The organism is Marinobacter similis (assembly GCF_000830985.1).
Classification (GTDB): domain Bacteria; phylum Pseudomonadota; class Gammaproteobacteria; order Pseudomonadales; family Oleiphilaceae; genus Marinobacter; species Marinobacter similis.
The window spans coordinates 1,145,647-1,603,889 of record NZ_CP007151.1; the positions used below are offsets into that span (position 1 = coordinate 1,145,647).

The following is a 458,243-nucleotide window of genomic DNA, read 5'->3' on the forward strand; positions in this document are numbered from 1 at the left end:
CTGGCCATGGACGCCACGGACCCGGGCATGCAGAAAACCGGGTGCAGCGACCGGCCCAAGTACGATCCAAAAACCACCCCTGGCAAAAAGCTCTACGTGGGCTGCTCCATGATGCTGACGTTTGTGGTCTGCACTGCGTTTATCTTCCTCTCGCCACAACTGCCCGGTTGGCAGGTGGCTACAGGAACGGTGTTGGTGATCGGCGGGCTGGTCATTGCAGGGGATCTGTTGGAAAACCGGACCCGCTTTCAGTGGATCGAGTGGGTGAGAGTGCCTCTTCTGGTCTGGTTCGCCGCAAGCCTTTGGAGCGCAACGGCTCTGGCTGAAAGCCAATGTTCCCGTTGATCTGGGTCAAACCCCCAGATCTGGCGGAGAGCATAATGGGGGCCGCATTGTAACGATTAAGAGGTGTCACCATGGACAAGGACTCCCCCTGCATTGTCGTAGCCTGTGATGGTTCGGAGCAGTCACTGAGTGCCGCCAAACTGGCCTCTGACCTGGCCGAAGCCACGGGCCAACCGCTCAAGTTGCTGACCGTATACCCCTATGCGAAATCCTCTGTGCTGGTGGTGGCCGGCGTTGAACCTGGCAAGATCGATTCGGAACGGGAAAAGCATGGTCAGGAGGTGTTTGATGCAGCCAGGCAAGTGCTGAGCGGCCAGGTGGATCTCCGGGAAGAGATCTTGTTGAACGGTGACCCTGCCCACGAAATTATCGAGTACATGCACAATCATCCGGGCGCACACCTGGTGCTCGGGCGCCGGGGCTTTTCTGCGGTGCGCACCCTGCTTCTTGGCAGTGTCAGCGAAAAAGTGGTCCGGCATGCCACAGGGCCGGTGACCGTGGTCGGGCAATAAGGCCTTCTCTCATCAGCCATTGAACGTCGAGGTGGCCTACCTGTGAGTGATGCTGCCCGGGTTAATGTCATCCGTCTTCGCCTAAGCGCCATTACCCAGCTGTTCAATTCCCTGGATCCATCCCCTTTTGTGGGGCGGGATCTGGATGCCAATGCCGAGTCCTTCATCATGGAGTGGGCTGAAGAACACCCGGCCGAGGGCGACTTCCGATTGGACATTGAAGTCAGCCAATGCGACGACGTGACTGCCGCCCGTGAGCGGATACTGAGGGCCATTCGGGCGTACTTCTCGGAGCGCGAACAATGGGCGTGTCAGGGATTTCGCCGGCTCATGCGGGAAGGGCGCTTGAGCCTGCTGATTGGTCTGGTTTTTCTGGCGGTGTGTCTTGGAGTAAGCCGGTTGCTTGAAAACCAGGCCCCGGAGACAGGCCTGGTGCTGCTGGTTAGCGAAAGCCTGTTGATCGGTGGCTGGGTTGCGATGTGGCGACCGATGGAGATTTTCCTCTACGACTGGTGGCCCTTGCGCAGGCGCATCCGATTGTTGCGTCGGTTGGCACTGATGGAGGTGCGGCTTCAGTTGAGTGCCGAGACCGGCTTCCCCCATTGACTCCGAATGGCTAAAAACCTTTACGGATTCAGAATCTGTATTTCTCGCCGCCACCGGCTCATGAACACATCGCGACGCATGGGGTCCACGAATGCCAGCAGTGAGGCATCAATGGGAATTGGGTATAGGCGCTCGCCAACCTGATCCCGCAGCCGCTGCGAGGTGTAGGGGCCGACTACATCCGGCAGCACACTGAACAACGGCGTTTCGCCGGCGAGGATCTGTTGGCCGTCGGCGCTCAGCAAGAAATTCATGAATGTACGGGCGGCCTCGGGGTTGGGTGCGTCACGATGGATGAACGCCATGCGCATCATCACCAATGAGTAGTCTTGAGGGATCTGCACGATAATCTCGGGATGGCTGCGGGCCCACTGGATAGCGTAAGAGCCCAGCAGGTTGTAGCCGACCCAATAGCGCCCATCGGTGAGCCCCTCGAGCATCTTCTGGGTGGAATTCTCAAGGTGCACGTCGGCCGCGCCCAGGGCGGCAACCAGATCCCAGAACCGAGGGGAATAGCGGGCATCCTGCTGGAACAGGGTATAGCCAATGCCGCTGCCGGAGGGGGAATAGGTTGTGACCCGGCCGCGGAGCATATCCTTGTGGGTGTTCAGAATGGTGTGGAGGTCGGCATGGGTCTGGGGTGGCAGCATGTGGCGCGCCAGATCGAGCCGGTAAACGGTCACGATCGGTTCGAAGGTAAATCCAAACACTTCGTTGCGCCATTTCGCCCAGCTTGGCCACTCGCGGGCGGCGCTGCTGTCCAGTGGTTGGGCGAGGCCGTCATTTACCCGGGCCATCTGCCAGGGCATGGCCGAGCTGATGACCACATCGGGGGCGGGTGAGGCGTTTCGGGCCCGTTCATCCACCTCAAGGGTGGACCGGTCCTGGAAGGACACCTCAATTTCCGGATGGGCCTGTTCGAAAGCAGCAAGAAGTGGCGCCACCACGGGCAGATCCAGGGCGGCATCAACTTCGAGCGTGGTTTTATTCTGCGCCATTGCCGCGGATGGCAGCAGGCCCGCCGCCAAAAGCAGTGTTATCACAGGTGCCGAAAAGTGCGTCCACAACCAGCGTTTCATGTCAGGTTTCCTGGGCCAGGATTGGGAATATGATGCATACGCACAGGCCGTGGCCCGGCTCGCTGTGAATTTCGAACGTTGCCTGATGCCGTTGCACAATGGAGTTGACGATAGCCAGGCCGAGCCCGGAGCCTCGGTGTCCTGGCGCCCGCCGCGCTCGAAAGGCTGGTGCAGCCGGTCCAGCAGCTCGGGGTTTACCCCAGGGCCGTTGTCCTGGATCCGCAGTTCCGCCGTGTTTTCCTGCCTGGTCAGGCCGAGGGTGATCTCACTGCCATCCGGGGTGTAGCGCAGTGCGTTGTCGATGAGGTTGCCGATCAATTCGTACAGAGACCAGGGTTCGCCCTGAATATAGATTGGGGCGTCGGGCAGGGCAGCCATGCCTAAATCGTGATGTTTTGCGATGTCGCGATCGGCCCAGTCGGTGATCGTTTCGCGTAACAGGTCCGACAGATCGATCTGCGTCTTTGATCCGGCCTCGGCGTGGCGCAGGCGTGACAGGCTGAGCAGTTGCCCGGCAAGGCGGCTGGTGCGTGCGCTGCTATCATGAACCGTTTGCAGCGCCTGTCGCCAGTCCTCCGGCTGGTTGCTTTGCAACGCCAGTTCGCTGGTGCTTTGCAAACCCGCAAGAGGTGTTTTCAGCTGGTGACTGGCATCGGCGCTGAAGCGAAGTAGCGCATTGCGGCCTTCCCTCTGTCGTTCGAAAAGAGCGTTCAGGGTTTCCGCCATGTCGTACAGCTCGCCCGGCACTTCCGCGTTCAGGGGACTGACGTCGTCAGCCTTGCGCTGGCGGATGAGCTGTCGCAGGCGCCGGACCGGACCCAATGCCGTTCGAATGGCCACCAGCATCAGCAGCCCGGTCAGCATAACCATGACAACAAACCGGATCAGAGCCTTGGTGAACAGATCTTGGGTCAGGGATTCCCGGCCGGACAGGGTGTGGCCGACCCAGATCTGCAAAGGCTCCACGGATTCCCAGCCAGCGGATTTCAGTTGGCGGCCGTAAACCCTGATCGGTGCGCCGGCATACTGAAGGAAACTCCAAACCGGCTCGGACTGACGTGACGCCTGGTGATGCAGTGTCTCCAAAATCGTCGTATCCAGATTGCCCGTCACCGACTGGCCATCGCTGTTCAAAACCGTATAAAACACCCGCTCCTGTTGCTCGGTTGCGAGCATTTGAAAGGCCGCAGCGGGTATCTCCACCACTGGCTGGCCACCCTGCCACTGGATCGCTTCGCCAATGGTCAGGCTGGCCGCTTGTAGCAAGCTGTCATAAGCGCGATCTGCTGCCCGCTCCGCGCTGGTGTATGCCTCAATCAGTAAAAACGTGCCAAGAACGCCAAACGCTGCGAGCAGCCAGGCACCTAGCCGCTGTTTCAGGGTGCCCTTAACAACGATCACTCCGAATCATCCTCCAGGCGATATCCCAGGCCGCGCAGAGTGCGGATGCGCACGCCGCTGCCTTGCAAGCGTTTGCGCAGTCGGCTGACGTAGACCTCCAAGCATTGGGGCCGGCCTCACCAAAGCCGAACAGCCGGTTAATCAGGTGCTCGCGCGGGGCAATACGCCCTGCGTACAGGAGCAAACCCTCTATCAATCCCAGTTCCCGGGGCGGTAGATCCAGATGCTCACCGAACAAAGTGGCGTGGCCGGAGGCGGGATCAAAGCACAGGGGGCCAAAGCGGAGATGGTTGTCGATGCGCTGCTGGCTCCGGCGTAGCAAGGCGCGCACCCGGGCCTGGAGTTCCGGCAGGGAAAAGGGTTTGGTCAGGTAATCGTCGGCACCCAGGTCCAGTCCTTTAACCCGCTCTGCCACGCCGTCGCGGGCAGTCAGGATCATGATCGGTGTGGTATCGCGCCTTTCGCGCATTTCCGCCAGTAACGAAAGCCCACTGCCATCCGGCAGGCCCAGGTCCAGCACCACCAGGTCGAACTGGCTATGCGCCAGTGCAGCGCGGGCCTCTTTCAGACTGGTGAATACTTCCACTGTGTTGCCCAGGGGTGCCAGGCCCTGATGCAGAGAGTCGGCAATTAACGGGTCATCTTCAACGATCAGCAGACGCATGGCGGGTTTCTTGAAAGTGGCGGACAGCGATTATAGATGGCTGACAGGTTAATGACAGGTTGTGTCCATAGGATAACTCTGACCATCGATACGATGGGTGGCGGAGGCGCGTCGCTGCGTTCCGCTCAAAACAAATACAACAGGAGTTCGACATGAAATTCAACACCGCATTCCTTCGCCGGTCTGCAGCCGCTGTTATGGGCGCTGCCTTGATGACTGGATCCGTTCAGGCCCTCGCCAAACCCACTGAATGTATCGCACCTGCCAAACCAGGCGGTGGTTATGACCTCACGTGCCGTCTTGCCGCCAATGCGCTGCAGGAAACAGGGTTGATCGATCAGCCGATGATGGTCAGCTACATGCCTGGCGGTATCGGAGCCGTCGCTTACAACCACGTCAACGGCGTGCGTAAAGACGACCCCAACCTCATCGTTGCCGCCAGTACCGGCGCTGCAGTTAACCTGGCACTGGGCAAGTTTGGACAGTACGACGCCGACGAAGTGCGCTGGTTGGGTGCCCTGGGTGTGGATTATGGCGCCATCGTGGTGAAAGCTGATGCCCCCTGGCAGAACCTGAAAGAGCTGGCCCAGGATCTGAAGACACAGCCTGGCAAGATCGTCTTTGGTGCCGGCGGTACTGTTGGCAGTCAGGACTGGATGAAGGCAGCGCTTACCGCCAAGGCAGCCGATGTTTCTCCCCGGGATTTGCGCTATGTGGCCTTTGAAGGTGGCGGTGAATCTCTGGCGGCACTTCTGGGCGAGCACATCCATGTGTTCACCGGTGACCTCTCTGAACTTCGTCCACACCTGGATTCCGGCAAGGTACGTGTGCTGGCAGCGTTGGCCGAAGAACGTGTGGGTGGCCCCTACGCCGATATTCCCACCGCGGCAGAGCAGGGTTACGACGTGCAATGGCCGATCTGGCGTGGCTACTACATGGGGCCGAACGTGAGTGATGAAGCTTACAACGCCTGGGTGGCGCGACTCGAAGAACTGGCAGGCACCGAGAAATTTGCCGAAATGCGTGACGCGCGTGGCCTGTTTCCCATGGAGCGCTATGGCGACAACTTCGACACTTACGTGAAAGAGATGGTTGTCCAGTTCAAGGAACTGGCTAAAGAAGTTGGGCTGACACAATGAGAATTGCCGCCGACCGCATTCTGGGGCTTGCCTTGATCGGTTTGGCGGCATTCGCCGCCTTCAATGCCTCACAGTTTCAGGTGAACTTCAGCTACGAGCCCGTTGGGCCGAAAGCATTCCCCATCCTGCTATCGGCCATTCTGGCGACCTTGTCATTGGTGCTGGTGTTCCGGCCCGGCGAGAACGGTGACTGGCCCGACCAGCGAGTAACTCTGAAGCTGTTGGCCGTTCTGGGAGTGCTCCTGGTTTATGCCTTGCTGTTTACCCGCCTGGGCTACGTCGTCATGACCTTCCTGACCGTGCTGTCCCTGGCCCGCCTGTTTGAGGCCTCCTGGAAAAAAGCCGCGATCGCAGGAGTGTTGATGACCCTGGGGAGCTATTACCTGTTTACCCTCGGGCTGGGTATTGCTTTGCCAGGCGGCCACTGGCTGCCCGACTTCAACTGAGGTGCCTGGTATGTTCGATTTTCTGATTCAAGGTTTTGACGTTGCCCTCAGCCCCATGAACCTGGGGCTGGCTTTTCTTGGGGCACTGCTTGGTACGTTGTTTGGCGCGCTGCCAGGCATCGGCCCTATCAATGGTATCGCCATTCTGATGCCACTGGCCTACACCCTCGGGCTGCCTGCGGAGTCCGCGTTGATCCTGCTGGCGGGTGTTTACACCGGGGCAGAATATGGCGGACGTATGTCCAGCATCCTGCTAAATGTGCCGGGCGACGCCGGTGCGGTGATGACCACCCTTGATGGCCATCCGTTGGCCAAAAAGGGACTGGCTGGTCCAGCGCTGGGTCTTTCTGCCGTCAGCTCGTTCGTGGGCGCAACCATTGCCATCATCGGCCTGACGTTGTTCGCACCGCTGCTGGCGGAAGTGGCCGTGATGTTTGGCCCGGCCGAGTTCTTCGCACTCATGGTTTTTGCCTTCGCATCCATGTCGGTGATGATGGGTAACGACCCGATCAAAACCGGTATTGGAGCCGTGCTCGGTGTGCTGATTGCCATGGTCGGCGTCGACTCCGGTACTGGGGTGATGCGGTATACCTTTGGCATGGCTGAGCTGTACGACGGCATCGACTTTGTGGTGATGATCATCGGCCTGTTCGCCATCAGCGAGATCCTGCTGATGCTGGAGCATGTCCACGGCAAGAACGCGAACCAGGAAATACCGCCACTGGGCCGTGTGATGGTCAGCGCCAAAGAATTGCTTTACTGCAAGTGGGCGATGCTGCGCAGCGGTGTGATCGGTTTCATCGTGGGTGTGTTGCCTGGCACAGGGGCCTCTGTAGCAGGTGCCGTCACGTACACCACCGAGAAGCGTCTGTCCGATAAGCACAACACCTTCGGTACCGGCGATATGCGCGGCCTGGCCGCCCCCGAAGCAGGTAATAATGCCTCCGCGGCTGGCTCTTTTGTGCCGATGCTGACGCTTGGCATTCCAGGCTCAGGAACACTGCGGTTCTGCTTGGCGCGCTCATGCTCTACAACATCACGCCCGGCCCCATGCTGTTTACCGAACGCCCTGAAGTGGCCGGTGGCCTGATTGCCTCACTCTATATCGGCAACCTGGTGCTGTTGGCGCTCAACCTTCCGCTTGCGGGCCTGTTTGCCAAGACCCTCACCATGCCAAGATGGGTACTGGTGCCGGGAATTGCGATTCTGGCGTTTGTTGGTGTCTATCAGCTGCATTCCGATCTGATGGCCATTTACCTGATGCTGATCATTGGTGTGTTCGGTTACGCCTTGCGCAAGCTCGGCTTTTCACTGGCGCCCGTGATTCTGGGGTACGTGCTGGGCGGACTGATGGAAGATAATCTGCGCCGGGCGCTTTCCATCAGCGGCGGAGAAGTTGGCATTCTGTGGAATTCAGCGATTTCGGTTGGCTTGTGGATTGCCGCCGTGATGCTGTTGGTGTTGCCATGGATGCTGTCTCGGGCATTTTCCCGTAAGTCGCCGGTAACGGCATGATGGGCCTGGGTACTCAGCGTTGATTGCCCTGATCAAAGAGCGTTGCATCGCGGGTGGCAGACTGCTGCCCGCGCTCGCGATTGGCGGCGTAGGCGGAGGTCTGGCCTACGCCGTTCACACGCCCTTGCCATGGTTGCTGGGTGCCTTGATTGCGACCACGGTGCTTAGCCTCGCTGGCGTTCGGCTGCAGGCGCCCACCAACTCACGCAAAGCAGTACTGGTGGTCATTGGTGTCATGCTGGGCGGTGCCTTCACGCCGGATCTGGCCGCGAACCTTGCGCTCTGGGGTATCAGCCTGTCCATCATGTTCATGGCTACGGCAGTCATGATCGTGGTCTCGGTCTGGCTTAGCCGCCGAGTTGCAGGAAACTCCATTGAAACCGCCATCTATTCCGGCGTCCCCGGCGGTATCTCCTCCGTCACCCTGATGGCCGCAGACAGCAGTGCCGATTTGCGGATCGTCGGACTGACCCACGGGGTTCGCATTCTGGTGGTGTTGCTGGTGATTCCGCCGTTAATGCAGTGGTCTGAGCACGTTAGCTTCAGCAGCCCAGCATGACACTGATTCAGTGGCTGGCGTTTCCAGGTTTTGACGAAGCGCTTTTGCTGGTGATCGCGGGTGTTGCCGGAGCCTGGCTCGGCCAGTGCCTGCGGCTGCCAAATCCGTTGCTGTTCGGGCCTGTGCTGTTATCCGGCGCGCTGCATGTGAGTGGTCTCAGTGAAGCGACAATTCCGCCGGTGATCATTGCTCTGGCCCAGATTGTAATCGGGGTGTCTGTTGGCGCCCGGTTTGTTGGGGTGTCGCTGGCGTCGGTAGGCTCTAGCATCGTGATCGCCCTGGTTCAGGCTGTGGTGCTGCTGGTTATTGCCATTGTCGCCGCCTGGATTGCACACGTGACGACCGGATTCTCACTGGCTGCGGCACTACTGGCATATATGCCGGGCGGCGCTCCCGAGTTGAGTCTGGTCGCGCTTTCCCTGGGAATTGAGCCGGCTTTTGTGACATCGCATCACCTGGCGCGCATCACCATTTTGATTCTGTTGATGCCGGCGCTCGTGGCGTTTTTGAAACGTATTGGGGACTGAATAATTTTGTGAGCCCGCCGATCATTCGCGGCGGGCTCGTTCTCTCCTTAGAATTCCCTCAGCTCAGTTACACTGACCCGCCTCATAGAACCCTTCGCTGGTTTCCTTCACCCAGGTATAAACCCCGGATACGGAGCCGAGGAAGTCATCCCATCCTGTCCATCTGATGCTCCTTTTATTGGATTTATTGTTCGGCGGGCAATACCAAGGAAGTTTCGTGCCAGTCGGGTAACTGGTTGATCTGAATAGTTTTGGCTTATCGTGAGCGGGAAGGAATGGCCGGGAATCCGGACGGGGTGTCCGGATATCCTGACTGTGTGGTCTGTGAAACCGCAACTACTATCAAAGGTAGTTGCTCAGCCTTCAAAGGGAGGCGGTATGGTTATGGTCGGCTGTAAATCAAAGCTCGAAGTTGAATCAAATAAAGCCATGCGTTGTAACGGAGTTTCACTAGCTCACAGGGTTGTTTGGCTGTTTTGTCTGGTTGCGCCCTTGGTCTATGCCGGGCCGGAGCCGGATGACGAATATAAATCGGTGATCGGCGGGATCGCGCTTCTGGGCCTCCTGCTTGGATACGCGGGCGCGGTGGGCTTTCTGGCCCGCTCGCTCGGTCGTGGCTTTTGGCGCTGGGTGATGATTCAGCTTTTAGCATCCAGTCTTGGCACTGCTATGTTTCTGCGCGTGCTCAGCCTATGGATGTCACACCCCGATTTGAGTGTGCTGGACCTTATTATTGTCGACCTTGTATTCGATACCTGGTCGATGACAAATGTGTTGCTGTTCGCGTCCGGGGTTATGTTTTGCGCTCCCGTAATTGGCCTTGCTCTGTTGGCTTCCTTTCTTCGGGTAAAAAGCACTAACAGAAATCCCGGGAAGCGTGCTAAAACTCGCGGCCTCGACAGCGGCCTGCGCAAATCTTCGTAAGTCCTTTGTCTTTCTCAACCAATCGGGATGACGATATGTCAGACAAGTTTTTCTACAAAGGCCGTCAGGATGCGCGTCAGCATCACACCACATACGGCGGTTTTCAGACCAACGCAAGCCAGAGGAGCGGAACCCGGAAGTTCCCGCTGTCGCTGGTGGTGACCAGTGAAGCGCGCAAACTAGAGATTGAGGCGCAAGTGGCCGAGGCGGGGCTGTATGCGGACGTTGCTCTGGATACCCGCGAAGGCGCCACTGAATCCATCAACGAGCTGACCGTTATTCTGAACAAGGGCAATACGGTCACCGCTGAGAAGCTGCCGTCTCGCAACGACCCGTGCACCTGCGGAAGCGGGCTTAAATTCAAGAAGTGCTGCGGCTGACGGCAATTGAGGTGATGTGATGATTGTTTGCGGTGTTGAACTGAGCGGCAGTGATGCCGTGGTGTGTTTGCTGAACCTGGACCACGGGCAGTTCAGTCTTCCCGAATGCAAGGTGCGTAAACTCTCGCTCAAGAAGAACCACACCCGGGCTGATCTGCAGGAATTTCAGGCCTCGTTCGCGAAGTTACTGTCGGACTATGGCGTGCAAAAAGTCGCGATTAAGGAGCGGATGCCAAAGGGAAAATTTGCTGGCGGTGCCATCAGTTTCAAACTGGAAGCAACCATTCAGCTGATATCGGAGGTGGACGTTGAGGTGCTGCTATTTTCGCCAGCGCAGATCAAATCCACGCTGGCGGCCAATCCGCTGCCGATCACCTTTGCTGAGACCGGCTTGAAGGTGTTTCAGGAGACCGCATTCGTCGTCGCGTTTGTGGCCCATATGGCGAAATAGCGCGCTGGGCGAATGCCTGGCGTAGGATTGGCTGATCAGCCGTGAGCAGTGCCCAGGCGAACACCATTTGCGCCCCGAAACTAACGAAAAATGACAAGGTGCGGACCAGTGGAATGGTGAAGGTGAATGCCACGGCATGCGCGACGCGCATCCAGAAGTAAACCATGCTGGCGGTCGCAGTTGTCTCGGTGCTGACCCCCAGTGCATGAGCCGTCAGAACAAACGCTGCAAAGATCACCAGGTTCTCAACTGCGTTCTGGTGCGCCTTCATTAATCGCTGTGCCCAGGGCGACTGCGGCTTTGGATTTTCCGGGTAGCCCACAGCATCTGCAATCCCCCTGACTGCGATCCGGTTCAGGATGTAGGGAATCCAGAGTACTCCGGTAAGCAGGGTCGTCAGGGAAAGATAAAACAGTTCTGTCGTCATTTTGATGCTCCGTGTTGATAGCGTTCATGCAGTTTTCGAACCGCCTCGGCCAATACCGGAAACGGCCCCTCAACCGGCAGGCCGGGTACCACAGTATTGATTGGCAAGGTTGCTACCGGTGGTGGCGATACGTGCATTTCATCCAACCAGACTGACAGCTGTTCTGATGAGCTGGCGAAGACAATCCGTCCCAGGCCAACCCAGCCATGGGCGGCGGCGCACATGGGGCAGTGTTCGCCTGAGGTGTATACAGTTGATGCCACACGCTCTTCTGGCGTCATGTTGGCCGCCGCCCAGCGGGCGATGGCGAGCTCGGGGTGTTGGGTAGCGTCTCCATCGGCGGTCAGGTTGTGGCCTTCGAACTTCACCGCACCTGTCCCATCCACCAACACCGAGCCAAACGGCGGGTTGCCGCTTTCCAGGGCCTTGGCGGCCAGCTCGACGCAGCGAGCCAGATGCTTGAGATCGGTTTCGTCGCTCATGGTTGCCTTCCGGAATACTTCGGCGGATAACTCCGGCAGTATCGCGCATTTTTCTCGCCACCGGCCATGGCAAAGATCACTTTCGGTTTTATCTGTTAGTATGCGGGCAAGCACAAATCCCCCATCTAATCGTGGAGCTCCTTGCCTGTGAAGCGTTCTTTCCTGTTTACCATCGCTGCCATCATGCTGTTGTCTGGCTGCCAAACCTCGACCTATATGTCGTCCGCGGCGACCGATGGCGATGGTGTTACCTGCAGTGAAATCTACCAGGCTTTCAATGCCTACGATCGTGACCGCCAGTCCGCACAAGCCTTGGCACAACTTAGCGCTCTCGTCAGTCCAAAAGCAGGTAGTTACGCGGAGATGGGCGTTAATTCCGCCTCTAAGTACTACGAGCAGATTGAAGCCAGCGCCAACATCGCATTGGCTATTCGAGGTTGTCAGCCGGTTGGATGAGGTGCCGCCTCAAACAGTCAATGCAAAGCTCAGCAGCCAGCGGTTGCCGCGTTTTATTTTCTCGACGCGATGCTGATAAAGGTCCGGACGAAACAGAATCACACGTCCCGCCAGATTAAACAGATTCCGCTCACAGACGAACTCCCCGCCCACCTTTGGTTTAACCAGTACGCAATTGAGTTTATATAGGCGCCCCTTGGCAATCATGTCCAGGTGGGGGCCCACCTTATGGCCTTCCGGGTAGCGCACCAGATAAATATTCAGTCGTTTCGACCGAAGGAGGATTCGGGTTTTTACATTCGCTGTCATAATGACAATAGTCTCACAATGAATTTTAAGGAACCAAACGTCTTATGCGATCTGTTGCTCTTCTTGATGGTGGTCTTGGCCAGGAAATTTACCGGCGCGCCCGCGAGCTGAGCTCTCCGCTGTGGTCGGTCGCTGTCATGCTGGAACAGCCGGAGGTAGTGACCAGTGTGCATGAGGATTTCATCCGGGCCGGGGCCCGAACCCTGTCGCTCAATACCTATGCGGCCACGCCAACCCGGTTGCGAGAGCAGGGGATGCTGGATCGTCTGGAAGCGATTCATCAGCAGGCCTTCAATGTGCTGGAAAAGGCGATTAAGGCGGCAGGCGTCGACGTGGACATTGCCGGTTGTTTGGGACCTTTGGTCGGCAGTTATAAGGTCCAGCCAGATCGCTCTTTTGAGGATCTGAAGGCGGAATATGACACCCTCGTTCGTCTGCAGTCTCGTGCCGATGTTTTTCTCATCGAAACCATGACCAATACGCTGGAAGCGAAGGCTGCCTGCGCTGCGGCTCAAGCTTCAGGCAAGCCCTACGGCGTGGCCTTTCGCCTGGAGGACGACGGCAAACTGAAGTCTGGCGAAAGTCTTTCAGAAGCGATTGCTGCCGTCGCAGCTTATACCCCTACGGCCGTCATGCTGAACTGCTGTGACCCCGAGCTGGTCACCGATGCCATGCCAGAGCTCGTTGGCCTGCATCCCTGCGTTGGCGGTTACGCCAACGCCTTCAAGTCGGTCGAGGCTATGGCGCGGGGCGGCTCTGTCGATGTCTTGGAGGCCAGGCCTGATGTTTCCCCGGGCAGTTATACCGAAGAGGTTCGTCATTGGCTGGCGGATGGGGCCAGTGTGGTCGGTGGCTGCTGCGAAATTACACCCGCCCACATCCGCCATCTCGCCGACACTCTGGCCGACGAGTACAGCTTTGTTCGGTTTTCACAGCTGGCTGGGCTGGACTGACAATCAGTCCGTCCGGTTCTGCTGCTTCCGCTTTGATCGCCGGGCTTCAATGTACTGCATCGCATCGCTATGAAGAGGCAGGTGCAAGGCGTCGAGCAGGTCGTACCGGTTGTAACCCAGATCAGACAATATCTCGTCCCGTTCTGCCAGCAGTGACCGGGCCATGCGCCGGAAATTCTGGCGCCGGGAATAACTCTCCATCCAGGCGTTAATCGGCTGATGAGGGGCAGATTGATGGTGGTTCCTGAATGCCAGCATGGTCGTCACCTATCGGTTAATAGTTGGCCCTTGGTACGCACGTGGTTTGTCGCGTCTTACGGTCTTACCAGTGCTATGTGACACTAGGATGGCTGTCATGATGCATTCAATCAAACGAAAAGAATTTAAGTCTGCCTTCAGTTATGCTTAAGTGAAATTGCACCCCTCATCACGGGAGGCGAGGCACGTGAACATGCCCCTGCTCGATAACGACGTACTTAGAACCTTTGTAGCTATCTCGGAATGCGGCACCTTTACCGACGCCGCCAAGGTGGTGCATCGCACTCCTTCTGCGCTGAGCATGCAGATCAAACAGCTTGAACAGAAACTTGGTAAGAGCCTGTTCATCCGCGAGCCCCGGCAGGTCACCCTGACCACCGAAGGTGAAGTGCTTCTGGACTACAGCCGTCGATTGCTCCGCCTGAATCAGGAGGCGGTCCAGCACTTTATTGCCCCCTCGCTGGAGGGCAAGGTTGGCATTGGCACTTCGGACGATGTGGGAACCCGGATTCTGCCGGAGGTCCTTGCTCAGTTCGCCCGTTCTTATCCGGCGGTGCTGGTGGATGTGGTGGTCGGTTCCAGCAAGCAGAATCTGGCCCGCCTGGATTCGGGGGATCTGGACATGGTGCTGGTTACCGTCGTGAATAAGGGGCGGGAAAACCGCGGTGAGGTGGTGCACGATGAGCCGTTGGTCTGGGCCGGTCGGGAGGGCAGTTCTGCATTTCTGCGGACACCGCTTCCTATTGCTATGGCGCACGAAGGCTGTGCTTGGCGCGAGATGACGCTTAGCGCTCTGGACCGCGCCGGGAAGCCCTATCGCATTGCCTATACTTGTGAACACTGCTCCGGACAGGAAGCCGCCATGGTGGCTGACCTGGCGGTGGCGGCATTCCCCAAGAGCCTGGTACGGCCGCCGTTGAAACAGATAGTCAGCGATGACTTACCGGAAATCGGTTCCTACCAGCTAGCGCTGGTTCGCCGTGGCTCGAATCCTCTCAACGATGCGCTTGCTGGTCATGTCAAAGGCGCGTTTCAGAGCCTTAGGTAACTAGGCACAACTTGGTGTCGTTAGCGAATGGGTTGGGCGAACAGTGCGCTCAGGCGCTGGTCCTCAGCCGAGCGAAAGTCTTCCAGGCCGAAGCGGGCGGGGCAAGGCACCTGATCCGGAGAGAGGTAGGTTTTGAACAGGCGGTCCCAAAGGGTCAGGATCTGGCCGTAATTGCTGTCGGTCTCCGGTTGCCAGGCCGAATGGTGGATCTGGTGCACTCGGGGCGTGACCAGCACTTTGGCGAGTTGCCGTTCCAGACCTTCGGGCAGGCGGATATTCGAATGCGACCAGAGCGCAAAGCACCGGTGGAGAAGCACATAGGTCAGCAAGTGGGCGGGTGTGAAGCCCAGCAGGCCAATAAAGCCGGACATCAGGACCAGTTTCAGGCCAACCTCGCCAGGGTGGTGTCGGAAAGACGTGGTGACGTCCATATCCAGGTCGCTGTGATGGGTGCGGTGCAGGCGCCATAACCAGCGCAGTTCATGACTGCACCGGTGCACCCAGTACAGACTGAAATCCATAATGATAAAGGCCAGTAGCGCGCCCCAGAGCAGTCCTAGGGAGCTGGCATTGAAGGCCTGCCAGGGCCCGTCGACCGCGACCAGTGCCAAAGCCAGCGGCAAAAAAAAGCGAATCAACTCGTTGGTAAAGGCAAGCCCGATGTTATTGCACCAACGGTCGAGGCGGGGATGATGCAGCGGGTTTCTGGCAAGGACGGGCTCAAGCGCCAGCAGCAGGAAAACTCCAACCAGTGTTACCAGCCCATAAAGTTCCATTAGGCTCCTCGTCGAACAGAATCAACAACCCGCGGAATGCGATACAGCCGAAGCTCGCACCCCGCAGCATTGACCTACTTGCGGAACTTCCTGGCGAGAAACAGCATGACGCCGGCGGTGGCGAACAGGCCGAGAACACCTGGCTCGGGCACTGGAGTGATAATGAGATCTCCCGCCATAGCGGCTGAAGAGAGCATTGATAAGAGCGCTAAGGTTGTTAATGTTTTCACAGTAAGAACTCCTTTTCGTGGGTTCCCGGATACCCAAGCAACATTCGCACCCGATTTATAAGGCACTGAAAATCAGTAGATTAAATTTTGATGGGAAAATTTGTGTAAAAAAAACTGACTATTTCGGTGGTGCGCTTTTTCTCGGCGGGGATAGTGAAGGAAGAGCCCACGCAGGTGAGCTCTCTTACATGCGAAGCGTGGCCCTTATTTTTTGAAAAAGGTCAGGAACGCGCCAGCTGCAGCGGCTGCGGCACCGCCAATCAGGAACAACATGGTCTCATCTGTGTATTGACCAGTAAGGGTTTCGGTAATTTCACCGCCAACCGACTGGGTGGACTGATAGCCGAAGAAGAGCAGGGCAATACCTACCACGAGCAATACCACACCTACGAGTTTCGAGCTTCCCATTTCATGTTCCTTATCAGACGTTTGTTGGGTGTATCTTCCGGAAACCCTCGGAGCTTGGCATCTCAATGATTGTCCGGCAAGAACATTGTCTGTGAGTTCTTTCGATTCGGCTGTTTCGATCAATTTGCCACCAGATTTTGGTAGTGCCCGGTATCAGGGGCTCCAAGCCACCTATCCTTCATGTGCTAACACAGTTATCCACAGATGTTGTGGGTAACTGTGCCCGCCTGAGGCAAGCGCTATACTGGCCTTTGAAATGGTAAATGAGGGCATCTCCATGGGCCAGGGCACAGGCAACCGAACCAAACTGGATCAGGTACTCGACGCCCAACGCGAGTACATTGCCAAGCGCGAGAGTGGATATCGGGAAAGGGCATTGAAGCTTTACCCCTGGGTATGCGGGCGTTGTGCGCGTGAGTTCACCCGCGCCAATTTGCGGGAACTGACGGTGCACCATGTGGACCATGATCACGACAATAACCCAGCCGATGGCAGCAACTGGGAGTTGTTGTGCGTGTATTGTCACGATGAAGAGCACAGCAAGTTTGAAGACTTCGTCCGCTACGGGGGGAGTTCCGAGAAAAGACGAGAGTCGGCAACGCATAATCCCTTTGCCGGATTGAAAGAAGCGCTGGCAAAGAAGGCAGAAACCTGAACCTTCTGATCGGGCTGCAGTCTCAAAGACGGATGCTAGCGCTATTTCGGTAGGGAGATTATGGCAATGGCTATCAAGCGGCACGGCCTATCTGTGGGTATCGATCGAATCGATGATCATGTGTTCGTATCGTTAAAAGCCCAGGGCAAGTTGACCCACGAGGACTATAAGATCATCACGCCGATGATTGATTCCGCCCTGGCTACGGTGAAGAAACGGGATGTGAAAGTGCTTTTTGACGTGACCGACCTCGAAGGCTGGGAGGCACGCGCCGCCTGGGACGACTTCAATCTGGCCTTGGTTCATGGCAATCAGTTCGAGAAGATTGCCGTCTTTGGCCACAAACGCTGGCGGGACAACATCGCGAAGATAGCCGCCTGGTTCATCGCCGGCGACCTGAAATTTTTTGAAACTGAGGCTGAGGCCTTGGCCTGGTTAAAAGCCTGAATCTTAGGCTGATTAAGGGAGATGCCTAAAGAGCCTGCTTGGCTTGATAAAACTGACGGATGGCAGTCAGTAATCGGTCCACATCCTCACGGGTAACATCCCGGTGGGTGACAAAGCGCAGTGGGTTGCCGGCATTGATCAGGATGCCTTGCTCAGCCAGGTAATCGCGCAAGTCGGTGGCGTGGCCAACCCGGCAACGGGCATAGACGATGTTGGTTTGGGTGCCAGCCGGGTCAACTTCCAGCTGGCGAATATCGGCAAGACCGGCGGTCAGGGCCTGGGCGTTGTCGTGGTCTTCCTGCAGCCGGCGCGGCCCCTGGCCAAGAGCGATCTTGCCGGCTGCGGCCAGGATGCCGGCCTGGCGCATGCCGCCACCCACCATCTTGCGCAGCCGTCTGGCGCGCTTGATGAAGTCCTCTGATCCCAACAGCAGTGAGCCTACCGGGGCGCCGAGCCCCTTCGATAAACAGACGCTGACAGAGTGATAGTGCCGGGTAATTTCCGTGATGTCGCAATGGCAAGCGACCGCCGCGTTGAATACCCGGGCACCGTCCAGGTGAAGTTGCAGTCCATGCTCGTCACAGAAGGTACGCGCCTGGCGCTGGTATTCCAGGGAAAGTACCTTTCCGCCGATGGTGTTTTCCAGTGACAGCAAGCGGGTCATGGCGAAATGAAAATCGTCAGCCTTGATCGCGGCTCGGGCCTTGTCCAGATCGATGCTGCCGTTCGGCTCATTTTCGATGGGCTGGGGTTGAACGCTCCCAAGCACGGCTGCTCCGCCGCCCTCGTAGCGATAGTTATGGGCGGCCTGACCGCACAGGTATTCATCGCCTCGACCACAGTGCTCATGATGGCGAGCAGGTTGGCCTGGGTACCGCTGGCGGTGAAGAGAGCCGCCTCAAAGCCGAGCCGGTCGGCGGCGTAGGCTTCGAGGCTGTTGACGGTGGGATCGTCGCCGTAAACATCGTCGCCTACCTCCGCACGCGCCATTGCTTCGCGCATCTCAGGGGTTGGTTTGGTCACGGTATCACTACGGAAATCGATCAAGGTGCCAGCTCCTAGCCTCTAAATTAAATCGTGGCCAGATAGCCCCTCCAGCCTCCGAGCGATGTTATCTCCTTGTCGTCCTCCAGGCCAATCGCATCGCAGATAAACGCGCTGACCCAGCCACCGTCCGCCAACTCGACTTTGCTAATGCTCAATGCTGCTCAGGTGAAGATTCTGACAATAACCGTTGCGGACGCTGTATTCCGAATATAGAATGCGAATCCTTATCATTTGCGGGTGGGATTTGTTTTCAATGGTTGCATACCTGATTGATTTTCTTGTGCTGGGCGGGCCGGTGGTCTGGTTGTTGGCAAGCTTTTCCGTGGTTGCCCTGACCGTGGTGCTGGTCAAGCTGTTCCAGTTGGCGATGCTGCAACCGGGCAATGGCAAAGCGGTTGAACAGTCGCTGGTGCATTTCGCCAGTGGTGAGCGGCACCAGGCGGTGATGCTGGTGAAAGGTGGGCGCACTATTCGGGGTCGGTTGATGAGCCGATCGCTGGCCCTGATCGAGTCCGCCGACCTGTCCTTGGAGGAGTTGCGTCAGGAGGCAACTCGACAGGCCCGCCTGGCCGTATCTGAGCTGGCGAGCTACCTGCGGCCACTGGAGGTGATTGCCACCCTGGCGCCACTGCTGGGGCTGTTCGGCACAGTGTTGGGCATGATTGAGGCGTTCCAGGCAATGGAGGCCGCCGGCCGTCAGGTCAATCCGTCGGTTCTGTCCGGGGGCATCTGGAAAGCGTTGCTCACCACCGCGGTGGGTTTGGCGGTGGCGATTCCGGTGTCACTGGCTCACAGCTGGCTGGAGCGGAAGGCCGAGACGTCTGCCGAATCAATCCAAAACGACCTCGAGCAATTGATCACCCTGCAAGCCGCGTCGCTTCAGCACACGGCTGACCGGGCGCTGGTTCTGAAGCGCGCCTGATGTCTATGGCTTCCCTCTACTCCCGGCGCCGACCCCGTATTGGCATGACCGCGCTGATTGATGTGGTGTTCATCCTGCTGATGTTTTTCATGCTGACCTCGTCGTTCAACCAATGGAAAGCCGTGGACTTCCGCTCGCCGGTCGCGGTGGAAAACCAGTCAGCGGATGCTGCCCAACTGGTAGTCCTTGGCGTCGACGGAACACTTCGGCTGGTGGCCAGTGGCGTAGACATAGCAGCGGGCGCCCCGGTGAACGCTGGTCTCTTCGAGTCCGGACAGCCGGTGGTGATCCTGCCAGAGGCCAAAGTTTCAGTGCAGAAAATTATTACGCAGTTGGAGCGACTCAAGGCGCTGGGGCTGTCGGTCACTCTCGGTAACGTAATTGCAGCGGAGACAGGACGATGAGCCAGTCACTGTATCCGAGCCGTGCCAGGGCCAGCGCCGACGACAACCTGGTGCCGATGATCAACATCGTGTTCCTGCTGCTGATTTTCTTCATGGTGGCCAGCCAGATCAGTGCGCCGGATGGCGACATCCTGCCGCCCCAGTCCGGCAGCCAGAAGCCCGTGGCTGCAGGCCAACTTGAGTTGTCTCTGACCGCTGGCGGGGATCTGTTGCAGGAAGGTCAGCCTCTGGGTATCGAACAGCTGCCGGCCTTGATTAGTGATCAGACGTCTGGGGGCGGTCTTACCGTTGTCCTGAAAGCCGATCAGGCCGCTCTGGCAGAGGATCTGGACCGGGTGTTTACCGTGTTGCGCGGCCAGGGAATCAGCCTGATTACCCTGCGAACCTTGAATCCGGAGGCGCCGCAGTGAGTCGGCGAACCTGGTTGGTCGCGCTGTTGTTGGCCCTCAGTGCGCACCTGGCGTTGGCGGCGAGCCTGGTGGCCAGGCTGATCGCAGCGTGAGCACCGCTTTGGACGATGGTGATTTAGGCCTGGAAGTAGGGCTGGGGCGAGAGGGCGGTTATCAGGATCAGCTGGAACAGCACCTGGCCGAGCCGGAGCCAGTGGTGCCCGAGCCTGCGCGCGCGCAACCGACTCCAAACCCAGCCCCAGACCCAATCCCAATACCCCGGCCGGAACCGGAGCTGGAGCTGACCGAAAAGCCGGTCGCCGATGCAGCGGACGTGCACGTCGCCAAGGCGCCTGTCGATCCGGCACCTGCGCCAAAGTCCGAACCACCGGCGCCGAAACCTCAGCCGCAGCCAAAGCCACTGCCGCAGACCGAGAAGCCAGACAAGCCTATCGCTGAGGCCAAATCCGAGTCCCAGTCAGAGCCAGAGCAGGAGCCTCGGAAGTGGCAAGCAAGGCTCAGCAGCAATCCACCGGGCGGGCCAGTCAGGAACGCGCTGGCGGGACCAGGGGCGACGCCAAAAGCTACTTCGCCAAATTGATGGCTTGGTTACACCAACACAAGGATTACCCACCGGAACTGAAGAAAGAAAAAGTCCAGGGCGTGGTGGTGATCAAGTTTTCGATCAACCAGCGCGGCGAGGTGATCAGCGCCAGCATCAAGACTGGGTCCGGTCACGCCAGCCTGGATCAGGCTGCCCTCGACATGCTGGAGAGGGCCAATCCCGTGCCGCCGATTCCCGAAGCCATGGCCAGGGAGCGACTGACCCTCGCCATTCCCGTCGAGTACTCGCTCATTACCCGATAACCAGAAGAAGGAAAAAGAATGACATCGAACCCCCGTAACCTCATGAAACCCGGAAGTCTGCGCACCACCGCCCGCGCTGTTAGTTATGCGCCCCAGCATGCTCGCAGCGCCCTGGCACTGGGGCTGTCTGCATCTCTGATGAGCCCGCTGGCTATGGCGCAGGATGAGGAGCTGTTCGAGCTGGACACCCTGCAGATTGAAGACCGGACTCTGGAGACCAATCCGTATGCCGAGCCCGGCGCTCCCTACAAGGCGTGGACCTCGGGGGATGCCCGCAAGGTCAAACCGCTGGCCGACACGCCACAGACCATCACCGTGTTGACCGAGAGCCAGATTGAGGATTCGGGCAAATCCGACCTTAAGGAAATCCTGGCGGCGCAGCCAGGCATTACCCTGGGCACCGGCGAGAACGGTAATGCCTTTGGCGACCGGTACGTGATCCGTGGTCACGAGGCCCGGAGCGATGTGTTTGTTGATGGTTTGCGCGACCCGGGGATGACCACCCGGGAGAGTTTTGCCCTGGAGCAGGTCGAGGTTACCAAGGGCCCCAGCTCCACCTTCGCCGGGCGGGGCTCCACCGGTGGTGCCGTCAACGGCATCACCAAACAGGCCAGCACCGGGTATGCCTTTAATAAGCTCGATGTGGGTGCCGGTACCGACGACTACCGCCGTATCACCCTGGACACCAACCAGCCGATCACCGACGACGTCGCCATGCGGGTGAATCTGCTGCATGCCTATGAAGAGGTCCCAGACCGTGGCCCGGCAGACCGGGAGCGCAACGGTGCTGCGGTATCGGGCCGCTACCAGGCAACGGACAAGCTGGATCTGGTCGCCGATTACTACTTCCTCAGTGCCAACGACAATCCGGATCTGGGCTCTTATGTCGACCGTGACAGCAACCCGAATGACGATATTCCGGTCTACGTGCAGAACGAGGATTTTCTGGCTTCCGACGTTCAGGCATTCACCTTCCAGGCCGGTTACGACTTTACCGACAATGTTCGGCTGGTGAACGGCACGCGCTACGGCACCACCGAAAATGACTATGTGGTGACCGGTGCCCGAGGGACCAATCGCGCTGCCTCGGACCCCGATGCGCCCGGCGCTGAAACCATTTCTCTGAGTAGTCACGATGGCTGGCAGGAAGTGGAGTACCTGGCCAACGTCACCAACCTGCACTGGGACACCGAACTGGCTGGACAACGGCACCAGTGGGTGTTCAGCACTGAGCTGAGCCGTAACAAGGTCCAGAATGGCGGCTACAACCTGACCAACACCGGTGACACTAACTGTGTGGTTTCCGGTCGCGGCGGTGACAGCGCCGGTTACTGCATTGTCGGCCCTGACGGCAACACGGTGAGCGACATCCACAATCTGATCCAGCGGGACATCAGCCGTGGCGACCAGACCACGGACTACGAGATCGATACCGTGTCCGTTTCGGTCATGGATACCATCGACCTGACTGATCGTTGGATTCTGTCGCTGGGCGTGCGGGCCGACCGGTTCGATTATTCGAATAAAGTGGCCAACCGCGATGGCACCACCTCCAACTACGAGTACGCCGATACCTTGTGGAACGGCCATACCGGCCTGGTGTACAAGCTGACCGATAATGGCAACGTGTACGCCACCTACAGCACCTCGGCCGAAATCAACGGCGGTGAATCCGACGTCGGAGGCAACTGTGGCTATGGTGGCCTGTGCGGCAGCGAAGATGAGGTGGGCAACAGCAAACCGGAGAAAGCCGAAAACATCGAACTGGGCACCAAATGGGATCTGTTCAATGACAAGTTGTTGCTGACTGCTGCGGTGTTCCAGATTACCAAGGACGACGTCATGGAAGGAGCCGACTACGAGACTACCGGTACGCTCAATACCGGTAAGAACCGGGTCGAGGGTGTGGAAATCGGTCTGTCCGGCAACATCACCGACAAGCTGAGCACCCAGTTCGGTGCGGCCGTGATGGACGCCGAGGTTCTGGAAAGTGAGGATCCGGAAGACGAAGGCAAGACCCTGGCTAACTTCGCCGACAAGAGCCTGTATATGTTGCTGCGCTACCAGGCCACATCGGCGTTTGCTTTCGGCGGTGCCGCCACCTACTCAAGCGAAGTCTTCGTGGGCCAGCCGGATTCAGGTGCCAGCGACTTTGGCGTGCCGTCTTACACCGTGTACGACCTGTTCGCGAGTTACCAGTTCACCAAGGACCTGTCTGTGCGGGTGAATGTGAACAACGTGACCGACGAGGACTACTACCTGACGGCTTACCGCAGCGGTGCCTTCGCCTATATTGGCGATGCCCGCAACGCGCACGCCACGGTCAGTTACTCGTTCTGAACATGGCGACCATCCGTGAACCCCTGGAGCGGATACCAGCAAGCCTGGTATCCGTGTCCGACTACGAACGTCTGGCTTCGGAGTTTCTCGAGCCCGCGACCCTCGCCTATATTGCCGGTGGCAGTGGCAACGAGCAGAGTCTGCGGGCGAACATCGAGGATATCGCTCGCTTGAGCATCCGCAACCGGCTGCTGGTGGACTGTGCCCAGGGGCATACCCGGGTGTCCCTGATGGGGCAGGGCATTGCCCACCCGGTGTTGCTGGCTCCGGTCGGGCATCAGGGGCTGGTTCATAGGGACGGCGAAGTTGCGGTTGCCCAGGGGGCAGCCGCGACCGATACCGCTCTGATTGCCAGCACTCAGGCAACTCGCCGCCTGGAGGACATCGCAGCCGCCACCGATAGCCCCAAATGGTTCCAGCTGTATTTCCAGCCTCGGAAGGAAAACACGTTGGCGCTGGTCCAACGGGCCGAAGCAGCCGGTTATACCGCTCTGGTGGTGACCCTGGATACCCCGGTGCAGTCCCTCAGTCGCCGGGCCCAGCGGGCCGGCTTCCGACTGCCAGCGCACTGCCAGCCGGCCAATCTGGCGGACTTTTCCGTGCAGGACCAGCCCACCACAGGCGCAGCAGGCGTGTTTCAAGGGCTGATGGCAACGGCACCTGGCTGGCAGGACTTAACCTGGCTATTGGGGCAGACCCGCTTGCCCGTGATCGTTAAAGGCGTGCTTGATACCGATGACGCGGAGCAATGTCAGCGTATGGGTATAGCTGGCCTGATTCTGTCCAATCACGGTGGCCGGGCCCTGGACGGCGTACCTTCGGCGCTCAGCGTGTTGCCGGCGGTGCGGGCTCGCCTGGGCGCGGCCTATCCGCTATTGATCGACGGCGGAATTCGCAGCGGCTACGACGTGTTCAAAGCCCTGGCCTGCGGCGCCAATGCGGTGCTGGTCGGCCGGCCCCAGGTCTACGCCCTGGCGGTTGCTGGCGCGCTCGGTGTCGCGCACATGCTGAAACTGTTCCGAGACGAATTGGAGCTCTGTATGGCGCTGGCCGGCACGCCGACCGTTGCTGATATCAGCGCCCGTTGCCTGGCTCAGGATGTTCATTTTACCAACCCAGGATACGGATAATGTCATGCTAACTGTCATTGAACAGGTGCTTACGCCTGCAGAAATCGCCGAATTTCGTCGCCAGCTGGCACAAGGTGACTGGCAGGACGGCGCCCTGTCGGCAGGCGCGCGCGCGGCCAGTGTGAAGCAGAACCAACAGCTGAACGATCACTCGGAATTGGCGCGTTCGCTCAGTAATCATCTAGTGCAGAGGTTGGGCAACCATCCATTGTTTGTTTCGGCGGCGCTGCCCGAACGCATCTACCCGCCCAAGTTCAATCGTTACCGGGATGGGGGGCACTACGGTACTCACGTGGATGCTGCTGTAATGGCGCTGGATGAGGGGCGTGCCACCCTGCGCAGTGATCTGTCGGCCACCCTGTTTTTGACCGATCCGGACGATTACGCCGGGGGAGAGTTGACCATAGAGACCAACTTCGGTGCTCAGCAGATCAAGTTGGCAGCGGGCGACCTGGTGTTGTACCCGTCCTCCAGCCTGCACCGGGTTGAACCGGTGACCCGAGGTGAGCGGGTGAGTTCGTTTTTTTGGGTGCAAAGCCTGGTGGCGGACGGCGGCAAGCGTAGTATGTTGTTTGATCTGGACCAGTCAATCCAGGGGCTTAGCGCCACTCAGCCCGCGGACACCCCGGATCTGCTGAGGCTAACCGGGGTCTATCACAACCTGTTGCGGAGCTGGGCACTCACCTGAGGCCTCAGCCAAACTGGCTGTCGCGAAAAATCCCCGAAAGCGACACCGCACCGTACCGGTTAGGCTCGGGTTGGCAGGGTGCGGCAGAGTCTTTAACATCCAGTGCTCATTTTCCTGATACGGACGCGCTCATGAAGTTTCCTGTGGTTACTGTCACGCTGGTCACGGCGGCACTGATTTATGTGGTCTGGGACCAGACGCAGGAAAAGCCGAGTCCGGTAGATCCAAGCCGATTTACCAATCTGGCTGCCAATCCGGTCGAGCGTGGCACGGTGGTGGACTGGGCTGTCGATCAGGTTCCGAAGCTGTGCGAAGACGCCATCGACGCCGCCACTGGCTCCGACGCCCACACTGATTGCTTGAAAAGAAGCGAGAAGCGGGAGCCTGCCTGTCGCCGAGCCATGGCAGACCGGTTCCCCGGTATGATTACCTCGGAGCCGGTGTTCCGTGACCTCGCCATCTCCGCTATGAATTGCCTCGTACCGCAGTCTGCTAGACTTGAATGACCGTCTCACCCACTCCATTCAGCCGATTCCAGGCCAGCCCCAATGTCTGAAGATCCCCTGAAAGCATTATCCGATATGGCCAGCGACGCGCACGCGCGCATCCAGGCCGCCCATGAACACATTAATCCGGTGGTGGAAGTGCGCCGCGGCATGCGTGACGCCGGTATACCGGCCGATGTCATGACCATTGACTGCCTGCGCACCCGCCGGCGGATCACCCTGATTCTCCATGACGAGCAGCCGGGCACCCTGTTGTATCAGTTCGTGACCATTGAGGATGAGGTGGGGGACAGTTTCCAGAGTATGGCCCTGACCGATGTGACGGTTCAGACCCTGGTTGACTGGATTCAAGACTACTTCGACTGACAACGGCCGCGCCGTAAAGGATGCAATGTCATGGCGACAGTGGACGTTTTCATGCTGTGGGGATTGGCGTTAGTTACGGTGGTCGTGGCTTTGGCCACGCTGTTGCCGATGCTGCGTCATCCGCACTGGATCATTCGCGGTTTCGATTTTCCCAGGCTGCAGTTGGCTGCGGTCGCTTTGGTGGTGCTAATACTGCAGCTTGCCCTGCTGGAGTTGGACCGCCCCCTCAGTTGGTTTCTGGTTGCGGCAACCGCACTCAGCCTTGGCTGTCAGTTGTGGTGGATTTTGCCCTATACCGTGCTTTGGCCTCGAGAGGTTAAAGCGGCCCGCCGAGGCGATCCGGATCGCACCATCACCATCCTGACTTCCAATGTGCTGACTCCCAATCGCAACGTCGGCGCCTGATCAGCCTTGTGGAGAAGCACCAGCCGGATGTACTGGTCACCCTGGAGTCGGATCAGTGGTGGGAGGATCAGCTGGCAGTGCTGAAATCCCGCATGCCCTATACCATCCAATGTCCGCTGGATAATCTCTACGGCATGCACGTGTTCTCGCGGTTGCCGCTGGCCGAGGCGGAATGCCGCTTCCTGATCGAAGACGATGTACCGTCCATGCACGCGCTGGTGGAGCTGCGTTCCGGCGAAAAGGTCCGGATTCATTTCCTGCATCCGGCGCCGCCAAGCCCGACCGAAAATCCGGAATCGGCAGAACGGGACGCGGAACTGGTAATTGTCGGTCGCAGTGTTGCCGACACTGACGAGCCGGTGATTGTCACCGGTGATCTCAACGACGTCGCCTGGTCGCCGACCACGCGTCTGTTTCGCAAGGTCAGTGGCCTGCTGGATCCGCGCGTCGGGCGGGGGCTTCACAGTACCTTTCATGCGGACTATCCGCTGCTGCGCTGGCCTCTGGATCATCTGTTCCACAGTGAGCATTTCACCCTGGTGTCGATTCAGCGCCTGCCATCCATCGGATCTGATCATTTTCCATTGCTCACCAGCCTGCGCTATGCCCCGGTGCGGGGGCAGGACCAAGAGCCGCTGCAAGGCAACAGAGATGATGATCAATGGGCGAAGGAGCTGGCCCGGGAACAAGGTGCCAGCAAACACGACGTGCCGGAACCCGGGCAGGGACCCGAAGAGATCAATCGCAAATAAGGAGCGCCGGATATGGACTGGATATCACAGCATCACGACAGCCTGACAGCACTCACTTCAATTGGAACCCTGCTGATCTGGCTGGTCTATGCTCAGCTTCTCTACAAGGGCTACCGACGCCAGCGCCGGCCCCGGCTGATCATCAATCGCGGAAAGCGTAAGGACATTAATGCGCTCTGCATCATCAGCAACATGAGCGCAGAGCCTGTGTTCATTGAATACATCGTCGCGGAGCTGGAAACCTCCCGTGGCAGCATCGTCATGGACGTCACGGATTTCGAGCGGGACTATTTCGAGCGGGGCTATGGTGACCAGGGCGAAGGCGACGAGCAGCACGAGCCGGATGAGATCCCGGATCGCGTGCGCGACAATACCCGGCAGGGGCCTGTACAGCCGGGTGATTTCCTGCACATCGGGACATTTCAGAATATTGTTCGGCGTATGGCCAGGCAAGCCAAGATCGAGATGCAGGGTTTTCTGCCCGCCGGTGACCTTGAATTCGAGCGGCTGACCATTCAACTGATCGGAATCTACGGCCCGGAAGACCTGCCCATGGGGGCTGAGCGCAGCTTCACTCTGCGCGCCAAAGGCGAGCAGTGCGACCTGGCACCACAGACCTGGGACACCAAGCACAAGAATTCCCGCCGGCAAAGGCACAGGCTGCGCGACAAGCTGGAGCAACTCAACCGTTCGCCTTTCACTGTATCCCCAACGTTACAGGAATCTAATTGAGCACAGTCAAAATCGTGGTTTTGGCTCCAAGCGAGTGTGCTACGCTTATTTTCCAACGCCAGCGGAATGGCAGGCTTTACAGTAACTGTCGTCCTCTTCGGTGTGAACGATGATCGAAAAACCAATGGTTCAGGAGGCCTCACAATGGAAGCGAAATCCAGTCAGGACGAATACAACCAGGTTAAGAAAGATCTGCAGCAGCTGCGTGAAGATTTGGCGACGCTCACAAAGGCTGTATCTGATGGCCAGAAGAGCAACATCAGCAGTCTCCGGGACGAGATCCGTCGGGAAAGCCAAGAGGCGTTTGATCAGGTTCGACAGAAGGGCAACGACGCCTTCAATCGGGCCCGGGATGCCGGCGACAAAGCCGTGCATGACGTTGAGCACAAAATAGAAGAACGTCCCTTCCTGAGCATTGTTCTCATGTTTCTGGCGGGGGTTCTGGTTGGCAAGTTGCTTGATCGCTAACCATGCTTGACTCCGCCCAAGCCAAACTGCAGGGGGCCGTACGCAAGGCAATTGCTGCGCTGACAGCATTCCTGCTGTCGATGGTATTGCTGACGGCCCTGCTCATCACCGGGTTTTACCTGTTGATTCAGGCCGCCATCCTGGCATTGTCGCCATACATTGGTGAGGCTGCTGCAATGGCCTCTGTCGGAGTTTTGTGCATGTTGTTGCTGGGGGTGTTCTTCTGGCGCATGACCAGCACCCCGAGTACTTCCGCAAAAAAGGGAGGTACGGACTCGCGCGGCGAATCTTCAGTTGAGGCCTTACGGGGGTTGATTCGCAATAACCCTCTGGAGGCGGCACTGACTGCCTTTGCGGTTGGTGTTGCCCAGCAGGGCGATCCACGGCTCCGGTCCCTTTTAATGAAGGGCGGCATGGAGTTGATGAAAGAAGCGGAAGCCGATGCGCATTCTCAGTCCGAGCCAAAATCTCAGCCCGAGTCAGAACCCGAAGATACAGCAGCCGCTGCACCCGGCACGGCTGATTAGGAATCCGGTTCTACCCTCCGATAAATAGCCTCTAGCAGGCTTGACCGATTGCTGAGGTTTTCGGTCCGTGGCTGTGATGATCGGTGTTTTTGAGCGCTTGAACACAACGCCATAAGGCGTACCCGATAAGTCCCAGTCCCAGTCCCAGTGCCGCCAACAGCGCGTGTCCGGTCGCTGTAGTCATAAAGCTCCTCTCGGCCGAGTTACTTACCCAGCAATTCGCCGATCGCGCGTAGATTGACAACATGATCACACAGGGACTTAGTGATCATCAGAATCGGGGTGGCCACAATCAAACCAATGCCCAAAGCCAGCCCCAGAACAGCAAGCCGATAAAGATGGCGACCGCGTTAAGACTGGAAATGTAACTGGTCAGCCAGGGGGTAAGCAGGTTGCCCTGAATGCTGGTAATCAGCAGCGAGGTGCCGGCGATAATGATGGCGTTATCTAACGCACCAAACTGGATGAATCCGGCCAGGCCGGTGCCGATGAACACCAGGAACGGCCCAAGGTAGGGAACGCCGCTGGCGATACCCGCCACGACACCCCACAGGGCTGCCTGTTCAACGCCCAGGCCAAGAAACGCCAGCCAGGTCAGAACTCCAACAAACAGTGCACCGATCACCATCACGAACAGGAAGCGGCGGATCTGGTGGTGCAGGTCATCCATGATTCTGGCTGCCTTGCGCATACGGCCAAATGAGGGGCCAGATATCCGCACCACCTTGCGCCGGTACAGTGAGCCAACGGCAAGTAGGAAATACACCAGCAGCAACACTGAGAAAAACTGCGAGATGAGAATCAGGGCGGCAGGCGAGCCCTTGATGACGTAAGCCTGGATATCCATGGGCTTGTCCACCACCCGCACTGGCGTGATGCCCGGCTGGTTTGAGATGGCGTCTTGTTGATCCTTGGCCGCGGTCTCTTCGATCTGCTTCGCGGCGGTTTGCGCCTTTTCCATGATGCTTTCTTCAGTGTCCCGGCTGCGAGCTTCTTTGCGCTGGAACTCCTGAATGGCTACCGGAACCTTATCCAGCATGGCCATGGCTTCCTGCTTAAGGGGCGTGCCTGCGGCCGCAATGACACCAATAAGAGATGACATGACGATGGCAGCGCCGAGAGGACGAGGAATACGTACCCGATCAAGCAGCGAAACCAGCGGATCCAGGGCGTAACTGATCAAAACTGCAACGACCAGGGGTAGCAGGACAGGTTGGGCCCAGTCGATGAAATAGAGTGTGGCAATACTGGCCAGCACGATAAGCGCCACACTGCGGATGCTGATGGCGTCGATTAACGGTGCTTGTGACGGCTGAGCATCGGGCTCTATCTTGCTGTGGCCATTGCTCTGGTCTGTGCTTCTTCCATCCGTCATTTCTGAATCCTTTCCCTGCAGGCTGGTGCTGAGTTTAGCGCGCTTCGAGAAGGCCGGCATGTTAGTGGATTAGTTCAGCAGGGCTCAATGAAGATGCCATCGGCAGGCACAAGTGTGTACAAAGTTTAATCAGTCGTGGTTGGCGTATGCACGCCGTAGCCACAGCGCAGGGCGGTACCATTGCCCTGACGATGGAAGGTGGCGCGTTGATGATCGAAGATGCCAAAGGCTCTCAAGTCAGAGAGCTGGAATCAAAAAGACGGCCTGAATGGGCCGTCTTTTTTTGCCTGTCAGGGCTCAGCGGGTGGCGTCTCTTTTGCCTTCGTACATGCGCGCATCGGCCTCTGCCTTCATCGCGTCAATGCTGACGACTGACCCCGGAGGGTGGGATACTGAACCAACACTGTAGCGGATGTTATACCCCCGTTTTTCGGTCTGATTCAGGCTTTCGATCTGACTGGCGAAGCGTTCAAGTACAAGTGCAACGGCGCTCTCGTCGGTATCAGTCAAGAGTGCAGCAAACTCATCGCCTCCGATGCGCGCAAAGACATCAGAATCCCGGAAGCTTCTCCGCATCACGTTCGCGAAGCTGATCAGGCGCGGTCGCCCTCGGCATGGCCGAACTGGTCATTGATTAGCTTGAATTCGTTCAGGTCGAACAGGAGAAAGGTTACCGGCCAGTTCTTTCTGCGGCAGACATGGAGCGCATGCTCCCCCAGCGTGGTAAAGCCTCGCCGGTTCGATATCAGTGTTAGCTCATCCAGGGTTGCTAACTGCACGGCGGCAATTTCCTGTTCTGCCATGGTTGCAAGGTCCTGCAGCAATTGCAGATCTTCTTGCTCCAGCTCCCGCGGTTCATTATCGATAAGGCAAAGTGTCGCGAGTTTGCTGCCATTGGACATACGTAACGGGCAGCCCGCGTAAAATCGAATATTCGGCTCGCCCAGAACCAGTGGGTTGTTTTTGAATCGCTCGTCTTCGAGAGCATCGGGAACGATAAAAGGTTTATCTCCGAGGATGGTATGGCCACAGAAAGAAATGGTCCGAGGTGTCTGATCTGCCTCCAGACCCTGCTTAGATTTGAACCATTGCCGATCGTCGTCGATGAGGGCGACGAGAGAGATGGGTACGCTGAACATGCGCTTGGCCATCCGGGTTAAGCGATCAAATCGCTCCTCCGGTACCGAATCCAATATTTGCAAAGCACGAAGGGTTTCAAGCCGCGTGTCTTCGTTAATTGGGAGTTTCGGTTCGATCATCTGAAATCCTGGGTGTTGCCGTCTCTCATGGCCAAGCCGACGAGGAAAGCAGAAGGCTGAAGATAAAATGTAACTTTCCTACACATTAAATGAAAGAATAAAGTTGATATGGGTGGCTTAGTCGTTTTGCGTCGATGAGGGCAAAGCTGCGGCGATGGGGCATAGTTAAGAGCAAGGTTGGCATCGGTTCGTGTGCGATTCGTGCTAGGCTCGGCGGCAGTAACACACAGAACTACCTACTGGAGCATTGAAATCAATATGACCACCGAATCGCTGGAGCAAATCCTCGGCATGGATGGCGAAGAACGCTACGACTACTTCCTGAATGAAGTGCTCGAAGAGCGCGAGATCTGGATTCTCGTCAATGGCGACAGCCACTTCCTGAAGCTGGAGTCAGAGGACGAAGGCGTGGCGTATTTGCCGGTTTGGCCCAGCGCGGTTTTTGCCGCAGCGTACGGCAATGATTCCGACGACCTGTCGCCTAAAAGCATCTCCCTCCCTGACTTCTTCAAGAAGTGGGTGCCGGGCCTGACCAAAGACGGTTTGGAAATCGGGGTTTTCCCTGGCGCTGATGACACCCTGTGGATCACCGAGCCTGAAGAGTTGAAGCGCGACCTCCAGGACGAGTTGTCGAACTTCTAAAGCCGCCTACACTGGGATGATTCCCTATTCAGGAGTAATGGCAGCATGCTGGTTTTCTCCAATCCCGTGGGCTCCGGCTCACTCTGGTTCGATAATCTGGCCACCGCCGAGGGTACGCCCGTCGGCTACGATCCCCAGGCCAGGGCCTTCCTGCCGGTGCGGCCATTCTGTGCCAACCGGGAAGTCATCGGTTGCAACTGGATTGCGCCGAAAGAGGGCGCCTTCTGCGCTCCTGTGCCATGACAGCGCTGGCGCCGGACCCGAGCATCCCCAACGCCATGCATAACTGGCTGAAACCGAAGCCGCCAAACGCTGGGTGATCGACAACCTGGGCCGTTGGCATTGGTTTCGCCCGGAAGATCCCGGAACTCGCCCGATTTTTCACATGTTGGCCGAAGGCCTGACCCCGGTCGCCATGGGCCATGCCAATGGTGTGGTGACGATTGGCGTAGCCGAGGCGGATCCGGTGGTGCGAACCAGCCGGAGGGAGGCCCTGCAGGAACCCTACCGAACGATGGTGGGCCACATGCGCCATGAGATTGCACACATGCTCTGGTGGCGGCTTAGTTTGCGGGAAGACTTTCTGGAGGCATTTCGCGAGAAGTTTGGCGATGAGCGTGCTGACTATACGGCGGCACTGCAGCGCCATTACCACGATGGACCTCCACCGGATTGGCGGACCTCTTACCTGACTTCCTATGCCTCTGCCCATCCGCACGAAGATTGGGCTGAAACCGCGGCCCATCTATTGCACCTGACCGACATTACCGACAGTGCCGTTGCCTCGGGCCTGTCATCCGAGGAAATGCCCGCCAACTGGGATCCATATTCGGAACCGGACACCGCACGATTGATCAATGTGGCCGCGTCACTCGCCATCCGTGTGAATCACATCAATCGCTCGATGGGGCTGTCGGATCTTTATCCCTTCGTGTTGTCGCAAGCGGCCCAGCGAAAGCTGGCGTTTGTGCACGACTGGTTACGGCGAGGTGCTCAGGGTCGGTGAGGTGTGGGCAAGAACTTGCCCACAAAAACTGTGGATAACTCTGTTGGCATCGCAAGGACAGGTGCCCCGGGGCGCGTGAATGCAGGCGCTCCGGGAATGTGGCGGTTAAGTGACCAATCTCCTCTTGAGCACAATTTCAGTGCAGTGGAACGGCTCAATGAATGCCGTAGCTTCGTTCCTGTTCGAAGCGAAAGTAGCCGGCCTCTTCTTCTTTTCGGATTGAGTCGGCTTCGGCGCCCAGAAAAGTGCGTCGCGCTTCCTTTAGGCGGCGCTGACGCTCCTCACCATTGTACTTAGCCGTGATTTCCTGCCGCTGCGCCATGTACTGATCACCTGCTGCCCAGCGTTGGTCTCTCTTGCGATCCAGGCGGGCGAGATTTTCCACAGCCCGCTCACTGTAACCGAGACTTCGTCGAATCTCGGCAATTGCTTCTCGTCTTTGGTATGTGGGCATTTCCCGGAGCTCCTGCTGGCTGGCTTTCAGGAACTTGTTAGCGAAGGAGTCACCCATCGCCAGGCTCTGATTTGAAATCGCTTCTTCAGGATAGGTCTGGTGGACCAACTGGCTGAGCTCCTCGAGTCGCTGGTTGAGAGGGCGTTCGGTATCTGAGGTGATGCGTTCCATGGCCTTTGCCATTTCGTAGTCTCGAATCTGGTGCTGCCAGAGCTCCTCCGCAACTTCTTTGCCGAAGATTTCTGAACGGTGTTGCATCAGGATTTCCATCCGGCTGTCCGGATCGAGTTGCTGAATGTCCTGCGCACCGGCGGCGTACCAGGCTTGGTATTCAAGGTGGTTCTCGGCAAGTTGCATGAGTTCCCCGGCCATTTCGGGAAAGGCCGCCTCCAACAGAGCTTGCATGGAAGCGCGCCAGTTTTCTGGCTGACTCTGACGCAGATATTCAAGGAGGGCGGTGATGAGATCGATTTGTCCCAGCCGGGTGTCGAGCTCCCGGCCGTGGTGTTCGCGCATGAGCGCAACGACCTGTTCGAACGTCAGGGACCCGTTGATTACGGTCGCACCTTCCAGCATCGCCTGATAGTCGATGGTGTCTGCTGTCGCTTTCATTTGCACAGGTTGCTCTGCGGGCGGTGCCGGCGGCGCTGATTCAGCCGCCTGTTCGGGCGATGGCGGTGTCTCGGCGTTGGCAGTCGGCGTGGCACTGGTTAGCCAGTAGGCAAGTGGCACCAGCACGCCCAACGAAAGACTAAGGCAAAGACTTTTGGCTGTTAGATGTTTGCTCAGGATCATAATCGCGTCGATGGTTTCTTGTTGTTAGGGCTGTCAGGAACCAGGGCCCGCCCTTTAGCGAACAGGGGCAGGCCTCTGGATGTGTCGAACGTTAGGCTTGCTCCTTAGTTATCGTACTGGGCGATGTAGTGGAAAATGGCCCCGTAGAAATTCCGGATGCGGAAGGTGGTATTGGGTATACCGATCATATCCAGATGATCCTGATTGATCACCGCACCGCGCGAGGTCATCTGGGTCGGCGTTGGCTGGTTGATGTTGCTCACGTAGTCGGTATCGCTGTAGGTGGTCAGGTAGTCCATCCCCCAGGCGTTGTAATGAAACTCAGTGCGCCAGCCATCTGCTGGGAGTTGATTCCCACGAGGCCGTCGTCGTCGGTATCGTACTGCTCGCCGTTGCCTTGACCGGCGGCCCCATCGCCGCTGCAGTCATCGATGCAATAACCATCCCCATCAATATTGAAATAGTCATCCTGGGTAATCCACAGCGCCGGATTCACGTTTCCGCCTTGTTGGGAGTTCACCGTTGAGGCATAGCGTTTGGCGTAGGTCGAGCTGACTGGGTAATTCTCGTTGAACTGCTTGGCCCCGGTCAGAACCCCGTCGCTGGGATCGTAGTCGTCGTAGATCAACTGTTTCAGTGCCGCATTGGCGTCGTTTTCGGCGCCATAAACGATGTTGCCGTAGGTGTCGGCCAGCGCCTCGACAATGTCACTGACGCCTTCGCCGAGATCCAGGACATGCTTGGCGATGGGAGAGCCACGGTGCGGCGAGGAAATGCTATAGGCAACTTTGACGACTTGATAGCCAAAGCGATCGTGGAGAATTTTGGCGGCCTTGCGCAGGTCCATGCCACCCTGGGAGTGGCCGACAAAGTTCACATGGGTGAAGTTGTTGGCAATCATCCAGGCTTCCACTGCGTCAGCCAGCTGCAGGCCGCGATGGTCGGAAGAGTGGAATGGCGACATTTCCGCCGCTGCCCCAATTTGGCCCCAGTCGAGATACTTGTTACAGCTGCTGTACCAGTAACAGTTGGTGTAGAGCTTGCGCCCGTATGTGTCACTGAAGTAGTGATAGCCGAGTATGTCGTCGAAACCCGCCATGCCGTGAACCATCACAACTGGATGATTTGTTTTGTCAGCGCCAGCCAGTGCCGGGCTGGATGCCATAATTGCGCCCGTGGAGAGGGCCGCGGCAATCAGGAAGGTTTTAGTGGAACGGGTCGTTCGGTTTTTTATATTGTTGTTCATGTTGCGGTTCCAAGATCTGAATCGCACACACAATGAAACCTTTTAGCTTCCGAGCTCTGTAGTCTTTCTTCCGTGGTGGTAGGAGAGTGTATGCGAAGCTTCAAATTAAGCACGCTGAGTATCATTGCGATGCTCTTACACGTGCAGCTTATTGTTATTTGGAGCACTTAATCGTTGAGATTAAGCAGTTTGAGGTAAGACCAAGGTCGAAGAAACCACAAAAAATAAATTGTAACGAAATGTAAGTTGCCTGCCCTTTAGCGCAGGTCAGTTTAGCGCTCGTGTGGATAAGAACTTGCCCACAAAAACTGTGGATAACTATGTTGGCAACGCAAGGATAGGTAGCTCGGAGCGCCTGATACCAGGCGCTCCGGAAATGTGACCGTTAATTGACCGGTGTTGGCAAAGCTGCCGGTCACTCTTGTTTTTCGTCAGACTCAAGACAAATTTTGCCAAAGTGACGCCCGGATTCTTCGTGCCGGAAAGCGTCGGCAATGTCCTCAAGGCCAAACGAACGATCCAGGATCGGGTGCATGTCATTGGCCTCGATCGCCCGGATCATCTCCTGTTGATGCGCGCGGCTGCCCACAATCAGTCCCTGCAGGCGTGCCTGTTTGGCCATCAACTTGGCGGTAGGTACCTCGCCCTCACGGCCGGTCAAAACACCAATCAGCGAGATATGCCCGCCAATGCGCACGGCATCGATGGATTCCGGCAAAGTGCCCGGGCCGCCAACTTCAATGACATGGTCCACGCCCTCACCATTGGTGAGTTCCTGCACCTTCGCACCCCAGGCCGAAGTGGTCTTGTAGTTAATGGTGCGGTCTGCACCCAGCTCCCGCAAACGCGCCAGCTTGTCGTCCGATGACGACGTCGAGATCACCGTGGCGCCCATCATCTTGGCGAACTGCAAGGCAAAGATGGAAACGCCGCCAGTGCCCAGGGTCAGCACGGTATCGCCGGCTTTCAGGCCACCGTTCACCACCAGTGCGCGCCAGGCGGTCAAGCCAGCCGTCGTCAGAGTCGCCGCTTCGGCATGGCTGTAGCCTTTGGGCGCGTGGGTAAACCAGTTGGCGGCACGAACAACCAGCTCGCGGGCATAGCCGTCCTCACCATCCCCAGGTGTGGTGGAGAAGTTATCGATGGGGGCCGGGCCATTCAGCCACTGGGGGAAAAAGGTTGATACCACGTTATCGCCCGATTTGAATTCCGTCACACCTTCGCCCACGGCCTCAACCGTACCGGCGCCATCGGCCATGGGAATGCGATTGTCTTCGGTTGGGATGGCACCGACCACCACGGCGTAATCGTGGAAGTTCAGTGAGCTGGCACGGACGCGAACGCGAATCTCGCCCGGTCCGGGTTGGCCCGGCTCCGGAGTCTCACTCAGCTGCAGTTGATCCAGTCCGCCCGGTTTGCTCAGGGTTATGCGTTTCATTCCAGGGTGCTCCCGTTAGGTCGGTTTGATGTTGATTAATCAGTCGCTAACTCCATGACTACAGGTTGTGGGGTTAACTGGATCATTCAACCCTGCTCCCCGACTAACACCTCTGACGAGAGCAGATCATTCCGCGATGACCCGGTTGAACCACTCTACGCCAAACCGAACCCCAAACCCTTGGATGTCCGAGGGGATGTGCGCCAGCCCGCCCTTGTGAGTGCCGGTGGACGCCATGTCGACGTGGAGCCAGCCCACGTCTTTATCCACAAAGCGTCCGAGGAAGCGAGCGGCGTATATGTGATCGCCCGCGCCGGCGGTCCGGCATTGAAGCGTATCGGCGACCTCGGATTTCAGGTCGTCGTCATAATCGTCCTCGTAGGGAAACGGCCACACCCGCTCACCACAATGTTCACCGGCCTGAATGATGGATTCCACCCAGTGGCGACGATTGGTGAGGGCGCCGGCCATGCGGTTGCCAAGGCTTGAGACCACCGCCCCGGTGAGGGTGGCATAGTCGAGAATGGCGCGTGGTGGTTTCCGGCAGGCCAGGGCCAGGGTGTCGGCCAGAACCATGCGGCCCTCGGCATCGGTATTGATCAATTCAATGGTGGTGCCATTGAGGGCGGTCACCACATCGTTGCATTTCACGGCCCTTGAGCCGATGTGGTTTTCCGCCAGCGCCAGCCAGCAGTCTACTGGTGCCGGGAAATTAAGCCGGGTGAGGGCAAGCAGGGTACCCAACGCAACCGCGCTGCCCTGCATGTCGCCGTGCATTCCAAGCATGCTGCCGCCGGTCTTGAGATTACTACCACCGGTGTCGAAACAGATACCTTTGCCGACCAGGGCTAGTGGCCGTTCCTCGGCACCGGTCAGGCGATACCTTAATTGCAGGATGCCCGCATCCCGGTTGGGGCTGGCCTGAACCACGGATAAAAAGGCACCGGCTTTCATCTGTTCCAACTGGTCGCAATCGTAGAATTCCACCTCCCAGCCTTCCTGGTGCGCCAGTGCCTGGGCGTACTCCCGGTAAATGCTGGGGGTCAGGTAGTTGCCCGGCAACTGAGTCAGCCAGCGTGCAAGGTTGTTGCCCTCGGCGGTTGCCTTGGCGTAGCGAAAGTCGGCCGCTTCAAACTCACCATAGAAGTTCATGGCGGCCAGCGGAGGCTTGTCTTCGGGCTGGTCCGAGAGTCTTGGCAGCTGGAACAGGGCAGCGTAGGCGGCCGAAACCAGGGCTTCGGCCATGATGCAGGCCGTTCCAGGCAGATCGAGCAGTGAAATCACGTTGACCTTGCGGCAGCGCTCTGCCATCAACGGCGCGAGCAGGGCCCGGGCCTGGCTCAGGGCCTTGAAGCCCCGGGCATCTGCCGACACAAACCCGATGCTGGTGCGGGTGCCTCGGGGGCCTGAGATCAGTATCGGATTGGCGGATTTCGGGAAATCGGCCAGGCGCAGTTTCAGGTAATCCGCCCAGGGCGCCTTGTCCATAGCCTCCCGGTGCAGGTCAGATACCAGCAGTATCAATCCCACACCTGTATCGAAGTCCCAGGAGGCAGGAATGCGGTGGTCCACATCCAGTTTCAGGTCCGGTAATTTGGGGAGTTTTGGCTTCATGGCGGGGTGCTCCAAACGGTTTCGAGTGCAGCCTCGTTTAAGGATAGTTGTATTCCCTGGGGAATACCTCAGCACCCGGAAAAGAACCCTTGAGCAGGCTGTGGATTGGGCTAGTCTTTGAAGATCCCCTTTGCCCCGGAGCATCCCGCCATGGCTATCACCGAGTCTTCCGATTGCGATCTCATTTTCTACACCAACCCCATGTCTCGAGGGCGTATTGTGCGCTGGATGCTGGAAGAGGTCGGCGCCGACTATCGCCAGGTTCTGCTCGCCTATGAAACCAACATGAAGGCCAATGACTATCTCGCTATCAATCCCATGGGCAAAGTGCCGGCCCTGGTGCACCGTGGCCAGGTGGTAACCGAATCTGCCGCTATTTGTGCCTATCTTGCCGATGCCTTCCCGGATGCGGGCCTGGCGCCTGATCTGACTGATCGGGCGGCCTATTACCGGTGGCTGTTCTTTGCAGCGGGCCCGTTGGAGGCGGCGGTGATGGACCGCGTACTCAAGGCCGAGGTCACCAGCGACCTGGAAAAAATGGTGGGCTACGGCACCTACGACCGCACCATTGATACCCTGGTGCAGGCGGTATCAGATAAACCCTATATCGCCGGTCGCCAATTCACCGCGGCCGATGTCTACGTTGGCTCCCACATCATGTGGGGTATGGAGTTCGGCTCGATTCCCAAACGACCGGAATTCGAGGCCTATGTGGAAAAACTGGCAAATCGGCCTGCACTGGCCGCGGCAAAGGCTTTGGACGACAATCTTATCCCCCAGTGATTGAGTGCGGTCATTTAGTATCCAAGAATCGTCAGCGCGCTGTTCTCGCGGGCTGGGGCGCTCTGTCCTTGCTCTGCTAACACAGTTATCCACAGTTTTTGTGGGTAATCATGGCGCTGTTGAAAAGGCCTCCTCGGGGAGTGGTCTCGCGCCCCGGAAACTGGCACAGTTCACCACTCCTATCGAACAATCACATTAAGAGGAATAACCGGTGACAGATCTTGTCGATTATCAACTGAATGACGGCGTTGCGACCATTACCATCGCCAATGGCAAGGCCAATGCGCTGAGCCATGAGGTGTTCGAAGCGCTGAACGCGGCACTGGACCGGGCGGAATCGGACGAGGCCGTGGTTATCCTGACCGGGCAGCCGGGCATTTTCTCCGGCGGGTATGACCTGAAGGAAATGCAGAAGGGCGCCAACGAGGCCTCTGCGCTGGTGACCGTGGGTTCCAAGCTGACCCGTCGCTGTCGGCTTTCCCGTTCCCGGTGATTGGCGCCTGCAGCGGCCACGCCATTGCCAAGGGCGCGTTCATCCTGTTGTCAGTGGATCACCGTATCGGCGTTGAGGGAGACTTCAAGCTGGGCCTCAACGAAGTGGCCATTGGCATGACCATGCACCGCGCCGGCATTGAAATTGCCCGGCACCGCCTGACGCCAGCGCACTTCCAACGTTCCGTGGTGAACGCGGAAATTTACGGGCCCCAGGCGCGGTGGACGCAGGTTTCCTGGATGAGGTTGTAGCTCCGTCTGAACTCAGTACTCGCGCCAATGAGCTGGCACAACAGTTCAAAAAGCTGAACATGCGGGCGCACAAGGAAACCAAGCGCAAAGCCAAGGCTGAGTACCTGGCGCTGATGGATCGCTGCATCGAGCAGGATTCCGAGCACCTTGGGCTGGCGGGCTAAGCTGGCTTTGAGGGGGTAGGGAGTTGAATTCCCTGCGCATTCATTGGACGGGGCTGGTGGCAGGTTGGTTGCCCGAGAACAATGCCGCCTGGCCAGCCACTTCCGTCAGCATGTGTTCCCGGAACGTCTGGATGCGCCGAGTACGGCGCAGATCCGGATGATAGAGCAGCCATAGGCCAAGATCGAAGCTCGGGTCCGGGGCGCAGTAACGCTCCAGTTTTGCATTGCTGTCTCCCATGAAACACGGCAAATAGGCGACCCCCAACCCCTGTTCCAGCGCCGCCACGGTGAGCAGGGTATCGTCCACGAAAAATTGATGGTCGTGATCGGGACAGGCTTGTTGTGTCCAATGGTGGTGAAAATCGCAGCAATCGACCCCGAGCCACCGGGGGTGTTGGCCAGAAGCTCTGAGCTCTTTGAGGTAAGCACGACTGCCATAGACGGTCGAGGCGACCGTGGTCAGCCGGGCGCCGATTAGCGTGTCCAGAGGGGCGTTGGTCAGACGGATGGCGATATCGGCCTGTCGGTCTGCCAGGCTGACGTACTTATTGGATACTTCAATGTGTAATTTGATGCCGGGGTGCGCTGCACTGAAGCGGGCAAACATCGGCATCAGGATACTCGACGCCATGTTGTTGATGGCCGTGACATGCAGGTCGCCACACAGCTGACTGTCCTGCCTGCCAGGGCGCCCTCGCAATCGAGGAACTCCAGTTCCATTCGTGACGCTGAGCGCTTCAGCTCCTCGCCCGCTTCTGTCAGTTCGTACCCTGAGGGTTTGCGTTCAAGCAACCGCGTCCCCAAGTCCTTTTCCAGCTGCAGGAGACGTCGGGAAACCGTTGAATGCTGAACATTCAAACGTCTCGCCCCGCCGCTGATAGAGCCTTCTCTGGCTACGGCAAGGAACACCCGTAAGTCATCCCAGTGCATCACGAACTCCCTTTCTGTGCATTTCTGCACATCCGGTGTCGGTTTTTTGCGAATTGAGTCAACAGTAGACCCGGCGCAGGCTTGAGACAAGCAAATACTGCTTACCACCGGAGGGCACCATCATGACGTTCACTCATTCTCACACTCAGGCTTCAACGCCGGTTCCGCCAGTGTTCGACCCGATCGCCTTTAAAACGACCACCCGTAAGCAGTGGGATAACGCAGCCCAGGCATGGAACGACTGGGGTGGTTTTCTAACCCGCTGGTTGGGCCCGGCCACCGAAGCAATGCTGGATATGGTTCGTGTGGCCGAAGGCGGCCGTGTGCTGGATATCGCCGCCGGCGCCGGTGAGCAAACCTTGTCGGCGGCCCGCCGTGTCGGCCCGGGCGGCTACGTGCTGGCAACCGACCTGTCGCCCAACATCCTGGCGCTGGCGGCAGAGAATGCCCGTAGTGCCGGTTACAGCCAGATTAAAACCCAGGTAATCGACGGCGAATTCATCGACGAGCTGCGGGCTGAGCCGTTCGATGCGGTGATTTCCCGCGTTGGACTGATTTACTTCCCGGACCAGGTAAAGGCACTGCGAGGCATGCACGCCCAGCTCAAACCGGGCGGCTACATCGGTGCCATGGTGTACGCCAGCGCCGAAGCGAATCCGTTCTTCTCGCTGCCGGTTGGCATTATCCGTCGCCGCGCGGCCTTGCCGCCACCACTGCCCGGACAACCCGGACCGTTCAGTCTGGCAACCCGGATATGTTGTCGTCCCTGCTGCAGGAGGCAGGGTTCAAGGATGTGGAAATCCGCAGTATTCCGGCTCCGCTGCGGCTCCAGTCGGCACTCGAATGCCTGCAGTTTGAGCAGGAATCGTTTGGCGCTCTGCACCAGATGCTCAGCGGGCTAACCGCCCTCGAGCAAGACGATGCCTGGGCTGAAATTGCTGAGGCGCTGGCGCAGTTCGAGCGCCAGGGCAGGTTTGAAGGGCCCTGCGAAATGCTGGTTGTTGCAGCCCACAAGTGACACGGACGCGGGGCTTTCGGGCCCCGACGTCACAGACAGGCAAGGAGACATATCATGGCTACTATCGCGATTGTTCAGGAGCCACCGGTCTTTCTGGACCGGGAAAAAACCATTGAAAAGGCTGCTTCATGTGTACAGAGCGCAGCAGAGCAGGGCGCCGAACTGGTGGTTTTCTCTGAGGCCTTCATCCCCGGTTATCCCACCTGGATCTGGAGGTTAAAGCCGGGTGGCGACTGGGGGTTGTCCGAGCAGTTGCACGCCCGGCTGTTGGCCAATGCTGTGCAGATTGATTCCGAGCAGTTGCGGCCCTTGTTCGATGCCGCCCGGGAGCACCACGTAACGGTCGTCTGTGGTCTGGAGGAACGGGACCAGGGCACCAGCCGAGCCACACTCTATAACACCGTGATCACCATTGGTCCGGATGGCCAGCTGCTGAACCGTCATCGAAAACTCATGCCCACCAATCCGGAACGTATGGTCTGGGGCTTTGGAGATGGCTCAAGCCTTCGGGTGGTGGATACACCTGTGGGCCGAGTTGGCACGCTGGTTTGCTGGGAGAACTTCATGCCCCTGGCGCGCTGTGCCCTGTTTGCCCAGGGTATTGAGATCTACATTGCGCCCACCTATGACAGCGGCGAGAAGTGGATTCGCTCGCTCCAGCACATCGCCCGCGAGGGCGGGTGCTGGGTGTTGGGCTCGGGCAATTTGCTCAGAGTTAGCGACCTTCCGGACGACTTTCCGGAACGGGAACGGCTTTACCCTGACGCAGACGAGTGGATCAACCCGGGAGATTCCCTGGTGATTAATCCATCGGGCGATATTGTCGCCGGCCCGCTGCGGCATGAATCCGGCCTGATCATGGCCGACATCGATCTGGAGCAAGTCAGTGCCGCGAAGCGCAGTCTGGATATTGTCGGGCACTATGCGCGCCCGGATATCTTCACACTTCAGGTAAATACCAATGTGCAAACACCCGTGGAATTCCACCACGGACGAGAGGTGCGTCATGAACACCGATAAAACCTACCAGGGCAGTTGTTTCTGTGGTGCGGTGCAGTTTACCGCCAGCGGTGAACCCGAGGCCATGGGCTACTGCCACTGCGAATCCTGCCGCCACTGGTCAGCCAGCCCGGTCAATGCCTTCACGCTGTGGAAGCCTTCGGCCATTGAGATTACCCAGGGCGCCGAGCAGATCGGCAGTTACAACAAGACCGACCAGAGCTACCGCAAGTGGTGCAAGCAGTGTGGCGGCCACATCATGACCGAGCATCCGGGGATGGGCCTCACCGACATCTACGCGGCGTTGCTCCCGGAACTTGTCCATAAACCCGGCGTGCACGTGCACTACCAGGAGACGGCGCTGCACATCTACGACGGCGTGCCGAAGTTTCGGGATGCCCCTGCGGAGATCGGCGGCAGCGGCGTAAGTGTGCCGGAGTAAGTCGTCGGGCTATGAGTTTGCCGGCCCAGGCTCCTCGGGCCGGCTTTCTTTCGGAATTCCCGGGTTTCCGGCATCCTCGAGATAGGCGATCCTTGCTCGACAGCCACCGGAGGAGCACCTCGATGAGCAGACTTTCCGATCACGTCGACTGGCAGTATGTCTTTCGCGAATACTGGCACCTCTACCGCTTCGGATCAGCAGGCGGTAACCGGGTTATCCGCTCGCACCTGAAAGACGTCCGCAATCGCCTGAATGCGGAGCTGGAGATCAATCCTGAAGTTACCTTTGACCAGCCCAACAGCCTGCCAGTGTGTGCCTGGTTGGGACGGGCCATGGACCAGGGCCTCAATGAGCGTACAGCGCCGCTGGTGCGCTCGCTTGCCCGGGTCATCGATCAGCTCACCTGGAGGTACGGGTATGAGCGCATGCGCAAGGGGCTGGCACGCAAATACGCCTATGCAGAGTTGATGGGGCCAAACGGTCCCGTGGTCAGCAAAAAGCTGATTTTGGGCCTTGTCCTTTTTGCACCCCGCTGCACCTATCCTGAGCACAGCCACGACGGTATCAGCGAATCGTATATATGCCTCAGTGGATCCGTGTCCGACAGCAACTACAGCGTGTTCACGCCGGGGTCGTTGCTGTTTAATCCACCGAAACGGGCACATCGAATGACCACCGGTGATTTCGAGCCAACGTTGCTGGCTTACGCCTGGACAGGCGATGAAGACAAGCTGGCCCACCAGAAAATGGATTTCTCGATCAAAAAGTAAAGCAGCGCATCGGGCAAAGAGCCGGGTTCCGAGCCGGCTCCTCTTGCCGAGGGATGATCAAATCACCCGAAGGCCAGCATGGCGTCGGCAACGCGCTTGAAGCCGGCGGCGTTGGCGCCAAACACGTAATCGCCCTGGCGATCATACTGTTTTGCCGTGTCAAAGCAGGAGCGGTGGATCTCACACATCACGGTTTTGAGTTGATCAACGCTGTAGTCGAACGACCAGGATTCTCGCGCCGCGTTCTGCTGCATTTCCATGGCGCTCATGGCCACGCCGCCGGCGTTGGCGGCTTTCCCGGGTGCGAACAGCACTTTGGCGTCGGTAAACGCCTGAATGGCATCCGGAGTGCTTGGCATGTTGGCGCCTTCCACCACCGCGATCACCTTATTGTCGATAAGCGCCTTGGCGTCGTCTTCGTTTAATTCGTTCTGGGTCGCGCAGGGCATGGCGACATCGCAGGAAACCTGCCAGATGGAGCCGTTCGACACATACTCGGCCTTGCCCTTGCTGCGCTCCGGGTAGTCGCTGATACGGCCCTGATCCACCTGCTTGATCTGCTTGACCAGGTCCACATTCAGACCTTTGGGGGCGTACACGTAGCCATCGGAATCGGAGCAGGCAACCACGGTGGCGCCCAGTTCGGTGGCCTTTTCCATGGCGTAGATGGCGACGTTGCCGGTGCCGGAGACCACCACCTTCTTGCCTTTGAGTTCCTGGTCGTTGGCACTCAGCATGTCCTGCAGAAAGTACACGGCGCCGTATCCGGTGGCCTCCTTGCGGCCGCGGGCACCGCCCCAGCCGAGTTCCTTGCCGGTAAGAATGCCGGTTTCATAGTGGTTGGTGATGCGCTTGTACTGGCCGAACAGATAGCCAATCTCCCGTTGGCCGACGCCAATGTCGCCCGCTGGTACATCGGTGTCGGCGCCGATATACCGATACAGCTCGGTCATGAACGATTGGCAAAAGCGCATGACCTCGTTGTCGGATTTACCCTTGGGGTCAAAGTCCGATCCACCTTTGCCACCGCCAATGGGCATCCCGGTCAGGGCATTCTTGAAGATCTGTTCGAAGCCGAGGAACTTGACCACCCCAAGATTGACCGATGGGTCGAAGCGCATGCCGCCCTTGTAGGGCCCCAGAGCGGAATTGAACTCAACCCGGAAACCGCGGTTGATCTGCACCTCGCCGTCGTCGTCGAGCCAGGGCACACGAAACATGAGCTGTCGCTCAGGCTCGCAAATCCGTTCAATCAGCTTGGCGTTTGTGTACTCCGGGTGTTTGGCCACGACCGGCTCCAGCGATGCGAGCACCTCGGTGACTGCTTGGTGGAATTCCGGTTCGTCGGGGTTGCGGTCGATAATGTATTGGCGAAGTTCTTTCAGCGATTGTTTTTTGCTCACGGGGCCTCCCTTGGTCGTCCGACGTACCCATTCAGCATGACTCGGGGTGGGCAGCAGGAATTAGTACAAGTGTGACGGGGGATACGGCAGTGCTCGGGGGAGGGATCAGAACGTGCAGGAATGGGGAAAGCGGACGCCGCCGGGTGGCGGCGTCCGAGCAGCGGGCCTTAGTATGCGCCTTCGCTGTAGATCAGCTCGTAGCTGTGGCTGTAGATCTCGAGGATGTTGCCGAACGGATCTTCCATGTAGATCATGCGGTACGGCTTCTCACCCGGGTAGTAGTAGCGCGGTTTTTCCATGCGCTTCTTACCACCGGCAGCGACGATACGCTCCGCCAGCCCTTCAACGTCCGGATCTTGAACGCAGAAGTGGAATATCCCGGTTTTCCAGTATTCGAAGTTGTCTTCCGGGTTTTCTTGGCCCTTGAACTGGAACAGCTCAACGCCGATCCGGTCGCCGGTGGACATGTGGGCGATGCGGAAGCTGCCCCAGCCCGCACCAAACACGTCGGTGCACATCTCGCCGATGGCACTGTCGTCTTCTTCGATGTCGGTCGGCTTCATGATCAGGTACCAACCCATTACTTCGGTGTAGAACTTCACCGCCGCGTCCAGATCGGGTACGGAAATGCCAATGTGTGAAAAGTTTCTCGGGTAAACGTTGCTCATTTGCTGTTACCTCTTGCCTCTGTGACTGTGCAACTAGGTTACAAAGCATGATTAATCACGTAAAATTATCATTTTTGATATTTTTGAGTATTATTTGTAATGATTAGTCCAGTCTGGTTACGCAGCTTCTGCACCCTGGTGGAGGTTGGCCATTTCACACGCACCGCAGAGCGTCTGCACATGACGCAATCGGGTGTCAGTCAGCATGTGCGTAAGTTGGAAGAGCAGCTTGAGTTGTCTTTGCTGGTTCGCCAGGGCAAGCAGTTCACCCTGACCGATGCCGGTGAGCGGCTGTACCGCGAGGCCAATGTCATTGTCGAGTCGTTGTCCGATCTTGAACGGCGGGTGGGCGCGGATCCGGCCTTCGAAGGCCTGGTCAGGATCATGTCGCCGGGCAGTGTCGGGTTGAAGCTGTATCCGCACCTGTTGAATTTGCAACAGCAGCATCCGGGTCTGGTCATCGATTACCGGTTTGCACCCAATTCCGACGTTGAACGGGCCATTGCTGAATACCGGGTGGATGTGGGCATCATGACCAAACCCGCAGCCCGGGATGAGGTCGGATTCAAACCTGTGGGTGAAGAGGCTTTGTTGCTGGTGACACCAGAGGGGATGGAGGAGCCAGCTGGGAGCAGTTAATGGCGCTCGGGTTCATCGATCATCCGGACGGGGCTCACCATGCGGGTTTGCTGCTGGGGGCTAACTACAGCGAGTTTCATCACAGCAACCAGTTCCCGTCGGCCGGTTTTTCCAACCAGATCAGCCTGATTCTCGAGCCGGTCAGCCGGGGCTTGGGGTTCACCGTGTTGCCGGCCTACGCCATCGAAGCGTTTCAGCAGCCAGAGAAAGTGAAGACCCACCGGTTGGCAACACCCGCCAGTGAAACCCTGTTTCTTAGCTTTCGTCGCAACCAGCCTTTGCCCAACCGGGTAAGTACTGTTATCGATGCTATGCGCGAAGGGCTGGATCTGAGTGCTGGCGATTCGCCCGGAATGGTGTAATTTGGAAAGATTCAGAAGGTTTGCAGTTTTCAGGAAGTAATTCGTTCTTTATTACAGAATCCGGAGGTTCAGCGTGTCCCAGTACGAGCAGTTTGCCAGTGATAATTACAGCGGTGTGTGTCCCGAAGCCTGGGAGGCTATGGCCGCGGCGAACCGCATGGACGAAGCCGCCTACGGCGAAGACAGCTGGACTCAGCGGGCCGCTGATGACATCCGGGCGCTGTTCGATACTGACTGCGATGTCTTTTTTGTGTTCAACGGCACCGCAGCCAACTCCCTCGCGCTGGCCTCCATCGGTCAATCCTTTCACAGTGTCATCTGCCACGAGCTGGCGCACATCGAAACTGACGAATGCGGCGGGCCGGAATACGCCTCCAACGGTGCGAAGTTGCTGCTGGGGCAGGGGCCGGATGGCAAGCTTACACCCGAGAGCATCGAGCACCTGGTCACCAAACGCACCGACATCCATTATCCGAAACCGAAAGCCCTGAGCCTGACCCAGGCCACAGAGGTGGGCACCCTCTATACCCCCGAAGAATTGCGCGCGATTCGGGCCATGGCGGATAAGTACAACCTGAGCATCCATATGGATGGCGCCCGGTTCGCCAACGCCGTGGCGGCGCTGGACGTGCATCCGTCGGAGATCACCTGGAAAGCCGGTGTGGATGTGCTGTGTTTCTCCGGTACCAAGAACGGCCTGGCCCTGGGCGAGGCGGTGGTGTTCTTCAACCGGCAGCTGGCGGAGGATTTCGAATGGCGTTGCAAACAGGCCGGTCAGCTGGCGTCCAAGATGCGCTACATTTCGGCGCCTGGTGTGGGCTGCTGGACAACGATGTCTGGTTACACAACGCCCGGCACGCCAACGCCTGCGCCGCACGCCTGGCTAGCGGTTTGGAAGGCTTGCCCGGTGTTGCCCTTCGCTATCCCCGGCAGGTGAATGGCGTGTTCGTGGAAATGCCCGAACCGGTGCAGGCGGCGCTGCGAGCCAAAGGCTGGCGCTTCTACAATTTCATCGGCGGCTCGGCCCGGCTGATGTGCTCCTGGGCAACCACAACCGAGCGCGTAGATCAGTTTGTGGCCGATGTCCGTGAGCTGGTGCGTTAACGCCGAATCAGCCTGCGATGACCTCGGGGCCAGCCAGCGCGGTTCTTTCTTTTGCCGGTGTCTGAACTAAACTTTAATTAGGTTTTTGGCCCCGGGGCTTTGCCCATGGAAACCGACCCAGACCGCGCCCATCAACCCAGTGTTGAGTCCCTGCTGCAACGCCTTTGTTGTCTCCTGTCTTTGTGCGTCGCGATTCTGCTGACGCCTCTTGCCCAGCCCGTTCTTGCCGACTCGTCCACAGATCTTCATGCGATTTTAGATGGGAAAAAGTTCCAAAGTCAGCTTGGTGTTAAAGGCGTGCCCGGGGACATTGATGACCTGCTGGTGTTCGATGATGGAGAGTTTGTTTCTGAAGAGTGTGAGCGCAGGTGCGGCTACGCCAAGGTGGAGTACTGGGTCAGGGCGGAGGGTGATGCCATCCAGATGCGGGCCGATGTTCCCTGTACGGAGTCTGGTGCGGTTATGTATTGGCGAGGCACTGTCAGGGGAGACGAAATCGAAGGGTCGATTATCTGGGTCAATAAACGCTGGTACTGGACCTTTGAAAAAGAGCTGTGGTTCAAGGGCCGGCTAGTCAAGGCACAGCAGCCATGATGCTGCCGACGATGCCGGAACACCGGCGTTTGGTCGGTTTTCTGAAGCTTGGTGTGTTCGTCGCCATTGTTGTGATTGGCAATCTGATGACGCGGGGTGTCATTGATGGCCTTGATCTGAATATTCGACCCTCCAACGAGCCTGCGTTGCACCGTATCATCATGATATCCATGGCCGCCTATATCCTGTTGATGGCAATTCCCTTCGTACCTGGGGTCGAAGTGGGTCTGGCCTTGATGATGATTCTTGGCCCCAAAATTGTGCCTCTGGTGTTTGTCTGCACACTCACATCTTTGTGTCTGGCTTACCTGGTTGGTCGACTGGTACCGGAATCGAGCATTGCGCAATTTCTTAGGGAAGTGCGGCTGGTAAGGGCCGCGAATTTTCTAGCCGGGTTTGAGGGGCTCACGCCCGAGCAACGTATTGCCAGGTTGACGGAGCGCACTCCCAAAAAGTGGTTGCCCTGGCTGGTTCGGCATCGCTACGTCACACTGCTGGTGGCGATCAATCTGCGGCAACATGGTCTTGGGCGGTGGGGGAGGGCTGGCGATGTTGGCTGGTATGAGTCGGCTCTTTTCGCCATTGGCGTTCGTGCTTCTTGTTGCGGTGGCTATTTCGCCGATCCCCATATTACTGCTGTTGTTTGGAGATGCGATTGCCAGTTGGCCTATCTAACCCACGCTGCCCTTATTTCTGCTCTGATTTCTGCTCTGTTTGTTTCGTTTACCCTGATTTCATCTGCAAGTTGCGGTCGCTAGTTTTCGCTCTTCGTGGTATATCAGCTAACCTGTTTAGCTCAACATTTTTGGGAACCTAGCAATGCCAAGAGCAAGTGAAATCAAAAAGAATTCTGCAGTGGATTACGATGGCCGGGTCTATTTCGTGAAAGATATCGAGCGCTCGGTGCCTCAGGGACGGGCTGGCGGCAGCCTGTATCGCATGCGCATGTACGACGTTGTAACCGGCAGCAAGATTGACGAGACCTTCAAGGATTCAGACATGCTGAATCTGGCGGATCTTACCCGCCGGCCGGCCACCTTCTCCTATGCCGACGGCGAAGAAGTGGTGTTCATGGACAGCGAGGACTTCACTCAGTACAGCCTGAACCGTGAGGCCATCGCCGATGAGCTGCTGTTCATTAGCGAAGACACCGAGGGCCTGATGGTGGTTCTGGTCAGCGACGCGCCGGTATCCCTGGCCTTGCCGCCGACGGTGGAGCTGGACATCAGCGAGACCGATCCGTCCATCAAGGGCGGCTCCGCGACCGCGCGTACCAAGCCGGCCACGCTATCGACCGGGCTGGTGGTGCAGGTGCCCGAGCACATCTCCACGGGCGATCGGATCAAGGTGAATGTGGAGGAGCGCAAATTCCTGAGCCGTGCCTGAGCTTGTTCTAGGAGGCTGAATGACCGATTCGAATGCCAAACTGGTGGTTTTTTACGACGGCTCCTGCCCGACCTGTATCAAGGACCGGCGCTGGTACGAAAAGCTGGCGGGTAAAACCGGTGAATCGGTCGAGTGGCTGGATATTACCGGCCGCGATGACGAACTGCGCAGTGAAGGTATCGATCCCTACCGGGCCCTGAGAGAGTTGCACGTAAAAGACACTCAGGCCGAATCCATCGCGAGATGGATGCCTACATCCTCTTGATGTCCCGCGTGCCGGTGCTGAAACCCCTGGCCTGGCTGATCGGCTTGCCTTTGATCCGGCCGGGCCTCGCCCGGCTCTACCACGCCTGGGTCAGCCGGCGGCTTGATGCCGGTGCCGACTAAGATCTAATCCCCCGCAGGTGCCTAAGGTACTATTGTTAAAGTGAAAATCAGAGAACGCCAGCTCATCCGCCCCGGCATTCGGGGTTGGGATCGGTTGGCGTTTTTGCGTGAACACCAATAACAATACCGCGAGGACATATTATGTTGCAGAGACTGACCAATGGCTCAGTGAAACTGGTCGAGCGTTATCTGCCCGATCCCTACGTACTGGTCCTGCTGCTATCACTAGTGGTGTTTGTGGCCGCTATCGCGTTTGAAGGCCAATCGCCGCTGCAGATGGTGCAGTACTGGGGCGATGGTTTCTGGAACCTGCTGACTTTCGCCATGCAGATGGTTCTGGTTCTGGTTACCGGCTTCGTACTGGCCAGCACCCCGTTTTTCCGCACCATCCTCAAGGCCCTGGCACGGCTGGCCAAATCACCCGGCCAGGCGGTGATTCTGGTTACCCTGGTGTCGCTGGCGGCAGCCTGGATCAACTGGGGCTTTGGTCTGGTAATCGGGGCGTTGTTCGCCCGCCAGGTAGCGCGGGAAGTGCCGAGCGTTAACTACCCGTTGCTGATTGCGAGTGCCTACAGTGGCTTCATGGTGTGGCACGGCGGCCTGGCCGGTTCGGTGCCGCTGGTGATTGCCACCGAAGGCCACTTTACCGCCGACATGATCGGTGTGATTCCCACCAGTGAGACCATTTTTGCTCCGTTTAACCTTCTGCTGGTGCTGGCCATGTTCATTGTCATACCGGTGGTGAACCGGCTGATGATGGGGGACGATGGCAAGCACGTTGATGCCACCAAGCTGGGTGACGAAGAGCCACTGCCACCACTGAACAATGAGCGCCCGGCCGAGAAGCTGGAGAACAGCCTGATCCTGGCCCAGGCCATCGGGGTGATGGGGGTGATTTTTGCCGGTTACTACTTCCTGGCGCGCAGTGGTTCCCTGAATCTGAACATCGTCAATTTCATGTTCCTGATCCTGGGTATCATCCTGCACGGTCGGCCGTCCCGCTTCATCGCCAGTGCCACCGAGGCGGTTAAAGCTCTACCGGTATCATTATCCAGTTCCCGTTCTACGCCGGGATCATGGCGATGATGGTGGACTCCGGGCTGGCCAGCAGTCTGTCCAACTGGTTTGCCAGTGTTGCCAACCCGACCACCTTCCCGCTGTTCACCTTCCTGAGTGCCGGTATCGTCAATATCTTCGTGCCGTCTGGTGGTGGTCAGTGGGCGGTGCAGGCACCGATCATGCTGGAAGCCGGCGCCGCACTGGGTGTCGAGCCAGCCCGTACGGCCATGGCGGTGGCCTGGGGTGATGCCTGGACCAACATGATTCAGCCGTTCTGGCGTTGCCGGCGCTGGCGATTGCCGGCCTGTCTGCCAAGGATGTCATGGGCTACTGTCTGATCGTGTTGCTGGTTACCGGCGTGGTGCTGGGTTTCGGGCTGATGTTCTTGCCTGATCACCGACCACGAGAACAGGCAGCCGGGTGTTGACGCGCCCGGTTGCCCGCAAATGCGGTAAGGTGTGGGCTGGTCTCCGAAAGATCGTCCCTGAAAGACAGGCCCAGCAAGAAGGAAGTACCTGAATGACCGCAAAGCACTCCCAGGGCTCGAAGCCCGTATCGGCCTCGGCCATCGAGCAGCACGTCTACAAAGTGTTCCCGAACGATATGAACGCCCACAACACGGTGTTCGGGGGCATGATCATGGCCAAATGTGATCGTCTGGCTCTGGTAGTTGCTGAAAGACATTCAGCATGTGTGCGTGACCGCCGCAGTGGATTCTATTCATTTCCGGGCGCCTGCCAAAGGCAACGACACCCTGCTGTTCAGCCTGTCGTTGAACCGCAGCTGGGGCTCGTCCATGGAGATTGGTGCGCGGGTTGAGGCCGAGAACAGCTACACCGGCGATACCCGTCATATCCTGTCAGCGTTCTTCACCTTTGTAGCCCTCGATGAAAACGACAAGCCGGTGGATGTGCCCGAGGTGATGCCAGAGACGGATGAACAGGCACGCCGGTTCGAGAATGCCCAGGTTCGCCGCGACGGGCGCCTGAAGACCCGAGAGAAACTGGCCAGCCGCTGAGCCGGAAGCCAGTTGCATATTTTCCAGCTGCTGGAATGCGGACTACACTGATAACTGAAGTCGCAGTTATGAGCAGCCAGCAGGTTTCAGTTTGGATCAGATCAAGCCCCTGCCCATAGGCGCCCAGCACTACATCCTCATGCTGATCCCGAGGCTTATCCGGGACATTGAGGAGCTGGGGTTGCCGCACATCATTCGGACTTCCAGCTTTACCGAGCGGGAAGTCACTACCCTTTACTTCGAGTTCGTTTCCATAAACCGGGTGCTACCGACCGAGCCCGAGCACATTGCGCCTGGGCTGTGGCCGCATCTGATTTATTGTGTGAAGGTGATGACTGAGATGGTCAATTCCGCCTCCATGGAGGAGCTGGCTCAGGCCCGGGAGCAGGCCATTCGGAAGTTCCTGCCCCACGCCCGGCAGACGGTGGAGAAAGAATATCAGGACCAGTGTCGGGAAGGCGCCGTGGACTTGCACCTGGCGGGAGTGTTGCGACAGGACAGCTCGCCAGATCATTCCCGGGAGCTGTGCATGGAGCAATACGGCTGGAGCGCGAGCAGCGCATCGAGTCAGTCAGGGGGCTTTCCACCGCCCATCTGGATGCTCATTCGGCCTGCATCGTCGAAGCCGCAAAAGCCTATGTCGAGCAAGCCCAGGCCGACGCACCGGAGGACTTCGGGTTATTGGACCTGGTAGTCCGGTTACTGGATCTGCTGCGTCTGGTGCATGTGCTTGAAACGGCCCCCTCGGCGCAGGCGGCTATCCCGGCCGACTTCTCCGTGGATAACATCGTGCTGGGTATTGGTAATGCGCTGTACCGCAAAGAGTTGGGGCTGCGCTTTACCCAGGTTAAAGCTCCGCATCCTTAACGTTCTCCATCACCACAAAGGTACTGGTCTGCAGCACGTGGGGCAGGGCCGAGATCTGTTCACCCAGTACCTGCCGGTACTCCGCCATGTTCCGGGTGCGCACTTTCAGCAGGTAATCGAAGTTGCCGGCGATCATGTGACATTGCTCCACCGCCGATATCTGCTTAACTGAATGGTTGAAGGCGGCCAGGGCATTGCTGCTGGTGTCGTCGAGGGTGACCTGGGCAAAGGCGATGTGGGAGAGGCCAAGTTTGGTCTGATTGACCAGTGCCGTGTAGCCGGTGATGTAGCCCTGTTCCTCAAGCCGCCGCATGCGTACCTGGCACGGCGTTTTGGACAGGCCCACGCGGGATGCCAGCTCGGTCACTGTAATCCGGGAGTTTTTCTGCAATTCGCGAATAATGGAGTGATCGATTCTATCCAATTCGACCATAAGGTCAGTTCCTGAGTGTGTAAATGGCCTGTATCGGGCCTGAATATAATCGAAAAGCCTGTTTTCGGAAACTTCTTAGTCAATTCGGTTGTCTGGCTTTGCAGGCGAACTGATCTTCTGACGATCTGGGGACGTAGGCGTCAGTGAGGCAATGGATATTTTTATTGGTAATGGCCTCAAGTCACGATCCGTTGCGAACGTGACGTCATCCTTGCACTGGTCAGAGACGCTTAGGCGAAGGAAAGTTGGCTAGAACATCGAAATATTAAAGCAAATTCATAAATTATTCCCGCGAAAAAAAGACAGAACGCCTCGTGTGTTTAGTTTTTAAAGAGAAAATGTCTTTGTCGTTCTCGGTAGAATGCCGGTAAGACAATTAATGAAGAGGGTGTAGCTATGAGACCGCAGCAATCAGAGACGCCGACACTGGTCGACAGCCGGCTGGCCATTCGTGATTACTACCTAGCTGACGAGCATAAGGTCGTCCATGAGATGATTGCGGGCGCTCAGTTGTCACCGAGCGAGCGCGAAGCCATTTCGGCCCGCGCCGCCGACCTGGTGCGTAGCGTGCGTAAAAACGCCAAGCCCACCATCATGGAAAAATTCCTCGCCGAATATGGTCTGACCACCAAAGAAGGTGTGGCGCTGATGTGTCTGGCCGAGGCCCTGTTGCGGGTTCCCGACAGCATGACCATCAACGACCTGATCGAGGACAAGATTACCTCCGGCGCATGGGGTACCCACCTGGGTAAAGCTTCTTCTCAGCTGATCAACACCGCCACCATCGCCCTGCTGATGACCAGCAACCTGCTGAAGGAATCCGAGCGCAACAGCGTCGGCGATACCCTGCGTAAGCTGCTCAAGCGTTTTGGTGAGCCGGTCATCCGCACCGTGGCTGGCCAGGCCATGAAGGAAATGGGCCGCCAGTTCGTGCTCGGGCGTGACATCGATGAAGCCCAGGACGAAGCCAAAGAGTACATGTCCAAAGGCTACACCTACTCCTACGACATGCTGGGTGAAGCCGCGCGCACAGACGACGACGCCAAGCGCTATTTCGACTCCTATTCGAACGCCATCGACAGCATTGCCAAGGCGTGCAAAGGCGATGTGCGTAAGAATCCGGGCATTTCCGTGAAGTTGTCCGCGTTACTGGCCCGTTACGAGTACGGCAACAAAGAGCGGGTGATGAACGAATTGCTGCCCCGCGCCCGTACCCTGGTCAAGAAAGCCGCTGCAGCGAACATGGGCTTTAACATCGATGCCGAGGAGCAGGACCGCCTGGACCTGTCCCTGGACGTCATCGAAGAGCTGGTGGCTGATCCTGAGCTGGCCGGCTGGGATGGCTTTGGCGTGGTGGTGCAGGCCTACGGCAAGCGCTCCTCCTTTGCCCTGGACTGGCTGTACGGCCTGGCCGAGAAGTACGACCGTCGGTTCATGGTGCGTCTGGTTAAAGGCGCCTACTGGGATGCGGAGATCAAGCGTGCCCAAGTCATGGGTCTGGACGGCTTCCCGGTCTTCACCCGCAAGGCGTGCAGCGATGTGTCGTTCGTTTCCTGCGCGACCAAACTGATCAACATGACGGACCGGATTTACCCGCAGTTCGCCACCCACAACGCCCACTCGGTGTCCACGATCCTGGAGCTGGCCAAGCTCAAGGGCGTGAGCAATTACGAGTTCCAGCGTTTGCATGGGATGGGTGAGTCCCTGCATAACGAGGTCCTTAAGGCGAGCGGTGTTCCGTGCCGCATCTATGCCCCGGTTGGGCCGCACAAGGATCTGCTGGCGTACCTGGTTCGCCGTCTGCTTGAGAACGGTGCCAACAGCTCGTTCGTGAACCAGATCGTCGACAAGAGCATTACCCCGGAGGAAATCGCCAAGGACCCGATTGATGCGGTTCGTGAAATGGGCGACAACATCTCCAGCAAGGCGATCGTGCACCCGTTCAAGCTGTTCGGGGACCAGCGCCGAAACTCCAAGGGCTGGGACATCACCGATCCGGTCACGGTGCAGGAAATCGATGCCGGCCGAGACGCTTTCCGCAGCCACCGCTGGAAAGGCGGCCCGCTGATTGCCGGTGAAGTATCCGGCACTGAGGTTCAGGTTGTGCGTAACCCGGCCGATCCGGAAGACCTGGTGGGGCATGTCACCCAGGCGACCGATGCCGATGTTGATACCGCTGTTTCTGCAGCCCAGGAAGGCTTCAAGGCCTGGTCCGCCAAGCCCGCGGAAGAGCGCGCCGCCTGCGTGCGCAGGGTAGGCGAGCTGTACGAGGAGCACGCCTACGAGCTGTTCGCGCTGACCACCCGCGAGGCGGGCAAGTCGCTGCTGGACGCGATCGCCGAGATTCGTGAGGCGGTAGACTTTGCCGAGTTCTACGCCAACGAAGCGGTCCGCTACAAAGACGCTGGCGATGCCCGTGGCGTCATGTGCTGCATCTCGCCGTGGAACTTCCCGCTGGCCATCTTCACCGGCCAGATCCTGGCTAACCTGGCTGCCGGTAATACCGTGCTGGCCAAGCCGGCGGAGCAGACCTCCCTGCTGGCGATCCGTGCCGTGGAGCTGATGTACGAGGCGGGTATTCCGAAAGACGCGATTCAGCTGCTGCCGGGTACCGGTGCTACTGTCGGTGCCGCACTGACGTCTGATTCCCGGGTTTCCGGTGTCTGCTTCACCGGTTCCACCGCGACTGCACAGCGCATCAACAAGGTGATGACCGAGAACATGGCGCCGGATGCTCCGCTGGTGGCGGAAACCGGCGGCATGAATGCCATGATTGTGGATTCCACCGCACTGCCGGAACAGGTCGTCCGGGATGTACTGGCGTCGTCGTTCCAGAGCGCCGGTCAGCGTTGTTCCGCCCTGCGCATGCTGTATGTGCAGAAGGACATCGCCGATCACCTGCTGGAAATGCTTTATGGCGCCATGGAAGAGCTGGGCATTGGTAACCCCTGGTTGCTGTCCACTGATGTCGGCCCGGTTATCGATGAAACCGCCCGCAAGAAAATCGTCGATCACTGCGACAACTTCGAGCGCAATGGCAAGTTGCTGAAGAAGCTGCCGATTCCCGAAAAGGGACTGTTCGTTTCTCCGGCGGTACTGAAGGTGTCTGGCATCGAGGAAATGGAAGAGGAAATCTTTGGGCCGGTGCTGCACGTGGCGACATTTGAAGCCAAGGACATCGATAAGGTGGTGGATAGCGTGAACGCCAAGGGCTACGGCCTGACCTTCGGTATCCACAGCCGGGTTGATCGCCGGGTCGATCGGATCGCCAGCCGGATCAAGGTGGGCAACACCTACGTGAACCGGAACCAGATTGGCGCCATTGTTGGCTCCCAGCCGTTCGGTGGTGAAGGTCTGTCGGGTACTGGTCCGAAGGCCGGTGGTCCGCAGTACGTACGTCGCTTCATGAAAGGCAATACCGTGGAAGTGCCGGCGCAATCCGGTGGTAAGTCGGTGGATGCCAAGAAGCTGCAGAGCCTGATCGGCAAGCTGGATTCACTGAAAACCCAGAAGCCAAACGACCGCATGGCCCTGCTCAAGCCGATCTTCGGTGAGCTGCCGGCGCCGCTGGACGCCCATGCTGAGGAAATGCCGGGGCCAACTGGCGAGCTGAACCGCCTGACCAACCATGCCCGTGGCGTGGTGCTGTGTCTTGGACCGGATCAGGCCACGGCACTGGAGCAGGCTGGTGTGTCACTGTCTCAGGGTAACAAGGTGGTCGTGGTTGCACCGGGCGTTGAGGCCAAGGTCAGCGAGGCGGCTAAGGCCGGTTTGCCGATCGTGGGTATCGACGGCCAGCTGGAGCCGGAAGCGCTGGCAACCGCCAATGGCTTTGAAGCGGTGGTCAGCTGTGCCCAGCAGGAGTTGCTGCGTGATTATCGCCTGGCCCTGGCCAAGCGTGAAGGCGCATTGCTGCCGCTGATCACCGAGCACAGGCTGGACCAGCGTTTCGTGATCGAGCGTCACTTGTGCGTGGATACTACTGCAGCCGGTGGTAACGCAAGTTTGATCGCGGCGTCTGAGTGACGCCTGATCCGGCACCGCGGCTAATCAGCCGGTGGTGCCGGGTGCTCCCTGCCGTAACCGGTGATTAAAGATCATGCGTCGGGCTTCCGCCTCTGCCACATCGGTGAGGTAGAAGCTCACCGTCGCACCGGGTGCCCGCTGGGCCAGTTGGCCTGCCCCCAGGGCGCTTAATGATCCGATCTTCGGGTATCCGCCAATGGTCTGTCGATCCTTCATCAGCACGATGGGCTGGCCATCGGTAGGAATCTGGATAGCGCCGTAGGCAATACCTTCCGAAATGATGCCGTCCAGGTCGCCGTGGATGGCTTCCCCCGACAATCGATACCCCATGCGGTCGATGTTCTGACTGACCTGATATTCCGAGGTGAAGAAGCGGGCCCGGGCCGAGCGTGGAAAGTGCCGGTACTGGTAGCCGGGAATCACCCCCACCCGTAGTGGCTTCCGGTAGTCCGGAATTTCACTGTAGGGCACGCTCGCCTTGGCAACAGCCGAGGGCGGCGCCAGCGGTATGCGGTCACCCTTGGCCAGTTTGGCGCCGGTGCCATCCAGGCCGCCAAGTTGTTCCCGGCTGACGGTAGCCGCGCTACCCAGTCTGGCTGGTACGTCCAAGCCACCGCTCACCGCCAGGTAGGCTCGTAAGCCCGCCACTGGCATGCTGAAGCTGAGCTGGTCGCCCTGTTTGATTTCGTAGGTCTGCCAGGGGGCAATGGGGCGGTCGTTCAGGCGCGCCCCCAGGTCCGCGCCAGTCAGGGCAATGCTGGTGTCGCTGTGGGCCAGCAGGCTCAGGCGGCCGAAAGTGATTTCCAGCTGAGGCGCGTTCAAGGGATTGTTCAGCAGGCGGTTGGCCCACAGAAAGGCGTGCTCATCCATGGGGCCACCGGTGGTGACACCGATGTGCTGGTAACCAAGCCGGCCCATGTCCTGGACCTGCGTCAGCATGCCCGGATCCAATACTTCAAAGCTCATCGAATTGGCCCCCGAGGCTGATGAATTCTTCCCGGTCAATGGACCGGAACTTTATCCGGTCGCCAATCTGGGCCAGGGCCAGCGACTCGCTGTCCCAATCCACCATCTTGCTCGGGGTGCGCCCGACGATCTGCCAGCCGCCGGGTGTCGCGCTGGGGTAAATGGCGGTTTGTGACCCGGCGATACCCACGCTGCCTACCGGCACTTTCAGCCGGGGCGTTGACTTGCGGGGCATGGCAATGCGCTGGTCGGTACTGCCGAGAAAGGCAAAGCCCGGCTGAAGCCAATGGCGTAGACCCGGTAGGTCTGCTCGCTGTGAATACGAATGACCTCGTCGGTGGACAGGCCGGAGAACTCGCAGACGTCATTGAGATCCAGGGCAACCTCGGGGCCATAGTAGACCGGCAGTTCCAGGGTCTGGGCTTGGGCATCGTCCTGCGCGCCGGTCGCTCCGCTTTCCAGGGCCCGGCGCAGGCGGGCGTGGATGCCAAACCGGTCAATGCGCTCCAGGTCATAACAGACCATCACCGAGGTGTAAGAGGGCACCAGATCGGTGATGACATCTGACAGCGTCGCCCGGATAGTGTCGGTCGCCTGTTTCACCAGTGCTGCCGTCTCATCGCAGATGCTATCTCCGAAGTAGACAATGCAGGTGCTTTCGTTGATGCCCTCGATTCTCATAACGCCTGCACGACCTGGCGCATGTGACGGGCGGCCTCGACGGCGTGGGTGCTGTCACCGTGAATGCAGATGGTGTCGGCCCGGATCGGGATTCGCTTGCCGGAAATGGAGGTCACCGTGCCGTCCTTGATGATCTGCGTGACCTGGTTTTCGATGGCCTCGGTGGACTCGTGCACCGCGCCCGGCACTGAGCGTTTCACCAGCCGGCCCTCGTCGCTGTAGGCACGATCGGAAAAGGCCTCAAACCAGACATCGATACCGAATTCCCTGGCTCGGTCGAGCACATCGTCGGCGTCGGGGGTGGCCATGACCACCAGCGGGCAATGAGGTGCATAGTCTCTGACGGCCGCCATCACCACCGACAGGGTGGTGTGATCAACGGCCATCTTGTTATAGAGCGCACCGTGGGGTTTGACGTGTTGGATAGCGGTGCCGTGGGTACGGCAGATGCCATCCAGGGCCGCCATCTGGTAGACCAGAATGGCTTTGAGCTCGTCCGGGCGCAGGTCGATATCGCGTCGGCCAAAGCCGAGCAGATCCGGGTAGCCCGGGTGGGCGCCGATGGTCACGTTTTCCGCGATGGCCATGCGCACGGTCTGATCCATGGTAAGTGGGTCAGACGCGTGGAAGCCGCAGGCAATGTTGGCCATGTCGATGAAGGGCATTACGTCGGCATCCATACCCTTGGTCCAGCTACCGAAGCTTTCGCCCATGTCACAATTGAGTTTCATTGGAGTCCTCCTGAAACGTGCGTGTCGTGCCCTAGCCCTGACTCATGGTTTGAGGCAGGTAGGTGACGATTTCGGGGAACCAGCCGATCAGGAACAGCGCCGCCATGATCAGCAGGAAGAAGGGCAGAGCTGCACGGGCGACGTACAGAATGTCCTTGCCGGTCAGAGCCTGGATTACAAACAGGTTGAAGCCGACCGGCGGTGTGATCTGCGCCATTTCCACCACCAGAACGATGAAGATACCGAACCAGAGCATGTCGATACCGGCCTGCTGCACCATTGGCATGACCACCGCCACCGTCAGAACCACCACGGAAATACCATCCAGGAAGCAGCCCAGCAGGACGAACAGCGCGGTCAGGCACACCAGCAGCTCAAACGAGGACAGGGACATGCCGCCGATCCATTCCGCCAGTTCCCGGGGAATGCCCAGGAAGCCCATGGCGAGGGTGAGGAAGTGCGCACCGACAAGGATAAGCCCGATCATGCAGGAGCTCTTCACCGCGCCGAGCAGGCTTTCCTTGAAGCTTGAGGGATTCAGGGAACCGGTGGCCAGGGCCAGCAGCAGGGCACCAAAGACACCCAGGGCAGCAGCTTCGGTCGGGGTGGTAAAGCCGCCGTAGATAGAACCCAAGACGAATACGATCAGGCCAACAATCGGCAGCAGCATGCGCAGGGCTTTGATCTTGGCGGCGAAAGAGATTTGCTCCTTCTTGTGCTTGGGCATCTCGTCTTTGTTGAGCTTGGCCCAGATCATGGTGTAACCCATGAACATGGCCACCAGCATCAACCCGGGCAGCGCGCCGGCGATGAACAGGCGGCCAATGGATACCTCGGCGGCAACCCCGTAGACGATCAGGATGATGGACGGAGGAATCAGCAGCCCCAGGGTGCCGGAGCCGGCCAGTGTGCCCACCGCCATGCGGTCGCTGTAACCCTGGGCTTTCAGCTCGGGTAGAGTCATGCGGCCGATGGTGGCGGCGGTGGCGGCAGAGGAGCCGGATACCGCAGCAAAAATACCGCAGCTCAGAATGTTCACGTGCAGCAGTTTACCCGGCAAGCCACTCATCCACGGGGACAGCCCCTTGAACAGGTCTTCAGACAGACGGGTGCGAAACAGAACCTCACCCATCCAGATAAACATGGGCAGTGCGGTCAGTGACCAGCCGGTGCTGGCGCCCCAGCTGGACGTGGCAAAGAGCAGTCCGATTTGGTCGTTGCCGGCCAGTAACAGGCCAAGAACACCGATGCCAACCAAGGTCAGGGAGACCCAGACGCCCACGGCGAGCATCAGGATCATCGATACGGCGAGGATGATGGAAAGTAAGGTGGTATCCATCAGATTTCCTCCAGGTTGATGTCGCTTTCGTGCTGCTGGTAGGACGGTGTCTGCTTGCGAAGGACCGCAACCAGATCGTCCAGTATCGCGATGTTAAGGGCCAGCATGCCCAGCCCCACCGGGATCTGCGGGATCCAGATCGGGATCGGAATATAGCCGTGGGATACTTCCTCAAAAATGTAGGATTCGTACACCATGTGCCAGCAGTAGTAAGTCATGTAGCAGCTAGGCCGAGACCAAACAGGAGCACGAGCAGTTCCTGGACGAAACGGGCTTTGGCAGGCCACTTCTGGATAACAAGAGTAACCCGGATGTGGCCGCCCTCGTGGAAGGTGTAGGCCAGGCCGAAGAAGGTGGAGGCAGCGAGCGCGTACCCGGACACGTTCTCGGCAGACGGAATGATAAAGCCGAAAATCCGGCCAACGATCTGCAGCAGTATGACCACCATGATCAATGCGATGCAGAAGCCGGCGGCGTAACCGGATGCCAGATAAAACTTGTCGCGAATAGAGCTCATGTCAGGTGCCTCCCAAGTCGGCCCTCCCCGGAACCTGCCGGTGGAGGGCGTCTTGTACGTCCAGCGTTAGCGGTAGTTTTTGAGAATGGCGCCCACTTCTTCTGGCGCTTCCTCTTCCCATTCCTTGATCATGATGTCGCCGATCTTCTGGAATTCTTGCATCAGCTCCTCAGAAGGCTCGGACACCGTAATGCCGTTTTCAGCCAGGGTTGCGGTGTCTTCCGCGGCGGTGACGCGCACACCGGTCCAGCCCCGATCTTCAGCCTTGGCAGCCGCGTCCAGAATGACCTGGCGCTGCTCGTCGCTGAGCCGACGGAAGGCGCGCTTGTTGGCGACCACAACGTTTTTGGGAATCCAGGCCTTGATGTCGGTGTAGTGCGACAGGTAGTCCCAGGCCTGGCCATTGGCGCCGGTGGAGGGCGAGGTGATCATCGCGTCAATGATGCCGGTACTGAATGCCTGCGGGATTTCCGGTACCTGTACCGTGGTCGGCGTGGTGTTCATCAGGTCCGCCAGGCGAGAGGTCGACGGGCTGTAGGCGCGCATCTTGAGACCTTGAAGGTCGCTCATGCTGTTGACCGGAGCCTTGGTGTAGAGGCTCTGGGCCGGCCAGGGTACGGAATACAGCAGCACCATGCCTTCTTTATCGAGTTGCTTCTCAACTTCGGGCTTGGCCGCTTCCCACAGTTTCCGGGCGTCGTCGAAGTTGGTCGCCAGAAACGGGATGTTGTCGTGTTTGAACACCGGGTGGGTGTTGCCCATGATGCCGATAAAGATCTCGCCCATCTGAACCTGACCGGTCCGAACCGCGCGCGGAATCTCAGGGTGCTTGACCAGTGAGGCGCCGGAATGGACGGTGACTTCGATGTCGCCATCGGTGCCTTCCTTGATGTTTTCGGCGAACTCATAGGCAATCTTGGTGGGCAGGTTGGCATCGCCATAAGGGGTAGGCATATGCCATTGGTCAGCGCTAACTGCGAGGTAAAGAACGCCCCGGTCAGGAGTGTGGCTGTTGCAAGTTGCTTGAACATAGTAATTCTCCCGTTCTTTCGTTCTTGTTGCTTTGGTCGTGGATGGGCGGCTGCTAAAGCACCGCCAATTCTTCATTTAACCGCTCAGTGAGCAGCATCTTGCCCGGTACGTGGGTGATCGCAATCGGGGGTCGAGCGTTTTCCAGGGCTACCTGCGGCGTCACGCCGCAGGCCCAGAAAAGTGGTAATTCATCATCTTTGACCGTCACCGGGTCGCCAAAATCCGGAGCGCTGATGTCGTTGATGCCGATCAGGCGCGGGTCGCCCATGTGCACGGGTGCGCCATGGGCTTTGGGCAGTCGTGTGGTGACCTGGATCGCGCGAATGGCATCGGCGGCGATGAAGGGCCTCATGGACACCACCATGTTGCCGTGGAACCGGCCTGCTGGCCGGGTGGCGATGTTGGAGCGATACATGGAGACGTTGGCCTGTTGCTCAACGTTCCGGATCGATAGGCCGGCACGAGTCAGGGCGTCTTCAAAGGAAAAGGAGCAGCCGAGCACGAAGGTGACGAAGTCGCCTTGCCAGAGATCCCGAATGTCGGTCACGGTTTCGGCGCGCTCGCCGTCCCGGAACACCTGGTATTCGGGGATGTCGGTGCGGATATCCAGATCATGGCCGAGGTCTGGCAGCGCCGGGTTGCCAGGTTCCGATACTGCGATCAGGGGCAGGGCCACCGGATTGCTCTGGCAATACATCAGGAAGTCGGCCGCCCAGTCCGCAGGCAGGATAACCACGTTGCCTTGAACCAGGCTGGGCGCCAAGCCGCTGGTTGTGCCGGTGTGAGCTCCGGAACGGATGCTGGCGCGCAGCGGGGCCGCCTGATCAAGCAGGTTGATCTTGAACTCCGAGTAATCACCTATGGGCATGGCGGGAACTCCTGATTGAATTATTAATTTAGTTGTTGTTTACAGGTTATTCCTCCTGTTGAAAAAATCTAATTATGGTTTTTTGGGTTTGGCTATAAGAATTAGTTATCGGGTGGCTCTGAGTAGGCCTTGGAAATGCCCACGGCCAAGTTGGCGGCCAGCTCTGCGACCGGGTTGAAGGGCACATTTGGGTAGGACGCAGTAAATTCCAGCTGGGACGGTGTCCACGCGGTGTCGAGCCGAACCAGCTGGCCGTTTTTCAGCTCATCGGCGATAACACTCAGGGGCAACGTCGACACGCCAATGCCATCGATGGTCAGGCGGCGACAGGCGGCCAGCGAGCTGGAGGAGTAGAAACGGGCGGGGAGTTCGTCAAGCTGGCTGAACTTCTGGCTGATCTCGGCGAACGGCTTGGTGTTGCGGGCGTAAGTCACGATGGGCCATGCTGCCAGCTCTTCCAGATCCAGCCGCCGGTTTGGCAAGTTCAGATCCGGGCTCGCCACCCAGATCAGCGGAAAACTGCACAGCTCCCGGTTTTCCATCTTTGGTTCGGACACCGGCCCCATCAGGAACGCCAGGTCCAGGGAGCGGTCCATCAGGCCGGTCCGGAGATTGCTGGTAACGTCGACGGTGATCTCTACGTCCAGATTTGGCACCGCCCTGTGCAGTTCGCGGAAGAACTGTGGCAGCCAGGAGTGGACGATGGTTTCGGACACTCCCAGCCGGAGGATGCCCGACAGCAGTGCGACCCGGTCCGCCCGTTTGCGCAGCTGCTCGGACATGAACACGATCTTCTCGGCAAAGGGCAGCAATTCCTGGCCCTTGCTGGTGAGCAGGGTCTTGCCGGATTCCCGTTCAAACAGTTGAACCCCGAGTTCTTCTTCCAGTGCGGCAATCCGGGTGGAGATGGCGGGTTGGGTGGTGTATAGCCGTTCGGCAGCCTTTCGGAAGCTGCCAAGGGTGGCGACCCAGATAAAGGTTTCCAGTCGTTTAAAATTCATGGGCTCTCTGATGGCCATGGGTTCGCGGGCGATGAGTGCGCGGGTGATAGATGCGCGAGTGCATAGTGCCCGATAAGACTCTGGGCACATTGGTATTTAAAGGATAGCGCAGACTGGCGGTAGGAGCCCCATCGCCAATGGGAGGGGCAGCAAGCAACTACAGGGATCGGCGGGCCAGTTGGGGCCCGCCAGTATTACACGGCGTCTTTGTAGAGGGAGCGGACCGGTTTGGCCAGCACCTTCCGGACCATGGGTTCGAAGTAGGACAGCGGCAGGGTCTCGCCGTTCGGATCGAATGCGGGCGAATCGTACTTGCTGACAAACTCGATGGTGCGCATGAAGTGCGGGTGGTCTTTGTAGTTGTCCCGCAGGTTGCGGTCCATGCCGAGGTAGTGGAAGAAATAGTAGCCCTGGAATATGGCGTGGTGTTTCACCATCCAGTGATTGGCTTCGCTGACGAACGGTTCTAACAAGACCGCCGCCACATCGGCGTGGTTGTAGGAGCCAGGGTGTCGCCGATGTCGTGCAGCAGGGCGCACACCACGTATTCGTCGTCCTTGCCATCCCGGTGGGCCAGGGTGGCGGTTTGCAGGCAGTGCGTCAGGCGGTCAATGGGGAAGCCGCCAAAATCGCCTTCCAGCAGCATCAGGTGGTCCATAATTCGGTCCGGAAGACCCTTGGCAAAGTTGCCAAAAGATCGGGCGATGGTCTGCCAGTCCTCGGCGGTGCCGTCTTTCATGTGGATAAAGCTGGCCTGAGGGGCGGTTGTTTCGGTCATCGGAAATGCTCCTTTAATCTCGGAAACCGGTGTCGATGCGGTCAAGTTTGCGCAGCAGGCCCGGCCAGGCCAGTTGGCCACCCATGCCGCGGGTGACCTGCTCCGCCTGCTGGCGGATGGTGTCGACAATGCCAGCCGGAATCGGGGTCATCTCCCGGTTGCCCGACAACGCCTGAATCTGTACCTCACAGGCCCGCTGCAGGATGTACATGCCCAGGAACGCATCGGCGATACTGCCGCCGGTGGTGAGTAGGCCGTGGTTACGCAGGATCATGAAGCTGTTGTTGCCGAGATCCTTCTGCAGCCTCGCCTTTTCATCTTCGCGCAGGGCCACACCCTCGTAATCGTGGTAAGCCAGGTTGGAGAGCGGGAACAGGCTCTGCTGTGACAGTGGCAGCAGCCCGTCTTTCTGGGCTGACACCGCAACACCGGCGGTGGTGTGGGTGTGCATCACGCAGGTGGCGTCGTCACGAACCGCATGGATGGCGCTGTGGATGGTGAATCCGGCCGGGTTGATGTCGAAATCGTCCGGGTCGATCTTGTTACCTTCCTGATCGACGCGCACCAGGCTGGAGGCGGTGATTTCCTCGAACATCATGCCGTAGGGATTGATCAGGAAGTGATGCTCATCCCCGGGTATGCGGGCTGATACGTGGGTGAAAATCAGATCGTCCCAGCCGTACAGTGCTATCAGGCGATAGGCCGCAGCCAGGTCTACGCGAAGCTGCCATTCCTCGGTACTGACTTCGTCCTTCTTGGACGGGACCGCAATACGTTCAGACATCACTGGCCTCTCCCTAAATGTCGTCGGATTGTTGTTGTGGTTTTTGTTGAAGTGCTGACCTCAGTGTAGGCAGTAGCGCGAGCACAACACTGTCAAATCATTTACATTTGGAGGCATGTCGATGTGGGAATTCGGGTATGTCTGATCTGAAATCGGTGTTGCAAGCCTGCCCTTTGTTAGGGGGACTGCCGGCCGCAGGGTTCAAGGAGGCCGAAGCACTGGCTCGCTGGCGTCAGTTTCGGGCCGGTGAATCAATTTATGACAAGGGCTCCATGCAGTCATCGCTGTGTGTGATTGCCGAGGGCACCGTGCGCATCAGTTCGGTCAACTCGGAGGGTCGGGAGGCAACCCTGATCATTTTCGGCCCGTCGGCCTGGTTCGGTGACACCGTATTTTCACCGGGAACCCCAAGGGTCTATGGCGCCACTGCCCATGAAGACGCCCGTGTGGTGGAGTTGCCAGGCGAAGGTTTTCGCCAGCTGTTGGCCCGTTATCCTGAGGCCTATCCGCGGGCCTTGGATCTGGTGAGCCGGCGGCTGTGGTCGGCGATGTCTATCATCGCCGATGACGCCTTAAGGGGAATTGACGCGCGCGTTGGTCGCCGATTACTGTTCCTGGCTCAGATTCAGGGCCATGGCGACCGTTATACCCAGCCGGTAACCTTCCGTCTCACTCGTGAACACATTGGTAATATGATGGGCATGACCCGCCAGGGTGTGCATCGGGTGATCAAAAGGTTTGAGCGAGAGGGCTTGCTGAAGCTGGAGTACGGCCGGATTACCATCACCAACGAGCGAGTTGCAGGGATATCTGAGCGGGTTGCCTGATTAGGCCTGAATGACCCCCTGGCTGGATGAGCAGAGCGAGGCTGCTCCGGGCTCTTGTTGTCACCGATTTTCGAGAAGGAATTCTGTTGTGCTGTCACTGAATTGGTCGTTACTGTCAGTCTTTATCCCCACCTTCTTTGTGGTCTCGATTACCCCAGGCATGTGCATGACCCTGGCGTTGTCTATGGGTATCACGATTGGTGTGCGCCGGGCCCTGTGGATGATGGCTGGGGAGCTGGTCGGTGTGGCCGTGGTGGCAACGTCTGCGGCTATTGGTGTGGCCACCTTCATGTTGAAATACCCAACTGCATTTACCGTGTTCAAATACGCGGGTGGGGCCTACCTGGCGTGGCTGGGCATTCAAATGTGGCGTTCCCGGGGCAAGATGGCGATGCCGGAATCCGAGGATGAAGCGCCAGCGCAGGCCACTCGCGGCCAGCTCGCCACGCAGGGTTTCGTGACTGCGATCGCCAACCCGAAAGGCTGGGCGTTCTTCGTGGCCCTGTTGCCGCCGTTCATTGATAGCGAACTGCCAATGGCGCCCCAGTTAACGGCGCTGATCCTGATCATTCTGGCGCTGGAATTTCTGTGCCTGCAGCTCTATGCCCATGGCGGGCGCGGTTTGCGCAAGCTGCTGCGCCAGGGCGGTGGCGTGCGGACGGTGAACCGGGTAGCGGGTAGCCTGATGCTGTTAGTGGGAGGCTGGCTGGCCTTTGGCTAGCGGATTAATTGGCCCCGTAACGCTCATGCAAGATGCCGACCCGATGTACGTAGGCTTTGGTTTCGGCGTAAGGCGGAACGCCCTGGTAGCGGCTGACCGCGCCGGGGCCGGCATTGTAGGCCGCCGTAGCCAACCGAACGTCACCGTTGAAGCGCTGCAGCATCTTGGCAGGTAATTCACCCCGCCGCGAATGTTCTGTTCGGCCATCAGGGCATTGACCACGCCCAGCTCCTTGGCAGTTCCCGGCATCAACTGCATTAGCCCCTGGGCACCGACCGGTGACAGGGCTTTCTCGTTAAACGCCGATTCGGCGTGAATGACGGCACGGACCAGAGCCGGATCAACCCCGAATTCCCGGGCCGCAGTTCTAATCTCATTGCGATAGGGGCTGGTGAAGAGCGGTGTCTTGCGCCAGTCGACGCTGGAATCCGGATCACAGGCGTAGCAGTGGAATCGAATCACATCGAACTCGGCGGTGGCCGGGCGGATACTGCTGTAGGCCACTACCCCGTTGTCATCCTCGTAGCGATACACGGTATCGTTGCCGCTGGAGGGGCGCGGCTCGGTCGCCTTGACGTTGGTGTATTCCACGGTGCCGTCCGGATGCACAATGCGCTTGACGCTCTCGGCATGTGCCGGAGCTACGCACAGCGACGTCGCATGGCGAGCAGGAGGAGTAGGGCGGCTGGAGTCTGGCCTGGCTCATTCAATATCCGTGCGGTTTGTCCGGTATTCCGAGGCCGATCCCGGCCCCTGCTACCGAAAGTATACGGCTTTATCGCACGATAAAACCGCACGAATTGTTTGTTAATCGTTACCGTTCCAGTACTGCTGGCCAGTTCTCATTGCCGAGGCGGATAAAGTTCTCGGTATCTGCCAACCAGCGATCCTGAATGTCCTGGTTGTAGTTCAGGTACAACTTGCCATCCCGAACGGTCCAATGCTTGGGATCACCCTTGGCAAGGTAGCCCTGGCTGACTGCCCAGGCGCAATACCCACCGTACACGGGTGCGTAGGCTTCCGGGTTGGTCTCGAACTTGGCCCGGTTCTCGGCACTGGCAAATCGCCAGGTGACACCCAGGTACTCGGCAGTGTGGCGGGATGAGCCTTTACCGCCTGCTCGGTATCAAAGTAGCTGACCACATCGTAGCCGCCGGCCCCGGTGTTGGAGAGCAGGCCCGTGTACACAGGATCTTCTGCGGCGGTTGTGGGTCCGGTGAGCATGACTAGCAGGAACGACAGTGCAAGAACGCGAAACATGGCGGTTTCCTCTCAAGGGACGGTATAGTTGTTAGACCAAAAGCCTGCGCGGTTGTTACAGCCGCGTGTCATTTTTCCGGAGTATAGATGGCTCAACCTGATCCACATCGCAACATCGTTCTCATTGGCATGCCGGGCAGCGGCAAGAGCACCGTAGGCGTGCTTTTGGCCAAGCGTCTGGGCATGGGGTTTGTGGATACCGACTTGCTGATCCAGGAACAGGTCGGGCGCACTCTGCAGGCGATTGTGGATGAAGACGGTTACCAGGCGCTTCGGTACGTGGAGGAGCAGGTGCTGCTGGATCTCGATGTCAGCGCCAAAGTCATCAGCACCGGTGGCAGTGCCGTCTACAGTGACCGGGCGATGCAACATCTGAAGGCTAACGGTGTGGTGGTGTTTCTGGATATTCCGCTGGAACTGGTGATCAAGCGCATCGGTGATCACAGTGCCCGGGGTATTTCCCGGCGACCGGATCAGTCGCTGGAAGCTCTGTTCGAAGAACGGTTTGCCTTGTACCGCCGCTACGCAGACATCGTGATTGACGGTGCAGGCCAGGATCAGGAATCCACCTGTACCGATGTGGTCGACGCCCTCGCAGGCGAAGTGGCTCACATGGCTGGAAATTAAAGCAGATCCTGACAATACCGTAGAATTAACTATGGCCAGCAGGGTGTGTCGTCTATAGCATCACGCGCCCAATTTCCAAACTGGCTGTGTGAATGTCTTCCATAGATACTGCAATACCAACTGCCGATACCTCTGGTATTCGGCGTATTGGCGATCCTCTTGTTCTTGCCCTGACGATGGGCTTCATTTTTCTTTTCGTGGGCTGGTCCCTGACTGACGCAGAAGGCCTGTCTGCCGTCATCAATTCCGGTTTCACCTGGACCGCAAAATACCTGGGTTCGTTTTTCCAGCTTCTGCTGCTGGCGACGTTCTTCATCGCCTTGGTGGTTGCCTTTGGTCGCGCTGGCGTTGCACGCCTGGGCGGTCTGGAGAAACCGGAGATCAGCACGTTCCGCTGGTTGTCGATGATTCTCTGCACCCTGCTGGCCGGGGGCGGTGTATTCTTCGCCGCTGGCGAGCCTGTCTATCACTTTGTGGTCGCTCCGCCCGTGTCCACCGCCGAGGCGGGTACGGCTGAAGCAGTGGCGCCAGCCATGGCGCAATCGTTTATGCACTGGGGCTTTCTCGCCTGGGCCGTTCTGGGCTCGCTGACCGCGCTGGTGCTGGCGCATGCCCACTACGTTAAAGGCAAACCCCTGCAGCCGCGCACGCTGCTTTACCCGGTACTGGGTGAGCGAGTCATGCAAGGCTGGTTCGGTGGTGTTGTCGACTCCCTGTGTGTCATTGCCGTAGTGGCAGGCACCGTTGGCCCCATTGGGTTCCTGGCAACTCAGATGAGCTTTGGTCTGCATGAGCTGTTTGGCGTGGCCGATACTTTCACCACTCAGTTGGTGATCCTGACACTGCTGGCCGGCGTTTACATGACCTCAGCAATCACCGGTGTTCACAAGGGGATTCAGATCCTCAGCCGTTTCAACGTGATCCTCGCGTTGGTTATCGCGGCTGTGATCTTCGTGTTTGGTCCTACGCTGTTCCTTACCAACACCTATCTGACGTCGATGGGCGAGTACGTGTCGTCTTTCTTCGCGATGTCGACACTGACCTCAGAAACCGCACCGGACTGGTGGATGAAGTGGTGGACGGTGTTCTTTTTCGCCTGGTTCATCGGCTACACGCCGCTGATGTCGATCTTCGTGGCGCGGATTTCCCGTGGTCGCAGCATTCGTCAGACCATTCTGGCGGTCGCCATACTGGCACCTATCGCCACTTCGATCTGGTTCACGCTGCTGGGCGGTTCCGGCATTTACTATCAGCTCACAGGGGCCTTTGACCTGACCTCGGCGCTGAACAACTTCTCCTTTGACGTGGCTACCCTGACCGTTGCTGAGGCATTGCCGGGCGGCACTTTGATGGCAGCGGCAATCCTGTTGCTGACCACCATTTTTGTTGCCACTACCGGTGATTCCATGAGTTACGCGATTGCCACCGTCGGTGCTGGCCACGATGAGCCTCACTATCTGGTACGGGCGTTCTGGGGTGGTGCGATGGCACTGATGGCCGCGATTCTTCTGTATATGGGAGCGGGGCAGATTGGTGTGCTGCAGCAGTTCATCGTGATCACGGCGATTCCCGTGTCGCTGATCATTCTGCCGTCGCTGTGGACCGGGCCGAAAGCGGCCTATGCCATGGCCCGGTCACAAGGTGTCGCGCTGTAACTGTTAAGTATCAGTACGACATTGTACTTCCGGCTGGGGGACCCTACTTGGGACCCCGGCCGCGAAGCACATTGACGACGACAGAAATTACCAGCAGCACAAGGAAGATGAAGAACAGGATCTGTGCAAAATCTGTTGCCGCACCGGCAATCCCGCCAAACCCTAAAACGCCTGCAACTACGGCAATAATCAAACAAACAATTGCCCAATAAAGCATATTCTCTCCTCCTTAACAGAAGTCGCTATTAACCCTAGCACAAGGTATTGGCTACTCGGGTTCTTGTGCAATCTCCCTCAAGGCATCGATCAGCGTGTCGGGTTCCTGAGCGCCGGAGATCAGGTATTTCTGATTGACGACGTAGGCGGGCACGGCCGAGACACCGGCCTGTTGATACCGGGCTTCGTCTTCACGCACTGAATCGGCATATCGGTCGGAGCTGAGCACCGTTCGTGCTTCCTCTGCATCCAGTCCCACCGAAGTTGCGCAGGTTACGAGGACCTCCGTGTCCGTGACGTTCTCGGCACGGCCAAAATAGGCCTCGAACAGCGCCATCTTCATTTCTGTTTGCTTACCCTGCTCACCGGCCCATTTCACCAGTCGGTGGCCATCGAAGGTATTGCGGGTGTAGCGCTCCTGCAGCTTCTCGAAATTCAGGCCAAGGTCCTTGGCAATCTCCATCATCTGGGCCTGGTTCGCCCGCATTTCGTCTTCACTGCGCCCGTACTTGCGGGCCAGAGCCGGCAGGATGGGTTCGCCATCACCGGAAGGGTCCGGGTTCAGCTCAAAGGCGTGCCATTCAACCTGAATGTCCATGTCGTCTTTCAGCGCCGCCATGGCTTTTTCCAGACGGGCATAGCCAATGGCGCACCAGGGGCAGGCGATGTCGGAAACGATGTCAATTTGCAGTGTGGTCATTAGGGCTCCCGGTAGGATGTGGTGTGATCAGGTTACCGGAAAATGCGCAGGCGTGTCGTGATCAGGCGTCCTGGGGCACAGGCTCAGATGGCAGGCGTTTGCCTGACCAGTTCTCCATCAGGCGGCAGGTGACGAGATCTCCGGTAACGTTGATAGCGGTACGACACATATCGAGAATCCGATCGACGCCCATGATCAACGCTATGCCGCTGGGAGGCACGCCGACGGTCTGCAGGACCATCGCCAGAATTACGATACCGACTCCGGGCGTTGCCGGGGAGCCAATAGAGGCCCCCACAGCCATCGCGACTACCAGAGCCATGCTGCCGGTACTCAGATCGATACCGTAGACCTGGGCTAGGAAAATAGTGGCGACTGCCTGGTATAAAGCTGTGCCATTCATGTTGATGGTGGCACCCAAGGGGATCACGAATTGCGAGACTGAGGGCCGGACCCCAAGCTTGTCTTCGGCAGTTTTGATCGACAGGGGCATAACCGCTGCCGAGCTGGAGGTTGAAAAAGCCAGCAGCAACACATCGCGACTGTCTTTAAGGAACCTGAGTGGCGGTTGGCCGGCGATCAGCTTGAGGATGAGCAGATAAACGCCAAGCATTATCAATAGTCCCACCACGACGGTGGCAACGTAAGAGCCATGCCGAGCATGGCGGTAAACCCGATCGTGGCGGTGAGCTGAGCCATCAGGCCGAAGACTGCAAGGGGCGCCAATCGCATGGCCCAGCGCACCACGGTCATACAGATTTGTTGCAGGGAATCCAGCAGGTCGAGCATGGGCCGAGAGTTTTTCGGCTCCATGCTCACCAGTGCGATGCCGACAATGATGGAGAAGATAACCACCTGAAGCATCTGCTTCGACCATGGCATCCAGGGGATTGCCCGGCAACAGACCGATCAGGGTTTGGGGCAGTTCCACCACGCTGGGCATAGCGGCGCCGGCGGTGACATCGGTCGCAGGCACCGTGGTGGCCAGGCTTTTCATCATGCTGCCGGGGTTCATCAGGCCGCCGATCCAGAGGCCAATGGCGGCGGCGAGCGCGGTGGTGATCACGAAGAAACCGGTGACCCGCAAACCCAGCTTGCGCAATTGTTCCAGGTTCTCACTGGCGGCCAGGCCGCGCACCACTGAGGCAATGACCAACGGGATGACGATCATCTGGATGGTAGCCAGGAACAGCTGCCCGGGAAACGCCAGCCAGTTACCGATCAGGGTGCCGGTATCCGGCTCCACAAGGCCCACCGAAGGCCCCAGCAAAGTTCCCACTATCAGCCCCAGGAACATGCCGATCAAAACCTTGAGCCAGAGACGGCCTTTTACGAGGCCCGCGAGGTAGGTGTTCAGGTGGCGTAGCTGGGCGGGGTAGTAGCTGTTGTTTTCGGCCATGTTTGGGCGTCGTCCAAGTGTCAATGGGCATCCTTCCATTGGAGGATTTATTACACCTCAGGCCTTGGAGGAGCACCCTGAGCTGGGTCAATTATTCGTTAGAATTAGGCTGCTCAGGCTTGTCTGACAGAGTCTATCTCTTGAGCGGTCAACGGCCGATAAGTACCGGGTTTCAGGTCGCCCTGAAGTTTGAGCTCCCCCATCCGCTCCCGATGCAACGCCGTCACCCGATTACCGACCCGATGGAACATGCGCTTGATCTGATGGTAGCGCCCTTCATAGATAGTCACCCGTGCTTCCCGTTCCCCCAGCTGCTCCAGTTGCGCGGGCGAGGTGCGGAGTTGTTCGTACTCGAACCATAATCCCTCGGCGAAGCGTTCTGCGGTTTCCTCGCTGATCGGGTCTGCAGTGGTCACGCGGTAGACCTTGGGAATTTTGATCCTGGGTTCGGTGAGTTGGCGTGACCACTGGCCATCGTTGGTGAGGATCAGCAGGCCAGTGCTGGAGCGGTCCAGCCGGCCGGCAATGTGCAGGTCCCGGTGCAGGTCTGGTGAGATCAGGTCCAGCACGGTGGGGTGCACGGAGTCCACCGTGGCACTGAGGTAGCCCGCTGGTTTGTGCAGCATCAGGTAGCAGGGTGTGTCGGCAGCCTGAATAACCTCGCCATCCACTGCCACGCTGGAGAAGCGATCCACTTCCTGGGCTGCACCCCTGCACGGCAAGTCATTCACCGTCACCCTGCCGGCGGCGATCAGGGCGTTGGCGCTTTTGCGACTGGTGCCATCCTGGTTGCTAAGAATTCGGGAAAGCTTCATGGTGCTAATCGACTATGCTCAAAGAATCATTGAAAGATACGTTGAAAGAAACCGCGACAATAATACGAGGAACTGCCATGCCATTCTCCGCTGATCACCTTGCCGAACTCAATCTTCTGGCCCAGTTTGAATCCACCTCCAGCCAGGAAGGGATTAAGGTTCATGCCCACTCGGCAGCCCCGGAAACGGTCAAAGCCGCGGAAAACCTGTTTGCCCGAGGTTGATCAGCCAGAAGGACGGCGGCTATTTGACGCCCCTGGGTGCTGAGGCGGTTGATCTGACCCAGAAACTTAAATCCATCCTCAGCAGCTAATCCTGGCCAGGCGACGGGCTGCAAGCTGAGAAAGGCTTGGGCCTGTGCCCACCGGAGGTGGTGTCGATGGGTAGCTGGAAAACCTCTCCCATTCTCTGGATGGCGCTCAGTATCACCAGCGTTGTTGCCATCGTTGGTGTGCTATACGCCTGGGTGTGCATCGCCAGGTGCTTGACCTGTTGCACTGGGTGGACCGCCAGGGTGCCTGGGCGGCGATCATGTTCATTGCAATCATGGCGCTGGCGATCGTGCTCCTGTTACCGGGCGTGCTGCTTACCACCGGCGCGGGCTTCGTTTTCGGAGTGGTCGAAGGCACCACTTACGTCGTGGTCGGCACCACCCTTGGAGCCGCTATCTCTTTTCTGATCGCCCGGTACTTTCTTGGTGATCGGGCTCACGTCTATATCCAGAATCGTGTCGGGCTACTGGCGGTTAGCGGGAAATGGCACCCCACGGCTGGAAGATCGTGCTGCTGACCCGGCTGATCCCCTTTTTCCCTGGCAAGCTTTCCAATTTCCTGTTCGGTCTGACCAACTTTTCCTTTGGCGGCTTTGTAGTCGGGACCTTCATCGGCGTGATTCCGTTTTCGCTGCACAATGTTTACCTGGGATCGCTGACGGCGGACCTCTCGACTCTCGGGGCCCGCGAAACCGCCAGAACGCCGCTTGAATGGGGCATCTACGGTGCCGGTTTTGTTGGCACGGTGGCGGCAGTGGTGTTTTTTAACCGGCTGGCGCGCCGAGCATTGGCGCGTTATCGGGTAAAGGCGCAAGCAACCGACGTGAGGGAGTAGTCAATGAGCTGGATGAAATGGTTGCCGTGGCGCTACCTGGTCAAACGCATGGCCCATCAGCACGGCTTTCTGGACCCGATTGCGTTGCTGGGCAAGTTGCACAGCTTCGCCCAGCCATCCGAGGTGGGGGAGCCGATTGAATTGCTGCGTGCGGGCGTGGTGTTTCACGCCCGCGGCCTGATCAACAGTCGTGTTATTCAGCACAATCTGGACTGGGTCTGGCCCTACTGGGTGGAGCGCCAATTCGACCCCAAAGACCCAGCCTTTATTCCCCGGGCCTTCTCCATCACCCACATCAACCTGAGTAACCGCAACTGGACGGCGGTTGGTCTGCCCGATGTGGATGACTTGCCGGTGGTGGACCCCAGAGGCCTGGTGACGCCGCTTTACGATGGCTGGTCACTGGATGGCTGGTTGCTGGCAGAAGACGGCCGGTGCCTGCTGCCATCACGATGCAAAACCAGTCGGCAATGGCTGGAGCTGGAAGACAATCCCTGTGTGGTGACCGAATCGGAAATGGACGGTTTGCGGCTGGTCAGCCGCGCGCAGGTGGTGATGGAGCAGGGCCGGCCGGTTTGTCAGTTGGAACTGCAGGGGCATTCTGATGTGTCGGCATCACTGGTGCTGTCGCTGCGCCCGGCAAACCCGGAGGGTGTGTCGTTTATCCGCCGGGTGAAGCTGTCACCCCAACGGGATGCCTGGAAAGTGGATGGCCGGCACTCGGTGCATTTCAGCCAGTCGGCGCAAAGTCATCATGTGTCGGATTATCGGCAGGGCGATGTCCACATCCACCTGGCCGACATTGCTGATCAGAACGAAGGCCGCTGCGATGTTGGTTTGGTGACCGCGGCGGCGTTGTTTCCGGTCCGGGCCGGCAAGGCTACGATTCTCACCATCACGGTGCCGATGGGCAAGGAGCCCGCGGCCAGCGTCACGCCGGAACCCTGGTCTGAAGCATTGGATGGGCACGCCCGCCTGGAGTGCCCGGATCCAACCTGGCAGTTCCTGTATGAGGCAGCATTGCGTTCATTGGTGTTGCACTCGCCAGATGATGTTTACCCGGGCCCCTATACCTACAAACGGTTCTGGTTTCGTGATGCCGCGTTTATCGTACACGCGCTCCTGTGTGCAGGATTGACCCGGCGAGCCGAGCGGGCGCTGAGTCAGTTTCCGGAACGGCAGTTGAAGAACGGTTATTTCCGTTCTCAGGAAGGGGAGTGGGATGCCAACGGTGAGGTGCTGTGGATTATGCAGCGGTTCTATGCCATCACCGGCCGTAAACTGGATATGGACTGGTTCGAACCGGTCAGCAAGGGCGCCCACTGGATACAGAAAAAACGGGTCAGAGGCGATATCGACAAACCCCACGCCGGACTCCTGCCCGCCGGTTTCAGTGCCGAGCACCTGGGCCCCAACGACTACTATTATTGGGATGATTTCTGGGGCATTGCTGGCCTCAAAGCCGCATCCAAACTGCTGGCCAAAGACGATCCGGAAGCCAGCGAGGCGTTCGCTGCCGGTGCCGAGGAGTTTTCCCTGACCGTGGACCGGAGCCTGGCCAGTTGCGAGCGTCGGCTTAAGCGTCGAGCTATGCCGGCCTCGCCCTATCGGCGCCTCGATGCCGGTGCTATTGGTTCCCTGGCCGTGGGCTATCCGACCCAGCTGTGCGAACCCGATGATCCGCGCTTATTGGACAGCGTCGAGTTCCTGCTTGAGAACTGTTTCGTGAATGGCGCTTTCTATCAGGACATGATCCACTCGGGTCTGAATGCCTATTTGACCCTGCACGTGGCCCAGGTGCTTTTGCGTGCTGGTGACTCGCGGTTCCTGGCGCTGATGGATGCGGTAGCCGGGCTGGCATCACCAACCGGGCAGTGGCCGGAGGCGATTCATCCGGGCACTGGCGGTGGCTGCATGGGCGATGGTCATCACGTCTGGGCGTCCGCCGAGTGGGTGCTAATGATGCGCAACTGCTTTGTCCGGGAGGAGGGCGACCGGCTGATTCTGTGTGCCGGCGTGCCCGAGCGCTGGCTCGAACAGGAGGCGCCGATTCGGTTCGGGCCGGCACCCACCGGTTTTGGCACGATTACCGTCACCATTCAGCCCCACCCCGATGCAACGCCGGAGGTTACCTGGACTGGTAGTTGGCACCGAGCGAACCAACCATTGAGGTGCGGTTGCCAGGCTGGAAACCCTGATCATCTGTACCGGTTTCTAAAGCAGTTTTCTGTATCTGTTTTGTTTGCCTGCTAACTTCTAGAGTATTGTGTTTAAAGTACAGTGACCGAATAATTCACGTAATCCGGCTGCGACGCATGCGTTCATTCTTTTTCTCGTTTTTTGTTCCCGCCCTGTTTGTCTGGCTCTGGAGCACAGGCTTTATTGGCGCCAAATACGGTTTGCCGTTTGCCGAGCCGTTTACACTCCTTCTGATCCGCATGCTGCTGACTCTGGTGTTGCTGGTTGGCCTGGCCTGGCTGATGAAAACCCGCTGGCCCGGTTGGCGTGGCGCCGGGCACCTGGCAGTCACCGGTATTCTGGTGCACGGCTGTTATCTGGGCGGGGTGTACTACGCCATTCAGGACGGTATGGCCTCTGGCATCGTGTCGCTGATTGTCGGGCTCCAGCCCCTGGTTACCGCGGCTGCGGCGGTGGTGTTCCTGAAAGAAGCAGTCAGCGGCCGGCAGTGGCTGGGCCTGGCGTTGGGCCTGATCGGCGTGTCGTTGGTGTTGGTCGAGAAGTTTGGAGGCACCGGCGTTGAATCGGGCATCTCACCCTGGGCGCTTGCCTGGACCTTGGTGGCGCTGGCGGGTATTTCCATGGGTACGGTGTATCAGAAGCGCCACGGCACGGGTGCTGATCTGGTCGCCGGCACGATCATTCAGTATGCCGCCGCCGCGACCCTGTTTGCCATCGGCGCTTTCGCGCTGGAATCCCGCGAGGTTGAGTGGAGCCTGCAGTTGCAGCTGTCCATGGCCTGGCTGGTACTGGGCGTGTCCATCGGCGCTATTTTGCTGCTGATGTGGCTGATTCGTCAGGGCGCGGCGTCGCAGGTGGCGAGTCTGTTTTATCTGGTGCCGCCGGTGACTGCCCTGGAAGCCTACCTGCTGTTCGATGAACGCCTGGGCGGCCTGGCCATGGTGGGTGGTCTGGTCGCCATTACCGGTGTGGCGCTCGTGGTCACCCAGAAGAAAAGCGCATGAGTGACGTAACCCGAGGCGTCTGGTTCGGCCTGTCTGCCTACACCATCTGGGGCTGCTTTCCGCTGTTCTTCGCCCTGTTCGAGGGCGTGCCCGCGTTCGAAATCCTGGTGCACCGGATTGTCTGGTCCTGTGTCTTCCTTGTGCTGGTGATCAGCGGCTTGCGGCGCTGGCCTGCGGTTCGTTCTGCCCTTGGTAATCCGCGCCAGCTGTGGCGGGTACTGGGCTGTGCGTTGCTGATTGCCGCCAACTGGGGCATTTACATCTACTCGGTGGAAACCCGCCATGTTCTGCAGGCCAGCCTTGGCTATTTCCTGACACCGCTGGTGAACGTGGCGCTGGGTATGCTGGTGCTGCGCGAGCGCATGGGGCCCTGGCAGCTGGCGGCAGTGGTTCTTGCTGGCATTGGCATACTGATCCAGCTGGTTATGCTGGGGGAAGTGCCCTGGATTACGCTGGTGCTCGCGCTGACCTTCGGTACCTATGGCCTGCTGCGCAAGCAGGTGCTGCTGGATGGCTTGTCCGGGCTGTTTGTCGAGACCTTGTTGTTGCTGCCGGTGGGGTTGATGACATTCGGCTGGCTGGGTTATGCCGGTGCGTCCCATTATGGCGACAGTGTATCCGTGAGCGCCTTGTTGATGGCGAGCGGCATCGTGACTGCCATCCCGCTGCTGCTGTTTGCCGGTGCGGCCCGGCGATTGCGCCTGTCCACGGTGGGCTTCCTGATGTACATCAATCCCACCTTGCAGTTCTTCATCGCATTGCTGATCTTCGACGAATCACTGAGCCAGGTGCAACTGACCAGTTTCATAATCATCTGGGTGGCGTTGGGTCTGTACAGCTGGTCGTCCTGGCACTACCGGCCACGGGTGCCGGCAGGCCAGAACTGAACCCGGTTCAGGCGATGCCTGCCAGCAGGCTGTTGATCGCCTGCGCAAAGGGCACGGGGGAGTCTTCCTGCAGGAAGTGACCACCCTTGAGAGTGACATGGGGCTGGCCCTTGGCCCCGGGGATCCGATCCTGCATGTAGCGGTCACCGCCGCGGGTGATCGGATCGCCATTGCTGAATGTGGTCAGGAACGGTTTATCCCACCGCTCCAGCACCTTCCACGCTGCGCGGTTGGCCTCGGTGGCGGGGTCGTTGGGGGTCATTGGCACCAGGCGTGGAAAAGCGCGCGCGCCGGCCTTGTACTTCTTGCCGGGGAACGGCGCGTCATAGGCACGTAGCTCGTCCGGCCCGAGTTTACGGAACGAGCCGGTGTTGATGATCCGGCCAATCGGAAACCAGGGGCTGTGGAGGGCGAAATTCTTCCAGATCTTGAACGCCGACGGTGCCTTCTGATCCCCGGTGGGCAGCATCCCATTACCTACACTATGGCCCGGAATCGGTCCGGATTCTCCGCCGCCAGTCGCAAACCCAACAGCGAACCCCAGTCCTGGCAGACCAAAGTGATGTCTTTCAGGTCCAGCTTGTCGATGAAGCTTTGCATCCAGTCCATGTGCTGCTGATAGCTGTAATCGTCGATCGATGTGGGCTTGTCCGATTTCCCAAAACCGATCAGGTCGGGAGCCAATACCCGATGACCGGCAGCGGCACAAACCGGGATCATGTATCGATACAGGTACGACCATGACGGCTCACCGTGCATCATCAGAACAGGCTTTGCGTCAGCTGGTCCTCATCGACGTAGTGCATGCGCAGCCCGTCCAGATCCACGTAGTGGGGCTCGAAGGGGTAATCCAGCAAACGGTCGAATTGATTTTCGGGAGTTCTGACGAAATCCATGGCAGCCGCCTTTTGGTTGATTATGCTTCTTGTAGGAGGCCGGAGGGCCGTAGTGAATGAGTCTGCCCAGTCCGTTCGGAGCCGTCAATTTGCCGGTCTGACACTGGCCCCGAAAGCATCGGCATCATCACTGCGGTTGTAGTCACCCTAACCAATGTCGTAAGGCGGCTTAGATGCTGTTGGAGTATGGTTGTCTCAAATTTGTTGCTGCGCAATTGGCGCGTTGAAGCAGAGAGCAACATGGACGCATTCGAATGACCCATTGGCTGATTGCAAATCCCAAAGCCGGCACCGGCGAGCGAGGGCGTGAGTTCTGGCTGGAGGCGCTGTTGGCCGCCGGTGTCCCGGAACCGCAATGCCGTGATTTTAATGACGATGCATGGGAAGACCAGGTGCAGGCGGGCGATGTGGTGATGGTGGCCGGGGGCGACGGTTCCGTGAACATGGGCGCACGTCTTTGCCGGAGCAGTCAGGCGATCCTGGCCGTGCTGCCATCTGGCACCGCAAACGACTTTGCCCGCAATCTGGACCTGCCGGAACAGCCAGAGCGATTGTGCGCGCTCATCGCCGAGGGCGTCACTCAAAAGGTGGATGTTGCCGAAGTGGGGCAGACGCTGTTTCTGAACGTCGCTCATATTGGCCTCGGAACGCTGCCCGCCCGGGAAGCCGAGGGTGCTCATAAGAAACTGTTTGGTCGGTTCAGTTATGGCCTGGGCTTGTTGCGCCGGGTGAGCGCCAGCCGTGGTTTCAAAGCCGAGATCCGCTGCGACAACGGCGTGGTCAAAGGCCGCTGGTTGTCTGTTGCCGTTGCCAGCGGTGCCTTCTTCGGCGGTGGTAATGAGATTCCCGAGGCCTCTGCCAACGATGGCCAGCTGGACGTGATTGCGGTCAAACCACGACCGTTGCTGCAGTTACTGCTGACTTTTGTGATGGTTCGTCTCAACAAGCGCTCGCCCCAGCGCACCAGCACCATCATCCACCTAAAGGGAACATGCTGTTCAGTCCACACCGGTAAGCCAAAAACCATCACTGCCGATGGCGACGTGATGGGGCAAACGCCCCTTGAGGTGAAATGCCAGCCCCAGTGCCTGTCGGTGATCGCGCCAACTATTGTCAGTACCGCAAAAGCAGCGCCCGAAGACACCGCTATCGGTTGAGTAAGTCCCCCTCAGATACGTTTTGTCACTGACTTTTTGAGTGGATCCAGTGATCATGGCCGCCGTCCCAAAAGACCAGTCTGATTGATCAAAAAGCACATTTTCAACCCGCACCGTCACTAAGGAACAATAATGCCGAGAGAATCTGCCCTGGCTCTGCCCAAGTTATTGCACACGCTCAAGACCATTCTGGGAGCCCTGGCCTTGATGGCTGCGGGCAGTGTGGCATCAGCGTCAGAACGGCTGTACATCTTCACTGAGAACTATCCTCCTTATAACGCGTCGGCTTCGGGCAAGGGCTTTGCCCACGGCGAGGAAGACATCACGGGCATCTGCAGCGACATGGTCAAGGCCATGCTGGCCCGGGTCGACTACGACTACGTGATGAAAATGCGCGCCTGGAGCTACGCCTATGACTGGGTTCAGGATCGCGAGAATCATGGGCTTTTCTGTACCGCCCGAACTGATGAACGTGAAGATCTGTTCCAGTGGGTTGGTCCGCTGGCTTCTATCAAATGGACCTGTTTGCGGCGCCGGATTCGGACCTGTCGCTGAATAGTCTGGAAGACGCACGCGAGCTGCAGATTGCCGGCTACAAAGGCGATGTGATGTCCGAATTCCTGGTGAAGGAAGGCTTCAACGTGGCCATGGGGCTATCCGGTGATGTGAACACGCGCCGGTTGATGTTGGGGCAGGCCGACCTTTGGGTTACTGATGGCCTTGTCGGCCCGCTGGTTGCTGAAGAGGAGCATGGCATTACCGGGCTCAAGCCGGTACTGGTGTTCCGTGAAACGCCCATGTACCTGGCGCTGAGCAACAGCACCGATCCTAAGGTGGTTGCCGATCTTCAGCAGGCTATAGATGCTGCTCGGGCAGACGGTGAGCTTGAAGCTATCGCCCAACGTTACGCTCAGTGAGCGCGCGCTGAGTCTGCAGAAATCGCCGCGGACGGCTTGCTGCGCTTGGGCGTCACATAGCTGAACCGGCGGCGATACTCTTCCATGGTGCACCCGACATTGCGCTTGAACAGTCGCCGGAACGAGCTGGCGTCTTCGTAACCCACGTCCCAGATGATCTGGGCGGTTTGGCGTCGCGTCGATTCGAGTCCGTGCTTGGCGGCCTCGATTCTCAAATGCTGCAGGTAGCTCAGCGGGGTCTCGCCGGTGGCTTCCTTGAACCGACGCTTGAATGTACGGCCCCAGGTGCACGCGCTCTGCCAACTCGTCAATGACGATGGCGTCGGCAAAGTGTTGCTCCAGCCAGCCCTGTACTTCGCCAATCTTCTCGTCCTGGTGGGCCCGGCTGCCATAAAAGCTCATGTAGGGCGTCTGTTCCGAACGCCGGGCATCAAGAATCAGCAGCTTGCTGCAAGCCACCGCCAGCGCCGGCGAACCCAGCCGTTCAACCAGATACAGGCACAGATCCATGAACGAGGTAGCGCCGCCGGCACAGAGAATCTGGCCGTTATCCACCAGCAACTGATCGCTCTCAAGCCGTAGCTTCGGGTAGCGTCGGCGAAACGCCGGTGCCGCCCGCCAGTGGGTGGTGGCCACATGCTGCTCCAGCAGTCCAGCTTCCGCCAGCACAAAACTGCCGGTGCAGACGCTGGCTACAATGGCACCCCTTTCAATCGCTGCGCGCAACCAGGGATGGAGCGGCCGTGATATATCGAGCGCAGCATCGATATGGCGGTCACCCAGGACTGCTTCCATGGCCGAGCCAATGATGATCACATCGGCCGGATAGTCCCGCCAGTTCACTGTCGGGACGATGGGTACGCCGCTGTAGGAGTGCACAGGCTCGTCATCCACGGTGACAATCTGGCATTCGAATCGGGGATCATCACGATTGACCCAGCGGTCGCAGTAATTGGCGGCGGCAAAGAAATCCATCACGCCGATAACACCACTGCCGTGGCAGAAGGGCAGGGCCACAATGGCGATTTTGATCATCATGAATGTCTTTTTTAGCATCTGAAGTGTCAAATATGACACTCCGGCGCAGGGTTGGCAAGCGTAATCTGACACTGTCAATCAGGTCGGCCCCTTGGCCGACAGCGAAGGAGGAAGGGTTATGGCTGCTCAATTTACAACCAACACAGGCTCAGCAACACGTGTTCCTCTTGACCGCGTTCCGGCCCGGAACTCTGGTGTCGCGGCGGTAGGGAAAGCTCTGCAAATGCTGTATCGGGTAGCGCCGCACACTGCCGGCAATATTGCTGAGACGTTGTTCTTCTCGCCGCAACGGCTGCCGTTACCGATTCGGTACGAGCACCTGCTGGATGAGGCTGACAGCTACACCCAGATTCAGCTCGGTGCCGTCACGATTCCGGTCTACAGTTGGGGCTATGGCCCGGTGGTGCTGATGGTCCACGGCTGGTCGAGCGGCGGAATCCAGTTCGGTGCCTTCGTGCAGCCGCTGGTCAGTGCCGGCTATCGGGTGGTGGTGTTTGATGCACCGGGCCATGGCCGGGCCCAGGGCAGACGGTCGAGCCTGTATGAGATGACTGAAGCTGTCACCAAGGTGGCCGCCAGTGTCGGCCCGATCGACACCATCATTGCCCATTCCCTGGGTAGCCTGGCCGCGGCTCGTGCGGTGGTGGATGGGGTGCAGGCCCAGCGGCTGGTGTTGCTGGCACCGCCCAGGGATCTTGATTCAGTGGTCGTGGGATTTGGCGGTGAGCTTGGGTTCTCTGCGGCCATGGTGACCGAGCATCGTCGGCGCATGGAGCAGGCATTTGGTGCACAGGTGTGGCAGCAGTTCTCATTCGACACCCTGGCACCCGATCTGATGCCCCGGGGGCTGGTGGTGATCGACCGGGACGACAAGTCGGTGCCGGCCAGTCACAGCGATCAGGTTCATTTGCAGTGGGCCGGATCTGAACGGATGCAAACCCAGGGGCTGGGACACAACAAGTTACTCTGGCACCCAAGCGTGCTGGAACGGATCCAGCAATTCATGGCAACAGCGGCCTAGAACCACAGCCCGATCTCCGGATCGGGCGTTTTTCGTTCGATGACAATGCCCCGGGATTCGAGTAGCTGAACCAGCCTCTCGGTATCGTCGACATTGAGAAAACTGCCCAGCGAGATCTCGGTATCACGATGAATCAGCGCCAGCTTTGGTGGCGCAAACGGGTGGACAGGGGCGTCCAGGTGAACTCTCACGTAGGGCCGAGGCAGGGTCCACTCCGTCAGTTTCCGGGTGCGGCCTTTCTCCAGGTGGATGTTGCACTCGCCAATGGTTAATACCTCCCGTCGTTGGCAGGCCCGGGAGGTCAGGTAAATACCGGCGGCCAGGGCAGCGAGTTCCAGCCCGGCAAAGGGCACGATAACCCAGGCTCCTGCCAAAGCCATGCCGGTGGCAATCAGCGCGGACAGAGCCAGCAGTGCCAGCCAGATCTGGACGTTGCCACGCCAGCTCAATGAGCGGTTGGGCGTCAGGAGAAGCCGAACGCCGTCCTGGGAGTTGAGATGCTCGACCATCATTCAATGCCTGTGGAATCGGCCTACTTGGTATACGACGGGTGGTCCCACTCCGATGATCGCCCGCGTCTGAAGGATCGGTAATTCAAATGGGGGGCAAACCACGACATACTGGCGGCCTGATAGTAATGATAGTCAACACGGCCTGGTAGCGAATCTGTGGCGCGAAAATCCCTCATCCGAAGATCTCTGAGCAAACTGGCGTGGATGCTGGCGGGAGCACTGCTGTTGCTGCTGGGGGTGATTGTGTTGCTGCGGTTCGTTAATCCGCCCACCTCCAGTTTCATGCTGGGCCACCGGCTGTCGCAGCCAGACCAGGCCCTGCATCAGCAATGGGTGCCGTTGTCGGAAATTTCGCCGTGGATGCCACTGGCAGTGGTTGCCAGTGAGGATCAGCGGTTCCCCGACCATTGGGGCGTGGATTTCGCCGCCATCCGTAAGGCGCTGGCCGAGTACCAGGCGGGTGAGGGCCTGCGGGGCGCCAGCACCATCACCCAGCAGACCGCCAAGAACCTGTTTCTGTGGAATGGCCGAAGCTTTGTGCGCAAGGCGTTGGAGGCCGGGCTGGCGCTGGGAATTGAGGGGTTATGGCCGAAGAAGCGGATTATGGAGGTCTATCTCAATATCGCCGAGTTTGGCCCCGGGATTTATGGCGTGGAGGCGGCGAGCCGGCGTTATTTTGGCGTTTCAGCCAGTCAGCTATCGCCGATCGAGGCCGCGCGACTGGCGGCAGTGCTGCCTAATCCCAAGTCTCTCAGCGCGGTATCGCCGTCGGCTTATGTCTGGGAGCGGGTATCCTGGATTCGCGGCCAGATGGCTCAGCTTTCGGGCCTGAACTATTTGCGCGATACGCTGCAATAGCGCCGTTCCGGTCGGCCGACGTTGCCGTAGCTGACCTCTGCCGCCGCTTCGCCACGGCCCACCAGAAACTCCAGGTAACGGCGGGCCGTGGTGCGGGAGGCGCCCATGGCGGCACCGACTTCCTCGGCACTCCATTCGTCTCCGGTTGTCAGCACCTCGCGGATTTTGTCCAGGGTAATGCCATCAATGCCTTTTGGCAGCCTGTCGGTATCCGCCGTTTCCCCATGGCCCTCGTCCTGGCCGCTGCGGGGTAATAGGGCATCCACCTCTTTCTGGGCGACCTGGTCCAGGCCGGACAAGCGGTTCAGGTGGTCCCGATAGCGGTTTACTGCTTCCTCCAGTCGTTCAAACACCAGTGGCTTCAGGATGTAGTCGAAAACCCCGCCGCGCAACGCGCTGCGCAGGGTGTCCACTTCTTTGGCGGCGGTGATCAGAATGACATCGCTGGCGCTGTCTGAGGCCCGCAGTTCCCGCAGCAGGTCCAGGCCGTTGCCATCGGGAAAGTAGACATCGAGCAGGATCAGGTCGGGGCTTAGGACATCAATCAGGTCCCGGGCATCGGCCAGCGTGTGAGCGATGCCGCAAAGCTCGACATCGTCCAGACGTTCAACAAAACGTCGCTGAATTTCCGCAATTTTACGGTCATCTTCGATGATCAGCAGGCGTATGGTGGTCAATGACTGGTCCCCCCGTGGGCTCGTTTGGGTAGATATAGAGTAAAGCGGCTGCCGCCGGTGGTGAGATTCTCGACCGTGATCGAGCCACCCCACCGGGTCAGGAACTGGCTGACCAGGTGCAGGCCATAGCCACGGGCAGTGCCCGATTTGGTACTGACACCTTTCTCAAAGATTCGCTCCCGGTCCGCCTCCGGAACGCCGGCGCCTGATCTTCCACCTCGAAAATCAGGTCATCGCCAAGATCCGTCATCGACAGCGCGACTTGTCCGCCTTCGCCGGTCGCCAGACGTGTGGCCTCAAGGGCGTTATCAATCAGATTGCCAAGCACGCTCACCAGCTGCTCCCTGGGCAGGTCGTCGGGCATGTCGGCCATCTGGCTGCCGGGGTCGATGTTCAAAACCAGGCCCATTTCCCGGGCCCGGTTGTACTTGCCGAGCAGACACCCGGCGATGACGGGATCGGGCACTGCTTCCAGCAGCAACTGGATCAGCGCCTGGTGATCGCTGACTTCACTGCCGATCAGGTTCAGTGCCTCGTCGGTAGCGCCAATCTGGATCAGTCCGGCGATGGTGTGCAGCTTGTTGGAGTATTCGTGGGTCTGGCTGCGCAGGGTATCGGCGTACTGCTGGATTCGGGTCAGTTGGCGGCTGACTTGGTCCACTTCGTCGCGCAGCCGGAAGCTGGCTACCACGCCGATAATGTCGTCACCCTCGCGCACTGGCAGTCGGTTAACGATCATCTGGCGGTTTCGCAGCCAGACTTCGCGGTCAAAATCAGGTTGTCCGGTTTTCAGAACCGACATCAGGTCGCTTTCCGGTAGCACTTCAAGGATCGGCTTTCCCGCCAGGGCCATATCCGGTTCCAGGCCCAGAGTCTTCAGGGCAGTGCGGTTCACCGTGGTGATGATGCCGTCCCGATTGATGGCAATGATGCCCTCGCGCACCGATTGCAGGGTGGCATCCCGTTCCTGGAACAGTCGGGCGATTTCCTCCGGTTCCAGCCCGAAGATGGCCTGTTTGAAACGGCCGGCGATGATAATGGCGGCGAGGATACTGACCAGCAACATCACCCCGACCACACCATAGAGCACGAAATTGTAGCGCTGGATGGTGGTTTCAACCTGGTCGACGCCGTAGCCCACCGACACGATGCCGACGATGTCACCACTGGCCGGGTTGATCACCGGTGCTTTTCCGCGCATGGATTCGCCGAGACTGCCGAGGGCCCGGGCAATGTAGGCCTGGCCTTCGATCAGGGCCTGACGACCGGTGTCACCGTCATCATCCGCCATGGAATAACCCAGGCGTGATGGATCCGGATGGGCCAGGCGCACCGCCTGGTCGTCGCCAATGACAATAAACAGGGCTTCGTTGGTCTCGGCTAGCCGGTTGGCCAACCGATTCAGGCTGCCGGTGTCGCGTTGCTCTACGCCCTCGATTACTGCCGGTGTGGCGGCCACGGTCTTGGCGACCATCAATGCCCGCTGACCGATTTCCTCATACAGGGATTCGCTCAGATAGTACCCGGCAAAGACACCAATCAACGCTGTCTGCAAGGCGCTGACCAGGCCGAGGGTCAGAATCATTCGGGTTTTGAGTTTGGTCTTTCGAAGCACTTTTTGAAATACCGTGCTGGGGCTTGTTGTCATTTTGATTCAGGTTAAAGCACCGGCGTGGTTTTTGCCCGTGAACTTTATGCACAAAAAAGCCTTTAGGTTCTTTATAGGTATTTACGCGCACAAACTTTAGGCATTCGGTGATCGCTTCTAGTCTATGGCTGAATGGCTCCCACAGCACGTTTATCGAGCGGCGAAACAGAGGAGCTATCACAACAACAAACCAGAGGTGAACCCAATGATGATCAAGCGAACCCTGTCTTTTGTAGCCATGGCTGCCTTTAGTGTTTCCGCGCTGGCCTGGCAACCCTCCGGCAAAGTGGAATGTATCGCACCGGCTGATCCGGGCGGCGGCTGGGATTTTACCTGCCGTAGCGTCGGCAACGTCATGCAGGAACTCGGCCTGGTGGAAGGCAGTGTCCAGACCGTTAACATGGCTGGCGCCGGCGGTGGCGTTGCCTACGCCCACACCGTCAGCAAGCGCGCCGACGATGACAAGCTGATTGTCGCCGCATCCACAGCAACCACCACCCGCCTGGCCCAGAAGCAGTTTCCGGGCATGGACGCCGGTATGGTGAAGTGGGTCGGTGCCCTGGGCGCTGACTACGGCATCATTGCCGTGTCCAAAGACTCCGAGTACCAGAACCTGAATCAGCTCTTCGAAGCCGTGAAGGCCAATCCAAAGTCGGTCAAGTTTTCCGGCGGCAGCGCCCGCGGCGGCTGGGACCACCTGAAAGTGCTGATCGCTGCCAAGGCGGCTGGTGTTGAGAAGCTCCCTTCCATTCCTTACCTGTCGTACAACAACGGTGGTGAGGCCATGACCCAGGTCGTTGGTGGCCAGGTTGATGCCTTTACCGGTGACGTCTCCGAAGCAACCGGTTTCATGGACTCTGGTGACCTGCGAGTGCTGGCGGTTCTGTCTGAAGAGCGCCTGCCCGGCAAGTTCAGTCACATTCCGACTGCCCGCGAGCAGGGTATCGATGCCCTGGGCCCGAACTGGCGTGGTTTTTATATGCCGGAAGGCGCCTCTGAGGAATCCAAGGAATACTGGGTAGCTGCCGTGGACAAGCTGTACGCCAGCGAAGAGTGGAAAAAGGTGATGAAGAGCAACGGCCTGATTCCGTTCCACCCGCCGGCGAACGAGTTTGAAAGCTTCGTGCGTCAGCAGGTGCAGGACATCGAAACCCTGTCTCGTGAAATCGGGCTGCTGAAATGACAGGTTTTGGTGATCGAATCCTCGGCTTGGGCCTTCTGGTCCTCGCCGTTGCCTACGGCTGGGCTGCGCAGCAGTGGCCCGAGCCGTTTGGTGGCGCCGAGGGCGTGGGCCCGGAAACGTTTCCCACCATCCTTGCCTTTGTGTTGGTTATTGGCAGCCTGTACCTGATGGTCAAGCCCGACCCCGATGCCCAGTGGCCAGTGCGCAAAACCGCTCTGGAACTGGTGACCTCGGTGGTGGTGCTGATTGTCTATGCCCTGCTGATGGAGCCCCTGGGCTTCATTATCTCGACCACGCTGGCGGTTGGTACGCTCAGCTGGCGCATGGGCGCGAGGCCACGCATGGCGTTTATTACCGGCCTGATCAGTGCGGTGGTGGTGTTTGTCCTGTTTAACTACGGCCTGGACCTGAGTCTGCCTGCCGGCCTGCTGGAGGTGGAGTGATGGAAACCCTTGGCTTTTTGATGGAAGGGTTTGCCGTCGCGCTCACCCCCTATAACCTGATGTTCGCGCTGTTCGGGGCCTTCGTGGGTACCCTGATCGGCTGTCTGCCTGGCCTGGGCCCGGCTAACGGTGTTGCCATCCTGATCCCGCTGGCTTTTACCCTGGGGCTGCCGCCGGAAACCGCCATGATCCTGCTGACCGCGGTTTACGCCGGTGCCATGTACGGTGGCCGGATCTCCTCAATCCTGCTCAATATTCCCGGTGATGAGCCGGCGATGATGACCTGTCTCGACGGCTACCCCATGGCCCAGAAAGGCCGTGCTGCTGATGCCCTGGCGATCTCCGCAGTGGCGTCGTTCGCTGGTGGTCTTATCGGCACCATCGGACTGATCATGCTGGCGCCGATTCTGGCCAAGTTTGCCCTGACCTTTGGCCCGGCCGAGTACTTTGCGCTGTTCCTGCTGGCCTTTGCCACCCTTGGCGGCATTACCGGCAAGAACCCGATGAAGACGGTGATTGCCGCCACCATCGGTATCATGATCTCCACCGTGGGTATCGACATCTCCACCGGCACTCAGCGCTACACCTTTGGTGTGCTGGAGCTGTATGAGGGTATCGACTTCATCCTGGCGATCGTGGGTCTGTTTGCCATCTCGGAGCTGCTGTTCTTTGTGGAATCCCGAGTGGGCGGCGGCCGCGAGAAGATCAACGTGGGTAAGCTGACCCTGAGCTTCAAGGAACTGGTCAGCACCATCCCGACCCAGTTGCGCGGCGGTGTACTCGGCTTTATCGCCGGGGTATTGCCAGGCGCCGGGGCGTCCCTGGGCAGCTTCATCAGCTACACCCTGGAAAAGCAGGTACTGGGCAAGAAGGGCAAGTTTGGCGAAGGCGATATTCGCGGTGTGGTCGCACCGGAAGCCGGTAACAACGGCGCCTCTTCAGGTGCGCTGGTGCCGATGCTGACCCTGGGCGTGCCGGGTAGTGGCACCACGGCGGTACTGCTGGCCATGCTGATCTCCCTGAATATCACGCCGGGCCCGCTGATGTTTACCCAGAACGCCGACATTGTCTGGGGCGTCATTGCGGCACTGCTGATCGGTAACGTCATGCTGTTGCTGCTTAACATCCCGCTGGTGGGTTTCTTCGTGAAGCTGCTGTCGGTGCCGCCGATGTACTTGTTGCCAATCGTGACTATGGTTGCCTTCGTGGGCATCTACTCCATCAGTCACAGCACCTTTGACCTCTACTTCATGGTGGCCTTTGGTGTCGCGGGTTACTTCCTGCGCAAGCTGGAAATTCCGCTGGTGCCGATCATCCTGGGCCTGCTGTTGGGGCCGGAAATGGAGAAGAACCTGGGCCACGCGCTGATCCTGTCCGACGGTTCCTGGAGCATTCTCTGGGGTAGCTCGCTGGCCGTGGGGCTCTGGGTCGTTGCCGGTCTTGGCCTAATACTGCCGTATGTGGTTGGGCCACTGCTGCGCCGGCGCATGAATGCGGCCATGAAAGAAAGCCCGGTCAGCGACTGACCGGGTAGTGAAGATCACCCCTTAAGCGATCTGTTGTCAGCTTTGCACCGGGCTCTCCCCTTGGGATGCCCGGTGCTTTTTTATGTCTGGCAGATAATCACTTATGCTGTTGTAGCTGAGAGTTTCATTCAGACGGCTTTCGCAAAGGGGGAAGGCTTGATTGCTGAGCCTCGCAGCCCCACCGATACGGTTTTATTCTTGTTGTTTATTCAGGAGGCAATGCTTGAAGGTGATGGTACTAGGAGCCACCGGACTGACCGGGGCGGCAGTGGTCGAGAAACTGCTGGAACGGCCAGAGGTGACGTCGGTGATAGCGCCGGTGCGTCGCCGGGTTGGTTCTGAGCACAGCAAGCTGATCCAGCAACAAGTGGATTTTGACGACTTGCAGGCCAGTGCCGATCTGTTCGCCGTGGATGCAATCGTTTGCTGCCTGGGAACCACCATCAAGAAGGCGGGCTCTCGCGAGCAGTTCCGTGCGGTGGATTTCGGCTACAGTCTGGAGGCCGCGCGCCTGGGCCGGGCGGCCGGTGCGCGGGCGTTTATTCTGATGTCTGCCATTGGTGCGTCGTCGGATTCCACCATTTTCTACAACCGGGTTAAGGGCGAGCTGGAAGACGCAGTTCGGGAGCTCAGCTATCCCTATCTCTCGGTCTATCATCCCAGCCTGTTGCTGGGCGAGCGGCAGGAACAGCGCACCGCCGAGGGCGTGGGTATCAAACTGATGCCCCTGGTGAACCGGGTCTTGCTCGGCCCATTGGAGAAATTCCGCGGCGTGCAGGCGTCCACCGTGGCCCAGGCCATGGTCAACGAAGTCTGTTTGCTGGAGCCGGAATCACTGACGGAACCTGTCCAGCACCTGCGCGATTATCCCGAGATCCTGAGGCTGGCCGGCTAGCCAGCCTCACTTGCCGGCCAGAATCCAGCCCTCAGTTCGACAGAGTAATCTCTCTGTCTGCTTTCCCTCTCCGCAATCATGATCAAGAAACCCGTTTGAAAATTTAACGGGAGTGATTGATTTTTGATCTACGCTAAAATACGATACGTTTTGTATCGTTTTAAGAATCTAACAACAACGAAATAGCGGAGAGCTTTTATGGCTCAATCGAACGAAACAGAACAGAAACCAGGCCCCCTTTCCGGAATAACCGTGCTCGATTTCTCTCGTGTACTTGCTGGCCCGTATTGCACCATGATCTTGGCCGATTTGGGTGCTCGGGTAATCAAGGTGGAGCGATTTGGCACCGGTGATGACACCCGCGCATTCGGACCTTTCGTCGACGAAGAGTCTGCCTATTTCATGTGTTTTAATCGCGGCAAAGAGAGCATATCTCTGGATATCAAATCGCCGCGTGACCGTGAGCTGCTGGAGCGCCTGCTAGACAGCAGCGACGTCTTGGTTGAGAACTTTCGTCCCGGCGTCATGGAGCGTCTGGGGTACGGTCCAGAGCGACTCGCGAAAACGCATCCCCACATCGTTTACACCTCTATTTCCGGCTTTGGCCACAGCGGTCCGTTCAGTGAGCTGCCAGGCTATGACATGGTGGTTCAGGCCATGGGGGGCGTGATGAGCTTGACCGGTTGGCCCGATGGCGAGCCTGCACGTGTAGGTACTAGCTTTGGCGATTTAGGGGCGGCACTATTCGGCGTCGTGGGTATCCTGGCTGCACTGCACAGCCGAAATCGCGATGCTCAAGGTTCTCGTGTCGACATTGGAATGCTCGATTGCCAGGCGGCACTCATGGAAACCGCTCTGGCACGCTACGACGTCGAGGGCAAGGTTCCAACGCGCACAGGCGACAATCACCCCTCGCTGGCTCCTTTCGAAACCTTTATGGCGGAGGACGGAAAGTTCGTAATCTGTGCGGGTAATGACACCTTGTTTTTGCTGATGGCTGATGCGCTTGGCTCACCCCAGATGGCCCTAAAGCCAGAGTTTCTGACTAACGATTTGCGAGTGCAAAATCGAGCGCAGCTGGTCAAGGACGTGGAGAAGATCACCACATCAAAACCCATGCAGCACTGGATTGACGCTTTGAATGAGGCCGGTGTTCCGTGTGCTCCGATCAATACCATTGATCGACTCTTCAGCAACCCGCAGCTTCTTGCCCGAAACATGATCGTCAAAGTAAAAGGCGAGGGTGATCGGGCTGTCAGAACCGCGGGGAATCCTATCAAGATGAGCACGATGTCCGAAATAGATCCTGAATCGCCAATTCGGGCACCGAGGCTCAATGAACATCGCGAGGCTATTCTGGCGGAATTGATGACCAAGTGCGGCGCCTATGCACCGACATCGCGTGCGCGCTCTGAGGCGGACGAGATCGAGAGCAACTCATTCTGTGAAACAGCCGCGAAAGCATAACGCTCCACATCCGAGACATAGAGGAAAAACCATGAAAACAAAAACCAACACTGTATCCAAGGAAGAGCAAGCCGATACCTCCCGCGAACAGGCCACGGCCCAGAAAGCGTCGAACGAAGAGGCAAAGCCGGCGGCTGATTCACCTGAAACCATCTTTGTTGAGCGTCGCGACCGCGTCGGTATCATCACGCTCCATCGCCCCAAGAGCCTCAACGCTCTGAACCGGCAGTTGGCTCGCGAGGTGCTCCAAGCCCTTAAATCCTTTGACGCAGACGACAATGTCGGTGCGATCGTTATCACTGGCAGTGCGCGGGCGTTTGCCGCAGGCGCCGATATCGAAGAGATGGCGAACCTGACGTACGCCGAGTTTTACTGTGACGATATCTTTGCGCCCTGGGATGAACTGCGTTCAATTAGCAAGCCAATTATTGCAGCAGTTGGTGGCTACGCTCTGGGTGGCGGTTGTGAGTTGGCACTTATGTGCGATTTCATTATTGCTGCTGAGGATGCTCAGTTTGGTCAGCCGGAGATCAAATTGGGCATTCTGCCTGGGATTGGTGGTTCTCAACGCCTTGCCAACGCTGTCGGAAAAGCCGTGGCCATGGACTTGATTCTGACGGGGCGGACCATTGACGTTCACGAAGCGAAAGCCGTGGGCATGGTGGCGCGGGTTGTTCCCTCTAACGAGTTACTACAGACCGCTCTTGAGGCCGCGCATACCATCGCCGGTTACAATTGCCCCGCGGTCCGTATGGCGAAGGAGGCCGTTAATGTTGCCTTCGAAACCAGTCTGACAGAAGGCATGCGCCACGAGCGTCGTCTGTTCCAGGCCGCTTTCGCCACTGAGGGCCAAAAAGAGGGAATGCATGCCTTTATCGCCAAGCGTGCACCTGTGTTCCGGCATCGCTAGTAGACGGGTGACCTTCAGCATTTGAATTCTGTACTCACCGTCACCGAAAGGTGGCGGTGTCCTTCCCGCGTATCCATCGTGCTACACGTGCCGTTCCCCCGGTTTTCCATAAAGTCCTGCCCAAGTCCTCCCAATGCTTCGCTCTACGCTTATCATTTTTCTGAGAAGCAATGCCTGCTTATAATGAGCGCACATATTCAGTGGCAGGTAAGAGCATGGCAGTACAGCGCAGAGAAAAAGGCTCGGCGATAAGCCGGGCGTTGGAAATAATAGAGTCGGTTTCTCGCGCCGAGCGCCCCCTAAGTCCAGCGGATCTTGCCCTACAGCTAGGCATTCCCAAACCCAGCGTGCATCGTATTTTGCAACAACTGGAAAGTGAGGGTTACCTGCAAACGAATATGCGTGGGTTGCTGGTGCCTGCAGACAGACTTCATAACATTGCACTCGGTGTGCTTTATGCAAGCCGCTTCAAGGCCCTGCGCCAGGCAATTCTGAAGAGGTTGACGGCCGAGGTGGGCGAGACCTGCGGGATCGCGATCCCGGACGGTACCGAGATGATTTACTACGATCGGGTGCAGACCAACTGGCCGCTCCAGGTGCATTTGCCCATTGGAAGCCGTACTCCGATATGGTGCACGGCCAGCGGTAAGCTGTACTTGAGTTCGTTAGAAAATGATCGGCGGCACCGTCTGATCCATAACCTGCCTCTCGAAAAGCGGGCCAGGAACACCCTAACTGAACCGGACGAACTGGAGTCGGCCCTGCTCGCGATTGCCGAAACAGAGCGGGGCTTGGATAACGAGGAGTTTATTGACGGCATGGTCGCGTTCGCCGTGCCGATCAAGGACAAAGAAGGGCGTTTGTTTGCTTGCCTGTTTGCTCATGCGCCCATTCTCAGAAAGAGCCTGGATGAACTGCTGGAATACGAACCCTTGCTCAGAAAAGCGGCTTTGGAGCTGGGCGAACTGATTGTAGACGACCAGTCGAATTAACCGTGGCGAGTTGGTAAACGAACACCCTCCAGGCCGGTGGCGTGGAGGGTGTTGTTATTTGCTTTCCAGAATCCAGCTCGCTGCCTTTTCCGCAATCATCAAGGTCGGGGAATTGGTGTTGCCACTGGTGATGGTTGGCATTACGCCTGCGTCTACGACTCGCAGTCCGGCAACGCCCCGAACCCTCAGTTTCGGGTCCACCACAGCCATGTTGTCATCTTCCCGACCCATGCGGGTGGTGCCCACCGGGTGGAAAATGGTGGTGCCAATGTCGCCGGCCAGTTTCGCAAGCTCTTCATCAGTTTGGAACTGAACGCCCGGCTTGAATTCCTCCGGTTGATATTTGGCCAACGCCTGCTGTTCCGCAATACGACGGGTGACCCGGAGAGAATCCGCCGCGACTTTGCGATCTTCCTCAGTGCTTAAATAGTTGGGAGCAATCGCAGGCGCGGTTCTGGAGTCGCGGCTGCGGATACGGACCGTGCCACGGCTCGAAGGGTTGAGGTTGCAGACGCTGGCGGTAATGGCCGGAAAGTCGTGCAGCGGTTGCCCAAACGCGTCAAGGCTCAAGGTTGAACGTGGTACTCAATATTCGCGTGCTTGTACTCTTCTGAGCTTCGTGTGAACAAGCACAGTTGGGATGGCGCCATGCTCATGGGGCCAGAGCGTTTGATCAGATACTCCAGGCCAATCCGAGCTTTGCCAGTGAGCGAGTTGGCCATGGTGTTCAGGGTCTTAGCGCCCCGCACCTTGTACACCGAACGGATCTGCAGGTGATCCTGCAGGTTTTCACCCACACCGGGCAAGTCGGCTACAACCGGAATATCATGCTCCCGGAGCAGGTCTGCCGGTCCGATTCCAGACAGTTGAAGCAACTGGGGCGAGCCAATGGCGCCTGCAGAAAGAATGACTTCCCGGCTGGCGTTTGCCGTAAGCTCACCTTCTCCGGGGCGTTCCACTCGAACTCCCGTGCAGCGGGGTTTTTCACCCGCTGACATTTCCAGTGCCATCACATGTGTGGAGTGCCAAAGGGTCAGGTTGGGACGCTTCTCGGCGGTCCGCAGGAAGGCTTTTGATGTATTCCAGCGCCAGCCGGAACGTTGGTTTACTTCGAAATAGTCGACGCCTTCGTTGTCGCCGCGATTGAAGTCCCGGGTTCGGGGAATGCCCGCCTCTACACAGGCGTCGGCAAAGTCCTCCAGAACCTTCCACTTCAGGCGCTGGCGTTCAATCCGCCATTCGCCACCGTGGCCGTGGTAGTTCTTATGCTCCGGATCGGCGTCACCGCCGTCATCCAGGCGATAGTGATCTTCGTGGCGCATGAAGTCAGGCAGGCAGTTGTCCCAGCGCCAAGCCGGCTCGCCGGTGACCTCAGCCCAGTGGTTGTAGTCCCGGGCCTGGCCGCGAATGTAGAGCATGCCATTGATGCTGGAGCAGCCGCCCAGGGTTTTGCCCCGCGGATAAATCAGGGATCGGCCGTTGAGGCCCGGGTCCGGCTCGGTGCGGAACCGCCAGTCGGTACGAGGGTTGTCGATGCAGTACAGGTAGCCCACCGGAATGTGAATCCAGTGGTAGTTGTCCCGGCCGCCGGCCTCGATGAGCAGGACCCGGTTAGCTGGGTCCGCACTCAGTCGGTTAGCTAGCAGGCAGCCGGCAGAGCCGGCTCCTACAACGATGTAGTCGAAATCGAGCTGGCCCTGAGCATTGTTGTTGTCGGACATAGCCTGTCTCCCGGAGCGTGTTCGCGTTACTTGGCGGTTGGCATAGCGAATTCAGCACCGGCATCAATCGAGTCTGACCAGCGCTGCATGATGGATTTTTGGCGAGTGTAGAACTTTACGCCTTCTTCGCCATAAGCGTGGGTGTCGCCAAACATCGAGCGCTTCCAACCACCAAAGCCGTGCCAAGCCATCGGCACAGGGATAGGCACGTTAATGCCGACCATGCCAATTTGAATACGACGACCGAATTCACGGGCCACGCTGCCGCTCTCAGTGAAGCAGCTTACCCCGTTGCCAAACTCATGGTCGTTGATTAACCGGATGGCCGTAGCTACGTCTGGAACGCGAACGCAGGCCAGTACCGGACCGAAAATTTCCTCTTTGTAGATGGTCATCTCCGGCGTTACGTGGTCGAACAGGCTGCCGCCCATCCAGAACCCTTCATCGCAGCCATCGCCAGTGGTGCCGGCGTCAAACTCACGGCCGTCCACAATCAGTTCGGCGCCTTCTGCCACACCTTTGTCAATGTAGCCGGTAATGCGTTGGTGCGCAGCGGCACTGACGATCGGGCCCATCTCGCGTCCAGTTCCATACCGTTTTTCACCTTCAGGTCGCGCGCTCGCTCGGCCAGGCGAGGGATGATCTTGTCGGCAACGTCACCTACCAATACAGCAACGCTAATGGCCATGCACCGTTCGCCAGCACTGCCGTAACCGGCACCGATGAGGGCGTCCACGGCCTTGTCGAGATCCGCATCGGGCATTACCACCATGTGGTTCTTGGCGCCGCCCAATGCCTGAATGCGCTTGCCGTGACGAGCGCCATTTTCGTAGATCAGGTTGGCAATCGGGGTGGAGCCGACAAAGCTCAACGCCATGACGTCCGGGTGTTCAATCAGGGCTTCTACAGCACCCTTGTCGCCCTGAACAACGTTAAACACGCCGTCGGGCAAACCCGCCTGTTGGAGCAAGTCGGCGATCATCAGAGAAGCGCTGGGATCGATAGGGCTGGGTTTAAGCACGAAAGTGTTGCCGGCGGCGATCGCCACCGGGAACATCCACATCGGCACCATCACCGGGAAGTTGAAGGGAGTGATGCCGGCAACGACTCCCAGGGGCTGGCGCATGGTCCAGTTGTCGATACCGGTGCTGACCTGGTCGGTGTAATCGCCTTTCAGCAACTGCGGAATGCCGCAGGCGAACTCGACAATGTCGATACCCCGGGCGACTTCGCCCTGGGCATCGGTAAAGACCTTTCCGTGCTCGCGGGTGATGGCTTTCGCCAGTTCGTCCTTGTGTTCGTTAAGCAGTGCCAGAAATCTGAACATAACGCGGGCACGCCGAATCGGCGGGGTGTCGGCCCAGCTTGGGAAAGCCGCGGAAGCGGCGGCAACAGCCTGGTCAACATCCTCACGGTTGGCGAGAGTTACTTGGCCCGAGACCTTACCGGTGGCCGGATTGAAAACCTCTTGATTTTGGCCGGAGCTGCCCTCTGAAATTTGTCCATTGATATAATGCTGGATCGTTGGATTGCTCATGGTTGCCTCTTTCCTGTTTTCAGTTCAGTTTGTTGTTTGGCTGTTTAAAGCCCTTTTTAAGGGGCTTTAAGTGAATATGGTGAAGAATTGAACAGATAATTTACGGCCGGTTTTGGATTGAAGCAATTGAAATTTTCTAAACCATGATATAAGTATTGCTTATATCATGGTTGGCGAGGAATGGTTATGCAACACCTGCAGGGATTACGTGCATTTGTGGCGGTGGCGCGCGAGGGCAGTGTCTCGAGAGCCGCGGAGCGTTTGCATCTCACACAGCCCGCCGTCAGTCTCAAATTGAAGCAATTGCAAGATGATCTGGGGCTCAAGCTGTTCCGGCGCAAACCCCAGGGCCTGGTGCTCACTGCCGACGGCCAGAGCTTGCTGCCGGTGGCGGAAAAGGCCCTGGCCGGACTGGCCGCGTTTGAACAGAGTGCCCGTGCCCTGCACAGCACAGTACGGGGGCGGCTCAAGATTGGCACCATCGTGGACCCGGAATTTATCCGGCTCGGGGCTTTTCTGCATCGGTTGGTGGCTCGGGCGCCGCAGCTTGAAACCGAGTTGCACCAGGGATGAGTGGCCGGGTACTGGAGCAGGTGCGCAATGGCAATCTCGATGTCGGCTACTTCCTGGCCCCGCCGGGGGTAGGTCCGGTTCTGCCCGAGCTGATGCACCGGGAACTGACCCAGTTTGATTACCACGTGATTGCGCCAGCCGGGTGGGCCTCCCGGGTCGCTGATACCCGCTGGTCCAGCCTGGCGGCGCTGCCCTGGATCGTGACGCCGGAGGATTCGGTACATAACCGATTGCTGGCCAGTGTCATGGAGCCGCAGGGGCTGGTGCCCCAGGGCGTGGCCCAGGTGGATCAGGAGGCCTGCATGCTCGACCTGGTTCGGGCGGGGGTAGGGCTCAGCCTGGCCCGAGACGCCCTGGCCATGGCCGAGCGTCAGGAACGGGGCCTGGTGGTTGCGGAAGGGGTGCGCATTCCCTGCGCCCTCAGCTTTATCTGGCGCAGGGACCGCGAGCACGAACCGGTCATCGTCGAGGCTCTGGAGCATTGGCCGGGGTCTGGCTGCTTGAGGGCCTCGGCTCGGCGGGTCTAGCCGAGCGTGGCATCCAGAAACATCATGATCACAAAACCGACCAGTAACGAGAAGGTGGCCAGAGTTTTGTATGAGTTCCGGTGGGTTTCCGGAATGATCTCGTTGCTGATGATGAACAGCATGGCACCGGCGGCAAACCCCAGAGTCCAGGGCATGATCGGCTCGGCCAGCCACACCAGTGCTGCGCCAAAGATGCCGCCTATCGGTTCGGCCAGGCCGGTGAGCAGGGCAATACCAAAGGCTTTTACCCGGGAGTAGTTGATCGCCAGTAGGGAAAAGGCCACCGCCAGACCCTCTGGAATATTCTGAATGCCGATCCCGGTGGCCAGCACATAGCCGTTGCTGACATCGCCGCCGGCAAAGCCAACGCCGACCGCCATGCCCTCGGGAAAGTTGTGCAGTGTGATGGCAATGATGAACAGCCAGATTCGCCGGATGTGAGCCGTATTTGGGCCTTCGCGGCCCAGGCTAAAGTGCTCGTGGGGCAGCTTCTGGTGAATAAAGAATAGCGCGCCGGCGCCCGACAGCACACCGAAGATAACGATCAGCGCCGCTCCGCTGGTCGTGCCAACCAAGGACTCCCCGTATTCCAGCCCCGGCAGTAGCAGCGAAAAGAACGAGGCCGCCAACATAACGCCGGCTGCGGCCGCCAGCATGCTGTCCTGAAACCGGTCGGTCAGCGTTCTAACGAAAAAAATCGCCAGCGCGCCAACGCCACTGGCCAGACCGGCCAACAGGCTTGCCAATGCACCTAGCCAGACAATGCTGATGTCGGAAGTCATGGAGTCTCCGGTTGGGGTTTTATCAAACAAAGAAAACCCCCGGAGCTCTCGCTCTGGGGGTTCGTCGACAGCAGGGCGTGCCGGTTAGGCTGCCTGCTTACGACGCCAGGCCAGTTCGTTCTCAATGGTGGCCTTGGGCTGCAGCATGGCAAAGTCGATGTCTTCGATCTCCTTGCCATCCTTCAGGCGCTGCACGAAATCCGGATTAGCTAGCGCTTTCTTACCCACGGCCAGCAAAGATCCCGGGTACGCGGCTGCGCGGTCCTGGTGGTTGGTTTCGTCAATTCCGCCGTTGATGATCAGCTCAATGCCGTCGACATCGGCGACCACGTCGGCCAGCGACTTGTCACCCTCAACAAAGGGCGCTCGGTGGACATCACCGTCGGTGGTATGGATAAAGTCGGCACCAGCGTCCCGGACTGCTTCTGTAATCTGGCGGAAACCGGCTTCGCCTTCGGGCAGCTGATAGTCGGGATCCGTTACTGCGACCTGCGACAGGCGAATGCCTACTGCGAAGTCGTCACCGACCGCTGCTCGTACCGCTTTGATGGTTTCCACCACCACGCGCAGACGATTCTCCAGGCTGCCACCGTAGGAATCTTCGCGACGGTTAAAGTGGGTGCTCAGGAACTGGTTCAGCAGGTAGCCATTGGCTCCGTGCAGTTCGACACCGTCGAAACCGGCGGTTTTGGCGTTAACCGCGGTCTTAACGAATCCTTCGATCGCGAATTTGATGTCGGCCTCAGTCATCACCTGCGGCGTTTGCCACTCAGACTGGTCGCCGTAAAAGCCAAGGGGTGCGCCTTTCGGCTGGACGGCACTGGGCGCCAGCGGCTGATCGGTGTAATGGTTGGCCTGGAACTGGGCACCAGCGTGCATGAGCTGAGCAATCGCCTTGCTGCCCGCGGCGTGAATGCGGTCCACGATGGTTTTCCAACCTTCAATGTGCGCGTCGTTAATCAGGCCAGGCTGATTGGCGTAGCCTTGGCTGGCACGGTCATCGGTGTAAGTGCCTTCGGTAATCAAAAGGCCAAACCCGCCTTTGGCATAGGCTTCGTAGTGATCAGCCATCAGCTCGTTGGGGGTGCCGTCGGCCTCGGCGCTAGTCCGGGTCATGGGCGCAAGCGCAAAGCGATTGGCCATGCTCAGGTTGGTAAATCGGGTGTTTTGCATCACGTCGGTCATCTGGTTCCTCCCATTCTTGATCAAGTATTCAATTACGAATCATCCGCGCCAGCAGTTCAGGTTTAAAGCGATATGATCCGATGAAGCCGCTCAGATTTTTTGAGCAAGATGGGAAAAATGCAGGCAGATCAACGGTCAGAGTGGCCCAGTGAACGCTCCGGGTCGATTTCATCCCGAACCAGCTGTTTGAGCTTGGTGATTTCAGGGAACCCCTGTTGTTCTTTGCGGGACCAGATGCGAGTGCCATTTACCCACACCTCGAAGATTCCTCCGTCGCCCGGGTGTAGCGTGAGTTCGTCGAGCTGGCCTTCAAAGGTGGTAAGCAGTTCCTGCGCCATCCAGGCTGAGCGCAGCAGCCAGCGGCAACCGGTGCAGTAGTGAATGTCGACGCGGTTGGTCATGGATGGGAACTCCTGATGTTAGGGCGCTGGTTGGCACCGGGGGCGCATGCCGACGATTCAGTCGGTTTTGTAGGTCGGGTAGGTGGAGCGCGACAGTGTCGGCTCGCAGCCGACCACATCCCGGGCCTGCTTGTGGGCATGAAGATACCAGCGCTCTCCCGGTTTGGAAAAGGTCTGGTCGGTGATTTTAAACTCCACCGTTTCCATGGTCTGAGGGATCGGCGAGCCGTCGGCGTGGCGATAGACACAGCTGGTGCTGACAGTCAGAGGGGTGGCAATCGGCAGCTCGATAAAGCCTTCATCGGTGACCGCGGGCGGCGTGCCGGCCACAGAGAGTACCTTCAGGCAGGGCCCGTAGTGATTCTTCTCGAGCTCTTTCAGGTATTCGCTCAGACAATGTTGGGCGCTCAGGAAAACGGTGTTGCGCTCCGTTCCTTCCCGGGGGTCGGGCAGCGACTGACACCCGGACACGAGCAGGATCAACGTCAGAATAGCGAAGGTGCGTGTCATGGTTGCTCCTTGTCGTCGTTGGCTTGAGTCTCCTGGTACGAGACTGTCGCCGGTGTCAGGCCATGGCTGCCGCCTGAGGCGTCCTCCCGAAGGCGGGCGAGCAAGCGGCTATCACGATTATAGATGTCATTGCGGAACTGCAGCTGCCCGCGGTCGTCGACCCAGGCAGTCCAATACTGAATGTAGACGGGAACCGGCTCAGGCAACAGGATGGTTTTGGGCTGGTTGGAGCCGACCATGTTGTGGATGCGCGCCCGGTTCCAGTTCGGGTCACCCAAGAGCAATTGCTCTGCCAGTGCGAACGGTTGTTCCACCCGGATACAGCCAGAACTGAAGGAGCGGTCTACCCGACCAAACAGATCCCGCGATGGGGTGTCGTGGAGGTAGATGTCGTACTGGTTCGGAAACATGAACTTGATCTGGCCCAGTGCGTTGTTGGGGCCGGGGTCCTGCACCAGCTGGTACGGGAAGTTGTTCGGGGACAGTGTGCCCCAGTTGATGGCAGCGGGGTCGATCTGTTGCCGGTCGGCGCCCCAGCCGCGGTATACCTTCATATTCAGACGCTGCAGGTAATCCGGATCCCGGATGATCTGGGGCAGCTGATCCTCAATCATCAGTCGGCGCGGCACGGTCCAGGTCGGGTTTACCACCAGGTAGCGGATCCGATCACTGAACACCGGGGTCTGCCGGAAAGGCCGGCCGACAATCACACGTTGGCGCAGCAGCTCGACGCCCCGATCTATCATTTTCAGCTCGTAGCCGGCAATATTGACCAATACGAATCGCTCCCCCAGTGACTCCGGCAGCCAGCGCCAGCGCTCCAGGCTGGCATCGATCTGATGCATCCGTTCGATGGGCAGCAGGTTGAATGCTGTCAGAGTGGCCGGGCCAATGATGCCGTCGGGTTCCAGGCCATGGCGGGCCTGGAACAGGGGCACTGCAGTTTCAAGGTCTCCGCCGTACAGGCTGGGATCGGTCGCATCCGATTCGGATAGATCACCCAGGGCGGTCAGCCGCCGCCGTATTTCGATTAGCCGGTGGTCCCGGTCGCCGGGGCGAATGGTTTGACCTGTGGGGATCGGCAACCAGGGCTGCCCCAGCAGTTCGGTCATGGTCTGACGGGCCTGCACCAGCCTGTGGTAGTCGGAATGGGTCGGCCGCAGGGCGTCGACGGCTGCGCCAATGTCACCATTGGCCAGCGCCGCCGCCAGAACCTGGCCCATGTTGCGCTGCCGCCGGTTTGCAGTCCATTCGGCGTGAATCGTATGCGGGCTGACCTTGCCCTCGAGCAGATGCGAGCCGAGCATCAGGAAGGCATCGGAAAACAACAGGTCCAGATCGGCCTGCAAGTCGGCAGGAAGGTCCTGCATCGGGCGATTCGAGAGTTCCGCCAGGACATCGGCGTGATAATCCCTCGGGTCCAGGCCATCACGGCTGGCCGATTCGATGGCCTCAAGCAGCTGGTGGCGTTGGTCTGCACGGCGCCATGCCCGCTCGTAGCCGTTGGCGGCGTAGAAGTTGGAAAGTGCCTGTCGGGCCAGCAGGCGATTACCTAACACCTCCACGGTAAAGCCCGCGTCCAGTGCCTCAATCCGGGCGACAAGGGATTCATTGGCTTTGACTGAGGAAGAAAACCAGGGGCAAACAGCAACAATAAGCACCAACGCCAGAGCATTGGTGACGCAATTCAGTGCGGGCATGGGGCCCTCCGATTCTTCCCTGAACAACATCAGATGACTACAAGTGACCTGGGTATTGGACGTTACCAGAGTCCCATTTGTTCCCCCGCCGGGCGGCGGAACAGGTCATTTCGTAGGGGTTCGGCCTGGTGAAGGTTCAGTCCAAGCCGTTTTGCCTTGTTCGAGAAGCGCTGGCGGATCAGGTCGGCGTAAGGGCCGATACCGGTCATCCGGCGCCCGAAGGCGGAATCGTAACTCTTGCCGCCCCGTAAATCACGGATTCGATTCATCACGTGCTCGGCCCGCTGCGGAAAGTGCCGCTGCAGCCATTCCTGGAACAGCTCGTCGAGCTCCAGGGGCAGGCGCAGCATGATCCAGCTGGCACGGGTTGCACCGGCTGAGGCGGCGGCCTCCAGTATCGCCTCAATCTCCTGGTCGTTAATAAAGGGAATCACCGGGCCGAGGATGATGCCGGTGGGAATTCCGGCGCTGGCGAGTTGTTCAATCATCTTGAGCCGAGTGGCTGGTGCCGCAGTGCGCGGCTCCATCCGGCGTTTCAGGTCATTGCTCAGGGTGGTCAGGCTGATGCGCACGGAACAGAGGCCCTGCTCGGCCAGTTCGGTCAGTAGATCAAGGTCTCTGAGGATCAGCGCGCCCTTGGTGATGATCGACACCGGGTGGCGGTATTCAAGCATTACTTCCAACAATTCGCGGGTGATGCGCCGCTCCCGCTCCAGCGGCTGGTAGGCGTCGGTATTCACGCCCAGCGCGATGGGGGAGACGCTATAGCCCGGCTTATCGAGTTCTTCCCGGAGCTTGCTTGCAGCGTTGGGTTTGGCGATCAGCCGGGTCTCGAAGTCCAGTCCCGGGGACATGTCCCAATAGGCGTGCGTGGGGCGGGCAAAGCAGTAGATGCAGGCGTGCTCGCAGCCCCGGTACGGATTGATGGATTGATCAAAGGGCACATCCGGGAGGTGTTGCGGCTGATGATGGATCTGACCGACTCGTTGACCACTTCGGTTGCCACCGAATCCGGGTTCAAATCGTCTTCGGGTGCCTGGTACCAGCCGTCATCCTGATCGCGGTCGGTGACGATAGGCTGGAAGCGATTGTGGGGGTTGAGGCCGGTAGCTCGGGTTTTCATGGCAAATCCAGATACTGTTTATTTATACAGCTATTGCCATGCTACGCCTGCGGTCTGACCGGTGCAACTTTGCTCGACGTTTGGTCTGACCTGGCGACCGGCGAATTCAGCCCAGGTTGGGTATACTCTGAGCCCGCGCATTCACCCAGATTTAAGGACTCTATGTCGGACCTCAGTCTCGTTCAGTACGTTTTGATTGCAATGATCTTTGTCTGGAGTGGCTTTGTCCGTTCCGGGCTGGGGTTTGGCGGGGCGGTGCTGTCGCTGCCGTTCCTGTTGCTGGTACTGGATGAGCCTCTGGTCTTCTTGCCGATCATTGCGGTGCACCTGTTGGTGTTCTCGTCACTGACGATCTGGCTGAACAACCGTAAGCGGAAGCCTGCCGATCCCTCTGAGTCAGCGGCGGAAGCCAGGGCCAGGGGGGCTGCAGAGAGCACGGTGGATTGGCGTTACTTGTGGCGCATTCTGGGCATCATGATCGTGCCCAAACTGATCGGCGTGTTTGGCCTGATCACCATGCCCGGTAACGTGCTCAGCGCCATCATCTTCCTAATTGTGGCGCTGTATTCTGTGTCCTACATCATCAACAAGCCGTTCCGCAGTGGCAGCAAAACGGTGGATGCGGTGTTCCTGATGGTTGGTGGTTATATCAGCGGCACGTCGCTGATCGGTGCGCCCCTGATCATCGCGGTTGTGGCCCAGCACCTGCCCAGGGAAAAACTGCGGGATACCCTGTTCGCGCTCTGGTTCATCCTGGTGCTGATCAAAATGGCCGCGTTTGTGTGGGTTGGAGTAGACCTGCAGTTGATACACCATTTATGGCTTCTGCCCTGTGCCGCGGTCGGTCACGTCATTGGTCTGAAAGTACACGATCGGATGTTGCGGGCAGAAACGTCGGTGTTCTTTCAGGTGCTGGGCGCCGTGCTGCTGATCGTCAGCAGCATCGGCATGGTCAGCGTGCTGGGTTAACTGGCCCGTCCGAACACCCGTTCAAAAAACCCGGCCGGCTTCACGTCGGCAACGGCAGATTGTCGACTTCGTCCAGTGCCCGACGCCAGAATCGCTCGGGATCGTCCAAGTCAGTCACCAGTGCCCGTTCGTCCTGGCTGTAGTGATTGTGATCACCACTCAGCCCCCTCGTCATCAGCTCCTGGGTCCACAGATAAACAGTACCGCGTATGGTTCGCAGGAGCTGGCTGTAGACATCACGGCTCAGGTTGATCGCAAGCTCGGCACTCAGGTTGATCTGTTGCTGGAGGACTGCCATGTCGTCCTGGGTCAGCAGCACCCGGTTGCCATCACCTTTACGGCTGGTCAGGCAAATTTTTTCCAAAGACTTGGCATCGTCAAGCACGTCGAGGTGGCCAAACTCCTTCTTTTGTGTCTCGTTTACCGGTGCCGGAATCCAGCCATACTGAGGTGAGCGGGCAACAATATGGCCGGGCAGATCTCGGCGATAGGGCGGTGCATGTTCCCGGTCCTGATAGCCCTCGAATTCAGCTCTTAGCCAGGCCGCCATCTTTTTGTGACGGAGCATCAGCGCCAGTGTTATGGCCGAGGGCAGGATGCGCCCAAGCAGTTCCGATGCGTCTTTGGTACGTTCCTCAAGGTGGTTCACAGATGCAGACATAGTGTCCTCCGTGGCAGCGGAAACGAGTCGTGGCCAGTCCCGTCTCCCGGCGTTATTGTTGTTGTAAGGCAGCCCACCGGAATATGCCCGGTTGGGTGTGACTAAAAAGTAGACAGCTCCGGTAGCGCCTGCCGTTGTAGATACGTTATTGCTTTGTAACGAAGAGTAAGCGAACGGGCTGAGGAGGGTGGCATGAACCAGCATCAGGACTTTGCGTCACGTCGCGCCTGGATGGTGGAGAACCAGATTCTTGGCCGCGGTATTACCGCGGCTCCGGTGGTGACGGCAATGAGGCGGGTGCCGAGGGAGAAATTTGTCAGCCCAAGCCTGATTGACGAAGCCTACGATGATGGCCCTTTGCCCATTGGTTTCGGGCAAACCATTTCTCAACCCTATATCGTGGCTTTGATGGTGGATGCGATGGATTTAACCGGCGGGGAAGTGGTGCTCGATATCGGCACCGGTTCGGGTTATGCGGCCGCGGTTATCGCCTCGATTGCCGGCCGGGTGTTCAGCATCGAGCGGGTGCCGGAACTTGCCGAATCAGCGGCGCAGACACTGGCAACCGAAGGGTACGATCACGTGGTGGTGCGGTGCGGCGATGGTACCTTGGGCTGGCCTGAGCAGGCGCCTTTCGATGGTATCTGTGTGGCGGCGGGAGCGCCGGTGGTGCCCGAGGCGTTGAAGCAGCAGTTGCGGGTGGGCGGCCATATGGTAATACCGGTCGGATCCGCGCACACGGTGCAGCGCTTGCGCCGAATCACCCGACTATCGGAAACGGAGTTCCGCGACGAGAGCCTGGGCGATGTCCGCTTCGTGCCGCTGCTCGGCGAGCAGGGATGGTCCTGAACCATCCCGGCGCTGAAGCAGGCCAGCTTAGCCGCTGGCGTTGGTGCTTTCGAAGATCTTGTCAGCTGAGGCGGCAACAAAACCGCTGTACAGCTCACCGTCGGTTTTCGGGTATCGACGTGCGAACTCGTAGAAGCAGCTGGGAATGGTTTCTTCCCGATCCGAGAATTGTACCGGTATCCGGTCGGCCATGGTGGAGGATTGTTCCAGCAACTCAGCCGGGGAGCCCTTCACTTCGCCACCCGAGGCATTCACCGCATAACCGTTGTCCTTAAGTAGCTGGTTGATTTCCGGCACAGTCTCGAACTGAGTGAGGTGGTTGATGCTCACGGTGAAGTGGTTGGCGCGATAGCCCCAGGCTGCCATCCAGGCCGCGTACTCACTCTCTTCCAGCAGGGTGCGGTAGGTCTGGTAGTCCACGTTCCAGTGACGACCGGAATACAGGAAGTCGTCTGCCTTGACCCGGTCCGGGTCAACCTGAGCCACCAGATCCTTGACGATGGCCTGAAGCTCTGGCGAACACTGCTCCACCAATAACTCCGAAATGAACACCTTGGGCGCATCCGGATCCGGATGTTCGTAATGCCGGGCGTAGAGTTTCTTGGCTTCAAAGTGATACTCGCCACCCTGAACGTAGCCGAGGCTCAGGAAATGCTCGGCCAGGGCATCCAGCCCCACCGGGGCCAGGTTGAAGGTGCGCAGGGCGATGTGATCGTTAATGATGGCTTGCCCCTCTTCGGCACCCAGGATGCGGTGAATCTCCTCGGCTGAGGGGGTGACCTCCTGGTAGTTGCGCCAGAGTTGCTGGAACAGGGCATTGCGATCAGTGTGCATGAACGATCTCCGGACGAAGGTGATGAGTGTTGGGTGCCGCGTCGCGCTGACTACTGGCCAGGGGCAGGGCGCGGCAGGTTTGGCCCGGTTTCAGCCCCATCTGGTCGGCCAGGGCCGGGCTCAGGCACAGGGTGTTAGAGCCCGGCCGGGTGTCTGCCCCGGTCAGCACCGTGGCCTGAATCCTGCGGTTTCAGTATTGGTGATCAGCAACGGCATGGCAATGCGCTCGCGGCTTCGTTTCTGGAATTCGGTGGCGGGTACCGCATCCACTTCAACCTGCCAGGCCTGGGATTCCCGCACGCTGCGGATCGACGCCAGCGGGCATTCTACCGTTGGGCCGGCATCGAACAGATCTACCAGTCCCTTGTGCTGGAAACCCTCGGCCTCGAGCAGGCGCAGTGCTGGCCGGGTGCGCTCGTGCACCTGACTGATCACCGCCCTGGCTGCAGCGCTCATCAGGCAGGTGTACAGCGGGTACGACGGCATAAGCTCGTCAATGAAATGGGTGTAGCCAGAGCCAACTAGACGGGTGGCCGAGGCAAAATCCATATCGACAAAGTGGGTCTTCAGCCAGGACCAGAACGGCGACTGGCCGGCGTCGTCAGATACCCCGCGCATCTCGGCGATGACGGTATCGGAGAACCGCTCCGGGTGGAGTGCCATAAATAGGAACCGCACCCGGGACAGCAACTTGCCGGCATTGGCGCGACGGAATTCCGGGCGCAGGTATAGGGAGCAGATCTCGGTGCAGCCGGTGTAGTGGTTACAGCGGGTCAGGGTTTCCACATTGCGGCGCAGGCCCAGATCCCGGGAATGGTGGGTAACGGTACTGCGGCGGAAATGGTGAAGCGGGCGGGTGCGACCGGCGGCGGCTTCAATGCCGGTGGTGCCCATGATCTCACCGGTGGTCTCATCCTCCAGCACGAACAGGTAATGCTCGTCTCCGGGCTGAGTCACGTCGCGCTCAAAACTGGCAATGGAATGCTCGATCTTGCGGGCCAGGGCGTCGCGATCGGGCATTAGAGACGTAAATCCGGGGCCGGATTCAACGGCAATCTGATACAGGGTATCCAGATCCGTGACTGCAATCGGGCGAATGAACATGGCCAGCATCCTGAAGTGGTTTGGAACAGTATGAACAGTAGAACTGCCAGATTGCAGATGCGGTTTGAGCGAAATGATCTATGATTAGAGCAAATTGACTAATTAGGTTGACGAAATGATAGGAAAACAGGATCAGAAACTGCTGATGCTGCTGCGCCACAACGCCCGGGCCAGCATTACCGAGCTTGCCCGAACCCTGCATGTGTCCCGGTCCACGGTGCAGAATCGCATTGCCCGTTTGGAGGCCAGCGGTGTTATCCGGGGTTATTCGGTGCTGTTGGGCGGGGAATTCTCAGCTAATCAGGTGGAGGCGCACGTGTCGATCAAGGTGCTGCAGAAACTGACTTCCCGAACCAACGCGGCGCTCGAGGGCCTCGCCCAGGTCTCGCAACTGTTCTCGGTCAGTGGTGAGTACGACCTGATTGCCATCGTGCAGGCTCAGTCGCTGGAAGAACTGAGCGCCGTGCTCGACGATATTGGCAACCTGGAAGGGGTGGAGCGCACTAACTCGGCGGTGGTGTTGGAGACACGCTTCAGACGCTAGTTTGCAAAATGGGGCAGGAATCCGTTTGCCGGGCCGCTGTGTTTTGGTCAGGCGCCCAGCAGGCCAAGCGACGCGCAATAAATAAAGGCGCCAGAGCCCATCAGGATAAGGCCCCAGGCGGGGAAGATCAGTGCCGAGCGAGACGATGTTTTCATGCGCACCTCCTGTTATTAGGACGGGGTTAGAAAAAAAAGGTTAGGAAAAGGTTGGGAAATTGTTGAGCAAGCTAATACGCCTGCCCTGTCACTCTAGACCATTGCCCGGGTCTGTCACGGGGCTTTTGTGACCAGGTGCTCAGTTGTGAGCGCATTTGTCATTCTGGAAGACAATGCTGGCTATTGAGAGGTGGTGAATTCCAGCTACTATAAATAAGTCCGAATACGTCCAACCTGAACTAAACAGAATGATAACAACAACAAGGAGCCGTAAATGGCCATTGATCCGCGCAAGCAGACGTCGCTGCATTGTCTCTATTTCTGGGCAGAAACCACTCCCGATTCGATATACCTGACCCAGCCCTACCCGGACGGCCGGGTGGAAGATCTGACGTGGAAAGAGGCGGCCGATCAGGTCTCCCGAATGGCTACCTATCTCAAAGGCCTGAACTTGCCAGCGCACAGCAACATCGCGCTCTTGGGCAAGAACAGCGCGCACTGGATTCTGGCCGATCTGGCCATCTGGCCGCTGGCCATGCTCGGTGCCTCTGTACCCGACCCTGAATGGTGAAACTGCGGCCTACGTGCTGGAGCACAGCGAGGCAAAACTGTTGTTCCTGGGCAAGATGGATGGGACGGCGGATGGCTGGAATGACATCAAGGGGCGTATACCGGGCGACCTGCCCGTGGTTTCGCTGCCGATGTCGCCCCGGGACGACACGCCCCAGTGGCTTGACCTGGTAGCCCAGAATGAGCCAGCGGAGCCAAGTCTGCCAGACCCCGATTCCCTGGCGACGTTGATTTACACCTCCGGCAGCACCGGCCGGCCGAAAGGGGTCATGCACAGTTTCCGCACCATGATTTCAGTTGCCGACGGCTTGCAGCAGATATTTCCGGTGTCGTCCGATGAACGCATGCTTTCCTATTTGCCGCTGGCCCATGTCGCCGAGCGGGCCGCGGTAGAAACCCAGTCGCTGTATTACGGGTTCCATCTTTACTTTGCCAACTCCCTGGATACTTTCCAGGAAGACCTGCAACGGGCACGCCCAACCCTGTTTTTCTCAGTGCCCCGGTTGTGGATGAAGTTCTACCTGGGCGTGAATGCCAAATTGCCGCCCAAGAAACAGAAGTTGCTGTTCAATATCCCGGTGGTCAAATCATTGGTGAAAAAGAAAGTGCTGAAGCAGCTCGGCCTGGACCATTGTCGTGCCGCACTCACCGGTGCCGCGCCGCTGTCCGGAGAGATCATCGCCTGGTATCGGAATCTTGGGCTGGAATTGCTGGAGGTGTATGGCATGTCCGAGAACTTCGGCTATTCCCACGCCAACCGCCCCGGGCAGGCCAAGGTAGGTACCGTGGGCAACGCCAACCCCGGTGTGGAACATCGGATTGCCGAAGGTGGCGAGGTGGAGGTCAAGAGTCCGGGGCAGATGCTCGGCTACTTCAAGAACGAAGAGAAAACCCGTGAGGATGTCACCGACGATGGCTTCCTGAAAACCGGCGACATGGGCGAAATCGACAGCGATGGCTGCCTGCGGATTACCGGCCGGGTCAAGGATCTGTTCAAGACCTCAAAGGGCAAGTACGTGGTGCCCGTGCCATTGAAAGTCGTTTCAATCATCCGATGGCGGAGGTGGTGTGTGTGGCCGGTGCCAACCAGCCTCAGCCGTGCCTGATGGTGTTGCTGTCCGAGGAGGCCCGGGACCAGCTGGAAGCGGGTGGTGACCGCGCCGAACTTGAGCAGGAACTGGCCCAGCAACTGGATGCGGTGAATGCCGAATGCGAAGCCCACGAAAAGCTGGCTTTCGTGGTGGTGGTCAAGGAGCCGTGGACCATGGAGAACGGCATGCTGACACCCACCATGAAGATCAAGCGGAACGTGATTGAAGACTTCTACACCCAAAAGATGGACGACTGGTTCGGGCAGAAAAAGAAAGTGGTCTGGGAATTCTGAACCCTGAACGCAAAAACGCCGGTGTTCCCTTGCGGGAACACCGGCGTTTACAAATCCTTCTGCGCTGTTACCAGTCCTCTAGCACCCACGCCTTCTCAGATCGGGTTCAGTGACCGCCCTGCATCTGGGTCATATCTGGCGCAACGCCTTCTGCCTTGCGCGTCCACGACCGAATCTTCCGGCTGATGAACTGAGCCGCCTGCTTGGAAGCAGCACGGGTGTACTGGCGCCTGACCTCTTCACTATTGTGGAGGATACTTGACGGCAGCGGTTGTACGGTTGCGATATGGTTCTGAGTCATAGCGCCTTCCTCCCTATGTCAGGTGTGTTAGTTAGCGATCTACCTTTAGCTTGGACCAAAGTATAAGGGTTCTTTTTTGCAGTAGTAATACGTTAAAATCCGTATCCACGTTGCAAATATGCAGTCATTATGGATTGGGATTATCTTCGATATATACGTGCCCTGGCAATAGGCGGAACTCTCGCCAAAGCAGGTGAATTGTTGGGTGTGCATCAAACCACGGTGCTACGTCGACTGGACCAGATGGAAGAGTCGATGGGAGTGCAGTTTTTCGAACGGAACCGCGATGGCTTGCAGTTGACCACGGTGGGCGAAACCGCCTTCCGTGAGGCTGATCGGCTGGCGGTCGCCATGGAAAACCTGGAGCGTAAGCTGGTGGGCCAGGATTCGGCGCCGGTGGGTAAAGTCAGGCTGGCGGCGGAAGACGCCACCCTGAACGCCTTGCTCAGCCCGATTTTGGCGGATCTGGTTCGAGAGTTCCCGGATATCGAGCTTGAAGTGTTGACCGACAACGACGTCGCCAACCTCAGTCACCGGGAAGCCGATCTGACCCTGCGCTGTGACAACAAGCCCCAGGCTACCTTGGATGGCGAGCGCATTGCCGCGGTCGAGTCGGCGGTTTACGGCGCCGCGCTTTATTGTCGCCGTAACCGGCAGATGGACATCGAGAATGATCCGGAGGCCTGTGTCTGGATCGTGCCTGATGAAACCTTCAGCCATCTGGCTACCGGGCGCTGGTACCGCAAGCACTTGAAAAACGCCCAGTCGCTGATCCGGTGTAACAGCCTGCAGTCCATGCACTCACTGGCCTGCGCCGGTGCCGGGCTGGCGGTATTGCCGTGTTACCTGGGCGAGGGCGCGAAGGAACTGCGCCGGCTGAGCGATCCGCTAGAAGGCGAGAGCGTTGATCTGTGGCTACACGTCAGCCAGGACACCCAGCAGATGGCCCGGGTCCGGATCGTAATGGAGTTCCTGGTGGACCGGCTTCAGGCCCTGGAATCGAGCATCGAAATCAGCGGCTCGCTCTAAGAACCACTTAGCCACAGAAGGGCCAGAACTGGTACCAGCGCCAGCATTGGAATTCCTGCTCGCACACCTGGAGCTGATTGTCGTAGCGGAAGGCCCGGGTTTGCACCCGGCTGGCCAGGGCGGTGATGTCCGGTTTCTGGTCGAAGGTCCGGCGCTGGTAGCCGCCCCGACCCTCGTGATAGGCCAGGTATAGCTGGCGGGGATTGTAGAACTCGATGCCCAGCTGCCGGTGGGTCAGGTGGTTGTACCAGCCCACAAAGTCCAGGGCGTATTCCATATCGGTGCGAACGGTAAACCAGCCGTCGCCGTTGGCGGCCAGGTATTCTCCCCAGGCCGGGTCCAGCGCCTGGGCATAGCCGTAGGCCGAAGTTGGTCGGGTCCATGGAATCAGTCCCCAGAGCAGTGTTCTGGGCGGGCGTGCATGGCTGCGAAACGACGACTCGTAGTACACAAAGGCCATCTGGGTGGCGATGGGCGTGCCCCAGCGCTGTTCGGACTCGCGGGCGTAGTCGTACCATACCGGGTGTTCCCGGAAGATTTCGCACAGGTCTTCGGGGTTGGCGGGTGGGTCTGGCGCCAGCAGGCTAAACCTCAGGGTGGCCCATACCCCCATCAGCAAGCCGAGCACCGGTAATCCGTACCACTTAACCCGTGATCGCCAGTCATTAACGCGACGCGCTCGGCGTCCCTTGCGTCGGCGCCCGGGTTGTCGGATTTTCCCTACCAAACTGTCATCTCCAAAGCTCATGGATTGCTTGATGCCTGAGCGGAACCCATGTCATAAACAGGGCCTGCACTTAACGAGATGGTAGATAAATGAAGCTTGGCACCCTAGTTAAACCTGTTTTAGTTGCCGCTCTGCTGGTTTCCGGCAGCGCCACAGCAGCGCCGTCGGCGCAGCAGGTCCTGGCCGCGTCACCGGTGGATGACATCGTTGCCCAGTACCCGGCCATGATGAGCCAGGTATCCGCGATGGCCTGAAACGCACCGACCAGATACCGCCGATGGTAGCCGAAACCATCGGTACGTGGTCAGTGGTAGTTTTCGCGCCGCTGACATTGAACGTCAGATCGTGAAGGACCTGGAAGCCGGTTTGAACGATCGGCAGCTGGAAGCAGTCGCGGACTGGTACCAATCGCCGGTAGCCCGAAAAATTGCCGCGGCGGAGATCGTGGCATCGGATCCGGCCATGTGGAAAGAGATCAAGGCCCGGGCGCCAGCGCTCAACGAGAAGTACCAGGGCAGTGAACGTGCCCGCCTGTTCGACCGGTTCGACAGCGCTGCCCGTGCCACCGAAAGCGCTGTGGATACGTCCATTGCGGTTCAGCTCGGTCTGGCCACTGCCATGGCCGCGTTCAGCAGCGATTCGGTCAACTACGACCAGCTCAAGCAGCGTATTGAAAGCCAGCGTGGCGCCATCAGGGGTATCGTGGAGCAACAGGTGTACGAGAGCTATCTGTTTACCTACGAAACCATCAACAACGAGGAAATGAAACAATACGTGGCGTTCCTCGAAAGTGGTCCGGGTTCGGCGTTTTCCCGGGTGGTTACCGACAGCATCCAGCAAGCCATTACCGATCCGATTGAGTCGGTTGGCAACCAGATGACACGGTTTCTTTCTCCGGAACAATCAAGCGGTCAGTGAATTGGCCCAGCTCGGCATAGACCTGCTCCCGGCGCCTTGCGTAACGGTGCGAGAAGTGGAACGCCACCAGTTGCCGCACGCCCGCGGCGTTGGCGATGCGGGCGGTGGCCTCGGTGGTCAGGTGACCGGTTCGTTTGGCCTGATCTACGTCTGACACCATGAAGGAGGCCTCGCAAAACAGCGTGTGGGCACCGCGCGCCAGATCGGTCATGCGGTCAATGTTCTCCGGGGTGTCGGCAAAGTCCGTGGCGTAAACCACCGGTTCGCCGGCGGTCTGGATCAGTATTTGGGCCGCCAGATCCTCGGCCCGGTAGGTGGCACCGTTACCGGGTGAAATCAGTTCGTCCGGGCGCTTTCTCAGCACCGCCAGCTTGAGGTCGTGCAGCCAGGGCCCAGCCTGGGCATCGATCTCCTCCAATGCATTCTTCCGCACGTTGAGTTTGCCAAACGGCTCCCAGGCATAGGCCATTACGGGTGTGCCATGGTCCAGCATTGCGGCTCTTATTCGGAATTCCGTCTCCCGATGGATCACGCCAGCGGGCGTGGGCAGGTCCTCCAGGGCCTCCGGCCTGCCGGCGCCGGCGTTCAGTTGCCAGCGTTTCAGGTGGTCGCCGTGCCACTCGTGCACGATGAATTTGGGGCCGCGGTCTTCCACCCGATCCCACAGCAGCCCCCGAACCATGCCTGCAATATGGCCCAGCAGTCCGGGCGGGCCAAACAGCCGGCAGGAAGGGAAGTGGCCGATTCGGCTGCGCAGGAACCACAGAAACCCGCCAATGTGATCGGCATGGCAGTGGGTGATGAAGACATCGGTGACCTGGTGTGCGGACCGGAGCGCCATGCGTCCGCTGTCACCCATATCGAACAGCAGGCTGCGGGATTCGTGCAGCAGGCGTAACTGCATCAGTGGATCGCCACCAATGCCGTTGACCAGGGAGGCCACGGCGGGTCCCACCCGCACCACGATCTGAGGATCGTGGCCATTGCTGGTGAGTGCGCCCAGTTCCACGCTGATCTCGAATGCGCCCCTGCCATTGTGATTCTGCTGCATAAGGTCCGCCTCCCATTGCCGCCGAAGATCGCCTAACTTGCTCTAAATTTGTACAACCGGCGATTTGGGTCCAATCTCATTAGTATATGCGACCGGGGAGTTACTCCCATGGATTTCAATGCCTATCAGAAAGCGTTAGCGGTTCAGTCGAGGGGTGCTGAGTGCCCGTTTGCACCCAGGGAGTATGAACAGCGCCTCTCCAGCGTCCGTCAGCGCATGGCTGATGACGATATCGATGCGCTGTTGCTCACCGACTGTTCCGACATTTTTTACCTCACCGGCTACAGCACCTTCGAGGTGTCTGTCCATGTCGCTCTAGTGGTCACTGGCTCGTCTCTCCTACTGCAGGTTCCCTCCATTGAAATGGGGCCGGCGATGGTGACTACCCGGGTGCCGAACGTGTCCGGCTATCGCTGGGAAGGCATTGGTGAGGTGCTGTTACCCCTGATCGACGCCCTGAACGATTCTGCCGACACCGTGGGCATCGACGCCTGGCATGGCTCGCTGCGACAGGGGGTGTTGGAGGGCTTGAAGGAAAGGCTGTCCGGAGTGCGCTTTGTGGATGCGGGCGGTTTGGTGAAGAAGGTTCGGATTGTTAAATCCCAGACCGAGATTGAGTTTCTGCGCGAAAGCGCCAAGATCACCATGGCGGGGCTTCAGGCTACAGCGGCGAGCGTGCGCCCAGGGGTTACCGATAACGACATTGCCGCGGTTGGCTCCAGGGCACTGATTGAGGGCGGCAGCGAATTCATGAGCATGCAGCCGATTGTTACTACCGGACGGCGCAGCAGTGTGATTCACACTAATCACAATCGGGTACGGGTGGAGCCGGGCGAGCCGGTATTTCTTGAGTTCGGTGCGGCCTGGCATCGCTACACCGCGCCAATGATGCAGACGGTGGTGGCCGGTGAGCCTTCCGCGGATATGCGCCGGGTATTCGACGGCTGCCGTCGGGTGGTGGATGCCTTGCTGGAGTCGATCAAGCCCGGCACCACCTTTGATTTCGCAGCGCAACAGGCCGAGCGGGCATTAGCTCCTCTGGCCAAGAGAGTCTTTTTCTCCGGGGTGTTCGGCTACACGGTCGGGGCTCAGTTTCCGCCGTCTTGGGTGGAGGGCTCGGGCTTCATTGCCCGCGGTGGCAATACCGAGTTCATGCCGGGCATGGTGTTTCACTTGCCGATATGCCTCAGGGTGCCGGGCCAGTGGGGAATTGGCTGCAGTGAAACCGTTCTGGTGACGGATCACGGCGCAGAAGCCCTGACCGCCAATCCGTGGTCGCTTAATCCAGTCTGAGTTCCTGTAGGAACACCGTTCTCGGCTCTGACAGTTCGGTTGCAAACAGGGTCAGGCGGCGCACCTGGCGCAGATTCATGGTTCTGGTCGCCGGTGCCTGCTCAATATCCGCGAGTGAGATGGTGTGGCTTGATACCCCCGGGGGCAGAGCTAGCCGGGTGTTGTAGCGGTCACTGAGGGCATTGCTGCCCCGTTCATGCTGGATGTCGTTGATCCGCAGAATCAGGGTGAGAGGCTCGGACGTCGGGTTGTGCAGACGCAGAGTCAGGGTTTCGAAATCCCGCCAGTCGGAGGGCACCCGGTACAGTGAGGCGCCGGAGTAGCGCTCCGTGCCCAGTTCGATTTTTAGACTCTGGTCGTGTTTACCATTATGCCGGGAAGAGGGTTCAACCGACCCGCGCCAGTAGAGCGACGGATTACTGTGGTCAAAGTCATAAACCTGAGGCAGTTGGTGCTCAAGCTTGAAGTAACGGGCTGCTTGCACGCCGGTGGTGCTTAGTTCATAAAGCAGTAGCAGGGTGCTTGATAGAGCCAGGATAGCCGTGATGGCACGGTTGCGCACCCGGAAGGTTAGCAATGGCTGCCAGGCCAGAACGAACCAGAGGCCGATCAGGTTGCGCAGAAGATCCCGCAAGTCGAAATCGCGGCCCATATTGGCTTGCACGGTTTCAACCGCAATACCGAACGCCAGCACGGCGGCCGTCGAAGCCAGCCACAGGCGCCAGCCTCTGAGCCAACGCCGGGGATTGACGGCGAGGGTCAGCAGGGCAAACAACACAACATGACCCAGATTCCAGGCTGCGAAGTTGAAGCCACCGGGGAGCCAGTCGGGTCTGCCTATAAACAGGAGAGGGGTGATCAAGACAACACCCACAAGGGCCAGCGAACGTAGTCGCTGCCCCTTGGGCGTGTTGGCCGGGATACTGCCTGAAGCCATTAGCTGCGGCTGGTAACTTCCAGCAGGTGATAGCCGAACTGGGTCTTGATCGGGCCAAGCACAGTGTGCAGTTCGCTGTTGAAGACTGCCTTGTCGAACTCAGGCACCATCTGACCCGGGCCGAATGATCCCAGGTCGCCGCCGTTGCGGCCGGACGGGCAGGATGAATGCTGCTTGGCGACTTCGGCGAAATCCTGGCCACCTTCGATGGCTTTCTTCAGTTCTTCACACTTCGCTTCGCTGTCTACCAGAATGTGGCGTGCAGTTGCCTGTGCCATGGTTGAACTCCTTACGTGGGTTGTTGAAAACATCAGAACCGGAATGCTGCCCGTACCCACGGTTTGAGGCAAGGGCTTTTTATCCGTGTTTCTGCGGTCTCACGATTGATCCTGCAAACCTGTACAATGCCGGCTTTCTTTCGCCGGCGCCAGCCACTATGGGCTGCACCGGCCTCACGTCTATAGGTTTCTGATTGATTTCCACCGCCAATATCACCATGCAATTCGGGGCCAAGCCCCTGTTCGAAAACGTCTCGGCTAAATTCAACAACGGTAATCGCTACGGCCTGATCGGCGCCAACGGTTGCGGTAAGTCGACCCTGATGAAGATTCTTGGCGGTGACCTTGAGCCAGTGCCGGCCAGGTTATGCTGGAGCCCAACGTCCGCCTGGGTAAGCTGCGCCAGGACCAGTTCGCTTATGAAGAGTGCACGGTGATGGACACCGTGATCATGGGCCACGAAGAGCTCTGGAACGTGAAGAAAGAGCGCGACCGGATTTACTCTCAGGCCGAGATGAGTGAAGAGGACGGCATGGCCGTGGCGGATCTGGAAGTGCAGTTCGCCGAGATGGACGGCTACACCGCCGAGGCCCGTGCTGGCGAGCTGCTGCTAGGCCTGGAAATTCCCCTGGAAGACCACGAAGGCCCCATGAGCGCCCTGGCTCCAGGCTGGAAATTGCGGGTGCTGCTGGCCCAGGCGCTGTTCTCCGATCCGGACGTACTGCTGCTTGACGAGCCTACTAACCACCTGGATATCAATACCATCCGCTGGTTGGAAAACATCCTGGTGGCTCGGAACAGCACCATGATTATCATTTCCCACGACCGCCACTTCCTGAATAGTGTGTGCACCCACATGGCGGATCTGGACTATGGCGAGCTGCGCCTGTTCCCGGGCAACTACGACGAATACATGACCGCTGCCACCCAGGCTCGCGAGCGCATGCAGGCGGACAATGCCAAGAAGAAGGCCCAGATTGCCGAACTGCAGCAGTTCGTCAGCCGCTTCTCGGCCAACGCTTCCAAGGCGAAGCAGGCCACCTCGCGCGCCCGTCAGATCGACAAGATTCAGCTCGAAGAGGTGAAGCCTTCAAGCCGGGTGAGCCCGTTCATCCGCTTTGAGCAGGGCAAGAAACTGCACCGTCAGGCCGTGACCCTGCATAAGCTGAGCAAGGGCTTCGATGGCGAAACCCTGTTCAACAAGCTGGACCTGCAGGTAGAAGCCGGCGAGCGCGTGGCCATCATCGGCCCGAACGGCATCGGCAAAACCACGCTGCTGCAGTGCATGGCAGGCGCCTATGAGCCCGACGCCGGCGAGGTCAAGTGGACCGACAGTGCCGAGGTTGGCTACTACGCCCAGGACCACACGGCCGACTTTGCTTCCGACGACACCCTCAGCGACTGGATGGCCCAGTGGACCACCGGCGGCGAACAGCTGGTTCGTGGCACGCTCGGGCGGATGCTGTTCTCCGGTGATGACATTGGCAAGTCGGTTAAAGTGATCTCGGGTGGTGAGCAGGGCCGGATGCTGTTCGGCAAGTTGATCCTGCAAAAGCCCAACGTGATGTTGATGGACGAGCCCACCAACCACCTGGACATGGAGTCCATCGAGGCGTTGAACCTGGCGCTGGAGAATTATCCGGGTACGCTGATCTTTGTCAGCCACGACCGGGAGTTTGTTTCTTCTTTGGCAACGCGCATTATCGAACTGAGTGCCGATGGGGTTACTGACTTCAGTGGTTCTTATGATGATTATCTTAGGAGTCAGGGTTACGTTTGATTCTCTGACTTCGGTGCCGGCGGGCGGGTAGGCATGTCTTGCCAAAACCCGCTCCTTCGGCACGTCCATGTGACGCTTGAGCTCCGCCATCCATGGCTGCGCACAGTTTTGGCAAGACATGCCCACCCGCCCGCTCTGAACTCGGTGCGGACACCCGATTCAAGAAGGTAAGTACCATGACAGAGACTGAGATCGTAAATGCGACGCGTAAGTGGGTCGAGAACGTGGTCGTCGGCTACAACCTTTGTCCATTCGCAAAGAAGGAGCTGGTTCGGGACCGCGTGCGGTTCGTGGTATCCGACGCTGCCGACGAAGATAGCTTGCTGCAAGCGTTGCATTCAGAGCTTCAGCGCCTGGACGAGGAGCCCGAGGTTGAAACCACGGTGTTGATCCATCCGGGTGTATTGCAGGACTTCGAAGCCTACAATGAGTTTCTTGATGCGGCCGATGGTTTGCTGGCCTATCTGGATATGGAAGGTGTATATCAGATTGCGAGCTTTCACCCGGACTACCAGTTCGCGGGTACCGACCCGGAGTCGGCGGAGAACTACACCAATCGTTCTCCGTACCCGATGCTTCACCTGTTGCGTGAAGCGAGTCTGGAAGCTGCGATCGAAAGCCATCCGGACGTGGACGGAATTCCCGGTCGCAACATCAAATTGACTGAAGAACTGGGCGTCGAAACAATGCGCGAAGCTCTCTTGAATTGCATCAAGAGCTCCAAGACGCTAGGGGAGTAAAACGAGGAGCGGGTGGAAAAGCCCTTCCCAAACTGTGCGGAGCCATGGATGGCGGAGCTCAAGCGCCACATGGATGTGCTTGAGCGGGTTTGGGAAGGGCTTTTCTAGCCGCGACAACTCGGATTTGAAGGCGAGTTGAGCAACCACAAACCGCAGTCACCGAACGACGAGGCAAACCTTGGGACTTCTTTTCGAGCAAATTGACAGCCAACCGTCGGAAATCGGCGAGATCACCCTCAGGCGCAGGAAGATTCCGGCCATTGGCGACCGCGATATCTTCGAGGTAAAGCTCGGCGAAGAGTTCCTGATGTCCAGCATGTTTGTGGACGCCGAGATCGCCCTGTCAGACATTGGCCTGAACGAGACCGAAGGCGACAACCTCAGTGTCGTCGTTGGCGGACTGGGGCTTGGCTACACCGCCGTGGCAGCGCTCAAGCATGAGCGGGTTGGCGAGTTGCTGATTGTGGAATATCTGGAACCGGTCATTGGCTGGCACGAGCAGGAATTGGTGCCGCTCGGTGCAGACATCAACGCCGACGCCCGGAGCCGTTACGTCCATGGCAGTTTCTTTGATCTGGCCATTGCAGAGCCCAGTGAGGGTGGGTTTGATCCCGCATCACCAGGTCGAACTTTTGATGCCATCCTGCTGGATATCGACCATTCGCCCCGGGCCCTGCTGCACGATTCCAATGCCAGCTTCTACACCACCGATAACATCGGCAAGATGGCACAGCAGCTGAAACCCCGTGGCATCTTTGCCATGTGGTCGAACGAAGGGGAAGACGAGGAATTCATGGCCGTGCTGCGGGATGTGTTTACCGACGTCGCCTGCCATTACGTGCGTTTTTTTAATCCGTTTCAGAACAGGGAATCGTTTAACACCGTATACGTAGCCCGCAAACCGGGCTGAACTTTCCGGAGTCTGTATGCCTGTGACGACCCACCGAACCCGACCATTCAGTTCCAGCCAGCGCCTGCCGGAAACTGACGATGCGCCGGTTTTGCACGAGCCGGAGCATGCCGGCGGCCTGCTGGCAGACTTTATTCGCCGTCATCCCCGGTTGCTGATCCTGACCGGGGCCGGTGTGAGCACTGATTCCGGCATTCCCGATTATCGGGACGGCGAGGGCGCCTGGAAGCGCAAGCAACCGGTGCAGCATCAGCCTTCATGGACAGTTACGAAACCCGGCAGCGTTACTGGGGTCGAAGCCTGATTGGCTGGCCGGTGATGCGCAATGCCGCGCCGAACCCATCCCATCATCATATCTCCGACCTGGAACTGCTTAATCACAGCAGCCTGGTGGTCACCCAGAACGTTGATCGGCTGCACCAGAAAGCCGGCACAAGGGCGGTGACCGACCTGCATGGCCGGGCCGACGAAGTTATCTGCATGAGTTGCGATTACCGCTGCCCGCGCGACGAGGTGCACGATCGGTGTGCCGATCTGAATCCGGGTTTTCAACATTACAAGGCGGAGACGGCGCCGGATGGCGACGCGGATCTGGAAGTGGATTTCTCGGATTTCCGGCCAGCGGGTTGCCCCAAGTGTGATGGCATCCTGAAACCAGACGTGGTGTTTTTTGGGGATTACGTGCCAAGGACAGGGTGTATTCGGCGCTGGATGTGCTCAAGGCCAGCGATGGCCTGCTGGTGATTGGCTCGTCGCTGATGGTGTATTCGGGGTTTCGTTTCTGCCGCTATGCCAAGGAGTGGAACAAACCCATTGCGACATTGAATCTTGGCCGCACCCGGGCCGAGGACCTGGTGGATCTGAAACTGAACGCGCGGATTGGCGAGACGCTGGAATCGGCCGTTTACAGCCTTTAGATCGGTTTCGGATCCTGGCAAAAAAAGAGCCCACCATTTGGTGGGCTCTTTGCATTAGGCCGCAGGCCGGCGGGTCCAGGAACCGACTGCCACCTGTTGCGCTTACATCAGGTTGTAGATGAACACGGCCGCTACTGCCACGGGGGTGAAGTAGCGAATGGTGAGATACCACAACCGGAACATCGGGCCAGACAACGCCAGCTCTTTTTCCACCGCCTCGCGGGACATCACCCAGCCGGCAAATACAGCAACCAGCAGGCCGCCCAGCGGCAGCAGGATGTTGGCGGTAAAGAAGTCCAGCAAGTCAAAGATGGTCTTGCCTTCGAACATCGCAATACTGCCCAGTGGTGCGAAATCGGACCACAGGTTCAGGGACAGGATGGAGGCAATACCCAGTGCCCAGCACACCACACCGGCACCCAGGGTGCTCGCGGTGCGGTTCAAGCCTTTACGCTCTTCCAGCCACTCGACAATGGGTTCCAGCAGGGAGATCCCGGACGTCCAGGCGGCGAAGATCAGCAGCACAAAGAACAGGGTGCCGAACAGGCTGCCCATGGGCATCTGGCCAAAGGCCAGCGGCAGAGTCTGGAAGATCAGGCCAGGGCCGGCGCCCGGTTCAAGGCCGTTGGCGAATACGATCGGGAAAATGGCCAGGCCGGCGAGCAGGGCAACACCGGTGTCGATCACCGAGACGGCAATGGAGGTCTTGGCGATGGATACGTTTTTCGGCAGGTAAGAGCCGTAGGCCATCATCACTGCCATACCCAGGCTGAGGGTAAAGAAGGCGTGGCCGAGCGCGACCAGGATGCCGGAGGTTGAAAGCTTGGAGAAGTCCGGCTGGAACAGGAAGCTCACGGCGCGACCAAACTCACCGCTGGTCATGGCGTAACCCACGGCTATTAGCAGCAGCACGAACAGACCGGGCATCAAGATGCTGACCGCACGTTCAAGCCCGGCGCGGACGCCTTTGGCGACCACGAGCATCACCAGTGCCATGAACACAGTGTGCCATAGCAGCAGGGTCATCGGATCGCCGAGCAGGTTGGAGAAGATAGCGCCGACAGCCTCTGCGGACTGGCCTACCAATTGGCCACTGGCGGCGGTGCCCACATAAGACACGGCCCAGCCGCCAATCACGGAATAGAACGACAGGATCAGGAAGCCGGCCAGTACACCGACCGCGCCCACCATACGCCACGCCGGCTTGAGCCGGTCGCGCTCGGCAATCAGGCGCAGACTGTTAACGGGGCTGTGGCCACCGCGGCGGCCGATCAGCACTTCCGCCATCATGATCGGCAGACCTACTGCCGCAATACACAACAGATACACCAGGACAAAGGCGCCGCCGCCGTTTTCACCGGTGATGTAGGGGAACTTCCAGATGTTGCCCAGGCCGACGGCCGAGCCGGTTGCCGCCAGGATGAACGCCAGTCGGGAGGACCAGAGCCCCCGCTTGGCGTTGGAGCCTTCCAGTGCCTCCGAGTAGGTGGCACTACCTGAATCTGATACAGACATAACTGTCTCCTGCTTGGTACTTGTTGTTGTTTGGAAAAGCAGGGGCCAAAGCGAACTTCGGCCCCAAAGAGATCGATGCCAGGGTTTATCCGACCCGCGCCAGGCGCTCGGTCAGGGATTCCACTTTGGCAACGTGTTTGCGAAACCGTTCTTCCGCCAGCTCATTGGCGATGGTGCCCGTTGGCAGGCCGCTCCGGTCAGAACGGATAAAGATTTCCTTGAGCGTGTCGCCGATGCCATTGACGTGTTCGCGCACGGTGTCGGGAGACGCTCCGGTACGCTCGTAGAACACATCGATAATGCCGCCGGCATTGATGGCGAAATCCGGTGCGTACAGGATTCCGCGGTCTTTTAAGGCCTGGTCGTGGTCCGCGCGCTCAAGCAGATTGTTGGCGGCGCCGGCCACGATTTTGGCTTTCAGTTTCGGAATGCTGGTGTCATTCAGCACGGCGCCCATGGCGCAGGGTGCGACCACGTCCACGGGCAGGTACAGGATGTCTTCGGCGGACGCGGGTGTTGCGCCCAACTCATCCACGGCCCGCTGCATGTTGTCGGCAAAAATGTCGTAAACCCACAGTTGCGCGCCCGCCTCTTTCAAATGCTTGGCCAGGCGGAAGCCGACATTGCCGATACCCTGGATCGCAACCTTCAGGCCTGTCAGGTCGTCCCGACCCAGCTGATGCTTAACCGCGGCCTTAAGACCGACGAAAGTGCCCCAGGCGGTGGCCGGTGAGGGGTCGCCATTACTCGGTTTGCCGTCAAAACCCATGCGCTCGGCAACGCCGGCGACGTTCTGGGTGTGGCGGCCCATGATCTTCAGGTCGGGCACGCTGGTGCCGGAATCTTCCGCCGCGATGTATTGGCCACCCAGACTCTCCAGGTGCTTGCCCATGGCTTCGAGCAGGGCTTCGGACTTCTGCTTGCGTGGGTCACCGATGATCACAGACTTGCCACCGCCAAGGTCCAGATTGGCCAGAGCCGATTTGTAGGTCATGCCCTTGGACAAACGCAGTACATCGCGCAGCGCTTCTTCATCGGAGGCGTAGGGGTACATCCGGCAGCCGCCAAGTGCGGGTCCGCGAGAGGTGTTGTGGATCGCAACAATGGCTTTCAAGCCGGTCTCGGGATCACAGAAAAAGGACAGATGTTCGTGGTTGTCGAACTCGGGGTGGCTGAATACGTTCATGGCGTTTCACCTATCTTTCTTGGCTGGAACTACCCTTGTGGGGCCTGAACAGCCGGTGTTTTGTTGTTAGACCGCGGCACTCGCGATTCGTTGGTGGTGCTGATTCCGGATGCCTGTACTCAGGATGGCGCAAGCCCGGATGCCGGAATGCCGATCGATGTCAGGTGAGAACGTCTGTTTGATGCAGAGGGGCACACGTGCGCGGAACGCAGCCTGCCTGGGTGGCTTACTGAATGTGGCATGTTGAAATCCCCTCCCCCTCACCGGATCGCGGCAATGGCGGCAGTCTTGTTGTTGTCGACCGGCTTGTGGCCGGCGTTGCGATTTCAGTTGTCCGTTTCGCAGGGGAAAGTACCCTTTGAAAGTGCCCTTTTGGGGCCGGACAGAAAACAAACTAATTTCTTTTTACGTGAACGTCAACTTGCAAAAGCTAATCAATTTTTCAGGTCTCATTGAAACCACGGCAAGCACTTGTGACCCCGGACAATTTTTATAGAAATGGGGTATATCCGCGCGGCCGTTAGCGCTAATCGTTTTGAGGGCCGGGGCCGTGACCGAGGGTGGCTGCGGTATAATGAGTCTTGTGGTTGCCCGCTCTTAGTGAGCGAAGGAGGGAATCATGAAACGACTGTTTTATCTCGTCGATGCTATCGACAACGTGGAAAGCATCTCCGACGACCTGCATCGCGACGGCGTCTCCAACTGGCGGTTTCATGTGGTCAGTAAGGACGAAGCCGGTCTGTACTCGCATCATGTTCATAGCGCCAGTGTGCTTGATCGCACCGATCTGCCCAGATTTGTGGAACGAGGCTGATCATAGGTGGTTTGTTTGCACTGTTCTTCATCCTGCCCTTGGCTCTCTGGGGCGACCTGGCCTGGCCAACGTCGGCGTTTGTGGCCATGGGGGTGTTTGCAGTGCTGGCGGGTGGCTGGCTTGGAGGCTTCGGCGGCATTGGTTCGGAAAACTACCGAATCCGGCGTTTTCACAAGGACATCGAAGCCGGCAAGTACCTGATCATGGTGGATGTGCCCAAAGCGGATGTTGAGCGCGTCGAGATGTTGATGGAGCGATTGCACCCGGAAGTGGCGCTTCGCGGCGAAGGCAGCAGTGTCAACAATCCCTTTGCAGCAGCGGATGGGCGAGTGCATATCATGCATTGAGCCAGTCATGGGTTAAGCTGCCGTAAGCGGCAGGCTTCGGTATTTACCTATACGCGCTCAGAGGAAACTAACTTAGCTTCCTCTGATGTCCGTCGCTTCCTACGCATACCAAATTCAGCCGCATAAAGTCCGTCAGGAGTTTTTCCGGCTCTTTCCCATCTCCCTGTTCGTGGTGGCATTTGGTGCTGCCTTCGGATTGGCCGCCACCCAGCAGGGTCTGCTGCCACTGGAAGCGATGTTGATGAGCACCACGGTGTTTGCCGGTGCTTCCCAGTTCGCCGCCACCGATATGTGGGGTACCGAGGTCTCGGTGCTGCCGCTGATCGCGGTGGTCTTTGCGATCAATTCCCGGCATCTGTTGATGGGTGCGTCCCTGTACCCGATGCTTAAAGACGTGGCGCCGTTGAAGCGCTACGGCCTGCTGTTGTTTCTGACTGACGCCAACTGGGCGGTATCTGCCCAGGAATACCAGAACGGCCGACGTAACCTGGAAGTAATCCTGGGCGGCGGGTTGGTGCTCTGGCTGGCGTGGCTCGTGGGTACCTGGCTGGGTGTGTACTTCGGTGGGGTGCTGCAGAATCCCAAGAGTCTCGGGCTGGATATGGTGCTGGGTTGCTTCCTGCTGGCGATGGCGTTGGGCGGCAAGAAATCCCCAAGGGTTCTGGTTGCCTGGGGCGTTGCTGCCCTGGCGTCCCTGGCTGCGTGGAAGTGGCTGCCGCCGCATACCCATGTGGTAGCCGGCGCGTTGGCCGGTGGTCTGATCGGCTACTTCTGGCTGGATCAACCGCAAGCGAAGGCTGCGGCACAGGACGGAGAGCAAGCATGACCATTGAAACCACCACCGCGGGTGTCCTCGCTCTGATTGCCATCATGGCGCTGGTTACTTTGGTCACCCGGTTTGGTGGCGTGTTTGCCATGTCCTTTGTCCGGATCAGTCCGCGCATTGAGAGCTTCATCAATACCATGGCCAGTTCGGTGCTGATTGCCATCGTCGTGCCCATGGCATTTTCTGGCGACGCCGGTGCGGTTGCCGCGCTCTCGGTAACAGCTGTGACCATGCTGGCGCTCAGGAAGCCCCTGCCGGCCATTGGCGCCGGCATTGCCGCCGCAGGCTCGTGCGCTACCTGTTCTAGAAGAGTCTGCTACCGGCCTGCTGAGGCAGCCTCTGACATCGGGTTGGGATTTCGCAATGCCAGCTCGCCGATGCCGGGCAGCTTGATACCCAGGGCCATGGGGTTCACTCCCAGGGACAGACCCAGAATGTTCAGCTCCAAACCCTCTCGCACCCCCGCCAGGATCCCTAGATACCCACCCATGGACAGTTGGTAGCCGGAACCGCCCGGCACCTCCGCCACCACACGGTTGCCCAAGTAGTCCTTGCCAATGGCGTTACTCGGCAGTGCCACATCCAGTCCCGGTACCTCCCGAATTACCCAGGCGGTAAAGGTGTTGCTGTTGGGCCCAGGCCATGCTTCGTATTCAGTGACGTAGGGATAGGCGTCCACGGCCTGATAGATGGTCGGAATCAGCGCTTGCGCTTCCGCGCCGCGAATGTCGGCGTAGAGTTCGGGTTTGGCGCCGTACCAATGGCGATCGGGTTCGCTCAGGCGGGAGCTGACCACGTAGCGACGCCAGCCAGTGACCTCATGAACCCGATACTGCTCGGCACCCGCCTCCTTGGTGGCAATCCAGGTGTGCACGGCAAAGTAACCACGCCAGCTCCAGGCCCGGGCTCCGTAGATCTGAACCACCGCTTCCGGATGCTGTTCCGGGCGCGGCGCGATCCCGGCGCTGGCGCGGGTTGCGGTTCGCCAGCTTTCGGCACCCTGCAGGCTGCTACTGGTGGCCAGGAGCAAGGGGCCTGTCAGCAACATGAGCAGGGCACCGAGGAACCAGGCGGTGTATTTCAGCGTTCGCTTCATAACGGTGTCCGGGGTGGGGTATTAATTATGTTGGCACTGATAGTCGATACGCGCCAATGCCTCCGCCAGATTGCACCACACCGGCTCCGTTTGCTGGCGATGGGGTTGTCTTCTAGGCTGAATGTACACGTCAAAAAGCAAAGGCTAAGGAGCGGTACCATGTCCGACCATCATGTGTACAAGAAGGTGGAAATCGTCGGTTCCTCGCGCAAGAGCATAGAAAACGCGATTGAGAATGGCCTCGAGGAATGCAGCAAAAGCATTCGCAACATGGAGTGGTTTGAAGTGATGGAAACCCGGGGTCACATCGAGGATGGCAAGGTTGGCCATTATCAGGTGGTGATGAAAGTCGGCTTCCGCATCAAGGATAGCTGACGTTAATCACCCGGGCCCGGATGGCCACTGCCAGGCGATTCATCAGGTCCCGGGCCTCGCCTCGTAGAGGGTATGACATTTATCCCGCAATACCCGGCGCTCGTGATCCGACGGTGAACCGGCAGTCTCTTTCAGCAGGTCCAGGTGCTGGCAGGCGGTCAGATGAACCTTGATCTGGGTATCGATGAGCTGGGTAATCAACTCATCCACCGCCTCGCTGCAGTAAGGCCGATTGCGATTGAGCATGGTACGGGCGTCCAGGGCGGCATTCCTGGCTTCCAGTCTTAGTTCACCTGCTGATTCCCCATTCTCGACAGCACGCAGGAACATCCCGAGCCGGTCGTGCAGGAACCAGAGTTGCGGCCAGATCTGGTCGTAGGCGCTCTTTTCGGCGCGATATTTCGCGATGCTGGCCTCAACACCTTGAAATGCCGAGGCTCCCGCTCGGGAGCGTTGAACTGGCTGACCCGGATCTCGTCCACTTCCCGACCCATGCTGCCGATCTTCTGACGCAGGCCGTCGATGTCCCTACTCGCGGAGCGTTTGGCACCAGCGCCCAGCCAGAGCGCCAGCAAACTCAGCAAAAGCGCCGCACCGGCCAACAGAACAGCTAGTTGGCCGCCATTGGTGATGTTCAGCAGTGGCTCCGTGTCCATGGCGCGTATTCCTATACACAAACGTGCTTTGAATGTTCAGTATAGAAGCTAATCGTTGTCTTGGTGGCGAAAAGGCAGCAGCGTCAGGTACTCTTGAAAGTAGCCTTCAACCTGTTCCGCTTCGTCCTGCACAAACGCTGCGATGGCGTCCCGGAAGCCCGGGTGGCGGACACCGTGCCAGGAGTGGGTAAGCACCGGTTCGAAGCCCCGAACCAGTTTGTGCTCCCCCTGTGCGCCGGCATCAAAGCGTTGCAGGCCCAGTTCAATGGCCAGCTCTATGCCCTGGTAGTAGCAGGTCTCGAAATGCAGGTGGTTGTATTCGTCCAGGCAGCCCCAGTAACGGCCGTACAGGGTGTCCTCGCCCCGTAGGAACAAGGCGCCGGCAATCATCGCGCCGTCGCGTACCGCGATAATCAGGTACAGGTGCTCGGAAAGGTCCGCCCGCACACGCTCGAAGAACGACTGGTTCAGGTACGGCCGCTGGCCGCGCTTGAGGTAGGTGGCCTGGTAGAACACGTGAAAGGCGGCCAGCACATGGTCAGGAATGTCGCGGCCATGAAAGCGCCGAAAGCTGATGCCTTGTTCTGCGACCTGCCGGCGTTCCTTGCGAATGGATTTGCGTTTGCGGGATGTAAGCTGCCCCAGGAAATCCTCGAAGCTGCCGTACTCACGGTTGTGCCAGTGAAACTGACAGCCGATGCGGTGTAGTTCGCCGGTGTGGCCCAGCAGTGCCTGGTCTGCGGCATTCGGAAACAGCAGGTGCCAGGAATGGGCGTCGAGTCGGGTGATCAGGGTGTCCAGCAGATCCCTTAGTCTGCCATCCCCAAGTCGGTTTCGAAGCAGGGGATCGAGCAGCAGGCGGGGACCCTGGGAGGGGGTGAATGGAATGGCGACCAGGAGCTTGGGGTAGTAGTTCAGGCCATGGCGCTGATACGCATCGGCCCAGGCCCAATCAAACACGTACTCGCCCATGGAGTGGGTTTTAAGATAGGCGGGGGCAAGCCCGGCGATCTGGCCATCGACACGAAAAACCAGGTGGCAGGGCTGCCAGCCGGTTGCGGTGGTGGTGCAGCCGGACTGTTCCAGAGCCTGGAAGAACTCGTAGCGCAGGAACGGATTGCCCTGGCCGGCCAGACGATCCCAGTCCGCTTGGGAAATCTCATCTATAGAGGCGCAGGTGTCGACAGTGAGGGACTGAAATCCGGGTTCGGGCATGGCCAGTTTAGCTCCAGCGGGGTGGCTCCTTATGAGTCTCCCGATACCATACGCCAGAACCCGGGGTTTGATCACTGCCTGGTGTTGTTACTTCTCAAGGGCGTCACAGCGTTTCTGCATTTTCTCTTTCATCTTTTCACGACGCTGTTCGTGCTTCTCCCGCTGCTCCTCGTGGATGTCGTCCCAGATCTCGAGCTGTTCATCCGTTAGCTGCAGGCGTTCTGCCATGTCGGCCCGGCGTTCCGCCATTTTTTCGTGGCGCTTGTCTTTATCAAAGCGGCCCTTGCCCTCGCGGAAATCCTCGCACATCTCGGCCATATCCTGCTTGCCATGATGGCCTTTGCGGTCGCCGTGATGGTCGGCCAGGGCAAATGGGCTTGCGGCCAGAAGCACGGAAGCGAGCAGGCCGGCGGTGATGATGGAGTTGTTACGTTTTTTCATGGTGCTTTCCTCGTTGTTTCGCCGCTTGTGCGGCAATAGCTGTGATGAATTGCCATCGTAGCCCTGCGCCTCGTCAACGAGCGTCAGCGGCTTGTAAAGGTTCTGTAAAGGAAAATGCCGGGAATCAGCCGCTTGGGCCATGCGTGTTAGACTTCCGGCAGCAGGAATGGAGATGACGAATGCAAAATCGGGTATTGCTGGTAGAAGACGACGATGAACTGCGGCAGCTGCTGGCCCGCTATCTGACCAATCAGGGTTTTACCGTGCGGGAGGCCGCCAACGGCCGGGACGGTCTGGCCCTGGCCATGGGCCAGGATTGCGATGTGGTGGTGCTCGACATCATGCTTCCGGATATCAGTGGCCTCGAAGTGTTGCGTGAGTTGAGGGCCAGTACCCACATTCCGGTTGCGCTGCTGACCGCCCGGGGCGATGAAACCGATCGCATTGTCGGGTTTGAAGTTGGCGCCGACGACTACATCCCCAAACCTTGCAATCCCCGGGAATTGGTAGCCCGCCTGCAGGCCCTGCTGCGCCGGATTGCCTGGGATCAGAAGGCCGACGTGAGCGCGACGCGGGAGTACGGTGACCTGCGGGTAGAGCCGGACCAGCGGCGGATTTTCCAACAGGGTGCCGCTTTGGATCTGACGGCCACCGAGTACGAGATTCTGAATGTACTGCTGGCCCACGCCGGCAGTGTGGTACGCAAGACTGACTGATGCAGTGGGCGCTGGGTCGCCGCTTGGAGGCGTTTGATCGAACCCTGGATATGCACATCAGCAATCTGCGCCGGAAACTGGGTAACGACGATCCGCCGCGTATCGAGACTGTGCGGGGGCTGGGCTACAGCTATCGGGTGCCGGTGTGAAGAAAGCCATGATGTTCCCGCTGTTCTGGCGGATTTTCCTGGCTATCTGGCTGGCGATGGCGATCACTGTGGTGGTCAGCAACCTGGCGACCCGAACGCTGTTGGATCGGGAACGCCAGGCCATTGAGCGTCAGGTCGGCTTAAGGGACCTGGCGCAGGAAGCGATCCAGATCCGCGAGCAGCGGGGCCGGGGCGAGGCATGGCGATTCCTGCGGGGTCAGGGTAAGCAGCTGGAATTGCACCTGATGCTGATCGAGCAGGGCGGGGGCGAACAGCGCCTGCCGCCGGAGGTCCGGGAGCGGATGAAATCCGGCTGGTACCCGCAGAAACCCGCGGTCATTGAATTGGATGCTGGCTATCAGCTGGTGGCCTGGCCGCGGATGCGTGGGGAAGGCTGGCTGGATCCCAAGTTTTTCCGGTTCATTGAGCTGGGATTAGCGTTCGTGCTTATTACTCTGGCGTGCTGGCTGATTGCACGCTTCGTGTCCCGGCCTTTGGATCACATGGAGAACACCGCCCAGCGCATCGCCGGGGGCGATACTGGACTGCGGGTTAGCGAAAAAATTGCCCACCGCCGGGACGAAGTGGGCCAGCTTGCCACGGCGTTCAACGCTATGACTGAGCAACTGTGCACCCTGCTGGAACGGCAAAAACACCTGCTGCGGGATATCTCCCACGACCTGCGTACGCCACTGGCCCGTCAGCGCATTGCTATTGAGTTGGCCAGCGACGGCGGCGCCGACGAGCAACTGATTGCCAGTATCCTGCGTCAGAACGAGCGGCTGGAGGCGATGACAGCGCAGATTCTTACGCTTTACCGGGTGGCTGAGCAGGGCGCCGACATCGAACGGGAACCGGTACAGCCGGTCAAATTGATGAATCAGGTGCTGCGCGATGCCGCCGACTACGCCGAGCATCAGGGTGTGGATTGCCGGCTTTCGGCGAGCGACGAGGTCGCCGGCATGTCGGTGCTGGGTGATGCCGGGCTATTGCAGCGGGCGTTCGACAACATCCTGCAGAATGCCCTGGACCATACTCCACCGGGACACAGGGTAGGGGTAGGTGCCAAAGCCGTTGATGGTTGGGTGCGGATCGATATTGAGGACGAAGGCACTGGGGTTGAAGCCGACCTCCTGCCGCATTTGTTCGAGCCCTTCTTCCGCGCCGACAAGTCCCGGGGTGGTCAGGGCTGGGGTCTTGGTCTGGCAATCGCCCGGGATATCGTCACTGCTCACGATGGCCGGATTGCGGCTGCCGGAGGTGAAGCCGGAGGCTTACGGGTGACGGTGGAATTACCGGTCTTCACTCGGGCCTGATTTTGACGACGTGCCCGGGTCGCCATTTGGCAACAGCATGGCGGCGCCGGAGAAATCAATACCCTCGCGCAGTTCGTCGTCGCCGAATCGAATGCCGCAGCCGGCTTTCTGCAATTTGGCGGGGGCGGCCGCACCGGGGCTGGGGCCTTCGACGTCTTCTGAGCCTTCGAACTTTTTTGACATAGGATGGACCGTTCAATGAACAAAGATTATCCGGTCCCGGCAGGATACCTCGAGCGCGAAACGGAAGTGAAGAAAAGTCGGTTTATAGCCCGGGTAGCGCCGGTCGGCTCCCGGGACGAGGTCAAAGCCTGGCTGGAACAGGCTCAGCAAGACCACCCGGACGCCCGCCATATCTGCTGGGCCTACCAGATTGGTCGTCCGGGCGCGGCCGCCGAAGCGGCGATGAACGACGACGGCGAACCCTCTGGCACGGCGGGTAAACCCATCCTCAATGTCATCCAGCACAAGGACATGGGCGATGTGCTGGTGATGGTGATTCGTTACTTCGGTGGCATTAAACTGGGCGCCGGTGGTCTGGTGCGGGCCTATGCGGGCGCCGCCGAAAGTGTCCTGTCGGCGGTGGAGCGGGTAGTGCAAAAGCCCATGTTAGTTGCCGACGTCACCATGGGTTTTGCCGACGAGCAGCCGGTCCGGCACTGGTGTGGGCTGCACGGTGCGACGCTCGAGTCGGTTGAATACGGCGCCATGGTTTCGGCCCGGGTGTCTTTGCCGCAGCAGGCCGTAGATGAGTTCACGGCCTTCTGCGACGCCCAGAAACTGGATTACGGTTTCGACAGGTGAGGAACCCTAAGGGCATCGAGGTACGTGTCCTGAGCGTATACTGAATGTAAATCACCACTACAGAGGGAGAGCAGTATTATGCGGTTACTGATGATTGCAGCGATGGCGCTGGTTCTGTCGGGCTGCGCCAGTAATGTTGTGACGGATTACAATCCGTCGGCAGTGTTTGGCAATTACTCGACCTGGTCTTTTGCCCAGGAAGCGGGCAGTGACGCTTTTGTGTCCCTTGATGGCAGCCGCATCCAGATGGCGGTTGAGCGGGAACTGAAGCGCAAGGCCATGCGCAAGGTGCCGAAAACGGAAGCAGACCTGCTGGCCAACTGGCAGATCGTAGAGGAAGAGCGACTGGAACAGACCGGCGTAGGCCTTGGATTTGGCTTCGGCCGGGGCAATTTTGGCTGGGGCATTTCGGCACCGCCACCGGTGCGTGAAGTCACTGAAGGCAAGCTGGTGGTCGAGTTGATCGATACCGAAACGAAAGAAGTGGTCTGGCGCGCTGCCAGCCGTCGGTACCTCAATGAAAGCCAGTCGCCGGAGACTCGGCGTGAGCTGATTGATGAGGTAGTGTCGGAAATGTTTTCCAAATATCCGGGCGTGGTTAAGGGAGTCAGAATTCAAGATGAAGAAGCGAGCTGAAGGCGGGCTGGTCTTCTCCACCGAGCAGGGCCGGATGTGCCCGGATTGCCGCAACCCGGTCCCGGAATGCACCTGTGGCCAGCCAGCCCGGCCAGCGGGTGATGGTATTGTCCGGGTCAGCCGGGAAACCAAAGGTCGGAAAGGCAAGGGCGTGACACTGGTGACCGGTATTCCGCTGGATGACAAAGCACTAAAGGCGTTTGCCAAGGTGCTGAAGGCAAAGTGTGGCACTGGCGGTACCGTGAAAGACGGTGTAGTCGAAATTCAGGCGACCAGCGGGACATCCTGGTTCCGCTGTTGCAGGCCGAGGGCTGGACTGTGAAACGGTCCGGTGGCTGACGAAATAAAATCCTACCGGAGGGAAGTATGCACATAGTGGTTTTGGGCGCGGGCGTCGTGGGAACGACTACAGCCTGGTACCTGCAGAAGCAGGGGCATCAGGTGACGGTGGTCGACCGACAAAGCAATGCCGGGCTTGAAACCAGTTTTGCCAACGGTGGCCAGGTGTCGGTTTCTCATGCTGAGCCCTGGGCCAACCCGTCGGCGCCCCTTAAGGTACTGAAGTGGCTGTTTCGCTGATGCGCCGTTGTTGTTCCGGCCAAGACTCGACCTCGCCCAATGGCGCTGGGCCCTGGCGTTCCTGAGGGAATGCACCTCGGCCCGGGCTGCTCAAAACATCCGCCAGATGGTCAATCTGGGCACCTACAGCCGCGCTCAGTTACAGGCCCTGCGCCAGGAAGCCGGTATCGAATACGACGCCTTAACCAAGGGCATCCTGCACTTCTACACCAATCCGCATGAGTTTGACGGTGCCCTCAAGCCCACCCGTATCATGCAGGATCTCGGCTGTGACCGGCAGATTATTGATGCTGACAGGGCCGTTGAACTTGAACCGGCACTGAAACCGATCAGGGGCCAGATAGCCGGGGCCACTTACACCTCACAAGACGAATCCGGCGACGCCCGAAAGTTCACCCAGAACCTGGCCAGAAAGTGTGAGGAAGCGGGTGTCGAATTTCGCTACGGCACTGAGGTGCTTGATTTCGAGCGCGCTGGCGATCGGGTTCTCGGCGTTCAGACATTGAAGGACGGAGTTCATAACACGTTGCGCGGGGATGCCTATGTGTTGAGCCTTGGGAGCTTCAGTGGGCCAATGGCGCGAAAGGTTGGCCTGACCCTGGATATCTACCCCGCCAAGGGGTATTCGATTACGGTGCCGGTGAAGAACGAGGAAGCTGCGTTTAACGTCAGCCTGACCGATGACGAGTACAAACTGGTCTATTCTCGGTTGGGGGACCGTATGCGGGTGGCCGGTACGGCCGAACTCAATGGCTATTCCCGGGACCTGAATTACACCCGCTGCCGGGCCATCGTCCGCCGCACCGCCGAGGTCATGCCGGATGCCGGCTACTGGGATCAGGCTCAGTTCTGGACCGGGCTGCGGCCAGCCACGCCTTCGAACGTGCCCTACATAGGCAAGAGCCATCTCGCCAACCTGTATCTGAACACCGGTCACGGCACCCTGGGCTGGACTCATTCCTGTGGCTCGGCCGCGGCACTGGCGGATATTGTGGCAGGTCGGAAACCGGAAGTGGATTTCAGTTTTTCCGGCTTGTAGTTATTTCCTTTTCCGGGCTATTGCCACGATGGCCCACATTGATAAGCGCCTGTCATCTCCCTTACATAATTCCCCGTTACTGTCGGCTGCTCATACAACTTTAGTCTAATGAGCATCCCGATATGGGCGGAGTGACACATGAATAGACAGCGTCGTGCAGTCGTGAAGGGGCTTGCTGCTGTTTCACTGACTACATTGTCAGGTTGTGGCGGATCCGGAGGTGATTCAGCCGGTGACGAGCAGGCAGTGAGTGGCAGCGCCAGCGCGAACCTGCCAGGGGTTGAATTCCGGCACGGTGTTGCCTCTGGAGATCCCCTGGGGGATCGGGTAATCCTGTGGACACGGGTTTCGCCAGTGGACGTTCTAGAGCGGGATGCCGGCGAAATTCCGGTATCCCTGGTGGTTGCAACCGACCCTGAGCTCACCCAGGTGGTCGGGCGTCAGGTGGTTACCGCCAGCCCGGCCTCTGATTTCTGCGTCAAGGTTGATGCACAGGGGCTGCAGCCCAATCGCTGGTATTACTACCGGTTTTCCGTCGGAGATCAGACCTCGCCGGTGGGCCGGACCCGCACCTTTCCAACCGATCAACAGGCTGTTGAGCGGGCGCGGTTCGCGGTAGTCTCCTGCTCCAACTATGCCTATGGGCTGTTCTCGGTGTACCGCGCAGTCAGCGCCCAGACCGACCTGGATTTTGTGCTGCACCTGGGAGATTACATCTACGAGTACGGCCCCGGTGAGTACGGCAGCTATCCCGGGCATGAGCCCAATCCTCCCCACGAAATTACCGAACTGGCGCACTATCGTTTGCGTCATGCCCAGTACAAGGCCGATCCTCACTTGCAGGCAACCCATCAGCAGTTCCCGATGATCTGCATCTGGGACGATCACGAATCCGCCAATGACAGTCACATCACTGGGGCAGAAAACCACGACGAAGCAACTGAAGGTGCTTGGTCGCAACGCAAGTCTGACGCCATCCAGGCCTATTTCGAATGGCTGCCTATTCGCGCCGTCGAATCAGAGCCGGGGCGGATCTGGCGCGAGTTCAGTTTTGGCGGGTTGATCGACCTGTTCATGCTCGATACCCGTCTGGAAGGTCGCGATCAGCCCGTTGGATCGATGACCGACCCGGCACGATTTGATAACGAGCGCAGACTGGTGAGCGAGGCGCAAATGCAGTGGCTGCAGTCCGGGTTGGAAAACTCGTCGGCCAACTGGCGCTTCATTGGTCAGCAGGTGATGTTCGCGGAGCTGAATGTGGCGCGCACCCTCGATGCTGCTGAAACTGCCGGTGTTGCGGACCTGAACGGTTTTAACGGACAGCTGCTGTCGCTGAACATGGATCAGTGGGATGGCTATGTGAGTGATCGCGAAAAAATCCTGACGACGCTTCGCGACAAGGAAATCGACAACACCGTTATTTTTACCGGCGACATCCACACCTCCTGGGCCAATGAGATTCAGTACGACCCGGGTAACCTCGCGGAGACACCGCTGGCTGTGGAGTTCGTGACACCATCGGTGACCTCTCCGGGCTTTCCGGAGGATTTGGCGGGGCCAGCCGCGATAGCGGTACGCGCGGCCAATCCCCACATGAAGTATGTCGAGCTGAAATCCCCTGGCTTCATGCTCGTGGATGTCACCCCGGAACGCACGCAAAGCGAGTTTTACTACGTTCGCAACATCACCGGTGAGGACGAAGTAGGCCAGCTCGATACCTCGAAAACCAAGGTGGTCGGGGTCAGGGCAGGCAATGCCCGCATTGTCGAGGATGAGCCGGTGTCACGACCTCGCACAATGCGAACCGCACTGTTCCATCCACCGGTTAGAGAGCACATGGCGTGAGGTGTCTATGAACGATTCAAAGATTTCAGCAACAAACTGGCGCCGGCGGGATGTGCTTCGAAGCATTCTGTTTACCGCAGGGGCTGCCACTATGCCGACCTGGCTTGCAGGGTGTGGTGGTAGCTCTTCATCGGCGGGTACGGCCGCAGGTGCAGGACCGGGAGCGGCGCCACTGCCGCCCTCCGGTAGCGCGGATCAGCTAGTGGGCCGCTTTGCCAACATTGGTCCCCTGCAAGCCCCGGATGTGAATGGAGTGAGAACGCCGGCGGGGTTTTCGACCCGCGTTGTCGCTATCAATGGCGAACTGCCGCAGTCTGGCGGCATGTCGGTGGCTGCGCCCCAGACTGGCGGTATCGGCAACCGGCCCTGGCACATTTTCCCGGACGGGGCCGGGGTGGTTCCCCGAGCTAACGGTGGCTGGATCTACATTAGCAACAGCGAGGTCCCGGGTGTCGGTACGCTTGGCTTTACCTTTCCCGAGCTGGCTGACGTGTCGAGCACGATTGAGGAATTTACGCCCGGCCTTGCTCAGGTTGGCACCCTGGTGTTCGATCCCGACGGGACCATCGTTGATTCCTACACGATTTTGAGTGGCACCACCTTCAATTGCGCAGGCTGTGTCACGCCCTGGCAGACCTGGCTTTCTTGCGAGGAATTCCCCAACGGCCAGGTCTGGGAATGCGATCCTTACCAGCCAGGTGAGGGCCTCGCGTGTCCGACGCTTGGCTTTTTTTCACACGAAGCTATCGCCATTGATGCCGGCAACCGCAAGCTGTACTTGACAGAAGACATGCCGGACGGCCGGTTTTATCGCTGGGTGCCGGATCCGTCGGACTGGCCTGAGGGGGCTGAACGAGCGGCCTTACAAGCAGGCCGCCTTCAGGTTCTGTGTGTTGGCGGGGACGGTGTCGCCGGCGCCTGACTGGCCCCCAGCCCATCCGCTGGTAGATGCGCAGAACCCTCATGAGCCCCAGCATCAGAACCGGCTGCCGGAGTCGTCGGTGTTTGATGGCGGCGAGGGCGTCTGGTACTTCCAGGGAATTGTCTATTTCGCGACCAAGGGCGATGACCGAATTTGGGCGATTGATGTTGAGGCTCAGACTATAGAGGTGATCTACGACCGGGCAACAGCTGAGGCGCCCAACGACATATTGTCGGGCGTGGATAACCTGTTTGTGACCGCGCAGGGAGATGTGCTGGTGGCTGAGGATGGGGGTGATATGCAGGTGGTTGTCATTCTGCCCGACCGCACCCTGAAGCCTCTCTTGCAGGTGACGGGGCAGGATGCCTCAGAAATTGCGGGTATTGCCTTTTCCCCCGATGGTCGGCGGATGTATTTCAGTTCGGATCGTGGTGGACGGAATGGCCTGGGTGGATTCACCAATGGCCTTGGCATGATCTATGAGATGACCGTACCGGAGGGTGTGTAGTTGAGTGTCAGGCGCAGCCTCGGCTTCGAGTGCTGCGCCTGAGCTGGCGCTGTTACTGCAATTGATCCCGGATCAGTTTCTTGTTGATCTTGCCAACACTGGTCTTTGGGATGTCCTCAACAAAATCAATCTGCGCCGGGATGGCCCACTTGTTGATTTCGCCGGAGTCGACGAACTGCCGAAGGTGGCTCTGAATGTCCTCCAGCGTGGCCGTCTCGCCCGGTTTCAGAGTGACCAGGGCGTGAGGGCGCTCGCCCCACTTCTCATCGGGCACACCAACCACAGCGGTAGCCGCGACCGAGGGGTGCTGGCTGATCAGGTTTTCCAGATCCAGGGATGACAGCCATTCACCGCCGGTCTTGATCACGTCTTTGATGCGATCCTTGATCACCAGGGTGCCGTCCGGGTCCATCGAGGCCACGTCGCCGGTGTGCAACCAGCCACCCTTCCAGAGTTCTTCGCCTTTCTCTTTTTCCTTGAAGTAGCTCTGGGTCAGCCAGGGTGCGCGGGCAACCACTTCGCCTTTTGCTTCGCCGTCGTGGGCAACCGGGTTGCTCCGGGTCAAAGATTTCCATTTCCACCAGGGCGGTGGCGATGCCGGTCTTGATCCGCTTGGCAGTCTGCTGCTCCAGCGGCAGCTCCAGATCTTCCGGTTTCATATGGGTGGCACACAGCAGCGGGCAGGTCTCAGACATGCCGTAGGCGGTGTACATGTGGATCCCGAGCTTGGCGCTGGCATCGCACAGACTCTTGGTCAGGGCGCTGCCGCCGATCAGAACGTGCCAGTTGCTGAGATCGGCCGTCTTGATGGATTCGGTGCCCATCATCATCTGCATGATGGTCGGTACACAGTGCGAGAAGGTGACCTTGTGTTCCTTCAACAGGTCGACCAGCATTTCCGGCTCATAGCGGCCCGGGTAGACCTGCTTGATGCCCAGCATGGTGGCTGCGTAGGGCACGCCCCAGGCGTGTACGTGGAACATCGGGGTCACCGGCATGTAAACCGACGAGGAGCGCAGCAGCGGCATTTCGTCGTAGCCGGAGAGGGCGCCGGTCATGGCCAGGGTGTGGAGCACCAGCTGGCGATGGCTGAAGAACACGCCTTTCGGGTTGCCGGTGGTGCCGGTGGTGTAGAAGGTGGTGGCGATGCTGTTTTCATCGAAGTCCGGGAAGTCGAAAGAGGTTCCGGCCTTGGCCAGCAGCGCTTCATATTCACCAGCGGTCGGCAGCTCCGTTGATTTCGCGGAGGCTTCGTCGGTTAGCTGAATGTAGTTTCGAACCGTTTTGATGTCGTCTTTGACCGACTCAATCACCGGCAAGAAGTCGTCGTGCACCAGTACTACGGCGTCGTCGGCGTGGTTCATGGTGTACACGATCTGATCCGGCGACAGGCGCACGTTTATGGTGTGCAGGACAGCGCCAATCATCGGAATCGCAAAGAAGCATTCCAGGTATCGAGGGGTATCCCAGTCCATGACCGCGACTGTTTCACCGGGTTTTACCCCGGCATCGGTCAGGGCGTTGGCCAGACGGTGAATACGTTCTACCAGATCGGTGTAGGTGTACTTGCTGTGGTTGCCGTACCAGATTTCCTGTTCCGGGCGCAGGCGCGGGCCTGATAGCAGCAGCTGTTTGATCAGCAGGGGGTACTGGTAGGCGTTGTCGGCCGGGGGCAGAATTCTCGTTTGAACCATTTGTCCGTGTCCTCTTTCTCATTTATTGATGTTGTCGAGAGAAGCAGGACTAAATCTGACACAGATTGACGGAAACGGAAACCGGCGGGGGCGAAAAAAACAGAACGGACCCGGCCACTATTCCGGTCTGCGGGTCCGTTCGGCAATTGCATTACTTGCTTCCGACAGGGAGTCGTCGGGGGAGCGGCTTATTCGTAGGTGCAGAGGTAGGCAGTGTCGATGTCGGTTTTTGCCTTGAAGCTGGCCTGGCCGGCAACATCGAAGCTTTCGCCCGCGCCGTAGGTCATCCACTCGTCCACACCTGGCAACAGGACCGTCAGGGCACCACTGATCACAGTCATGGTTTCTTTCTTGCTGGTACCAAACTCGTATTCACCCGGCTGATAACGCCAACTGTCGCCGGCAGGGTGGACGTTTGGAAGGCAATGGACTTGGCTTTGCCATCGAAGTATTCGTTAACTTTGAGCATGTGCTGGCTCCTCATAAATGGTTGGGGCGCCTACTATACGTCAAATTACTTCAAGTCCAATGACTATTTTGAGCGCGGGTTTGGCGGCGGGCTGGAATCGATAAGTGTAGCCCAGCCGCTCACTGATCCCAGGGCTTTCCTTCGGTATTGTCCACCGTTCGAACACCAATGTGCATGGCGGCCTTGGCCAGGATATTGGCGCTTACCGGGGCGGTCATGAACAGGAAAACGGTAACCAGGATTTCCGATATGCCAATGCTGCCGTCGCGGCTGCTGAAATAAATCACCGAACTCAGCATGATGGCGCCCACGCCCAATGTCGTGGCCTTGGTAGGTCCATGCAGTCGGGTGTAGAAATCCGGGAGTCGAACCAGGCCGATGGCTCCAACCAGGGTAAAGGCGCCACCAGTTAACAACAGCAGGCAGATGACGTATTCAGCGAACTGGCTCATGACAGGCATCCTCGATTCGCAAGGTTGTTTGGGCTGAGGTTATTCAATGACGCTGCCCCGCTTCAGGTACTTGGCCATGGCCACGGTGCCAACAAAGCCCATTACGGCAATCAGCAGCGCCGACTCCAGGTACATGCGCGTGCCAGCGTGATGCCCAGCAGGATGATCAGCGCAATGGCATTGATGTACAGCGTATCCAGCGCCAGTACCCGGTCCGGAGCGTCCGGGCCCTTGATCAGGCGGTACACGTTCAGTACGGCTGCCAGCGTTACCATCCCGATGGTCAGGTAGAGTGCGATGGTGATCATTCGAACATCTCCAGCAGCGGTTTTTCGTAGCGGGTGCGAATAGTGTCGATCACTTCGTCGCAATTATCCGCGTCCAGGGCGTGCACCAGCAGGATCTTGTTATCGTCACTGACGTCGACGCTGACGGTGCCGGGCGTCAGTGAAATGGTGCTTGCCAGAATGGTGATCGCCAGTGGTTGCTCCAGCTCCAGAGGATAGGAGACAAACATTGGTCTTGGCTTGCGCGGGCTGAGAATCAGCTTGGCGACCTGAAAGCTGGCGACAACGATGTCGTAGAGAACTCGCATCAGGTAAGCCGGCATGCGCCAGGACTTGAAAAAGGTGGGGCGCTCCGGCCAGAACGCCTGGGTCATCTGGGGAATGCCCCAGGCCAGGATCAGGCCCAGTACCACACTGGCACCAGAAACACCGTCGCTCAGGAACTGCCAGATCACGAACAGGATCAGGCTGAGCCAGGGCTGGGGAAAACTCAGGCGATCGAACATTATTTGTCCCCCTCGACCATGGGTGTTTTCAGGATCTCGAGATAATCCCCGGGATTCAGCAGCTGGGCGGCCGTGGCGTCGGTAAACTCGCTGATGGGCCCGGCCAGGGCGACCAGAACCACACTGAGGCCCGCCAGCGCACCGGCGGCGACGGATACATTGCCGCCCAAGGGTTTGGGCTCTTCAATGTGACCATCGACAGTGCGCCAGAAGACGATGCTGCCAGCGCGGCTGTAGGCGATCACGGTAAAGAAACTGCCAATCAGCACCACCGACCAGAGCCAGGCCATTTCCGAGCCTGAAAGCACCGACTGCAGAATCAGCAGCTTGGCAAAGAAGCCGCTCAGCGGTGGCAGGCCCGCAGCGGCCACTGCGCCCACCAGGAACAATACGCTCAGGAAGGTGCGGTTGCGCATACGTGGCGCGGTGACGATCTTGTCCTTGGCGCTGCCGCGCTGATTGGCGACCATTTCAGCCACCAGGAACAGGCCACCAACGGTCCAGGTGCTGCTGAGCAGGTAGAACAGTGCAGCAGAGATACCCGCCGCCGAGCCCAGGGCAATGGGCGCCAGCAGGGTACCCACCGAGATGATGACCTGCCAGGCCACCAGTGTTTTCAGGTTGTCTGCGCCGAGGGCACCGATGACCCCCATGGTCAGGGTGATCAGCGCCAGCGGGAACAGCCAGTCCATGCCCAGGTTGGCCAGGGCGCCGGCGTCGTCGCCGAACACCAGCAGGTAAACTCGCAAGATGGCGTAGATGCCCACTTTGGTCATCACAGCAAACAGCGCAGCAACGGGGGCGGTGGCATTGGCGTAGGCCTTGGGCAGCCAGAAGCATAGCGGAATCAGCGCGGCCTTGAGTGCGAACACCACCAGCAGCATCATGCCGCCGGCTTTGACGATGCTCATGTTCTCGCCAGCCAGTTCCGGAATTTTCAGCGCCAGGTCGGCCATGTTCAGGGTGCCGGTGACGCTGTAAATCATCCCGACACTGATCAGGAAGACCGCGGAGCCGGCCAGGTTCAGAACCACGTAATGCAGTCCGGGTACACTGCGGGCGCGCCCGCCGCCGTGCATCAGCAGTCCGTAAGAGGCTATCAGCAGAACCTCGAACGCCACGAACAGGTTGAACAGATCGCCGGTGAGGAAGGCGATGTTCAGGCCCATCAGCTGGAACAGGAAAAGACCATGGAACTGGCGATTGCCCTCGTCAGTTCCGCCAATGGCAAAGATGTGGCAGAAAATGGCCAGGATAGCGGTCAGCACCAGCATCAGTGCCGACAGGCGATCCAGCACCAGGACAATGCCAAACGGCGGTTGCCAGTTGCCAAAGGCGTACAGGCGGTAGCTGTCATCACTGGCCAGCACGACCAGGATGATGGTGGAAACCAGCAAGAGCACGGTGGTAGCGATGGCCAGGGTTCGGCGCAGGCTGATCGGGGCATAGCCCATGAAGACCTGGAGAATGCCACCCAGCAGGGGAATCAGGATCGGAGCAGTAAGCCAGTGGTTCATTTACCGGTCTCCTCCGGCTTCTCGGTGGCACTGGAGGCATGGACGTCCTGATGACCGTCGACATGATCGTCCTCGTGGTCGGCCAGGCTGCGCAATGCCAACACCACCAAAAAGGCGGTCATCGCGAAACCGATAACGATCGCGGTCAGCACCAGGGCCTGTGGCAGAGGGTCGCTGTAGTTGCTTGTCGTGCCCAGAACAGGCTGGGCTCCGGTCGCCAGCCGGCCACTGGAGAACAGGAACAGGTTAACGCCGTAGGAAATCAGGGTTAGCCCGACGACCACCGGGAAGGTGCGCGCCCGCAATAGCAGGTAAACGCCGGAAGCGGTCAAAGCGCCGATGACCAGTGCGAAGACAAGCTCCATTACACGCCCCCCTTAGGACTCTTGATGGCCGAATGCGGTGATAGCCGCCCGATGCTGACCAGGGCCAGCAAAGTAGCGCCAATAACGGTCAGGTACACACCCAGGTCGAAGACCAGAGCCGATGCCACCTCAAACTTGCCGACCACCGGCCAGGTAATGTAGCCAAAGGTGGAGGTCAGGAACGGGTAGCTGAAAGCCAGACTGCCAGCGCCGGCAATGACGGCAAACAGCAGGCCAATACCGATCACGGTGTGGTACTTGAACGGCACACGATCCTGGGTCCAGGTCATGCCACTGGCAACGTATTGGAGGATCAGGGCAACCGACGTGATCAGTCCGGCTATGAAGCCACCGCCCGGCAGGTTGTGACCACGCAGGAAAATGTAGGCTGAAACCATCAGTGCCAATGGCAGCATAGGCCGGGCAATCAGTTTCAGCATCAGCGGGTGAGCGTCGCGGGTCCAGCCGTGGCCCTGGCCGTCGCCCGGTGGTGGGGTAAGAGCAGTGTTCTTGAGCATCGCGTAGATACCAAGTGCGGCAATAGCCAGCACGGTGATCTCTCCCAGGGTATCGAAGCCCCGGAAGTCCACGAGGATGACGTTTACTACGTTGGTGCCACCACCGCCGGGTTTGCTGTTGTCCAGGAAGAACTCGGAGATGGAGCTGAACGGTTGGGTCAGCATGGCCAGGGTGACCAGGGTCATCCCGGTGCCGGCAACCAGCGCGATCATAACGTCCCGAGCGCGCCGTGGGGTGGCGGTTTCCAGTGGTGTCCAGGATGGCATGTAATACAACGCCAGCATCAGTAGCACGATGGTGACTACTTCTACCGAGAGCTGGGTCATGGCCAGATCCGGCGCTGAGAAGCGGGCAAACGCCAGTGCGACCACCAGGCCGACCACACTCAGCAGTACCAAGGCAGTAAAGCGGTCACGATGGAAGACTGCGGTCAGGACCGCACACAGAATCAACACGGCGGCGCCAATGGCGGTAGCTGAGTCCACCGGGCTCAGGCCGTTCTCGCCAATGAACACGCCCACGTCGGCCAGCGGCGCGGCCGCAACCGCAATCACACTCAGCACCAGCAACAGGCCATAGCGCTGGAGGGAGCCATTTTCAATGCGTGCAGTGAGTCGGTTGGCAAAACCCTCAACCCGCAACACGGCAGCCTCAAACACGGCTTTTTCGTCCACTTCCTTGAAGCGGGCGTGGAAATCGAAGAAGCGCTGGCGCTGGCTGTACATGAGAAGGCCGCCGAAGAAGGCAAGGAAACTCATCGCCAGCGGCAAATTGAAGCCGTGATAGACCGACAGCGTGTAGTCAGGCACCTGGCCGCCAAGGGTTGCCGAGGCTGCAATATGAAGCAGTGGTCCAACCGAAATGGCGGGGAACAAACCAACCATGATGCAGGCGAACACCAGGATCTCCACCGGTATCTTCATATACCGGGGCGGCTCGTGAGGCGGATACACCGGCAGATCCACCGGTTTGCCGTTGAAGAACACGTCATGGATAAAGCGGGCCGAATAGGCCACCGCAAAGATGCCTGCCAGGGTGGCTACCAGCGGCGGCAGCCAGGCCCAGAATCCGGGCAGGTTCAGCTCCAGGGATTCAGCAAAGAACATCTCTTTACTCAGGAAGCCGTTGAGCAGCGGCACGCCCGCCATTGATGAGGCGGCCACCATGGCCAGCGTGGCTGTGTGAGGCATGTAGCGCCACAGGCCATTGATGCGACGCATGTCCCGGGTGCCGGTTTCATGGTCGATGATGCCAGCGGCCATGAACAGGGAGGCCTTGAAGATGGCGTGGTTGATGACGTGGAACACCGCGGCCACGGCCGCGAGCTGAGTTCCCATACCAAAAAGCAGGGTGATCAGGCCCAGGTGACTCACGGTGGAATAGGCCAGCAGGCCCTTCAAATCATGCTTGAACATGGCCACATAGGCACCGAGCAGCAGGGTTGCCATGCCGGTGAAGCTGACCATATAGAACCACTGTTCGGTTCCGGCCAGTGCCGGATACAGGCGTGCCATCAGGAAGATGCCGGCTTTCACCATGGTGGCGGAATGCAGGTACGCTGAGACCGGCGTGGGTGCCTGCATGGCATGAGGCAGCCAGAAATGGAACGGGAACTGGGCAGATTTGGTAAAGGCGCCCAGCAGTACCAGGGTCAGGGCGACCGGGTACATGGCATGGGCCTTGATCTGGTCGCCTGCGGCCAGAACGTCATCAAGCTCGAAACTGCCGACAATGTTCCCGAGGATCAGGATGCCAGCCAGCAGCGCCAGACCACCACCACCGGTAACGGCCAGTGCCATCCGGGCTCCGCGACGGGCGTCCTGTTTGTGGGTCCAGAAGCTGATCAGCAAGAACGAAGTCAGGCTGGTCAATTCCCAGAAGATCATCATCAGCAGCAGGTTGCTGGAAAGTACGATGCCCAGCATCGAGCCCTTGAAACAAAGCAGGAGCGCGTAGAACTTGCCGGCGTTCTCTTTTTCTTTCAGGTAATAGCGGGCGTAAAGGATGATCAGCAGCCCGATCACCAGGATCAGCAGGGCAAACAGCAGCGACAGCCCGTCCAGGCGGAAGCTCAGGGAGAGACCAACGGCCGGCAGCCATTCATAGGTATGCAGCACCACACCGCCGTCGGCCAGAGCTTCCCAGTGGGGAAACAGAGCGGCCAGGGCGATCAGTGCCGGTACCGATGATGCGACAGCAATTGCCGTACGCCCACCTTGGGCAAACAGGGGCGCGGCTATGGCACCCAGGAACGGCAGTAAAACAACCAGCGGTAGCGACATCGCAACCTCGTTAGAGTTTTTCTTTTCCGTGAATGGAGACGGGTATTCGCGTGAGTCTAGTCTTCGACCGGCCTCCTTGCACAACGACTACTCGGGCGCAGTGCCAGGGCTCGGTGGCGTCAATCAAGCAGTTGCGGGCGGGTCAGGGAAGTAGGGTAAACGGCCCCGATGCCGCGCGATGTCGGCGGTAACAGGTGGGCGCTGGGCGTGCATGCAGCCGAAGGACCTTGCGGTCATGGTTGCTCCGTCAGTCAAACTTGAACGCTGATGATACGTGGTCGGTCTCGCAGGTCAAGTCACCCGGTACCGGATCACGTGTATACTCTGTGCAAAAATTTCTGAGGCCACATTATGAATGCCACCTACCCAAATCTACTGAAACCGATGGATCTTGGATTTACCGAGCTGAAAAATAGGGTGCTGATGGGTCCATGCACACCGGCCTGGAAGACCGGTTCTGGAATATCCACAAATTAGCCCGCTATTTCGCAGAGCGCGCTGAAGGTGGGGTGGGTCTTATGGTGACCGGTGGTTATTCGCCCAACCTGGCCGGTCAGCTGGCGCCGTTGGCCTCGACCATGAACAACCGTGCGACCGCGCTGCTGCATCGACACGTTACCGGTGCCGTCCACGAGGCCGGCGGGAAAATCTGCCTGCAGTTGCTGCACGCCGGACGCTACGGCTATCAGCCATTGATCGTTTCGGCCTCAGCCACCAAGGCACCGATCAGCCCGTTCAAGGCCCGTGCGCTGTCCAGCAAGGGTGTAGAGCGGCAGATCAACGATTTTGTCAGCGCCGCCAAAATGGCCCGCTTTGCCGGTTACGATGGCGTGGAAGTGATGGGCTCCGAAGGCTACTTCATCAACCAGTTCCTGTGTGAGCGAACCAACAAGCGTACTGATAAGTGGGGTGGTCCCTACGAGAACCGCATGCGCCTGCCGGTGGAAATCGTTCGCCGCATTCGCGAGGCCGTCGGGCCTGAGTTCATCATTATCTACCGCCTGTCGATGCTCGACCTGGTAGAAGATGGCCAGACCTGGGATCAGATCGTCACACTGGGCAAAGCCATCGAGAAAGCCGGTGCCACCATTATCAATACCGGTATCGGCTGGCATGAAGCCCGGGTGCCAACCATCGTGACCTCGGTGCCAAGAGGTGGGTTCGCCGATGTAACCGCGAAGTTTTACGGCGAGGTGGATATCCCTCTGTGTACCACCAATCGCATCAATACCCCGGAGAAAGGTGAGGAGATCCTCGCTGCTGGCAAGGCCGATATGGTGTCCATGGCCCGGCCGTTGCTCGCCGACAGCGAGTTTGTCCGCAAGGCCGAGCAAAATCGCGCCGACGAAATCAACACCTGCATCGCCTGCAACCAGGCCTGCCTGGATCACGCCTTTCAGGCCAAGAGGGCCAGTTGTCTGGTTAACCCCCGAGCCTGTCATGAAACCGAACTGGTACTCACTGTAGCCCCGGTTACCCGCGCGTGGCGGTGGTCGGAGCCGGTCCCGCAGGCTTGGCGGCGGCCACCACGGCCGCCAAGCGTGGCCACAAGGTAACCCTGTTTGAAGCGGATGATCAGATTGGCGGCCAGTTCAATTACGCCAAACGCATACCGGGGAAGGAAGAGTTCTACGAGACCCTGCGCTACTTCAAGCGCCAGATCGAGTTGCTGGGTGTGGATCTGCAACTGAATACACGGGTCGACAGCGACCAACTGGCCAGTGCGGGCTTTGATGATGTGATCATTGCCACGGGTGTGAAACCGCGGACGCCGGCCATCGAGGGTATCGATCATCCCAAGGTGTTGGGCTATCTCGACGTGCTGCGCCACAACAAGCCAGTGGGCAAAAGTGTCGCGGTGATCGGTGCCGGCGGTATCGGCTTCGATGTCAGTGAATTTCTCTCCCACGACTTCGGTCAGCATCCCGAGGGTGAACAGGTCAGCGTGCAGGCCTGGCAGGCGGAGTGGGGCGTGAACCCTGATTATGAAGGACCGGGTGGACTGGCGGAGCGACAGCCGACGGCATCACCGCGCAAGATCTACCTGATGCAGCGCAAAACCGGCAAGGTTGGTGCCGGTCTGGGCAAAACCTCGGGCTGGGTGCACCGCAACAGCCTCAAGCACCGGGATGTGGAGATGCTGCGGGGTTGTCGCTACGACCGAGTAGACGACGATGGCCTGCACATCACCATCACCGACAAAAATGGCAAGGCGGTGGAGACCCGCGTGCTGGACGTGGACCACGTGGTGTTGTGTGCCGGACAGGAACCGTTCCGGGAGTTGTATGACCAGATCGTTGAAAGTGGCGCCAGGGCGCATCTGATTGGCGGTGCGGATGTGGCTGAAGAGCTGGATGCGAAACGGGCGATTCGCCAGGGAACCGAGGTTGCGGCGAAACTCTGAAACTCTCCATTCGGGGCCTATTTGGCCCCGAATTGGCTGGTTGTGACGCGTTGCGTCAGTCAGGTTACCGGGCGGCTTTCAGCGCGTTGGATATTGCTTCGGCCTCGGCCTCCAGAACCTGGCAATGCAGGCTGTTGCCCTGTTGCAGCGCATGTGCCAGCTGCTTCTGCTTCATGTCATAGAGCCGGCTGAGAATATCGGCTTGGCTTTGTTTCATCGGTGTGTCCATGGCTACCTCCCCCACTTTAACACCTGTGTCAAAATCTTTTACGAGTAGCGCCAAATATCGGCCTTCCACTGATAAAGATGCATAACGTGGGCCATGTGTTACAGAGCTAGCGGCCAAATCTTGAACGGTAGGCGCCAGGCGCCAAGCCAGTGTGCTTCCGGAACAGCCGGCTGAATGAGCTGACATCCTCATATCCGACAGTGTTTATTATTTCGTCAATTGGCCGTCGCGATGTTTCCAGATGATGACGGGCGTGCTCCACCCGCAGCAACTGCAAATAGGTGTTCGGGGTGTCGCCAGTGGCCGCCTTGAAGCGCCGCAACAGAGAGCGCTCGCTAAGACCCGCCTGATGAGCGAGTTCCGATAACGCAATGGTTTGGGTGAAGTGACTGTCCAGCCAGTCCTGCAGCTGCAGGACCGTAGCGTCGGCGTGGTAGCGTTTTGCCTGAAGGGCGCTGTACGGCGCCTGGCTGGTACGCCCGGCGTCAATCACAAACGCCTTGGCCAGCTGCCGGGACGCATCTGGTCCGGCGTAACGCTCCACCAGATACACCCCCAGATCCCACCAGGCCATGCCACCGCCGGCACAGGCAATGTCGCCATCAACCGTCACCAGCTTTTCCGGCCGGCAGATTACCCCCGGATAACGCTGACGGAACTGATTGCTGAAGCCCCAGTGGGTGGTTGCCTCGCGGCCATTCAGCAGCCCCGCCTCCGCCAAAAGAAACGCTCCGGTGCAATTACTCGCCAACAGCTTTGGAGCGCTGTCCTGTTGCGATAACCAGCCCACCAGCTGCCGGTTGTGTGTGAGCACGTCGATGATGGGGGCGCCAATGGTGGGCACGATAATGATATCCGCCGGCGACAACTCACCATCATTCCAGCTGCCATCGGCCAGCAGGGTGATGCCATTGATGCAGCGGCAGGGATCGCCGTTCTCGGTGAGAAGGCGGGTTCGGAACAGCGGTTCGGGCGGTTCGCCGTGGATTCTGGCCCAGGTCACACCGGCCAGACGGAACAGGTCAATAATCCCCGTTATGGCGCTGGCAAGGGCGCCGTCGAAACCAATTACCGCAACACTGTGCATGATGCCTCCAAAGTAGGGTGCTGGTGCGGGTATTGTTTCCGGGACTGTGTGCAGCAGGGATGCTGCACGCAAGCGTACAGGGACGTATTTACAGCGTGTCCCGGGAACAATACCCGCGTCGGCAGCCGGGCGGTTCAACTAATTGGCGATATTGGCCAATATTATGTCATAAATGCCGGTTTTCTAACCCTTGTCGCTGTGACACTCTGTGTGCCATTAAAAGGAGAAGCACAATGACCGACACCCTGATCGATCGCCGCGACCTGGCGTTTCAGCTCTACGAAGTCCTCGATACCGAGACTCTGACTGAACGCGAGCGCTTCAGTGAGCACAGCCGTGACACCTTCGATGCCGTGGTTGAAACCGCCGACCGCATCGCCCGGGACAAGTTTGCCACCCACAACAGCGCCGCCGACAAAGACGAGCCAAAATTCGTGGATGGTGCCGTGGAAATGCTCCCGGCCGTCAAAGAGGCTTTTGACGCCTATGCCGAGGCCGGGTTCATTGCCGGGCGCTACGACTACGATCTGGGTGGAATGCAGCTGCCGGAATCAGTCATGGCGGCCTGCAACGGCTTCTTCACCGCAGCCAACCCAGGCACGGCCGGTTATCCGTTCCTGACCACCGCTGCGGCCAACCTCATTCGGGTGTTTGGTAACGAACAGCAGCAGCAAACTTACCTGCCGCACATGCTGTCAGGTCGCTTTACCGGCACCATGGCGCTGACTGAGCCCCACGCCGGTTCGTCGCTGGCGGACATCCGCACCTCGGCGACACCAACCGACGACGGCGACTACCTGATCAAGGGCGCGAAAATCTACATCTCCGGCGGCGAACAGTCGCTGACGGAGAACATCGTGCACATGGTGCTGGCCAAGATTAAGGGTGCACCGGCCGGGGTTAAAGGCATCTCGCTGTTCATCGTGCCCAAGTTCGTGGTGGATGAGGACGGTAACGCCACCGAACGCAACGGGGTGAACCTGGCCGGGCTGATTCACAAGCTGGGCTACCGCGGTACCACCTCCACCGCATTGAGCTTTGGTGATGACGCTCCGTGCCATGGCTATCTGGTGGGCGAGCCGCACCAGGGCCTGAAGTACATGTTCCAGATGATGAACGAGGCCCGCGTGGGCGTTGGTTTCGGTGCGGCTGTCATCGGTTATCGCGGCTATATGCACAGCCTGGAGTATGCCAAGGACCGGCTGCAGGGTCGCAAGCCGTCGGAAAAGAACCCGGAAGCACCTCAGGTGCCGATCATCGAGCACGCCGACGTGCGTCGCATGTTGCTGGCCCAGAAGGCCTACAGCGAAGGTGGCCTGGCGCTGTGCCTGTATGGCGCGCGGCTGATGGACGACCAGCACACTCACCCGGATGAGCAGAAGCGACAGGAAGCTGGCAAACTATTGGACCTGCTGACTCCGGTGATCAAGGCGTGGCCTTCCGAGTACGGGCCAAAAGCCAATGATCTGGCGATCCAGGTTTACGGTGGTGCCGGTTATACCCGGGAGTATCCGGTGGAGCAATGCTGGCGCGACAACCGTCTGAACCCTATTCATGAAGGCACCAACGGCATTCAGGCCCTGGACCTACTCGGGCGCAAGATCTGGCAGGACCAGAGTCACGGCCTGCAGCTGCTGATGCAGGAAATGCAGCTGGACCTCGAGGCCGCTACATCCGATCGCTGTCAGCAGTGGGCGCTGTCCTTGAGTGAAACCCTGCAGCAGGCAGTGAAAGTCACCCAGAGCCTGGGTAAGTCACTGATGAGTGAGAATCCGGACCGGGTGTTGGCCAACGCTTCGTGCTACCTGCACCTGTTTGGCCACATCATCGTGTCCTGGATGTGGCTGCGCCAGGCGAATGCAGCGGAGAAGGCGCTGGCGACCGTGAGCAACGACAATGAGCGCAATTTCTACCAGGGCAAGATTCAGGCGGCGCAGTATTTCTTCCATTGGGAACTGCCCACTGTGGCCCAGGACCTGGTATTGCTCAAGAACCAGGACGACACCTGCCTGGCGATGAAAACGGAGTGGTTCTGAAGCGATAGGCCAAGAGCCGCTAGCCACGAACTAACGCGAACTAAATAGTGTCGGCCGTCATAGCGGCGGCCGGTAAGTGGCGAAATTCATCACTGTGAGCCAGACTTTACGGGTCCGCCGCTGCGGATGTGTCTCGGCATGTTGAGTCCCAATAAAAAGAATCACTCAACCACAAGGATGGATTAGCCATGACAACACCCAATGCGTCTTCGGCCGCCGTGCACTGGAGCGTGCAGGGAATGCTGGTGGAATACCTCACGTCTGGACGGCTGGCGGAAGTGGTCTATCGCGACAGCGCTGGCCAGATCCGCATGGTTCACGATGTCATCAGGGACCTGTTCAGCCGGGCTGGCCATGAATATATTCTGCTGGGCCGGGGCAGTATGGTCAGTCTTGACCACATCATCACCCTGGATGGTCGCACCCTTGCCGTAAGTCGTTAGTAACCAAACGGTAATTCCCGAGTAATTGTATGTGGCGGTGTGTAACCGTAACCTGATGTTGTTTTATCACGGACCAACAGAGGGACATGGTTATGAACAAGTTCACACTGAGCGCGCTGGCATTTGCCATGACACTGGGTCTTGCCGCCTGCAGCTCCGAGGACGAAGGCGTCGATATGGATCAGGCTGCCGATAACGCCGAAGAGATGATGGACGATGCCGGCGATGCGGCCGAGAACACCTACGAGGATGCGACTGGCCAAAGCGCCTGGGAGCAGACCGAGGACGCCGTTGAAGATACAGCCGAAGAAGTGGCGAGGCTGCTGAAGAAGCAGGTGAAGCCATGGAAGAAGGCTACGATGAAGCTACTCAGTAAATGGGTATGAAGAACCGGCACAGGTCTCCTGTGCCGGTTTTTTTGCGTCTGGAGAAAAGAGTTGTGCACGAACCAGCGTGCAAAGACCCTTGTCAAAAAACAGTAACGGTTTCGACTTGTTCCTGTTTCTCCGTTGTCACAATTCCTGTCGAAACTGATCCCTCAATAACGAACGTCTGTTCTGATAAGAGAGGGAATCATGGCCAAGCACGATCTTGATCCGAACTACCTGGATCCGAATTACGAACCGGTCGTCAACCAGACCGGCAACAACCCGTTCCATGAAGTGCTGGCTGCCCGGCTGAAGCGTCGTGCAGTCATGAAAGGCACCGTGGGTGCGGCGCTCGCCAGTATCATGGGCATGACTCTGGTCGGTTGTGACAGTGACAGTGACGGCGATGATGACAGCGCCGGTTCCGCGGCCAACGCGCAGACCGAGCTGGGCTTCAAGGCCGTCCCCGTGTCCAATGCCAATCAGGTTGTTGTTCCCGAGGGCTATTCTGCCACGGCATTTCTGCCCTGGGGCACCCCGATTACCGGGTCTTACCCTGAGTTCCGAGCCGATGCCTCTAGCACCGGCGCCGAGCAGGAACAGCAGGTGGGCATGCACCACGATGGGCTTCATTTCTTCCCGATTGACCAGAAGGCCGGGGGCAACAGCTCCACCGAAGGCCTGCTGGTGATGAACCACGAGTACATCAATCAGGCTGCCTTGCACCAGAATGGCGCAACCTATGTCGCCGGTGAGCGTCCTGCCGACGAGGTGCGCAAGGAAATCGCCGCTCACGGTGTCTCCGTGGTACACATCAAGCAGGACAGCGAAGGCACATGGGACGTGGTGTTTGGCAGCCCATTCAATCGCCGAATTACCGGTGGCACCGAGATGGACATTCGTGGCCCGGTTCGTGGTAACGCCAAATTAGTGACCAAGTTCAGCCCGACCGGCACCGAGACCCGGGGCACGCTGAATAACTGCGCCATGGGTCCGACCCCCTGGGGCACCTACCTGGCCGCCGAGGAAAACTGGCACGGCTATTTTGCCAACAGCAATCCTGACCAGCCGCGCGAACAGACTCGTCATGGTGTTGGTAATTCCAGCCGTTACGATTGGGAACTGGCCGATAGTGGTGCCGACGAATACGTACGTTTTGACGTGACGCCGGGTCTTGGAGATCCAGACACAGACTACCGCAATGAAGCTAACACCTACGGCTACATGGTGGAAATTGACCCGTTCACCCCGGAAGCCAAGCCTCAGAAGCGCACAGCCCTGGGCCGTTTCGGCCACGAGGGGGTGATCTTCGCACCGGTAACCGAAGGCAAGCCGGTGGTGTGCTACTCCGGTGACGATTCCCGCTTCGAGTACATTTATAAGTTTGTCTCGTCCCAGCCATACTCGGCAGCAACCGCTGGTGGTTATCTGCTGGATGAGGGCACCCTCTACGTCGCCAAGTTTAATGACGACGGCAGCGGGGAATGGCTGGCCCTGTCCCTTGAAGATGCGGACTTCGCCGCTAAGGTGGCTGCTGCCGAAAGAACCATGGTTGGTGATATCGATTTCGATGGCTTCGAGGATCAGGCTGACGTTCTGCTGAACACTCGCCTGGCCGCCGACATCGCCGGCGCCACGCCGATGGACCGCCCGGAATGGGGCGCTGTGGATCCGAACACCGGTGAGGTTTACTTCACCCTGACCAATAACTCCAACCGGACTGAAGAGCAGACCGACGCCGCCAACCCCCAGGCGGAAAACCGCACTGGCCATATTATTCGGTGGACGGAAGAGAACAACGACCATGCTGCGATCAGCTTTGACTGGGATATCTTTGTCTTTGGCGGCGAGCAGGGCACCGAAACGGTTGTCGACGGTGAGGCAGTCGTCACCTTGGACGACGACAACATCTTCAATAGCCCGGATGGCCTGTGGTTCGACTACAACGGCCGTCTGTGGATCCAGACCGATGGTTCTGACGCCGAGCCCTACCAGAACAACATGATGCTGGCGGCCAATCCGGTCACCCGCGAGATCAAGCGTTTCTTCGTGGGGCCGGTGGGTTGCGAAGTCACCGGTGTGGTGACCACGCCCGATGTGAAAACCATGTTTGTGAACATCCAGCATCCGGATGCCAACTGGCCCTTTGGCGCTGAGGGCGACCATCCCCGGGATGCCACGGTGATCGTGACTCGCAACGATGGGGGCGTGATCGGGGCGTAAGTTCAAATCTAAGCGGGTAACTTTTTCAAGCTGCCGCAAAGCGAGCTGGTACTTCCGAGGGGCCAGTCCGCTTTGCGGTTTTTTGTTTTGCTAGGGTACTTCGGGGCCGTGATAGACTGCCAAGGTAGTCCATTTAAGGAGGCGATATCTTGGCCGCACCGGAGCATATTCCTGCAAATCCCGATCCCGTAGCGCGTCGTTCCGACCCGGCCCGTAATCTGGCCGTGGTGGTTTACATACTTCAGGCGTTGTCGTTTTTTGTTGGAGGCATCACCGGGTTGGTGGGCGTGATCATCAACTACGTCAAGCTGGACGATGTCCGCAATACCTGGGTTGAATCGCACTTCCGGTGGCAGATCCGGACCTTCTGGATCGGGCTGCTGTGGACAGTTGTCGGAATCGTGACCATGCCGCTGGTCATTGGCTGGTTTATTCTGCTGGGTATCTCAATCTGGATTATTTACCGAATCGTCAAAGGCGCCCTGGCCTTGAACGAGGGCAAGACTCTCTGATGGGCAGGCACCATGGATCTGCGGTTCGAGCGCTTCAGATAACTGAATTTTTTCGCTCATAGCGTGCTGACGTAACTCAGAAAACACAGGCCTAGCGAGAAAATCAGAAACGCGAACGCTACCCGGGCCCTGCGGTGCGGGGGCACCAGACTAGGCTGGTGCATTGGCTCCGGGCCGCGTTCGGGGGTCATACCGCAACCAGCATCATAGAGTGCTGGGCCACTTTGGCCTCGACACACAGAGCGCAGTTGTTTCTCTGGCAGTGCTCGGTATCGTGAAGGTGCATGCGTGCCTGATCGTCCGGGTTACGGTTGTTCAGGCCTCTGTAGATGTGAATGTGCCGGGTGAGTGCACGGGAAGCTTTTTCGGCTGTGTCGAAGGGGCCGAGGTCTGCCTGTTCACGGGTAAGGGCGTACCAGCCATATATGGTGTGCAGTAAACGACCACGATGTTCGCTGGGAATTGATGTACCTGTTCGCATTTCTCTGCCTCTCTGTAGCGCATGATTTGGCTACGCAGTGGAACAACCGGTCCTTTTTGTTTTAGCCCGTTACCCAGCTCCGTGGCAGCGGATGTGTTACTTCACGTAAGATGAAGCAAATTGGTTCCAAAAACATTGATAATTGTGACATCTATCACAAAAATAAAGGTCAATCGTTCGTTACTTCCTTTAATTTCAGGGCACTGACCATACCCGCAAACCCCATCAGACCAAGCACCAGAATCACCGCAACCTCTGACACAAGTGATACGACGGCGGTGAGGCCTCCGGTCACTAATAAAAGAACACCAATGACGGTATTGCTGACCGAAGTGTAGTCGGTGCGTTTGTTGCCTCCCGCCATGTCCACCAGATAGGTTTTCCGGCCCAGCCGGACGCCGGCGTGGGCAATGCTCAGGCAGAAAAAGGCGATAGGGTAGAACCAGACGCCGGCAAAGTCGGTTCCGAAAATGAGGGTGCTGATGCCAACCACCAGGCAGACGCCGCTGGCCATGGCCGCGCCCCGGATCATCACCCGGCGGCTCGAGGTGTCGGCCATCCAACCCCAGAAGCTGGCACTCACGGAGCTCGCCAGGCTGCTTGCCAGCAGGAAAACACCCAGCATCCAGCCAATGTCGGATTCCTTCTGGGCGAGTACCACAAAATAGGGGGAAGCCAGGGCCGAGCACAGAAGCAGGGCCCGGGTGATCACAAAGTGCCGGAAGGGCGCGTCATCGCGCAACAGCGACAGACTTTGCACTGCATCCTTGAGGGCGTTGCCACCGCCACCGGTTTCACCTGCGTATTCGTCCACGCCGGCAAACAGGAATCCGGCGACGACCCACAGGCCGGCAGCGAGCACAAGCAGTGCGCTGTAGAAGGCCAGGCTAGGGTCGCCCCGATCCCAGAAAAGGAGCACCGTCATGATCACCGTCGCCGTGCCCCCGAGGGTGGTAGCTAGCCCTGAAAGGCGGCCCCGGCGGGTCTTCGGGATGCACTTGCCCTGAACATCTTTCATGGATACGGAACAAAATCCACGGGCGAGGGAGAAAGCAATCAGGCAGGCCACGATGCCAGCGCCAGCAGCATAGCCCTGAAGGAACCAGACGCTGGCAGCCATGCCTAAGACACTGAGAGCCTGGCCAAAACTGCCCAGGGTCCAGAACCACTTGCGAACCGCCTTCTGCCGGACCCAGGCCCCGATCACCATCTGCGGAACCATGGAGCCGGACTCCCGAATGGGGACCAGCCAGGCCACCAGGGCCGGCGCGCCAACGGCACTCATTAACCAGGCAAGCACAGTTTTCGGGCTGGTCAGCAGGTCACCGAGTTTGGTCAGCACGTTGCTCGCCAGAATCAGAAAGAAGTTTCGGGGCACTTCCCGGCAGGCTTCGGCGGGAATGTCTTTGCAAACCCGTGCATCTTCCTCATTGGCAATCAGGCTATAGAGTTGGTCAAGAGTGTCAGAGTTCTGCTTGGGCAAACCGATGTCCTCGGGGCAAGTGAGCGGCAAGGATACCAGTACTTCAAATACCCCTGAACCCCGATGTACGTTGCGGTGGCGTGCGCAGACCAAAAGTAGCCAGGTTCATCCCAGGCTACTTGCTTGCCTGACGTTTTTGCTTGGTGCTTAATGGGCGCCTGAAACAGGGAACCGATCTATGCTCAGTTATCTTCATGCCTTTCACGCTGGCAATTTTGCTGACGTTCAAAAGCACTCAGCTTTGGCACTGGCCGCCACCATGATGCAGTCCAAGAAGTCCGGGATTGCCTTCATGGATACTCACGCTGGCAGTGCTGTTTATGATCTTGGTAGCGAGCGGGCCCGAAAAACCGGTGAAGCGGATAGCGGTATACAGAAGCTCTGGGAGGCACGCGAACGCCTCAGTTCATCGGACTGGCAACCAATGCTCAGTGTTCTGGCTGGCCTGAACGGAAAGGTAGGCCAGCTCAAACGTTACCCGGGATCGCCGGCCTGGTTTCGTCATTTTTTGCGGGACGATGATTCACTGGTTACCTTTGAATTGCACCCAACGGAAAGTGAGCGACTGTCTGATTGGGCATCGTCCCCGAAAATTCGGGTGGTAAAGTCCGATGGCCTGTCAGGCATGCTCAATCAACTTCCTCCCCGGCAGCCACGGCTGCTGGTTCTGATTGATCCGTCTTATGAGATCAAATCCGAATACGCGGATGTCGCGGCAACTCTGCAAAAGGCGTGGCAGAAATGCCGTCACGGCGTCTATCTTATCTGGTACCCCATACTGACCAGTGGGCTCCAGCAGGAACTGATCGATGCAGTGCGGCAGGGTTCAGTCCGGAAGGTGCTGCGAAGTGAGGTTTATCTTGAACAGCGGCCGGAGCGCGGCATGACCGGCTCAGGCATGCTGGTGGTTAACCCGCCCTGGGGTTTTGATGATCGCCTGTCGGCGATGATCGAAGAGATCAAGGAGGGCCCGAAAGGCCTCGGTGTCAGCCACCAAATGGACTGGCTGGTGCCGGAGTAGGATAGGGCCACGACCGTTGCAGGAGTAGTTTGATTGGTCGAATCAAAGGACGCGCAAACCCAACCGCCCTGTTTGCCGGGCGGATTGGTTCCCATGGAACAGTGGGAAATCCCTGAAATCTCTGTTCACCGCTCGCTCAAAGACGGGCTGCACCACATTTTAGTCCAGCTCCACATGGCCGGGGATGACGGGGCGTTTCAGAGTCTCGACGATCTTCCGGACTTGTCGGATCAACAGCGCCAACGATTTGCCCCCGAACCGGATTTTTCCGCGTTGGCTCAAGCGCTGGCTCAGAAGATTGAGCAGAACCGGGCCGAATCCGCCAATCCCCGTGCAGTGGCGCTTTTGGTAGCCCCGCCGTTTTCAGGTGTTCGGGAGGCCCTGGCGCGCTGGCCGCTCGCCAATATTGCTGGCGGCGCGCCGGGGGAAGGCCATTGTGTCATTGCGCCGCCACAAAACTTGCTGATGAACGAGGACGAAGCGGCGCATTGGTGGGACGCGCAGGAATTGACTCGTCCCTGGGTGATTCCAGAGCTGGCGGACTTCTGGCTTCGCCACATGTCGGGCCTGGCGCTCATTCGCGAACTGTTTCGACGCATCGCTGCTGGCGATGCCGGCCAGGGCATCGTTGGCTGCTCAAGCTGGTGTTGGCAGTTTTGGGTCAATTACATACCGGACCTGAATCTGGCACCGAGCACCCCGGCACCACTCGATAGCAGTTTGCTTGGTGCGTGGCTCGCGCACTTGAGCGAACGCAATAGCCGCCCCCCGGTAACGGCCCGAATGACCCACGACGGACGTTACGTGCTGCCACTGGACGAGCAGATTGACGGTGAAAAGGTCAAGCGCAGCGGGCTCTTGAGGGACCTGGCTGCGACCTCCCGGGGCAACGGCGGGGTTGCTCTGGCGATCTGGCGCAGAGCGCTTCGAGCCGAACCGGAAGAGGGTGCCGAAGGCGCTTCACCGCAGAGTACCGATCAATCCGATCAAAACAGCAGGAAACAATCCCGGTGTTGCTGGGTGATTCCATTGGATCAGTTGAGCTTACCGATCATGCCCCAGAGCCGGGAGCGTTCCGTCGGCTTCGTTTTGCATGCACTGCTGCTGCACGATGGGCTGGATGAAACCGCACTGGAATTGGTAACCGGTATATCACCGCATCAGTTAAGTCACGCGCTGTCCCGGCTGGCGCGGGCCGAGATCATTGCCCGCAGTGAATACAGCGGGCGCTGGCATGTGACGGCCCTGGGCTACCCGACCACACGGCGCCACTTGCAGACCTGGGGCTTTCCGGTCGATGCCTTTTGAGGATATGAGCCATGGATGATTCTTCGTTAAAGCAGGTGTTGTCATCAATAACCTCCCAGGCCTTGCTGGAAGCCTTTGGGGTTGTCGTGACAGCCATTGTCCTTATTTTGTTGGCGCAGAAGCTGTTGCCCCGTCTGGCGGCCAGGCTCAGCGGAAAACCCCGTCTGTACTTGTTAGCTCTGGTGCCATTGCTCCGGCTGCTGATCATCGTGGTGACCATTATCGTGGTGGTGCCTATCATTGTGGAGCCGTCGTTCCAAAACATGGTGGCAATCTTTGCGGGCCTGGGGCTGGTCCTCGGTTTTGCCTTCAAGGATTACGCCAACAGCCTGATTGCCGGTGTGGTAACGCTGTATGAAATGCCTTATCGTCCCGGCGATTGGATCGAGGTTGATGGACAGTACGGGGAAGTTCGGTCGATAGGGGCGAGGGCTGCGGAAATCGTTACGCCCGACGACACCGTTGTTATTGTGCCCCACAACCTGCTGTGGAGTGCGTTGATCGCCAACGGCAATGACGGCGGTCATAACCTGATGTGTGTTGCCGAATTTCATCTGGAGCCACACCACAAGGTGCAGCGGGTGTTGGATTTACTGCGGGACGTTGCCTTCACCAGCCCCTACACCAAGACCTGGCTGCCTGTCGTGGTTGTGGTCGCCAATGAATCTTGGGGCATGCGTTACCGGCTCAAGGCCTATCCGCTGGAACCGAAGGAGCAGTTTCGGTTTATCACCGACCTGACTGCCCGGGGCACGGAAATCCTGGCCCTTGAGGGTGTCAGGCTAGTGTCAGCCCCCGTTCTCGCTCGCTGACTCTTGCGCCTGATTCTCCAGAGTCTCCACAAGCTGCCGGATACGTTTTAGAATCTCGGTGCCCCGCTCACCAGTTGCATTAATATAGTCCTGGCGGACGGGCTGGCTGGCTTCGGCAAAGACCGCGCGTTCCTCTTCGGTAAGCTCAACTACCTTGAGCTGCTCTCCTTCCAGCATGGTTTTCAGCCGTGCCTGATTCAGCTCTTCTTGAGAGCGCCAGGCTATTTCGGCGACATCTTTCAGAGAACTGTCTAGCCACTGCTGCTGCTTCTCTGGCAATGCCTGATACCAGTCCCGATTGGTGACCAGTGACGCAATAAACTGAGTCGGGCGGGCAATGGTCAGGGTGCTCTGAACTTCGTAGACTCCATCTCTTCAATCGCGAAAACAGGGTTGGCCTGGGCGTCGATTTTACGCAGCTGAAGATCGGTATAGACCTGGGAGAAGGGGGTTTGCTCGGGTTGCGCGCCATAGGCGCGGTAGCTGGCGGCGGCCATGTCGGAGGTCATGGTTCGGATGCGCAGATCCTGGAAATCCGCCGGTGACCGCAGCGGCTTGTTGGCGGTCCAGGTCATCCAGCCTCGGGCACGAACGCCAGCAGTTTCAGGTTGCGGCTGGCGTAAGGTGTTTCGAACATGGCCAGCAGCTCAGGACTGGCCAGCAGACGGCGATTCACGTTGCCGTCGTCGGACAGCAGGTAATGCAGGGTGAAGACGCCCACTTCAGGAATCTGGTCAGCCAGGTGCCCGGGGGAGGCGAATGCCAGTTGTACCGAGCCGTTCTTGGCCAGCTCGGTCAACTGTGCCGAGGTGCCCAGAGAGCCGTAGGGGAAGATGTCCAGAAGGATTCTGCCATCCGAGCGATCTTCGATGCTCTCTTTTAGGGCCTGGGCATAGGCGTGTTGTACACTGCCCTCAATTTCTTCCAGGGCGAAGCGCCAGGTGACGGGGTATTCTGGGGGCGTGGTTTCCGGCGTCGCCTTACCTGATGACGTGGATTCACTCTCAGAGCAGCCGGCCATGGACAGCAGCAGGATTGCCAGGAAGGGAAGCCAGTGGCCGGTGATGCGCATATCCCGTTCTCCAGAGCCGGGGTGAATGTTTAATTGCCGCTAAAGTAACACATTTGGACTGGAGCCTTCCTGTCCACTGCCGTCGGAGTGAGAGTATGACAAACCAGAAGCAGGCGATGCTATATGGGCTCGCGACTGTCCTGCTTTGGTCCACCGTTGCTACCGCCTTCAAGCTGGCACTGCGAGAGTTGGCGCCGGTCGAAATGCTGCTGATCGCGTGTACTTCGTCGGTGCTGGTGATCGGGATCATTCTGGTGATTCAGGGCCGATGGCATCAGGTCTTCTCACTCAGCCGTCGGCAGTACGTCCAGTCTTTCGGTATGGGGCTGATCAATCCCTGTCTGTATTATTTTGTACTGTTCGGTGCCTTTGATCGCCTGCCTGCCCAGGAGGCGCAACCGCTAAACTACACGTGGCCCTGGTGCTGGCGTACCTGTCCGTGCCCTTCCTGGGACAGCGGTTGAGGAAGACCGACATTCTTGCCGGACTGGTGTGCTACGCCGGAGTGGTGGTGATTGCCACCCGGGGTGCGGTCACATCGCTCAGTTTTTCGGACCCCTTGGGCGTGTCGCTGGCCATTGGCAGCACCGTGATCTGGGCCTCTTATTGGATACTGGCAACCCGGGACACGCGGGATCCGGTGGTGGGCCTGTTTCTCAACTTCCTGTTCGGGTTGCCGGTCATTGCCGTGATTTGCGGACTGACCGAGGCTTTAACCTGCCCGGCCCCGGGACCTTTGCTGCCGCCGTGTATGTCGGGGTCTTCGAAATGGGGATCGCGTTCGTGCTCTGGTCGTACGCCATGAAAAAGGCGGAGAACACGTCCCGGGTCAGCAACCTGATTTTCATCTCACCGTTCCTGTCCCTGGTCTTTATCTACTTCATTCTGGGCGAACAGATCCTGCCTTCTACTTATATAGGGCTGGTGCTTATCGTTGCGGGTCTGTGGCTGCAGCAGAAAAAAGTGCGGGTTCGGGAGCAGGCACTGGCCCATGGCTCCTGAATGGTTTGTCTACATGGTCCGGACGGCCCGGGGTGCACTGTATACCGGCATCACCACCGACGTGGAACGCCGGTTTTCCGAACACCAGGCGGGCGCCCCGAAAGGCGCGCGTAGTCTTCGGGGCAAGGGGCCGCTCACGTTGGTATTTCACGCACCGGCTGGCGATCGCAGCCGGGCATCCCGCCTTGAATGGCAGATCAAGCAGTGGACACGGGCCCGTAAAGAGGCGCTGGTCAATGGCCGGCTCAGGCTGCCAGATGACGTTTGATGTGAGCCCCGGCGCCGGCCACCGCGTCGGTTGCCCGGTCCAGTTGGCCGCTGTGAATCTGGAACACGTGCCAGAGGCTGTTGAAGATCTCGAGGGTTGTGGGCACATCATCCCGCTGCGCCACTGCGGCAAGTCGCTCGGCATCGTTGAGCAGTATTTCTTCGCTACCGGCCTGAATTAGTAGCGGTGGCAGGCCAGACAGGTCACCATAAACCGGTGAGATCAGCGGATTGGTCAGTGCCTCACTCCCGCTGTACAGTTTGGCCGCTTTTCCGGTCCATCGGGGCTGCAGTACGGGTTCGATTTCCGGGGCATACAGGTTTTGCTGGGTCAGGTCGACCCAAGGGGAGAAAACCGTCAGTGACGATGGCAGCGGCAGTTGCCGGTCTCTGAGCCGCATGGCCAGTGCAACGGTTAGCCCGCCGCCTGCGGAATCCCCGGCGACCGCAATCTTTTTCGGGGCGACACCCTGTTCCAGCAGGGCACAGTACACCGCTTCGGCGTCGTCGAGAGCTGCCGGGAAGGGGTGCTCCGGCGCTAACCGGTAGTCGGGTGTGATCACGCTGCAGCCGCTGGCCCTGGCCAGGTGGCCGGTAAGGCCGCGGTGGGTGGCAGCAGAACCGATAATAAAACCACCGCCGTGCAGATACAGTAAGACGCCGTGGCTGGTGTCACCAAACAGGCTCCGGGTGACGCGCAGGCCGCCGATGGAATCCTGCTCAAAGCGGCACCCTCGGGGCGGCACGGAGCTGCGATAGGCCTGACGGGTGAGGGTGCGTTGAAGCTGCACTGGCACCGCCGGGTGAAGCACCGGACGTACCAATCGTCGCATGGTCTGGCGCAGGCCCGTCTCAAGAAGGTGTTGCAGCATCTGTGTTCTACCCCCGCGATGCGTTAGGATTGCAGATCAAACAGCTTATTAATCAATCATGACAGGCGTTTAACTCTACGTGTACTGGAAAACAGATACCATAGAAATTCCGGATTGGGACAGGCATTCGCTGTTAGATCGGCTGGAGGCTTTTGACCCTGCGACTCCGAGGGAGTTAAGCGACCAGATGGTCGCCTACTGCCGCTTTTACGGCCTGGACCTTTGGGTCGAGCACCCCGAGGTGGTTTACCATCAGGGGTATGTAGAGGCGGGACGCCATCAGGTCATGGTGCATTACTACCGGCTGCCTGAGTCGTTTACCCCGCGGGGCACGGTCTTCATCCTGCATGGTTATTTTGATCATGTCGGGCTGTACAGCCAGCTCATTGATCGATGCCTGGGTGCCGGTTTTGACGTGTTGGCTTACGACCAGCCGGGCCATGGTTTGTCCAGCGGGACGCCGGCCGCCATTGGCAGTTTCATCGAGTATCAGGGTGTGTTGTCGGACGTGATGGCACATGTGCAACCGAAAGTCCGCCAACCCTGGTTTGCGGTCGGGCAGAGTACCGGTGGTGCGATCCTTATCGATTACCTGCTGTCTAATGGTCATAGTCAGGAGACGGCGGCCTTCCGGAAGGTGGTATTGCTGGCGCCACTGGTGCGTCCCATGGGGTGGTTGGGAGCGAAGGTGCTGCACAGCCTGATGAAGCCTTTCATCACGCGCTGGCGGAGGGCCTTTTCCGCGAACAGCGGCAATTCGCGGTTCCTGCGGTTCCTGCGTGAGCATGACCCACTGCAGGCGCGGGCGGTCCATGTAGACTGGGTGGGTGCCTTGCGCAGCTGGGTGCCCCATATCGAATCTGCACGGCCGGTGGATTTTCCGGTGACCGTGGTGCAGGGTGAGAAGGATCTGACAGTGGATTGGGAACACAATCTGCGGATTATCCGTAATAAATTCTCATCGGTAGAGGAGTTGAGAATCCCGGACGGACGCCATCACCTGGTGAATGAAGCCCAGGACCTGCAAGCGACCGTATTCAATACCATCATTGACACATTTTCGAACCCGTCGGCACAGACTGCCGGTAAAAACGCAGCTGGCCGAAAATGAAAGAGCACAGGAGATAGTTGTGAAAAAGACGATTCTTGCTTTCGCGGTGGCAACCGTAGGACTTGGCGGTTGTATGACTTACGATCCGTACACCGGTGAAGAAAAGACCTCCAGTGCCACCAAGGGTAGTATTATTGGTGCCCTGGGCGGTGCCGCCATTGGTGCTGCCACTTCCAGCAAAAGTGACCGTGGCAAGGGCGCGCTGATCGGTGCTGCCGGTGGTGCTGCGATTGGCGGTGGTATCGGCTACTACATGGACAAGCAGGAAGCACAGCTGCGCCGTCAGCTGGAAGGTTCCGGTGTTCGTGTTGTCCGTAATGGCGACCAGATTGAACTGATCATGCCTGGCAACATCACGTTTGATCTGAACCAGTCGTCCATCAAGCCGTCGTTCACAGACACTTTGGATTCGGTTGCCATGGTTCTGAAGGAATTCGACAAGACCATCATCCAGATTGAAGGTCATACCGACAGCTCGGGCTCCCAGAGCTACAACCAGCTCTTGAGTGAGCAGCGCGCCGGTTCCGTTCGCGATTTTCTGTTGAACCAGAACATTGCGCCCAAGCGTACCCGCGCCGTGGGTTATGGTGAGCGCTACCCGCTGGCTTCCAATGACAGTGCCGCCGGGCGTGAGCAGAACCGCCGAGTTGAACTGACGCTGGTTCCGATGCAGTAAATAGGCCGTGATCGGCTAGTGATTGTCCCCTAACCGGGCGCTGGCTAATTCGATGACACAAAAAAAGGCTTCGGTATCTAACCGAAGCCTTTTTTAATGCTTTTCGCTAAAACCTGAGGGCTGGCGGCATCAGTTCTTACCTGGCAGCCAGTCGTCGATTCGCTGCTTCAGGCTGTCCAGTTGGTCGGCACTGGAATCCTTCACTTCATTCAGTTTGTCTTTGGCGGTATCGATCTGGGCTTCAACGGCTTGGATTTTTTCCGAAAACTCCCGCTGAACTTCTGCCTCGGACTGCTCATCTTTGGCTTTGGCCATCTTCTCTTCAGCTTGTGCCCGGAGGCTCTCAACCTGTTTGCTCCAGTGATCGGTCTGGGTTTCCAGTTTGTGCTGCAGTGATTCCTTCAAAGACATAAGTCACTCCTTTTCGATGAACATTCAGACGCGTTCGGCGCCTGACTATTACATGGTGGGAGGCCGCCAATTCTCAAGGGCGACTGCATGAACAGCTGATTAAATTATTGAAATGTGGAACTAATTCAAGGCGATTTCCGTGATTTTCGTGACGTGGGGTGCCAACGTGGGCGCGCAGTCGCGTGCAAAACGCGCACTGCTGACCCTAATGACAAGAATCAACGAGTAAGGAGTTTGCCTCGTGACTAAAACCTTATGGATTGCCGCTCCGCTCGCAATCACGCTTGCCGCCGCGCCACTTGCCCATGCAGGGCCACTGTCTGACCTGGCCGGACCGCTCATCGGCCAAACTGAAGCACCGGGCGCTGCTGCGTCCGCTGGCGACGTGATTCCCGGGCGTTTCATTCTGACCCTGGATCCGGCTTTGCCGACACTGCTCAATACCTCCAGCCTCGAAACCGCCGTACAGCAACTTCTAAACGCAACCGGTGGCGGGGATTTGCTGCACTTATACGATACCGCCATGACCGGCGCCGCTGTTGCCTTGTCTGAAAGCCGGGCGGCTTTGCTGACCTCGATGCCGGGTGTTCAGGCGGTTGAGCCAGACCGTGTGGTTCTGGCCTCTGAAACCCAGCAGGATGCCACCTGGGGGCTGGATCGTGTGGACCAGGCTTTCCTGCCGCTGAATGAACGCTACGCCTACCCCGCCAATGCGGGCAACGGCGTGACCGTGTACGTGATTGATACCGGTCTGAGAGACTCGCACACAGAATTTACCGGGCGCGTGAGCCAGGGCCGCAACTTTGCCGGTGCCGGTGGCCTGGGGCTGCCCCTGTTCGGTTTGCTGGGTGGTGAGGCCAGCGATCCGGAGGATACGTCTGACTGCAATGGCCACGGCACCCATGTATCCAGTACTGCTGTGGGCACCGAGTACGGTATTGCCAAGGACGCGGCCGTCGCGCCCATCAGGGTATTGAACTGCGCCGGCGCTGGCAGTAACTCTGATGTGATTGCCGGCGTGGACTGGGTCGCTGAAAACCATGAAGCCCCAGCCGTTGCCAACATGTCCCTGGGTGGTGGTAATTCGACTGCACTGGACAACGCCGTGCGTGGCGCCATTGAAGAGGGCGTGACCTTCGTGGTTGCGGCAGGTAACGATGATGCAGACGCCTGCAGCGGTTCTCCGAACCGGGTTGCTGAGGCCATCACGGTGGGCAGCACCACTGGCAACGACGAGCGCTCCTCGTTTTCCAACCATGGCAGCTGCCTGGACCTGTTCGCCCCGGGCTCCAACATTACAGCGGCCTGGTATCAGAGTGACAACCAGACCAACACCATCAGTGGCACCTCAATGGCGTCGCCCCATGTTGCCGGTAACGCCGCCTTGCTGCTGGCCGCGGATGGCCAGCTGACCCCGGCTGCCGTTCACGAGGCGCTGGTGCAGCAAACCACGTCTAACGTGCTGTCGGGCATCAAGGCCGGTTCTCCGAACCTGCTGTTGCGCGTTCGACAGTAAGCTGCAGGCCAAAAAAAACCGGGGCCTCGGCCCCGGTTTTTACTATCCGTTCATTGCTGTTTGCGTTAGAACAGTACGCGGCAGCGGATAGTGCCCTTCACCTGGAGCAGCTTCTCCAGCGCCAGCTCACCGTAGGCTTTGTCCACGTCGACGACCACGTAACCAATGTCTTCCTTGGTTTGCAGGTACTGGCCGCACACGTTGATGCCATTCTCGGAGAACACCTGGTTTATCTCGGACATTACGCCCGGCACGTTCTCGTGAATGTGCAGAAGACGGTGCTGGTTCGGGTGTGACGGCAGGGCAACTTCCGGGAAGTTTACTGAAGATACCGAGGTGCCGTTGTCGCTGTACATGGCCAGCTTCTCAGCCACTTCGCGGCCGATGTTTTCCTGTGCCTCAATGGTAGAGCCGCCCACGTGCGGAGTCAGGATCACGTTATCGAACTCGCGCAGCGGTGATACAAACTCTTCGGTGTTGGACTTGGGCTCAACCGGGAATACGTCGATGGCCGCACCCAGGAGCTTGCCGCTCTTCAGGGCATCGGCGCAGGCGTCGATGTCGACCACGGTGCCGCGGGACGCGTTCATCAGGATGGAGCCCGGCTTCATCTGCGCGAACTGCTCGGCCTTGAACATGTACTTGGTAGCCGGGGTTTCCGGAACGTGCAGGCTCACCACATCGGAAATATTCAGCAGTTCCTGCAGGGTGCCGACCTGGGTGGCGTTACCAATCGACAGCTTGGAAACAACGTCGTAGAAGTAGACGTCCATGCCCAGGCCCTCGGCCAGAACACTGAACTGGGTACCGATGTTGCCGTAGCCGATGATGCCCAGCTTCTTGCCGCGAATTTCATAGCTGTCCTTGGCGGATTTCAGCCATTCACCGCGGTGCGCCTTGGCGTTCTTCTCAGGTACGCCGCGCAGCAGCAGAATCGCCTGGGCCAGAACCAGCTCGGCAACACTACGGGTGTTGGAGAAGGGCGCGTTAAACACCGCGATGCCGCGGCGGGTAGCCGCCTGCAGGTTCACCTGGTTGGTACCGATACAGAAACATCCCACTGCTACCAGCTTATTGGCAGCTTCAAATACTTTCTCAGTCAGTTGGGTGCGCGAACGAATCCCAACGAAGTGCGCATCGGCAATCTTCTCAATCAGGTCTTCCTCGGCCAGCGAGTGAGTCAGATATTCGATGTTGGTGTAGCCTGCGGCATTCAGGGTATCAATCGCAGATTGATGCACGCCTTCCAGCAGCAGGATCCGGATTTTGCTCTTTTCGAGAGACGTATTTGACATGGGCTTGCTTCCGAACCTTTCGTCACGTGAAATGACCTGTGGCCAGTGATCGTCAGGGCTGGCTCACAGAACAGGGGCGGTATGATACCATAAACGCAGAATTTCACAGCGCGCCGGATTGCCTGAATAAAAGGCCTTGGTAACCGCAGGGTTACCGGTCCCCGGACCAACCTCGACGAGACTGACCTATCCATGAATTCCGAACAAATCATCGCCTCCCTGAAAGAGTTGATTGCCACCGGTGACCATGCCGGCAAGGTGCTGACCGATCCCGACGATCTTCAGACGTATGGTAAGGATTGGACCAAGATCTACCCGCCCAAGCCCACAGCCATTGTGCTGCCGAAAACCACCGAGCAGGTGCAGGCGTTGGTGCGGTTTGCCAATGAGAATCAGGTCGCGCTGGTGCCGTCGGGTGGTCGTACAGGTTTGAGCGCCGGCGCGGTGGCGGCCAACGGCGAAGTGGTCGTGGCGTTCGACAACATGAACCAGGTCCTGGAATTCAACGCCAGCGATCGTACCGTGCACTGCCAGGCGGGCGTGGTGACCGAACAGTTGCAGAATCTGGCCGAAGAGAACGGCTTGTACTATCCGGTGGATTTCGCGTCTGCGGGCTCCAGTCAACTGGGGGGCAACCTGTCCACCAACGCCGGTGGTATCAAGGTGATCCGCTACGGCATGAGCCGCGATTGGGTGGCCGGACTCAAAGTGGTGACCGGCAAGGGCGATATCCTGGAACTGAACAAGGATCTGGAAAAGAACAACACCGGTTACGATCTGCGCCACCTGTTCATTGGCGCTGAAGGCACCCTTGGCTTCATCACCGAAGCCACCATGAAGCTGACCCGTCAGCCGGACAACCTGACCGTGCTGGTGCTGGGCCTCAACGACCTCACCAACACCATGGACGTGTTGCAGACCTTCCAGAAGCAGATCGACCTGACCGCGTATGAGTTCTTCTCGCACCAGGCCATGCAGCATGTGCTGGCCCACGGCCAGGTGCAGGCGCCGTTCGAGACCGAGGCACCGTACTACGCACTGCTGGAGTTCGAGGCCGTTTCCGACCAGGTAATGGACGATGCCATGGCCCTGTTCGAGCAATGCGTGGAGCAGGGCTGGGTGCTGGACGGCGTTATCAGCCAGAGCGAAACCCAGGCCCAGAACCTGTGGCAACTGCGGGAGCGGATCTCCGAGTCCATCGCGCCGCGCACGCCCTATAAAAATGACATCTCCGTGGTGGTGTCCAAGGTGCCGGGCTTCCTGACTGAAATCGATGAGGTGGTGACCAAGCATTACCCGGATTTTGAAATCATCTGGTTTGGCCACATTGGCGACGGCAACCTGCATCTGAACATCCTCAAACCCGAGGACATGGCCAACGAGGACTTCTTCGAGAAGTGTCAGCAGGTCAACAAGTGGGTGTTCGAGATTGTTGAGCGTTATGAGGCAGTGTCTCCGCCGAACACGGCGTGGGCATGACCAAGAAGCCGTATTTGCATTACACCCGAAGCGAGGCCGAAATTGCCTATATGAAGGCAATCAAGCAGGTCTTTGATCCCAATGGTGTTATCAATCCTGGCAAGATCTTCGACTGATGCGTGATCACATCGTGGTTCTGACCGGCGCTGGCATCAGCGCCGAAAGTGGTCTCTCCACCTTCCGGGATAACGGGGGCTTGTGGGAGGAGCACAGTGTCTACGATGTGGCGACGCCGGAGGCGTTTGCCCGTAACCAGGAGCTGGTACTGCGGTTCTACAACGACCGTCGGCGCCAGCTGGAATCTGCCCAGCCCAACCAGGCCCACCGGTTGCTGGCGGAACTGGAGTCACGGTACCGGGTAACCATCGTCACCCAGAACGTTGATGACCTGCACGAGCGGGGTGGCTCAAGCAACGTCATTCACCTCCACGGTGAACTCACCAAAGCCCGCAGCTCCCAGCATCCGGATCTGGTTTACGACATCGGCTATCAGGACATTCAGCCGGGCGAAACTTGCGAGCGCGGCGCCCAGCTACGGCCCCACATTGTCTGGTTCGGTGAAGAAGTGCCGATGCTGGATGCGGCGGCCGAGATGGTTCGCACCGCCGATTATCTGCTGATTGTCGGTACCTCGCTTCAGGTCTATCCTGCCGCCGGCCTGGTCTACGAAGTGGAGCCGGGGGTCCCCGTCACCGTTGTCGACCCGGCCGAGCCTCCGTCCGTGTCCAGGGCTCGTTTTATCCAGAAGGGTGCCTGCGAAGGCGTCGCAGATTGGATTGCCAGTCTGGACTGAACCGGTTTTCGGTCGAGCTGTCCCATCAGCAGTGTCTGTACTAATCTCAGGCAAAGACTGAATGCGAGGGACGCATCATGTGGTCTTCAACACGTTCGATTCTGTGGTTTGCACTTCCTCTTTTCCTGATCCTGAGTTCAATTCCGGCAATGGCGCACCATGGCTGGGGCTGGGCTACGGATCAGGAATTTGAAATCACTGGCACTATTGTGGCTAAACGCCTGGGCAACCCCCACGGTGAGGTAACGCTTAATGTCGATGGCAAGGAGTGGCTGATTGAAGTGGGGCAGCCGTGGCGCAACCAGCGTGCGGGACTCACCGAGGAGCTGCTGTCCGAGGGCCGTATAATTACCGTTCATGGCCACAAATCCGCCAAACCGGACGAACGGCGGGTCAAGGCTGAGCGCATCGTCATCGATGGCAAGGATTACAACCTCTACCCAGATCGTTCGTCCTGAGACTGCTGATTGTTCATGGCCGAGGTTGTGGGAGAGCTTGCGGTTATTCTGGAGCAGAGTGCGCTGGCGCAAGCCCTGGCCGGATCGGTGTGGTGGTATCCGCTGATCAATGCCGGACACATTCTCGGTATTGCGTTGCTGGTGGGCGGGATTGTCCCCCTGGATCTGAAGTTGCTGGGGCTCTGGTCGAGCCTGCCTCTGCAGCCATTCTGGCGGGTACTGAGGGTGACGGCGGCCGCCGGCCTGGCCCTGGCGGTGACTACTGGCAGCCTGATGTTCATCACCCGAGCCACTGAGTACCTGGAATCGATCTGGTTCCGGGCGAAGCTGCTGGTACTGCTGCTTGGCCTGGTGAATATCGTGGTGATTATGGCCCGGTATACCCCGGGCGCAGAAGATGGGCCCGTCACTCCGGCGCTGCGGGCCGGGGCTTTGGTGTCCCTGGCGGTGTGGTTGCTGTTGCTTGTGCTGGGGCGCTTCGTGGGCTACTTCTGATTGTGGCTCAGTCGAGTGAGGTTTCCAGGTATTTTTCCAGCTCGGACCGGAACGCCGCCTGCACACCTAGCCGCTTCAACATCCAGTAATGCCCGGCTATCATCCGGTCAATGAAGATGCTCTCCACCGGTGGTTTAAAATATTCCAGGTATTTGAACACTGTGCTGGTCTTGGCGGCTACACGCTGGTGCAGATCCGCTTCCGCGAAGTCGTAAGGTTCTTCCTGATCGAATGGGACAATGAGAATGTCCCGCCACATGGCGTAATAGGCCTCGTCCACCGCTGGCTGGCTTTCCACCCTTGCACCCAGGTCAATTAGGTGGCGATCCAGGGCCTGATAGTCTTCCTGCAGCGCGGCTACTAAGGCTTGGCGGTAGGCTTTGATGATTTCAGGCTTCAGCTTCTTCACACAGCCAAAGTCATACAGGATGATCGAGCCGTCCGGTCGGTAGGCAAAGTTGCCGGCGTGGGGGTCACCGTGGATGCATTGGAAGCGAAACAGCTGGTCTGCCATGGTGGTGAAAATGCGATGGCCGATCAGGTTGATGGTGTCCTGGTCGTAGCGCGCAGGCGTCACTTCGCTGACGTGGTCGCCTTCCACCAGTTCCAGGGTCAGAACCCGGCGGGTGGAGTGGCTGTCGATCACGTCGGGAATGATGATCCAGTCGTCTTTCTCGTGGAATTTTCGGAACAGCCGCAGGTTGTCCGCTTCGTTGACGTAATCCAGCTCTTCCTTCAGCCGCTCACGAATCTCTCCAAATAGCTGGTCGACTGCTTCCTTGGGCATTTTCAGCAGGCCGCCCAGTTTCAGCGCCAGGCGCAGTTGCTTCAGGTCGGAATCGCAGGAATCGTCCACGCCGGGGTACTGCACTTTGACAATAACGTCGGTGCCGTCGTGCAGGCGGGCGCGGTGGACCTGGCCGATGGAGGCCGCGGCATAGGGCTTCTCCTGAAGGTATTCGAACAGCTCGGCAATGGACTTGCCCAATTCGGATTCGATCTGCTCGACGATCACCGGGAATGGCATCGGCGGAGCTTCTTTCTGCAGGGTTTGCAGGGCGTCGGAGAATTCCTTGGGCAGAAAATCCTGAGTCTGTGAGGCAATCTGGCCCACTTTCATGACCGCGCCTTTGAGCTCGCCCAGCGTATCGGCTATCTGCCCGGCCATGCGGGTGTAGCTTTCACTCTGGGCGCCATCGTCATTCTCGCTCCGGAATATGCGGCGCGCCCGCTGACCGGCGTATTGTCCAGCCACGGAAGCCGTCATGCCTGCGAGTTTCAGAAATCGACCACTACGGGAAGTTACCGGTTTTTTTGCCATGCAGGTTGTACGTCCTCAACCGGAGATAAGTTTGCTCACGCCAAACGTTAAACCACTTTGGTTTCGACGAACAGCAGGTCTTCCAGTTCGAGAGACAGGGTTTGGCCGATCTGTAGCGGGCCGACGCCCTTGGGGGTTCCGGTCAGTACAATGTCACCCGGCAACAGGCTGAACTGGCTGCTGATGTGGGCGATCAGAGGCACGATGGGATTGAGCATTTCGCGGCTGTCGCCGGTCTGGCGACGCTCGCCGTCGATATCCAGGGTGAACTGGATATGGTCTTTATGCAGCTTGTCTGCGGCGACGAAGGGGGAGAGGGGGCAGGCGCCATCAAAGGATTTGGCCCTTTCCCAGGGCTGGCCCTTTTCTTTCAGCTTGCTCTGGATATCCCGCAGAGTCAGATCCAGCGCCAGGCCGTAGCCGAGAATGGCGGTTTCCGCTTCACTGGCGGAGGCGTTGGTCAGAGGGCGGCCAATCAGAACGGCCAGCTCGGCCTCATAGTGAACTTCGCCACGATCGTGGGGCACGGCCAGCGGGCGGGTGATGTGCACCGCTGCTGTCGAGGGTTTGATAAACAGCAGCGGCTCATCCGGAACCGGATTGTTCAGTTCCCGGGCGTGTTCAGCGTAGTTGCGGCCGATGCAGACAATCTTGCCCAGAGGCAAGTGCACGGGTGTGCCATCTTTCCAGTGATGTTGATAGTCCTGCATAACCGCCTCCCTTGCGCTGTTGGTTTATTCTCCGTCGAACGAGCAGACAGTATAAACCTGAAGCCCATCTTCCTGCAGCTTTCTGGAACCGCCGAGGTCGGGCAGGTCAATCATCGCAGCCACTTCCACGATTTCGGCGCCAATCCGGCGAATCAGGCGGGTGGCAGCCAGCATGGTGCCGCCAGTGGCGATCAGGTCGTCGACCAGGACCACCTTGTCGCCCGGTTTGAAGGCGTCTTTGTGCAGCTCAACGGAGGCGGTGCCGTATTCAAGCTCGTAGTCCTCGACCAGAGTGTCGAATGGCAGCTTGCCCTTCTTCCGCACCAGGACCAGGGAGGCGTTCAGCTCGTAGGCCAGGGCCGAACCAATGATAAAGCCGCGGGCATCGACCGCAGCCACGGCATCGATTTCATGGCCGTGATAGCGATGGACAAAGGCATCAATCAGCTTGCGAAACGCGGTCTTGTCCTGCAGGACCGTGGTGATGTCGCGAAACGCTACGCCGGGCTTGGGCCAGTCCGGCACGGTGCGAATCGCCTTCTTGATGCTTTCAGAGAAATAATCCATGACAGATCCGGTGATGACTCAGGATGCGGCTTATGCCGCATCCAGGAAGATGAATTTCAGGACGAAGACCACGGCAATGGTAACGACGCTGGCGTTCAGGTCAGACCAGCGGCCACTCAGGGCTTTTACGATGGCATAGGTGATGAAACCCATGGCGATGCCGTTTGCGATGGAGAACGTCAGCGGCATCATCAGTGCCGTCACCACTGCCGGAGCAGCGTCGGTGATGTCGTCCCAGTCCACCAGCTTCAGGCCGCCGGTCATCAGCACGGCGACATACATCAATGCCGGTGCGGTGGCGTAGGCCGGAATAATGCTGGCAATCGGCGACAGCAGCAGGCACGCCAGGAACAGGGCCGCGACGACCACGGCAGTCAGGCCGGTGCGGCCACCGGCCGAGATACCGGCCGTGGATTCAATGTAGCTGGTGGTGGTAGAGGTGCCCATGGCGGCGCCGGACATGGTGGCGACCGAATCGGACATCAGGGCGCGGCCCAGGCGGGGAAGTTTGCCGTCCTTGTCCAGCAGACCGCCACGCTGGGCGGCGCCAATCAGGGTGCCGGAGGTGTCGAACAGGTCAACAAACAGGAACGCGAAGACAATGCTGATCATGCCAACGTTCAGGGCACCGGCTATGTCCAGCTGCATGAATGTTGGTGCCAGGCTTGGCGGGGCGGAAACAAGCCCGTTGTACTCAACCATACCGAGCATCATGGAAATACCGGTGATGGCAATGATGCCGATCATAACGGCACCGGTGACACGTCGGAACGACAGCGCACAGATCAGCACAAAGCCACCGAAGAAGAGCAGGCTTTCGGCAACCTTGATATCACCCAGGCCGACCAGGGTGGCTGGGTTATCCACCACGATGCCGGCGTTTTTCAGGGCGATCAGCGCCAGGAAGAAGCCGATACCGGCAGAAATACCGAAACGCAGGGACATCGGAATGCTGTTAATGATCCACTCGCGCACCTTAAGGATGCTGAGCAGGAAGAAGATGACACCAGACAAGAAGACCGCACCAAGTGCAACCTGCCAGCTGTAACCCATGCTGCCGACGACGGTGAAAGAGAAGAAGGCGTTCAGGCCCATGCCGGGAGCCAGCGCGATGGGGTAGTTGGCCCAAAGACCCATGATCAGGGTTCCGATGGTGGCCGCCAGGCAGGTGGCGACAAACACGGCACCGAAATCCATGCCGGTCGACGACAGGATGCTGGGGTTGACCACAATGATGTAGGCCATGGTCAGGAAGGTGGTTACGCCCGCAACCAGTTCTTTACGAACAGTGGTGCCGTGGGCCTGGAGTTGGAACAGTCGTTCAAGCATGACGGGAGTCTGCCTCTCAGGATGCCAAAAGTTAGGAGTTGGGAACCGGTTTCGAATGGGAAACGCAGATTGCGCGAAAAAACGGCAATGTTACCGTCTGAAGGCTCTCAGGCCAAGGGATGATTGACAGCGTGCTAAAGATGAGGCGACAAATTAGCCCTGGGTTGGATCCCGTTGCAGGCGAATATCGAAGCGCACAGCCGCCATTCGGACGATGACGATAAATAACAGGCCTATAGTCAATGCCAGGGCTTCGTTTTCCAGCAACCACTGGCACAGGAAGTAGACCCAGCAGCCTGCGAAGGATATCGACGCGTAGATCTGGTCCTTGCGGAAAATGGACGGCACTTCGTTGCACAAGGTGTCACGTAATGCGCCGCCAAAGGTACCGGTCATCACGCCAAGCAGCGAAGCGATGAACCAGGAATGCCCGAGGTCCAGCGCCAGCTGGGCACCGAGGATGGAGAACACGCCCAGCCCGATAGCATCTGGCAGCACGATCTTCGATGTCGGAAGCCGTCCGGCGCGCTGCCAGTAACTGAACACGATGGCCAGAACCAGAATCAACATCGGCAGTTCCTGGTGCTGAATCCAGTAAACCGGGTGGTTGTCCAGAATGAGGTCCCGCAGGGTGCCGCCGCCCATCGCCGTGATAAAGCCGATAGTAAAGACGCCTACCGGGTCCATATTTTTGGCGCGCGCCACCAGCATGCCTGAGATGGCAAAGGCGACGATTCCGGTCATTTCGAGCAGGTAGACGATATCGAACACGTGAGAACCTGGCTGGTCAGTGAGCTGGATGGAAGATGTTTTGGTTGCGCGAAGAATAGCTGATAATTATTTATTGATCATCCAGCTGCCGTCGCCAGCACATTCTTTTTGATCCGAATTCAGGTAGGCCAGCGTAGTTGTATCTCAACTACAACTATACAGTTCCGGAGTCGTCCACATGCCTCTTCTGCGTTTGGCCTATGCCAGTGAAGCTACCTTTCAATCAAAGCCGGTGGAAAAGGGCGTCGAGCCCCATGTCGCACGGATCCTCATGACGTCTCGGCACAATAACGCTAAACGGCAATTAGTTGGTGGGCTCTATTACGGCGACAATCGATTTTTCCAGTATCTCGAAGGTGAGGAGAGCGAGGTTCAGGAGCTCTACAAAAGAATTCAGAAAGACGAAAGGCATAAAAACATCGTGACTCTGATTGAGGAGCCATTAGAAAGCTCAACGTTTTCCAGTTGGTCAATGAAATACGTACCGTTATCCAGGGATGTCCGACGGTTTCTTGAGAATCATGCTCTGGACAGCTTTAATCCTGCTTCCTTTACGTCGCAGCAATGTGAGGAAATGATTGATCTAATCCGCAATTCGAGCGTGGATCAAAAACTGGTCAATCACGACGAGGCGGAAAGGGACAATAAGCGTAAAAAGCCGCAGGTATTTTCGCCGGCCCTGCGTGCGGGGCTGATTGCAGCGGCCCTGGGTTTGATGGGAGCTCTATTCTACGCCGGTTCCATGCTTTGAACTGGATAAATCTGACTAATAAAAATGGATCAAAAGGCTTCATTTGCTTCATGCAGTGACTCTGTTTAGTTTGTTGAGTACAGATCATAGGGTCCAATCAGGTACTGGGGCCTAGCCAACAACAACGATCACTACAGGAGTTTCCATGAAAGCCATACTCTGCAAGGAATACGGCCCGGCCGACACGCTGGTTATCGAAGAGGTCGCAAGCCCGGAAGTAAAGGGGCGCGGCGTAAAAGTGCGGGTCAAAGCGGCCGGCCTGAACTTCCCGGATACCCTGATCATCGAAAACAAGTACCAGCTGAAGCCGAACCTGCCGTTTTCCCCGGGTGGTGAGATGGCTGGAGAAGTGATTGAGGTGGGCGAAAAGGTGACACGCTTCAAGCCGGGCGACCGCGTTGCCGGTTTGACCGGTTACGGTGCTTTTGCCGAGGAAGTCGTTGTGCCGGAACAGAATCTGCTGCCAGTGCCGGAAGGTATGTCCGACGAGAAAGCCGCAGCCTTTACCATGGTGTATGGCACCTCATACTACGCCCTGAAACAGCGTGCTAACCTGCAGCCGGGCGAAAGCCTGTTGGTGCTGGGTGCCAGCGGCGGCGTTGGTCTGGCCACAGTGGAACTGGGTAAAGCCATGGGCGCACGGGTGATCGCGGCAGCAAGCTCCGCGGAGAAGCTGGCCATTGCCAAGGCAGCCGGTGCCGATGAGCTGATCAACTACAGCGAAGAGCCTTTGAAGGAAGCGGTGAAGAACCTGACCAAGGGCAAGGGCGTGGATGTTATCTACGATCCAGTCGGCGGCGACTTCACCGAGCAGGCCCTGAGGGCTATGGGCTGGAACGGCCGCCACCTGATCATCGGTTTCGCCGCCGGCGACATTCCCAAGGTGCCGGCCAACCTGACGCTGCTGAAAGGCTGCTCCGTGGTTGGTGTGTTCTGGGGCAGCTTCACCCAGCGCGAGCCCGAGGCCAGTGCCCAGAACATGATGGAGCTGATGAAGCTCTACTCCGAGGGCAAGATCGATCCGAAGATCAGCGAAGTGTTCGAGTTTGAGGATTACGCCGAGGCGCTGGGCGCTCTGACTGAGCGTCGTGCTACTGGGAAGGTGGTGCTTAAGGTCGGCTCCTGATTTTGATTGTGTCTCTGCATCTAGCATGTGGGGTTGGGTGCGGGGCATAGAGGAAAACTTCTCCCAAAAACCGCTACGGGCACCCCGTTGGGGTCCGGCCAGCAATCACAGATTGCTGTCGTTCGGCTGCGCATGAAGCTTTGCTTCATAAACGCTTGCCTCACCCATGTGCGCTTGTCTACGGCCATCCTTGGCCTTCGACATTTTTGGGAGAAGTTCCCCTCTATACCTCTCAAACTGCAAGGGGATAGTCGCGGTATAGCAATGTGCGCTGTTCTAGCGTCATGACTATCGCACCGCGGCCTAGGAGTCGGTTCAGGGTAGTCTTCCCAAAAATGTGGAGGGCCACGGGAGGCCCGAAACAAGCGCACACGGATGTGCTTGTAGCGGTTTTTGGGAAGACAGCCCTGGACCGGCTAACTCCATAGCCAAAAGGCTGGGGCCAGAGACAAGCCCCCAAACCAATCGTCAGAAGTTAACCTTCCCACCATCAATGTCAGCAAACAGCTCAGACGTCAGCTGCGTATAACCCTTGGTCCGGGGCAACCAGGCAAACACCTCATCGTTTTCACGTTCCAGTGAATAGCCGGCTTTCTGAATATCCACCTTGCGGTACTTGAAGGTACCCGTTTTCTCGATAGCGCGGGTGACCCGCACAAAGACCGGTATCGCATAGGGAGGCAGGTTGGCATGGAGGTAGGCGAACAGTTTGTTGACGTCGAACTCGCTACCGTTGGAGTGAGGCACCAGCGTCACCATGCCGGCCTTGCCGTTGGTGTTCGGGATCTCGACGCCGTAAACGATCGCTTCCTCGACCATGCCAGAGCCGTCGATGATGTTCTCTACCTCGTTGGTGGAGACGTTTTCGCCTTTCCAGCGGTAGGTGTCGCCCATGCGGTCCACGAACTGAAGATGGCGGCAGCCGATTTCTTTCAATACATCGCCGGTATTGAACCAGGCGTCGCCTTTCTTGAAGGCATCCCGGAGGATGGATTTCTCGGTTGCCTCTTTCTGGGTGTAGCCCTCGAACGACCACTTCTTGGTGATCTCGCCGATTAACAGTCCCGGCTCACCTTTGCCAACTTCCTGCATGAAGCCTTTCTTGTCGCGAATCGGATCCCGGGTGCCGTCGTGGAATTTCACCAGCTTGTACGGAGCGGTGGAGAAGCCAACGGTGTTGTCCATGTTGAAGAAGTTGCTGAAGCCAATGTTGCCTTCGCTGGAGGCATAGAGTTCGGCCACGGTGTCGATACCAAAGCGCTCTTTGAACTCGCGCCAGATGGAAGGCCGCAGGCCGTTGCCGATCATCTTGCTCAGTCTGTGGTTTCGGTCCTGTTCGCTGGCCGGCTGGTTCAGCAGGTAGCGGCAGAGTTCGCCAACATAGCCGAAGGTGGTGGCGCGGTATCGGCGGACGTCGTCCCAGAAGGCGCTGGCGGAGAACTTGCGGCGTATCGCAATGGCGGAACCACCGGCAAGCACCGAGCCCCAGCACACGAGCAGGGCCGTGCCGTGATAGAGCGGCAGGGTGCAGTACAGGACGTCTTCCGGCTCCATGGCCAGCGACATCATGCCGAAACCGCCGTAGGCTTTGACGAACTTGCGGTGTGAGCCGGGCGCGGCCTTGGGCAGGCCGGTGGTGCCGGAGGTGAACAGGTAGATAGCGGTGTCGCCCATGCGCGGAGGGTCGAGCAGCGCGGGGTTGCCGCTGTTGAAGGTACTGACCCGCTCGGCCATGTTGGTGAAGCCTTCTGGGGCTTCGCCAAAGGCGTTCAGGGTGTTGATGTCGGCCATGAACAGGAAAGGGTCGGGGTGACCGGTTTTCAGGCCATCTTTCACTCCGTCGAACGAGGCAAGTAGCTCCTCACCGACAACCACCATCTTGGGCTCGATCAGATTGATGCTGTGTTCCAGCACCTTGCCTTTCTGGGAGGTGTTGAGCATGGCGCATGCCACACCCAGCTTGGCGGCGCCGGCGACAACCGCCAGCAGCTCCGGGCGGTTCTCCAGGAACACGGCAATAGCGTCGCCCTTGGTCAGGCCCTGGTTCTGGAAAAAATGAGCAATGCGGTTGGCCCAGCCATTGAACTCGCTCCAGCTGATCGCCCGGTCATCAAACAGCACCGCTGGTCGGTCGCCGTGCCGCTCGGCATTGCGCTCGATCAGGGTGCCCAGGGTCAGTTCCCGGTTCTGGTCTTTAACGGCGTAATAGTAATAGCCCCGGGCGATCGTGGGGAACTTTCGGACGATGCCGGGTAGGCTTCGCACGATGTCCCGGGCTCTGACTTGATCATTGCTCATGCTGTTTTTCCTAGTCCAGGAACAGGTCCGGTAGCAGGGGCTTGTCGCCCGCAGCGTATCGGTAGTGTTCAAAATCAGTCACGCCATCCTGGCGCAGCAGGTCTTCGTCGATCAGGTTCTGGCCGGAAAGCTCATCTGCAGACCGGTTCAGAATGCTCACCGTTGCATCAGCCATGATGTCCGGCTTTCGGCCCTGAGCCATCATGGCCGGCCCGCCCACTTCAAACTCGATCGCGGCGGTGGCAATCAGGGTCTTGGGCCAGAGTGTGTTCACGGCGATGCCGTAGCGCTGGAATTCTTCGGCCATGCCGATGCTCAGCATGGTCATGGCGTATTTGGTGGTGGTGTAGGGGCCATACTGGGCGAACCACTTGCTGTTCAGGTTTAGCGGTGGCGACAGGCTCAGAATGTGGCCGCGGTCGGATTTCTTCAGGTAGGGCAGTGCAGCCTGGCTGCAGGTGAACACCGCCCGGGCGTTGACCTGGTGCATCAGGTCGTAGCGACTGGCCTTGAGGTTCTCTACACCGGTCAGCCGAATGGCGCCGGCGTTGTTAACCAGGGCATCGATGCCGCCAAAGTGGTCGGCAGCTTCGTCCATGCGCTGTTTGACCAGTTGATCATCGCGCACGTCCAGTACCAGGGGCAGTGCCTGACCACCGGCCGCCCGCACTTCCTCGGCAACCGTGTGGATGGTGCCCGGCAATTTCGGGTGCGGAGTGTCCGATTTGGCGGCGATCACCACGTTGGCACCCTGGCGGGCGCATGCCAGGGCAATGGCCCGGCCAATGCCGCGGCTGCCGCCAGTGATAAAGACGGTACGTCCTTTCAATGTGTTCATGACTCGGCCTCCTGTTGGGCGGACTCTTCAGTCGTTATCTCGACCAGTAGCTGATTGCGTTTAACCTGGTCGCCCGCACCTGCCAGCACTTGGCTGACGACACCGTCACGGTCGGCCTTGACCGGATGTTCCATTTTCATGGCCTCGAGAATAACCAGTGTATCCCCCTGACTGACTCTTTGCCCGGAGCTGGCCAGCACTTCGATGATGGCGCCGTCCATGGAGGCCTGCACCCGGCCACTGCCAGCTCCCAGGCTGCCTGCGGGAGGCTGGTGGGTGACATCCCGCACCGACCAGGACTGGCCGAAGGCCTGGAAATATAGGGAATCGCCGTCGCGGTGATATTGGCACCTTTGACGGACGCCATTGTCGATCGTGCACAGAAAGTCGCTCTCGAGTGCTTCGATAACCAGTTCGTACTGGTTGTCGCCAACCGCGATGTTCAGACGGTTGCCCGCCCGGGACACCAACAGCTCCTGGTTTTTACCATCCAGTTCAAGGGTGATGGGGGTGCGGGTCGCCGGTGCATTTCTCCAGGCGCTTTGGCCCGATTGGCTATGGTCGAGTATGCCGGCGGCCAGGGCCAGTTCCCGCAGCGAGGGTTGCTGGGGCTGAAGTGACGGGTCGTCCCGGAATGCCTGCCGTAAGAAGGCGGTGGTGGCTTCACCGGCACCAAAGGTGTCGTCGGCGATGATGCGGCTGAGGAAGTAACGGTTGGTGGTGACGCCGAAAATGACCGTGTCTTCCAGGGCACGGATCAGTCGCCTGCGGGCATCGTCCCGGGTTTGGCCCCAGGCAATGACTTTGGCCAGCATCGGATCGTAGTGAGGCGTGACGGTGTCGCCGGATCGGACCCCGGTGTCGAAGCGTAGGCTCTCGCCCTCGGCCGGTTTGAATTGCAGCAGGGGTCCGGTCTGGGGTGTGAAACCGTTCGCTGGGTCTTCGGCGTACAGCCGGACTTCGATGGCATGGCCGTTCAGCTGGATCTCGTGCTGGGCCAATGGCAGCGGGCGGCCTTCGGCCACTGCCAGTTGCCAGGCCACCAGGTCCTGGCCGGTGATCAGTTCGGTGACCGGATGTTCCACCTGCAGGCGGGTGTTCATTTCCAGGAAGTAGAAATTGCGGTTTTTGTCCACCAGGAACTCGACAGTGCCTGCGCCTTCGTAGCCACAAGCCAAGGCGGCAGTGACGGCGGCTTCGCCCATGGCTGAACGAAGATCGGGTGTCACAAACGGAGAGGGGGCCTCTTCGACCACTTTCTGGTGTCGGCGTTGTACCGAGCAGTCCCGTTCGCCCAGGTACACGGCGTTGCCATGACTGTCGGCGAACACCTGGATTTCAACGTGCCGGGGTTCGAGCACAGCTTTTTCGAGTATCAGCTCGTCGTCGCCGAAGGCCTGCTTGGCTTCGGAGCGGGCCCGTTTGATGTTGTCGGCCAGTTCCGGTTCGGCATTCACCAGCCGCATGCCGCGGCCACCGCCACCGGCAGAGGCTTTGATCATGAGTGGGTAGCCGATGTCGGCGGCCGCAGCGATCAGTTCTTCGTCGCTGGCGTTGTTGCCTTCGTGGCCGGGCACTACCGGTACGCCGGCGTCTTGCATGGCCAGTTTGGAGCGCCGCTTGCTGCCCATCAGTTCGATGGCGTCCGAAGGCGGGCCCACAAACACCAGACCGGCGGCTTTGCAGGCGTTGGCAAAGTTCGAGTTTTCAGACAGGAACCCGTAGCCGGGGTGAATGCAGTCGGCACCGGTCTTGCGGGCAGCTTCGAGAATGGCTTCGGCATTGAGGTAGGAGGCCGTCACCTGTGCGGGGCCGATGCAGACCGCCTCGTCGGCTTCGTGCACGTGCAGGGCGTTGGCGTCAGCCTCGGAATAGACTGCCACGGTGCGGTAGCCCAGATTCTTGGCGGTGCGGATGACGCGGACGGCGATTTCACCGCGGTTGGCGATCAGCAGTTTGCTTAACATGGTGCAGGTCTCGTTAGTTGTGCCTATCCGTGATCGGTACCGGACAGGCTTTCAGAAAACCGCTACAAGCACATCCATGTGCGCTTGGCTCCGGCCATCCATGGCCTCCGACATTTTCTGAAAGCCTGTCCGCCACCGCTCACTCCCTCGAACTAGTCTGGTTCTGCCCACGACGGCGGCCGTTTCTGCATGAATGCAATGGTGCCCTCGGCGCCCTCGCTGCCGCGAATAGCCTTGGCAAATTTCTGGGCGGCGTCGTCGAGCAGGCCGCTCATATTTTCCTGGCCAACCTGGTGCAGGAGGGCTTTGGTTTGCGCCGTCGCTCCGGGCGCGCACAGTTGGACTCGGTCCAGGGTATGGCAGAGCATCTCCTCCAGCTCCTCATCGGAATCGGCCGCTTGATGGACTATGCCGAGGGTGCAGGCCTCTTCCGCATTAATCCGCAAACCAAGCAGTGCCAAGCGTCGGGCCTGGGTCAGGCCGATGCGTTCGACCACGAACGGGGCTATCTGGGCCGGGATGATTCCAAGTGAGGTTTCCGGCATGCCGAAGTTGGCAGTAGGGCCGGCGATGGCTACATCGGAGACGCAGGCGAGACCGAACCCGCCGCCCATGACAGCGCCTTCGGTGACCGCAATAACCACCTTTGAGGATTCGTTGACCTGCTGGATCATCTGGCCAAAGGCGCGGTTCAGCCGGTAGAAAGGATCAGCCTCGCCCTCGGCCGCTGGCTGATTGCGGGCCCCGGCCATGTCCTTGATGTCGCCACCGGCGCAAAAATGGCCACCGGAGCCGCGGATAACCACCGCGCGGATGCTCAAGTCCGATTCGATCTGGGAGAAAACCGCAGACAGCTCGGCCACCATTTGCAGGCTCATGGCGTTGCGAACATCAGGGCGATTGATGGTGACCACCAGGGTCGGGCCCTGTTTTTCCAGCAGCAGTGTTTCGCAATGAGGTAAAGATTCCATCCCAACCAACTCCACTAAGTTTGCTTAATCGCGTTGTTTGCCCGGTAGTGTGCCCATCATTTTGCAGATGATGCCCAGCATGATTTCGTCGGCGCCGCCGCCAATGGAGACCAGGCGAACGTCCCGGAAGGCCCGTGAAAGCGGGTTGTCCCACATGTAGCCCATACCGCCCCAGTACTGCAGGCAGCTGTCGGTAACCTCTCGGCCCAGTCGGCCGGCTTTCAGCTTCGCCATGGACGCCAGCTTGGTGACATCCTTGCCTTCGATGTGCAGTTCGCAGGCTGGTAGGTTAGGGCGCGCAGGGCTTCGATTTCGGTCTGCAGCTCAGCCAGGCGGAAGTGAATTACCTGGTTGTCGAGCAGTGACTGGCCGAAGGTTTTGCGTTCCCGGCAGTATTCGATGGTTTTGTCGACGCAGTTTTCCAGGGACTTGATGACGTTGGCCGCGCCCCACATGCGTTCTTCCTGGAACTGCAGCATCTGCATCATGAAGCCGGTGCCTTCGGCGCCGATGCGGTAGCGTTGGGGCATGCGCACATCGTCGAAGAAGATCTGAGCAGTTTCGGAGGAGCGCATGCCCAGTTTGTTCAGGTGCGGGCTGAAGGAGATGCCCGGGCTGTTCATCGGCACCACGATCAGGGATTTGTTCTTGTGGGGCTTGTCGTCGCTGGTGTTGGCCAGCAGGCAAATGAAGTCGGCTTTCGGGCTGTTGGTGATCCACATCTTCGAGCCGTTGATGATGTAGTCATCGCCGTCTGCCCGGGCAACCGTTTTGGTGTTGGCAACATCGGAGCCTGCGCCTACTTCGCTGACGCCGATGCAGCCGACCATGTCACCGGTGATGGCGGGCGCCAGGAAGGTGCGTTTGAGTTCATCGGAGCCGAACCGGGCGATGGCCGGGGTGCACATGTCGGTTTGTACACCGACAGCCAGGGGTACACCGCCGCAATGGGCCATGCCCAGTTCCTCAGCGGCCACCAGGTTGTAGCTGTAGTCGAGACCCATACCGCCGTATTCTTCCGGCTTCTGGATGCCCAGAATGCCGAGCTTGCCCAGTTTCTTGAACACGTCGTGAATCGGGAACTCGCCGGCTTCTTCCCACTCGTCGCAGTGCGGATTGATCTCTTTCTCGACGAAGTCCCGAACTGTTTTTCGCAGCGCTTCGTGCTCTTCGGTGAATTTCATTTTGTTGTTCTCCTTGTCTGAAATCAGGTCTCAATTGTTGTGTCTGTGCCGCCGGATTACAGCCGGGCGACACCGAACGAATTGGGGCGTAGTGGGCGGCGTCGGCTTCGCGGCAGACCGACAGCACCAGCGCCAGTACCGGCGGGTATCCCGCGGGTCTATCAGGCCGTCGTCCCACAGCCGGGCCGTGCCGTAAAGGGCCGTGGAGCCGTCTTCGAGTTTCTTGGCGGTGGCCTGCTCAAGAAAATCGAGGGTCTTCGGGTCCGGTTCCATGCCACCGCGCCGCTGCTTGTCTTCGGCCACGATGCGCATCACCTTGCCAGCCTGGGCCGGGCCCATAACGGCGGTGCGGCTGTTGGGCCAGGCGAAGATGAAGCGCGGGTCCAGGCCGCGGCCGCACATGGCGTAGTTACCTGCACCATAGGAGCCGCCGATCACGATTGCGATCTTTGGTACCCGGCAGTTGGCGACCGCTGGATCATCTTGGAGCCGTGTTTGATGATGCCGTTCTGCTCGGAATGGGTGCCCACCATGAAACCGGTGGTGTTGTGCAGGAACAGCAACGGCGTGCCCGCCTGATCGCACAGCTGGATGAACTGGGCCGCCTTGGCGCTGCCAGCCGGGGTGATCGGGCCGTTGTTGCCGATGATGCCGACTGCATGGCCTTCGATGCGGATGGTGCCGCACACGGTCTGGTCATCGAACTCATTCTTGAAATCCATGAATTTCGAGCCGTCGGCAATACGGGCGAGGATTTCACGAACGTCGTAGGGTTTCTTGGAATCGGACGGGATCACCCCCAGCAGTTCCTCCGCGGGCAATCGTGGTTCGTCCCAGGTCAGCTCGCGCTGAGGGGGTAACCGTTCGTTCCAGGACAGGGCTTCGAGGATATTGCGGGCCTGGCGGATACCGTCGGCGTCGTCCTCGGCCAGGTATTCGGCGGTGCCGGCAACCTGGGCGTGCATCTCGGCGCCGCCCAGTTCTTCGTCGGTGGCTACTTCGCCGGTGGCGGCTTTCAGCAGCGGTGGCCCGGCCAGGAACATCTTGGCCTTGCCGCGCACGGCCACCACGTAGTCCGACAGGCCCGGCTGATAGGCGCCGCCGGCGGTGGCGTTGCCGTGTACCACGGTTACCTGGGGAATGCCGGCGGCAGACATGCGGGCCTGGTTGGCAAAACTTCTTGCCCCCTGCACGAAAATATCGGTGGCGTAGTTAAGGTTGGCGCCGCCACTTTCGGACAGCGAGACCACCGGCAGTTTGTTTTCCATGGCGATCTGGTGCAGGCGCAGGGTCTTGTCCAGACCGGCTGGAGTGATGGTGCCCCCTTTGATGGCACTGTTGCTGGCCACGACCAGGCAGCGGATGCCACTGACCGTACCAATGCCGGCAATGATGCCGCCACCAGCCAGGCTACCGTCTTTGTCATCATGCATCTGATAGCCCGCCAGGGAGCAGAGTTCCAGAAACGGTGTACCCCGATCCAGCAGTCGGTTAATGCGATCCCGGGGCAGCAGCTTGCCCCGCTTGGTAAACTTTTCCCGAGCGGCTTCAGCCAGGTCCAGCACCTTTTGCTCCACCTCCCGGAAGGTCTGGATGTGCGCTTCCATGGCCTCGGTGTTGGCCTGGAATTCCTCCGACTGGGGATTGACCGTGGTTTCCAGAACTTGCATGGCGTTCTCCTCAGTCGTCGCTCAGCACTTTCGGGGTGGTGGCGCGGTGGAAACCGTTGAACGGCTCGTTGTTCTTGGCCTTGGGGAAGGGCCACATCCGGCCGCCCTGGGAAGCGCCGCCGTCGATGCGCAGGCAGTCGCCGCTGATGAACGCGGCCCCGGGGCTGAGCAGGAAGCAGATGGCGGCGCTGACTTCCGATTCGGTGCCCATACGCTTGATGGGCACGTTGTCGCCCAGGCTGCGGATCCATTCCTTCATCTGTTCGGGGTAATTGTCCATGCCGCTGGAGGCAATCCAGCCCGGAGCTACCGCGTTGACGCGCACACCGGAGGTGCCCCATTCCACCGCTGCAGTCTGGGTAAAGTTGACCATGCCGGCCCGCGCCGCGCCTGAGTGGCCCATGCCGGGCATGCCGCCCCACATGTCAGCGACGATGTTAACGATTGCGCCGCCGGTGTTGGCCAGGGCCTGGGTGTAGGCCTCCCGCGCCATCAGGAAGCCGCCGGTCAGGTTGGTCCGGACCACGGTTTCCCAGCCTTTCTGGTTGATGCCGGTTAGCGGTGACGGGAATTGGCCGCCTGCGTTGTTGACCACACCGTTCAGCCGCCGTGCTCCTCAAGGATGGCGGCCACGGTCGCTTTTACCGATTCCTCCTCGCGGATGTCGCAGACGTGGGCGGAGGCAATGCCGCCGTCTTCCACGATTTCGGCCTTTACGGTTTCAACCTTCTCGGCTTTGCGACCGACCAGAGCGACCCGGGCGCCGAGGGCGGCCAGTTCATGGGCGGTGCAGCGGCCAATGCCGGAGCCGCCGCCAGTCACGATGAAGGTCTGGCCCTTGAACAGCTCGGGATGAAAGATGGATTGATAGCTCATGTACGGTGTCCTTTTTCCATGACAGCCCGGCTAACCGGAACCGGAAATTCAAGAAGTTGCTGGGCAAAGGCCTTGCCCTGGGGGTCGATGCGCAGGCTGGCGACGCCGCCTCCGCCCAGGCTGTGCTCCAGCAGAAAGTTAAAGGCGCTCAGCCCCGGCATGGCCCAGCGGGTGACTTTGCCGGTGTCGGGGTTGAGGGTGTGCTGCATCCACTCGGCAACGGCGGTTTCAGTCAGCGCCGCGTCGATGAAGGGCAGGAAATTCGGATGGCGGGCCACCACGCCAATGTTGCTGTGGTCGCCTTTGTCGCCACTGCGGGCCCAGGCTATTTCGATCAGGGGAACAGTGGTGTCGGTTTCCAGCGCGTCTTGGCTGGCCGGTTCTTCGGCCAGCTGGCTCGGGTCAAAGCCGCCGTCGGTGGCGACCGGTACCGGTTGGCGATCACCGTCGAGGTCCACTGATACTGAGGTCATTTTTTTGGGCACCAGGCAGGAGAATAGCCGGATTTTTGGCCATACGGTTGGGCGGCCGCCGACGATGCCAGTCAGGCCCGGTGCCATGCCAGTCGCGGCCTGGGCAATTTCCCGGGAGAACAGCACCAGCGCCTCTTTTTTCGGGTGTGCGGTGCTGATCTTCACCACGACTTCCCGGCTCTCGCCGCCGCGACCGTGAGCGCCGTAGGTGGCTTCAGTGCCCAGCAATTCCACGCTGGTTTCCGTGTAGTCGGGCAGGTCCCGCTCCCGGAACAGGCGCGAGGTTTTTGCCAGGATGGCGTCGGCTACCTTTTGGGCCTTGGCCGGAGCGTCAATGCCCGCCATCAGGAAGGTGACCGTGCACTTGAATCCATCGGGCCAGGTACCGGACACCTTGTAGCTGTCGGTAGGGGGGAGGCCGATAGCGCCGCGTACGGTGACCTGGTCCGGCCCGGTTTCTTCCAGGCTAACTCGGGTGAAATCGCAGGTCACGTCGGGCAGCAGGTAGGCTCGTGGGTCACCAATTTCGTACACCAGTTGTTCCGCCACTGTGCCCAGGCTGACCTGGCCGCCAGTGCCTTCTGGTTTGGTGATGACGAAACCGCCGTCGGCGTTGACCTCGGCAATCGGGAAGCCCATGTCCGCGTAACCATCGGCCACCTGCTCCCAATCGGTAAAATTGCCGCCTGTCACCTGCGCGCCGCACTCCAGCAGGTGGCCGGCCAGGCTGCCCTGGGCCAGTTTGTCGTAGTCAGACCAGTCCCAGCCGAATTCGTGCACCAGGGGCGCCAGTACCAATGCGCTGTCGGCAACGCGGCCGGTGATCACAATGTCTGCGCCTTGCTCCAGCGCCGCCACCAGGCCGGGCGCGCCCAGATAGGCGTTCAGGCTCACCATCATTGGCGGCATAGGTTGGCCGGTGGTCATCTCGGTAATGCCCGCCTCGGCCAGTCTTTTCTTTTCAAACAGCAGATCATCGCCCAGGACCAGGGCGATCTTCAGTTCAATGCCTGCCTGTTCGCACAGTGCCTGCAAGGCATCCCTGCAGGCCACCGGATTAACGCCGCCGGCATTGGCCAGTACTCGAATGCCTTTTTCGCGAATCTCACCCAGCAGCGGACCCATGACCGTTTGCACAAAATCCCGGGCATAGCCCTGGGACGGGTCTTTCATCTTCTGACCGGCCATGATCGACATGGTGATTTCAGCCAGGTAATCCGCCACCAGATAATCAATCCGACCGCCGCGAACCAGCTGTGCAGCGGCGGTTTCGGTATCCCCCCAGAACGCAGCCGAGCAGCCGATGCGGATGGTTTTTCCGGTGTCGTTGGCGGAGTCTGTCATGCGTCAAAACCCTTTGAGTCGGAGTCGATCAGGCCGGGCAGGGCCGCCTGCGTCTTTCGATAGTGTGCTTGGATGGTTCTGACAATACCAAGCAAGCGCTTGGTTTGTAAACAGAGAGATGTCGGGTAGAATCATTGGCCTGTTTCGACTGCCGGAAAGCCATTGTGAACCAAAGCAAAATCCTGAAAGACCTGATCTCGGACAATCTTGTCTCCGACCCCAATGGCGCCCGCGGTCGCCTGTTGAAAGAAGCTGCTCGCCTGTTCCGGGACAAGGGCTATGAGCGCACCACGGTCAGGGATCTGGCCGCCGCGGTTGGCATCCAGTCCGGCAGTCTGTTCCACCATTTCCGCACCAAAGAGGAAATCCTCAAGGCGGTGATGGTGGAGACTATTCGGCTGAACACCGCGCTGATGCAGGCAGCGGTGGATGCGGCGCCGACCAGTCAGGAAAAGCTGCGGGCGTTGGTGCGCGCCGAGCTGGAATCGGTCAACGGCCAGACCGGAGAGGCCATGGCGGTGCTGGTTTTTGAGTGGCGCAGCCTGGCTGAGGAGTCCCAGGCGGATGTGCTGGAGTTGCGGGATATCTACGAAAAGCTCTGGCTGGATACCCTTGAGTCCCTGCGCCAGGAAGGACGCCTGCTGGCGGATCCGTTCGTGGTTCGCCGCATGCTCACCGGTGCCCTGAGCTGGACAGTAACCTGGTATCGGCCAGAACGTGGCGGATTAACCCTGGACGGGCTGACCGATCAGACCATGGCCATGATGGGCTTTGCCGCGGGGACCTGATTGCGTCTACGTCTGTGATCGCAGGCATTGCCATAAAAAAGGACCCTCGAGAGGGTCCTTTTGTTTTGATCAGAATACGGCGAACGATTAGTCGTCGTCCTCCTCGTCTTCTTCTTCGTCCTCATCGTCCAGATCCAGCTCTCCGAACTGGTACTGCAAGGGCAGTTCATCAGCGGCGATGTCTTCCTCGCTGAACGGGAAGCGGATCCACTGTTTCTCGGAATAGGCTTCCGTCATGTCACGGTAGTAAGGCGAAGCCGGGTCGGTGGATTGGGAATAGGTCACGAAGCCCTCGGCTCGCGGTGTACCGTCTTCCTCCCAGGTGACCGTCTGAATGTAGCTGTTGCCGTAATTGATGTCGTACTGGCCGTCGCTCAGGTCGTTCGGCCGGCTGATGGCGATGGTAAAGCTGCCCTCAAAGCCTTCTCCGCCAAACACCGGAATGGGCGAGTCGTGAATGCCGGACACCTGGATGTCGCGGATAGCCGCATCCAGCGCGATGCCGGAATCCTGAATCTTTTTCACAGCATCGGCGAAAGCGCTGCTGATGCGAGGGTTGGCTACGTTCAAATCGCGTGGGGTGTTCACCGGATCGCGGGCATCGAACGGCGTAAGCATTTATCGGGTGAGCTGTCGGCAAGAGCCGAAACACTGCGCCAGAATTCACGCCAGATGTGACCACCCCGGGAATCCAGGTTGTGGGTTCCGTCCCACTGCTGCAGCACCTTGCAGGCTTTGACGATATCCACGGGCGCACCTTGGCTGCTTTCCAGCGAGCCAACGCCGCAGTAAGCCTTGAGTACATCCTCGCGTGCCAACTGCTCGGACATCAGACTGCTGTCCAGGACCACCGACTGCAGGCGGGCCAGATCAAAATCCTGGCTGCCGCCCAGGCCGTCGCTGCCGTCCAGGCGCTGAATGACCTGCTGCATGCACTTGCGGGTGCGCAGGGTACGCGGGGTTTCTTCGTCACCGATGATGGCGGCGAAGCCGGTGATCGGTGATTTGGGGTTGGTTGCCCAATAGCTGTCGTTACAGTTGTGCACCCAGTCGTCCCGGCGCAGGGTGGGCAAGTTGCCTGGCCCGAAAATACCCGCGGCCGGCGCGTCGGCGTCGGTTTCCCACTGGCACTCAGGTTTGGAGCCATCAAGGATCGGGAGACCCGGTGCCAACTGACTGAATACTGGCGACAGGGATGAGCCGCAGGTGGCGCCTTCGGCCTTGGCGTCGGGCACGTTCGGCACGACGGTGACATCGCCGTAGTAGGCCTGCTGGCCCGGGCCAGTGGCGATGGTGTTCACCCAGGGCACACCGAGCACACTGGCGTGCACGTCGATGAATTCTTCAAGGCTGTTGGCCTGGTTCCAGCGGAAGAATTGGTTGAGCAGCCGATCGTTCTCGGCGTTGGCATCACGCAGCGTGTAGGCCTTGCCGGATGACCAGTTAAGCACTGGAACACCGGAAACCTCGAAGGTCAGCATCGGGCCGTACTGGGACCGGTACAGTGTGCGATTGCGTACGCCGACACTGCCGTCTTCTTCCAGCACTTCGATTGTGACGTCCTGCTGGGCCATGTCGACAAATTCGCCGTCATAGAGGTATTGGGTCGGATCGGCCGGGTTCAGGGTCAGCTCGTAGAAGGTGAACCGATAGGCGGTGGATACGGTGTGGCTCCAGGCGAAGTGCTCGTTAAAGCCGATCAAAACTGCCGGCAGTCCGTACAAAGAGGCGCCCATGATTTCGGTGTGATCGCCTACTTTCAGGTGTGCCAGGTACAGTCGCTCGGTCTTTTCCCAGGGGAAGTGCGGGTTGCCAAACAGTATGGATTCCCCGGTGGTGCTGGCTTCAGACGAGAGCCCGTACATGTTGCTGCCAAAGGGTAGTTCCCGGTTAAACGGAAACGGCAGGGTGGAGTCTTCGTCTTCCCGGGCCAGCTCGGAAAGCAGCTGGTCAGGGTCTGGCGCGGACACCGTGGGCGCGGTGCCATCGTTGACCGGGGGTTGGGCGTTGGCAATGCCCTCGACAAACACCGACGAGCTGGCCAGGACGGCCAGTCTCAGATAGCGGCGGTACATGTCGCTTTCTTCCAGGGCAAAGAGCCAGTCCGCGTCACGGCAACGTTGGTGCCGGCCTGGGTGTTGGCCCGCCTGAATTTCAGCCCGGTAGCGATTGAAGCCAGCCACGTAACCCGCCGATGCCGCTACAGCCTCTGGATCGCTGTTTTCCCGGAGCGGGCGGATGGCGTCATCGGTGGCCGTTACTTTCCAGAAAAAGTCAGCGTTGAGGTTGTTGGTTTCGGCCCCGTTGGAGGGAATGCGATAGGTGCCATCGGGGCCAAAATAACGTGATCTCAAACCACGAATGGTAAGTGTGTCTTCGGCGATCAGGCACAGGTTGTCTTCAGCCTGGGCGTAACCGTAGGCGTAACCCATGCCAGCAAAGTTGTCCGCCTCTATATGAGGAATTCCGAAGGATGTGCGCCGCAGCTCAATGCTTTGGCTGATGTCCACGTCGTCCTGTTCGGGTTTATCCGGGGACGAGTCATTGCCAGGACAGCCGGTCAGGAGTAACGGTGCCAGGGCGAATGGGAGAAGATACTTAATTGGGGCCATGGAGTTTCCTTGTGCTCGTTGTGGTTTTTGTAACAGTCGGAAACGGCGTGGCTGGGGAAAAGGTTCCGGTCCTGAGAGCGGTTTGCCTCTTTTGCATGGTGCATAACAGGCCATTGGCCTGATTGGCACTTTGTGTCGGCATTCAAGCCATTTTTGTAGGACAGGATTGGCAGCATGCTTGTCGCCGTTCATAACAAAAACGCACAACAGGACGGACTATGAATTCCTCGCAGGTGTATTTCCTCATGCGCTCCGGTGCCGTGGTAAGGCTTATCGCGACCGCAGGTATCATTTTGTTGCTGGCCGGCTGTTCTGCCAATCCCATCTACAGCACGACCGGTGTCGTGTTATCCGGTTACTCCGAAGGCGAAGCCACGCCCTACGTGCTGCAGATGTCAGATCCGCATATGGCCTGCTCGCTGGGTGAGGGCATTGACCCCTTGCTGTATTCGTTCTCACGGGTTACCGATGCGCCGGATACCACCGGTTCATTGCTGATGCTGCTGGCGGGCAATTGTATGGAATACCGGGCCTGGGAGGCGGAACTCGCCTATCTCCGTGCCGATTTCGAGGGTAATGTCCCGGCTGCCAAAGACGCCCGGGAGGAGGCCAAGCGCCTGAATGCCAAGACCGCCAAACGTCGCCTCAAAGCCTTCAATCGCGCTATGGCAGCCTACGAATTTGATCCCGCTGCCGAGCCTTTGGAGTGTCCGTTCCTGTTCAGCGAACAGGATGAGCTGACCTTCCTGCTCGGGTTGCTGACCGGCATGCAGGCGATCGTAAACGACGCCAACTCCGGTGCCCTGGCAGGCATCCCTCGCAATATCGCGCCCCAGGCAGAACGTGCAGCGATCTGTGTTGATAACGAGAAATGGGGCGGCCTGCCCAATTCGATTCGGGCTCTGGTCTGGTTGCTGCTGCCGGATACCAAACCGCCGCTGTCACCAGATCCGTGGATGGTGCTGGACCATAGCTCTGAGCTTGGCGTGAAGAAGGGCCTGCGTGCATCCATGGCTCTGGAAGCCGTGGCGGCGGAGACCTTTGGCCGGCCGGAGGTGCTGGCCGAGACCATCGCGCAATTTGCGGCCTCCGAGGAAAAGGTTGAGGTATGGGACGACTACCGGTTGGTAGATGAAGTGGCCGCCGGCGTTATCCGGTTCTCTTCCGATAAGCACTGGACTGCGAATTACGGGTATCGGACGCCCCAAAGTTACTTCGGCAAGATGAGCCCAAAACGAGACACCGATAACGTTGAAACCATGAGCCTGGACGACCTGCTCTAGCGTCCCCGTTTACCGCTATCCGACTACTAACAAACAGAAAAATGACCCGGAGGTCGTTATGATCCGCAAATCTCTCGCCGCAGTCGCCCTGGCTGCCGCTGTTCCCGTGGCATCTGCCAAAACCGTGTCCATGTGCGTGTTCGACGTGATCGGCGCCAACGGTGATCTCTATAACATGGTTAAGGACTACGCGTTGGAGATGAAAGCGCACGGCGTCGATTTTGAGCTCAAACCCTACACCGACGAAGGCGTGGCCGTGGGCGATTTCAATGCTGGCCAGTGCGATGCTGTGGCGGCAACAGACCTTCGCACGCGTCCGTTCAACCGCTTTACCGGCAGCATCAGTGCCGTGGGTGCATTGCCAACCTACGATGACCTGAAAACCTGCTGGCGACCCTGGCACAGCCGAAAGCGGCGCCGCTGATGAAGGAAAATGGTTATGAGGTGCTAGGCATTGTGCCGGTGGGCGCTGGGTACCTGTTTGTCAACGATCGTGGCATTGATACCGCTGGTGAACTGGCAGGTAAACGCATGGCCACGCTGGATTATCAGAAAGACGCCATTCACATGGTGAACTACGTCAAAGCGACGGTGGTGCCTTCAGACATCACTAACTTTGCCGGCAAATTCAACAATGGTTCGGTCGATACCGCCTACGCCCCGGCTTTCGCCTACGAGGCTCTGGAGCTCTATAAAGGCATTGGCAAAGAGGGCGGCGTTGTCGACTATCCTCTGGCCCAACTGACCATGCAGGTGATTGCCCGTGATGACGTGCTGCCTGCCGACAAAGCCCAGACTGCCCGTGAAGTGGCCTGGGGCATGTTTCCACAAGCAATGAACCTGATCTCCGGTCAGGAGGCGGCGATCCCGGACGAGAAGTGGGTGAGGATTCCGGAAAAGGATATTCAGGGCTATCAGGAGATGTTCCGCCAGAATCGCCTGGAAATGCGTGACGGTCTGAACGGTGCCCCTGATGTTTACCACCCCAAGATGCTGGGCCTGTTGAGTAAGATTCGTTGTGCCAGCAATCCGGCATCCTCCGAGTGCACCGCCGGCAATCGCGAATAACAGGGTGGAACACCGATGAACTGGCGAGCCGTAACCGCGCCCGCAGCCAGAACTCTTTACCCCATGCATCGCATGCACGGGGTAGTGTTGCTGCTGCTTCTATTGTTTACCCTGCTGCTGGGCATGGGAAATTCCCTGCATTCCCGACTTTTGTGGGTGGGGGAGCAGACCTGGCCCAACTATTATCTGCTGAATCCGGATGCCACCGAACCTTCGTGCCAGCTCGAAATGGATGTCGATGCGGAGGTTCGTAAGCGCATCGATGCCTACCGGCCGGATCCGGATGATCTGTTCAGCTCGCCACCGAATCCAGAGGCTTTGCGGACGTCGCTTGAGCGCAACCTGGAGCTTTGCCAGGAGAAGTATGCCCTCTACGAGCAGAATCTGAAGCATGCGACGCCTGCCCTGGGGGCGTTCAAAGCCGTTGAGCAGGGGTTGGCAACCTTCCTGCTGGATAACATTGAACTGACCAAATACCTGTTCATTGCTATGTTTGCGCTGGCCGCGGCGATCGCTGCAATGGATGCCGATCACATTGCTTTGCGCCTGCCCCGGAATCGGGCGGAGTGGCGGTTGAGTCAGGGTGCCCAGTTCGCAGTCAATGGCCTGATGGTGACAAGCCTGAATTCGTACTTGGGCAAGCTGGCAAGCTCGCCGGGATCGGAAGGAACGGTAAGCCTTCAGTATGCCTGGGCCGGGGTCTTTGGTCTGTTCATGGTCATCAATGCGGTGCGGTTTGTGAACGTTCCTGATCGCCTGAGGCGGGGTAGCCTGGCGCTTTCGTCTGGCCTGGTAACGCCCCTGTACTGCGTTATGGGGTTGATTGCCATGAGCTACTTCTTCTTCGTGGATGGCTATGCGTCGGGCCTAGCGATCTATTTCGGCATGATGTCCAATCTGTCGTCGATGTTCATCAACATCGGCCTATACGTTCTGGTGGGGATGATCCTCAAGCAGACCCGGTTACCGGAATTGCTGCTCAACACCATCAAACCATTCAATCTGCCGGCGCCGATGCTGGCTTCAGTGATCATCTTCGCCACTGCGTTTCCAACCGCCTTCACCGGAGCCTCAGGGATTTTTATCCTGGCAGTTGGTGGTGTGGTTTATGACGAGCTCAGGCGAGCCGGGGCCGGTCGGCAGTTGTCGCTGGCCACTACCGCCATGTCTGGAAGCCTCGGTGTCGTGCTGAATCCGTGCCTGCTGATTGTGGTGATTGCGGCCCTGAACAAGGAAGTCACGACTACTGAAATGTACGGCTGGGGTTTCTGGGTGTTCATCATGTCAGCGACCTTGTTTTCGTTGATTGTCTGCAAGACCCAGGGCAACTGGAGGCCACGGCCTGCGCCGGGTGCGTTCCGTGCTGCTGTGCGGCAAACCCGGCCACTGCTGCCCTACGTCATAGTGGCAGCGCTGGTGGTTGTGACGGTCTGGATAATCCTTGGGCTGGAATTCAACGAGTACAGTGCGCCACTGATTCTGCCGCTGGTGATGCTCGCGTTGGTGCTGCTGGATTCAGGTAAAGATTCTCGGGACGAGAGTGAGTCCCGGTTTCAGGCCTTCTGGAATCGCAGTACCGCTGCCGCCAGTGATTCAGCCGTGCATATCGGTGCCTTACTGGCGCTAATCGGCTTTTCCATCTGCCTGGGTGGCATTCTGGAGCGCTCTGATATCGTCCATGCACTGTTTCCAGAGAGTCTTACCAGCCCGTGGATTGCCATGTTGGTGATTGTGGTGATGCTGACTTTGATTGGCATGGTGATGGATCCGTTCGGTGCAGTGATCCTGGTGTCCGCGACCATTGCCCAGCCCGCCATTCAACTGGGCATAGATCCGCTGCATTTCTGGATTGTTTGCCTGGTGGCATTTGAGCTTGGCTACCTGAGCCCGCCGGTGGCGTTAAACCATCTGCTGACCCGCCAGGTTGTAGGCGAAACAGAGGTGTTGGCCTGTGAGCGCACCGGCAGTTTCTGGCACCGCTACGAGCGCCTCCTGTTGCCCCTGGCCGTTATGGCTCCCACACTGTTGCTGGTGGCGTTTGTACCGATGATGTTCTACGCCCTGTAACTAACGCACAGAAATGTGAAACCGCCTCCGGCTATCAGCCGCAGGCGGTTTTTTAGCATCTGAGCCCGGGCTCTGGGCGTATCGGTTAACACTCAGTAAATAAACGTCGCCCCGGGATACTGTATGCTGGAGGCAGTTGCAGAGATGAGTGCTATGAACATCATGCTGACCCGAAAAACGCTTTTTAAGAAGGCCCTGCCTGCCGCGGCTCTGTTGGTGCTTGCCGGTTGTGGCGGCGGTTCTGACTCCGACTCCGATCTGCAGTCGGTGAACGTCGCCCTGTCCGGCTTTGTCGATATCGAAACCGGCACCCGGGTAGACGCAGATAACGCCGATGCCCTGACTTTGAATCCGACGCCCCGCAGCACTGTACAAAGCCTGCCGCAGGAATACGTGCTGGCAGGCTATGTCAGTGCCTTCGATGGTGTTTATCCCTCGATACCTGACTTTCCTTCCTTTGCCTATGCCGCCGACCCTAGTGATGAGTTCTCGATGTCGCTGCGTACGGGGCAGTCGGTTGAGCTTCAGGCCTTTGGAACACGTGAAGGTGCTTCAGCGCTTAGATTGTCGTTGAGTAAGGGCGGTTCTGTCGTTGAGACGAAGGTGACCGACAGTATGACGAGCCAGATCCGGGTGACCAATACCACCGGTTCTGATGGTTCCTTCATGGTCCGGGTTGAGTCCGAAGGCCCCACACCCATGCTGTATGTTCTGTCGACCGCGGTGAATTCCTCAGGACAGGCGAAATCCTTTGATTGGCCGGCCCATGAATTTGTCGCAGGGGAGGCCATTGTTGCCTTGGAAGCCAGCCCCGACCCGATATCGGCCCAGGCGATGATGGCCCAGACCAACATGGTGGCGACGCAGGAATTGGCGCCGGGCCTGTGGCGCGTGAAAGCTCCGGTGCCGGCCATGGCGGTCAGTGGCCAGAATGCCCAGGTGGCAACGCTGGACTGGATCCGCTCACTGAAACAGCAGCCGGGTATTGAATCGGCAACACCGAACTACCGGATGCAGACCATGACGCCCGTGGATGAGCTTGTATGGGCTCAGCAGTCACTATGGCTTGTTGAATGGCCCGACCGCCTGGCAGCTGGCGCCGCAGGCGGGTGCGAATGTTACGGTAGCGGTTATGGATACCGGTCTGTACCGGGCCTCCAGTGATAACTGGCATCAGGACATCAACGCGAACGTCATTTCACCGTTACCTCCGGGGACGGATTTTGTCTCGGCGCAGTTCGACAATGACGGCGAGCCCGGGCGGGACAATAACCCAGCAGACCCCGGCAACAGTGTGGGCGGCAGTGTCTATCACGGCACCCACGTTGCTGGCACGGTAGCCGCTGTAGTCAACGGCTCCGGTGGTGGTGGTGTCGCGTTCGAATCGACCTTGTTACCGGTCCGGGTTCTCGGTGACGGTGGTTCCGGCTCCTCCGCAGATCTGTTGGCGGCGCTGCAGTGGGTTGCTGGGTCTCCAGGCGGTCAGCCGCTGGCCGACATTGTGAACCTGAGCCTGGGTGGCCTGCCGTTCATACAGTCCATGCAGAATGCCATCAGCAACGCGACCAATCGCGGTGTGATCTTTGTGGCGGCGGCCGGCAATTCAGCGACTAGCACAGAGTCTTACCCGGCGGCCTTTGACGACGTATTCGCCGTCAGCGCCGTGGATGGCGCCGGCGAGCTGGCGTCTTATTCCAACTTCGGTACCTGGGTTGATCTGGCGGCTCCCGGTGGCGACGCCAGCCGTGATGGCAATGGCGATGGCCGTGGCGACGTGGTGGTCAGCACCAGCGTGATCAACGGGAGTGAGGAAACCTACATTGGTTTGCAGGGTACCTCCATGGCCGCGCCCCACGTCTCTGGAGTGCTGGCGCTGATGAAGGGCGAGAATGCCGCTCTGGATTACGAAGATATCAACGGCTTTCTGATGGCTGGCGATTTGACCGTGGCGGATTGCGGCAGTCAAAACTGCCCAAGGACCGAGCAGCTTGGCTGGGGTCTGCTGGACGCCAGTAAAGCGGCCTCTGCGGCCCAGGCTACGCCCATTCGCGATTTGCTCACCGCCACTCCGGCAGTTGTATCGCTCTCATCGGAAGGCGCGCGGACGGCAAGCGTGGCGCTTGACGTCTATGGCGACGATCCTAGCACGGTTACCATCAACAGCATTTCCGAGCCGCCGGCATGGTTGTCTATTGATTCCGAACCAGCGGACAATGATTCGGGCGTGAGTTTCAACATTGCTTTGAGTCTGAATCTGGCAGCGCTGGAGCCGGGTATTTCCGAGCGAACGACGCTCGAGGTTGCATACCAGGGTGAAAGCCAGGTTCGCACTTTGGAAATTCCCGTGGTCGGTCAGCAGGTAACCGACCAACAGGCGCGCGACGCTGGACGGCATTTTGTCCTGCTGGTCAGTCCTGAGCCCGATGGCGGTTTCTTCCAAACCGAAGCCCAGACCAACGTGGTGGCCGAGAATGGCCAGTATCGCTTTGTGTTCGAACCCGACGATGGCGTGCCGCCAAAAGAACTGAACGAGGTGTCACCGGGCAATTACATCCTGGTGGCCGGCTCTGATCTGGATAATGATGGCCTGATTTGTCACGGTGGTGAGGCCTGTGCCGAATACCCGGTTGCCGGGTTGCGGCAGGAAATCACCATATCGGCAGGCAACCCAATCGAAGGTATTCGCATGACCACCAGTTATTCCCGGCCGTCGATTTCGGCGGCCTCTCCGGAGCAGCTGCCCCGGCCTGATTTCCAGGGTTATCAGTTGCTGTCACCGAATCCGGACGCCACTAACGTGAAGGCATTATCACAACCATGACTCAATCCATTCGCAAAGCGATCAGTGTGGCGGTGTGTGTCAGTGCTTTCGGTGCCGGCTGCGCTGTCAGCCAGACCGAAACTGAGTCAGGTGCGCCGCTGGCGCGCCAGATTGCGCAGTCGGGTCACTGTGGCCTGGTTGCCCCCGGCCATATTCACCTGGCCAGCGCTGACGATGTCGACCGGCTGGAAGCCTTGCCGGGCCGCATGCTACCGCTGGCATCCTTGAGATCTGTCCAGTTCGGCAGCGAACATGTGGTACTCGCGGCGCTGGGCCAAAAGCCCACCGGTGGATTCAGCATCACCCTGGCGGGTGCGGAAATTGTCGACGATGAACTGGTGCTCGCGGTGGACATCCAGGAGCCAGCGCCAGGAATGACGGTAAGCCAGGCGCTCACCACCCCATGCGCCGCCATTGCCGTCACGGCGTCCGGCTGGGACGATATCCGGATAGCACCGGTCGAAAACAACCGTTGATCTTTCCGGCCGAATCCCTAAGCTATGCCCCAGCTTTTCGTTCCAATCGCGGAGTTTCTTCCTGCTTATGAGCCAACAACAATACAACGCTGAAGCCATTGAAGTACTCAAGGGCCTTGACCCGGTGCGCAAGCGTCCGGGCATGTATACGGACACCAGTCGGCCCAACCATCTGGCGCAGGAAGTGATCGACAACAGCGTGGACGAAGCCTGGCGGGGCATGCACGCCGCATTGATGTGGTCCTGTACAACGATGGTTCCCTGAGTGTTGAGGACGACGGCCGGGGTATGCCGGTGGATTTGCATAAAGAGGAAGGGCTGCCGGGTGTTGAACTGATCCTGACCCGGCTCCATGCCGGCGGCAAGTTCACCCAGGGTAACTACAATTTCTCCGGCGGTTTGCACGGGGTTGGTGTTTCTGTGGTTAACGCGCTGTCCAAACATCTGGAAATCACCATCAAGCGTGATGGCCAGCTGCACCGCATGACCTTCGCCCATGGCGAGAAGGCCAGTGAACTGGAGGTGATTGACACCGTTGGCAAGCGCAACACCGGCACCCGGCTGAAGTTCACCCCGGACACCAGCTATTTCGACAGTCCGAATTTCTCCGTCAGTCGCCTGCGCCATAATCTGCGGGCAAAGGCGGTACTTTGCCCGGGTCTTACGGTGACTTTCCTGCAGGAAAAACCGGAGAGAAGGACGAGTGGTGTTACGAAGATGGCCTGCGGGATTACCTGCGATCCACCCTGGCTGACATCGAAGCCGTGCCCCTTGAGCCGTTCACCGGCAGCTTTTCGGGTAACAAAGAAGCTGTGGACTGGGCCATCCAGTGGCTGCCCGAAGGCGGTGAGACGGTTATGGAGAGCTATGTAAACCTGATTCCCACCGCCCAGGGCGGCACCCATGTGAATGGGTTGAGGACGGGTTTGCTGGAAGCCATGCGCGAGTTCTGTGAATTCCGCAATCTGCTGCCTCGCGGCGTTAAGCTGTCGCCCGAGGATATCTGGGAGCGTGCGGCTTACGTGCTCTCGTTCAAGATGCAGGAGCCGCAGTTCTCCGGTCAGACCAAGGAGCGTTTGTCCTCCCGCGAAGCCGCAGCGTTCATTTCCGGTGTGGTCAAGGACGCCTTCAGCCTGTGGCTGAACCAGCACACTGACATTGCCGAAGTGCTGGCGGAGCTGTTTATCAGCAATGCCCAGCGCCGTTTGCGCGCCAGCAAGAAGGTTGCCCGTAAGAAGGTAACGTCCGGCCCGGCTCTGCCCGGTAAGCTGGCAGACTGCTCCGGTGGCGATACCGCGCGCTCGGAGCTGTTCCTGGTTGAGGGTGACTCGGCCGGTGGCTCCGCCAAGCAGGCCCGTGATCGCGAATTCCAGGCGGTGATGCCGCTGCGAGGCAAGATCCTGAATACCTGGGAAGTGGACCCGTCGGAAGTACTGGCGTCCCAGGAAGTGCATGATATTGCTGTCGCGATCGGGGTAGATCCCGGTTCCGACAAGCTGGATGGGCTGCGCTACAACAAAATCTGTATCCTCGCGGACGCCGATTCCGACGGCCTGCACATCGCCACCTTGCTGTGCGCGCTGTTCGTTAAGCACTTCCGTCCGGTGGTAGCCGCCGGCCATGTGTTTGTGGCTATGCCGCCGCTGTACCGGGTGGACCTGGGCAAGGAAACTTTCTATGCCCTGGATGAGCACGAAAAGCAGGGCATTATCGACCGCCTGGCCGCTGAGAAGCGTAAGGGCAAGATTTCGGTCACCCGGTTCAAGGGCCTGGGTGAGATGAACCCGCTGCAGCTGCGTGAAACCACGATGGCACCGGATACTCGCCGCCTGGTGATGCTCACCATCGAAGAGAATGATGACACCGACAGCCGCATGGACATGCTGCTGGGCAAGAAGCGGGCATCCGATCGTCGGTCCTGGCTCGAAACTTACGGCAACATCGCCGACGTCGTGACTTGATATATCTAAGGGTGCTATAAAAAGCATCCTTTATTCTTTCTCTGTATTCTACAAAGTCGTTATCCTGCCAGTTTTCTTTTCGGGAAGAACCGTAAATGGACTGGCAAGGCTGGTTTGCGCTGGGCCTGGCGGGCACCTCGCTAATACTCATGAGTGTTGGACGCTTAGCACCCCACATGGTGATGATGGGGGTGTTGGTCGTGCTCAGTGCCACGGGTATTGTGACGGCCGATCAGGCGCTTTCCGGTTTCAGCAACACGGGCCTGATCACCGTGGTGGCCATGTTTGTGGTCGCCGCGGGTATCCATCACTCAGGCGGTGTCGATCTGCTAGTGCACCACCTGCTCCGCAACCCCAGTACCGTTCGAAGCGCCCAGGCCCGGATTGCCCTGCCGGTATCCTTGCTGAGCGGATTCCTGAACAACACCCCGGTTGTGGCTACCATGATTCCGGCGGTGCATGCCTGGTCTCGCAAGATTGGCATTTCGCCTTCCAAGCTCATGATTCCCCTGAGCTACTCCGCCATTCTTGGCGGTACTCTCACGCTAATCGGTACCAGCACCAACCTGGTGGTTAATGGCCAGGTCCAGCAGCTTACCGGTGGTCCGGGCTTTTCCATTTTTACCATCACTGCGGTTGGGCTTCCGGTGGCCGTGATCGGTGTTGCGGTGATGCTCTTGGTCATGCCGCGCTTCCTGCCAGATCGCAAAGACCAGCAGAAGTTTGGTTCGATGCGGGAATTTACCCTGGAAGTTGCCGTGTCCTTTGATGGTCCGCTGGTGGGAAAGACTGTGGGCGAGGCCGGCTTGCGGGAACTGGAGCGACTCTACCTGGTCGAGATCGAACGTGACGGCAGCGTGGTTACCGCAGTGCCCTCGGAAGAGCGGCTCCGGGGTGGCGACCGCCTGGTGTTTGCCGGTGATACCCAGGCCATCTCCGACCTGTTGCGTATCAATGGCATCGTACCTTCTGTTCACGAGGATGAGCCCAGCCTGAGTAAAGACCGGGCTGAGCGCCGGCTGGTAGAGGCGGCTTTGTCGCCCCAGTCTGATGTGCTCGGACAGACCATTCGTGATGCCCGTTTCCGTGACCGTTACGGCGCCGTGGTGCTGGCAGTCGCCCGGGGTGGTGAGCGGGTGTCCGGCAATCTCGGTAATATCCGCCTGAAACCGGGTGATGTGTTGCTGCTGGAAGCGCGTCCCGCCTTCGTCAGCCGGCAGCGCTATAACAAAGACTTCTTGCTGATTAACGACCTGGAGACCGAGACGCCCCGCCACGACCGCGCATGGCTGTCCTGGGGCATCCTGCTGATCCTGGTCGGATTGGCGGCCTGTGGTGTGCTGACCATGCTTAACGCGGCGCTGTTGGGCGCGAGCCTGATGATTATCTCCGGCTGCTGTTCGGTAGGGCAGGCCCAGAAATCCGTGGATGTGCCGGTCATACTCACCATCGCGGCATCCTTTGCCCTGGGTGCGGCATTGCAGGAGACCGGAGCCGCGGAGTTTGTCGCTGAGGGCATTCTCGGGCTCAGTCAGGGCAATATCCTGCTGGCGGTACTGCTGGTGTACATCACCGTGTCGGTGCTGACGGAGGTCATTACCAACAACGCGGCCGCTGTCCTGGTTATCCCCATTGTGCTGTCGATGACGGCCACCATGGGGGTGGCAGCCGAGCCGTTTGTGATTGCAGTGATGATGGCTGCGTCAGCCAGTTTTGCGACGCCACTGGGTTATCAGACCAACATGATGGTGTTTGGCCCGGGTGGCTATCGTTTTGGCGATTTCGTGCGGGTGGGGTTGCCCATGAACCTGTTCATAGGCGCCTTGACGGTAACGGTGATCGCCCTGGTGTATGGGATCAGTCCCGGCTGACCCGCGGCTGCGTGGGGTTGGCTAGAATGTCGCAGCACAGGACCCGGAGTTCACCATCGTGGGAGTAGCCCTGGGACAGGGTGATGCACATGTAGGCGCCGGTCACGCACAGGTAAGGTGCGGTAACGTGCAGGTTGTCCGGAAGTGCCAGGGCCTGGCGCAGGTATTCCTGGCGGAACCAGTCAGCGCTGCTGGTGCTTTCCAGAGGTTTGAAACGAGGGTCCAGGCTACGCGTTCCGGTATCGGAAATGATGGTGTCGGCAATCTGAATGCCATGCTCGTTGACCAGGTAGCAGCGAGAAACCGCCTGGTGGTTGAGTAGTCCAAGACACGCTTGGTGCATCTCTGCGCCGTCGCGTAATTTATCAATTGCGTTCACAAAATAGCCCCGGAAAAACTCGGTCAGTTGCCGGGTTGGGTCGAAGGTGACCTGGTTGCGCGACTTGTACTCGTCCAGCAGCTCGTCAAAATTTGCTGGTGTGCGCGTCAGCTCTTCCAGATTGATACTGGGGGTTGTGAAATAAAAGCCCTGAACAAAATCGACTCCCGCATCTATCGAAATCAGCGCCTGCTCCCTTGTTTCCACGCCCTCCAGCAATGCCAGGCAACCTGATTGATGCAGCAGTGAAACAATGCCGTTCAAAATCTGTCTGGCTTTTCGATCTTCCGTGGCTCGGGTGAGCAGGGTCCTGTCCAGCTTCACAATATCCGGTGACAGGTTCCAGATGCGCTCAAAATTCGAGTGGCCGGCGCCAAAATCGTCGATGGCCGTAAGGCAGCCCAGCTTCTTGTAATAGGCCACCGTTTCTTTCAGCTTCTCGGCGTCATCGGTGGGTTGCTCGACAATCTCAATGACGATTCGGTGTGGCGGCAGTCCGGTCTTTTCCAGAAGTTGACCAAAGAAGGAGTCGGCGTGGCGGCCACTGGTGACGGCCTGGGGCGAAACGTTCAAGAATAGCCAGTTCAGCTGGTCTTCGAGGCCGCTGTAATTGCGAATGTGCAGATACCGGCACAAGCGGTCCAATAGCAGATTTTCAGAGTCCGAAGCAGGCAATTGGAACAGGTGCAGAGGCAGAACGGCTGAATCGTCGTTATCAAAAGCCCGGATCAGGCCTCATAGCCAACGATGCGTTTGTGCGAAATGCTGTAGATGGGCTGCAGTGCGGTGCGAAGGGTCAGGCCCTGGAAGTCGGCCGTCCATATATCACCCTCGTGGCTAAGCATCGGAGACAGAAGGTCGAGTTCCGGAACTGCTAGCTTTTGGGGGAGACTCTTCGACATAGCTCATTCTGAGTGGTTGCACGACATTGCCATTCGCCGGAAAGCGGAAGGCGTAAATGCTGAATCCCAGTCGGTAACGACCAAATTTATGGGTCAGCGCAACTGGTGCAAGTGCTGAGACTGCCAAAAAAAACGTATTATTACCACTGTTTCATGTCGAAAGTGGGAATCATTTACATGTCGAGTGAGTCAGCTAAGGTCAGGTAAACGCTTGAGAGTCGAGGGCGTTCGGAGCTGAACTGTGAATAAACGATGATAAAAGGGAGGCGACCCCGAGGGTCGCCATGCAATCAGTTGTTGCTGGGTACAACCACGCTTTCGTCGAAATCAAATTCCATGTCTGTGTCCTTTCTGTCTATGAGTCCCCGTGAAGGGGGATAACAAATATGGACTTAGTCTAACTTAGGTGACTTTTTGAACAATCCGTAAAACCCGTATGCGACCAAAGGCATAGATGTATGCGTATGGTCAGAATTTCTGATGGTGGTTAGCAAAACATTTCGATAGTTTTCATCAAGTGCCGTTTCTACAATGCAGTGCGGTGGTTTAAACAGGGATGGAGTTCAGGCAAAAGATGCAAATCAGAAATTCTTCCGAGCGTTATGGGATGGTCGCGGTAACGATCCACTGGTTGGTGGCCGTTGTTGTGCTGGGGTTATTTGCGCTCGGGTTCTGGATGGTGGATCTCACCTACTACGACGACTGGTACAAACAAGCGCCTGACATTCATCGCAGCGTGGGTATTCTTTTGTTCGGTCTGATGGTCCTGCGCGTGGTCTGGCGCGTGGCCAACGCTGGCCCCAAACCTCTGCCCAGTCACAAGCGCTGGGAAGTCGCCAGCGCCCATGCAGCTCACGGCTTGCTGTATCTACTATTGTTCGTGGCGATGGTCAGCGGTTACCTCATTTCTACCGCCGACGGTTCTTCCATCGATGTGTTTGGCTGGTTTGAGGTGCCGTCCGTCACCGGCCAGATTAAAGGCCTGGAAGACACTGCTGGCACAGTGCATTACTGGTCGACCTGGGCAATCGTGGCCCTGGCCGGGGTGCACGCAGCTGGCGCGTTGAAACACCATGTAATTGATCGTGATAACACACTACGGCGTATGCTTGGTCGTTAGCCAAGCGTGCCTAAACAGGCTTCTTAGCCCATTCCGGGCATGGTTCATGAAAAAGGAGAAAACTATGAAGAAGGTACTTCTTGCGTCTGCAGTTTCCATGGCTATGGTGGGTGCAGCCCAAGCCGATGATCACAGTGCCACATACGACTTTGACAACAAGGGTGCGCACCAATTCGTCACCTTCAAAATTTCTCACCTCGGTTACAGCTGGCTGTATGGCCGCTTTAATGAGTTTGACGGCCAGTTCGTCTACGATGCCGAGAACCCGGCCAACAGCTCTGTGAATGTGACCATCGATACCTCCAGCGTCGATTCGAACCACGCCGAGCGCGACAAGCACCTGCGCAGTGAAGACTTTCTATACGTAGACGAGTATCCCCAGGCCAGCTTCAAGAGTAAGCGGGTGGTGGTCGATGGCGAGGGTGAGGCCGATATTATCGGTGACCTGACTTTGCGCGGCGTGACCAAAGAGGTGACTCTGGACGCCGAACTGATCGGTCATGGCGAAGATCCGTGGGGCGGCTATCGCATGGGTTTTGAAGCTGAAACCGAGCTGCGTCTGAAAGACTTCGGCATCCCGATGGAGCTCGGCGAGGCTTCTGAGACGGTTGATATCATCATTTCCGTCGAAGGTATTCGTCAGTAAGGATTGTAAAAAGGAAGGGTGCCGAAACAGGTGCCTGAGAATGAGAACCAGGGTTCGGTTCTGAGTGCCGAACCCTGGCTCTATTTAAGCAGGCTATCCCCGCCTGGCTCGATCTTCGATTCCCGCTTTTAGTACCCGCAATGGGCCTTTCTCGTCACGCCTTGGATTAGCCAGACGCTTGGTTTGATCGGCACAGATGCCGTTGTCGCCAGAACTGACCAGCAAAGATAACCAGCCAGATCAGCACACCCGCCCAAAGATACGGCTCGGGAATCTGGAAAGTTCCGCTGATTGTAAACTCCACCAGGAGCATCAGGGCCACTGCCAGTAGCGCATTCACCATGGCCGTGACCATAGCTTGCCCGCAGGCTTTCAGGTTGGGTTTCATAGTGTTCCGCTTGTGAGGAAAGTTAAACGGTCTTCTATCCGATGTTGGCGAGCATACGGTGGGCATTACAGAGTCTCCATGCGGGGTTTCCGCTATTGGAAGTTGGAGTATCTGAGCGCGCGTCCATATAATGAGCCCTCACGTCGCGGCCCGTGATTATTTCGCGTGCAACGGGTAGCATCATCGGCGTCATTCACTTCAGGTAATACAGGCAGAAGAGGCATCCATGCCAGAGTTCCAGACTACGGATGAAGGCTTTGAGCGGGTTTCACTCAGGGACTACACGGAAAAGGCCTATCTCGACTACTCCATGTACGTCATCCTTGACCGGGCCCTGCCCAACGTGGGCGACGGTCTCAAGCCGGTCCAGCGGCGCATCGTATACGCGATGTCCGAACTGGGGCTGAAATCCACGTCCAAGTACAAGAAATCCGCGCGGACCGTCGGTGATGTGCTCGGTAAGTTCCATCCCCACGGTGACAGCGCCTGTTACGAAGCCATGGTGCTGATGGCGCAGCCGTTCTCTTACCGTTACCCGCTGGTGGATGGTCAGGGCAACTGGGGGTCGCCAGACGATCCCAAGTCTTTTGCCGCCATGCGTTATACCGAATCCCGCCTGGCACCGTTTGCCGAGGTGCTGCTGGGAGAGCTGGGCCAGGGCACGGTGGACTGGGTGCCGAACTTTGACGGCACCATGGACGAGCCTTCGGTTCTGCCAGCGCGTCTGCCCCATGTGCTGCTTAATGGCACCACCGGCATCGCTGTGGGTATGGCGACCGACATCCCGCCCCACAACGTGCGTGAGGTGAGTGCCGCCTGTATACGGCTTCTGGATAGCCCGGAGGCCACTGTTGATGAACTCTGTGAGCACATCAAGGGCCCGGATTTCCCCACCTACGCCGAGATCATCACGCCGCGCAAGGACATCCGCCAGATGTATGAGACTGGCCGCGGGTCTTTGCGCATGCGGGCACGGTGGATTCGCGAAAACGGCGAAATCGTCATTACTGACCTGCCGCACCAGGTGTCAGGTGCCCGCGTTCTGGAGCAGATTGCCCAGCAGATGCAGGTCAAGAAACTGCCCATGGTCGCTGACCTGCGCGACGAATCAGACCATGAGAACCCGACGCGCCTGGTGATTGTGCCGCGTTCCAACCGGGTTGATCTCGACGGTTTGATGGCGCATATGTTCGCCAGCACCGATCTGGAGAAAACCTACCGGGTTAACATCAACGTCATCGGCAACGATGGCCGTCCCGGCGTTAAGGGCCTGCACACCATTCTGACCGAGTGGCTGACGTTCCGCCGGACCACCGTGACGCGTCGACTGCAGCACCGCCTGGACAAAGTGCTGGCCCGACTGCACCTGCTCGAAGGTTTGTTGATCGCCTACCTGAACATCGATGAGGTGATCGAAATTATCCGTACCGAGGACAAGCCCAAGCCGGTGCTGATGGAACGGTTCGGGTTGTCCGCGGATCAGGCTGAAGCCATTCTCGAGCTGAAACTGCGCCACCTGGCCAAGCTTGAGGAAATGAAAATCCGGGGCGAGCAGGATGAGCTGGCGGCCGAGCGTGATGAGCTTCAAACCATCCTCGGTTCCGAGGACCGCCTGCGTGAACTGATCAAGGCCGAACTTCAGGCCGATGCCGAAACCTACGGCGATGACCGTCGCTCACCGATTGTGGAGCGCGAGGAAGCCCGTGCCTTCAGTGAAATCGATCTGGTGTCCAGCGATCCGGTTACCGTGGTGCTGTCCGAGAAAGGCTGGGTGCGAGCCGCGAAAGGCCACGACATCGAGCCTGAGGGCCTGAGCTATAAAGCCGGTGACAGCTTTGCCCTGGCGGCACGAGGTCGCAACAACCAGCAAGCAATATTCCTGGATTCCACCGGCCGTGCCTACTCACTGATGGCGCACAGCTTCCCGTCCGCGCGAGGGCAGGGCGAGCCGCTGACCGGCCGGATCAATCCGCCATCAGGGGCGAGTTTCTCTGGCCTGTTGATGGGCGACTCTGCTCGCAAGGCCCTGCTGGTAACCGATGGCGGTTATGGCTTCGTTACCTCGTTGAACGACATGATCAGCAAGAATCGGAACGGCAAGGCAGTGGTCAGTGTGCCCAAGGGAGCCCGGATCATGCCGCCGATCACCATTCCGACAACGGATAAAACCCTTTACCTCGGGGCAGTGTCCAATGAGGGGCGAATGCTGGTGTTTCCGCTGAGTGAATTGCCGGAGCTGGCCAAGGGCAAGGGTAACAAGATCATCAGCATCCCCTCGGCCCGGGTGCAGAACCGGGAAGAGTACGTGGTCGCCGTGGCGGTGTTTGCCGAAGATGATCAGCTGGAGATTCGTGCCGGCAAGCGCAAGATGGGCCTGCACTTCAGCGACCTTGAGCATTACCTGGGCGAGCGTGGCCGGCGTGGGCACAAGCTGCCCCGGGGCCTGCAGCGCGTTGACGGCATTGATGTGATTCCTTCTGCCGCACGGGCACAGGAAGAGGAGAGCACCGAGAGTGAGTGAGCTGGTACTGATTAATGTCTCCGGCCGGGACAAGCCCGGCCTGACCTCGGAAATTACCGGGATCATGGGCCAGTACGATGTCCGGATCCTCGACATTGGCCAGGCGGTGATCCATGACCATCTGACCTGGGGCATCCTGATCGAGATTCCGGACGCCTCCAAGTCTTCGCCGGTGATTCGCGACCTGCTGTTCCGGCTGCACGCCCTGGACCTGCAGGTGCGGTTTGCACCGATTACCATCGAGGAGTACCAGAGCTGGGCGGAAGGTCGTAACCGGGCCTGCTACATCGTCACCCTGCTGGCCAGGGACATCCAGGCTGAGCAGATCGCCCGGGTTTCGGCCATCACTGCGCGCCATGGCCTCAACATCGATAACATTTCCCGCTTGTCGGCCCGGCCCTCCCTGAACACTGCTGAGAACCGCATTGCCTGCGTGGAGTTTTCGGTGCGGGGAACACCCTCGGACTTGGACGCACTGCGGGCCGATTTCCTGCACATTGCCGGTGAAATGAACGTCGACATCGCCTTCCAGGAAGACTCGATCTTCCGCCGGAATCGTCGGTTGGTGGTGTTCGATATGGACTCCACCCTGATTGAAGCCGAAGTGATTGATGAGCTGGCCCGGGAAGCTGGCGTAGGCGACCAGGTCGCAGAGATCACCGAGCGGGCGATGCAGGGCGAGCTGGACTTCGGTCAGAGCTTTGCGGAGCGCCTGGCGCTATTGAAGGGGCTTGATGAGTCCGTGCTCGAGGGTATTGCCGCCCGCCTGCGGATGACTGAAGGCGCCGAGCACCTGATCCGTAGCCTGAAGGCGCTGGGTTACCGAACGGCGATCCTGTCCGGCGGGTTTACCTATTTTGCCCGCCATCTGCAGGCCAAGCTGGGTATTGATTACGTCTACGCCAACGAGCTGGAAATTGTCGACGGCAAAGTCACCGGTCAGGTCTCCGGCCAGGTGGTGGATGGCAAGCGTAAGGCCGAGCTGCTGCTGGAAATCGCGGAGAAAGAGCACATTGCCCGTGAGCAGGTGATTGCCGTGGGGGATGGAGCCAACGACCTGCCCATGCTGAGTCAGGCCGGTCTGGGCGTGGCATTCCGCGCCAAGCCGCTGGTCAAGGAATCGGCGCGGCACTCGATCTCGACATTGGGGCTGGATGCCATTCTCTATCTGATTGGTTTCCGTGAGAGCGAGACCAATCAGGGGCTGGAACGGGCCGGTTTCTGATCGGTTCCAGTGCTTGCTGAAAACAAGAACGGCGCCCAGAGGGCGCCGTTTTTTTGCCATGCAGTTTGGGGTCAGTGATCCCCGAAGTCGTAGTTCATCTCCGGCACAGGCGCTTGCAGGTAGTAACCCTGAATGTAGTTGACGCCGGCTTGCCAGAGTGTAGCCAGCACGCCGGCGTTTTCCACCAGCGGGATGATGGTCAGCTTGCCGCTGTTCTGCAGGGTTTTGACCATTTCCTTAACCTGTTCCTTGGCGGTGTCGTTCTTTTGGATTTCCTCAGTGAACGAACCGTCGATCTTCACGTAGTCAGTCTCGATGTGCTTCAGGGTATTGAACGGGTTGAGCGCACAACCGAACTGGCCAATGGAAACCTTGCAGTGCAACTCGTGCACGGCCTTGCTGAACTCTTTCGCCTGTTTCATGTAGTTGTTGGCATCGCCTTCCCGGATCTGGAAGACCAGGGAGTCACCGGGCAAGCGTGCCGCCTTCAGGGCCACACTGAGCCAAGCTGTGAAGGTCTGGTCCTGCAGGGTTTCGGCCGTGATATTCAGGAACAGGCGGGTATCATGCCCGCGCGACCGGTGGCTGGCCAGCTGCTTGATGGTCTGCAGGATAACCCAGCGGTCGATCTTGATGGCAGTATCTGCAGGGCCCATTGGCGGCAGAAAGTCGTAGGGTGAGACTTCTTCTTCATCCTTGTCGAGCATCCGGACAAAGGCCTCGTAGTGCTCTTCGCCTTCGCCGCGCAGGTTGATAATGGGCTGGAACAGCAGCTTGAAACGGTTGTCTTCCAAGGCTTTTATGATCGCCTCAACCGAATTGCCTTCATCGAGGCTTTCGTAGTCGGTCGGGTTGTAGACCAGAACACCGTTGCCCTGTTCGTGACCTTCCTGCTTGCGCACATCGGACGAGGCGGTGTGTGCCCGGGCCATCAGCTCCTCGGCTTTCGGAGAGTTCTCGGTGATAGCAGCGACACCGATACTGACCGTGAACTGCACGGTTCGGCCGTTTATATCAAACAGGTGGTCTTCGACCGCCTTGCGAACGCGTTCGGCGTGCTCGGCCATGGCCTTTTCGTCAGAGGGTTGGCACATGAGGCAGAAGGCGTCATCACTCAGGCGGGCAAGGATGACCTCTTCATCCACCTGCTGTTTGAGCAGGTTGGCCAGGTCGCTCAGCAGAAGGTCCGCACCGGCAATGCCGACCTGACCCTTCATGCTCATGAAGTTGTCGAGAGCGATGTAGGCGAGGGCACCGGTTTGGTTGTTTTTTCCAGCCTTGCTGATGTTTTCGGCCAGGGCGTCCATCAGGTACTGGCGGTTGAACAGGCCGGTCATCAGATCCTGGCTACTGATCTGGCGCAGCTTTTCTTCCAGCTCGGCGTCGCTGTGTTCAGGCTGCAGTACGATCTGGGTGCAGGCCTCGCCGTCGTAGGTTGCGGCAGACACTGACATGGTCACGTTGAACTCGTGATCGTCGCTCCGGCGCGCGGTGCAGTTCATGGTCATGCCGTCTTCGCCCTTTTCGACAAAAGACTTCATGAACTCTTTGTACTTGCCCTGGCTCTCCGAGGTGAGGGTGTCTAGCACCGGAATGCAGATCAGGTCGTCGATGTCGTCGTAGCCGAGGAACTCCATGTACGACTGGTTGGCATAGATGTGCATGCCGTCGTTAATGTAGGCGATGGCGTCCTTGGAACTCTCCAGCAGCAGCTGGCAGCGTTGTTCGGCTTCGCGCAGGTGGGACTCCAGAACGCGACGACGGCGGCGATCTTCCAGGGCGGCGAGTTCGCGATTAACCGTCAGCACCAGCAGATCTGTGTGTTCGAAAGGAACCGTGTCCTGGGCGCCGGCTTTTAAAACCGCAACAGTGCGTTCGCGGCTCTGTTCTTCCGTCAGCAGGATGAACGGAATGTCCTTGTCCATCCGGCGAATCATTGCCAGAGCGTCGTCAGCACTGAATTCCTGCTCCAGGTCCCTGGCCAGCAACAAGTCCCAATTGCCGGCTTTCAGGGTTTCCTCCAGATCCTCTTCCGAAGTAATGCGGTGCGCGCGAGTGGCCTTGCCAGAGTTTCGGAGCAGGCTGACCAGCGATTCGGCATCATTTTGGTCGGGATCAAGGATGAGCAGGTGTACGGTCGCGTTCTTTTTCTGCATTCGTAAGGCGTCTCGTGGTGCACGTTGGGATAGGCCGGCCCCAGTCTTTGTAACGGGCGCAGGGATAACCAGTGCCTTGCTTTCGGCATGGTTCGTCTGCTCCGGCTGGCCGGGCTGTCACTTAGCTGAATGATGCAGCGGATAGTCGCCAATAACAACCCTGCAGCCAGTGGGTTCCCGCTGCCAGGCGTCTACAGCGACGGCCACAGTGAATCGAATTCATCCTCACTGGCGCCAGAAGGAGTGTCCGGGGCGCTGGCCGACGGCACTGAGGCATTGTGGAGTTTCAATTCGAACTGGCTGATGCTTCCGGTTGAAGACACCTTCTTGGACAACTGACCCTGATCTTCCCGGCCGTCGTGCAGCAGTGAAATACGGCTGCCTGACTGGAACGGCAGTCGTGGGGTGATCAGAGTCGCAGACTGGTTGACCACGCTGATTTCAGGCAATAGCAAGCCGCGCAGGTACTCGCTGCTGTTGCCGACCTTTTGGATCAGCTTCACGCCGCAGGGCGAGGCGCTGGGCGCCAGCAGTTCGATGCCGATCTGGGTTCCGTGATGCCTGATTTGCCGGATCCAGCGAACCACCGCAATGCTCCAGGGGTGGGAGCTTTGCTCGCGCACGCCTAGAATCTCACCCGCCTGTAGTGATGCGGGGACATTGCTTTCCCAGGCCACGCAATAACCGCCCGGGCTGGTGTTGATCAGCAGGGCATGGTGGGAGCTTGGCCGGTTTTTGTCAGCCACCTGCTTGGAAGCGGTGCCATAGCTGCCGCGAAAGGTAATGGGGGCGTCCGCGGAGTGTCTGGCGTCATCACTGGGGGAGACATCGTGAGCGCCTGCCCAGGCGTCTTTGCCCTGCTGGGCTGAGCGGATGAACATGTTCTCTTCACTGTGGTGACCGTTTTCGTTGCCACTAACAAACTCGGTGAAGGTCTTTTCTCCAGCAACAAAATAGTGGGCGGAGGTGAGGCCCACACAGACTTCCAGCATGCCCTGACTGGCAATCCGGTTGAAGTTGCGCTTGGCCAGAATGCCGAGAGCCTGGCTCAGGTGAGTCAGCAGGGTGTCGCTGACCTTGGCAGGCACATGCAGAGGGTTTTCGCCTTTGGTTTTGTTGCGGCGGGCGTTCAGCGTATCCGAGACCATTGCCGACAAGTCCCGGGTGTCGAAGTCAAAGCTGTCTTCGCCAGGGTTATGATCCAGCAGGCTCCGGTAGATCGGAGGGTTGTCGCCCTCCATGTTGATGACGAACAGGCTCTCGTCTCCAATATCGGGGGCGCAGTGGGTGTAATCGCTCCAGCCTCGAACAGCTCGTAGACCTGCATCAGTCTGGCTGGCGCAGCTGGTTCGGGCGCGCACTACCGAGTAGCAGAATCCGTTTGTAGGCATCGGATATGGAGCTGGAGCGGCGGTGCAGCAGGCTATGGTCTTCAACTTCGGTGTCTGCGAGTTTGTTTCTGACAGCAAAGCGGTACAGCCGGTGGCACTCCAGCCAGCTCCTTGAAGGACTTGGGCAATACAGCTGGTGGGAGCGGACGATGGTCGCTGCCAGCTCCGAAATAGCCCGATGTGTTGCAATTGCGATGGGCTTGCGGTTGCGCTCTACACCGCCATTGTCGAGAAATCCCAGGACGCAGAGCTTGTAGCCTGCGGACAGGTGCAGCTGCAGTGCCTGGGACAGGTTGGCGATCTTGCGCTGTTTTTCAGGCAGCGCAACGGCCATGCCCAGATAATGCCGGGAAAGCTCATTGCAAACGAACTGGATCTTGTCCCGGATCAGCTCCAGGAACTGCAGCCGCTGTTGTGGGGGCGTGAACAGGTGGTTGAGCTCAATGATGGCATGGTAAAGCTGGCGCGAAACCTCGCCAATATTAGCCATGGGCAATTGATCTGCCCAGCCCCGGAATGCTTTGGGCGTGGTGTCGCAAAAAGACAGGCTGGCTGTTTTCTGTTCTGGGACTCGAAGATCAGGTTTCAGATTCATGCCTTCCATGAGTTCACGCCACTGTTGAGAGTCACGGTGGGGTTCCTGAAGTGATGCGGTGGACAGTTGAGCGATGTGTTACTTGCCCGCAGCGTCACGGAAAAGCCGTGAATGGTATTTTTATGGTAATCGTTACATAACATTAAGATAGCAAGCCCGTTACAAAAAGCGAACGTTCAACGAGTTAACAATCTTTGACAAATGTCTGCGGGCGATTTTTTGAGAATTCTATCACGGAAACAGATTGAGGGGCGTCTTGCCTTCCCGTCCGGGAACCTCTCGTACCAGCTTCGGTACCAGAAATCCCGGTAGCCGGCCAAGCAGATCCCGGACCAGTCCCCGGGCCTCGTTGTCAGAGACATCGTAATGATGCGCCCCCTCGACCGGATCGAAGGCGTGCAGGTAATACGGCAGTACCCCGGCGTCAAATAGCGACTCACTGAGTGTTTCCAGAACATCGACGTTGTCGTTGACACCGCGCAGGATAACGCTCTGATTCAACAACGTAACGCCGGCACCGCGCAATTGTTCCAGAGCGGTGCGCGTGGCCGAATCAATCTCGGCCGGGTGGTTAATGTGCAGCACCATCACAACCTGGAGCCGTGTATTTTTCAGCCAGGTAAGCAGTGGCTCGCAGACGCGCTCGGGAATCACCACCGGAAGGCGAGTGTGCAGGCGCAGGCGCTTGAGATGAGGAATAGCCCCGAGCTCGTGTGCCCATTGCGCAAGTAGCTTATCGTTGACCGCCAGGGGGTCGCCGCCGCTGAGAATCACTTCGTTGATTTCCGGGCTCGCCGCCAGGGTCTCTATAATATGCTGCCGGTCCTGAGGCTCAGGCGCTGATCCTCGTATGGAAAGTGGCGCCGGAAACAGTAGCGGCAATTTACCGCACATTGACCAGTCACCATCAGCAGGGCACGGCTGCGGTATTTGCGGATCAGGCCGGTAGTCTGGATGGCGACGTCTTCTTCCAGGGGATCGCGAACGAACCCCGGAACCCGCAGAGCCTCCTGGCTCACCGGCAAGACCTGTCTCAGTAATGGGTCATCGGGGTCGCCCTTGCGCATTCGCGCCAGGAACGGCTCCGGAACTCACCGGGAACAGTTTATGCCCGGCCTGGGCACCCCGGAGCCAGCGCTCGGGCGACAGCCCCAGCCTTGCCAGCAGTTCCTCCGGGCAGGTGATCGACCCAGAGAGCTGTTGCTGCCAGCTGCGACGGTCCTCAACAAGGTGGGCTTCTATACGGGTGGGGGTTCGCTGTATCATAGCGACCTTCGAATTTTTAACTGCATTTTGTCAGGTGAACATTTCATGGCTTCATATTCTACCAACGAATTCCGCGGCGGTCTTAAGGTTTTGCTCGATGGCGACCCTTGTATCATGCTTGAAAACGAGTTCGTCAAGCCGGGGAAAGGTCAGGCCTTTAACCGCGTAAGACTGCGGAATCTCATGACCAACCGGGTCTGGGATCGCACGTTCAAGTCGGGTGAGAGCCTCGAAGCCGCTGACGTGATCGATCAGGACATGGAATACCTGTACACCGACGGTGAATTCTGGCACTTCATGCTCACTGATGGCTCCTTCGAGCAGTACCCGGCAGACGCCAAGGCGGTCGGTGATACCGTGAAGTGGCTGAAAGAGCAGGACGTGTACACGGTTACCTTATATAACGGCGCGCCTCTGACGGTTACGCCGCCGAACTTCGTCGAGCTGGAAGTGGTCGACACCGATCCCGGCATGAAAGGGGACACCGCCCAGGGTGGCTCCAAGCCTGCAACCCTGTCGACCGGTGCAGTGGTCAACGTTCCGCTGTTTATCACCATTGGCGAAGTGCTGAAGGTCGATACCCGGTCGGGTGACTACGTTAGCCGCGTTAAAGGCGGCTGAGTCCGGAATGACTGAAGAATCTGCCTGGCGGCCCTCTGCCTCGCCGGCAGCCCTGAAAAGCCGTGCACAACAATTGGCGTTTGTGCGCGGCTTTTTTGCTGAACGAGAGGTCCTGGAGGTGGAAACGCCCGTGCTGGCGCAGCATGGCGTGACCGACGTGAACCTTGATGGCGTCGCGGCCGATGTGTCCGCGGCAGGGCGCCATGGAGGTTGGCTTCAGACCTCTCCCGAATACCACATGAAGCGTCTGCTCGCGGCGGGATCAGGTTCGATCTATCAGATTTCCAAAGTATTCCGTAACGGTGAGTGCGGACGGCGGCACAACCCCGAATTTTCCATGCTGGAGTGGTATCGGGTCGGCTACGACGACACAGCATTGATGGCCGACGTGGCGGACCTGGTATGTGGCTGGCTGGGCTGTGCCCGGCCAGTGCAGGTGTCCTACCGGGATGCCATGCTGGCCTGGGCCAAGGTGGATCCGTTTGAAATCAGCGATCAGGATTTGCGCCTGTGCTGCGAGCAATGGCTGGAGCCGGGCCAGATCGCGGAGCTGGATCGCGACGGGTGTCTGGACCTGCTAATGAGCTTTTCGGTAGAGCCGAATCTTGGCCGGGATACCCCGGAGTTCGTCGTCGGCTATCCCGCTTCCCAGGCGGCCCTGGCGCGAGTCTCAGAGGTGGATGGCCATCCGGTGGCGCACCGCTTCGAGCTGTATATCGATGGCCTGGAGCTGTGCAACGGCTATTGGGAGTTGGCTGATGCCAGCGAACAGCGCCGTCGCTTTGAGGCCGATAATCGGCTCCGGCGGCAGTCGGGCAAGCCCGACATGGCGCTGGATGAGTCTTTTCTTGATGCGGTCGAGGCCGGATTGCCCGACTGCGCCGGGGTAGCGCTCGGGCTGGATCGGTTGCTGATGCTCAAGGTGGGCGCCCGGGATATCGCCGAGGTGCTGGCCTTTCCTTTCGAGCGTGCCTAGGCCGTAAGCCTTATTTAAACCAGAGTGCCGAAGGACTCGCCCATGCGCACCGTTTTGCCGGCTACCTGATCGTTGTTCCAGGTGGCCGCGCCCTTGGGCATGACCATGACCACGGTGGAGCCCAGGCGAAAGCGGCCCATTTCCTCGCCCTTGGCGAACGCTCGTGCCTCGTCGCCTTCGTAGCGGGTGGTTGTGACCTCGCCACTGCCTGGCGCAACAACGCCAGACCACACAGTCTCAACGCTTCCGACGATCATAGCGCCAACCAATACCAGGGCCATAGGCCCGGCTTCGGTGTCGAATATGCAGGCCACCCGTTCGTTACGGGCAAACAGGTTTGGAACGTTTTCGGCCGTAACCGGATTGACGGAGAACAGCTTGCCCGGAATGTACACCATTTCTCGCAAAGTGCCTGCCAGGGGCATGTGAATCCGGTGATAGTCCTTGGGCGACAGGTAGATGGTCGAGAATTCGCCGTCTGCAAAGGTGTTGGCCCACTGCGGATCGCCGCCAAGCAGTTCAGTCAGACTGAAGGACTGACCTTTCGCCTGAAACACCCGATCATTGCTTACCTGACCCAGTTGACTGATGGCACCATCAACCGGGCTGACCAGAGTTTTCTCGCCTTCGGCAATGGGGCGTAAACCGGGCTTGAGGGCGCGGGTAAAAACGCATTGAAGCTGGGGTAGGCGGTTGGGTCGGATTCGGCGGCTTCGCTCATGTTTACGCCATAGCGGCCGATAAACCATTTGATGACGCGGTTCTTGAGCGCAGGGTTACTGTCGTGGTCCGCCAGGCGACCAGCGAAGCGGGAAACCATTAGTTGGGGCGTGACGTACTGACTCAGGACAAACAGCTTGCTTAGCATTGAAAAGTAACCCTTTGAGCGCAAAGGCGCGCATTCTACCAAAGTCTGGCCTGTGTATAGAAATTGTTTCCTGGCTTCTCGGGTGGAGTGAAGGCTTGCTATGATCGGAGCCCAAAACAGAGCGGGTGCCTTAGCGTCCGCCGATAACCAGTAACCAAGGCGTACAATCTTCCCATGTTATTGATCATTGGTGCAGTGGTCGTCCTCGCAAGCGTGCTCAGTGGCTACGTATTGCACGGCGGTAACCTTATGGTGCTCTGGCAGCCCACAGAGGTTCTGATCATCTTCGGCGCGGCCATTGGTGCGTTCGTCATCGCCAACCCGATGCACACGGTCAAGGAAGTGTTTCGGGGCATCCTGCGTCAGTTGACGGGGTCGCCGTTCAATAAAGCCTTCTACATGGACCTGCTGAGCCTGCTTTATGAGATCTTCGATAAATCTCGCAAGCAAGGTGTTATGGCCATTGAAGAGGATATCGATAACCCGGAAGCCAGCCAGATCTTCAGCCGCTATCCGGCCATTCTGAAGTCTAAGGAATTGCTCGCTTTTATTACCGACTACCTCCGTATCATCAGCTCCGGCAACATGGCGACTCACGAACTGGAAGGCATGATGGAAAACGAGATTGATAGCCGTCAGCATGAGTTGGAGGAGCCTCTCACGCGGTGAACAAGGTTGCCGACGCGCTTCCCGGCCTGGGTATCGTGGCTGCAGTATTGGGGATCGTGATTACGATGAACTTCCTGTCCGAGGGGCCAGAACGCATCGGACTCAGTGTTGCGGCGGCGTTGGTGGGTACTTTTCTCGGAATTTTTATGGGCTATGGCTTTGTTGGGCCGCTTTCCATCGCTATGGAACATTCTGCCCGTTACGAACTCAAGGCCTACGACTGCATCAAGTCTTCCATTGTTGCCACCCTCTCGGGCCAGGCGCCGCAGATGGCGATCGAGTTTGGTCGCAAGGCCTTGCCCACCGACAAGCGGCCCGGGTTCCAGGAATTGAACGATCACGTTCGGTCCAAATGACCCATAGCCATATTCTGATCCGGAGCTGAGGCGTGGACCAACAACCGATCATCATCAAACGCAAAAAGGTCGTCGCCGCCGGTCACCACGGTGGCTCGTGGAAAGTGGCGTTTGCCGATTTTGCCACCGCCATGATGGCGTTCTTCCTGGTGCTCTGGCTGACAGCCACGGCGTCACCCGAGCAGATCAAGGCGGTTGAGGGCTATTTCCGGGATCCGGTCGGTTTTACCGATGGTGGTTCGCCCAACCCGGTGGATCTGGGGGGCAGTGCCTCAGTAGTCAATGAAGCCAGTCCGGACGAGGCCACCAGTCAGATTCAGATTAAGGATGAGACGGTGGATGAGTTGTCCGAGACGCTGGAGCAGCGTCGCATGGAGGAGCTGTTTCAGGAGCTGAAAGATCGTATCGAGCAGAATCAGACGCTTCAGGAGTTCAAGGATCAGTTGCTGATCGACATCACCGACGAGGGCTTGCGCATCCAGATCGTCGATCGCTCCGGCCGGCCCATGTTCGACAGCGGTCGCGCCGAGCTGAAGTACTATTCCCAGGACATCCTGTTTGAGCTTGCCAAGACCCTTGGCTCAGTGGATAACAAGCTCAGCCTGACCGGGCACACCGATGCCACGCCGTTCAAAGGACGGCCCGGCTATACCAACTGGGAGCTGTCAGCAGACCGCGCCAATACCGCTCGCCGGGCACTGGTCGCCGGTGGTGTCGGCGAGGAACAGATTGGCCGGGTGGTTGGCTTGAGCGATTCGGTGTTGTTCGAGAAGAGCGATCCGACCGCGCCGGTCAACCGCCGGATCTCGATCATCGTGCTGAACAAGCGCACCGCCCAGGGCATTCAGGACAGTGCCGGCCAGGGCGACGAGCCGTTAATCGACCTGACCAAGCCAACCGAAGAAGAAAAGCAGGAGGCCATGGGCCGGCTGGAGAGTGGCGAATGGCTGGAGGAAAAGCCGGAGCCAGAACCCGGTGAGCTGAACTGGTAAGGCCCGCAGCCTCCAGGCTCAGTCCAGTTTGAGGCCCCGAGCCTGCTGTTCCGCCATATCGAGCAGAATTCGGTGAAAGCTTCTCCGGCGTTCCGGACTGATCCGGCCCGCCTCTGCTGCGGCGTCGATGGCGCATCCGGGATCGCCCATGTGGCGGCAGTTCCGGAATTTGCAGTGACCAATCTCATCCCGAATCTCACGAAACCCGTACTCGATCTCCTGTGTTGTCATGTGCCACAGGCCAAACTCCCGGATGCCCGGGGAGTCAATCAGGTCGCCGCCAATGGGTAGATGGAACAGCCGGGCGGTGGTGGTGGTGTGCACACCTTTGCCGGTGCTCTCGGACACCGCGCCAACGCGGATGGCTTCGTCCGGCATCAGAGTCTGGATAATCGATGACTTGCCAACCCCCGATTGACCCACGAATACGCTGGTCTGGTTTTTTACCAGGGCCTCAACTTCCGGCGCCGGCCGATCACCGGATTCCGCCGCTGAAGTGCGGACCACTTGATAGCCCAGGGCCTCGTAGCGCGCCAGCATCGCATCGATGTGATCCCGGTTGCGGTCGGTAATGAGGTCAGTCTTGTTGAGCAGGATGATCGCCGGAATGTCGGTGATTTCAGACGCCACCAGGTACCGGTCGATCAGGTTGTCGTGGGGTTCCGGCTCCGAGGCCAACACCAGGATGATGTGATCAATATTGGCGGCCACTGGCTTCAGGGCGCCGAAATTGTCGGGGCGCTGGAGCAGATTCTGGCGCTCACAGCGGGCAACGATGACCCCGGATTCATTGCGCCCCGGGCGCCAGATGACTTTGTCACCGGTAACCAGGCTATCGATGTTGGCGCGCACGAAGCAGCGAATCACCTTGCCGACGTGCTCGCCCTCCAGGCCCTCAACATCCAGCTGCTGGCCATAGTGGGCGATGATCAGCTTCCTGTTCCTGGCCCAGTTCGCCGGCATCGGCCTGTTCCTGAACCACTTTCTCCTTCCGTGCGGCGCGCGCGGCGCGCTCCTCCTGGACTTTTTTGATTCGGAATTGCTGCTGCTTGTTCAGTCGCCGTTTTGCCATTAAGGATCAGTTGCCAGTAATCGGTGGAGTGAGGTGTTACATCATACGTTAATCGGCCACAATACACAGGGGATGTCCCAACTCCACCACCAAGACACTGAAGGTTAGGAACTGATAATGGCAGAAGGCGATCGCTTAGTTTGGATTGATCTGGAGATGACCGGGCTGGATCCGGAAAAGGAACGGATCATCGAAATGGCCACCATCATCACCGATTCGGAGCTGAATGTTGTGGCAGAGGGCCCGGTCATTGCCGTGCATCAGCCGACAGCCTGCTGGATGCGATGGATGAATGGTGCACCAACACCCACGGTGCCAGTGGCCTGACCAAGCGCGTCAAGGAAAGCACCATTGACGAGGCCCAGGCCGAGCAGCAAACGCTGGAATTTCTGCAGCAACACCTGGAAGCGGGCAAGTCACCCCTGTGTGGCAACAGCATCGGCCAGGATCGCCGGTTTCTGGTGAAGTACATGCCCCGTCTGGAAGAGTTTTTCCACTACCGCAATCTGGATGTCTCTACCGTCAAGGAGCTGGCGCGACGCTGGCGACCTGATGTACTGGCGGGCGTGAAGAAGCAGGGCAGTCACCTGGCCCTGGACGATATCCGCGACTCCATCAGCGAGCTGCGCCACTACCGGGATACCTTCTTCAAGTTATAGGCCGTGCTGCTTCAAGGCCCACTGCACGTGCTCGCGGACCATGTCATCCGGATGGTCCGCGCGCTGTTTCAAAGCCTCAATGACCGGGATGGTTGAGGGCGCATTGCCAAGCCCAACGGCCAGATTCCGGAGCCAGCCACTATAGCCTGTCCGGCGGATGGCTGAGCCTTCGGTCCGTTTCAGGAACTGCTCTTCGGTCCACAGAAACAACTCGGCCAGGGAGCTGTTGTCCAACCCGTGCCGGGGCTGGAAATCATCCTCCCCGGTCGGTTTGCTGAACTTCTGCCACGGACAGACCAGCTGGCAGTCGTCGCAACCAAAGACCCGGTTGCCCATCAACGGTCTCAGCTCTTCCGGAATGCTGCCGCGCAATTCAATGGTGAGGTAGCTGATGCAGCGCCGGGCATCGAGCTGGTGCGGGCCGACGAAGGCATCGGTCGGGCAGAGGTCGAGGCAGGCCGTGCAGCTGCCGCAGTGGTCGGTTTCGAACGGGGCATCCACCGGCAGCGGTGCACTGGTGAAAATCTCGCCCAGAAAGAAAAACGAGCCCGCTTTCGGGTGAATCAGCATGTTGTTCTTGCCGATCCAGCCCAGGCCTGCGCGCTGGGCGAGTGCCCGCTCCAGAACCGGGGCGCTGTCCACAAAGGCGCGATACTCGTAACCGCTGAGCGCCTCGTCGATCCTGTTTGCCAGGGTTGCCAGCCGCTTCCGGATCAGCTTGTGATAGTCGCGGCCAAGGGCGTAGCGGGTAACATAGGCGCCTTCCCGGTTAGTAAGCGCTTCTTTCGGGCTGTCCGGGGAAGGCAGGTAGTCCATGCGCACCGAGATTACCCGGGCCGTGCCAGGCACAAGCGAGCGTGGCGTGTAGCGCTTGTCGCCGTGATAGCCCATGTACTCCATTTCGCCGTGGTAGCCTTCTGCTAGCCAGTCCTGCAGATGTTGGCCGTGTTCGCCAGTATCGGGGAGGGTGATGCCCAGATCGGCAAACCCGAGTTCCCGGGCCCAGCCCCGGATGCGGGTGACCAGGTCGGAAAAATCCTCGGTGGTGCTTGGTTGGTCAGATGCTGCGCTCATGGGGCCTGCTGCGACGTCGGCAACTCATTGAAAATCAGAATGCCAAACTTTAATTTGATTAAGTTATGACCTTTTTGCCCGTTTTGCTATGCTTTACAGGTATCTGGCCAATTTTCTTAAACCGGTTTCTGTAACGGGAGCAAAGGCTTATGCCGCCGTCCCAGGTGGGCAGTTTACCAGACACACTGTTTTCCGCCGATGCTGTGCGGGAGATTGACCGCTATGTGATTGAGCAGCAGGGCGTGGACGGGTTCGAATTGATGCAGCGCGCGGCCCATTCGGCGTTTCGGCGGCTGGTTCGGCAGTGGCCGGAAGCGGGGTCGATCCTGGTGCTCTGTGGCGCTGGCAATAACGGCGGAGACGGCTATCTGGTGGCCGCCAATGCGGCGCGTCACGGTATGGGCGTGCAGTGCGTTGCGGTGGCACCCACAAAGAAACTGACCGGAGATGCCCGTAAAGCCTGGCGGAAGGCCGTCGCTGATGGGGTTGAGGTGCAGGAATTCGCAACCTTGACCGCGGAATCGCGGGAGGCCCTGTTCAGTGAAGCTGATGTGTTGGTTGATGCCATGCTGGGTACCGGCGTGTCCGGCGCTCCCAGGGAGCCCTTCGCCGGCCTGATTGCCCAGTGCAATCATGGATCGGCGCCGATTCTCGCCATCGACCTGCCGTCAGGGTTGAATGCGACCACCGGCGCCACCGAAGGCGACGTGGTGCGGGCTGATCTGACGGTGACCTTCATTGGTCTGAAAAGCGGACTGTTCACCGGGCAGGGTTCTGCAGTGTGCGGCACGGTTGTGTTCGAATCACTGGATACGGAAACGGGCGTCAGCCGGAGCGGGCAGAGGCCGCTGGCATGCCGTCTGGACTGGCCTTCGACCATGTCCTGGTTACCCAGGCGGCCGGCCAATGCCCACAAGGGGCGCTTTGGGCATGTTCTGGTGGTGGCCGGCGAGCGAGGTTTTGGTGGCGCGGCTGATGCCCTCCAGCTGGCCCTGGCCCTGCAACAGGTTTGCGCGCGCCCGCTCCAGAGCATCCAGGTGCCGGCGCCGGGCCAGGAAGCCGCCTTCGGTAGTGCTGGCAAAGCCCATGCATTGCTTGAGGTGATCCCGCAGCACTTCCAGGCCGTCGGAGGATTTCGCCGCCAGCCGGATCACCGGCGCAGTACCGCTGTCGGTATCGGTGAAGCCCACGGCTTCCGAGGACAGATCCACCTTGTTCCGCACCACGGTAACCGGGGCATTGGCCGGTAAGCGGTCGATAAAATCCGGCCAGATCTCGTGGGGTTCGGTCTGCTCGGTGGTGGTGGCGTCCACCATCAGCAGGATCCGGTCGGCCTGGGAAATTTCATCCCAGGCCCGGGCAATACCGATCTGTTCGACCTCGTCCGGGCTGTCTCGCAGGCCAGCGGTGTCGATGATGTGCAGCGGCATGCCATCGATGTGGATATGTTCCCGGAGCACGTCCCGGGTGGTGCCTTCAATGGCGGTAACAATGGCCGCCTCGCGCCCGGCGAGGGCGTTGAGCAGGCTCGACTTGCCGGCGTTGGGGCGGCCGGCGATCACCACCTTCATGCCATCCCGCAAAATGGTGCCTTGCTGAGCCTCGCCGAGAATGGTCTCCAACCGTTCGAGCAGCTGCTGCAGATCGCCGGCAACCTTGCCGTCAGCCAGGAAATCGATTTCTTCCTCGGGAAAATCGATGGCCGCTTCGACGTAGATGCGCAGGTGGGTTACCGCATCCACCAGATCGTCGACACGGCGGGAGAACACCCCCTGCATGGAGCGCACGGCACAGCGGGCGGCCTGCTCCGAACTGCTTTCGATGAGATCGGCGATGGCTTCGGCCTGGGCCAGATCCAGCTTGTCATTCAGAAATGCCCGCTCGGAAAACTCCCCCGGTCGCGCCAATCGGGCGCCGCGGCTACAAACTTCCCGCAGCAGCAGATCGAGGATAACCGTGCCGCCATGGCCCTGGAGTTCAAACACATCTTCACCAGTGAACGAATGCGGGTTGGGGAAGAACAACCCGATACCTTCATCGATCAGGCCGCCATTCTGGTCCAGGAAGGGGCCGTAATGGGCGTACCGTGGCTTGGGGATAAAACCCAGCATCTGGCGGGCAATGTCCGCGGCAGCCGGCCCCGACACACGGACAATTCCCACACCGGCCTGGCCGGGGGCAGTGGCAATGGCGGCAATTGTGTCTGCTGTCTGGCTCATGAATATTCCTTCGGGCACAAACAACAGAGGCTCCATGAAGGAGCCTCTGTCTGGGTCGGGTCAAAAATACCGATCAGTACTTTTTACCAGCCGTCTCTGCTTCAATCTTGCGGGTAATGTACCACTGCTGACTGATCGACAGAATATTGTTCACCAGCCAGTACAGTACCAGACCGGCCGGGAACCAGAGGAAGAATACCGTGAAGATCAGCGGCATCATCTTCATGATCTTGGCCTGCATTGGATCCGGTGGTGTCGGGTTCAGATGCATCTGCAGAAACATGCTCGCGCCCATCAGAATTGGCAGAATGAAGTACGGATCCATCTGGGACAAATCCTGAATCCAGAGCATGAACGGGGCATGACGCAACTGCACGCTCTCGAACAGTACCCAGTACAGGGAGATAAACACTGGCATCTGCACCAGGATCGGCAAGCAGCCGCCCAGCGGATTGATCTTTTCACGCTTGTACAGTGCCATCATTTCCTGGGACATGCGCTGTCGGTCGTCGCCGTACAGTTCTTTCAGGCGCGTCAATTGCGGCGCCACCGCACGCATCTTGGCCATGGACTTGTAACTGGTGGCCGAGAGGTGGAAGAACACCCCCTTGACCAGCACGGTCAACAGGATGATGGCAACACCCCAGTTGCCTACCAGGCCGTAAAACCACTCGAGGATGATAAACAACGGCAGGGAAATGAAGAACAGGAAGCCGAAATCGACGGTGCGGTCCAGGTTCGGTGCTACATTTTCGAGCCGATCAATGATCTTCGGGCCAATGTAGGCGCGTGCGCCCACTTCCACAGTGTCTCCAGCAGCCACGGTGGTGGCCGGATAAACAAAGCCCATCACGTACAGGGGGCCTCGGCGTGTGGTCTGGAACTGAGCCGGTTGATCAGGCTCCGGTACCCAGGCTGTCAGGAAGTAGTGCTGCAGGAAGGCCAACCAACCATTGGTAACCGACTGATTTATAGGAGTTTCTGAAAGGTCACCGAAATCGAACTTCTCGTACGGATCTTCCGAGGAACTCATCACCATGCCCAGAAATGCCTGAATACCCATGCTGTTCTGAGCGGTCGGATCGGGCGCCTGGTCCCGGACGATTTTACCGGTGAAGTTGGCTTTCCAGGCTTCATTAGACTGGTTGTCGATCAGGTAGCGCACGCCGATTTCATAGCTGTTACGCTCAAATTGATAGCGCTTGGTGATCTTGACGCCGTCGCTGGTGGTGTAGGTCAGGTCAACGGTCAGCTGGTCCTGGCCATCAGACAACTCATAGCTGTCAGCGTTGGATTGATACACCGGCGCGCTGCCATTGGCGCGGCTATCCGGCCCATTGCGACCAATCAAGCCACTTTCCATGACGTAGGTGCGGCTGTTGGTATTGGTCAGCAGCTTCAGTGGTTCCTGGCTGTTCAGGGACTTGTCGTAATCGGTCAGCGAGCTGTGGATAAGATTGCCACTGACCCGATCAATGGTGAGCTCGAAAACATCAGTGCGAACGGTAACAAACTGGTCTTCAACGGTGATGTCGGAATCCGTCGCGGTGGCGATCTGCTCTCCGCTCTCCGGCGTGCTGAACTCCTCACTGGTGCCAGTGCTCTGGTTCTGCTCAGGAAGCACCATGCTGTCTTCGCCGCCGGTGGTTGAACCAGTGTTGGTCTGGGCCACCTGTTCGGTTTGCGGCTGCTGATGGTAATCCTCATTCCAGGCAAGCACCATCAGATAACTGACAATAGCCAGGCCGGCAAATAATACGATGCGTTGAATATCCATAGAGTTACTGTCTGGTCTGGGTTGTAGTGTGGGAGTGCTCAGCCTGAAGGCAGGGTGTTACGGCCTTGCTGGAATCGGATTGTGCCATACCCGGTACTGGATCATAACCACCCTCGGCCCAGGGATGACATCGTAATAACCGACGAGTAGCGAGAATCAGTCCTTTCAACGCACCGTGATGGTTGATCGCTTCAACGGCGTATTGTGAACAGGTTGGATAATGGCGGCAATGACTAGCATCATGGGACTGAGGGCGTACTGGTAGAAACGGATAGGAACAAGCAGAAGTTTACGCATCAACCCGATCCTTTGCCGGCTGGTTGTGCTGATGGAGCGTTCGCAGGTAGCGACTGCTGGTGTTTCCGTTTTAGTCGACGCCACAAATCGTTGAGCGCGGCCGTTACCGTTGGGGTTTCCAGTTTGGCGAGTCCCTGGCGACCGAGTACGACAATATCCAGCCCTGGATAATCAGTCTGGTGCCGAAAGGTCTCCCGAACCTGTCGCTTGATCCTGTTTCTCTGGACCGCGAGTTTCAGATTTTTCTTGGAAAAAATCAAACCGATCCTGGCGTGTCCGAGATTATTCGGTGTAGCAGGATCAGAAAATTCCTGTGCGGAACTTTCAGCTGAACGTCATCGAAGACTTTGCCGTAATCAGCCGGTCTGAGCAGACGGTGCGATTTCGGGAAACTCAAAGCCTTCATGAGGCGCGCTGGTTACGCTGACAGACGTGCGCGGCCTTTGGCACGACGACGGGAAATAACCTTGCGACCGTTGGCAGTGGCCATACGGGCACGGAAACCGTGTACGCGCTTACGCTTCAGGACGCTTGGTTGAAACGTTCTCTTCATGGTGATGATCTCACAATTCGTAAGTTGAAAATTCGTATGTGGCTGGAAAATGTACAGCCAAAACAGGAGCGGCATGATATGCAAATGCGGGGGAAAGTTCAATGGGTATCGATAAGTGGTTTTCACAGGTGCTCATTGGCCGGACTAACCTGAACAGATCTAGACCAGATAATAAAATCTATAGGTTCTTTTAGATTTCTCTTTAAGGATTAATTATTACTGTTATTACTGAGGCCGTTTTCTGTGGATAAGCAAAGAAAATGCATCTAAGCCAGTAAGTTACGGAGATGATAAGGGGGCTTACAAATACCGATAAGCCCTGTGGACAGTGGCACTACGAATTGTGCATAAGTGACTTCGGGTGATCACATCCTAGTTATCCACCGTTCGGTCCTAGGGTTTCACACAGGGTTGAAGGCAGGGTATGCACAAGGGGGTGTGGATAACAGTTTTTGAAAGAATTTTCTGTACACAAGGCTGTAGGTAAGTCTGGAACTAATTGATAAGTTTATTCTTTTATTTCCACAGCCTGTTCATGAAATAGTCGGCGGTCTTTCACTGGTGGGCCCATCGGGTTAGAATCTCGCGTTATCTCTTTGGATTGGATGTCTCGCAATTCTGATCTGAGACATTTCTGGGTTATCAGGAGCAGGCTGTCGTGCCGAACACCATGTGGCATCAATGTCTTGAAGTACTCCGGGACGAGTTTCCCGCACAACAGTTCAACACCTGGCTCAGACCCCTGCAGTCCGATCTCCGGGAGGGGCAGCTGATGTTGTTCGCTCCAAACCGGTTTGTTATGGACTGGGTTAATGAGAAATACCTTCGACGTATAGAAGAAGTGTTGAAGGATTTGAACGGGGGCCAGGCTCCCCGCGTAAACATGAAGGTAGGCTCTGCGCCCCGGAACAGTGAGCCGGTAAGTCGGTCCGAGGTTTCGGTTCGGTCCAGTGGTGCTGTGCAGGAAGAAAGCGGCAGCAGGGTCACCGAAGAAGAGAAAGGTGTCGCGGTCAGTGCCGGTGACAATACTTCGGTGCGCGCGAAACCAAGTAACCCAAGTTACGAGCGTCGGCCGGTTCAGGTCGAGGGTGACATCAAGCATCAGAGCTTCCTGAACGAAGGCTTCACCTTCGATACTTTTGTAGAGGGTAAGTCGAACCAGTTGGCCCGGGCGGCCTCGATGCAGGTTGCGGAGAATCCGGGTGGAGCTTATAACCCGCTGTTCCTCTACGGCGGCGTGGGCCTGGGTAAAACTCACCTGATGCACGCTATCGGTAATGAGATTGTACGGCGCAAACCCGGGGCCAAGGTGGCCTACCTGCGCTCGGAACGGTTTGTGGCGGATATGGTAAAGGCGCTGCAATTGAACGCGATCAACGAGTTCAAGCGCTATTACCGGTCGGTGGACGCGCTACTGATCGATGATATTCAGTTTTTTGCCCGCAAGGAGCGCTCCCAGGAAGAGTTTTTCCACACCTTCAATGCCTTGCTTGAAGGCGGACAGCAGGTCATCGTTACCTGTGATCGCTTTCCCAAGGAAATTGTCGACATGGAAGAGCGTTTGAAGTCCCGGTTTGGTTGGGGCCTGACGGTGATGGTGGAACCACCGGAATTGGAAACCCGGGTCGCCATCCTGATGAAGAAAGCGGATCAGGCGAACGTAAAACTCAGTAGTGAAGCGGCCTTTTTTATTGCCCAAAAGATCCGATCAAACGTGCGCGAGCTTGAAGGTGCACTGCGTTTGGTGATAGCGAATGCTCACTTCACAGGATCTGAGATTACCCCGCCGTTTATCCGGGAAAGTCTGAAAGATCTGTTGGCCCTGCACGAGAAGCAGGTCAGCATCGATAATATTCAGCGTACTGTGGCCGAGTATTACAAGATCAAAGTGGCCGATCTGCTGTCCAAGCGTCGGACCCGGACGGTGACCCGGCCACGCCAGGTGGCGATGTCGCTGTCCAAGGAATTGACCAATCACAGTCTGCCGGAAATTGGTGACGCTTTCGGTGGCCGTGACCACACCACCGTGCTGCACGCGTGCAAGAAAATCGTGGAACTGCAGGAGACTGATCCGGGTATCCGCGAGGATTATCAGAACTTTATGAGATTGCTGACCACCTGATGCCGGGCGTTAGCGCGAAACATTCACCCTTCAACATAAAAGAATGCTGAGTGCCATGAAACTGACGATCAGCCGTGAATCCCTGCTCACCCCGCTGCAAAGCATTGCTGGCGTGGTGGAAAAGAAACAGACCATGCCGGTGTTGTCGAATGTTCTGCTGGTAGCCGAAGATAATACTCTGACGCTGACCGGCACGAATATGGAAGTGGAACTGGTGGCCCGTGTTACTCCGGTACACGTGGACCAGCCCGGCCGGATTACCGTGCCCGCCCGAAAGCTGGCCGACATCTGTCGGGCGCTGGGTGAAGAAGCGCCTCTGGAGCTTGGGCTGGAAGGTGACCGTTTGCACCTACGCTGTGGAAAAAGTCACTTTACCCTGTCGACACTGCCGGCGGAGCATTTCCCGAATGTCGAAGACGAAGCCGAAAGCTTCCGTCTGGAGCTGCCCCAGAAAGAACTGGAGCGGATGTTCGATGCCACGGCGTTCGCCATGGCCCAGCAGGATGTCCGTTATTACCTGAACGGCCTGTTGCTGGAAGTGGATCAGGGCCATGTCCGTACTGTCGCTACCGACGGACATCGGTTGGCCATGGCGCACCTGGAGTTACCCACAGGTTGTCCGGAACTGCGGCAGGTGATCGTGCCCCGAAAGGGTGTGCTGGAACTGGCACGGCTGTTGGATGATGTAGAAACACCGGTGACACTGGTGATTGGTGATAACCATCTGCGGGCCACCGTCGGTGCCTACACCTTTACCTCGAAACTGATTGAGGGCAAGTTCCCGGACTACAACCGAGTTATCCCCAGGGGTGGCGACAAAGTAGTCCTGGCCGATCGGGCGACCTTGAAGAACACCCTTCAGCGTGCCGGCATCCTGTCTCACGAAAATATTCGCGGCGTACGGCTGAATCTGGCGCCGAACGAGTTGGAGGTGTTTGCCAATAACCCGGACCAGGAACAAGCGGAAGATGCCTTGCCGGTGGAGTATCAGGGTGAGTCCCTGCAGATCGGGTTCAATGTTGGTTATCTGGTGGATGTGATGAACGCACTGGATGATGATCAGGTGAAGATCACTTTGTCCAATCCGAACAGCAGCGCTTTGATTGAGTCCCAGATGGACAATCGTTGCCTGTACGTTGTTATGCCGATGCGGCTATAGGAGTATCACCATGGGCACCGTGACGAACGGAATCAAGGGCGCCTTCAGGATTGGACAAACCCTGTCCGTGCTGGGGCGTACCGGTGTCAATTGGGTTCGGGGCGATCGCCCCCTACCCCGCGTCTGTTACGGCAGACCTTCGAATCCCTGGGCGCGACCTACATCAAGCTGGGTCAGTTCATTGCCAGCTCCCCCACCTTCTTCCCGAAGGAGTATGTGGAGGAATTCCAGTACTGTCTGGATAAAACCCCCAACCTGCCCTTCGGTGTGATCAAAAAGATTATCAGTGACGAACTGGACCGGCCGCTTGACCAGGTGTACGCGGATATTGATCCGGTGGCACTGGCGTCCGCCTCCATTGCCCAGGTCCACGCGGCACGGCTAGTAACAGGTGAGGATGTCGTGATCAAGGTGCAGAAGCCGGGTGTGGAAAACATCCTGCTGACGGATCTGAATTTCCTGTACCTGTCGGCGCGCATTCTGGAGACACTGGCGCCGAAACTGTCCTGGACCTCGTTGTCCGGGATTGTCGAGGAAATTCAGCGCACCATGATGGAGGAATGTGACTTCATCAAGGAAGCGAATAACCTGAAGGTGTTTCGCAATTTCCTGAACGATACTCACAACGAGGACGCCACGGTACCGCTGGTGTATGAACAGTGCAGCACCCGCCGGGTACTGACCATGGAGCGTTTCCATGGCGTACCTTTAACGGACCTGGAAAGCATCCGGGGTTACGCACGGGACCCGGAGCGGACCCTGATCACGGCGATGAACACCTGGTTTGCCAGCCTGACCCAGTGTGAGTTTTTCCACGCGGACGTTCACGCCGGTAACCTGATGGTGCTTAAGGACGGTCGGGTCGGCTTTATCGACTTCGGCATTGTCGGGCGGATCAAGCCGGACACCTGGCAGGCGGTCAGTGATTTCATTTCCTCGGTAATGGTGGGTAACTTCGAAGGCATGGCCGACGCCATGATTCGCATCGGGGTAACACACCAGACCGTACTGGTGGATGAATTGGCGGCAGACCTGCGCCGGTTGTATCAGCAGATGGACAAGATGGTGCCGGATCAGGTGCCGTACGAGGCAGATCAGGCCGAAGACGATGTCAACCACATCCTGATGGATATGGTAAAAATCGGCGAGAGCCATGGCCTGCATTTCCCGCGGGAATTTGCCTTGCTGTTGAAACAGTTCCTCTACTTCGATCGCTACGTTCACATCCTGGCGCCGGAAATGGATGTGTTCATGGATGAGCGACTGAACATGCTCCATTAAGGCGGTCGCCTTAGCGGGCGGGCTTTTGTACACTAGGGCAGCGTTACACGAGTGGTAATGCTGCTTTTTTTTGGTCGCTTCAAACTCCCCTCCTCGCCACGTTGAGTTCCCGTTTTTATGGCGTTAGTAAAACTCCAGACTCAGCACTTCCGGAACCTGTCCCCGACCCCGGTCAGTTTCTCGCCGTCCTTCAATTTGTTGTACGGTGAAAATGGCAGCGGCAAGACCAGTGTTCTGGAGGCAATTGGTTATCTGGGGCTGGGGCGGTCGTTTCGGGTCAGCCGGCATCAGGCGGTGGTCAGTCATGGCGAGCAACAGTTCACCGTCTTCGGTGGCCTGGATCGTGGCCTGGATGCGTCGAGGGAACCCGACGCCGCTGGCGTGGCCCATAGGCTCGGGATAGCTCGGGATGTCAGCCAGAAGGAAACCACCCTGCGGGTGGACGGAGAGGGTGTTCGCAGTTTGTCGTCGCTGGCCATGCACCTGCCGGTATCGGTGATCGACCCCGGCGTTTTTGACATTGTTGCTGGTGGCCCCGGTAAACGTCGGCAATTTCTCGATTGGGCAGTGTTCCACGTGGAACCTTCGTTCGCATCGACGTGGCAACAGTGTCAGAGAGTGACGTCACAGCGGAATCAAACGCTGAGAAATGGTAGACTAGACGAAGCCCTGCTACGGGTCTGGGACAGTCAGTACGCGGCCCTGAGTGACCGCATCAGCGCGGCCCGAAAAACCACGTTTGATCGGTTTAAGGTGGCGTTCCAGGCTCTGGTTCAGGAAGTCGATGTCGGATGGACTCAGGGTCTGAAACTTGAGTTCTATCCAGGCTGGGATAGCAGTCAATCATTGCTGGATATCCTGGCCAGTCACCGGGAACAGGAACGCCGGATGGGGCATACCCTGTATGGTCCGAATCGTGCCGACATCCGGTTAAAATTTCAGGGCCGGCCGGTATCGGAAACCTTTTCCAGAGGCCAGCAGAAAACCCTTGTTATCTTGATGAAGATTGCCCAAGGCATGGTGTTGAGTGAACTGGGCAAGCAGGTGACGTTTTTGCTCGACGACATTAACGCCGAGTTGGATGTGGGTCACCGGGCCATGCTGGCTCGAAAGCTACAGGCACTGCGTTGCCAGGTGTTCATCACGTCCATCGAACACCCGCAACCCGAAGCCCTGTGGCCCGATAATCAGGCACCGGAATACAGAATGTTCCACGTGGAACATGGCAAATTGACGGAAGAATAAAGCCGGACCTGCCGGACTTACCATCGCCCGAACGGCGAGTAGGCCGGTCACCGGTACACCCTTCAGGAGTCTCGAATGAGCGAATCGAATTACAATTCCTCCAGTATCAAAGTCTTGAAAGGACTGGATGCGGTACGGAAGCGGCCTGGCATGTACATCGGCGATACCGATGATGGTACTGGTCTGCATCACATGGTCTTTGAGTTGGTGGATAACTCCATCGATGAAGCTCTGGCAGGCTACTGCTCCGAAATCGGCGTTATTATTCACCCGGATGAATCCATTACCGTTAAGGACAATGGCCGGGGTATTCCGGTGGACCTGCACGAAGAGGAAGGGGTCTCCGCGGCCGAGGTCATCATGACCGTACTGCACGCCGGCGGTAAGTTTGACGACAACTCCTACAAGGTTTCCGGTGGTCTGCACGGTGTCGGTGTATCAGTGGTTAACGCCTTGTCCTCTACCCTGACCCTGACTATTCGTCGTGACAACAAGGTGTACGAGCAGAGCTACACCCACGGCGTACCCAATGCCCCTCTGGGGCCGGTCGGCGAAACCGAAATGTCCGGCACCAAGGTGCACTTCATTCCGTCGCCGGAAACCTTTACCCACATTGAATTCCACTACGACATCCTGGCCAAGCGCCTGAGGGAACTGGCGTTCCTGAACAGTGGCGTGCGTATTCGTCTGACCGACGAGCGCAGTGGCAAGGAAGAAGTGTTTGAATACGAAGGCGGTCTTCGGGCCTTTGTTGAGCACCTGAATACCAACAAGACTCCGATCAACCGGGTGTTCCACTTTAACCGTGAACGCGAAGACGGCATTGCCGTGGAAGTGTCCATGCAGTGGAACGACGCTTTCCAGGAAAACATCTTCTGCTTTACCAACAACATTCCCCAGCGCGACGGTGGCACTCACCTGGCTGGTTTCCGGGCTGCACTGACCCGCTCCATGAACAACTACATTGAGCAGGAAGGCCTGGGCAAGAAGGCCAAGGTCAGCACCTCCGGTGACGACGCTCGAGAAGGCCTGACTGCGATTATCAGCGTCAAGGTGCCGGATCCGAAATTCTCCTCCCAGACCAAAGACAAGCTGGTCTCTTCCGAGGTGAAAACGGCGGTGGAGCAGGAGCTATACCAGAGCTTCGCCGACTACCTGCAGGAGCAGCCGAACGAAGCCAAGCTGATCGTCAACAAGATGATCGAGCCGCTCGCGCCCGGGAAGCCGCCCGCAAGGCCCGTGACATGACCCGCCGGAAAGGCGCGCTGGACATTGCCGGTCTGCCCGGCAAGTTGGCCGACTGTCAGGAAAAGGACCCTGCCCTCTCCGAACTGTTCATAGTGGAGGGTGATTCCGCCGGTGGTAGTGCCAAGCAGGGCCGCGACCGTAAGACCCAGGCCATCCTGCCGCTCAAGGGTAAGATTCTGAACGTCGAGAAGGCACGGTTCGACAAGATGCTGTCCTCTGCCGAAGTCGGCACCCTGATCACTGCCCTGGGCTGCGGCATCGGGCGTGAGGAGTTCAACCCGGACAAGCTCCGCTACCACTCCCTGATCATCATGACCGACGCCGACGTCGATGGCTCGCACATCCGTACCCTGTTGCTGACGTTCCTGTTCCGCCAGATGCGGGAAATCATCGAGCGTGGCCATGTCTTCATCGCCATGCCGCCGCTGTACAAGGTCAAGCGTGGCAAGCAAGAGCAGTACCTGAAGGACGAGAAGGCGAAGGAAGCTTACCTGACCCAGACCGCTCTGGAAGGCGCTCAGCTGTTCGTCAACGCTGATGCTCCGGCAATCAAGGATTCCGCACTGGAAACCATGGTTAAGGACTACCAGGCGGTGATGAACATGATCGGTCGTCTGTCCCGCGCTTACCCGGCCAAGGTGCTGGAGCAGATGCTGGACAATGTGACCCTCAAGTCTGAACACCTGCGCGACGAAGAGTCTGTGGCGCGCTGGGTAGCACGCCTGGGTGACGGCCTGACCCTGGACACCCGCACCGGTACCAAGTACACCTTCTCGGTGACCAAGGATCCGGAACGGGACCTGTTCCTGCCCAAGGTCACCATCTATGTTCACGGTATTCCCCATGAGCATGTGTTCAACCACGAGTTTTTCGAGTCCTCGTCTTACGCCGCTATCGCGCGTATGGGTGAGACGCTCGATGGCTTGATCGAAGATGGGGCCTACATCCAGCGTGGCGAGCGTAAGCAGCCGGTGCTGTCGTTTGAAGGTGCCCTGGCCTGGTTGATGAAGGAAGCCCAGCGCGGCCTGAACATCCAGCGTTATAAGGGACTGGGTGAGATGAACCCGGAACAGCTGTGGGAGACCACCATGGATCCGGAAACCCGTCGGATGATGAAGGTGACCATCGAGGACGCCTTTGCCGCTGACCAGATCTTCACCACCCTGATGGGTGACGACGTTGAGCCGCGTCGGGACTTTATCCAGACCAACGCGCTGGAAGTCACTAACCTCGACGTGTAACGAAGGCCCGGCTCAGGGCAAAAAAAAGCGGCGCTGGATCTCTGATCCGCGCCGCTTTTTTTATGCCTGTTTCAGCATCCAGTTATTCCTGAGACATCGATTTTTTCTTTTCTTTTTCAGCTATATGCGGTGCCATCACCTCTTCCAGGGTGTAGCCGGTCAGGCGCCGAATGGTGCGCCACAGGTAGTAGAAAATCAGCATCATCATGATCATCGAAGGAATGGCGATCATCGGATAGCTGACCAGGGTCATCTTGCCGAGTTCTTCGTTGAAAGCTTCGGTGCCTGACGGGCTGGTGACAATCCAGCGCGCGATGACGTAGTTCATGATCGAGGAGAACAGGAAGGTACCAGCAAAGAAGTAGCTCGCTTTCAACAACCGTGCTTCGAACTCATCGACACTGCCCTTCTCCTCCAGCGACCGGTGAATCTTATCCACATCCAGCACTTTCGGGTTGTACAGCAGAGTGCGCACCAGCGGGTATTTTGTCCGGGTGGAAATCAGCACCGCAAGCCCGATCACCGCGGGCACCGCCGCCTCTTTTATCGCCAGCCAGCCGGCGTCCAGTTCCAGCAGGCCAATACCGCCGGTGAGGCCGACACTGATCAGGCCCAGCACCGCGATGAAATTCTTCTTGTGATAGCGAATCAGTTCGAACAAGCCCCAGCCCAGCGGAAACGCCAGGCCAATGATTAAGGCATTGACCGGGCCCAGGTGCGCTTCGCCACTGAATTTCATCAGTATTACTGACGGGATAACGATGCTGACCAATAGGTCGACCCAGGGTCTGGGTTTGTGATCGGGGGTGGACGTGTTGCTTGGTGAGGTCATAGATCAGCCTGATGCAGGGACCGACAGCAGACCCAGGAATGGGTACTGCCGGATACAAAGTGTTCCGGCAGTATACGACGAATTTAGTGGCTTTCGAAGGCGTTAAAGCGCCATGTCGGGAGGGTAGGGATTGTGGACAGATCGGGCATAAAAAAACCGGACCCGGGTGCTAGGACCCGAGTCCGGTTTTGGTTTTGCGTCGGCGTAATGCCTGTTTGGGCTTAGCCATTAGGCGCCAACTTCCTTCAGGGCTTCTTCCACGATGTTCAGCCCTTCTTCCAGCACCTCGTCTTCGATGGTAACCGGCATCAGGAAACGCAGGGTGTTGCCGTACATACCGCAGCTCAGCAGGATCAGACCCTTTTCCTTGGCCTTCTTGGTCACTGCAGCCGCCAGTTCCGGCTTGGGCACTCGGCTGTCTTTGCTTTCGACCAGCTCAAAGGCTGCCATGGGGCCGAGATTGCGGACGTTATCCACATGGGCAAACTGCTCCTGCCACTGGCTGAAGCGCTGCTTCAGTTTATCGCCCAGACGCTGGCCTTTGGCCAGGATGTCTTCTTCCTTGAATACATCGAACACAGCCAGGGCCGCGGCACAGGCTGTCGGGCTACCGGTGTAGGTGCCACCCAGGGAGTTGGGGCCGGAGGCGTCCATGTGCTTGTCGGTACCCACGATGGCGGAGATCGGCATACCATCGGCCATACTCTTGGCCATGGTCATCATGTCGGGTTCAACGCCGCTGTGCTCAATGGCAAACATCTTGCCGGTCCGGCCAAAGCCACTCTGACTTCGTCGACGATCATCAGGATGCCGTGCTCGTCGCAGATCTTGCGGATTTCCTTCAGGAAGCTGGTCGGCGCCGCGTAGAAACCGCCCTCACCCAGCACCGGCTCGATCACGATGGCCGCGGTGTCTTTGCCCGGGGAGTCCGCCTTCATGGTCATTTTCAGGCCACGCAGGGCTTCGTCTTCGCTGACGCCGTGATACGGCACCGGGTAAGGTGCACGGAAAACGGTACCCGGCATCGGGCCGAAATCGGTCTGGTAAGGCGCCGCCTTACCGTTCATGGCCATGGTGTAGAAAGTCCGGCCGTGGTAGCCGCCGTCGAAGCAGATGATGTTGCTGCGACCGGTAGCTGCGCGAGCTACCTTGATAGCGTTTTCCAGCGCCTCGGCACCGGAGTTGGCCAGCATTACCTTGGCATGACCGCGGACCGGTACCACACCGCTGAGCTTTTCTGCCAGCTTGACGTAGCCCTCATAGGGCATAACGGTCTGGCAGGTGTGCATCAGCTTGTCGAGCTGGGCCTTGACCGCTTCCACCACCTTGGGGTGACGATGGCCAATGTTCAGAACACCGATGCCGCCGGCGAAATCGATCATGCGCTTGCCGTCCGCATCCCAGAGTTCCGCGTTGGTGGCGTGATCGGCAAACTGTTCGTTGGGACTTGCCGCGCCCGCTGCAACGTAGCGTTCTTTGAGTGCCTGCAATTCTTTATTGCTCACTTTGTTTTCTCCCTGAGTTCAGGTTCGAAATGGTTCATCGATCAGTGTAAGGAGTACGAGCACGAACCACAAACCGACCATTGTGGGGTGCTGTGGCAAATGTCAGGGAAAACGCTTCGGGTTCAAGCCGGTTCGTCCCGAAACTGCAGCCGCGCCAGGCGCTGGTACAGCTCATTGCTCGCCATCAGTTGATCGTGACTGCCCACCGCCAGCAACCGGCCCTGATCCAGCACCGCGATGCGATCGGCATCGCGCACGGTCGCCAGCCGGTGGGCAATTACCAGGGTGGTCCGGCCCCTTGTCAGCGCCGGCATGGCTTCCTGCACCAGGTGCTCACTTTCCGCGTCCAGGGCACTGGTGGCTTCATCTAATAGCAGAATGGGAGCATCCGCCAGCAGGGCCCGGGCAATGGCCAGTCTTTGTTTCTGGCCGCCGGACAATCCCAGTCCGGCATCGCCCAGCGGCGTGTTGTAGCCTTGCGGTAAGGCCTGAATGAATTCGTCGGCGTGGGCCACCTGGGCGGCCCGGCGCACCTCGTCGTCACTGGCTTCGGGCCGGGCGTAACGGATGTTGTCGGTGACCGTGCCATGGAACAGTGCCGGGTTCTGCGGTACCAGAGCGAAACAGCGTCGTAACTCCGGTAGTGACCAGTTGGCGGTATCCACGCCATCTATCAGGATGCGGCCCTGCACTGGTTGATAGAAGTGCAGCAGCAGATCGAACAGGGTGGATTTACCGGCGCCGGAGGGGCCTACCAGGGCCAGGGTTTCGCCCGCGTGAATTGCCAGTGTCAGCTCGTTCAGGGCGGGCGTCTCACCGCGGCCGGGATAATGGAAGGTCAATGATTCGATGCCGATGCTGCCCGTAATCTCGGCTGGACGATCCTGCGGCACCGGTCGGGCAAAGGCGGACTCGGTCTGCAGCAGTTCGAACAGTCGGGCTGCGGACCCGGCCGCCCGCTGCAGTTCGCCGATGACCTCGCTGATGGCGCCAGCCGCCACGCCCACCAGCAGGCTGTAGAACACGAACGCCGCCAGTTCACCCGGGGATATGCGCCCGTGGATCACGTCCAGACCGCCAATCCAGATAACGATGCCGACTGCGCCCATCACCAGGGTAATTGCCAGTGTGGTAAGCCACGCGCGTTGGCGAATGCGGTCGCGGGCAATGGCGAAGGCTTTTTCCGAGACCTCGGCGAAATACCGCCGGTCGTGGGGCTGATGGTTGAAGGCCTGAACGGTTTTGATCTGGGTCAGGTTCTCACCCACGTAGCTGCCGACGTCGGCAACCCGGTCCTGACTCAGGCGCGACAGTTGCCGGACCCGGCGGCCATAAAACAGGATGGGGGCAATCACCAGCGGAAAACCCAGCAGGATGATACTGGCGAGCTTGGCGTTGGTGACGAACAGCAGGATCAGACCACCCATCAGCATGAGGGCGTTGCGCAATGCGATGGAGACGGTGGAGCCAATCACCGACTGCAGCACCGTGGTGTCGGCGGTGAACCGGGACTGAATTTCCAGTGCCCGGTTCTGCTCAAAGAAGCCGGGGTGCAGGTCAATCAGGTGATTGAACACCCGTTTGCGGATGTCCGCCACCACCCGCTCACCGATCCACGACACCAGGTAGAAGCGGGCAAAGGAGCCAATGGCCAGGCCCAACACCAACACGAAAAACAGGCCGATGGCGCGGGCCAGCATGGCCGGCGACTCGGTCGCCAGGCCCTGGTCCACCAGGATACGAAGGCCCTGCCCCAGGCCCAGGGTAATGCCCGCGGTGAACACCAGCGCGATCAGGGCGCCGATTACCGCCTTGCGATAGGGACTGATGAATTCAATAACCAATTGCAGGGCGCGGCGATGACGGTTGTTGATGATTTGCCTCCAGAGTTTTGCGTACACTCAGACACCGGGGTCGGTCGATACCATCCGGTCGGTTCCCTCATCATACGGCCGCGGCCGTCGCTTTGCCCTGTCCAACAAGGAACTTTCTGTGCGCGCCTACGCCGATCACGATTACCCTGCCCACCATAAACCGGACTGGAAGGTGATCGCCGGGCTCTGGCCTTATCTGGCCGAATTCCGTGGCCGGGTGGCGCTGGCGCTGGCGTTGCTGGTGCTGGCCAAACTGGCGACCGTGGCCACCCCGGTGGCACTCAAGTACATCGTCGACTACCTCGATCAGAATCGTGGCGGCGAGTTCCTGTTGTGGATCCCGGTGTTGCTGGTGCTGGCTTACGGGTCGCTGCGCTTTGGTGCCACCCTGTTTAGTGAGTTGCGTGATGCGGTCTTTGCCCGGGTGGCGGAACGGGCCATGCGCCGGGTGTCCTTACGGGTGTTCCGTCATCTGCACAACCGCGAACTGGCGTTTCACCTGGACCGCAAGACCGGCGGCCTGGCCCGGGATATCGAACGCGGCACCAACGGGATCAGTTTCCTGCTGCGCTTCACCCTGTTCAACATCGTCCCTACCCTGCTGGAAATTCTGATGGTGGCCGGCATCTTGTTGGTGGTGTTTAACGTCGGCTACGTACTCGCCATTCTGGTGGCCGTGGTGGTCTACGTGCTGTTTTCGATCCGGGTGACCGAGTGGCGGACCCGGTTTGTGCGCGAGGCCAATGCCCGGGACAACCAGTCCAATTCCCGGGCGGTGGACAGCCTGCTCAATTACGAGACCGTCAAATACTTCAACAACGAGGCCTTTGAGGCCGAGCTTTACGACCAGGATCTGCAAGACTGGGAGCAGGCCCGCCTGAAAAACCGGCTGTCACTGGCGGCGCTGAATGGCGGCCAGGCGCTGATCATCGGGGTGGCACTGATTGTGATCATGGCCATGGCGGTACGGGAGGTGGCCAGTGGCACCATTACCCTGGGCGACTTCACCATGATCAACGCCTATCTGATCCAGCTGTTTATTCCCCTGAACGCCCTGGGCTTTGTGTATCGGGAAATCCGTCAGGCCTTGGTCAATGTCGAGCGCCTGTTCGGTCTGCTCGGAGATGAGCCGGCCATCGAAGACGCGCCCGATGCCCGGCCGCTGACGATTACCAGCGGTGAGGTTGTCTTCGACCATGTCGAGTTTGCCTACCGCCCGGATCGGCCCATTCTGCAGGATGTGACGGTGAGGATTCCGGCCGGCCACACGGTGGCGGTGGTGGGTGCCAGCGGTGCCGGGAAGTCCACCTTGGCCCGGCTGTTTTTCCGGTTCTACGACGTCGATGCCGGTGCCATTTGCATTGATGGCCAGGACATCCGCTCAGTGACCCAGGACAGCCTGCGCTCGGCCATTGGCGTGGTGCCCCAGGATACCGTGCTGTTCAACGATACCCTGTATCGCAATCTGCCTACGGCCGGCCCGATGCTAGCGAGGCGGAAGTGCACGAGGCCGCGCGCCTGGCGCACCTGGAGGAGTTTATCCACAGCCTGCCGGACGGCTACGAGACCCGGGTTGGCGAGCGCGGGCTGAAGTTGTCGGGCGGTGAAAAACAACGGGTGGCGATTGCCCGGGTGATCCTGAAGAATCCACCCCTCCTGATTCTCGATGAGCCACCTCGAGCCTGGATTCGCTCTCGGAACAGGCCATCGTGGGCGCCTTGAATGAAGTCAGCCGGCAGCGCACCACCCTGGTGATTGCCCACCGCCTGTCCACCGTCCGGGATGCTGATATCATCCTGGTAATGGACGCCGGCCGGATCATCGAGCGTGGCCATCACCAGGAGCTGCTGGCCCGGAACGGTCGCTATGCCCAGCTGTGGCACCAGCAGCACCACAGCGCCGAGGCAGATACCGACGAGCCCGGGGCTAGCGCAGACTAAGCCGCTGGGCCAGCCCGGAGGCCCGGACCACCTGTTGCTGCACGCTGTCCTGGAATACCTCGCGTCGCCGGTGATCAGGCTGAACCAGTTGCGGGCCCGGGTAATCCCGGTGTAGATCAGCTCCCGGGTCATCACCGGGCTGAGCCGGTCTGGCAACACCAGGCAAGTGTGCTTGAATTCCGAGCCCTGGGACTTGTGCACAGTCATGGCGTAGACGGTTTCCACCTGCTGCAGTCGGCTCGGGGAAATCCAGCGAATGGTGTCGGTGCCGTCGGACGCCGGGAACGCGACCCGGGGTGTGGTCTTGGGCTGGCCCTGGTGGTCCCGGTCCCAGGGCACCTCCACCGTGATCCCGATATCCCCGTTCATCAGGCCGAGATTGTAATCGTTGCCGGTGACCAGCACCGGACGGCCGCTGTACCAGGTCTTTCCGCCTTTGATGAGCCCATGGGCAAGCAAGTGTTGAGTCACCAGCTCGTTGATGCCTTCCACACCCCAGGGGCCCTTGCGTAAGGCGCACAGGATCTGAAAATCCGCGAACGATTTGAGCAAAGACCGCGCCAGCTGGTCCCACTGCTCCCGGCTGCTGTCTGCGGTTAAATTGGCGCCTTTGAGCAGTGTCAGGTAGTGCCGGTAGCCCACTGGCGGCGCCAGCAAGCCGTCCTTGCCGGGCCGGCCCTCGCCCCGATTCTGGAATGCCTCCGGGCTGCCGCTGATGGCGTGGTTGGCCACCAGCGCCAGGGTGCTGTCGCGATCCGGGTGGCGCCTGCCGCCGTTCAGCCAGATCACATCGTTAAAGCTACCATCACGACAGGCCGCCAGAGTGCTGGCATCCAGCCGGTTGGTGTTGACCGCCTCGGCCAGTTGGCCAATGCCGCTGTGCTCGTCGAACCGGAAACTCTTGCGCAGCATGGCCACGGCCTGGTCCGGCTGCTGGCCGTCCGGGTCCTGCAGCTCGCTGGGTAAGGTGTGGCCGGTGACGGCGGTCAGCCAGTCGGCGGTGGCCGGGGTGTAGTGGGCAGCGGTCGCGCGCTGGCACAACTCGCCCAGCACCGCACCGGCATCCACCGACGCCAGCTGATCCTTGTCGCCCAGCAGAATCAGTTGCGCCGAGGCCGGCAGCGCCTCGAACACCGAGGCCATCAGATCAACATCAACCATGGAGGCCTCGTCGATCACCAGGATATCCACCAGCAGCGGGTTGTCCCGGTTATGCCGGAACTGGCGAGTGTCGGGCCGGCTACCCAGCAGCCGGTGCAGGGTCGTGACCCGGGTTGGGATGTCATCGAGGCTGACCTGACCGGGCAACTGTGCCAGCGGCAGTTCGCTGACTGCGCCGCCGATGGACTCGTTCAGCCGTGCTGCGGCCTTGCCGGTGGGGGCTGCCAAACGGATCCGGTACTTGCGGCCGTCGGCCCGGTCTGAGGTGGTTCCGGCCACCGCCTGCAATGCCGCCAACAGCTTCACCACCGTGGTGGTCTTGCCGGTGCCGGGGCCACCGGTAATGACCGCAAACCGGTTGCGGGCGGCCAGGGCACAGGCCAACTGCTGGTAATCGACCTCGCTCTGGTGGCCAAACAGGATTCCCAGGGCCTGGCTCAAGGTAGTTGAGGCGTTACTGGTGGTATCGGCCAGGGGCGATGGCAACGCCAGGCGGCTTTGGATACCCTCGGCTATTCGCTGCTCGTAGCGCCAGAACCGGCGCAGGTATAAGCGGCTGTCGTTCACCACCAGTGGTGTAGTGAGTGAACCATTACTTACCGCACAGCTATCGTTAATAGTGACCAGGCAATCGGCCAGGTTGAGTCTGGCCAGAATGTCCCGGGGCGATGGTGCGGTCTCGGTATCGGCTGTCGCCGCCACGGCGATGCTGTCCTCTGGCGGCAGTGCCAGGGTCGCTTCGGCGTCCTTCAGCAACTGGCTCAGATCGATACAGACATGGCCCCGGCCGACCTGGTGCGAGGTCAAAGCGGCCAGCAACAGCAGCAAGGGTGTCGGGGCTTCGCCCTGCTCTTCGCTGAGACTGCGGATCAGCCGGGCAAAGCCGACGTCCAGGGGCCGCAGCCAGTCCTGGTCTTGCCACTGCGCGAGCAGCGCATCCATGGTGTCCAGACAGGCAAACAGCTGTTGGCCATCGATCGCCGGGGCGGGTGCCGGATCCGGCATGCCAGTGTCGATGTCGCTGCCGAGATCGAGAGCGAACTGCTGATCGGAATGACGGGTCTTGCTCATGCCATGGCCTCCCCGGCCGCGGTTTCACCATCGAACAGGGCATCGAGCTGTTCGATCAGCGCCCTTGGCGGTTTGTCGGTAAAGGCCCCGGCGGTGCTGGCCCGGTAGCCGCGCAGGAACAGGTAGACCGCGCCACCGACGTGTTGGTCGTAGTCATAATCCGGCAACCGGGCACTCAACAGGCGATGCAGTGCCAGCAGGTAGAGCACGTATTGCAGGTCGTAGCGTTTGTCCAGGATCGCCTCGCCCATGGCCTGGTCGGTGTAGGCACTGTCAGTGTCGCCCAGGGCGTTGGATTTGTAGTCCAGCACGTAGTACTGGCCGTTGTGTTCGAACACCAGATCGATAAAGCCCTTGAGCATGCCGTTGAAGCGCCCGGCCTCGGCCCTGGGCCGGTCCGCTCCGTTCAGGGTATGGGCCTGAACCAGCTTGTCCAGGCGGCCGATGCTGACGTTGCGGCTCTCAAACCAGAACTCCAGTTCCGGTCGCAGCTGGCCCAGCTCGGCCAGGCTGACCTGCTCGGGCTGGCCGCGCTGCAGCACCAGCGGCTGCTGGATCAGTCCCAGCACCCAGAGCTCAAGCGCCTCTGCCCAGTCGCTCCAGCCCCGGGTACTGCAGCGTCGGCTCAAATAGTCCCGCAACAGCGCCGGGTTATCGGCGATGGTCCGGAAGCCCTGCTGGCAGCACCACTCCAGGACATCGTGCAGGAAGGTGCCGGGTCCGGCGCCCTTGGGGAAGCCATGGTGGTCGTCCGGTAGCGCTGGCTCCGGGGCACCGGTCATGGATTCGGCGCCGACGTCCTGGGCGCTCTCCTCCAGCAGGTTCTGGGTCTCGGCATCTTCCACCTCGCCCCGGAACACCACGCCGGTGCCGCTGAGCCCGCTGTATTCAATCGCCGAGTAACTGGCAATCCACCAGTCTTCCCGGGCTTCGCGCTCGGACACCAGCGCCGGTCCCAGGGTATCCGGGGCTGGTTGCTGGTAGCCGGAATCGGAGGGCTCAGGTAGAGGCGTCACCTGGATGGCCGGTTCGCCATCGGCCACGGCTGTCAGCCATCCGGTCAGGGATGCCTGGTTGTCGCCCGGCTCGGCTGATGCGCCCCACTCTGTCCGGTCACCAGATAACCCAGCCCGCTCTGGGACCATTGATCGATTTCGGCGACCCCCACCCAGGTGGCAAACCGGGCCCGGGTCAGCGCCACGTAGAGTTTGCGGATGTCCTCGCCCAGACGTTCCCGGTCGGCCCGGGCAATGTCGTCCGGGCCGGGATCGAACACGGTCACCAGTTTGCCCTGGTCGTCGTGGTAACGGACCCAGGCCTGGGAATCCTTCTCGGCCCGGAACGAGGTGCCGAAGGGCAGGAACACCAGGGGGTATTCCAGGCCCTTGGATTTGTGCACGGTGATCACCTGTACCAGGCCGGCGTCGCTTTCCAGGCGCAGGGTGCGATGCTCGTCCTCTTCGTCGGCGGCCCGCAGGATCTGGGTGAAGTGATGCACCAGGGCATGTTCGCCATCCAGCTGCAGGCTGTCCTGCTGCAGCAACTCGGCGATGTGCAGGATATCGGTCAGGCGGCGTTCACCGTCCGGGCGTGGCAGCAGACGCGCGGGCACCTCGAAGTCCATCAGCAGGCTGCGCAGCATCGGCAGCACGCCCTGGTTTTGCCACTGCTGCTGGTAGCCCATGAAACGCTCAATTTCGCGCTCCAGGGCTAGCTCATCGGTCAGCAGCCGGTTCAGGTCCTGCCAGGATTGCGCCAGGGTTGGGGTTGCCAGTGCCGCCCGGGTCAGGCTCAGCTGGCGCGGCTCCGCCACCGCGCGCAGCCAGCACAGCACTTCTGCGGCAGTTGGCGAGGTCAGCACCGAATCCCGGTCTGACAGGTACACGCTCTTGATGCGCCGTTCGGCCAGTGCCGCGCGAACCGCGCCGGCCTCGGTCCGGTTGTTCACCAGAATGGCAATGTCGCCGGGGCGGACTGCTTGCAGGTCGGTGGCATCGTCGGTGCGGGCAAAGCCGGCCCGGCCCTGCTGGCCCAGAGTCAGCAGGCGGGCAATTTCGCTGCCGCAGGCCTCGGCCAGATCCGCGGTTGCCGCGCCCTTGGCCAGGCCTTTCGGATTGCCGGCCTTGTCCTCGGCGCCGCTCTGAAGGGCCCACAGTGTCAGGCTGGCTGGTAGTCGCCGTCGACCGACCACAGGCGTTTGGTGCCGTTGGCATCCACGCCCTGGAACGGCAGTGGCGAGCGATCCCCGGGGCCAAACAGAAAGGCGCCGTCCCGGCTGGTCTGGTCGGCGTGCTCGAACATCCGGTTCACCGCCTGCACCATCGGCTTGGCGGAGCGGAAGTTCCGACCCAGGGTGTAGGTGCGTTCGCGGGCCCCCTGGCGTGCCTGCAGGTAGGTGTAGATGTCGGCACCGCGGAACCCGTAAATGGCCTGCTTGGGGTCACCGATCATCAACAGGCAGGTGTGGGGGTCGTTGTCCGCGACCCGGTACACCCGATCGAAAATGCGGTACTGGACCGGATCGGTATCCTGGAATTCGTCGATCAGCGCGACCGGAAACTGGCGGCGGATGGTGGCCGCCAGTTGGTCACCCCGGGGGCCATGCAGGGCCTCGTCCAGGCGGGTGAGCAGGTCGTCAAAACCCATTTCCGAGCGTTTCTGTTTCTCGGCTTCCAGCCGCTTGGCGATCCACCGGGTGGCGTGCCGAAGCAGGTCAGATTTGGCGCTCGGCAGGCTCTGGCTGAAGGCAATCAGTTCCTCGATGGCGGTGAAGGCGGCATGGTCGGGGGCCGGCTCGTCGCCCTTGAGCTTGGTTGGCAGTACGGTCGGGGTCTGGTTCTGGAACCCGGCCTTGTCCAGGCCGTTCGGCACCAGCGTGTCGGAGGCCTGCCAGTCCAGCAGGGTATCCCAGGCCGCAACCATCGCTTTCTTGCTGCCGCCGTGCAGACGCTTGGCCTTTTGCAGGTCATCCAGCAGCTCCAGAACCTCGTCTTTCCAGCTGGCCCAGGGATGGGCTTTCAGCTGCTGGGCCCTATCCCGGCGCTGGCGCTGGACCGCTTCGATGACCGCCTTCACGTCGCCCTCGGAAGCGGCCAGCTGCCCGGCCTCGGTCAGCAGATTGCGAACCGCCAGGCGCAGCTCGCCCGGGGTTTTCCAATGGCCGAGCACATCGTCCATCAGCGCTGGCGGCAGCGGGTAGATGAAGGTGCGCCAGTAATCCCGGACCACCTCGTCCAGCAGGTCGCTCTGGTCGGTTTCCAGGGTCAGCTTGAACAGGCTGCCACTGTCGAACGCGTGCTCACTCAGCATGCGGTTACACCAGCCGTGAATGGTGGACACCGCGGCTTCGTCCATCCACTCCGCGGCCAGCAACAGTTTCTTGCGGCAGTCCGGCCAGGACGACGGATCCGGATAGCTCTGGTCCCGGAGCTGGTAAATCAGCGCGGTTTCCGGCGACGCCGTGGCCGTATCGGCAGTGTCGGAAAACGCCTCGGCGGCCTGGGTCAGTCGGGTGCGAATGCGGTCCCGCAGTTCCTTGGTGGCGGCGTCGGTAAAAGTCACCACCAGCAGGTTGGGGGGCAACATGCCCTGGGCCAGTGGGCTGTCCGCCGGTTGCTGGTGCCCCAGCACCAGGCGTACGTACAGGATGGCAATGGTGAAGGTCTTGCCGGTACCGGCGCTGGCCTCAATCAGGGTGCTACCGTGCAGCGGCAGGGTTAACGGATCCAGGTTCGGATTGCGTGCCATGGTGTCGGTGCTCATGCCTCTGCTCCCACTGCGCCGGCGGCGGATTTGCCCTGTTCAGCTTCCCAGAGCGGAACATAGAGTGCGTGTAGCAGGGCCTCAAATTCGCCGCTCGCCAGCAGTGCCTCCGGGCTGTCATAGGCACCACGCAGGTAGCCGGTGTCGCGCTCCAGGGCGATCTGGTAGGCCTGTTCGGCTTCGGCGATGGCGCGGTCGTGATCGCCCAGGTATTTCTTGCTTTGATAGTAGCTGGCGATCCAGGCGAAGCCGGCGTCGCAATGCAGCGGCAGGGCCCGAGTCGTGGCCTGCATCCAGCCGGCCAGGATGGCGTCCAGCTGGGCCCGGGCCTGCTCCCGCAGCATCGGCGGGAAGCGGAATTTACGGCCCTCTTCCTTGGCCAGAATCAGGGTTTCGAAGGGCCGGTCGGTGAGCTGGCCGGCCAGGTGGATTAGCCAGTCGGCCATCAGGTTGGCGTAGCGCACCCGGCGGCCGGCACCGGAGCCGGCCAGCAGGCTGGAGCTGGCAATGACCAGCCGGCACAGCTGGCCATCGGGGCCGGCTCGCAGGCCGTCGATCAGGTCCACCAGTTCGACCGCACCGGTGTCATCGCTGTAGCGGTAGTCCAGGGTGATGGGCTCGGCCAGGGCTTCCGGCCAGCTGCTGAGGGCACTGCGGTAGCGCTCGAACAGGTCCGGCAGCCGGCCCGCCAGTTCGGTGCGCAGCCGGTGTTCGGTCACGCCCATGCCCAGATCCCCGCGCCGGGCCATCCGGTCCAGGGTGAGCTCCAGGCGATCGTGCAGCTCCGGTTCCGAGCCGGCTTTCAGGACACTGTCCTGAATCAGTTCGTTGTCCAGACGCCAGCGGTCCAGACCGGTCAGGTCAAAATTCTCGTTGTCGGTATCGTCGTCATCAACGGCGTCAAAGCGAACTTGGAGCCGGCGCTGGTAAAAGGTATCGATGGGCTTTTTCAGGAACTGGGCCAGCTCGCTCAGGGTAATCGGCTCCTCGGGTTCCTGGTACGGCAGTGGTGCCTGTTCGGCGCCGGGCAATTCGCCGCCGTGGGCGGCGCGCCATTCCCGCTCATAGGTAAACAGGGTACCGGCGCGCAGCACCTCGGCGACCGGCTTGGCGGCACTGGCGGGGTCGCCTGTGATGCTGTTGGCCTGGGGGAAATAGTCCCGGCTGAACGGTTGCAGCGGGTGCTCGGTGGTCAGCACTTGGGACACCGGTATATCGCCGTCACCGGACCAGTGCCAGAGGCCGTCGAGGTGATCCCGTAACTGCCCTACCAAGACCGACGGCGGTCGTTCCGAGTCGTCCCGGATGCTGCGCCCGACCCAGCTGATGTACAGCTGTTCCCGGGCCGACAGTAGCGCCTCCAGGAACAGGTAACGGTCGTCTTCCCGGCGTGAGCGGTCACCAGGGCGATAGTCCTCGGCCATCAAGTCAAAATCCACCGGCGGCCGTGACCGCGGGTAGTCGCCGTCGTTCATGCCCAGCAGGCAGACCCGGCGAAACGGAATCGCCCGCATCGGCATCAGGGTGGCGAAGTTGACCTTGCCGGCGAGAAAGCGCTGATTCAGGCCGCCTTCGTCCAGGCCGTCCAGCAGCACGTCCTTGACGATCGTCAGTGGCAGCGGCTGGTCCTGCAGGCCGGCCGCCAGGGCATTGTCCAGCCACTGCTCGAGCTGGCGCCGGAACCGGTTCAGCAACAGCAGGTCGCTGCCTTCAAGCTGGTCGAAGAAGCGCTCGAGCATGGCCGAGAACAGGGTTTCCCAGCCGCTGGGGGTGCGGGCTTCTTGCAGTTCCTGCCAGAGCCGTTCCAGCTGGTGGACAAAGTCGTTCAGCCGGCCGGCCAGACTGGCTTGCAGGCCCCCGATTTCGCCGTAGGTTCAACCCCGCCCCAGGCTCGTCATCGCCCATGCCGTAACCGAGCAGCATGGCCTGAAGCCCTTTCTGCCAGGTGTTGCGGTCCAGGTGCGCCGGCAGTTCCAGGCTTTCCCGGTGCCGGCCGTGCAGGCCCCAACGGATGTTGGCGCCTTCCACCCAGTGCCGGGCCAACGGGATTTCGTCTTCGCTGATGGCGAAGCGGTCACGGATGCCCGGTACTTCCAACAGGCTGATGATCTCACTCATGGCGAATCGGCTGCGTGGCAGCGACATCAGGGTTTCCAGGGCAATCAGTACCGGTTCGTGGTGGCGCTGGCCCTGATCCGAGATGGTGTATGGGATGTGGCGGTTGCGGTCGGACGGGTCTCGGCCAAACACCGCCTGTATGTGCGGGGCGTACACGTTGATGTCGGGGACCATGACGATAACGTCCCGGGGCCGCAGGGTCGGGTCGGCGTTGAATGCTGCCAGCAACTGGTCGTGCAGGATTTCCACTTCCCGCTGGGGGCTGTGGGCATCGTGAAACACCAGGGAATGATCCTGCGCCGGTGTCACTGTGCGATGTTCGTCGCGGATATCCCGCAGCGGCGTCAGGTTGTAGATGTCGTTCTGGAGCTGATGCAGCAGGCGCGGGGCATCGGCTTGGCCGTGCTCGGAAAAGATGTCGATCTTCTGGTCCGGGGTCTGGAACCGGCTCCGGTACTCGTCCGGGTTATCGAATTCATCCAGCAGCCGGATGTAATCCCGGCCCTGCTTGCCCCAGGCCGCCAGCAGCGGGTTGGCGTGCTGGTGCAGCTGGTCCGGGTCGTCAATCTGGGACAGGGTCGGATGGACACTGCCGCGCTTGCGTTCCGCCTTCAGCAGCTCCCGGTCACTGATGATGTCGGCCCAGTAGAACTGACAGGGGTTGTGCACACACAGCACCACCTGGCTGAAGCGACTGAGCACGTACAGCGCCTCCAGTGCCTGCCGGGGCAATGAGGAAACCCCGAACACCACGATTCGCCGGGGCAGACGGTCCGGGTGCGCCGGCGCGGTCACGGTTTGGCCCACGTCCATAAACCGGGTGTGGATCTGCGAACGACTGGTGCGAGCGTCGACACCCACGTCCTCAACCAGATGCCGCCACAGCACCGGCTGCCAGCGCCGCTCCGGGTCCAGTGCTTTTTCGTCATTGCGGGCGGTGATCACCACATCCCGGCCCTGCTCCCAGGCGCTGAGCCAATCGGCCCGGAAGACCTGGTACTGGTCGAACAGATCAGCCACTTTCTCGGCCAGCTGGAAGGTTCGCAGCTCAGGGTCGCTGCCGTCGAGAAAGCGAGCCAGGGGCGTGAAGACCTCGTCCTGACCGACCAGTTCAGGCAGCAGCCGATACAGTCGCCACACCAGCCGGTGCTTGTCGAACGGCGACTGCTCCGGCACATCTCCGGCGGGCAACACGGCCCGATAGGCCTGCCAGATGAAACGTGCAGGGAACAGGAAATCCATACCGGCGGCAATCCCCAGGCCGCCACCCTCGTCCGACCGCTGCTCCGCCAACGCCAGTTTCAGCCACTGGGCAATGCCGTTGCTCTGAACCAGAAAGGTCTCGCTCTCCAGGGGCGGCAGCGGTGTCTGCTGGCACACGAACACCACGGCTCGGCGCAGGTCTTCCAGGTGATTGGCGTGGATGGCATGGAAGCCGGGTTCGATGGCGGAATGGTCGGCCATGGGGGTCCTTTTACTAAGAAATCCGGTGCTAATGCGGGTTTCAATCCTGAGGGTACAGGTTACCGCATGTGGTCACAGAATCAGACCGCAATAAGAGGATTGGCGTGGCAGATAAACGTCATGGGGGGATTTGGGCAGGGCGCGAACGCCGGCATTGTGCCGGCGCTGTCGTCAACGGGTTCGGTCAGCGCCGATTCAGAGTGGGACCCGCATGGTTTCAGTGCTGGTCACGGGCATGCCAATCATCTCGTCGGTGCCGGTCGGCGGAATCACTTCAGTCTTCTCCACCTGGTAATCGTGGAAGAAGTCCCGCACGGCACAGGCGCCGGTAAACATAACGACGTGATCGTCGGAATCGGTCAGGACATAACCTACGCCATCCAGATAAAAGCGGGCCATGTAGTAACGGCCTTCCATGGAGACGATTTCCAGCAGAGAGATGGGATCGTGTTTGTGGCTTTTCAGTTCGCCGGTATTCATGTGCATAGGAAATTGACCTCAGGTTTGTCGCCGTTGTTTAAAAATATACGAGGCCGGTGTGCGAACAGGTCAATAAACGATCAAGAAAGGCGGGTAAATAAGATTGGGAAGGAGGGTGGGTTGAGGCGAGGCAAAACGGATCTGTGGTGCAGGCAGATGCGTATTGTTTATTACATGAACAATGGAGGGTATCTCGATGGACAGTTTCGCCATCATCCCCAACCGCGTGAGCCTGACCGCTCGGGTCTTTTTGGTTGCTTTGGTACTGCTGGCGCTGGTGCTGACCGCCCGGCCCCTGGCGGCCAACAAGGATTCCGACATTCGGGAAACAATCCTGCTGCAGATTGAAGCCTTTGCCAATAATGATGAGGAACAGGCCTGGGCCCATGCCTCCGAGGGCATCAAACGCCGTTTTGGCACCTCGGATGTGTTTATCAACATGGTGCGGCAGGCGTACCCGGCAGTACATAGCGCTACCGCGATCGAATTTACCGATCGGGTGCCCCACGGCGCCTTTGAAATTCAGGGGGTGCGACTGCAAGGGCCCGAGGGTAAACGTTGGGACGCCTATTACCGCATGGTGCTGGTGGACGGCGTCTGGAAAATCGCCGGCGTCCAGTTGAAGCCGGCAAAATTGGGCATCTGATCGCGTTCAATTGTTTGCAGTCACAAACAATCACTTACGCCAGGTGGCGACCACCGTCCAACGGCAGGTTGCGCCCGGTGATGTAGGGATTGTCGAGCAGGAACTGCAGGGTCTGCACCGCCACTTCCACCCCGGGCTCAATGCCCATCAGGGATTTTTTCAGGGTCTTTTCCCGGTAGGCCTCGCTGTCACCCGGATTGAACATGATCAGCGATGGCGCCAGGCTGTTCACCTTTACCTTGGGCGCCAGCAGCCGGGCAAACGACAGGGTCAGGTTGGCCAGGGCTGCTTTGCTGGCGGCATAGCCGATGTGCTTGGCACTGCCCTTTTCGACCACGTAATCGGTCATGTGGATAATGTCGGTGGGTTGCTCACTGTTTTCCAGCAGCGCCCGGCACGCCAGGTTGATGCGGTAGGGCGTCATGGCATGAATCTGCATCATCGCCTGCATCACCTCGCCCGGGTCGGTGTCGTTGCTCTCCGGCAGCCAGTCTGAGGCATTGTGGATGATTGCTCGCAGGCTGGCGGTTTTCGTCATCAGGGTATCGATAAAGGCATCGATGCCCTCGTTCGTGGCAAAATCCGCGTGTACGCAGTCGGCCCCGGCTTTTTGCAGGGCATCCACCGCCGGCCGGTAGGTGCGGTAAGTGGCGATTACCGGCTGGCCCTGCTCGAGACAGGCTTTGGCAAACGCCAGGCCAATGCGTTGGCCGGCGCCGGTGATCAGAATGGGAGCCGTCATGGCATTCTCCTGTCGATGAGCCAATGAATACGCCAGAATCCCGGCCTCGGGTCATCAGCTCGCCACAACCCCGACTGCCGTCAACCGAATCAGCCACCAGGAGGCATTACCCGGACCATGGCCAGCCCCATACCCAGCTACCGGAAGCCGGGCACCGCGGATCTTGAGAACCCGCTGTATTACCTGGAAAACATGGAGACCGTGGTGGCCTGGGTGCGGGATCACCACGCCGATCTGTTGACCGACGCCGAGCAGCGCCGGCTGACCGGATTCCTGAACCTGCCGATGCCGGCGCGGGCCCTGCTGACCCGGCTGGTGATGCGCACCGGCGAATATTTTCGCACCGATAAACTCAACTACCCGGAGCTGGCGGTGGCCGAAGCTGTGGCCCTGGAGTCGTTGATTGCCCACGACTGGCTGGATGCCGAGCCGTTACTGGAGCTTGACCAGCTGTTCCGTCTGTACACGTTACCGGAGTTACGGTTGGTGTTTGCCGGCGAGCTCGAGGCCCTGGGTTTGCCAAAATCCCTGGCCAAGGCCCGGATGCTGGAGAGCCTGGGCCATCACTTTCCCGACCCGCGACCCATTTCAGACTGGCTGGGACAATCGGCGGCACCGGTGGTGCGCCTGAAGCAGATGGCATTATTTGATCGCATCCGGCTGATGTTCTTCGGCAACCTGCGCCAGAGCTGGTCCGATTTTGTGCTGGTGGAGCTGGGGCACCAGCGCTACGAGCCAGTCCCGTTCACACCGGATTCCCGCGCCTTTGCCCAGCGGGCGGAAGTGGACTGTTACCTGGTCATGCATCAGTGCCGGCAGTGGCTCGACGAGGGCGTGCCTTCCGCTGAGGTCTGGCCCGAGGTGCCTGGTGAATTGAGCAATCCCTGGCTGACCAGCCGGCGGAACCGACTGTTGCTGGAGCTGGGCCGGCAGGCCGAACGCCAGGGTGAGCGCGAACTGGCGGTGACGGCGTTTGCGGCCAGCGGCCACCGGGAGGCCCGGTTGAAGCAGCTGCGGCTGCTGGAGCGATTGAAACGCTTTGACGAAGCCTGGGCCATTGCCATCGCCTGGCAGCAACAGGCCCTCAGTGATGCCGAGGCCCAGGGCCTGGCGCGAATCCTGAAGCGGTTGGCTACCAAGCTGGCCCAGCCCTCCCCCCTGAGCTCGATTGCACCCGAGCTTCAGGAGTGGTCGGTGGAATTGCCCAGGCCAACGACCGGTTCGGTGGAGTTCTCGGTGCTGCAACATTTATGGCAGGACCAGGCACCGGTGTTCTATGTCGAGAACACCCTGATCACCGGTCTGTTCGGCCTGCTGTGCTGGACCACCATCTTTGAGCCCCTGCCCGGCGCCTTCTTCCACCCGTTTCACGTCGGCCCCGCGGACCTGACCCGGGATGATTTTGTCGAGCGTCGGCAGGCGTCGTTCGATTGCTGTTTTGCCGCCCTGTCAGATGGCAGCTACCAGCGCCGCATTCTCGACACATACGACGCCAAGTACGGCACCGCCAATCCGTTCGTGATCTGGCCGGTGCTCACGCCGGATCTGCTGGATCTGGCCCTGGCCTGTATTCCGGCTGGGGATCTGGAGCAGCTGTTCCGGCGCCTGTTGTTGAATATCCGTGAGCACCGCAGCGGCTTTCCGGACCTGATTCAGTTCCACCCGGAGGCGCCGGCGTCTGCCCCGCGCTACCAGATGATCGAGGTGAAAGGCCCGGGTGACCGGTTGCAGGACCACCAGATTCGCTGGCTGGGCTTCTTTGCCGATCAGGCATTCCCGCCAGTGTCTGTTACGTGCGCTGGCAGCCCGAGGGAGCCTCGACGTGAAAGTTGCGGTCAGGACCTGTGTGAATTCGCCGCCCGGGAGGGCGACCTGGATTTCCGCTACACCCCGGCGCCCAGTTCCGAGGAGGGCATTGTCGGCCATCAGGCGATCCAGTCCCGGCGTGGTTATGGCTACAAAAGTGAGTATTTACTGAGCGGAGAATGCCTGGGTTTAAAGCTTTCGGGTCGGGCCGACGGCTACCATCCACACCAGGGCCGGCTGGAGGAAATCAAGACTCACCGGGGCGACCTGTCCCGGGTCCGGGAGCACCAACGGGCCCTGCACCGGGCTCAATTGCGGGCCTACGGGGCGCTGCTGTGCCGGCAGGAAAAGCTTAAAAAACTGGAGTTGGTACTGGTGTATTACGACACCGGCCGGGACAAGGAAACCCCGATTGCTGAAACCGCCAGCGCCGAGCAGCTGTGGCAGGAACTGGAAGGCCTGTGTACCAAATACCGGGCCTGGGCCGAGTGGGAGGCGGATCACCGTGAGCGTCGGGATGCTCGCCTGCGGGCCCTGCAGTTTCCGTTTGCCGATTTTCGGCCCCGGCAGCGTCAGCTGGCGGAGACCGTGTACCGCAACACCCTGAACGCCGGCACCCTGCTGCTGGAGGCGCCCACGGGCCTGGGCAAGACCCTGGGTACGCTGTTTCCGTCTCTGATGGCCATGCCCGCCGCCAACCAGGATCGGCTATTCTACCTGACCTGTCGCAACACCAACCGGCAACTGGCGGTGGATGCCATCGAACGTCTGCGGGCGGCCCAGCCCGAACCCGACGACTGGCCGCTACGGACGCTGGAGTTGGTGGCCAAAGACGACGCCTGCGAGCATCCGGATAAGGCCTGCCATGGTGAGTCTTGCCCATTGGCGAAGGGTTTTTTTGACCGCTTGCCGGATGCCCGCGCCGAGGCAGTGCAGGCCGGCGCCACCCTGACCCGGGACCGGCTTGCCGGGATTGCCGCCGGACACCAGCTGTGTCCGTATTTCCTGGCCCAAGAGATGGCGCGCTGGAGTGATGTGGTGGTGGCCGACGTAAATCGCATGTTCGATCAGTCTGCCCTGCTCCACGGGCTGATCCGACAGAACCAGTGGAATGCGTCGGTGCTGGTGGACGAAGCCCACAATCTGGTGGATCGCGGCCGGGGTATGTATTCGGTGCGTCTGGATCAGCAGCGTCTGCTACGGCTGCGCAAAACCGCGCCGAAAGTGCTGAAGTCGCATTTGGATCGCACCGCCCGGGCCTGGCAGGGGCTAATCCGCGACCATGGCGACGCCGGTGACGCCGCCGTCTTTCTTCCGCAGTTGCCGTCGGCACTGACCGGCAGCCTGCTCGGGCTGGTGTCGGCGCTGACCGATTTCCTGGCCGACAATCCGCCCGATCTGGCGTTGCAGGAGCTGCTGTTCGAATCGGTGGCATTCATGAAGCTGGCGGATTCCTTCGGTGATCATTCCCTGTGCGAGTTCCGGCGCGAGGGCCGGGGCCGGGCGCGGCTGACGATTCAGAATCTGGTGCCGGCGGACTTCCTGCGTGAGCGGTTTGCGGCCGCTAACTCGGTGCTGCTGTTCTCCGCAACTCTCAGTCCGGGCATCTATCACCGGGATCTGCTGGGCCTGCCCGAGGACAGCCGCTTTACCTCGTTGCCCAGTCCCTTCACTGCGGAGCAGTTACAGGTTCATTTCACGCCCCGGATCAGTACCCGTCAGGCCCATCGCCAGGCCTCGGCCCAGCCTATTGCCGAGCTGATTGCCCGCCAGTACCAGACGCGTCCGGGCCACTATCTCGCGTTTTTCAGCAGTTTCAAGTACCTGAACGAGGTGGCGGATGTGCTGGCCCGGCAGGCCCCAGAGGTACCCCAGCGCTCGCAACAGCCGGCCATGAGCCCGCAGCAACGGCGGGACTTTCTTGAGGGGTTCCAGCATGAATCCGGGAGCGTGGCGTTTGCGGTGCTCGGTGGTGTCTTCAGCGAAGGCATTGATTTGCCCGGCGACCAGCTGATCGGCGCGTTTGTCGCTACCCTGGGCCTGCCGCCCTTCGACGCCTGGCATGAATTGCTCAAGGACCGCCTGCAACAGCGGTTCGGCGCCGGCTACGATTACACCTATCTGATCCCGGGCTTGCAGAAAGTGGCCCAGGCCGCCGGTCGGGTGATCCGCACGCCCGAGGACGAGGGCGTTATCTGGCTAATTGATGACCGCTTTCTCAAGCCACCGGTGCGGGCCCTGCTCCCGGGCTGGTGGTTTGAGACGCCGGTTGAGCCCGGGCCGGACGATGCTTCAGGGTCCGGTTGATGGTGACCGGCTGAACCGGTGCATGTGGCTCGGCGATGGCAGCCAGGGCCTGATCGAGGGCGGCAGCGGCTATGGCTTCATGATTCTGGGGCAGCGAGTGCACCGGCACCGGCAGGAAATCCAGCAGCCGGTCGTCGCCAAAGGTCGCCAGTTTCAGCGCCGGGGTCAGGCCGCCGGGCTGTTCCAAAAGCACATCCAGTGCTCCTTGCAGCAGGGTGTAGGAGGCGGTGACCAGCGCTTCCGGTAGCGCCCGGCAACTGAGCAGGTCCCGCATCAGGGCGGCGCCGGTCTGCCGGTCGTAGCGGGCGCCGCTACGTACCTCGGTGGCCCAGCCCAATTGCCTGGCCGCGGCTTCAAAGCCGGCCCGGCGTTCCCGGGTCATGGCCAGGTCCGGTACGGCGTCAAACCAGGCCACGGTGCCGGTGCCTTCAGTCAGCACCGAGCGGGTCAGACTGTCGGCGGCGCCTGGTTATCACTGACCACGCAGCGAATCAGTTCCGGCGACTGCGCCCGGTCCACCGCGATAACGGGCAGGCCATCGGCCTGTAAGTCGGGGTAGAAAGGGTTGTGTTCCGACAGTGCGCTGGCCACGATCAGGCATCACAACGCCGTGCTTTCAGGGCCTGAGCCAGGGCTTTTTCGGTTTCGGGGTTATCGTCGGAGCCGGCGATCAGCAACTGGTAGCCGCGGGCACGGGCGCCCTGTTCCAGCAGCTTGGCCAAGCGGGCGTAACTGGTGTTCTCCAGGTCCGGCAGGATAAAGCCCAGGGTTTTGCTGGCACCGCCGCGCAGCGCCGCAGCCTGGGTGTCGACCTGAAACCGGTGCTTGCGGGCGATCGCCAGAACCTTGTCGATGGTGTCGGGCTTGATGCGCCGGGCCACGCCCTGACCATTCATGACATAGCTGGCGGTGGTTCTGGACACACCGGCAAGTCGGGCGAGTTCGGCGAGTGTCATGGCGGTTCCCTGTTACGCGATTGCTTGATTTCTGATCATATCTGATACATCATCGATTCTATGTCTGCTGACACGATTCAGCAACCCCAAACACACGCTCACCACAACAACAAAGCGAGGCAACTTCGATGCTGACGCTGACCGCCAACGATGTTCGACTCGGCGCTACCGCCGTCGACTGGCAGGACGCCCTGACCCAGGCCGGCCGGGACCTGGAAGCCGCTGGTCGCACCTCCTCCGATTACCTGAACGGCATGATGGCCCGGGAACAGCAATCGTCCACGGTACTGGGCAACGGCATTGCCATTCCCCACGGCACCCCGGACAGCCGCACCGCGGTGCAAAATACCGGCATCCGCCTGCTGCAGTTTCCCGATGGCGTGACCTGGCACGACGGTGCCCGGGTGCATGTGCTGGTGGCTATCGCCGCCCAGTCGGACGAGCACCTGGATATTCTCCGCCACCTGACCCGGGTACTGGATACCCCGGGTCTGGCCGACAAGCTGGCCCGCACCGGCGATGCGGCAGAGCTGGTAGCCTTGCTGAGCAAACCGCCGGTGCTGGCGAAATGCGACAGGGATAGCCTGTGCCTGGGGCTTGAAGCCACCACTGCCACCGAACTGGCGCTGATTGCCGCCGCCCGCCTGCAGAGTCTGCACTGTGTCGACACCGACTTTCTCACCGAGATCATCGGGCAGCCTCCGGTGGCATTGGGCCAGGGCCTGTGGCTGGTGCACCACAGCCGGGGCGCTCGTCGTCCGGCGTTGTCACTGGCGACGCCGAAGCGCCCGGGGCCCGAGCTTCAGGGCGTGTTTTGCCTGGCCGGTCCGGGCGATGAGTGTCATGAGCTGCTGGCCCGCTTGGACCAATTCCTGGCCCCTGGCGAGCCGATCGAAGGGCTGGGAGCCGAGGCTCTGCTGGCCCGGCTTTCTGGTGAAGCGGCCGATGCCGTCACTGCCAGTGTCACCTTGCTGAACAGCCACGGTCTGCACGCCCGCCCGGCCAAGCAGCTGGTGCAGGAAGCGCGCCGACATAACGCCAGTATCCGGGTGCGACTGCGGGAGGGCGATGGCGGTGCCGTCTCCGCCACCAGTCTGACCCGGATCATTGGCTTGGGTGCACGCCGGGGCCAGACCCTGATCCTGTCCGCTACCGGCGAAGATGCCCAAGCAGCGGTGACCGCTTTGACCAAGGCCATTACTGACGGACTGGGTGAAGCGGTATCGCCGTTGCGTGCCGAATCATCACTGGCGGCACAGCCCCAGAGTGAACCAGAGCCTTTGCCGGACGACCAGCCCCTGAAAGCGGTAGCGGCATCGCCGGGTCTGGCGCTGGCGCCGATTTTTGTTCTGCGTCAGCCAACGCTGGCCTACCCGGACACCGCGGCCGACAGCGAAACCGAGATCATGCGCCTGAACCGCGCTTTTGATGCCGCCGACAGCCAGCTGCGCACCCTGATTCGCCAGGCCGAGGGCGGCGAAGCAGCGCCAATTCTGTCGGTGCATGTGGAAATGCTACAGGATGAAGATCTGTATCAGGCCGCCCTGGAAGCGATCAACGAAGGCGCGTCTGCCGAGGCCGGCTGGTGGCAGGCCATCGATACCGCCGCCAAGGGTCAGGAGGCGCTGGCGGATAGGCTGCTGGCCGAGCGTGCCGCGGATCTGCGCGACGTCGGTCGGCGTGTGCTGGCCAACCTCTGCGGCGTGGAAATGCCAAAGCCGCCGGAGCACCCGTATGTCCTGGTGGCCGATGACCTGGGGCCGTCTGATGTCGCCCGGCTGGATACCACTCGAGTGCGGGCGTTGGTTACCGCTCGCGGTGGCGCTACCTCCCACAGCGCCATTCTGGCCCGGGCGCTGGGACTGCCTGCGGTGGTGGGTGCCGGTGAAGCGGTGCTAAAGCTGGTTGATGGTGCCGAGCTGGTGGTAGACGGCGAGCGCGGCTCGCTGGTGCCAAACCCGGGCGATGAGCGTCGGGCCCAGGTTGCCCGTCGGCTTGAGCAGTTGGCCGCCCTGCAGGCTGAAGCACACGATAACCGGCACCAGCCGGCCATCACCCGCGACGGTCACCGGGTGGAAGTCTGCGCCAATCTGGCAATACCGCGCACGCACCCGATGCGGTGGCGCGCGGTGCCGAGGGTATTGGCCTGCTGCGTACCGAATTCGTGTTCATGGCCCATCCGGAAGCGCCGGACCTGGCGACCCAGATAGCTGAATATCGTCACGCCTTCGACGCGCTCAATGGTCTGCCGCTGGTTGCCCGGACCTTGGATGTGGGTGGTGATAAGCCGCTGGATTACTGGCCGCTGCCTCAGGAAGACAATCCCTTCCTGGGTATGCGTGGTATCCGGTTGTCACTGACCCGGCCCGAGATCCTGGAAACCCAGGTCCGCGCCCTGCTGACTGCCGCCGGTGACCGGCCCCTGCGGATTATGTTTCCGATGGTCAAGGATCTGGAAGAATTCCGCGCTGCCAAGCAGATTGTGCAGCGGGTGCAGACTGAGGTTACCAGCGCCGACGTGCAGATTGGCGTGATGATTGAAGTGCCTTCCTGTGCTCTGCTGGCGCCTACCCTGGCTCCGGAAGTGGACTTTTTCTCAGTCGGTACCAACGATCTGACCCAGTACACCCTGGCCATCGACCGTGGCCATGGCCAGCTCTCGGCCGATTCTGATGCATTGCACCCCGCCGTCCTGCGCTTGATTCAGATGACCGTGCAAGCCGCCCACGCCCACGGCCGCTGGGTAGGGGTCTGTGGCGAGTTGGCCTCCGATCCCCAGGCGATTCCGGTGCTTGTTGGCCTGGAGGTGGACGAACTTTCTGTCACCAGCCGGCGAGTACCCCTGGTCAAGGCCTGTATCCGTGATTTCACTCTGGATGCGGCCCGGGAACGGGCCAAGCTGGCCTTGTCCAAGGCCTCGGCGGTTGAGGTACGTGATGCCCTGGAGTCGTTCTGATGGCGCGCATCCTGACCATTACCCTGAACCCGGCACTGGATCTCAATGCCGAGCTGGATGCCCTTGAGCCCGGCCAGGTCAATCGCACCACAGCTACCCGGCTGGAGCCGGCGGGCAAGGGCATCAATGTGGCCCGGGTGCTTGCTGGCCTTGGCCATCAGGTGACCGTGTCCGGTCTGCTGGGCGAGGCCAATGCGGCACCGTTCGAGCGGCTGTTTGCCGATGAAGGCCTGACCGACTGTTTCGTGCGGGTGCCCGGGCGCAACCGGGTTAACATCAAGCTGGCGGAACGGGACGGCCGGATCACCGACATCAACAGCGCTGGTTTCGAGGCGGCGAGCGACGCCCTGAGTCGTCTGGTGGATCAACTCACACCATTGGTCGCCGAGCATGACGCCGTCGTGATCGGTGGCAGTTTGCCGGCGAGTCTGCCCGCAGCGGCGGTCGCCGATCTGGTGGCCATGGTCCGGGCTGTGGATAAACCGGTGTGGCTGGATACCAGCGGTGACGCCCTCACCTCCGGTTTGCAGGCGACTCCATTCGGCATCAAGCCGAATATCGAGGAACTGTCGGCCTGGGCCGGGCGTCCGCTGGTGTCCCGTCAACAGGTGGCTGACGTAGCCACCGCGTTGCAGGCCCAGGGCCTGGCTCATGTCGTGGTGTCCCTGGCGCCGGCGGTGTGCTCTGGTTTGGCCCCGATGGCAGCTACCAGTCCGAGCCACCGCCGGTGTCCGCGCGCAGTACCGTCTGCGCCGGCGATACCCTGCTGGCTGGCCTGCTGCACGGCTTGTTCAACACAGACCACTATGAACCGGAGGTGGCCAAGTTACGGTTTGCCACCGCCCTGTCCGCCGAATGCGTGCGCCATGCCGGGGTCGGCAATCCGGCCGCGTCGGATTTTCATTCACTTGTCGAACAAACCCGGGTTAACCCCTGGCCTGGGGATAACAACAATGGGGAGGTGCCGTTATGAACCTGATTATTGTGAGTTCCTGTCCCCAGGGTATTGCCACCAGTTTCCTCGCTGCCCGGGCGCTTGAACGGGTTGCCCTGGAGCGGGGTTGGAAGGTGACCACGGATATGCGTGGCCGGGACGGCCATCAGCCGACAGCCATTGGCGAGGCCGAGATTGCCGCTGCCGACCTGGTGATCGCGGCCCTCGGTACCCCGGTTGCGCTTGATGCGTACACCGGCAAGGCGGTGTACCAACTGCCAGTGACCGAAGCACTGGCGGCGCCAGCGGCGGTTCTGGAGACCGCCGTGCAGCAGGCCCGGCCCTGGGCGCCCAGCGAGACGCAAGAGGTTGCCGAGGCGCCAGTAGTGGCGGCCGACACGGCAGCTCGACAGATCGTCGCTGTGACCGCCTGCCCGACCGGTGTCGCCCATACCTTCATGGCGGCAGAAGCCTTGACGGCGGCGGCCGAGGCGGCCGGGCACCGAATCCGGGTTGAAACCCAGGGCTCGGTGGGCGCTCAGGATCCACTGACCGAGGCCGAGATTGCGCCGCGGATGTGGTTATCCTGGCCTGCGATATTGAAGTGAATCCCGAGCGCTTCTCTGGCAAGCGGGTCTGGCGGACCTCCACCGGCGCGGCGCTGAAAACACCGGCCGATACAGTACAGGCTGCCCTGGCCGAGGCTCAGGTACTGGATGCCGGCAAGCAACAGGCCAGCTCACCAGCCGGTGGCGAGTCCCGTGGCCCCTACAAGCACCTGCTCACCGGGGTGTCGTTCATGCTGCCGATGGTGGTGGCCGGTGGCTTGCTGATCGCACTGTCGTTTGTGTTCGGAATTGAGGCGTTTCAGGAGCCGGGCACCCTGCCGGCAGCGCTGATGCAGATTGGCGGCGGCACGGCTTTCAAGCTGATGATCCCGCTACTGGCTGGTTACATTGCCTGGTCCATTGCCGACCGTCCGGGCCTGGCCCCGGGCATGATCGGCGGTTATCTGGCCGGTGAACTGGGTGCCGGGTTTCTTGGCGGTATCGTCGCCGGCTTCCTGGCCGGCTATGTGGCCCGCTTTATTAGCCGGAAACTGCCCTTGCCCGAGAGTATCGAATCACTGAAACCGATCCTGATCATTCCCCTGCTCGCCAGCCTGGTGACCGGGCTTGGCATGATTTACGTGCTGGGCGAACCCATGGCGGCGATCATGGATGCACTGACCGGCTTCCTGGAAAGCATGGGTACTACCAACGCCATTCTGCTGGGCGGTGTCCTGGGTGCGATGATGTGTTTCGACCTGGGCGGCCCGGTGAACAAGGCGGCCTACACCTTTGGTGTGGGTTTGCTGTCGGAAGGCAGTGGCGGTTCCGCGCCGATGGCAGCGATCATGGCCGCCGGGATGGTGCCCGCCATTGGCATGGGCGTGGCGTCGTTTGTGGCCCGTCGAAAGTTCGCTGAAGCCGAGCGCCAGGCCGGCCGCGCGTCCTTTGTGCTGGGGCTGTGTTTCATCTCAGAAGGCGCGATTCCGTTCATGGCCAAGGACCCGCTCCGGGTCATTCCGGTTTGCATGCTGGGCGGGGCTATCACCGGTGCCCTGTCGATGCTGTTCACCGTGAAACTGATGGCGCCCCACGGTGGCCTGTTCGTATTGGCGATCCCCAATGCGGTCAGTGTGGTCCTGCCTTACCTGATAGCCATCACCATCGGATCACTGGTGATTGGTCTGGGCTATGCGCTGCTCAAGGATGGCAAGGCGGAAGTGGCAGCCAGCGCCGCCTGACCGCAGACGCCATCACAAAAAAGGCCCTCAAGTGAGGGCCTTTTTTATTAACCGAAGTGGAAAAACGCCAGCTTGTTGCCGTCCGGGTCTTTCACGTAGGCACCGTAGAACTGGTTCGGTATTCTTTGGCCGGGTTCGCCATCGCAGGTGGCGCCTAGCTCCAGGGCCTTGCGGTAATGGGCATCGACGGCTTCTTTCGAGCCAGGCTGCAGCGCAACCATGTTGCCATTGCCTGGGTGGTTGGGTTCCTTGTTGAACGGCTCACACACCGCCAGCATGGGTGTGCTCATGTTCTTGCCGATAAAGGCCAGGCGCCCGATGTCCATCAAGACCTTAGCGTCCATGTCTGCCAGCAGTTTGGTGTAGAACTCCTTGGCCTTGTTGATGTCGCTGACACCAATGGTGACGTAACCGATCATAGTCTGTGCTCCAAACAAAGGGGTTGGGCGCTGAACCTGGCCACCATGCTAATCGGGCCTCGTGCCAGCGCGTAAGAGACGTGGCTGTGGCGTTTACCGGCTGTTGATCAGGACACGATTTCGGCCGGCGTGTTTGGCAGCATACAGGGACTGGTCGCAGGCCGATAGCAAATGACTGACTGAGCTAGTGTGTTCCGACCAGCAGGCGACACCGGCGCTGAGGGTGACACTGAAGGCGTCGCCGCTGTCACTGGTGAAGACTTTCTCCGCCAGATCGCTCCGCAAGGATTCCATTAAGTGGCGGGCATCGTCCAGATTGGTTCGTGGCATCAGCACAATGAACTCTTCACCCCCGGTGCGGGCGACAATGTCGGCGCGCCGTGTCCGCTGACGGAGCAGTTCGGCGATGCCCTGCAAGACCCGGTCGCCGGCGGGATGGCCCCAACGATCGTTAACTGATTTGAAGTAGTCGATATCCAGTGAGGCCACTGAGAAGGTAGCGCCATAGCGTTCTGTCTCGGCGGCGCACTCATCCAGCTTCATCAGCAGGTATCGGAGGTTGTACAGGCCCGTGAGTTCGTCGGTGATCGACAGGCGTTCAAGCTTCTGTTCCAGCCGTTTCTGGTCATCAATGTTGGTAATGATGCCGTGCCAGGTAACGCTGCCGTCAGGACCACGTTCCGGTTGAGAGGTTCCTCGTACCCATTGGTAGCCGCATTCCCGGACAATGCGATAGTCGCAACTCCATTGGTTCAGAGTGTCGGCCGACGTGAGGATGGATTGGTGTACCCGGGGCAGGTCGTCCGGGTGGATGGAATCGAACAGCAGTTGGGGATTGGCCATGGCCGCGTCAGCGGATACGCCATAAAACTCCTCAGCTTTTCGGCTCAAGAACGGGAACTGGTACTGACCTTGGGAATCCAGGACAAAGGTGTAGATTACTCCTGGTAGGGATTCTGCCAACTGCTGCAACTGATGCTGTCTGCGCTTTTCTTCCGTGACGTCCAGGTGTGTGCCCATCAGCCAGCGTGCTTCCGTTTCTTGCGGGGAAGCAAAAACGGTACCCCGGGTGTGGATATAACGCCAATCGCCGTCCTTGTGCTGCATGCGCAGGACGCATTCGTACTGCGCGCTGTTGCCATTCAGGTAGCTATCCAGTGCCTGGAAGGCGGCCTCTACGTCGTCTGGGTGGCAGAGCTGTGACCAGGTCTGAAAAGAGATTGGAGCAAGCTCTTCGAGGCTGTAGCCCAGCATGCTTGCCCAACGATCGTTGAAAATGATTTCTTCGGTGTCGAGATTGAATTCCCAGGTGCCAGCCCCGGTGCCTTCAAGGATGGCCTTGAGTCTGGTTTCTGCAGATAGATACATGTGCTCCCTCACCTGACCTACTGGTATTCACCCAATTGCCTACGAGCAGGCAGATCTGAAAAAGCCGGCACTCTCCGTTACGTAGTTTTCTACGTTCCGTGCCTTTCTTCGTTGAGTGTTCTGGACGTTATAGCATTATTTTACGGGGCATTACACGCACGAATTCTATGATTTTCATGGGCAATATTAGTGCGCTGAAAGCACAGCGGCCGGGCGCAAAATGAACAATGGTCAAACGGGGTAAAACAACTGCAGAAAGGAGAACAACGGGATCAAAAATACAAGAAAAGCGGGAAAGTGGTCGGCGTGGCAGGATTCGAACCTGCGACCCCTTCGTCCCGAACGAAGTGCGCTACCAAGCTGCGCCACACGCCGATCAACGGCCGGTATTATACGGATTCACTTTGGTTTTACCAGCCCTCGGCGGACAAAAGCGCATCCGTAAAGTTGCTGAGATTATCGTAGACGACTACCTCGGTTCCGGGGATCGGTCGGGCGTCCAGATGGCGCTCGGTATCCTGGCCATTGCCGGTGCGTACCAGCACCGGCTGGCAGTGCCCGGCGACGCCCGCTTCCAGATCCTTGCGGCTGTCCCCCACCATGATGGCCCCGTCCAGAGAGTCCAGGCGGTAATGACTCTGGATCTGCTCCAGCAGGCCGGTTAATGGTTTGCGACAGTGACAATGATCGTCGGGATGGTGGGGACAGTAGGCGATGATATCGATGCAGCCACCGGCAGCCTCCACCAGGCACTCCAGTTTTTCGTGCATGGCCTCCAGTTCCTCAAGGCCGTAAAAACCCCGGGCGATGCCGGACTGGTTGGTGGCAATGGCGATACGGTGGCCGGCGTTGCAGAGCCGGGCCACCGCCTCGATGCTGCCGGGAATGGGGTGCCAGTCGTCAGCGCAGCAGATGTAGTTGCCATCGTACTCGTTGATGACCCCGTCCCGGTCGAGGATGATCAGCATCTTGTTTTTTCGCCCCTGGTTCTTCGTCCGTTACCCGGCCGTGGGCAGCAGGGAAATGTCTGCCACTCGCAGGAACAGGTTACGCAGGCGGTTCAGCAGCGCCAGACGATTGTTACGGGTGGCATCGTCTTCAGCCATCACCATAACCTCATCGAAAAAGCTGTCCACCGGCTCCCGCAGGCTGGCCAAGGAGCGCAGGGCACTGGTGTAGTCGCCCTGCTCGAACAGCGGCACGACCTTACCGGCCTGTTGCTCGACCTGCTCGGCCAGTTGCTGCTCGGCGGAATCCTGCAGCAGGCTGGTGTCGACGGTTTCACTAATGTGGTCGCCACCCTGTTTGGTCAGGATGTTGGACACCCGCTTGTTGGCGCTGGCCAGGGCCTGGGCCTCGGGCAGCTGACGGAAGGCTTCTACCGCCTTGACCCGACGGTCGAAGTCCAGCGGCCGGGTCGGACGACGGGCGTGCACAGCCAGATACACCTCGGCACCGATGCCGAGTTCGTCGTAATGGGCCCGGAAGCGCTCCAGCATGTAGTCCACCACGGTGGAGGCGGTGTCCTGCTCGGTCAGCACTGTGAAGTTCTCAGCGGCCCACTCGCAGCAGGTCTGGAGATCCAGCGGCAGTTCCCGTTCGATGATGATGCGCAGCACGCCCAGGGAAGCACGGCGCAGAGCGAACGGGTCGCGGGTGCCGGACGGCGGCTGGTTGATGCCAAACAGGCCCACCAGCGAGTCCAGGCGATCGGCGATGGCTACGGCACAGCCGGTGGCAGTGGTGGGCAGGTCATCGCCGGCAAAGCGCGGCATGTACTGCTCGTTCAGGGCCTTGGCGACATCGTCGGCCTCGCCATCGTTGGTGGCGTAGTACTGGCCCATGATGCCCTGCAGATCAGTGAACTCCAGCACCATCTCTGTGACCAGATCGGTCTTGGCCAGCATGGCCGCGCGTTCGGCCAGGGCCGGATCGCTGTCGATGGCTTCGGCAATCTTGCTGGCCAGTGCCGCGACCCGAACCGACTTGTCGTAGATGCTGCCCAGTTTTTCCTGGAACACGATCGGTTTGAGCCGATCGATACGATCTTCCAGGCGGCTCTTGCGGTCGGTCTCGTAGAAGAAAGCGGCGTCCGACAGGCGCGGGCGAATGACCTTCTCGTTGCCCGAAATCACCTGGGCCGGGTCCTTGCTATCGATGTTGGCCACGGTAATGAACAGCGGCAACATGGCGCCATCGGCACCGACCACGTGGAAGTACTTCTGGTGCTCTTTCATGGAGGAAATCAGGGCTTCTGCCGGAACCTCCAGGAAGCGGTCTTCAAAGCGCCCCATCAAGGGCACCGGCCACTCGTTCAGGGCGGTGACTTCATCCAGCAGCTCCTCGTCGATCACCGCCTTGCCGCCGGCCTCGGATTCGGCCAGTTCGGCCACACCGGCACGGATCTTGGCGCGGCGCTCGGCGAAATCAGCGAGCACGTAGCCTTCCTGCTTGAGCACCACCTCATAGTCACTGGGGGTAGGCACAATCAGTTTCTTCGGGCAGTGGAAACGGTGGCCCCGGGTCTTGTTGCCGGGCTTCAGGCCCATGATCGGAGTGTCGATCACCTTGTTGCCGAACAGCATGATTACCCAGTGCACCGGACGGACAAACTCGGTCCGGTGCGCACCCCAGCGCATGCGCTTGGGAATCGGCAGCGCCGCCAGTGACTGGTCGACCAGTTCCGGCAGCAGTTCAACGGTGGGCTTACCCTGCTCCACGGTACGGTAGACCACCCAGGCACCCTTGTCGGTTTCCAGGGTATCCAGCTGGTCCGGGGTGACACCGAGAGAGGTGGCAAAGCCGGTCAGCGCCCGGGTCGGGTTGCCAGCATCGTCAAAGGCGGCCTTGACCGCAGGGCCGCGCTTTTCAACCGGCTTGTCCGGCTGGGCATCGGCCAGGTCACGGATACGAACCGCCAGGCGGCGGGGCGCGGCGAAGGCCTCGACCTTGCCGAACTCAATGCCGGCGTCTTCCAGACCCTTGGCGATGCCCTGGGTGAAGGCATCGGACAGTGGTTTAAGTGCTTTCGGGGGCAGCTCTTCGGTGCCCAGTTCGACCAGAAAATCCTGTGTTGCCATGATTACGCGTTCCCCTGTTCCTGCTGAGCCTTCTTCGCTTTTTTGCCTTTCTTGCCTTTGGCCTTGTCATCGGCGGCGTTGGCCGCGGCCAGTACTTCCTCGCGCAGGGCCTCGGGGGCCAGCGGGAAACGAAGCTTACGGCGACTGTCGAAGTAGGCCTGTGCGACAGAACGTGCCAGGGTGCGAACTCGCAGGATGAAACGCTGGCGCTCGGTCACCGAGATGGCGTGCCGGGCGTCCAGCAGGTTGAAAGTGTGGGAAGCCTTGAGCACCTGCTCGTAGGCTGGCAGCGCCAGGCCGGCTTCGATCAGCCGGGCACTTTCGCGCTCGTGCACGTCGAAGCTATGAAACAGGAACTCGGTATCGGCGTGCTCGAAGTTGTAGGTCGACATTTCCACTTCCTGCTGGTGGAACACGTCGCCATAGGTAACAACGCCATCCGGACCTTCGGTCCAGACCAGGTCGTAGACGCTGTCCACGCCCTGCAGGTACATGGCGATACGCTCAAGGCCGTAGGTCAGCTCGCCGGTGACCGGGAAGCATTCGATACCGCCAACCTGCTGGAAGTAGGTGAACTGAGTCACCTCCATGCCATTCAGCCAGATTTCCCAGCCCAGACCCCAGGCACCCAGGTAGGCGATTCCCAGTTGTCTTCCACGAACCGGATATCGTGGACCAGCGGATCCAGGCCCAGGGCCTTCAGGGAGTCCAGATACAGTTCCTGAATGTTGTCCGGCGATGGCTTCAGGACCACCTGGAACTGGTAGTAGTGCTGCAGTCGGTTCGGGTTCTCACCGTAGCGGCCATCGGTCGGCCGACGGCTCGGCTGGACATACGCGGCGTTCCAGGTTTCCGGCCCGATGGCCCGCAGGAACGTCGCCGGGTGGAAGGTACCGGCACCCACTTCCATATCCAGTGGCTGGAGGACCACACAGCCGTGCTGCGCCCAGAAATTCTGCAGAGCCAGAATCAAGCCCTGAAAGGTCTTGATGTCCGGAGTAGTTTGCTTGGTTGCCTTGTCTGTCACGACGTTTGCCTACTGATCAATCTGAATGTGGCGCCCCGAATTAGCCCGGGGCACTCTGAAAAAAGGCGCATTATACGCCTGCCAAAGCGGTATTTCTAAGTGCAGTTCACTGCCTTGATTTTGAACTAGAAGAAAGTCAGTCCCACCTGGAACAGTTTCTCCACTTCACGGATCCGGGTTTTGTCCACCAGGAACAGGATCACGTGGTCATCGGGCTGAACCCGGAGGTGATCGTGGGCGATCAGGACCTCATTACGGCGCACAATGGCACCGATGGTGGTGCCCTCGGGCAGGTTGATCTCATCCAGCCGCTTGCCGACCACCTTGGAGGAGCGGTGATCGCCATGGGCAATGGCCTCGATGGCTTCTGCCGCGCCCCGGCGCAGGGAGTGAACATTCACTACGTCGCCGCGGCGAACGTGGGTCAGCAGGCTGCCGATGGTGGTTTGCTGGGGCGAGATTGCAACATCGATGTCACCGCCCTGGATCAGGTCGACATAATCCGGGTTGTTGATCAGGGTCAGAACCTTGCGCGCGCCCAGTCGCTTGGCCAGCAGTGAGGCCATAATGTTGGCCTCGTCATCGTTGGTGACCGCGCAGAACACGTCGGTATTCTCGATGTTCTCTTCCAGCAGGATGTCCTTGTTGGCGGCATTGCCTTCCAGCACCACGGTCTTGCGCAGGTTTTCCGACAGCATCACGCAGCGCTCGTGGTTACGCTCCAGCAGTTTGACCTGGTAACGATTCTCCAGAGTGTGCGCCAGACGCTGGCCGATGTTGCCACCGCCACAGATAAAAATGCGCTTGTAGTTCTTGACCAGGGGCTGGAGTTCGCTCATCACCGACCGGATGTGGTCGGAGGCGGCGATGAAGAAGACCTCGTCGCCGTCCTCGATCACCGTGTCGCCCTGGGGCATGATCGCCCGGTCTTTCCGGAAGATCGCCGCTACCCGGGTATCGATGCGCGGCATATGAGTACGCAGGTACGACAATTCATGGCCGACCAGCGGACCGCCCTCCATGGCCCGGATGGCCACCAGCCGGGTCAGGCCCTTGGAAAACTCAAGTACCTGCAGGGCGCCCGGGTTCTCGATCAGCCGGGTAATGTGCTTGGTAACCAGGTGCTCCGGGCTGATCAGGACATCAATGGGAAACCCGCGCAGGCTGTCCAGGTCTTTGGTGCGATCCTTCTGGTAGAAAAGGTCCGACTTGGCCAGATAGGCACTGGCGCGCACCCGGCAGATGGTGGTCGGGGTCTTGTAAAGCAGCTTGGCGACCTGGCACGCCACCATGTTGGTCTCGTCACTGCTGGTGACCGCAATCACCATGTCGGCGTCTTCCGCACCGGCCCGCCGCAGCGAGGTCGGGTACGAGGCTTCACCCTGCACCGTCCGGATGTCCAGGCGATCCTGTAGCTCGCGGAGCCGGGCACCATCGCTGTCGATGATGGTGATGTCGTTGGCTTCGTTAGCCAGGTTTTCCGCCAGTGTGCCACCCACCTGGCCGGCACCGAGGATCAGGATCTTCATGCTTCAGGTTTCTCCAGTACGGCGTAGAAAAAGCCGTCATGGCTGTTTGGATCGGGGAGCAACTGACGCCCCGGGCCCATGTCCCGTCCCCACAAAACCTCGGGTTCCATGAGGAGGGCCGCTTCCTGCTGCTTGCGGAAGCGCTGGATTATACGGTGGTTCTCCTGGGGGAACACCGAGCAGGTTGCGTACACCAGGCGACCACCGGGTTTGAGAATAGACCACATAGCCTCAAGCAGCCCAAGCTGGATGCTGGCCAGGGGCACGATGTCCGACTCCCGGCGCAGCAGCTTGATGTCCGGGTGGCGCCGGATAACGCCACTGGCACTGCAGGGTACGTCCAGCAGGATCCGGTCGAATGGCTCGCCATCCCACCATTGATCGATATCGGCGGCGTCGGCCTGTTTCAGGGTGGCGGCCAGATCCAGGCGGTCGAGATTCTCCTGCACCCGCGGTAGCCGGGCCTCGGATTCATCAATGGCCACCACCTCGGCCAGCTCGCTGCAGGCCTCGAGGATGGCGCAGGTCTTGCCACCGGGCGCGGCGCAGGCGTCAAGTACCCGCTGCCCAGGAGCCAGATCCAGTACTGTGGTGCACAGCTGGGCGGCCTCATCCTGGACACTGACCGCGCCATCGGCGAACCACGGCAGGCGGTCAACCGGCACCGGCTGCTGCAGCTGAATACCGTTGGGCGCAAACCGGGTGGCCACGGCGTCGATGCCGGCTTCGGTCAGCAACGCGAGGTACTCGTCCCGGCTGAACCGGAGCGCATTAACCCGCAGGGTCATCGGGGCCTGGGCATTGTTGGCGTCGGCGATGGCCTGCCAGTCCTCGGGCCAGTTGTGACGAAGCTTCTCCACCATCCAGGCCGGATGACTGACGCGGCTGGCGTCGGTGCTCGGTTCCGGTGCCCCGGTGCGTTCGGCGGCGCGCAGCACGCCGTTGACCAGGCCGGTCAGGTGCGGTTTGTCCAGGGCCCGGCAGGCCTCTACGGTTTCATTCAGCACGGCGTAGCTGGCCTGCTGGCTGAATCGCAACTGGAACAGGGCGACCAACATCAGGTGGTGAACAACGCGGTCGGAGGCACGCAGTGGTTTTTTCAGGCGGCCCTGCAGTTCGTCGTCGAGTCGGTGAAACCAGCGGCAACTGCCGTAGCACAGGGCCTGCAGCGCCGGCCGCTCACTCATCGGCAGACGCGCCAGGGCTGGCGGCAGGCACTGGGACAGGGACTGACCGTTTTCCACCGCCAGCAGCACACTGGCGGCAATGGCCCGCAGGGGCTGGGGCTGATCGCTCATGTCAGTGCAGCTCCTGGCCGGGCAGCAGCAGCTGTTTGCCGCCATTAATCAGGTCGTTCACGCTCTGAGCGCGGGAGCCTGGCAGCTGCACCCGTGAAATCCGCAGGGTGCCGTTACCACAGGCAACGTCGATGCCTTCACGCTCCCGGCGCAGCACCGTACCCGCCGGCTGCTGGCTGTCCTCGTCCAGCACGGTGGCGGCGTGGATGCGGATGCGCTGGCTATCCAGATCGGTGTAAGTGCCGGGCCAGGGATTGAAGGCGCGGACCAGGCGTTCAATGTCGGCGGCATTCCGGGTCCAGTCGATGTGGCCTTCGTCTTTCACCAGTTTATGGGCGTAGCAGGCAAAGTCGTCATTCTGGCTTCACCGGCCAATTCGCCCTTCTCCAGCAATCGCAGGGCTTCGACAATGGCTCCCCACCTTGGTCCGCCAGGCGGTCGTGCAGGCTGCCGCCGGTATCGCTGGCGTCAATGGCGGTCATCGTTTTCAGCAGCATAGCGCCGGTGTCCAGGCCTGCGTCCATCTGCATGATGGTAATGCCCGTTTCCCGATCGCCCGCGGCCAGGGCGCGATGGATCGGCGCGGCACCGCGCCAGCGCGGCAGCAGGGAGGCATGAATGTTAAGGCAGCCGTGGGTGGGAATGTCGAGCACTGCTTCAGGCAGGATCAGGCCATAGGCGGCCACAATCATCACGTCCGGCTTGAGGTCGGCCAGCTCTTGTTGAGCTGCCTCGGACTTCAGGTTCTCCGGCTGGAACACCGGGATGCTGGCGTCCAGGGCCACCTGTTTGACCGGGCTGGGCATTAACTTGCGGCCACGACCGGCGGGTCGGTCCGGCTGGGAATAAACGCCGACAACGGTGTGATGGGTACCCAGCAGGGCTTTCAGGGCGGTGGCAGCAAAATCGGGGGTGCCGGCAAAAACAAGTCGCACGGTGCTGAAGTCTCTGTCTCGTTGAATACGAAAAGACCGGGTCGTAACCCGGTCCGAGGTCTGTAGTCCTGCAAGAACGGCGAACCGCTTGCCAGTCAGGCGCTCTGTTTATGCAGTTTTTCCAGCTTCTTGCGAATCCGGTTGCGCTTCAGGGAGCTGAGATAATCGACGAACAGCTTGCCGTTCAAGTGGTCCATCTCATGCTGGATACAGACCGCCAGCAAACCCCGGGCTTCGAGTTCGTAGGGCTTGCCGTCCCGATCGATGGCTCGGATCATGACGTGTTCGATACGGCTGACGTCTTCGTAGAAGCCGGGTACCGACAGGCAGCCTTCCTGCATGTCCTCAAGATCGCCATCAAGAACTTCAACTGACGGGTTGATGAACACCCGGGGCTCGCTCTTGTCTTCGGACAGATCCATCACGATGATCTGCTTGTGCACGTTGACCTGAGTTGCCGCCAAGCCTATGCCGGGCGCATCGTACATGGTCTCGAACATGTCGTCGATCAGCGTACGGATGTCGTCTGTCACCTCGTCCACCGGCTTGGCAATGGTGCGCAGGCGGGGATCCGGGTATTCGAGAATATCTAGTATCATGTCGCTCGTGTTTAAACCTGTCTGACTGTGTTCAGTGTTGGCGCTGCTGTCCCGTTTACCTCGTCTACATAGTCATCGGGTGTGTAACTTTCTGAAAGCAAGTGCAACTGATCGCTAAAATGCGACAGCGTACTGCGCAAAAAATCACCCGTTATCTAATATAATCGGGATGCAACCGCAGGATTCAACGGTTACCGGCCGCGCTAACGCGATACTACTATTATCCAATAATTCGTCGATTGAGTACAAACTGATCAGTTAATAGCTAAAATCTTTCAATGTCCGGGTAGAATTTACTGGAAGAACAAAAGATAACATCACAAATTCCGGGACTTCTTCTATAGTATCAGGAATAACAACGTAATAAGCTGCAAGCAACAGGCTGCATCCCAACAGAATGCAAAGACTCAAGGCACGCGATCAAGGACTTACACAATGAGGAAACTGCTGTACGCTCTGGCAGCATTTACGCTGCTGTTCACCTCCTGGGCCCACGCTGCACCGGAGCTGAGGTCCGATCATCCCGAGCGCTACACTGTCGTGAAGGGTGATACGCTGTGGGATATTTCAGGCCGATTTCTGAACAACCCCTGGTACTGGCCCGAGATCTGGCACGTGAATCCTCAGGTCAAGAACCCGCACCTGATTTACCCGGGTGATCGCCTGGCTCTGGTGTACATCGACGGCAAACCGCGGGTGACCAAGGTCGCTCCAGTGATGTCGTCAAGCTGTCACCGCAGATTCGCTCCGAAGCCATTGATACGCCGATCCCGGCCATTCCGCTCGACGCCATCAGCAGCTTCCTGACCGACACCCGCATTGTGACCCCGGCCGAACTGAACGGCGCACCCTACGTGCTGGAAGGTGAAGACGGCCGCATTATTACCGGTGCCGGTGATCGCGTTTACGCCCGCGGCGACAAGCCCGCCGACAAGGTCGGGATTTTCCGTCGCACCAAGGAATTTGTTGATCCGGAGTCCGGGGAATTCCTGGGCCTGGAAGCACGCAGCATCGGTGCGGGTAACGTTACCGCCGAAAACGGCGACGTGCTAACCTTGCGCCTGACCAAGTCCAATCAGGAAATCCGCATTGGCGACCGCCTGCTGACCAGCGTGAACCGGCCCATTGCTACCAGCTTCGTGCCCAGCGCGCCTGAGCAGGACGTGGAGGGCCAGATGATTGCCGTGGATGGCGGTGTCAGCCAGATCGGCCAGTTCGACGTGGTCACCATTAACCGTGGTGAGCGTGATGGTCTGGAGCCGGGCAACGTCATGTCGGTTCTGAAGAGTGGCAACATGGTTCGGGACCCGGTTACCGGGGAAACCATTGAACTGCCGTCCGAGCGCGCCGGTCTGATGATGATCTTCCAGGCTTACGAGAAGATGAGCTATGGCCTGGTGTTGCAGGCCACCCGCCCGCTGTCTGTGGGTGACAAGGTGACCAACCCCTGAACCATTGGGGTTAAAGAATACGGCCGGGCCAGGATGGCCCGGCTTTTTTCGTTTACAAGGATGACAACGTGACCGATCAAGCCTTCCCTGACACCCGGGCTTCGGGTGCCTACGGCTGCAACACGGCCGAGTGGCTGCTGCTGAGCTGCCTGCCCAAGTTCGGCCGGCGTCTGCGCCGTGACCTCAGCACCGCCTACCCCAATCTCACCGACGTACTCGCGCTGAATCCGGCGACCCTGAAGGCCCTCGGCCTGCCTACGGAAACCACCGCCGCGATCCAGGCCTGGCAAGGCGGTGACCGCCAGCACCCGGTGACGGCAAAGGTGGCGACGATTCAGCAGGACTGTGAACGCCTTGGTATTGCCGTGATTGCCTCATCCGATCCGCTGTTTCCCGATCCCCTGCGCCATATTCACGACGCGCCCCTGGTGCTCTACACCCAGGGCGACCCGAGCCTGCTCAGCCAGGACCAGATTGGGGTGGTTGGCAGCCGCCATGCCACCCGGGCCGGGCTGGATCATGCCCGCACCTTCGCCGCAGAACTTAGTCGCCGCAATCTGCTGATCACCAGCGGTCTGGCTCTGGGGGTGGATGGCGCGGCTCACGCCGGGGCGTTAGATGCCGGAGCGCCCACCGTGGCGGTGATCGGATGTGGCCTCGACCGGGTCTATCCGAGCCAGCACCGCCGGCTGGCGGCGCGGGTGATTGCTCAGGGCCTGATGGTGTCGGAGTACCCGCCCGGAACCCCGGCCCGGGCTGGCCACTTTCCCCAGCGTAACCGGATCATCAGTGGCCTGAGCCGGGGCATCCTGGTGGTCGAGGCGGGTCTGAAAAGCGGCTCTCTGATCACCGCTCGGCTGGCGCTGGAACAAGGCCGGGAAGTGTTCGCGATCCCCGGTTCGGTACACAGCCCTGTTGCCCGTGGCTGCCATCACTTGATCAAGCAGCGCCCGGCTGGTGGAAACCGTCGATGACATCCTGGAGGAACTGGGAACCTGGTGGTCGTTCCAGGGTGAGTGCGGCGCGGACAGCTGCCCGGGTGATGTCCTGGCCACGGCCGTGCCTGAGGCAAAGCCGGGTGCCGGTTTGGCCAGTCGGGAAATCGCGGTGTATGAGGCTTTAGGGTATGATCCGCAGTCAACCGATGCACTGAGTTCAGCAACGGGTTTGCCCGCCGATCAGCTCATGCAGGCCCTGCTGCTACTGGAGTTGCAGGGGCTGGTGGGCTCGGCTCCGGGCGGCTTCCTGCGCATTGCCTGAACCCAGTGCCAGAATCACTTTCGATTTCAGCTGACGAAGATCAACATGACGGCACCCAACCCCCTCAGTGACTGGCAGTTACAGTGCGCTTATCGAACCCTTGCTGGCGGTGGTGTCATCGCCTATCCCACCGAAGCGGTCTGGGGCCTGGGGTGTGATCCCTGGGACGAGGAGGCGGTTGAGCGGATTCTGGAACTGAAGCGGCGACCGATGGACAAGGGCATGATCCTGGTTGCTGCGTCGGTGCAACAAGTCCGGTTCCTGCTTGATGCCCTGCCCCCAGAGATGCAGCGCAAAGCCGAGCAGCACTGGCCAGGGCCAGTCACCTGCTTGCTGCCCGATGTGCACGAACAAGTGCCCGAGTGGGTGCGCGGCCGCCACAGCACCATCGCGGTGCGGGTCAGCGATCATCCGGTGGTGCGCGCCCTCTGCGAAAAGGCGGGCCGTCCCCTGGTTTCGACGTCTTGCAACCCCGCCGGCCGCCAGCCAGCCTGGTATTCCTGGCAGGTTCGCCGCTATTTTGGCGACCAGTTGGATAGGATTGTGCCCGGGGCCCTGGGTGGCAATCGCCAGCCCAGCCGGATTATTGATATCGTCAGTGGTCAGCAGCTTCGCTAGGAGAATCCATGTCACAAAGTCCGGACATCAACGCCGTCAAACATTACCTGCTGGGGCTGCAGGAGCAAATCTGCAGCCGCCTGGAGGCGCTCGAGGACGAGGCTACCTTTGTCCGTGACGCCTGGGACCGGCCCGAGGGTGGAGGCGGTGTCAGCCGGGTCATCACCGATGGCAAAGTGTTCGAAAAAGGCGGGGTGAACTTCTCCCATGTGATGGGGGAAACCATGCCGGGCTCCGCCACTGCCCATCGCCCGCACCTGGCTGGGGCGCCTGGCAAGCCATGGGCGTGTCTCTGGTGATGCATCCGAATAACCCCTATGTGCCAACGTCCCACGCCAACGTGCGGTTTTTCATGGCGACGCTCCGGACGCCGAGCCGGTGTACTGGTTTGGCGGCGGTTATGACCTCACCCCGTATTACGGCTTTGAGGACGACTGTGTGCATTGGCACCAGACTGCGCGGGCCGCCTGCCAGCCGTTCGGGGATGGTCTCTATCACCATTTCAAACACTGGTGTGACGACTATTTCTACCTCAAGCATCGGGACGAACCCCGGGGCATTGGCGGTCTGTTCTTCGACGACCACAACACCGGTGATTTCGCCCAGGACTTCGGGCTCATGCAGTCGGTGGGCAACAGTTACATCGACGCTTACGAACCATTGTCCGCCGCCGCATGGCGCAGCCCTATACCGAGCGCGAGCGGGACTTCCAGCTCTATCGCCGGGGCCGCTACGTCGAGTTCAACCTGGTGTATGACCGGGGCACCCTGTTTGGCCTGCAATCCGGGGGCCGGACCGAGTCCATCCTGATGTCGCTGCCGCCGCTGGTACGTTGGGACTACGGTCGGGCACCGGAACCGGGCTCAGAGGAAGCTCGGCTGACCGAGTTTTTCCTGACTGGACGCAACTGGCTGGAGACCAACCATGAACAATGATCTGTACGCCGTTGTTGGCCACCCCATCAGTCACAGCAAGTCGCCCCGGATCCACAGCCTGTTTGCGCAGCAGACCGGGCAGGCGGTTGAATACACAGCTATCCAGGCCCCGCTGGAGGATTTTGCCGGCACGGTCCGCGATTTTTTCCAGCGCGGTGGCAAGGGCCTGAATGTCACGGTGCCGTTCAAGGAACAGGCCTGGCAGTTGGCCGAGGTCCGCACCGATCGGGCTGAAAAGGCCGGCGCGGTTAATACTCTGTACCGGGATAACCAGGGCCGTTTGACTGCCGATAACACCGATGGCTGCGGGCTGGTTCGGGATCTGACCAGCAATCACGGTATTCGCCTGAACGGGGCTCGGGTGCTGGTGCTGGGCGCCGGCGGTGCAGTCCGGGGCGTGCTGGGGCCTATTCTGGAGCAGCAGCCGGCCTCGGTGACCATCGCTAACCGGACGGTGGCCAAGGCCCAGGCGCTGGCGGAGTTGTTCGCACCGGCGGCCTCGGGAGTGGACATCAACGCCGTTGGTTTCGAGCAGCCGGACCAGCCTTATGACCTGATCATTAATGGCACCAGCGCCAGCCTTCAGGGCGATCTGCCGCCGCTGTCGCCCACTGTGATCGGCAGCAAAACGGTCATCTACGACATGATGTACTCTTTGCAGACCACGACGTTTAACCAGTGGGCCCTGGATAACGGCGCCGGACGGGTGTTCGATGGCGTTGGCATGCTGGTGGAACAGGCGGCGGAATCGTTCCGGCTCTGGCGCGGCGTGCGGCCGGAAACTGCTCCGGTTACCGAACAGCTACGAAACGACTGAGCCGCGGCCGGGTTTTGGGCTAGGCTCAAGGTCATCTTCCTAAAGGGGTTTCAATGGACATACTCACCCTCGTCGGGCTGGTTGCCGGTGTTCTGATCGTGGCCATGGCCATGCTGGCCAACGCCTCATTCCTGACATTCCTGAATTTGCCGGGTCTGGCGATCGTCCTTGGTGGTACTTTCGCGGTCACCCTGATCAAGTTCCGTATGCCCTCGATCATGAGTGCCTTCCGCCTCGCCTTCAGCGCCGCTTTTACCGACCGGGTCGCGCGGCCCGCGGCGCTGGTGCGGGAGGTTGGCGCCCTGGCTCTGGTAGTTCGCAAGGAAGGCATCCTGGGCCTGGAAAACCATGACACCGACAACGATTTCTTACGCAAGGCAATTAACCTGTGCGTTGATGGCCACCCGCCGGAGCTGGTTGAGGAAGCCCTGGCCCAAGAAGCCCAGCAGATATCCGAGCGCTACGAAGTGGCGGAACGGGTGTTCCGCGGCATTGGCGAATCGGCTCCGGCAATTGGCATGCTCGGCACCCTGATCGGCCTGGTGCAGATGCTCAACACCCTCGATGACCCCTCGTCTATTGGTCCGGCCATGGCCATTGCCCTGCTGACCACTCTGTATGGCGCCTTCATTGCCCAGCTGATCGCCCTGCCCCTGGCGGACAAACTGCAGTTAAAGGCGGAAGACGAAACCCGCAATCAGATGCTGATCATCACCTCGATCAAAAACATCATGCGTGGTGAGAACCCGCGTGTCATGACCGAAATGCTGTCCTCGTTTGTGCACCCGGACCATCGCACGGCTCTGGCGCCTGAGCGGGAGGCCTGAGGCTTTGGAAGTCGTCCAGCAGAAGAATCGCAGCCGTCTGAAGAACTCAACCCCGGCCTGGATTGTCACCTTTGCCGATCTGGCGACCCTACTGCTGACGTTCTTCATTCTGCTGCTGTCATTTGCCGAGATGGATGTGGATAAGTACCGGGCCATGGCCAATTCCATGGCTGTGGCCCTGGGCTCCAGCAACGTGGTGGGCCAGGACGTGGGCGGCTCGCCGATCACCCTGATCGAATCGGACACCGTGTCCCTGCCCGAACCCAGTGACAGTCAGCCAATGGTTCCGGAGTTCATTGACGAACGAGCCGAGGCTGAGACCGACACCAAGATTCCGGGCGGCGTTATCGACCTGGCCAGCCGGCTGGTCAGTGAGTTGGAGTCGGAAGTTGCCTCTAATGCCCTGAACATCAATTACGACCAGCAACAGGTTGTTATCCGGTTTTCCGAAGAGGCGACCTTTCGTTCCGGGGCGGCGGATATCAAGCCGGAGATGATTCCGATCATCGAGCGGGTGGTAGGGGTACTGGCTGACTGCCCCGGTAATGTCTTCGTCTCCGGTTTCACCGATGACCGGCCGATCTCCAGCGACCGTTTCCGCTCCAACTGGGACCTGTCAGCGGCCCGGGCGGTGTCGGTGGTGCACGAACTGGTGCTCAACCGCCAGGTTCCGGCAGACCGGGTGGTGGCCGCAGGGCGGGCGGAGACCAACCCGCTGGCGCCGAACGACTCGCCGGAAAATCGGGCACTGAATCGCCGGGTCGAGATTGCCATCCGTGATCCGCGGTGTCAGGAGGCCGCCCCGGTCGGTGACGAGCCCATCGAAATTCTGCCCTAGCGGCCGGTTCCACGCCCTCGCCTTATGCTTAAGGCAAAGATTCTCATAGAGAAATCATATAACTGATCCGATTTTTGGGCCTTATACTGTGCGGCCTGTGGCGGAGCCATGGTGTGTGGCGCCGAACCCCAAAAGCATTGAATCATGAGAGAGCGATTATGAGTGGACCCGACAAGCCCAAAGTCATCGGCGAGGAATGGAGCGATGAGCGTGTAAAAAGCTTTCTCGCCCTTGATCCCTATGACAGCAGCAAGAATGCCGATTACAACGCCCTGTTCAAAGCCTATCAGGCCATGCGTGCCGGGGATTTCGAGCGCTTTATCGGATTCTTTGTCGAGGCTGGCCGGGATCTGAATGCGGTGAACGAGCGGGGCGAAACCATTCTCGACCTGATTTCCGAGCATCGCCGCAGTGTTGATTACGCCCAGGCCCTGAAACAGGCCGGTGCAAAACGGTCGGCGACGGCCGGGAACTGAGTTCCCGGCGTCACCAGCTGAATCCGCTTGAGCTTATTGGACATCCACCTCAATGGCCTTGGGCTCTTTCGGTTCAGCCTTCAGCAGCGTGAGGGTTAACAGCCCGTCCTTGAAGTTGGCTTTCACGCTGTTCTCATCGACATTTTCCGGCAAGGTAAACCGGCGCATGAAGCTGCCGTAGAAGCGTTCGATACGATGCTGCTTCTTGTCGGTGCTTTCCTCTTCGTGCTTGCGCTCACCCTCAATGGTCAGCACGCCGTCGTGCACGGTCACCTTAACGTCGTCTTTCGACATGCCCGGAAGCTCGGCGTCGATGGTGAAGGCCTCGGCGGTCTCCTTGATGTCGACAGCCGGTGCCCAGTCGCTTCGGCTGAACAGGTCCTTGCCTTCACGTTCACTGGCCAAATTTGAGCCGAACATTCGGTTGTAACGGTTCATCAGGTCGTCGAATTCTCGGACCGGATTCCAGCGGGTAAGGTTGCTCATGGCGATACCTCCTCTTCACGATAACGAATCTGTACTTTTTGTCTCAGCTTCGCTCGCGGAACTGCCCAACACCGGTGGCGCCAGCCGGATGGTTATCCGTGAACATCTGCTATAAGCGAATGTAGGATCGCCGGAACCGTTTTCAAGGACCCTGTTGTCTATTTTTTGATCTGGGTCAGTCTGACTGCTCGGCCCGGTAATCGTCTTTCAGCCGGACATAATTGGCGGCGGTGTAGGTAAAGAAACTCCGCTCCTTGTCGGTCAACGCCCGCGCCTTTTTTGCTGGTGAACCGACGTACAGGTGACCGGATTCCAGCGTTTTGCCCGGTGGCACCAGGCACCCAGCCGCCACGATGACCTCGTCTTCCACCACCGCGCCGTCCATAATGATGCACCCCATGCCGACGAGGACCCGGCTGCCCACGGTGCAGCCGTGCAGAAGGGCCTTATGGCCGATGGTGACGTCGTCACCAATGGTCAGCGGGTAGCCACCGGGGTTGTAGTCGCTGGCGTGGGTGATGTGAAGCACTGAGCCATCCTGGACGCTGCAACGGTCGCCGATGCGGATCTGGTGCATGTCACCACGCACCACGGTCATCGGCCAGATCGAGCAATCGTCGCCGGTCTGGACATCGCCAATCACCACGGCACTGGGATCAATCCAGCTGCGTTCACCAAATTGTGGTGCTTTGCCCTTGTGAGAACGTACATTCGTCATTACATATACTCTCTAGATGTAACATTGATTCGGAGATGGGAGTCTTCGGAGGGGTGCTTTCCAAAACCCGCTCGAGCACGTCCATGTGGCGTTTGAGCTCCGCCATCCATGGCTTCGCACAGTTTTGGAAAGCACCCCTCCGAACACTCCCCCGAACATTGGAGATAACCGAAAATACCTTACCCACGAACAGCTGAGAAGGGGACCTATGAATAACCCGTTACTGACTCAAGATCTTCTGCCGAAGTTTGACCATGTCCGTATCGAGCACATGGAAACGGCCATTGATCAGATTCTCAGTGAGAACCGGATGAAAATCGCCACCCTGGCGCAGCAGGACGATCCGACCTGGGAAACCCTGGCGCAGCGATGCAGGCGCTGGACGACCACCTGAGCAATGCCTGGTCGGTGATCTCGCACCTTAACGGAGTGAAGAACTCTGATGACCTGCGCAAGGTCTACAAGAACTGCCTGGAAAAGCTCACCGAATACAGCACCGAGGTGAGCCAGAACGCTGCCCTTTGCGAGGCCTACAAGAAACTGGCCGCGCGCGACGATTTCAAGGATCTCAGTGAAGCCCAGCGCAAGTCGGTGGAAAACACCCTGCGTGACTTCCATCTGGGCGGTGTCGATTTGCCGGAAGAACAGAAGCAGCAGTACGCTGCTCTGTCCCGGGAATTGGCAGAGCTGTCCAACCGCTTCAGCGACAATGTGCTGGACGCGACCCAGAACTGGTACAAACACATCACCGATGCCAGTGAGCTGGCCGGCGTGCCGGAGAGTGCCCTCGACGGCGCCAAGCAGGCGGCCCGGCAGAAAGAGCTGGATGGTTATGTCATCACCCTGGATTTCCCCAGCTTCTTCCCGGTGATGACCTACTGCGACAACCGCGACCTGCGTCGTGAAGTGTACGAGGCGTTTGTCACCCGGGCCTCCGACCAGGGACCGGATGCCGGCACCTGGGATAACACGCCGCTGATGGCGGAAATCCTGAAGCGTCGTCATTCCCTGTCCAAGCTGCTGGGCTTCAATAACTACGCCGAGCGGTCGCTGGCCACCAAGATGGCCCGCAACACCGACGAGGTGCTGGATTTCCTGAACCAGCTGGCGGCCAAGTCCAAGCCGGTGGCCGAGCAGGAGTTTGCCGAGCTCAAGGCCTTCGCCCGTGACGAATACGCGTCGACGATCTGCAGGCCTGGGATATTGGCTACTACAGCGAGAAACTGCGCCAGCAGCGCTACGACATCTCCCCGGAAACCCTGCGGCCCTGGTTCCCGGTCGACAAGGTGGTGCCGGGCCTGTTCCGGGTGGCTGAGAAACTGTTCGACGTGCAGATTGAAGCCAAGCCAGAGGTAGAGACCTGGCACGAAGACGCTACTGCCTACTGCATCAGCCGTAATGGCGAGCCGCTGGCCTGGTTCTACTTCGACCTGTTCGCCCGCCAGGGCAAGCGTGGCGGTGCTGGATGGCCGACTGCCGGGTACGCTGGCGCAACCTGCGCGGCCAGCTGCAGTTGCCGGTTGCCTTCCTGACCTGTAACTTCACGCCGCCGGTCGATGGCAAGCCGTCGCTGCTGACCCACGACGAGGTCACCACCCTGTTCCACGAATTCGGCCACGGCCTGCACCACATGCTGACCCAAGTCGATGTGCTAGATGTCTCTGGCATCAATGGTGTGGCCTGGGATGCGGTCGAGCTGCCGAGCCAGTTCCTGGAGAACTGGTGCTGGAACCCGGAGTCGCTGGCGCTGATTGCCTCGCACCACGAAACCGGTGAACCGCTGCCGGAAGATTTGCTGCAGAAGCTGCTGGCGGCGAAGAACTTCCAGTCCGGCATGGGCATGGTCCGTCAGCTGGAGTTCTCTCTGTTCGATTTCCGCTTGCACGCGGAATTCAGCGAGGAAGCACCCACTAACCCGCTGGACATGCATCGTAAGGTGCGCGAAGACATTGCCGTGATCGAGGCCCCGGAATTCAACCGTTTCCCGAACGCCTTCTCGCACATCTTCGCGGGCGGCTATGCAGCCGGTTACTACAGCTACAAGTGGGCCGAAGTGCTGGCGGCCGATGCCTTCTCATTGTTTGAGGAAAAAGGCATCTTCGACGCCGAGACCGGTACCTCTTTCCTCCAGAACATCCTGGAGAAAGGCGGTTCCCAGGAGCCGATGGAACTGTTCAAGGCCTTCCGCGGTCGGGAACCCCAGGTGGATGCCCTGTTGAAACAATCCGGCATCACGGACGAAGCCGCCTGAGCCAATGTGTACCGGCAGTCGTAAAGACTGTCGGTTACCTATTTCCGGAGTTTAGTTATGGCGAGTCCAAAACGCTTCATCGCCGGCGCTGTCTGTCCCCGCTGCGCGGAGATGGACAAGATCATGATGTACACCACCGATGACGACGATCAGGTGCGCGAGTGCGTGGCCTGCGGCTTTACCGACGCGGTGTCGGATGCCGAGCCGCCGGCCGCCAATCCTGAGTTGGAGACGCGGGTGAATAAGCGTAAGAATGAGGATGACCACACGGTGAAGCAGGTGGTGTTTTTTAAGTCTGGGGATGATGACTGAGGTTTAGTTCTCGAAGACTGGTTGGTTTGGGGGCTGCGAGGGAGCAGGGGGATGTTTTTCCCTTGGAAATGGAACTCGCTGCGCTCAGACATCCATTTCTGGCGGTAAAAACATCCCCCTACCCCCTCACAACAGACCTTTCAGATATCTCTGGTTTAAAAACTCTTTAGCACCAGATACCTACTGAATTCAGCTTCAATCTTCAAAGACATATCTGTGTAGTTCGCACACGAGGGTGTGGGGGTATTTTTCTGCCGGGAAAAAGATGTCTGAGCGCAGCGAGTTGTTTTTCCCAGAAGAAAAGTACCCCCGCGACCTCGTAGCCCGCCAAACCAGCAGGCTACGTGGCAAGAAGGCCAACTCCGAGAGTTAAAGAACCATAGCCGCCAACCAGCCAAAGCCAAGCAGCGGCAGGTTGTAGTGCAGGAACGTGGGTACCACGGTGTCCCAGATGTGGTTGTGTTGGCCGTCGACGTTCAGGCCAGCCGTGGGACCAAGGGTGGAATCGGAGGCCGGAGAACCGGCATCACCGAGGGCGCCGGCGGTGCCGACCAGGGCGACGATGGCCAGGGGGCTGAAGCCCAGTTGCAGGGCCAGCGGCACGTACAGGGCGGCAATGATGGGGATGGTCGAGAAAGAGGAGCCAATACCCATGGTAATCAGCAGGCCAACTACCAGCATCAGCAGGGCCGCCAGGGCCTTGTTCTCGCCAATGGTGGCGACGGAGCTGTCCACCAGGGTGGCGATCTCGCCGGTCTCACGCATGACTTCGGCAAAGCCTGAGGCGGCGATCATGATGAAACCGATCATCGCCAGCATCTTCATGCCCTCGGTGAACAGGTCATCGGCTTCCTTCCAGCGCACTACCCCGGACAGGTTGAACAGCACGAAACCGGCCAGGGCGCCGAGGATCATTGAGCCGAGCCAGAGCTGCACCACGAACGCGGTCACAATGGCGACCAGTGCCATTACCAGGGTGCGAGGGCTGTAGCTGGCATCCACGCGCTCAGCTTTGGTCAGTGCGTCCATGTCGTAGTCCCGGCCACCGCGGTAGCTGAAGAAGACAGCAATCAGCAGGCCGCAGAGCATGCCCAGTGCCGGCAGTGCCATGGCTTTCATCACGTTCAGGTCTGAGGCATCGACGCCGTTGGCGTTGATCTTGGCGACCAGGATCTCGTTCAGGTAAATGCCGCCAAAGCCAATCGGCAGGAACATGTACGGAGTGATCAGGCCGAAGGTCAGTACGCAGGCTACCAGGCGGCGGTCCATGTTCAGTTTTGCCATTACGTACAGGAGTGGCGGCACTACCAGCGGAATGAAGGCAATGTGGATGGGCAGGATGTTCTGGGACGAGATGGCCACTGCCAGCAACAGCCCAATGATCAGGAACCGCATGCCGGTGACGGCAGAACCATCTTCCTGTTTGCCAACCAGAGCCAGGGCACGATCGGCCAGGGCGTGGGCCAGGCCGGATTTGCCGATAGCGACGGCAAACGCCCCGAGAGTGGCGTAGGACAGGGCTACGGTGGCGCCGCCGCCGAGGCCATTGTTGAAGGCTTCAATGGTGGCGTCCAGGGACATGCCGGCAATCAGGCCGCCGGAAATGGCACCAATGATCAGGGCAACAACAACGTGGATGCGGCTCAAACTCAGGACGAGCATGATCGCAACCGCGGCTACAACGGCATTCATGGCAGACTCCGAATAGGGATAACAGGATTTTTCCGGTCCGTTCAGGGGACCGGGTTCACGAAAAGCGGGCTAATGTGCAGGAAATGATCGCTACAGTCAAAGCGCGATGGCGCGCTTAGTCGTCACCGATGCGGGAAAACCGGGGCACCTGTTCACCGGCCAGTTCTACGGTTTCCCGAAACATTGACAGCGGCCGGACCCAAAGGCTGTGATCGCCGTACAGGCAGCGATAAATCACCAGCCATTCTTCGGTCTCACTGTGTCGGGCCAGGTCGATGACCTGGTAGTCCTTGCCCTTATAATGACGGTAGCGACCGGGTCGGATGGTGTGTCGGGAGTCGGTCATGGGCTGCCTCGTTGGAAACTAACCGGATTGGAACATCGGATACGGGACGGTATCGCCCCGAGGGTCTAGACTAAAAACACATCCTGAGCGGACGCGCTAAAACTTGTTTAGGGCCCACGCAGTGTAGTTTATGTCATCGGGCCCGAAAACCGGAACCTGTCTATGAAGTACACCGCCAATCCTGCGGCCCTGTTTTGGTTGGTACTGGTCACGCTGTTGAGCGTGAACCAGGCCAATGCTGACCCCGCAGCAATCCGCTGGTTCGAGGATGCGGGCCAGCCGTTGAACATTAACGAGGTTCTGGCCCGGGAGCCGGATCAATGGCAATCGATTGATTCTGGCCGCGGGTTGAACCTGGGGTTCAGTGACAGTACCTACTGGCTTAAAGTGGCGGTGGCCCCAGAATCGGTGAATCAGGTGCTGGAGATCAGTTACCCGCTGCTGGATGAGGTAGACCTGTTTTGGGTGCTCAACGGCCGGGTCATCCGCAGTTACGAGACCGGGGATACTCGACCTTTTGCCAGCCGGCCAGTCGACCATCGGAATTTTGTTTTCTCGGTTCCGTCCAACACGGAACCGATTATCGCCTACCTGCGGGTGAAAACCCAGGGCGCGGTTCAGGTACCGGTGGAGGTGGAAACCGCGGTTGAGTTCCTGGCCGGTGAACAACTGTCCTATGGCTGGCAGGCCATGTTCCTCGGCATCATTGTGCACTGGCCCTATACAACCTGTTTTTGTACACCATAGTTCGCCAAGCCACCTATCTTTGGTACGTGCTAACAGTGGTACTGTCGGGGTTGGTGCACTTGCACTTCAAGGGCATTCTGTTCCAGTGGCTATGGCCGGAATTGCCCGGGCTGAACCGGTACGTCACCATTCCGCTCACCGGCCTGACCATGATCGCGGCGCTGGTGTTCAGTCTCCAGTTTCTGGCCGTGGCCCGCTACAGCAGGGCCAGCTACCGTTTACTGCAGGCCTTGATGGTGGGCGCCGGGCTCAGCATTGTGATCGGCGCCTTTGGCGCTTACCAGACGGCCATCACTCTGGTGGCGATATTGGCGGCGATAGCGACTCCGGCCGCCTGGCTTATCGGGATTTTTGTTTGGTCCCGGAGCCAGAAGCTGGCGGGGATTTATGTACTGGCCTGGACCCCGCTGCTGTTAGGCCACCTGATTTTGGCCGTCAGCAAGCTGGGCTACCTGCCGACCACCTTCCTGACCGAATTCGGACCCCAGATTGGCGTCGCCATCGAGGTCATCCTGTTGTCGTTTGCCCTGGCCTACCGGATCAACCTCGAGCGCCGGCGTCGTCTTAGGGCCCAGGAACAGGCCCTGGGTATTCAGCGCCGGGCAAACCAGACCCTGGAGGAGCGGGTGCGGGAGCGCACGGAGGAGCTGCAGCGGGCTAACCGCCGGCTGGAAGCGATCAGCCTGACCGATGGCCTGACCCAGGTCGCCAACCGGCGACAGTTCGATAACCGGCTCAAGGAGGAGTGGTGCCGGATTGGTCGCCAGGAACTGCCCATGAGCCTGCTACTGCTGGACATTGATTACTTCAAGTCGGTGAACGATCGCTATGGCCATCTGGTAGGAGACGACTGCCTGATTACTGTTGCGGCCATCTGTGCCAATGAAATCCAGCGTTCCGGGGATCTGCTGGCGCGCTACGGCGGTGAGGAGTTTGCGGTGCTGTTACCGGCGACGCCGGCAGAGGGTGCCGAGCAAGTGGCAGAGCGCCTAAGGCAGGTCGTGGAGAACGCCACGGTGTATCCGGGCGCACAGGAAGCGGCGGTTAGTCTAAGTGTCAGTGTTGGCGTTGCCACCGTGGTGCCGACCCAGGATGTGGCCCCGGGCGAGCTGATCCGGCGCGCCGATGCCGCCCTTTATGGTGCCAAGGGCGCAGGCCGGAACCGTGTGATGACCTACCGCGGACTCCGTACGGTGTCCGCGGGCGATCAATAACACTACTCAGTTTTTTAGCTTGTAGCGGCCCGGGCCAAGGAAAATGACCGCAACCGCAGTAAACAGGAAGAAGCCTTGCAGTTCCAGTGCCCAGCCGCCGTTGCCGCCCAGTGACAGCAGTTGATGACCATGCACCAGGGCAATTGCGACGAGCATGTTGAAGATGATCAGCAGCGCGCCAATCCGGGTGTGATACCCCAGCATGACCATCAGCGGCGCCAGTAACTCGCCAATAAACACGCCGTAGGCCAGCATCGCGGGTAAGCCGTGGCTAACCAGCTCACCTTCAATGAAGCCAATGCCGTTCAGCAGTTTGGCGATGCCATGGAACAGCATGAGCCCGCCCAGCGTCAGGCGAATGATCAGTTTTCCCAGATCGACATTTTCCAGCAAAATCAGTGTCTCCCGAAATCAGTGTATGAAGGGCGCCAAGCATACCCGGTTGTGGGGACGGCTTACAGATTGCGAATGTCGGGGTGCATCGGAATCAGCCGTTTTAGCAGGCGGTTCTGGGCGCCGGTGCTGATTCCGTTCTGCTCCATAGCCAGGATCAGGTTTTCCGCCAGGGCATTGAATTGGGTCTCGGTGATCGCCATGTCGGCGTGGGCCTTGCGCATGGGCCGGCCGCTGTAGGTGCAGGGCCCGCCGCTGAGCTGGCACAGCTGATCGGTCAGGTGGCGATGGAACTGGGCCACGTTGATGCCCTTGAACTGGTGGTTGATGCGCTTGTCGTCCACGATCAGATACAGCAGGTCCTCGACAATCTCCGCCAGTCCAGCGCGCTCGCCTAGCTGCTGGTACAGCGTCGGTTCGGTGTTGCTGTTTGGCTCAGTTGCCAGGGGAGTGCTCAGGACCTGGCAGCCGGCCAGGGCTAAACCGGCAAGCAGCATGAGGACACGGCGGGCCAAAGCAGTGATCCGGGGTGTGGTGTGATGGCGCATGTCAGAAGCTCCCCTGCAGCGACAGGTACAGACCCTGCTGGTCATTCAGCGTGGCGATGTCGCCCAGATTAACCAGGGCTGCGGTTACCGCCAGGCGCCGGTCCGGCACCCAGGCTATAAAAAAATCCCACCAGTCGTCTTCGCTGGCAAAGCTCAGGTTGTCGGGCTTCTGCCGGTACTCGGCACCCACCAGCCATTGGCGGTTTACAAAGACACCGACACTGGCCTCCGCCATCACTTCATAATCGTTATTGCGATCACCGCCAAAACCCAGCAGGCCGCCCTGGTTGGCCTTGGTGGCACGGGCGGTGGCGTTCATCAGCAGGTTGCGATCGAACACGGCAGCGAAGAACAGTTTACTGGCGCTAAGCAACAAGTCGGTGCCGCTGTCATCCCGGGCACCGATGGCCTCGGGGACGGTAAAATCGCGCTGGCGCTTGTACTGAACCCCGGCACTCCACTGACCCCAGGGGCTGTACAGCACGTCGCCGGCCAACCGCAGCTTGGCGCCGACAATGTCCTGATTGAGCTCGTCCTGCTCCAGGCCGAAACCGTCTTTCAGGGTGAACACCAGTTCGTCCAGATCGAGTGTTTGGCGAGCCACGGTCAGCTCGATCCGGTTATTCCAGTTCAACCCGGCGCCGGTGACTGACAGGCTGTAGTCATCAGTTTCGGCCTGGCTGAGCGCGAGGGTGCCGCCCCACTCTTCGTCGCTGGCGTAACTGCCGAGCAGTGCCCAGGGCACCAGTCCGCCGCCGGCACTGCCTTCAATGGTGGATACGCCACCCGTGGCCCAGATCCGGCTGCCGATGGTGGCGGATGCGGGTGGGCAGGCCAGGGCAAACAGGATGGCCATTATCAGCAGGCGGCAGGTCATGAATGATCTTCCAGCAGGTGTTGTGTTAAATTTTGGCGGCGGCTCGCCAACGTCTGGGCGGTTTCGACCAGTTGGTCAGGGGCTACCGGCCGACTCAGGTAGAAGCCCTGGGCAAGGTCACACCGCCACTGTTGCAGTAGCTCCCAGGCGGCCAGGTTCTCGATGCCTTCGGCCACCACTTTCAGGCCCAGGCCATGGGCCATGTCGATGGTCGACTTCACGATCAGCTGGTCCTGGGGTTCGGTGTCCAGATTCAGGACAAAGGATTTGTCGATTTTCAGCTCCTGCACCGGCAGCTTGCGCAGCTGCGACAGGGAGGAGTAACCAGTTCCGAAATCGTCGACCGACAGGGTCATGCCCAGTGCCCTGAGCCGGTTCAGTGTTGCCATGGCCTCTTCCGGGTCCTTCATCAGGGCGCTCTCGGTCACTTCCAGGGTGATTCGCTCCATGCCCTGATGCCAATTGGCAAAGGCCCTGGTGAGATGATCGGTAAGCTCTGGCCAGGTCAGGTCCATGGCCGATAGATTGATGGCGACACCGGCGTTGATTCCCTGTCCGGCCCAGGCCCGAGCATCCTCTGCAACGCGCTCCAGGATATGGGCGGTCAGATTGTGGATCTGGCCAGACTGCTCGGCCAGAAATATGAACTCTTCGGGGGAAACGAAACCAAGCTCCGGGTGGATCCAGCGCACCAGAGCTTCGACCTGAACCAGCTCACCGGTACGGGTACTGAGCTTGGGCTGATAGTTCATGTGCAGGCCACCATTGATGATGGCAGAGTGCAAATCGGCCGTTAGCTGCAGCTCGCGAAGGTGGCTTTCGTCCTGGCCTGGGCGGTAACGGGTAACCGGCTCCGGCTGATCCTCAGCTCGTTCAAAGGTCAGATTCAGCCGCCGACGCAGTTCGTTGGTGCTGGTTGCGTCGTTGGGCAGCTCCATGGTGACCATAGTGGCGCGGATGGAGAATGGGCTGTTATTAATCTGCAGGGGCGATTGAATGACATCCAGCAAGTGGCGGGCCAGGGTATCGACCTGGTCCGGATGGCGTGCAGGGATCAGTGCCAGGAACTCGCCGCCGCCGGTGCGGGCAATCAGCTGCGCATCGGGTAATTCACTCTGCAATCGCCGGGCTATGCCCTGCAGCACCGAATCCCCGAACTCCAGGCCCAGGGTATCGTTGACGTCGGCCAGCTCATTCAGCCTCAAGCCGATCAAGGTGCAGGCGTCGCCGTGATCAAACAGGGCCTGGACTGACTGCATCAATGCGTTCCGGTTGCCCAGTTTGGTGACCTCGTCGTGAGAAGCGGCATAGCGGATCTCCGCTTCCCGCTCCCGCAGGCGTACCAGCATGTCACGCAAGGCATCCCGCAGCTGCTTCAATTCGCCACCGGTACGAATTTCAGGCGGCGTCGGGCTTTGACCGTCCCCAACGGCGCGGGCGTAATCTGCCAGTTGTAGCACTGGGCGGCCCAGGTTCGGGCGATCACGAGGGCCAGCACGATGGCGAGCAACAGGATAACCAGGACCAACACCACAATGACTTGGGTCCTGGTGTAATAACTCTGAAGCGTCGCTTCCCGGCTAATCATCAGTACGGCCTGGATATCGCCCGAGTCGTCGTTACCCAGGTTGATGGCGCGGCTGAAGTAGTTCTGGCGGTTCAGCAACATCCGTGGTGTGTCGTCGGCCTGGGTGAGCTCGCGCACCATGTCCGTGTCGCGGGCACTGGTAGCGGCGAAAATCTGATAGGCGTCGTTGCTGTTTGTGCGCGCCCTGAACACCACCTCTGTGCCACTCAGGCGGGCGACCAAAAGCGCCAGTGCCTGGTCGAGGGCAAAGCCGGCAACTAGCCGGGCCCGGAGCCCCGGACCCTGAACCGGGACCTGCAGAATCTCATAGCCCTGGCCATCAAGGTAGGCAAAGGTCCGGGTGAAACCCTGGCCGGTTCCATGGTCAACCAGGGCGTCCATGATTTCCGGAGCCTGTTGATTGAGCGTGGAAGCAATCGGCTCGCCGCTGTTATTGATCAGCACGGAAAAATCGGCTTGGGCCCGGCGACTGTGATTTTCCAGTGCACTGTAGATGGTGCCGGGATCGCCACTGGCGACGGCGGAGCGAAAGCCGAAGTCCTTGACCACAACCTGTAGTCGGGACAGCACCAGGTCTGTTCGGCGTTCCAGGATTTCCCGGGTCATTCGTTCGCCGATGTTGAGCTGCTCGCTGGCTCGGCTTTTTTCATCTTCAAACAGATAGACCATGAACAGGGCGGCCATGGACAGGCTGACCAGCACTACCAGTGCGATCATCACGGTAATCAGCCGGCCTCGAAAGCCCATGTGGGTTTGCGGTCTCATTAAAGCTCTTGGAAACGTTGTTGAAGAAGATCCATGGTGCCGTCGGCTGGCAGCTCTGGCGTCAGGTTGATGGTCAGTGATTGGTCGTTGCTACTGTCCCAGGTCCGGGTCACCGGCTGGGTGTTGTCGGGCAGGCGCGGATGCCAGATCTTGAGTGTTAGCGGCATCGGCGTTTCGTTATTCACCGGCAGGGTAACGCGGCCATTGGCATCGGTTCGGCCAATGGCGGCGGTTTGGCTGACGATGATAAAGGCCTGCATGTGGTCGTGAATGTTGCAGCCCAGCTCAACAATACCGGGCTTGTCGAACAGCACCGGGGTCTGGGGCTTGCCCGCGTACAGCTCGATATTGAAGGTTTTGGCCGGGGAAAACGAATACACGTGGTGTTGGGTGTTGTCGCGGTTGGGGAATTCGACCTGTGAGCCAACCGGCACGATCAGGACCTTTGGGTGGAATTCGCGATCTTTCTGGTAAATTTCGGCGCTAACTGGCGTTACTTCGTCGACCTGATCCAGATAGACCACGGCACCGGTTACCGGAGCGTTGTTGTCGGGTGTGGTGATGGTGAGGCTCAGGTTAACTGCCAGTGCTGACATCGGCCACAACAAAAACGCCAGCGCTGCCGCTGTTACTTTTCTCATGAAACGTCTGACCTTATCAGGCTATTCCGGACCCCAGGGAAAATCGAATGTGGTTCCGAACCAGTAAATTTTCCCAGTAATGCCGCATCCAGTCCCAGGCGGCATTGTTGACCTGTTCTACGAACGGATCGAGGTTCAGCTCATAGTAGTCTGGCGTACCGGCAATCTGGAGCACGGTGATGGTGATTGCATCGTCCAACTCATTCGAGAAGGGTTCGCCAATAAGCTGATGAGTCAACAGGTTAGCACGGGTGGCTTCAAGATCCACCAAATCGCTGGCGCGAATGGAGCGATTATTCTCGTACATTTCCTCCATCAACCGATGGCACAGGTAGGCCCGGATCAGTAAGCCATCCAGGCCATCGTATTTCACAATCAGCGCTGACGGCCGGGTGAAGTATTGGGTGGCAGCATCTACAAACGGGGCGAACAGCTCAGCCTTGCCGGCTTCACGGGCGCAGGCTTCGACACATTCGATCAGGCGGGGCGCCATTTCGATGTATTCCACCGCGAACTGGAACAGCGAGGTGGCCGGTTGGTACCCGTCAATAGTGACGGATGAAGGCAGGCAGGCCGCCTTCTCCCGGAGTTGCTGGAGAAAGATGCCCGAACGTGCTTCCTTGCGTCGTGCTTGATCAATAATCTCGAGAACCACCTGTGGTGTCATGTCAGGAGATGCCGATGTTGTAACGAATTGAGGTCGCAAGGCCCCTCCCGTAGTCCGTATACCGTATCTGGGCAGGCAAGCAGCGGCGGACGGTCCACTACAGGCCTGCCATTTCCGACAAGTGTAGTCGACATTTTGCGCCTTGCCGGTTCAACACCAGGAAAAAACCGGCGTGTGTGAGTGTGCTTCGGCGGTCTGTTCAGGCGCGTTCAAACCAGCGCTGATGTCGGCTGTGGGACCAGCACAGCCAGCCCATGCTGAGCGCCCGTGCCAGCATCAGACAGATCAGTGAAAACCACAGGCCGTGGTTGCCCCAACCGGTGGTGAGCCACCACACCGGCAGGAACACCACCAGCGCCGAAAACAGCATGGTGTTCTGCATATCCCGGGTGCGGGTGGCACCGATGAAAATACCATCCAGTAAAAAGCCCCAGACCGCCGCGAAGGGCAGCAGCCAGAGCCAGGGCAAATACTGCCAGGCGGTGGTGCGGACCTCTTCGATCCCGGTCAACAAGGCAATCAGACCCCGGCCCCCGGCGACAAACACCACGGTCAGCAGCAGGGCGCCCCAGAGCGACCAGCGCAGGGCACTGCGGAATACCGCCCGGAAACGAATCCGACTGCCCTTGCCGATGGCTTCACCAATTAAGGCCTCGGCGGCATTGGCAAAGCCATCCAGGGCATTGGATATGAGAAGCAGGAAGGTCAGCAGTACCGCGTTGGCGGCCAAAATGGTGTCGCCCTGCCGGGCACCCTGGGCGGTAAAAAACGCCAGCACCAACAGCAGGGCAATGGTGCGAACCATAATGAAACGGTTGACCTGGAGAATGGCAGGTAGTCGCTCAGTTGGCCGAACAGGGCCCGGGTCAGGCGCTGGCCCTCGGGCATCCGGGTCAGGACGATGGCAAAGCCGATGCCGGCGGCACCGTATTCCGCGATTACCGTGGCGATGGCAACGCCCCGGCTGTTCCAGCCCAGGCCGGTGACAAACAGGATATCCAGCACGATGTTCACGCCGTTGGCCACGATCAGTATGATCATCGGGCCGCGGGCGAACTGGGTGCCAATCAGCCAGCCCACCAGCGTGTACTGGCACAGCACCGCCGGGGCACTCCAGATCCGGATGGCGGCATACTCGGCGGCCAGGCTACTGACATCCGGACTGGGGGTCATCAGATTCAGGCCCAAGGCAATCAGCGCTGGTGCAACAGGATCAGCAGCAGCCCGATGGCCACCGACAGCAGCACCGAGCGCAGCAGCAGCGCGACCTGACCAAACCGGTCGCGCTTACCCCAGGCCTGGCCGCCAGGCCGGTCGTGCCCATGCGCATGAAGCCAAAAGTCCAGTACAGGATGCTGAACAGGTTGGCGCCGACGGCGACCGCGCCGAGGTATTCCGGACTGTCCAGGTGGCCCAGCACGGCAGTATCCACCAGGCCCAGCAGCGGCACGGTCAGGTTGGTCAGCATCAGTGGCCAGGCCAGGGCCCAGAGGCGCCGGTCGATGGCAGGCAGGTGGAACATCCTATATCGCTCTGTTTTTTAAAAATGTGTGGTTAGCAGTTTTGGATTTAACTGATTTTTTAGCCTTTTTCGGATCTGTGTCTATACTCGTTTTTGAGGTATCCATAAGCAGGCTTCCACACTGATTCCAGGGTGTATGCGAGCGCCCGAAAAATCAGTGGGATAACGCAAATCCGACAAGAATAACACTCTGTGGAGACACAGTATGCGCGTGCACGCTCAGCGGGCAGGTGCCCTGTTAGGTGGTCTTATGTTCCCGGCCGTGTCCCTGGCGGACTGGACGTTGAACATGACCCCTGGGGTGACCGGCACCAGTAACGAAATATTCAGCCTTCACATGATCATTCTCTGGATCTGCGTCGCCATTGGCGTCGTGGTGTTCGGGGTTATGTTCTGGTCCATCTTCGCCCATCGAAAATCCCAGGGTTACAAACCTGCGAATTTTCATGAAAACACGTTGGTGGAGATTCTCTGGACGATCATCCCCTTTGTCATCCTCGTGGTAATGGCGATTCCGGCCACCGCCACCCTGGTGGACATGTACGACACCACCGAATCCGATGTCGACATCAAGGTCACCGGCTACCAGTGGAAATGGCAGTACGAATACATTGATGAAGATTTTGGCTATTTCTCCAATCTCTCCACACCTCGTGACCAGATCAACAACCGGCAGGCCAAAGGTGAGAACTACCTGCTGGAAGTGGATAACCCCCTGATCATCCCCGTGGGCAAGAAGGTACGTTTCCTGCTGACGGCGAATGATGTGATTCACTCCTGGTGGGTACCGGCCTTTGGCGTGAAGAAGGACGCCATTCCCGGCTTCATCAACGAAACCTGGACCCGGGTCGATGAGCCCGGCACCTATCGTGGCCAGTGCACCGAACTGTGCGGCAAGGATCACGGCTTCATGCCGGTGGTGGTGAAGGCCGTGCCCCAAGAGGAATACGACACCTGGGTAGCGGAGCAGAAAGTTGCGGCCGAGAAAGAGCGTGAGCTGACCCAGAAAGACTGGACCATGGCCGAGCTGATGGAACGCGGTGAGAAAGCCTACCAGACTGCCTGCGCGGCCTGTCACCAGGCGGACGGCAGCGGTGCGCCCCCGGCCTTCCCGGCGCTCAAGGGCAGCAAGATTGCTCTCGAGGACATGGCCGCCCACATCGATATCGTGGTCAACGGCGTGTCCGGCACTGCCATGCAGGCCTTCGGCAACCAGTTGAGCGAGGTGGACCTGGCGGCGGTGATTACCTACGAGCGAAACGCCTGGGGTAACAACACCGGTGAAATGGTCACGCCGAAAGAGATTTTTGATTACAAGAACGAGCAGTAATCAACGCCAGATAACAGCTATCACCAGCCACAATAAATGGCGGTAACGGGGGTTTTCATGAGTGCGGTTGCAGATACCCACGCCCAGGATCATCATCACGGCCCGGCTAAAGGCTTCAGCCGCTGGCTGCTGACCACCAACCACAAAGATATAGGTACCATGTACCTGATCTTCAGTTTCGCCATGTTCCTGCTTGGCGGAACCATGGCGATGGTCATTCGGGCGGAACTTTTCCAGCCCGGTTTGCAGATTGTGCAACCGGAATTCTTCAACCAGATGACCACCATGCATGGTCTGATCATGGTGTTCGGGGCTGTCATGCCGGCGTTCGTCGGATTGGCCAACTGGATGTTGCCGCTGATGATCGGTGCCCCCGACATGGCGCTGCCGCGAATGAACAACTGGAGTTTCTGGCTGCTGCCCTGTGCTTTCCTGATCCTGGTTTCGACTCTGTTCATGGAAGGCGGTGCGCCCAACTTCGGCTGGACCTTCTACGCGCCCCTGTCGACGACCTATGGGCCTCCGAGCACCACCTTCTTTATTTTTGCCGTCCATATCATGGGGATCTCCTCGATCATGGGCGCGATCAACGTCATTGCCACCATTCTGAACCTGCGTGCCCCGGGCATGACCCTGATGAAAATGCCCCTGTTCGTCTGGACCTGGCTGATCACCGCGTTCCTGCTGATTGCCGTGATGCCGGTACTGGCGGGTGTGGTCACCATGATGCTGATGGATATCAACTTCGGCACCAGCTTCTTTGATGCCTCCGGTGGCGGCGACCCGGTGCTGTTCCAGCATGTGTTCTGGTTCTTCGGGCACCCCGAGGTCTACATCATGATCCTGCCGGCCTTTGGCGCGGTCTCCCACATCATCCCGGCGTTCTCCAGAAAACCGCTGTTTGGCTACGCCTCCATGGTGTATGCGGTGGGTGCCATCGCCCTGTTGTCGTTCGTGGTTTGGGCTCACCACATGTTCACCGTGGGTATCCCCATCGCCGGCCAGCTGTTCTTCATGTACGCCACTATGCTGATTGCCGTGCCTACCGGGGTGAAAGTGTTCAACTGGGTAGCCACCATGTTCCGCGGCGCGCTCAGCTTTGAGGCCCCCATGCTGTTTGCAGTCGCCTTCGTGATCCTGTTCACCATCGGTGGTTTCTCCGGCCTGATGCTGGCCATTGCCCCGGCTGACTTCCAGTACCACGACACCTATTTTGTGGTGGCGCACTTCCACTATGTACTGGTGCCTGGTGCGATCTTCGGCATCTTTGCCTCTGCCTACTTCTGGCTGCCCAAGTGGACTGGCCACATGTACGACGAAACCCTGGCCCAGACCCATTTCTGGCTCTCGTTCATCGGCATGAACCTGGCGTTCTTCCCGATGCACTTCCTGGGTCTGGCGGGCATGCCGCGACGGATTCCGGATTACGCCCTGCAGTTCGCCGACTTCAACATGGTCTCCAGTATCGGTGCCTTCATGTTTGGGGCTACCCAGCTGCTGTTCCTGTTCATTGTGGTGAAATGCGTTCGTGGTGGTAAGGCGGCGGCCGCCCAGCCTTGGGATGGCGCCGAAGGTCTGGAGTGGACGGTACCGTCACCAGCGCCTTACCACACCTTCGCCACGCCTCCGGAAGTGAAGTAGGCGGGGCCTGAGATGGACGAGCGCACTCCGGCAGCCGACGCACGTCCGCGCACTAATGCGCGGGTGGTGTCCTGGTGCCTGGCCGGGGTGGTGGGCATGTTTGCCTTTGGCTTTGCCCTGGTGCCGCTGTACGACGTGTTCTGCGAAATCACCGGCATCAACGGCAAGACCGGTGGCCGCTACGAAGCAGTAGCGGCAGCCGAGGCCGATGTCACGCGCACGGTGCAGGTGCAGTTCCTGGCCCAGAACGGCCCGGGTATGCCCTGGACCTTCCGGCCGGTCACCCGGAGTATCGACGTTCATCCCGGTGAGCCGGTGACCGTGGCCTTCTTCGCCAGAATCCGACGGGTGCGGCAATGGTGGGCCAGGCGGTTCCGAGCCTGTCGCCGTCCGAAGGCACCCTGTATTTTCACAAGACCGAGTGTTTCTGCTTTAACCAGCAACCCCTGGCGGCGGGTGAAAGCACCGAGATGCCGCTGGTGTTTATCGTTGACCGGGATCTGCCCGAGCACATTACCAAGCTGACCCTGTCCTACACACTCTACGATCAGAGTAAAACGGCGACGGTGTCAGACACGGATCGACCTATCACAACAACAAACGAAAACGGCTAAGCCATCGGAGATTGTCATGGCGGATAACCAGAGCTACTACGTTCCGGAACAGAGCAAATGGCCGATCATTGCCACCGTCGGCCTGGGTTTAACCCTCTACGGGGTGGCATCGATCATGGTGAATAGCAAGCAGGGCGAGAGCACTGACGGCTCCTGGTTCCTGTTTATGATAGGCGCCGTGATCATGGCGTACATGCTGTTTGGCTGGTTCGGCAATGTGATCCAGGAGAGCCGGGCCGGGCTCTACAGTGATCAGATGGATCGGTCTTTTCGCTGGGGCATGAGCTGGTTCATTTTCTCGGAAGTGATGTTCTTTGCCGCCTTCTTTGGCGCTTTGTTTTACGTTCGGGTGTTCGCCGTGCCCTGGCTGGGCGGTGAAGGTGACCGGGGCAGCTCGGCCATGCTTTGGGACGGCTTTAGGGCAACCTGGCCACTGGTAGAAAACCCGAATCCTGAGGCGTTCCCCGGACCCAAAGAAGTGATCAGTGCCTGGGGTCTGCCCCTGATCAACACCATATTGCTGGTGACCTCTTCATTCACCGTGACGGTGGCTCACCATGCCTTGAAGGCAGGCAATCGGGCCAAGACCAAGCTCTGGCTCGGCCTGACCATCGCCCTGGCCCTGGTGTTCCTGTTTGTCCAGGGCTACGAGTACATCCACGCCTATCGTGATCTGGACCTGACCCTGGCTTCCGGGATCTACGGCAGCACTTTCTTCATGCTGACGGGCTTCCACGGTGCCCACGTCCTGCTGGGTTCACTGATGCTGATCATCATGTTGCTACGCATCAACAAGGGGCATTTTACCGCTGACAACCACTTTGGATTTGAAGCCGCAGCCTGGTATTGGCACTTCGTGGATGTGGTCTGGTTAGGGTTGTTCATCTTCGTTTACATCATCTGACCAGGATTGACACGGTTGGCAGGATTAAAAGGGAGTCGGATTCATGGTCAGGCTCCCTTGCCACAGCGCAATCAGAATCAACGCCAGGAGCAGTATGCTAAGCGTGACCCGGACCGCCAGGGAGTTCACCACCCGATTGGTTTTACCGCCATCCTTGATCAGAAAAAACAGGCCACTGAACAGACTGACCACCACGGCCAGCATTAACACGATGATTACGGCTTTCAACATGGAATATCCCGGTGCAGCACAAGAAATGAAAGGGCGGGCCGGCGGCAATCACGCAACCCCAGAGATCACTATAGCAGAGCATGTCTGATCCGCAGGGCAGAGCCCGTCACTGGCACTTTGACTGGCGGCTGATGCTGTTCAGCGGGGTTTTCCTGCCGTTGCTGATTGGACTGGGGCTGTGGCAGCTGGACCGGGCCGGGCAAAAGCAGGAGCTCCTGACGCAGTGGCAGCAGCAAGCGCTGGACCTGAGGTGGCCAGAGCTGGTTGGTCGGGGTCTGGATTCGGGGCGGCCGGTGACGTTGAGAGGGCGCTTCGGTGACCACAGCTGGCTGTTGGACAACCGCACCCGGGACGGTATGCCCGGCTACGAGGTCCTGACCCTGTTCTTTCCGCTGCAAGGCCCGCCGGTGGTGGTCAACCGGGGCTGGATTCAGGCCCCGCGGCACCGCGACGAGCTGCCAAGGGTGCCGTCGCCCGAAGATGTGCTGGAGGTGTCTGGCCGCATCAGCGAGTATCCGGAACCGCCCGTGTTGAATGATCAGACCCCGCCTGAAACCAGCTGGCCCCGGCGCGTGCAAAGCCTGCCCCGGGCCGTAGTGGCCGACGAAATCACCGACATTCCCGAGGCTATCATCCGATTGGCCGGCAGTGATCAGCGGTGCTTTCCGCGCCGATTGGGCGCCTGATCGTATGGGACCACAAACTCATTACGGGTACGCTACACAATGGTTTGCGTTGGCGCTCGCACTGGGTATATTGACGTTAGCTGCGAGCTACCGAAAGACAGGAGCCAATAATGACAACGACAATGGCTAACCAGGCATCTGATGACAACAACGGACCCTCTCCCGAGCAGGTCCGACGGGGTCGGCGTACCGCCATTCTGCTGTTTGCCATCGGGTTCGGCCCTATGGTGTTTGCCACCATCATGTACTACACCGGCTGGTTGAATCCTGCCGGTCATACCAACAATGGCACCTTGATCCAGCCGGTGGTGTCGGTGCAAACCCTGAATCTGGAAACCGTAGCGGGTAAGCCGCTGGCGGACCGGTTTGGCCCGGACGAGGTCGAGCCCGAGTGGTTGCTGCTGGTGGCCGCGGGCGACTGCACCAGCGAGTGTGAGGAACTGCTGTACCTGGCACGACAGGTCAACATTGCTCTCGGCAAGAACGCCAACCGGGTGTCTCGCGCGGCGGTGTTGGGCAGTGTGCCGGCGGAGCTGGAATCTCGCTGGAAGAAGGAATACAGCCTGATGGAGCGACTGGTTCCGGCACCCGGCACCACGCCAGCCTGGCCCAAGGGCATTGATCCTCAGTCCCAGCCGCGCATTCTGCTGGTCGACCCGTTTGGCAATCTGATGATGCACTACGGCTCTGACAATACCGGCAAAGAGCTGCTCAAGGATCTCAAGCACTTGCTCAAGATTTCCCAGATCGGATGACCGCACCGTGGAGGACTCGCGTGTGAATCAGCAGTCGTCAGCTTCCTCGCCCCAGGCCCGGCGCCTGTTTAACTGGGCCCTGTTTGCCACCCTGCTGGCAGTGGTGGTGATCATGCTCGGCGCCTGGACCCGACTGGTGCACGCCGGGCTGGGTTGCCCGGACTGGCCTGGCTGCTACGGTTTTCTTACCGTGCCCCAGAGCGAGTCCAGTATTGCCATTGCCAATGCCCGGTTCCCGGACACCCCGGTGGATGTGGAGAAAGGCTGGCCGGAAATGATTCATCGCTATGCCGCCGGCACTCTCGGCCTGGTGGTGTTTGGCTTGGCGGCCTACGCTTTTCGTCATCGAAAGCTCGGTGTCCCGGTCAAACTGCCGCTGTTCATTGCCGGCTTTATTGTCCTGCAGGGTGCTTTTGGCATGTGGACCGTCACCCTCAAACTCTGGCCCCAGGTGGTCGCCATGCATCTGCTGGGCGGCTTCACCACCTTGAGCCTGCTGGCCCTGCTCGCCCTTCGGCTCCGACAACGCACGGCCGCTCCGAAACCCCAAACCACAGTTGTAGCCCTGCAAGGGTTCAGGCCCTGGCTCTATGGCGGCCTGTTGCTGGTGGTGATGCAGATCGCCCTTGGCGCCTGGACCGCTGCCAACTACGCTGCTGTGGCCTGCACCGACCTGCCCACCTGCCAGGGTCAGTGGTGGCCAGAAGGCATGGATTTTCAGCACGGCTTTGATGTTACTCAGCAGGTTGGCCCCAACTATCTGGGCGGCCAGCTGACCGCCGATGGCCGGGTGGCCATTCATATGACCCACCGCATTGGCGCCATGGTTGTCCTTGGTTACTTCGCTGTCCTGCTGGCCTGATGTGGCGCCAGCGTCGGGCATCGGGCCTGACCCAGGCCATTGCCCTGGTGGCGCTGGCACTTGGCGCGCAGATCCTGCTCGGGCTGGCTAATGTGATCCTGAATATTCCCCTGGCCATAGCCGTTGCCCACAACGCCATGGGTGCGGGGTTGCTGCTGACGCTGGTGCACTTGATCTGGCGCCACCATCAATTACCGAAACTGAACACCGCGAGTGCAACACACACAACAACAATTAACCGGGAGGTTACGGCATGAGTGAACGAGTGGAAGCATTGCCGGCCCAGACAACTGCGAACGAATCCATCACCTGGCGCGATTTCCTGGAGCTGACCAAGCCCAGAGTGGTAGCGCTGATGATCCTCACCTCGGTGATCGGCATGCTGCTGGCGGCCCCCGGGGTTCCGGGCTGGGAGGTGTTGTTGTATGGCAACCTGGGTATCGCCCTGCTGGCCGGTGCTGCCGCGGTGGTGAACCATGTGGTGGACCAGAAGATTGATACCGTGATGGCCCGCACCCGCAAACGCCCGGTGGCCACTGGCAAGATTGCCCCGGTAGACGCCTTGCTGTTCGCCACCCTGCTGGCCTGCGTGGGCATGGTGGTGTTGATGTGGCAGGTGAATGCGCTGACCGCCTGGCTGACCCTGGCCTCGCTGGTGGGCTACGCCGGTGTCTATACCTTGTTTCTCAAGCGCGCGACGCCCCAGAACATCACCATAGGCGGCCTCGCTGGTGCCATGCCGCCTTTGCTGGGTTGGACTGCTGTCACCGGTCAGGTGGAAGGTCATGCTCTGCTGCTGGTGCTGATCATCTTCGCCTGGACTCCTCCGCACTTTTGGGCCCTGGCGATTCACCGCAAGGAAGAATACGCCAAGGCCGGCATTCCGATGCTGCCGGTCACCCACGGCAACCATTACACCGAGCTGCATATCCTGTTGTACACCTTCATGCTGTTGGCGGTGAGCTGCTGCCGTTTGTCACCGGCATGTCTGGCGGGATCTACCTGATTGGCGCCCTGGTCCTGGGCCTGCGGTTCCTGCACTATGCCATCCGCCTGTGGAAAGGTGATGATCGCCGGGTAGCGCTCAATACCTTCAAGTACTCGATTACCTATCTGATGGCACTATTTGTGGTATTGCTGGTCGATCATTTTGTATTCTTCTAACGACTTAGCTTGATCGCGCAGGCGGGTAAGACCTTCCAAAACCGTGCGGAGCCATGGATGGCGGAGCCGAGCGTACAGGGATGTATTTACAGCGTGTTTTGGAAGGTCTTACCCGTTTGCGCAGCCCTCAATTGTTGATGGAACCCCAATGAACAGCTCTATTCGCCTGACACTGTTTCTGCTTCTGCTCCTGGTTATTCTGATCTTCGGACTGGTGATCGGGCGTCAGGTTTATATGGTGGGCGGCCAGGAACCTGAGCCGGCGCCGGTTTTGGCCGAGCTGAATACCTACGTCTATGACCAGCCCCGGGAGCTGGTGGAGTTCACCCTCACCAATGAACAGGGCGAAACGGTCACCCGGGAAAGCCTCCGGGGCCGCTGGACCTTTGCCTTCGTGGGCTACACCAATTGCCCGGATATCTGCCCGGCGGCCATGGCCAACCTGCGCCGGACTGATCAGCTGCTGTCACCCGAGCTGCCGCAACCGGACTACCTGCTGGTCAGCGCCGATCCGGAACACGACACTCCGGACAAGCTAAAGGCCTACACCGACTTCTTCGGTGACAACTTCCATGGCCTGACCGGCGATCTGGATACTTTGCGTTCTTTCGCCAAGAGCCTGAATGCGGTGTTTATTCACCGCGATGTGGATGGCGAGCTGCTAGTGGACCACAGTGGCCACTTCGCGTTGCTGAACCCCGATGGCAGGTTGGCCGCGGTACTGCAGCCGCCGCACAAGCCGGAAGAGCTGGCTGAGGCTTTTGAGCGGATTTATGAGTGGGCTCGGGAGAATCGGGAGCGGTTGTCGTCCTGATTTTTTTTGTAGGACTGGTTGGGTATGGGATTGATCGGGGTGGCGGGTATTTTTCCTTGGAAATGGAACTCGCTGCGCTCAGACATCCATTTCTGGCGGAAAAATACCCCACCACCCCTCTCTAGCTGACAATACCGATATCGTTGACAAAAAAGACTACCGAGCTACTTAATGCTCCCGATCGATGAAATCCTTCCGGAACTGAAGCAAACCCTGGAACGGTCTACCACCGTGTTGCTGCAGGCGCCGCCGGGTGCCGGTAAGACTACGCGGGTGCCGCTGGCGCTATTGGATGCGCCCTGGCGCGATGACAAGACTATTCTGATGCTGGAACCGCGGCGGCTGGCGGCTCGGTCGGCGGCTCGGTTTATGGCCAAGCAGCTGGGCGAGAAGCCGGGCCAGACGGTTGGGTATCGGACGCGGCTGGATACCAAGGTGTCTTCGGCTACCCGGATTGAGGTGGTGACCGAGGGCATTCTGACCCGGCTGATTCAGGCCGATCCGATGCTCGAAAACTACGCCGCGGTGCTGTTTGATGAGTTTCATGAGCGCTCGTTGCAGGCGGATCTGGGGCTGGCGCTGGTGCGGGAATCCCAGCAGGCGTTGCGGGAGGATCTGCGGGTGGTGGTGATGTCGGCGACACTGGATACCGGGCCCATTGCCCGGGTGCTTGGTGAGGTGCCGGTACTGCGCAGCGAAGGTCGGGCGTTTCCGGTGGAGGTCCTGTATCGACCGGCACCGGCTCAGGCCCGCCGGGTTTGGATGGCTGATCGGGTGGTTGCGGTAATTCACGAGGCGCTGCAGAGGCAACCCGGTTCGGTGCTGGTGTTTCTGCCCGGGGCTGGGGAGATTCGTCGGGTTGCGCAGCAGTTGCAGGGTGCGGTCCCGGACGATGTGCTGGTAACGCCGCTGTTCGGCAACTTAAAATCGGACGAACAGGATCGGGCCATTGCCCCCGCCAGGCCGGGCCAGCGCAAGGTGGTTTTGGCGACCGCCATTGCCGAGACCAGTCTGACCATTGAGGGCGTGCGGGTGGTGATCGACAGCGGCCAGCAGCGTCGGGCGGTGTTCGATGCGAACAGTGGCATGACCCGGCTGATGACCGGACGGGTATCGAAGGCTTCGGCGGAGCAGCGGAAGGGCCGGGCTGGCCGGATTGAACCGGGGGTCTGCTACCGCCTGTGGAGTGAGTCCGAGCAGTTCGGGCTGGCCGACTTCACTCCGCCAGAAATCCAGGAAGCCGATCTGGCACCGCTGGTGCTGGAGCTGGCCCAGTGGGGCGCGCGCTCACCGGATCAGGTGGCCTGGATCGATACTCCACCCCAGTCACACTGGCACCAGGCGGTGGCGTTGCTGCAGTGGCTGGATATGCTGGCGCCCGACGGTGCCATCACCGAACACGGCAAGGTGGCCCGGGATCTGGGGGTGCATCCGCGCCTCGCGCACATGGTGTTGCGGGGCCGGGCCCTGGGGTTGGGTGCCTTGGCGGCCGATTTGGCGGCATTGCTGGGAGATCGGGATCTGTTGGGCCCCGGCGCGGGTGCAGATTTGCACGAGCGGGTTCGGTTGCTGCACGGCGAGCGTGGGCATGGCGGTGTCGATTCGGCGCGACTGCAGTCGGTTCGTCAGGCCGCCAAGCGCCTCGTTGGCAGCGCCGGTCGCTCCCAAAAGCCACCCACCGAGTCCGAGGTCGGGCGCTTGTTGGCCCAGGCCTACCCGGACCGGATTGGCCGGCGTCGCGCCGGTCAGGCTCCCCGGTATCAGCTCAGCAATGGCAAAGGCGCTAGCCTGCGGGACGACGATGCCCTCGCCCGCCACGACTGGCTGGTGGCCGCCGAGCTGGATGGCCAGGCGCGGGAAGCCATGATTTATCTGGCCGCACCTGTAGACCTGGCGGATCTGGAACAGGATCTCGCCAGCCATATCCATGAACGTGAGGAAGCGGTCTGGGACGATAAGCGAGGACGGTGATTGCGCGCCGGGTCCGCAAACTGGGGGAGCTGGTGCTGGCGGAACAGGCGCTGAAGCAACCGGACCCGGTGTTGATCCAGCAAGGGCTGCTCAATGCCGTAAGGCAAAAGGGCCTGGCAAGCTTGCCCTGGTCCAAATCCGCCCGACAGTGGCAGGCACGGGTGAAGTTGTTGGCCCATATGCGGCCCGGCGACTGGCCCGATGTCAGTGACGCCGCCCTGCTGGCCAATCTGGAAACCTGGTTAGCCCCGTTCCTGCCCGGGCTGCAGCGCTGGTCCGACCTGCAAGGACTGAATCTGCAACAAGCGCTGCAAAGTCTGTTGGATTACCATCAGCAACAGCAGCTGGAGGCGCTGGCCCCGAAGGCATTGACCATTCCCACCGGGCAATCGGTGGCCCTCGATTACACCGCCGACAATGGCCCGGTGCTGGCGGCCAAGCTCCAGGCCCTGTTTGGCTGGACGGAAACCCCGAGACTGGCCGGTGGCCAGGTACCCGTGGTGATTCATCTTTTGTCACCGGCACAGCGACCCCTGGCGGTCACCGCCGATCTGGCCAGTTTCTGGCGCAATGCCTACCCGGAAGTGCGCAAAGACATGCGCGGCCGTTATCCGAAGCACCCCTGGCCAGAAGACCCATTCACTGCACAGGCGCAGCAGGGTACGAAAAAACGCCCTGTTCGCTGATTCGTCCGGTCACTAGATGGTGCGGAATGGTCTCGAAGTAGATGTTGCGTACGGTGATCAACTGGCCTTTGGGCGCGCCCAGCTGCTCCGCTGGCAGCTCTTCCAGCACTACCCGATCGCTGCTCTCGGTGCTGTCCCGGAAGCTGTCGGCCAGCACCCAGAACGGCACGCTGCGTTCCCGGGCTGCCAACGCCAGTAGGCGGGTGCCGCTCTTGTTGACGAAATGACCGTCGGTCAGCCAGCTGTCGCAACCGGTCAGCACCAGATCCGCGGTGGCGATGAACACGCCCATCTGGCATCGGTGATCAGGGTTACCGGTACGCCGAGCTTGTTCAGCACGCTGGCCAACTGATGCCCTTCATGACCGGGACTGCTTTGGGTGCAGATTACCGAGAACCCGACATGTTCCTCCATCAGGCGTTGGAATAGCCGCTCCAGTACCGAGCTGGCGCTGTGGGTCATGATCACCGCGCCTTCGGGAATCTGGCTGCGGGCATGGTTAATGAGGGTATCTGTGGCGACTGTCAGCTCCTCATGCACCCTTTCAATCGCCGCCACCGGCTCACGATCGTCCGCCTGTAACTGCTCCTGTACCCGGACCATGGCATTGGCGATGACCACCATGCTCGGTCGGGCGTCCCGGAGTGTGTCCACCAGGGCGGTCAGCTTCCCACGCTTGGGACGTTCGAGACGGACATACTCGGCCAGTTCGCGCAGGGTTTTCAGCGTCAGTTCGGTGGCGCCCGACTGGTCATCGGCGTGAAGGGCATCAAGCAGTGCTTGGGCAGCAGGGTCGAGTTTGGCCATGGTCGCGGTCCGCGGTGGCTTTATCTAAAGCGTAGCAGGCTACTGCAAAAATGGGGTGATTGCGGGGCTTGGCTCATCTGCGGATAAAAGGCTTGCCAGCCGGGTCGGACCGGATAGAATGCGCTCACTTTTCCACCGTGCGGCGGTAATCATGCACCTCGTTTCGTTCAATGTGTTTCGTACCCTGGGCCTGCCCAACACCACTGTGTTGAAACCGGACCAGTTCCTGCAGCATCGCCAGCTTTTGCAACAGGCAGACTGGGTGCTGTTCCCGGAGTACTGGCAGCTCAACGCCCTGGTGCATGGGCTCGGGTGCCGGGTGTTTCCAAGCGTGGCCAGTTACCGCATCGGGCATGACAAGGTGGAGATGACCCGGGCATTCCAGACCGTTGCGCCGGCGCACACGCCCTGGACCCTGATCGAGGCCAATGGCCCGGTCGAGCAGGAGCGGGTCTGGCAGGCCATGCCGCATCCGTTCGTTGCCAAGCTGCCCAAGGCGAGCATGGGTGAGGGTGTGTGGCTGATCGAGACCCGGGCCGACTGGCAGCGTTATTGCGAGGTGACCGATGTGCTCTACGCCCAGGAATACCTGCCCATTGACCGGGACGCCCGGGTGGTGGTGATTGGCGATCGGGTGCTAACCGCCTACTGGCGGACCCAGGCCGACCAGGGTTTTTACAACAATGTGTCCCGGGGTGGGCGCATCGACAACAGCCCGGTGCCGGCGGTGATGACCGATCTGGCCCTGAGTCTGGCCCGGGACTTGGGAGTGGATCATGCCGGCTTCGATATCGCCCTGGTCGACGGTTACCCCTATGTCCTGGAGTTCAATCGCCTCTTTGGCAACAAGGGGCTGGCGGCCGGCCACGAGTTGCAGGACGCCATCCTCGGCTACCTGCGCCAGTCCAGTGAGCCTTCGGACCCCCGGGAGCCCTCGGACCCGAGACCGGCCTGGCCAACGGCGGTCTGAGCCCGGGCCAGGCGCGCCAAAGCCGGTTACAGGTTCTTGTAGCGATTGATGTCGAAGATGCCGGCTTGCAGTGGCTGGTTTTCGCGCTGCCATTGAGTGATGTCGTGCAGGGTCTCCCAGAACCGGGGATGAGTGCGACGAACCCCCCACAGGCTCACCAGGCGGTCGAACTTGCCCTGCTGGTCGGTGGTCAGGGCCGCCAGGCGTTCAGTGAAGAGCTTGAGCTGGGATGCCGGCACATCGAACATGAAGTTCGGGTAGCTGCCGATGATGCCCGGGTAGATGGTGAGCTGGTCGTCCTCGGGCTGGTAGCGCAAATCCTCATTGAACAGGAAGGCGACGTTTTCGTGGGCGCGGTCACGGATCAGGGTGTAGACCGTGCGCTCGCCCTGCTCGGTCCAGACCCGCACGAAGGTGACGTTGGGCAGGAAACGGATTGCCGGCAGGAACTCGGCGCGGGTGGCGGCCAGGGTGGAGAGCTGGCGATCGGCCTGCTGAACCCACGGTGCCTCGTTCTTACGCCCGCACTCTTTGCCCCCGCAGCGGTTAATCGGGTCGTCCCGTTCGGCGTTGAGCTGGTGGAAATTCAGCAGCAGGCGGGCGCCCAGTTCTGCGTTATAGGCACTCGTGGCGAAGGGCACCTGGGACGGCGCGGTGTTCTCCATCTCCGCGTAGCTGAAATCGAGCTTGAGATTGCCCGCACCCTGGTACCAGCGTTCCAGCACCCGGTTGCGTTCACCCGGGGGAATCAGCCGCAGGTAATTCTGCTCGCCGCCATTGCGGATCAGATCGAAGTACAGGCGAGTCTGGGCCTGGTGGGCGATCGTGCCAAACACATCAAAGTTCACCACCAGCTCGTAATAGGTGCGCTCGAACAGCGGGTAATCCATCCACCAGCTGGTCAGCGGAACCTGGCCGATCAGCCGCGTTGCACTGAGGCATTGTCGTGATGCCTGAAGATGGTCAGCAGGGCGTTGGTGTTGTTGCCATCGCCGTCCCAGATGTGGTCCAGGGCGGCACCGTCAGGATAGCTGTTGCGGTAGGCCTGGTTGCGCAGCTCGGTGTAGCGGTTGCGCTTGCCGCGGTAAAGACTCCAGTTGTCACCCAGGTCGAGCAGGTCGTTGTCCTGGCCCGGCAGTGCCAGTAAGGGCGTAACCGATTCCCGGTAGTCGGCGTCGGTGATGAACAGGTCATCGTCGGGATCGTGGAACACCGTCCAGAAGTGATCGCGGATGACGTCGGTGGCGATCTGGCCCCGGCATACCGGGCCACGGATGAAGGTGCGGGTAAAGTACTCGGCGTTGTCCAGCATAAACTGGTAGCGGGCACGGGCCGGTATCGCGGCGAAGGTGGCAAACGGATTGGCGCGGCTGGCCCGGCTGTAGTCGGGCAGGCTTTCCACTCGCCAGTCTGTGGCTTCGAACAGGCTGCGGGTGCGCTTGAAGGCTTCGGGCCCAAAGGCGAAGGTGATGTGGCGTTTGTGCACGATGCTGCCGGCAACCGGTCTGATCCGGTAGTACAGCGGGCCATTGGGCGCGTCGTTGGGCCGGCGGGTGGCGATGATGTCGATCGGCTGCCCCGGCGGGGTGTGTGAGCGCACGAGCTCGAAGAACCGGGTGTCGGCGCCGGCATCCTCGAAGTACAGGTGCGCCAGGTACAGATGTTCGTACAGCCAGCGGCTGACCAGCTGTTGGCGCCCAGACTCGCCGTTAAGCCAGTTTTCCCAGCGCTTGATGTGGCTCTGTTCCTGAGCGCTGGTTTCCAGGATCAGCGGGCTGATGGCGCCGCCCTGACTGAGCCAGCCGGTCAGTGTGGCGTACTCGTCGTCGCTCAGGCCGGCGACCGCCAGGGGCATGCCCTCATAGGGATGGTCGTCGGCGTAGTCGGCAAAGTTGTTGTTGCTGACACATTGATTGCTCCGGGACAGGCCCAGCTCAATGTCTTCCGGTAGCTTGCTGTTAGGGGCAAAGTCGTGGCGCTTGCCCAGGCGGATCATGTTCTCGAACAGGCTGCGGGTCTGGTCGCCCCGGGCCAACACGGAATAAAAGCCCAGGTCCCGCCACTGTTGTTCGGTGTCGGCGTCGATGCCGAGGCGGGTGGTGGCCTGTTTTTCCAACCGAGTGCCGTTGTAAACACTTTGCGGGTGGGCGCCCCGGATCAGGCCGTCGGAGTATTCCATTTTCAGCTGGCAGGGGGCATCGAAACAGCTGTGGCAGGCCAGGCATTTGGTTTCCAGGATTGGCCGGACGTGTTCGTTAAAACTGACGGGAGTCTGGGTGGGCGTCGGCAGAGCCTCGGTCTCGGGCGGGGCGACAGTTTCAGCACAGCCACTGAGCAGAATAAGGCCCAGAAATACCAATGCAAATGCTTTTGCCACGCTCAAACTCCCTTTCTAAATCAGCCTGTTAGTAATCTGGTTTTACCGTCTCGACCGGTGATCTCGGTCAGTGTGCCGGAAGCGCTCGGTTATGGGTAGATATGCTCATATCCGGAACCCCGAAAAAGCCCGATGATCGCGCCAATTCCGGGGGACTGCAGCCATGCTGTGGTGCCCCTTTTTTATGTCTGTGTGCCCATTGGAGGGAAACACTATCCATGACCGAGTCAGCCAACGCCAACATCGCCGATTACTACGACGCCGAGACGTTTAAGCGCATCAAAACCTTTGCCGACGGCAAGGAAACGCCGTTTGTGGTGATCGACACTGCCACCATTGACCGTCAGTACAACGAGCTGGTGGAAGGCTTTCCGTACGCCAAGGTGTATTACGCGGTAAAAGCCAATCCGGCCCAGCAGGTTCTGACCATGCTGCGGGACAAGGGTGCCAGTTTTGATATCGCGTCGGTGTATGAGCTGGAAAAGGTTTTGGCTCTGGGCGTGACCGGTGATCGAATCAGCTATGGCAACACCATTAAGAAGTCGAAGGACATTCGTACCTTCTACGAGAAGGGTGTGCGTATGTTCGCCACGGATTCGGAAGCGGATCTGCGCAACATTGCCAAGGCGGCTCCGGGCTCCAAGGTGTATGTGCGTATCCTGACCGAAGGCACGTTGACGGCAGATTGGCCGCTGTCCCGCAAGTTTGGTTGTCAGACGGATATGGCCATGGATCTGCTGATTCTGGCTCGTGATCTGGGCCTGGTGCCTTACGGTGTGTCGTTCCACGTGGGTTCGCAACAGCGCGAAATCGGTGCCTGGGACGCGGCTCTGAGCAAGGTGAAGGTGATTTTCGAGCGTCTGCGTGAAGAAGACGGCATCGAGTTGAAGATGATCAACATGGGTGGCGGTTTTCCGGCCAACTACATCACGCGTACCAATGAGCTGAAGGTGTACGCGGAGGAGATTGCCCGATTCCTGCACGAGGATTTTGGTGCCGATTTGCCGGAGATCATTATTGAGCCGGGCCGGTCGCTGATTTCCAACGCCGGTGTGCTGGTCAGTGAGGTGGTGCTGATTTCCCGTAAGTCGCGTACTGCCCTGCACCGCTGGGTGTTTACTGATGTGGGTAAGTTCTCGGGCCTGATTGAGACGCTGGATGAAGCGATCAAGTTTCCGATCTGGACCGACAAGGTCGGTGAAGGCGAGGACTGTGTGATTGCTGGTCCTACTTGCGACAGTGCGGACATCATGTACGAGCATCACAAGTATCCGCTGCCGCTGAACCTGGCGATTGGTGACCGGATGTACTGGTTGTCGACTGGTGCCTACACCACGACTTACAGTGCGGTGGAGTTCAATGGGTTTCCTCCGTTGAAGGATTATTACATCTAAGGCGGGGTGTCGCTTGGGCTGGAGCGGCCTTCTAAACAGAGAGGGCCGCGGGGCGGGGTTCATTTCCTCTGGGAAAAGTAACTCGCTGCGCTCAGACATCTTTTTCACGGCGGAAATGAACCCCCACCCCACGGCTTTTTGGCTTGGGTGGGGCGTTCTTTTGAAAGGGTCAGCTTTCGGGCTGGCCCTTTTTTCGTTCCAGATCGAGGGTGAAGGCCAGGGGCAGCACCAGTAGGCCATAGCCGATCATCATCAGCAGGGCGTGGCGGGCGTCACCGGTCCAGTCCGCCACGAGGCCACCGGTCATGGGGACGACGAAGGCGACGGTGTAGCCGACCAAGAAAGTGCCGGCGGACAGGCGGCCGGTTTCAGCGGCGGAGACCACCAGCGGTGGGATGGCCACCAGCAGGATCAGTAGCATTCCGGCGACCAGGCTCATGAGGGTGGCGCTGATGATGGACCACCAGCCACTGGTGACGACCGCGCCGATGGCGCCGATGAGGGCGATGCTGGCCAGGGTGGCGATGATTTCCCGGCGGCCGACCCAGCGCCGGGCCATTTTGAGCATGATTAGGGACGCGGCCACCTGGGCCAGGTTGTACCAGAACAGGGCCTCGGGCAGCTTGTCGAGCTGGCCCTGGGATTCCAGCAGGTTGGCCATGTAGGCGTTGAGGCCGAAGAACAGGCTGCCGGACAGGCCCAGTAGCAGGCCCAGCCGGAGCGTGAGCGGGTTGTGCCAGTCGGGCAGCCAAGCGGGTTTGCGGACCGGTCGGGCCCGGTCCCGTTTCGGCAGGAACAGGGCGGCAGCCACCAGCAGGGCCGGTAATGACCAGGCCACCAGAGTGGCGCGCCAACTGTTATCGAGCAGTGGCATCAGTACCGGCAGGGTAATGCCAGCACCAATGAATTCGCCCATCAGCATGCCGTTCATGTAGATCGCCGAGCCCAGCGCCAGATGGTGTGGTTCCAGCCAGCGTGGCAGCAAGGCCGGCAGTGCCGGCTGCATCATGGATACCCCGAAGCCCATCACGGCGCTGGCAATCATCAGGCTCAGGGTGTCGGGCACCAGGCCGCGGCCGGCGGAGCGATTACCATGATAACCATGGCCAGAGCCAAGGTGTTGCGGGGGCCGATGCGAGCGATGGAGAGAGAGCCGGGCATGGAGCCGACGGCCAGCATCAGGATAGGCAGGGTGGTCAGTGCGCCCGTTAAAGCCTGGGACAGCGCCAGTTCGTCGCTGATGAACGGTGCCAGCGGCGGCGCCACCAGCACCGGAACGCGCAGGTAAACCCCGGCCAACCAAAGCAACACCGCCACCGGCAGCAGTCGCGCTGGCGGTGGCGGTGTGGTTGTGGCGCGTGGTTCAGCCACAGTTTAAGATCAGTCTTCGCCAGTGTCCGGCAGGTAGGCGCCGTCTTCGTCGTGCACTTCGCGGCCGGTAACCGGCGGGTTGAAGGAACAGATCAGGCGCATGTCTTCGGTGCCGCCGTACAGGGTGTGCTGATCGTGCTTGTCGAGTGCGTACAGGGTGCCGTCGGTGATTTCGTGGGTCTCACCGGTAGCCTTGTCCAGAATCTTGCCGTTACCGGCGACGCAGTAGACCGCTTCCAGGTGGTGCTTGTACCAGAGGTTCAGTACCGCACCGGCGGGAATGATGGTCTCGTGGAATGAGAAACCCATGCCGTCTTTTTTCAACAGCATCCGGCGGCTGGTCCAGCCCGGGCCGGTGACTTCGCGTTCGGTACCAATGATGTCTTGCACTCGTACAATTTTCATTCACATTCCCCATTGTGTGATGGAACAGCCTAACAGTATAAACATCCCTGTTATGTCCGATTCAACCGCCAGTCGTCGTAGGCGGCCATGCCTTGTTCGATGGCGGCGATGAATTTCTGCCGTTGGCGGTCGTCCAGTGGCCGCTGCTTTCGGCGTTTGTCGAAGACCTGCTGAATGGCTTGTCGGCTACCCCGGTCGAGCTGTTCGAGCCAGTGGTGGTCTGCTGGTTCCAGATCCAGAAGCTCGCGTCCGGCGTGGTTGCGTTGGCTGATGTGCCACCAGTGATCCACCGCCCTACCCAATACAACATAGCCGAACTGACTGTCCTGTACAGGTCCGAAGGTGGCGGTTTGCAGTCCGTCCTGCAGGGCCCCGATGTGCAGGGCTGGCAGCATCAACCGGTCGCCGTAGAAGTAACTACCGGCGGCGCCGATCAGCCCTCCGACCAAGGCCCCGGCCCCGAGGGAGTGGCCCAGGGTCAGGGCATCGAGTCCGGCACCACCGACCGCGCCGGCCCCGAACCCGGCGGTTGCCAGGTAACGCTTGCTGACCGACCAGGTCCGGCGGCTGTCCTCGGAGAACAGGTCGTGTTCGTTGTGCCACTCCAGTTCCGCCTCCTGGCGCTGGATGCGTTGGTGCTGGTACAGGTGCTCTATGTCGATGCGCAGGGTCTGTTCCCGTTGCCGTTGGTGCCGGTACCAGCGTTGGCGCAGTTGTTCGGCCAGGGTGTCGTCACTGGTGCCGGCGCTCTGATTCTGGGTCAGGGTGCGTTTTTCCTGGTACGCCATCAGGTCTTCCAGGGCCCGGGCGATGATCGCCGCTGACTGACTGCGGCGTTTCAGGCGCTGATCTGAGAGGAAATCCGTGGCCTGCGCCAGAGGTGCTTCCCAGTCTGGTTCGAGCTGACCGAAAGCGCGTAAAAGTCCGAGATGTTGCTCAAACGGGGCGCGAACGGCGTCGAATTTCCGGACGACCTGGAAGAATTGGCCGAGCGCAGCCTGCCAACTGTCGCTGTGGTCGTCGCTGCCGATACTGTTGATCAGCGCCAGGCTGGGGCGACCGGTCCAGCGCAGGATGGTCATCTCTGCTTCGTGTTCGGCGCTGTAGGGCACCGAGCCATCGACACGTAGATGATGCCGGCGCCGTCAATCAAGGGCGCCAGCAGTTCGCATTCGTCGGTGAACCGGCCATCGCCCCGGTGCTGGGTGACAAAGGCCTGCACGGTTTGGGCATGATCGGAGGCGGATACGCTGTGGGCCTGCAGCCATTCCAGTACCCGGCGTGGGCGCTGGAAACCGGGTGTGTCCACGAGGGTATACAGGGTGTGGCCGTCTACGCTGAGCGGATAGGCCTGGCGCTGGCGGGTAGTACCGGGCTCGAGGGCTATGGCAATGGCATCGTTCTGGGACAAGGTGGCCACGACGCTGGATTTGCCCTTGTTGGGGTGGCCGACGACGGCAAAGACCGGTGCGGTGATCATGTCAATTTCCTGGATTCTGTGCCCGGCTCAAGCCTGGCGTCGGCGTTCAAGGCAGCGTGCGGATCCCGCCAGTGCAGGCGCGGTACACTGACACTGGCAAAGCCGGTGCCCAGCCGATCGGCGAAGCGCAGCCATTGGCTGAGCTGGTGCGGCTCCGGTTCCCTTTCGCTGTCCAGACTCAGTGGCACCAGTGCGACCCGGGTTCCGGTGGGCCAGAGCTCGCGGGCGCTGGCAAGAAAATCCTCCAGTTCACCGGTGGGTGGCTCCCAGCTGCGGGTTATTACAATCACTGCCGGTTCCGGATTTGCGGCTAGTTGATTGGCAATGTCGGCCAGTGCCGCCTGGTCTTCGGCCAAGCTGGCACGGCCCCCGGCCCGGAACAGTTGGGTCTGTTCGCTGACCAAGGTCTGCGGCAGCGCCGGTTCGCCGGCGCCAGCCCAGCACAACAGCAGATTGCTGTCGGGCAGCGGCTGCAGGCTTGTCTGGGTGTCGGTGTCGGGCAGATCGGCGGCATCGTTGTGGTGGTTGCCGGTATCCAGGGTTGGCGTCTCCATCCGGTACAGCAGCGCGTGCATGGCCGGATGGTTGACCAGCAGCTGGCGCGCCTTGCGGCGCAACAACAGGATTGATGCCAGGAATAGCAGCAGTCTGGGTGTCAGCACCCAGCTGACCCAGAGCATGGTGACAAAGGGCCACCATTGGCCCCAGCGTTCCGGCGCAATGGTGTCTGTACCGGCGCCAGCCCCGGTCCGAAAGAACCGGGTTGCCTCCACCAGGGCCAGATCCGGCACTGCGGCAGGCCAGAGTGCTGCCCAAGGCGCAGCCAGGGTGGTCAGCAGTTGATGGTAGCTGCTGGCGCCGGTGTCCAGGGTGGTGCTCCAGCCGAACGCCAGATCCTGCACTACCACCATCAATAGCAGCGTCAGCACGCCGGTCACCGCGAAGCTGACGCCGCCCAGTTGGGCCGCCCGGGCCATCAGCATAGGCTGAAGTCGGGACCTGGTTTCGGAATTGCGCTCTGGTGCTAGCCGCCGCAGCAGCCAGCGCCAGGGCTGCCAGCCGACCAATGACTGGGCGGTGGTGAACAGGGCCAGCAGCAACTGGAGCGCGACGAACGCCAGGATAACGGTGATGTTGATGCGTTGGCCGCCCTCGTAGAACAGAAGTCCGAGCATGGTCAGGCAGCCGAACACCGTACCCCCGAAGGCAAAGCCGGTATTGATCCGGCGCCAGAGACGCAGGGTTTTCTGGCCGGCGCTGGCTTTGCTGCCGGGACCGCTCAGACGCGCCATGTGCTCAAGCCAGCGCCGGGCATTCGGGGCCTGGCCCTGCTCCGCGCACGTCAGGGCGAATTTGCGATCGCGGCGGTGCAGGAACGCCGGTGGCTGATCCTGGTCTCGCTGGCTGCGGGCATCGAAATCCAGCAGCAGTCGGAGGGGGCTGTCCGTCATGCAGTATCCCGGTGGTGAATTCGGTGTCTCATCCGTTGATGTTAGGATATAGGGATTCCGGCCACCGATACCAATTAACGAGCTGCCATGCCCCATCACCTGATGAACCTGCGCCACGTGCCCGACGACGAGGCCGACGAAATCCGGGCACTGTTTGAAGACCACGAGATTCGCTACTACGAGACTCCGCCGAGCAAGTGGGGCATTAGCATGGGGGGCTTCTGGGTCCATGATGACGACGAGGCTGTCCGCGCCCGGGCGTTGTTGGACGAATACCAGCGTCAGCGTCTGCAGACCCAGCGACAAGCGTATGAGCCAGTCTGGCCGCCGGTGAAGCCGGGGGCATCTGGTCGATGATCCGACGGCGCCCGGTCCGTACCCTGGCGGCGGTGATTGCCATCGTGGTGATTGCCGGGGTCAGCCTGCTGCCTTTCGTGCGCCTGGGCTGATCCAGGTTAGCTGTCGCCTTTCCGAGCCAGGAAACGGATAGCCGCGTCTACGGCATCACCGGCGGTGAGAAAGCTGGTGATGTGGCCGCGCAGGTGCATCCGGAAAAGTTCGGTGTCGACGCTGTGTTCGTCCAGGGTGTCGCGAAAGGCCTCTGCCTGTCGGATCGGCACCAAGGAATCCATGGTGCCGTGAAACAGAAAGAATGGCGGCGCCTGGCGCGAGACGTGAGTGATGGGGGACGCCTTGCGGTACGTCTCTGGAATGTCCTGCTCACTGCCACCCAGGAACTGGCGGATCAAACGGCCTGAGTCGAATGCCATCAGATCAGAAGGCAGCCCGCCCACCGCCACTGCTTCCAGCGCGGTGTCCGGCCCGCCATAGGCTGGTTCAGTTCACTGTCGGTACTGGCAACCACGGCCAGCAGCGCCACCAGATGCGCACCGGAGGAAAAACCAAAGCCACTGACTGCCGAGGTGTCCAGGCGGTATCGGTCGGCGGCCTGGTTCAGCCAGGTCCGAGCCACCTGCAAATCATGCAACTGGGCCGGGAAGGTAAAGTTGGGCGCAAAACGGTAGTCGATGTTCAGTACCGCAAAGCCGTGACTGGCCAGCTCCTCGGCAATCCAGTCCATGTCCTCCCGGGACCGGCGTTCCCAGCCGCCGCCGTGCACCATCAATACCACTGGCCTCGGTGTCGATTGTTCGGGCAGGTAAAGATCGGCGTACAGGGCCTGAGGCCAACCGTCGGGGGAGAAGCGCAGATCCCGTTCCACCGTGTACCCGGTTTGGTCAAGGGCCGCCTCGGTGCCGGGTGCATTGGTGTGGGTTGAGCAGCCTGCTAATAGCGCCACACTTCCCAGCAGCCCGCCCAGCAGCCCGCCCAGCAGCCCGGTCAGCATCCGGCGGGTCAGCTGGATCGGTTTTGAATCATCGCTTCCTCTCGTCCCTAATGGTCAATGACCAATAGTACGACTCTGGCTGACGGCCGGATGCAGCCGGCGTTTTTTTCCTACCGATGACGACCGATTGTCCGATTCTCCATACGGTGTCCGGAATGTCGGACAGACCGCCTTGCCGCCCTGTCCGGGGCTTTTGCGCGCCCCGGTTGCTCTGCAGCTGTCCGGATTTCCGGATTGTTTTCACCTTTTCTCTACCTGAATTCAAAGCTGGCTTGAATTTATTACTTAAAAACAGCGAGTTGGACGGTTGGCACAGGATACGCATAACACCTACTGGGCTGGAGCCCACGGGCATGACCCGTTCGTTAACAACAACAAACAAGGAACGACAATGAAACGAATCCTGCTGGGCATCGTGCTCGGTGCCTCCGTGTTTGCCTCTAGTGCCTGGGCCAAAGGCTACTTCCCGTTCAACACCTTGCCCAGATTCATTCAGGGTGACGTTGAGCAGACCTCTTTCGATGGCGTCACCGACGACCTGCTCACCGCCGGTCTCGGCGCATCCGGGCTGGCCGGGCCCGCGCTGCATTCGATGATCCGCTGGCACCGACACCGGCGGAACTGCGCCGATTGGCTATTTACAACAACTACCGGGCCTTGGTGGATACCGCGCCTGGCGGTGGCTACGGCGTATTTTTCGGTCCCGGTGTCGATGCCGATGGTGAGGGGCTGATTGCCGGCGATGAATATCGGGCCTTCATGAAAGTCCGCGGCAGCAATGTGCCCGTGACGGTGATGGTTCAGGTACCGGCCAGTTTTGATCCGCGTAACGCCTGCATGATCACCGCGCCGTCGTCTGGGTCCCGGGGTATCTATGGCGCCATTGGCACCGCCGGTGAGTGGGGCCTTAAAAAAGGCTGTGCCGTGGTCTACACCGACAAGGGCACCGGCACCGGTTCCCATAATCTGGAAACCAATGCCGCCCAGCAATTGAACGGCACCCTGACCGAGTCCGGGCAGCCGGTGCAGTTTAGGGCCGACCTGTCCGATTCGGCGCGAGCGGATTTCAGCGCCGTCTGGCCTGACCGGATGGCGTTTAAACACGCCCACTCCAAAGCCAATCCGGAAGCGCGCTGGGGCCGCCATGTACTCCAGTCCATCCGCTTCGGCTTTTATGTGCTGAATGAAAAATTTGGCCGCACGCTGGGTAACGGCAAAACCCTGATTACCCTGAAACCGAAAAACACCCTGGTGATTGCTTCCAGTGTCTCCAATGGCGGCGGCGCTTCGGTGCGTGCCGCAGAACAGGATTGGTGGGGGCTGATTGATGGCATCGCGGTGTCCGAGCCGAACGTGAACCCGCGGGTGGATCGGCGCTTCACCATTCGCCAGGGTGACGGACCGGTGATCACCGAACACAGCCGCAGCCTGCTGGACTACACCACCGCACTGGCGGTGTACCAGGGTTGTGCCAACCAGGCACCGGCGGTCCGCGACAGCGCTCCCTTGAACGCGGTGTTCAACCCTCCGGGCATTGGCGAAAACATCTGTCATGCCCTGGCGAACAAAGGCCTGGTCGCGGGCGCAACCCTGGATGAGCGTGCCACCGATGCTTTGCGGATTCTCAACGAGGACTTTGGCATTCAGCCGGAGCAGAACCTGCTGGCACCGGTGCACTTTGGCCTCGCCGTGGCCCAGGGCATTTCCATGACCTACGCCAATGCCTACGCCCGGGCCGGGGTTGAGGACAGGCTCTGTGATCTCAGCCTGGCCGCGACCGATGTCGCCGGTGCGGTGACCCCGCTGGCCCCGGCCACAGAAGCTGCGCTGTTCTCGGCCAGTAACGGGATTCCGCCGACGGCGGGGGTAAACCTGGTTTACGACGGTGCGGCAGGGCAACCCACCAACCTGGCGGTCAGCGCCTCACCTAGCTCCAGCCAACAGGATTACGGTCTGGATGCCCTGCTGTGTCTGCGCAGTCTCGCTGAAGGCCGTGATGTTGTGACTGGGGGGCAACTCAATGGCGACGCCGACGAACAGGCCCGTGCCATTGCCAAGGGTATTGCCCGGATCCGTGCCTCTGGCAACCTTCGCCGCAAACCCGCGGTGTTCGTAACCGGCCGGGCCGATGCCATCCTGCCTATCAACCACACCTCACGTCCATACGTGGGCCTGAACCAGAAGGTTGAGGGCCGCCGGAGTAATCTGCGCTATTACGAGATCCTCAATGCCCACCATCTGGATGTGCTCAATGGCTTCCCTGGTCTGGCCGACCGCTACGTGCCGCTGCACCACTACTACTTCCAGGCGCTGGATCTGGTGTGGGCAAAGCTTAAGCATCGCCAGCCCCTACCTCCGAGCCAGGTGGTTCGAACCCAGCCACGTGGCGATATCGGCACGCCGCTATCTGCCCAGAATTTGCCCGCAATTGATCCGAATCCGGCCGATGAAGACCGCATTCTGTTTGTGGACAACCAGCTGCGTATCCCGGACTAAACCGGTTCTTGGCCGCTCCGCTGCATTCGGAGCGGCTTAGTTTGCCCCCACCGAAGGGGGCCCATATACTTCCTGACTGCATCCGGGCCACCGGATGCTGGGGTTTTTACGATGAACGACATTCAAGCCGGTGATGGTGCGCGGTACATGACAGAGCTGTTTTCTGAAAAGAACAAAAACGGACTGACCCGTGACCTGATCGAAGCGCTGTTCCCGATGTTTGAACAAGCCAGCGCCGGTGCCATTGCGGTGGACGGTCAGAGTCGTATCACCTGGATCAACAGCAGTTATTCCCATTTGCTTGGCCTGGGCGATCCAGCCCGGGTCATTGGCAAGCCGGTACGCCAGTTGATCCCGCAGACCCGGATGCCGGAGGTAGTTGAGTCGGGCAAGCCGTTGCTGCTCGATATCATGGAGCACAACCAGCAGCAGCTGGTGGTGACCCGGCTGCCCTACTACGACGAATCCGGCCGCATCGTCGGTGCAGTGGCGTTCGTGCTGTATGACGACCTGCAACCCCTGACTCCCCTTGTTTCCAAGTATCGGCGCCTGCATCAGGATCTGGCCGCGGCCCGCAAGGCATTGGCCAAGAAGGTGCGTGGCACCCGTTACAGCCTGGGCGATTTTGTCGGCGCCAGTCCGGCGGCCCTTGAGGTCAAACGTCGGGCCCGCCTGGCTGCCGGTCGCGAAATGCCGGTACTGCTGTTGGGTGAAACCGGCACCGGCAAAGAAGTGTTGGCCCAGGCCATTCACACGGTATCGGCCCGTGCCGAGAAGCCGTTTGTCGGGGTTAACGTCGCCGCGATTCCGGATAATCTGCTGGAGGCGGAATTTTTTGGCGTGGCGCCGGGCGCCTACACCGGGGCCGATCGCCGCACCCGGGACGGTAAGTTCCAGCTCGCCAATGGCGGCACGCTGTTCCTGGATGAGGTCGGTGACATGCCTCTGCCGTTGCAGGCCAAGTTGTTGCGCGCCCTTCAGGAGGGCGAAATTGAGCCGCTGGGATCGAATAAGGTCGAGCGAGTGGACGTGCGGGTCATCGCCGCCACCAGCCGGAATCTGGAAGCGATGATTGCCGAGGGCAGTTTCCGTTCGGATCTGTACTACCGGCTTAACGTGCTGGAAATACCCATTCCGCCCCTGCGGGACCGGTTGGCCGATCTTGGTGTGTTGTGCGAGGCATTGTTAGGCGAGATCTGCGAAGGCCTTGAACTTCGCGGCGAGATCACCGACGCCGGCGTGTCGGCCCTGGGCAGTTACGACTGGCCGGGCAACATTCGGGAACTGCGTAATGTTCTTGAACGTGCCCTGACCATGGGCGAAGAGGGTGGAATACTGGACGCCGATGCCGTGTTCAAAGTGCTGCCTCGCAGCAGTGCCCGACCGATCTCTTCTCTAACGCCACAACCGGTGCGACCGCTGGCGCAAACCCTGCTGACGCCGAAGCTCAGGCGATCGAAGAAGCGCTGGTAGCCAGCCGTGGTAATCGCACCCGCGCTGCCAAGTTGCTGGGGATCTCCCGTTCCGTGTTGTACGAGAAGCTAGCGAAGTTGTCCTGATTTCCGGACACGTGTCCCGACATCCGTACAAACCCCTACGACTGATGTCTAAATATGTCCGGTTTGCCGGACAAAATGGCCCCGAGCAATCCTGCCAATGAAACGTTAACTGACTGAAAGTAATAATAAATTCGCCGTTGGCATGTTGTCTGCAATGACTGACGCGCAGGACGTCAGAACAACGCAGAAAACAAGATTGACGCCTTTTGTTGGACCCCAAATTACCCGTGTCCGTCTGTTTCCTGCGATGTCTGACTATACTCAGACTAGGCCTGTCTGGGGTTGCACCCTGCAGGCCAGCCAAAATAACAATGCTAGGAGACTTGCCAATGAAACTTTTGAAGGCCATCACCGGGATCGCCGGTGCGATTGCCCTGACGACGGGTTCCGCGTTAGCAGAAGATCTACGCTGGAAGATGCCCGTTGCCTTCGCCACCAACCTGCCCGGTCTTGGCTCACCGGCCGCCTGGGTTGCCGATAATCTGACCACCGCTTCTGACGGCAGCATCCAGGTTCGCGTTTACGAGCCAGGCAAACTGGTTCCTCCCTTCGATATTCTGCAGTCGGTTTCAGACGGCAAGGTCTCAGCTGGTTACACCTGGATCGGTTACGACCAGGGCAAAGTGCCTGCGATTCCTCTGTTCGCCGCTGTCCCCTTTGGCATGAAACCCTGGGCGTATATTGGCTGGTATTACTACGGTGGCGGCCATGAAATGCTGCAGGAAACCTACGCCAACAAGGGCTTCAAGGTGCATGCGCAGCTTTGCGGCATTATCGGGCCCGAAACAGCAGGCTGGTATTCCAAGCCCATCGAATCGCTTGAGGATTATCAAGGCTTGAAGATTCGCTTCGCGGGTCTGGGCGGCAAGGTACTCGAGAAACTGGGCGCTTCTGTCACCATGATGCCCGGCGGCGAGCTCTACCAGGCGCTGGAAAAAGGCACGATTGATGCCACTGAGTTCTCAATGCCCGCCATCGATCAGATTTTGGGCTTCAATCAGGTGGTCAAGTACAACCTGTTCCCGGGCTGGCACCAGCAGTTCACGGCTCAGTACATGCTGATCAACGCGGATGAGTGGGCCAAGACCACCGATGCTCAAAAGGCACTGGTTGAAGCTTCCTGCACCGCGGCCACCACACGCGGCCTGGCCGAAGGCGAGTACAAGAACGGTAAGGTTCTGGCCGAATTCCAGGACAAGGGTGTTCAGGCTGACCAGATTCCCCGCGACGTTCTGCTCAAGCTGCGAGACGTGACGAATGAAGTGCTCGAAGAAGAAGCGTCCAAGGATGCTGACTTCAAGCGCGTTTACGAAAGCCAGCAGGAGTTCATGGAAACCTACAAGGTGTGGGATACCCGCGCCTATGTTCCAGCGGACCTTTAAGGTTCGGGGCTGACCCAGAGCACCGGGCACAATTCCGGTGCTCTCGTACATAGTCTGGATGGCCCTTCGGGGCCATCCTTGTTTCACGGCAGGCTTTCTGAACGAGGAACTGTTGTATGACAGTGTCTGATAAAGGCTCACCGCCCGATGTGCATGTATCGGTGTCGGACGCCGATCAATTGATTCATCATCACACCGAGTTTCCGACCACCCGGCTCAGCCAGTTTATGGATGGTGTGATTTCTGCGATAGGCAAGAGCGCTTCCTGGCTCTGGATTGTGGTCACCGGTGTGATCATCTATGCAGTGGTGGGCCGTTACGCCTTTGGCGCCGGGTCGGTGACGCTGGAAGAGGTTCAGTGGCATCTGGCTGGCGCAGGTTGGCTCTTGGGCCTGGGCTATACCCTGGTAACCGATGATCATGTCAGGGTGGATGTAATCCATGAGCGCCTATCTCTTAAAAGCCAGGCCTGGATTGAACTGCTGGGCTTATTATTTCTGTTGTTACCGTTTCTCGGGCTGGCAGTTTACGAAATGATTCCTTACGCCTTCAGTTCCTGGGAACAGGGTGAGACCAGTCAGGCGCCCGCCGGGCTGCCCTACCGCTGGATTCTGAAGAGCATTCTGGCCGTGTCTTTTATTCTGCTGACTCTGGCTGCGTTATCCCGTCTGCTGAAAGTAACGGCTTTGCTGTTCGGTTTTCCAAAGCCAATCCGGATCGAGTCCGGGGACAATAAGAAAGAGGATGCGTCCTGATGGAGCTTGAAACCCTTTTTGTGATCGGCATGTTCCTGACGTTCGGGGCATTGCTGATGACCGGTTTTCCGGTGGCGTGGGTGTTGGGTGGCACCGCGGTTATCTGGACAGTCGTCGGTGTCATCGCCGTCGAGAATTTTGGTGCAAACCTGTGGTTTGATTATTCCTCCTCCATGGGGCTTGTGCCTGAGCGGATATGGAAGGTTGTTAACAGCGAGACCCTGGTTGCTCTGCCCATGTTTATCTTCATGGGCATCATGCTTGACCAGTCCGGAGTCGCGGAGCGACTGATGAACAGCATGGTCAAGCTGTTTGGGGCTGTACGCGGCGGTTACGCGGTTACTGTCATTGTTATCGGCGTATTGCTGGCAGCGACCACGGGTATTATCGGTGCGTCCGTCGTGTTGCTCGGCATGCTGTCATTGCCGGTGATGATGCAGCACAAGTATGACAAGGGCTTTGCCGTGGGCACCGCCTGTGCCACAGGGACCCTGGGTATTTTGATTCCACCTTCCATCATGTTGGTGTTGATGGCCGACCGCCTGGCGGTTCCCGAAGCGTCAGTGGGCGATTTGTTCATGGGTGCGTTCTTCCCCGGTCTCATGCTCGGTGCCATGTACGTGACCTACGCCATGGTTCGTCCCCTGCTGCAGCCGCACATCGCGCCGGTGCCCGAGGGCACGGAAAAAGTAACCTGGAGTATTGTCTGGGAAGTGGCAAAAGCCGTTGTGCCAACGGCCGCGCTGATTCTGGGCGTGCTCGGCTCTATCTTTGCCGGGATAGCAACGCCCACGGAGGCGTCCGGTGTTGGTGCTCTGGGCGCCTGATACTGGCACTGATGGCAGGTCGGCTGAACCTGAAGGTACTGAACTCCTCCATGCAGCAGACAACCCGCACGGCTGCGTTCATTTTTGCCATCTTCCTGGGCGCAACTGCCTTCTCTGTGGTGCTGCGTGGACTCGGCGGTGACCAGGTCATCGAGGACGCCCTGCTGGGATTGCCTTTCGGCCCTTACGGCATTGTCCTTGCCATCCTGTTCGGTGTCTTTCTGCTCGGTTTCTTCCTGGACTGGGTGGAAATCACCCTGATCATTTTGCCCCTGGTAGCACCCGTAGTGCAGCAGCTTGGCTTTGATCTGGTGTGGTTCACCATTTTGTTTGCGATGTGTTTGCAGACATCGTTCCTGACCCCGCCCGTCGGCTTTGCCCTCTTCTACATCAAGGGTGTCGCGCCGCCGGAGATCAATGTGACCGATATTTACCGGGGCGTTGTTCCGTTCATTATTATTCAGCTGATTGGTCTGGCTATCGTATTCGTCGTGCCGGAAATCGCGACCTGGCTGCCAAGCGTGGCTTATGACTAAGGAGAAAATACCAATGCGTCTGGAAAACCGGATTGCACTGATCACCGGTGCCGGTCGTGGCATCGGCCGGGCCATTGCCGAGCACTACGGCCGTGAAGGTGCCCGTGTCGCGGTTGCTGACCTGACCCTGGAAAGTGCACAGGAAGCGGTCGACGCCATTGAGCAGGCCGGCGGTACCGCCATGGCCCTAGCCATGGACGTCACCGACGAGCACGCCGTGGACGCCGGTGTGGCCGCCATCGTCGAGAAATGGGGCGGTCTGGACATCGCTCTGGCCAATGCCGGCATCCAGCACATCGATGCCGTGCACAAGCTGTCATTTTCCGACTGGCGCAAGGTGATGAACGTGCACCTGGACGGCGCTTTCCTGGTGACCCGGGCTGCGCTCAAGCAGATGTACGCCAGCGGTGGCGGCACCATGCTGTACATGGGCTCGGTCCACTCTCTGGAAGCCTCGCCGTTGAAGGCGCCATACGTGGCGGCCAAGCACGGTATGCTGGGCCTGTGCCGGGCCGTAGCGAAAGAAGGTGCGGAACACGGGGTACGCAGCAACATCATTTGCCCTGGTTTTGTCCGCACCCCGCTGGTCGACAAACAGATTCCCGAACAGGCCAAAGAACTGGGCATGTCCGAGGAAGACGTCATCAGTAAGGTGATGCTGAAGAACACCGTGGATGGTGAGTTCACCACCGTGGAAGATGTTGCCGAGCTGGCCGTTCATCTGGCGGCGTTCCCGTCAGCCGCGTTGACCGGTCAATCCATCGTGGTTAGCCACGGCTGGCACATGCAATAAGACACAGGAGAGACGGATGAGTCACACAGAACAAGCGCCGGTCGTCTGGTCACCTTCAGAGACAATGCTCCGGCATTCGCGCATGGGCGAGTTCAGCGCCTGGCTGGAAGGCCAGGGTTATGGCCCGTTTGCGGATTATCACGCCCTGCACCAGTGGTCGATCGACGATCTGGAAACCTTTTGGGCCAAGGTCTGGGACTACTGCGGCCTGGTCAGCCACCAGCCGGCCGAGCGCGTGCTGGGCAAGCGTGACATGCCGGGTGCCGAGTGGTTTCCTGGGATGAAGCTGAACTTTGCCGCCAACCTGCTGCGGCTGGCGGATGGTGAGCATGCCAACCACGAAGCCGTAGTGGCCTACTGCGAAACCCGGCCGGTGCTGCGCCGCACCTACGCCGAGCTGAAAGCCGACGTCGGTGCTCTGGAAGCGTTTCTGACTTCGAAGGGTATCGTGTCTGGCGATCGGGTCGCGGGCGTTGTCACCAATGGCTACGAAGCGATGGTTGGTATGCTGGCAGCGACCAGCCTGGGAGCCATCTGGAGCTCGGCCTCGCCTGACTTTGGGGTGGGCGCTATCCTCGACCGCTTCAGCCAGATTGAGCCGACAGCCCTGATTGCGGTCAATGGCTACGGCTACGGAGGCAAAGTGTTTGCCCGCCAGGACGATTTCGCCGAACTGGTCGCTGGCCTGCCGTCGCTGAAGTGTGTAGTCAGCGTGGCGCAGTTACCGGATCAGGCGCCGATATCCGGGGCACTGGTCACCCCCTGGGATCAGGCCATTGCCGCCGGTGCCGGACAGGCGCCGTCGTTCACCCCGCTGGATCCGGATCATCCGGTCTATATCCTCTACTCCTCCGGCACCACCGGCCAGCCGAAGTGCATCGTCCATGGCAGTGCCGGCTTGCTGGTCAACCACGCCAAGGAGCTGATGCTGCACGGCGATGTCGGGCCGGAAGACCGGTTCCTGTACTTCACCACCTGTGGCTGGATGATGTGGAATTGGCAGGCGTCCGCGCTAATGACCGGTGCCGCTGTAATTACGGTCGATGGCTCGCCGGGCTATCCCAGCCTGAATTCCCTGTGGGAAACCGTGGCCACTGAAAAGGTCACCCATTTTGGCACCAGTGCCCGCTTCCTGGCCGGTTGCCGCAAGGCCGAGCTGACCCCGGCCCGGGATCTGGACTTAAAAGATCTGCGGGTGCTGTTCTCCACCGGTTCACCATTGCTGCCGGAAGACTACGACTGGGTTTATGAAGATGGCGCGCCCGGCGTGCTGCTGGGCTCCATTGCCGGCGGCACCGACATTTGCGGTTGCTTCGTGGGTGCCACACCGTTGCTGCCGGTGCGCCGAGGCGAAATCCAGTGCCGGTTCCTGGGTGTTGATGCGGTTCCTACGGCGACGATGGCCAGCCGGTTACCGATGGCCGGGGCGAACTGGTCTGTCGCCAGCCGCTGCCCTCCATGCCGGTCAGCTTCTGGAACGACACCGACGGCGCCCGCTATCGCGGCGCCTACTTCGAAACCTTCCCAGGTGTCTGGGCTCATGGCGATTTCATTGAGTTTACCGAGCACGGGGGAGCCATCATCTACGGTCGCTCCGATGCTACCCTGAACCCGGGCGGTGTCCGTATCGGCACCGCGGAAATCTACCGTCAGGTTGAGACCATCGCGGAAGTGAAAGACAGCCTGGTGGTGGGCCGCCAGATCGAAGGCGACGTGGAAGTCGTGCTGCTGGTGGTGCCGGCGGAAGGTCAGAGCCTTACCGAGGACCTGATGAAACGGCTGCGCACCCGCATTCGCGAAGGCGCCAGCCCGCGGCACGTGCCCAAGCACATTGTCGACGTGGCTGACATCCCCTACACCCGCAGCGGCAAGAAGGTTGAACTGGCGGTGGCCCGCCTGATCAACGGCTCAACCAAAGCTGACAACCGGGATGCCTTGTCCAATCCAGAAGCGTTGGACCACATTCGGGATCAGCTGGCAGCAGTGGAGCTGCTGCCGAAAGGGTAAAACCGACCAAGCCGGACGAGCGGTGGGGTTGCTGGTCGCCAAAACTGTGCGGAGCCATGGATGGCGGAGCTCAAGCGTCACATGGATGTGCTCGAGCGGGTTTTGGAGACCGGCAACACCACCGCGACCCTCCAAGTTCGAATCCCGAATGTACGAAAGTTTCGTAAATTCGAGGCATTTCATCGTCCTGTAACGGGAATTAGCGAACTTTTACTCCGTTCTTATACTAAGATCGTAACCCCATTTCGTTAAAAAATGGTATCTTAGTAGGTCTATCAAAAGTTCCTAATCAGTCATTGCTTGGGTAAGCCGTTCACAAGACGCCCGACCTAGCCATGACCGTCCTGAACCCACCCATTAGCCTGAGGACGAAAATGACATCATCCAAAGCCAAGATTGTCTATACCCTGACCGACGAGGCACCTGCCCTCGCAACACGGTCACTTCTTCCTATCCTGGAAACCTACGCCAAGCCGGCTGGTATCGAGTTTGAAACCAGCGACATCTCCCTCGCGGCGCGTATCCTGGCGAATTTCCCGGACTTCCTCGAAGAAGGTCAGCGGGTTCCGGATGCACTGTCGGAGCTGGGCGAGTACACCAAAGACCCGGACGCCAACATCATCAAACTGCCAAACATTTCAGCTTCAATCCCGCAGCTGCGTGCTGCCATCAAGGAGCTGAACGAGCAGGGCTTCAAGGTACCGGAATACAAAGAGCACCCGGACACCGACGAAGAGAAAGATATTCAGTCTCGCTACGCCAAGGTTCTGGGCAGTGCCGTAAACCCGGTCCTGCGTGAAGGTAACTCCGATCGTCGCGCGCCGACTGCCGTCAAAGCCTTTGCTCGCAAGTACCCGCACTCCATGGGCGAGTGGAGCCCGGCCTCCCGCACTCACGTGGCGCACATGCGCGGTGGCGATTTCTACTCCAGCGAACAGTCTGTCACCCTGGACAAGGCCACTACAGCCCGCATCGTGTTCGAGAACAAACAGGGCAAACAGACCGTGCTGAAGTCTGAACTGCCGCTGCAGGAAGGCGAAGTTCTGGACGGCATGTTCATGAGCAAGACCGCGCTGGTGAAGTTCTTCGAAGATGCGATCAAAGATTGCGAAGACACTGGCGTGATGTTCTCCCTGCACGTGAAAGCCACCATGATGAAGATCTCTCACCCAATCGTGTTCGGTCACGCGGTGAAGGTTTTCTACAAGGACCTGTTCGACAAGCACGGCCAGTTGTTCGACGAGATTGGCGTGAACCCGAACAACGGCCTGTCCAGCGTGATCGAGAAGATCAAGCAGCTACCGGAGTCCAAGCAGGAAGAGATCCAGGAAGACCTGCACGCGTGCTACGAGCACCGTCCGGAAATCGCCATGGTTGATTCGGTCAAGGGCATCACCAACCTGCACGTACCGAGCGACGTTATCGTTGACGCTTCCATGCCGGCGATGATCCGTAACTCCGGCAAGATGTGGGCCCGGGACAACAAGCTCAAGGACACCAAGGCGGTAATGCCGGAGTCCACCTACGCCACCATCTACCAGGAAGTGATCAACTTCTGTAAGACCACGGCGCCTTTGATCCCACCACCATGGGTACGGTACCGAACGTTGGTCTGATGGCGCAGAAAGCCGAAGAATACGGTTCCCACGACAAGACCTACGAAATCAAGGAACAGGGTGTTGTTCGTGTAATTACCGAAGATGGTACCGTGCTGACCGAGCACAACGTTGAGGAAGGCGACATCTGGCGCGCGTGCCAGACCAAGGACCTGCCGATCCGCGACTGGGTCAAGCTGGCCGTCAGCCGTGCCCGTGCCACTGGCATGCCAGCGGTATTCTGGCTGGACGACGAGCGTGCCCACGACGCCGAGCTGATCAAGAAGGTTGAGAGCTACCTGAAGGAACACGACACAGAAGGTCTCGTAATCCACATCCTGTCGCCGGTCCGTGCTATCCGCTGGACCATGGAGCGCCTGATTCGCGGTCTCGACACCATCTCCGTGACCGGTAACGTCCTGCGTGACTACCTGACCGACCTGTTCCCGATTCTGGAGCTGGGCACCAGTGCCAAGATGCTGTCCATCGTGCCGCTGCTCAACGGCGGTGGTCTGTACGAGACCGGTGCTGGCGGTTCCGCGCCCAAGCACGTGCAGCAGCTGATTCAGGAAAACCACCTGCGCTGGGATTCCCTGGGTGAGTTCCTGGCGACCGCGGTGTCCCTGGACGAATTGGGTGAGAAGCAGAGCAACGAGCGCGCCCGTCTGCTGGGTCAGACTCTGGACAAGGCTACCGAGCGCCTGCTCGAGAACAACCAGTCACCGTCCCGCGTGACCGGTGAGCTCGATAACCGTGGCTCCCACTTCCACCTGGCCCGTTACTGGGCGGAAGAGCTGTCCAACCAGGACAGCGACAAGGATCTGAAAGAGTTCTTCGCCAAGCTGTCCAAGCAGTTGGAAGAGAACAAGGACAAGATCCTGCAGGAGATGACCGACGTTCAGGGCAATCCGGCCGACATCGGTGGTTACTACCACCCGCCGACGGAGCGAGTCTGCGAAGTGATGCAGCCCAGCGCCACGCTGAACAAGATTCTTGCCGACGCCCGTACTTCAGTGAAGTAAGCGTTGTAAGGATCCAGATCCGGCCGCTGGTCGGATCGATCAAAAAAACCCGGACAGCCACCTGGCTCTCCGGGTTTTTTTATCGCCTGTACTCAGTCTTCGTCCTTGTCCTCCTCGCCGCCCTGGCCAGTTTCCCCAGCGTGGCGGAGTTGCAATAACGTCAAGGGCGGGCCAACCAGTTCGAAAATCACCGTGGCACCAATCACCAGCGGCAACAGGTAGCCCAAGTGAGGAAACCGTTCGGTCGCCAACAGGGCCAGGCCGAGCGCGACACCAGCCTGAGGCATCAGGCAGGCGCCGATACGATTGCGCGTGTGGTGGTCCGATCCGGCCAGAAAGCCGCCAATCTGGCCGCCCAGAAGCCGGCCGGCAATTCGGGCTCCAACGTAGGCGAGGCCAAGGGCACCCAGTGCTGGCAGCATGAACCATTCCAGCTGGTAGCCAGCCATGAAAAAGAACAGTGCGAGAAACGGCTCGGAAATACCTTCAATGGATCTAAAAGGACGGACATGATGCTTTGCCCGGTTAGCCACAACGACCCCGAGCGTCATGCACGTCAGCAGATAGGAGGCCCCCAGCAGGCTGGCCAGGCCCGCTGCGATAAAGACGAATCCGGCGGATTCCAGAAGCATCGGCTCACCCGGCCTTAGCCGACCGGTCAGCCAGGCCATGGGAAAGCCCAGCGTAAGACCAAGCACAATCGAGCCGCCGACTTCAGCAAGTCCCTGGCCAAAAATTGTCCATCCCATGTCAGAGGAACCGGCCAGCAGCCCGGCAGTCACCAGAGCGAGACTGAACAGGATGACGCCCCAGGCATCGTCAATGGCAACTACCTGGTAGACAAGCCTGGTCAGTGGGCCTCGGGCCCCGGCCTCCTTTAGCACGTCCATGGTCGCTGCCGGGGCGGTTGCCGTGGCGATGGCGCCGAGGAGCAACGCTGCGACACCGTCGCCGGTGATTAACCAGACGACCAGCGTGACAACCGTTGCAGTGGCCAGAGTAACCGCCAGACTGAGGATCAGTGCTTCCCGACCTTCGTGCAGGTCTTTCATGGACATTCTCTCACCGAGCAGAAAGCCCACCAGTGCCAGGGTCAACTGAGTGACAAAGCCAAAGCTTTGATCGCTGTCTTCCGGAAGCAGTGCGAGCAGGTCTGGGCCGGCGAGGGCTCCAAGCAACAACATCAGGGTGACCCGGGGTACATGGATCTTTTGTCCCAGGCCGTGGGCTGCAAGAGCCAACAGCAAGGTGCCACCGATCAGAAGCAAATCCATTGCATGGTGCACAGGCGTTTCCTGATTATTCCTGTTGGAGTTCTATAAACCGGCCGCTGGTGAGCGTTGCCAGATCTTTCGGCGCCAGCTCTATCTCCAAGCCGCGTCGACCGGCACTAACAAAGACGGTGTCGTAAGCCTGGGCAGAGGCGTCGATGAAGGTTTTCAGCCGCCGCTTCTGGCCCAGTGGACTGACCCCGCCCATAACATAGCCGGTGCTGCGCTGGACCGCCTCCGGGTCCGCCATGGCGGCTTTTTTGCCCTGGGCCGCGCGGGCAATCCGTTTCATGCTCAACAGGGCGGTTACCGGAACCACCGCAACGGCCAGTTCCTTGCCATCCACCGCCACCACCAGGGTCTTAAACACACGGCCGGGCTCGACGCCGATCTTCTCCGCCGCTTCGGAGCCGTAGCTTTCGCTGGCCGGATCGTGATGGTACTCGTGAATGTCGTGGACAACCCTGGCTTTTCTGGCGGCGTTGATTCCCGGGGTCATGGGGTCTCCTGATAAGTTTTGATAGGATAGAATTTAGCACAGTCGGAACGGCGAGCTCGCTGCTGGCGCGCATGGCGTGCTCAACGTACACCTATGGCACACCTCTTCCCGCATGTTCATAATGACGCCTGAACCAGCAATAAAAACAAACCACTGAATTAAGGTTGTATCTGGATGAATCGTTTAGCGCGCCGTGCCCTGCACACCTGCGAAGTCCCTGCAGACTTGTCCGCCGTTACCTACCGCGATACTGCGGGCGAACGCCCGGACGTGGTCGGTGTCAGCCAGGAGACGATTGATGCTATTTGGCAGAGTGCCGAGGCTTTGTATCGTACTGGCGTGCATCCGGGCTTGCAGTTGTCACTGCGCCACCGGGGTGAGCAGGTGCTGCATCGGGCGCTGGGACACGCCACCGGCAATGGTCCTAACGACAGTGAAGGCGTCCTGAAGTCGGCCATGACCACCGATACACCGATCTGTTATTTTTCTGCCTCCAAGGCGGTGACGGCGCTGCTGATTCACATGCTGGCTGAGCAGGGCCTGGTCAATCTGACTGATCCGGTGGCCTACTATTGCCCGGAATTCGCCCAGGGCGGAAAGCGTACGATCACCGTGCATCAGGTGCTGTCCCATCGTGGCGGCATTCCTGCGATTCCCCGGGATACCCCCATTGAAGTGCTCTGGCAGAAGGATGAAATCTGGCGCTTGTTGTGTGAAGCAAAGCCGGTAGAAGTCGACGGTGCCAAGGTGGCCTATCACGCCATTACGGGCGGTTTCGTGTTGCAGCGGGTGCTGGAGAAGGTCACTGGTCGCAGCATCGAAGAATTCCTGGATGAACACCTGCGCCAGCCCATGGGCATGAAGTGGTTCACCTACGGCATTGCCCCGGAACACCTGCACCAGCTCGCGAGCAATTACGCCACTGGCCCAACCCCCCGGTTCCCGGTGTCCTGGATCGTCAATCGTGCCCTGGGCAGCGACATCCGGACGGTGGAAAAGGTCACCAACGATCCCCGATTCCAGGAGGCGGTTATTCCCGCTGGTAACTTGTGTGGCACGGCTGAGGAAATGGGGCGGTTCTACCAGATGATGCTCAATGGTGGGCTCTGGAATGGTAAGCGGATCTGCAGCGAAATGACGGTTCGGCGCGCTATCCAGCAGTTCGGTTCACTGCAGATAGACCGGACCATGATGATTCCGATGCGCTTCAGTGCGGGCCTGATGCTGGGCGGGAATCCGGTTGGCCTTTGGGGGCCGCAGAGTCGCGATGCTTTCGGCCACGTCGGCCTGATCAACAAGCTGTGCTGGGCCGATCCGGCGCGGGACATCTCGGTCAGCCTGCTGAACACCGGTTTCCCGATTGTTGGTCACCATCTGCCGGCACTGGCCAAGTTTGTTTACACCGTCTGCAAGAACTTTCCCCTGATCCCCCAGAATCAGCGGCCACTGGTAGCTGCGTAAGGCTACCGGGGTCAGAGCGTTCTCAGCTGGTCTTCCAGTATGCCCAGCACTGACGACAGGATGTCGCGGAAGTCGGTCAGTGTCTGGGTTCTCTGAATCACATCCTCACGGTTTTCATCCAGTCTCTCCAGCTTGGGTACCACCCGCCGGATACCCTCGGTAATGACCTCGTACGGGTAGTGATGGTCCTGGATGCTGAGCTTGTTCATTTCAGCCACTTCCTGACTGAAAATGCTGATGATGTCGTACAGCATGTCCTTGTGATGGATGCTGCCGGCTTCCCAATAGGCGTCGTCCAGCAGTTCCAGCAGGGACAGGTATTCACGGAGGGTATCGGAGACGGAGGTCTGGGGCATGGTCACTCTCGGACAGTACAGGGAATAATTTACAGGGAATGATCTAAAGGGAACTATAGCAGGGCTGGCCAAGTGGGGAGAGCGGTGACCCAGTCCCGGCGCCTGAATAAAAGTGAAACTCTGTTCATTTTTATTGCACTTGGCGTAGTAGCTGGGCACACTCCGAAGTTGGGAGATGGACCTTATCAACACTCAATGGACGAGATGCCGAATGGACAAGCCAGCGCCCACGCCCGCCCACCAGGGCCAGTTCGAACGAACGGTGGACCTTGATCACCACGACAGTGTCCGCAACCACGTGCACCAGCGCGTCAGCTCGGAAGTTGAACGGTTGCAGCGCCGCATTGAAGTCCTGCGTCTGACCCAGGCACCTCACGCCCAGTTCGTGATTTCCAGTTACCAACGCATGATCGACCAGAAAAAAGGCTTTCTGCAGAACTGGGACCTGAATGATCGGAGCATGAGCTGACCGTCGAGGGCCAGATCAGTTGCGCAGCCCGCTAGGCGCGGTGGCGTAGTTTGATGTCGGGGTTTCCAGATTCAGGCAGTAATCCGGATTGGCTTCGGTTTGGCCGGGGTTGTCGGGATCGTCCTGTTGCGGTGGTTCGTCCAGTGAGGTGAACACCGCAACGGACGGATCGGTGTAGTTCATCTCAATGCGCAGACAATCAACGGTTTCCCCTGCAAACTCGAATTCCGGCCCACCTTCAGTGCCCCCGTTGGTGCCAATAGCCGTGCCATCAATTCGCACGATGTCGGTGTTGAGCCCCTGATACTCCCGGACAAACGCCATTTCCCGCTCGCCCTCAATCACGATGCTGCCTTCTGTGAGGGCCCGGGCGCCGTCATTATAGCCGGAGGTCTGGAAGTCCCGGGCCAGGTACTGGGTACCGAGGGTGGCGCTGGGGTTGGTGGTTTCTGCCTCGAACGACCCGGAAGCCACCCAGTTGATCACCCGGGTGACCCGATTGGAGCTGTCTGGCGTGTACACCCATTTCACGATCGGGTAACGCCAGCTGTACTCGGACACCCCTAGCCCGTCTGTCAGCGCCTGCTGATCGGTGAATCGGATTGAGACGTTGTTGGTGGTGTTGCTGTACTCGCCAGCCTGTCCGTCATCAATGCGCTCGCTCATGTAGCGTCGGCCATCGATAAAATTGCCAACAGCGCTTTCCCCAATCACCCGGCGCATCAAATCCAGCGGGTTGCGCACCGAGGCGATGGCCGTCGGGGTATTGTCCGGATAAGTCAAATCCATAAAGACGGCGAGTTGGGCGCGGATGTCTGCGGCGATATCCTGGTCAGCGTTGTCACTACTGTCAGCCGGTTTTACCGCCAGAACCAAATCACTGAACAGCAGGATGGCGGTGGCCTCGGTCAGGGTAAAGGTTGAAAAGGTGACATCCACATTAGTGGCGGGGTTGAAGGCACTTGGCCCGGAATCCTCGGAACCGCAGCCGGCAAGCACCAGAGGGATGCAGGCGATCCGAATGAAGTGGCGGATATGTCTCATTTAGTCGGACCCTGAGGTGCGCAAACGCGGGTAAACCGCTAAAGTGATTGTCTGCGGGATTCTCGGGCCCGCTGTGAATGCTGACAATAAACGATAAGACAGGCATCTGCCCGCGCGGAGATCACATTTTGCGTCAACGGCACTATTCGACATCGCTTTCAGTGGTTCGCGTTGCGCTGCGCGTGCTGGTGGCGTTGTTGATCCTGCTGACGGCATCTCTGTCGTCGTCAGCTTCTATACAACCCGCCTGTCGTGACGGCTCACTGGTTTTGAACAGCAGTACCACCAGCGTCCGTGATCTGAGCCGTTGTATCTGGTACCTGGAAGACCCTCAACAGCAGCTGGATTTCAATACCGTCAAGGATCGCGGTCTCAGCGCTTTTACCCGGCACGATGGAGGGGTGCTCAACTTCGGTTACACCGAATCCGCCTACTGGGTTCGGTTTGACGTGCGCACGCTTGGTAGCGCCGGGGCCAGCGACTGGATCTTGGAGCTGGCCCTGCCCCTGGTGGATGAGGTGCGGCTGTATCTGGTGCAGGGAGGGGAGGTCGTGCAGCAGAGCCGGGCCGGTTACCAGGACAATTGGACCGAGCGGGACTTGGCCGTCCCTAATCCTACCTTCCGGCTCGGGTTATTGCCGGATGCGGTCAACACCGTCTATCTGCGCATTACCAACACCAACACCTTCCGTCTGCCGCTCACCCTCTGGCATCCCGATGCCTACATCCAGAAAGTGTCCGTGGACGAGGTGGTGCGGGGGCTGCTGTTAGGCGCCGTGCTGGCCATCCTTGCCTACAACCTGTTTGTTGCAGTATCTGTGCGCGAACGCAGTAATATCTATTACGTGCTCTATCTGGTTTCAGCGGCCATATTCATCGTCACGGAACAGGTGCATGGCATCCAGTTGCTGGACAGCCGGCCGGCGCTGTTTGATAAGGCCTACCTGCATTTTCAGATCATCATGACCTGGTTCTGGGGTCTGCTGATGGCTCGCCATCTGCTAGAAACCCCGGAGCGCTCGGCCGATCTCGATCAGGTGCTGCGGCTGTGCCTGTACTCGGTGGTGGTAACGGGCGTGCTGTCGCTGTTCCTGCCCTACCATGTGGCGATGGAGTGGATCGTGATTGGCTCACTGGTGCTCAGTGTGGTGCTGATCGTGGTCAGCTATCTGTCTTGGCGCTATTACAACCCGGCCGCCCGCTCCTACTTCTTTGCCTGGACCCTGGCGTTGATCGGGTTCGGAGTCTATGCCCTCACGGTGATGGGCTATCTGCCGCTCAATCCCCTCACCAACTACTCGCCACAGATCGGACTGACGGCCCAGATCATCCTGTTTTCCTTCGCCCTGGCTGACCGGATCAAGCAGGTTCAGGGCGAAGCCCTGGGCTGGAGTCAACGGGCCTTGTCGAATTTGCAGCGCTATCAGTCGTTGTTTGATAACGCCATTGAGGGTGTGTTTCAGATGTCGCCGGATCGTCGCTTCATCACCGTTAACCCTGCGATGGCAGAACTGATGGGGTACAGCAGTGCCCGTGATCTGCTGGCTCGTAACCTCGATGTGCTGGAAACCTGCATTGTTGATGATCAGGTTCGGCAGAAAGTAGTGGCGCAGCTGGAAGCTGAGGGTACGATCAAGGGCGTGGAAACCCGGTACCTGACCTGCGATGGTGAAGAGCGCTGGGCCAACATCTCCCTGCACACGGTATACGACGCGAAAGGCGAGCTACCCATCTGGAAGGCACTTGCATTGATGCCACAGAAAGTCGCCAGCGTCAGCGTATCGAGCGCGAACGCGAACAGGAGCGGCTGGAAAAGGAAGTGGCGCGCAACTCGGCCGAGGCCAAGAGCCAGTTCCTGGCCAACATGAGCCACGAAATCCGGACTCCGCTGGCGGCAATCATTGGTTATGGCGAGACCCTGCTGGAACCGGACCTGAGTCCCCAGGAAAAGCGCAGTAGCGCGGAAACGGTTGTGCGCAGTGGCCGGCACCTGCTGGAACTGGTCAACGATATTCTTGATCACTCCAAGATCGACGCCAACAAACTGGCCGTGGACGTGGTGTCGGTGGACTTGCCGGAGCTACTGGATGAAATCCGAGCATTCTTTGCCCCGAGAGCCCGGGAAAAGGGCCTGGAGTTCAGCATTGTCTGTGAATATCCGTTGCCAGAACGGATTCTCACGGATCCCACCCGACTGCGGCAAATAATTATTAATTTGTGCGGAAATGCGCTTAAATTCACCGAAAAAGGCTCTATTTCACTGTCGATTCGGTGCGATCGCGCGCAGGAAACTCTGGTTGCCCGGGTGGTGGATACCGGTATCGGGATGAAACCGGAACAGCTGGTCCGGCTGTTCGATCCGTTTGCCCAGGGCAGCGCCGCCATTTCCCGGCAATACGGCGGCACCGGCTGGGGCTGAGTATTTCCCGGCGCCTGGCAGAAATGCTGGGTGGAGATATCGAGGTGCGCAGCACTTACGGCGAGGGCAGTGAATTTGAACTGTCGATCCGCACGGGAGCCCTTGCCAATGTCTATTTCCTGCGGGATGCCTCGGAACTGAGCCAACGCCGGCGCTCCATTCCGATGGTGCTGGCGCCGAGACTGACGGGGCGCATTCTCTGCGCCGAAGATAACGAGACCAACCGGCGCCTGGTGTCGCTATTGGTGGCACGCACTGGTGCCGAGCTGGTGCACGTGGGCAATGGTGCTGAGGCCCTCGAGCTGGCCCTGCGCGACTATTTCGATCTGATCCTGATGGATATCCAGATGCCGGTGATGAATGGCCGCGATGCCACTGCGGCGTTGCGGGAGGCTGGCGTCAATACGCCGGTGATTGCGCTCACCGCCAACGTCATGGCCGAAGACATAGCCGACTACCGTCTGGCGGGCTGCAACGAGCATCTGGCCAAACCCATTGATAAACAGCGTTTCTACGAAGCCCTTGCCAGATACCTGGAGTTCAGCCCGGAACCGGTCGAACCTCCGGCCCGTGCTTCAAGGGCCGGGTTCTGGTGGCTGAGGACAGCGAGGACAACCGTCGCCTGGTGGAGCGGATGCTGGGCCGGCAGGGTCTGGAGGTGCTGGCGGTGGCCAGTGGTGAGGACGCGGTGCGCCGGGCCCTGTCCGAGTCGATCCATCTGGTGTTGATGGATAGCCACATGCCGGGCATGGACGGGGTTGCCGCCACCCGGCTGCTACGCCAGACCGGTTTCCGGCGCCCCATTATTGCGTTCACCGCTGGCGACCAGAAAGAGAGTGACGCCCTGCTGGCGGCCGGGTGTGACGATGTGCTTAACAAGCCCATTGACCACACCCATGTTCAGGCCCTGCTGGAGCGGTATCTCCGGCCCCAGACTGGCAGTGTCAGAAGCGACGTTGAGGATGAAGACATTGAACGCCTGGTGCCTCAGTTCCTGGCAGGTCTGCCGGAGCGTCAGCGGCGCATGGACTCGGCCTGCATCCACGGCGATGTCGAGACTCTGAAATCCGAGGCCCATCAGATCAAGGGCACTGCGGGGGCCATGGGCTACCCGAAAATGACCGAGCAGGCGGGCACGGTTGAGGCTCTGCTGAAAACCGGGGCTCCGGATTGGGGGCAGGTTCGCGGCGAGCTGGATGAACTCAATGCGATGATTGAACGAGCGTGTTCGGCCGCCGTCACATCGCCACGATCGCACTTCTCAGAATAAAGACAGGAACTGGCTAATGAATAACAAGCAACCCCGCAGCGAACAGTTTTCCCTGAGCATGATGTACGGTACCTACGCCGATATCCTGTTCGTGCTCTTTCCATTCCTGGTACTGGGCATGCAGCGACTCTGGGATGGCCGGCTCTACGAGACCCTGATGCGCCCGGACCTGAGCATTGCGGCCGCCATCCTCGCCGGCCTGGCCATCGGTAAGTTCGTGCTGGGGCTGGTGACCAACCGGGATCTGGGTCGGTACAAGGAACGGATCGTGTTCTTTATCGCCCTGACGCTGTTTGCCGTGCTCGGGCCTGCGATTATTCTTATGCTGAGTATACTGGGAAGTAATCAGGTGCCCGGTTTCGTGGCATTTGTGCAGCCGATTCTGTTGATTATCGCTATCTCGCTGTATTCCACGGCGGTCAGCATCAGTAACATCCTGACCGGTTTTGGCACCGAAGGCGGAGATTCAGGGACCGGCTATGGCGATGTCTATGGTGCTGGGACGGGCGCACCCCATCACTCCGGCGATGTCCGGCCTGGACCGCTCGATCTGCCACGGCGGTCGGGCAACGATCCGCTATGAAGGAATCAGACAATGACCGGGTGCAAGAGACTGAAGGAGACAATCAATGAGTGACCTCAGGGTGCTGGTCGTAGAAGACGAGCCAATCATGCGCGAGCGGCTGGTCAACATGCTGTATCAGGCCGGTGCCACTCAGGTGTTTGCCTGTGTCGACGCGGCGGCAGCCAAGGCGGCGTTCGCGGATCAGGAGTTTCAGATTATCCTGCTCGACCTGGGGCTGCCCGATGGCAACGGGCACGAGTTGATGCGGGCGTTTAAGGGGACTCGGGCCGAGCAGCACATAGTGCTGGTGACCGCTGACGATTCCATTGAAAGTATCCAGCGTGCTATCAGTGCCGGCGCCAATGGCTACGTGGTTAAACCCTACTCCCAGGAAAAGATTTCCGATGTGATTAGCAACTACTCAATTGTGCACGGCGGTGAATCGGCCGTGGTGCTTGAATTCAATCGCCGCCACTAGCCGCTTTGGCGCTGCACCGGTCCTGACAGGCAGGACCGGTCGCGGTTAAGTATCAAGCCACCTGACGGGCAATCCAGGAATTGTAGCGAGTGGCCAGGGCCCTGACATAGCGGGCTTCAGCGCCATCAAGATTGCCGAGCACGCCCTTGAAGATCCAGCCACGCTCGTACACACCCAGCACTCGCTGTTCGTCGTCGAGATTGACTCGCTGATTCAGTTTTTTGCAGATCGCATCCAGCAGCGGCAGCTTGGCCGGGCGCTTCAGGGCACCGGGACGCTGATGCTCAGGCTGGTTTGCTGCACGTGTTGTCGGTTGTCTTTTCATGATGTTCTCCTTGTCGTTTTGCGGCTGCAAAAACAAAACCCCGGAGCCTGAGCAACCGGGGTTCTTGCGGAGAAGCTGACCCGGTCGCTGCTGAGGCTCCCGGGACTGACCGAAAGCCGTTAGATGTCTTTCACCATAGCGCGCGCAGATTGCGCGACGCGGCAATCTGTAGCGGACTGGAAACAGGTTTGTGTGATCATCTTCGACATACCGGCTCTTTGTGGTTCGGTTCAGTCATCAGTGTATAGGCTAGTTGCGGGTTTGCAAGAGTCTGGGAGCTTCGGCAAACCCGTACAGACGGCTTGGGGCCTGGTCGGGATAATTTCAAGCGTCACGTGTTTTTACGTTGTGCAATCCACAGCTTCTGGTGAGCCAGAAACTGCATGGATCTCTCCTTTCTACGCAGCCTCTTGGCTGCGTTTTTTTTTGATAGTGGAAACCTCGTAGCCATTACTTCGTACAGAAATTTGACATCAAACTGGTGATAATTTGCACATCGATTAATCATTCATATCGAAGTTCAACGAGGTTTAAACCTAAGCAAATGACCGACCAAGCCGGTTCTATCCGCAACAAATTCCGCTCTCATGTAATTATCGAACTTGCCCTCATCGCCGCCCTGGCTCTGTACATGGTTTTGGCACAGGAAAAGCCAGTCGGCGAAGATCTTATCTTTACTGTCGTTGGCGCAGGCTTGATGGCCCTGGTGACCTACTGGACCCTGAATACTTCGGGATGGTCTGGAAGTCATCGCTCTGCGCGCCAAAGGCGTTCGCCACTAACGACCAGGTTTTTCGGGGTCTATCAGTATCAGGCATTAGCCATCAGGCATCAGACCTGATGACTGTGATCCGTAGATGGCAAAGGCGCATTGTCCTCTGGCCGGATTCGTTCCCAGGTCTTGTGCAGGATCAGCGCGTCGTTAGCGGCCCGGTGTACCGGTAGGCCCAACTCAACGATGACCTCCTGGCGCACCGCAGACCATTCCCGGACCTGCTGTGTGTTCAGCAGCATGGAGATGGATTCGAGCTGGAACTCCGGCCGTATCTTGCTGCCCGAAATAGCCGGTGCAGCCAGAAGCTGTCGAAGGTCCAGGCATCGCAAAACACTTGGTTTGGTAGCAATTCGTTCAGGTGGTGCGCCACGTCCCGTACCGAGGAACCCTCGGCTTCCAGCGTTGCCCGCGAAATACCGTGGATTCGTTCCGCACTGTCTGACCAGTCCTGCCAAAGTACGTGTGGGGCGATCAACCAGCTATGAAGGGTGCCATCGGGCATGCAGAGACCGACCTCAATCGGATAACTCGCGATCAGGTCGAGGCTGGAAGCCTCAAAATCAATGAAGGCCGGGTGCTGTCGGTGGTCATGGGCTCAGTGTAGTCGATGCGTTGTTTTTAGCCGAGTTTACCCGCCCCGGTCGTGAGACGCGAACCCAACCTGTGCATGCACTGTTACAATATGTCCACTGAGTGTAAAAGCCTGATGACAGCCACCTGTATTGGGCGCGGCCGTTGGCCGCTTGAACCTGCGCTTCACCGACTGGGGATTCCGAATGACTGACACCGTGGTTGTAATCTTTTCCGGAGGCATGGACTCCTACACGCTGCTGCATGTGGCCCGGGCTCGGGGCCTGAACGTGCATGCGCTGTCGTTCAATTACGGGCAGCGTCATGTTCGGGAGCTGGAGTCCGCGTCGGCAGTTTGTGAAAGCCTCGATATTCCCCATAAGGTCATCGATATCCGGGCCATGGGCGAGGTGATGGCCGGCTCGGCGCTGACCTCGGAGGTAGATGTGCCCGAAGGCCACTACGAGGAAGACAGCATGAAGGCGACGGTGTTCCCAACCGCAATATGATTCTGTTGTCACTGGCCACCGGTTATGCCGTTACCGTTGGTGCCGGTGCCGTCTGGTATGGCGCCCATGGTGGTGATCACGCCATCTACCCCGATTGTCGTCCCGAGTTTGTCGAGAAGATGGACGCGGTATGCCGGGTAGCCAACTACGAACCGGTGGCGGTCGAGGCGCCGTTCATGGCCCTGGACAAGGGTGAGATTCTGGCCGAGGGGCTAAAGCTGGGCCTCGATTACAGCCAGACCTGGACCTGTTACAACGGCCGGGAGCGGGCCTGCGGTCGTTGCGGCTCCTGTGTCGAGCGTCTGGAAGCCTTCGCCAGCCATGGCGTAACCGACCCCCTGGCGTATGAGGAGAGTGCCTGATGTATCGGGTCAAGGAAGCGTTTTACACCCTGCAGGGCGAGGGTGCCCAGGCTGGACGTGCTGCTGTCTTTTGCCGGTTCAGCAAGTGCAATCTGTGGACTGGCCGGGAAAAGGATCGGGCCGGGGCGGTGTGCAACTTCTGCGATACTGATTTTGTCGGCACTGATGGCCAGAACGGTGGCCAGTTCGAGAGCCCCGAAGCGCTTGCGGCGCACATCCGCAGCCTGTGGCCGGATGCTCCTGGGCGCCCTATGTGGTTTGTACCGGTGGGGAGCCTCTGCTGCAGCTGGACGTGCCGCTGATTGAAGCCCTGCACCGGGAAGGTTTTGAGGTGGGGGTGGAAACCAACGGCACTCTGCCGGCCCCGGCGGGCATCGACTGGTTGTGCGTGAGCCCGAAGGCCGATGCCCAGGTGGTGCTGGAAACCTGTGATGAACTCAAGCTGGTTTATCCACAGGTCCTGGCCATGCCGGATCGATTCCAGCACATTCGTGCCCGGCACTATTTCCTGTCACCGATGGCGTCACCCACCGTACCCGGGTCAGGCCCGGATCCGATCAAGCAGAGCAATACCCGAAAAGCCACCGAGTACTGTCTGGCTCACCCCCAGTGGCGCCTGACCCTGCAGATGCACAAGATCATCGGCATCGACTGAACTGCTGTCTCAGACGCTGGCGGCCATTGCTGCTGGTGCTGGCTTTGCCTTGGGTTGCCGCGCCCAGTTGCGGTATCGGCTCGGACTGCTTCCGGTCCAGCGCTTGAAGGCGCGGGTAAAATTGGCAGCGTCAGCGTAGCCCAAGGCGTCGGCAATCTGGCTCAGGTTCATGCCGGTGGTGGTTAGCAAAGCCCGGGCCCGCTCCAGTCGTACCTCATCCACCAAATTCTGGAAACTGGCGGATTCCTCCTGCAAGCGGCGTTTCAGCGTTCGTTCGGACACGAACAGGGTGGCCGCCACTCGCGCCAGTTTCGGCGGGAATGGGTAGCTGGTTTCAATCACCCGCCGTACCCGGCAGGCAAAGCCGGCGTCTTCTGTCAGTTCCCTGAGCGCTTCTTCGCATTTAATCCGAGAGGATTCGGCTAGCTGGTCGTCGCAGAAGCGGATCGGCATATCGAGATGGCTGACCGGGATCAGCAACGCATCTTCCGTAGCCCCGTATTCCACCGGTACCGGCAGCGTCGGGCGGAAACGCTGGAAGAAGGAGGGCTCAGGCCCCCGCCGCAGGATCCGGAAGCCGGGTACGGTCGAGCCGGTCAGTTGCGCACCCATAAAAATACAGCCGAACAACATGGCGTCCATGATGAAACCCTGCAGCGGCCCCAAATCCTGATCACAGGTCACTGAATAGCAGGCATTGCCATTGCTGAGCCGGGTGGTGACGTGCAGGTTCGGTGCCCGCAGTGTCAGGTAGCGGGTCATTAGCTCCAGTGCCTGCTCCAGGGTGCGGCTGCTCATGATTGCGGTGCCCAGAGCGCCGTGCAGGGGCATCTTCAGTTCCCGCGCCAGCATGATGCCGAGGCCAGGTTCGCCGCTTTCAATGATGGCCCGGGTGACAAATTCGCTGGCCTGGGCCTGGCTGACCCTGAGGTCGGGAGAATTCAGCCTGAGCGGATCGAGACCAACCCGCAGCAGCAGGGCTTTCTCATCGATACCGATACTGTGCAGCAGGTCGGCCAGCAGGTGCAGGTAGATGGCTGGCATGCCAGATCCTGTGCGGTGGAGGTGGACGCGCGCATGGAGGTTCCTCGTATTCAAGCTGTTGTTGTTATCAAAGGGTGCGGATTGCCAAGGATTATGACCTGTACTTGTGCCGCCCCCCATGACCCCACTGACAGATGGTGAGGCCAAACGGGCCAACTGACCCATTTGGACAGGTCCCTGTCTAACAACAGGGGAGCATGGACTCAGTGGCCGTGACGGCTGATAAAGTCGCGCAGAACGCGGGCTGATCGGTTCGGGTTTTCCAGCATGGGCAGGTGGCCGACGCCGCGGAAAACGTGCACCTCGGCCTTGGGTGTTGCGCCGGCAAACCAGTCGACACAACGAGTCGGGGTGATCCGGTCCCGGTCGCCCCACTGGACCTGTAGCGGCGGCGTCGAGGGGCCGAGGTAGCGCACCGGTGCCAGGCCATCGGCGGCCATGTCCCGGAAAATATGGCGTAGGGCCGGGGTTCGCTGGAGCAGGTCCGGCCCCAGCAGACCGGCCATGGCGAGTCCGGAGATGGTGGCTTTGCCGTCGCTGACGCTGTTGAACATGCGATACACCCCTTTCCAGTCCCGGGGGATTAACAGGTCATCAGCGTGGTTTTCCACCCGCGCCTGCGGTTCGCTGTCCGGGCGCTCCGGAATGCCGGCGCTGTTGAGCAGGGTCAGTGAACGTGGTGCGGACGGGAGCTGGTGGGCCAGTACGGCGGCAATGGCGCCGCCCATGGAACTGCCGATCAGGTGCAGGTTGTCGGTGGGTATGCCGGTGAGCCAGTCCCGGAGCGTCGGGCCTGGGCCTCGTAGCCGTAATTGGCGTCGACCTGGTAGTCGCTCTCACCTAGCCCGGGCAGATCCGGGACCAGTAAATGCCAGTGCCGCGGCAGGCGTGGCAACCAGAAGCCCCAGTTTTCCTTCATTGAGCGAAGCCGTGGATCAGCACCAGGGTCGGCCGGTCTGGCCCCGCACTGCCGCGCTCCAGGTAGACCATGCGGTGGGCATCCACCATGGTTATTCGGCGCTTGGCTGGTGCAGCAGGCGCTGACCGGTTCTGGCAAGGGGCCACAGATTGGGTGTGGGCATTTTCATGGGCGTGATCACTCTGGCAACAGAAGCCCAGTGTAGCGGCCGTGGACCTCGGGGCCTTGGCCAGTGAGCCGGCTCCCGGTGGCGATGAGGTCATAACCCGAGTTTGGCCAGGTTTTTGGCGAGAGCCCGGCGCCGTCGTGTGGTCATCGTCAGAGTCGGATATCAGTGATCACCGGGTTGTGGTCGGAGGAGCGCCAGGGCAGAGCTGATTTGATGTCGAGCGGGCCGTCATAGGCTAGGGCCCGGGGCTCGTCGGCGTTGAGTAGCCAGGTGGCGGCGGTCAGGATTCGGGGTTGCAAGGGGCCGGACGCCAGCGTGTAGTCAAGCGAGCCGCGGGCGCCCTTGTAGCGGTAAGTGTAGTGCGGGCAGGTGCTGGCATCGCAGGGCTGGAGCTGGTGCACCATGCTGGCAAAGCCGGCGCTGCGGAATACCTCAAGCGGTGTTTCCCGGGCGTACGCGTTGAGATCACCGGTAATTAGAGTGCCCGCCAGGTGGTCCGGCGTGGGCAATTCCGAGAGCCATTGCACGATCGCCTGGGCGGCCCGAACCCGGCGATCGTTGTAGCAGCCCTGGCCATCCCGTTGGTCCTGGTCGGCTCCGGTGGCGCCGCGGCAGGATTTCGATTTCAGGTGCAGGGCGATGATTCGAACCCCGGCGTCGCCAGCTTTGGCGCGGAACACCTGAGTTACCGGTGGCCGACCCCGGTGCCGGAACAGTCCAGTATTCAGGCGCTCGGCCCGACCACTGGTTTGCACCCGATCGGAGCGGTACAGCAGTGCCGTGCGGATCTCATCCTGGCCGTCGACGCCGGGGGTGGTCACAACGCGCCAGCTTGGCCCCAGGGCCTCGGCAAGTTCGGCCACCGAGCTGGTGGCGCCATAGCCGTCGTTTTCCAGTTCGGTGAGCGCGAGGATGTCCGGATCCGGCGCCCGCAAGGCGGCCAGAAGGCGTTGGTGCTGGTGTTCGTAGGCGGTTTGTGAGCGCGCGCCACGACTGGTGGGAAATCCCTGGCCCTCGCCATTGCCGTTGAAGTAATTGGCCAAATTCAGGGTGACGAGGCGCAGGTGTGGCTGTTCAGGGCGTGCTGGCGGCGGCTGCCTGGGGTTGGCCGGCAGCAGCTCCGGCGTTGGCTGGGGCTGCAGTCGCCAGTCGCCGAAGCGGAAATCCAGAACGCCGACGAGCTGACTGAAACGGTCACCGGCACGCACGGTGTTGTCGCCTGTCAGCCCTCCCGGCGGCCAGGGTACTGGCCGAGGCTGCTGTTGCCGGTGGCCGTCATCCAGCACCACCCGCTGCAGGCGTTGGCGCTCGGTGACTTGCTGGGCCGCCGGTCCGGGCTCCAGGTACTCGGTGGCGTTGACTTGATCGGTCCGGGCCAGGGTAAGTTCGCCGTAGCGGGCAAGGTTGTGGCTGTCGATCACTGTTAGCGGCTGTTCGAAGCGCACCCGCATGTTTTCCAGGGTTTCTGGGTGCTGTGGCCAGGGCAGGTTCAGGGCAACAGGGGCCGGTATGGGCTCGCGCCCACAACGAGTGATAGCCTTGATGCCAACCAGTTCGGTGAGCCCGTGAAATTCCTTCACAGTACCGGTAATGCGCAGGCGATCGCCGATGGCACCGGTGCTGCGGCGGGTGTACACGAACAGGGCTTCGGAGGTGCGCGGATCGGAGTCGGTCTGGTGGTCGGCCTGCTGCAGGTAGAAACCCCGAAAACCGCCCTTTTGACGGCTGTCCTGGCTCATGACGGCTTCGACGGTAACGGTCTGACCGGCCATGGGCGAGTGGTCACCAGTACCCTGAATGCGGGCAATGGGGGTGGCGGGATCACCGCAGGATGCCGCTGCCGCGCCTGCCGGGGGCAGGAGCAACAGCGCCAGGGCGGTGGTACGAAGGAGAAGGCGGGCGGTGGTGGTCACGCCGTCAGTCTAGCAGACGCCGGCTACCGCTTTCAGTGCCCGCTCCCGCTTGCTGCCAAAGCCTAGCTGGTCCGGGTTGGCCAGTTCCAGCTGTTGCACCAGAGGGTCCGGATGCTGGTTGTCGAGGGTGATACCCAGGCGCGACAACACGTAAGGCGCCAGGGCCGCGCGGGTTTCAACCTCAAGCCGGCCCCGCTCCATGCCGTAGTCCCGGGCAATGATGCGTTGCTGGGCTTCGGTCAGGCGCAGATCCGGGGTCAGCACCATGGTGACTTCGCGGTTCCAGTCGTTGTCTTGCTGGCGGCCGCGTTTGGCGCGCTGGCGCAGTGCCTCGGGCGGCCGATGGAAACGACTCAGGGCGAAGTCCCGGAACTCCCGGTTGGATTCGCACCAGGCCCGCAGGTGCCAGCTGTTGCCCGTGCACACCAGGGTGTGGGGCTCGAGGATGCTCTCGACCGCTTCCGGGCGACTCAGGGACACGTAGCTGGCTCGCAGCTGCCGGCCGTGACGTGTTGCCAGCACTACTGCGCGCATGGTTTCCGGGGAGATGACCCGGTTTGGACCCTGCACGATGGTGCTCTCGGGCAAGTCGATATCCAGCGATTCGAAGGTGGTGCTCAGGTTCTGCTGGCGGGCCAGCAGATCCCAGTACTCTGCCACCAGCCCGCGGGTCACCACCGGCTGGAAGTTGGGAGCCGGGACATAGCCCTTCAGGTGCCGGTCATAGACCAGATTGCCCGGGGCAAGTTCGCGCAGATAGGTGTTGATGTCCTTCGATGCCTGTTGACGACCAATGCCAAAACTGTGACAGATGTGGTTGGTGGTCAGGCGACCTTCCCACAAGGCAATGGTTTCGATCAATCGGTAGCGAAGCAGCAAATCCCAGCGAATGGGCCAGTCCGTTTTTTTCATAACGACGCGCTCACGAGTCTAATAAATAGCTGAAATTCATGTTACCTGCTCTGGTACGTGCAGTCTGTTACGACCCATTAATGTAAAACGCTGTAAAACCGCGCGCTGGCGGAGTTGTAGAGGAGTCGACTACGCTTGCAGAGTGTTTCGGCAAGTGCTTAGTGGTGATGAATATTCCGTACTGATTTAATGCGCGTCCGGCCGATTCCGGATCTTGATGTTGTCGGTTTTTTGTTATCACCTACCGTATCTGCAATACCCGGAGTCTGTTGTCATGACCCAGATGGTCGTTTCCCTGTCTGCTCTGATTATGAGCATCGTGCTGCTGGTCAGTGGCAACGCATTCCTTATGACCCTGCTGGGTATCCGGTTGAGTATAGAGGCCGTGTCGCCGGACATCATCGGTTGGATTCTGGTGTGCTATTCCATTGGTTTTGTGCTCGGCACCCTGTACGTGCACAAGATCATCGGCCGGGTTGGCCACATTCGGGCCTTTGCGGTGTTTGCCGCAGCGTCCGCCGTGGCGGCGCTGCTCTACCCCATGGCCGTATCCGAGCCGTTCTGGGCGGTACTCCGGGTGATCTCCGGATTTAGTATTGCCGGTGTCCTGGTGGTTATCGAAAGCTGGTTTTCCAGCCGCGCCACCAATACCAACCGGGGCGCGCTGTTTGCGGTCTATCAAATCGTCTTCTATTCCTCGGCCGCAGGCGGTCAGCTGATCGTCAATGTTGGCGATCCGGCCAACTTCATGCCCTTTTCACTGGCGGCGATCCTGCTCACCCTGGCCCTGCTTCCGTTGTCGCTGACCCGGATGGAGGCGCCGGCCATTCATCAGGTGGATCGGATCTCCATCTTTACGCTTGCCCGTGAATCGTTTACCGGGGTTGCAGGCGCGCTGACCTGTGGCGTGATGATTGGCGGTTTTTATGCCCTGGGTCCGGTGTACGCCACCTTGGTGGGACTGGATGTCGCCAAAACCTCCACCTTCATGGCCAGCGCTATCGTTGCCGCCATGATTCTGGCGTGGCCTCTGGGACGCCTGTGTGATCATTTTGACCGGCGCCGGGTGATGTTCTGGGTAGCCATAATGGCGGCCAGCTCCGCCGTGGCCGTGGCGGTTCTCGGGGCGGATAACATCTGGCAACTGACCCTTTTCGTCGGCCTGTTCACTGGCCTGTCGGCCACCCTGTATCCGGTCGCTGTGGCCATCACCAATGACCGGATGGAAAGCAGCCGGATTGTTGGCGCCAGTGCCACCCTGCTGCTCAGTTATGGCGTGGGCAGTGTGATTGGTCCGGTGGTCATGGCCGAACTGATCAACGTGCTGGGCCCGTCGGGCCTGTTCTTCGGCAACGCCGGCTTCCTGCTGGTCTTGGCGGTGATTACCAGCTATCGCATAAGCCACACCGACGATGTCGCGGTACAGGACCAGGAGCATTATGTCCCGGCCATGCCAGAGACCTCATCGGTGTTGACGGAAATCGACCCCCGTAACGAAGAATTCCACGAATCGCCCGAAATGGAGGATATCCAGCGGGCGGCCCAGAACCCGGCGCTGATCCGTCTCTCGGTTTTCTACGACATTGTTTTTGTATTCACATCTGTATTTATAGCAATGGTTAGCATACTATTGTTACCTTTCTGATAATGTAAGTTTAAGATCATTTCGAGGTCGGCGTGTCAGTCCAGTTGGATGGCACGCCAACCCGCCTATTTGAACGGAGTTTGAGGCATGAGAGATCAGTTTCCCTTTGCCGTGGCCCGGGTTACCCGTCGCTGGAGAAAAATGCTCGACGAGCGCCTGAAGGATCTGGGCGTAACCCAGGCCCGTTGGAGCACCATGGTGTATCTGGACAAAGGCGGTGAAGGTCTGACTCAGCGGGAGCTGGCCAGCCTGATGGCCATTGAGAACCCGACGCTGGTGCGGCTGCTGGACAGCTGGAAGAGCAGGGTCTGATCGAACGTCGGCCCTGTCCCAATGACCGTCGTGCGCGTCGGTTGCACCTGACTCCGGCTGGCCGGGAGTTCATGGACGATCTGACTGTGCGGGCCGAGAAACTGCGGGAGCAGATGCTGGAAGGCATCAGCGACGACGACATCGAAACCACGGTCCGGGTATTCAACAAGATCCTGGAAAACGCCGAAAAGCAGAAGTAAGCCTTGAGCGACAACACGGTCGAGGGTCTCCGGGCCCGCTACGGGGAACGCTGGCGCTGGCTGGCGGTGGCAACGGTGATGCTCGGCACCATGGCGACGGTGCTCAGTGCCACGGTGGTCAACGTGGCCCTGCACGACATCATGTTGGAGTTCGGCATTCGCCAGGGCCGGGTGCATTGGCTGGCGACCGGGTTTATTGCCGCCATGACCACCACCATGCTGGCCTCGTCCTGGCTGCTGGACCATTTCGGTGTCCGCAAGACCCTTGCCGGCGCCATGTTCATGTTCACCCTGATCTCCATTGCCGGCGGCTTTGCCGCCACGCCGGAACAGCTCATTGCCGCCCGTGTTGGTCAGGGCGCAATGGCCGGGCTGATGCAGCCCATGGGCATGTACCTGGTGTTCCGCATTTTCCCCCGGGAGAAGCGAGGCCAGGCCATGGGCATCTATGGCATGGGGGTGATCCTGGCGCCCGCCCTGGGGCCGGTGCTGGGTGGCTTTCTGGTTGATCAGCTGAGCTGGCGTTACGTCATGTTTGCGCCGGCGCCGGTCACCATCATCGGTGTGGCCATGGCCTGGCGGTTCCTGCCCTTGCCACCCTCCCGCCCGGCGCCGTACCGTTTTGACTTGCTGGGGCTGATCTTGTTGGGCGCCACCCTGGCGCTGTCGCTCGATACCCTGAACCGGTTGCAGAGTCTGGCTGGCCAGGAACTGCGCGTGGCCATCGGCGGTGTAGTGTCGGCTTTGGCCCTGGTGTTGTTCCTGGTGCGGGAGCGCCGAGCCCGTCATCCTCTGGTTAATATCGCCTTGTTGCGCAAGCCGGTGTTCCTGTGCGCCAATCTTGGTGCGTTGGCGCTTGGTTTGGCACTGTTCGGGTCAACTTACCTGATACCGCTGTTTGTCCAGACCGCGCTGAGTTACACCGCCACCGAGGCCGGCTTGTTGATGTTGCCGGCCGGTGTAGTTCTGGGTATGACCTTTCCCCTGGCCGGGCGTTTGGCCGACCGGCAAAGTGCGAGCAAACTGGTGGTTTTCGGCATCGCGCTGTTTGCCGCCTCGGCGGTGTTGTTTGCGGTATCGGACCTGACGCTGGCGTTCGGCTGGCTGGCACTCTGGACTGTGATCGGTCGTATTGGTATTGGTTTCATGCTGCCGGCTCTTTCGACCGGTGCTTTGAATCCGCTGGCTCCGGAAGAACTGGGTGCTGGCTCCAGCACCATCAATTTCGCCCGCCAGTTGGGGGGTGCCTTTGGCGTCAATATGGTGGCATTGACCATCGAGTTTGGTGAACACCGCAATGGCATGCCCACCATCGAAGCGTTTCACACCGCCTGGTGGTTGGTGGCAGTGTTTGTCGCGCTGGCGGTAATCCCGGTCTGGAAAATGCGGGCCTAGTTGCCTCTCGAGTTTCAAAAGCTTAAACTTTGCGCTCCTTCAGGGGAGTAGCCTCCGAGCCATGCAGTATCTGCTGGCCGGACGGTAGTCAACACACTTGGAGCTCAATCTCCATGGCTATCGTGTTTCACAGGATAACTGTGGAATTGGCAAGACCTGAGGCAGGGCATCTCCGTTGGGCGGAAGGTGCGCTGTCTCATGTCTGGTAATCCGCCCTGGAGCTCTTTATGGAAGCCTTTCTGGCCTCAACGGCCGCTGTCGCGATTGCTGAAATTGGCGACAAGACCCAACTGTTGTCCCTGTTCCTCGTGGTGCGCTACGGCCAGCGCCTGCCGATTATCCTTGGCATCTTCATTTCGACCTTGCTCAATCATGCCTTGTCGGCCTGGCTCGGCGCCTGGATAGCCAATTTCCTGCCGGAGGCTTGGCTGCCGTGGATTCTGGCCGTGAGTTTTGTCGCCATCGCCGCCTGGCTGCTGATCCCTGACAAAGACGACTCCGAAGATTCCCGCTTCCTGGGCATGGGCGCCTTCATGGCGACCACGGTGATGTTTTTCCTGGCTGAAATTGGCGACAAGACCCAGGTGGCCACCGTGGTGCTGGCTGCACGCTTCACCGAAACGGTATGGGTAGTTCTTGGTACTACCGTGGGGATGTTGATTGCCAATATACCGGTTATCATGGCAGGGCGATGGCTGATGGATCGACTTCCCCTGGCCACCGCAAGAATTTGTGCCAGCGTCCTGTTTTTGGTGCTGGCGATTGTGACCATCGCCGCCACCTTCATGAACTCCTGATGCTGGCGGCTGTCACTGTATCCGTGTCGACAAGACGGTTGGAAAGACTCTCTATGTGGTTCAGATGTGTAGGTTTTACCCTGATGGCCCTGGTTGTGGCAGTGGCTCCGTTGCAAGCCGCTGAAAACAGCAAGTCTGGCCCCGAGGCTGAGGCAAAGGTCGAGGAAGCGGCGGCTGATCGTTCCCCGCGCGTGCCGACGTTTGAGTTGGAAGGCGACCTGGCGGGGCGGATTGATGTGTTTACCACCCGCTACGAGGACACCTTTGCTGGTATCGGAAACCGGATTGCACTGGGCTATCTGGAGCTGGTCAAAGCCAACCCCGGGGTGGACCCCTGGCTGCCCGGAGAAGGCACCGCCATTACTTTGCCCCGCCGCTATGTCATGCCGGATGCCCGGCGTGAAGGCATCGTGATCAACCTGGCGGAGTACCGCCTGTACTATTTCACCGAGAATGGTGTGCAGGTATACCCGGTTGGCATCGGCAAGGCTGAAAACCCGTCACCGCTGACCGATGCCAAGGTGACCATGCCGCTGGAATCACCAGCGTGGTATCCGCCGGCCAGCATTCGCGCCGAGTACGAACGTGATGGCGACTATCTGCCACGGATGATCCCGCCCGGGCCCTCGAACCCCCTCGGCAGCCACGCCCTGCTGCTGAGCGAGAAAGGCTATCTGATCCACGGCACCAACAAAAAGTTTGGTGTTGGCATGGCGGTTAGTCACGGTTGTTTCCGCATGTACAACGAAGACATCTCGCGCTTTGTCTATCAGGTCGACAAGGGTACCTCGGTGCAGGTTATCCGGGACCCGGTGAAGATCGGCCTGTCCGGTGGCGAGGTCTGGCTGGAAGTGCACCGCCCGGACGAGGAATACCCGCGTTCGGATCGCGATGAACTCTGGCGCCAGGCATTGGCCGAGGTTGAGGTTTTCCGCAAGCAGCATCCCGGAGTGGAAATCCAGCGTCGGGCGATCGAAATCGCCGTTGATCAGGCCGACGGTATTCCTACCATGATCGGCGAGCGAGTCACCCAGGTGGCGGCCGACGAGAGCTCCGAAGACAAAACCCCGAATACCGACCAGGAATCGAAATCCACACTGTATTTCTGAGCCTTGCGTACGGCTCTTCTCAATAACAATGACAATGACAACAAGGAGAGCCCATGGCTCGTACCATCCTGATAACCGGCGCAAGCTCCGGTCTCGGCGAGGGCATGGCCCGGGAATTTGCTGCCCGGGGTGATCGCCTGGCACTGTGCGCCCGCCGCACAGAGCGTTTGGATCATCTGAAAGCGGAACTCGAACGGGATTTCCCTGGGGTGACCGTCAGTGTCCGGGCACTGGACGTCGACAACCACGACCAGGTGTTTGAGGTGTTTCGTGCCTTCCAGAGTGAATTTGGCACCCTGGACCGGGTCATCGTGAATGCGGGTATTGGTCATGGCCAGGCCCTGGGAACTGGCAACTTCGAGGCCAACCGCCAGACCGCCGAAACCAACTTCGTCTCCGCACTGGCCCAGATGGAAGCAGCCATGGAGATTTTCCGCCAGCAGGGCGAGGGTCACCTGGTGACCGTGTCCTCGGTATCGGCGGTGCGGGGCATGCCCGGCAGCATCAACACCTACGCCGCCACCAAGGTCGCCTTGCGGCACTTTCGGAAGGGCTGCGTGTCGAACTTGCAAAGGCGAAATCTCCGATTCGTGTGACTACACTGTATCCAGGCTACATAAAAACGGCCATTAACGAACAAGTAAAGAATGCGCCGTTCCGAGTGGATGCCAAAACCGGCTGCAAGGCCATGGTAAAAGCCATTGAATCTGGCCGGGCGGAGTGTTTCGTGCCGGGCTGGCCGTGGACGGCAGTCGGATTTCTGCTACGCCGCTTACCCGTGTCGGTGTTAGCCAAGATGTTCTGAGCCTCAATCAGGGCCGGGGAGGTGGTATGCAGGATTTCCAACCCTTGTCTTCAACCCGCGCCAAACGACTCAAAATCTGGTGCGCGACCCTGGTCGCCGGTCTGGTGCTCGCGCTCGGATCCTTACTGCATCAGGCTCATGCTGAACAGGAAGCCTCTGGCACCGCCCTGGTGCTGACCATCGACGGCGCCATTGGCCCGGCCACCATGGACTACATCACCCGCGGCATCCGGCAGGCGGAAGCCGACGGCACCGCCCTGGTGGTGCTGGAAATGGATACCCCTGGCGGCCTGATGGATTCCATGCGCGACATCATCAAGGTGATCCTCTCCTCTGACGTGCCCGTCGCCACCTATGTCTCGCCCCAGGCGCCCGGGCCGCAAGCGCCGGCACCTACATCCTGTACGCCAGCCATATCGCCGCCATGGCGCCGGCCACTAATCTGGGCTCGGCAACCCCGGTACAGATGGGCGGCCTGCCGAGCAGCCCTGAGCCGGAATCAGAGCCAGCTAACGGTGACCAGAGCGAAGACGGCAAGCGCCGTGGCAATACCGCCATGGAGCGCAAGGTGCTGGAGGATGCCGTCAGCTACATCCGCGGGCTGGCCGAGCGCCACGGCCGCAATGCCGACTGGGCCGAGGAGGCCGTGCGTGAAGCGGTCAACCTCAGTGCCAATGCCGCTCTGGAGCAGAACGTTATTGATGTGGTGGCGCCCAGCCTGGGGGATCTGCTGCGGCAGATTGACGGCCGCACGGTGCGCATGGCCCGGGGGGACCTGGTACTGTCGACCAGCTCGCTGGCCCTGGTACGTTCACAACCAGACTGGCGTACCCGGCTGCTCTCCGTCATTACCGACCCCAATGTCGCCTACTTCCTGATGATCATCGGCTTCTACGGCATTATCTTCGAGCTGGCCAATCCGGGCGCGGTAGTGCCCGGGGTGATAGGTGCCATCAGCCTGATCCTGGCGCTCTTCGCCTTCCAGGTGCTGTCAGTGAACTACGCTGGCCTGGCGCTGATCCTGCTCGGACTCGCCTTTATTGTCGGTGAGGCTTTTGTGCCAAGTTTCGGCATTCTGGGGGTGGGTGGCATTGTCGCCTTTGTTACCGGCTCGGTGATATTGATGGATGGCTCGCATCGGGACATCTCGCTCCCCACTATTGGAGGCACAGCCGTGGTCGCCGCCGGCTTCATCCTGTGGACGGTGACCAAGTTCATCGGCCTGCGGCGCAAGGGGCCGGTCAGCGGCAGTGAGCTGATGAGCCATGAGCAGGGCCTGGCGTTGGACGACTTTGCCCACGACCACGACCGGTTCAGCGGTCACGTGCGGCTCAACGGCGAGCGCTGGAAGGCAGTCAGCTCCGGCCCGGTCAGCGAGGGCGACTCGGTTCGGGTCAAGGCAATGGAAGGATTGACAGTAACTGTCGAGGTCATGGACGAAAACGGCTGACCCGGCGCAGACATGCTCACGGCATACTCAAGGAGGCCGTATGATTGGTGAACTGATTCCCTACCTGGCACCAACCTGGTGCTGTTGCTGATTCTCGGCTCGGCGATCAAGATCCTGCCGGAATACGAGCGCGGCGTGGTGTTTTTTCTGGGGCGTTTTCAGGGGGTGAAGGGGCCTGGCCTGATTATCGTGATCCCCGGTATCCAGCAACTGGTCCGGGTTGATCTCCGGGTCATTGTCCTGGACGTTCCCAGCCAGGACGTGATTTCCCGCGACAACGTCACGGTGCGGGTCAATGCGGTGCTCTATTTCCGGGTAGTCGACCCCGAGCGCGCCATCATCCGTGTTGAGGATTTCAATTCCGCTACCAGTCAACTGGCCCAGACCACCCTGCGTTCGGTGCTGGGCAAGCACGATCTGGATGAAATGCTGTCAGAACGGGACAAACTGAACTCCGACATTCAGGAAATCATCGATGCCCAGACCGAGGAATGGGGCATCAAGGTGGCCAATGTCGAGATTAAGCATGTGGATCTAAACGAATCCATGATCCGTGCCATTGCCCGTCAGGCCGAGGCCGAGCGCGAACGTAGGGCCAAGGTTATTCACGCGGAAGGGGAGTTGCAGGCGTCGAAGAAACTGGTAGAGGCTGCCAACGTGATGTCGGCGAACTCGGGTTCGATGCAGCTCCGGTATATGCAGACATTGGCCGATATGAGTAATAGCAATACCTCGACCATCGTCTTCCCGCTGCCAATGGAGTTGATGACGACGTTTCTGAAGGAGAACGCGCCAGCATCACCTCAAAAGCCTGAATCAGAGGCATAAAAAAAAGGCCGGGTTACCCGGCCTTTTTAGCATCAGCGTAAGCTGAGCTTCACTTCATGCTAGAACGCTCGAGCATACGCTTGGCGCGCTCGTTCGCTTCATTAGCAGACTTCTGAGCTGCCTTGGCAGCGGCCAGAGCTTCTTCGGCGGTCTGCTGGGCAGTGCGTGCAGAGCTGGCAGCGCTGTTAGCGGTGTTCAGTGCATTCTCTGCAGTTTGCTCTGCGGAATTCGCAGTTGCATTGGCTTCGTCGATAGCTGCCTGGTTAGAGGCGCAACCGGCCGTCAGTACAGTAGCCATTGCAAACCCGGCGATCGTCAGTTTACGCATTGTAAATCCCCTTATTGGTCGAGTTATTTCCTAAGATCCGGAAGTCAGTTCAGTACATGGACGACTTCCTGTCAAACCGGCCCGATAGGCGTTGACTACCGGAGTCGTTAAACAGTGTAAAACACTCTGAGATAAAATGTTAACTGGGGATACGTATATTTTCACGGCTTATGACAACAACTTAATGCAGTTGTCAGTAAACGGTCAGGGAAGGATGCGAATCGGGGTGCCGTTTGCGACCAGTTGCCAGATTTCGTCCATTTCCTCGTTAGTTACCGCAATGCAGCCGTCGGTCCAGTCCAGGCCGCGGTAGGCGAACGCCATGTCTTCCGCGTCGTTCGGCAGGCCGTGAATCATGATGCTACCACCGGGACTCAGGCCCCATGAGTGAGCCAGTTCACGGTCTTTTTCGCTGGGATAGGAAATATGAATGGATTTGTAGAAGTCGCTGCTGGCATTGCGCCAGTCCAGGGTGTAATCGCCCTCGGGGGTGCGCTCGTCGCTTCGTAGAGCTTGTGGCCTTCCGGGTTGTCTCCCAGGGAAATGCGATAACTCTTCACCACCTGATCATCGTCCATCAGGTACAACCGGCGCTCGCTCTTGCGCACCAGCACCTTGTTGATGTCTACCGAGTCATGGTCAAACACCTCTGCGCCGGGCATGGTCAGGTCGGCCCGTGCCAGCAGTTCGCTGGCCGCACCGGTAAGGGGGGCGAGAGCGGTGGCTGCAATCAGACAGACGGTAATCAGAAAACGGGTCAACATGGCCTTAACTTACCAATGGTTAATGTTCGAATAGCCACTTTTATAACATAGCTCGTCGATGGAATGTTGAGGGCTTTTGTTAACTTTTTCAGTTATCTCTTTTCAGTATCAGGGGTTTTGTGAACCCTCCATCTTGAGACCTACCTTGGTGACCTGATCGGAATCGGTCGCCCGGGCTACCAGCACCACCGGCCCCAGCGTCACGGTATCACCGACAACCGGGTGACCTTTGGTGCGCTTGGCAAAACACTCGGCCAGGGACAGTTCCGGTGGCAGGTCGTCAAACTCGATACCGTACACCTGCTCGACATCGCCCAGCAGGGCATCGCCGTTGAGCACGAAGTCGCCGAAGAAGGCCCGTTCGGCCAGGTATCGGGGAGCATGACGGCCACTGAGGGCTTTGCTCAGCTCGGGTAACACCCCTGGCGTGGCGAACATAGCCACCATGTCGCCACTGGACACTTCCAGGTCACCCTTGGGCTGCAGGCACACCCGGTTGCGGAATACACCGGCGACGGTGGTGTTTTCCGGGAATCGCAGCTGGCTCAACGGACGCGGAGTTTCCCAGGCTCGCCGCGCAGGGGGAACAGCATCAATTCGTGATCGCCGGCGCCGGGGGCATCCAGCGGCAGGCGCCGATACGGATCTTCGCCCGCTGGGACTTCCAGCCGCAGCTTACGGGCCAGTGGCGCCATGGTGGTGCCCTGCACCACCAGCGACACCAGAACGATAAAGAAGGCGGCGTGGAACACCAGCTGTGCTTCGGGCAGATCGGCGATGATCGGAAATAGCGCCAGCACGATGGGCACCGCGCCTCGCAGGCCAACCCAGCTGATAAAGCCCAGCTCCCGGCGGTTAAAGGCGAACGGCCAGAGCGTCAGCAATACCGTGAGCGGCCGGATGACAAAAATCAGCGCCAGCGCGAGGATCAGGCCGCCACCCAACAGCGGAAGCAGATCCGAAGGCGTAACCAGCAACCCCAGCATCAGGAACAGGCACAGTTGTGCTAGCCAGGCGAGGCCATCGTGGACCTGCAGGATCATTGGCATCATCCGCACGTGGCGGTTTCCGATCACCACACCGGTCAGATAGATTGCCAGGAAACCGCTGCCGCCCAGGGCATTAGTGGCGGAGAACACGGCGATACCGCCGGCGGCAACCAGCAATGGATACAGCGAGGGCGTCAGCCGGATCCGGTTGGCCAGTTCCACCACGAGGTAGCCGCCCAGAATCCCGGCCACGCTGCCAATGCCGAATTGCTTGATCAGCATGATCAGGGCCGACCAGGTGGGGCTGTCACCGCTGTTACCAATCAGGGTGACCAGCATCAGCGTCAGGAAGATGGCCATCGGATCGTTGCTGCCGGATTCGATTTCCAGGGTTGCGCTGACCCGTTCGTTCAGGTGCAGGCCCCGGCCCTGCAGCAGCGAGAACACGGCGGCGGCGTCGGTGGAAGAAATGATCGCGCCCACTAAAAGTGCGGTCAGCCATTCCAGGTCAAAGACCCAGCGCGCCACAATGGCGGCGCCGGCCGCGGTCATGAACACGCCCAGGGTAGCCAGCACCAGTGCCGGGCGCAGGCCGACCCGGAAGGTTTCGGCCCGGGTCCGCATGCCGCCATCGAGCAGGATCACCCCAAGCGCCAGATTGGCAATCAGGAACGCCAGTTCGAAGTTGTCGAACTGGATGCCGCCCGGGCCGTCCTCGCCCATCATCATGCCGACCCCGAGGAATATCAGCAGCACAGGCATGCCTACCCGGCTCGACAACGGGCTGAGCACAATGCTGATGACCAACATCAAGGCGCCAATCAGGGTCAGGGTGGGATCCATTAATGCTCCAGCTAGAGTACTTGCTCATTTGCGCACTGACTGCTTAGATTGCTCACGCAGTCATCGCAAAGGCGGGTGTAGTTCAATGGTAGAACGGCAGCTTCCCAAGCTGCATACGAGGGTTCGATTCCCTCACCCGCTCCATTTCTTTCTCAAAGTTTACCCCGAACCTGCTTAGTGTAATTTGAGACGAGGCTGCATCGCACGACTGATTTTGTCCATCAGCCAGATAATGCCGGCCCGCACCGGCCCATGCAGGGCAACCTGGTGCATGCGATACAGGGACACGTAGAACAACCGGGCCACCTTGCCCTCAATGTACATGCTGCGACCGGACAGATTGCCCATCAGGTTTCCGACCGTGGTGTAGTGGCTGAAATTGATCAGCGAACCGTGGTCGTTGTAAACGAACGGCACTGCGTCGCCGCTGGTGATTCGGTTGCGCAAGGTCTTGAACAGCGCATCCGCCTGCTGATGCGCTGCCTGGGCCCGGGGCGGCACGGGCCGGTCGCTATCCGGTTGCGGACAGGCGGCACAGTCACCAAAGGCAAAAACATTGTCGTCGCGGGTGGCCTGAAGGGTCTGCTCGACCACCAACTGGTTGCCCTTGTTGGCTTCCAGTCCGTCCAGATCGGCCAGGAACGCCGGTGCTTGATACCCGCAGCCAGATGGTCATTTCCGAGGGCAACTCGGTGCCGTCTTCCATGACGATGCTGGCACTCCGCACTTCGCTGACTGGCTGGCCAGTCAGCACGTTGATGTGCTGATGCTCCAGCTCCCGGTTGGCAGCAGCCGACAACCGTGCCGGCAATGCTGGCAGGATGCGGTCAGCCGCTTCGATCACGGTGATCGAGACATCCGAGGGCTGCAGATGGTTCATGCCGTAAACCGGCAATTCCCGCGACGCAAGGCGTAACTCGGCGGCCAGCTCGACGCCGGTGGCGCCAGCACCAATGATGCTGATATTCAGGCTGTGATTCTGGCCTTGCAGCGCCTCGTGGTTCTTGCGCAGGAACGCATTGAGCATCAGGTTGTGGAACCGGCGGGCCTGACTGAGGCTGTCCAGGAACAGGCAGTGTTCCTGCGCGCCCGGAGTGCCAAAATCGTTGGCGGTGCTGCCGACGGCGATAACCAGAGTGTCGTAACGGATGCGCCGCTCCGGCACCACTTCGGCACCGTCCTGATCGTGAAAGGCGGATATCACCAGCTCTTTGGCGTCACGGTCCAGGCCATTCATGCGGCCGAGCTGAAATTCGTAATGGTGTTTGCGGGCGTGGGCCCGGTAATTGATTTCGTTGGCGTTGGCATCCAGCGAACCGGAGGCAACTTCGTGCAGCAGTGGTTTCCAGACATGGGTCAGCCCGGCATCCACCAGGGTTACGCGAGCCTTACCTTTTTTGCCCAGCTTGTTGCCGAGCCGGGTTACCAGTTCCAGCCCGCCGGCGCCCCCGCCGACCACCACGATGTGATGAAGGTTTTCCATAACAATCAGCCCCTGAAGTGAAGAAAGCCAAACACTCTCCAGGCAAAATGCTTGGCTATCGTCACTGGGACGGGGCAGAAAATGAAGGGTGCTGATGCTGAAGGGAATAGAGTAACGCGGAGGGCACCTCAGGCACAATTGGACGGAAGTGCTACGGGTGCCCCAAGGGCGACGGCATCAGTGCCGGGTGCGGTAGCTCTCCAGAATGCTGGCAACATCGGCGCCCAGGTCCGACAGCTCATCCTGCGCCAGGTCGCGTTCCGCCATAGAGCGGATCGCAACGATCTGGGCCTGTAGCAGGCGGGCCAGTCGATGGCAGTCCGTGGATGCTAGCAATTCTCCCCTGGCCTTGGCGGTTTCTAGCGCCGCGCACAGGGTCTGCTGGATGTTGGCCAGTATCCGGTTGGCCTGCTCAGCCAATGCCGGATGGGTGTTGCTGGACTCCAGCAGGGTTTTAACGATCATGCAGGCCCGGGAGGGCCTGACATTGGATGGCTCGCAGGTCTGGGCGATACCGCGCAGGTAAGCCTCCAGGCCGTCCACGATGGACTCGGCCGGCTCCAGGTAGGTCTTGAGCTCCTGGCTGCCTTGCTCGGCATACGCTGCCAGGGCTTCGGAAAATAGCCCATCCTTGCTGCCAAACGTTGCGTAGATACTACCCGGGCGCATGTCCAGGGCCTGTTCAATCTGCTTCATTGAGCTGCCGTGGTAACCACGCTCCCAGAATAGGGCGACGGCTTTTGCCAATGCGGTTTGTCGATCGTAGCGGGCGTGCCTGGCCATAACTTCGGTCCGTTCAGCTATTTCAGTGAAATTGAATGGATGCTCAAATTATAACTTGAACGATCGCTCAATAACAGTTAGTGTGTCGTTGTTATTGAGCAATCACTCAAATTAGGAGCCTGATATGACCGACTTTACCCTGCACGATAAAAATTCCGCACCGGAAGAATCGAAGCCGCTGCTGGAAAACTCTCAGAAGGCGTTCGGCATGATTCCGGGGCTGCACGCGGTCATGGCTGATGCGCCGACCGTTCTAGATGGCTACCAAAAGCTCCACGAACTGGTGTTGAATACCAGCTTCGATAACGACGAGACCACCGTGGTGTGGCAGACCATCAACGTTGAGCACGCGTGCCACTACTGCGTTCCGGCGCATACCGGCATCGCCAAGAGCATGAAGGTGTCAGATGACATCATCAACGCTCTGCGTGACGAGACACCGCTGCCCAGCGACAAGCTGGAAGCCCTGCGAACCTTCACGTTGGCCGTCGTCCGCAAGCGTGGCGAAGTGAACAGCGAAGACTGAATGCTTTCTACGAGGCCGGTTACGAGCGCAGTCATGTGCTGGAAGTGATTCTGGTGCTGTCGCAAAAGGTGATGAGTAATTACATCAACCACATCGCCGAAACTCCGGTCGACGAGCCGTTCCAGAAGTTCGCCTGGAAAAAAGCCAAGTAATTTTCTGGCTGATTAACGTGGGTGCGGGCTCAGCCCGCATCCGTCGTTCGCCTGTTGCCCTTCCTTTTTTCCTGCCCTGATATTAAGACCTCTGCTCTCTCTGTGCCTATGCTCTGCTACTGTTTTAGGAACAGCCGGATGTTGGCGTTGTGAGAAATCAGTGAGGACTTAATGAAAATTGCAGTCTATTGCGGATCCCGTTCTGGCTCAGACCCGCGTTTTGCGCGTGCAGCCGAGGACCTGGGTGCTTACTTTGGCAACCATGGCATCGATATGGTGTTCGGTGGCGGCCACGTTGGCCTGATGGGGATCGCAGCCGATGCGGTGCTGGCCCACGGCGGTAAGGTCTATGGCGTGATTCCCGAGCACCTGCGGGACCGTGAGCTGGCCCACCCCGGCCTGACCGAGCTGTTTGTGGTGGCGGACATGCACGAGCGCAAGGCCAAGATGGCCGAGCTGGCGGATGGCTTTGTTGCTCTGCCTGGGGGCATTGGCACCCTGGAGGAGATTTTCGAGGCCTGGACCTGGGGCCAGCTCGGTTTTCACCACAAGCCCTGTGCGCTCTATAACGTCGATGGCTTTTATGATCCGCTGCTGGCCATGGTGCAGCGTATGGAAGCGGTCGGTTTTCTGAAGCAGGAATACATCGACATGCTGGTGCTGGCGGACACGCCTGAACAGCTCGTGGATGGATTCAGTCGATACCGCCCGCCCCATGAGAAATGGAGCTGAATTATTATTCGGTTTCGTTACGGGCCTTCTCTAGTTGTTCCAGTTTTTCGTGCAGCAGCGCTTCCAGTTTGATCAGTTTTTCCCGGTTTTTTTCATTGGGCCGGTTGGTGTAAAGGCCAACGTAGGTCTGGGTGACCTCGTTCAGGATCGGGTGCAGTTTTTTGTACTCTTCGTCAGGCATGGTCCACGTCCTCCCGTGGCGGGATTGTTATCTATAACTATGGATCATCCTGGCCATTGATCAAGGTAGAAGCGTTCACAAGGGCGTCACCTTGGCCATCAGCTTGCGCCAGTCAATGGGCAGCTGCTGCTCCAGGGCGAGTAGAGCAGGATCGCGGCTGTGCAGGGCTTCGAAAGGCTGCTTGCTGGCGTAGATCACGGTGTTGTTGGTTTTGCTGCGGAACATCAGCAGCTTTGAAAACCGCTGCCGGAGCTGGCGCAAATAGACGCTGCCCGGTTCCGGTGGCCGGTGGTAGTTAAGGGGCAGCCAGCCATTCGGGCTGAGCACCCGGCTGCACTGGTCGATGAACAGGCGCTGGGCCTGGGCTGGACTCATACGGTCGCCGCTGTAGAGGTCGGCCAACACCAGATCGGTGCTGGCATCCGGCAGTTTCGAGAGCGCGTCGCGAGCGTCGGCAATGGTCACGGTCAGCCGGTCACTCTCGGGCAGCCCGAAGAACTCCCGGGATACCGCCACCACCTCCGGTCGCAACTCCACCGCGTGGATATGGCAGTTTGGATACAGGTGGTGGAAAGCGCTGGCCATCACACCACCGCCGAGACCTAAAATGGTGACATGGCGGGGCTTGGCAAAGGCCGCCGGCAACATCATGGCACGGTTATACTCGTGCACCGGCAGATGAGGGCGACGCCGGTCGATCTTGCTTTGCTCGAACGCCGAGTTGAAGGTCAGCACCCTGTGCTTTCGGTAATCGATCACCAGGATGCTGCCGAGGGCGTCCTTGGTGTGGTGAATAATCTCGCCCTGATTGAACACAGGCGTCAGACACTCAGCCTGGCGATGGCCGATTCCGCGCCTGCCGCGCGGGCATGGTCGAGAGCGGTCGTGCCTCTGTCGTCGGTCAGTTCCAGCTTGGCGCCAGCTTTCAGTAACGGCTCAATCAGATGAACCGCGTTGTTGTCGGCCGCGATCATCAGGGGCGTCCGGCCCTGGTTGTCTGCCAGGTTCGGGTTGGCGCCCTGCTCCAGTAGCACCTCGACGGTCTGGGTGTGGTCGTTGGCGGTGGCCAGCATCAGCAGACTCTCGCCCTCACTGGTACGGATGTCCACCGGCACGCCGGCGCCCAGCAGCGGCATCAGAAGTCCGGCTGCTCCGTTTCGGGCCAGTTCGAAGATGCCCTGGGCGAAGGCAACGGCGTCTTCGTCTTTCTGGTTGTCCGGCGCCTGGGGCTGGCCGGGTTGCTGCTTGCTCATGATTGCTCCCCTGGTGGGTCAATAAGGTTCGAAGGCGGGCGCGACGGGACTTGTGCTTCGCGCCTCTGGACAGACGTGCAACTGCATTGCTACAACCGGTGTATCACACACGTATGATTGAACAGGCCGGCTTCAGACACAATGTCTGTAGGGTGAGCCCACGATCAACAGGAGGCAACGTCGTGAAATTAGAAGTTCGAGGCATTGAAGAAGGTCAGCCAGTTCCGGAGAAATTCGCGTTTGGTGTCTACAGCGACACCGATCATATGAGTTTTGGTCCCAATCGCAACCCGGAAACCCTCTGGGAAGCGCGCCGGAGGGAACCAAGAGCTTTGTGGTCATGATGTTTGATCCGGACGTTCCCAGCGTGGCGGATGATGTGAACCAGGAGGGCAAGACCGTGGCCAAAGACCTGCCCCGGGTTGATTTCTTCCACTGGCTATTGGTCGATGTGCCCGCTGGAATCAGCCGCATCCCTGAGGGTGAGGACAGCGATGGCGTGATTCCCAAGGGTAAAGAGTTCGGCCCAGGCCCCATCGGCATTCGTGGCGTGAACAGCTACACCCAGTTCCTGGCCGGTAATCCTGACATGGCGGGCACCTACGCCGGTTATGACGGCCCTTGCCCACCCTGGAACGACGAAATCATCCATCACTACCACTTCGAGGTACACGCTCTGGATGTGGAAAGTCTGGGCCTTGCCGGCGAATTTGATGGTAATGCCGTGCGCGAAGCCATGGCCGGACACGTCTTGGCCAGTGCCCGGGTAACGGGTACCTACACGCTGAATCCGGCGCTGCGCTAAACGCGCGGTCATGGAATTGTCTTAGGGCTGTCACCCTGCCGTCATCCGCTCGTGTAACGATTCAGTTATCCGGGCGGGTTGAAGGCAGGAGCCACCATGCGAGACTACCGCAGCATTTTCATTTCCGATGTGCACTTGGGCACCGCCGATTGCCAGGCGGCCTATCTGTTGGATTTTCTGAATCAGGTGCGTTGCGAAACCCTCTATTTGGTCGGCGATATCGTCGATCTGATCGCCATGCAGAAGCGGGTGCACCTGCCGCCGGAGCATCAGGCCATTGTGCAGCGGCTGATGGAAATCGCCGCTACCGGCACCCGGGTGGTGTATGTGCCCGGCAATCACGATGAATTCTTCCGCAAGTTCTGCGGCCAGACCATCGCCGGCATCGAGCTTGAGCACAAGGTGGTACACACCACCGCCGATGGCCGCCGGTTCATGGTCTGTCATGGTGATCAGTTCGATCAGGTGGTGCGTTGCAGTCCCCTCATGCTGCTGGTGGGGGATCGTGCCCATGGGTTGCTGCTTCGACTGAATCGCTGGGTTAATGGATTCCGTCGGTTGCAGGGTAAACCCTACTGGTCGATGGCGGCCTGGGTAAAAACCCGCATCGGCAAGGCCCGCACCTTCATTCGTCGCTTCGAGCTGGCGGCGCTGACGGTGGCTGAAAGGGGCCATTACGATGGTTTTATCTGTGGCCATATCCATTCGGCGGGCTTTCTGCGCGGCGAAAACGGGTTGTACTGCAACGACGGTGATTGGGTGGAGCACTGCACGGCACTGGTGGAACAGGCTGATGGCCGGCTGCAGTTGTTACACTGGTCGGAAGCGCCGGTGATCCTGGCTTCAGAGCCCGATGCCCCCCAAGCTGAACTGAGCGACGGCGTTCGTCCGGTGCTGGATAAAGTGCCTGCGGCTTTTGTCGAGCAGGTCAACCGTCTGGCCAGTTGAGTGATAGTTGAGTGATAGTTGAGTGATAGGTGAGTGATAGGTGAGTGATAGGTGAATGCCGGGGAGGCTTCCCCGCCGGCTGATGACGGGTAGAATACCGGGATGAACCGTTCTTCCCGGCTTTTCCGCGTGTCTTTCCTGATTGTCATCGTGCTTGTCATGGCTGCCATCTGGCTACTACTTCGCCAGCTCGGCATGCCGGCCAGTCTGGCTCCGGACGCGTTGTCCCAGTGGCTCAGCCAGCACAATGGCTTGGGCATGGTGTTGCTGATGCTGCTGATGGTTCTGGCCGTGGTGATTGGCCCGATCCCCACCCTGCCGATCAGTGCCACTGCCGGCCTGGTCTACGGCACTGCCCTGGGCACCGCCGTGGCAGTTGCTGGTGCTCTTGCTGGCGCCATCATTGCGTTCTATCTGGCGCGGATCCTTGGGCGTGAACTGGTGCAGCGAAAACTGGACAGCAACCCGGTGTTTTCAGCCCGCGGTTCCCAGCGTTTCCTGTTTGTTGCGGTGACTCTAACCCGGCTGATTCCGTTGTTCTCTTTTGCCCTGATTAGTTACGCCGCCGGCGTGACGGCCATCTCGCTCTGGCGCTACGCCCTGGCCACCACCCTGGGTATGCTGCCGATGACCTTTGTCTTCGCCGGGCTCGGGCGTACCTTCGAATTTAACCCCATCCTGACCGTCATCGCCGCCGCCGTCATACTGGTGCTCATGAGCACCCTGCCCCTCTACCTCAGTCGTCGTCCCCAGTCCCGGCTTGCGCGCTGGTTGCAGCTGGACGGTCGAGTCTGATTCAGTAGGCCTTGAACCTTTGCCCCCGGCGGCGATCCAACTGAGCACGCTGGCGTATTTAAGCCTACACTCCAGCCCAATCGTATCCACAAACAGGTGATCTTATGGCGCGCTTCTTGGCAGTCATCCTATTTCTGGCGGGGTCGCTGGCCCACGCCGCAACTCAGCCGCCAGCATTGGTAGATGCCAGCTGGCTGAATCAAAATCTCGATCGGGAACAATTGGTGGTGCTGGATGTTCGCTCCGGCATCGACAATGGTGGTGACCGCAGCAGCTTTCAGCAGGCCCACATTCCCGGCTCCCGCTACAGCAGCTACACCGGCGATGGCTGGCGCGAAAGTCGCGACGGCGTGCAAGGTGTGTTGCCTCCAACCGCCAGCCTGGAACGCCTGATTGGCAGCCTGGGTATTGGTAATGAAGACACCGTGGTGATCGTGCCGGCCGGCACTGGAGCGACCGATTTCGGCAGTGCGGCCCGGGTCTACTGGACCTTCCGGGTGCTCGGTCATGACCAGGTCACCATTCTCAATGGCGGCTTCGCCGGCTGGCGTGCGGCCGGCTATGAGGTGGCCAGCGGAGCGGGCGCGGACTTTGAACTGGCGAGGTTCGAGGGAGCCCTGCAGGAAGATCTGATTGCCACCCTGGAGGAAGTCGAAGAAGCCCGGGAGTCCCAGGCCCAGCTGGTGGACGCGCGGCCGTCGGATTATTTCCGGGGCGAGACCAAGTCGCCGGCAGCCAAGGCTCCGGGCACCATTCCCGGCGCCAGGAATCTGCCCCATCACGAGTTTGTTGGTCAGCAGGATGAAGTCTGGTACCTGAATGCCGATCGCATCACCGCCCAGGTGAATGCTGCCGAGTTGGATCCGAACGCCCGCACCATTTCCTTCTGCAACACCGGGCATTGGGCCGCCACCGACTGGTTTGTGCTGAGTGAGCTGGCCGGCTTCCAGGAAGTGGCCCTGTACGACGGCTCCATGTCGGAGTGGTCCCAGGACAGCAGTCGGCCGATTCAGGTCGCCCGCAAGGGCTTGGGCAAGATTCTGAACCTGTTCGACTGAGAGCCTGATCCATGACCGAATCCGCTGTTGCCCAGCCGTCATTGCTAAGCGGCCGCTGGCAGATAGACCGTTTTGTTGTCAGCACCGCCCTGGCCGGCGTCGCCCTGTTGGGCGGGTTGATCTGGCTGGAAACTGCTCCGTTTATGGTGGCGCTGTTTGTGATTGGCACCGTGCTGGGCATCGCCCTGTATCACGGCGCCTTCGGTTTTACCGCCGGCTGGCGCAACCTGGTGGTGCACCGCAAGGGCGCCGGTATGCGGGCGCAGTTGCTGCTGTTTGGTCTGAGCTCCTTGATCATGGTGCCGCTGCTGCACAGTGGCCAGGAGGGTTTGATTGGCGCGGTGGCGCCTGTGGGCACCTCCCTGGTGGTGGGCTCATTTCTATTTGGCCTGGGCATGCAACTGGGCGGCGGCTGCGGTTCCGGCACGCTGTTTACTGTCGGTGCCGGTAATATCCGAATGGTGATCACCCTGGTGTTTTTCATCCTCGGCACGGTGGCGGGCTCTATCCACCTGCCTGGTGGCTGGACCAGCCCGGGGTTGATCCGATATCTCTGGTCACGCCCCTTGGCGTCAGCGGTGCGATTATGGCCCAGTGGCTGGGCCTGGGGTTGATTGCGCTCTGGGTGAATCGCATTGAGCGCAAGGCCCACGGTTCGGTGGAACGTGCCGCGTTGCTTTGGCAGGCACAGGGCCACGGGGTATTTCGAACCCTGCTGAGCGGCCGCTGGCCGTTTACCTGGGCGATCCTCGTGCTGGCCCTGGGCAACGCCCTGACCCTGGCCATTGGCGGATCGCCCTGGAGTATTACCTTTGCCTTTAACGTCTGGGGTGCAAAGGCATTGGAAGGCGTAGGTGTGAACATGGGCCAGTTCGAGTTCTGGCAGTGGGAGTACCCGGCCATGGCCCTGAAGGATTCGGTGCTGACCAACATCCCTTCGGTGATGAACTTTGGCTTGCTGCTGGGTGCCATGCTGGCGGCCGGACTGGCCAACCGCTTCAATGAGGCCAGTCGGAATCGCCCGGAACCCCGGCAGTTCTATGCGGCCGTGGTCGGTGGCTTGCTGCTGGGTTACGGCGCCCGCCTGGGCTTCGGCTGCAACATTGGCGCCCTGTTCTCCGGTATCGCCTCGGCCAGCGTGCACGCCTGGATCTGGTTTGCCTGTGCCTTCGTTGGCTCGCTGATAGGTATACGCTTGCGGCCCTGGTTCCGCCTGCCAAACTGATAGGGAAACAGAGCTGATGGTGGAGCAAGCTTACAGTCGAACCCGAATTCTGGTGGTCCTGGCTATCCTGCTGGTGTTGATTCTGGCCGATCACCTGAACAGCCCGACGTTCGCGTTTAATTCAGGCCAGGGCAATGTGGAAACCGCCCTGACCCAGCGTGACGAAACTGCGTGCGCGCCCTGCGGTGCACCGTGTCCGTCTACTCGAGACTGAGCCTGCCGGGTAACCGGCCGGAGGTGTGATATGAACAAGGTATGTGTGGTGATTGGCGTTGGCCCGGGCAATGGTGAAGCTGGTGCGGCGGTTCTGCCAGGAGGGCTACGAGGTTGCCATGCTGGCCCGCAGCAAGGATTTTATCGAACGTCTGGCGGGTCAGTTGCCCAGTGCTCATGCCTTCGCCCACGACGCCAGTGATCTGGACACGGCAGGCGCGGTGTTCGCCCGGATCGAGCAGCAACTGGGCGCTGTCTCAGTGTTGCTGTACAACGCCGGCGGTGGCGTGTTCAAGAGTGCTGAGGACGCCAGCGTAGACGACTTTGAAGCCAACTGGCGTATCAATGTCGGTGGCCTGGTCGCCGCCTTTCAGGCGGCTCTGCCCCAACTGCGCCAGCATGACACCGCGAGCATCGTGATCACCAGTGCGTCGGCGGCCTTGCGGGGGCGCGCCAATACCGCGCCGTTTGCCTCTGCCAAGGCGGCCCAACGCAGCCTCGCACAATCTATGGCACGACAGCTCGGCCCTGAGCGCATCCACGTCGCTAACGTGATCATCGATGGTGTGGTGGATTTGCCGCGCACCCGCCAGGCCATGGGCGACAAACCGGATGACTTTTTCGTTCAACCCGCCGCCGTTGCCGATGCGGTGTGGATGCTGACTCAACAGGCACCTTCGGCCTGGACCTTTGAGCTGGATCTGCGGCCGTTCGGCGAGAACTGGTAGGCGTTGTGCCTGTTGCGATTGCTTGAGGCCGGGTTCAGGGCCGGGTTCAGGCTGATGTGTCGCCAGGATCTTCTGCAGGAAATCCTGGGTGCGCGGGTCTTTCGGGTGGTAGAAAATCTCGCTCGGTGGCCCCTGTTCGACGATCCGGCCGTCGTCGATGAAGATTACCCGGTCGGCGACGTCGCGGGCGAAGGACATTTCATGGGTGACCAGCATCATGGTCTGGCGTTCCGCTGCCAGTTGCTTCATCAACGCCAGAACCTCTTCAACCCACTCCGGATCCAGAGATGACGTGGGTTCGTCGAACAGGATCACTTCCGCGCCGGCCGCCATGGCCCGGCCAATGCCCACACGCTGCTGCTGACCACCGGACATCGACGCCGGGTAGGCATCGGCTTTGTCTTCCAGGCCAATGCGCCGCAGGATCTCCCGGGCCCGGTCGTAGGCCTTGGCTTTAGGCCAGCGGTCGACGACCAAGAGCCGCTCAGCGATGTTCTGCAGGGCGGTCTTGTTGGCGAACAGGGCGTAGTTCTGGAACACGAACGCGGTTTGCTGGCGCAGCGACAGGATGTCTTTCTTGCTGGCCCGGTTTACGTCCACGGTCAGATCGCCCACGGTAATCTCGCCAGCGGTGGGCTGTTCGAGGAAGTTCACGCAGCGCAACAAGGTGGACTTACCGGTGCCCGAGGGCCCAATAATCACCACGATCTCGCCTTTCTCGATGGTCAGGTCGATGCCGTCCAGCACCACCGCATCGCCAAACTGCTTGCGCAGACCCTTGAGTTCAATCATCGGCTGTAGGCCTTGTTCAGACGGGTTTCCAGGTTGCCCTGCAGCCAGGACAGCATCTCCACCACAATCCAGTACATGACTGCCGCTACAATGAACGCTTCAAAGTACAGAAAGCTGCCCGAGGCCTCTTTCTGGGTCGCGCCCATTAACTCGGTGACGCCCAGGGTGAAGGCCAGCGACGTCGCCTTGATCATGTCGATGAAGTAGTTCATCAGGGTGGGCAGGGCGACTCGGGTAGCCTGCGGCAGAATGATCCGGCGCATCAGTTGGCTGTTGGTCATGCCGATGGACAGTGCCGCTTCGGTCTGACTGCGATCAACGCCGACAATGGCCGCCCGGATGGACTCGGCCATGTACGCCGAGAAATGCATGGTCAGACCCATGATAGTGGCGGTGATGCCGTCGATGACGGTGAGCGCACTGAACAGCTGGGGCAGCCCGTAGTAGAACAGGAACAGCTGGACCAGCAGCGGTGTGCCGCGGAAGAAGGAGATAAACACAACGGTGAACTGGTTCAGCACCGGAATCCGCTGCACTCGAATGACCGCAAACAGGCAAGCCAGGATCAACGCCAGCACCATGCCCAACGACGCCAGCTGCAGGGTCAGGGGCAGGTAGCCCAGAAGTACGGGGACCAGCCCCACCATGTAGTCGACGTCGAGAGCGCCCATAGCGTATTTCCTGTGTGATTAGGGCGCGGTGATGTCGGTGCCGAACCATTGCTCCGAAATGGCCTTCAGGGTGCCATTGTCCCGCAGGGTTTTCAGAGCAGCGTTCACTTCATCCCGCAAGACCCGACCACGCTCGGTGTCCTTGAACGGATAAGCGTTGGTGATCTGGGAGAAGGTCGGTCCGGCCAACGCCAGTGGCAGCGGCTTTTCCTTGATGATCTGGCTGGCACTGACCCGGTCCATCACGAAGGCATCGACCCGGCCCAGGGCGGTATCGCGCTCGATGTTGCTCTCGTAGGTTTTGATGTCGATTTCGTCAGCATAGGGCAGGTCACGCAACAGCGCCTCGAAGTTGGAGCCCAGGTTAACCGCCACGGTCTTGCCCTTGAGGTCTTCCACACCGTTGATGTCTTCGTTGCCGGCCTTGGTGACCACCTGGGCGCCGTCGTAAACGTACGGCTCGCTGAACAGATAGGCCTTCTGGCGTTCCTCGGTGATGGTGATCTGGTTGGCCACGGTATCGATGCGGCCAGCGCCAAGCATGCCAAACAGGCCGGAGAAGGCAGCAGTCTGGTACTCAACCTCACGTTCCATTTCCTTGGCGACGGCATCCATGACGTCCACTTCAAAGCCCTTCAGGATGTCCTGCTCCACGAAGGTGAACGGGAAGTACTGGCCAGACATGCCGACCCGGATGGTGTTGTCCTGGGCATGAACGGAAGTCGTTACCAGTGACAGGATCACCAGTGCGGAAGCTAGCAGGGTTTTCATAATCTCGTCCTTTCCGGTTGTTGCCGTGTCGTCGTCAGTGACGATTGCGCAGGCGCATGAGAATGAAGATGGGAATCAAGTTTGCCAATAGTTTAGCAAGCCTGAACCGGTCATCGATACGGGCTTTCCTAGAGGTCAGTTCGTTTTGGGTGCGTTATGGCATCTGCGGGGGCTGTTGCGAGCGATCTTCCCAAGCCAGTCCGTGATAGTCAAAGCCTGGGGGCAGCGTTGGCTTGATAATCTGGAAAAACGGCGAGGCATCGAAATCTCTTGGTGTGAACAGGGAGTGATGCCGCACCCGATAGGCGACCCGGGTGCAATCCGCACAGTCAGGATCGTCCGCAGGCACCATCCGGATTAGCGGCAGGATAGGGTAGCGCAACTGTTGGAAGGCCTCGGCCAGAAAGGTTGAGCAGATCGCCCGGGTCGGGTCGCCACTGCCAAACGCCAGGAGCCGGTGCCGGTACTGGGTGGGCACCGGCGGCGTGGGCAACAGGTACCGGGCCAGGTCGAACACGTTCTTGAGATCGTAGGTATTGCCAAGCCGGCTGAGTGCGAAACCGGTCAGCTTCTGAATGTCGTCACTGTTTAAACCCACCGGACGGCAGATCCGGGTATGGCTGTGGCGATAGTACGACAGCGGCAACGCGCGAATGCCCTGCTCAAGGTCAGCTTCGATCAGGACGTTGGGCTCGCCGGTGTCGCTCTGGCCCAGGCCCGCATCAGGGCCCAGGTACAGGGCGCTGTGAGACCAGGTGGATTGGGTCAGGTATTTGATCGCGACGCTGATACGGGTGTCGCCCTCGACCAGCAACACGTCCGCCGGTTGCAGCGCCTGCTCCAGTTGCCGGTAGGTCGAGGTCGGTATCGAATTTTCGGTGATCTGCTTGGTCAGGTACCTGGCAAGCCAGCCCGACAGCCAGCGCAAAATGCTGCCCATGTTGTCCTCCCCTGTTTCCTGGAACTACTTTAGCGGACAGAGCCGGTCCATGTCGGCCCCGGATCAGGGCCGTAACAAAACCAGCCTCCGAGTGTCGTAATAAAGATGTCCGAACGAAAACGTTGGGCGCGGTATTAGTCGAGCCAAGGTCAGGAGGTTGAGAATGGACACGAGCAAGCGGTCGCTTCGCGGAATGCCACTCTGGCAATTGGCCTGGTGTGTGGGTTTGTGCCTGCTGTTGGGGCCGTCGTGGTTGGCGGCACAGCAGAAGAACGGCTTTGATCTGCAGTCGGCACTGATACCGCCTGAGCAGATCATGCGCGGAGGGCCGCCTCGTGACGGGATTCCGGCGATACAGCAGCCCCGGTTCGAGCGGCCAGACGGCAGCCAGCCTTGGCAGCCTAATGACCTGATGCTGACCTACGACGGTGCGGGTGGCAGCCGGGCCTTTCCCATTGGCATCCTGAACTGGCACGAGATCGTCAATTTACCGAACCAGGCGCAGCCGCTGGTGATTACCTTCTGCCCGTTGTGCGGCACCGGCATTGGATTTGATCCGTTGGTCGACGGCCAGTACCTGACCTTTGGTGTTTCCGGCCTGCTTTATAACAGCGACCTGTTGATGTACGACCACCAGACCGAGTCGTTGTGGTCCCAGATTGAGGGCCGTGCGGTGTCTGGCCCGATGGCGGGCAAGGAATTGCAGCATGTGCCGGTCCGGCACGAGCGTTGGCAGGCCTGGCAGGCGAGAGTCGACGGCCGTGGCGAAGTGTTATCCACCGACACCGGCTATGGCCGGGATTACCGAAAATCGCCCTATGGCAACTACGACCAGTCGGAGCGGATTTACTTTCCGGTGACCCAGACCAGCCGCAAATACCATCCCAAGACCTGGGTGCTGGGCTGGCGTCATAACGGCGAGACCAAGGCCTGGCCGTTTCCGGAGCTGGCCGAGCTCGATGGCGTGCTGCGGGACTCCATTGGTGGCAAGGCGGTCACCGTTCACTACGATCCGGAAACCCCGTCCGCTGAGCTTCGGGATGCGGACGGATCATTGCTGCCGGCTACCCGGGCCTTCTGGTTTGCCTGGTACACCTTCCATCCGGACACCGGGATCTTCGAGAGCAATTAATTTGCCTGTATTTTTGTAATGGTTGAGTAAGTCATGTGTCTCATTGATAGCCGCCTGATAAGGCGGTTGCGGGGCTTTGAGGCTTCGCCACTAACTCTGTGATCAGGGAGAGATGTCATGACTACAATCCATCCACTACGACAGGCGATTCGCGCCAGTCAGCAGCACCGGCCCAGTCAGCAACATCAGAAAAGTAACTGGTGGTCGGCGCTACTGATGACCGCCTTGCTCGCCGGTGGCGGCGGTGTTGCAGCAGCCTGTAACCCGTGTTCGCCGTGCAAGGGCAAGTGTGGTGCGTCGCAGCAGTGTAAGGCAGGGTGTAACCCCTGCGCCGGGAAGAACCCCTGTGCCAGCAAAAACCCCTGTGCGGCCAAGAATCCTTGCGCCAGCAAAAACCCATGCGCGGTGAAAAATCCGTGTGCCACCAAGGGCTGCAACCCGTGCGCGGTTAAGGGCTGTAACCCCTGCGCTGCCGCTGGCAAGTGCGCCGCCAAGCCGAACCCTTGCGCCGCCAAACGGGTAACGCGACCGGTCGGCTATCAGCCCTATGAGGGCAACCCGTGTGCCTTGGTGGCTATGGGCAAAAAGCTGTTCAACGACACCTCGCTCAGCAGCAACGGCCTGGCCTGCTCGACGTGCCATAACAACGGCGCCGGCTATAACGCCACCTTTGCCGATGCCTATCCGCACTCGGTAGCCATGGCCCGGGATGTCTTTGGCATGGGAACCGTACACCTCGATGAAATGGTCCAGATCTGCATGGTCCGCCCCATGGCCACCGAACCTTTGCCCTGGGATGGCGAGCAGCTGGCCGCGTTAACAGCGTACATGGCGAAGGTACAAACGGAACTGGCAGCCAATCCATGCGCATTGAAGGGGGGAGAGTGAAATGATTGAACTTCAGCCGCCAAAGCTGGCCGGCCTGAGTAACGAACAGGTCCGCACCAGCCTGGCGGCCATTGGTGAAATTCGTGAATGCTACCGGGTGCTGGAGAAAGGCGGCCTGAACATAGTCGGCGAGGTGTTACGGGGCCAGGGGCCGTTTTACGAACTGGATCACTACCCCAAGGACGATGTCTTCGATGCTACCACGGCATCCCAGTACTATTACCACGCCCACCGCAGCGACCATGATGAGCATGGCCATTTCCACCTGTTTCTGCGGAATTCGGCCTTGCCGGAAGAAGCAGAGCCTGTGCTGGGACCTGTCGGTAAGGCTCGGGTCGCGCACCTGGTGGCGATTGCGATGGATGCCTGGGGGTTTCCCACTGATCTGTTTGCGGTCAATCGCTGGGTAACCGATGAAAGCTGGCTGGGTGCTGAACCGGTGATCACCGCCTTGGATAGATTCAATGTCGACCACGCCTACCCGAGCTGGCCGGTTAATCGCTGGCTTACGGCGATGGTGCGCTGCTACCGACCCCAGGTCGAAGCGTTGCTGCGTCACCGTGATCAGTTGCTTGCCGAGGGCGGCGGGCGATCACTGGCAGAAGTTCTGGAAGACCGGCGGCTGGAAGTGACCGGCACCATTCCGGTGGATCTGGATAGTTGGGCGGCGGCGCTCACCGGGGAGCAACAGCGACGGGCCTGTCCTGGTTGCCATCGCCTGAACCGGCATTGGCGAACAAGGCTTAACGGTCCGAATCTGAGTCTGGGTCAGGAGCCTCGGGGCGGTGGCTCAAGGCCTCAGTGATGCGATTGTTGATGCGATCAATCACTGACTGTTCAACGCGCGCGGACGAATGCCCCCGTAGCAGTTCCGTGCTCGCCCGCAGATTGCCAATGAACGAGCGGCAGTGGCGGCACATCATCAGGTGCATTTGCACGGACAGGCGTCTGCCAGTACCCAGTTCGCCGTCAATGTAGTCGCTGGCAATCCCCGCCAGCTCGCGGCACATCAGCATTCGCCGGTCTCCTGGAATGTTTCCACCATCAGAAAGATTTTCTGACGCGCACGATGAAGCATTACCCGCAGGTTGGATGCACTGACATCGAGAATGTTACAGACGTCATCGGATTTGTGTTGGTGGGCTTCGTACAGCATCAGGGCCGAACGCTGATTTTCCGGTAGGTGGCCCAGATGTTTGTCGAGGCAATCGCTCAAGGCACCGTTTTCCAGCAGGGCGTCGGCGGACTCATCAAATCGCAGCTTCGGTGGCGTGGCCCAACGGCCGGACGTTTTGAAGCGGCTTTCGAGTTCCGGCTCAAGGCGTTCGGTAAAGTCGGTGGTGATCTCGCGGTGGCTGGTTCTCAGCAGGTTCTTGCAGCGATTGGCCACAATCCGGTGCAGCCAGGTTTTCAGGCCCGAACGGCCCTCGAAGCGGCGGATGGCGTCGATCACCGTCACCCAGCAGTCCTGCACGATTTCCTCGGCGTTGGCAGGGTCGACATAGTAGCGTGCAACCGCGAGCATGCCGGCGGTGTAGGTCGAGACGGCTCGGTAAAGGCGGCCTGTTCGCCACGCTTCAGGGCTTCAACCAGTCTGCTTTCATCAAGATCCGGGTGCATGTTCACGGTCGTTCTCTGCCGATTGACGGGTGTTAAGCCATTGGTCCGCGCCGGGCGGCTCAGGTTCCCGATAACTTGGCCTGAATGTGGATTTTGTCCTCAAGCTTAGATCAGGAACCAGATTTTTGAGGGGATTGTTATTAATTTGTGACCTTTAGGGCTAATGACTCACGTACTCTGTACCTAATGCGATTTATGTCAGTACGGGAACTTTTTTCCAGGGGAACTGTAACAACGGCTCCGTTTTAGCGTCGATGACGTAACTAATGTCTAGCAAAGGATGATGTGATGAACGCGAAAAAGTGGCTGACGATTCTGGCCATCGTGGTTGTGGTGGTGGTTTTCTGGAGCAGCGGAGCCCAGGAATACCTGACCCTCGATGCCCTGAAAGCCCACCAGCAGAGCCTGGACGCCTGGATTGTCGACCATGCCTGGCTGGCAGTTGGCGGCTACATGGTGATTTACATCGCGGTAACGGCTCTGTCGTTGCCGGGCGCGACCATCATGACCCTCGCCGGCGGTGCGTTCTTTGGCAATGTCTATGGCCTGGCGGCGGTGTCCGTCGCCTCCACCATCGGCGCCTCCATCGCATTTCTGGTGGCCCGTTTCCTGGCCCGCGACACCCTGCGGGAAAAATACGCCAGTACGGTGGCGCGGATGGATCGGGGCATCGAAAAAGACGGCGCTTTTTACCTGGCCACCCTGCGGCTGGTGCCGGCCTTCCCGTTCTTCCTGATCAACATCGCCATGGGCCTGACCGCCATGAGGCTGCGCACCTACGCGCTGGTCAGTTGGGCCGCCATGTTGCCGGGCACCTTCGTATACGTGAACGCCGGCACCCAGCTGGCGCAGATCGAGTCCACTGGTGACATCGTTTCGGCCGACCTGCTGTTGTCCTTTGCCTTACTGGGCCTGTTCCCGCTGATTGCCAAATTCGTGGTCGGCTTTATCCGCCGGCGCCGGGTGTACGCTGGCTGGCAGAAACCGACCTCGTTCGATTACAACCTCCTGGTGATCGGGGGTGGTTCCGCCGGCCTGGTGTCGGCCTACATCGCCGCGGCCGTGAAGGCCAAGGTGGCTCTGATTGAACAGCACAAGATGGGCGGTGACTGTCTGAACACAGGCTGTGTGCCGTCCAAGGCGCTGATTCGCAGTGCCAAGGCGGCGGACACCCTGCGCCATGCCAACCGCTACGGTCTGGAAGCGGTGCCGGTCAAAGGCTCGTTCAAGGCCATCATGGATCGGGTGCAAAACGTCATTGCCAAGGTTGAGCCCCACGATTCGCCGGAGCGGTATCAGAAACTTGGCGTCGACTGCATCTCCGGCCACGCCAGTTTCGTATCTCCCTGGGAACTGGAAGTCACCCACAGCGATGGCCATACCGAGCGCCTGACCGCGCGCAGCATTGTCGTTGCCACCGGTGGCAAGCCGGCGATGCCGCCAATTCCCGGCCTAGCCGAGATGGAACCGCTGAACTCGGACAACCTCTGGTCTCTGGAAACCCAGCCGGAACGGCTACTGGTACTGGGCGGCGGACCGATCGGTTCGGAATTGGCCCATGCCTTTGCCCGCCTCGGTAGTCAGGTGATTCAGGTGGAGATGGCGGATCGGTTACTGATGAAAGAGGACAGCGACGTTTCCGCCCTGATCAAGAGCCAGTTTGAGCAAGACGGTATCGACGTGCGCCTGGGTCATGCGGCCAAGGAATTCGCCATCGAAGACGGCGAGAAGGTGGTGTACTGCGAGCATCAGGGCGAGCGGGTGCGTATTGCCTTTGATCAGGTGCTGGTGGCTGTGGGTCGTGCGGCTAATACCCGGGAGCTGGGTCTGGACAAGATTGGGGTCGAAACTCTGCCCAACGGCACGGTGCCGGTGGAAGAAGATATGAGCATGCGCTACCCGAACGTATTTGCCTGCGGCGATGTGGCTGGCCCGTATCAGTTCACTCACGCTGCCGCGCATCAGGCCTGGTACGCGGCGGTGAACGGACTGTTTGGTCAGTTCAAGCGGTTCCAGGTGGATTACCGGGTGATGCCCTGGGTGACGTTTACCTCGCCGGAGGTGGCTCGGGTTGGTCTGAGTGAGACGGAAGCCAAGGAGCAGGGCGTTGCTTACGAGGTAACTCGCTACGGCCTTGATGATCTCGATCGTGCCATTGCCGAAAGTGCCGATCATGGCTTTATCAAGGTGCTGACTCAGCCGGGCAAGGACAAGATCCTGGGCGCGGTGGTGGTTGGCACCCATGCCGGGGAAATCCTGGCGGAATTTACCCTGGCCATGAAGCATGGCCTGGGGCTGAACAAGATTCTGGGCACCATTCATCCCTATCCCACCTGGAATGAGTCGGCCAAGTTTGCCGCTGGGGAATGGAAGCGGGCCCACGCGCCTCAAGGTGTGTTGAATCTGCTGGAAAAACTGCACGGCTGGCGCCGTGGCAAAGACACCAAAGAATCTCGGAGCGTATATGCCCCTGACTGAAACACGGCCGGCCCGGAAGCGCATTCCGGCGGTTGAAGTGCTTGAACCCAGAGCGCGGGATAGCTGGACCCACACCCGTAATGGCGACCCGCGTGGCTATATCGACGCCGATCGCCTGAAGGAGCTGTGGATTCACACCGGCACCGCCTGCAACCTGGCGTGCCCGTTCTGCCTCGAGGGCTCACACCCGGGCGATGGCCGCATTCCGGGCATGAAGCTCAGCGATGTGAAGCCGTTTATCCACGAGGCCCTGGATATGGACGTGGAGCAATTTTCGTTCACCGGCGGCGAGCCGTTCGTGATCCGGGATTTTGTCAATATTCTCGATTATGCCAGCCAGCACCGGCCCTGTTTCGTGCTGACCAACGCCACCGAGCCGTTGCTCAAGCGCAAGCACCAGGTGCTGCCGCTGCTTGATAATCCCTACCCGATCCATTTCCGGGTCAGTCTCGATTTCCCCAGCCGGGCCCGCCACGACAAGGATCGGGGTGATGGCAGTTTCGATCAGGCCCTGGAAGGAATCCAGTGGCTGCTGGAGCAGGGCTTCAAGGTGTCGATTGCCCGTCAGACTGATCCGGATGAGATTCCGGCGGAAGTGGAGGCGGAATTCCGCGCCATCTTCCGGGAGTGGAACATTGCCGAGGACCTGGCCTTTACCGCGTTTCCGGATCTCGGTACGCCAGGATCCGAAGACGGCAGTCCGGAAATCACCGAGACCTGTATGGAGAAGTTCCCGACCAAAGATAGCCGGGGCCACTTCATGTGCACTTATACCCGGATGCTGGTGAAGAAGGGCGATCAGGTGCGGGTTTTTGCCTGCACGCTGGTGGATGACGATCCGCAGTATGACCTGGGCGGTACGCTGGCCGAGAGCATGGATGAGCGGATTATGTTGCGGCATCACCGGTGCTTTTCTTGTTACCGGTTTGGGGCGAGTTGTTCGGCGCCTGGCTGATAATCGTAGCGTGCTAGTTGGGCATTGGCGGCCTGTGGAATCGGGATTTTTCCTTGGGAAAAAGAACTCGCTTTGCTCAGACACCTTTTTCCTGGCGGAAAAATCCCAATCCCACAGACCGCACCGATTTTTGTGTGGCTACCTAATTACAAGAGTGGAAGTGAGAGATGACAACTTTTGAAGGCGCCCTGTTTTGGGGCTTTTTGGTGGTGTACGGCGTTGTGATGTACGTGCTGTCGCCCAAGAGCAAGAACGCCAATTCGTTTTACAAGGGAGCTGATGATCAGGGCAATCCGGTTGGTCAGTGGTCACTGACCGCCAGTATCTTCATCAGTTGGATTTTCGCCAAGTCGGTGACCAACGCCGCCAACCTCGGTGCTGCCTACGGGGTGACCGGAGGCCTGGCTTACGCCAGTTACTGGCTGTCGATTCCGGTGGCCGGCTACATCATATACCTGATCCGGACCCAGACCGGGGCTCGGTCGTTGCAGGACTTTCTGACGTCACGTTTCGGGCGGCTGGCGTCACTGGCGTTTGCCGCGGCGATTCTGATCCGGTTGTACAACGAGGTCTGGAGTAACACCGCCGTAGTGGGTGGTTACTTTGGCCTGCCGGGGCAGTGGGAGTACTACGTCTCGGCCATGCTGTTTACTATCTTCACCCTGGCCTACAGCCTAAAGGGCGGGCTGCGGTCGTCGATCTTTACCGATGTGATTCAGGCGGTGGTGTTCGTGTTCTTTGTCGGGGCCGTGCTGTTCCTGATCATTCCTGCCAACGACACTAGTGCCTTGCTCAGCAATGGCGAATTCCGGCTGGATGCCGGTTTTGACTTGTTGCTGGTCGCGCTGCTGCAGATGTTCAGCTATCCGTTCCACGATCCGGTCCTGACTGACCGGGGTTTCGTGAACAAGGAAAAGACCATGCTGAAGAGCTTTGTGGTGGCGGGCCTGCTTGGCTTTGTTGCGGTCTTTATCTTCAGTCTGGTGGGCGTGCACGCCCGTCTGAACGGCATCGACGCCATGGGCAATGCCCCGGCCGCGGTGGGCCAGTCGCTGGGTCTGGCGGCGCTGTTCTTCATGAGCGTGGTGATGATGACTTCAGCGGGCTCGACGCTGGATTCCACGTTTACCTCGCTGGCCAAGTCGCTGGCGGTGGATCTACCGCGTCTGGCGCGTCGGGCCAAGGACCGGCTGCCCAGTATCCGGGTTGGTGCGGTGGTGATGGTGATTTTCGCCTTTGCCGGTAACCTGCCGATGTTCGCCGGCACCGATATACTCAAGGCCACCACCATCTCTGGCACCATGGTGATGGGTCTGGGCCCGGTGTTTCTGTTCTACGGCTTTACCCAGTGGTCGCCGTGGAGTTTCCATCTCAGTTTCTGGACCGGGCTGGCACTTGGCGTGTTGCTGGCAGTGGGGTTGATCCCGGCCAGTTGGGCCATTGGCGAGGGCAAGTACGCCATGCTGCTGGGTGTGAACGCCTACGGTTTCCTGATCTGCGCCGGTGGTTTCTTCCTGCCTCTGGTGCTGCGTCGCTTGGCCGGTCGCTCGCTTGCGGCCGGGGAGGCTTGAGGCCGCATTATGACCGAAGGTCGAAGTTGTCCGTTGGCGTACCGGTACCGGGCCGCGCAGTTGTGTGCTGAGCCAATACCCGTGTCGGAAGACGTGGTTTACGTTATCGGCGGCCTCTATGGCAACCCCCATGCCCTGACCGAGATTGAGCGCATGGCCCAAGCCGAGGAGCAGGCCGGGCACCGGGTGCGGCTAGTGTTCAACGGCGATTTCAACTGGTTCAACGCCAGTGATGAGCTGTTCCAGGACATCAACCGCCGGGTGCTTCGGCACACCGTCAGCCTGGGGAATGTCGAGTATGAGCTCGCCAATCCCAGCGCCGAGGCTGGGTGTGGCTGCGCCTACCCAGACTTTGTTGATCAGGGTGTGGTGGAACGTTCGAACCGGATCATGAGCCGGCTTCAGGGTATAGCTGCCCGCCATCCAGAGATTCAGGAGCAGCTTGCGCGCCAGCCCCGCTATCTGTGCCTGATGTTTGGAGGCCTAAAGATTCTGGTTGTGCACGGTGACCCGGACTCCCTGGCCGGTTGGGGTCTGGCCCATGAGGCTTTCAGTGCTGGCAACGAGTCTGCGGTGCAGGCCTGGTTCCAGGCTACCGACGCCGATGTCATTGCCTGCACCCATACCTGCCTGCCGGTGCTGTGGTCAGGGCGGGTTGGTGAGCGGGCGCGAACTGTGGTTAATAACGGGTCGGCGGGCATGGGTAATCTGCATGCTGACACCCGGGGCCTGATCACTCGCATCAGCGCCGAAGCCCCTTCAGATAACGCTGTTGTTGGCCATGACCTGGGCAATGTCCGGGTTTCCCTGGTGCCCGTGGCCTTCGATCTCGAGGCCTGGCTGCCGCAGTTTGATGGTTTGTGGCCGGCCGGTTCAGATGCCGCTGTGTCCTACCGATCCCGCATCGCTCAGGGCACGTCCCTGGCACCGGAGCAGGCGGTTTTTAGTTCGGTCTTCTAACCAATTTGTCACTGGCGAAAGCGATAAACCGGGCTATTCTGAATAGATGAATTCGGGGGCCGCAGGTGGGTGCAGCGTATCGCTGACTTGATATATATTTTGTGGTCTATATAATTCTGCACTAACTTTTTAAGACAAAAAGATCACGCTATGACATCTGAAGGATCGAATACCACCGCCATCACCCTCCGCACACCCGTTAAGGATGATGGCTTCCGTTTGCATCAGTTGGTGGCTGAATGCCCACCGCTGGACCCCAATTCTATTTACTGCAACCTCTTGCAGTGCAGCCACTTTGCCGAAACCGGCGTGGCCGCGGAGAAGGAAGGCGATCTGGTCGGCTTTATCTCCGGATACATCCCTCCCCAACAGCCCGAGACCGTTTTTGTCTGGCAGGTGGCCGTTCACGAGAAAGGTCGTGGACAAGGCTTGGCCAAGCGGATGCTGAAAGAAATCGTTGGCCGTGATGCGTGCAAAACTGTGACGCACATGGAAACGACGATCACTGCTGACAACGAGGCTTCCTGGGCGCTGTTCCGCTCATTCGCCCGTGATCTGGGAGCTGAGCTTACCTATCACGAGCACTTCGAGAAAGAGACCCACTTTGGTGGGCAGCACGATTCTGAATTCCTGCTGCGCATCGGGCCCTTCACGAAGCCTGTCTGAGAGCCCCGGTCCACCACGCCGGCCCCAGGCCGGTCGTGAACGACTGTGAGACTGTGTTTGGACAAGCTGGCAGACCGCTGAGGTAGGTCTGCCCTTCGGCTTTAACCAACGCACGGTGGGCTTGATTGCGATCTGCACTTCACTGTTTGACGCACTGCTAGATTGGCCCCCCGCGCATTTACCTCGAACCTTACATGCTAAGAGGCGAAAATAATGGAAATTTTTAAGTCCACTGAGTCAGAAGTACGCGTATATAGCCGTGCTTTCCCGGTGATTTTTAATCGTGCAAAGAATGCGCACCTGTACACCGAGGATGGCAAGGAATACCTGGACTTTCTCGCGGGTGCCGGTTCCCTGAACTACGGGCACAACAACGACATCCTGAAGAAGGCACTGCTCGAGTACATCGAGGCAGACGGCGTTAGCCAGGGCCTGGATATGTTTACCACGGCCAAGCACGACTTCATGGAGTCGTACAAGAAGCACATCCTTGACCCCCGTGGTCTGGACTATAAGATGCAGTTTACCGGTCCGACCGGGACCAACTGTGTTGAAGCCGCGCTCAAGCTGGCTCGGAAAGTGAAAGGCCGGAACGGCATCATCTCGTTCACTAACGGCTTCCACGGTGTGACCATGGGCGCGGTGGCGGCCACGGGTAACAAGCATCACCGCGGTGGTGTCGGCACCCCGCTGGGTAACGTCGATTTCATGTTCTACGACGGCTACCTGGCGAAGACGTCGACAGCCTGCAGATCATGGACAAGCTGCTCTCTGACGGCTCGTCCGGTTTTGAGCTGCCGGCGGCAGTGATCGTCGAAGCGGTACAGGGTGAGGGCGGTTTGAACGCCTGCCGTGCCGAATGGCTGAAAGGCTTGTCGGATCTGTGTAAGAAACACGACATCCTGCTGATTGTGGATGACATCCAGGCGGGCAACGGCCGTACCGGTGAATTCTTCAGCTTTGAATTCGCAGGCATCAAACCGGACATCGTCACGGTTTCCAAGTCCTTGAGCGGCTATGGTCTGCCGATGGCTCTGGTGCTGTTCAAGCCGGAGCTGGACGTCTGGGATCCGGGCGAGCACAACGGTACCTTCCGTGGTAACAACATGGCGTTCATCACTGCCCGTACTGCGGTGGAGACTTACTGGAAAGACGACGAATTCGCCAACGAGGTGAAGGCCAAGACCAAGGTTCTGGGTGATGCCTTGCAGGCGATTTGCGACAAGTATCCCGGTCAGTTCAAAATGAAAGGCCGGGGTCTGATGCGCGGTATCGAAGCAAAGAACGCTGATCTGACCGGTCCGATCACCAAACGCGCCTTTGAGCGTGGCCTGATCATTGAGACCAGTGGCCCGAACGATGAGTCATCAAGTGTCTGATGCCGTTAACGACCAGCGAAGACGATTTGAGAAAGGGCGCCGCTCTGCTGGCGGAAAGTATTGACGAGATCGTGCAGGAAGGGGTTAGCGAGGCGTCGTAAGACGCCCTGCCGCCCCGGCCAGCCAGATCTTTCAAACTGCAGGATAGCGAAGGCAAACCTATGACTACGCAACAGCACACCGTTGAGAAAATCGGCGGCACCTCGATGAGCAACTACGAGGCTGTCCGAGACAACATTATTATTGGTAATCGCAGCAAGGATGAGCTTTACCAGCGTATTTTCGTGGTATCCGCCTACGGCGGCGTTACCAACGAGTTGCTGGAGCACAAGAAAACGGGTGAGCCCGGGGTCTATGCCCTGTTTGCCGATGCCGAGTCGGACTGGGCCTGGGGCGACGATCTCACCAAGCTGGTGAAGTTCCTCACCGATCTGAACGGTGACCTGTTCGAAGATCCCATGCTCAAGCAGCAGGCTGACCAGTTCATCACTGACCGGATCGAAGGCGTCCGGGGTTGCCTGATTGACCTGCAGCGCCTGTGTTCTTACGGCCAGTTCCAGCTCGAGGAGCATCTGCTGACAGTACGCGAGATGCTCGCGGGCATCGGTGAGGCCCACAGTGCTTTTAACACCGCGCTGAAGCTGCAACAGGAAGGTATCAACGCCCGGTTTGTCGACCTGACCGGCTGGCGTGATGCCGAGCTGCTGCCGCTGGATGAGAAGCTCAAGCAGGCGTTCGACGCTGTCGACCTGACCCGGGAACTGCCGATTGTCACCGGTTATGCCCAGTGCAAGGAAGGTCTGATGCGGACCTTCGATCGCGGCTACAGCGAGATGACCTTCAGCCGTGTGGCAGTGATCACCGAGGCCCGGGAAGCGATCATTCACAAGGAATATCACCTGAGCTCCGCCGATCCCAATATTGTCGGTGAGGACAAGGTGGTGCCGCTGGGTCGTACCAACTACGACGTTGCCGATCAGCTCGCTAACCTGGGCATGGAGGCGATCCACCCCCGTGCCGGTAAGGGCATGCGCCAGAACGAGATCCCGCTGCGGGTGATGAACACCTTCGAGCCTGAGCATACCGGTACCCTGATCACCGGCGACTATGTCAGTGAGACGCCGCAGGTGGAGATCATCGCCGGCGCCAAGGGTGCGTTCGCCATTGAGGTGTTTGACCAGGACATGCAGGGCGAGCCGGGTTCCGATCGCCGGATTCTGGACGTGCTCAGCCGCCTGAAGGTGCGCTTCATGGCCAAAGACACCAATGCCAACACCATCACTCACTATGTGGGCAGCACGCTCAAGCACGTGAAGAGGGTTGTGCGCGCATTGAAGGAAGAGTTCCCGAACGCTGAGATCAGCACTCGCAAGGTTTCACTGGTTTCTGCGATTGGCAGTGACATCAAGGTGCCGGGTATTCTGGCCCGGTCGGTGAAGTCGCTGGCAGATAACGAGATTAGCGTGCTGGCGATTCACCAGTGCATGCGCCAGGTCGACATCCAGTTTGTAGTGGATGAAGATCATTACGAGAAGGCGATTGCGGCCCTCCACGAGGTTCTGATTGAGCCCCATAATCACGAATACGCGATCGTCGCGGCCTCAATCGAGTAACGGTATCTGCTCAGAAAAGCCCGGCCGCCATGCGGTCGGGCTTTTTTGTTTTCAGGCCCCCTGATTCCTGCCCAAAACGCCAGTTCCGGCGTCTCCTGTTGATAAATCCATCAGTGCCTCCTGGACGTATTCTTTACAAATTTCTGACCGGTACCAATGCTATGCGAAAGACCGATAAGCTGGGACCGTCTCCGACTACGGCCAACGATGGCGAAAGGGATTCCCTGGTTGGGTTGTACTTCAGGGATGCGTCCCGGTATGAACTCTTAACCGACGTGGCAGAGCGTCGCCTCTGTCGAAAATTGATCCTGTGCTACCGCATTCTCAGCACCGAACTTGCGCTGCCGGAAGACACGCCGCAAACGTTCAGGGCGGTGGTTGGCAGCCTGGGAGATGCGTGCGCTTTTTCAACACGCAGTCGCCGTGCCTTTCACCTGGCAACTGCGTGTCGCCGCAAGCTGATTCAGAGCAACCTGAGGCTGGCGGTGCACATTGCCCGGCGCTATTCCCAGCACGGTATTCCGATGTCGGATCTGATTCAGGATGCCAACGTGGGTCTGATCAAGGGCGCTGAACGTTTTGATCCCACCAAGGGCTTCCGGTTTTCAACCTATGCCTATTGGTGGATCAGCGAGGAAGTGAAGCGTTGTCTGCAGCGCGGCAATCGCCTGGTGCACACCCCCGAGAACGTTATCGACGAAATCCGGCAGCTGCAGAAAGTGTCTCTGAGCATGCATCAGGATCTGGGCCGCACGCCGTCGCAATCGGAGCTGGCTCAGGAGATGGAAGCATCGCCGTCGCGAATCGGCGAACTCAGAGCCTTGGCGCTGAGGGAGATTTCCACGGACGTACCGCTGGTTGAGGACGGCTCGGTAACGCTCGGTGACAGTCTGGAAAGTGGCGAGCAGGCTGCGCCGGATCATCCGATGTCAGAGCGGGATAACACCCGCACCCTGGCCACGATGTTGAGTGAGCTCAATGAGCGGGAAAAAACGATACTGTCGCGCCGATACGGTCTCGGTCTGCCCGAGCCGGATACCCTGCAGGTCATCTCTGACGACCTGGGCATCAGTCGCGAGCGCGTGCGCCAGATAGAGAAGACGGCGTTGAAAAAGCTGCAAGCCAGCTTCAACGGTTTGGAAGATATGTTGGGAGCCTGAGGGTTCGAACGAAAAGCCGGTAAGGGCGCAAGGCCCTTACTGGTTAAGTACCATGCAATAGTATGTACCACGCTGCAACGGTCAGCTGGCAGGCCAGAACCACCAACGTTAGTACCAGCCTCATGCGCAAATACCAGGAAGGCCAGTAGACCCGCATCCAGCGCACATCCACCGCGTACAAAGCCAGAAATGCCAAGCTGTAGACTAGTACCTGCCCCAGTGTTGGCAGCAGAAGCCCGACCCCGGCGATGACGAAAAAGACCTGACTCAGCACCATGGTAACGAGGGGCGATTGTGGATAGGAGCAATTCTCCAGCTGCATCGCGATGGGCCAGTACACCCCCGCCATGAACGCTAGAATGCCGGCGCTGTAGACGTAGAACCAGGAAATCGCGGTGACGCTATATTGAGGCACGAGGAACAGGCTGGCAACGGCGGCAATGAACGGAAAAAGTCCGGCAATGCCAACGACGATCGCCAGTCTTGCTACAGCGATCACGATTTTTCCCTTTGAATGCGAATACGCATCGGTTCAATCTCCGCTGGCTCCATACCGACCATCTCGTGGTAGGCGGAGGGGTGGACGACCTGGGTTTCGCGCACGCGGAAAGTGGCGAGGGTGTCCTGGATTTCCCATGAGCTGCGGAACAGGCTGGTGATGCCACGCTTGTCCGACAGCAGAAGTTCGCGCCCGTCCAGGGTCAGGCGTGCCATGTAATGCTGGCCTTCCAGGGAGATGATTTCCAGCAGGTCAATGACCAGGTCATTGCTGGCTCTCAGTTCTTCCAGGGTGATTCTCACGATGACGCTCCGGGGAGTTGAAGATATAGGCAGTCTTACGACCCTGGAGCGTTATGGGATCAGTTGCTGAGCAACCGGCAGGCCTCATGCTGGGGACAGTGCAGCAGGTGATCATTCACCATCCCGGTGGCCTGCATGAAGGCGTACACGATGGTGGGGCCGACAAACGTGAAGCCGGCCCGCTTGAGAGCCGCTGACATGGCCTCGGATTCCGGAGTGGTGACTGGCACCTGATCGATGCTGTGCCAGCGGTTCTGAATCGGCCTGCTACCCACGAACGACCAAAGGTAATCGCTAAACCCGATGCCCTGTTCGCGGAGTGCCAGAAAACCGCGGGCATTCTTGATAATTGATTTCACTTTCAGCCGGTTACGGATGATGCCAGGGTTGGCGAGCAGGTCTTCGATCCGGGACTCATCGTAGTGCACGATCTGTTCTGGATTGAAGTGGTCGTAAGCTTCCCGGTAGCTGCCCTGCTTGCGCAGGATGGTAATCCAGCTCAACCCCGCCTGCTGGCCATCCAGACACAGTTTTTCGAACAGCGCGAGGTCGTCGTATTCCGGCCGGCCCCAGACTGTATCGTGGTAGTGCACGTAGAGTGGGTCGGTGCCGCACCAGGGGCAGCGTTCCATGTCTGGCATCAGCCGTTGTGCTCCTTTTTACAATTAATGGCTGCCGCTGTCGGGTCAGGGTTGGAGTCGCTGGATTAGCCAGCCTTCGTCGTTCCGCAGGTATTCGAACCTGTCGTGCAGTCGGCTCGGGCGACCCTGCCAGAATTCGATGCGCTCGGGCACCACCCGGTAACCGCCCCAGAAGCTGGGCAGCGGTATCTCGCCTTCGCTGAATTTGTGTTTCAGCTCGGCCACTTTCTGCTCCAGCAAGCCCCGGGAGGTGATGACCTTGCTTTGCTCGGATACCCAGGCACCAATCTGGCTGCCCCGTGGGCGAGAGGCAAAGTAACGCAGGGATTCAGCTTTGCTGACCTTTTCCACTCTGCCCTGAATACACACTTGACGGTTCAGGCCAATCCATGGGAATAACAGGGCTGCCCGAGGGTTCTCATCCATCTCCCGGGCCTTTCGGCTGCCGTAGTTGGTGTAAAACACAAAGCCCTTATCGTCGAAGTACTTCAACAAAACGGTGCGCAGGTCGGGCATGCCGTCGCTGCCAGTGGTGCCCAGGGACATGGCGTTTGGCTCCAGGATGCCGGCCTCCCGGGCGTCCTCAAACCAGTGCTTGAATTGACGCACAGGGTTGTCGTCCAGAGCGTCGCGGTCGAGCCCTTCGCTTTCAAAATCACGACGCATGTCGCCGATGTCCATAGACTTTTCCTCGCAATCACTTAGCTGTCAAGGGTCTGCTGCCAGCAGCATATCGGGTTCTGTGGCATCTGTCAGCGCCGTACCTCGCTTGCGTTTTCACAAATATTTAACAAAAAAATGAAGCTCGATTGAGGTCGACGGCGTATCGCTGACAACTTTTAACTACGGGCGGGCCGCCTTCCTGGCGCACAACCGGTCATGGAGTAATGGGCACAATGATAGCTGGATACGATTTATCGCTGGTGACAGCGTCTTACGTAGTGGCCGTTCTGGCTGCCTACACCGCACTGTATTTCGGCACTCGGCTGAGCACTACTCGAGGTCGCGAACGACGGGTCTGGCTGACGACGGGCGCTCTGATTATGGGGTCCGGGGTCTGGACCATGCATTTTGTCGGCATGGCAGCCATGCCGATGGAAGCTCCGATGTCATTCGACATCATCATGACGTTGGTATCGTGGCTGGCGGCAATAACCGCTTCTGGTTTAGCGTTGAATATCATTGGGCGGGCAAAGATCAGCGCCGGTCTTTTTGTCGTCGCCACGCTGGCTATGTCCGGCGGTATCGTTGTCATGCATTATCTGGGCATGTATGCACTGAGGATGTCAGCTGACCCCATGTTTAATCTCAGCCTGCTGGCGCTGTCGGTGGCCATTGCGGTGTCCGCTTCGGGAGCCGCACTAGCTATCTGCCGAAAACTGCAGGAAGTGGAAGAGGCAGGCTCCCTTATCTTGCCGTTTGTGGCCGCGCTTGTGATGGCGGCGGCCATCTGTGGCATGCACTATACCGGCATGATGGCGATGCAATTCCCGGAGGGAGCCATGCCGGCCGCAGACAATGGTCTGCGCGGGGAATGGATCGGGATTCCTCTGGCGCTCGCCTGTGTCGCGATTCTGTGCGTCGCGCTCACGGTCACCGTGCTGGATGTCCGTAACCGCCGCGCACGGGAAGCGATCAATGAGGAAGAGAACCGTTGGGTTGCCGAGATGGCGTTCGTCGACTCGGTCACAGGCCTTCCCAACCGATCTGGTCTGGAGCAGGCGCTGTTGGACAGGCTTGCGCAGGAGAACGTCCGGGAATATCCCTTTGCTTTGGTCTATCTCGATATTGCCAACTTTCGGGACCTCGCCGACCGGCTTGATCATCGAAGTTTAGACGCCGCGTTGGTGGCCATCAGCTCGGCACTCAGAGACACACTCACCGAGACCGTGTACTTGGCCCGTTACTCCGCCAGTGCTTCATGGTTTTGTTGCCGGATCATCAGAGCGCTGACTATGACCGCATTTATAAGCGCTTGCGCCAACTGGATGAGCTCATTGACGTGGGCAGCACGACCGTAACCTGGCGCGCAGGTCAGTCAGTGTTCCCGGTTTCAGGCACCTCAAGCAGGAAATTGATCCGTGCAGCCATGTTTCCTCGTGACCTCAGAGAGATCGGCCAGTTTGAGAACATGAAATCCAGTCCAGATGTGGCGATGCCGGGGCAACTCTTTAGCACCTGACAAAACGGGGCCCGCCCGACTATCCTATTGATCAGAGGGGGCGTACGCCCTGTATCCCGCTGTTGATAAGGAGAAATCTGTGGCCGCGAGCCGTCGAGCAAACCGCCTGATTGGTTACCTGACGATGGGATTATTGGTGCTCATCGCGCTGTACGTATTGGCGGGTTTCCTGTTGGTGCCCTGGTGGCTGGAGCGGGCGTTGCCCGATCAGCTGGCTGAGCGTATGGGCTGGCAGGTCGAGGTCAACGATGTTTCGTTCAACCCGCTCACTTTCACCGTTGGCGCAGAGGGGCTGTCGGCGCAGGACAGCGATGACGCCAAGGTGCTCAGTTTTGAGCGCCTGGCGCTGGATTTGAACCTGGTTCAGCTGGTCAGTGGCACGGTAGGCTTTGAAGCCATTGAGCTTCAGGAGCCGTTCGTTCGTCTGGACCTGCTGGAGGATTACAGCGTCAATTTTGTTCGGGACTGGCAGCGCAATAGTCCGGCCCCGGACCAGCCTGCCGACCCCGGCGAGACCGATGACGAGTCTGCCCTGCCCCGGCTCTACTTCGGCCAGATCAGCATCAATGGCGGTGAGCTGCTATTTCGCGATTTCAGCAAGGCGGAGCCGGCCGAGTTCCGGATCAGCCGCTGGACCTGAGTCTGAATGACCTCGCCAGCTGGCCCCGGGATGAGCAGGTCAGCAACGACAGCCTGCAAGCTGCCTTGGGTGATGAGACTATCGACTGGCAGGGCGACCTCAGCCTCGCCCCCTTTTACTCCAAAGGCTCGGTCAAGGTCAGTGGGATTGGGTTCAATACTCTGGAGCACTTCCTTGCACCCTATTTGCCTTACGATTTGCGTGGCGGCAAGGTCAGCCTGAGCTCCGATTACGAATTGCAGATCGGGCAGCGGTTCCTGCTAGTGACCCGCAATGGCAGGCTGTCAGTGGATGAGCTGGCCATCGCCATTGGTCAGGACAGTGAGGAAGCAGAATTGACCTCGGGCACCATCGGTATCGATGAGATCGGTTTTGACCTCGATGCCCTGGAGGCCGAAGTGGGCCAGGTTAGTCTGGATGGATTCGAAATTGCGGTGACCCGGGACCAGTCTGGCGCCATCGATTGGCTGGCGCCCTTCTCGAAGACCGCCGACGAGTCGGCATCGGAAACTGAGGCGTCAGAGTCCGGGGCGTCGGCATTCCGTTGGTCAGTAGCGGGAATCGCTCTGTCTGAGAGCCAGTTGCGGTGGCGGGACCGGCAACCGGAAACGCCGGTGGAACTGGTTTTGGAGCAGTTGTCGCTGTCGGTTGGGTCCCTGGATCACATGCTGAATGAACCGGTGAACTACCAGCCGACGCAACCCTGGCTAGCGGTGGCCGGCTCACAGTCGACGGTCAGCTGACACCAAAACCCTTCACCCTGGAAGCGGCGGTGTCCGGCTCTGAGATTGCGTTGACCGCCTTCGAGCCCTATCTCCAGGAGGGCGCCCACCTGAGCATTGCCGGTGGCACCCTGGGGCTGGATGGCAACCTGGACCTGGATGGCCAGCAGGAACCTTTAACGGGAACCTTTAGCGGCACCGCGGAAGTGGCCGGGCTGGCGGTTCAACTCCGCGACCAAGACAACCGACTGCTGTCCTGGCAAACCCTGCGCCTGGCACCGATTGAATACAACGTCGCTCCGGCCCGGCTAGAGATCGGCACGGTGACGCTGATCGGGCCACGGGTCAACGTGGTGAGCAACGCCAGCGGTGTCCACAACCTTGCTCAGGTGTTCCGTTCCGGCTCCGAGGGCGCCTCCGAAGAGCGGAGTGACGACGACCCCGGCTTCATTTTCAGGATTGAGCAACTGATGCTGGAGCAGGGCGAGATCGCCTACACCGATCGTTCCATTGAGCCGGTATTTACTACGCGCTTTGACCAGCTGTCCGGCAGCGTGACCGGTCTCAGCAACATTCCGCCGCAACAGGGTAAGGTCAAAATCAGGGGGCGTGTTGGCGAAGTGGCCAAGCTCGATTTTTCTGGCGATCTCGGTACCCTGGGTACCGACGACGTCAGCCAGATGGAGCTGGTCATGACCGAACTGTCGCTGCCAGAGCTGGGCCCCTATTTCGGCCGTTACATTGGCTATGAAGTGGACAGCGGTAAACTCAATCTTGATCTGAAGTATGAAGTTACCGGCACACGGCTGGATGGTACCAACCTCGTGGTGATGGACCGTCTCGAGCTGGGGGAGCCGGTGGCCAGCGCTGATGCTGTCGATGCCCCTGTGTCCCTGGGGCTGGCGCTACTCCGTGATCGGGATGGGGTTATCGAAGTTAACCTGCCGATCAGCGGCGACCTTTCCGATCCTCAGTTCAACATTGGCCGGGTGGTCATGCGCGCCTTTGTGAACGTGCTTGCGAAAGCGGCCTCGTCGCCGTTTGGCATGCTGGGGTCTATTGCCGATCTGGCCGGCTTCAACAGCAATGAGTTGGGGCAGGTCAGTTTCAAACCTGGCAGCACTGAACTGGCGGAGGGAGAACCGGCCAAGTTATCGGCCCTGTCCAGCGCCCTGCTGGACCGTCCAAATTTATTGCTGAGCGTTCGTGGTGGCGTGGCGCCCGAAGCCGATGGTCTGGCGCTGCTGCGCAAGGAGTTAACTGCGGGCGGCTCCAAATCGCTGTCGGAGGGGGATTGGCAAGCTGCCCGCCAGGCCTACCTGGCCGGCGAACGCACACTGCCGCCGGAGGCGCTGAACAATCTCGCCTCAGCCCGGGGCCGGGCGGTCAGGACCGTGTTGCTGGACACCCATGAAGTACCGGCGGACCAGCTGTTCATGCTCGATCCTTCGCGCCAGGCGTCTTTGGATGAAAATGGTGCGGTGACCGTGCAATTCAGCCTGGACGTGCGCTAGCGCCTCTTGAAGTTGGTCAGGAAGCCGGCGGGCAGTTGTAGCCCCCACTTCTCGACCATCATCCGGTAGGAACCATCGGCCACCAGCGGTGCTAACCTCTGCATCATGTCGCTGGCGCTGATCGGGCCGTGTTTGCGGGCAATAATCCGGAGTTCGTAGCGCTGATCGAGCCGGTCAGAAATCAATAGCTGGCGCCAGTCGTCCGGTTGCTCCGACAGGTGCCGCTGCAGGTAGGCCCGGCTGATGATCGCCACCTCCGCCACCGAGGGGCGGTCGGCCTTGATCAGCTTGAGGTTGCGGCTGTGGCTGTCAGAGAACTCGATTCTAAAGTTGTTCTGCAGGGTTTTGGTGTTGTTATCCAGGTCGCAAAACCATAGTGGTAGCCAGATATGCCGATCAATTGACGGTTGCGGATGTCTTCGAAGAAATCCAGGTCCCGGCCGGCTTTCTCAGGGCAATGTAGAAGTCTTCATCGGTCAGGATTGGGCGGCTTACGGTGATGTCCCGGTTGGTCCAGCCCCAGTTGGGGCTTTCGAAGAACATTACGTCGTACAGGCCGGCGTCGAAATCGAGGTGCCGGCGTTTGGGCGAGGTGTGAAAGATCTGAATGTCGATGTCGTCGTGGGCCGCTTCGAGCCCCTGGATCAGATCGGCCAGCAATCCCTGGGGCTGTCGGTCTTCGCTAACCTCTGCAACCGGTGGGAAATGGTAGGCGCCCACGGTAATCACGGTTTTTGCCTGTGCAGCCGTAATGCCGCCCAGCAAGAGTGCGGCAATGACCAGTGCCAGGGTTCGGTTTAGTCTGTGCGGGAGTGACATGCTTGACCCAAGTTATGTAGCAATTAAATACATAGTAAGATTAACACCGGGTATTACCTGGGCTGAACTTTTAAATTATAAAGTTATGCAAGATAGGAAAGCGCAACATGGTTCACGCTGCAAGCCACTTCTTTGCTTATATTTCACGCCTGCGTTGGATCAGGCGTTGGGGGTTGATGCGCAATGCCATTGAGGAAAACGTGGCTACCCACTCCTGGGAGGTGGCTACCCTCGCCCACGCCCTCGCGCTGATCCGCAACCGCCATTTTGGCGGCCAGGTCAATGCCGATCGGATCGCTACGGCCGCGCTCTACCACGACGCCACAGAAGTGATCACCGGTGATATGCCGACACCGGTCAAATATCACTCGAAAGTGATGCGTGAAGCGTTTGGTGACATAGAGCACAAAGCGGAAGGTGAGTTATTGGCGCTGTTACCGGAAGATTTGCGCGCCGATTTCGCGCCTTACGTACAAGAATCGAAGCTGCCAGCGGAAGATAGGGAGTTGATCAAGGCGGCCGACCGGTTGTCGGCATGGCTGAAATGCCAGGCGGAAATTCGCGCCGGCAACAGCGAGTTCGAGCCGGCGGCGAATCAGATCAAGGCCCGTCTCGATGAAGACGGGCTGCGGGAAGTGGCATATTTCATGGACGTATTCGCGCCCAGTTACGACAAGCCGCTGGATAACCTGCTGGAGTAATCGCTCCAGCAGGTGATTTCGAGCCTCAGGCGTCGGCGGCAGAACCGACCAGGCCACCGCGCAGGCCGTCACGGCGCAGGGATTGACGCACAGCGTCGTCCGGGCTGCCGGCCAGTTCCCGGAACATGCCCATGGAGCCCAGCAAGGCTGATGATTCGTAGGGCACGAACACCCGTTCTCCGTCCTTGGCCATGGTCGGCAGGGCCTTGATGTAGCTCTGGCCCAGCAAGTAGCCGATAACGGTCTGCTTGTTGTCTTCGGAATCGCCCATGGCGCTGAGGACCAGGCGGATGGATTCCTGCTCACCCTGGGCGCGCAGGATGGCTGACTCCTTGTCGCCCTGGGCGTTAAGGATGGCGGATTCCCGTTGGCCCTGGGCCATGGCGATGGCTGCCGACTTCTCACCCTCGGCCTCGGTGACCGTGGCGCGACGTTTACGCTCGGCCGCCATTTGCAGGCGCATGGCCTCTTCTACTTCCTCCGGCATGCTGATGTCCTGAACTTCCACCCGGGTCAGTTTCACACCCCACTTGGAGGCCGGTTCTTCCATCTCAGCCTGAATCGCGTTGTTTACCTCACTGCGGGATTCAAACAGCTTGTCCAGTTCCATCTTGCCGACCACGGAACGCAGGGTGGTCTTTGCCAGAACCTCAACCGCCTGGCTCATGTTAGCCACCTCGTACACAGCGCGGCGGGGGTCGATGATCTGGTAATACAGTGCGCCGTTGATCTTGACCGTGACGTTGTCGGTGGTGACCACCGGCTGGCCGGGGAAATCCATTACGGTTTCCCGGCGATCGATGCGGATTTCATCACTGGTGACCGGGTGGTAGTCCTCACCCATTCGCACGTAGCGGATCATGGTGATCGGGCGCGGCCGTTCGATGAACGGAATGATGATATTGACGCCACTTTCCAGAACCCGGTTGAACGATCCCAGACGTTCGATAACCATCACCTCCGACTGGCGAACGATCACCAGGCCCTTGGCAATGATAAAAATACCGATAACCACAAAAACCAGACTGAGTACCAGCCCCGGTGAAATGAACGACTCCATGTTTACTGCTCCGTGTGAGTGATGGTTTCGACGACGGCGGTGGTGCCGTCAAAGTGCTTGAAGAGAACCTGAGTGCCTTCCGGAAGTTCGGTGTTGCCGGTGCTTTCGACCCGCAGTCGATAGAAATCACCGTTCACCTTGATTCCGCTGGCATGGTCGAAGTCCCTGATCAGGGTGCGATAGCGCCGGCCGTGTTCGACGCCCGTGCCAGTGGTGCCATAGGCCACGCCTTTGGGCGAGAACCGCGGCCGAATCCAGCGAATGGCAACAGGCACCAGCACGCCGGAAAAAATACCCATGCCGACCAGCTGCCATTCAAACGGCAAACCGATGAAGGCCAGCACCGAGGTCAAAGCCGAGGCAATGCCCAGCGCCAACAACAGCAGAACGCCGGAGGTCAGCTCGGCCAAGCTGAGCGCCAGCGCCAGTATCAGCCAGAAATGTGTAAGACTCCATTCCATATACAGCTACCATAATCCAGTGGTGGTGGGCTGGCGGTACTCGCCGGCCGACGAAAATCGATTGTACCCAATTCCGGCAATGGCGTCCCAAGGTGGCCGCAGTGCCTGTTGGCGATGTCGACTGAGGCCATATTCAGCGCCCGGGCAACTGGTAAGGTATCAGTCTGTCTGAGCACTCACCAAGCTATCCGAATACTAACAAAAGGGGTCGTGTGACCATGAAGGATCTGACGAATAAGGTTGCAGTTGTTACTGGCGCCGGCTCCGGCATCGGGCGGGCGCTGGCCAATGCCCTGGCGGCCCGGGGCTGCCGGCTGGCGCTGTCGGACGTCAATGAGATCGGTCTGGCGGAGACCGTGGCCGGGCTGAAAGAAGTGGAAGTGCGAAGCTATCACTTGGACGTGTCGGACCGGGATGCCATCTACGCCCACGCCGACGCGGTGGCGGCCGATTTTGGTCAGGTCAACCTGGTAATCAACAACGCAGGGGTTGCGCTGTCGGCTTCTATCCGGGAAATGACCGACGAGGATTTCAAGTGGGTCATGGACATTGATTTCTGGGGCGTTGCCCATGGCACCCGCGCCTTCCTGCCGCACCTGATCGCCTCCGGTGATGGTCATGTGGTGAACGTCTCCAGCGTGTTCGGTCTGATCGGTGTGCCCAAGCAGAGTGCCTACAACTCTGCCAAGTTCGCGGTGCGCGGTTTTACCGAAGCCCTGCGCCAGGAAATGAAGCTGGAAGAGCAACCCGTCGCGGTCAGCTGCGTTCACCCCGGCGGTATCCGCACCAACATTGCCAATGCGGCGCGCATGGGCAAGTCCGAGAATGCTGCGGCCCAGCGCAAGGGCTTTGACAAGATGGCGATGACCACGCCGGAAAAAGCCGCGGCCACCATTGTTAAGGGCATCCTCAAAGATGAGTCCCGGATTTTGGTGGGACCGGACGCCTGGGGTATTGAAGCGATCAATCGGTTGCTGGGCGCTGCATACCAACCGTTGGTAGAACGGTTCTCTCGCAAGAATCTTTACCGCTGATCGCAGCTGATCAGGGGGCTTCAGGTGTGTAGGGCAGCTGTAAAGATCGTGAGCACGGTCTATACTTGCGGATCAGCCAGGGAAGACACTGCATGAAAACGCCGAACCACATGGATCTGGGGGCGACCCTCGAACAGAGTCGTTCAGGTCTCAGGGACAGCCATCGCCGGTCCCTGATGCGTCTGCTTTTTGCCGTCACCGGCGGGGCGTTGGTTGTGTTTGCTTGTCTGCAAATCCTCAACGGCTTCTGGTGGGTGGCGGCCGGGGAACTGGTGGCCAGTGCGTCGCTATTTTTCGGGGTATGGCGCCTGCAGGTTACCGATCTCCTGCAGCAGTGGATCTACGGTTACCTGGTCCTGCTGTTTTCGTTTTTCCTGATCATCATGGTGCTGCCTGAGGCCTCGGTTTCGGCCTTCGTCTGGATTTTGATGATTCCGGTTCTGGCGTATCTCCTATTAGGCAAGCACGAGGGCATGATTCTGTCGCTGCCATTCATGTTGGTGGGGGCTTTCATCTACTACCGCCATCTTGGCGATGTGGGCAGCGCCCGGGTCATGATTGATCTGCTCAACCTGCTGCTGTGCGCAGTCCTCATGTTGACCTTCATGCATGTCTACGAACAGCGCCGGGAAGAATCGGAACAGCGCCTGGTGGATATGGCCCAGACTGATGCCCTAACCGGCCTGGCCAATCGAAGCAGTTTCCAGAGTACGCTCAACAGGACCATTGCCGAGTGCGACCGTAGCGGTACCGAGTTTGCGCTGGTGATCATGGATATCGATCACTTCAAGTTGGTTAACGATACCCTCGGCCACGAGGCCGGGGACATGGTGCTGCAAAGTATCGGGCAACGTCTTACCGAGCGGCTGCGCGCCACCGATTCGGTAGGTCGCCTGGGCGGCGAGGAATTTGGTTTGATTCTTCGGGACGTGAAGTCTGGGGTTGCCTTCGAGCTGATTGATGAACTTCGACAGCGCATTGCCGACTGCCAATTGCCCTACGGTGAAGCTCGAATCCGGGTGACCGCCTCTTTCGGCATCGCCCAATGGCCGGAGCACGGACGGAGCGCAGAAGCGCTGTTTCGCATGGCGGATCGGGGTCTGTATACCGGCAAACGCGCCGGTCGTAATTGCGTGGCCCGGGCCGATGGCGCGAGGCTTACCCCGGCGCAAGGGATTTCCGCTGGCCGGGCGGGCTAAATCGGTTACTCTGGGGGCATTACCTAGACTCTGGAGGAATAGCCCCGGTTATGTGCGAACTGCTGGCGATGAGTGCCAACACCCCCACCGATCTCTGTTTCAGTTTTACCGGCCTGACCCGGCGCGGTGGCGATACCGGCCCCCACAAGGATGGTTGGGGCGTGGCGTTCTATGAGGGTAAAGGCGTGCGGGCGTTCCACGATGCCGATGCCAGTGCTAATTCGCGCCTGGCTGAAGTGGTGCAGACTCACCCGATCAAAAGTGAGGTGGCGATTTGTCATATCCGGCAGGCCAACGTCGGTGAAATTTGCTTGGCCAACACCCACCCCTTTATCCGGGAGCTGTGGGGGCGCTACTGGGTGTTTGCCCATAATGGTCAGCTCACCGGCTTCCGCCCGTCGCCCGGCTTCTACGAACCGGTCGGCGCTACCGACAGCGAAGCGCTGTTTTGTGACATCCTCAATCACCTGCGCCGGGACTGTGATCGTGACACCATGACTGAGGTCATCGTCGAGAATCTGGTGGCACTGGCACGGGACTATTCCCGCCAGGGGGTGTTCAACCTGCTGCTCAGCAACGGCGACTGGCTGTTTACTTATTGCAGCACCAAGATGGCCAGCATTACCAGGAGGGCGCCGTTTGGCCCGGCCCGTCTGAAAGATGCGGATGTCATTGTTGATTTCGAATCGGAAACGACGCCGGATGATGTGGTCAGCGTTGTTGTGACCGAGCCGCTCACTACGGATGAAGTTTGGGACGTATACCAGCCCGGGGAATGGCGGCTCTGGCGCCAGGGCGAAGTAATCATGACCGGAACGGCGGCCCCCTGAGGCCACCGCCGTAAATCACAAGCCGTGTTCCTGTCGGCTTATTGGAGGGTTCGCCGGTTGCCATCGCGGTACGCCGGCGCCGCGTATTGCTGAATCTCCGCCTTGAATTGGGCCACCAACTTACTGTTGTCTTTGTCCCAGGGATGGAATCCGGGTTTAAAGTATTCCAGCCAAGCCGGAATCAGACTGGAGAAGGAGCCGTTACGGCCCCACAGGCGCCAGAGACCCGTAGCCGTCCCTTTGATCGAAAAGTTGCGGCGATCGTTGAGCATCATGCGTCCGGTAAACCAGGTTGCGACTACGCCGAGAATGGCGGTGCTCACGGCCAGGTAGACGGTTCGTTCGGTGTAGGTGCCGCCGGCCTGCTGGAACACGTCGAAGGCCACGGCCTTGTGCTCGGTCTCTTCGATCGCGTGCCAGACCCACAGCGGGCGCATACTGTCGGCCATGTCGTCCCGTACGTCGTCCCGCTCCAGCAACATATCCGCCATCATTGCGGTGATGTGCTCGAGGGCGCAGGTAACAGCCAGTTGATGCCGTTTCGGCAGCAGCCGAACCGCATCCAGCAGTACCTTGAGATCCTCCTCCATGGCTTCAATTGGCATACCTTGGTCGCGCACGTGCTGGTTCATGGCAGTGTGTTCCAGAGAGTGCATGGCTTCTTGGCCAATAAAGCCGCGTACTTCTTCCTTCAATTTTGGGTCGTTCAGGATGCCGCGGAATGCGCGCACTGAATCCACGAAGAATTGCTCGCCCTGTGGGAACAGCACCGACAGCGCATTCATGGTGTGGCTCACCAGATAGTTTTCGCCCATCCAGTATTGAGGCACCTGAGCCCCGAATTCAAAGCCCATGCGCTGTGGTTTGATGCTGACATTGTCCGGAGTATTGGATGCCCGGGGGCTGGTCACAGGTGGTGTTTCGTGTGTTTTTGAGCTCAGCATGGATGACTCCTTACCTTGGCTGATGTCCTGTAACCAGTCTGTGAGAGTCAACAATTTGAAGGAATGCGCGAACGGGACGACGACCGTTCAGATTGGGCCAGGGCCGAACCATGATTGACTGTGCTGACGCTCAACCCTCTTCCTCGCCCCACTGTGGTGCTGATGGGCTTTTGCTAGAGTCCGGAGAGTGTCGTTGTGAACTCCCTTTAAGGACCCTTGTATGGCAACAACAGGCGCGGACAACGAGCGGCGAATGCTGGGGCTGTTCCTGGTACCCGGGGTTTACATGCGGGTTCTGGCCGAGACCGTTCGACAGCTCGGCTATAATGATCGCAGACTTTACGAGGGCCTGGCGTTCGGCCCCGAGGATCTAAAATCGAACGACAGCCGGGTTTTTGTCACTGACGCCATGATCATGGCCCAGCGCGCTGTGGATCTGGCGGGCAAGGATGGCCTCAGCTTTGCCCTGGCCCGGGCACTGCGGCTCACTATCCACGGCACCCTGGGGTTTGCCGCGCTTACTAGTCCTACCTTTGAAGGTGCGCTCAATTCGGTGCACCGCTACCTGCAATTGCGCGCCCCGTTTCTCAGCATGAAGCAGTCCCTGAAGGACGACCGCGTACTGGTGCAGCTGTGCACCGAGTTCGAGGTGCCCGAGCTCGATCCTTTTTTGTCTGAGACAGTCAGTGCCACGCTGATCCTTCTGACCGAGCAGTTGCTGGACCGGGGCGATGCCGAACGCCGGGGTTTTGCCCTGGACGCGGGCAAATTGCCCGGGGTTAGCGTGTGCCTCCGCAGCCCGGAGCCTGCCTATTATCGCCGATTTGCCAGCCAGCTGCCGGTGCAGTTCCATTACGGCCAGCCGGAAGTCATGCTGGTGTTCCCCAGGGGCCTGCTGGATGTGCGCATGCGACTGGCTGATGCGGAAGCATCGGATATGGCGCGGGATCAGTGTGAATTCGAGCTGCAAAAAGCGCTGAAAGAACAGGGCGACATCACCCTGGCCATCCGCAACATGTTGCGCATGATGCCTGGCCCACTGCCGTCTCTGGAGGATATGGCCGAACGCTTCTGCGTGTCTTCCCGAACTCTGAAACGGCGCCTTGCCGAGAAAGACACTCACTACCGGGAGATTGTGGAATCGGTGCTGAAGGATCGCGCCATTCAGCTGTTGCGTTACACCAGCCAGTCGGTCAGCGAGATTGCCTATGAGTTGGGCTACGCCGATCTGTCGAATTTCAGCCGGGCGTTTCGTAAGTGGACGGGTAAGTCGGCGAGTGAGTTTCGCGAGGGTGGGCCGGATCCGGCGCCTGAATTGGGACCTTGAGGTTGGGTTCCTGCGACCCCACGCCCTGCTGGCTCCAAAGAGGGCCGTCCATGGGGTTTTTCGTTTTTATTCTTTGTATTCATTGACCATGCCCCCATTGTCTGTCGGACGGGGGTTAGATTATTTTCCCGCCAGGAAAAAGATGTCTGAGCGCAGCGAGTTGTTTTTCCCAAGGGAAAAATGATCTGACCCGCGGCCAGCCACCAATCCATCAAGGCTGGGTCACCAACCCAAACCACAAGGAACACCATGGAAGCCCGAACAGACACCCACAGCAAACTCTTTGGCTACCTGCTCTGGATCTTCGGATTCTTGGGCTCTCACCGTTTCTACTACGGCAAGCCAATCACCGGCACCATCTGGTTTTTCACCCTGGGGCTGCTGTTCATTGGTTGGATCATTGATCTGTTCCTGATCCCGGCCATGGACCGGGAAGCGGACCTGAAGTTCCGGGAAGGCGAGGTCAGCTACAATATCGGCTGGCTGCTGCTGACCTTCACCGGGGTCTTCGGTTTGCACCGGATGTACCAGGGCAAGTGGATCACCGGCATTATCTACCTGCTCACCGGCGGCCTGTTCCTGTTGGGCGTGCTGTACGATTTCTGGACCCTCAACGACCAGATCTCCGAGCGTAATAAGGAACGACGGTTCGGCTGATCACCGAGCTGCCGCCTGTTCCAGCTCGGTCAAGCCCTCCTCCAGATAGTCCAGCATGCGCTGGAGGCTGGGCAGCGTTCGCCGGCAGCCGATGAGACCAAACTCGACCTGGTCGTTGTAGCTGGTCAGTGTCATGTTCAGGGCCAGCCTATCCATGGCAATGGAAACCGGGTACATGCCTTCCAGCTTGGCGCCGTTCCAGTAACTGGTCTCCTTGGGGCCGGGCACGTTGGAGATCACCACGTTGTAGGTCTGCCATTTCGGGGCCAGGCCGGTGAGCAGGTGAAAAGCCGCAGGCGAGAGCATCATCGCCGTGTAGTTGATGATCTCCTCGGATGACATGTGGGCGTAGCGGTCTTTCGCGGCGCGAATACCCTCGTGAATCTTGGTCAGGCGCTCCACTGGATCGGGTTCATCGGTATGCAGGTTGGCCAGAATAACGCCGACCTGGTTGCCCTCCGCACTGTCATCCTTACGCAGCGACACCGGCACCATGGCGATCAATGGCTTCTCTGGCAGTGCATCCTGATTCATCAGATAGGTTCGCAGGGCATTGGCACACATGGCTGTGACCACGTCGTTGACGGTGGTGCCGAAGGCCTGGCAAATGCCTCGGATCCGCGCGAGGGAATAAGATTGCGCGGCAAAGCGGCGGGAACCGGTAATCTTCTCGTTCAGCACACAGCGTGGGGCATGGAAGATGGAATCGTAGGCCGGATCCTTGCGGGCCTCGTTCACCGTCCGCAGCAGCTCCCGGGTCACCTTGGGCAGCGTGCCCAGTTGTTTGCCCGATGCCCCCAGTATCTGGCCGATGGTCTGCCAGAGCGAGGGCTGACTATCATCCGTTTTCCTGCCACGGCGCCGGGGCAGCGCCCAGATCGGCGGCATATTGCGCTGAGACGGATCGGTGGACAGCATGCGCTGGAACATGCGCATGGCGGAAACCCCATCCACCAGGGAATGGTGAATCTTGCTGTACAGCGCGAACTGACGGTTGCCCAACCCTTCGATTAAATGAAACTCCCACAGCGGCCGTTCCCGATCCATAAGGTGAGAGTGCTCGGCCGAGACAAACCTGAGTAATTCCCGGACTCCGCCTGGTGTGGGCAAGGCGTCAAAGCGAAAATGATGCTCCAGATCCAGGTGGTCATCGTGAACCCACACCGGCTGGGCCAGACGGCTATCCAGCCGTCGGTCAAACGGCGAGGTTACCTGGGTTTGCTGGCGCAGTTGTTCGGCCAGCTGGGCGACATAGTCATCGGGCGCATCCTCCGGAAAGGAAAACAGCTGCAAGCCGCCTACGTGCATGGGTTGCTGGCGTTTTTCGAGCCACAGGAACAACTGGTCGGTGGGGCTGAGTGACTTCACAAAGGCATCCTTGTTCTTGGTGTTTGCCTTGATCTTACACGAGAAAACCGCCTCGCGAAGTCACTGCCCTGTTTATCCTCAAAGCCTGATCAGCCGCCTCGGTCTCTGATTGCTTGACCGGAACCTCAAGCCGAATCTCATTGCCGTCCAGTAACACTGGGTAGGTTTGAACAGATACTGAATCGTCCTCCAGGCACTGGCCGGTCACCAGATTGAAATGCTGTTTGTACAACGGCGAAGCCACTACCGGCTGCCCCTTCAGATCGCCAGTCAGCCCCCGGGCCAGTACATTGGCGCCGCTGAACGGATCGGTGTGACTGATGGCAAACAACGCCGGCAGCCGATGCGGCAGGTAAAACACCGCTACTGGTCCGTCTTTTGTCCACACTGCAATGCCCGATTCCGGCACCAGATCCTCAACCGTACACACTGCTTCCCAAATAGTTCGAGCTTTCATGGTTGTTCTCCCTAATTCTTGTGCTTTCTATCTTCAAAAGTTCACTGAGTGGGGGGTATGGGGATGCTTTTCTGTCAGGGAAAAAGATGTCTGAGCGAAGCGAGTTGTTTTTCCCAGAAGAAAAGCATCCCCGTGCCCCTCGCTCCACCCCGAGGTCAGCAGGCTAGGCCGACTCAAGCACCGGCCGCCGCTGATCCCGCTCTGTCGTCCACTGCTGCACCGGATCCTTCTTCTCCGGCGCATTAACAAACTCCCGGAACCGCTTACGCTTCTCCGGATCCTCCACCGCCGTCTTCCACTCACACTGGTAAGTGCCAACAATGCCATCCATGTGCTCCTCCAGTTCCGCACAGATCCCCAGGCTGTCCTCCAGCACCACCTGCTTCAGGTACTCCAGGCCACCTTCCAGATTCTCCATCCAGACACTGGTGCGCTGCAGCCGGTCGGCGGTACGCACATAGAGCATCACCACCCGATCGATGGTGCGAATCAGTTCCTCGTCCGACAGGTCGGTGGCAAACAGATCGGCGTGGCGCGGACGCATGCCGCCATTGCCACAGACATACAGGTTCCAGCCATTTTCGGTGGCAATCACCCCGAAGTCCTTGCTCTGGGCCTCGGCGCACTCGCGGGTGCAGCCGGAGACCGCCATCTTCACCTTGTGCGGTGCCCGCAGGCCCTTGTAGCGGTCTTCCAGACGAATCGCCATGCCCACACTGTCCTGCACGCCGTAACGGCACCAGGTGCTGCCAACGCAGGATTTCACCGTACGCAGAGACTTGCCGTAAGCGTGACCGGTCTCGAAGCCGGCGGCGATCAGCTTTTCCCAGATCTCCGGCAACTCACTCAGGGTGGCGCCAAACAGGTCGACCCGCTGACCGCCGGTGATCTTGGTGTACAGGTTGTATTGCTTGGCCACCTCGCCCAGCACAATCAGCTTGTCCGGAGTGATCTCGCCACCGGGAATGCGCGGCACAATGGAATAGGTGCCGTTCTTCTGCATGTTGGCCATGAAGGTGTCGTTGGTGTCCTGCAGCGGCACATGGTCGGTGGCCAGGATGTGTTCGTTCCAGCAGCTGGCCAGAATCGAGCCCACCGCCGGTTTGCAGATGTCGCAGCCGTGACCCCGGCCGTGTTGCCGGATCAGGGTGGAGAAGGTGCGAATGCCGTTCACCTTGACCAGGTGGAACAGCTCCTGGCGGCTATACGGAAAGTGTTCGCACAGATCCTTGCTGACCTCCACACCGCGTTTTTCCAGTTCGCTGTCGACCACGTTTTTCAGCAGTGCGGTGCAGCCGCCACAGCCGGTGCTGGCCTTGGTTTCGGCCTTGACGCTACTGAGATCGCCGCAGCCGGCATCAATGGCGCCACAGATGTCGCCCTTGGTGACGTTGTGGCAGGAGCAGATTGATGCCGTTTCCGGCAGAGCATCCGGGCCCAGGGCCGGGGCGCCGCCCTGGCTCTCCGGCAGGATCAGGGTCTCCGGGTTGTCTGGCAGGGCAATGCCGTTGAGGGCATATTGCAGCAGGGTGTCGTAGTGGCTGTTGTCGCCTACCAGGATGGCACCGAGCAGTTTCTTGCCATCCTCGCTGATGACCATGCGGCGGTAATGGCCGATTTGTTCGTCGTTGAAACGGATGTTGCGGGCGCCCGGGGTCTGACCGTGGGCATCGCCGATGGAGCCGACATCCACACCCAGCAGTTTCAATTTGGTGCTCATGTCAGCACCGGTGAACGCGGCCTCCTGATCGCCGTTGAGCACCGACGCAGGGTGCGGGCCATGGTGTAGCCGGGGGCGACCAGGCCGAAAATGCGCTGATCCCAGAGCGCGCACTCGCCGATGGCGTGGATGTGCGGGTCCGAGGTGGTGCACTGATCGTTCACCACGATACCGCCGCGTTCGCCCACCTCAAGGCCGCTGCTGCGGGCCAGGGCATCCTGGGGACGGATACCGGCGGAGAACACGATCAGGTCGGTTTCCAGGTGGCTGTCATCGCTGAAGTTCATACGCAAGCGAGCTTCTTCACCGGCGACAATGGCAGTGGTGGCCTTTTCGGTGTGCACCTGCACACCCAGCTCCTCGATCTTGTGGCGCAGCAGTGCACCGCCATCGATGTCCAGCTGTACCGGCATCAACCGGGGCGCAAACTCCACCACGTGCGCTTGCAGGCCCAGACTCTTGAGCGCATTGGCCGCTTCAAGACCAAGCAGGCCGCCGCCCACCACCACGCCGGACTTGCCAGCCTGGGCGCTGGCACGGATAGCGTCCAGGTCTTCCAGGGTGCGGTAAACGAAGCAGTGCGGGTGCTCTTTTCCTTCAATGGGGGGCACGAACGGGTAGGAGCCGGTGGCCAGCACCAGCTCATCGTAGTTGTAATCGCCCTTGGGGGTGGTCACCGTGCGCTGGTCGCGATCCAGACCCGTGACTGGCTCGTTCAGCAGCAGTTGGATGCCCTGATCGGTGTACCAGTCTGCGGTGCCCATGGCGAGATCGGCGTGGGTGGAACCGGCAAAGTATTCCGACAGATGTACTCGGTCATAGGCCAGTTGTTTCTCTTCGCCAAAGACCAGGATGTCGTAGTCTGCGGCGGCAGGACTGGCGACCAGCTGTTCAAGGAAGTGGTGGCCAACCATGCCATTGCCAACGACGATCAGGGTTTTCTTGCTCATGGTGATGTCCTCTCTCCTGGCAGCGGCTCAGGCCGCCGCCTCACAAAATGATTTGCCAAAGGGCAGTTGGGCGCGGATGCCGGTAATGTCGGTGTGGTCGGTGATCAGCTCCTGGTACCAGGGGCCCTGGCTGGTGTTGCCAATCAGCACCACACCGATCAGGCGGTTGTCGCGGACCAGTAGATGGCTGTAACTGCCGGTGTCGAAATCCCGGAAGATCAGTGATTCGGTGGCCCCGTCCGGAGCCTGCTGACCGCAGGAAAACACCGGCACGTCGCTGATCTTGAGCCGGGTGGCGATGACCGAAGGGGCCCAGCCGGCAGCACCGGTGTCGTCGGCAAGCACCCGGGCGAGTATTCGGGCCTGCTGGTAGCCGGGCTCCACCAGGCCAAAGGTTTCGTTGTTCAGTTCGCAGCACTCGCCCAGGGCGTAGATGTCAGGGTCGCTGGTGCGAAGCTGAGGGCTCACCCGGATGCCCCGGCCGCAGTCCAGGCCTGCGGCCTCGGCCAGTTCGCGGTTCGGCACAATGCCGGTGGCAATGACTACCAGGTCGGTGCTGATCAGGGTCTGGTCACTCAGTTGCACGGCCCTTACCCGGTCCCGGCCCAGCAGCTGAAGCGGTGCGGTGCCGGTGAGGATGTTCAGGCCCTTGCGCTCCAGTGCCTCGGCCAACAGTTGGCCGCCCACGGTATCCAACTGCCGATTCAACAGGTGTTTGCTACGGTGCAGCACGGTGACGGCCACGCCCCGACTGTGCAGGCCGGCGGCCGCCTCCAGGCCGAGAAATCCGCCACCGACCACGACCGCGCGTTGCCGGGTTTCGCTCTGCTCGATCAAGGTTCGGGTGTCGTTGATGTCCCGGAAGTAGCGGACACCATCCAGGTCTTCACCCGGCAGCCCCAGTTGCCCGGGCCGGGAGCCGGTAGCCAGTACCAGGGTGTCGTAATGCTGGCTGCGACCGGTCAGGGTGGTCACCGTGCGTTCCTGGCGGTTGATGGCACGGACCGGTTCGCCGTGATGCACCTGGATGCCGCGGTTGGCGAACCAGTCATCGGGCTTCAGAGTCAGGCTGTCTTCATCGGCATCACCGCTTAAAAGCGCTGAAAGCTGGATGCGGTTGTAAGCCGGCCGGCTCTCACCGTTGAAGACAATAATGCTCTGGTAGGGCACTGGCGCCTGGGCCATCAGCTCCTCCAGGAAGCGCTGCGCCACCATGCCGTGGCCGCAAACCACCAAGGTGCGTTGCTTGTTTCCACTGATAATTTTGGTCATGGCCGCGCCTTCATTTCCCGAACCGTTTTCTGAACCCATAAAAAAAGCCGGAGCATCTCGTCCCCAGGGGGAATCGATGGTCCGGCGCCAATGCCAACAACAATGATCTGATGGTCCGGCCGAATCCTTGGCCGGGACGTTCATCCTTGACAAACACTTTGCGATCTTCGTGCCAGTTTTTTAAAGCCATTAAAATCAGGTGGATACGATTTTCAGGTAGTGGTGAAGGCGGTTCTGTATGAGATTTTCTGCCCTGTGCTGGGGCGTTTTGCACGACTTTGAGGCTTTCACTGGCGTGGTTATTGCTCCGGTACCTGCTATTGAGACAGCACGGCCAGTGCCGGGAGTACTTCGATGAACACCAAGCGACAGCAGCACAACCCCAAACCACCCACCGCCGCGGACTTCCTGATTGCATCCCGGCAGTGCGAACTGATGAACCTCCAGTACTTTCTGCAGATGGGTAAGGTGGTGCAGAGCATCAGCAACCTGGTGCACGGCCTGCAGCGGGAGCGGGGCGCCTCCAACGTATTCCTGGGCTCGGGCGGCGAGAAATTTGCCGACGAGCGGGAGGCGATGATTGACGAATCCGATCGGTTGGCGGAGCTGTTTGAGCAGGCTCTGGCTGAGGTGCAGGAGGCGCTGACGGCCCATCCGGTCAGCAGTCACCTGTTGAACCATCTTGCCAATGCCCTGCACGGCTTGCAGCAGTTGCCCGCATTACGTTCCCAGGTCGCCGCGCAGGCGGTGTCGGCGGCAGAGGCCACTGAGGCCTATGGCGGCCGGATCCAGGCACTGATCACGGTGGTGTTTGAGGCTGCCGACACCGCGGTTGATCCGTCCTTGGCCGGGTTGCTGGTGGCCATGGTTCACCTGATGAATGGCAAGGAGTTCTGTGGCCAGGAGCGCGCGGTGGGTTCTGCCGGCTTCTCCAGCGGCAGCTTCGAAACTGCACTATCCAAGCGCATGACGCACCTTGTTGAAGCACAGGAACGCTGTTTTGAGGTGTTTGTCAGCTTTGCCGACGACGACAGCCGTGCTTTGTGGCAGACCCTGCGGTCCCATGAACGGGAGACGGAAATCGAGCGCCTGCGTCAGCTCGGGTGTTCGGTGGGGCGTTACAAAACCCTGGACTCCGGGCTGGCGGATCGCTGGTTTGCCTTGATGTCGGAACGGATGGATGAACTCAAGAAGGTCGAGGACGCGGTCGAGGGCAGTTTTCACACTCGCTGTGTTGAGCGCTTTGCCGAGGCCCGGAACTCCCTGGCCCATCAGGAAACCCTGATCGCCTCGCTGGACGAGCAGAATCCACCAGCGCAGCCGCTGCTGGTGTTGTGCGATTCCGGTGACGATGCCCGGTCCGGGGAAGCCTGGAAGAGTGAGGGCGTGGGTCAGCAGTTTGGTCGCTCCATCTTCGATCTGGTGCAGGAGCAGACCCGCAGGCTGCAGCAGATGACGGATGAACTGCAGAGCGCCAAGGAGGCGCTGGAAGACCGGAGAACTCAGGAAAAAGCGGTGCTGCTGCTGATGGAGCATCGCAAGATCGACAACAACGAGGCCCACCGGGTGCTGCGGAAACTGGCCATGGACCAGGGCAAGAAGCTGCCCGAGGTGGCGCGGGCCCTGGTATCCATGGCCGATGTTCTAAAGTGACCGGGTTTGCATAGGCGGCCTGAAAAAGCCACCAGGCTCAGGCGCCTGCGGCCTGAGTGGTGCTTTCCTTTTTATCGGCGTTCTCTTCCTGTTCGGCGTTGCGGGTTTTGCGCGTTTTGATGTTCTCCAGCTTGCGCTGTTTCTCGTACAGGAACTTCAGTACTTCCTGGCGATAGTGCACATACGTGGGATCATCCGCCAGGGTCACCCGATTTCGTGGTCGCGGCAGTTCGATGCGCAGGTCCTCACCCACGGTGGCGGCCGGGCCATTGGTCATCATGATGATTCGGTCGGACAGCAGCACGGCTTCGTCGACGTCATGGGTGATCATGATCACCGTGTTGTTCAGCTCCTGCTGAATCTCCATCAGTGAATCCTGCAGGTGGGCCCGGGTCAGGGCATCCAGCGCGCCGAACGGCTCATCCATCAGCAATACGCTGGGCTTCATCGCCAGCGCCCGGGCAATGCCGACCCGCTGTGCCATGCCGCCGGAAATCTCCCCCGGCCGCTTGTTGGCGGCGTGGGCCATGTTCACCAGTTCCAGATTGTGATTAATCCAGTCTTTTCGTTCCTGTTTCGCCATGGTCTTGCGGAATACCTGCTGGACAGCCAGTTCCACGTTTTCGTATACGGTCAGCCAAGGCATCAGGCGTGGTTCTGAAACACCACCGCCCGCTCCGGGCCCGGTGAGTTGACCTCATGGCCGTCCAGAACGCAGCCGCCCTTGGAGGCTTGTAGCAGGCCGGCGACAATGTTCAGCACGGTGGATTTACCGCAACCGGAGTGACCAATCAGGGATACAAACTCGCCCTTCTTGATTTTCAGGTTGATGTTGTCGAGTGCGACGAAGGAGCCTTTGGGCGTCTCAAAGGCCATTTCCACGCCGGTTAATTCCAGATGTGCTTTAGTCATGATGGTCTCCGTTATTCATTCCAGGCGACTTTCTTCTGGATCACCAGCATCAGCCGGTCCAGCAGGAAGCCGATAAAACCGATGGCCAGTACCGCCACCATGATCCGGCTCAGGGACTGGCTGCTGCCATTCTGAAATTCGTCCCACACGAATTTGCCCAGGCCCGGGCTTTGGGCCAGCATTTCGGCAGCAATCAGCACCATCCAGGCGATACCCAGAGAGACCCGCAGGCCGGTGAAGATCATCGGTACCGATGAGGGCAGTACTACCTTGCGAACGTGGGTCCAGAACGACAGACGCAGCACCCGGGACACGTTGAGCAGATCCGGATTGACCGCTGCCACGCCGACGCTGGTGTTGATGAGGGTGGGCCATAGGCTGCACAGGGTGACGGTGATCATGGAGGTCAGAAACGACTTCTCGAACATTGGATCGTCGCTGACGTAGGTGGCCGAGACCACCATGGTCACCAGGGGCAGCCAGGCCAGCGGCGATACCGGTTTAAAGATCTGGATCAGCGGATTGACCGCGGCCTGAAAGTAATGGTTCAGGCCAAAGACAATGCCCAGTGGCACCGCAATTGCCGTCGCCAGCAGGAAGCCCGCGAGCACGGTGATCAGGCTGGTAACCACCTGGTCCAGGAAGGTGGGTGCGCCCGGGTAGTCGCGGATTTTGACTTCAGCCTCCGGGTTATCGGCCAGAATGCGCGCATTGCGCTCTTCCTGCATGGTTACGAATTTGTCGGCCCGCGCCCGTTGGTTGGAGTGTTCCTGCCAGAGCTGACCGCCCTGCTCCCAGACCTGAGCCGGGCCCGGAAAGGCGCCCAGGGATGTGTTGACCTGGGGCGCGGCCAGATGCCAGAAGCCAAGGAAGATCAGGATGCCGATCGTCGGCAGCAGCAGCTGCTTGCCCGACTGGGCCAGCTCGGCGCCGGTGAACCGGCCTGCCAGTGCTTTCAGCCAGCCGGGTGCACCGGTGCCGGAAGTGGGGTTGGTTAACGTGGTCATGTCGTTCTCCTGGCTACGCCTGGTTACGGTGTTTCGGCGCCTTTCAGGCCGATCTCGAAACTGTCGATGTAGGCGTTCGGCTGGCGCGGGGTGAAGGCGACGCCATCAATCAGCTCACCCTGATACGGGCGGGCGAAGTTCTCCTGGCTGAAATCCGGGAAGTCCTCTGCCTGCATCGTGCCGTCGTCGATCAATGACTGGGCGGCCTGGGCATAAATGTCACCGCGATAAACCTGGGCGGCGGTCTTCATGTACCAGTCATCGGATTTGGCCTCTGGAATCTGGCCCCAGCGACGCATCTGCGACAGGTACCAGATGGCATCGGACGGGTACGGGTAAGTGGCGTGATGACGGAAGAAGACATTGAAGTCGGGTACCTCGCGGACGTCGCCTTTCTCGTATTCAAAGGTGCCGGTCATGGAGTTGGCGATGACTTCAGCATCGGCGCCGACATAGCTGGGCCGAGCCAGGATTTCCACCGCTTCGGCACGGTTGGCGTTGTTGTTTTCATCCAGCCAATGCGCGGCGCGAATCATTGAGCGCAGCAGGCGCAGGTGGGTGTTGGGGTTCTGCTCGGCCCAGGACTGGGTCACACCGAACACCTTTTCCGGGTTGTTGGGCCAGATTTCGTAGTCGGTGATTATCGGCACGCCAATGCCCTTGAACACCGCCTGCTGGTTCCAGGGTTCGCCCACGCAGTAACCTTGGATAGTGCCGGCTTCCATGGTGGCGGGCATCTGTGGCGGTGGCGTCACCGACAGGTGCACGTCGGCTTCCAGAGTGCCGCTGGTGTCACCGCGCTGGGGCGCGTAGAAGCCTGGGTTCAGGCCACCGGCGGCAAGCCAGTAACGCAGTTCATAGTTGTGGGTAGACACCGGGAACACCATGCCCATACGAAAACGCTCGCCTTCTGCCCGGGACTGCTCTACCACCGGTTTCAGGGCGCTGGCGCTGATCGGATGTACCGGTTTTCCGTTTTCCTCGGGAATGTGCTGGCTCATGGTCTCCCAAACCTGGTTGGAGACGGTGATGCCGTTGCCGTTCAGGTCCATGCTGAAGGCGGTAATGATGTCGGCCTGGGTGCCATAGCCAATGGTTGCCCCCAGGGGTTGTCCGGCAAGCATGTGCGCGCCGTCCAGTTCGCCGGTGATGACCCGGTCCAGCAGTACTTTCCAGTTGGCCTGGGCTTCCAGCTCCACGAACAGGCCTTCGTCCATAAAGAAGCCCTGCTCCCAGCTACTGCCAAGGGCGCCATGTCCGTCAGTTTTATGAAGCCGAGTCTCAGGTCCGGCTTCTCCGGGGCGCCAATCTCGGCCTGGGCCAGGCCGGTGCCGGCCATCAGGGAGATGGCCGTGGCCAGTCCGGCCAGCTGCCTGAGTGGGCCGGAGACGGTTGTCAGGGATGTCTTCATGGTTACTTTCCTCGTGATGTTCTTTCAGGCAAAAAAAAGCGCCTGCCCTCCGTTATCGGAAGGCAGCGCCTATGCCTGTTGAATCAACAATGATCTGAAATGTTCGAAGGTGTTGGTTGCACAGCCTGTGCCAGAGATAAAAAAGGTCTTTAAAACAGTCGAGTAAGGATTCGGGCCCGACAATGGGCCGGAATCTGGCGCCTGGTTGCCGATGTGTTTTAGTGCGATTTTTTGAGCCTTGCACCATTGTGGGCCGTGAAACGTGATGCTTTTGCCCGCCGGAGTCCCTCATAGCTTCAATGCCAGGATGGCCCTGTTATTGCAGCGGTTAACTCAGCAAAAAAGACTGCAGACAGCACTTTAGACAACACTCTAGAAAACTATGAACAGGCAAAGACGCCCGCTCCCGTGCGCCGGATATACCGGTTCCCGGAAGCGGGCGTCTTTGTTTTAGAGACAATTTGCTTTAGAGACAAAAGGATACGACGTGAACAGCGAGCATCAGACAGCGACCGAGGTTCGGACCACCTGCCCATACTGTGGTGTTGGTTGCGGCGTGACGGCCGGCTCAGGGCAAGTCAGTGGCGACCAGCAGCACCCCGCCAATCAGGGGCGGTTGTGTGTTAAAGGCTCGGCCTTGCACGAGACCCTGGTGTCCGACGGTCGCCTGTTGCGGCCCCGGCTCGCCGGTGTGGAGAGTGACTGGCCCGAGGCGCTGAAAGCCGCGTCTGGGGCCATTCGCGCAGCGGTAGCCAAGCACGGCCCAGGTTCGGTGGCGTTCTATCTGTCGGGTCAGCTGTTAACCGAGGATTATTACGTTGCCAACAAACTGGCCAAGGTTTTGTCGGCACACCGCATGTGGATACCAACTCCCGCCTGTGCATGTCTTCCGCGGTGGCCGCTCATAAACGGGCGTTCGGGGAAGACTGTGTACCCGGCTGCTATGACGATGTGGAGTTGGCGGATCTGCTGGTACTGGCTGGCAGCAACGCCGCCTGGGCCCATCCGGTACTGTATCAGCGCATGAAAGCGGCTAGCCGGGCCGGGCGCCGGGTGGTGGTGATCGACCCACGCCGGACGGCTACCTCCGAGCTGGCGGACCTGCACTTGAAGCTGAAGCCGGGCACCGACACTATTTTGTTCAACGGCCTGCTGGTGTGGCTGGCGGAAAACGACGGCCTGGACCAGCGCTATATTGACCGCCATTGTCATGGCTTTGATGAAACCCTGGAGGCGGCCACCCAGGCGGCGCCTCAGTCAGTTCGGTAGCTGAGCAGTGCGATCTTCCACTAGCCGATGTGGAAACCTTCTACCGCTGGTATGCACAGACTCCCCGAACGGTTACCGGTTTTTCTCAGGGCATCAATCAGGCCTCAGCGGGAACGGACAAGTGCAACAGCATTATCAATTGCCATCTGGCCACCGGTCGGGTTGGTTTGCCGGGTGCCGGACCCTTTTCCCTGACCGGTCAGCCTAATGCCATGGGCGGGCGCGAAGTCGGCGGGCTGGCCAATACTCTGGCAGCCCACATGGATTACGACAGTCCGGGTGCCCGGGACAGTGTGGCCCGGTTCTGGGGTACCGAGCGAGTTCCTAAGGGCCCTGGCCTGAAAGCTGTGGAGCTTTTCGAAGCAGTGCATCGGGGCGAGATCAAGGTGCTTTGGGTCATGGGTACCAACCCGGCGGTTAGCTGCCGGAGTCGAACCGGGTGCGCGAGGCATTAGCGCGTTGTCCCACGGTGATTGTCTCCGATTGCATGGCCGAGACCGACACCACCGCGTATGCCGACATTCTGTTACCCGCCGCCGGCTGGGGCGAGAAAGACGGCACGGTGACCAATTCCGAGCGCTGCATTTCCCGCCAGAGGTCGTTCCTGCCCCTGCCCGGCGAGGTGAAACCGGACTGGTGGATCATGGCGAACGTGGCCCGGGAGCTGGGTTATGGCGAGGCGTTTGGCTACCAGAGGCCGGCGGATATCTTTCGCGAGCACGCTGCTCTTTCCGGAATCGCCGTCCAGGCCAGCGGTGGTTGCCGACAGTTTGATATCGATTGCCTGAAAACCCTGTCCGACTCCGAGTACGATCAATTCGAACCGCTGCAATGGCCAGTTTCAGTCACGCCGGAGGGCGGGATTGCCGGCACCCGCCGACTTTTTGGCCAGGGCGGCTTTGCCACCCCCGACGGTCGCGCTCGCATGGTGCCGATCCACACGGTGAGCGTGGGCCAACAGCCCTCGCCGGCCCAGCCGCTGGTGGTAAACGCGGGCCGGATTCGCGATCAGTGGCACACCATGACCCGGACCGCCCTGGCACCGAGCTGCTCGCCCACCGGCAGGAGCCGTTTATTGAGGTGCACCCCAACGATGCCGAGGCGCTGACCCTGGCCGAGGGCGAACTGGGTCGGCTGACAGGACGCAACGGTGGCGAATACGTGGGCCGGATTCGGGTGACGCCGGATCAGCGCCCGGGCGAGGTGTTTGTGCCCATTCACTGGAACCGCCAGTTTGCCTCCCGGGGCACCGCGACTGATTTGATGATGGCAGTGACCGACCCGGTATCCGGGCAGCCCGAGGGCAAGCATGGCGTCGCCAGCCTGCAACCGTTGCCGAGTCGCTGGCACGCCCGGGTGATGCGCCGGCCGGCCAGCGGATGGCAGCCGGAATTGGCCAGTCCCTCGGGTTACTGGGCCCGGCAGCCGCTGAGTCACAGCGAGAGCTGGTGGCTGGCGGGTAATCAACCGGTCGATTGGGAACGGGAGGCGGATGTCTGGCTGGGCGGTGCGGCTCAGGTGGTGATGGGTGATGTCGCCTGCGGCCGGTTTCGGGCTGCCAGAATTGTTGATGGTCAGCTGCAGGCGATTCTGCTGGTGGCATCGAGTGCGTCCGAGTTGCCGGATCTGGCCTGGCTGGATCAGTGCTTTGGAGCCGAGTGCCTGAGCCCGGAGCAACGTCAGTGCTTGCTTGCGGCTCGGGCGGTAGACAGCGAAGACACCGGCGCGCTGGTGTGCAGCTGTTTCCAGGTAGGGGAAAAGCAGATAGCCAAGGCGATTCAGGCCGGTGAAGGCAGTGTGGAAGCGCTGGGTCAGGCCCTGAAGTGCGGCACCAACTGCGGCTCCTGCATCCCGGAATTGCGCGGTTTGCTGAGCCAACATCCGGCGCCGGAAGCGGCCGAAGTTTCCTGAGCTTTGGTCAGCCGGCTTTGCGCAGTAGCGGTAAGGGCACCCGGTAGCGCAAACCTACAGACCGGCCGGTACCCTCAATGGTGCAGGTCTTCCGGTTGACCCGGCGAATCCGACCTTGAATCTCCCGGGTGCCTGCTCCAAAGCTCACTACCTCGCCGACCTGCCAGTGTTTGCGTGCTACAACCGGATCCGGCAGTTCGAACGGATCTGTCGACAGCGCCATGCCGCGGTCGGCGGCACGGATGGCCAGAGACCGCCGCACCGCTCCAGCCCCACCACAGGCGTGCAGTTCATCCAGAATCTCGTAGAAATGCCGGTTGTGCACCGAACCCCGGAAGCGTTTGCCGGCGTTCTGCTGTAGCAGGTGCGCGAACTCGTGGCAGCAGGTGTGCGCCAGCAGGTTCAGCGGGCTCAGCTGGCCGTCGAAATAACCCCGTTTCCGGATCTCCCGGCTGGACAGCCAGCCATGGGCGGTGTCTGGCTGTTGCTTGGCCTCGACCATGCGCACGCCGTAGGTAATCAGGTGCTGTTTTCGCTGGGGATCAAAGCGGTGGTAGGTGGCCTGGCCGGCACCGACACGACACTGCAGGGAACTGCCTGGGAGGCGGTCTGTCAGCCAGCCGGTGGCCGGTTGCCAGAGTATGTCGTAGGTGGTGTCGCACATCAGTTGGCCGAGTTGCCGGGCCTGGTTACGGGTCATCAAGGAGCCATCTAGCAAATGCTTTGTCGGGAATATCGACGCTGATGATACCCGCTCCCGGGGCCGGCGCAAAACCACATCGGCCAGCATTGAAGCTGGCCGATGTGGAGATGGCAACGCGCTTGGATCAGGCCTCGAACGGCGAGCGCCAGTCGTCAGCGCCGGAGGTGCCGGCCACTGCGTGCTCCCAGGTGCCTTGCGGTATGACAGGGAGGTGGTGACCAACTGGGTGAAGTCCGCGCTGGCGGCATCTTGGCAGTGAGGCATGTTGCACTGGATGTCGATGATGGTGGCGTCTTCCAGGATGGTCGAGAAGAAGTGCTCCTGCTTGCCCTCAACGGAGGTGCGGTACCACTTGAGCTCTACTTTGGGCAGCATTTCGCCGGAAGCCAGGGCGTTGTACATCAGTGGTGTGGCCTTGTTCAGGGCAGAGGTGAACTTGAACGGCTTGTGCACGCGCTGGCCGGACGGCTGGCCTGACTGCGGATCGGTCGGCACGGTCACAACATGGCTGAATTCCTGTACCAGCACTTCGTCTTCGTGACCTTCCACGTAGATGTTGCCGACCGAGTCGGAAGTGAATGCGCCGGCGGTGATGTTGCCCTGTGTCTGCCCTTCGATACTGATATAACAAGGAGTTGGCATTGTCTGCTCCATGACGTGTGATTGAATGAGTGTCCCTATGGGTCTTCCCTGGACTTCCAAACAACTACAAACTCCGTGCCAGTGAAATAAAGGCCATATAAAACAGTGGTTAAGGTGAATTCTGTGTTGGCTTTGGCCGGTGCCAGGCAAGACGATGCCCGAGGGTTGAGCGAGGACTTGCTGACTGGGCAAAACCTTGCCCGGCCGGACTCAGTCGAATGCCAGGGCGGCCAGTAAGGCCAGCAGAAGTAGCGCTGACAGGCTTTGCCAAAAGGCGACGGGGTGTCGCTCCATCAAGGGGGGGCGGTGCCGGCTCTGCCAGTCAGTGCCGGGTTGGCGGAGGTCGTGCAGGAATTCCGACAGTGCCGGATAGCGGCGGTGCGGTTCGGGATGGAGTGCCCTCGCCAGGGCGTCATCCACCCACATCGGGACATCTTCCCGGTAGGGCCGGGCCGATTGATAGGTGAGTCGGCGTTGCTGACTGCGGCTGCGTATTTTTGGCACTTCCGCGCCAAAAGGCAGTTGACCGGTCAACAACTGATAGGTGATGACTCCCAGGGAGAACTGGTCGGCGAGCCAACTGCCGGGTTCGCCCAGCATGGTTTCTGGTGCACTGTAAAGCGCTGCTCCGCGGGGATAATGCCCAGTATCGGTGTCGGTCATTTCCTGAAGGCCGGCGACCCGGGTGGCGCCAAAATCGATCAGAGTGACGGTGCCGGCTGCATCCACCAGGATGTTTTCGGGTTTCAGGTCCTGATGCACCATCTCCAGCCGGTGGAAGGCACGTAAGCCCCGCCCGATCTGGTCCACCAGATTGCGAACCGTCTCCAGGGCAGGCGCCGGGTGATCCAGCATCCACTGTTTCAGGGTTCGGCCTTCCACGAATTCGGTCACCAGATAGACCCAGCTGCGGGGCCTGTCCGGGGCGAAAGGCCTTACTACGTGAGGGTTTGAGATGCGACGGGCAATCCACTCCTCGGTGGCGAACTGTTCGAGGTATTCCGGATCGTCACGAAGATCCGTGGATGGGATCTTGATCACCACCGGTGTCTGGGTCGCCTCATCCACCGCCTGGAATACGTGGCTGCGGCCACTGGCGTGGATCTGGCGTTGAATACGGTAGCCGTCGAAGGATCGTCCCGGGGCCAGTTCCGGGGCGAAGGGCAGCTGGCTCAGTTCGCGGCTCAGCTCGCCCGCTTGCTGGGTCTTTGGCAGGTTATCGATGCGGATGATCTGCACCGTCAGGTTGTCGTCACTGCCAGCGGCCAGAGCAGCCGCTGCGAGGGCTTTGGCAGCCGCGGTCAGATCATCCGGGTGCCGTTGCAGCCGTTCCAGGATTTCGGTTTCTGCCAGAGGTTCATAAACCCCGTCGGTGGCCAGCAGGAATCTGTCGCCGACCTGCAGCGGAGCCTGCTGGTAGTCAATGTCCAGCTGGTGGTCCATGCCCATGGCGCGGGTCAGACAGCTCTCGGTTCGGGACAGCCAGAGACGATGATCCGTGGTCAATTGCTCCAGGGCCCGGTCGTGAACCCTGTAGACCCGCGAGTCGCCCACGTTGAACACATGCGCGGTGGTTGATTTCAGCACCAGGACACTCAGAGTGCAGATGTAGCCACGGTCGAGATCATACCGGTATTGGCTGCGTCGGGTCTGGGCGTGGAGCCAGGCGTTGGTGGCCAGCAGCACCCGCTGCACCGACTTCTTGACCGACCAGGTTTCCGGCGTGGAGAAGTAGTCACTGAGAAAGCCGGCCACCGCCGATTCACTCGCCACCTGGCTGACATTGCTGGAACTGATGCCATCGGCTATGGCTACCGCGATGCCCTTGGTTGCCCGCTGCAGCGGGTCAGGAATCAGCAGACCGTGAAAATCCTGGTTGGCGGTTTTCAGTCCGCGGTCTGAATACTGGCCAACGGTGATTTCCAGTTGTGCTGAAACGGGTTTGCCCCCGTCCGGTAGCGATACCGGCGGGGGCGTTCCGGCCTGTGCGGTGGCCGGATCAGGACAGGGTTCAGGCACGGTTGGCCAGTGCTGAGTCGTCAAAGGCCGCAGGTGCCGGGCGCTTGGGCGCGGTGCGTACGTGGGTGCTGTAGAGCGTGAGTCCGGTAAAGGCCAGACCACCTACCAGGTTACCCAGCACCGTCGGGATCTCGTTCCACCACAGGTAATCCATGACCGAGAATTCACCGCCCATGATCATGGCGGACGGGAACAGGAACATGTTCACGATGGAATGCTCGAAGCCCATGAAGAAGAACAGCATGATCGGCATCCACATGGCCAGTACCTTGCCGCTGACGTTGGTGGAGATCATCGCGCCAACCACGCCCATGGACACCATCCAGTTGCACAGCATGCCGCGGATGAAGATGGTGGCCCAGCCGGCAGCGCCGTACTCGGCGTAACCCAGGGTGCGGTCTTCGCCCACGCTGGCGATCTTGGCGCCGACAGCGCCCGGGTCAGTGTTGAAACCATAGGTGAAGATGAACGCCATCATGAAGGCAACGGTCAGGGCACCGCCCAGGTTACCCAGGAACACCCAGCCCCAGTTGCGCAAAATGGCCTTGGGGGTAACGCCCGGGCGCTTATCCAGCAGTGCCAACGGGGTCAGCATGAACACGCCAGTGAGCAGGTCAAAGCCCATCAGGTACAGCATGCAGAACCGATCGGGAACAGGATGGCGCCAATCAGGAACACCCCGGTCTGAACCGCAACGGTGATGGCAAACGCCGCCGCCAGAGCCAGGATTGCACCGGCCATGAAGGCACGTATCAGGGTGTCACGGGTGGACATGAAGATCTTGGATTCACCCGCGTCCACCATCTTGGTGGCGAACTCGGAAGGTAAAATATAAGACATAGCTGGTTCCTCTGGCCCACAAAAAAACGGCGCTGCTCACCACCTTTAATGCTGCCTGTGCAGGGTGAAGAGCAGACGCCGTTGTCTGAAATGATGCTGTCGCTGTGAGCAGAGCCCACGTTGGCTCTACTGATCTGGTTGTTGCAGGGACTGTGCCAGGGTCGTGGGGTAAAGCTTAAAGCTTATTAGGTTCAGGGGCTTACGGAGGGCGGTTTGTTTTTTTACAGTGGCTCGTTGGCCTTCTCGCACGGTGGCATGCACCCGTTCAGTGCGTAATTTCAGGTCAGTGCTGCCTTCTGGTTCGATTGAGTTCAGTTCAGTCTCAACGCAGACGGAATCGGACGGGCAGAGCGTAGCTGAAACTCTGACCATTCATTCTGGCAGGCACCGCCGGCAGGGGTTCGGCGTCTCTGAGCATCTCCAGGGCGGCGTCATCGAGCAGCTGGTGGCCAGAACCGGTTTTCAAGTGCAGTTCCAGCAGCTCCCCCTCCCGATCGAAACTGAAGACCACCAGTGGCGTGCCTTCCTGTCCCAACCGACGTGCCCGTCTGGGGTATTGGTAATGCTGGCTCAGATGCCGGCTGAGCTGGTTCAGGTACTCGTCGATTCTGGCGGAACTGCCCGCTTCAAGTTGTACCTGCTGGTTTTGTGGTTCGGTACTCTCGGAAATGTCCGTGGCTGTGGTTACTGATGATTCCGGCGGGCTGGTTTCGGCCGGCGGTTCCGGAGCCGGTTCGGGCTTTGGCTCCGGTTCTGGCTCAGGCTCCGGTTTCGGTGCTGGCTTTGGTTCTGGTTCTGGTTCGGGTTTTGGCTGGGGCTCCGGCTCTGATGGCTGCTCGGGGGGCGCCTCAGGTTCGGGTTCCTGCTGTGGGGCCAGACTGATGCGAACCGCCGGAGCGGTGTTGCTGGTCGCCTCACCCATTGCCAGTTGGGTGATCGGTTGTTGGGGTAGAGCGAACAGCAGGATCAGCCCAGCGGTCACCACCGCCACCAGCAACAGTCCAGCCTTGATCAATCCCTGCGTGGGTCTCATGAGCCCGGTTCCGTTAACAGCAGGATTTCGGTGTGGCCGGCGTTCTCGAGGGTCCTGAACAGGCTCTCCAGTTTGGCCATGGCCAAGCCTTCGGCCGCAGCGATGGTCAGCGGCTTTTGCGGGTCTGCCGGCGGCAGTGATGCAAGCAGGCGTTCTTTGTTCAGGACCTGGCCGGCGATCTTCCAGTCGCCACTGCTGGTCACCGACAGATCGGCCCGGGGCTCCTGTTGCTGCGCTCCGATCTCGGCCGTGGGCAGCTCGGGCAGCGGTTCATCGGCAATCTGGCCGGCTACGATAAAAAACATCAGTAGCAGGAACACCAGATTGATCAGTGGCAATAGCGCATCTTCCACGCGCTCCATCAAGGTCTTGCCTGAGCTGAACGGTGGTGGAAGCAGGTCGGTCATGGGGTCTGTTCGGATTGTCGTTGCCAATGGGTTTCGATGCCGGCGGCGTCCAGACGGGTCAGGGCCTGGGTGAACTGCCCCAGTATGGTTTGCGGGTGGGTGCCCAGAGTGACTTCGCTGATCTCTTCTGCGGCAAGGGCAGGGATCAGCTCGTTCAGTTCAAACGATTGTCCTTTTCCCTCCCAGAGCACCCGGCCGTCGTTGCCAACGGTCAGTTCCGGTATCGGCTCACCTGCCTCGGTGCGCTGGTCCGGAGTGGCATTGGCCAGTTCCAGTGAGCCCACGGGCAATAGACGGCTGGTCAGCATGAAAAACACCAGCAGGATGAACACCACATCAATCAGCGGTGTCATGCGAATGGGAATGGGTCGGCTGGGCCGGGGTTCAACCAGTTGCATGGGCCAGGCGCTGTCGACTGCGTGCCGCAAAATCCTGTGGCTCGCTGCTGTCTCCGGTGCCGGTTTCCGGCCTCATTTCGTCCTTCGGACCGGCTGTTGCGAGCTCAAGGCCGTCAGCGCCATTCAGGACAGTCACCAGGGTGCTGTTGATGGTGGCGTGCAGTCGGCGCAGCCGGAATTCGATCCAGGCGGCCAGGGCCGCAAAGGGGATGGCAATCACCAGGCCAGCAGCGGTGGTGGTCAAAGCCTCGTAGATGCCGCCACTCAGTTGCGTCGCGTTGGCACGGCCCTCGGATGCCGCCATGGCGCCAAAGGCGTCGATCATGCCCATTACCGTGCCCAGCAACCCCAGTAGCGGAGCAAGCGCGGCAATCACCTCAATGATCTTCAGCGGAGCTTCAAACGGTTGCAGAGCCTCCTGTGCATCCCGGGCCGCCGTCGCCTGATGCGGGCCGGGTCGCGCTGCTCCTGGCAGGCCTTGGCGGTATCGAGTACCAGCGGCAGCAACGGATTCAGGCGACCGACGGCGCTGGCCTGCTGCCGGAACGTCTCGGGCTCGGCATCAGCGGGTGTTTGTTGCCAAACCGTCATGAAGCGTTTCAGTTGTCGAGTCAGGCGTGGTGCGTAGAAAGCACCGATCAGCATCAGGTAAAGGAAGGTTACGAACCCGATGACTGCGAGGGCGGCAAGCACCATCATCACCGGCCCGCCCATCTCAAACAGCTGGGCTAGCGGGCCGGTGAAGGGCTCGGCTGATGAGAACAGGGAAGAATCTGGCATGGGCAGCCTCGCAAAAATAAATTCAGATGCAAATGATAACGCTTATCAATGCGTTTGCAAGGTGTAATCTGACAATCGACCCAGCTCTGCTAAAATGCCCGGCGCCAGCCTTAATTCACCAAGCCCAACCACAACGTGGTCAGCTGCGGAGACGATCTGATTAGCCCAACCCTAACACCAACTCCAATCCCAACCCCCAAGCACTCAACGCCGGAAGATAACGATGATTAGACGCTGGCTCGGGAGTCTAGTGAACCGTGCGGTGGTGCTGGTGATTTGCTTCACCCTGTTGTCAGCGCTGGTCGTTACTGTAGTGGGGGCGGTGCTCAGTCAGAGTGAGCTGGAGCAGCAGGCAAAAAACCAGGTAGCAACCATTGCGCAACTGGTTGCCGGTGAGCTGGATGACAAGCTAGGGCGTCGGCTGGAAACGATCAGCATGTGGCCCACAGCTTTACCATGGACGAAACCATGCTAAAGGCGCGTTCCGGTGTCCTTGTTGGCGAACAATATGCTCTCGAACATCTGTTTGATGCTATTTACCTGATTGATTCCAAGGGCAATGTTCTTGCAGAAAATCTCCCGGATCTTGATCTGACCGGCTCTAATTTAAGTCATCGTGATTATTTTCAAGACGCATCCCAGCGGTTGACACCGGTTATTAGCGAACCCTACGTGTCGATTTATCAGGACCAGCCCGCGATTACTATCGTTGCGCCGATCTTCGATCATCGCCAGAAATTCATCGGTATGCTCGGTGGCGCCTTGCTGCTGAGTGGTGAGAATTTCATGGAAGACGTTGCCAGTCTTCGAATTGGCGAGACCGGGTACCTGGGCGTTGCCACCCGCAGCGGAATCACCCTCGCCCACGGCCGAAGCGGGCAGGTGATGGCGCCTGTGCGCGTTGGTAATCCGGTGCTCAAGGACGCCATGGAAGGTTTTGAAGGCACCCGGCAAACCCGCAATGGCGACGGTGACCGCACCATCATGTCGGTCCAGCAAATGGCTCAAGTGCCCTGGTTTGTAGCGGCTGTTTGGCCGGCCCGGGAAGCCTTCGCACCCATCACCCGAATGACCGATGCCTTTCTGTGGACGCTGCTGGGTGTTTTCGGCGTTGTAACACCCATTGCACTCTGGCGTTTCCGACGGCTGATGGCGCCGCTTAAGGTTCTGGGTCAGCAAATCAATGAACGACACCTTGGGGTTCGTGCCGTGCCAGTGGATGTTACCGGTGGTCGGGAAATCCGGCGGGTGGCTGAGATTTTCAATACCGTCATGGACGAGCGGGAAGATGTGCTGACGTCGCTGGCGGAGCGGGAGGCTTTTTTCCGTTCCGTAACCCAGAGCGCACCGATCGGCATTATCCAGACCGATGTCCTTGGCCGCATCGATTTCGTTAACCCGGCCTTTGAGAACCTTATTGGGCGGCCAGCGTCGGAACTTCAGCATACTTATCTGATCGAGGGCGTCTTCGAGGCAGATCGGGAAGCAGTATTGAGTGGTTGGAAGCAGTCACTCAGGAACAAAGAGGTGTTTCGGGGTCGATTCCGCATACCCAGCCGCGGCGAGCGGGATCTGATCTGGGGCGATGTGATGACCTCGGTGATCGAAACACCGGACAAGACCCTGGGCAGCATTACCGTAGTTCGAGACGTGTCCCGGGAACTCGAGGCGGAAGAGGCTCTGCGCGAGGAGCAACAACGCGCCGAAAACATCCTCGGTGTGCTGCAGGAAGGCGTGTTGATGGTGGATGTTGAAGGCCGGATCCGGTTCGCCAACCAGACTGCCTGCCAGTTCCTCGGCGCCGAAGGCGACTGTGCCCAGCAGAATTTCTTTGATCTGGTGGAGATACAGAGTGACGACAAGGTTCTGACCCACAATGATTTTCTGACTGGTGGCGACATCGACAGCTTGTACGCCACCCTGAAGAATCGCAAAGACGGCCGGTACGATATCGACTTGACCGTGCTTCATGTCCGTCAGGGCCGGTATAACGAACGCATGGTGTTCGTGATCCGGGATGACAGCGAACGGCGTCGCCAGGAAGAGCGCCTGTCCTGGGAAGCCACCCACGACAGCCTGACCCACCTGCTCAATCGCAGGGCTTTCACCGCGTCCCTGCTCAAATGCCAGGCAGAAGTGACCGAGCCAACTGCCCGCTCGGTGCTGATGCTGATCGATCTGGATCATTTCAAGCCGGTAAACGATGAGGGTGGTCACCTGCTCGGGGACGACCTGCTCAAGCGTCTGGCCGACCTGTTCAAGGACACGGTTCGACAGTCGGATACTGTGGCCCGGCTGGGTGGTGATGAGTTCGGCATTATCCTGCCCATGTGTGGGCTGGAGCGGGCGGAGGCTCTGGCTGAGCGCATCCGGGCGCGGGTTGAGGAATTACGGATCGAGCAGGACGGTCGAAGTTTTGGTGTCACCGCCAGTATCGGTTTGACCGAACTCGCCCCCGGTGACAGCGGGCCGCGGGAAGTCATGGCCCGGGCCGATGAGGCTCCTACACCGCCAAGTCCCGTGGTCGCAACGCCGTGGTGGTGATGCCAGCTCCGTCCTGACGCTTACCACCAGCCTGAGGACTGGCCGGCCTGCCACAATAGCCGGGCGGCCAGAGCAGTTAAGATCAGATTGAAGGCCTGGTGAAACCACCGGTTACTGAGTGACTTGAGCACGTGCAGGCCCAGCCAGGTTCCGGCAAAGCCACTGGCAATCATCGCGAGAATGAAGGGCAGCCAATCCGGGAACACAAATCCCGCTACCGTGAAAACCAGCGCCTTGGGCGCGTGCTGCAGGGTCATGGCGGTGGCGAAGGTGGCGACGGTGGTGAACCGGTCCCGGTGAATCTGTTTGATAAAGGCTGCAACCAGTGGCCCGGTGGCGCCCACAAACAGGCTGACAAAGCTGGTCAGGCCCGAGGCCAGAAATATCCCGGTGTTACCAAATGAGGCCTTCGGCAGGGCCGGTCCCCAGCACAGAAACAGCACAAACAGGGCGATGGTCAGTTGCCAGGCAGAGGCCGGCAGATCGACCAGTAGCCAGGCCCCCAGGGCCGCACCCACCAGTACACCCGGCGCAAAGGTGCCAATCACTTTCCAGTCGACCTGTTTCCGGGTCAGCAGAGCGCGGCCGCCATTGGAGCCAAGCTGGATCATGCCATGCACCGGAATGATTGCCGCAGGCGGCATCCAGTTGGCCATCAGCACCAGCAGCAGTACCCCGCCGCCGGCGCCCAGGCTGGCGGTGATCATCGAGGTCAGGACCGAGCAGGCCAACAGGAAAGCCGCAACCGGAAGGCTCAGGCTGTCGGGCAGGAGAGCTATTTCCATACACAGAAGTCCGTGGTGTTCAGTCGGGGGGAGCGGCACAGGGCTTCCGTGGCCAGCTGCACGTCGGCCACATAATACAGGGAGGCCAGCCCGAGGCGATCACGGCCCAGGTTATGGAACACCATGCCGAAGGCAATGTCGCCGGCGGTGAATCGGTCATGATGTTCAGCAAAGTAGGCTGCGGGCTTGGCCAGGGCGTCGTCGGTCAGCAGGGCCTCAACCCGGCCCGCACCGCCATGGTAGGCCTGGATCAGCAGCAGGGTGAACAGGCGCTGTTGCTTGGTCTCGGGCAGGTGGCCAAAGCGCTCGGCAAATGCGGGCTCGAGATTGCGGGCATTCTGATTCATCAGGCGCAGGGCGCAGTCGATCTGCGCCAGACGGTGCCAGTAGTTGCGTGGTTTGATCCGGCAATCGGACAGCGCCGAGGGTGACAGCTGCAGAATGCCCCGGGCATTAGCGACGGAATGGGCGCGGGCCTGGCCTCCGCTTTCGATCAGGATCTGGCCCGCCAGGTACAGGGGCAGCTCCCGCGGCAGGTCCAGGCGATTCTGGTCCTGACGGGTTTGGGCTACATAACGAAGAGCATTGTGGAGGGATTCCGGCTGGCCGCTGGAGGCGAAATTCAGATCGTCCCAGGCACCCCAGATACGCTCCGAAGGCAAGGTGCCAAGGTAGCGGGCCACCGCCTCATCCAGGTTCAGGTGTGGCTGGTTGCAGGCCAGGGCGAAGGGGTAGCCGGTCTGGCCTGTTTTGCCAGGCAGCCAGGTATCGGTGCGGTTATCATCGAACAGCGTCTGCCGGGTGTCGTTAAGCCGGGCCTGGGTTTCGTCACGATCAGCGCCATCGCTGATCCAGCCAGAAACTGGCCCCGCATATCAAACAGGATGTGGCGATCGGCATTGGCGCAGTAACCGGTTTCCTTCAGTACCCAGCCGCGAATGGTCAACACGTTGCTGTAGACCCCCTGGCTGACCCAGTAGGGCGAGCTTCGAACCACCTGGGTCCAGTCGTCACTGGTGGCGGTTTTTTCCGGGTTGGCGTTGGCGGTGCCAAGCGTCGCCCAGATCAGGGTGAAAAACACACAGAGCTGTCGTAAGCTCATGACTCTCCAATCCATATTCGAAAATCCGTGACCGTCCCGAGACCACAATAACAAACGGAACCGCTCATGAAGCAATCAGAATATCTGAGGTATGACGCTACCGCACTGGCAGATTTGATCCAGCGTGGCGAAGTAACGCCCCGGGAAGTGTGTGAGGCGGCTATAGACCGGGCAACCCGGGTCAACGGCTCGCTGAACGCCATCTGCCACCCCCAGTTCACGGAAGCCCTGGAGCAGGAGTTTCCGGCGTCGTCGGTGTTCTCCGGGGTGCCGCTGTTGCTCAAGGATCTGGCCCAGGAGCAGGCGGGTCATCCCTGCACCTATGGCAGCCGGGGCCTGACCCGGAATATTGCTCCCAGGATTCCGAGTTTGTCCGACGTGCCCGGGAGGCCGGCCTGGTGTTCCTGGGTCGCACCGCGACTCCGGAATTCGGGCTCAAAGCGGTGACCGAGTCCGAGCTGTGGGGGCCATCGCGTAATCCATGGCAAACCGAATGCACTCCTGGTGGCTCCAGTGGTGGTTCCGGTGCGGCGGTGGCTGCCGGCGTGGTGCCCATGGCCGGTGCCAACGATGGCGGCGGGTCCATTCGCATTCCCGCGGCCTACAACGGCCTGTTTGGTCTCAAGCCCTCCCGGGGCCGCATTTCCAGTGGCCCGTTGGTAGGCGAGGCCTGGACGGGCGCCTCTTCTGACCACGTGGTCAGCCGCACGGTTCGCGATAGCGCGGCCATGCTGGATGTCCTCAGTGGGTCGGCCCCCGGCGATCCGTTTGAAATCCCGGCGCCAGAGGGCCGGTATCGGGATCTGATCCAGCAGTCTCCAGGCACCCTGAAAATCGGTGTGTTCACGGCCTCGCCCTACGGGACCGAGGTGGCACCCGACTGCGTCGCCGCAGTGGAAGCCACGGCGCGGGTGCTGGAAAATCTGGGTCACTCGGTGGAATACGCCCGCCCGGATTACGACGGCATGGCGCTGGCCCGCTGTTACCTCGGGCTCTACTTTGGCGAGGTGTCTGCGATGATGGCCCGGGCTCGCGAGGAGTTTGGTGCCGGGGACGACAGTTTCGAGCTGGATACCCGGCTGATCGGGATGCTGGGCAACACCATGCCGCTGTCTGATTACGTCCGGCGCCGGCAGCGCTGGAACGACTTTTCCCGTGCCCTGGGCACGTTCTTTGGCCGTTACGATTGCTATCTGTGCCCGACCACCGGTCAGCTTCCGGCCCGGATCAGCGAACTGGATACACCGGCGCACCTGAAACTGGCGGCTAAAGTGATGTTGGCGCTGAAAGCGGGGAAGCTGGTGCACCGCACCGGCCAGGTGGATCAGATGGCGATGGAGAGCCTGGCCCGCACCCCGTTTACCCAGCTGGCTAACCTGACGGGTACCCCTGCGATGTCGGTGCCCATGCACTGGAGTCAGTCCGGTTTGCCGGTTGGGGTGCAGTTTGGTGGCCGCCACGGCGATGAAGCCCGGCTGCTGCAACTGGCGGCACAACTGGAAGAAGCGAGCCCGTGGTTTGGTCAATACGAGCGCTTGGAGAACGCATTCGACGGCTAGGGGTTGTGATCCGGTTGGGGCAACTCCACGTTTATCTTTGTGTTCGGAACAGGCTATGCTGTCAATCAGGAAGGTTCCTTCCTTCCTGAACGACCCTGATGGCATCGAGGAGGCGAGCGTATTATGAACCAACCGATGGCAATCGATGATCTGGTATCAGTAGCACAGGCCGAGGCAATGGGGGAGCTAGATGCCCCGATGATGCTATCGTCCTGTCCAGTGAACAAAGCTACGACTTGCCCATTAACTCCCTTGAAACCGATGCCGACAAGGCCCGCTGGGGACTGATCCTCCGCGCCGCCCGCGAGCATGTGGAAGCGGATGCAGTGGCCGTGCTGTACCCAGCCTGGACCACCATTCGTCACAAAAACCCGGAAATGGCGCCGGACAGCGATTCGGAGCATGCCGACGCTGATGCAGACGCCGCCGATAACAGCCCGATCGATACTCTATTCGTCCAGCTGCACACCCGAGATCATGTGTACTGGCGGGGGTTCGAGCAGATTCGGGATCCCAAGCATCAGCGCATTGTCGCTTTCGCCGAATCAAGGCGCTGTCCACCGACTACAAACGGCACGAAGCCCCGTCGGTTACGGCCTGGCTCAGCACCTTGTTCGAGCCACTGCCCGATGAAGGCGAGGAATCTGACGTCGATCGGGAACTGGCTGATCTTCTTGAAGAACCGGAAGTCAGCGCAGCCCTTTACCCCAGAGAGCTGAGAGCGCTTCACTAAGCAATGTCAGTCAAGTCCATGCTCAACCTGTCCCGGCCTCTAGCTACCCGCTAGACGGCCGGTACGCGCTCCCACACCCACATCAGACTGATGCCAATGACTCCCAGCAGGGTGAGTGGAACCAGCGCCCGCTGATAGAGCGGTGTTGTCTGTGCCAGCAGAGTGAGCAGCGGGAAACAGATAGCCAACAGTGCCAGTTGACCAAGCTCTACGCCGACATTGAAACCTGCCAGGGCGACGGCCAGATTGGCGGTGCCAGAGGTCAGGTCCGACAGCACACTGGCAAAGCCGAAGCCGTGAATCAGCCCGAAGCCGAAAGCCAGAGGCCAGGTTTTACGCCCAAGTAAGGGCCAGACGACGTTCACGGCCGCCACTACAATCGATGCAGCAATCACCGTTTCCACCCAGGCAATGGGCAGGCTCACGATCTTCAGGGCCGCCAGTGCAGGGTGATCGAATGCGCTACCGTGAAGGCGGTGACCACGGCGGCCAGCTCGATGACCTGCGCTCGGGAGGGCAACCGGCGCCGGGCTGCGGTGGCAGAGTGGTTACGAGCGAGGCTGGCTGGAAGCACCAGCACCAGCAAAAACAGGATGTGATCCAGGCCGATCAGCAGGTGTACCACGCCCTCATAGAGAAACGTGATGAAGTTGTGCCAGAGTCCTGACGTGCCTGAGGGGCGCAAATCCACCGTCTGGCTGTTTGGCCCGGCCACTGCCAGCGATGACGCGTCGCCGGTACTGATCTGAATCAGCCGCGGTGCAGGCTGTCCTGCTCAAACAGCAGGCGGTACTCAAGGCGGTCCGGGGCCTGGCCGTCGGCGCAGAGCACCTGATACCTGGTGGCGGCGTAGGCGCCATCACTGTGCTGGCTGATGCCCCACTGCTGGCCCTGTAGCGCGCAAGCGGAGTTGCCGGAAGACAGCGTAATCCCGGCCTCTACGGCGTTTAGAATAGCGCCTCTATGCTGGCGTAACTCTCCCCCGGTCACCTCGCCGTCGCGGTTGGAATCCAGAGGAACCAGCAAAGCCAGGTCCCGCAGAGCCACGTCGATCCGGAACTGCCCGGCGTCGGTGTCTAGGTACATGAAGCTGTCACTGGCTTTATGCGCCAGCACCGGATTGGCCAGTGTCAGCAGCCAGAGAAACATAGTCAGCATTAATATGGGAGCACGCAGGACCGTCACGGTGCCTCCGGATAACGGTGGTCAGTCTGATTAAACTCTGCCAGCCATTGGCGCAGTTTCTGTAAGGCAGGCTGATCTTCTGCTTGGTGGGCAGCTCTCAATACCAAGCGAGTATCCAGGGGCTCACGCTGGGTTTCCCAGTTTGCCAGTGCATGCTTGAGGGCCAGCGCCGGCTGGTTTTCAATGTCCAGTTGAAAACGGGCGAAATCCCGCTGATGCAGCAGGGTGCCGCGCCATTGGGCTTCGGCAAAGCGTTCCCGTAGAGAGTTCGTCAGTGTTTTTGCCTCCGGGGCCCAGCTTCGCGCAGGGCAATCGCGCGGATGACTGCCAGAGCGTCGACCTGGTCATAGCCCTCTGTGAGTTCGAGCGTTGTCTGGAGGTTCCTGCTCTGTAGTTGCCAATCTGCCAGTTGCGCCCGGGTGTACAGGTCTTCGGGCGATTGCTGGAGCACGTTGCCCCAGTGGGCTGCCGCGGAGTCGAGGCCCAGTTGTGCCGCGAGATCCCCGAGTGTGCCCTCGGCCCAAAACCGGCTGGTTAGGTCGGCATTGGTGGCTGAGGCCAGTTGAGCTCGCAAGTTTCGGTAGGCGGATTCGGCACCGCCGGTTCGGGCTTCCGTTTGCGCAAGGCAACTGGCTGCAATCAGTCCTGGATAAACATCGGCCAGCGCCTGGCAGTGCTCTTGGGCTTTGATATAGCGGCCCTGCACCAGTTCAAGATTGGCCAGGGTCAGCCGGGATTGAATCTGCTGCTGACGCTGTTGGGTGGTTTGCAGGACCTGCTCAAGATCCTGCCGGGCCGCATCGAAGCGGTGCAGACTCTGGGCCAGGGTGGCGCGCAGAACTCGTAGCCGATCGTTAAAGTCAGCTTCCGGCCAGTCCTGCAGCAAGCGCTCGGCGTAGCCCAGGAATCGGGGGTCGCCGGTCTCCCGGGCCTGTTCGATCAGCTGTTGAACTTCATCAGCCAGCTCATTGACATTCTCTGGAACAGAACTCAGGTTGGGCGACACTTCCGGAAGCGTTGCCAGCACAGCATCGTCTGAGAAATCGTTTTGGATTGGGTTCGGCGCGGCAATCAATGCTGGTGCTGCCAGCAGTGATCCGGCCAGGCTGAACCCAAGCCAAAAAGCCCTGCCCGGGAGGGCAGGGAAGGAAATCGCCGGATGGCGACGGATGTCGCTCCGGCGAAGGGTCGTCTTAACGGAACAGGTCATCGTAGGCCTGTGGATTGTTTTCATCGTTGAAGCTGAAGTCCGTGTCGTTGATCTCCACCGCCGCACGGGTATCGCTGGTATTGGCGATCTCCGCTTTAACGAAGGTGGTGAAATCAACCGACGGATCCGGCCGCTCAAGTCCATTGCTGGAGCCGTCGGCGCAGCCTCCCAACAACAGAACTCCGGCTAATAAGCCTGAGATAGTGAGCATTTTCTTCATGATTCTCTCCTCATCCACCTAAGGTTAACGTTGCGGGTTGGGTGAACCGGCAATCGGGTGGGCGAGGTAAGGGAATTCGGCCAGCAATGGGCTGGCTGTGACCGCCTTGTCTGTGAATTCCGTGTCTCGAGCCGTGGCATCGCCGGGCATTAGACTTTCGAAGTCCGGATGTACGGCGTTGAACCGATCTGCGTAGAGGACACCCATGGCCACACGCAAGGCGATATCAACGACGTCGTCAACTGGGCGTCTACCATTCGGGAAGCCTGCTAGGTCACCCAAGGAGCCCATGCCATCGGTTGCGATCACGCCCAGATCGTTCTGTTGCTCGACGGTCGGTTCGATGGCCGTGTTCAGTCGCAGCATCTCGCCTAAAGTGACCTCGCCGCTGGGACGGTTCAAGCCTGGCACACCGTTCAGGAACGCCCAGATCAGGTCTGCTCGCGGGAATGCGGTAGGCGCATCGGCAGCTCCCGGGAAACCAGCGTTGTCAGCTTGCTCGCCAAACAGGATTTCTACTAATGCCGGCAGGGTTGGGGTCAAGACATAGGAAGCAAAGTTGTTTACGTCGTCCTTGGGTTCACTGGCATTAAATTTGTCTTTGTCACGCAGTCCAATGACTACTTCATTGACCAAAGGTGAACCCAAGCGGGAGACCTGAGTGTAAGCTCCGCCCTCGACAGTCGCACCTTTGCCCATATCAGTATCGGTGAATTTGGTTGGTTCGGGATTGAGAACCGAGCTTGGCGCAGACTCGCCGTAGTCCAGCCCCCGATGACCGGTTCGCCGCCTGCTGTTAGACATTCGATCGGTACTTCGATGGCCAACGAGGTGACATTCTTGTCGTTTAAGATGTCGAGGTTGGAATTAGGGTCAGTGCCACGGCCATTAAACCCTGCGACATCTTCGAGTGGTAGATTAACCAGGTCGAAAATCTCGCCCAGGTTAACCGCAAAGGCCTCTTGCCGTTGTCCGACGAAGACACGGCCCATTCCACAGCCCGGGATGTTGATGTCGTTTACGTGACTCTTTGCGTAATCGGTATATTTGGAAATGGTTTTTGAACCGATGTTGTCAGCCGGCTTACTGAAATCGGTGCCACCTGACATATCCGTTACTGCCTGAACAGTCCCGGTACGACGGTCGCCCCTGATAACGTCAATGGAATAGGTTTGACGAGACTGAAGCGCAGGATTATTGGCATCCGCGGTCGCGTCTGGCCCGAGAGCTGCTGCGGTTTTCAGCGGGATGGCAACGTCAGTACCATCGATATTGAGAGTGAAGTCTTGGTTGACGGTCTCGAAGTCGAAACGGAACGTAACATCCTCAACCGCATCGCCATCATTATCGACGTGAATCTCGTAAATCGCGTCTTCATCGAGATCGAAATAGTTCGGTCCGCCGTAAGCATCCTGAAGAGGCAGGTAGTTCGCAATCAGGGTCACGAAACCCTCGCGGCCTGTCTCATAACTGCGGAACATGTAAAAATCAGTACCGTCCACTTTTGGAACTTCGGTGATAAACGGAGCTTCCCGGTGGCTGGACGCCTGGCTCAGGCTGGCGCCTAAACAGATTCCCGCTACGGCGACTGCGAGGGCCGAGCGTTTGGTGGCTGTGTTCATTGCGTGTTCCTCGTCTATTGTTGGGTTGTGCAAGAGAAGCAACGGACGGCCTCGTGAGATAGATGCACACCCGGCTAAAAAAATATTTAAATTCATGTGCTGCATCTCACCCGAGAGTCGGCGCGTACCCAAAACAACGATAAGTGGAGCTGAAATGTCTCAAAATGACGCCAGTCAGGATGACCTGATGCGCCTTTTGATTGCGGTGTCCCACGAGGACCGACGTGCGTTCCAGCAAATGTATGAGCTGATTTCCGGCCGAATGTACGGCGTTTGCCTGAAGCTGGCCGGGCAGCGGGAACTGGCGGAAGAAGCCTTGCAGGAGACATTTATTCAGATCTGGCATCACGCCCGTGAATATCACAGTGATCGCGGCACGCCTTTGGGCTGGATGATGACCATTGCTCGTTATCGGACCCTGGATTTGATGCGCGCCAGAAAAGTTCGACAACACGCGGGCGAAGACCAGTTGGAGCATGTGGAGGACCAGCGGGCCGGTCCGCTGGATGAATCGCTTCGCAGTGCCGGTGCCACCCAGTTGACCGGGTGTCTGGAGGAACTGAGTGACGTGCAACGGGACAGCATTTTGCTGTCCTACTACAAGGGCCTCACCCACGACGAATTGTCGCAGGCGTTGAGTTCTCCGATCGGAACGGTCAAGAGCTGGATTCGGCGCGGTTTGATTGCCCTCAAGAGGTGTCTCGAAACATGAAAATGACAACGGAACGTATTGAGAGCCTCGCGGCAGAGTATGTGCTGGGCTCTCTGCATGGTCGGGCCCGTCGTCGGTTCGAGCGCTGGATGATGGAATCGGGCCGGGTGCGTCAGGAGGTTTGGTACTGGGAACAGAAACTGGGCCAGCTGTCTGCGGAAGTTCCGCCGGTGGAGCCGCCCAAATCAGCCTGGCAGGCGATTGAACGGCGGCTTTGGCCAGACACGGCCAAGTCCGGCGAGCAAGCGCGTTCAGGGCTGAGTTGGCTATGGCCGAGTTGGAGTCTGGTGGCAACAGCCGCCGCGGTGATGTTGGCGGTGGTGATTGTGCAGCAGCCGGCGCCGGCGCCCCAGCTTTCTGGCGCGATTGTCCAGGCTGATGTCAGTGACCCGCTCTGGCTGGTCAGTGAGTCCGGGCCGGACCGGTTGCTGAAATTGCGTTCGATTGCGGCCAGCGCGGCTGATGCGGGCAAGGATTACGAGCTCTGGATCGTGCCGGAGGACGGTCAGCCGTTATCGCTCGGGGTAATCCCGGCCGGTGGCGTACATCAGGTCACGTTGACTGACGAGGCTCGGACTGCGCTGTCCCAAAGCCGAACCCTGGCGATCAGTCTGGAGCCCCTGGGAGGTTCTCCGACGGGCGCTCCCACCGGCCCAATTCTGCACGTAACCAAACTGTATGAGCTATAACGCCGCCTAACGGGCGGCCATCAGGGTCAGGCACAGCTGGGCGTTCTGGATGAAGTGTCCGAACGCCGTCAGCTGTTGCTCGGAGGGTGTGTAGTCGCCGGCGGCGTTGTCCGCATAGAACAGACCTACCAGGCGGTTGCCGGCCCGGAGAGGGCCGATCAGAGCCGGTACCTGGCCGAGCCAGCGGTCGTAGCCCACGGAACCGGCCTTTTCCCCGGGCCGGTAGATGAAGCAGCCTTTTTCCGGTAACAGGCCGCCCAGCATGCCGCTGCCGTCCTTTGAGATGGTGAGGTGGTCGCGCCAGCCCTCGGTGCCCCGGCCACTGAGTTTTCGTGGCACCAGAACCTGTCCGTCCTTATCCCCCATCAACAGGGCTACCCGTTGCATGCCGATGACCCGATGTATGCCCTCAATTACCAGCTCGCAGATCTCGTTAATATTGGGCTGTTCGGCCAGGCTATGGGTCAGGTCGCGGAGGATCTGCAACTGTAACTCCGGATCCATCTCCGGGGCTTGGGTCTTGCTGAGATCATCGGCTTTGCGATTGCCGGGCATCAGTGCGGTGACTTGGGGAATGCCAAGGGAAATGGCGACCCGTGCGGCTTCCGAGGCGTTGACCTTGATCCGGTCTCGAACGGTCGCCGGGTTTTCGTCGATGTCCTTGCCCAACTGCTCCAGCACCTTGTCCATTTCGGCGCCACTCCAGCCCTGTTCTGACAGTCGGGCCATTTCCACCGAATGGCGCACCAGGCTGGCGGCCGGGGAATTGGCTGGCCCCGACGAGACCACATCGCGGATAAACGGGCCCAATGACCAGGCTTCGACCAGGCCACGGGTGATTTCGGTAAAGGTGGAATGCAGCACCGCCTTCTGGGCCGGCACAGGGGCTTCTTCCAGCCGCAGGAGCTGCTCCAGTTCGTTGGCCTGATCGGTCTCGCAGGACCAGAACGCCAGCTCACCAATGTTCATCAGCAGGGCACCAATGAACACTTCTTCGAGGGCGGTTTCGTTGCGTTTGGGCATCAGGCACCGGGCCTGAACCGCGGCGTGGATGGCCCGGGCCAGGCAGCTCAGCAGGTGCGGTCGGTCGTTGCGTTGTAAAAGCGCGTCGACAATCAGCGATGAAATGGCCATGGATTTCACCGCATCAAAGCCGATAAGGGTGATGGCGCGGCTGACGGTACTGACCTGGGTTCGGGTCTGGTTATAGAACACGGTGTTGGACAGCCGTAGCACCTGGGAGGTGAGCTGGGCATCATTCAGGATGACATTGGCCAATTCGTTGACCGTGCTGTTGCGGTTGTCGGCCAATTCATTGATACGCCGCAGTGTGTTGGCCAGAACCGGCAATTCTACCTTGCTCAGGTAGGTTACCCAGGCCTGGGTCGACGTCATCCTTGCAGGGGTGGTCTTGTTGTCAGTGGTCACGGTGGTGGTCTCGGGGCGGTGATTGTTAGGATTTGGAGCGCCTTTCAAATCAGTCTAATGCACCGCGGGAGTGGGTGTCAGGTAACGGTTTGTGTAAGGGCAACTACCCACATGGGCGACATGCCCCGGATTCGGGTTTGGCGCCCGAATGGGCTATAATCGCCGGCTTTAATCGCTGCACCCACAAGGCGCTGACCGTGATTGTATTTGACCAGGTACAGAAGTCGTATCAGGTGGAAGGCCGGGCGATCCCCGCGCTCCATCCCACAGATATGACCATTGAAACCGGCGAGGTGTTTGGCATCGTCGGTCACTCCGGCGCGGGCAAGTCCACGCTGGTTCGTCTGATCAATCTGCTTGAGCCGCCCTCCGGCGGTCGGATTCTGATCGACGACGAGAACATCACCCACTACAGCGCGTCTGAGTTGCGCGCCTTCCGGCGCAAGGTTGGAATGATTTTTCAGCACTTCAACCTGCTGTCGTCAAAAACTGTGGCCGACAACATCGCGTTTCCCATGAAGCTGGCGGGTATTTACTCGAAAGCGGAAATCCGGGACCGGGTGCAGGAACTGTTGGCCCGGGTCAGCCTGAGTGACCATGCCAACAAGTACCCGTCGCAGCTGTCTGGCGGTCAGAAACAGCGGGTCGGTATTGCCCGTGCGTTGGCCTGCCGTCCAACCATCCTGCTGTGTGATGAAGCCACCAGCGCCCTGGACCCGCAAACCACCCAGTCGGTGTTGAGGCTGCTGGCGGACATTAACCGCGAGCTGGGTCTGACCATCGTTCTGATCACCCATGAAATGGACGTGGTGCGCCGGGTATGCGACCGGGTCGCGGTGATGGATGCCGGCCGTGTGGTGGAAATGGGGCCGGTTAGCGAGGTGTTCCTGCATCCGCAACACCCAACCACCCGGGATTTTGTGTTCGAAAGCGAGAGCATCGATAGCGAGGAGATGCAGGAAGATCTGCAGAAGGCCAAAGGCCGTATCATGCGTCTCACGTTCAAGGGCGATGCCACCTACAAGCCCTTGTTGGGCAGTGTGGCACGCGAATCCGGGGTCGATTTCAGCATCCTGTCCGGGCGTATTGATCACATCAAGGACACACCCTACGGGCAGCTCACCCTGTCGCTGGTCGGTGGCGATCTGGATGTTGCCATGAGCGCGCTCAAAGCCGCCGACGTTCACGTGGAGGTTCTGCGCTGATGGAAGCCTTGATGGACGGATTGTTGAGTAACGTGGACTGGTCGGAAATTGGCCTGGCCAGCTGGGACACCCTGATCATGGTAGGCATGTCCCTGCTGTTCAGTGTGTTGATCGGTTTGCCGATCGGGGTTCTGCTGTTCCTGACGGGTAAGCGCCAGTTGCTGGAGCAGCCGGCGGCCTACGCGGTGTTGTCGTTCGTGGTGAACGTGCTACGGTCGGTGCCCTTTATCATCCTGCTGATCGTGATGATTCCGTTCACGGTGATGCTGATTGGCACCTCGCTGGGTGTCGCCGGTGCCATACCGCCGCTGGTAGCAGGTGGAGCGCCATTTTTTGCCCGGCTGGTGGAGACGTCGCTGCGCGAGGTTGATCGCGGCATTATCGAAGCGACCCAGGCCATGGGCGCAAGCGTTAAACAGATCGTGTTCGGCGCCCTGTTGCCAGAGGCCCTGCCGGGTATTATCGCAGGCATTACCGTCACCGCGATCACACTGGTGTCCTACGCGGCAATGTCTGGTGTCATTGGTGGCGGTGGTCTGGGCGATCTGGCGATCCGCTTTGGCTACCAACGTTTTCAGACCGATGTCATGGTCATTACCGTGGCATTGTTGGTGATTTTTGTTCAGGTGCTGCAAATGCTGGGCGACCGTCTGGTGCTGCATTTCAGCCGTAAATAATTCAAACAGGAGATAATCTTATGAACCTCAAGCAATCATTGGCGGCGCTGGCCGCAGCTGCAACTTTTTCTGTTGCTGCATCTGCCGAAGAACTGTCCGTGGCAGCAACACCGGTGCCGCACGCTGAAATCCTCGAATTCGTAAAGCCAGCTCTGGCCGAGCAGGGCGTCGAGCTGGATGTGAAAGTATTCACTGATTACATCCAGCCCAACATCCAGGTTGATCAGAAGCGTATGGACGCCAACTTCTTCCAGCACCAGCCGTACCTGGATGAATTCAACGCTGGCCGTGGCACCGAGCTGGTCACTGTGACGGGTGTCCACGTGGAGCCGTTCGGCGCCTATTCCAGCAAGATTGATTCCCTGGAAGATCTGGAAGACGGCGCAGTCGTGGCCATTCCCAACGATCCCACCAACGGCGGTCGTGCCCTGCTGCTGCTCCAGAAAGCCGGCCTGATCACCCTTGAGGATGCCAGCAAGATCACTGCGACACCCCGTGACATTGCTGACAACCCGAAAGATCTCGACTTCAAGGAACTGGAAGCCGCTACTCTGCCGCGCATCCTGAACCAGGTCGACGTGGCTCTGATCAACACCAACTATGCGCTGGAAGCGGGCCTGAACCCGACTGAAGATGCGCTGGTGATTGAAGGTTCTGATTCGCCCTACGTGAACATCCTGGTTGCCCGTCCGGACAACAAGGACAGCGAAGCGATGAAGAAGCTGGCCGCGGCACTGAACTCTGATGCTGTTAAGGCGTTCATCATGGACAACTACGAAGGTGCCGTCGTTCCGGCATTCTGATGGCGACCGCCCTCGCGGGCGGTGATTGTCCGGTAAAAAGCCAGCGGCCGTGTGCCGCTGGCTTTTTTTTGGCCTTTTGCCAACCGCCTGTCAAATTAAGGTCATGCTAACGTAACTCTGTGAGTGAACACTGACTCGTCAGTACATTCATTTCAAAAGGAGCTGGATATGAAGTTACGCATACTGGTAGGCATGGTGTTGTGTTCGATGTCTCTCGCGGTGCCCTTCACAGTGGCTCAGGCCTCGTCCAATGCCGACGGCGCTGAGGCTGGTCCGAGGCAGAGCGTCACTATGGCAAAGGCAGTGAGTCTGTTGAAGTAGGGCCGCGTCCGTTCTGGCTGGTGGACGACATGGATGAGGGCCCGCTGAAACAGCGCCTGCAGGCCTGTCGTACCAAGAACATGAAGCGAACGGATTTCTCCATTGGTCATCGGGGCGCCCCGCTTCAGTTCCCGGAACATACCCGTGAATCCTACATTGCCGCCGCCCGCATGGGCGCAGGTATTGTCGAGTGCGATGTGGCTTTTACCAAGGATCGGCAACTGGTCTGCCGTCATGCCCAGAACGATCTTCACACCACCACCAACATCGTCACCGTGCCCGAACTGAATGCCAAGTGCACCCAGCCGTTTGTGCCGGCAGATCCGGCTAGCGGCCAAGAGGCGCAGGCGGAATGCCGGACCAGTGATATCACCCTGGCCGAGTTCAAGTCGCTTGAAGGCAAGATGGATGCTTACGATCCCATGGCGACAACGCCTGAAGAGTATGTCGGCGGTACCGCGGACTGGCGCACCGACCTTTACTCTTCACGCGGCACCTTGATGAGTCACAAGGAGAGTATCGAGCTGTTCAAGACTCTGGGGGTGAAATTCACGCCGGAACTGAAAACGCCGGTGGTGGAGATGCCATTCGAGGGCGAATACAGCCAGCAGGATTATGCTCGACAGTTGATCGCCGAGTATCGCGAAGCCGGCGTGAACTCGAATGATGTCTGGCCGCAATCCTTCAATCTGGATGACGTTCTGTTCTGGGTGAACGAAACACCCCGTTATGGCCGTCAGGCGGTGTTCCTCGATGAGGCCGCACACACAGAAGATAATAGTTCCCTGGCCTACATGGAGGGATTAAAGAAGCAGGGCGTGAACATCCTGGCACCGGCGATCTGGAAGATGTTGACGCTGAACAGCCACCAGGAAATTGTGCCATCGGAATACGCCAGGAATGCCGGCATGGCTGGCCTCGATATGATCGCCTGGTCGCTTGAACGCAGTGGCCCGTTGGCTGAAGGCGGCGGCTGGTACTACCAGAGCGTGACCGACGCCATCAACAACGACGGCGACATGCTGACCGTTCTTGACGTGCTGGCCCGGGAGGTTGGCGTTATCGCGGTCTTCTCCGACTGGCCGGCAACGACGACTTTCTATGCCAATTGCATGGGGTTCGCGGGCAAGGGAAACGCCCCGAAATGAACAGAATATGACAATATTGTAGCCCGGTTTTAACCCCCATACGGCAGGAATCCAGTTAGGGTTAGTTCAAGCAATCGCGACGTAGGTGTCTGATTGCCTGAGAGAAAGGACGACATCCGAACTCACTAGGAGGACTGCCTTATGAAGACCACAACCCGTTTTGCCTGTGCCACGGTTCTGACTGCAACTGCGTTCACCGCGCCAGCTGCCTGGGCTCAGTCTGGTGTTGATCGGGAGCAGACCGGGCCTTACATCAGCGGTAGCTACGGTGCTACAAGGCCCACGGTGGTGAATTCGAAGATGAAAACGACATGCTTGGCGCAGCTCTGGGTTATCAGTTCAACCCGTTCTTTGCCCTGGAAGCGGAATACATCGACTTTGGTAATTTCGGCGAAGACGATGTTGAAGGCAAGCTCAAAGGTGCTGGACTTAGCGCCATTGGCCGCCTCCCGCTAACTGACAGCTTCGGCGTATACGGTAAGGTGGGTGCCTTTGCATCAGCGTTCGACGTGGACGCGTTTGATGAAGACGAAACCTACGATGAGGTCAGTCCATTTGTGGGTGCCGGTGTCGATTTCCGGGTTACGCGCCAGCTGACCGCGTTTGCCGAGTACAACCACTACAACGTGGATATTGACGAGGATGACTTCAATGGTCAGGTCACCAACGATGGGCCTGAGTTTGATACGGGTCGGGTCGGTCTGAAGTACCAGTTCTAAGGAACACTGCAAGTACACGGACTACAAGGGGCACGGCATCGGCCGTGCCCTACATTCATCTTTACTGCTTGTTTTCCAGATCGCCAAATCGGTCGGCAAACAGCGCCGACGACAGATAGCGTTCCGCGGAATCCGGCAGCACCACCACGATATTCTTGCCTTTGTGCTCTGGTTGTTCGCTGACACGTACTGCCGCAACCACCGCCGCACCGCATGAGATGCCGCAAAGAATGCCCTCTTCCTGCATCAGGCGATGGGCCATCTCCATGGCCTCGTCATTGGATACTGTCTCGACCTGATCCACCATTTCCATATCGAGATTCTTCGGCACAAAGCCGGCGCCAATGCCCTGGATCTTGTGGGGAGCAGGTTTCGGTTCTTCACCGTTGAGGGTCTGGGTAATGACCGGTGAGTCGGTTGGTTCGACGGCCACCGTGGTGATCTTCTTGCCCCGGGTTTCTTTGATATAGCGTGATACGCCGGTCAGTGTGCCGCCGGTGCCGACGCCAGACACAAAGATGTCGATTTCGCCGTCGGTGTCCTGCCAGATTTCCGGCCCGGTGGTGTCTTCGTGAATTCGGGGATTGGCCGGATTCTGGAATTGCTGGGGCAGGAAGTGGTTATCCGGGTCAGAGGCAAAGATTTCTTCCGCCTTGGCGATCGCTCCGGGCATGCCTTTGGCGGGCTCGGTGAGTACCAGCTCGGCGCCCAGGGCCTTGAGTACCTTGCGCCGTTCCAGGCTCATGGACGACGGCATGGTGAGCAGCAGCTTATAGCCGCGGGCGGCCGCCACGAACGCCAGGGCAATGCCGGTATTGCCACTGGTGGGTTCGACAATGGTCATGCCCGGTTTCAGGGTGCCGCGCTTCTCGGCATCCCAGATCATGGCAGAACCGATGCGGCATTTGACGGAATAGGCGGGGTTGCGGCCTTCAATCTTGGCCCAGATGGTGGCCCCGTCGCTTACCCGGTTCAGCTGAACCAGGGGGGTGTTGCCGATGGAAAGGGAATTGTCCTGATAGATGCGTGCCATGGTGTCCTCCTTGCGATTTTTCCTGCAGTCTAGCACCCATCAATCTTTGATGGCGCGGACTTCCAACCGGTTCCGGCCATTCTGCTTGGCGGCATAAAGCGCCTGGTCGGCCAGTCGCAGGAAGTGCGCCGGTGAGTCGTCCGGCTCGGGCACACCGGTGGCCACTCCTATGCTTACGGTTAACTCAATGTCCCGTCCGTCACAGACAGTTGGGCCTTCGGCAACTGCATTGCGGAATCGGTCCAGGCGCTCAACAATCTCTTTGGCGCTCTGGTAGGTGGTGAAGATGACAAACTCTTCGCCGCCAAAACGGGCCAGCCGGTCGGTCTCGCGCCTGAAATGGTGCCTCATTTTCTCCGCTAGAGCCTTCAGGCAGTGGTCCCCGGCTTCATGCCCGTAGGTATCGTTGATGCCCTTGAACAGGTCAGCGTCGACCATGGCGATCGCAAATCCGTCGCGGTTGCGCTGGCACCATTGAAAACTCTTGCGGAACTCGCGGTCAAAGTAGCTGCGGTTACCCAGCTGGGTCAGATCGTCGGTTACGCTTAGGCGGGCGAGGGCGGCGTTGGCCCCCTCCAGCTGGCGGTTAACCCGGTCCAGTTTGCGATTCCAGTAGAACAGCAGTGAGGCGCCAAACAGGGCAATGCCCAATACCTGCCAGACCACCCGGTAATCCACCGACTGCTCGATCTTGATGTTGCGCCAGTAACTCTCGAGATTTTGTCTTTCCTCCGGCGTCAGGCTATCGACCAGTTTTTGCATGATGTCGAGCATGATCGGTTCATCACTGCGAGTGGCGATCGATAATGACCAGTCTGCGGGTACACGGCCAATGACTTTGATGTCGGCCAACCCCTGCTCCTGCATGTGATACATGGCGGTTGCCAGCGTGGTGATGTAGCCATCCAGATCACCGTCCTGCAACCGTTTCAGGCCTACGGTTTCGTCCTCTACCTCGACCGGTTCCAGCCCGGGATAACGATATTTCAGGAGCTCGGAAAAGGCGTAGCCGCGGACCAGACCCACACGCTGATTGCGAAGGTCCCCGACGTTTTCAATGAACGGCGCCTCGATGCGTCCCAAAATAATATTGGGCACGTGCAGGTACGGAGTGGTGAAGTTCATGTATTGGGCACGCTCGGGTGTGCGCATTGCCAGCGTCAGAAGATCACAGCGCCGCTCTCTGGCGGCATCCAGACTGGCCTGCCAGGACTCGGTTTGCACCAGCTTGAACTGTATGTCTCCGCGTTCGCTGAACAGGCGAAGGGCCTCGGCCGACAAACCCGAGTGGGTGCCTGATGATTCCAGTCCCTCCAGAGGCATCCAGTCGTTGTCGATGCAATAGGAAAAGGTACGGTTGCGTTGGTCTAGCCATTGTTGCTGTTCAGCTGAAAACCTGGGTTTGTCGGCGTCGCGGTCGCTGGGAGCCGCCGAGGCGCCCAGCCAGCGGTTTTCGATGGTGCGCATCTCGGTAGGGCTAATGGCCGCCAGTGCCTGATCCAGAATGCTGGCCAGGGGCGTGAGATCCTTGCGGATGCCAAATCGCAGGTCCTCTCCGGGATGGTTCTCAAACACCAGTTCTCCAGCAATCCGAACGCCAGGAATACGCAGTTCCTGAACCCAGTAGTTGCCATTGGGGAGCGCGGCCAGCACCACATCAATGCGGTCCTGCTCCAGAGCCGAGAACATGGTCTCCTGGGATTTGAACACCTTGGTGTTGTCGCCAAGTACGCTGACCACCTCGTCCTCATAGTAAATCTCTGAACTGATTCCCACGGTGTAATCGTGCAGGCTGCTCAAGCCATCAAATTCGAGGCCGCCATGTCGGGTGAATGCGACATTGGGGATGGTGTAGTACGGCGAAGTAAATCGGGTAAAGACTTTGCGGTCTTCCGTCAGGGACATGTTGCCGAGAATATCGATGGTGCCCTCACGCAGCATCGGAAACAGTTCCGACCACTGACCGCTTACGGGAATGATCTGAAGTCCGGTAAGGTCGGCCAGGCGAGTCAGCACATCCACCGACAAGCCCTGCAGTTTGCCCGCGTCCTTGAAGCTGAACGGCGCATAGTCTTCCATCAATCCGACCCGGACCGGTCCCAGTTGGGTAAGGAACTCACGCTGGTCTTCATCCAGTTGGAAGTCGGCCGCGTCAATAAGACTGGCACCGCCAAACTCCCGCCAACGTTGAAGTAATTGGGCTTTTCTTGATTTGGGAATGGCCGCCAGGCCCAGCTGTATTTTACGGAACAGCCGAGGGTTTTCCGCTCGTACGCCGATCCGTAGATCCTCCTGCGCTTTAGGGCCAAGAGGAGCGGGGCCGGCAATGGACAGGAAATAAAGACCCGCAATATTGGCCTGGTATTTCAGGCTAAGCCGCGGCCCGATGATAGCGTCCACCCAGCCGAAGGCCAGGGCGCGCACCAGGCTTGGGAACGAATCGTAAGTGCTGACGGCAATGCCCTGATCAACCAGAAGGTCTCGGTAGTACACGTCTTCCACCACACCCACCTTCAGGTCTTGCAGGTCAGTCAGAGACTGGATATTCCCGATCGGCCGGGTGTCGTCCTGCATCAGGTAGGTCTGGCGGATATGGTAGGGCTCGGTAAACAGGATTTCGTCGGCCAGGTTCTCCCGGTAAGAGATCGCATCAATGGCGTCGAGATCTCCGTTCAGGAAGGCGGCGTAAAGCTCAGGCCAGTTTCCGGCGCGGAATTTAAACTCCAGCCGCTGTTGGCCGCAATTTCTTTGAGTATGTCGGCGGAAAATCCCGAGGTAGATCGGCCTTCAAAGAAGGAATAGGGTTTGCTGTCGGCGACGACGCCAATAGAAACGACGAGATTGTCGTCCGAGGTTTCATCGCCCAGGATCGGGCGCGAGTTCAAAATCAGAAGTACAGCGAGAACGACGAGCCCCAGGCCGGTTAATAGTGAACTCTTGAGGGGGGCCAACCTGTCGTTCATTGGGTTGCCGGCTGCTCGACATTATTGTTTGTTTCAGTTTAGTCGGTGCAGTCGGCATTGCCCAACGCGCTGGCGCTCAGGAAGACACGTCGCGGCTGGTGTAGTCGTTGAAGTCGGGTCGTTTCGCCTGGTGATGGTCATCAGTCATGTAGGCGGAGGTGAGGATAAACTCTGCCGTTGCCCGGTTGCAGGCCACCGGAATATTCCACAGCGCCGCGATGCGCAGCAGGGCCTTGATGTCCGGATCATGTGGCTGAGGTTCCAGGGGGTCCCAGAAGAACACCAGCAGATCGATTTCGCCTTCAGCAATCTTGGCGCCGATCTGTTGATCGCCACCAAGAGGACCACTGAGCAGGCAACGGATATCGTCCCGCTTTAGATGTTCGCCTAACAGGCGGCCCGTTGTGCCGGTTGCGTATAGCGTCAGTGCGGTAAAGCGGGTGCGGTTCTCGGCAACCCAGTCCACCAGTTCCTTCTTCTTGTTGTCGTGCGCCACCAGGGCGACGGATTTTACGGCCATTTGAGGTAAAGTCTCCGTGTTACAGAATCCATCCAGGGCTTCAGTGTTTCACAAGCCGACGGTGGACGGTATAGGACAGAAGGGGTATGCCAGTGACCAGTACAGTTGTCAGTTCAGTGGATTGGACCACCACGCCCGCCGCCGTCTGGCGCCGGCATCGGTCCGGTTTGCGCGCAATTCGCCGCCTCGATCCGGTTCAGTGGGAGGCGTTGACCGGTATCGAACGCCAACAACAGGCGTTGGCCCGGAATACCGAACGATTCTTGCTGGCCAGCCCTCCAACAACGCCCTGCTCTGGGGCTCACGGGGCACGGGAAAATCTTCGCTGATCAAGGCTCTGCTGAATCGCTACAGTGATCGCGGCTTGCGGATGATCGAAGTGGACAAGGACGATCTGGTGAACCTGCCGGAAATTGTCGATGACATCTGCGATCTGAGTTTCCGGTTCGTGATCTTCTGCGACGACCTGTCGTTCGATGTCGGCGAATCCAGCTATAAGGCGTTAAAGAGCGTGCTGGAAGGCTCGCTGGAATTGCCGCCGGAGAATGTCCGGGTTTATGCCACCTCCAATCGCCGACACCTGATGCCCGAGTTCATGTCCGACAACCTCAAGAGCACCATGCAGGATGGTGAAGTGCACCCGGCCGAAGCCATCGAGGAGCAGGTTTCGCTGGCGGATCGCTTTGGACTTCAGTTGTCGTTCTACCCGTTCTCCCAGGACGTCTACCTACAGGCCGTCGATGCCCTGTTCCCGGAGGTGCCGGACCGGGAGGCGCTGCATCGGCACGCCATTCGGTTTGCGACCGGCAAGGGCGTTCGCAATGGCCGCACGGCCAATCAGTTTTATCGCCAATTCGCCGGACATTCGTTCGCGCAGGACTAGCCTTAGCCGTTCTGAGGCAGGGTGACGCGGAACCGAACGCCATCCACCCCGCCTTCAGTGGCGTTGGCCGCGTCCACGTTCGCGCCATGGAAATCGGCGATCAGGCGGACGATCAGCAGGCCCTGCCCGAGGTGGCCTCCTTCGCGCCCGTCGCGCAGGGAGATAAACGGGTCAAAGATGTCGGTGCCGGCATTGTCCGGCAGTGCCGATCCTTCATTGAACACGGTCAGGCCCAGGCCGTCCGGCTGCGATGCCAGGGCCACCTGAATCAGACCACCTTCGGGGGTAAAGTCCCGGGCGTTATCCACCAGCTTGTCCAGCAGTTGCACGATCAGTTCCGGTGAGCCGGTCATGGCCAGCCCTTGTTCCGGGCCGACGTACTGAATCCGGTGGCTTGGGTCCACGCCCTGATAAGCGGCGGTGGCCTGGGACGCGACCTCGGCCAGATCGAAGGGCTCTTTGTCGGCGTGATTAAAGCTCTGCTCCAGCCGGGCCGCCTCACTCATGCCGTTCAGGATCTGGCGCAAGCGATCGGTGGCGTCCGAGGCTCGGCGCAGGTACTGCGCCCGCTCAGCTTCCGATTCGCTGTGGCTGAGGTTCTCAAGTGAAGAACGCACCACCGCGACCGGAGTTTTCAGCTCGTGGGACAGGCGCCGGGAAAAGCTCTCCAGGTAGCGGTTGTAGCCATGCAGGCGATCCACCATCTGGCTGAAGTGGCGTTGCAGTTGGCCGAGTTCATCGTTGGAGCGGGCGGTGGGTAAGGTGCCGATAATCCGGCCGTCGTCGTCAACACTGGCGCTGACCGCCCGCTGCAATCGGGTGATGCGCATGATAGCCAACTGGCATAGCCCAGCAGCACCAGGGTTAGGCCAACGATAATTAGGGTGCTGCGGGCAATGACCGATCCCAGCGCCGAGCCGGACAGGGTCAGTAGCTGGTCCAGGGACTGCTTGAGGATCAGGGTGCGGCCGCCAAACACCGGCTCGGTGGTGAGCAGCCAGGTGCTGCCATCGCTGTGCCGGACCAGGCCTTCCGACGGTTGCGCCTCCGGGGTTAGTTGGTGGCCGGCGTCGAGCGCCTGAGCCGGCTCCGGCTGATAGAACCGGATCAGCGCCCGCAAGGCATTCAGGCTGATTTGTTCGGTGACTTCGAGTGGACTGAGCTGGTCAAATTCCGGCCGGGTTTGCTCCGCGCTTACCTGTTGCTGCGCGCTCACCCAGCCCGCCGGTTCCAGTACCTGCACCCGCTGACCGGGGTTCAGCTGTGGTTCCAATTGTCGCTCCAGGGCCCGGTTGGGGCGCACCAGTACTGGCAGCGGGTCCATGGCCGTGCTCACCCCCGCTTGCTGGCCTTGCTCGGTCCAGCGGGCACCGAAGCCAAGCCGGCTGCCTGGCGGCGGTGCTGGCATCTGGAGTTCCAGTTGCCAGCCTGAACGCGTGGATTGCCAGCTCCCCGTTACCCGGTAGTCGGGACGAAGGCTGGCTTTTCCAGATGCTCCATCCCCGCCGTTTACGGCGTAGAACGTGCCGGGTGCGGTGGTGCGGATCAGCCAGATTTGCTGCCCGACGGCCTCATCGACGGTATCCGAAGGTGGCTTCAGCCAGAGCAAGAGGCGGTCGTGGGCCGCGTCG

Annotated in this window: 389 protein-coding genes, 2 tRNA genes and 96 pseudogenes (2 of these 487 only partly in view); 260 read left to right on the plus strand and 227 right to left on the minus strand. The window is 59.4% G+C overall.

Annotation, left to right across the window (positions count from 1 at the left end; all coding sequences use genetic code 11):
- From AU14_RS05265 to AU14_RS05275, 3 genes are all read left to right on the plus strand, one after another.
- Window positions 1-345, plus strand: partial view of a sterol desaturase family protein gene (locus AU14_RS05265; RefSeq protein ID WP_052471968.1) — the 3' end only. 834 nt of this gene lie to the left of the window's left edge; 345 of the gene's 1,179 nt are visible here — the last part of the coding sequence; its start codon lies beyond the left edge, outside the window; it ends in the stop codon at window positions 343-345.
- A 71-nt stretch (window positions 346-416) separates the two neighbouring features.
- Window positions 417-857 carry a universal stress protein gene (locus AU14_RS05270; protein ID WP_041339517.1) on the plus strand — a complete coding sequence of 147 codons (441 nt, stop codon included), beginning with the start codon at window positions 417-419 and terminating at the stop codon, window positions 855-857.
- Window positions 858-899: 42 nt separating this feature from the next.
- Entirely contained in the window at window positions 900-1,463 is a 564-nt protein-coding gene (locus AU14_RS05275) for a hypothetical protein (protein WP_041339519.1), read from the plus strand.
- Between the two features lie 20 nt (window positions 1,464-1,483).
- Here the strand turns inward: AU14_RS05275 and AU14_RS24035 are convergent, their stop codons facing one another.
- The 3 genes and pseudogenes from AU14_RS24035 to AU14_RS20720 all read right to left on the minus strand — a co-directional run.
- A complete protein-coding gene (locus AU14_RS24035) occupies window positions 1,484-3,943 on the minus strand; it encodes a sensor histidine kinase (protein WP_236744420.1) in 2,460 nt (819 codons plus the stop codon).
- A complete protein-coding gene (locus tag AU14_RS19780) occupies window positions 3,940-4,044 on the minus strand; it encodes a winged helix-turn-helix domain-containing protein (RefSeq protein ID WP_201773512.1) in 105 nt (34 codons plus the stop codon). The genes AU14_RS24035 and AU14_RS19780 overlap by 4 nt, the downstream gene beginning before the upstream one ends.
- 284 nt (window positions 4,045-4,328) lie before the next feature.
- Window positions 4,329-4,607: pseudogene (locus tag AU14_RS20720) on the minus strand (response regulator); the annotation flags it as partial.
- Between the two features lie 152 nt (window positions 4,608-4,759).
- Here AU14_RS20720 and AU14_RS05295 point away from each other — a divergent pair.
- The 8 genes and pseudogenes from AU14_RS05295 (at window position 4,760) to AU14_RS05325 (ending at window position 10,548) form a co-directional block, all read left to right on the plus strand.
- A complete protein-coding gene (locus AU14_RS05295) occupies window positions 4,760-5,746 on the plus strand; it encodes a Bug family tripartite tricarboxylate transporter substrate binding protein (RefSeq protein WP_041339521.1) in 987 nt (328 codons plus the stop codon).
- Window positions 5,743-6,192 carry a tripartite tricarboxylate transporter TctB family protein gene (locus AU14_RS05300; RefSeq protein ID WP_041339523.1) on the plus strand — a complete coding sequence of 150 codons (450 nt, stop codon included), beginning with the start codon at window positions 5,743-5,745 and terminating at the stop codon, window positions 6,190-6,192. Before AU14_RS05295 ends, AU14_RS05300 begins: the two co-directional genes overlap by 4 nt.
- A gap of 10 nt (window positions 6,193-6,202) precedes the next feature.
- A pseudogene (locus AU14_RS05305) lies at window positions 6,203-7,707 on the plus strand (tripartite tricarboxylate transporter permease).
- A 19-nt stretch (window positions 7,708-7,726) separates the two neighbouring features.
- Window positions 7,727-8,266, plus strand: a complete 540-nt coding sequence (locus AU14_RS22615; protein WP_201773513.1) for an AbrB family transcriptional regulator — start codon at window positions 7,727-7,729, stop codon at window positions 8,264-8,266.
- A complete protein-coding gene (locus tag AU14_RS22620; RefSeq protein WP_201773514.1) occupies window positions 8,263-8,793 on the plus strand; it encodes an AbrB family transcriptional regulator in 531 nt (176 codons plus the stop codon). Before AU14_RS22615 ends, AU14_RS22620 begins: the two co-directional genes overlap by 4 nt.
- A 378-nt stretch (window positions 8,794-9,171) precedes the next feature.
- Entirely contained in the window at window positions 9,172-9,717 is a 546-nt protein-coding gene (locus tag AU14_RS05315; RefSeq protein WP_041339525.1) for a hypothetical protein, read from the plus strand.
- Window positions 9,718-9,752: 35 nt separating this feature from the next.
- Window positions 9,753-10,097, plus strand: coding sequence for a PBPRA1643 family SWIM/SEC-C metal-binding motif protein (locus AU14_RS05320; RefSeq protein WP_041339527.1), 345 nt, complete (start codon window positions 9,753-9,755; stop codon window positions 10,095-10,097).
- Window positions 10,098-10,116: 19 nt separating this feature from the next.
- Window positions 10,117-10,548 carry a DUF3010 family protein gene (locus tag AU14_RS05325; RefSeq protein WP_041339530.1) on the plus strand — a complete coding sequence of 144 codons (432 nt, stop codon included), beginning with the start codon at window positions 10,117-10,119 and terminating at the stop codon, window positions 10,546-10,548.
- Here the strand turns inward: AU14_RS05325 and AU14_RS18970 are convergent.
- A complete protein-coding gene (locus tag AU14_RS18970; protein WP_094191161.1) occupies window positions 10,469-10,975 on the minus strand; it encodes an MAPEG family protein in 507 nt (168 codons plus the stop codon). The two genes, AU14_RS05325 and AU14_RS18970, sit on opposite strands and share 80 nt — an antisense overlap.
- Window positions 10,972-11,457 carry a nucleoside deaminase gene (locus AU14_RS05330; RefSeq protein ID WP_041339532.1) on the minus strand — a complete coding sequence of 162 codons (486 nt, stop codon included), beginning with the start codon at window positions 11,455-11,457 and terminating at the stop codon, window positions 10,972-10,974. Before AU14_RS05330 ends, AU14_RS18970 begins: the two co-directional genes overlap by 4 nt.
- Window positions 11,458-11,604: 147 nt before the next feature.
- Here AU14_RS05330 and AU14_RS05335 point away from each other — a divergent pair, with 147 nt between their 5' ends.
- Window positions 11,605-11,913: a hypothetical protein gene (locus AU14_RS05335; RefSeq protein ID WP_236744422.1), complete on the plus strand. Its 309-nt coding sequence runs from the start codon at window positions 11,605-11,607 to the stop codon at window positions 11,911-11,913.
- 9 nt (window positions 11,914-11,922) lie between these two features.
- Here the strand turns inward: AU14_RS05335 and AU14_RS05340 are convergent, their stop codons facing one another.
- Complete coding sequence (locus AU14_RS05340; RefSeq protein WP_041339534.1) at window positions 11,923-12,222, minus strand: 2OG-Fe(II) oxygenase; 300 nt, start codon at window positions 12,220-12,222, stop codon at window positions 11,923-11,925.
- A gap of 44 nt (window positions 12,223-12,266) precedes the next feature.
- Here AU14_RS05340 and AU14_RS05345 point away from each other — a divergent pair, with 44 nt between their 5' ends.
- Entirely contained in the window at window positions 12,267-13,175 is a 909-nt protein-coding gene (locus AU14_RS05345) for a homocysteine S-methyltransferase family protein (protein WP_041339536.1), read from the plus strand.
- A 3-nt stretch (window positions 13,176-13,178) separates the two neighbouring features.
- Here the strand turns inward: AU14_RS05345 and AU14_RS05350 are convergent, their stop codons facing one another.
- Entirely contained in the window at window positions 13,179-13,433 is a 255-nt protein-coding gene (locus AU14_RS05350; protein ID WP_052471970.1) for a hypothetical protein, read from the minus strand.
- 193 nt (window positions 13,434-13,626) lie between these two features.
- Here AU14_RS05350 and AU14_RS05355 point away from each other — a divergent pair, with 193 nt between their 5' ends.
- A complete protein-coding gene (locus AU14_RS05355; protein ID WP_179944720.1) occupies window positions 13,627-14,481 on the plus strand; it encodes a LysR substrate-binding domain-containing protein in 855 nt (284 codons plus the stop codon).
- A gap of 20 nt (window positions 14,482-14,501) precedes the next feature.
- Here the strand turns inward: AU14_RS05355 and AU14_RS05360 are convergent, their stop codons facing one another.
- The 3 genes from AU14_RS05360 to AU14_RS20730 all read right to left on the minus strand — a co-directional run bounded on the left by AU14_RS05360 (window position 14,502) and on the right by AU14_RS20730 (window position 16,018).
- Window positions 14,502-15,257 carry a sterol desaturase family protein gene (locus AU14_RS05360; RefSeq protein ID WP_041339539.1) on the minus strand — a complete coding sequence of 252 codons (756 nt, stop codon included), beginning with the start codon at window positions 15,255-15,257 and terminating at the stop codon, window positions 14,502-14,504.
- Window positions 15,258-15,331: 74 nt separating this feature from the next.
- Complete coding sequence (locus AU14_RS18975; RefSeq protein WP_094191162.1) at window positions 15,332-15,487, minus strand: PEP-CTERM sorting domain-containing protein; 156 nt, start codon at window positions 15,485-15,487, stop codon at window positions 15,332-15,334.
- Between the two features lie 204 nt (window positions 15,488-15,691).
- Complete coding sequence (locus tag AU14_RS20730; protein ID WP_236744424.1) at window positions 15,692-16,018, minus strand: DUF3185 family protein; 327 nt, start codon at window positions 16,016-16,018, stop codon at window positions 15,692-15,694.
- Between the two features lie 133 nt (window positions 16,019-16,151).
- Here AU14_RS20730 and AU14_RS05370 point away from each other — a divergent pair, with 133 nt between their 5' ends.
- Window positions 16,152-16,550: a YajD family HNH nuclease gene (locus AU14_RS05370; RefSeq protein ID WP_407942821.1), complete on the plus strand. Its 399-nt coding sequence runs from the start codon at window positions 16,152-16,154 to the stop codon at window positions 16,548-16,550.
- A 66-nt stretch (window positions 16,551-16,616) separates the two neighbouring features.
- On the plus strand, window positions 16,617-16,997 hold the full coding sequence (locus AU14_RS05375) for a SpoIIAA family protein (RefSeq protein WP_041339541.1): 381 nt from the start codon (window positions 16,617-16,619) through the stop codon (window positions 16,995-16,997).
- Window positions 16,998-17,022: 25 nt separating this feature from the next.
- Here the strand turns inward: AU14_RS05375 and ltaE are convergent.
- Together ltaE and AU14_RS22625 are read right to left on the minus strand one after the other, a co-directional pair.
- Window positions 17,023-17,999: pseudogene (gene ltaE / locus AU14_RS05380) on the minus strand (low-specificity L-threonine aldolase).
- 68 nt (window positions 18,000-18,067) lie between these two features.
- Complete coding sequence (locus tag AU14_RS22625; RefSeq protein ID WP_269079104.1) at window positions 18,068-18,199, minus strand: allophanate hydrolase-related protein; 132 nt, start codon at window positions 18,197-18,199, stop codon at window positions 18,068-18,070.
- A 98-nt stretch (window positions 18,200-18,297) separates the two neighbouring features.
- Between AU14_RS22625 and AU14_RS05385 the strand changes: the two genes are divergently transcribed.
- From AU14_RS05385 to AU14_RS05450, 15 genes are all read left to right on the plus strand, one after another.
- On the plus strand, window positions 18,298-18,966 hold the full coding sequence (locus tag AU14_RS05385) for a MotA/TolQ/ExbB proton channel family protein (protein WP_052471971.1): 669 nt from the start codon (window positions 18,298-18,300) through the stop codon (window positions 18,964-18,966).
- Complete coding sequence (locus AU14_RS05390) at window positions 18,966-19,370, plus strand: ExbD/TolR family protein (protein WP_041339542.1); 405 nt, start codon at window positions 18,966-18,968, stop codon at window positions 19,368-19,370. The genes AU14_RS05385 and AU14_RS05390 overlap by 1 nt, the downstream gene beginning before the upstream one ends.
- Window positions 19,367-19,780, plus strand: a complete 414-nt coding sequence (locus AU14_RS05395) for an ExbD/TolR family protein (RefSeq protein WP_041339543.1) — start codon at window positions 19,367-19,369, stop codon at window positions 19,778-19,780. Before AU14_RS05390 ends, AU14_RS05395 begins: the two co-directional genes overlap by 4 nt.
- A gap of 88 nt (window positions 19,781-19,868) precedes the next feature.
- Complete coding sequence (locus AU14_RS19325; protein WP_148312719.1) at window positions 19,869-20,360, plus strand: hypothetical protein; 492 nt, start codon at window positions 19,869-19,871, stop codon at window positions 20,358-20,360.
- Complete coding sequence (locus AU14_RS05405) at window positions 20,360-20,626, plus strand: energy transducer TonB (protein WP_148312720.1); 267 nt, start codon at window positions 20,360-20,362, stop codon at window positions 20,624-20,626. Before AU14_RS19325 ends, AU14_RS05405 begins: the two co-directional genes overlap by 1 nt.
- Window positions 20,627-20,644: 18 nt before the next feature.
- Window positions 20,645-22,966 (plus strand): TonB-dependent receptor, encoded by a 2,322-nt coding sequence (locus tag AU14_RS05410; protein ID WP_041339547.1) that lies wholly within the window; start codon window positions 20,645-20,647, stop codon window positions 22,964-22,966.
- 2 nt (window positions 22,967-22,968) lie between these two features.
- Entirely contained in the window at window positions 22,969-24,096 is a 1,128-nt protein-coding gene (locus AU14_RS05415; RefSeq protein ID WP_041339548.1) for an alpha-hydroxy acid oxidase, read from the plus strand.
- Window positions 24,097-24,100: 4 nt separating this feature from the next.
- Window positions 24,101-24,784, plus strand: a complete 684-nt coding sequence (locus AU14_RS05420) for a Fe2+-dependent dioxygenase (protein WP_041339550.1) — start codon at window positions 24,101-24,103, stop codon at window positions 24,782-24,784.
- 131 nt (window positions 24,785-24,915) lie between these two features.
- The gene (locus AU14_RS05425; RefSeq protein ID WP_041339552.1) at window positions 24,916-25,290 is read left to right on the plus strand and encodes a hypothetical protein; all 375 of its coding nucleotides are present in this window, start codon (window positions 24,916-24,918) and stop codon (window positions 25,288-25,290) included.
- A 42-nt stretch (window positions 25,291-25,332) separates the two neighbouring features.
- Window positions 25,333-25,656, plus strand: coding sequence for a hypothetical protein (locus AU14_RS05430; RefSeq protein ID WP_041339554.1), 324 nt, complete (start codon window positions 25,333-25,335; stop codon window positions 25,654-25,656).
- 30 nt (window positions 25,657-25,686) lie between these two features.
- Window positions 25,687-26,061 (plus strand): hypothetical protein, encoded by a 375-nt coding sequence (locus AU14_RS23205; protein WP_330217960.1) that lies wholly within the window; start codon window positions 25,687-25,689, stop codon window positions 26,059-26,061.
- A gap of 8 nt (window positions 26,062-26,069) precedes the next feature.
- Complete coding sequence (locus AU14_RS05435) at window positions 26,070-26,813, plus strand: endonuclease/exonuclease/phosphatase family protein (RefSeq protein ID WP_330217961.1); 744 nt, start codon at window positions 26,070-26,072, stop codon at window positions 26,811-26,813.
- A gap of 12 nt (window positions 26,814-26,825) precedes the next feature.
- On the plus strand, window positions 26,826-27,545 hold the full coding sequence (locus AU14_RS05440) for a hypothetical protein (protein WP_041339556.1): 720 nt from the start codon (window positions 26,826-26,828) through the stop codon (window positions 27,543-27,545).
- Window positions 27,546-27,689: 144 nt separating this feature from the next.
- Window positions 27,690-28,013: a DUF883 family protein gene (locus AU14_RS05445; RefSeq protein WP_041339558.1), complete on the plus strand. Its 324-nt coding sequence runs from the start codon at window positions 27,690-27,692 to the stop codon at window positions 28,011-28,013.
- 2 nt (window positions 28,014-28,015) lie between these two features.
- Window positions 28,016-28,540, plus strand: coding sequence for a hypothetical protein (locus tag AU14_RS05450; protein ID WP_052471974.1), 525 nt, complete (start codon window positions 28,016-28,018; stop codon window positions 28,538-28,540).
- A gap of 292 nt (window positions 28,541-28,832) precedes the next feature.
- Here AU14_RS05450 and AU14_RS05455 read toward each other — a convergent pair whose 3' ends face one another.
- Both AU14_RS05455 and AU14_RS05460 read right to left on the minus strand, forming a co-directional pair.
- Window positions 28,833-29,915 carry an AI-2E family transporter gene (locus tag AU14_RS05455; protein ID WP_236744426.1) on the minus strand — a complete coding sequence of 361 codons (1,083 nt, stop codon included), beginning with the start codon at window positions 29,913-29,915 and terminating at the stop codon, window positions 28,833-28,835.
- Window positions 29,916-30,212: 297 nt separating this feature from the next.
- Window positions 30,213-31,174, minus strand: a pseudogene (locus AU14_RS05460) (sensor domain-containing diguanylate cyclase).
- A 258-nt stretch (window positions 31,175-31,432) separates the two neighbouring features.
- Here AU14_RS05460 and AU14_RS05465 point away from each other — a divergent pair.
- The 3 genes from AU14_RS05465 to AU14_RS05470 all read left to right on the plus strand — a co-directional run bounded on the left by AU14_RS05465 (window position 31,433) and on the right by AU14_RS05470 (window position 32,822).
- Complete coding sequence (locus AU14_RS05465; RefSeq protein WP_041339560.1) at window positions 31,433-31,816, plus strand: DUF2750 domain-containing protein; 384 nt, start codon at window positions 31,433-31,435, stop codon at window positions 31,814-31,816.
- 45 nt (window positions 31,817-31,861) lie between these two features.
- On the plus strand, window positions 31,862-32,059 hold the full coding sequence (locus AU14_RS20735; protein ID WP_236744427.1) for a hypothetical protein: 198 nt from the start codon (window positions 31,862-31,864) through the stop codon (window positions 32,057-32,059).
- 73 nt (window positions 32,060-32,132) lie between these two features.
- The gene (locus tag AU14_RS05470) at window positions 32,133-32,822 is read left to right on the plus strand and encodes a putative zinc-binding metallopeptidase (protein WP_236744428.1); all 690 of its coding nucleotides are present in this window, start codon (window positions 32,133-32,135) and stop codon (window positions 32,820-32,822) included.
- Window positions 32,823-32,976: 154 nt separating this feature from the next.
- On the opposite strand, the gene AU14_RS05475 is transcribed toward AU14_RS05470, so the two are convergent.
- The 5 genes from AU14_RS05475 to AU14_RS18580 all read right to left on the minus strand — a co-directional run bounded on the left by AU14_RS05475 (window position 32,977) and on the right by AU14_RS18580 (window position 38,369).
- Complete coding sequence (locus tag AU14_RS05475) at window positions 32,977-34,008, minus strand: hypothetical protein (protein ID WP_148312721.1); 1,032 nt, start codon at window positions 34,006-34,008, stop codon at window positions 32,977-32,979.
- Window positions 34,009-34,175: 167 nt separating this feature from the next.
- On the minus strand, window positions 34,176-34,370 hold the full coding sequence (locus tag AU14_RS19795; RefSeq protein WP_201773515.1) for a hypothetical protein: 195 nt from the start codon (window positions 34,368-34,370) through the stop codon (window positions 34,176-34,178).
- Window positions 34,358-35,317, minus strand: a complete 960-nt coding sequence (locus AU14_RS05480) for an esterase/lipase family protein (RefSeq protein WP_201773516.1) — start codon at window positions 35,315-35,317, stop codon at window positions 34,358-34,360. The genes AU14_RS19795 and AU14_RS05480 overlap by 13 nt, the downstream gene beginning before the upstream one ends.
- A gap of 415 nt (window positions 35,318-35,732) precedes the next feature.
- The gene (locus tag AU14_RS05485; protein ID WP_041339564.1) at window positions 35,733-36,755 is read right to left on the minus strand and encodes a zinc-dependent alcohol dehydrogenase family protein; all 1,023 of its coding nucleotides are present in this window, start codon (window positions 36,753-36,755) and stop codon (window positions 35,733-35,735) included.
- Between the two features lie 126 nt (window positions 36,756-36,881).
- Window positions 36,882-38,369 (minus strand): M17 family metallopeptidase, encoded by a 1,488-nt coding sequence (locus AU14_RS18580; protein ID WP_052471975.1) that lies wholly within the window; start codon window positions 38,367-38,369, stop codon window positions 36,882-36,884.
- A gap of 150 nt (window positions 38,370-38,519) precedes the next feature.
- Between AU14_RS18580 and AU14_RS05495 the strand changes: the two genes are divergently transcribed.
- Window positions 38,520-39,152: a glutathione S-transferase family protein gene (locus AU14_RS05495; RefSeq protein WP_041339566.1), complete on the plus strand. Its 633-nt coding sequence runs from the start codon at window positions 38,520-38,522 to the stop codon at window positions 39,150-39,152.
- Window positions 39,153-39,363: 211 nt separating this feature from the next.
- A pseudogene (locus AU14_RS05500) lies at window positions 39,364-40,060 on the plus strand (crotonase/enoyl-CoA hydratase family protein).
- 40 nt (window positions 40,061-40,100) lie between these two features.
- On the opposite strand, the gene AU14_RS05505 reads toward AU14_RS05500, so the two are convergent.
- Entirely contained in the window at window positions 40,101-40,760 is a 660-nt protein-coding gene (locus AU14_RS05505; protein WP_236744430.1) for a LysR substrate-binding domain-containing protein, read from the minus strand.
- Window positions 40,673-40,990 (minus strand): LysR family transcriptional regulator, encoded by a 318-nt coding sequence (locus AU14_RS19800; RefSeq protein ID WP_201773518.1) that lies wholly within the window; start codon window positions 40,988-40,990, stop codon window positions 40,673-40,675. The genes AU14_RS05505 and AU14_RS19800 overlap by 88 nt, the downstream gene beginning before the upstream one ends.
- Window positions 40,991-41,112: 122 nt before the next feature.
- Between AU14_RS19800 and AU14_RS05510 the strand changes: the two genes are divergently transcribed.
- The 5 genes from AU14_RS05510 to AU14_RS05525 all read left to right on the plus strand — a co-directional run bounded on the left by AU14_RS05510 (window position 41,113) and on the right by AU14_RS05525 (window position 44,219).
- Window positions 41,113-41,892, plus strand: coding sequence for a class I SAM-dependent methyltransferase (locus AU14_RS05510; protein WP_201773519.1), 780 nt, complete (start codon window positions 41,113-41,115; stop codon window positions 41,890-41,892).
- On the plus strand, window positions 41,877-42,008 hold the full coding sequence (locus AU14_RS22630; RefSeq protein ID WP_269079105.1) for a hypothetical protein: 132 nt from the start codon (window positions 41,877-41,879) through the stop codon (window positions 42,006-42,008). Before AU14_RS05510 ends, AU14_RS22630 begins: the two co-directional genes overlap by 16 nt.
- A 54-nt stretch (window positions 42,009-42,062) precedes the next feature.
- Window positions 42,063-43,028, plus strand: a complete 966-nt coding sequence (locus tag AU14_RS05515; protein ID WP_041339568.1) for a carbon-nitrogen hydrolase family protein — start codon at window positions 42,063-42,065, stop codon at window positions 43,026-43,028.
- Entirely contained in the window at window positions 43,015-43,449 is a 435-nt protein-coding gene (locus AU14_RS05520) for a GFA family protein (RefSeq protein WP_041339570.1), read from the plus strand. Before AU14_RS05515 ends, AU14_RS05520 begins: the two co-directional genes overlap by 14 nt.
- Before the next feature lie 122 nt (window positions 43,450-43,571).
- Entirely contained in the window at window positions 43,572-44,219 is a 648-nt protein-coding gene (locus tag AU14_RS05525) for a dimethylsulfonioproprionate lyase family protein (protein WP_041339572.1), read from the plus strand.
- 62 nt (window positions 44,220-44,281) lie between these two features.
- Here AU14_RS05525 and gdhA read toward each other — a convergent pair whose 3' ends face one another.
- Entirely contained in the window at window positions 44,282-45,622 is a 1,341-nt protein-coding gene (gene gdhA / locus AU14_RS05530; RefSeq protein WP_041339574.1) for an NADP-specific glutamate dehydrogenase, read from the minus strand.
- A 167-nt stretch (window positions 45,623-45,789) separates the two neighbouring features.
- A complete protein-coding gene (locus AU14_RS05535; protein ID WP_041339576.1) occupies window positions 45,790-46,290 on the minus strand; it encodes a lactoylglutathione lyase family protein in 501 nt (166 codons plus the stop codon).
- A gap of 99 nt (window positions 46,291-46,389) precedes the next feature.
- Between AU14_RS05535 and AU14_RS22635 the strand changes: the two genes are divergently transcribed.
- From AU14_RS22635 to AU14_RS05585, 12 genes and pseudogenes are all read left to right on the plus strand, one after another.
- On the plus strand, window positions 46,390-46,929 hold the full coding sequence (locus AU14_RS22635) for a LysR family transcriptional regulator (protein ID WP_269079106.1): 540 nt from the start codon (window positions 46,390-46,392) through the stop codon (window positions 46,927-46,929).
- Window positions 46,929-47,291: a LysR substrate-binding domain-containing protein gene (locus tag AU14_RS22640; protein WP_269079107.1), complete on the plus strand. Its 363-nt coding sequence runs from the start codon at window positions 46,929-46,931 to the stop codon at window positions 47,289-47,291. The genes AU14_RS22635 and AU14_RS22640 overlap by 1 nt, the downstream gene beginning before the upstream one ends.
- Window positions 47,292-47,364: 73 nt before the next feature.
- A pseudogene (locus tag AU14_RS05545) lies at window positions 47,365-48,395 on the plus strand (threonine aldolase family protein).
- A 105-nt stretch (window positions 48,396-48,500) separates the two neighbouring features.
- On the plus strand, window positions 48,501-48,989 hold the full coding sequence (locus AU14_RS05550) for a hypothetical protein (RefSeq protein ID WP_041339578.1): 489 nt from the start codon (window positions 48,501-48,503) through the stop codon (window positions 48,987-48,989).
- Entirely contained in the window at window positions 48,986-49,747 is a 762-nt protein-coding gene (locus AU14_RS05555; RefSeq protein WP_041339580.1) for a hypothetical protein, read from the plus strand. The genes AU14_RS05550 and AU14_RS05555 overlap by 4 nt, the downstream gene beginning before the upstream one ends.
- 61 nt (window positions 49,748-49,808) lie before the next feature.
- On the plus strand, window positions 49,809-50,375 hold the full coding sequence (efpL, locus tag AU14_RS05560; protein ID WP_041339581.1) for an elongation factor P-like protein EfpL: 567 nt from the start codon (window positions 49,809-49,811) through the stop codon (window positions 50,373-50,375).
- Between the two features lie 19 nt (window positions 50,376-50,394).
- The gene (locus tag AU14_RS05565) at window positions 50,395-50,640 is read left to right on the plus strand and encodes a DCC1-like thiol-disulfide oxidoreductase family protein (RefSeq protein WP_236744431.1); all 246 of its coding nucleotides are present in this window, start codon (window positions 50,395-50,397) and stop codon (window positions 50,638-50,640) included.
- Window positions 50,619-50,762 (plus strand): hypothetical protein, encoded by a 144-nt coding sequence (locus AU14_RS20740; RefSeq protein ID WP_236744437.1) that lies wholly within the window; start codon window positions 50,619-50,621, stop codon window positions 50,760-50,762. Before AU14_RS05565 ends, AU14_RS20740 begins: the two co-directional genes overlap by 22 nt.
- Before the next feature lie 141 nt (window positions 50,763-50,903).
- Window positions 50,904-52,248: pseudogene (locus AU14_RS05570) on the plus strand (short-chain fatty acid transporter).
- 243 nt (window positions 52,249-52,491) lie between these two features.
- Window positions 52,492-52,839 (plus strand): acyl-CoA thioesterase, encoded by a 348-nt coding sequence (locus AU14_RS05575; RefSeq protein WP_236744439.1) that lies wholly within the window; start codon window positions 52,492-52,494, stop codon window positions 52,837-52,839.
- A 91-nt stretch (window positions 52,840-52,930) separates the two neighbouring features.
- Window positions 52,931-53,533, plus strand: coding sequence for a hypothetical protein (locus AU14_RS05580; RefSeq protein WP_041339582.1), 603 nt, complete (start codon window positions 52,931-52,933; stop codon window positions 53,531-53,533).
- Complete coding sequence (locus tag AU14_RS05585; protein WP_041339583.1) at window positions 53,521-53,706, plus strand: hypothetical protein; 186 nt, start codon at window positions 53,521-53,523, stop codon at window positions 53,704-53,706. The genes AU14_RS05580 and AU14_RS05585 overlap by 13 nt, the downstream gene beginning before the upstream one ends.
- Here the strand turns inward: AU14_RS05585 and AU14_RS05590 are convergent.
- Complete coding sequence (locus tag AU14_RS05590; RefSeq protein ID WP_041339584.1) at window positions 53,687-54,139, minus strand: Lrp/AsnC ligand binding domain-containing protein; 453 nt, start codon at window positions 54,137-54,139, stop codon at window positions 53,687-53,689. The genes AU14_RS05585 and AU14_RS05590 overlap by 20 nt on opposite strands.
- A gap of 396 nt (window positions 54,140-54,535) precedes the next feature.
- Here AU14_RS05590 and putA point away from each other — a divergent pair, with 396 nt between their 5' ends.
- Entirely contained in the window at window positions 54,536-58,165 is a 3,630-nt protein-coding gene (gene putA / locus AU14_RS05595; protein WP_041339586.1) for a bifunctional proline dehydrogenase/L-glutamate gamma-semialdehyde dehydrogenase PutA, read from the plus strand.
- A gap of 24 nt (window positions 58,166-58,189) precedes the next feature.
- Here putA and AU14_RS05600 read toward each other — a convergent pair whose 3' ends face one another.
- The 11 genes and pseudogenes from AU14_RS05600 to AU14_RS05645 all read right to left on the minus strand — a co-directional run bounded on the left by AU14_RS05600 (window position 58,190) and on the right by AU14_RS05645 (window position 66,862).
- Window positions 58,190-59,104 carry a 5-oxoprolinase subunit C family protein gene (locus AU14_RS05600; protein WP_236744440.1) on the minus strand — a complete coding sequence of 305 codons (915 nt, stop codon included), beginning with the start codon at window positions 59,102-59,104 and terminating at the stop codon, window positions 58,190-58,192.
- A 16-nt stretch (window positions 59,105-59,120) separates the two neighbouring features.
- A pseudogene (gene pxpB / locus AU14_RS05605) lies at window positions 59,121-59,812 on the minus strand (5-oxoprolinase subunit PxpB).
- Complete coding sequence (locus tag AU14_RS05610) at window positions 59,809-60,543, minus strand: 5-oxoprolinase subunit PxpA (protein ID WP_041339590.1); 735 nt, start codon at window positions 60,541-60,543, stop codon at window positions 59,809-59,811. Before AU14_RS05610 ends, pxpB begins: the two are co-directional and overlap by 4 nt.
- Before the next feature lie 31 nt (window positions 60,544-60,574).
- Window positions 60,575-61,882, minus strand: coding sequence for a TRAP transporter large permease (locus tag AU14_RS05615; RefSeq protein WP_094191165.1), 1,308 nt, complete (start codon window positions 61,880-61,882; stop codon window positions 60,575-60,577).
- The gene (locus AU14_RS20750) at window positions 61,882-62,100 is read right to left on the minus strand and encodes a hypothetical protein (protein ID WP_236744448.1); all 219 of its coding nucleotides are present in this window, start codon (window positions 62,098-62,100) and stop codon (window positions 61,882-61,884) included. Before AU14_RS20750 ends, AU14_RS05615 begins: the two co-directional genes overlap by 1 nt.
- Window positions 62,097-62,399 (minus strand): TRAP transporter small permease, encoded by a 303-nt coding sequence (locus tag AU14_RS20755; RefSeq protein WP_236744449.1) that lies wholly within the window; start codon window positions 62,397-62,399, stop codon window positions 62,097-62,099. Before AU14_RS20755 ends, AU14_RS20750 begins: the two co-directional genes overlap by 4 nt.
- 66 nt (window positions 62,400-62,465) lie before the next feature.
- Window positions 62,466-63,353 (minus strand): TRAP transporter substrate-binding protein, encoded by an 888-nt coding sequence (locus AU14_RS05625; protein ID WP_236744451.1) that lies wholly within the window; start codon window positions 63,351-63,353, stop codon window positions 62,466-62,468.
- Between the two features lie 130 nt (window positions 63,354-63,483).
- The gene (locus AU14_RS05630) at window positions 63,484-64,299 is read right to left on the minus strand and encodes a putative hydro-lyase (protein ID WP_041339594.1); all 816 of its coding nucleotides are present in this window, start codon (window positions 64,297-64,299) and stop codon (window positions 63,484-63,486) included.
- Between the two features lie 101 nt (window positions 64,300-64,400).
- Entirely contained in the window at window positions 64,401-65,300 is a 900-nt protein-coding gene (locus AU14_RS05635; protein ID WP_041339596.1) for a LysR family transcriptional regulator, read from the minus strand.
- Between the two features lie 194 nt (window positions 65,301-65,494).
- Window positions 65,495-66,078, minus strand: a pseudogene (locus AU14_RS05640) (HD domain-containing protein).
- A gap of 13 nt (window positions 66,079-66,091) precedes the next feature.
- Window positions 66,092-66,862: a class II aldolase/adducin family protein gene (locus tag AU14_RS05645; RefSeq protein WP_041339597.1), complete on the minus strand. Its 771-nt coding sequence runs from the start codon at window positions 66,860-66,862 to the stop codon at window positions 66,092-66,094.
- A 137-nt stretch (window positions 66,863-66,999) separates the two neighbouring features.
- Here AU14_RS05645 and AU14_RS05650 point away from each other — a divergent pair, with 137 nt between their 5' ends.
- Both AU14_RS05650 and AU14_RS05655 read left to right on the plus strand, forming a co-directional pair.
- The gene (locus AU14_RS05650) at window positions 67,000-67,689 is read left to right on the plus strand and encodes a Crp/Fnr family transcriptional regulator (RefSeq protein ID WP_041339598.1); all 690 of its coding nucleotides are present in this window, start codon (window positions 67,000-67,002) and stop codon (window positions 67,687-67,689) included.
- Between the two features lie 88 nt (window positions 67,690-67,777).
- On the plus strand, window positions 67,778-68,410 hold the full coding sequence (locus AU14_RS05655; RefSeq protein ID WP_041339600.1) for a LysE family translocator: 633 nt from the start codon (window positions 67,778-67,780) through the stop codon (window positions 68,408-68,410).
- Here AU14_RS05655 and AU14_RS23210 read toward each other — a convergent pair.
- Together AU14_RS23210 and AU14_RS20770 are read right to left on the minus strand one after the other, a co-directional pair.
- Window positions 68,381-69,001 (minus strand): lytic transglycosylase domain-containing protein, encoded by a 621-nt coding sequence (locus AU14_RS23210; protein WP_456237739.1) that lies wholly within the window; start codon window positions 68,999-69,001, stop codon window positions 68,381-68,383. The genes AU14_RS05655 and AU14_RS23210 overlap by 30 nt on opposite strands.
- 223 nt (window positions 69,002-69,224) lie before the next feature.
- On the minus strand, window positions 69,225-69,491 hold the full coding sequence (locus AU14_RS20770) for a YHS domain-containing (seleno)protein (RefSeq protein ID WP_330217980.1): 267 nt from the start codon (window positions 69,489-69,491) through the stop codon (window positions 69,225-69,227).
- 266 nt (window positions 69,492-69,757) lie between these two features.
- Between AU14_RS20770 and AU14_RS05670 the strand changes: the two genes are divergently transcribed.
- Together AU14_RS05670 and AU14_RS05675 are read left to right on the plus strand one after the other, a co-directional pair.
- Window positions 69,758-70,297 (plus strand): shikimate kinase, encoded by a 540-nt coding sequence (locus AU14_RS05670; RefSeq protein WP_041339602.1) that lies wholly within the window; start codon window positions 69,758-69,760, stop codon window positions 70,295-70,297.
- A 92-nt stretch (window positions 70,298-70,389) separates the two neighbouring features.
- A complete protein-coding gene (locus tag AU14_RS05675; protein WP_052471976.1) occupies window positions 70,390-71,952 on the plus strand; it encodes a BCCT family transporter in 1,563 nt (520 codons plus the stop codon).
- A gap of 43 nt (window positions 71,953-71,995) precedes the next feature.
- Here the strand turns inward: AU14_RS05675 and AU14_RS18980 are convergent, their stop codons facing one another.
- The 4 genes from AU14_RS18980 to AU14_RS05695 form a co-directional block, all read right to left on the minus strand.
- Window positions 71,996-72,169, minus strand: a complete 174-nt coding sequence (locus AU14_RS18980; protein ID WP_041339604.1) for a DUF1328 domain-containing protein — start codon at window positions 72,167-72,169, stop codon at window positions 71,996-71,998.
- A gap of 51 nt (window positions 72,170-72,220) precedes the next feature.
- Window positions 72,221-72,868, minus strand: a complete 648-nt coding sequence (locus AU14_RS05685) for a DsbA family oxidoreductase (RefSeq protein WP_041339605.1) — start codon at window positions 72,866-72,868, stop codon at window positions 72,221-72,223.
- 61 nt (window positions 72,869-72,929) lie between these two features.
- Window positions 72,930-74,267: a dicarboxylate/amino acid:cation symporter gene (locus tag AU14_RS23710; RefSeq protein WP_456237740.1), complete on the minus strand. Its 1,338-nt coding sequence runs from the start codon at window positions 74,265-74,267 to the stop codon at window positions 72,930-72,932.
- Window positions 74,268-74,380: 113 nt separating this feature from the next.
- Entirely contained in the window at window positions 74,381-75,082 is a 702-nt protein-coding gene (locus AU14_RS05695; protein WP_041339606.1) for a pseudouridine synthase, read from the minus strand.
- A gap of 77 nt (window positions 75,083-75,159) precedes the next feature.
- On the opposite strand from AU14_RS05695, the pseudogene AU14_RS05700 reads away from it, so the two are divergent.
- The 6 genes and pseudogenes from AU14_RS05700 to rarD all read left to right on the plus strand — a co-directional run bounded on the left by AU14_RS05700 (window position 75,160) and on the right by rarD (window position 80,278).
- Window positions 75,160-75,395: pseudogene (locus tag AU14_RS05700) on the plus strand (TIGR02647 family protein).
- Window positions 75,396-75,562: 167 nt separating this feature from the next.
- Window positions 75,563-75,871, plus strand: a complete 309-nt coding sequence (locus AU14_RS20790) for a TVP38/TMEM64 family protein (protein ID WP_236744455.1) — start codon at window positions 75,563-75,565, stop codon at window positions 75,869-75,871.
- Entirely contained in the window at window positions 75,862-76,188 is a 327-nt protein-coding gene (locus AU14_RS20795; RefSeq protein WP_236744457.1) for a VTT domain-containing protein, read from the plus strand. The genes AU14_RS20790 and AU14_RS20795 overlap by 10 nt, the downstream gene beginning before the upstream one ends.
- A gap of 3 nt (window positions 76,189-76,191) precedes the next feature.
- Window positions 76,192-78,441, plus strand: a complete 2,250-nt coding sequence (locus AU14_RS24040; RefSeq protein WP_236744459.1) for a hypothetical protein — start codon at window positions 76,192-76,194, stop codon at window positions 78,439-78,441.
- Window positions 78,442-78,503: 62 nt separating this feature from the next.
- Entirely contained in the window at window positions 78,504-79,391 is an 888-nt protein-coding gene (locus AU14_RS05715; protein ID WP_041339608.1) for a DMT family transporter, read from the plus strand.
- Entirely contained in the window at window positions 79,388-80,278 is an 891-nt protein-coding gene (gene rarD, locus AU14_RS05720; RefSeq protein WP_041339610.1) for an EamA family transporter RarD, read from the plus strand. The genes AU14_RS05715 and rarD overlap by 4 nt, the downstream gene beginning before the upstream one ends.
- Before the next feature lie 7 nt (window positions 80,279-80,285).
- Here rarD and AU14_RS20805 read toward each other — a convergent pair whose 3' ends face one another.
- From AU14_RS20805 to AU14_RS22655, 3 genes are read right to left on the minus strand one after another with little or no spacing between them, the layout of a single operon-like run.
- Window positions 80,286-80,747, minus strand: coding sequence for an alpha/beta hydrolase family protein (locus tag AU14_RS20805; protein WP_236744461.1), 462 nt, complete (start codon window positions 80,745-80,747; stop codon window positions 80,286-80,288).
- Between the two features lie 8 nt (window positions 80,748-80,755).
- On the minus strand, window positions 80,756-81,040 hold the full coding sequence (locus tag AU14_RS20810) for an alpha/beta fold hydrolase (protein ID WP_236744463.1): 285 nt from the start codon (window positions 81,038-81,040) through the stop codon (window positions 80,756-80,758).
- Window positions 81,040-81,174, minus strand: a complete 135-nt coding sequence (locus AU14_RS22655; protein WP_269079109.1) for a hypothetical protein — start codon at window positions 81,172-81,174, stop codon at window positions 81,040-81,042. Before AU14_RS22655 ends, AU14_RS20810 begins: the two co-directional genes overlap by 1 nt.
- A 254-nt stretch (window positions 81,175-81,428) precedes the next feature.
- Between AU14_RS22655 and AU14_RS05730 the strand changes: the two genes are divergently transcribed.
- Together AU14_RS05730 and AU14_RS20815 are read left to right on the plus strand one after the other, a co-directional pair.
- Window positions 81,429-82,331 (plus strand): diacylglycerol/lipid kinase family protein, encoded by a 903-nt coding sequence (locus AU14_RS05730; RefSeq protein ID WP_041339611.1) that lies wholly within the window; start codon window positions 81,429-81,431, stop codon window positions 82,329-82,331.
- Between the two features lie 132 nt (window positions 82,332-82,463).
- Window positions 82,464-82,886: a hypothetical protein gene (locus AU14_RS20815; RefSeq protein ID WP_236744465.1), complete on the plus strand. Its 423-nt coding sequence runs from the start codon at window positions 82,464-82,466 to the stop codon at window positions 82,884-82,886.
- 98 nt (window positions 82,887-82,984) lie between these two features.
- On the opposite strand, the gene AU14_RS24045 is transcribed toward AU14_RS20815, so the two are convergent.
- Window positions 82,985-84,304 (minus strand): GlxA family transcriptional regulator, encoded by a 1,320-nt coding sequence (locus tag AU14_RS24045; RefSeq protein ID WP_456237741.1) that lies wholly within the window; start codon window positions 84,302-84,304, stop codon window positions 82,985-82,987.
- 205 nt (window positions 84,305-84,509) lie between these two features.
- Between AU14_RS24045 and AU14_RS05745 the strand changes: the two genes are divergently transcribed.
- Window positions 84,510-85,307: an alpha/beta hydrolase gene (locus AU14_RS05745; protein ID WP_052471977.1), complete on the plus strand. Its 798-nt coding sequence runs from the start codon at window positions 84,510-84,512 to the stop codon at window positions 85,305-85,307.
- On the opposite strand, the gene AU14_RS05750 is transcribed toward AU14_RS05745, so the two are convergent.
- Window positions 85,304-85,819, minus strand: a complete 516-nt coding sequence (locus tag AU14_RS05750) for a DUF2244 domain-containing protein (protein WP_236744470.1) — start codon at window positions 85,817-85,819, stop codon at window positions 85,304-85,306. The two genes, AU14_RS05745 and AU14_RS05750, sit on opposite strands and share 4 nt — an antisense overlap.
- Before the next feature lie 204 nt (window positions 85,820-86,023).
- Between AU14_RS05750 and mtgA the strand changes: the two genes are divergently transcribed.
- Entirely contained in the window at window positions 86,024-86,677 is a 654-nt protein-coding gene (mtgA, locus tag AU14_RS05755) for a monofunctional biosynthetic peptidoglycan transglycosylase (protein ID WP_236744589.1), read from the plus strand.
- Here the strand turns inward: mtgA and AU14_RS05760 are convergent.
- Genes AU14_RS05760 through AU14_RS05765 form a run of 3 tightly spaced genes read right to left on the minus strand, consistent with a single transcriptional unit; the run spans window position 86,653 to window position 89,002 of the window.
- Window positions 86,653-87,354 (minus strand): response regulator, encoded by a 702-nt coding sequence (locus AU14_RS05760; RefSeq protein ID WP_041339617.1) that lies wholly within the window; start codon window positions 87,352-87,354, stop codon window positions 86,653-86,655. The two genes, mtgA and AU14_RS05760, sit on opposite strands and share 25 nt — an antisense overlap.
- Window positions 87,351-87,527, minus strand: a complete 177-nt coding sequence (locus tag AU14_RS20835) for an ATP-binding protein (protein ID WP_236744590.1) — start codon at window positions 87,525-87,527, stop codon at window positions 87,351-87,353. Before AU14_RS20835 ends, AU14_RS05760 begins: the two co-directional genes overlap by 4 nt.
- Window positions 87,452-89,002, minus strand: coding sequence for a PAS domain-containing protein (locus AU14_RS05765; RefSeq protein WP_236744471.1), 1,551 nt, complete (start codon window positions 89,000-89,002; stop codon window positions 87,452-87,454). The genes AU14_RS20835 and AU14_RS05765 overlap by 76 nt, the downstream gene beginning before the upstream one ends.
- 205 nt (window positions 89,003-89,207) lie before the next feature.
- Here AU14_RS05765 and AU14_RS05770 point away from each other — a divergent pair, with 205 nt between their 5' ends.
- From AU14_RS05770 to AU14_RS05800, 7 genes are all read left to right on the plus strand, one after another.
- Window positions 89,208-90,185 carry a Bug family tripartite tricarboxylate transporter substrate binding protein gene (locus AU14_RS05770; protein WP_041339619.1) on the plus strand — a complete coding sequence of 326 codons (978 nt, stop codon included), beginning with the start codon at window positions 89,208-89,210 and terminating at the stop codon, window positions 90,183-90,185.
- Complete coding sequence (locus AU14_RS05775; protein ID WP_041339621.1) at window positions 90,182-90,628, plus strand: tripartite tricarboxylate transporter TctB family protein; 447 nt, start codon at window positions 90,182-90,184, stop codon at window positions 90,626-90,628. Before AU14_RS05770 ends, AU14_RS05775 begins: the two co-directional genes overlap by 4 nt.
- Window positions 90,628-92,154 (plus strand): tripartite tricarboxylate transporter permease, encoded by a 1,527-nt coding sequence (locus AU14_RS05780; RefSeq protein WP_041339623.1) that lies wholly within the window; start codon window positions 90,628-90,630, stop codon window positions 92,152-92,154. Before AU14_RS05775 ends, AU14_RS05780 begins: the two co-directional genes overlap by 1 nt.
- A gap of 232 nt (window positions 92,155-92,386) precedes the next feature.
- Window positions 92,387-93,049 carry an NAD-dependent epimerase/dehydratase family protein gene (locus AU14_RS05785; RefSeq protein WP_236744591.1) on the plus strand — a complete coding sequence of 221 codons (663 nt, stop codon included), beginning with the start codon at window positions 92,387-92,389 and terminating at the stop codon, window positions 93,047-93,049.
- 198 nt (window positions 93,050-93,247) lie between these two features.
- Complete coding sequence (locus AU14_RS05790) at window positions 93,248-94,516, plus strand: CaiB/BaiF CoA transferase family protein (protein ID WP_041339625.1); 1,269 nt, start codon at window positions 93,248-93,250, stop codon at window positions 94,514-94,516.
- Between the two features lie 31 nt (window positions 94,517-94,547).
- Window positions 94,548-95,426, plus strand: coding sequence for an enoyl-CoA hydratase (locus tag AU14_RS05795; RefSeq protein ID WP_041339626.1), 879 nt, complete (start codon window positions 94,548-94,550; stop codon window positions 95,424-95,426).
- Window positions 95,427-95,641: 215 nt separating this feature from the next.
- Entirely contained in the window at window positions 95,642-96,418 is a 777-nt protein-coding gene (locus AU14_RS05800; RefSeq protein WP_041339628.1) for an IclR family transcriptional regulator, read from the plus strand.
- Between the two features lie 54 nt (window positions 96,419-96,472).
- Here AU14_RS05800 and AU14_RS05805 read toward each other — a convergent pair.
- Together AU14_RS05805 and AU14_RS05810 are read right to left on the minus strand one after the other, a co-directional pair.
- Window positions 96,473-98,139: pseudogene (locus AU14_RS05805) on the minus strand (GMC family oxidoreductase).
- A 26-nt stretch (window positions 98,140-98,165) separates the two neighbouring features.
- A pseudogene (locus AU14_RS05810) lies at window positions 98,166-99,676 on the minus strand (CoA-acylating methylmalonate-semialdehyde dehydrogenase).
- Window positions 99,677-99,862: 186 nt separating this feature from the next.
- On the opposite strand from AU14_RS05810, the gene AU14_RS20840 reads away from it, so the two are divergent.
- Together AU14_RS20840 and AU14_RS20845 are read left to right on the plus strand one after the other, a co-directional pair.
- Window positions 99,863-100,249 carry a LysR family transcriptional regulator gene (locus AU14_RS20840; RefSeq protein WP_236744472.1) on the plus strand — a complete coding sequence of 129 codons (387 nt, stop codon included), beginning with the start codon at window positions 99,863-99,865 and terminating at the stop codon, window positions 100,247-100,249.
- Window positions 100,246-100,776 (plus strand): substrate-binding domain-containing protein, encoded by a 531-nt coding sequence (locus AU14_RS20845; RefSeq protein ID WP_236744473.1) that lies wholly within the window; start codon window positions 100,246-100,248, stop codon window positions 100,774-100,776. Before AU14_RS20840 ends, AU14_RS20845 begins: the two co-directional genes overlap by 4 nt.
- Here the strand turns inward: AU14_RS20845 and AU14_RS05820 are convergent.
- The 6 genes and pseudogenes from AU14_RS05820 to AU14_RS05845 form a co-directional block, all read right to left on the minus strand.
- Window positions 100,773-101,558, minus strand: coding sequence for a ZIP family metal transporter (locus AU14_RS05820; RefSeq protein ID WP_041339630.1), 786 nt, complete (start codon window positions 101,556-101,558; stop codon window positions 100,773-100,775). The two genes, AU14_RS20845 and AU14_RS05820, sit on opposite strands and share 4 nt — an antisense overlap.
- 84 nt (window positions 101,559-101,642) lie before the next feature.
- Entirely contained in the window at window positions 101,643-102,743 is a 1,101-nt protein-coding gene (locus AU14_RS05825) for an oxidoreductase (RefSeq protein WP_041339632.1), read from the minus strand.
- Between the two features lie 128 nt (window positions 102,744-102,871).
- Window positions 102,872-103,144 carry a SelT/SelW/SelH family protein gene (locus AU14_RS05830; protein WP_041339634.1) on the minus strand — a complete coding sequence of 91 codons (273 nt, stop codon included), beginning with the start codon at window positions 103,142-103,144 and terminating at the stop codon, window positions 102,872-102,874.
- A gap of 57 nt (window positions 103,145-103,201) precedes the next feature.
- The gene (locus AU14_RS05835; RefSeq protein WP_041339636.1) at window positions 103,202-103,654 is read right to left on the minus strand and encodes a hypothetical protein; all 453 of its coding nucleotides are present in this window, start codon (window positions 103,652-103,654) and stop codon (window positions 103,202-103,204) included.
- Window positions 103,651-105,354 carry a L,D-transpeptidase family protein gene (locus AU14_RS05840; RefSeq protein ID WP_094191166.1) on the minus strand — a complete coding sequence of 568 codons (1,704 nt, stop codon included), beginning with the start codon at window positions 105,352-105,354 and terminating at the stop codon, window positions 103,651-103,653. Before AU14_RS05840 ends, AU14_RS05835 begins: the two co-directional genes overlap by 4 nt.
- Window positions 105,355-105,416: 62 nt before the next feature.
- Window positions 105,417-106,477 (minus strand): annotated as a pseudogene (locus AU14_RS05845) (PA0069 family radical SAM protein).
- Between the two features lie 162 nt (window positions 106,478-106,639).
- Here AU14_RS05845 and AU14_RS05850 point away from each other — a divergent pair.
- Window positions 106,640-107,446 (plus strand): TSUP family transporter, encoded by an 807-nt coding sequence (locus tag AU14_RS05850; protein WP_041339638.1) that lies wholly within the window; start codon window positions 106,640-106,642, stop codon window positions 107,444-107,446.
- On the opposite strand, the pseudogene AU14_RS05855 reads toward AU14_RS05850, so the two are convergent.
- A pseudogene (locus AU14_RS05855) lies at window positions 107,443-108,107 on the minus strand (AbiTii domain-containing protein). The gene AU14_RS05850 and the pseudogene AU14_RS05855 overlap by 4 nt on opposite strands.
- 192 nt (window positions 108,108-108,299) lie before the next feature.
- Between AU14_RS05855 and AU14_RS05860 the strand changes: the two are divergent.
- Complete coding sequence (locus tag AU14_RS05860; protein ID WP_041339640.1) at window positions 108,300-108,956, plus strand: protein-L-isoaspartate(D-aspartate) O-methyltransferase; 657 nt, start codon at window positions 108,300-108,302, stop codon at window positions 108,954-108,956.
- A 27-nt stretch (window positions 108,957-108,983) separates the two neighbouring features.
- Here AU14_RS05860 and AU14_RS05865 read toward each other — a convergent pair whose 3' ends face one another.
- The 3 genes from AU14_RS05865 to AU14_RS05875 are packed head-to-tail and all read right to left on the minus strand — an operon-like array spanning window position 108,984 to window position 110,894.
- The gene (locus AU14_RS05865) at window positions 108,984-109,790 is read right to left on the minus strand and encodes a DUF1338 domain-containing protein (protein WP_041339642.1); all 807 of its coding nucleotides are present in this window, start codon (window positions 109,788-109,790) and stop codon (window positions 108,984-108,986) included.
- Window positions 109,780-109,959 (minus strand): hypothetical protein, encoded by a 180-nt coding sequence (locus tag AU14_RS19340; protein ID WP_041339644.1) that lies wholly within the window; start codon window positions 109,957-109,959, stop codon window positions 109,780-109,782. Before AU14_RS19340 ends, AU14_RS05865 begins: the two co-directional genes overlap by 11 nt.
- A complete protein-coding gene (locus AU14_RS05875) occupies window positions 109,953-110,894 on the minus strand; it encodes an arginine N-succinyltransferase (protein ID WP_148312723.1) in 942 nt (313 codons plus the stop codon). The genes AU14_RS19340 and AU14_RS05875 overlap by 7 nt, the downstream gene beginning before the upstream one ends.
- Window positions 110,895-111,009: 115 nt before the next feature.
- Between AU14_RS05875 and AU14_RS05880 the strand changes: the two genes are divergently transcribed.
- Window positions 111,010-111,438 (plus strand): Lrp/AsnC family transcriptional regulator, encoded by a 429-nt coding sequence (locus tag AU14_RS05880; RefSeq protein WP_041339646.1) that lies wholly within the window; start codon window positions 111,010-111,012, stop codon window positions 111,436-111,438.
- Window positions 111,439-111,867: 429 nt separating this feature from the next.
- Window positions 111,868-113,547, plus strand: a pseudogene (locus tag AU14_RS05885) (AMP-binding protein).
- 106 nt (window positions 113,548-113,653) lie between these two features.
- Here AU14_RS05885 and AU14_RS05890 read toward each other — a convergent pair.
- A complete protein-coding gene (locus AU14_RS05890; protein ID WP_041339648.1) occupies window positions 113,654-113,848 on the minus strand; it encodes a hypothetical protein in 195 nt (64 codons plus the stop codon).
- A gap of 129 nt (window positions 113,849-113,977) precedes the next feature.
- Here AU14_RS05890 and AU14_RS05895 point away from each other — a divergent pair, with 129 nt between their 5' ends.
- Window positions 113,978-114,877, plus strand: coding sequence for a LysR family transcriptional regulator (locus AU14_RS05895; protein ID WP_041339649.1), 900 nt, complete (start codon window positions 113,978-113,980; stop codon window positions 114,875-114,877).
- Window positions 114,878-114,884: 7 nt separating this feature from the next.
- Here AU14_RS05895 and AU14_RS05900 read toward each other — a convergent pair whose 3' ends face one another.
- Window positions 114,885-115,604 carry a transglycosylase SLT domain-containing protein gene (locus AU14_RS05900; RefSeq protein ID WP_456237742.1) on the minus strand — a complete coding sequence of 240 codons (720 nt, stop codon included), beginning with the start codon at window positions 115,602-115,604 and terminating at the stop codon, window positions 114,885-114,887.
- An 89-nt stretch (window positions 115,605-115,693) separates the two neighbouring features.
- Here AU14_RS05900 and AU14_RS20850 point away from each other — a divergent pair, with 89 nt between their 5' ends.
- Both AU14_RS20850 and AU14_RS05905 read left to right on the plus strand, forming a co-directional pair.
- Window positions 115,694-115,858 (plus strand): hypothetical protein, encoded by a 165-nt coding sequence (locus AU14_RS20850; RefSeq protein ID WP_236744474.1) that lies wholly within the window; start codon window positions 115,694-115,696, stop codon window positions 115,856-115,858.
- A gap of 46 nt (window positions 115,859-115,904) precedes the next feature.
- Entirely contained in the window at window positions 115,905-116,522 is a 618-nt protein-coding gene (locus AU14_RS05905) for a DUF2059 domain-containing protein (protein ID WP_236744475.1), read from the plus strand.
- Here the strand turns inward: AU14_RS05905 and AU14_RS05910 are convergent.
- Window positions 116,449-117,573 carry an MBL fold metallo-hydrolase gene (locus AU14_RS05910; RefSeq protein WP_052471979.1) on the minus strand — a complete coding sequence of 375 codons (1,125 nt, stop codon included), beginning with the start codon at window positions 117,571-117,573 and terminating at the stop codon, window positions 116,449-116,451. The genes AU14_RS05905 and AU14_RS05910 overlap by 74 nt on opposite strands.
- 108 nt (window positions 117,574-117,681) lie before the next feature.
- On the opposite strand from AU14_RS05910, the gene AU14_RS05915 reads away from it, so the two are divergent.
- The gene (locus AU14_RS05915; protein WP_041339653.1) at window positions 117,682-118,866 is read left to right on the plus strand and encodes a M24 family metallopeptidase; all 1,185 of its coding nucleotides are present in this window, start codon (window positions 117,682-117,684) and stop codon (window positions 118,864-118,866) included.
- On the opposite strand, the gene AU14_RS05920 is transcribed toward AU14_RS05915, so the two are convergent.
- Together AU14_RS05920 and AU14_RS05925 are read right to left on the minus strand one after the other, a co-directional pair.
- Window positions 118,853-119,803 (minus strand): VanZ family protein, encoded by a 951-nt coding sequence (locus tag AU14_RS05920; RefSeq protein ID WP_041339655.1) that lies wholly within the window; start codon window positions 119,801-119,803, stop codon window positions 118,853-118,855. The two genes, AU14_RS05915 and AU14_RS05920, sit on opposite strands and share 14 nt — an antisense overlap.
- Window positions 119,803-120,081, minus strand: coding sequence for a peptidylprolyl isomerase (locus AU14_RS05925; protein ID WP_041339657.1), 279 nt, complete (start codon window positions 120,079-120,081; stop codon window positions 119,803-119,805). Before AU14_RS05925 ends, AU14_RS05920 begins: the two co-directional genes overlap by 1 nt.
- A gap of 194 nt (window positions 120,082-120,275) precedes the next feature.
- Between AU14_RS05925 and AU14_RS05930 the strand changes: the two are divergent.
- The 4 genes and pseudogenes from AU14_RS05930 (at window position 120,276) to AU14_RS23220 (ending at window position 124,428) form a co-directional block, all read left to right on the plus strand.
- A pseudogene (locus AU14_RS05930) lies at window positions 120,276-121,861 on the plus strand (ABC-F family ATPase).
- A 176-nt stretch (window positions 121,862-122,037) separates the two neighbouring features.
- A complete protein-coding gene (locus tag AU14_RS05935) occupies window positions 122,038-122,601 on the plus strand; it encodes a DUF1415 domain-containing protein (protein ID WP_041343687.1) in 564 nt (187 codons plus the stop codon).
- Between the two features lie 178 nt (window positions 122,602-122,779).
- The gene (locus AU14_RS05940; protein ID WP_041339659.1) at window positions 122,780-123,511 is read left to right on the plus strand and encodes a polyamine aminopropyltransferase; all 732 of its coding nucleotides are present in this window, start codon (window positions 122,780-122,782) and stop codon (window positions 123,509-123,511) included.
- Window positions 123,512-123,527: 16 nt separating this feature from the next.
- A pseudogene (locus AU14_RS23220) lies at window positions 123,528-124,428 on the plus strand (NAD-dependent protein deacetylase).
- Window positions 124,429-124,530: 102 nt separating this feature from the next.
- Here the strand turns inward: AU14_RS23220 and AU14_RS05950 are convergent.
- Together AU14_RS05950 and AU14_RS05955 are read right to left on the minus strand one after the other, a co-directional pair.
- Window positions 124,531-125,943, minus strand: a complete 1,413-nt coding sequence (locus AU14_RS05950) for a sodium-dependent transporter (RefSeq protein WP_041339660.1) — start codon at window positions 125,941-125,943, stop codon at window positions 124,531-124,533.
- A gap of 85 nt (window positions 125,944-126,028) precedes the next feature.
- Complete coding sequence (locus tag AU14_RS05955; protein ID WP_041339661.1) at window positions 126,029-127,129, minus strand: Glu/Leu/Phe/Val family dehydrogenase; 1,101 nt, start codon at window positions 127,127-127,129, stop codon at window positions 126,029-126,031.
- 619 nt (window positions 127,130-127,748) lie between these two features.
- Here AU14_RS05955 and AU14_RS20860 point away from each other — a divergent pair.
- The 4 genes and pseudogenes from AU14_RS20860 (at window position 127,749) to AU14_RS18985 (ending at window position 129,423) form a co-directional block, all read left to right on the plus strand.
- Entirely contained in the window at window positions 127,749-127,943 is a 195-nt protein-coding gene (locus AU14_RS20860; protein WP_236744477.1) for a hypothetical protein, read from the plus strand.
- An 11-nt stretch (window positions 127,944-127,954) separates the two neighbouring features.
- Window positions 127,955-128,290 carry a hypothetical protein gene (locus AU14_RS20865; RefSeq protein ID WP_236744478.1) on the plus strand — a complete coding sequence of 112 codons (336 nt, stop codon included), beginning with the start codon at window positions 127,955-127,957 and terminating at the stop codon, window positions 128,288-128,290.
- A gap of 85 nt (window positions 128,291-128,375) precedes the next feature.
- Window positions 128,376-129,116: an AzlC family ABC transporter permease gene (locus tag AU14_RS05965; protein ID WP_041339663.1), complete on the plus strand. Its 741-nt coding sequence runs from the start codon at window positions 128,376-128,378 to the stop codon at window positions 129,114-129,116.
- Window positions 129,113-129,423 (plus strand): annotated as a pseudogene (locus AU14_RS18985) (AzlD family protein). Before AU14_RS05965 ends, AU14_RS18985 begins: the two are co-directional and overlap by 4 nt.
- A 9-nt stretch (window positions 129,424-129,432) precedes the next feature.
- On the opposite strand, the gene AU14_RS05970 reads toward AU14_RS18985, so the two are convergent.
- A complete protein-coding gene (locus AU14_RS05970) occupies window positions 129,433-130,212 on the minus strand; it encodes a DUF3750 domain-containing protein (RefSeq protein ID WP_041339665.1) in 780 nt (259 codons plus the stop codon).
- A 159-nt stretch (window positions 130,213-130,371) separates the two neighbouring features.
- Here AU14_RS05970 and AU14_RS05975 point away from each other — a divergent pair, with 159 nt between their 5' ends.
- A complete protein-coding gene (locus tag AU14_RS05975) occupies window positions 130,372-130,587 on the plus strand; it encodes a dodecin (RefSeq protein WP_041339667.1) in 216 nt (71 codons plus the stop codon).
- Window positions 130,588-130,629: 42 nt separating this feature from the next.
- Here the strand turns inward: AU14_RS05975 and AU14_RS20870 are convergent, their stop codons facing one another.
- From AU14_RS20870 to AU14_RS05990, 4 genes are all read right to left on the minus strand, one after another.
- Window positions 130,630-130,833 carry a hypothetical protein gene (locus AU14_RS20870; protein ID WP_052471980.1) on the minus strand — a complete coding sequence of 68 codons (204 nt, stop codon included), beginning with the start codon at window positions 130,831-130,833 and terminating at the stop codon, window positions 130,630-130,632.
- A gap of 38 nt (window positions 130,834-130,871) precedes the next feature.
- Window positions 130,872-131,243: a hypothetical protein gene (locus AU14_RS20875; protein ID WP_052471981.1), complete on the minus strand. Its 372-nt coding sequence runs from the start codon at window positions 131,241-131,243 to the stop codon at window positions 130,872-130,874.
- Window positions 131,244-131,291: 48 nt separating this feature from the next.
- On the minus strand, window positions 131,292-132,458 hold the full coding sequence (locus AU14_RS05985; protein ID WP_041339668.1) for a GNAT family N-acetyltransferase: 1,167 nt from the start codon (window positions 132,456-132,458) through the stop codon (window positions 131,292-131,294).
- Between the two features lie 87 nt (window positions 132,459-132,545).
- On the minus strand, window positions 132,546-132,899 hold the full coding sequence (locus tag AU14_RS05990; RefSeq protein ID WP_041343690.1) for a hypothetical protein: 354 nt from the start codon (window positions 132,897-132,899) through the stop codon (window positions 132,546-132,548).
- Between the two features lie 179 nt (window positions 132,900-133,078).
- Here AU14_RS05990 and AU14_RS05995 point away from each other — a divergent pair.
- Together AU14_RS05995 and AU14_RS06000 are read left to right on the plus strand one after the other, a co-directional pair.
- Window positions 133,079-133,764, plus strand: a pseudogene (locus AU14_RS05995) (response regulator transcription factor).
- Window positions 133,761-135,080 (plus strand): sensor histidine kinase, encoded by a 1,320-nt coding sequence (locus AU14_RS06000; protein WP_041339670.1) that lies wholly within the window; start codon window positions 133,761-133,763, stop codon window positions 135,078-135,080. Before AU14_RS05995 ends, AU14_RS06000 begins: the two are co-directional and overlap by 4 nt.
- Here the strand turns inward: AU14_RS06000 and AU14_RS06005 are convergent.
- On the minus strand, window positions 135,057-135,263 hold the full coding sequence (locus AU14_RS06005; protein WP_041339672.1) for a hypothetical protein: 207 nt from the start codon (window positions 135,261-135,263) through the stop codon (window positions 135,057-135,059). The two genes, AU14_RS06000 and AU14_RS06005, sit on opposite strands and share 24 nt — an antisense overlap.
- Before the next feature lie 15 nt (window positions 135,264-135,278).
- Here AU14_RS06005 and AU14_RS06010 point away from each other — a divergent pair, with 15 nt between their 5' ends.
- From AU14_RS06010 to AU14_RS19000, 7 genes and pseudogenes are all read left to right on the plus strand, one after another.
- On the plus strand, window positions 135,279-135,884 hold the full coding sequence (locus AU14_RS06010) for a YigZ family protein (RefSeq protein WP_041339673.1): 606 nt from the start codon (window positions 135,279-135,281) through the stop codon (window positions 135,882-135,884).
- Between the two features lie 78 nt (window positions 135,885-135,962).
- Window positions 135,963-136,520 (plus strand): DUF4136 domain-containing protein, encoded by a 558-nt coding sequence (locus tag AU14_RS06015; RefSeq protein WP_041339674.1) that lies wholly within the window; start codon window positions 135,963-135,965, stop codon window positions 136,518-136,520.
- Window positions 136,504-136,859 (plus strand): annotated as a pseudogene (locus tag AU14_RS06020) (translation initiation factor Sui1). Before AU14_RS06015 ends, AU14_RS06020 begins: the two are co-directional and overlap by 17 nt.
- 27 nt (window positions 136,860-136,886) lie before the next feature.
- Window positions 136,887-138,138: pseudogene (locus tag AU14_RS06025) on the plus strand (D-amino acid dehydrogenase).
- A gap of 138 nt (window positions 138,139-138,276) precedes the next feature.
- A complete protein-coding gene (locus AU14_RS06030) occupies window positions 138,277-139,983 on the plus strand; it encodes an alkaline phosphatase D family protein (RefSeq protein ID WP_052471983.1) in 1,707 nt (568 codons plus the stop codon).
- A gap of 7 nt (window positions 139,984-139,990) precedes the next feature.
- Window positions 139,991-140,905 carry an alkaline phosphatase PhoX gene (locus tag AU14_RS18995; RefSeq protein WP_158498309.1) on the plus strand — a complete coding sequence of 305 codons (915 nt, stop codon included), beginning with the start codon at window positions 139,991-139,993 and terminating at the stop codon, window positions 140,903-140,905.
- A complete protein-coding gene (locus AU14_RS19000; protein WP_094191168.1) occupies window positions 140,889-141,413 on the plus strand; it encodes an alkaline phosphatase PhoX in 525 nt (174 codons plus the stop codon). The genes AU14_RS18995 and AU14_RS19000 overlap by 17 nt, the downstream gene beginning before the upstream one ends.
- A 52-nt stretch (window positions 141,414-141,465) precedes the next feature.
- Here AU14_RS19000 and AU14_RS06040 read toward each other — a convergent pair.
- The 8 genes and pseudogenes from AU14_RS06040 to AU14_RS06075 form a co-directional block, all read right to left on the minus strand.
- Window positions 141,466-143,107, minus strand: a pseudogene (locus AU14_RS06040) (fatty acid--CoA ligase).
- 188 nt (window positions 143,108-143,295) lie between these two features.
- Window positions 143,296-143,576 (minus strand): annotated as a pseudogene (ppnP, locus tag AU14_RS06045) (pyrimidine/purine nucleoside phosphorylase).
- 119 nt (window positions 143,577-143,695) lie between these two features.
- Window positions 143,696-144,028: a Na+/H+ antiporter subunit G gene (locus AU14_RS06050; RefSeq protein ID WP_041339675.1), complete on the minus strand. Its 333-nt coding sequence runs from the start codon at window positions 144,026-144,028 to the stop codon at window positions 143,696-143,698.
- 39 nt (window positions 144,029-144,067) lie between these two features.
- A pseudogene (locus AU14_RS06055) lies at window positions 144,068-144,336 on the minus strand (K+/H+ antiporter subunit F).
- Window positions 144,333-144,821, minus strand: a complete 489-nt coding sequence (locus AU14_RS06060; protein WP_041339676.1) for a Na+/H+ antiporter subunit E — start codon at window positions 144,819-144,821, stop codon at window positions 144,333-144,335. Before AU14_RS06060 ends, AU14_RS06055 begins: the two are co-directional and overlap by 4 nt.
- Window positions 144,821-146,338, minus strand: coding sequence for a monovalent cation/H+ antiporter subunit D (locus AU14_RS06065; RefSeq protein WP_041339678.1), 1,518 nt, complete (start codon window positions 146,336-146,338; stop codon window positions 144,821-144,823). The genes AU14_RS06060 and AU14_RS06065 overlap by 1 nt, the downstream gene beginning before the upstream one ends.
- Window positions 146,335-146,703 (minus strand): Na+/H+ antiporter subunit C, encoded by a 369-nt coding sequence (locus tag AU14_RS06070; protein WP_041339680.1) that lies wholly within the window; start codon window positions 146,701-146,703, stop codon window positions 146,335-146,337. Before AU14_RS06070 ends, AU14_RS06065 begins: the two co-directional genes overlap by 4 nt.
- Window positions 146,703-149,504 (minus strand): monovalent cation/H+ antiporter subunit A, encoded by a 2,802-nt coding sequence (locus AU14_RS06075; RefSeq protein WP_041339682.1) that lies wholly within the window; start codon window positions 149,502-149,504, stop codon window positions 146,703-146,705. Before AU14_RS06075 ends, AU14_RS06070 begins: the two co-directional genes overlap by 1 nt.
- A gap of 351 nt (window positions 149,505-149,855) precedes the next feature.
- Here AU14_RS06075 and AU14_RS06080 point away from each other — a divergent pair.
- Window positions 149,856-151,908 (plus strand): annotated as a pseudogene (locus AU14_RS06080) (FAD-dependent oxidoreductase).
- 64 nt (window positions 151,909-151,972) lie between these two features.
- On the opposite strand, the gene AU14_RS19620 reads toward AU14_RS06080, so the two are convergent.
- Window positions 151,973-152,137, minus strand: a complete 165-nt coding sequence (locus AU14_RS19620) for a hypothetical protein (RefSeq protein ID WP_169745958.1) — start codon at window positions 152,135-152,137, stop codon at window positions 151,973-151,975.
- A gap of 106 nt (window positions 152,138-152,243) precedes the next feature.
- Entirely contained in the window at window positions 152,244-153,224 is a 981-nt protein-coding gene (locus tag AU14_RS06085; RefSeq protein WP_041339684.1) for a GlxA family transcriptional regulator, read from the minus strand.
- 233 nt (window positions 153,225-153,457) lie between these two features.
- Here AU14_RS06085 and AU14_RS06090 point away from each other — a divergent pair, with 233 nt between their 5' ends.
- The 5 genes from AU14_RS06090 (at window position 153,458) to AU14_RS06110 (ending at window position 158,806) form a co-directional block, all read left to right on the plus strand.
- Window positions 153,458-155,260: an acyl-CoA dehydrogenase gene (locus tag AU14_RS06090; RefSeq protein WP_041339686.1), complete on the plus strand. Its 1,803-nt coding sequence runs from the start codon at window positions 153,458-153,460 to the stop codon at window positions 155,258-155,260.
- A gap of 188 nt (window positions 155,261-155,448) precedes the next feature.
- Window positions 155,449-155,703 carry a hypothetical protein gene (locus tag AU14_RS06095; protein WP_041339688.1) on the plus strand — a complete coding sequence of 85 codons (255 nt, stop codon included), beginning with the start codon at window positions 155,449-155,451 and terminating at the stop codon, window positions 155,701-155,703.
- Between the two features lie 92 nt (window positions 155,704-155,795).
- A complete protein-coding gene (locus tag AU14_RS06100; protein WP_236744479.1) occupies window positions 155,796-156,089 on the plus strand; it encodes a hypothetical protein in 294 nt (97 codons plus the stop codon).
- 189 nt (window positions 156,090-156,278) lie between these two features.
- Window positions 156,279-158,294 (plus strand): PhoX family protein, encoded by a 2,016-nt coding sequence (locus AU14_RS06105; RefSeq protein WP_041339690.1) that lies wholly within the window; start codon window positions 156,279-156,281, stop codon window positions 158,292-158,294.
- Between the two features lie 149 nt (window positions 158,295-158,443).
- Window positions 158,444-158,806, plus strand: coding sequence for a DUF4870 family protein (locus tag AU14_RS06110; RefSeq protein ID WP_041339691.1), 363 nt, complete (start codon window positions 158,444-158,446; stop codon window positions 158,804-158,806).
- Between the two features lie 187 nt (window positions 158,807-158,993).
- Here the strand turns inward: AU14_RS06110 and AU14_RS06115 are convergent, their stop codons facing one another.
- Window positions 158,994-159,287: a DUF6316 family protein gene (locus tag AU14_RS06115; RefSeq protein ID WP_041339693.1), complete on the minus strand. Its 294-nt coding sequence runs from the start codon at window positions 159,285-159,287 to the stop codon at window positions 158,994-158,996.
- A 169-nt stretch (window positions 159,288-159,456) separates the two neighbouring features.
- Window positions 159,457-160,770, minus strand: a complete 1,314-nt coding sequence (locus tag AU14_RS06120) for an MFS transporter (RefSeq protein WP_041343697.1) — start codon at window positions 160,768-160,770, stop codon at window positions 159,457-159,459.
- Window positions 160,771-160,948: 178 nt separating this feature from the next.
- Between AU14_RS06120 and AU14_RS06125 the strand changes: the two genes are divergently transcribed.
- From AU14_RS06125 to AU14_RS06135, 3 genes are all read left to right on the plus strand, one after another.
- Window positions 160,949-161,791, plus strand: a complete 843-nt coding sequence (locus tag AU14_RS06125; RefSeq protein ID WP_041339694.1) for a 23S rRNA (adenine(2030)-N(6))-methyltransferase RlmJ — start codon at window positions 160,949-160,951, stop codon at window positions 161,789-161,791.
- 93 nt (window positions 161,792-161,884) lie between these two features.
- Window positions 161,885-163,099, plus strand: coding sequence for a MarR family transcriptional regulator (locus AU14_RS06130; protein ID WP_052472139.1), 1,215 nt, complete (start codon window positions 161,885-161,887; stop codon window positions 163,097-163,099).
- 11 nt (window positions 163,100-163,110) lie between these two features.
- On the plus strand, window positions 163,111-163,911 hold the full coding sequence (locus AU14_RS06135; protein WP_041339696.1) for a mechanosensitive ion channel domain-containing protein: 801 nt from the start codon (window positions 163,111-163,113) through the stop codon (window positions 163,909-163,911).
- Here the strand turns inward: AU14_RS06135 and dctP are convergent.
- A pseudogene (gene dctP / locus AU14_RS06140) lies at window positions 163,888-164,983 on the minus strand (TRAP transporter substrate-binding protein DctP). The gene AU14_RS06135 and the pseudogene dctP sit on opposite strands and share 24 nt — an antisense overlap.
- A 95-nt stretch (window positions 164,984-165,078) precedes the next feature.
- Here dctP and AU14_RS20880 point away from each other — a divergent pair.
- From AU14_RS20880 to AU14_RS06150, 4 genes are read left to right on the plus strand one after another with little or no spacing between them, the layout of a single operon-like run.
- Window positions 165,079-165,447 (plus strand): DMT family transporter, encoded by a 369-nt coding sequence (locus tag AU14_RS20880; protein ID WP_236744480.1) that lies wholly within the window; start codon window positions 165,079-165,081, stop codon window positions 165,445-165,447.
- Window positions 165,405-165,788, plus strand: coding sequence for a hypothetical protein (locus AU14_RS20885; RefSeq protein WP_236744481.1), 384 nt, complete (start codon window positions 165,405-165,407; stop codon window positions 165,786-165,788). Before AU14_RS20880 ends, AU14_RS20885 begins: the two co-directional genes overlap by 43 nt.
- Entirely contained in the window at window positions 165,752-165,985 is a 234-nt protein-coding gene (locus AU14_RS20890) for an EamA family transporter (protein WP_236744482.1), read from the plus strand. Before AU14_RS20885 ends, AU14_RS20890 begins: the two co-directional genes overlap by 37 nt.
- On the plus strand, window positions 165,975-166,253 hold the full coding sequence (locus AU14_RS06150; protein WP_041339698.1) for a GIY-YIG nuclease family protein: 279 nt from the start codon (window positions 165,975-165,977) through the stop codon (window positions 166,251-166,253). Before AU14_RS20890 ends, AU14_RS06150 begins: the two co-directional genes overlap by 11 nt.
- Here the strand turns inward: AU14_RS06150 and AU14_RS06155 are convergent.
- A complete protein-coding gene (locus AU14_RS06155) occupies window positions 166,231-167,124 on the minus strand; it encodes an alpha/beta hydrolase (RefSeq protein WP_041339699.1) in 894 nt (297 codons plus the stop codon). The two genes, AU14_RS06150 and AU14_RS06155, sit on opposite strands and share 23 nt — an antisense overlap.
- A 79-nt stretch (window positions 167,125-167,203) precedes the next feature.
- Here AU14_RS06155 and AU14_RS06160 point away from each other — a divergent pair, with 79 nt between their 5' ends.
- Entirely contained in the window at window positions 167,204-168,235 is a 1,032-nt protein-coding gene (locus AU14_RS06160) for an alpha/beta hydrolase (protein ID WP_041339701.1), read from the plus strand.
- A 19-nt stretch (window positions 168,236-168,254) separates the two neighbouring features.
- A complete protein-coding gene (locus tag AU14_RS06165) occupies window positions 168,255-168,911 on the plus strand; it encodes an OmpA family protein (protein ID WP_041339703.1) in 657 nt (218 codons plus the stop codon).
- A 129-nt stretch (window positions 168,912-169,040) separates the two neighbouring features.
- Here the strand turns inward: AU14_RS06165 and AU14_RS06170 are convergent, their stop codons facing one another.
- A complete protein-coding gene (locus AU14_RS06170; protein ID WP_041339704.1) occupies window positions 169,041-169,322 on the minus strand; it encodes a hypothetical protein in 282 nt (93 codons plus the stop codon).
- A 241-nt stretch (window positions 169,323-169,563) separates the two neighbouring features.
- On the opposite strand from AU14_RS06170, the gene AU14_RS06175 reads away from it, so the two are divergent.
- A complete protein-coding gene (locus AU14_RS06175; RefSeq protein WP_094191169.1) occupies window positions 169,564-170,838 on the plus strand; it encodes a S8 family peptidase in 1,275 nt (424 codons plus the stop codon).
- A 65-nt stretch (window positions 170,839-170,903) separates the two neighbouring features.
- On the opposite strand, the gene serA is transcribed toward AU14_RS06175, so the two are convergent.
- On the minus strand, window positions 170,904-172,133 hold the full coding sequence (serA, locus tag AU14_RS06180; RefSeq protein WP_041339705.1) for a phosphoglycerate dehydrogenase: 1,230 nt from the start codon (window positions 172,131-172,133) through the stop codon (window positions 170,904-170,906).
- A 192-nt stretch (window positions 172,134-172,325) separates the two neighbouring features.
- Between serA and AU14_RS06185 the strand changes: the two are divergent.
- The 4 genes and pseudogenes from AU14_RS06185 (at window position 172,326) to AU14_RS06200 (ending at window position 175,358) form a co-directional block, all read left to right on the plus strand.
- Window positions 172,326-173,728 (plus strand): annotated as a pseudogene (locus AU14_RS06185) (FAD-binding oxidoreductase).
- On the plus strand, window positions 173,728-174,405 hold the full coding sequence (locus tag AU14_RS06190) for an SIR2 family NAD-dependent protein deacylase (protein WP_041339707.1): 678 nt from the start codon (window positions 173,728-173,730) through the stop codon (window positions 174,403-174,405). The pseudogene AU14_RS06185 and the gene AU14_RS06190 overlap by 1 nt, the downstream one beginning before the upstream one ends.
- Window positions 174,406-174,482: 77 nt before the next feature.
- Window positions 174,483-174,863 carry a DUF6152 family protein gene (locus AU14_RS06195; protein WP_041339710.1) on the plus strand — a complete coding sequence of 127 codons (381 nt, stop codon included), beginning with the start codon at window positions 174,483-174,485 and terminating at the stop codon, window positions 174,861-174,863.
- 15 nt (window positions 174,864-174,878) lie between these two features.
- On the plus strand, window positions 174,879-175,358 hold the full coding sequence (locus AU14_RS06200; protein ID WP_041343703.1) for a hypothetical protein: 480 nt from the start codon (window positions 174,879-174,881) through the stop codon (window positions 175,356-175,358).
- Between the two features lie 7 nt (window positions 175,359-175,365).
- On the opposite strand, the gene AU14_RS06205 is transcribed toward AU14_RS06200, so the two are convergent.
- The 5 genes from AU14_RS06205 to AU14_RS06225 form a co-directional block, all read right to left on the minus strand.
- A complete protein-coding gene (locus AU14_RS06205; protein ID WP_041339712.1) occupies window positions 175,366-176,679 on the minus strand; it encodes an ABC1 kinase family protein in 1,314 nt (437 codons plus the stop codon).
- Between the two features lie 47 nt (window positions 176,680-176,726).
- Window positions 176,727-177,389: a fumarylacetoacetate hydrolase family protein gene (locus AU14_RS06210; protein ID WP_041339713.1), complete on the minus strand. Its 663-nt coding sequence runs from the start codon at window positions 177,387-177,389 to the stop codon at window positions 176,727-176,729.
- A gap of 24 nt (window positions 177,390-177,413) precedes the next feature.
- Entirely contained in the window at window positions 177,414-177,956 is a 543-nt protein-coding gene (locus tag AU14_RS06215) for an adenine phosphoribosyltransferase (RefSeq protein WP_041339715.1), read from the minus strand.
- Between the two features lie 30 nt (window positions 177,957-177,986).
- Window positions 177,987-179,285, minus strand: coding sequence for an NCS2 family permease (locus tag AU14_RS06220; RefSeq protein WP_041339716.1), 1,299 nt, complete (start codon window positions 179,283-179,285; stop codon window positions 177,987-177,989).
- A gap of 153 nt (window positions 179,286-179,438) precedes the next feature.
- The gene (locus tag AU14_RS06225) at window positions 179,439-180,056 is read right to left on the minus strand and encodes a trimeric intracellular cation channel family protein (protein WP_041339717.1); all 618 of its coding nucleotides are present in this window, start codon (window positions 180,054-180,056) and stop codon (window positions 179,439-179,441) included.
- Between the two features lie 178 nt (window positions 180,057-180,234).
- On the opposite strand from AU14_RS06225, the gene AU14_RS06230 reads away from it, so the two are divergent.
- Entirely contained in the window at window positions 180,235-180,807 is a 573-nt protein-coding gene (locus tag AU14_RS06230) for a BLUF domain-containing protein (protein ID WP_041339719.1), read from the plus strand.
- A 145-nt stretch (window positions 180,808-180,952) separates the two neighbouring features.
- A complete protein-coding gene (locus AU14_RS06235) occupies window positions 180,953-181,933 on the plus strand; it encodes an NADPH:quinone oxidoreductase family protein (protein WP_041339720.1) in 981 nt (326 codons plus the stop codon).
- A 468-nt stretch (window positions 181,934-182,401) separates the two neighbouring features.
- Here the strand turns inward: AU14_RS06235 and AU14_RS06240 are convergent, their stop codons facing one another.
- The 8 genes and pseudogenes from AU14_RS06240 to AU14_RS06275 form a co-directional block, all read right to left on the minus strand.
- Entirely contained in the window at window positions 182,402-184,231 is a 1,830-nt protein-coding gene (locus AU14_RS06240; protein WP_041339722.1) for a long-chain-acyl-CoA synthetase, read from the minus strand.
- 10 nt (window positions 184,232-184,241) lie between these two features.
- Window positions 184,242-185,069 (minus strand): SDR family oxidoreductase, encoded by an 828-nt coding sequence (locus AU14_RS06245; protein WP_041339724.1) that lies wholly within the window; start codon window positions 185,067-185,069, stop codon window positions 184,242-184,244.
- On the minus strand, window positions 185,066-187,036 hold the full coding sequence (locus AU14_RS06250; protein WP_041339726.1) for an acetyl-CoA carboxylase biotin carboxylase subunit: 1,971 nt from the start codon (window positions 187,034-187,036) through the stop codon (window positions 185,066-185,068). Before AU14_RS06250 ends, AU14_RS06245 begins: the two co-directional genes overlap by 4 nt.
- 152 nt (window positions 187,037-187,188) lie before the next feature.
- On the minus strand, window positions 187,189-188,007 hold the full coding sequence (locus tag AU14_RS06255) for an enoyl-CoA hydratase/isomerase family protein (RefSeq protein ID WP_041339728.1): 819 nt from the start codon (window positions 188,005-188,007) through the stop codon (window positions 187,189-187,191).
- 24 nt (window positions 188,008-188,031) lie between these two features.
- Window positions 188,032-189,191 (minus strand): annotated as a pseudogene (locus AU14_RS06260) (acyl-CoA dehydrogenase family protein).
- Window positions 189,192-189,247: 56 nt separating this feature from the next.
- Window positions 189,248-190,861 (minus strand): annotated as a pseudogene (locus AU14_RS06265) (acyl-CoA carboxylase subunit beta).
- A gap of 10 nt (window positions 190,862-190,871) precedes the next feature.
- Window positions 190,872-191,737: pseudogene (locus AU14_RS06270) on the minus strand (SDR family oxidoreductase).
- Window positions 191,734-193,554, minus strand: coding sequence for an acyclic terpene utilization AtuA family protein (locus AU14_RS06275; RefSeq protein WP_041339729.1), 1,821 nt, complete (start codon window positions 193,552-193,554; stop codon window positions 191,734-191,736). Before AU14_RS06275 ends, AU14_RS06270 begins: the two are co-directional and overlap by 4 nt.
- A 164-nt stretch (window positions 193,555-193,718) precedes the next feature.
- Between AU14_RS06275 and AU14_RS06280 the strand changes: the two genes are divergently transcribed.
- Entirely contained in the window at window positions 193,719-194,342 is a 624-nt protein-coding gene (locus tag AU14_RS06280) for a TetR/AcrR family transcriptional regulator (RefSeq protein ID WP_179944716.1), read from the plus strand.
- 87 nt (window positions 194,343-194,429) lie between these two features.
- Here AU14_RS06280 and AU14_RS22665 read toward each other — a convergent pair whose 3' ends face one another.
- Window positions 194,430-194,960, minus strand: a complete 531-nt coding sequence (locus AU14_RS22665; protein ID WP_041339733.1) for a penicillin acylase family protein — start codon at window positions 194,958-194,960, stop codon at window positions 194,430-194,432.
- On the minus strand, window positions 194,927-196,954 hold the full coding sequence (locus AU14_RS06290; protein ID WP_041339735.1) for a penicillin acylase family protein: 2,028 nt from the start codon (window positions 196,952-196,954) through the stop codon (window positions 194,927-194,929). Before AU14_RS06290 ends, AU14_RS22665 begins: the two co-directional genes overlap by 34 nt.
- Before the next feature lie 218 nt (window positions 196,955-197,172).
- On the opposite strand from AU14_RS06290, the gene AU14_RS06295 reads away from it, so the two are divergent.
- The 8 genes and pseudogenes from AU14_RS06295 to AU14_RS06330 all read left to right on the plus strand — a co-directional run bounded on the left by AU14_RS06295 (window position 197,173) and on the right by AU14_RS06330 (window position 208,501).
- A complete protein-coding gene (locus AU14_RS06295; protein WP_052471984.1) occupies window positions 197,173-198,237 on the plus strand; it encodes a hypothetical protein in 1,065 nt (354 codons plus the stop codon).
- Between the two features lie 58 nt (window positions 198,238-198,295).
- Window positions 198,296-199,305, plus strand: a pseudogene (locus AU14_RS23225) (putative solute-binding protein).
- Window positions 199,306-199,320: 15 nt separating this feature from the next.
- Complete coding sequence (locus tag AU14_RS06305) at window positions 199,321-201,372, plus strand: TRAP transporter large permease subunit (RefSeq protein ID WP_041339737.1); 2,052 nt, start codon at window positions 199,321-199,323, stop codon at window positions 201,370-201,372.
- Between the two features lie 123 nt (window positions 201,373-201,495).
- Window positions 201,496-202,536 (plus strand): hypothetical protein, encoded by a 1,041-nt coding sequence (locus AU14_RS19495; RefSeq protein WP_041339739.1) that lies wholly within the window; start codon window positions 201,496-201,498, stop codon window positions 202,534-202,536.
- Entirely contained in the window at window positions 202,505-204,193 is a 1,689-nt protein-coding gene (locus tag AU14_RS06315; protein ID WP_041339741.1) for a S8 family serine peptidase, read from the plus strand. Before AU14_RS19495 ends, AU14_RS06315 begins: the two co-directional genes overlap by 32 nt.
- Window positions 204,190-204,669 (plus strand): protease complex subunit PrcB family protein, encoded by a 480-nt coding sequence (locus tag AU14_RS06320; protein WP_052471985.1) that lies wholly within the window; start codon window positions 204,190-204,192, stop codon window positions 204,667-204,669. Before AU14_RS06315 ends, AU14_RS06320 begins: the two co-directional genes overlap by 4 nt.
- Window positions 204,670-204,736: 67 nt before the next feature.
- Window positions 204,737-206,630: pseudogene (parE, locus tag AU14_RS06325) on the plus strand (DNA topoisomerase IV subunit B).
- 95 nt (window positions 206,631-206,725) lie between these two features.
- A complete protein-coding gene (locus AU14_RS06330) occupies window positions 206,726-208,501 on the plus strand; it encodes an SLC13 family permease (RefSeq protein ID WP_041339742.1) in 1,776 nt (591 codons plus the stop codon).
- Here the strand turns inward: AU14_RS06330 and AU14_RS06335 are convergent.
- On the minus strand, window positions 208,488-209,555 hold the full coding sequence (locus AU14_RS06335) for an EAL domain-containing protein (RefSeq protein ID WP_236744483.1): 1,068 nt from the start codon (window positions 209,553-209,555) through the stop codon (window positions 208,488-208,490). The two genes, AU14_RS06330 and AU14_RS06335, sit on opposite strands and share 14 nt — an antisense overlap.
- Before the next feature lie 53 nt (window positions 209,556-209,608).
- Window positions 209,609-209,782, minus strand: coding sequence for a hypothetical protein (locus AU14_RS20895; protein WP_236744484.1), 174 nt, complete (start codon window positions 209,780-209,782; stop codon window positions 209,609-209,611).
- Window positions 209,783-210,356: 574 nt separating this feature from the next.
- Between AU14_RS20895 and AU14_RS06340 the strand changes: the two genes are divergently transcribed.
- Together AU14_RS06340 and AU14_RS06345 are read left to right on the plus strand one after the other, a co-directional pair.
- The gene (locus tag AU14_RS06340) at window positions 210,357-210,902 is read left to right on the plus strand and encodes a cytochrome b (protein ID WP_041339743.1); all 546 of its coding nucleotides are present in this window, start codon (window positions 210,357-210,359) and stop codon (window positions 210,900-210,902) included.
- Between the two features lie 64 nt (window positions 210,903-210,966).
- The gene (locus AU14_RS06345; RefSeq protein WP_041339745.1) at window positions 210,967-211,548 is read left to right on the plus strand and encodes a YceI family protein; all 582 of its coding nucleotides are present in this window, start codon (window positions 210,967-210,969) and stop codon (window positions 211,546-211,548) included.
- A 166-nt stretch (window positions 211,549-211,714) separates the two neighbouring features.
- On the opposite strand, the gene AU14_RS06350 is transcribed toward AU14_RS06345, so the two are convergent.
- On the minus strand, window positions 211,715-211,936 hold the full coding sequence (locus AU14_RS06350) for a hypothetical protein (RefSeq protein WP_041339747.1): 222 nt from the start codon (window positions 211,934-211,936) through the stop codon (window positions 211,715-211,717).
- Between the two features lie 226 nt (window positions 211,937-212,162).
- Here AU14_RS06350 and parC point away from each other — a divergent pair, with 226 nt between their 5' ends.
- Window positions 212,163-214,457: a DNA topoisomerase IV subunit A gene (parC, locus tag AU14_RS06355; RefSeq protein WP_041339749.1), complete on the plus strand. Its 2,295-nt coding sequence runs from the start codon at window positions 212,163-212,165 to the stop codon at window positions 214,455-214,457.
- The gene (serB, locus tag AU14_RS06360) at window positions 214,450-215,682 is read left to right on the plus strand and encodes a phosphoserine phosphatase SerB (protein WP_041339750.1); all 1,233 of its coding nucleotides are present in this window, start codon (window positions 214,450-214,452) and stop codon (window positions 215,680-215,682) included. Before parC ends, serB begins: the two co-directional genes overlap by 8 nt.
- 71 nt (window positions 215,683-215,753) lie before the next feature.
- Here serB and AU14_RS06365 read toward each other — a convergent pair whose 3' ends face one another.
- From AU14_RS06365 to epmB, 3 genes and pseudogenes are all read right to left on the minus strand, one after another.
- Window positions 215,754-217,838, minus strand: coding sequence for an EAL domain-containing response regulator (locus AU14_RS06365; protein WP_041339751.1), 2,085 nt, complete (start codon window positions 217,836-217,838; stop codon window positions 215,754-215,756).
- 191 nt (window positions 217,839-218,029) lie between these two features.
- Window positions 218,030-219,833 (minus strand): annotated as a pseudogene (locus AU14_RS23720) (GTPase).
- A gap of 222 nt (window positions 219,834-220,055) precedes the next feature.
- Window positions 220,056-221,090, minus strand: a pseudogene (epmB, locus tag AU14_RS06375) (EF-P beta-lysylation protein EpmB).
- 45 nt (window positions 221,091-221,135) lie between these two features.
- Between epmB and efp the strand changes: the two are divergent.
- On the plus strand, window positions 221,136-221,711 hold the full coding sequence (gene efp / locus AU14_RS06380) for an elongation factor P (protein ID WP_041339752.1): 576 nt from the start codon (window positions 221,136-221,138) through the stop codon (window positions 221,709-221,711).
- A gap of 7 nt (window positions 221,712-221,718) precedes the next feature.
- On the plus strand, window positions 221,719-222,687 hold the full coding sequence (gene epmA / locus AU14_RS06385) for an EF-P lysine aminoacylase EpmA (protein WP_041339753.1): 969 nt from the start codon (window positions 221,719-221,721) through the stop codon (window positions 222,685-222,687).
- 14 nt (window positions 222,688-222,701) lie between these two features.
- Here the strand turns inward: epmA and asd are convergent.
- Window positions 222,702-223,555: pseudogene (gene asd, locus AU14_RS06390) on the minus strand (archaetidylserine decarboxylase).
- Between the two features lie 174 nt (window positions 223,556-223,729).
- On the opposite strand from asd, the pseudogene motA reads away from it, so the two are divergent.
- Both motA and motB read left to right on the plus strand, forming a co-directional pair.
- Window positions 223,730-224,580: pseudogene (gene motA / locus AU14_RS06395) on the plus strand (flagellar motor stator protein MotA).
- 32 nt (window positions 224,581-224,612) lie between these two features.
- On the plus strand, window positions 224,613-225,572 hold the full coding sequence (gene motB, locus AU14_RS06400) for a flagellar motor protein MotB (protein WP_041339754.1): 960 nt from the start codon (window positions 224,613-224,615) through the stop codon (window positions 225,570-225,572).
- A gap of 18 nt (window positions 225,573-225,590) precedes the next feature.
- On the opposite strand, the pseudogene rsgA reads toward motB, so the two are convergent.
- A pseudogene (gene rsgA, locus AU14_RS06405) lies at window positions 225,591-226,644 on the minus strand (small ribosomal subunit biogenesis GTPase RsgA).
- Window positions 226,645-226,761: 117 nt separating this feature from the next.
- Here rsgA and orn point away from each other — a divergent pair.
- Window positions 226,762-227,303 (plus strand): annotated as a pseudogene (gene orn / locus AU14_RS06410) (oligoribonuclease).
- On the opposite strand, the gene queG reads toward orn, so the two are convergent.
- On the minus strand, window positions 227,298-228,377 hold the full coding sequence (gene queG, locus AU14_RS06415; RefSeq protein ID WP_041339755.1) for a tRNA epoxyqueuosine(34) reductase QueG: 1,080 nt from the start codon (window positions 228,375-228,377) through the stop codon (window positions 227,298-227,300). The pseudogene orn and the gene queG sit on opposite strands and share 6 nt — an antisense overlap.
- Window positions 228,378-228,526: 149 nt before the next feature.
- Here queG and AU14_RS19005 point away from each other — a divergent pair.
- Window positions 228,527-229,126 (plus strand): annotated as a pseudogene (locus tag AU14_RS19005) (NAD(P)H-hydrate epimerase); the annotation flags it as partial.
- Between the two features lie 138 nt (window positions 229,127-229,264).
- Here AU14_RS19005 and mnmE read toward each other — a convergent pair.
- From mnmE to rpmH, 5 genes and pseudogenes are all read right to left on the minus strand, one after another.
- Window positions 229,265-230,596, minus strand: a complete 1,332-nt coding sequence (gene mnmE / locus AU14_RS06425) for a tRNA uridine-5-carboxymethylaminomethyl(34) synthesis GTPase MnmE (protein ID WP_094191276.1) — start codon at window positions 230,594-230,596, stop codon at window positions 229,265-229,267.
- A gap of 73 nt (window positions 230,597-230,669) precedes the next feature.
- Entirely contained in the window at window positions 230,670-232,373 is a 1,704-nt protein-coding gene (gene yidC, locus AU14_RS06430; protein WP_041339758.1) for a membrane protein insertase YidC, read from the minus strand.
- A gap of 4 nt (window positions 232,374-232,377) precedes the next feature.
- Window positions 232,378-232,560 (minus strand): membrane protein insertion efficiency factor YidD, encoded by a 183-nt coding sequence (locus AU14_RS23725; RefSeq protein ID WP_407942849.1) that lies wholly within the window; start codon window positions 232,558-232,560, stop codon window positions 232,378-232,380.
- A gap of 109 nt (window positions 232,561-232,669) precedes the next feature.
- Window positions 232,670-233,076: pseudogene (gene rnpA / locus AU14_RS19015) on the minus strand (ribonuclease P protein component).
- Between the two features lie 12 nt (window positions 233,077-233,088).
- Window positions 233,089-233,223, minus strand: a complete 135-nt coding sequence (gene rpmH, locus AU14_RS19020; RefSeq protein WP_008172542.1) for a 50S ribosomal protein L34 — start codon at window positions 233,221-233,223, stop codon at window positions 233,089-233,091.
- Window positions 233,224-233,881: 658 nt separating this feature from the next.
- Here rpmH and dnaA point away from each other — a divergent pair.
- The 5 genes and pseudogenes from dnaA (at window position 233,882) to gyrB (ending at window position 241,519) form a co-directional block, all read left to right on the plus strand.
- Window positions 233,882-235,345 (plus strand): chromosomal replication initiator protein DnaA, encoded by a 1,464-nt coding sequence (dnaA, locus tag AU14_RS06435; protein WP_041339761.1) that lies wholly within the window; start codon window positions 233,882-233,884, stop codon window positions 235,343-235,345.
- A gap of 55 nt (window positions 235,346-235,400) precedes the next feature.
- The gene (gene dnaN, locus AU14_RS06440) at window positions 235,401-236,504 is read left to right on the plus strand and encodes a DNA polymerase III subunit beta (protein ID WP_041339763.1); all 1,104 of its coding nucleotides are present in this window, start codon (window positions 235,401-235,403) and stop codon (window positions 236,502-236,504) included.
- 10 nt (window positions 236,505-236,514) lie between these two features.
- Window positions 236,515-237,785 (plus strand): annotated as a pseudogene (locus AU14_RS06445) (ABC1 kinase family protein).
- Window positions 237,786-237,902: 117 nt separating this feature from the next.
- On the plus strand, window positions 237,903-239,030 hold the full coding sequence (gene recF, locus AU14_RS06450) for a DNA replication/repair protein RecF (protein ID WP_041339765.1): 1,128 nt from the start codon (window positions 237,903-237,905) through the stop codon (window positions 239,028-239,030).
- A 75-nt stretch (window positions 239,031-239,105) separates the two neighbouring features.
- Window positions 239,106-241,519 (plus strand): annotated as a pseudogene (gene gyrB, locus AU14_RS06455) (DNA topoisomerase (ATP-hydrolyzing) subunit B).
- Window positions 241,520-241,601: 82 nt separating this feature from the next.
- On the opposite strand, the gene AU14_RS06460 reads toward gyrB, so the two are convergent.
- From AU14_RS06460 to AU14_RS06470, 3 genes and pseudogenes are all read right to left on the minus strand, one after another.
- Window positions 241,602-242,351 (minus strand): VC0807 family protein, encoded by a 750-nt coding sequence (locus tag AU14_RS06460; RefSeq protein WP_041339766.1) that lies wholly within the window; start codon window positions 242,349-242,351, stop codon window positions 241,602-241,604.
- Window positions 242,352-242,579: 228 nt separating this feature from the next.
- A pseudogene (gabT, locus tag AU14_RS06465) lies at window positions 242,580-243,856 on the minus strand (4-aminobutyrate--2-oxoglutarate transaminase).
- A 122-nt stretch (window positions 243,857-243,978) separates the two neighbouring features.
- The gene (locus AU14_RS06470; RefSeq protein WP_041343713.1) at window positions 243,979-245,706 is read right to left on the minus strand and encodes an ABC transporter transmembrane domain-containing protein; all 1,728 of its coding nucleotides are present in this window, start codon (window positions 245,704-245,706) and stop codon (window positions 243,979-243,981) included.
- A gap of 142 nt (window positions 245,707-245,848) precedes the next feature.
- Here AU14_RS06470 and AU14_RS06475 point away from each other — a divergent pair.
- A pseudogene (locus tag AU14_RS06475) lies at window positions 245,849-247,670 on the plus strand (ABCB family ABC transporter ATP-binding protein/permease).
- On the opposite strand, the pseudogene recD reads toward AU14_RS06475, so the two are convergent.
- The 4 genes and pseudogenes from recD to AU14_RS06495 form a co-directional block, all read right to left on the minus strand.
- A pseudogene (recD, locus tag AU14_RS06480) lies at window positions 247,657-249,902 on the minus strand (exodeoxyribonuclease V subunit alpha). The pseudogenes AU14_RS06475 and recD sit on opposite strands and share 14 nt — an antisense overlap.
- Window positions 249,899-253,664, minus strand: a pseudogene (gene recB / locus AU14_RS06485) (exodeoxyribonuclease V subunit beta). Before recB ends, recD begins: the two co-directional pseudogenes overlap by 4 nt.
- A pseudogene (recC, locus tag AU14_RS06490) lies at window positions 253,661-257,246 on the minus strand (exodeoxyribonuclease V subunit gamma). Before recC ends, recB begins: the two co-directional pseudogenes overlap by 4 nt.
- A gap of 195 nt (window positions 257,247-257,441) precedes the next feature.
- Window positions 257,442-257,732, minus strand: coding sequence for a DUF6482 family protein (locus AU14_RS06495; protein ID WP_041339768.1), 291 nt, complete (start codon window positions 257,730-257,732; stop codon window positions 257,442-257,444).
- Between the two features lie 190 nt (window positions 257,733-257,922).
- On the opposite strand from AU14_RS06495, the gene AU14_RS06500 reads away from it, so the two are divergent.
- Window positions 257,923-258,372 (plus strand): DUF4864 domain-containing protein, encoded by a 450-nt coding sequence (locus tag AU14_RS06500; RefSeq protein ID WP_052471986.1) that lies wholly within the window; start codon window positions 257,923-257,925, stop codon window positions 258,370-258,372.
- Between the two features lie 34 nt (window positions 258,373-258,406).
- Here the strand turns inward: AU14_RS06500 and folM are convergent, their stop codons facing one another.
- The gene (gene folM, locus AU14_RS06505) at window positions 258,407-259,114 is read right to left on the minus strand and encodes a dihydromonapterin reductase (protein ID WP_041339770.1); all 708 of its coding nucleotides are present in this window, start codon (window positions 259,112-259,114) and stop codon (window positions 258,407-258,409) included.
- A 192-nt stretch (window positions 259,115-259,306) separates the two neighbouring features.
- Between folM and AU14_RS23730 the strand changes: the two are divergent.
- Both AU14_RS23730 and AU14_RS23735 read left to right on the plus strand, forming a co-directional pair.
- Window positions 259,307-260,830: pseudogene (locus AU14_RS23730) on the plus strand (VRR-NUC domain-containing protein); the annotation flags it as partial.
- Window positions 260,831-260,936: 106 nt separating this feature from the next.
- Window positions 260,937-263,227 (plus strand): annotated as a pseudogene (locus tag AU14_RS23735) (helicase C-terminal domain-containing protein).
- Here AU14_RS23735 and cra read toward each other — a convergent pair.
- Window positions 263,139-264,183, minus strand: a pseudogene (cra, locus tag AU14_RS06515) (catabolite repressor/activator). The pseudogenes AU14_RS23735 and cra sit on opposite strands and share 89 nt — an antisense overlap.
- A 128-nt stretch (window positions 264,184-264,311) precedes the next feature.
- On the opposite strand from cra, the pseudogene ptsP reads away from it, so the two are divergent.
- From ptsP to AU14_RS06530, 3 pseudogenes are all read left to right on the plus strand, one after another.
- Window positions 264,312-267,139: pseudogene (ptsP, locus tag AU14_RS06520) on the plus strand (phosphoenolpyruvate--protein phosphotransferase).
- Window positions 267,139-268,112: pseudogene (pfkB, locus tag AU14_RS06525) on the plus strand (1-phosphofructokinase). The pseudogenes ptsP and pfkB overlap by 1 nt, the downstream one beginning before the upstream one ends.
- Window positions 268,109-269,862 (plus strand): annotated as a pseudogene (locus tag AU14_RS06530) (PTS fructose-like transporter subunit IIB). Before pfkB ends, AU14_RS06530 begins: the two co-directional pseudogenes overlap by 4 nt.
- A gap of 47 nt (window positions 269,863-269,909) precedes the next feature.
- Here AU14_RS06530 and AU14_RS06535 read toward each other — a convergent pair.
- From AU14_RS06535 to def, 10 genes and pseudogenes are all read right to left on the minus strand, one after another.
- Window positions 269,910-270,281, minus strand: a complete 372-nt coding sequence (locus AU14_RS06535) for a VOC family protein (RefSeq protein WP_041339771.1) — start codon at window positions 270,279-270,281, stop codon at window positions 269,910-269,912.
- 93 nt (window positions 270,282-270,374) lie between these two features.
- Complete coding sequence (locus AU14_RS06540; protein WP_041339772.1) at window positions 270,375-271,649, minus strand: GGDEF domain-containing protein; 1,275 nt, start codon at window positions 271,647-271,649, stop codon at window positions 270,375-270,377.
- Window positions 271,650-271,947: 298 nt separating this feature from the next.
- Window positions 271,948-272,024 (minus strand) — tRNA-Pro (locus tag AU14_RS06545).
- Between the two features lie 35 nt (window positions 272,025-272,059).
- Entirely contained in the window at window positions 272,060-272,617 is a 558-nt protein-coding gene (gene gmhB, locus AU14_RS06550; protein ID WP_041339773.1) for a D-glycero-beta-D-manno-heptose 1,7-bisphosphate 7-phosphatase, read from the minus strand.
- 30 nt (window positions 272,618-272,647) lie between these two features.
- Window positions 272,648-274,729, minus strand: a complete 2,082-nt coding sequence (glyS, locus tag AU14_RS06555; RefSeq protein WP_041339775.1) for a glycine--tRNA ligase subunit beta — start codon at window positions 274,727-274,729, stop codon at window positions 272,648-272,650.
- Window positions 274,730-274,731: 2 nt separating this feature from the next.
- A pseudogene (gene glyQ / locus AU14_RS06560) lies at window positions 274,732-275,756 on the minus strand (glycine--tRNA ligase subunit alpha).
- A gap of 125 nt (window positions 275,757-275,881) precedes the next feature.
- Window positions 275,882-277,285 carry a Trk system potassium transporter TrkA gene (gene trkA, locus AU14_RS06565; protein WP_041339777.1) on the minus strand — a complete coding sequence of 468 codons (1,404 nt, stop codon included), beginning with the start codon at window positions 277,283-277,285 and terminating at the stop codon, window positions 275,882-275,884.
- Window positions 277,282-278,583: a 16S rRNA (cytosine(967)-C(5))-methyltransferase RsmB gene (gene rsmB / locus AU14_RS06570; RefSeq protein ID WP_041339779.1), complete on the minus strand. Its 1,302-nt coding sequence runs from the start codon at window positions 278,581-278,583 to the stop codon at window positions 277,282-277,284. The genes trkA and rsmB overlap by 4 nt, the downstream gene beginning before the upstream one ends.
- Window position 278,584: 1 nt before the next feature.
- Window positions 278,585-279,518 (minus strand): annotated as a pseudogene (fmt, locus tag AU14_RS06575) (methionyl-tRNA formyltransferase).
- Window positions 279,519-279,613: 95 nt separating this feature from the next.
- On the minus strand, window positions 279,614-280,117 hold the full coding sequence (gene def, locus AU14_RS06580) for a peptide deformylase (RefSeq protein WP_041339780.1): 504 nt from the start codon (window positions 280,115-280,117) through the stop codon (window positions 279,614-279,616).
- Between the two features lie 435 nt (window positions 280,118-280,552).
- On the opposite strand from def, the pseudogene AU14_RS06585 reads away from it, so the two are divergent.
- The 10 genes and pseudogenes from AU14_RS06585 to AU14_RS06620 all read left to right on the plus strand — a co-directional run bounded on the left by AU14_RS06585 (window position 280,553) and on the right by AU14_RS06620 (window position 287,339).
- Window positions 280,553-281,568 (plus strand): annotated as a pseudogene (locus tag AU14_RS06585) (LysM peptidoglycan-binding domain-containing protein).
- 68 nt (window positions 281,569-281,636) lie between these two features.
- Window positions 281,637-282,542 (plus strand): DNA-processing protein DprA, encoded by a 906-nt coding sequence (gene dprA / locus AU14_RS06590; protein ID WP_330217964.1) that lies wholly within the window; start codon window positions 281,637-281,639, stop codon window positions 282,540-282,542.
- Entirely contained in the window at window positions 282,526-282,828 is a 303-nt protein-coding gene (locus AU14_RS23230) for a DprA-like winged helix domain-containing protein (protein WP_330217965.1), read from the plus strand. The genes dprA and AU14_RS23230 overlap by 17 nt, the downstream gene beginning before the upstream one ends.
- Before the next feature lie 45 nt (window positions 282,829-282,873).
- The gene (locus tag AU14_RS06595; protein WP_041339781.1) at window positions 282,874-283,446 is read left to right on the plus strand and encodes an L-threonylcarbamoyladenylate synthase; all 573 of its coding nucleotides are present in this window, start codon (window positions 282,874-282,876) and stop codon (window positions 283,444-283,446) included.
- Window positions 283,447-283,454: 8 nt separating this feature from the next.
- The gene (locus AU14_RS22675; RefSeq protein WP_269079115.1) at window positions 283,455-283,745 is read left to right on the plus strand and encodes a coproporphyrinogen III oxidase; all 291 of its coding nucleotides are present in this window, start codon (window positions 283,455-283,457) and stop codon (window positions 283,743-283,745) included.
- A 79-nt stretch (window positions 283,746-283,824) separates the two neighbouring features.
- Window positions 283,825-284,381 (plus strand): annotated as a pseudogene (locus tag AU14_RS22680) (coproporphyrinogen III oxidase).
- On the plus strand, window positions 284,371-285,198 hold the full coding sequence (aroE, locus tag AU14_RS06605; protein ID WP_041339783.1) for a shikimate dehydrogenase: 828 nt from the start codon (window positions 284,371-284,373) through the stop codon (window positions 285,196-285,198). The pseudogene AU14_RS22680 and the gene aroE overlap by 11 nt, the downstream one beginning before the upstream one ends.
- A 53-nt stretch (window positions 285,199-285,251) precedes the next feature.
- A complete protein-coding gene (locus AU14_RS06610; protein WP_041339785.1) occupies window positions 285,252-286,025 on the plus strand; it encodes a motility protein A in 774 nt (257 codons plus the stop codon).
- 4 nt (window positions 286,026-286,029) lie between these two features.
- Window positions 286,030-286,863 (plus strand): flagellar motor protein MotB, encoded by an 834-nt coding sequence (locus AU14_RS06615; protein WP_041339787.1) that lies wholly within the window; start codon window positions 286,030-286,032, stop codon window positions 286,861-286,863.
- 158 nt (window positions 286,864-287,021) lie between these two features.
- Window positions 287,022-287,339 carry a PA4642 family protein gene (locus AU14_RS06620; RefSeq protein ID WP_041339789.1) on the plus strand — a complete coding sequence of 106 codons (318 nt, stop codon included), beginning with the start codon at window positions 287,022-287,024 and terminating at the stop codon, window positions 287,337-287,339.
- Between the two features lie 33 nt (window positions 287,340-287,372).
- Here AU14_RS06620 and AU14_RS06625 read toward each other — a convergent pair whose 3' ends face one another.
- Together AU14_RS06625 and AU14_RS06630 are read right to left on the minus strand one after the other, a co-directional pair.
- Window positions 287,373-287,825, minus strand: a complete 453-nt coding sequence (locus tag AU14_RS06625; RefSeq protein WP_041339791.1) for an Hsp20/alpha crystallin family protein — start codon at window positions 287,823-287,825, stop codon at window positions 287,373-287,375.
- A 175-nt stretch (window positions 287,826-288,000) separates the two neighbouring features.
- Window positions 288,001-288,543, minus strand: a complete 543-nt coding sequence (locus AU14_RS06630; protein WP_041339793.1) for a gamma carbonic anhydrase family protein — start codon at window positions 288,541-288,543, stop codon at window positions 288,001-288,003.
- 208 nt (window positions 288,544-288,751) lie between these two features.
- Here AU14_RS06630 and prlC point away from each other — a divergent pair.
- Both prlC and AU14_RS06640 read left to right on the plus strand, forming a co-directional pair.
- Window positions 288,752-290,794: pseudogene (prlC, locus tag AU14_RS06635) on the plus strand (oligopeptidase A).
- Window positions 290,795-290,851: 57 nt separating this feature from the next.
- Window positions 290,852-291,106, plus strand: coding sequence for a YheV family putative zinc ribbon protein (locus AU14_RS06640; RefSeq protein WP_041339794.1), 255 nt, complete (start codon window positions 290,852-290,854; stop codon window positions 291,104-291,106).
- 369 nt (window positions 291,107-291,475) lie between these two features.
- Here AU14_RS06640 and AU14_RS06645 read toward each other — a convergent pair whose 3' ends face one another.
- Entirely contained in the window at window positions 291,476-292,798 is a 1,323-nt protein-coding gene (locus tag AU14_RS06645; protein ID WP_041339795.1) for a Na+/H+ antiporter family protein, read from the minus strand.
- 115 nt (window positions 292,799-292,913) lie between these two features.
- Window positions 292,914-293,144, minus strand: a complete 231-nt coding sequence (locus AU14_RS06650) for a DUF1653 domain-containing protein (RefSeq protein ID WP_041339797.1) — start codon at window positions 293,142-293,144, stop codon at window positions 292,914-292,916.
- Between the two features lie 162 nt (window positions 293,145-293,306).
- Between AU14_RS06650 and AU14_RS20915 the strand changes: the two genes are divergently transcribed.
- Window positions 293,307-293,891: a 7TMR-DISMED2 domain-containing protein gene (locus tag AU14_RS20915; RefSeq protein WP_236744488.1), complete on the plus strand. Its 585-nt coding sequence runs from the start codon at window positions 293,307-293,309 to the stop codon at window positions 293,889-293,891.
- Window positions 293,879-295,105, plus strand: coding sequence for a sensor domain-containing diguanylate cyclase (locus tag AU14_RS06655; RefSeq protein WP_236744489.1), 1,227 nt, complete (start codon window positions 293,879-293,881; stop codon window positions 295,103-295,105). The genes AU14_RS20915 and AU14_RS06655 overlap by 13 nt, the downstream gene beginning before the upstream one ends.
- Before the next feature lie 6 nt (window positions 295,106-295,111).
- Here AU14_RS06655 and AU14_RS06660 read toward each other — a convergent pair whose 3' ends face one another.
- The 8 genes and pseudogenes from AU14_RS06660 to AU14_RS22685 all read right to left on the minus strand — a co-directional run bounded on the left by AU14_RS06660 (window position 295,112) and on the right by AU14_RS22685 (window position 302,106).
- The gene (locus AU14_RS06660) at window positions 295,112-295,498 is read right to left on the minus strand and encodes a DoxX family protein (RefSeq protein WP_041339799.1); all 387 of its coding nucleotides are present in this window, start codon (window positions 295,496-295,498) and stop codon (window positions 295,112-295,114) included.
- A gap of 62 nt (window positions 295,499-295,560) precedes the next feature.
- A complete protein-coding gene (locus AU14_RS06665) occupies window positions 295,561-296,046 on the minus strand; it encodes a group I truncated hemoglobin (RefSeq protein WP_052471987.1) in 486 nt (161 codons plus the stop codon).
- 1 nt (window position 296,047) lies between these two features.
- Window positions 296,048-296,923, minus strand: a complete 876-nt coding sequence (locus AU14_RS06670) for a DUF3034 family protein (protein ID WP_041339801.1) — start codon at window positions 296,921-296,923, stop codon at window positions 296,048-296,050.
- Complete coding sequence (locus tag AU14_RS20920; RefSeq protein WP_236744490.1) at window positions 296,920-298,383, minus strand: putative bifunctional diguanylate cyclase/phosphodiesterase; 1,464 nt, start codon at window positions 298,381-298,383, stop codon at window positions 296,920-296,922. The genes AU14_RS06670 and AU14_RS20920 overlap by 4 nt, the downstream gene beginning before the upstream one ends.
- Window positions 298,299-299,276: a cache domain-containing protein gene (locus AU14_RS20925; protein WP_236744491.1), complete on the minus strand. Its 978-nt coding sequence runs from the start codon at window positions 299,274-299,276 to the stop codon at window positions 298,299-298,301. Before AU14_RS20925 ends, AU14_RS20920 begins: the two co-directional genes overlap by 85 nt.
- The gene (locus AU14_RS06680) at window positions 299,276-299,917 is read right to left on the minus strand and encodes a methylamine utilization protein (RefSeq protein WP_041339804.1); all 642 of its coding nucleotides are present in this window, start codon (window positions 299,915-299,917) and stop codon (window positions 299,276-299,278) included. Before AU14_RS06680 ends, AU14_RS20925 begins: the two co-directional genes overlap by 1 nt.
- Window positions 299,918-299,933: 16 nt before the next feature.
- Window positions 299,934-300,584, minus strand: coding sequence for a hypothetical protein (locus tag AU14_RS06685; protein ID WP_041339807.1), 651 nt, complete (start codon window positions 300,582-300,584; stop codon window positions 299,934-299,936).
- A 199-nt stretch (window positions 300,585-300,783) separates the two neighbouring features.
- Window positions 300,784-302,106 (minus strand): annotated as a pseudogene (locus AU14_RS22685) (MATE family efflux transporter).
- 205 nt (window positions 302,107-302,311) lie between these two features.
- On the opposite strand from AU14_RS22685, the gene coxB reads away from it, so the two are divergent.
- The 4 genes and pseudogenes from coxB (at window position 302,312) to AU14_RS06710 (ending at window position 306,595) form a co-directional block, all read left to right on the plus strand.
- Entirely contained in the window at window positions 302,312-303,436 is a 1,125-nt protein-coding gene (coxB, locus tag AU14_RS06695) for a cytochrome c oxidase subunit II (protein ID WP_041339809.1), read from the plus strand.
- A 57-nt stretch (window positions 303,437-303,493) separates the two neighbouring features.
- Entirely contained in the window at window positions 303,494-305,077 is a 1,584-nt protein-coding gene (gene ctaD / locus AU14_RS06700) for a cytochrome c oxidase subunit I (RefSeq protein WP_041339811.1), read from the plus strand.
- Window positions 305,078-305,089: 12 nt separating this feature from the next.
- Window positions 305,090-305,691, plus strand: a pseudogene (locus AU14_RS06705) (cytochrome c oxidase assembly protein).
- A gap of 16 nt (window positions 305,692-305,707) precedes the next feature.
- Window positions 305,708-306,595 carry a cytochrome c oxidase subunit 3 gene (locus AU14_RS06710; RefSeq protein ID WP_041339814.1) on the plus strand — a complete coding sequence of 296 codons (888 nt, stop codon included), beginning with the start codon at window positions 305,708-305,710 and terminating at the stop codon, window positions 306,593-306,595.
- 24 nt (window positions 306,596-306,619) lie between these two features.
- On the opposite strand, the gene AU14_RS06715 is transcribed toward AU14_RS06710, so the two are convergent.
- Window positions 306,620-306,826, minus strand: a complete 207-nt coding sequence (locus AU14_RS06715) for a twin transmembrane helix small protein (protein ID WP_041339815.1) — start codon at window positions 306,824-306,826, stop codon at window positions 306,620-306,622.
- Between the two features lie 80 nt (window positions 306,827-306,906).
- Here AU14_RS06715 and AU14_RS06720 point away from each other — a divergent pair, with 80 nt between their 5' ends.
- The 6 genes and pseudogenes from AU14_RS06720 (at window position 306,907) to hrpB (ending at window position 313,764) form a co-directional block, all read left to right on the plus strand.
- A complete protein-coding gene (locus AU14_RS06720) occupies window positions 306,907-307,512 on the plus strand; it encodes an SURF1 family protein (protein ID WP_236744493.1) in 606 nt (201 codons plus the stop codon).
- Window positions 307,513-307,622: 110 nt separating this feature from the next.
- Window positions 307,623-308,267: a hypothetical protein gene (locus tag AU14_RS06725; protein ID WP_236744494.1), complete on the plus strand. Its 645-nt coding sequence runs from the start codon at window positions 307,623-307,625 to the stop codon at window positions 308,265-308,267.
- Between the two features lie 112 nt (window positions 308,268-308,379).
- Window positions 308,380-309,386 (plus strand): annotated as a pseudogene (locus AU14_RS06730) (COX15/CtaA family protein).
- Window positions 309,383-310,293 (plus strand): annotated as a pseudogene (gene cyoE, locus AU14_RS06735) (heme o synthase). Before AU14_RS06730 ends, cyoE begins: the two co-directional pseudogenes overlap by 4 nt.
- Before the next feature lie 148 nt (window positions 310,294-310,441).
- Window positions 310,442-311,107, plus strand: coding sequence for an SCO family protein (locus AU14_RS06740; RefSeq protein ID WP_041339819.1), 666 nt, complete (start codon window positions 310,442-310,444; stop codon window positions 311,105-311,107).
- Window positions 311,108-311,278: 171 nt separating this feature from the next.
- Window positions 311,279-313,764: pseudogene (gene hrpB, locus AU14_RS06745) on the plus strand (ATP-dependent helicase HrpB).
- On the opposite strand, the gene AU14_RS22690 reads toward hrpB, so the two are convergent.
- Together AU14_RS22690 and AU14_RS22695 are read right to left on the minus strand one after the other, a co-directional pair.
- The gene (locus AU14_RS22690; RefSeq protein ID WP_269079116.1) at window positions 313,718-314,056 is read right to left on the minus strand and encodes an eIF2B alpha/beta/delta subunit family protein; all 339 of its coding nucleotides are present in this window, start codon (window positions 314,054-314,056) and stop codon (window positions 313,718-313,720) included. The pseudogene hrpB and the gene AU14_RS22690 overlap by 47 nt on opposite strands.
- On the minus strand, window positions 314,020-314,571 hold the full coding sequence (locus AU14_RS22695; RefSeq protein ID WP_269079117.1) for an eIF2B alpha/beta/delta subunit family protein: 552 nt from the start codon (window positions 314,569-314,571) through the stop codon (window positions 314,020-314,022). The genes AU14_RS22690 and AU14_RS22695 overlap by 37 nt, the downstream gene beginning before the upstream one ends.
- Before the next feature lie 151 nt (window positions 314,572-314,722).
- On the opposite strand from AU14_RS22695, the gene AU14_RS06755 reads away from it, so the two are divergent.
- Window positions 314,723-315,541: an ATP-grasp domain-containing protein gene (locus AU14_RS06755; RefSeq protein ID WP_041343721.1), complete on the plus strand. Its 819-nt coding sequence runs from the start codon at window positions 314,723-314,725 to the stop codon at window positions 315,539-315,541.
- Between the two features lie 26 nt (window positions 315,542-315,567).
- On the opposite strand, the pseudogene AU14_RS20940 reads toward AU14_RS06755, so the two are convergent.
- Window positions 315,568-317,924, minus strand: a pseudogene (locus tag AU14_RS20940) (fatty acid cis/trans isomerase).
- Window positions 317,925-318,136: 212 nt separating this feature from the next.
- Between AU14_RS20940 and AU14_RS06765 the strand changes: the two are divergent.
- Window positions 318,137-319,312: a type III PLP-dependent enzyme gene (locus tag AU14_RS06765; protein WP_041339821.1), complete on the plus strand. Its 1,176-nt coding sequence runs from the start codon at window positions 318,137-318,139 to the stop codon at window positions 319,310-319,312.
- 169 nt (window positions 319,313-319,481) lie between these two features.
- Here the strand turns inward: AU14_RS06765 and AU14_RS06770 are convergent.
- The 4 genes and pseudogenes from AU14_RS06770 to AU14_RS06785 all read right to left on the minus strand — a co-directional run bounded on the left by AU14_RS06770 (window position 319,482) and on the right by AU14_RS06785 (window position 324,019).
- A pseudogene (locus tag AU14_RS06770) lies at window positions 319,482-320,683 on the minus strand (MFS transporter).
- A gap of 9 nt (window positions 320,684-320,692) precedes the next feature.
- Entirely contained in the window at window positions 320,693-321,088 is a 396-nt protein-coding gene (locus tag AU14_RS06775) for an ectoine synthase (protein ID WP_041339823.1), read from the minus strand.
- Window positions 321,089-321,138: 50 nt separating this feature from the next.
- Window positions 321,139-322,568, minus strand: a pseudogene (locus AU14_RS06780) (GTPase/DUF3482 domain-containing protein).
- The gene (locus tag AU14_RS06785; RefSeq protein ID WP_041339826.1) at window positions 322,565-324,019 is read right to left on the minus strand and encodes a DUF2868 domain-containing protein; all 1,455 of its coding nucleotides are present in this window, start codon (window positions 324,017-324,019) and stop codon (window positions 322,565-322,567) included. The pseudogene AU14_RS06780 and the gene AU14_RS06785 overlap by 4 nt, the downstream one beginning before the upstream one ends.
- Before the next feature lie 87 nt (window positions 324,020-324,106).
- Between AU14_RS06785 and AU14_RS06790 the strand changes: the two are divergent.
- Window positions 324,107-324,468: pseudogene (locus AU14_RS06790) on the plus strand (DUF6164 family protein).
- Window positions 324,469-324,474: 6 nt separating this feature from the next.
- On the opposite strand, the gene AU14_RS20945 reads toward AU14_RS06790, so the two are convergent.
- A complete protein-coding gene (locus AU14_RS20945; RefSeq protein WP_236744495.1) occupies window positions 324,475-324,789 on the minus strand; it encodes a prolyl oligopeptidase family serine peptidase in 315 nt (104 codons plus the stop codon).
- Entirely contained in the window at window positions 324,789-325,367 is a 579-nt protein-coding gene (locus AU14_RS20950; protein WP_236744496.1) for an alpha/beta hydrolase, read from the minus strand. Before AU14_RS20950 ends, AU14_RS20945 begins: the two co-directional genes overlap by 1 nt.
- Window positions 325,368-325,758: 391 nt before the next feature.
- Between AU14_RS20950 and AU14_RS06800 the strand changes: the two are divergent.
- From AU14_RS06800 to AU14_RS06835, 8 genes and pseudogenes are all read left to right on the plus strand, one after another.
- Window positions 325,759-327,863, plus strand: a pseudogene (locus tag AU14_RS06800) (3-hydroxybutyrate oligomer hydrolase family protein).
- A gap of 147 nt (window positions 327,864-328,010) precedes the next feature.
- Window positions 328,011-329,422, plus strand: a pseudogene (locus AU14_RS06805) (sigma-54 interaction domain-containing protein).
- Between the two features lie 329 nt (window positions 329,423-329,751).
- Window positions 329,752-330,804, plus strand: coding sequence for a TRAP transporter substrate-binding protein (locus AU14_RS06810; protein WP_041339828.1), 1,053 nt, complete (start codon window positions 329,752-329,754; stop codon window positions 330,802-330,804).
- A 116-nt stretch (window positions 330,805-330,920) separates the two neighbouring features.
- Complete coding sequence (locus AU14_RS06815; RefSeq protein ID WP_041339831.1) at window positions 330,921-331,559, plus strand: TRAP transporter small permease subunit; 639 nt, start codon at window positions 330,921-330,923, stop codon at window positions 331,557-331,559.
- A pseudogene (locus AU14_RS06820) lies at window positions 331,559-332,922 on the plus strand (TRAP transporter large permease). Before AU14_RS06815 ends, AU14_RS06820 begins: the two are co-directional and overlap by 1 nt.
- A gap of 13 nt (window positions 332,923-332,935) precedes the next feature.
- Window positions 332,936-333,715, plus strand: a complete 780-nt coding sequence (locus tag AU14_RS06825) for a 3-hydroxybutyrate dehydrogenase (RefSeq protein WP_041339833.1) — start codon at window positions 332,936-332,938, stop codon at window positions 333,713-333,715.
- Between the two features lie 16 nt (window positions 333,716-333,731).
- Window positions 333,732-335,722 (plus strand): annotated as a pseudogene (locus tag AU14_RS06830) (acetoacetate--CoA ligase).
- A gap of 374 nt (window positions 335,723-336,096) precedes the next feature.
- Window positions 336,097-338,339, plus strand: a pseudogene (locus AU14_RS06835) (NADP-dependent isocitrate dehydrogenase).
- Window positions 338,340-338,431: 92 nt separating this feature from the next.
- Here the strand turns inward: AU14_RS06835 and AU14_RS06840 are convergent.
- Entirely contained in the window at window positions 338,432-339,625 is a 1,194-nt protein-coding gene (locus tag AU14_RS06840; protein WP_041339836.1) for a cation:proton antiporter, read from the minus strand.
- 13 nt (window positions 339,626-339,638) lie between these two features.
- A complete protein-coding gene (gene ybaK / locus AU14_RS06845; protein ID WP_041339838.1) occupies window positions 339,639-340,109 on the minus strand; it encodes a Cys-tRNA(Pro) deacylase in 471 nt (156 codons plus the stop codon).
- Window positions 340,110-340,283: 174 nt separating this feature from the next.
- Here ybaK and AU14_RS06850 point away from each other — a divergent pair, with 174 nt between their 5' ends.
- Window positions 340,284-341,570, plus strand: coding sequence for an EstA family serine hydrolase (locus AU14_RS06850; protein WP_041339841.1), 1,287 nt, complete (start codon window positions 340,284-340,286; stop codon window positions 341,568-341,570).
- An 11-nt stretch (window positions 341,571-341,581) separates the two neighbouring features.
- Here the strand turns inward: AU14_RS06850 and AU14_RS06855 are convergent, their stop codons facing one another.
- Entirely contained in the window at window positions 341,582-341,926 is a 345-nt protein-coding gene (locus tag AU14_RS06855; RefSeq protein WP_041339843.1) for a hypothetical protein, read from the minus strand.
- A 211-nt stretch (window positions 341,927-342,137) separates the two neighbouring features.
- On the opposite strand from AU14_RS06855, the gene AU14_RS06860 reads away from it, so the two are divergent.
- Entirely contained in the window at window positions 342,138-342,395 is a 258-nt protein-coding gene (locus AU14_RS06860) for a hypothetical protein (RefSeq protein WP_041339846.1), read from the plus strand.
- Between the two features lie 15 nt (window positions 342,396-342,410).
- On the opposite strand, the gene AU14_RS06865 is transcribed toward AU14_RS06860, so the two are convergent.
- On the minus strand, window positions 342,411-343,439 hold the full coding sequence (locus AU14_RS06865) for a hypothetical protein (protein ID WP_041339848.1): 1,029 nt from the start codon (window positions 343,437-343,439) through the stop codon (window positions 342,411-342,413).
- 128 nt (window positions 343,440-343,567) lie between these two features.
- On the opposite strand from AU14_RS06865, the gene AU14_RS20955 reads away from it, so the two are divergent.
- From AU14_RS20955 to AU14_RS06885, 6 genes are read left to right on the plus strand one after another with little or no spacing between them, the layout of a single operon-like run.
- Entirely contained in the window at window positions 343,568-345,307 is a 1,740-nt protein-coding gene (locus AU14_RS20955) for a 7TM diverse intracellular signaling domain-containing protein (protein WP_236744497.1), read from the plus strand.
- Complete coding sequence (locus AU14_RS20960) at window positions 345,259-345,858, plus strand: sensor histidine kinase (RefSeq protein ID WP_236744498.1); 600 nt, start codon at window positions 345,259-345,261, stop codon at window positions 345,856-345,858. The genes AU14_RS20955 and AU14_RS20960 overlap by 49 nt, the downstream gene beginning before the upstream one ends.
- Before the next feature lie 23 nt (window positions 345,859-345,881).
- Entirely contained in the window at window positions 345,882-346,586 is a 705-nt protein-coding gene (locus AU14_RS20965) for a response regulator (RefSeq protein WP_236744499.1), read from the plus strand.
- A complete protein-coding gene (locus AU14_RS20970) occupies window positions 346,493-347,128 on the plus strand; it encodes an Hpt domain-containing response regulator (protein WP_041339851.1) in 636 nt (211 codons plus the stop codon). Before AU14_RS20965 ends, AU14_RS20970 begins: the two co-directional genes overlap by 94 nt.
- 16 nt (window positions 347,129-347,144) lie before the next feature.
- Entirely contained in the window at window positions 347,145-347,711 is a 567-nt protein-coding gene (locus AU14_RS06880) for a hypothetical protein (RefSeq protein ID WP_041339853.1), read from the plus strand.
- Between the two features lie 46 nt (window positions 347,712-347,757).
- A complete protein-coding gene (locus AU14_RS06885) occupies window positions 347,758-348,171 on the plus strand; it encodes a response regulator (RefSeq protein ID WP_041339855.1) in 414 nt (137 codons plus the stop codon).
- Between the two features lie 52 nt (window positions 348,172-348,223).
- Here AU14_RS06885 and AU14_RS06890 read toward each other — a convergent pair whose 3' ends face one another.
- On the minus strand, window positions 348,224-348,496 hold the full coding sequence (locus AU14_RS06890) for a hypothetical protein (RefSeq protein ID WP_041343724.1): 273 nt from the start codon (window positions 348,494-348,496) through the stop codon (window positions 348,224-348,226).
- 544 nt (window positions 348,497-349,040) lie between these two features.
- Between AU14_RS06890 and AU14_RS06895 the strand changes: the two genes are divergently transcribed.
- Window positions 349,041-349,337 carry a hypothetical protein gene (locus AU14_RS06895; protein ID WP_236744500.1) on the plus strand — a complete coding sequence of 99 codons (297 nt, stop codon included), beginning with the start codon at window positions 349,041-349,043 and terminating at the stop codon, window positions 349,335-349,337.
- On the opposite strand, the gene AU14_RS20975 is transcribed toward AU14_RS06895, so the two are convergent.
- Both AU14_RS20975 and AU14_RS20980 read right to left on the minus strand, forming a co-directional pair.
- Complete coding sequence (locus AU14_RS20975) at window positions 349,328-349,510, minus strand: hypothetical protein (protein ID WP_236744501.1); 183 nt, start codon at window positions 349,508-349,510, stop codon at window positions 349,328-349,330. The genes AU14_RS06895 and AU14_RS20975 overlap by 10 nt on opposite strands.
- Window positions 349,501-349,773 (minus strand): hypothetical protein, encoded by a 273-nt coding sequence (locus tag AU14_RS20980; RefSeq protein ID WP_236744502.1) that lies wholly within the window; start codon window positions 349,771-349,773, stop codon window positions 349,501-349,503. Before AU14_RS20980 ends, AU14_RS20975 begins: the two co-directional genes overlap by 10 nt.
- Window positions 349,774-350,047: 274 nt before the next feature.
- Here AU14_RS20980 and queC point away from each other — a divergent pair.
- Both queC and queE read left to right on the plus strand, forming a co-directional pair.
- Window positions 350,048-350,712, plus strand: a pseudogene (gene queC, locus AU14_RS06905) (7-cyano-7-deazaguanine synthase QueC).
- A pseudogene (queE, locus tag AU14_RS23235) lies at window positions 350,712-351,367 on the plus strand (7-carboxy-7-deazaguanine synthase). The pseudogenes queC and queE overlap by 1 nt, the downstream one beginning before the upstream one ends.
- A gap of 9 nt (window positions 351,368-351,376) precedes the next feature.
- Here the strand turns inward: queE and AU14_RS06915 are convergent.
- The 6 genes from AU14_RS06915 to AU14_RS06930 form a co-directional block, all read right to left on the minus strand.
- Window positions 351,377-352,411, minus strand: coding sequence for an AraC family transcriptional regulator (locus AU14_RS06915; protein ID WP_052471988.1), 1,035 nt, complete (start codon window positions 352,409-352,411; stop codon window positions 351,377-351,379).
- 203 nt (window positions 352,412-352,614) lie between these two features.
- Entirely contained in the window at window positions 352,615-353,139 is a 525-nt protein-coding gene (locus tag AU14_RS06920; RefSeq protein WP_236744505.1) for an alpha/beta fold hydrolase, read from the minus strand.
- Window positions 353,140-353,150: 11 nt separating this feature from the next.
- Window positions 353,151-353,330, minus strand: coding sequence for an alpha/beta fold hydrolase (locus AU14_RS20995; RefSeq protein WP_236744506.1), 180 nt, complete (start codon window positions 353,328-353,330; stop codon window positions 353,151-353,153).
- Window positions 353,327-353,593: a hypothetical protein gene (locus AU14_RS21000; protein WP_236744507.1), complete on the minus strand. Its 267-nt coding sequence runs from the start codon at window positions 353,591-353,593 to the stop codon at window positions 353,327-353,329. The genes AU14_RS20995 and AU14_RS21000 overlap by 4 nt, the downstream gene beginning before the upstream one ends.
- A 55-nt stretch (window positions 353,594-353,648) precedes the next feature.
- On the minus strand, window positions 353,649-355,412 hold the full coding sequence (locus AU14_RS06925) for an ExeM/NucH family extracellular endonuclease (RefSeq protein ID WP_052471989.1): 1,764 nt from the start codon (window positions 355,410-355,412) through the stop codon (window positions 353,649-353,651).
- A 9-nt stretch (window positions 355,413-355,421) separates the two neighbouring features.
- Window positions 355,422-356,324 (minus strand): helix-turn-helix transcriptional regulator, encoded by a 903-nt coding sequence (locus tag AU14_RS06930; protein ID WP_041339856.1) that lies wholly within the window; start codon window positions 356,322-356,324, stop codon window positions 355,422-355,424.
- Between the two features lie 274 nt (window positions 356,325-356,598).
- Between AU14_RS06930 and AU14_RS06935 the strand changes: the two genes are divergently transcribed.
- The 8 genes and pseudogenes from AU14_RS06935 to AU14_RS06970 all read left to right on the plus strand — a co-directional run bounded on the left by AU14_RS06935 (window position 356,599) and on the right by AU14_RS06970 (window position 364,865).
- Entirely contained in the window at window positions 356,599-357,969 is a 1,371-nt protein-coding gene (locus tag AU14_RS06935; protein WP_094191172.1) for an MFS transporter, read from the plus strand.
- A gap of 87 nt (window positions 357,970-358,056) precedes the next feature.
- Window positions 358,057-358,481: pseudogene (locus tag AU14_RS06940) on the plus strand (MarR family transcriptional regulator).
- Window positions 358,482-358,484: 3 nt separating this feature from the next.
- Complete coding sequence (locus AU14_RS06945; RefSeq protein WP_041339858.1) at window positions 358,485-359,876, plus strand: DHA2 family efflux MFS transporter permease subunit; 1,392 nt, start codon at window positions 358,485-358,487, stop codon at window positions 359,874-359,876.
- A 227-nt stretch (window positions 359,877-360,103) separates the two neighbouring features.
- A complete protein-coding gene (locus tag AU14_RS06950; protein ID WP_041339860.1) occupies window positions 360,104-360,673 on the plus strand; it encodes a TMEM165/GDT1 family protein in 570 nt (189 codons plus the stop codon).
- Between the two features lie 53 nt (window positions 360,674-360,726).
- On the plus strand, window positions 360,727-361,782 hold the full coding sequence (locus AU14_RS06955) for a L,D-transpeptidase family protein (protein ID WP_041339862.1): 1,056 nt from the start codon (window positions 360,727-360,729) through the stop codon (window positions 361,780-361,782).
- Window positions 361,783-361,835: 53 nt separating this feature from the next.
- On the plus strand, window positions 361,836-362,378 hold the full coding sequence (locus AU14_RS06960) for an SDR family oxidoreductase (protein ID WP_236744508.1): 543 nt from the start codon (window positions 361,836-361,838) through the stop codon (window positions 362,376-362,378).
- A gap of 235 nt (window positions 362,379-362,613) precedes the next feature.
- Window positions 362,614-364,037 (plus strand): annotated as a pseudogene (locus AU14_RS06965) (NfeD family protein).
- A gap of 40 nt (window positions 364,038-364,077) precedes the next feature.
- Window positions 364,078-364,865: pseudogene (locus AU14_RS06970) on the plus strand (slipin family protein).
- A gap of 49 nt (window positions 364,866-364,914) precedes the next feature.
- On the opposite strand, the gene AU14_RS06975 reads toward AU14_RS06970, so the two are convergent.
- The 3 genes and pseudogenes from AU14_RS06975 to AU14_RS06985 form a co-directional block, all read right to left on the minus strand.
- Window positions 364,915-365,193 (minus strand): Lpp/OprI family alanine-zipper lipoprotein, encoded by a 279-nt coding sequence (locus AU14_RS06975; RefSeq protein ID WP_041339864.1) that lies wholly within the window; start codon window positions 365,191-365,193, stop codon window positions 364,915-364,917.
- Window positions 365,194-365,397: 204 nt separating this feature from the next.
- Window positions 365,398-365,957, minus strand: a pseudogene (locus tag AU14_RS06980) (L,D-transpeptidase family protein).
- A 108-nt stretch (window positions 365,958-366,065) separates the two neighbouring features.
- Window positions 366,066-367,789, minus strand: a pseudogene (locus tag AU14_RS06985) (potassium/proton antiporter).
- Window positions 367,790-367,860: 71 nt separating this feature from the next.
- On the opposite strand from AU14_RS06985, the gene AU14_RS06990 reads away from it, so the two are divergent.
- Window positions 367,861-367,933, plus strand: a tRNA-Gly gene (locus tag AU14_RS06990).
- 30 nt (window positions 367,934-367,963) lie between these two features.
- Here AU14_RS06990 and AU14_RS06995 read toward each other — a convergent pair.
- Together AU14_RS06995 and AU14_RS07000 are read right to left on the minus strand one after the other, a co-directional pair.
- Window positions 367,964-369,272, minus strand: a pseudogene (locus tag AU14_RS06995) (NAD(P)/FAD-dependent oxidoreductase).
- 177 nt (window positions 369,273-369,449) lie between these two features.
- Window positions 369,450-370,055 carry a TetR/AcrR family transcriptional regulator gene (locus tag AU14_RS07000; protein WP_041339866.1) on the minus strand — a complete coding sequence of 202 codons (606 nt, stop codon included), beginning with the start codon at window positions 370,053-370,055 and terminating at the stop codon, window positions 369,450-369,452.
- Window positions 370,056-370,179: 124 nt separating this feature from the next.
- Here AU14_RS07000 and AU14_RS07005 point away from each other — a divergent pair.
- Window positions 370,180-370,733: pseudogene (locus AU14_RS07005) on the plus strand (carboxymuconolactone decarboxylase family protein).
- 171 nt (window positions 370,734-370,904) lie between these two features.
- Window positions 370,905-371,465: an LOG family protein gene (locus tag AU14_RS07010; protein ID WP_041339867.1), complete on the plus strand. Its 561-nt coding sequence runs from the start codon at window positions 370,905-370,907 to the stop codon at window positions 371,463-371,465.
- Between the two features lie 4 nt (window positions 371,466-371,469).
- Here AU14_RS07010 and AU14_RS19625 read toward each other — a convergent pair whose 3' ends face one another.
- From AU14_RS19625 to AU14_RS07020, 3 genes are all read right to left on the minus strand, one after another.
- Window positions 371,470-371,646 (minus strand): hypothetical protein, encoded by a 177-nt coding sequence (locus AU14_RS19625; RefSeq protein WP_169745959.1) that lies wholly within the window; start codon window positions 371,644-371,646, stop codon window positions 371,470-371,472.
- Window positions 371,647-371,721: 75 nt separating this feature from the next.
- The gene (locus AU14_RS07015; RefSeq protein ID WP_041339868.1) at window positions 371,722-372,462 is read right to left on the minus strand and encodes a spermidine synthase; all 741 of its coding nucleotides are present in this window, start codon (window positions 372,460-372,462) and stop codon (window positions 371,722-371,724) included.
- A gap of 5 nt (window positions 372,463-372,467) precedes the next feature.
- Entirely contained in the window at window positions 372,468-372,899 is a 432-nt protein-coding gene (locus AU14_RS07020) for an ankyrin repeat domain-containing protein (RefSeq protein WP_041339871.1), read from the minus strand.
- Window positions 372,900-373,081: 182 nt separating this feature from the next.
- Between AU14_RS07020 and AU14_RS07025 the strand changes: the two are divergent.
- The 7 genes and pseudogenes from AU14_RS07025 to AU14_RS19030 all read left to right on the plus strand — a co-directional run bounded on the left by AU14_RS07025 (window position 373,082) and on the right by AU14_RS19030 (window position 378,671).
- Window positions 373,082-373,704, plus strand: a pseudogene (locus tag AU14_RS07025) (YbhB/YbcL family Raf kinase inhibitor-like protein).
- A 96-nt stretch (window positions 373,705-373,800) separates the two neighbouring features.
- Window positions 373,801-374,652 (plus strand): UDP-2,3-diacylglucosamine diphosphatase, encoded by an 852-nt coding sequence (locus AU14_RS07030; RefSeq protein WP_041339873.1) that lies wholly within the window; start codon window positions 373,801-373,803, stop codon window positions 374,650-374,652.
- Between the two features lie 102 nt (window positions 374,653-374,754).
- Window positions 374,755-375,447 carry a TVP38/TMEM64 family protein gene (locus AU14_RS07035; protein WP_041339876.1) on the plus strand — a complete coding sequence of 231 codons (693 nt, stop codon included), beginning with the start codon at window positions 374,755-374,757 and terminating at the stop codon, window positions 375,445-375,447.
- Between the two features lie 104 nt (window positions 375,448-375,551).
- Window positions 375,552-376,505, plus strand: coding sequence for a sulfurtransferase (locus AU14_RS07040; protein WP_041339878.1), 954 nt, complete (start codon window positions 375,552-375,554; stop codon window positions 376,503-376,505).
- Window positions 376,506-376,648: 143 nt separating this feature from the next.
- Window positions 376,649-377,730: pseudogene (locus tag AU14_RS07045) on the plus strand (YeeE/YedE family protein).
- Window positions 377,731-377,746: 16 nt separating this feature from the next.
- Window positions 377,747-377,944, plus strand: a complete 198-nt coding sequence (locus AU14_RS07050; protein WP_041339880.1) for a hypothetical protein — start codon at window positions 377,747-377,749, stop codon at window positions 377,942-377,944.
- A gap of 118 nt (window positions 377,945-378,062) precedes the next feature.
- Entirely contained in the window at window positions 378,063-378,671 is a 609-nt protein-coding gene (locus AU14_RS19030; protein ID WP_236744594.1) for an SDR family NAD(P)-dependent oxidoreductase, read from the plus strand.
- Window positions 378,672-378,716: 45 nt separating this feature from the next.
- On the opposite strand, the pseudogene AU14_RS07055 reads toward AU14_RS19030, so the two are convergent.
- From AU14_RS07055 to AU14_RS07070, 4 genes and pseudogenes are all read right to left on the minus strand, one after another.
- Window positions 378,717-379,463, minus strand: a pseudogene (locus tag AU14_RS07055) (amino acid ABC transporter ATP-binding protein); the annotation flags it as partial.
- The gene (locus AU14_RS07060; RefSeq protein ID WP_041339883.1) at window positions 379,460-380,134 is read right to left on the minus strand and encodes an amino acid ABC transporter permease; all 675 of its coding nucleotides are present in this window, start codon (window positions 380,132-380,134) and stop codon (window positions 379,460-379,462) included. The pseudogene AU14_RS07055 and the gene AU14_RS07060, both read right to left, overlap by 4 nt.
- Window positions 380,135-380,152: 18 nt before the next feature.
- Window positions 380,153-380,905, minus strand: a complete 753-nt coding sequence (locus AU14_RS07065; protein WP_041339884.1) for an amino acid ABC transporter substrate-binding protein — start codon at window positions 380,903-380,905, stop codon at window positions 380,153-380,155.
- A gap of 154 nt (window positions 380,906-381,059) precedes the next feature.
- Entirely contained in the window at window positions 381,060-381,845 is a 786-nt protein-coding gene (locus AU14_RS07070; protein ID WP_041339886.1) for a YiiX/YebB-like N1pC/P60 family cysteine hydrolase, read from the minus strand.
- A gap of 163 nt (window positions 381,846-382,008) precedes the next feature.
- On the opposite strand from AU14_RS07070, the gene AU14_RS07075 reads away from it, so the two are divergent.
- The 3 genes from AU14_RS07075 (at window position 382,009) to AU14_RS07085 (ending at window position 384,670) form a co-directional block, all read left to right on the plus strand.
- Window positions 382,009-382,977 (plus strand): DUF3179 domain-containing protein, encoded by a 969-nt coding sequence (locus AU14_RS07075; RefSeq protein ID WP_041339888.1) that lies wholly within the window; start codon window positions 382,009-382,011, stop codon window positions 382,975-382,977.
- Window positions 382,978-383,094: 117 nt separating this feature from the next.
- Window positions 383,095-383,865: a c-type cytochrome gene (locus tag AU14_RS22700; RefSeq protein ID WP_269079118.1), complete on the plus strand. Its 771-nt coding sequence runs from the start codon at window positions 383,095-383,097 to the stop codon at window positions 383,863-383,865.
- A 1-nt stretch (window position 383,866) separates the two neighbouring features.
- Window positions 383,867-384,670 carry a DUF6969 family protein gene (locus AU14_RS07085; RefSeq protein WP_052471992.1) on the plus strand — a complete coding sequence of 268 codons (804 nt, stop codon included), beginning with the start codon at window positions 383,867-383,869 and terminating at the stop codon, window positions 384,668-384,670.
- Here the strand turns inward: AU14_RS07085 and AU14_RS19040 are convergent.
- On the minus strand, window positions 384,609-384,881 hold the full coding sequence (locus tag AU14_RS19040; protein WP_094191174.1) for a zf-HC2 domain-containing protein: 273 nt from the start codon (window positions 384,879-384,881) through the stop codon (window positions 384,609-384,611). The two genes, AU14_RS07085 and AU14_RS19040, sit on opposite strands and share 62 nt — an antisense overlap.
- Window positions 384,875-385,390 carry an RNA polymerase sigma factor gene (locus tag AU14_RS07090; protein ID WP_094191175.1) on the minus strand — a complete coding sequence of 172 codons (516 nt, stop codon included), beginning with the start codon at window positions 385,388-385,390 and terminating at the stop codon, window positions 384,875-384,877. Before AU14_RS07090 ends, AU14_RS19040 begins: the two co-directional genes overlap by 7 nt.
- A gap of 383 nt (window positions 385,391-385,773) precedes the next feature.
- Between AU14_RS07090 and AU14_RS07095 the strand changes: the two genes are divergently transcribed.
- The 8 genes and pseudogenes from AU14_RS07095 to AU14_RS07130 all read left to right on the plus strand — a co-directional run bounded on the left by AU14_RS07095 (window position 385,774) and on the right by AU14_RS07130 (window position 396,267).
- Window positions 385,774-387,963, plus strand: coding sequence for an FAD-dependent oxidoreductase (locus AU14_RS07095; protein WP_041339890.1), 2,190 nt, complete (start codon window positions 385,774-385,776; stop codon window positions 387,961-387,963).
- Window positions 387,950-388,918 carry a radical SAM protein gene (locus AU14_RS07100; RefSeq protein WP_041343735.1) on the plus strand — a complete coding sequence of 323 codons (969 nt, stop codon included), beginning with the start codon at window positions 387,950-387,952 and terminating at the stop codon, window positions 388,916-388,918. The genes AU14_RS07095 and AU14_RS07100 overlap by 14 nt, the downstream gene beginning before the upstream one ends.
- Window positions 388,919-389,085: 167 nt before the next feature.
- A complete protein-coding gene (locus tag AU14_RS07105) occupies window positions 389,086-390,489 on the plus strand; it encodes a sodium:solute symporter family transporter (RefSeq protein WP_041339893.1) in 1,404 nt (467 codons plus the stop codon).
- A gap of 9 nt (window positions 390,490-390,498) precedes the next feature.
- On the plus strand, window positions 390,499-391,449 hold the full coding sequence (locus AU14_RS07110) for a metallophosphoesterase family protein (protein WP_041339895.1): 951 nt from the start codon (window positions 390,499-390,501) through the stop codon (window positions 391,447-391,449).
- Between the two features lie 150 nt (window positions 391,450-391,599).
- The gene (gene ectA / locus AU14_RS07115) at window positions 391,600-392,115 is read left to right on the plus strand and encodes a diaminobutyrate acetyltransferase (RefSeq protein ID WP_041339896.1); all 516 of its coding nucleotides are present in this window, start codon (window positions 391,600-391,602) and stop codon (window positions 392,113-392,115) included.
- A 213-nt stretch (window positions 392,116-392,328) separates the two neighbouring features.
- Window positions 392,329-393,595, plus strand: a pseudogene (gene ectB, locus AU14_RS07120) (diaminobutyrate--2-oxoglutarate transaminase).
- Between the two features lie 60 nt (window positions 393,596-393,655).
- Entirely contained in the window at window positions 393,656-395,107 is a 1,452-nt protein-coding gene (locus AU14_RS07125; protein WP_041339899.1) for an aspartate kinase, read from the plus strand.
- 161 nt (window positions 395,108-395,268) lie between these two features.
- Window positions 395,269-396,267 (plus strand): sigma-70 family RNA polymerase sigma factor, encoded by a 999-nt coding sequence (locus AU14_RS07130; protein ID WP_041339901.1) that lies wholly within the window; start codon window positions 395,269-395,271, stop codon window positions 396,265-396,267.
- 43 nt (window positions 396,268-396,310) lie between these two features.
- On the opposite strand, the gene AU14_RS07135 is transcribed toward AU14_RS07130, so the two are convergent.
- From AU14_RS07135 to pdxH, 4 genes are read right to left on the minus strand one after another with little or no spacing between them, the layout of a single operon-like run.
- Complete coding sequence (locus AU14_RS07135; RefSeq protein ID WP_041339902.1) at window positions 396,311-396,766, minus strand: DUF3429 domain-containing protein; 456 nt, start codon at window positions 396,764-396,766, stop codon at window positions 396,311-396,313.
- Window positions 396,763-397,068: a DUF6482 family protein gene (locus AU14_RS07140; RefSeq protein WP_041339904.1), complete on the minus strand. Its 306-nt coding sequence runs from the start codon at window positions 397,066-397,068 to the stop codon at window positions 396,763-396,765. The genes AU14_RS07135 and AU14_RS07140 overlap by 4 nt, the downstream gene beginning before the upstream one ends.
- 59 nt (window positions 397,069-397,127) lie before the next feature.
- Window positions 397,128-397,709: a DNA-3-methyladenine glycosylase I gene (locus AU14_RS07145; protein ID WP_041339905.1), complete on the minus strand. Its 582-nt coding sequence runs from the start codon at window positions 397,707-397,709 to the stop codon at window positions 397,128-397,130.
- Window positions 397,710-397,754: 45 nt separating this feature from the next.
- Window positions 397,755-398,390 carry a pyridoxamine 5'-phosphate oxidase gene (pdxH, locus tag AU14_RS07150; RefSeq protein WP_041339908.1) on the minus strand — a complete coding sequence of 212 codons (636 nt, stop codon included), beginning with the start codon at window positions 398,388-398,390 and terminating at the stop codon, window positions 397,755-397,757.
- Between the two features lie 383 nt (window positions 398,391-398,773).
- On the opposite strand from pdxH, the gene AU14_RS07155 reads away from it, so the two are divergent.
- From AU14_RS07155 to AU14_RS23745, 3 genes and pseudogenes are all read left to right on the plus strand, one after another.
- Window positions 398,774-399,730, plus strand: a complete 957-nt coding sequence (locus tag AU14_RS07155; RefSeq protein ID WP_236744510.1) for an MHYT domain-containing protein — start codon at window positions 398,774-398,776, stop codon at window positions 399,728-399,730.
- Window positions 399,731-400,015: 285 nt separating this feature from the next.
- Window positions 400,016-401,274, plus strand: a pseudogene (locus tag AU14_RS24050) (DUF748 domain-containing protein).
- The gene (locus AU14_RS23745) at window positions 401,271-402,767 is read left to right on the plus strand and encodes a DUF748 domain-containing protein (RefSeq protein WP_456237746.1); all 1,497 of its coding nucleotides are present in this window, start codon (window positions 401,271-401,273) and stop codon (window positions 402,765-402,767) included. The pseudogene AU14_RS24050 and the gene AU14_RS23745 overlap by 4 nt, the downstream one beginning before the upstream one ends.
- Here AU14_RS23745 and AU14_RS21020 read toward each other — a convergent pair.
- Complete coding sequence (locus AU14_RS21020; RefSeq protein WP_236744512.1) at window positions 402,764-403,021, minus strand: hypothetical protein; 258 nt, start codon at window positions 403,019-403,021, stop codon at window positions 402,764-402,766. The two genes, AU14_RS23745 and AU14_RS21020, sit on opposite strands and share 4 nt — an antisense overlap.
- A gap of 142 nt (window positions 403,022-403,163) precedes the next feature.
- Window positions 403,164-403,586, minus strand: coding sequence for a hypothetical protein (locus AU14_RS21025; protein WP_236744513.1), 423 nt, complete (start codon window positions 403,584-403,586; stop codon window positions 403,164-403,166).
- 107 nt (window positions 403,587-403,693) lie between these two features.
- Here AU14_RS21025 and yfbR point away from each other — a divergent pair, with 107 nt between their 5' ends.
- Window positions 403,694-404,287: a 5'-deoxynucleotidase gene (gene yfbR, locus AU14_RS07170; protein ID WP_041339910.1), complete on the plus strand. Its 594-nt coding sequence runs from the start codon at window positions 403,694-403,696 to the stop codon at window positions 404,285-404,287.
- A 25-nt stretch (window positions 404,288-404,312) separates the two neighbouring features.
- Here yfbR and AU14_RS07175 read toward each other — a convergent pair whose 3' ends face one another.
- Together AU14_RS07175 and AU14_RS07180 are read right to left on the minus strand one after the other, a co-directional pair.
- On the minus strand, window positions 404,313-405,347 hold the full coding sequence (locus AU14_RS07175; RefSeq protein ID WP_041339913.1) for an SPFH domain-containing protein: 1,035 nt from the start codon (window positions 405,345-405,347) through the stop codon (window positions 404,313-404,315).
- A gap of 2 nt (window positions 405,348-405,349) precedes the next feature.
- On the minus strand, window positions 405,350-405,808 hold the full coding sequence (locus AU14_RS07180; RefSeq protein ID WP_041339915.1) for an NfeD family protein: 459 nt from the start codon (window positions 405,806-405,808) through the stop codon (window positions 405,350-405,352).
- 218 nt (window positions 405,809-406,026) lie between these two features.
- Here AU14_RS07180 and AU14_RS07185 point away from each other — a divergent pair, with 218 nt between their 5' ends.
- From AU14_RS07185 to AU14_RS07195, 3 genes are all read left to right on the plus strand, one after another.
- Entirely contained in the window at window positions 406,027-406,842 is an 816-nt protein-coding gene (locus AU14_RS07185; protein WP_041339918.1) for an SDR family NAD(P)-dependent oxidoreductase, read from the plus strand.
- A gap of 92 nt (window positions 406,843-406,934) precedes the next feature.
- Window positions 406,935-408,041, plus strand: a complete 1,107-nt coding sequence (locus AU14_RS07190) for a GGDEF domain-containing protein (protein WP_041339921.1) — start codon at window positions 406,935-406,937, stop codon at window positions 408,039-408,041.
- A 50-nt stretch (window positions 408,042-408,091) separates the two neighbouring features.
- Window positions 408,092-408,871, plus strand: a complete 780-nt coding sequence (locus AU14_RS07195) for a class II glutamine amidotransferase (RefSeq protein ID WP_041339924.1) — start codon at window positions 408,092-408,094, stop codon at window positions 408,869-408,871.
- A gap of 38 nt (window positions 408,872-408,909) precedes the next feature.
- On the opposite strand, the gene AU14_RS07200 is transcribed toward AU14_RS07195, so the two are convergent.
- Complete coding sequence (locus AU14_RS07200; RefSeq protein ID WP_041339926.1) at window positions 408,910-409,815, minus strand: metal-dependent hydrolase; 906 nt, start codon at window positions 409,813-409,815, stop codon at window positions 408,910-408,912.
- Between the two features lie 220 nt (window positions 409,816-410,035).
- Here AU14_RS07200 and AU14_RS07205 point away from each other — a divergent pair, with 220 nt between their 5' ends.
- Window positions 410,036-411,142, plus strand: coding sequence for a helix-turn-helix domain-containing protein (locus AU14_RS07205; protein WP_041339928.1), 1,107 nt, complete (start codon window positions 410,036-410,038; stop codon window positions 411,140-411,142).
- A gap of 249 nt (window positions 411,143-411,391) precedes the next feature.
- Entirely contained in the window at window positions 411,392-411,799 is a 408-nt protein-coding gene (locus AU14_RS07210) for an NINE protein (RefSeq protein ID WP_041339930.1), read from the plus strand.
- Here AU14_RS07210 and AU14_RS07215 read toward each other — a convergent pair whose 3' ends face one another.
- From AU14_RS07215 to AU14_RS07230, 4 genes and pseudogenes are all read right to left on the minus strand, one after another.
- Window positions 411,800-413,167, minus strand: a complete 1,368-nt coding sequence (locus AU14_RS07215; protein ID WP_041339933.1) for a WS/DGAT/MGAT family O-acyltransferase — start codon at window positions 413,165-413,167, stop codon at window positions 411,800-411,802. It abuts the gene before it with no gap.
- A 34-nt stretch (window positions 413,168-413,201) separates the two neighbouring features.
- Window positions 413,202-413,624 (minus strand): nitrite reductase small subunit NirD, encoded by a 423-nt coding sequence (nirD, locus tag AU14_RS07220; protein WP_052471993.1) that lies wholly within the window; start codon window positions 413,622-413,624, stop codon window positions 413,202-413,204.
- Between the two features lie 163 nt (window positions 413,625-413,787).
- Window positions 413,788-416,294: pseudogene (nirB, locus tag AU14_RS07225) on the minus strand (nitrite reductase large subunit NirB).
- Window positions 416,295-416,321: 27 nt separating this feature from the next.
- Window positions 416,322-417,566, minus strand: a complete 1,245-nt coding sequence (locus tag AU14_RS07230) for an NAD(P)/FAD-dependent oxidoreductase (RefSeq protein WP_052472142.1) — start codon at window positions 417,564-417,566, stop codon at window positions 416,322-416,324.
- A gap of 354 nt (window positions 417,567-417,920) precedes the next feature.
- On the opposite strand from AU14_RS07230, the gene AU14_RS07235 reads away from it, so the two are divergent.
- Window positions 417,921-419,219 carry a nitrate- and nitrite sensing domain-containing protein gene (locus tag AU14_RS07235; RefSeq protein WP_041339935.1) on the plus strand — a complete coding sequence of 433 codons (1,299 nt, stop codon included), beginning with the start codon at window positions 417,921-417,923 and terminating at the stop codon, window positions 419,217-419,219.
- 37 nt (window positions 419,220-419,256) lie between these two features.
- Here AU14_RS07235 and AU14_RS07240 read toward each other — a convergent pair.
- From AU14_RS07240 to AU14_RS07250, 3 genes and pseudogenes are all read right to left on the minus strand, one after another.
- Window positions 419,257-420,095, minus strand: a pseudogene (locus AU14_RS07240) (ABC transporter ATP-binding protein).
- 47 nt (window positions 420,096-420,142) lie between these two features.
- Complete coding sequence (locus AU14_RS07245) at window positions 420,143-421,138, minus strand: ABC transporter permease (protein WP_094191176.1); 996 nt, start codon at window positions 421,136-421,138, stop codon at window positions 420,143-420,145.
- 23 nt (window positions 421,139-421,161) lie between these two features.
- Window positions 421,162-422,477, minus strand: a pseudogene (locus AU14_RS07250) (CmpA/NrtA family ABC transporter substrate-binding protein).
- A gap of 628 nt (window positions 422,478-423,105) precedes the next feature.
- Between AU14_RS07250 and AU14_RS22705 the strand changes: the two are divergent.
- The 5 genes and pseudogenes from AU14_RS22705 to AU14_RS21030 form a co-directional block, all read left to right on the plus strand.
- Window positions 423,106-423,336, plus strand: a pseudogene (locus AU14_RS22705) (hypothetical protein); the annotation flags it as partial.
- A gap of 71 nt (window positions 423,337-423,407) precedes the next feature.
- Window positions 423,408-423,818 (plus strand): molybdopterin-dependent oxidoreductase, encoded by a 411-nt coding sequence (locus AU14_RS22710; RefSeq protein ID WP_269079119.1) that lies wholly within the window; start codon window positions 423,408-423,410, stop codon window positions 423,816-423,818.
- 29 nt (window positions 423,819-423,847) lie between these two features.
- Complete coding sequence (locus AU14_RS22715; RefSeq protein WP_269079120.1) at window positions 423,848-424,273, plus strand: molybdopterin-dependent oxidoreductase; 426 nt, start codon at window positions 423,848-423,850, stop codon at window positions 424,271-424,273.
- On the plus strand, window positions 424,258-424,926 hold the full coding sequence (locus AU14_RS22720; protein ID WP_269079121.1) for a molybdopterin oxidoreductase family protein: 669 nt from the start codon (window positions 424,258-424,260) through the stop codon (window positions 424,924-424,926). Before AU14_RS22715 ends, AU14_RS22720 begins: the two co-directional genes overlap by 16 nt.
- A complete protein-coding gene (locus AU14_RS21030; protein WP_236744514.1) occupies window positions 424,830-425,729 on the plus strand; it encodes a molybdopterin dinucleotide binding domain-containing protein in 900 nt (299 codons plus the stop codon). Before AU14_RS22720 ends, AU14_RS21030 begins: the two co-directional genes overlap by 97 nt.
- Window positions 425,730-425,736: 7 nt before the next feature.
- Here AU14_RS21030 and AU14_RS07260 read toward each other — a convergent pair whose 3' ends face one another.
- From AU14_RS07260 to AU14_RS07295, 8 genes and pseudogenes are all read right to left on the minus strand, one after another.
- Window positions 425,737-426,519, minus strand: coding sequence for a SprT family zinc-dependent metalloprotease (locus AU14_RS07260; RefSeq protein ID WP_330217967.1), 783 nt, complete (start codon window positions 426,517-426,519; stop codon window positions 425,737-425,739).
- 37 nt (window positions 426,520-426,556) lie between these two features.
- Window positions 426,557-427,074: pseudogene (locus AU14_RS07265) on the minus strand (Hcp family type VI secretion system effector).
- 210 nt (window positions 427,075-427,284) lie between these two features.
- The gene (locus AU14_RS07270) at window positions 427,285-429,000 is read right to left on the minus strand and encodes a bifunctional protein-serine/threonine kinase/phosphatase (RefSeq protein ID WP_041343743.1); all 1,716 of its coding nucleotides are present in this window, start codon (window positions 428,998-429,000) and stop codon (window positions 427,285-427,287) included.
- 85 nt (window positions 429,001-429,085) lie between these two features.
- Window positions 429,086-429,933 (minus strand): annotated as a pseudogene (locus tag AU14_RS07275) (formate/nitrite transporter family protein).
- 322 nt (window positions 429,934-430,255) lie between these two features.
- Window positions 430,256-430,966 carry an energy transducer TonB gene (locus AU14_RS07280; protein ID WP_041339939.1) on the minus strand — a complete coding sequence of 237 codons (711 nt, stop codon included), beginning with the start codon at window positions 430,964-430,966 and terminating at the stop codon, window positions 430,256-430,258.
- Complete coding sequence (locus AU14_RS07285) at window positions 430,963-431,373, minus strand: ExbD/TolR family protein (RefSeq protein WP_041339942.1); 411 nt, start codon at window positions 431,371-431,373, stop codon at window positions 430,963-430,965. The genes AU14_RS07280 and AU14_RS07285 overlap by 4 nt, the downstream gene beginning before the upstream one ends.
- Complete coding sequence (locus tag AU14_RS07290; RefSeq protein ID WP_041339944.1) at window positions 431,370-431,771, minus strand: ExbD/TolR family protein; 402 nt, start codon at window positions 431,769-431,771, stop codon at window positions 431,370-431,372. The genes AU14_RS07285 and AU14_RS07290 overlap by 4 nt, the downstream gene beginning before the upstream one ends.
- Window positions 431,758-432,551: pseudogene (locus AU14_RS07295) on the minus strand (MotA/TolQ/ExbB proton channel family protein). Before AU14_RS07295 ends, AU14_RS07290 begins: the two are co-directional and overlap by 14 nt.
- Before the next feature lie 223 nt (window positions 432,552-432,774).
- On the opposite strand from AU14_RS07295, the gene AU14_RS23245 reads away from it, so the two are divergent.
- Together AU14_RS23245 and AU14_RS07300 are read left to right on the plus strand one after the other, a co-directional pair.
- Window positions 432,775-433,026: a hypothetical protein gene (locus tag AU14_RS23245; RefSeq protein WP_330217968.1), complete on the plus strand. Its 252-nt coding sequence runs from the start codon at window positions 432,775-432,777 to the stop codon at window positions 433,024-433,026.
- Complete coding sequence (locus AU14_RS07300; RefSeq protein WP_330217969.1) at window positions 432,990-435,095, plus strand: sensor domain-containing diguanylate cyclase; 2,106 nt, start codon at window positions 432,990-432,992, stop codon at window positions 435,093-435,095. Before AU14_RS23245 ends, AU14_RS07300 begins: the two co-directional genes overlap by 37 nt.
- Before the next feature lie 20 nt (window positions 435,096-435,115).
- Here the strand turns inward: AU14_RS07300 and AU14_RS07305 are convergent, their stop codons facing one another.
- The 3 genes from AU14_RS07305 to AU14_RS21040 are packed head-to-tail and all read right to left on the minus strand — an operon-like array spanning window position 435,116 to window position 436,982.
- On the minus strand, window positions 435,116-435,880 hold the full coding sequence (locus tag AU14_RS07305; RefSeq protein ID WP_041339947.1) for a sulfite exporter TauE/SafE family protein: 765 nt from the start codon (window positions 435,878-435,880) through the stop codon (window positions 435,116-435,118).
- Window positions 435,871-436,563: a lysozyme family protein gene (locus AU14_RS21035; protein ID WP_236744515.1), complete on the minus strand. Its 693-nt coding sequence runs from the start codon at window positions 436,561-436,563 to the stop codon at window positions 435,871-435,873. Before AU14_RS21035 ends, AU14_RS07305 begins: the two co-directional genes overlap by 10 nt.
- Before the next feature lie 14 nt (window positions 436,564-436,577).
- The gene (locus tag AU14_RS21040) at window positions 436,578-436,982 is read right to left on the minus strand and encodes a hypothetical protein (protein WP_236744516.1); all 405 of its coding nucleotides are present in this window, start codon (window positions 436,980-436,982) and stop codon (window positions 436,578-436,580) included.
- A 66-nt stretch (window positions 436,983-437,048) separates the two neighbouring features.
- Here AU14_RS21040 and AU14_RS23250 point away from each other — a divergent pair, with 66 nt between their 5' ends.
- The 3 genes and pseudogenes from AU14_RS23250 to AU14_RS07320 all read left to right on the plus strand — a co-directional run bounded on the left by AU14_RS23250 (window position 437,049) and on the right by AU14_RS07320 (window position 439,274).
- Entirely contained in the window at window positions 437,049-437,429 is a 381-nt protein-coding gene (locus AU14_RS23250; RefSeq protein WP_330217970.1) for an amidase family protein, read from the plus strand.
- Window positions 437,381-438,541, plus strand: a complete 1,161-nt coding sequence (locus AU14_RS07315; protein ID WP_330217971.1) for an amidase — start codon at window positions 437,381-437,383, stop codon at window positions 438,539-438,541. The genes AU14_RS23250 and AU14_RS07315 overlap by 49 nt, the downstream gene beginning before the upstream one ends.
- A gap of 123 nt (window positions 438,542-438,664) precedes the next feature.
- Window positions 438,665-439,274: pseudogene (locus tag AU14_RS07320) on the plus strand (hypothetical protein).
- A gap of 50 nt (window positions 439,275-439,324) precedes the next feature.
- On the opposite strand, the pseudogene AU14_RS23750 reads toward AU14_RS07320, so the two are convergent.
- From AU14_RS23750 to AU14_RS22730, 6 genes and pseudogenes are all read right to left on the minus strand, one after another.
- A pseudogene (locus AU14_RS23750) lies at window positions 439,325-439,989 on the minus strand (HupE/UreJ family protein).
- Between the two features lie 35 nt (window positions 439,990-440,024).
- The gene (locus tag AU14_RS21055) at window positions 440,025-440,459 is read right to left on the minus strand and encodes a hypothetical protein (protein WP_236744520.1); all 435 of its coding nucleotides are present in this window, start codon (window positions 440,457-440,459) and stop codon (window positions 440,025-440,027) included.
- Between the two features lie 271 nt (window positions 440,460-440,730).
- Window positions 440,731-441,669 carry a tetratricopeptide repeat protein gene (locus tag AU14_RS07330; RefSeq protein WP_236744521.1) on the minus strand — a complete coding sequence of 313 codons (939 nt, stop codon included), beginning with the start codon at window positions 441,667-441,669 and terminating at the stop codon, window positions 440,731-440,733.
- Window positions 441,653-441,889, minus strand: a complete 237-nt coding sequence (locus tag AU14_RS07335; RefSeq protein ID WP_041339949.1) for a hypothetical protein — start codon at window positions 441,887-441,889, stop codon at window positions 441,653-441,655. The genes AU14_RS07330 and AU14_RS07335 overlap by 17 nt, the downstream gene beginning before the upstream one ends.
- A gap of 24 nt (window positions 441,890-441,913) precedes the next feature.
- A complete protein-coding gene (locus AU14_RS22725; protein ID WP_269079122.1) occupies window positions 441,914-442,537 on the minus strand; it encodes a DUF4331 family protein in 624 nt (207 codons plus the stop codon).
- Window positions 442,510-443,511 (minus strand): DUF4331 domain-containing protein, encoded by a 1,002-nt coding sequence (locus AU14_RS22730; RefSeq protein ID WP_269079123.1) that lies wholly within the window; start codon window positions 443,509-443,511, stop codon window positions 442,510-442,512. The genes AU14_RS22725 and AU14_RS22730 overlap by 28 nt, the downstream gene beginning before the upstream one ends.
- A gap of 154 nt (window positions 443,512-443,665) precedes the next feature.
- On the opposite strand from AU14_RS22730, the gene AU14_RS07345 reads away from it, so the two are divergent.
- On the plus strand, window positions 443,666-444,223 hold the full coding sequence (locus tag AU14_RS07345) for a sigma-70 family RNA polymerase sigma factor (RefSeq protein WP_041339951.1): 558 nt from the start codon (window positions 443,666-443,668) through the stop codon (window positions 444,221-444,223).
- The gene (locus tag AU14_RS07350) at window positions 444,220-444,912 is read left to right on the plus strand and encodes an anti-sigma factor (protein WP_041339961.1); all 693 of its coding nucleotides are present in this window, start codon (window positions 444,220-444,222) and stop codon (window positions 444,910-444,912) included. Before AU14_RS07345 ends, AU14_RS07350 begins: the two co-directional genes overlap by 4 nt.
- A gap of 6 nt (window positions 444,913-444,918) precedes the next feature.
- On the opposite strand, the gene AU14_RS07355 is transcribed toward AU14_RS07350, so the two are convergent.
- Window positions 444,919-446,340 carry an HDOD domain-containing protein gene (locus AU14_RS07355; RefSeq protein ID WP_041343745.1) on the minus strand — a complete coding sequence of 474 codons (1,422 nt, stop codon included), beginning with the start codon at window positions 446,338-446,340 and terminating at the stop codon, window positions 444,919-444,921.
- Between the two features lie 197 nt (window positions 446,341-446,537).
- Here AU14_RS07355 and AU14_RS07360 point away from each other — a divergent pair, with 197 nt between their 5' ends.
- The 6 genes from AU14_RS07360 (at window position 446,538) to AU14_RS07380 (ending at window position 451,213) form a co-directional block, all read left to right on the plus strand.
- The gene (locus AU14_RS07360) at window positions 446,538-447,545 is read left to right on the plus strand and encodes a methionine ABC transporter ATP-binding protein (protein ID WP_041343747.1); all 1,008 of its coding nucleotides are present in this window, start codon (window positions 446,538-446,540) and stop codon (window positions 447,543-447,545) included.
- Window positions 447,545-448,222, plus strand: coding sequence for a methionine ABC transporter permease (locus tag AU14_RS07365; RefSeq protein WP_041339963.1), 678 nt, complete (start codon window positions 447,545-447,547; stop codon window positions 448,220-448,222). Before AU14_RS07360 ends, AU14_RS07365 begins: the two co-directional genes overlap by 1 nt.
- Window positions 448,223-448,242: 20 nt before the next feature.
- Entirely contained in the window at window positions 448,243-449,025 is a 783-nt protein-coding gene (locus AU14_RS07370; protein WP_041339966.1) for a MetQ/NlpA family ABC transporter substrate-binding protein, read from the plus strand.
- A gap of 168 nt (window positions 449,026-449,193) precedes the next feature.
- Complete coding sequence (locus AU14_RS19500) at window positions 449,194-449,346, plus strand: hypothetical protein (protein WP_158498310.1); 153 nt, start codon at window positions 449,194-449,196, stop codon at window positions 449,344-449,346.
- Window positions 449,347-449,375: 29 nt separating this feature from the next.
- Window positions 449,376-450,494, plus strand: a complete 1,119-nt coding sequence (locus AU14_RS07375; protein ID WP_094191178.1) for a glycerophosphodiester phosphodiesterase family protein — start codon at window positions 449,376-449,378, stop codon at window positions 450,492-450,494.
- Window positions 450,495-450,805: 311 nt separating this feature from the next.
- Entirely contained in the window at window positions 450,806-451,213 is a 408-nt protein-coding gene (locus AU14_RS07380) for an outer membrane beta-barrel protein (protein ID WP_236744522.1), read from the plus strand.
- Between the two features lie 61 nt (window positions 451,214-451,274).
- On the opposite strand, the gene cysK is transcribed toward AU14_RS07380, so the two are convergent.
- The 4 genes from cysK to AU14_RS07395 form a co-directional block, all read right to left on the minus strand.
- On the minus strand, window positions 451,275-452,246 hold the full coding sequence (gene cysK, locus AU14_RS07385; protein ID WP_041339969.1) for a cysteine synthase A: 972 nt from the start codon (window positions 452,244-452,246) through the stop codon (window positions 451,275-451,277).
- Between the two features lie 39 nt (window positions 452,247-452,285).
- Entirely contained in the window at window positions 452,286-455,027 is a 2,742-nt protein-coding gene (locus tag AU14_RS07390; protein ID WP_330217983.1) for a transporter substrate-binding domain-containing protein, read from the minus strand.
- Window positions 454,919-455,209: a hypothetical protein gene (locus AU14_RS21060; protein ID WP_236744523.1), complete on the minus strand. Its 291-nt coding sequence runs from the start codon at window positions 455,207-455,209 to the stop codon at window positions 454,919-454,921. Before AU14_RS21060 ends, AU14_RS07390 begins: the two co-directional genes overlap by 109 nt.
- Window positions 455,210-455,285: 76 nt before the next feature.
- Window positions 455,286-455,729: a methylglyoxal synthase gene (locus AU14_RS07395; RefSeq protein ID WP_041339971.1), complete on the minus strand. Its 444-nt coding sequence runs from the start codon at window positions 455,727-455,729 to the stop codon at window positions 455,286-455,288.
- Window positions 455,730-455,815: 86 nt separating this feature from the next.
- On the opposite strand from AU14_RS07395, the pseudogene AU14_RS07400 reads away from it, so the two are divergent.
- Window positions 455,816-456,612, plus strand: a pseudogene (locus AU14_RS07400) (ATP-binding protein).
- A 2-nt stretch (window positions 456,613-456,614) separates the two neighbouring features.
- On the opposite strand, the gene AU14_RS21065 reads toward AU14_RS07400, so the two are convergent.
- The gene (locus AU14_RS21065) at window positions 456,615-457,316 is read right to left on the minus strand and encodes an ATP-binding protein (RefSeq protein WP_236744524.1); all 702 of its coding nucleotides are present in this window, start codon (window positions 457,314-457,316) and stop codon (window positions 456,615-456,617) included.
- Window positions 457,247-458,243: the 3' portion of a DOMON domain-containing protein gene (locus AU14_RS07405; RefSeq protein WP_236744525.1), read on the minus strand. Its footprint extends 428 nt past the window's final position; 997 of the gene's 1,425 nt are visible here — the last part of the coding sequence; its start codon lies off the right edge, out of view — the gene reads right to left on this strand; the stop codon is at window positions 457,247-457,249. Before AU14_RS07405 ends, AU14_RS21065 begins: the two co-directional genes overlap by 70 nt.

Coding starts and splice junctions, on each gene's coding strand:
- AU14_RS06495 (WP_041339768.1), bottom strand. CDS start 257,732: ATGCACATGAATACCGGCGAACTGAAAAGCCACAAACACGATCCCATC.
- AU14_RS07350 (WP_041339961.1), top strand. CDS start 444,220: ATGAAAATGACAACGGAACGTATTGAGAGCCTCGCGGCAGAGTATGTG.
- AU14_RS06650 (WP_041339797.1), bottom strand. CDS start 293,144: ATGACCGACTCCCGACACACCATCCGACCCGGTCGCTACCGTCATTAT.
- AU14_RS07065 (WP_041339884.1), bottom strand. CDS start 380,905: ATGAAAACCCTGCTAGCTTCCGCACTGGTGATCCTGTCACTGGTAACG.
- AU14_RS05785 (WP_236744591.1), top strand. CDS start 92,387: ATGGTACTAGGAGCCACCGGACTGACCGGGGCGGCAGTGGTCGAGAAA.
- AU14_RS20805 (WP_236744461.1), bottom strand. CDS start 80,747: ATGCTGCCCACCGGGGATCAGAAGGCACCGTCGGCGTTCAAGATCTGG.
- AU14_RS20740 (WP_236744437.1), top strand. CDS start 50,619: ATGGATGCCTACATCCTCTTGATGTCCCGCGTGCCGGTGCTGAAACCC.
- AU14_RS23250 (WP_330217970.1), top strand. CDS start 437,049: ATGAAGCAATCAGAATATCTGAGGTATGACGCTACCGCACTGGCAGAT.
- AU14_RS05765 (WP_236744471.1), bottom strand. CDS start 89,002: ATGACAACAAGCCCCAGCACGGTATTTCAAAAAGTGCTTCGAAAGACC.
- AU14_RS05300 (WP_041339523.1), top strand. CDS start 5,743: ATGAGAATTGCCGCCGACCGCATTCTGGGGCTTGCCTTGATCGGTTTG.
- queG (WP_041339755.1), bottom strand. CDS start 228,377: ATGAGCGCAGCATCTGACCAACCAAGCACCACCGAGGATTTTTCCGAC.
- AU14_RS06085 (WP_041339684.1), bottom strand. CDS start 153,224: ATGCACAGTGTTGCGGTAATTGGTTTCGACGGCGCCCTTGCCAGCGCC.
- AU14_RS07375 (WP_094191178.1), top strand. CDS start 449,376: ATGGATGAGGGCCCGCTGAAACAGCGCCTGCAGGCCTGTCGTACCAAG.
- AU14_RS07085 (WP_052471992.1), top strand. CDS start 383,867: ATGATTGAACTTCAGCCGCCAAAGCTGGCCGGCCTGAGTAACGAACAG.
- def (WP_041339780.1), bottom strand. CDS start 280,117: ATGATACTAGATATTCTCGAATACCCGGATCCCCGCCTGCGCACCATT.
- AU14_RS05405 (WP_148312720.1), top strand. CDS start 20,360: ATGGCTTGGTTACACCAACACAAGGATTACCCACCGGAACTGAAGAAA.
- AU14_RS05650 (WP_041339598.1), top strand. CDS start 67,000: ATGTCTGATCTGAAATCGGTGTTGCAAGCCTGCCCTTTGTTAGGGGGA.
- AU14_RS07010 (WP_041339867.1), top strand. CDS start 370,905: ATGAAAATTGCAGTCTATTGCGGATCCCGTTCTGGCTCAGACCCGCGT.
- epmA (WP_041339753.1), top strand. CDS start 221,719: ATGACTGAAGAATCTGCCTGGCGGCCCTCTGCCTCGCCGGCAGCCCTG.
- AU14_RS07365 (WP_041339963.1), top strand. CDS start 447,545: ATGGAAGCCTTGATGGACGGATTGTTGAGTAACGTGGACTGGTCGGAA.
- AU14_RS06815 (WP_041339831.1), top strand. CDS start 330,921: ATGACAGTGTCTGATAAAGGCTCACCGCCCGATGTGCATGTATCGGTG.
- AU14_RS06115 (WP_041339693.1), bottom strand. CDS start 159,287: ATGCGAACAGGTACATCAATTCCCAGCGAACATCGTGGTCGTTTACTG.
- AU14_RS05325 (WP_041339530.1), top strand. CDS start 10,117: ATGATTGTTTGCGGTGTTGAACTGAGCGGCAGTGATGCCGTGGTGTGT.
- AU14_RS06775 (WP_041339823.1), bottom strand. CDS start 321,088: ATGAAAATTGTACGAGTGCAAGACATCATTGGTACCGAACGCGAAGTC.
- AU14_RS05895 (WP_041339649.1), top strand. CDS start 113,978: ATGGATTGGGATTATCTTCGATATATACGTGCCCTGGCAATAGGCGGA.
- AU14_RS05880 (WP_041339646.1), top strand. CDS start 111,010: ATGATAGGAAAACAGGATCAGAAACTGCTGATGCTGCTGCGCCACAAC.
- glyS (WP_041339775.1), bottom strand. CDS start 274,729: ATGGCAACACAGGATTTTCTGGTCGAACTGGGCACCGAAGAGCTGCCC.
- AU14_RS05670 (WP_041339602.1), top strand. CDS start 69,758: ATGGCTCAACCTGATCCACATCGCAACATCGTTCTCATTGGCATGCCG.
- AU14_RS07230 (WP_052472142.1), bottom strand. CDS start 417,566: ATGACCAAAATTATCAGTGGAAACAAGCAACGCACCTTGGTGGTTTGC.
- AU14_RS06955 (WP_041339862.1), top strand. CDS start 360,727: ATGTGGTTCAGATGTGTAGGTTTTACCCTGATGGCCCTGGTTGTGGCA.
- AU14_RS24040 (WP_236744459.1), top strand. CDS start 76,192: ATGAGCTGGATGAAATGGTTGCCGTGGCGCTACCTGGTCAAACGCATG.
- AU14_RS05615 (WP_094191165.1), bottom strand. CDS start 61,882: ATGGATACCACCTTACTTTCCATCATCCTCGCCGTATCGATGATCCTG.
- AU14_RS05635 (WP_041339596.1), bottom strand. CDS start 65,300: ATGAATTTTAAACGACTGGAAACCTTTATCTGGGTCGCCACCCTTGGC.
- AU14_RS07075 (WP_041339888.1), top strand. CDS start 382,009: ATGGACACGAGCAAGCGGTCGCTTCGCGGAATGCCACTCTGGCAATTG.
- AU14_RS05350 (WP_052471970.1), bottom strand. CDS start 13,433: ATGCTGGCATTCAGGAACCACCATCAATCTGCCCCTCATCAGCCGATT.
- AU14_RS06060 (WP_041339676.1), bottom strand. CDS start 144,821: ATGTTCGATCGCCTGAGTTTTCCCCAGCCCTGGCTCAGCCTGATCCTG.
- AU14_RS05955 (WP_041339661.1), bottom strand. CDS start 127,129: ATGAACGTATTCAGCCACCCCGAGTTCGACAACCACGAACATCTGTCC.
- AU14_RS22700 (WP_269079118.1), top strand. CDS start 383,095: ATGACTACAATCCATCCACTACGACAGGCGATTCGCGCCAGTCAGCAG.
- AU14_RS07155 (WP_236744510.1), top strand. CDS start 398,774: ATGCATTTTGTCGGCATGGCAGCCATGCCGATGGAAGCTCCGATGTCA.
- AU14_RS07000 (WP_041339866.1), bottom strand. CDS start 370,055: ATGGCCAGGCACGCCCGCTACGATCGACAAACCGCATTGGCAAAAGCC.
- AU14_RS06190 (WP_041339707.1), top strand. CDS start 173,728: ATGCGTGATCACATCGTGGTTCTGACCGGCGCTGGCATCAGCGCCGAA.
- AU14_RS22690 (WP_269079116.1), bottom strand. CDS start 314,056: ATGGGCGTGTTCATCGCCACCGCGGATCTGGTGCTGACCGGTTGCGAC.
- yfbR (WP_041339910.1), top strand. CDS start 403,694: ATGGTTCACGCTGCAAGCCACTTCTTTGCTTATATTTCACGCCTGCGT.
- AU14_RS07090 (WP_094191175.1), bottom strand. CDS start 385,390: ATGCTCGCGGTTGCACGCTACTATGTCGACCCTGCCAACGCCGAGGAA.
- AU14_RS05550 (WP_041339578.1), top strand. CDS start 48,501: ATGGAAACCGACCCAGACCGCGCCCATCAACCCAGTGTTGAGTCCCTG.
- AU14_RS06665 (WP_052471987.1), bottom strand. CDS start 296,046: ATGCGCCATCACACCACACCCCGGATCACTGCTTTGGCCCGCCGTGTC.
- AU14_RS07070 (WP_041339886.1), bottom strand. CDS start 381,845: ATGGGCAGCATTTTGCGCTGGCTGTCGGGCTGGCTTGCCAGGTACCTG.
- AU14_RS06715 (WP_041339815.1), bottom strand. CDS start 306,826: ATGTTGAAAGCCGTAATCATCGTGTTAATGCTGGCCGTGGTGGTCAGT.
- AU14_RS06125 (WP_041339694.1), top strand. CDS start 160,949: ATGCTCAGTTATCTTCATGCCTTTCACGCTGGCAATTTTGCTGACGTT.
- AU14_RS06890 (WP_041343724.1), bottom strand. CDS start 348,496: ATGAAAAGACAACCGACAACACGTGCAGCAAACCAGCCTGAGCATCAG.
- AU14_RS07260 (WP_330217967.1), bottom strand. CDS start 426,519: ATGCTGGCCGATGTGGTTTTGCGCCGGCCCCGGGAGCGGGTATCATCA.
- AU14_RS05360 (WP_041339539.1), bottom strand. CDS start 15,257: ATGGAACTTTATGGGCTGGTAACACTGGTTGGAGTTTTCCTGCTGCTG.
- AU14_RS05920 (WP_041339655.1), bottom strand. CDS start 119,803: ATGGCTTCAGGCAGTATCCCGGCCAACACGCCCAAGGGGCAGCGACTA.
- AU14_RS05410 (WP_041339547.1), top strand. CDS start 20,645: ATGACATCGAACCCCCGTAACCTCATGAAACCCGGAAGTCTGCGCACC.
- AU14_RS07145 (WP_041339905.1), bottom strand. CDS start 397,709: ATGCCAGACATGGAACGCTGCCCCTGGTGCGGCACCGACCCACTCTAC.
- AU14_RS07030 (WP_041339873.1), top strand. CDS start 373,801: ATGCGAGACTACCGCAGCATTTTCATTTCCGATGTGCACTTGGGCACC.
- AU14_RS05555 (WP_041339580.1), top strand. CDS start 48,986: ATGATGCTGCCGACGATGCCGGAACACCGGCGTTTGGTCGGTTTTCTG.
- AU14_RS06765 (WP_041339821.1), top strand. CDS start 318,137: ATGACCGAGTCAGCCAACGCCAACATCGCCGATTACTACGACGCCGAG.
- AU14_RS06105 (WP_041339690.1), top strand. CDS start 156,279: ATGGCCAAGCACGATCTTGATCCGAACTACCTGGATCCGAATTACGAA.
- AU14_RS05610 (WP_041339590.1), bottom strand. CDS start 60,543: ATGAAACTCAATTGTGACATGGGCGAAAGCTTCGGTAGCTGGACCAAG.
- AU14_RS07200 (WP_041339926.1), bottom strand. CDS start 409,815: ATGCTGAGCTCAAAAACACACGAAACACCACCTGTGACCAGCCCCCGG.
- AU14_RS06170 (WP_041339704.1), bottom strand. CDS start 169,322: ATGTCTTTGAAGGAATCACTGCAGCACAAACTGGAAACCCAGACCGAT.
- AU14_RS22655 (WP_269079109.1), bottom strand. CDS start 81,174: ATGGATTTCGTCAGAACTCCCGAAAATCAATTCGACCGTTTGCTGGAT.
- AU14_RS05455 (WP_236744426.1), bottom strand. CDS start 29,915: ATGACGGATGGAAGAAGCACAGACCAGAGCAATGGCCACAGCAAGATA.
- folM (WP_041339770.1), bottom strand. CDS start 259,114: ATGACGGCTCCCATTCTGATCACCGGCGCCGGCCAACGCATTGGCCTG.
- rarD (WP_041339610.1), top strand. CDS start 79,388: ATGAGTGACGTAACCCGAGGCGTCTGGTTCGGCCTGTCTGCCTACACC.
- AU14_RS06930 (WP_041339856.1), bottom strand. CDS start 356,324: ATGAAAAAAACGGACTGGCCCATTCGCTGGGATTTGCTGCTTCGCTAC.
- AU14_RS05440 (WP_041339556.1), top strand. CDS start 26,826: ATGGACTGGATATCACAGCATCACGACAGCCTGACAGCACTCACTTCA.
- AU14_RS05890 (WP_041339648.1), bottom strand. CDS start 113,848: ATGACTCAGAACCATATCGCAACCGTACAACCGCTGCCGTCAAGTATC.
- serA (WP_041339705.1), bottom strand. CDS start 172,133: ATGTCAAATACGTCTCTCGAAAAGAGCAAAATCCGGATCCTGCTGCTG.
- AU14_RS20950 (WP_236744496.1), bottom strand. CDS start 325,367: ATGCTGACCGGGCTGCTGGGCGGGCTGCTGGGCGGGCTGCTGGGAAGT.
- dnaN (WP_041339763.1), top strand. CDS start 235,401: ATGAAACTGACGATCAGCCGTGAATCCCTGCTCACCCCGCTGCAAAGC.
- ctaD (WP_041339811.1), top strand. CDS start 303,494: ATGAGTGCGGTTGCAGATACCCACGCCCAGGATCATCATCACGGCCCG.
- AU14_RS07205 (WP_041339928.1), top strand. CDS start 410,036: ATGGCAACAACAGGCGCGGACAACGAGCGGCGAATGCTGGGGCTGTTC.
- AU14_RS22730 (WP_269079123.1), bottom strand. CDS start 443,511: ATGAACACAGCCACCAAACGCTCGGCCCTCGCAGTCGCCGTAGCGGGA.
- coxB (WP_041339809.1), top strand. CDS start 302,312: ATGCGCGTGCACGCTCAGCGGGCAGGTGCCCTGTTAGGTGGTCTTATG.
- AU14_RS18980 (WP_041339604.1), bottom strand. CDS start 72,169: ATGCTTTATTGGGCAATTGTTTGTTTGATTATTGCCGTAGTTGCAGGC.
- AU14_RS07050 (WP_041339880.1), top strand. CDS start 377,747: ATGGTGGAGCAAGCTTACAGTCGAACCCGAATTCTGGTGGTCCTGGCT.
- AU14_RS07035 (WP_041339876.1), top strand. CDS start 374,755: ATGAACCGTTCTTCCCGGCTTTTCCGCGTGTCTTTCCTGATTGTCATC.
- AU14_RS05625 (WP_236744451.1), bottom strand. CDS start 63,353: ATGCCTACCCCTTATGGCGATGCCAACCTGCCCACCAAGATTGCCTAT.
- AU14_RS06070 (WP_041339680.1), bottom strand. CDS start 146,703: ATGGAGCTTGTCTTCGCACTGGTCATCGGCGCTTTGACCGCTTCCGGC.
- AU14_RS05915 (WP_041339653.1), top strand. CDS start 117,682: ATGGATTTCAATGCCTATCAGAAAGCGTTAGCGGTTCAGTCGAGGGGT.
- recF (WP_041339765.1), top strand. CDS start 237,903: ATGGCGTTAGTAAAACTCCAGACTCAGCACTTCCGGAACCTGTCCCCG.
- AU14_RS07235 (WP_041339935.1), top strand. CDS start 417,921: ATGAACACCAAGCGACAGCAGCACAACCCCAAACCACCCACCGCCGCG.
- AU14_RS06670 (WP_041339801.1), bottom strand. CDS start 296,923: ATGACCTGCCGCCTGCTGATAATGGCCATCCTGTTTGCCCTGGCCTGC.
- nirD (WP_052471993.1), bottom strand. CDS start 413,624: ATGAAAGCTCGAACTATTTGGGAAGCAGTGTGTACGGTTGAGGATCTG.
- AU14_RS07345 (WP_041339951.1), top strand. CDS start 443,666: ATGTCTCAAAATGACGCCAGTCAGGATGACCTGATGCGCCTTTTGATT.
- efpL (WP_041339581.1), top strand. CDS start 49,809: ATGCCAAGAGCAAGTGAAATCAAAAAGAATTCTGCAGTGGATTACGAT.
- AU14_RS06090 (WP_041339686.1), top strand. CDS start 153,458: ATGACCGACACCCTGATCGATCGCCGCGACCTGGCGTTTCAGCTCTAC.
- AU14_RS05950 (WP_041339660.1), bottom strand. CDS start 125,943: ATGTCTGTATCAGATTCAGGTAGTGCCACCTACTCGGAGGCACTGGAA.
- AU14_RS05370 (WP_407942821.1), top strand. CDS start 16,152: ATGGTAAATGAGGGCATCTCCATGGGCCAGGGCACAGGCAACCGAACC.
- AU14_RS05315 (WP_041339525.1), top strand. CDS start 9,172: ATGGTTATGGTCGGCTGTAAATCAAAGCTCGAAGTTGAATCAAATAAA.
- AU14_RS22695 (WP_269079117.1), bottom strand. CDS start 314,571: ATGGCCAAACTCGACCCTGCTGCCCAAGCACTGCTTGATGCCCTTCAC.
- AU14_RS20810 (WP_236744463.1), bottom strand. CDS start 81,040: ATGATGCACGGTGAGCCGTCATGGTCGTACCTGTATCGATACATGATC.
- AU14_RS20875 (WP_052471981.1), bottom strand. CDS start 131,243: ATGGACACGGAGCCACTGCTGAACATCACCAATGGCGGCCAACTAGCT.
- AU14_RS20845 (WP_236744473.1), top strand. CDS start 100,246: ATGAGTGGCCGGGTACTGGAGCAGGTGCGCAATGGCAATCTCGATGTC.
- AU14_RS06135 (WP_041339696.1), top strand. CDS start 163,111: ATGGATGATTCTTCGTTAAAGCAGGTGTTGTCATCAATAACCTCCCAG.
- AU14_RS06235 (WP_041339720.1), top strand. CDS start 180,953: ATGAAAGCCATACTCTGCAAGGAATACGGCCCGGCCGACACGCTGGTT.
- AU14_RS05510 (WP_201773519.1), top strand. CDS start 41,113: ATGACGTTCACTCATTCTCACACTCAGGCTTCAACGCCGGTTCCGCCA.
- AU14_RS05970 (WP_041339665.1), bottom strand. CDS start 130,212: ATGAAGCGAACGCTGAAATACACCGCCTGGTTCCTCGGTGCCCTGCTC.
- AU14_RS05355 (WP_179944720.1), top strand. CDS start 13,627: ATGCCCCTGCTCGATAACGACGTACTTAGAACCTTTGTAGCTATCTCG.
- AU14_RS05990 (WP_041343690.1), bottom strand. CDS start 132,899: ATGAAAAAACGTAACAACTCCATCATCACCGCCGGCCTGCTCGCTTCC.
- AU14_RS05820 (WP_041339630.1), bottom strand. CDS start 101,558: ATGACTTCCGACATCAGCATTGTCTGGCTAGGTGCATTGGCAAGCCTG.
- AU14_RS07185 (WP_041339918.1), top strand. CDS start 406,027: ATGAAGGATCTGACGAATAAGGTTGCAGTTGTTACTGGCGCCGGCTCC.
- AU14_RS20975 (WP_236744501.1), bottom strand. CDS start 349,510: ATGCTGCTGAACACACAGCAGGTCCGGGAATGGTCTGCGGTGCGCCAG.
- AU14_RS07290 (WP_041339944.1), bottom strand. CDS start 431,771: ATGCAACTGGTTGAACCCCGGCCCAGCCGACCCATTCCCATTCGCATG.
- AU14_RS07280 (WP_041339939.1), bottom strand. CDS start 430,966: ATGAGACCCACGCAGGGATTGATCAAGGCTGGACTGTTGCTGGTGGCG.
- AU14_RS07130 (WP_041339901.1), top strand. CDS start 395,269: ATGCGAAAGACCGATAAGCTGGGACCGTCTCCGACTACGGCCAACGAT.
- AU14_RS06865 (WP_041339848.1), bottom strand. CDS start 343,439: ATGAGACATATCCGCCACTTCATTCGGATCGCCTGCATCCCTCTGGTG.
- AU14_RS22675 (WP_269079115.1), top strand. CDS start 283,455: ATGTCACAAAGTCCGGACATCAACGCCGTCAAACATTACCTGCTGGGG.
- AU14_RS20840 (WP_236744472.1), top strand. CDS start 99,863: ATGCAACACCTGCAGGGATTACGTGCATTTGTGGCGGTGGCGCGCGAG.
- AU14_RS07100 (WP_041343735.1), top strand. CDS start 387,950: ATGCCCCTGACTGAAACACGGCCGGCCCGGAAGCGCATTCCGGCGGTT.
- AU14_RS05495 (WP_041339566.1), top strand. CDS start 38,520: ATGGCTATCACCGAGTCTTCCGATTGCGATCTCATTTTCTACACCAAC.
- AU14_RS06895 (WP_236744500.1), top strand. CDS start 349,041: ATGACCGACCAAGCCGGTTCTATCCGCAACAAATTCCGCTCTCATGTA.
- AU14_RS05340 (WP_041339534.1), bottom strand. CDS start 12,222: ATGACAGCGAATGTAAAAACCCGAATCCTCCTTCGGTCGAAACGACTG.
- AU14_RS18995 (WP_158498309.1), top strand. CDS start 139,991: ATGAACGATTCAAAGATTTCAGCAACAAACTGGCGCCGGCGGGATGTG.
- AU14_RS06205 (WP_041339712.1), bottom strand. CDS start 176,679: ATGGCAAAAAAACCGGTAACTTCCCGTAGTGGTCGATTTCTGAAACTC.
- AU14_RS05865 (WP_041339642.1), bottom strand. CDS start 109,790: ATGCACACTGATCGCAATGCCCTGTTCCAGCAACTCTGGCGCAACTAC.
- AU14_RS05780 (WP_041339623.1), top strand. CDS start 90,628: ATGGAAACCCTTGGCTTTTTGATGGAAGGGTTTGCCGTCGCGCTCACC.
- AU14_RS05630 (WP_041339594.1), bottom strand. CDS start 64,299: ATGCCCATAGGTGATTACTCGGAGTTCAAGATCAACCTGCTTGATCAG.
- AU14_RS20980 (WP_236744502.1), bottom strand. CDS start 349,773: ATGCCCGATGGCACCCTTCATAGCTGGTTGATCGCCCCACACGTACTT.
- AU14_RS20880 (WP_236744480.1), top strand. CDS start 165,079: ATGACAAACCAGAAGCAGGCGATGCTATATGGGCTCGCGACTGTCCTG.
- AU14_RS07245 (WP_094191176.1), bottom strand. CDS start 421,138: ATGACCACGTTAACCAACCCCACTTCCGGCACCGGTGCACCCGGCTGG.
- AU14_RS06500 (WP_052471986.1), top strand. CDS start 257,923: ATGGACAGTTTCGCCATCATCCCCAACCGCGTGAGCCTGACCGCTCGG.
- AU14_RS05910 (WP_052471979.1), bottom strand. CDS start 117,573: ATGCAGCAGAATCACAATGGCAGGGGCGCATTCGAGATCAGCGTGGAA.
- AU14_RS05445 (WP_041339558.1), top strand. CDS start 27,690: ATGGAAGCGAAATCCAGTCAGGACGAATACAACCAGGTTAAGAAAGAT.
- AU14_RS22640 (WP_269079107.1), top strand. CDS start 46,929: ATGGCGCTCGGGTTCATCGATCATCCGGACGGGGCTCACCATGCGGGT.
- AU14_RS05750 (WP_236744470.1), bottom strand. CDS start 85,819: ATGATGGTCGAGCATCTCAACTCCCAGGACGGCGTTCGGCTTCTCCTG.
- AU14_RS06150 (WP_041339698.1), top strand. CDS start 165,975: ATGGCTCCTGAATGGTTTGTCTACATGGTCCGGACGGCCCGGGGTGCA.
- AU14_RS05840 (WP_094191166.1), bottom strand. CDS start 105,354: ATGCCCGCACTGAATTGCGTCACCAATGCTCTGGCGTTGGTGCTTATT.
- AU14_RS06275 (WP_041339729.1), bottom strand. CDS start 193,554: ATGACAGACTCCGCCAACGACACCGGAAAAACCATCCGCATCGGCTGC.
- AU14_RS07110 (WP_041339895.1), top strand. CDS start 390,499: ATGACCGAAGGTCGAAGTTGTCCGTTGGCGTACCGGTACCGGGCCGCG.
- AU14_RS05345 (WP_041339536.1), top strand. CDS start 12,267: ATGCGATCTGTTGCTCTTCTTGATGGTGGTCTTGGCCAGGAAATTTAC.
- AU14_RS05320 (WP_041339527.1), top strand. CDS start 9,753: ATGTCAGACAAGTTTTTCTACAAAGGCCGTCAGGATGCGCGTCAGCAT.
- AU14_RS06210 (WP_041339713.1), bottom strand. CDS start 177,389: ATGCAGGACTATCAACATCACTGGAAAGATGGCACACCCGTGCACTTG.
- AU14_RS05925 (WP_041339657.1), bottom strand. CDS start 120,081: ATGGCACAGGCAACTGCACGCCACATTCTGGTAGACAGCGAAGCGAAG.
- AU14_RS05520 (WP_041339570.1), top strand. CDS start 43,015: ATGAACACCGATAAAACCTACCAGGGCAGTTGTTTCTGTGGTGCGGTG.
- AU14_RS05830 (WP_041339634.1), bottom strand. CDS start 103,144: ATGACCAACCGCGTCGACATTCACTACTGCACCGGTTGCCGCTGGCTG.
- AU14_RS20815 (WP_236744465.1), top strand. CDS start 82,464: ATGCCGAGAGAATCTGCCCTGGCTCTGCCCAAGTTATTGCACACGCTC.
- AU14_RS07040 (WP_041339878.1), top strand. CDS start 375,552: ATGGCGCGCTTCTTGGCAGTCATCCTATTTCTGGCGGGGTCGCTGGCC.
- AU14_RS18970 (WP_094191161.1), bottom strand. CDS start 10,975: ATGACGACAGAACTGTTTTATCTTTCCCTGACGACCCTGCTTACCGGA.
- AU14_RS05415 (WP_041339548.1), top strand. CDS start 22,969: ATGGCGACCATCCGTGAACCCCTGGAGCGGATACCAGCAAGCCTGGTA.
- AU14_RS05600 (WP_236744440.1), bottom strand. CDS start 59,104: ATGCTGACGCAGGTCCAGGACATGGGCCGGCTTGGTTACCAGCACATC.
- AU14_RS07190 (WP_041339921.1), top strand. CDS start 406,935: ATGAAAACGCCGAACCACATGGATCTGGGGGCGACCCTCGAACAGAGT.
- AU14_RS05985 (WP_041339668.1), bottom strand. CDS start 132,458: ATGCCCGAACCCGGATTTCAGTCCCTCACTGTCGACACCTGCGCCTCT.
- AU14_RS05795 (WP_041339626.1), top strand. CDS start 94,548: ATGAAAACAAAAACCAACACTGTATCCAAGGAAGAGCAAGCCGATACC.
- AU14_RS05330 (WP_041339532.1), bottom strand. CDS start 11,457: ATGAGCGACGAAACCGATCTCAAGCATCTGGCTCGCTGCGTCGAGCTG.
- AU14_RS06935 (WP_094191172.1), top strand. CDS start 356,599: ATGACCCAGATGGTCGTTTCCCTGTCTGCTCTGATTATGAGCATCGTG.
- AU14_RS06130 (WP_052472139.1), top strand. CDS start 161,885: ATGGAACAGTGGGAAATCCCTGAAATCTCTGTTCACCGCTCGCTCAAA.
- AU14_RS19030 (WP_236744594.1), top strand. CDS start 378,063: ATGCTGGCCCGCAGCAAGGATTTTATCGAACGTCTGGCGGGTCAGTTG.
- AU14_RS06460 (WP_041339766.1), bottom strand. CDS start 242,351: ATGACCTCACCAAGCAACACGTCCACCCCCGATCACAAACCCAGACCC.
- AU14_RS05465 (WP_041339560.1), top strand. CDS start 31,433: ATGACCACCGAATCGCTGGAGCAAATCCTCGGCATGGATGGCGAAGAA.
- aroE (WP_041339783.1), top strand. CDS start 284,371: ATGAACAATGATCTGTACGCCGTTGTTGGCCACCCCATCAGTCACAGC.
- AU14_RS07095 (WP_041339890.1), top strand. CDS start 385,774: ATGAACGCGAAAAAGTGGCTGACGATTCTGGCCATCGTGGTTGTGGTG.
- AU14_RS05675 (WP_052471976.1), top strand. CDS start 70,390: ATGTCTTCCATAGATACTGCAATACCAACTGCCGATACCTCTGGTATT.
- AU14_RS05565 (WP_236744431.1), top strand. CDS start 50,395: ATGACCGATTCGAATGCCAAACTGGTGGTTTTTTACGACGGCTCCTGC.
- AU14_RS20895 (WP_236744484.1), bottom strand. CDS start 209,782: ATGTCGAAGAGTCTCCCCCAAAAGCTAGCAGTTCCGGAACTCGACCTT.
- AU14_RS07380 (WP_236744522.1), top strand. CDS start 450,806: ATGCTTGGCGCAGCTCTGGGTTATCAGTTCAACCCGTTCTTTGCCCTG.
- AU14_RS21000 (WP_236744507.1), bottom strand. CDS start 353,593: ATGACCTCATCGCCACCGGGAGCCGGCTCACTGGCCAAGGCCCCGAGG.
- AU14_RS07175 (WP_041339913.1), bottom strand. CDS start 405,347: ATGGAGTCGTTCATTTCACCGGGGCTGGTACTCAGTCTGGTTTTTGTG.
- AU14_RS06320 (WP_052471985.1), top strand. CDS start 204,190: ATGACTCAATCCATTCGCAAAGCGATCAGTGTGGCGGTGTGTGTCAGT.
- AU14_RS05295 (WP_041339521.1), top strand. CDS start 4,760: ATGAAATTCAACACCGCATTCCTTCGCCGGTCTGCAGCCGCTGTTATG.
- AU14_RS06330 (WP_041339742.1), top strand. CDS start 206,726: ATGGACTGGCAAGGCTGGTTTGCGCTGGGCCTGGCGGGCACCTCGCTA.
- AU14_RS06050 (WP_041339675.1), bottom strand. CDS start 144,028: ATGAGCCAGTTCGCTGAATACGTCATCTGCCTGCTGTTGTTAACTGGT.
- AU14_RS06825 (WP_041339833.1), top strand. CDS start 332,936: ATGCGTCTGGAAAACCGGATTGCACTGATCACCGGTGCCGGTCGTGGC.
- AU14_RS05775 (WP_041339621.1), top strand. CDS start 90,182: ATGACAGGTTTTGGTGATCGAATCCTCGGCTTGGGCCTTCTGGTCCTC.
- AU14_RS06960 (WP_236744508.1), top strand. CDS start 361,836: ATGGCTCGTACCATCCTGATAACCGGCGCAAGCTCCGGTCTCGGCGAG.
- mnmE (WP_094191276.1), bottom strand. CDS start 230,596: ATGAGCCAGACAGCAGACACAATTGCCGCCATTGCCACTGCCCCCGGC.
- AU14_RS05515 (WP_041339568.1), top strand. CDS start 42,063: ATGGCTACTATCGCGATTGTTCAGGAGCCACCGGTCTTTCTGGACCGG.
- AU14_RS21025 (WP_236744513.1), bottom strand. CDS start 403,586: ATGTCACTCCCGCACAGACTAAACCGAACCCTGGCACTGGTCATTGCC.
- AU14_RS20890 (WP_236744482.1), top strand. CDS start 165,752: ATGGGGATCGCGTTCGTGCTCTGGTCGTACGCCATGAAAAAGGCGGAG.
- AU14_RS06540 (WP_041339772.1), bottom strand. CDS start 271,649: ATGTATCTATCTGCAGAAACCAGACTCAAGGCCATCCTTGAAGGCACC.
- AU14_RS19800 (WP_201773518.1), bottom strand. CDS start 40,990: ATGCACTGGGATGACTTACGGGTGTTCCTTGCCGTAGCCAGAGAAGGC.
- yidC (WP_041339758.1), bottom strand. CDS start 232,373: ATGGATATTCAACGCATCGTATTATTTGCCGGCCTGGCTATTGTCAGT.
- AU14_RS18580 (WP_052471975.1), bottom strand. CDS start 38,369: ATGAAGCCAAAACTCCCCAAATTACCGGACCTGAAACTGGATGTGGAC.
- AU14_RS07210 (WP_041339930.1), top strand. CDS start 411,392: ATGGAAGCCCGAACAGACACCCACAGCAAACTCTTTGGCTACCTGCTC.
- AU14_RS05485 (WP_041339564.1), bottom strand. CDS start 36,755: ATGAAACGCATAACCCTGAGCAAACCGGGCGGACTGGATCAACTGCAG.
- rpmH (WP_008172542.1), bottom strand. CDS start 233,223: ATGAAGAGAACGTTTCAACCAAGCGTCCTGAAGCGTAAGCGCGTACAC.
- AU14_RS05770 (WP_041339619.1), top strand. CDS start 89,208: ATGATGATCAAGCGAACCCTGTCTTTTGTAGCCATGGCTGCCTTTAGT.
- AU14_RS06365 (WP_041339751.1), bottom strand. CDS start 217,838: ATGCAGAAAAAGAACGCGACCGTACACCTGCTCATCCTTGATCCCGAC.
- AU14_RS06680 (WP_041339804.1), bottom strand. CDS start 299,917: ATGAGAAAAGTAACAGCGGCAGCGCTGGCGTTTTTGTTGTGGCCGATG.
- AU14_RS05875 (WP_148312723.1), bottom strand. CDS start 110,894: ATGTTCATTCGCCCGATTGCAGTCACGGATCTGGATACCCTGTATCAG.
- AU14_RS21060 (WP_236744523.1), bottom strand. CDS start 455,209: ATGAACGACAGGTTGGCCCCCCTCAAGAGTTCACTATTAACCGGCCTG.
- AU14_RS23205 (WP_330217960.1), top strand. CDS start 25,687: ATGGCGACAGTGGACGTTTTCATGCTGTGGGGATTGGCGTTAGTTACG.
- AU14_RS06810 (WP_041339828.1), top strand. CDS start 329,752: ATGAAACTTTTGAAGGCCATCACCGGGATCGCCGGTGCGATTGCCCTG.
- AU14_RS19795 (WP_201773515.1), bottom strand. CDS start 34,370: ATGGACTACCTGACCACCTACAGCGATACCGACTACGTGAGCAACATC.
- AU14_RS06645 (WP_041339795.1), bottom strand. CDS start 292,798: ATGAATGCCGTTGTAGCCGCGGTTGCGATCATGCTCGTCCTGAGTTTG.
- AU14_RS06855 (WP_041339843.1), bottom strand. CDS start 341,926: ATGCCCCAGACCTCCGTCTCCGATACCCTCCGTGAATACCTGTCCCTG.
- AU14_RS06860 (WP_041339846.1), top strand. CDS start 342,138: ATGGACAAGCCAGCGCCCACGCCCGCCCACCAGGGCCAGTTCGAACGA.
- AU14_RS05480 (WP_201773516.1), bottom strand. CDS start 35,317: ATGAACAACAATATAAAAAACCGAACGACCCGTTCCACTAAAACCTTC.
- AU14_RS06620 (WP_041339789.1), top strand. CDS start 287,022: ATGAGTGGACCCGACAAGCCCAAAGTCATCGGCGAGGAATGGAGCGAT.
- AU14_RS05695 (WP_041339606.1), bottom strand. CDS start 75,082: ATGAAGCTTTCCCGAATTCTTAGCAACCAGGATGGCACCAGTCGCAAA.
- AU14_RS06755 (WP_041343721.1), top strand. CDS start 314,723: ATGCACCTCGTTTCGTTCAATGTGTTTCGTACCCTGGGCCTGCCCAAC.
- AU14_RS05800 (WP_041339628.1), top strand. CDS start 95,642: ATGGCAGTACAGCGCAGAGAAAAAGGCTCGGCGATAAGCCGGGCGTTG.
- AU14_RS20755 (WP_236744449.1), bottom strand. CDS start 62,399: ATGAGCTCTATTCGCGACAAGTTTTATCTGGCATCCGGTTACGCCGCC.
- AU14_RS06885 (WP_041339855.1), top strand. CDS start 347,758: ATGAGTGACCTCAGGGTGCTGGTCGTAGAAGACGAGCCAATCATGCGC.
- parC (WP_041339749.1), top strand. CDS start 212,163: ATGCCAGAGTTCCAGACTACGGATGAAGGCTTTGAGCGGGTTTCACTC.
- AU14_RS06350 (WP_041339747.1), bottom strand. CDS start 211,936: ATGAAACCCAACCTGAAAGCCTGCGGGCAAGCTATGGTCACGGCCATG.
- AU14_RS06915 (WP_052471988.1), bottom strand. CDS start 352,411: ATGCCAGCCATCTACCTGCACCTGCTGGCCGACCTGCTGCACAGTATC.
- AU14_RS07285 (WP_041339942.1), bottom strand. CDS start 431,373: ATGACCGACCTGCTTCCACCACCGTTCAGCTCAGGCAAGACCTTGATG.
- AU14_RS05270 (WP_041339517.1), top strand. CDS start 417: ATGGACAAGGACTCCCCCTGCATTGTCGTAGCCTGTGATGGTTCGGAG.
- pdxH (WP_041339908.1), bottom strand. CDS start 398,390: ATGGACATCGGCGACATGCGTCGTGATTTTGAAAGCGAAGGGCTCGAC.
- AU14_RS06610 (WP_041339785.1), top strand. CDS start 285,252: ATGGACATACTCACCCTCGTCGGGCTGGTTGCCGGTGTTCTGATCGTG.
- AU14_RS05525 (WP_041339572.1), top strand. CDS start 43,572: ATGAGCAGACTTTCCGATCACGTCGACTGGCAGTATGTCTTTCGCGAA.
- AU14_RS07305 (WP_041339947.1), bottom strand. CDS start 435,880: ATGGAAATAGCTCTCCTGCCCGACAGCCTGAGCCTTCCGGTTGCGGCT.
- AU14_RS06630 (WP_041339793.1), bottom strand. CDS start 288,543: ATGACGAATGTACGTTCTCACAAGGGCAAAGCACCACAATTTGGTGAA.
- AU14_RS20750 (WP_236744448.1), bottom strand. CDS start 62,100: ATGACTTACTACTGCTGGCACATGGTGTACGAATCCTACATTTTTGAG.
- AU14_RS06220 (WP_041339716.1), bottom strand. CDS start 179,285: ATGCTTGAACGACTGTTCCAACTCCAGGCCCACGGCACCACTGTTCGT.
- AU14_RS19495 (WP_041339739.1), top strand. CDS start 201,496: ATGCTGGAGGCAGTTGCAGAGATGAGTGCTATGAACATCATGCTGACC.
- AU14_RS06030 (WP_052471983.1), top strand. CDS start 138,277: ATGAATAGACAGCGTCGTGCAGTCGTGAAGGGGCTTGCTGCTGTTTCA.
- AU14_RS06295 (WP_052471984.1), top strand. CDS start 197,173: ATGAATTCCTCGCAGGTGTATTTCCTCATGCGCTCCGGTGCCGTGGTA.
- AU14_RS06880 (WP_041339853.1), top strand. CDS start 347,145: ATGAATAACAAGCAACCCCGCAGCGAACAGTTTTCCCTGAGCATGATG.
- AU14_RS20850 (WP_236744474.1), top strand. CDS start 115,694: ATGAAGCTTGGCACCCTAGTTAAACCTGTTTTAGTTGCCGCTCTGCTG.
- AU14_RS20945 (WP_236744495.1), bottom strand. CDS start 324,789: ATGGCATTCGACTCAGGCCGTTTGATCCGCCAGTTCCTGGGTGGCAGT.
- AU14_RS22630 (WP_269079105.1), top strand. CDS start 41,877: ATGCTCAGCGGGCTAACCGCCCTCGAGCAAGACGATGCCTGGGCTGAA.
- AU14_RS06005 (WP_041339672.1), bottom strand. CDS start 135,263: ATGTCAAAAAAGTTCGAAGGCTCAGAAGACGTCGAAGGCCCCAGCCCC.
- AU14_RS20860 (WP_236744477.1), top strand. CDS start 127,749: ATGAAACGACTGTTTTATCTCGTCGATGCTATCGACAACGTGGAAAGC.
- AU14_RS06535 (WP_041339771.1), bottom strand. CDS start 270,281: ATGATCGGTTACGTCACCATTGGTGTCAGCGACATCAACAAGGCCAAG.
- AU14_RS07395 (WP_041339971.1), bottom strand. CDS start 455,729: ATGGCCGTAAAATCCGTCGCCCTGGTGGCGCACGACAACAAGAAGAAG.
- AU14_RS07125 (WP_041339899.1), top strand. CDS start 393,656: ATGACTACGCAACAGCACACCGTTGAGAAAATCGGCGGCACCTCGATG.
- AU14_RS06215 (WP_041339715.1), bottom strand. CDS start 177,956: ATGGATTATTTCTCTGAAAGCATCAAGAAGGCGATTCGCACCGTGCCG.
- AU14_RS06255 (WP_041339728.1), bottom strand. CDS start 188,007: ATGGAATCTTTACCTCATTGCGAAACACTGCTGCTGGAAAAACAGGGC.
- AU14_RS19625 (WP_169745959.1), bottom strand. CDS start 371,646: ATGCCTGACGAAGAGTACAAAAAACTGCACCCGATCCTGAACGAGGTC.
- trkA (WP_041339777.1), bottom strand. CDS start 277,285: ATGAAGATCCTGATCCTCGGTGCCGGCCAGGTGGGTGGCACACTGGCG.
- rsmB (WP_041339779.1), bottom strand. CDS start 278,583: ATGAGCGATCAGCCCCAGCCCCTGCGGGCCATTGCCGCCAGTGTGCTG.
- AU14_RS22620 (WP_201773514.1), top strand. CDS start 8,263: ATGACACTGATTCAGTGGCTGGCGTTTCCAGGTTTTGACGAAGCGCTT.
- AU14_RS07060 (WP_041339883.1), bottom strand. CDS start 380,134: ATGGGCGCTCTCGACGTCGACTACATGGTGGGGCTGGTCCCCGTACTT.
- AU14_RS07335 (WP_041339949.1), bottom strand. CDS start 441,889: ATGAAGAAAATGCTCACTATCTCAGGCTTATTAGCCGGAGTTCTGTTG.
- AU14_RS07370 (WP_041339966.1), top strand. CDS start 448,243: ATGAACCTCAAGCAATCATTGGCGGCGCTGGCCGCAGCTGCAACTTTT.
- AU14_RS20965 (WP_236744499.1), top strand. CDS start 345,882: ATGCTGGGTGGAGATATCGAGGTGCGCAGCACTTACGGCGAGGGCAGT.
- AU14_RS05850 (WP_041339638.1), top strand. CDS start 106,640: ATGTCGGACCTCAGTCTCGTTCAGTACGTTTTGATTGCAATGATCTTT.
- AU14_RS20925 (WP_236744491.1), bottom strand. CDS start 299,276: ATGAGACCGCAAACCCACATGGGCTTTCGAGGCCGGCTGATTACCGTG.
- AU14_RS06100 (WP_236744479.1), top strand. CDS start 155,796: ATGAACAAGTTCACACTGAGCGCGCTGGCATTTGCCATGACACTGGGT.
- AU14_RS06195 (WP_041339710.1), top strand. CDS start 174,483: ATGTGGTCTTCAACACGTTCGATTCTGTGGTTTGCACTTCCTCTTTTC.
- AU14_RS05935 (WP_041343687.1), top strand. CDS start 122,038: ATGACAGAGACTGAGATCGTAAATGCGACGCGTAAGTGGGTCGAGAAC.
- AU14_RS06640 (WP_041339794.1), top strand. CDS start 290,852: ATGGCGAGTCCAAAACGCTTCATCGCCGGCGCTGTCTGTCCCCGCTGC.
- AU14_RS05835 (WP_041339636.1), bottom strand. CDS start 103,654: ATGACACGCACCTTCGCTATTCTGACGTTGATCCTGCTCGTGTCCGGG.
- AU14_RS05385 (WP_052471971.1), top strand. CDS start 18,298: ATGGTTGCATACCTGATTGATTTTCTTGTGCTGGGCGGGCCGGTGGTC.
- AU14_RS05395 (WP_041339543.1), top strand. CDS start 19,367: ATGAGCCAGTCACTGTATCCGAGCCGTGCCAGGGCCAGCGCCGACGAC.
- AU14_RS21065 (WP_236744524.1), bottom strand. CDS start 457,316: ATGGTGGATCGCCTGCATGGCTACAACCGCTACCTGGAGAGCTTTTCC.
- mtgA (WP_236744589.1), top strand. CDS start 86,024: ATGCTGGCGGGAGCACTGCTGTTGCTGCTGGGGGTGATTGTGTTGCTG.
- AU14_RS05790 (WP_041339625.1), top strand. CDS start 93,248: ATGGCTCAATCGAACGAAACAGAACAGAAACCAGGCCCCCTTTCCGGA.
- AU14_RS06740 (WP_041339819.1), top strand. CDS start 310,442: ATGAACAGCTCTATTCGCCTGACACTGTTTCTGCTTCTGCTCCTGGTT.
- AU14_RS05975 (WP_041339667.1), top strand. CDS start 130,372: ATGTCCGACCATCATGTGTACAAGAAGGTGGAAATCGTCGGTTCCTCG.
- AU14_RS06710 (WP_041339814.1), top strand. CDS start 305,708: ATGGCGGATAACCAGAGCTACTACGTTCCGGAACAGAGCAAATGGCCG.
- AU14_RS07330 (WP_236744521.1), bottom strand. CDS start 441,669: ATGACCTGTTCCGTTAAGACGACCCTTCGCCGGAGCGACATCCGTCGC.
- AU14_RS06315 (WP_041339741.1), top strand. CDS start 202,505: ATGGATACCGGTCTGTACCGGGCCTCCAGTGATAACTGGCATCAGGAC.
- AU14_RS05745 (WP_052471977.1), top strand. CDS start 84,510: ATGCTGTATCGGGTAGCGCCGCACACTGCCGGCAATATTGCTGAGACG.
- AU14_RS06155 (WP_041339699.1), bottom strand. CDS start 167,124: ATGCTGCAACACCTTCTTGAGACGGGCCTGCGCCAGACCATGCGACGA.
- AU14_RS20915 (WP_236744488.1), top strand. CDS start 293,307: ATGAAGTACACCGCCAATCCTGCGGCCCTGTTTTGGTTGGTACTGGTC.
- AU14_RS06240 (WP_041339722.1), bottom strand. CDS start 184,231: ATGAGCAATGATCAAGTCAGAGCCCGGGACATCGTGCGAAGCCTACCC.
- cysK (WP_041339969.1), bottom strand. CDS start 452,246: ATGGCACGCATCTATCAGGACAATTCCCTTTCCATCGGCAACACCCCC.
- AU14_RS20735 (WP_236744427.1), top strand. CDS start 31,862: ATGCTGGTTTTCTCCAATCCCGTGGGCTCCGGCTCACTCTGGTTCGAT.
- AU14_RS06625 (WP_041339791.1), bottom strand. CDS start 287,825: ATGAGCAACCTTACCCGCTGGAATCCGGTCCGAGAATTCGACGACCTG.
- gmhB (WP_041339773.1), bottom strand. CDS start 272,617: ATGCTGATCATCCTCGACCGGGACGGGGTCATCAACGAGTACGATGGC.
- AU14_RS06345 (WP_041339745.1), top strand. CDS start 210,967: ATGAAGAAGGTACTTCTTGCGTCTGCAGTTTCCATGGCTATGGTGGGT.
- AU14_RS06290 (WP_041339735.1), bottom strand. CDS start 196,954: ATGGCCCCAATTAAGTATCTTCTCCCATTCGCCCTGGCACCGTTACTC.
- AU14_RS05860 (WP_041339640.1), top strand. CDS start 108,300: ATGAACCAGCATCAGGACTTTGCGTCACGTCGCGCCTGGATGGTGGAG.
- AU14_RS06340 (WP_041339743.1), top strand. CDS start 210,357: ATGCAAATCAGAAATTCTTCCGAGCGTTATGGGATGGTCGCGGTAACG.
- AU14_RS06950 (WP_041339860.1), top strand. CDS start 360,104: ATGGAAGCCTTTCTGGCCTCAACGGCCGCTGTCGCGATTGCTGAAATT.
- AU14_RS20870 (WP_052471980.1), bottom strand. CDS start 130,833: ATGCTCAATCGCAATCGGCCTTACTGCAGCGAGGCGGTGGATGAGTTG.
- AU14_RS23245 (WP_330217968.1), top strand. CDS start 432,775: ATGATTAGACGCTGGCTCGGGAGTCTAGTGAACCGTGCGGTGGTGCTG.
- AU14_RS06725 (WP_236744494.1), top strand. CDS start 307,623: ATGACAACGACAATGGCTAACCAGGCATCTGATGACAACAACGGACCC.
- AU14_RS05685 (WP_041339605.1), bottom strand. CDS start 72,868: ATGACCACACTGCAAATTGACATCGTTTCCGACATCGCCTGCCCCTGG.
- AU14_RS05965 (WP_041339663.1), top strand. CDS start 128,376: ATGTCCGTCGCTTCCTACGCATACCAAATTCAGCCGCATAAAGTCCGT.
- AU14_RS07180 (WP_041339915.1), bottom strand. CDS start 405,808: ATGGAATGGAGTCTTACACATTTCTGGCTGATACTGGCGCTGGCGCTC.
- AU14_RS06010 (WP_041339673.1), top strand. CDS start 135,279: ATGAACAAAGATTATCCGGTCCCGGCAGGATACCTCGAGCGCGAAACG.
- AU14_RS05645 (WP_041339597.1), bottom strand. CDS start 66,862: ATGTCTGAACGTATTGCGGTCCCGTCCAAGAAGGACGAAGTCAGTACC.
- AU14_RS06720 (WP_236744493.1), top strand. CDS start 306,907: ATGTCTGATCCGCAGGGCAGAGCCCGTCACTGGCACTTTGACTGGCGG.
- efp (WP_041339752.1), top strand. CDS start 221,136: ATGGCTTCATATTCTACCAACGAATTCCGCGGCGGTCTTAAGGTTTTG.
- AU14_RS06850 (WP_041339841.1), top strand. CDS start 340,284: ATGAATCGTTTAGCGCGCCGTGCCCTGCACACCTGCGAAGTCCCTGCA.
- AU14_RS06685 (WP_041339807.1), bottom strand. CDS start 300,584: ATGACACCACAGGTGGTTCTCGAGATTATTGATCAAGCACGACGCAAG.
- AU14_RS19620 (WP_169745958.1), bottom strand. CDS start 152,137: ATGGACACACCGATGAAACAAAGCCAAGCCGATATTCTCAGCCGGCTC.
- AU14_RS06595 (WP_041339781.1), top strand. CDS start 282,874: ATGACGGCACCCAACCCCCTCAGTGACTGGCAGTTACAGTGCGCTTAT.
- AU14_RS05420 (WP_041339550.1), top strand. CDS start 24,101: ATGCTAACTGTCATTGAACAGGTGCTTACGCCTGCAGAAATCGCCGAA.
- AU14_RS06075 (WP_041339682.1), bottom strand. CDS start 149,504: ATGTCGCTACCGCTGGTTGTTTTACTGCCGTTCCTGGGTGCCATAGCC.
- AU14_RS24045 (WP_456237741.1), bottom strand. CDS start 84,304: ATGCTAAAAAAGACATTCATGATGATCAAAATCGCCATTGTGGCCCTG.
- AU14_RS06230 (WP_041339719.1), top strand. CDS start 180,235: ATGCCTCTTCTGCGTTTGGCCTATGCCAGTGAAGCTACCTTTCAATCA.
- AU14_RS23710 (WP_456237740.1), bottom strand. CDS start 74,267: ATGGCCGAAAACAACAGCTACTACCCCGCCCAGCTACGCCACCTGAAC.
- AU14_RS05390 (WP_041339542.1), top strand. CDS start 18,966: ATGTCTATGGCTTCCCTCTACTCCCGGCGCCGACCCCGTATTGGCATG.
- AU14_RS05430 (WP_041339554.1), top strand. CDS start 25,333: ATGTCTGAAGATCCCCTGAAAGCATTATCCGATATGGCCAGCGACGCG.
- AU14_RS20995 (WP_236744506.1), bottom strand. CDS start 353,330: ATGAAGGAAAACTGGGGCTTCTGGTTGCCACGCCTGCCGCGGCACTGG.
- AU14_RS06245 (WP_041339724.1), bottom strand. CDS start 185,069: ATGAACACATTGAAAGGACGTACCGTCTTTATCACTGGCGGCAGCCGC.
- AU14_RS21040 (WP_236744516.1), bottom strand. CDS start 436,982: ATGAGCTTACGACAGCTCTGTGTGTTTTTCACCCTGATCTGGGCGACG.
- AU14_RS06975 (WP_041339864.1), bottom strand. CDS start 365,193: ATGCGTAAACTGACGATCGCCGGGTTTGCAATGGCTACTGTACTGACG.
- AU14_RS20970 (WP_041339851.1), top strand. CDS start 346,493: ATGCTGGGCCGGCAGGGTCTGGAGGTGCTGGCGGTGGCCAGTGGTGAG.
- putA (WP_041339586.1), top strand. CDS start 54,536: ATGAGACCGCAGCAATCAGAGACGCCGACACTGGTCGACAGCCGGCTG.
- AU14_RS05450 (WP_052471974.1), top strand. CDS start 28,016: ATGCTTGACTCCGCCCAAGCCAAACTGCAGGGGGCCGTACGCAAGGCA.
- AU14_RS19040 (WP_094191174.1), bottom strand. CDS start 384,881: ATGCTGATGTGCCGCGAGCTGGCGGGGATTGCCAGCGACTACATTGAC.
- AU14_RS22635 (WP_269079106.1), top strand. CDS start 46,390: ATGATTAGTCCAGTCTGGTTACGCAGCTTCTGCACCCTGGTGGAGGTT.
- AU14_RS06250 (WP_041339726.1), bottom strand. CDS start 187,036: ATGTTAAGCAAACTGCTGATCGCCAACCGCGGTGAAATCGCCGTCCGC.
- ybaK (WP_041339838.1), bottom strand. CDS start 340,109: ATGACCCCGGGAATCAACGCCGCCAGAAAAGCCAGGGTTGTCCACGAC.
- AU14_RS06305 (WP_041339737.1), top strand. CDS start 199,321: ATGAACTGGCGAGCCGTAACCGCGCCCGCAGCCAGAACTCTTTACCCC.
- AU14_RS06015 (WP_041339674.1), top strand. CDS start 135,963: ATGCGGTTACTGATGATTGCAGCGATGGCGCTGGTTCTGTCGGGCTGC.
- AU14_RS05715 (WP_041339608.1), top strand. CDS start 78,504: ATGCGTTCATTCTTTTTCTCGTTTTTTGTTCCCGCCCTGTTTGTCTGG.
- AU14_RS05825 (WP_041339632.1), bottom strand. CDS start 102,743: ATGACCGACGTGATGCAAAACACCCGATTTACCAACCTGAGCATGGCC.
- AU14_RS07020 (WP_041339871.1), bottom strand. CDS start 372,899: ATGAGCAAGCAGCAACCCGGCCAGCCCCAGGCGCCGGACAACCAGAAA.
- AU14_RS22665 (WP_041339733.1), bottom strand. CDS start 194,960: ATGCTTACGCCGTTCGATGCCCGCGATCCGGTGAACACCCCACGCGAT.
- AU14_RS06785 (WP_041339826.1), bottom strand. CDS start 324,019: ATGACGGACAGCCCCCTCCGACTGCTGCTGGATTTCGATGCCCGCAGC.
- AU14_RS05375 (WP_041339541.1), top strand. CDS start 16,617: ATGGCTATCAAGCGGCACGGCCTATCTGTGGGTATCGATCGAATCGAT.
- AU14_RS06095 (WP_041339688.1), top strand. CDS start 155,449: ATGACAACACCCAATGCGTCTTCGGCCGCCGTGCACTGGAGCGTGCAG.
- AU14_RS05730 (WP_041339611.1), top strand. CDS start 81,429: ATGACCCATTGGCTGATTGCAAATCCCAAAGCCGGCACCGGCGAGCGA.
- AU14_RS07195 (WP_041339924.1), top strand. CDS start 408,092: ATGTGCGAACTGCTGGCGATGAGTGCCAACACCCCCACCGATCTCTGT.
- AU14_RS07105 (WP_041339893.1), top strand. CDS start 389,086: ATGACAACTTTTGAAGGCGCCCTGTTTTGGGGCTTTTTGGTGGTGTAC.
- AU14_RS19500 (WP_158498310.1), top strand. CDS start 449,194: ATGAAGTTACGCATACTGGTAGGCATGGTGTTGTGTTCGATGTCTCTC.
- ectA (WP_041339896.1), top strand. CDS start 391,600: ATGACATCTGAAGGATCGAATACCACCGCCATCACCCTCCGCACACCC.
- AU14_RS06200 (WP_041343703.1), top strand. CDS start 174,879: ATGGCCGAGGTTGTGGGAGAGCTTGCGGTTATTCTGGAGCAGAGTGCG.
- AU14_RS05425 (WP_041339552.1), top strand. CDS start 24,916: ATGAAGTTTCCTGTGGTTACTGTCACGCTGGTCACGGCGGCACTGATT.
- AU14_RS05535 (WP_041339576.1), bottom strand. CDS start 46,290: ATGAGCAACGTTTACCCGAGAAACTTTTCACACATTGGCATTTCCGTA.
- AU14_RS06065 (WP_041339678.1), bottom strand. CDS start 146,338: ATGAACCACTGGCTTACTGCTCCGATCCTGATTCCCCTGCTGGGTGGC.
- AU14_RS05590 (WP_041339584.1), bottom strand. CDS start 54,139: ATGGTCGAATTGGATAGAATCGATCACTCCATTATTCGCGAATTGCAG.
- AU14_RS06920 (WP_236744505.1), bottom strand. CDS start 353,139: ATGGGCGGCGCCATTGCCGCCGTACTGGCCCACCAGCTCCCGTCCGCA.